The organism is Ensifer sp. R-19 (genome assembly GCF_049905105.1).
Classification (GTDB): Bacteria; Pseudomonadota; Alphaproteobacteria; order Rhizobiales; family Rhizobiaceae; genus Ensifer.
In genome coordinates this window covers 1-459,182 of the sequence record NZ_CP184570.1, presented here as the reverse complement: position 1 = coordinate 459,182, position 459,182 = coordinate 1, and the positions used below count along the sequence as shown (strand labels likewise).

Genomic DNA, 459,182 nt, shown 5'->3' with positions numbered 1-459,182 from the left:
TTTGCCGGACGGACACCCCCTGCTCCAGCCGGCCGCCCTGCCCGAGGCAATCCGCTTTTCGAAGGCGCTGAGCAGCGTATCGCAGCCATTGCTGCTCGAAACAGGCATGGAGATCGGGTTCGCGGACATGTTCCCGACCGTACAGACCGGCTTGACGCTTCTGGTGGTGAGCCTTGCCTACCTCGCTGGATTGGCCGCATTGCGCCAGCGTGCGCGCACGCGCGCTGCAGAACAGCAGGCAACGCTCAGCGCGCTCGAATCGCGCCTCACGCACGCCTCGCGCGTCAACGCGCTTGGCGAAATGGCGAGCGGCATGGCGCATGAACTGACCCAGCCCCTGACTGCAATCCTTGCGCAGGCGCAGGCCGGGCGCCGGCTGCTCAGCCAAGGGCAAGACGCAGCGCTTGCTCCGGTACTGGAGGATACAGTCAGCCAAGCGCGCCGGGCATCCGCCATATTGGAAAGGTTCCGCAACTGGTCGCAGCCCCATGCGGCGCCGGTTGCTGCCTTCGATCTGCGTCAGGCGCTCGCAAATGTTGAAGCGTTACTTGAACCAGACGCGATATCACGCGGAATTCAGCTTGATTTTCAAGTTCCAGAAACACCGGTTTCGGTCGTTGCCGATCCGGTCGAGATTGAACAGGTCGCATTCAATCTGGTCCGCAACGCCTTTGAGGCATTGGCTCAACAGGCGGGCGATACAGGACGCGTGACCGTTACCTTGAGCGCGAACGATACCACGGTGGTCTTCGAGGTCGCCGACAACGGCCCCGGCGTTCCGGAAACACTTCGCCCGCGGCTGTTTACGCCATTCGTGACGACCCGCGCCGGTGGCACCGGGCTCGGACTGGCGCTGAGCCAGCGGCTGGTGGAACGCGCCGGCGGCGAAATCGCGCTGGTCGAGAGCGACCCCGGTGCCACCTTCAGGGTGACGTTGCCCCGTGCGCGCCGAACCGAGGAGCCGATGCGATGACCCTCCCCGTCTATCTCGTTGACGATGACGATGCGGTGCGTCGCGCGCTCAGCCTGTTGCTCTCGACGGTCGGCATCAAGGTCACGGGTTTTTCTGATCCGCAAGCCTTTCTGACACAGGTTTCGCGCCTCGAGCCCGGCTGCCTGGTGCTCGATATCCGCATGCCCGCCATCTCCGGGCTGAAGCTGCAGGAAAGACTAAGGGAGCATGGGGTAGACTGGCCGACGATCGTTATCTCCGGTCATGGTGATATCGAGGCCTGCCGTCGTGCCTTCCGTAATGGCGCGATCGATTTTCTCTCGAAGCCTGTCGACGAGCAGGACTTGATCGATGCGATCCATAAGGGCCATGAACTGCTGGAGCGCACCATGCGCGTGCATGCCGAGAAGGCAGAGACGCTCGCTTTGCTGGCGATGCTCACGCAGCGCGAGCGCGAAGTTCTCGACCGTATCGCTGCGGGTTTCACCACCCGCCAGATCGCCGAAGGTCTCGGCCTTTCGCCGCGTACCGTCGAAAGCCATCGCGCCGCAATCGGTGCCAAGCTCGGCAGCACGTCGCAGGCGGAGATGACGCGCATCTGGCTCGACGGAACGAAAACTCCGTAGAACTACGGATGCTCGCGCAAGGTCTACGAATACCGGCGACAGCCGAGGCGGGATAGCCTTTCCACATCAACAGGAAAGGAACCTATGATGATCCGCAATATCGTGCTCGCAGCCGCGCTTCTCGCTCCCGTCGCCGCCACGGCGCAGGAACTCCCGACCGCGGCCTACCTGCCGCTCGACATGGCCGTCAAGGCTGCCGAAGCCGCAGTGAAGGCTTGCGCCGCGGAAGGCCACAATGTCAGCGTTGCCGTGGTTGGTCGCGATGGCGCAACCAAGGTGCTGCTGAAGGCCGACAATTCCGGTCCGCACACCGGTAACAGCGCGCAGGGCAAGGCCTTTACGTCTGCTGCCATGGGTCGCGACACGGCTGGCCTCGGCGAGTTCATCGCCTCCAAGCCGGCGAATGAAGGTCTTCGCGACATGGACGCCCGGATGGTGATCCAGGCTGGCGGCGTGCCGATCAAGTTCGGCAAGGCCCTGGTTGGCGGCATCGGCGTAGGCGGTGCGCCGTCGGGCGATATCGACGCGAACTGCGCCACGGCCGGCCTTCAGGCCATCGGCGCCAAGTAATCCGCTGGACATCAGAAGTGGCCTTCTCAAGAGGGCCACTTTCCGTTGGAGGTTCTGCGCTTCGGGACCGATCCAACAGAAACTTTCGCAGGGCCGAAGCGCCTGCATGCACTGGCCGTCAGTCCTGCGTGGGCTTCATGTTGTCGACGGATATCGTGCCGGATCGCACGCCTCGGGCAAGGTCTTTGCGGACCCTCGGTCCCAAATGCGCCGCTGCGCCGGCCATCATCTGAAGCCTACTCGAAACCGGCCCCGCACTGGTCCCTTGAAATTGCAGCCGCCCACTCCATTTAAGGGACATCACCCGTTTCGAGAGCTTGTCATCAGCGATGCTATCAGCATGCGATGACGGCACTCCGGGTCCGAACAGGGCGCTCCCCGGAACACGGGTCGAGCGCCCTGTTTCGTTGAACTCGGGCGAGCGGCATCAGCCGTCCCAGCCGGAACCGAGCATACCCGGCGCTCTCAGTCTGCTTTGATCCGCTGGCGGTAGACGAGATACGCACCTGCGGCGCTCATCGTCGCGAGTGCGAACCACGTCAGCGCATAGACCAGGTGGCTGTTGCGAAAGCGGACGATCGTGAGGCCGCCGATCGGCAGTCCACCGGGATTGGGTGTTGCATCCGCATCGATAAAGTAAGGCGCGACATTGTGCAGGCCCTTCGCTGGGGCGATCGCGGCGACGTCTCGCGAAAACCACCGATCGCTTGCCGGGTCATTGGACCGCAGGAAGGCGCCGCCGGGTTCGGTGATGCGGAGAAGCCCGGTTACCGTAGCGGTTCCGTCGAGCTCACCCTCACCGCGTCCGGCAACATCGCGGCGATCGGCCGGCACGAAGCCGCGATTGATCAGCACGGTTGAGCCATCCTCAAGCCGCATCGGCGTCAAGACCCAAAATCCGGCGCCAAGCTCCGTCACCGCCTGTACCAGAGCGGTTTGGTCGTGCCTGAAGGTACCGGTCGCGCTGACGCGGCGGTATTCGTCCTTTTCCCGGCTGACGGCACCCCAATCGGATTGTGCCGGCGCCGACACCGCGGGCGCCCCGACACGCGCCTCTACCCGGGCGATGAGATCGAGCTTCCAATAGAGCCGTTGCACCTGCCAGGTGCCGAGCGCCAGGAACACCGCAACGAGGATGAGCAAGGCACCCGTCATCATCAGGCGAGCGCGAGAGGATAGGCGGACCCTCCCCGTCGCCTTGTCGTCGGTGATCATCGTCGTATCCGCCTGCCCCGTCCCGCGCTCAGGGCATGTTCTTCATCATCTCGTGGGTCATCGGCATCATGTTGGTGTTGAGATGATGCATGACCCAGAGCGAACCTGCGAGCGCGATGCCGACGATGACGATCGTGAAGATCAGCGCCATCAGCGTCCAGCCCCCTTCGGAACGGGCGTTCATGTGCAGGAAGTAGATGACGTGCACGACGATCTGGACGACGCCGATGCCCATGACGATGACGGCGGTCAAAAGCTTGCTGTCCAGCACGCCGCCCATGACCAGCCAGAACGGGATAGCCGTCAGGATCACCGAGAGGATGAAGCCCGTCATGTAGCTCTTGAACGAACCGTGACCGGCGGCATCGCCGTGATGGCTGTGCGCGTGGTGAGGTTCGAACGCGCTTTCGTGGTCGGATTGTGCGCTCATCCGAGAGCTCCCAGGAGATAGACGAAGGAGAAGACGCCGATCCAGATCACGTCGAGGAAGTGCCAGAACATCGACAGGCACATCAAACGGCGACGGTTGTCTGGGATCAGCCCGTGTTTGCTGACCTGCACCATCAGCGTGATCAGCCAGATGATGCCGAAGGTGACGTGCAGGCCGTGCGTGCCGACCAGCGTGAAGAACGACGACAGGAAGGCCGAACGTGTCGGGCCGGCGCCCTCGTGAAGCAGGTGATAGAACTCATAGAGCTCCACAGCCAGGAAGGTTGCGCCGAACACGCCGGTGACGCCGAGCCAGAAGAGCGTCTCCATCTTGGCGTTGCGCTCCATCTGGAGCATGGCAAAGCCATAGGTGATCGACGACAGAAGCAGCATCGCCGTGTTGAAAGCAACGAGGCTAAGGTCGAACAGGTCGGCCGGTGACGGTCCCGCCGCGTAGTTGCGGCCGACGACGCCGTGCGTGGCAAACAGTACGGCGAAGATCAGGCAGTCGCTCATCAGGTAGAGCCAGAAGCCCAGCATGGTGCTGTGTTCCGGGTGATGTTCTTCCGTGATGTAGAACTGCGGCTTCTCGTTTTCTTGGACTTGGGTTTCGCTCATCGTCTCAGGTCCGTTCCGCGAGCAGCTTGGAGCGTGCATCTTCAGTCGCCGCTATAGTCTCTGCGGGGATGAAGAAATCTCGCTGATAGTTGAAGGTATGGCCGATTGCGACCGCAAGCAGGGTAATGAAGGACACGGCCACCAGCCACCAGATGTACCAGATCAGCGCCAAACCAAGCACGACGCTGATACCGGCGAGAATGACGCCCGTGCCGGTGTTCTTCGGCATATGGATCGGTTTGAAACCGGTGAGCGGACGCTCATAGCCGCGGTTCTTCATATCGTACCAGCTGTCGTGGTCATGCACGACCGGGGTGAAGGCGAAGTTGTAGTCCGGCGGCGGCGACGAGGTCGACCATTCAAGCGTTCTGGCATCCCAGGCGTCACCGGACGTCTCGCGCAGTTGCTCGCGGCGCAGAAAGCTGACGATCAGCTGCATGATGAAGGAAGCGATGCCGATCGCGATCAGGACGGCGCCGAAAGCGGCGATGATGAACCAGATCTGCAGCGACGGATCTTCGAACTGGCTGACACGGCGGGTCACCCCCATCAGGCCAAGCACATAGAGCGGCATGAAGGCGAAGAAGAAACCGATCTGCCAGAACCAGAAGCTCATCTTGCCCCAGAACGGATCGAGCTTGTAGCCGAAGGCCTTTGGCCACCAGTAGACGAGCCCGGCCATCAGCCCGAACAGCACGCCGCCGATGATGACGTTGTGGAAGTGGGCGATGAGGAACAGCGAGTTGTGCAGCACGAAGTCGGCTGGCGGGATCGCCAGCATGACGCCGGTCATGCCGCCAATGACGAAAGTGACCATGAAACCGATGGTCCACAGCATCGGCAGTTCGTAGCGGATGCGGCCGCGATACATGGTGAAGAGCCAATTGAACATCTTGGCACCCGTCGGGATCGAGATGATCATCGTGGTGATGCCGAAGAAGGCGTTGACCGACGCGCCAGACCCCATCGTGAAGAAGTGGTGCAGCCACACCAGGTACGACAGGATCATGATCACGCAGGTGGCGTAGACCATCGAGGTGTAGCCGAAGAGACGCTTGCCGCAGAAGGTCGCAACAACCTCGGAGAAGATGCCGAAGGCCGGCAGGACGAGGATGTAGACCTCCGGGTGGCCCCAGATCCAGATGAGGTTGATGTACATCATTGGATTGCCACCAAGGTCATTGGTGAAGAAGTTCATGCCGAGGTAGCGGTCGAGCGACAGGAGTGCCAGCGTCGCCGTCAGGATCGGGAAGGTCGCGACGATCAGGATGTTGGTGCAGAGCGAAGTCCACGTGAAGACCGGCATCTTCATGAAGGTCATGCCCGGGGCGCGCATCTTCACGATGGTCGCAATCAGGTTGATGCCCGATAACGTCGTGCCGACGCCCGCCACCTGTAGCCCCCAGATGTAATAGTCGACCCCGACGCCGGGACTGTAGTCGGCGCCCGAGAGCGGCGGATAGGCAAGCCAGCCGGTGCGCGCGAACTCGCCGACGAACAGCGACATCATGATGATGACGGCGCCGCCGGTGGTCATCCAGAACGAGAAGTTGTTGAGGAAGGGGAAGGAGACGTCACGTGCGCCGATCTGCAGCGGCACGACATAGTTCATGAAGCCGGTGACGAAGGGCATAGCCACGAAGAAGATCATGATCACGCCATGGGCGGTGAAGATCTGGTCGTAGTGATGCGGGTTGAGGTAGCCCTCATTGCCGTTGAAGGCGATCGCCTGCTGCAGGCGCATCATCAGCGCATCGGCAAAGCCGCGCAAAAGCATGATGATCGCCAGGATGATATACATGATGCCGATCTTCTTGTGATCGACGCTCGTGAACCACTCGTGCCAGAGATAGCCCCAGAGCTTGTATTTCGTGATCAGGGCGAGGATCGCAAGGCCCACCACTGCCACGACCGCGAAGGTCGCGACGAGGATGGGTTCATGATAGGGGATCGCTTCCCAGGTAAGCCGCCCGAAGATGAATTGCGTGAGGCTGGTGTCACCAAACATGGGTCTTCCAATATGTCTCGAATTGCGGCCCAAAGGGACCTTGGCGCTCGCTGGATCGGAGCCGGCGAGCGCGCGAAATCCTACTGCGTCTTGTGCATATCGTGGTTCATCGGCGCTGGCTGCTTGACGCCCTCGGCCGGTTCCTCGCTACGCGCAGGATTGCCGGTTTCGGGGAAGGTTGCGCCGGGTGCGGCCGCTTCCGTCGCGCCGCCGGCATGACGGTTGTCATGCTCGAGCTTGGCGCGGTTCTCGTGGCTTTCGACGCCGGCGCCGCCCATCATGTCGATGTGCATCATGTCCTTCATGCACATTTGCCCTTCCCGCACGCACATGTTGAGCACCGCCTCATAGAGGCCGTCGTCAACGGAGGCGTAGTAGCGCACCGGCTCCTTGATGCTCGGCTTTTCGAGCTTCAGGTAGGCATCGCGGTTGAGCATCGTGCCGTTCTGCTTCGCCCGGGCGACCCACTGGTCGAAGCCCGCCTGGTCCACACCGTGGAACTTGAAGCGCATGTGCGAGAAGCCGTCACCGCTATAGTTGGATGAGAGCCCTTCGTATTCGCCCGCCTTGTTGATGACGGCGTGCAGCTTGGTCTCCATGCCGGGCATGGCATAGATCATGCCGGCGAGCGCCGGAACATAGAAGGAGTTCATCACCGAGGATGCCGTGATCTTGAAGTTGATCGGCACGTCCACGGGTGCTGCCATCTCGTTGACTGTCGCGATGCCATAGTCCGGATAGAAAAACAGCCATTTCCAGTCGAGAGCTACGACCTCGACCGTGATCGGCTTCATCTCTTCCGTCACCGGGCGTGCCGCATCGATGCGGTCGAGCGACCGGTAGGGATCGAGCTTGTGTGTGCTCACCCAGGTGATCGCACCGAGCGCGATGATGATCGCCAGCGGCGCCGACCAGATGATGACTTCAAGACCGGTGGAATGGTGCCATTCGGGATCATATTTGGCGGCCGTGTTCGACTGGCGATAGCGCCAGGCGAAGAAAAGCGTCAGGAAAATGACGGGTACGATAATCAGCAGCATCAGGACCGTCGAAATGACGATCAGATCCCTTTGCTGCGCGGCAATATCGCCGGATGGCGACATCACAACCATGTTGCACCCCGTGAGAGTCGAGAGCAACAGGACGGATATCATCGATCGTCCGGCTAAACTGAATGGCTTCGGCATTGCGGCCTCAACTTGCGTTTTGTCTAGTCGGCATTACTCGGGCATGATCGCGCATGGAAGTGAGGTCCATCGTCGCAGCGCAGCATTTTGCCGCAGTGCAGTGACAGCCTTATCGCTCTATGCGCGTTTGTACGGGCGCAAAGTCTCATTGTCGGTCCGATGCCAGCTGTTCCAGCGAACGTTAGGCACGAACTCAAATGAGACATGTGCGCATGTACGTGCGCGGCATTCTTGATATCAGACGCCAATTGGTCAACACTCTAACGACAAGACGTTCGTTCGTCGGAGAAATTCATGGTTTCGGTCTCTCACCCCACATCGTCTGGTCTCGAGCGGGATGCACGTCGCATTCATGAAGACGACAAGCCACTGTCGCCGGGTAGCATCGCCATTGGGGTGGTCATCGGGCGAACCTCCGAATTCTTCGATTTCTTCGTCTACGGGCTCGGTTCGATCCTTGTCTTCCCGAAGTTGATCTTTCCGTTCGCGTCCAATGCGGTGACCGCGACGCTGATGTCCTTCGCGCTGTTCCCCCTCGCCTTCCTCGCGCGCCCCGTCGGTTCCTTCGTCTTCATGTGGATCGACCGGAACTACGGACGCGGCACGAAACTCACCATCGCCCTCGTCATCCTCGGCGGCTCAACGGCATCGATCGCCTTCCTGCCTGGCTACAACACGATCGGCTACTGGGCTGTGGCCCTCTTGGCGTTGTTCCGCCTTGGACAGGGTTTTGCCCTTGGCGGCGCCTGGGACGGTCTCGCCACGCTGTTGAACCTCAATGCGCCACAGAATCACCGCGGCTGGTATGCGATGATCCCGCAGCTCGGCGCGCCGATCGGCTTTGCGCTGGCGAGCATTCTTTTCGGCTATTTCGTCAGCAACCTTTCCGAGGCGGACTTCCTCGCCTGGGGTTGGCGCTATCCTTTCTTTGTCGCCTTCGCGATCAACGTTGTGGCGCTCTTTGCGCGTCTGCGCATCGTTGCCAGCAAGGAGTTCGGCGCAGCCATGGAGGCCAAGGAGCTTGAAGCCAGGCCGATCTTCGAGATGCTGAGCAAGCACAGCATCGATGTCGTGCTCGGCGCCTTCGTGCCGCTTGCGAGCTTCGCGATGTTCCACCTCGTGACAATCTTCCCCTTGAGCTGGATAACGCTCAATGGCGGTCAGTCGGCAGCCGAATTCCTGTGGGTCCAGGTTGCAGGTGCCGCACTCGGCGCCATCGGCATTGTGCTGTCGGGCGTGATCGCCGATCGGGTCGGTCGGCGAAACCAGCTGATGATCGGCGCCATCCTGATCGCGATTTTCAGCTTCTCTGCGCCGTTCCTACTCGATGCCGGCGGCAAGGGCCAGGACGCGTATATCCTGATCGGCTTCGCCATCCTCGGCCTTTCTTTCGGCCAGTCCTCCGGCGCCGTTTCGTCGCGCTTCACCCAGTACTATCGCTACACCGGCGCGGCGCTGACATCCGACCTCGCCTGGCTCGTTGGCGCGGCCTTTGCGCCGCTCGTCGCACTCGGCCTTGCCAGCAGCTTCGGCATCATCTTCATCGGCGGATATCTGATTTCAGGTGCGATCTGCACGATCGCGGCGCTCAGCCTGACCCGTGCGCTCGATCAGCAGTAAGGGCATGGCGGGGCGGCGACGCCCAGCCTGACATCCTCAGAGACGAACTTCGACATGAAAGCCCCGGTCCATCCCCGGGGCCGGCGAAGCGATCAGCAGTCGTCCGTGCATTTGTTCCACCAGTCGCTGCACGATCGCAAGGCCGAGGCCGGAGCCGGAAGCTTCCGTCGGCCCGCGATTGAAACGCTTGGTCAGGCCATTCAAGGTATCCGCGTCGATGACGACACTGTCGTTGGTGACGCGCACGCCTTGCGTATCGACGTCGATCCTGACCGGGCTGCCGGAAGGACTATGGATAAGCGCATTCTCCAGGAGATTGCGCAGGACGATCGCAAAGGCATCGGGGGGAATCGGACGCACGAGTTCGGCGCCTTCGGCGACATGAACCTTGAGACGGCTTGCGCCGAGCGCCGACCGCTCCATGTCCTCCAGCACAAGAGCCAGCACCGGCAACAGATCCGTGTTTTCGTCCGAGATGGCGATCCCGGCTTCGGCCCGCGACATCTGCAACAGCTTCTCCGCCAGTCGACCGAGGTGAAGCAGCGCGCGTTCGATCTGGCTGGTTCGTTGCCGAAAAGCCGGAGGCACTTCGCTCGCAAGCCGCTGTGTCTGCGCGAGTGCACCGGCGATCGGGGTCCTCAGTTCATGGGCGCTGTTCGAGGTGAACTCCCGTTCTGCTTCGAGCGCGGCCTTGAGTCTCGTCAGCAGAAGGTTCACCGAACGGGCAATTGCCCGCAGTTCCTTCGGCAGCGCCGCTTCGTCGAGCGGGGCCATGTTGCCGCTGTCCTTGGTGAGGATTTCTGCGCGCAACCGTTCGACCGGCGCAAGCGCGCGGCGCGCGACAAGGATGATGGCGATGATGCTGGTCGGAATCAGGGCAAGCAGCGGCAAGAGAAGCGCCGTGCCGCCCTCGAAGAGAGCTTCGGTGCGATGCTCGAATGCGTCAGCCACCTGCACGAAGAGGGAGCCGTCGGCTGTTCCGGCGGTGTAGATCCGTTGCGTTGCCGTTTCCGAGAAACCGACCTCAAGCGGAACGGCGAAGGGTTCCGGCGCGCCGTCCTCAAACAAGACCCTGCCGCTGCGATCGCGGACCTGATAGGCTAGATATTGTGAATTCAGCGCTGGCGCGACCAGGCCGACGGCGGGTGTGCCATCGGCACGGTCGCGGGCGATGTCGTCGACTACGATTTGCAGCAGCCGTTCGGCCGTTTCCTGGACACCGCTGTCGAAAATCTCGGTGAATTCGTCCTGCATGACATAAACGCCAAGGCCGAGCGCGACGAACCAGAAGATGGCGACGACGCTCGTCAGCGCGATGGTCAGCCTGCGGGTCATGCTTGCGACGCGCGACATCGGGTCACCTGATGCTGTAGCCGAGGCCCCGCACGGTCTCGATCCGGTCGGAGCCGATCTTCTTGCGCAGGCGGCTGATATAGACCTCGACCGTATTGCTTTCGATCTCAGCGCCAAAGGCGTAGAGCGCGTCGTGGAGTTGCTCTTTCGACACCAGCGCGCCGGGGTGGGCGACGAGCTTGTCGAGCACGGCCCATTCCCTTGCGCTGAGGCTCTGGCTTTCACCTTCGACCAGCACCTTGCGATGGACCTGATCGATCTCGATGCCGGGAAGGCGGACCGTTGGCGTCGCCTTGCCGACATACCGCCTGGAAACGGCCAGCATGCGGGCACTCAGCTCACCGAGATCGAACGGCTTGACCAGATAGTCGTCGGCCCCGCTGTTCAATCCTTCGATGCGATCGGAGATCTGGTCGTGTGCCGTCAGGATGATGACGGGCGTGCCGTCGCCCCGCATCCGCAGCGAGCGCAGGAGCGACAACCCCGAACCGTCAGGCAATCGAAGGTCGAGCAGTATCAGACCATAGAGAACCGTCTCCGTCGCGGCCGTGGCATCGGCAGTGCGCGTAAACCAGTCGACGGCGTGGCCGGCCGCCGCGACATGGTCGCGCAGCGCCTCCCCCAGAACCTGATCGTCTTCGACTAGTAGGACTCTCAAGATATCACCGGACACTTGTTCGTCCTTGCCTATGTTCGATGGGGGATGGGCGTCAAGCCCCTGAAGCATTGCGCATCACTTTGCGGCAGCGGCACCGCCGACGCATGGATGGTCGCGATCGTGGAGCAATGGGCGCCAGCGGGCTGCTAGGATGCGGCGCGTTCGCGAAACGCGCCGCGCCTCTTCATGTAACTGACGATCGCCGTACCGATGCCGACGAGCGCCATCAGAACACCGAGCGCCGCGAGTACACCGGCATTGTGTTCCACGGGGGCGGTGCTCGCGAACTTGTACATTTCGGTCGCGAGGATTGCGATCATCGCAGCCGAGACGGTCGAGTAGTCCTTGCCGATCACGCGCTTGACGTTGAACGACATTCCTTCGGTAGACTGCGCAAAGTTCCTCATTCGCAATGCCCATCGCGGCACGTCGCGGCAATAGGCCTGGTAGGCTTGGCCGAATGTTCTGTCGAGGAAGGCTTCTTCGGCATAAACGATGCACTGGTACATGAAGGCAAAGAGCCCGATGCCGAAGACGACGAGAAGCGGGTTGCCGTGCAGCAGAAAGACGCCTGAATAGAGCAGCATGTTTCCAACGTAGAGCGGGTTGCGACAGACGCCGAACATGCCTTCCGTAACGAGATCCTTGGCGTAGACCTTTTTCTTCAGGCCGCCGCGCTGAATGTATTTGTACCCGACCACGGTCGCACGCAAGGTGAGGCCAGCCAGGATGACCAGTACGGCCGCGAGGTCCTTGGCGAGCGTTAGCGCCGGGCTATCGAGCACCAGGGCCGGAGGCGGCGCCAGCAGGAACAGAACAATGATGATGGCCGGAAACAGTTGGTTCCGGAAACGGAAGAGAAAATTGCCGATCGCGATCATGGCCCAACGTTCCTACTTGATCGCGATGATGCCGCAGAAATTGTACCAGCGGAAAAAGACCTCGACGCTGCGGAAGCCGGCTTCCTTCAGGAGCTCGAGGTTTTCCTCCAGACGGTAGGGAATGAGCACGTTTTCGAGTGCTTCGCGCTTCTTGGCGATCTCGATATCGGAGTAGCCGTTGCGGCGCTTGAAATCGTAATAGTGCTCGATGAAGAGACGATTGAACGTCGAATCTTCACTGGTGAGCTTTTCGACAAGCAGCAGAGCGCCGCGTTCATTGAGCCCGTCATAGATCGTGCGCATGATGCGCTCGCGATAGAGCGGACGGACGAACTGCAACGTCAGCAGCATCATCACGACACTTGCGTCGTGAATGTCGATGCCCTGGTGAAGGTCGCCGACTCTCAGGTCTATCGACCGGTTGGTGTTGGCTTCGACGATCTTCTCCCTCGCCTTCTCGATCATGTCGGGAGCGTTGTCGATGCCAACGAAGCGGACGGAGGGATCAACCATGGCGTCGAGGCCGAGCAATGTCGTCGCCGTCGAACAGCCAATATCGTAGAGACAGCTACCCCGTTCAGCGAAGTCTCCGGCTAGTTCGCAGACCATGCGCTGGATCTCGCCGTAATAGGGAACCGAGCGGCTGACCATGTCGTCGAAGACAGCGGCCACCGTCGCGTTGAACGCGAAGTCGCCGACCGGCTGATCTGGTCTCGCGAAAACCTCGTCTCGCCTGTTGTTGTTCTCGTGCACCTGTAGGTGCGGTACCTTGCTAGCCATTCGCAGGTTCCTTTGTCCGTCCAAAGCACTACGCGGACCCTTGCCTTCGTTGCGGCAGGGGCCAATTTGCGGGCTAGAGGGCCATCGAAACCTGACATGAACCTGAATGGCGGCACCAACGCACACGACACTCCAACAGCGCCAATGTAACGCTCTGATTTTATGAACTTGCCGGCCGTCCGGATGCCGACTATTCGAGATCGTCGGCTCCGTCGTCAAAAGTCACGGAGCAGCGATGCCCGGCCGGTATGTGGTTGTTGGGATTGGGAAGCTCTATTCGCAAGCCGAATGTGCCGCTCGCTGCGTCGAAGACCTGATCAACCACCTTGATCTTACCGGTAAAGCGGCCCTGGATCGGAGCATTCGGGACTACCTGCGCATCCATTCCCACATGTAACTTGCCGAACTCGCTGACCGGGATGAAGGCCTCGACAAAGAGCGGGTCAAGCTTGGCAATTGTCGCCAGCTTGCCGTCCTGATCCAGGTATTCTCCGTTGAAGAGTGAACGCTCGAGCACGACGCCGCTGATCGGACTGCGGATCGTCCTTTGCTCAACCACCGTCTGCGCCCTTTGCAGTTCCAGCTCAGCGCTGCGCTTGCGGGTTTCGGCGGTCGCAAGCTCCTTCTGGATAACCTCCATTTCGGCAACGGCCTCTTCGAGCTTGTCGGTCGAGGTGACATTGCGCGCAAGCAGCGCCTCCGTCCGTTTCATGCGGTTGCGAGCAAGATCGAGCCGCGCCTTCTGCGCCTCGATCTCGGAGGTACTCGCGGCCTGCTCGGACATCAGCTCCACGGTCGCCTGCTCCGCATCGGAATGGAGCCTGGCGATAATCTGGTTTTCGTTCACCTGGTCACCGCGAGCGATCAGAACCTCTTTCAAAAGGCCGGGAACTGGACTGCCGATGCGTACGACGACAGAAGGGTCGATGACGCAATCGAAAGCTTGTGCCGAAGCCGGCGCGATGGAGCAAAGCGGAAAGAGAACGGCGAGCATCTGCCGCGCCTTCGCGCGCCTGTCCGCCAGGGGTTTTACCACTCCGTCTTTTGACATTGCGTCACTTGTCATCTTATCACTCCGGCAAGCCTGAAAAGGCCAGCAATGTGCCCAGGCGTCGATCCTGGGCCAGAAGGTTCTTTCGGTCCTTGGCATGTGTTCGTTCCGCCCGCTGCTGGGCAAGATCGAAAAGCAATAGCCGGGCACGCTTTCCGCATCGACCGAGCAGACGCAGCGGCTGCCAGGGAATGAGATCAAGCAGCGGGTCTTCCAGAGACAGGATCGCTTCCGTGCTTCCCGGGTCTCCCTTGCGGGCGGTTCGTCCCTCCATCTGCCTGTCGATGCGCCCCGCGTCATGTCGTTCGCTGAGCAAAACGTGAAGGCCACCCAGCGCGAGGGCCTGCGGGACCACGGCGATGTCGACGCCGCGTCCCGCCATGTTGGTGGCGACCGTCACCCGACCGACGCCGCCGGCCTGCGCAATGATCTCGGCCTCCTCCGAACTCTGTTCCGCATTGAGCACCCGATGCTCGATCCCTTGCCCCTGCAGTACGACACTCACTGCCTCGGAGGCCGAGACCGAGCGCGTCGCAATCAGGACCGGGCGGCCGGCGGCTTGCAGTTCCTGGACGCGTCGCACGATCGTAAGCCATTTGTCGTCGAGCGTGGGGCAAATCGTCGTCGGCAGTTTCGTGCGCCGTGAGGGCGCGTTCGGGGGAATGCGCATGACCTGCAGCCCGTAGACATGCCGGAGTTCTTCGGTAGTTTCGCGTGCGGTTCCCGTCATTCCCGCCAGGTGGAGGTATCGGCGGAAAAACCGCTGATAGGTCATCCTCGCCATTGTCAGCTTGCGGCTGGTGATCACGCAGCCTTCCTTTCCTTCGACCAGTTGGTGCAGCCCGTCGCTCCAGGAGCGATCAGGCATCACGCGGCCGGTATACTCGTCGATGATCTGCACCTTGCCGTCGCTGACGAGATAGTGCTCGCCCTTCCTGAAGAGCAGCAGCGCGACAAGCGCCTGGCTTGCAGCCTCCTCACGCCGGATGCGATTGCGCCAGATGCCGCCGATCGCCTCGGCACGTTCTGCAAGCTTGGCCTTTCCGGCTTCGGTCAATTCCAGCCTGCGCTCGTCGAGCAGCAGCAGATAATGGGTCGGCTCCTTGAAGCCGTCGATCAGCGCGAAGGTCTGCTCCACCCATTGCCGCTCGCCGTCCGCGTCCGTTTCCTGGGAAATGATGAGCGGCGTTCTCGCCTCGTCCACCAGTACGCTGTCGGCTTCGTCGACGATGGCGAAATGCAGTCCACGCATGACAAAAGGTGGCGATTGGCCCCGGCGCTCGTCCAGCATGCGGTTCACCTTCGCGTGAACGGGGCGTGGCTGGCCGCCGAAAGTGATGCGGTCGCGCAGATAATCGAAGGCGATTTCCTTGTTGCTGGCATAGACGATATCGCACGCGTAGGCGGCCGGCCGATCCGGTCTTGGCACAGTACTGTTGACGAGGCCAGTCGTCAGCCCAAGAAAATCGTAGATGGGGCGAAGTATATCCCGATCACGCGCCGCCAAGTAATCATTGACGGTGATGACGTGGACTGAGAGCCCCGCAAGCGCCGCGATCGACGCCGGCAGGCCGGCGGTCAAGGTCTTGCCCTCGCCCGTGTCCATCTCCGCCACGCGCCCCTTCAGCATGGCAAGGCCGGCAAGTATCTGCACGTCGAGGTGGCGCAATCCGATGGTGCGCTGTGAAACTTCGCGCACGATCGCAAAGCCGAGACAAATATTGGCATCGGTGAGGCCATGGCACCGCAGGGCCGCACGGACTTCGCCGATGCGCGCAGCGAGCCCCTGCCCGGTTTCGTCGCCCAGGGCTGCTCCCGCCGCATTGACCTTCTGGACAAGTTCCCTCAGATGGCGCCGGTGCAAACGACCGGCAACCATCTGCGGAACGCTGGTCACCATCTTCTCGATGCCGTCAAGCCAGTGCTCGGGTCGGTCCTGGCGTTCGGGGTAGACGACCAGTGGGGGCGGCGACCAGCTCGGGACGAGAATATTCATGGTCGCTTGCCCAATCCGCCTTAGGCGCTCGCTTCCTCGACGGGCGCATCTTGGCCGTTCCGGTAGTTCTTCGGCTGTTTCGGTATGGCGGGCGGAGCGTCTCCCTTACCGGCAGCATCCACGGCTTCGGGCATGCGCTCCAGCATGCTGGAGAAATGCCTGAGCGAGTGAAGATGCAGGTACGTGCATTCCAGCTCGTCATTGGTGAACATGGCCTGCAGGTCTTCGCTTGCCAACGCTTTCAGCTTTTCACGGTTGACCGTCATGAACCCGGAAAGCGACCGGCGTTCGCCGCTGTTGAGGTTGAACTGGGCCTGCATCGGCTGCAGCAGCCCCAGTGATTTCAACCGCTCACAATACTGGCGGGTTCGCTGGTGCCTTGCCTGATAGTCCTGCAGGAAGCCAAGCACGCTCTTCAGGTATTGGGTTTGCTGTCCCTCGCTGTCGAACAGGCGCTCGCCGCGGCCTTCGCGATTGAAGCCGTCGAAACTTTCGTCGATGTGAAGGATGAACGTCTTGCCGCTGCGGTCCGTTGAGAACACGAACGGATAACGGCGCACGAACGCCGGCACATATTTGCCGAGCCAGGCACCGTCGTCGCCGACGAAGAGGTTTTGCGTCTGCTGGGCGCCGAGAACCACCGCAGGTGTCACCGTGTCGTCCGTGCCGGCAAAGACGATCGGATATTCGGCGGCGGCCTGAGCAAATTCGATGGCCGTCACCGGAACCGAGTTCACTTCTTTTGCGAACTTGTATGAAGTTCCGCTTTTAATTGATACATCCTTATGGCGATCGGCCGAGACAGGATGCACGTCTTGATAGAAAAGAAGTTGCGCTGTCATGGTGGTTTCCCTCCAGTATCTTGTAAGTGCCACTCAGGTATTCTAAAAGACAATCGCCAGATTTTTACTCAGGCTAATTTGATCGAACACTTTATTAGACTTCGTGTCCAGTCAAACTTTAAATAAACGCAGGAATATCTGGCGCGTTGAACGATAAATTCTACTGGCGACGGGCGAGGACCCGTGAGAGAACCTCACAAAGACACGTCCACCTATTCGAGGCACGGTCGGGCTCTCGGTCAGCATCAGGTCGAGATGCAAAAGATTGGCAAGCACCCGCCGCTGTGACGTGTCGCGGGGGTCGAGCGTAATGGCGCCGCCGCCGGCGGTGCTGAGCGCCGCATTGGGCAATGTGTCGGTTAGCGCCGGAACCTCGCGGACAACAACCGCCCTGTAGATCTTCGAAAAATCCTCAACGAAGCGCAGACTTACGTCCCGTGTTTGCGAGCGGACAAGGTCGGCGTCCTCCTCCGGGACGATGACCCGAATGGTTGGCTTGTCGAAGTGCGCAACGTAGGCGATCACCTTGCCACGTTGCACGAACTTGCCCGGCAGGTCGCGATCGTCGGGCAGGATCAGCGTGCCGCTCGATGGTGCTCGGACGATCAAATTCTCCTGCCTTTGCCGTGCCAGGTCGAGATCGGCACGAGCAAGCCGCAGTTCCTCCTTGACCATGCTCGCATGGGCAAGATCCGACAGATCCTGCTTGGTAAGACGCCGTTGGAGCTCGGCGACACGCAGTTGCAGCAGTTCGACGCGCGCCGCCAGCAGCGGATCCTCCTGCCGGATCAGTGGATCGCCAGCCTTGACCTCGGCGGCGGGTGCGGCGGCGATTTCATCGACCGTACCATCGGTCTGAACATGGACGATCGCATCGCCTGGCAACCATACGATCCCCTGCACGACAGTCGCGTGCGGAATGGGCAGCACGAAGACTACCAGCGCGACTGCGGCGAGGACGGAGCCGACCACCGCGAATGCGCGGCCCCGGCTTCGCCGCAGGAGCGGGCTCGTCAGCAGGAACCAGAAAGCCTTTGCCAGCGGCACTGCAAACATCAGAATGAGCGCCCAGATGGCGAGCAAGGTACCGACGATGAAAAACTTCTGACTGACGAGCGCGATGATCGCGCCAGTGACCACAAGGCGGTAGAAGAACGCCGAGACGCCGTAGAGAACGAACCAGAACTCCTCCCCAGGCGCCGTCGCCGGCGAGTTGACCGAGCCGATCTTGAAGGCGTAGCGCTGAACGAGATAGGCGAGATATTTATTGGCCCGGCTCGCGAGGTTGGGTATCTCCAGAAGATCGCTCAGGACGTAGTAACCGTCGAAGCGCAGAAGCGGGTTGCCGTTGAAGAGCACGGTTGACACGCCGCCGATCAGCATGACGTTGAAGGCGAAGGCCCGCACGAGCCCCTCCTCCGCATTGACCCATACGATGAGGGCGACCGCGGCAAGCGTCATTTCCACGAAAATGCCGGCGGCACCGACGAGGGCGCGTTGCCACTTGCTGGCAAAGGCCAGACTGTCGGATGCATCGACATATGGGACCGGCATGAAGACCAGCATCATCGCACCGACCTCGTGGACGTCGCCGCCCCATCGCTTGACTGCGTAGGCGTGCCCTAGCTCATGCAGGGTCTTGATGAGCGGATAGGCGATCAGCATCAGGAAGAGGTTCGACGTTGACAGAACGCGGTCGGTCACGTTGGCGGTCAGCGCGTTCCAATTCATGCCGGCAAGAACGGCGGCATAGGCGACAAGACAGATGAAGACGAGCGCGCCGAACCATGAGAACAGCACCCGGCCGACAATGGCGGTGGCGTTCAGAAACTCGTTCGGGTCGAGAAGGCCGAAGCGAATGGCGAGGGGATTGCCGAAACTCATCAAGAGCTTGCGATTGCGCGCCTTCTTGCCGCGCTCGGCGATTTCATTGATATCGGGCGGAACATTGCCGAACAGGACGTCCGCCGCGTGCAACTGCCCGAGAAGCTGGATGACCTCATCCTGGGTCACGACCTTGTCGGTGAGCTTGTCGCAGGCGATGTCCCAGATCGCCTGCATCGTCCGGTGGCCATCCATCAGGCTGATGATGAGATAGGTCTCGGGCGTGAAGCGGTGGAAACGCCCGGATGTCCGGTCCTGCAGCACGTACCAGAGCTGATCACGAAAGACCGTGCGATGGATGCGTACATGGCCGCGCAGCTTCAGCTTCAGTTGCGCGACGCGGTACCAGGATGAACTGAAGTAGGACCGTTCCATGTCCGCGCCCTCACGGCATCCAGCGCCACGCGGCGAGATAGGCCCATTGCACCATCTTGTCGGTGTAAACGCGGATCAGGAGCCGTTCGTCGACGGAGGTCTTGGCAATGCCCTCCATGCCAGGCCGAAGCCGATCGCTCAGATGATCCAGCGCTGCTTCGACCTTGAAGAAATTGTGTCCCTCCTTCTGGGTGGAAATCGCGGTGATCTGCTCGATCCGATAGGTGAGCGGCTCCTGCGGAAGCGCGGAAACTCGCAGGACTCCCTGGCGGCCGATCTCGACATCGTCAATGTCGCTTTCATCGACTTCGAGGATGACGCGATAGGACTTGAGCGGTGCGACCGTAAAGAGCTCCTGCCCGCGCTCGACCGCAGCGCCGATCGACTGGCTGAGGTCGCCGTTGACGACATAGCCGTCAAAGGGAGCGAGCAGCCGGGTGCGCTTGAGCTGTTCGTCGATCAAAGCGAGCTGGGCGTCGGCCTGATCGATCTGCGACTTGACGATGAGCGCCTCGGCCCGTTCGTGCTGCATCAGCGCCCGGTCATATTCGGTCGTCTTCTGCTGTCGGGTGGTCGTCAGCCGAAGCCGTTCCAGTGTCAGATCCTGGTCGTCGAGCTGCGCCAGGATCTGCCCCTGTTTGACCACTTCGCCGGCCCTTGCCGACTGGCTGGATACATAGCCGTTGAATGGCGCCACGACCGTTCGCTGGATTGTACCGCGAACGACGGCCGAAGACGTGACGGAGTATTCCGTCGTGGCCACGCTGAAATAGGCGGCCAGGATGACGGCGATCAGCGTCGCGAGCTTGCGGCCGAAATAGCCTGGGCCCAGCAGGCGCCGCAACTTGTTGCCGGCGGCCTCCCAAAGCTTCACCAAGACGTTCCTGTCGTTGCGGCGTTTTTCCTCAAGCACCGGTCCGACGACCGCTGCCACTGCATCGCACAGGTCAACGGTCGTCTCGTCGAAGGCACTGCCGCGTGGGCGCTGCAGCGTCAGGGCGCCCACGATCTGATGCCCAGATTGCAGGGGGATCGTCAGCACGCCTCCGCACTTGTGCGTCTCGACCAGCTCTTCGTGCGCCCGAAGGACACGATACTCCCAGTGCTCCTGCGGCGGGTAGAGAACGATGGCGCGCTGATCGACAGCCTCGTCCATCGCCGCGCCGATGTCGCGAATGATGTTTACCTTGTTGCCGAAGCCTGCCGCATGCGAGACCGTCGCGACACGACATCGCCGTCCGCGGACGAAACCGACGCTGACAGGGTCGCAGGCAAGCCGCATGGCGAGTTCCGTCACGAGCGCGGTGGCCGCTTCGGCGAAACCTTTTGCCTCGATCACCGCGGCAAGCATGTCGAAGGCCAGCCTGTTGCGTTCGCTGATTTCTTCGTTTTCGACTTGGAGCTGGCGCCTGAGCAGGACCTCGACCCAGCCGGAGGCCCATTGCACCTTGCGCATCACCGCGTTGATGGCAGCAGGCTCGACGGAAAGCGAAAGCGCGCAGGCGCCATACAAGCGCTCGTTGACGATCAACGGCGAAGCGATCAGTTGCACCATACGGCTACCGGTCGTTCCGGTGGAGATGCCCTGGCGTTGGCTCAGCGCCCTCTCAGCGGCGGCCGTCAATCCCTCGTCGGCGGCCCTTTCCGGCCAGAAGGCGATCGGCGTGTAGGGCCCGGTGTCCGGTTCCCCGAGCATGACCATGCCACTGGCCACGCCAGAGATCTGCCGGCAGAGTATGGCCAGCCACGTCTCCATGAATTCGTCTGGCTCGGTCGCATTGCGGAACTTTTGCCAGAGCGCTTGATCCAAAATAGCGTAATTCACCGCCCCCGGGCCTTCGACCGGGGGCGGTGGTGCATATTCCCTGGCAATGTGATCAGTCATGCCGGCACGCGGTGGCCAGACAGTTTACTCGCACGCTAGCGCCCTCCAAAGAGACTGACCAGTCGAGAAAGCAGTCCCTTTCGGGCCTCCCACTCGATTATGCCGTTCAACACTTCTTGCTCACTCGTATCCGCATCATTCTCACCGGCGCCTGAAGTCTTGGCGGCATGATCTCCGACCTGTGTCCAAGCCGTTGGGTCGACAAACGTGCCGGTTGCCTCGTCGAAGACCCATGACTTCTCGTCGCTGCTGCCGAAGCGCACTATGCCATCGCCCCCGCCCGTTGCCGGTTGCCACGCGGCCGCCAGAGCGCCTCTGCCGCTTCCGGCCCAGCCGGATGCCGCGGCTGTCTCGTTCGCCTCGCTAACCCCTGGGACATGGAGATCCGAGGCGCTGATGCCGGCAAGTTTCATCAGCCGTCGCTCAGTCGGGGTTACGAACAGACCCAACTCCTCATCGAACACCTGGGCGTCGTTTCGCGTTTCGGACTGGGTTGCCGGCAGCGGCAACCGGCGCTCGCCGACCTCAAGCGTTTCGGCCATGACGCCGCCGACAGCATCGTCGGCAGAGTGGACCAATCCGGCCTCGTGACCCATTTCATGGAGCAGGACCGAGAGCAGATCGAAGCGTCCCGCGGCTGGGCCGCCACCGATCGCCTGCCACTTACCGTCGACAAGGCTGTACTCCTCGTTATCCTGCGGCGTGAGATCGACGAACCAGCCCCGTCCGGCGGCGTTGCGGTCGATCCTGATTGCGCCGAACACGGCTTCGGCCAGTCGGTCGCCTTCGAGATCGACGATCTGCAGATCGATCGTGCCGAGGCGCGCCAAGGTTGATGCATCGAGCAGCCCCGATTTCGCCCAGAGGGCGACGGCATCGTCGAGCACCGAGAGTGCCTGTCCTCTCGTGATCTCACCACCGGCGACGGTCGTGTCGCCGGTCGCCGCCAGCAGATTGGTCGACGTGTTGAAGGCGGGATCGTTGGTACGGATCAGGAAGCGATCGAACGAGCTTGATCCGACACGTGACATCGTGCCGAAGCCGCCATCGACCAGTGCGGCATTGAAGCCATAGGTGCCGACGAGGCCGCCGTTCACCTGAATGCTGACCGCCGCCCCCTTGAAGATCACCTTCAAAGTATAGTCGACGCCGACATCAAGGACGCGACTGAAGGACTGATCGACCTTGTAGCCGCCCTTGGCACTGACGTGGCCAACAAGGACCTTGTCGTTGGCCACATCGAGGGCGACGAACTTGTAGTCGTTCGGACCATAGCTGTCGAAGACGATGCCGCCCGTGCCCGCCGTCAGTAGCTTGGCCTCGAGTTCGAGGTAGGAGTCCGCCCGGAGCTTGGTGCCAAGGTTGAACGTGCTGATGGAAGCACCGGCGGCGCCGACGAAGCGACCACCTGCGACGGTCCAGCCCGTGGCCGCCGTACCGCTCATCGGGAACCGGCTGGTTGCGTCGAAGTTGTCGGTATAGTCAAGCGACAGGTTTGGCGGCAGGATCTGAACCGAGAAGTTGTCCACCTTCGACTTGGAGCCATCGTTGCCGGCGCCCACCAGACCGCGGTTGAGGCCCACGGGCACGCCATCCTCGATCCTGGGCGCGAAGGTGTAGCCGAACCAGTTCACACCCGCGACCGTCACCGTGACGTTCGTGCCGTTGACGGCGACGAGCACGTCATAGGTTATGCCAGCCTTCAACTGGACGGGCTTGTTCGACTGGGCGACCTGGTGCCAGCCGCTGGCGTCGCGGTAGCCCATTTCGATCTTGTCATTCGAGATGTTGATACCAGCCCATTTGAAGTCGGTCGGCGAGTGGTAGTCGAAGATGACATAGGCGTTGGCCTTCCAGCCCGCCAAAGGCTTCTGAGCGGTGATCTTGGCCGAGATCTCGAAATAGATCGGCAGGTACTGGTCGGCATAGAAGACCGCCGCCGCCTGCCCCCACGATGTCTCGGATTCGACCGACATCATGCCGCTCGAGACTGAGAACTTGCCCTGGTCGGCGGCGAACACGTCAAGCGTGCCGTCGTTGAAGTCGGCCGTGCGCAGAACGTCGCGTCGTCCACCGGGGATATTGCCCGGTTGCGGATCAGTCGGTCCGCCGGTCTGGTCTTGCCAGATGCCGTGATCCTTCTGGGTCACCAGGCCAAGTTCGCCTTCGACCCCGCCCTGGAACTGCGACACATGGCTGTATTGGTCACTGCCATTGACGCTTCCGGTATCGGCCGTGCGGGTGATGTCGACACCATCGCTGAAGGCTTGCGCATAGAGGAAGTCGAAGAGCTGCGGCGGCACCTGACGGCTGACCGTCGCGATGCCGAACGGAGCGAACGGCACGAGATAGCTGTTGAACTCGCCGACCCAATCGATCAGGCGGTCGCCGCCGGTGTTGCCGATCAGGATGTCGAGCCCGGCGCCGCCGAAGACACGATCCTCGTAGACCGGATGCGTTTCCGGCTGGTCGTTCATCCAGCCATTGGTGCTAAGCACATCGTCGGCATTCATGAGGTCATTGCCCCAGCCGCCATAGATGTGATCGCGCCCTGTGCCGCCGACGATCCAGTCGTTGCCGAGGTCGCCGAAGATGGCGTCACTGCCGTCCGTATTGCGGTCGGCGAAGGCGATCGGCGTGCCGTTGGGCGAGAACGCGATCGCGCCGTTGACCAACGGTCCCTCATTGTCGACCAGGTTGAGGAAATACTGGAACTGGGTCGGCGCAGCACCCGACTTCCAGGCGGTTCCGTCAGCATTGAACAGAATCGTCCGGCGCGGATCGTATTCGTCATAGAGGAAGAATTCGCCGAGCTTACTCTGAACCGGCTTCGGTGCGTTCCACGGATCGGTATCGGCACCAAAGCGCAGGATGTCTCCCGGGTTCCAGGGCCGTGTGAAATCGGTGCGCACCAGCCCGACCACGACGCCGTTTTCGAAGCGCTGGGTGTAGCTGAGCGGCAGGGCTTCGCCGCCGCCGACGGCATCGTCGCCGGCGCCGCCATGGATGAAGTCGTCGCCGAGACCGCCGAAGATGATGTCGTCGACGACATTGGCGTCGAACAGCGGATCATCCGCGCCCTGAGCATTCGGCTTCAGGTTATAGGGCGTGAGGTCGACCGATTTCTTCAGCTGGCCGCCGATATTGATCGTCTCGGTCTGCACCTGCCCGGGCGTGTAGATGAATTCGTTGAGCACGTCGCCCTGGCTGGTGCGGGTATCCGGGTCGGTGGCAAGGAGGGCCAGGACGCCGTAAAGCGGCTCGGCATAGGTAGCGCTGTTGCGGCTCGTGAAGATCCGTCCGTCGTCGCCGAGGATGCCGTCCTGGCCGGTACCGCCAGAGATCCAGTCATTGCCCCAACCGCCGATCAGATCGTCATTCTCGGCATCGCCGAACATGCGGTCGTGGCCGCCGCCGCCATAGGCGATGTCGTCGCCGGTTTCGCCGTGGAATTCGTCATGGCCGCCGATGTCATTCTTCGCCCACAGACCGAATTCGTTGCGATAGGCCGCGTCGTTCGGGTTCGTCTTCGAGAACAGGTCAGGACGGAAATCCGGGCCGCCCGGTGTGTAGTCGAGAAGGTGCACGCCGCGGACGACGATGCGTTCGGCGCCGGCGCGGGCCGGATCGTTCACATCGTAATTGTACCGGACGTAGAGCTGCTGGTTTGCCAGCCCGTTGGGGTTGATATCGACGCCATTGATCCCGACAATACGGACGATATTACCGTTGTCGCCGACCATGGTGTCGGCATCGCGGGCATAACGCGCAGCCGCAAGGGTGCCGTCGCCCGGAAGGTCGAGGTCGTTCCGGTCGATTTCGCCGCCGGTACCGCCGAAGATGTAGTCGTCGCCGTCAGGCCGTGCATTTGCATCGGTCAGGCTGAAGAACGAGGACGAGCCGCCGACCAGGTCGTCCTGGCCGAGGCCGCCGAACAATTGGTCATCGCCACCACCGCCTTCGATGTAGTCCTGGCCATCGCTCGCAGCAGCAAAGGATGCGATCACCGTCAACGGACCGATCGGATCGACAACACCACCCGACGTCCGGGAGGCACCGACATGCGACGTGCCGGCGAAGGCAAGTTCGATACCGCCGTCGCCCTGGATGACGTCATTACCCAGTTGGCCGAAGATTTCGTCATGACCTTCGCTGCCGGCAATGTAGTCGTTGCCGAAACTACCAACGCCGGCAGCTCCCTGGTCGAAGGCGAAGGTGTGAAGGGTCGCATAGTCGACCGCATACTCGCTCCACCACGGCGCGCCGTCCGGGTCGCGGTAACGGCGTGCGATACCGTCGACTAAGAGGAGACCGCTGTTGTCGCCAGTGACGGTGCCGAAGCCACCCGGGATCGGCCGATCCGTACGGCTGTAGAGCAGCGCGCCGGCCAAGGTCTGGAAGCGCTTGCTGAATGTGTCGTCCAGCAAGTTGCCGTCCGCGCCGCCCTGGCGGGTGAGGTAGACGTTGTCGCCGAAGATGCGATCGTCCTGCTGGTCGCCGTCCAGCATGTCATGGCCGGCACCGCCGACGATCACATCGCGGTCAAGCCCGCCGAACACGATATCGTCGGCGCCGTTCTGCAGCTCGGCCGACTTGATCGCCGTCACGAGCACGAGCTCGGTCGTCTGGATTCGCTGTTTGAGACCGGACGGCAGGTTCGGATCGTCCACGAACATCTCGATGACGCCATGGTCGGCGAAGATGATGTCGTCGAAGTCGCCGAGCACACCGGCTGCGGCAACGGCACTCGGTCCGTAGCCGAGATGCGATGCGCCATCACCGAAGATCAAGTCACGGCCGGCCTGCATGAGGTCGCGAACCGCCGACTTCACCGGCTTGATCGTGGTGCCGTTGGTGTCGGTGTTCGGGTTGGCGGAAGGCAACGGGCTGTTGTCGACCGTGTCGATGAAGAGCTGGCGGGTGAAGATGTTCACGTTCACGCCGCTGTCGCCATAGATATGATCGACGCCGCGGTTGCCGATGATCAGGTCGTCGCCGGAACCACCGGCCAGATGATCGCCGGCCTGGCTGCCATAAATCGTGTCGTTGCCCGCGCCGCCATAGATCGTCAGGCCGACGCTGGGCAGACTCCCCCCTCCAACGCCCGCAAACAGTGCGCTGGCGTCGATGACGTCGTTGCCGGCGAGCTTGTAGGGGTTGGCGAGCGGGAAGACCCATTCATCGTCTTCGTTCTCGCCATCCTGCAGTTGCGGGAAGGGATCGAACGGCTTTTCACCGAATTCCATGCCGAGCACATTGTGTGCCTGGCCGGAATACCAGATGCCGTCCTGGCTGGTGTCGCCATAGATGACGAGCGGCGAGTTCGGACCTGCGCCGCCATTGACCTTGATGTAGTCGCCGCCGACGCGCTTGCCGCCATCGAGCGTTGTGTCATAGCCGAACACGGTCAGTTGGACGCCCGTTGCCGGTGTCAACGCCACGTTCTGCAACGTCATCACCGCGGCGGTCAGCGCCTGGATCGTGAACGGTCCGGCATAGCCGCTGACATAGACCTTCTGGCCGACATAGAAGCCGTCTGCTTGCCAGCTCCCGGCGCTGCGCGTCAGGCTGTTGGTGGCAACGTTCATCGTGCCGGAAGCCGTGATCGTGCGTGCTTCGGCGACGTGCAGAGAGCGTTCGGCGTAACTGTTGAACGCATCGGCCGCCAGCGAGACGCCGGCCCCCTGTCCGATGTGGGTGTTCGGCGCGCTCAATACCAGGGCGCTGAGATCGCCCCAGGTCAGGGCCGAGTTCGGCGGCGGCGGAAGGGTCGCGTCGACGATGGCAAGGATCGTCCGGGTGTAGGTCTCGCCCTCAAGCTGGATGACCTGGCCGACCTGGTACCGGTCTTCGGACCAGTCGCGCCCATCGAGGCGGGTCACGACGAGCGAGCCACCGCCGGCACTGGCAATGTTCATCTTGCCGGCGCTTTCGAGGTACATGTTGCCGCCGCCGTGGACGAGCGTCAGGCCGCCATGAGCACCCTGCACATAGAAGCTTTTGACCGCATCGTTCTGCGTGGCGAGCAGCGCGCCTTCTAGCTTCAGCGAGAAGCCGTCATCGGAGATCTCGATAATGCGGAAGTCGCGCTTGCCGTTTTCATCGACCATGGTGATGAGGTGACCGGCAAGATAACCCTCATCCGCCCACTTGATGCCGTCCTGACGGGTGACGATGCCACCGGTATAGGTCGGATCGATACTGACATCCGTGACCACCGTTTGCAGGATCGCGTCGGTGACCGGGTTGATGCGGTTGATAGTCCGGGGCGCGTCGCTGACGAGCGCGAGTTGACCGCCGGTGACGCGCATCGTCGAGCCGACAATCGAGACGATCTGGTATTCACCCTTCGCGAAGTCCTCGTCGATAGTGATGAAATCGCCGACCGCAAAGCCGGTCCATGAGCCTCCATCGGTGCGCACGATGATCCCGCCGGCAATCGTCTGGGCGATGTCGACGGACTTGTTGACGGTGATCACGTCCTTGTCGATCGCGGTGATGGTCAGTGCGCCGCTGGCAACGCCAGCGAGCGATGGGCCGCTGAGAACCAGGATCGAATTGTCGTTCGGGTCGGCGCCTTCTTCCGGATGCAGCGGATCGATGAGGGCGTCGTTGATCGCGACCACGGTCCAGGTGCCCACCTGCCCCGCAATCTTCACGGTCTGGCCGACGAGGAAGCCCATGGACTTCCAATCGAAGCCCGCGCGCACGATCGTGCCGCCGTTGCTGCCGTTCGGCGTCACCGTGAAATTATTGGTGACCTGAACGGAGGGCGCCGGATCGAGCGTGCCCTGGATGACGAGACCATCATTGCCCTCGCCGAGCATCAGATTGACGACCTCGATGGTGCTTTGCGTCGCATTGGTGCCGAACTGGCCGTCAGAACCGACGCTGATCTTGCCGAAGCTGATGCCGCCCGGGAAGAAGCCCGATTCGCCGAAGGTCGGGTCGCCGGTGACACCGAGGCCGAGGCTCAGATCATCGGCCATGTTGAAGCCGGTCAGCGTCGTCTGCGTCATGACGCCGTCGACATCTTCCTTGCTGGTGTCGTTAAAGATGTTGAGGACATCGATCTGTTGCGATTCCGGCGGCTGGGCGCCGATGGCGATCAGGAAGTCGTCCGCTTCACCCGGCAGTTTCAGGCCGTTTTCCAGCGAACGGTCAGCGCCCGTCGGGCCGCCTTCAACAGCCAGCGGTCCGCGCAGCTTCGAGAGATAATGTCCCGAAGCCGGGAAGACCTTCACGCCTTCGCGCGTGACGGGGATGTCGTAGTTGTCGTCCGCCTGCAGGACGACCGTCTGCTGGATATAGTAGTTCCCCGGATTGAACGTCGCGACCGCCGCGGTGCGCAGCACCTTGACGCCCGCTAGCGTGCTGCCGACCGGCAGCAGTCCAGCGTTCTCCGAGGTGATCTGGATCGTGGCATCCTTGGTGTCGTTCTCGCCGCGAATGATCGCGATCTTGAAGTTGCCGATAACGTTGTCGGCGGCGTCGAAGACACGGATCCACTGGCCTTCCAGGAAGCCATAGGCGAGCCAGCCGTCCGCATCGTCGGCAAGGCCGGCGATCGTCATCCGATAGGTGGGCGTGCCGTCCTCGATGACCGTATGGAACTGGATATTGCCCGTCAAGGCGCCATCGCTGGCGAGGTCCGAGAGGATGACATCGGCAAGCTGGCCGCCGGTACCGAACGTCCGGTCAACCTTGATGAACTTGCCGTCGACCGTGTCGATTGCGGTGATGTAATAGTCACCGCTGTTGCCGCCGGCGTTGCCGACGCGGATCTGCTGGCCGACGAAGAAGCCTTCATCGACGAAGCTGCCGAGATCGGCGCCCGTGCCGCGGGTAATCTTGCCGTTGAGGCCGTCATTGCTGAAGACGAGGTTGCCGTCGAAAATCTGCGTCGGCCGGAGCCCGCCGATCACCGTATAGCCCGAGCCGGGTGTGACGGCGACGCCGTTGACGCTGACGACATCCGCCAGTCCATCGGTGACGATCGCGACCTGTACGGTGGTGCTGGGCGCCTTCGTCAGCCGGATCGTGTAGTCGTCCGTGTCGCTGCCATCGGCATTGAGCAGCGTCGTGCCGCCGCTTTCGAGCACGACGGCGCCGGCCGTGTCGTTGTCAATGACTTCAATGTCGACATAGCCGGGGCCGGAGCGCAGATTCGGGAAGACATAGTCGTGGTCGGCGTCAGTCGTCAGAACGTCGTCGCGCTGGAAGTAGATGACCGCCGTATGCGGATCTTCGCGCGGGATATCGTCACGCGCCTGAACGCCGATGCGAACCGGGTCATCCCAGTTGGTATGGTCGAAGGTTAGCCGCCAGTAGCCGTCGGCATGTTTGTACATGCGGTCGCCGACCGAGTTGAAGATGTTCGTCGGATCGTCGACATCGAAGATCTGGATATCCTCGTCGCTCGCCTCGTTGAGGAAGAGCTTGACGACGATGATGTCACCCACTTCCGGCGCCGTCGAAAGCTGAACGAGGATCTCGTCCGTCAACTGGGTCGTCGGGCTGCCTTCGATGACCAGCGACCGGCCGTCTTCGATGTTCGTGCCAGGCGCCACCTCGGTGACATAGATTCCGGGTGTGTCGTTGTCCCTGACCAGCACTTCAACATTACGGACGTCAGCCGCGTCAAAGGGGTCGCCGTCGGGATATTCGGCATCGATGTCGATGACATTGGTATCAACGCCGCTCAGATCGGAAATCACGCTGTGCTGGATGACGACCACGCGGTCGCCTTCTGCCCGCGGGTCGTCCGGCGCATAGACGTAGACCATCTGCGGATTCATCCAGTTGCTGCTGTCGAACCGCAGCACGACCGCGCGATCCTTGATGATCTGCGGTACGCCGTTGACCATGACAACATGCTGGAAGTCGCTGTCGGTGACGGTTCCGCCGGGGTTGACGGTGGACAGCCAGACCGTATCGCCAAGGCCGTTCGGCAAGGGCGCTGGGTTCAACAGTGTGCCGTCTTCCTCTTCCTGCGGCGAGCGTGCCGCAGACACGGTGACATAGACCACCTGGCCGGCGAGCGGAGCGATTGCCAGCTTCACCGTGTAGCTGTCCACATTGACCGGGCCGCCTTCGCGCACGGCAGTAAAGCCGCCGGTTTCGTCGATGCGGATGATGCCCTCTTCTCCGGAAGCGACGTTGTAGTCGAAACCGTCGATCAGCACACCGTCGTAGAGCGCGTCACCGGACGTGACGAGATGATCGACAGCACCGGAGGCCCCTTCGAGCTCGCGGGTCACGATGTCTTCGGTCACGTCGCCGGTGACGTTGATCGTATCGGATCCCAGGCCGCCAATGACGCGATAGGCAACGCCGAAGGCGGTCGACTGGACAAAGAATTCGTCGTCACCTTCGAGACCATCGACTTCGACCACTTCGATCGTGGTGTAGCGCACATTGAGACCGGCGCCGAAAATGCCACGTTCGGTGATCGCAAAGTCGTCGGCGAACTCCGTACCGAGGATGACGAGCTTGTCGAAGCCCGTGCCGCCGTCGACGGAAACCGGAGCATTGACGTTGTACTGGACCTCGTCCTCACCACCACCGGCGCGGATGTCGGGCGCCCGCGCAACAGAGAAGCCGAGCCCGATGATCGGCATGGCAACGCCCTGGTCGTCGCGCACGATCACGTCGTCGGTGTAGTCGTCGGGCGTGGAATCGGCATCGGCAAAGTTAATGACGCCGTCGCCATTGGTGTCGAGCGTGACAGCCGGCAGGTCGTCCTGGTCGATCGTGCCGTCGCCATTCCAATCCTGGTTGGCAACAGCGGCGATCGCAAAGGCGCGCACGATGAACAGGTCGTTGTTGTCGTCGCCTTCGAGCCTCAGCTCAGCTTGGTTCGAATAGACACGGAACTCGTCGTTGCCGGTTCCGCCCTGCGCGACCAGCGGCGCGCTGATGCCGGGGCTCAGCCAGCCGCGTGTCGTAGCAACCATGTCCGGGAAGACGTCCTGGGCGAGCAGGCCGCCGCCGAAGAACGGCGTGACGCCGTTTTCCGGATCGTCGGTGCGCTTGTTGCCGAAGATCTGCCCGATCTGGAAGGAGTCGTCCCCCGCTCCGCCCTGAAGCGACACGATCGCCGTCGTATCATCGGAATAGAAGTTGTCGTTACCGCCGAGGCCTTCGACGGTGACGCGACCATTGAGGGCCGTGTCGTAGTTGATGCGTGCGCTCTCGTTCGACGGTTCGTTGTCTTCGATCGTGTCCGCATAGGTGGTCGGCTGGCCATAGACCATCGCGACATAGGCCGGGCGATCGGCCGTTTCATGCGGCAGATAGTTCGCACCGCGCAGCAGGAAGATGTCGTCGATCGGCTTGTTGCCGTCGCCGTCCTTGCCGTTGAATGCCGAGTTGTAGCCGTAGACGTTCAGCGCATCGACGCCGTCGTTGGAGCGCCCGGTATCGAGCACGTTGATGACGTAGTTGCGGTTGAAGTCCGTGCCGGCCGTGCCGCGGCCCGGATTGTTCGAGCCGAGCGTGTAGACCTCATAGAGATCGCTGCCGGAGACGCCGTCGAGCGTCAGCGTGTGCTCGGCGATTGTCGTCATGTTGGGCGATGTCTGCGTCGCTGTATCCTGCAGGTAGTAGACCGTGAAGCGATCTTCGCCGTCGGCAACCGTCGGATCAAGCGTCTGGCTGCCATAGGCCCGCGTCTTCGAGCCGAGGAAGATATAGCCGGGGCTCCCCTGGCTGTTGGTGCCGCCGGCGCCCGAGGGATCGCCGAACTGGATGGTATCGACATCGGTATTGCCAAAGATCCAGGTCAGATTCGTGGCGTGAGGCGCAGCCGTCTTTGGTGCAGCGGTACCAACAGGCGTGCCATTGCTCTTGTTGCCGGGCGTTACTGCGGCATTGGCGATGATGCGCCCGCGCAACAGCATGACCGAACCGAAGCCGATATCGGCATTGGCAAGCAGGGTGATGGCCTCGTCGAAGGCGGTGACGTCGCCATAGATGTCGATCCGCTTCGCCGCCAGGATCTCGCTGTTCGAATCGAGTGTGACGTTGTCGCCGACCCGCAACTGCACATTGCCCTTCTCGGCGAAGATCTGGCCATGCGGGATGAGACGCTCGGCATCAGCCTGGAAGGTCGGGAAGGTGAGGCCGTCCTCGGAGAAGCGTGCGCTGCCGCTGTGCAGCAGGTCGAGGTTCTCGCCCTGGACCGCCGTCTCGCGAACGGTGATGCGAATGTCGCCGTCATAGGTATGGGCGAGCACGAGCCTGAGGTTGCCGGCGCTCTCGCCGGGATTAACGGGTGCTTCCGCCAGATAGATGTTGTTGTCGGCTTCGAGGGCGACGTCGTCGTTCGACGAGCCGCGTGAGGAATCTATCTCCAGGTCGTTATTGAAGGCACCGATCGAGCCGCCGCCATTGGCGTCGAGATCGATACTCTGGCCGAGCAGGTCAGCGAAATCGTCGCCAGCGCCGTTGTTGCGAGCGTCGAGGATCGAGCCGGCGACGGTACGCAGCGAGATGTCACGCGTCGTATGGACCGTGTGGACGAGCAGGTCGCCGACGACTTCATCGAGGAAGATGCCGAGTGTGCTGTCGGCGGTCGTGTCGAATGCCCTCAGCACGCCCAGGCCGCCGACCCCGTTGCGGATGTCGACGTTGATCTCGAGGAAATCGGTCGGCAGCCCGATGCCGCCGAGCGGCGAGTTGATGTCGAGCAGCGTCGGGTTGAGAACCTGCGCAGCGACCTGTGCATGGTTCGGGTTAAAGAGACCGACACCGGCGGCCATGGTGATGTTGCGGCCGGCGACATCGGCTTCGACATCGCCTTCCGTGAGGCCCCGCGCATCGATGATGCGCCGCGGCGAATAGAGCAGCACGTCCGACGCGGTCGACTTGATCCGCTCGACGCGCATGTCGCCGGTCTTTTCGCTCAAGGCGATATAGCCGTTGGTCACCACATCGATATCGCCGTTTCCGGTGATTTCGGTGATTCCGAGGACATTGATCGTCGTTGCGCCGGGATCGGGATTTGCTGCAGCGACGATGATATCGCCACCGCTGGTGACCGCTCCGGCCTGGAGGCCGGGCAGAGTCCGATTGCCGGTAGCTGGATCAATGCCACGGAAGTCGTAGGTGGAAGCGATCGGCGTGTTGCCGGTTCCGAAAACGCCGCGGCTCAGCTCTTCAGGAAGGCCGCTGTCCGGCCGGAAGAAGTTGTAATGGGTGATCCCGGCTGCCTGGCTCGGCGCCTTGACGAGCACGCCGCCCGAGGCGCCTGCGCCGCTTTGCTCGAGGCTCGCCTGTAGCAGCACATTGGCGCTATCGCCGGCGCTGATCCGGTCGATTTCGACAATGTAGTAGCCGCCGCCGAGATCTTCGCGCAGCAGGGACTTGAGGTCGAGGTTGATGTTCTGGACGGCATCGACGGTAAATGTCTCCGCCGCAATCAGGCTGTGCTGGTTGGTGAGCGGCCCGCTCGGCGAAAGATTGATCGCGACACCGGCGAGGGAATTCGCCAGCGTGCTCGCCAGCTTAACGCTCAGGCCATCGGACGAAGCGATGACATAGTAGTAGCCGCCATCGACGAGCCCACCGATCGCCGTGCTGACCGCGTCATAGCGCACGAGTTGGCCGGTATAGAAGCGGTTTTCGTGCCCGAGGAAGATCTGCTCCGTCAAGCCGCTGACACGGCCGGTATCGAAGCTGACAAGCTGCGGCAGGCCGGCGCTGTCGACGATGTCGATGTTGACGCGGTTTCCTGTCGTGCCGACGTTTTCGTCCGCCCGGATATTGAGGATGTGCGTGCGGATCAGGGATTCCCGGCCGTCGCTGCCGAGCACACCGCGATCGTTGGTGGCGAAAACGGATCCGTCGGTATTGACGATCGAGGTGGTCCCGATCGGGTTTTCGATGGTGCCGTTGATATAGATATCCGACCGGCCGCCCGTGTCGGTGATCTCAATCAGCGTCGGCGCCACCTCGCGCTCGATATTGAACGTAAGCGTCACCGCTTTCGACGGGTTCAGCCAGGCAAGCGGTTGCTCGTCGGTTACCACGTCGATGTTGTTGATGATGATGTCCTTGTCGGACTCGTTGCGGATCGTGACGCGCTGCAGCGTATCGCGGAACGTCCAGGTGCCGCCGGAACCGACCATCGTGTCGGAATCGAAGACGACGTCGCCCGGGCCAGGATTGACGATGTCGTTGACGACGATGTCGGCGCTCTGGATCGTATCGCCCTCTCCTTCGCTGCTGCCACCACCGCTGGCGCTATCGTTGACGGTCACCTCGACCGCGACGTCGATCTGGCCGTCAGCACCGATGACGAGCTGTTTGACAACCAGTTCTGGCGAGCGCCCGGAGAGAATGAGGACATCCGAATTGAAGTCGATCTGTTGCGGCCGGTCGTCGGGGCTGCTGCCATCGGAGCCGCCGGCGGCAAGCGAACGCTTGCTGTGGTCGGCGTCATCCGTCTGCGAGATCGAGCCGTTGACGGTGGAAGCATAGAGCGCCAGGTGTTCGCTCGATGCCGCGGGCTCCTGCGGATAATCCGGATGGCCGAGAACACCATCCGCATTGTCGCGCGGGCCGGCCGTGACCAGAGCGCCGGCGGCGCCGAATATCTTCGACGCCACGTCGGTGTCGTTGTGCGCATCGGAATCGACGAAGCCGAAAAGGCCTGTGGCACGGGCATAGGACTTGGCATGAGTCTTGACGTTGTCGTAGCGGGTGACGAGGTCGACGCCCTCCCAGCCGGTCAGTTCGGCGTCGGCATTGATGTGCACTTCCGCTTTCGGCCGGGCCGTTATGGTGCTTTCGGCCTGGCCTTCGCCATAGAAGCCGGCGCCGCGGCCGTCGCTGCCGGCGAAGACGTCGAAGCGCCCGACTTTCGCGCTGGCAACGGCGCGTTTGGCATTCAGGACCGCCCGGTCGCCGAGGGTTGCAATCGTGTCGGCCTGATCCGGATCGGGGTTCGGATCCGCAACACCGATATAGACATGCGTGACGGCGTCGCCATCTCCGCCGAAGCCGATGCCTGAACCGGTCGACTTGGCGGAAACGCCAGCTTCGGAATAGGCGGTTAGCCGTGCCAGTTCGCCGGCCACGACGATCGCGTCGGCGCCGATCGTCGCGGCACTGTTGTACTCGATCCAGACTACGGTCGTCGGCGAAGCCAAGCCAACGGCACCGCCAGCGCTCGCATGCGACGAGGCTCCGGTATTGGCATTGGTGCTGGATGCAACGGTGAAGTTCTTGCCGGCGACGATGCGCGTGCCGTCCCCAACCGAGGCAACACTGTTGATGTCCTGGTAGCTGTTGGCATCCGCGTCGCCGACGGCGACGAAGCCGCCGGTGCCGTTGACCGCGTGCGCCGTCGTATTGGTGGTGGCCGACGTGGTGATCGAGACATCGCCGCTCGTCGTTACAAGCGTCGCCGATATCGTGGCGGTCACGTTCGGATTGCTGGTGATATTGGCGTCATTGCCGTTGACGCCAACAAAGCCGCCGCCGGAACCCTTTGAATAGGCCGAGGATACGCCGTCGCCTGACTGCGGCGCGATTTCGCTGAGCGAGACCTCGCCTGGGCCGAACAGGAACTGGCCGCCAGCTACCGACGTCACTGCATCGTTGATGTCGATCCGAAGCTGTTGCTCGCTCGTGCTGTCGCTCGATATGTCGACGGCCAGCGCGCCAATGCGATGGTTGGCGTAGGGGCCGGAAAGCCCTGTCGGCGTCAACGTCATCTGCGTGCCGCCGGAAGGCGCGTCCCACAGTTCGAAGGTATCGTCGCCGGGCCCGCTGACGCCACGGACATAATAGGTCTTGCCGTCTTCGAGCCCGCCGATTGGCAGATTCTTGGCGTTGATCAGCGAATGGATGTCGTCGGCAGTCTTCGCCTTGTTGGGCGTGAGCGTGATGATCGACTGATCGAAGGTCTTGGTGAGCGTCGTTTCAGTAACGCTGTTGACGACCGACAGGATCAGCGTGCTGCCGCTGACGCCGGTAACGGTGTAGGTACCGCTGTTGGCACCGGCGCCGCTGATGAACAGAGTACCAGTTCCAAAACCGAAATCGGCCCAGTTCTCGCCATCGGTACGGATGATCCGGTCGCCGGCCCCATTGCGGACGAACTGAACCTGTTCGGTGACCACGTCATTGCGTTTCAGTTGGATCGTCGTCGAATTGACGACGTGGACACGGTAGGTCTGGCCATCGGACAGCCCTCCGATCGGCGTTCCGGGCGCTCCCGTTTCCGTTTCGACGTTGTAGACAACGTGCTCGCCCTCGCTGAACCCATGGTTCAGCGCGTTGCCGTTGTCGTCAAAGAAGCGAATGTTGTTCTGCGTGCCGTCGTCAATCGGTGAGCCATCGGGATTGAGTGCCGTTGGATGGACATCGACCTGCCGGCTGACGAAGGTCTTGGCGTCGGGCGCGTCATAGGTGACGGCAATGCCATTGGTGAACCCATGACCGGAGATCGTGATCTGATTGCCGGCGATGTCGTCGGGCTGGAAGTTCTTGAAGTAGTTTTGCGGGTTGACCGCCTTGTCATGCGTATTGACCAGTTTGATATGGGACTCGTCGATAACCAATACGTAGTAGAGATTTCCTTCTGTCAGGCCGAAGCTGTTAACCGTTTCGTCGGGCCCGGCATAGTAACGCACGGCATCGCCGCTGATGAAGTTATGCGCACCCTGGAAAGTAATAATCTCGGTTTCGGCATCGATGCTTGCGGCATTGAAAGTCGAGCCGAAGTATAGCTTGTTCGGGTCGACATTGCCGCCATCGATGACGTTGATGACGTTGTACTGACGGTTGACCGCCGGATCCTGCGGATCGGGCCAGTTAAGACCGGGGATCACCGCGCCACCGCTGCCGGCATCGTATTCGACGGTATCGCCGGTCACGAGACCATGGTTGTTGACGGTGATGGTGTTGGCGACACCATCGGCGTCGACGACTGCATAGTCGGGCTGCGTGCCTGGAATGGGCGCGGCAATCGCCTCGACCGAAACCGTGCCGGTCGCATTGATGACGCTGCCAGTGCCAATGGTGCTGGAGACGGTCGGGCTGACATTGGTCGTGGCATCGGAATCGCCGGCGCCGAAAATGCCGCCGATCGTCACGCCGACGACCTTCGAATCCCCTTCGGTGTTGGCGAGTGCCTTGAGCCGGATATGGCGTGCGGACTGAACGGACGTATTGTTGCCGATGGTCGCCGCAACGGAGGACGGGCTTGCGGTTGCCGTGGCGCTGTTGAGCGTCAGCGCCCCGAGGACGCCGCCGCCTGTCGCTTCCGCAACGGCGAGCGCGCCGTTGATCGCAAGCGCGTCGACCCCGATGTCGCGAACCGAAACGATATTGGCATTCATCGCCGCGTTCGACTGGCCGTTAGCGGTCGCTTCAGCATCGGTTGCACCGACAGCGGCCGCACCAAAGGAATTCGCCTCGGTGTTGGCGACGGCGTAGTTGCGCAGGCGCGACTTGATATCGATGTCGTTGGTAATGGTCAGGCTGCCGCCCGCGCCGATCGTAGCACTGACGATGGCGTTGGCCTTGGCGGTGGGCACTGCGCCCTGGCCGCTGAACAGGCCGCCACCCGAGGCTTCGGCAAAGGCCTTGGCGCCACGATCCGTCGCTGTTTCGCCGACGAAATTGTGGGAGGCGAGCATGACGATGCCGCCGGCTGTAATAGTCGAATTGCCACCGATCAGCGCACTTGTCGTCGGCACGACATTCACCGTCACGAAGCTCGTGCCGACCGCGCCGAGACCGATGGTGAGCGCGAAAACATCGCCCTTGGCATTGTGGCTCGAAAGCGCTTCCAGCGTCACGGTGCCGGTGGCATCGATGTTTGCGCCGCCAAGGATCGATGCTTCGATGTTGGTCTCAACATCGATCAGCGCAAAATTGAACGAGAGGCCGAGCGCACCGCCGGCGAGCGCAAAGGTCTCCGCCTTGGCGTCGACGGTCGAGTCCGCATGCACAGTGATCGCACCGACCGTGTCGGTCTGGCCGATCTGGCTGCCAGCCCCGATGGTCGCCAGAGATTCGATAGTGCTGTCGTCCGTGTCGCCGATATTGAGGTCGACATAGGAGGCGCCGGCCGCCACTGCGCCGACCTGTATGCCTGTCGTCGTGACGTCGAAGTCCTGCGTGTTCGAAGCGTTGACCGACAACAGGGCGGCATTATCCACCACTGTTCCATCGAGCAGGCGGGCCTGCACGCGGCTGGTATCGTTGATGACGATGACCGATGCGCCGAGGCCGACGAACCCGCCCTGGAAGGCGACGGTCGTCACATCGACCTCTTCGTCAAGCTCAGCCTCGACCTTGATCTGGTTGCCGGCGCTGAGGTTACCGCCGGCCTTTGCCTTGACCTGTCCGGAGACGTTGAGCACGGTCACGGCTGCGCCGGCGCCGACGAGGCCCGCGGCAGCGTTGCCGATCAGAAGATCGACCTTCATGTTCTGGCGCGAGACGACCAGAATGTCATGGCCGGCCTCGACATCGGCACCGGCTTCGATCGTGGCGGTGGTACCGTGCTCCTCATTCGTCGGGATCAACGCGGCATCGAGGTCCGCGCCCGAGAAGAACGACGGGTCGTTCAGCCGGTCCGATGCACCCTGCATGTTGTCCCTGACACGGGAGTCCGCGGTGCGGGAGTTTCCGTCGCCGCTGAAACCGGTCATCTGGCCGGTCAATTCGCCGACGCCGCCATCGGTCTTTTCGCCCGCATCGGCGGCCGCATTGTCGCCGCCGCCCGTGGTGGCATCGCCCGACGTGCCTTCCTTCTCGTTGGCGTAATCGTCCTTGAAATCCTGTCCGATCGACCAGACCGAGACCGACGCACCGAGGCCAACAACGCCGCCGACGCCGCTGAAGGCGAAGCCCTTGAGGACCTGAATCGAGTCTGCACTGACAGCGACATCGTTGCGGGCCAGGATGTCAGCATTCGCGCCGATCGAGGCTGTGGTGTCGTTCTTGATGCTGCCGAAATCGATGCCACCGCCGATGCCGACGAAGCCGACGGCAGCCGAGCCGGCAAAGGACGTGATGCGGACATCATTGGCGGCGTTGACATAAACGCCCTGCCCGAGGCCGACATTGCCCGGATGCAACTGATAGTCTGCAAAGCCCTGGTTGATCGCGGCACCCGCGCCGATGGCGGCCAAAGTGTCGGAATCGATGATTGTCACACTGACCGCACCGGCAATGCCGACATAGAGCCCGCCGGCGCCGGCAACGGCGATATGCGTAACGATTTCCGACGATTGCGCCTGGACGATCACGCCGTGCGCCTCACCGGAAAGCGTGGAGAAACCGGTCGGATCGCCGCCGCTGGTCGTGATCTGGCCGTCGAGCACGTTCGAGATACCCGCGCCGTTGGCGCGCGCGTCGATCGTCGCGTTTTCGCCGATCGTTGCCTCGGTATCCTTGGTGACGTTGACGACGCCAACGGAGCCAGCGGCACCACCGCCGGCGAGACCGATGGCGACCGCACCGGAAACGATGGTGAACTGCGAGTCGTCCTTGGCCATGACGGCGACATCGCCGCCGGCCTCAACCGTAGAATCCCCGATGCGCGCGAACGTATCGGCATCGAGCGAGACAACCGAGACGCCGCCGGCGAGGCTGACGGCGCCGCTTACCGCAAGCCCGGCGGAGACGACGAGAACCTTTTCCTTCGCAGTAGCGATGACCGCTACATCATTGTTCGCGTCTACGAGCGTGTCGTCGCCAATAGTCGCCTTCGTTTTCGTGGTAATGACCGACACGTCGACTGCCGGAGCGGCTGCACCCGACCCGCCGAAGGCCGCACCGGCGCCAACGCCGAGGTGGCTGAAATCGCTGGCCCCAGCGACTAGGACCGACTGCGCCCCATTGCCGCCACCGCTCATGTCCTGATTAATGCGGGCGCCTTCCCCGATCAGCGCGGTCGTCGTCGTGTTGAGTACGTTGACCGCCGCACCGACGGCGACACCGACGGACCCGCCGCCGCCAACGCTAATGGCCGCCGTTTCGATATCGTCCTTGGTGCTTGCCGAAACTGCGACGCCGCGGAAGCCGCCATCAACGGCGGCCGTCGCCGTCCGCTGCTGGGTCAAGCCTGGATCGGTTGGGGTACCGTCATCGCTCTCATCCTGGTCGAGGTCATTGAACTGGCCGAGGCCGCCGCCGCCTTGCTTGATCGGCACGCCCGCTTCGAGACTGTCCTTGCTGACCTGGCCGTCGGTCTGCGGGTCATAGCCATCGCCCATGCTTTGCGATCCGGCAAAGCTGATGTCGAACCGGCCGGTGCGTGCAGCCACGCTGTGCTGGCCCTCGCCGGTCACGCGCGCGTCTTCACCGATGAACGATTCCGTCGTCTTGGTGACGACGGCCACACCGGCTGCGACACCGACGCCGGCGCTGCCGCCAACGGCAACGCCGCCGACGATCAGATCGAGCTCCGTTTCATCGACCGCCTGCACCAGCACGCTGCCAAGGGCGCGAACGTCGGTCAGGCCCGCATTGCCAATGCCGTCGATCGGATCGTCGCCGATGAAGGCGCGAGTCTTCACGTCGAAGATGAACACATCCGCCGAGACCGTGATCGCGGCTGAGGAGGCCCCGCCGGCTGCGACCGAGAAGGAGCCGACATCCTCGTTGCTGGTTGCCTCGACCTTGATGTTGCCATCGGCATCCATATCCATGCCGGAATCGATCGATGCCTGCGTGGTCTTGATCAATGTCGCGATATTCACGCCGGCGCCAACTGCGGCGCTGCCGCCGGACGCAGCAAGCGATCCCGCAACCGTCAGGAGATCCGTCTCGTCATAGGCGTAGGCGGCAACACCCGGATCGTTTGCACCGGACTGGGCCGTGACCGCCGTATTCGAGCCGATGCGCGCGATCGTCGTTTCCGTCAGCACCGTGACAGCGACAGAACCAGCCACGGCTGCGCTGCTGGTCGATACTCCACCGGCGGCGGCGATCGTGGTCACGTCCTCAGTCGAAATCGCCGAAACATCGAGACCAACGGGTCCGCCGGTTTCAACGTCGGCGTGGCCGCGGATCTCGGCCTTCACATCGTCGATGTGAACGAAGACCGTGCCGCCGATGCCGATGCCGGCACCCTGGCCGAAGGCGATGCCGCCGGCGAGCGCAAAGATCTTGGCGTCACCGGTTGCCTTGAGGGAGACATTTCCGCCGGCATGAAGCTCGGATTTGTCGAGTGCTGTTCCCGTCTCGACATAGGCTTCGGTCGAGCTGTCGAGCACGACGACACCCACCGAGGCCGCCACACCGGAGCCGCTGAGGCTCAATCCGAAGGTGGCTGCAATCGAGGTGATGGTGTCGAATGAATCGGCGTTGACGAGGATATTGCCGGCAATGGCACCGAGATCCGCAGTTCCGCCGACCCAGGCGCTGGTATTGCGGATGATGACATTCACGTCGAGGCCGATGCCGACACCGGCATTGCTGCCGCCGGACAGTCCGATGCCGCCAGCACCACTGACCATGGTCAAGATATCGGTCGCTTCGACGGTCACCCCGCCATTGCCGTCGAAATCGGAGCCGTCATTGATGAAGGCATGCGTCTCCATGAAGACGACGTTGACGCTTGAGGAACCGCCCACCGCCGTTCCGTTGCTTGCCGCAACGCCGGCAGCAAAGCTGGTCACCGCCAGATTGCCGATGACAGGAATGCTCTCCGTAATCGGCAGCAGTTCGGCATGGGCCGTGACACCAATCGCGCCGCTCGCCTCGGCATCGACGCCGGTCCCGACGTCGGCCTTGGTGTTGAGATCGTTGACGATATTGATGGAAACCGCGACGCCGACACCGGTGCCGCCATTGAGGCTCAGCGCCGCGCCGCCGGCGATGCTCTGCATCTCGTTGACGCTGACCGCATTGATAGCGATCCCGCCGGCGTTGGCGTCGAGATCGGCGTTGTTGCCGATGATAGCACTCGAATTGACGTCGAGATAGTTGATCGCGACGGAGCCGCCGACGGCGGTGTTCTTCGAGACGGCGCCTGCCAGTGCCCGCGCCTGGAAGGTATTCCTTTCGCCATCGGCCGTGATTGCCCGCACCTTGATCGAACCGGCGGTAAGATCGGCGCCGGAATTGACCTGCGCGGTATTGTCGAGCAAGGCGATATTGAGGCCGACAGCGGCGGCAACGCCGGTATTGGCGCTCGTGTTGGTCGCCGTCGCCGTGCCGAGCGCACGCGCGTCGGTGGTCATGGTCGCTGCGATTTCCATCGCGCCCGAAGACCCGATCACGACATTGCTTGCGATCGTCGCGGTGTTGTCGGCGTCGAGGAAGTTGACGGCGATCGTTGCGGCGACGCTGGTCCCGCCCTGTGTCGACTTACCCGTCTCATTCGTGCTCTTGCTATCGGCGGTGCCGAGACTGCTGCTGCCAGATTGGGTCGGTGCCTTCGATCCGCCACTCTGGTTCTGCGCCATGTTCGTCTGGTTGCTGCTCTCCTGGTCGGAGTTCGCCTTCGAGGTATCATTTCCCTTGGCGCTCGCCTTGGACTCTGCCTTCGTGTCGAAAGTCGACGTGGCGGTGACACTGACATTGTTGGCGCCGGAGAAGTTCCTGCCGACAAAGGCATCGTTGGTCACTTCGGCGATGTTCAAAGCGAGCGAAACGCCGACGCCGACATTGCTGCCGGCCGCTTCGCCGTCGCCGAGCGTGTGGATCGTGCTGGCATGGCTCGCCTGCGCGGCGAGATTTCCGGTCAGCGTGATCGCACCGCCAGCACCCGAGCCGATATGTGCATCCGTGTCATTATCCACGTAGGCGACTGCAATTGCGCCACCGACAGCAGTGTTGCCGGCTGCGCCCGCCTTTCCCGTGGTGGTGACCGTATCGTTCGAGGTGGCAAGAGCCTGGAAGTTGCCGGTGTTGCCGCTGATCGTTTCGCCGTTTTCGATCCCGGCGAAGGTCGTGTTGAGCGAAATACCAAGCGCTATCGATGCGCCGACGCCAGTGCTTCCTGAGCCGCTGCCGGCACCATGGGCCGTCGCTTCTGTCGTCGATTTGGTTGTGTTGGTTGCCTGCAGGCTGACGTTGCCGCCAGTGAGCGTCACAGACGTCGTGCCGCCACCGCCGTGGTCGAGCCCAATCGTGCCGAGCGTATTGGTGGTTGCAACGCTCAACGCAAACGAGCCCGCCACGCCGGTTTCGCCGCCGCTCGCACCTGACGTGGATTTCGCACCCAAATTGTGCTCGGCATTGCCGCCGACCGTCTTCATCGTCGCCGAAGCGGTGAGGCCGTCGGCCATGATGTGCGCGCCGGCGCCGACCGAAGCTTCGTTGCGCATGGTCGCGACGTTGATGGCAACGGCGACACCGACGCCGGTGCCACTGCTCGTGGTCGTCGCCTTGCCGTCGCCCGTCGCACTGGCATTCATGTTGTTGGAGGACTGGAGCTGAAGCGCTCCGGTGCCCGCACCTTGCCCCGCAATGATCGTGACGCCATCACCGATCGAGGCGACGGCGAGCGACGAGGAAACGTTGAGGGCGAGCGCTGCGGCGACGCTTACCTGGCCCCCGCCGGTACCGCCCTGGCTCGTTGCGGACTTGTCACCCGTGTTCGTCTTGCCCGATTTCTCGTTGGCAAGTTGCTTTTGTTTATTCTTCTGGTCGTCAGCGGTGGTGTTGCCGCTGTCGCTTTCCTTATCCTTGTCCGCACCCGCGGCACTGGCTGTAGCTTCGGCCTTGCTCGCGCCATCGCCATGGGCCGAGAAGCTGACATTGCCATCCGCAGTGATGTTGCGGGCGGTGCTCGCAGTCGCGCTGTCATCGACGAACGCAAGCGCAATAGCGGCGCCGACCGCTGTATTCCCGGCGATTGCGTCGCCGAGTGCCGAAGTCGTGCTGTCGCCATGGTGGGTCGCGGTCGCGGCGAAGGCGCCGTCAAGGTCGATAAGGCCTCCGGTGCCGAGCTTTGCCTCCGTCACATTGTCGGCAACAGTGATCGCGATAGCGCCGCCAACACCGGTACCATCTTCGGCAGTCGCCCCGGATTCCGCCGTCGTGGTGGTCTTGTGGCTACCGGTGGCGCTGAGCGTCAGGTCGTCGAGTCCTGTGAGGACCACGGAATTTTCGACCTTGGCCGATGCCGTGTTGTCGGCTGCGTTGATGGCGAAGGAGGCTCCGACGCCGGTGCTGGCACTCTCGGCATCCGCCTCGGCGACCGCGCTGCTTTCCGAAGTATTGGAGACCGTCAGCGAAGCGTCGTCGCTGCTGAGCGTGACGCTGGCGAAAGGCCGGATCGCCGATTCTGCGGTCGCATCCGACACGTTGAGCGCAAACGATCCGGCAACGCCGGTGTCGCCGCCGCTGGCGCCGGAGGTCGAATGCGCTTCGAAGACGTTCTTTTGGTCGCCGCCGACATTCTTCATGGTGGCAGACAGGATGACGCCGCCGTCGGCGTTGACGACCGCACCGTTGCCGATGATCGCCCTGTTGCTCATGTCTGCGACGTTGATCGCCACGGCGGCGCCGACCGCCGTGCCCGAGGTTTCGCTTTCGAGCGTCGCGCTGCCATCGGCGATGGCCGAAGCATCCATGTTGTTCTTCGCCTGCAGGCTCACGCCGCCGGTTCCGGCGCCGTCGCCAGCCGTCACGTTGCGGCCAATGGCGATGCTGGCCAGCGCTTCGCTGTCGGAGACGTTGATCGCAAGGGCGGCCGCGACGCCGACATCGCCACCGCTGCCACCGCCGGTGTTGGCGGTCTGGCTCGTGTTGTCGGCATCGCCGGATTTGCTGTTGGCGAAGTCTACCTGCTTCTGCTTCTGCTGATCGGCCTTGGTGTTGCCATCGGCGGATTCGTCGTTCTTGTCGGCGCCTTTGGCGCTGGCTTTCGCGTCCGCCTTGCTGGAGCCATCGCCGAGCGCCGACAGGCTGACCGAACCGTCGGCACGCAGATTGCGGTTCGTGGTCGAAATCGCGCGGTTGTCGACGAAGGCAAGCGCAATCGCGGCGCCGACCGCGGTCGAACCGATCGCCGTGCCGTCAGCCGTGGTTGTGCTCAGCCCATGATGGGTCGCCGTTGCCAAGAAATCACCGGTTATGTCGAGCTCGACATCGTCTGTCCCGAGCGAGGCGCGGGTGGTGTTGTCGATCACGTCGATCGCCACTGCGCCACCGATGCCGGTGCTGCCGCCGGTGCCGCCGGCTTCCGCCGTCGTCTCGGATTCATGGCTGCCGGTTGCCGAAAGCGTCACGTCGTCTGCGGCCGTGACCGTCGCACCGTTTTCGAGCTCCGCGATGGAATTGTTGTCGATGACGACAAGAGCTACCGAGCCGCCGATGCCGGTCTCGCCGGCTTCACCGAGATCATCGCCATTGGGGGTGGCGGCCGTCTCGGCGTGAGTGGTCGACGAGGCCGTGAGGCTGAGATCCGCGCCATTGAGATCGACCGTCGCACCGGCCTCGATCACGGCTTCGACGTCGGTCATGATGATGTTGATCGCGAGAGCCCCGGCGACATTGGTTTCGGCGCCGCCCGCACCGGCTTCCGCCGTCACGACAAAGCTGTCGCCGGCATTCAGCGTGGCATTGAGGTTGACGGCGCTCGCCGTCAGATCCGACGTTCCAGCGACATAGGCACGGGTGGTTACATCGGCGATGCCAAGCGCGACAGCCACGCCGACGCCGGTCCCGGCGCTGCCCGTAGCCGAGCCGTCGGCGGCTGCCGTGACGCTCTCGGTGGAGGTCGCCGTCAAGGCAAGTGTGCTTGCGGAAACGAGGGTGGAACTGTCGAGATAGGCTTCCGTCGTTGTCCGGTAATCGGAAACCGTGACGGCACCTGCGAAGGTGATGTCGCCGCCGCTGGTCGCCGCCTTGTCCGAGGTATTGCTGTCCTGGTTCGGGTCGGCGAGCCGCTTTTCGGATTCGCTCGTGCCATCGCCCTGGTTCGAACCACCGGCGCTGGAGATCGCGGTGGTGCTGACATTGCTGGTCAAAGTCGCGCTGAAGGCGACGGAATCGGGCAAGTTACCGCCATTGGCGTTGAGCGACGAGTTGCCCGCCATATAGGCGCGCGTCGTCGCGTTCACTTCCGAAACGGCAACGCTCGCGCCCTTGGAGCCCGAGCCGCCATCCGCGGTTGTCGTCAGTGCCAACTGGGTGTCGGCGGTCAGAGAAACGGAGCCGGATATGTTGAAAGCACTGCCGCCCAGAACTTCTGTGATGGAATCGCTGAGAACAACCGTCACGGAAACCGCGGCATCCTTGGTCGTGTCGTTCTCGCTTGCATCGCCTTCGTCGGCCGCGGTCAGCGAAACGCTGACCGAACTGCCGGCCGTCAGGCTCGCGGCCGTCAACGTGCTGTTGTCAAATCTGATCCTCGCCTCCGGCAGAACGGTGACGATGACGCCTTCGAGCGGACCAACCTCCGCGGTCGAAGCCGAAACGGTCGCATCCGCCGTCGCCGAGATCTGCACGGCGCCAGAGGCGGTGATGGTCGCGCCGCTGACGTCGATGATCGCCTCGGGTGTCGCGAAATAGGCGCCGCCGGTGATTTTGCCGTCGTCTTCGGCGAGCGCCACAAGGGTGACCGTCGTCGCCGAGACATTACCTGAAACCGTGATCTTTTCGACATGAACCGCCAAGGCGCCGAATGTGTTCGTCCCCTCGATGAAGACTTCGTCCTTGCCGTCATCGCCAGCTGTATCGGCAGCGTTCTCGCCAAAAACAGTAAAGCTTGCAGCCCCTAGATTGACACCGGTAACCGTTAGGACATCCTTCGACAGCAGCGGGATCCCGAGGTCGGCGCCAAGTTTGATTGTCAGGCTGTTGGTGGGCTTGGCGAAGGTGACCTTCTCGAAGGTCGGGATAAGCGACAGCGACTCGAGCGTCAGAGTGCCGTCACCGTTATCCTTCAGCCTTGCTTCGTCGTCGAAATCGCTGGTCGCGATAATACGATCGGCGACGACCGTATTATCTGTGATCGGCTCCAGGCCATCGTAGCGCAGAACCTGACCATCGCGGGTGATCGTGCCGGACGCGGGACCGGTCGCAACGTAGGTGACGGAATGGAAGAAGCCGCCATCGAGAACGAGACTGTCGAAGCCGCCGGCACCACCGTCCATGACGCCGGTCAGACCGCCGCCAGCTGAAACGAAGAAGGTGTCCTCGTTGTCGGCAGAACCCTTGAGATTCTCAACCTCGACGAAGGACACCCCTGAAACGTTGCCGGAATTCAATCCGGTTATGTTCCAGTCGGTATCTTCCGGCGGTCCGATCACTGCGTCGCTGCCGGCCCCACCGCTCAGCAGGACCTTGCCCGAAACGGCGTTGTCGAAACCATTATGGACGAAGGTGTCGTCGCCGGCGCCGGTGTCGATCGTCAGCTTCAGATTGGGCGAAGCGAAGGTGTAGGACACCAGCGCGCCGCCATTGATGCTGTCAAGCGTCGAGAACCCGTCTCCCGGCGTGCCGGCATCGCTGAGACGCAGAGTCTGCCCCTCGCCCGTCATGTCGGCAAAGATCCGCTCCTGCGCGGTTGTCGCATCGGTCACGGTCGAGACGCCACCGATACCGATCCGATGGCTGATCTCGCCGTCTGCGGCGGTAAACACACCGGAGCCTGCACCATCGACCGCGAACTCGACGAGATCGAACACGCCGCCGGTCAGCGAGAGCCTGTCGTCGCCGTCGCCGCCTTGAAAATCGATATCGAGCGCCTGAAGGAAATCCGTGCCGAAATCGATTGTCAGCGTGTCGTTCGCAGCAGTGCCGGTCACCCGGATATAGTCGATTTCCGCGGCATTCCGCTGCGCAACGAGGAGGCTCGACCTGTTGTCGTAAACCTGGACCGCCTGGATCAGGTTGTCATAGCGCAGGCTGTAGTCAGCGCCGCCATCACCGACCATGTCCACCGCAAAGGGCATGATATCGGCAGACAACAGATAACGGGGCTCAAGCGTCTCGAGCGCGAGCCCGGGTAGATGGCTGGTTTCCGAGCGCGGTGTGAAGCTTCGTGCCTTCCTGCCACCGAACCACCGGAAAAGGCGTTCGATCATCGCCGTTTCCTGGGGAGGTGGCCCATCCTGTGCGGCTGACTTTCGGCGGAGGTGTCGGGAATTCTTGGAATCAAGCATCGACGACAGCGGCATGCCACCCTCCCGCGTTCAAAGCTGTAATGAAACCCCTATATTCGAATGTTAACAAACTCTAATGCGGAAAGACAAGCCGTAATCTTTCGCAGTCAATAAATCTTCATAATCCGCTAGATTTTTACTTAAACCGGAAAGCATATGACAACTGCGTTGCAGAATTTTCATAATAGATCTGTCGCCATTAACGGATTGGTTTGAATGGATTTTATAGCTCCTACGAGCTAATCCGGCCGCCTCTTTTTGATGACCCAAAGTGATCAGAGGCCCGATCTGCTCAGCGCCGCTTCGTCCGCCACATGACCGCCATTCGGGTGTCCATTAATCGCTTCGCGTTTAACGAGCGATAAAATTGCAATCACCAATTGCGCGCAGATAGTCTACGATCGTTGCGATGCCTTGCCTGCCTCCGGGAACTCCGATCTGAAAACGAGCGGAACCAGACAGGGCGGACGGTGTCCGCTGCCGAGATCACGCGATTTTGCAAGCAGGCCGCCTCCCAAGAAGCCGTGTTTGGCCGATAATCGAGCGATCGGAAACCGGAGGACGAGCTATGCGCCCTGGCTTCGCAGGTACGTTGCTGACCATTGCGTTGCTCCTGTCGGAGCCGACTGCTCTTCATGCAGTCGACGTCACGCGTTCGGGCCAGCCTGTGTTTGACCGCGTCGTCGAACTGGTGGATGAGGAATTCTACGACACAACGGCGCTGGCCCGCTTCAACGCCGCTGCCCGAGCACAAATCGACGGGAGGTTGCACTCGATCGCGACCACGAGCTCACCCAGCGACGTCGACGACGCGATCACATCGGTCCTTTCCAGCCTTCGGGTCTCGCATACCGGACGCTACAAGCCCGATACGATCGACTATTTCGAACTCTCCGACATTTTCCGTTTCGCAATCCGGAATGACGTGCGCCGCCTCTTTCCGCCGGATGGCGAGGTCCGCTATCCCGGCATCGGCATGGTGACGGCCGTTGACGGTGATCGTCGCTTCGTTGCCGATGTCTACGATGGATCGCCCGCCGAGAAGGCCGGCCTGCTCGTTGGTGACGAGATCCTGTCGGTTGACGGGCTTCCCTACCGGGAAATCGGCTCTTTCGCCGATAAGGTAGGTAGAAGCGTCGAGATCCGGCTTCGACGCCATCGCGATGCCGCATCGATTTCGGCGAAAGTCCAGGTGGAGCGCTTGCGGCCGCTGCCGATGTTCGAGCGGGCGATCGACAAAAGTCTTGCACTCAGCGAACGCGATGGCCACAAGATCGGTTACGTGCGGATGTGGACGCTCTCAACGCGCAATGGCCTCAATATTGTCGCGGAAGCCCTTGCGACCGGCCGCCTCAAGAACGCCGAGGGTGTTGTCGTTGACTTGCGCGGGCGCTGGGGTGGTGGCCCTGCCGATGCGGCGGAGCTTTTCGTTGGCGACACGCCGTCCTTCCGGTTGGTGCCGCGCCGCGGGGATGCGACACTCGCAAACTTCCGTTGGCGAAAGCCGGTAATCGCGCTGATCGATAAAGGTACGCGCAGCGGCCTGGAGCTCTTCGCCTACTCCCTCAGGCAGAATGCCATCCCGCTGGTCGGTGAACGGACGGCGGGCGCCCTGCTCGCAGGCCGCGCCTATGTCTTGCCGGATGACAGTCTGCTCGAACTCGCGGTTTCCGATGCGGTGATCGACAACGACCTTCGGCTCGAAGCTGTTGGCATCGAGCCGGATATTTCGGTGGCGTCGCCGCTTGCCTATGCGGCAGGAAGGGATCCACAGCGGGAGGCGGCGGTCAACGAGATGGCCAGGATGCTCGCCGCCGGTAAAAATGGCCGGATTTCCGCGCCACTCGACCCAGCGCTGACACGCTAGTCCGCGCAATGTTCATGCCCCAGGCGCGTCACGCCAAAGCCTCGAGCGCAAGCGCGCTCTAGCGGCTAACACGTACCGGCGACGACTGTCGCGGTCGAGCGCAATTCGACTTTGCCCGCCCGGATCGACTGCCGGGCAAGATCCAGAACCTCAGCCTTGATACGCTCCCGCGTTGCAATATCCGCCTGGCCCAATCCCGCGACCACGGGTGCGGCGATTTCGGTCATGAAGGTCCAATAGTCTTCGGGCGTGTCGTGAACCATCGTGGTCGTGACCTCTTCCTCACGGACGTCTCGCAGGCCCGCGTCAGTAAAGACGGCAGTCATCAGGCCCTCGGGCGCACAGCGGAACAGGCCGGGGGCTCCCGCCGGCGGTTTCGGCATTTCCACGTGGCGCGCAATGGTCGACATGATCGTCGTTGCCCAGATGTTCTTGTCAGGCGAGGCCCAGACGGCAGCACAAACACGTGCACCCGGTTTCGCGACCCGCTTCAATTGTTCGGCTGCTGCCGCAACATCAGGGAAAAACATGAAGCCGAACCGGCAAAGAACAGCGTCGAACGTCGCGTCCGCGAAAGGCAATGCACCGGCCTCGCAGATCCTGGTTTCAAAATTCGTCAGACCGCGGTTCCTGGCGTTTTCGCTCGCCACCTGAAGCATGCGCTCGGATAGATCCGTGACGGTGACGCGCCCGTTCGGGATCGAGGCGGCGACGGTCAGTCCCGGCTCGCCTGTCCCGGCAGCGACGTCAAGCACCTGATCGCCGTCTTTGATCGCTGCTTGGCGGATCATCGCCTGGCCGAAGGGGGCAAGCCAGCCGAGAACGAGAGCGTCCCATTTCTTCCAGCCGGCTGAAAAGCGGTCCCAGGTTTCTCTTTGCTGATCGCGGATTTGATCGAGATGCGCGGACATACTGGTTCCTCCCTTGGAGCCGTTTTTCGACCTCGTTTGGCGAAACTATGAACCCGCTTTCGGATGGTACAAATCAATTTTGCGCCGGGATACGAGGGCCTTTGTGACCGCGGTTACATGTGAGCTTAGACAATCCGCTCTAGGGTGAGAGCGTAAGGCACGCTATATTCCAAGTAAAGATACCGGGAAGGAGAGATTCGCACCGATGTCGAACCGGACGAACGTCAAGAATAGCGGCCGGATAGAGCCCAGCGACGAACAATCCCTCGGTGATCAATTGCGGATGATGCATCGGGCTTTCATGGCCTCGCCGCTACGCAACAAGATCATTTGGCTCAGCATAACCATCGTCGTTGTCATCGTTGTGACAGCCTTCGGCCAGATCATCCTCAATCGATGGTACAAACCGTTCTACGACACGCTCGAGCGACGCGACCTGCCCGCCTTTCTTCATCAGTTGGTCGTCTTCGCCCAGATCGCTGGCGTGCTTCTCGTCCTCAACGTCCTGCAAACCTGGCTCGGACAGGTCATCAAGCTGCGCCTGCGCGAGGGCCTGACGGAAGATCTCATAACCGAATGGATGCGCCCCTCGCGCGCGTTTCGTCTGGCGAACGCCGGCGCAATCGGCATCAACCCGGATCAACGCATCCATGAGGATGCACGCCACCTGACCGATCTGTCAGCCGGGCTTTCAATCGGGCTTTTCCAATCGGGTATTTTGCTGGTGAGCTTCATCGGCGTGTTGTGGTCGCTGTCCGACGGCTTCGTCTTTCATGTGTCTGGCTACGCCTTCGCCATTCCCGGCTATATGGTCTGGGCCGCCATTCTCTATGCAGGCACGGCCTCGTGGCTAAGCTGGCTGGTCGGCCGTCCGCTGGTGGCGCTGAACGGTGAACACTATGCCCGTGAGGCGGCGCTGCGCTTCTCGCTGATGCGCGTTAACGAGCATATCGAGGCGGTGTCTCTATCTTCAGGCGAGGCCAATGAAAAGAAGCGCTTGCAGCGCGATCTCGCCTCGGTGCTCGAGATCAGCTACGGCCTGTTGCGCGCGGTGACACGCCTGACCTGGGTGACGGGCAGTTATGGCTGGATCACGGTCGTTGCCCCGATCGTCATTGCGGCGCCGGTTTACTTTGCCGGCGACCTGAGCTTCGGCGGGCTGATGATGGCGGTCGGTGCCTTCAACCAGGTGCATGCGTCGTTGCGCTGGTTCGTCGACAACATCGGCGCGATCGCCGACTGGCGTGCCACGCTGTTACGCGTTGCCGCCTTCCGTTCCGCATTGCTGATGACCGACGAAAGGCACGAGGGCGACAAACGTATCGACTTCAAGACGTCGGAAACGTCGCAGATGAGTTTCGACAATATCGAAATCGTCTCGCCGACGGGCTGCATCACGCTGCGGGAGCAGAGCGTGACAATCGATCCGGGCGAACGGGTGCTTGTCACCGGTGCGCCCGAGGTGGAGAAGGCGCCGTTCTTCCGGGCGATCGCTGGCCTTTGGCCCTGGGGTCACGGCCGCATTGCACTGCCGGTCGATGATGGCCTCGCCTTCGTTCCGAAGTCACCTTACTTCCCGCCCGGGACCCTGGGCGAAGTTCTCGCCTATCCAGGTCCAGCCGATAGCTACAGCAAGGGTGAACTTGCATCGGTGCTCTCCAAGGTCGGGCTTGGTCGCCTCAGCGGCCGGCTTGACCAGGATGCGCGAAAGCAGATGAACCTCAGCGAAGCGGAACAGCGCCTTTTGGCGATTGCCCGGCTCAGCTTGCACAAGCCGCGGTGGCTGATCATAGACGAGGCGCTCGACACGCTTGAGGACGACGCCTACCAGCGCGTTCTGAAATTCATGGACGAAGAACTCCAAGGTGTCGCGATCGTCAATATCGGACGCACCGAACGCGGCAATGACTTCTTCACCCGCGTGCTGCACCTCGACAAGAACCCGGCAGGCAATACGCTGCGGCGACTGCAGCCAAGGAGCCTTCAGCCCGTCGATCCGCAATTGGTGGATTGAAGCAAGCGAGCCATTCGGAAGCGCCAGTAACGCATTGAGGAAAATAGAAAACCGCGCATTCGTCGAATGCGCGGTTTTGCCTTACCTAGCGTAAGTTTCCTTAGCGCGCCCGCAGCTTCATATGGCGGTTCACGTCCTTGTAGAGCAGATAGCGGAACTTGCCCGGACCACCGGCGTAGCAGGCCTGCGGGCAGAAGGCGCGAAGCCACATGTAGTCGCCGGCCTCGACCTCGACCCAATCCTGATTGAGCCGGTAGACCGCCTTGCCTTCGAGCACGTAAAGGCCATGCTCCATGACGTGTGTCTCGGCGAAGGGAATGATCGCGCCGGGCTCGAACGTGACGATTGTCATGTGCATGTCGTGGCGCAGGTCCGCCGGATCGACGAAGCGCGTCGTCGCCCACTTGCCGTCGGTGCCAGGCATCGGCGACGGGGTGATTTCGGCTTCATTGGTGAAGATGGCTTCCGGCACAGGCAAGCCATCGACATACTCATAGGCCTTGCGCACCCAATGGAAGCGAACCGGCGCTTCGCTTCCATTGCGAACGCTCCAGTTGCTGGCCGGTGGAATGAAGGCGAAGCCGCCCGGCTGCATCTTGTGCGCCTTGCCGTCGAGCGTAACGGTCAGTTCGCCTTCGACGACGAAGATCGCGCCCTCGGCTCCCTCGTCCAGTTCGGGCTTGTCGCTGCCACCGCCCGGAGCGATTTCCATGATATATTGTGAAAATGTTTCAGCAAAACCGGAGAGCGGACGGGACAATATCCACAGCCGGGTTTTATCCCAGAACGGCAGATAGCTGGTGACGATATCCATCATCGTCCCCTTCGGAATAACGGCATAGGCTTCGGTGAAGACCGCGCGATCCGAAAGGAGTTGGGTTTGCGGCGGGTTGCCGCCATGCGGCGCATAGTAACTACGGTTGGTCATATCTTCCTTCAGTCTGCTGGCAGGCACCGCCTCCTCTTATCAGCGGTGCAATTGGTTCGTTTGAGCGTCAAAGCAAGGCGGTGCGAAGATCGCGGGGCTGATCCTTCTCCTCGTCCAGATCCAGTTCCGCTTCCACATGGTTCAGGTGTTCGGCCATTTCCTTGATCGCGCTCGCGACATCGCGCGCTGCGATGTGTTCGACTACGGCCAGATGTTCGTCCGGCCCGCAATTGTGAAGGTGGTTCGAACGGTACATCGCGGTGATCAAGGATGTACGGGAGACCAGGTCGCGCAGAATGCCGAAGAGAAAGGCCGAGCCCGAGAGTTCCGCGAGCAAAAGGTGAAAACCGCCCGAAAGCCGAACGATATCAGAGAGATTGCCGGATCGGCCGGCAATGCGCTCTTCCTCGATATGGCCTCGCAACCGGACGATATCCTTGGAGTTGGCGCGTTCACACAAGCGCTCGACGACGCGCTGCTCGATGGCCCGGCGGGCAACGAAGACATCGCGCGCCTCATCGACGGAGGGCTCGGAAACGAAGGCGCCGCGGTTCGGCATGATCGTCACCAGGCCGTCGCGCTCCAGCGCGGTCAGTGCCTGTCGGATGCGGGCCCTGCTGACGGAGAATATTTCGGCAAGTTGCTCTTCTTTCAAGCGCGTTCCCGGCCGTAGCCGCCGCTCTGCAATCGCAAGCCAGATCTTCTCGCAAATGATCGCCGTCGGAGCACCGGCGGCTTCGTCCGCGTTGTACATGAAATCTCCCTTAGCCGTTCGCTTACTCTCGCCGTGCGGCGCTCAAAGTCAATTCCATCAGCTGCAGTTAGATATTGACTACAAAATTGTAGACAATATTGTGTACCGCAACTTGATGTGCAATGGCAACTGCTTAAACACGACCGCGCGACCGGCCCGAAGCCGGGGCGCGATGCCACTTGAGAGCCCCGATGGACCTTAATTTCACTGAACTGCCGGACCAGGAGAGGGGCGTGATGCGCACTCTGGACACCACGGCCGACGTCCCCTTCGCACCCGTCCTCCGGAAAACGAGCTGATCCATGCGTCTCCTGCTCATCAACCCGAATTCCACTCGCTCCATGACCGAACAGGCGCATCGCAGTGCGGAGCGCGTCGCAGCACCTCATACCTTACTGGAGTCCATTAACCCTACGTCAAGCCCGGCCAGCATTGAAGGGCATGCCGACGAAGCCATGGCCGTACCGGCGATGCTCGCAGAGATTCGTAAGGGCGAGATGCGCGGCGTCGACGCCTATGTCATCGCCTGCTTCGATGACCCGGGCCTTGGTGCTGCGCGTGAGATCGCACGTGGTCCGGTGATCGGCATCTGTCAGGCGGCCGTGCAAGTGGCGATGAACATCGCGACCCGCTTTACGATCATCACCACCCTGCCCCGTTCCGTGCCGATCATCGAGGATCTGGCTGACGCCTATGGTGCCGGTCATCGCTGCCGCAAGGTCCGTTCGGTGGACATGCCGGTGCTGGCGCTGGAAGAGGACCTCGCCCATACCGAGGAGATGCTGGTGCAGGAGATCCTCAAGGCGCGGCAGGAAGATGGTGCTGAAGCAATCATTCTCGGCTGCGCTGGCATGTCAGAGCTCTGCGACCGCCTGAAGGCGCGCACCGGCATGCCTGTCATCGACGGCGTGACCGCTGCGGTGAAGCTAGCCGAAGCGCTGGTCGGCGGCGGCTATGCCACCTCAAAGGTCGGCGCCTATGACTATCCCCGTGCCAAGGAAAACCCGGCCTGCAGGCTGGCTGACGTCGCCGGCTAAATCTTAAGCCTTTACGGGCCACCGGGCGGCACCCCGTCCGGTAGCGCTCGCGCTGGTGCCGATTGGCTAGATCAGCGCATCAAGGCGTCAAGCTGCTCCTGCAGCGTCGCCACCTTCTGCTCGAGCGCTTCCAGTCGTTCTTCGAGGGCGGATAGCGCCGAGCCACTCGGAGCCGAAGACACCACAGCCCTCTCGGCAGCCGGCTGCTCGACTTCACCGCACAGCAGATGCGCGAAGCGGTCCTCGCGCTGACCGGCGCCTCGGTTCAATTGAACGATCAGTGGCGGCCGGCGGCCCATCATCAGATCGAGATTGTCCTTCAGCTCCTCGATCGAGGAGAACCGCGCCATGCGCTCGCTGCGTGCCCAGAGCTCGTAAGCGGTCTGCGGACCGCGAAGAAGCAGAAGACCCAGCATGACGATCTGCGGCGAGGTCAGCGAGAAGCGGTTGGCTACCAGGTGCTCGTAGCGCTCGACCCTGGACGCAAACGCCTGGCGGACCAACCCCTTCTGCGCCAGCGACGAGAGCGCGCGGTGGACGTCAACCTGTTCGACCGCCATGACGGGATCGCGGGCCGTCTTCTGGTTGGCGGCTGCATGCGCCGAATTGAGCGTCAGCGGGTAGACGTCGGGCGTCGTTTCCTTCTTCTCGATCAGGCAGCCGAGAATGCGGGCTTCAACGGCATTGAGGATGGGGAAATCGGTGTCGGAGGTCGTGTTCATAAGCCAACTCTTCAAATCAACGCATTCGATCCCAACCGAGCCCCCCAAGCGGAGTGCAGCCCGGCTTTCGGCCCCTACCCTAACGTGAGTGTCGAAGCCCGGAAATGGTCATCGGTCTATTTCGTTGAATTCCGGTTAGCACCGTAGCATTCGCCTGACGACAGGGATACGAAACACGGTCGTCCGCAATTCGGGTCGCCTGAACATCGGCCGAAAAAAGAGGCTCCGCGACTGACACGACACGGAGCCCAAGGCTTCAGGGAACTCGATGTGTCAGGCCGCGTGGATCGCCTTCGCCGTCTCTTCGATGCGGTGGCAGGCGGCACGCGAACCGTCGGCGAAGTTGCGCATTTCCGGCCGTTCGCTCTTGCAGCGCTGGTCCGCAAAGGGGCAGCGTGGATGGAACGTGCAGCCGGACGGCGGATTGAGCGGGCTCGGCACCTCGCTGGCAGCGATACTGCGCCCACGCTTCGGATGGGTAATGTCCGGGATCGTCTCAAGCAGCAGTTGCGTGTAGGGATGCCGTGGATTGGCGAAGAGCGTTTCGGTGTCCGCCTCTTCGACGATGCGCCCGAGATACATCACCGCGATACGGTCCGACATGTGGCGCACCACGCTCATGTCGTGGCTGATGAAGAGATAGGTCAGCCCCATCTCGTCCTGCAGTTTGCGCATGAGGTTCAGGATCTGGGCCTGGACCGACACGTCAAGGGCCGAGGTCGGCTCGTCGCAAACGAGGAACTCCGGCTCGCCGGCAAGCGCCCGTGCGATCGATATGCGTTGGCGCTGGCCGCCGGAGAATTCATGCGGAAACTTGGTTCCGTCCGAAGGCGCGAGGCCGACGATCGTCAGCAGTTCGCCGACACGCTCCATGATCTCCGCTTCCGAATTGCGAAGCTTCAGCTCGCGCAGCGGCTCGGCGATGATGTTGCGCACGCGCCAGCGCGGATTGAGGCTGGCATAGGGATCCTGGAAGATCATCTGCGCCGAAAGCGGTTGCCCGTTCTTGCCGGGCGCAAACCGTACCTCGCCTTCGCTCGCCCGGTAGAGACCGGTGACGAGCCGCGCGACCGTCGACTTGCCGCAGCCGGATTCGCCGACGAGGCTGAGGCAGCCGCCCATCGGCACCCTGAAACTGATGTCGTCCACCGCCCGCACGAACTGCTGCGGCTTGCGCTCGATCACCCGGTTGAGCCAGGGCGCGGAAACATCGAAATTGCAGGTCAGGTCGTTGACCGTCAGGGCATCACTCATAGAACTCCTCCTGCATTGAGCCAGCAAGCAGCAACGCCGCTGCCGACCGGGGCCGGCTCGGGACGATCCTTGCGGCAGCGCGGCCCCGCCTCAGGGCAACGCGGGTTGAAGGCGCAGCCGGTCGGGATTGCGTTCAGCCGCGGCATCGAACCGTCGATCTGGTTCAGGCGCTCGACGCGACGGCCGAGTGCCGGGATCGAGCCCATCAGACCGCGGGTATAGGGATGACGCGCATTCTTCAGCACGTCGCCGACCGGACCGATCTCAACCAGCCGTCCGGCATACATGACCGCGACACGGTCGGCGGTCTCTGCGATGACGCCCATGTCGTGGGTGACCAGCATGACCGCGGTTCCATGATCGTCGCAAAGACGGCGGAGCAGCGAGGTGATCTGCGCCTGGATCGAGACGTCGAGTGCCGTCGTAGGCTCGTCTGCAATGATCAGCTTCGGCTCGGCGGCGAGCGCGAGCGCAATGACGACGCGCTGGCGCATGCCGCCCGAGAACTGATGCGGATAGTGGTCGTAGCGCGCTTCAGGCGCCGGAATGCCGACCTCCTTCAGAAGCTGGATGGCGCGCGCCTTGGCGTCGGCCTTGGAGAGCTTCAGATGGAGGCGGATTGTTTCGACGAGCTGCGCGCCGATGGTGAAGAGCGGGTTGAGCGAGGTCAGCGGATCCTGGAAGATCGCGCCGATCTGGCGGCCACGCACGTTCTGCATCTCCTTGTCGCCGAGCTGGTCGATGCGGCGGCCGGCGAGCCAGACCTCTCCGCCGGAGATACGGCCGGGCGGCTCCAGCAGTCCCTGGACCGCAAGGCCGGTCATCGACTTGCCGGCGCCGGATTCGCCGACGACGCCGAGGATCTCGCCCGGGCGAATGCTGAGCGAAACGTCTGAGAGTGCCGAAACCGTGCCATGGCGCCCGGGGAATTCGACGCAGAGGCCGCGAACGTCAAGCACGGCCGATGAAGCAGTTTCCGTCATCGCGGCACCTCCAGAGGGTAGCTCGGCGGGAAGATCTCGCTGACCGGCGGGTGACCCCAGCTTCTTTCGGGATATTTGGCGATCAGACCATCGAACTGCGCCTGCGCCTTTGCGCGCGCCTCGTTCATATCGAAGCCTGCCACTTCGCCGTCACGCATCGACAGACGGCCATCGACGAAGACCGCCTTGGTGACGCGTCCCGAACCGCCGACCACCAGCGTGGTGATCGGATCGACCGCCGGTGCCATGTGGTGGTCCATGAGATCGAAGACCGCGATGTCGGCCCGAGCACCCGCTTCCAGGCGGCCGAGATCCGACCGGCCGAGGGCCTTGGCGCCGCCAAGTGTCGCGGCGTCGAAGAGATCGGCACAGCTGACGGCGCCCGGATCGTTTTCGACCACGCGGCAGGTGATCAGGCCGACCAGAAGGTTCATCAGCATGTCCGGCGGTGTCGTGTCGGTGCCCATGGCGATGTTGACGCCGCGGGCCTTGACGGAGCGGAACGAATTCAGCGTGCTGCCGCCGCGAGCCGAAACCAGCGGGCAATGGACGATGCTGACGCCGTTTTCGGCATAAAGACGCAGATCGTTATCGGTCGCCTGAGTAGCATGCGGCGCAATCAGCCGGTCGCTGAGGAAGCCGAAGCTTGCCAACCACTCCGGCGCCGTCTTGTCGTGCAAGCGGCGAACGGTATCGACTTCCATGGTGCCCTGCGCCGCATGCAGGCGGATCGGACAATCAAGGTCGCGCGCCGCGTCGGCAGTGCGGATCAGAAGCTTCTCGGTGCAGGTTTCCACCCGGTCCGGAGCCAGCAGCCCCTTGACCAGGCCACCGTGACGCCCTTCGTGCTCGCGGATGAAGCCGATGGCATCCTCGAGGCCCTTCAGGCCCCTTGCTTCGTCGAAGATCGCTTCGAGCTGGCCCGGCGCCGTCACCATCATGCCGCCGGCGCGATAGGCCGGGCTCAGATAGACGCGCAAACCCAGATCGCCGGCCGCGTCGGAAGCGGCGGCGAACTCCGCGACGGTCTCGCCCCACTCGCGGTAGAAGAGCGAGGCGATCGGGGCTGCCGTGGTGATACCGTTCAGGAGAAGCTGAGCGAAGGCAAAGCGCTTCTGGAACGCCAGTTCCTCCTGCGTGTACATCTCATAGGGCCCGCGCTCGATATAGGAGCGCGGCCAGACGCGACCCTTGGCCCAACCGGGCTGATGGTCGATCGAAAGGATCGTCGTGTCGAGATCCGAAAGTGCATCGAGGTCGATCAGGCCGGGGCTGATCATCGCGGCCCCGAGATCGATCCGCCGAGCTACGTCGCCTTCGAAGTGTGGCCCGACATAGAGCAGCGTGCCGCCTTCAATGACGACCTCACCGTTCGGGATCAGCCGGTGCGAACCGTCCCGGTGACCGAGCACCCATTGCGCCGTCAGAAGCGTGCGTCCCTCGGGACGTTGGCCAAGTGTCAAATCCTTGATGGTGTTCATGGGATTGCTACCTCCGCAATACCGTTTCGAGCGACGACACGTCCGCGCTTGACGACCAGCGGCCGCGGCGCGACGTCGACGACGGCATGGGCCAGCGTCTCGCCGGTGAGCAGGGTGAAATCGGCGTCGCAGCCGACGTCCAGGCCGTATCCCCTAATGTCCATGACCTCGGCGCCCCCCTTGGAGCAGACATGCAGCGCATGTTCGAGATCGACGTCACGGCGCAGGCCATTCTTCATGCCGAGGATGCGGGCGCGGTCCATCATGTCGGGCTGTCCCCACGGACCCCAGGTATCGCGGATGCCGTCGCAGCCGGCCGCGACCTTGACGCCGGCGTCCTTCAAACGGAGGATCGACGGCACGGTCGAAGACGGTGAGCCGGTCGTGACGATACGGATATCGAGCTCGGCAATCTGTTCGATCAGGCCGGCGACGCGCAGGTAATCCGGTGCTCCGAGCGCGAAGGCGTGACTGATCGCCACCTTGCCCTGCATGCCGAGCGCGCGGATGCGCTCGAACATCATCTCCATGCTGAAGGCACCGAGTTCGCCCTGCTCGTGCAGATGAATATCGATTGGCTTTGCATGTTTGTCGGCAAGGCCGAAGATCGCGTCGAGGTGTCCCTTCGGGTCCCAGTCGATGCCGCAGGGATCAATGCCGCCAAGGACTTCCGCGCCATTGCTCAGAGCCTGGTCGAGGAGCTCGACCGTGCCCGGACGAGTGACAAGGCCCGACTGCGGGAAGGCGACGATCTCGATGTCGATGATGCCCTCAAGCGCCTTGCGGGTCTCGACGATGCCTTCCATCAGCCTAAGCCCATGGGTCGTGTCGATGTCGACGTGGCTGCGGATGTGGCTTGCGCCGTTGGCCGCGAGCATGATTGCCTGACGCATGGACTGGCGGTGCGGCTCGATGCCGATTTCGAGCCGCTGCTCGCGCTCGAAGTCGATGCGTTCGCGCAAGCTGGCAGACTTGGCGTTCACATGCCAGGGCATGCCCCAGACCGACTTGTCGAGATGCGTATGGGCTTCGACGAGACCAGAGATCACGATATGGCCGTTGCCGTCCTCGGTTGCTACGCCTTCAGCGGAAAGACCTTTGCCGAAGGCCGCGATCTTGCCGTCGCGCACGAGGATATCGGTCGCTTCGCCGGCGTTGGGCCTGACGTTACGGATCAGGAGATTGGACATTATTCACCTCAATTTCGGATTGAGCGCATCGCGCAGCCAGTCACCGAGCAGGTTGACGGAGACCACGAGAAGGCAAAGCTGGACGACGGGGAAGAGCACGACCCACCATACGCCCGAAAACAGGAACTGGTTGCCGAGGCGGATGAGCGTTCCAAGGCTCGGCTGGCTCGGCGGCATGCCGATGCCGAGGAAGGAAAGCGTCGCCTCCGTCAGGATCGCCATGCCGAAGTTCAAGGTCGCCGCGACCAGGATCGGCGTCAGCGTGTTCGGCAGGATGTGCTTCAGCATGATGCGCCGCGCCGGCGTTTTCAAAAGACGCGCGGCCTGGACATACTCCTTGCCGCGCTCGACGATCGTCTGGGCACGGACGGTACGGGCATATTGCACCCAGGCGCTGAGCGTAATCGCCAGCACCAGCACGGCGGCAGAACCGACGTCCCTGAGTTCCGGCGGCAGCATCTGGCGCGCGACGGCGCTGACGAGGATCGCGATCAGGATCGTCGGGATCGAGAGGAGCACATCGCCGATGCGCATCAGCAGATTGTCGATGAAGCGCCCGAAATAGCCGGCGACGAGCCCGAGGCTCAAACCCACGGCCAATGAAAGGACGACCGAGGCGACGCCGATCAGGATCGAGATGCGCGAGCCATAGAGAATGGCCGAAAGCATGTCGCGGCCTTGGGTGTCCGTGCCGAGCACGTAAGGCCATTGGCCGTCGGCCTCCCAGATTGGCGGCAACTCGGAATTCCAGAGCTCGAGCTGGGCCGGATCGAACGGGTTCTGGGGCGCAATCAGCGGCGCGGAAAAGGCGGTCACGATCAGGAAGGTGAGGATGACCGCGCCGATGATCGCCGACGGCTTGTGGGTGAAGGACCACCAGAGGTCGCTTTGGCGCCAGCGGGCAAGCCGCGAGGGCCGGCGTGGCGGTGTGGTTTGCTGGACGTGATCTGTCATGGCAGCGACCTCAGCGGGTGGCATCGCGCAACCGCGGATCGATGACCGCATAGGCGATATCGACGAGCGTATTGAGCGTGACGAAGATGAAGGAGACGATGCAGAGATACCCCGCCATGACAGGCATATCGAGGAAGGTCACCGCCTGAATGAACAGCATGCCCATGCCCGGCCACTGGAACACGGTTTCGGTGATCAGCGCGAATGCGATCAGCGAGCCGAAGTTCATCGCCGTCATGGTGACGACAGGCATCAGACAGTTGCGGAGCGCGTGGCGGAAATAGATCCGCCAGCGCGGCACGCCGCGGGCACGTGCGAATTTGACGAAGTCCGAGCGCAACACTTCCATCATCTCGGCGCGGACAAGGCGCATGACCAGAGTGATCTGGTAAAGCGCGAGCGCAAGGGACGGCAGAAGCAGGGACGCGCGACCCGAAGCCGTCAGCAAACCGGTGCTCCACCAGCCAAGCTGCACAACATCGCCGCGCCCGAAGGCGGGCACGAGGCCAAGCGTTACGGCAAAGACAAGGATCAAAAGGATGCCGACGACGAAGCTCGGCAACGAGACGCCGATGATACTGACGAATTGAAGCCCCTCGGAATACCATCGCCCGCGATGGATCGCAGTGATGACGCCAAGCGGAATACCGATCAAGAGCGACAGGACGGTTGCGACCAGCGCCAACTCCATCGTCGCCGGGAAGCGTTCGGCAATCAGCTTCATGACGTCCTGGCCGTTGCGGTAGCTGATGCCGAAATCGCCCTGTGCAGCGTTGACGACGAACCGTCCGAACTGGGTCACGAACGAATCGTTGAGCCCGAGCTTTTCGCGCAGCTCGATGCGGTCGGCCTGCGACATCTGCTCGTTGGCCATCAACTCCACCGGATCGCCGGCGAAGCGGAAGATCAGGAAGGCGAGCAGCGCAACGGCGAGCATGACCAGCACGGCATTGGCCAGTCGCTTGATGAGAAAGACAATCATTGGGTTTCTCGCTGAATGAGAAAGCCCGGCAGAGCGAACTCTGCCGGGGCAAGGAAACTCAATCGCCGATGCGCGTCAGCCAGTGGCGCGGCTTGTTGTCGGCGCGAATGGTGACGTCCGTGACGTTCTTGGACATCGCCCAGGCCATCGGCTGCTGGTGCAGCGGGATCATGATGACCTCGTCCTTGGCGAACTTCAGCGCCTCGGTTTCGATCGCCAGACGCTTGTCGTGATCCATCTCGACCGCGGCCTTCTTCACCATGGCGTCGAGTTCAGGATAGGACCAGCCGCCGTAGTTGGCGACGCCGGCGGCACCTTCGCGGGTCGAGAGAACCTGAACCAGGATCGAATAGGCATCGAGGGTTGGCTCGTTGGCCCAGCCGATCATGTAGGCGTCGGACTTGCCGCCGGCGCGCTTCGGCGCCTGAACCGCACGCGGGCCGATGTCGAGGGTCGGCTTGAGACCGACGCGCGACAGCATCGAAACGAGCGCGCTGCAGACGTCTTCCTCGTTGACGCTCTCGTCGTTCATGCAGACGAACGTGAACTCCTTGCCGACGGCGCCCGCTTCTTCGAGCAGCTTCTTGGAGAGTTCCGGATCGTAAGCGGTCGGCACGTCGAGCTCGGCGCTGTAGCCGGGGATCTCAGGCGCGACCATGGTGCCGGCGACATGCGACTTGCCGCGCATCACGCGCTTGAAGATGAGCTGGCGGTCGATCGCATGGTCGATCGCCTGGCGTACCTTGATGTTGTTGAAGAAGTTTTCGCGACCGTCGGCGAAGGTCTCGTGGCGGTTGAAGACCATGTGCACGGTGCGCAGGTCGGTGCGCTCGACGACCTTGATGTCCGGCGAGCTCTTGAGGCGCTCCAGATCCTGTACCGGGGCACCATCGGTGAGGTCGATCTCGCCCGAAAGCAGCGCTGCGACGCGGGTGGCGGCCGAGGTGATCGGCATGAATTCGATGCGGTCGAGATTGTGCTTCGGCGTATCCCACCAGCCGTCGTTCTTGATGAGAACCGTCTTGCTGTCTGGAACGCGGGATTCGACCTTGAACGGGCCGGTACCGTTGGTGTTGTAGGTGGCGTAGCCTTCGACCTTGGCGCCGACGTCGGTCGGCAGCTCGGACTTGTTGTCGACCAGCCAGTCCTTGTCGAACATGAAGATGTTGGTCATGTCGTTGAGGAACAGCGGGTTCAGCGAATTCACTTCGATGTCGACCGTGTAGTCGTCGACCTTGGTGGTCGAGACATAGGCCGGAATGTTGCCGCGCAGCGGCGAGGTCGGGTGGCTGACGCGGGCCATGGAGGCAACGACGTCGTCGGCGGTGAAATCGGCACCGTTCTGGAACTTCACACCCTTGCGCAGATGGAAGCGCCAGACCTTGTCCTTCACCATCTCCCAGCTCGTGGCGAGCGCCGCCTCGACCTTGAACTCCGGCGTATAGCGCGTCAGGCCCTCATAGACGTGGTTGAGGAAGGCCAGGTTCGAGGTGCTGCCGTAGGAATAGGGGTCGAGCGAGAAGATATCCCGCGGGCTTCCCCAGCGCAGCGTTTCGGCGGATGCCGAGGATGCGAGGACGGTAAATGCCAACCCCGCGAGGAGATGCTTTCTCAGTTTCATGTCGTTCCCTCTGTTTTCTCGTCAGTCGCCCGATGCCGGCGCTCTCGCCCACTCGTGAGCAAGCCACCCTAGATTTGAAGCTGTTGGCGACAATGTCAACTATTTTGTCGACAATTTTGTATGCATAAATGTTTAAAGTGGCATACGGTGTAAAAAGTGGGGATCGGTTCCCCCAACAAACAGTCTGGAAGACCGTGGTCGAGCAGCAACTATGAGGCGAATAAAATCTGTCGGAACGCCTGAAACGGGACGCCCGCCGATATCTTTCGATACCGACGGGCGAATGCGATTTGTCAGATTACTCGGTGCTTGGGCGCGTCAGCTCTCGCGGAACGCGCGGTTGACCTGATCCATCAGGGGCTTGACGAAATAGGAGGCAACGCTGCGCGCACCGGTGGTAATGAATGTCTCGACCGGCATGCCTGGCATTAGCGACACATTGCCAAGCCTTTGGATCTCCTCGGGCGAGATCGCGACGCGAGCGACGTAGTAGCTGGCGCCGGTCCGCTGGTCGACGGTGACGTCGGCGGAGACACGCTCCACAGCACCGTTGATCTCCGGCGTCGTCTTCTGGCTGAAGGCGGAAAAGCGCAGGATGGCGCGCTGGCCCGAATAGATCTGGTCGATATCCTGCGGCGCGACCTTGGCCTCCACCACCAATTTGCCGATGTCAGGAACGATCATCATGATCTGTTCGCCAGGCGCGACGACGCCACCCACCGTGTGGACGGCAAGTTGATGCACGATCCCGTTCTGCGGCGCCACGATATCGACCCGTTTCAACTGGTCTTCGGCCGCCACCTTGCGCTCGACGTACGCGCCGATGCGGGCATCCATTTCGCGGAGATCACTGCCGACCTCTTCCGCCCATTGCTCGTCGACCTGGATGATCTGCAGGGCCGTCTCGGCGATCTATTCATGCACGCCGGCGATCCCCGCGGTGAGGCGGCCAATCTCGCCGTCGATGTCGGTTGCCTGGCGTTCCAGCGTGCTGATGCGGCTTTTCTCCAGGAGGCCCATGTCGTGCAGGAAGACGTAGCGGTCGAGTTCGTCCTTGATCAGCACCCGCTCCCGCCCGCTTGCCGCGCGCTCCGCCTCCATGCCGCGGATTTCGTCGTTCAGCTGCTGCACGCGCCGTTCGAGCTGGCGCTTCTTGCTGTCGCGAACGTCGCGCCGGTTTTGATAAAGCAGTTCCTCCGCATGCATCATAGCTGCGATCTCCGGCTCACTGCCGCGTGCAGGGAGGGTCTCGGGAAAAGCCACGCGCTCACGACGGTCGCGCTCGCCTTCGAGCCTTGCCTTTCGCGCCGCGAACTGGTCGAGGCTCTTCAGGATGATCGCAAGATTGGCTTTCGTCATCGTCGCATCGAGACGCATGACCACATCACCGGCCCGGACCCGATCGCCGTCACGAACCATGAGCTCGCTGACGACGCCGCCCATCGGGTGCTGTCCCTTCTTCAGGCTGCTTTCGACAACAACCGAACCCTGCGCAATCACGGCGCCAACGATTTCAGTTCCGATGGCCCAGCCGCCGAAAAGCCCAACGAGCGTCGCGAAGCCGAGCGCGCCGACGATCAAATGCGTGCGGATCGAGCGCCGCAGTGTCTGCCAATCGTCCATGTCCATCATGCTTTTGCTGTTTGCACGACCTTGAGCGCACCGGGATTGCCCGGCGCCTGCCCCAAGACCTTCGAGAGAACCTCATCCTTCGGACCGAAGGCCTGCTGTTTGCCGGCGGCCAGCATCAGCACCTTGTCGGTGCAGGCAAGCTTCTGTATTCGGGCACCGTCACGCCGAACATCTCGGTATCGAGCGGGGTGACACCGCGCCTGACCACGGCTTCGACAGTCACTGAGGATTGATCTACGCCACGCGAGCGGTCCTAGGAAGCGGAAGAATGCGCGGTACAACTGCAGCATAGGCGTCGTACTCTGGGAACGCGCCCCGCAGCACCCGCTCTTCGTTGACCATGCGCCGGAGTTGCAGCAACCACTGGATGATACCCAGCGAGACCGACCAGACAGACAGATTGAGCATGATGAATCCGATGACTGCGATCTCTTCGGTTAGGTAAAGGGGATGGCGCACGATAGAATAGGGGCCACGGGTAACAAGCGTCCGAGCGTCCGGCATGATGCTGAAGGCCCGCCCAAGGAAGGCCAGAACACAGACCGATGCAAGCAGACCGATGATCGTTAGGGCAAGCCCGATCATTCTCGTGGTCGTCGATACATCCTCCTGCGGCAGATAACCAACCAGAGCGCCAACGATAAATGTGCCGGCCAGCGCCGTGACGTAGCCCTCTAGGTGATCGGTCGTGCGAACTGGCGGGAGGCGAGTAATCGTGACGGCGCACATCATGGCGAGGAACAGCAATGACGAAAGGCTGGCCAACACCATTACAAAATCGACTGACGCCAGATCGTCGCGCGCGAATGTATCCCGAAAGTAAGCCACTTTCCGGATCATCGCCGGCATGAAGTAGAGACAGATGCAGATCCTGCCGAGAATGTCGGCAAAGGCCAAATATCGGCTGCTCATAGGTTGCCCCCCAACTGGATTAATCGTTGGCGGCCAGTTTGGCACGGTTGCAGCAAATGGCAATCGCAACCTACTAAATTAGTAAATACGGAAAATTAACCGTGCATACTGCGGCGGATGCGGCTGACGATCTCGGAATGGCAGGATAGGCAGGCAAGCGCAGCGACGGCCATCAGCACCACACCGAGCGTCGTTGCTGGCATCGGGAGCGTCCAGTCGATCATGCCATGGGGCGATGGTCCCAGGCTGCTGGCTTCAGCCCTGCTTGCCCCGGCATTGGCGCTTATCAAAGCGAGGAGCGCAATATGGGCGTGAACGAAGCGCGTCCGAAGATTGCCGTTAGGATGGCGGGCGAGAAATACGCCGACGACGGCCATGGATACCAAGGCGGCCATAAGGTGCCACGCCTCCACGCCCGGAATGCGAAGCAGCAGAAACATGGGCAGTCGCAACACCGGCCGCATCGTCAGGTACAGCCACCAAGTGAGCGGGCTGGACGGGAACAGGGCCAGAAGGATCATGCTGGCCGCGAATATTGCGCCCGCCGCATAGACGAACGTCGGCCCGAGCCGGACGAACACCAGAACCAAGGCACGCATATCCTTACCTCCTTCAGCGGGTCGCAGGGTTCCGTCCTGAATATTCGCGGATGCTTGTGCAAGCCTTACCGTCACATCAGCGCAATGTAAACGTGTGTCGCCCCGCTGTCACGCCGGGCTTCTTCCCCGCCCTATGAGGTGAACCGTGCCCACACCGCCAGTGCCTGACTAAGTCATCCGGCAAACGCTGGATGCGATGGAGAAGTGCGGCGGCAATCAATGTGCCGCCTCCGAAATGCTCGGGATCAGCCGAAGCGGGGTGCAAGGCCATATGAGGATGGCAGCGCGGCGCGGGATGCTATCTCCGGGCAACGCCACCGAAGTCATGGAAGGCTTCGAGATCACCCGGATCCAGACCGGGCCACGCGGCACCACAGTCGAGCAAAAGCCCGAGCCGGGCAAACCCTTCGAGATGCCCGAGGGGCACCGGATCAAGGGCGTCTCGGCGTTCATCGATCCCGACGGCCGGGCGCTCAGGCAACGTTCTGGACGTCGACACGCGCTATTCGAAGTGCCTTGAGACGGTCTGCGACCTCATGGCCGAATCGAGCGAGCTGATCGCGTCGAAGCACCGGAACGTCCAAGCCGTCTTCAAGCCGGGCAACCACGACGAGAACAGCACCGTCGGCATCCGCCAGGCGCTTCGCATGTACTGGCGCGACAATGATCGCGTTTCGGTCTGCACAAGCCCTGATGCTTTCTACTGGCGCCGTTTCGGGGTGAACCTCATCGGCGGCACGCATGGGGACAAGGCGAAGATCCCCGACCTTCCGTTGATCATGGCGAACCGTCGGAAAGACGACTGGAGCGCCACGGCGACCCGGTACATCCACACCGGTCACATTCACCACGACACCGAGCGCGAGATCGGCGGCGTCCATGTCTATTCGCACCGGGCTCCTGTGGCTCAGGACGCCTATCACGCATGGCACGGCTATCTGAGTGGCCGGTCCATGAAGAGCTATACCTATCACATCGACCGGGGCTCCCGCTGGCACTCCGAAGTCGAGATTTCATGAGGCTGCAATGGCCCGCTACCACATCAGAGTCACGAAGAACGAAGACGGCACCATCCGCCGAGAGCTTATGGCCGGCGACGTCAAAGTCTGCGACGTCACCAAGACCGACATCATCGAAATGCTGATGCAGTTTTCCAGTAAGCTCCGGTACGACTGAGGCCCCCCCTTGAAGCTGATCCCGAACGCAGGGCGCACACTGCTGCGCTCCTCGTCGATCTGGTGCGTCTACGCGGCGGGCGCGTTTGAGGTGGTGCCGGAAATCATCCCCTACGTCGCCGACTACCTGCCGCGCTGGCTCGTCATCCTCACGCTGGTCCTGTCGATCGTGTTCCGCGTCATCCCGCAGAAATCCCTTTCAGGAGACCGATCCAATGCCGATCAATGAGATTGTCGCCACGAAGCGCGGCAAGGCGGCAATCGCCGCGGCCATCATCGCGGCAGTCACTTCCGGCTGGACCGCTTTCACCGAATCCAAGGGTGAGACGCCGCAGACCGTCCGGGCAGCGATAGCCCAAGGCATCACGCCGGCCCCGGTCCAACTCGCGATCGAAAGGCTGATCAAGCCATGGGAAGGTGTTCACCTCTCGGCGTACCTCGATATCGTCAACGTCCCGACGATCTGCTGGGGCGAGACCAAGGGTGTCCGGCTCGGCATGACGAAGACGACGCCGAGTGCGAGGCGATGCTGAAGTCCCGCGTCATCAACGACTACTACCTTCCGCTGGTCGACGGCGTGAAGGGCTACACCGCCGCACCCGATAGCGTGCAGGCGTCGCTACTGTCAGGCGCCTATAACTTCGGCGTCGGCGCGGCCAAGGAGTCCACTGCCGCCAAGCGGATCGGCGAAGGGAAGTATCGCGAAGCTTGCGAAGCCCAGACCGCCTTTAACAGGGCCGGCAGGAAGATCGTCCGCGGGCTGGTCAACCGTCGCGAGATGGGAGGCGCGCAGCGCCTCGGCGAAGCGGAACTCTGCGTGTCGGGGCTCTGACATGTTCGGCGTCATCGAATCTTTCAAGGGCGCCTTCTATGGCGCTCTGGGTGCGGCTGCGGCTCTGGCCGTCTCAAGGGCTTACGACAAGCTGATCGACGACCCTCTCGTCAGGCGCGAGGCGCTATCAGGCTACGTCCTGAAAGCCGAGAGGGACGCTTTAGCCTCCAGACTGAGCGAGGAACATCGTCGAGCCCGCGAGACAGCCCAAGCCCTCGAAGAACACCGAAAGCGCCTCAGCGCCTCACAGCGGGCGGAGAAAGAGGCAGCCGAAAAGCTGGAATCGGAGATCTCCGAAAATGAGCGCCTTCTGGAAGAGAGTGGCGGTGCCTGCCGTCTTGATCAGCGTGCAAAACATGAGCGGATGTCACGTGCCTGTCAGCTTTGCCGACAATGATGTGCGGCGCCGCCAGGTGGCGGCAATCAAAGGCAGCAGAACGGATCATATGTCGATCACCCAGTTGAGAGCCTTTCATATCGTCGCGCAATCCGGCGCGTTTTCTCAGGCCGCGCGCGGCATGGCGATCAGCCAGTCCACCCTCTCGTCCCATGTCCGCGAACTCGAGGCCCATTGCGGTCTCAATCTCTTTGAGCGAAAGCCACGCGGTGTCTGCCTCAGCGCCGATGGCGAGCGCCTGTTCGAAATCACCTCGCGCGTGTTCACGGCCGAGAAGGAGGCGAATGCATTCCTTCGCGGCGAGGCGGGTTCGAATGGCGGGCATTCGCGCGTCGCGGCCGACGGCCCGATCCTGGCGGTGCCGATCCTGTCGCGGCTAAAAGTCGACCGGCCGAAACTGACCTTCTCGATCGCGGTCGACAATTCCGCCCGCGTCATCGACCAGATCCTCGACTACCGGGCCGATGTTGCGATCACCGCGCAGACGCCAGACGATCCGCGCCTTTATGGTGTTCATTTCCTCAGCATGCGGATCGGGCTATGCGTACCCGTCGGCCATCCGCTTGCCGAGCACGACGGCGTGAAGATGAGGAGCTGGAGGGCATGTCCTTCGTCATGCGCGAAAGGGGGTCACGCACACGCGAGATCTTCGAAAGGAACCTCGCCGAACACGGCACCACCGTGCAGCAGATCGTCGAGATCTCGTCGCGCGAAGGGGTGCGCGAAGCGATCGCCAACGGTGTCGGTTGCGGCGTCGTCGCCGACCTCGAATTCGGCCACGATGCCCGTCTCGCCTACGTGCCGATCGACGACGCCCGCGAACTCATCGACGAATATGCCATCTGCCTTGCCGAGCGCCGGCACCTGCCGCTGATCCGCGGATTTATCGACGAAGCGGGCCGATTGCGGCCGGACGACAGCGAGGCGGTCTTCGCGACGCCGCTGCCGGGCGCATTTCCCGACACGCACGATCGCAAAACGACCTGGCCGACCACACAATAGTGACGGTCAGCGCACTTGGATCACGCGATTCCGGGCGGAAATCCACTTCACATTTTTCCCGGAATTGCTCGAGCGCTATGCCGCGCCGCGAAAGGTGGAGAGGAAGGACGTCAGGTTGTCCGATAACGCATCGCAGAGATAACCGCCTTCCTGTACGATCGCGGTCGGAAGGCCGAGGCCCGCGATCGCCTCACCAATCCGGGCAAAGCCCGGAGTAGAGACGGAGAGCCCCCCGAAAGGATCGCCTTCGAAGGCATCCAGGCCGAGCGCGACAACCAGCGCGTCCGGCGCGTAAGCGCGGATGCGGCGGAAGGCGACGTCGAGCGCGGCGAGAAATTCCGCATCGCCGGATTTGCGTTCGAGCGGCAGGTTGAGGTTGTAGCCGAGGCCCGGCCCCTCGCCGCGCTCGTCCGCATGGCCCCAGAAGAACGGGTAGAAACGCACTGGGTCCGCATGGATCGAGATCGTGAGCACGTCGGAGCGCTGGTAGAAGATGCCTTGCGTGCCGTTGCCATGGTGCAGGTCGATGTCGAGGATCACCACGCGGGCAGCATTTGTCAGGAAGCGCTGCGCGGCGACCGCCGAATTGTTGACGAAGCAGAAGCCGCCGGCGACGTCGGCAAAGGCATGGTGGCCCGGCGGCCGGCAGAGCGCATAGGCCGCCCGCTCGCCCGCCATAACCGCATCGGCGGCATCAACAGCGCTCCAGGCGCTCCAGCACACGCTCTCCCAGGTCTCGCCCGAGATCGGACACGCGGTATCGGCCATATGGTAGCCGGCCTGACCGACGGCGGACGCCGGGTAGCGACCATAACGCGCCAGCGGATGGATGTTCGGAATCACCTCCTCCGAGGCTTCCGGGATACGTTGCCAGCGCGCGTAGATATGTTCGAGAAAATCGAGATACTCCGGCGTGTGCACCGCGGCGATCGGGCCGAGCCCTTGGTCGCGCGGGCGCAGGATCTCGCAGCCGGCGGCACGGGCACCGGTGAGCAGGCGCTCGACCCGCTCCGGCTGCTCCGGATTGGGCTGCGGCGCGCCGCTCGAGAGAAAGGCCTTCGGGTTATGGCGCTTCTGTTCGGCTGCATAGAAGGCTTTCATGCTGTCTCCCTTTCCTGCGTCGTCAAACTTTCAGTCCCCGGCCAGAGCCCCGAACGCCTCGCCATACGCGGCATGAGCGCGATCTTTCGTCTGCCAGGTGATGCCGATACGCTCGTAAAGGCGCTGCGCCGGCAAGTTCTCCACGTCGACTTCCAGCCGCAGATAGTCGCCGCCCCGCGCCTTCGACCATGTGGCCACTTCGCGAAGCAGGCGCTCGCCGATACCGAGGCCACGGAAACGATCGTCGACATACAGATCCTGCACGAAGACGCCGGGCCTCCCGCGCCAGGTCGAAAAGATCGGGAAGAACAGGCAAAGACCGGCAAGATCTGCACCCGCCTCGGCGATCAGACTGTGGAAGGCGGCGTTCGGACCGAAGCCGAAACGGCGATAGTCATCGACCGTGCAGGTGACCTTGTCCGCCATTTCGAGCCCACGCCCCATAGCCAGGATCGCGTTATGTATGGTGTCGGCATCCCCTGGTTCGCCTGCGCGAATTCGGACATCGGTCGTTGAGTGCTGCATCATCGTCACTGTTTTCCCTTTCACTGCCAGCAGGCGAAGGCTCAAGTCGAGCCATGCCCGTGCCGCCGGCCTCAGAATGCCACCTGATCTCCGCCCTTGAGGCCGAGAAGCGCGCGCGCCTCCTTAGGGGTTGCAACCTCCAGTGACAAGGCGTCGAGAACTGTGCGGATCCGGTGGACCTGCTCGGCATTGCTGGCCGCAAGCGTCCCGCGGCCGTTGTAGAGGCTGTCTTCGAGACCAACGCGGACGTTTCCGCCCATGGCGGCGGCCATGGTGATCATCGGCATCTGATGGCGGCCGGCGGCCAGTACCGAGAAGCTGTAGTCGTCACCGAAGAGCTTGTCGGCGATGCGTTTCATGTGCGTCAAGTTCTCAGGATCCGCACCGATGCCGCCGAGCACGCCGAAGACGAACTGGATGAAGAGGTGCCCGGACACCAGGCCGCGATCGCGGAAATGCGCCAGCGAATAGAGATGGCCGACGTCATAACATTCAAACTCGAAGCGCGTGCCGCAGCCCTGGCCAAGCCGCGTCAGGATGAATTCCATATCCGCGAAGGTGTTCTTGAAGATGGAGCTCCGCGTTGCTTCGAGAAGCTGCGGTTCCCATTCGTGTTTCCACTCCGTCGGCTTGTCGAGCGCCGGAAACAAAGCGAAGTTCATCGAGCCCATGTTCAGCGAACACATTTCCGGTTCGGCGCGCAGCGAAGCCGCAAGCCGATCTTCCAGCGCCATCAGCGACGAACCGCCGGTGGAGATGTTTATTACCGCATCGGTCGACTGCTTGATGCGCGGAAGGAACTGCATGAACAGCGCCGGATCGGCCGACGGGCGGCCATCCTCAGGGTTGCGCGCATGCAGATGCAGGATTGACGCACCAGCTTCGGCCGCGGCGATCGCCTCAGAGGCGATCTGGTCAGGCGTGATCGGCAGGTAAGGCGACATGGTCGGCGTATGCACCGATCCCGTCACCGCGCAGGTGATGATCACTCTGCGCGATGTTTTGGACTTCGTCATGGTCGAGCCCTCAGCGGTTGACGGGAAGATTGAGTTCTTCGGCGAGCACTTCGAGTACGTCGCCAAGGATGGCGACGATCTCGCCGATCTGCTCACGGGTGATGATCATCGGCGGGCAGACGAGGAAATGGTCGCCCTCCACACCGCCGCGCGTACGCCGTGAATAGATGATCAGGCCGCGCTCATAGGCGAGATCGACCATGCGCTGGTGCGCATTCAACTCCTTCGGCAACGGCCTCATGCTCTCACGATCGGAGACGAACTCGGCCGCGAGCAGCAGTCCCTTGCCGCGCACGTCGCCGATGAAGGGGAACCGATTGGAGAGCGCCACGAGTTCAGCCTTCAAAGCATCGCCCATGGCAGCGGCATTATCGATCAGGCCAAGCCGATCGATTTCGTCGAGAACGGCGAGACCAGCGGCGCAAGCGAGCGGATTGCCTGCATAGGTGAAGCCGTGCTGGAACCCACCGGCGTCGAGCACCGGCTGAACGATCCGGGACGGTGCGGCCATGGCACCAAGGGGGCAGTAGCCCGAAGCAAAGCCCTTCGACAGGGCGATCAGATCCGGGCGGCAATTCCAGTGGTCACCGCCGAGGAATTTTCCGGTGCGGCCAGCACCACTCATGACCTCGTCATGGATCAATAGGATGCCGTACTTGTCGCAGATCTCGCGAATGCGCGGATAGTAACTGTCGGGTGCCACGAGCGCGCCGGTGGAAGCGCCGCCGATCGGCTCCATGATGAAGGCGAGCACGCTCTCCGGGCCTTCCGTCTGGATCTTCTCCTCCAGCATGTCGGCATATTTGATGCCGCGCTGCTCCATCGTCAGGTTGTCCCGATCGAGATAGGCGGTCGGCGCAGGCACCTTCGGCATTTCGCGCATCATCGGCGAGAAAGGATCGGAGAGCGCCGCATAACCGGTGACTGCCAGCGCCCCGAGCGTGCCGCCATGGTAGGACGGAAAGCGCGAAATCACCTTCCAGCGGTCCTTCTGACCGGTGGCGAGGGCCCATTGCCGCGCGAGCTTGAGGCAGGATTCGACTGCTTCCGAGCCACCGGAAACGAAGAAGATCTTGTCCATGCCCTCCGGCAGCTTTTCCGCCGCGCAGCGGGCCAGATCTTCGGCCGGCTCGTTTTCGAAGTGCAGCCGATAGGCGAAGGTGACGCGGTCCATCTGGCTCTTCATGGCATCGAGCACATTGCGGTTGCCGTGACCGATATTGACCACCATGGCGCCGCTTGAGCCGTCGATTACCCGGCGTCCGTCCTGGTCCCAGAGATAGATGCCTTCGGCCCGATCGACCAGCGGCCGACGCAGGCGCGACTGGTAGAAGAGATGCGAGGCAGGTCGTTCGTTGGAAGCTGTCGTCTTGAGCATGGCAAATCTCTGTCAGCGAGTGAGATAGTGATTGAGAACATTGGCGGTGACGCGCTCGACCATCGCATCGCCGCGCTTGAGGGCCGCCACCCATTCGCAGCTGCCGGCGTGGAACACCTCGCCCTTGCCGCGCGGGAAGTTTACGATCATGCCGCAGCCGCGCTTAACGCGTTCGACGGCCGCAGGGGCAGTGTCGCCGATCAGCGTTTCGGCGACGAATTTCGCGTCGGCATCGGAAAGGAATTGGTCGTCCGCCGGAATGTCGGCGCTTTCTTCCTTCAGCGACGACATGCCGAGCGCGAGGATTTCGAGGCCCTCGGGCGCGCCGCTGTCCTCCGTCGGCTCCGGCAGGCCGTTACGGATAATATAGTCGAGGCCATCAACCTCGTAACCAAACGCATGGCCTTCCGAACCGAGGATATCACCGTAATAGATGCCCGTTCCGGAGAAGGCCCAATGCTCGGGCCGATAGACCGGGAAGCCCCGCGCACCACGCGGGGCGCAACCGCCCCAGCCGACGTAAAGGCCGCGGGTGGCGTTGAGCCCAAATGTCGCCGCCCCAGGCCGGCCGATCTCGGCTGCTTCCCAGGAGCCGCTGGTGCGCGTCGGATCTGCCGAGCGATAGGCTGGGTCTTCGGCCCGTGAGCGGTATTTGTAGCAAACCTGGCGCTTACCGCCGTCTTCGAGGCGCGTCTGCCACATGAAGTTGCCGGCAAAGCGCGCCGCCTTTCCGCCGCGTTCGACATAGTTGTCGACCGCATCGCGCATTTCCCAGGTCCAGTATTCGTCATGGCCGACGAAGACGACGCAATCGTAGCCGTCGAGGATCTCCGGGTTGAAATGAAGCTCGTGCTGGCTGGCGAGATCGACGGCATAACCTTGACGTTCCGCCCAGCGGAAGAAGTGGCTGTCATAGCTCGCCCAGCCGGACGAGGCATATTTCTTGGAATAGCCGTTGGCATAGGCCCATTCCATGTGCGGATAGCGCGGGGCAACCGCCATCGGCGCATAGATTTCCAAGGGCACCCGTGGAGCATCCGGGGGCAGCACGACGAAGCCACGGCAGAACGGACGGTCGATGCTGACGGTCGTCGCATACTGATCGCGGTTGGGGCCGGTGATCCCCTGGTAGTGGTTCGACCCGCCCCAGGTGTTATACGAGGTCCAGGAGCCGGTGGCCGCCACCTGCAGCACCCGGCCCGGCTTGCGACCGGCGAGTGGCCGCACGATGAAGAGATGGTGGCAATGGATCGGCGCGCCATCCCTGCCCTCGGCTCTCAGCGTGATGCGGTAAGCGCCGGACGGCCAGTCTTCGGCAATCTTGAATTCGAAGCACGTTTCCCAGCCGCAGCCGATGACCGAACATTGGTCCGGCGTTTCCTGCCAGCGCGCATCGAGCGCGTCGCGCTTGAAAACCGTCGTCTCTGTCGCTCCATCGCGCGTAATTTCGAGCGAGAACCGTGAAGCTGAAGAGCTCACTTGTAGCCGCGCGGTGGCACCGGACGGATAGGCATAGGCGTCGGTGTAGCACCAGATCTCGCCGCGCTCACCGTCCATGCCCGGATATTCGTAATAGTGACCGAGCACCGCCTCGCGGCGCTGTTCCGGCGTCAGGCCGAAATCGGGATACTGATTGCTTTTGTCCATCGCGGCACCCATCACGCTGCCAGGTATTTCTTGAGGAACGCCCGGGTGCGCTCCTGCGTCGGCTGGCGGAAGATCTCGCTCGGCGCCCCTTGCTCGACGACGACCCCGCCATCCATGAAGAGCACGCGATCGGCGACCTCGCCGGCAAAGCGCATCTCGTGGGTGACGATCAGCATGGTCATGTGCTCGGCAGCGAGCTGTTTCATGACGGCGTTCACCTCGTCGACCAGTTCCGGGTCGAGCGCCGAGGTGGCCTCGTCGAAGAGCATCACCTTGGGCTGCATGGCGAGCGCCCGGGCGATCGCGACGCGCTGTTTCTGACCACCGGAAAGCCGCGACGGAAAGGCGTCGACCTTATCCTTGAGCCCCACCTTCGACAGAAGCTCGATGGCGAGCTCACGCGCCGCAGCCTTGCCCATTCCCTTCAGGATGATCGGGCCCATGGTGATGTTCTGTAGCACTGTCAGATGTGGGAACAGATTGAAGTGCTGAAACACCATGCCCATCTGCTGGCGCACCGCATTGATGTGCCGCTCGAAGGCCTGGCCCTTCAGGCTCTGGTTGACCTTTACGCCATCGAGCCAGACCTCGCCGCCATTCAGCGTCTCCAGGTGGTTGATCGACCGCAACAGCGTGCTCTTGCCCGACCCGCTCGGGCCGATGATCGCGACGATCTGTCCTCGGGCAACGGAGAGGTCGATGCCCTTCAGGACCTCCAGCGCGCCGTAGTTTTTGCGGGCGCCCTTGACTTCGACCATGGGTTTCTGAGCGGTCATCGGGAGACCTCCACGTTCTTTTCGACCTGGCGCAGACCCGCTTCGAGGACGAGATTGAGGATGTAATAGAGAGCGGCAACCGTGATGTAGAATTCGAACGGCCGGAATGTCTCGCTGATCGCGAGCTGTGCTGCGTGCACCAGTTCGGCAATGCCGATGATCGAGACGAGGGACGATTCCTTCAGAAGCACGATCAGGTTGTTGCCCATGGCGGGAATGGTGTTGCGGGTCGCCTGCGGCACGATGAAGTAGCGCAGCGTCTGCATGCGGCCGAAGCCGAGGCTGCGCGCGCCCTCCGTCTGGCCGGGATCGACGGCCACGATACCGGCGCGAAGGATATCGGCATTGTAGACGGCAAAGTGCAGGCCGAGACCGATGATGCCGGCGATCAAGGCAGGGATCTTGAGGCCCAACTGCCCGAGCCCGTAATAGATCAGGAACAGTTGCAGGAGCAGCGGCGTGCCCATGAACAGCCACATGAAACCGCGCACCGGGAGGGCCACCGACTTCGGTGCGTAGAGCACGACGAGGGCGAAAACGATGCCGAAGATGAAGCTGATCGCTGCGGCGGAAATGGTCAGAACGACCGTCCAGCAGACACCCATCCAGAGGATATCGGCATAGGGTGGAACGACGCTGAAATCGAGACCTTGCATATGGCGCACTCCCTCAGGCTATGGCGTAGCGTCGATCAAGCAGATCGACGATCCGCGCGACGACATAGACGATGAGCATGTAGAGCACGGCGGCCACGCCGAAGATCTCGAACGGCTTGTAGGTCGAGCCGATGTAGCGCTGCGCGGTGTAGGTGAGTTCGACCACCGAGATCGTCGAGACCAGCGCCGATCCCTTGACGAGCGCCACGGCATTGACGCCGAGCGGGCGGATCATGAGACGCGCGGCTTGCGGCAACACGACCTTGCGCATGGTCTGGAACCGGCTGAAGCCGATCGAGCGGGCGGCTTCCGTTTGCCCACGGTCAACCGACAGGATGGCGCCGCGGATGGATTCTGCCATGTAGGCGCCGATATTGAGACCGAGGCCGATGACGCCGGCAGCCAAGGGCTCCAGATTGATACCGATCTGCGGGCCACCGAAGTAGAGCACGAAAAGCTGGATGAGGCAGGGCGTGCCGCGAAACAGGCTGACATAGGCGGTGCCGAAGGCGCGCAAAAGGAACGAGCGCGACATCTTTGCGGCCGATATCAGGAACGCAACGACGAGGCCGAGCGCAAGCGCAAGTACCGAGATCTCGATCGTGATCCACGCCGCTTCCACAAAAAACGGGAAGACGCGCTGCACCAGCGAAACGTCCATGGGGAAACTCCGGAAGGCAAACTCATGATCTCCGGCCGCAGCTCATGCGGCGGCCGGAGAGACGGAAGCGTAGGGGATCAGCGGATGTCGCTGCCGACCCATTGCATCGCGATCTTCTCGTAGGAGCCGTCTGCCAGCATGTCCTCGAGTGCCTTCTGCATCGCCGCCTTCAGTTCCGGATTGTTCTTGCGGATGGCGATACCGATCGCGACGCTGCCGCCTTCGATATCCGGCGTTTCGAGACGGCGGACCTTCTCGCCGGTTTCCTTGACGGCGACCATGACGGGAATGTTGTCGACGACAATCGCATCAACGCGGCCGCTCTTCAGTTCCATCAGCAGTTCCGGCAGGCCCTTGTAGGTGCGAACGTCCCAGCCGCCCTGCTCGCGTGCCCATTTTTCGTGCGTTTCGCCGAGCGTGACGCCAAGCGTCTTGCCCTTGAGTTCGTCGAGCTTCTGGACACCAGATGCTTCGCTGACGAAAACGGCGCGGCCGGCATGGTAATAGGGGCCGACAAAGTCCACGACCTTTTCGCGCTCCGGGGTGATTGTCATCGAGCCGACGATCGTATCGTATTTGTTGGCAAGCAGGCCGGCGATGATACCGTCCCAGGCAGTGGTCACCAGCGTGCCCTTGACGCCGACGCGCTCGGCGATCGCCTGGCCGATCGAGGCGTCGAAACCAACGACCTGGTTTTCTTCATTGACGAAATTGAAGGGCGGGTACTGGCCCGACATGGCGATCTTCAGTTCGCCGGCGGACTTGACGTTCTCCAGGTCGTCAGCCCGAGCCGAGACGGCGGAAAAAGTCGCAGCAATGGTGAGCGTCGCGGCCAAGAGGCCGGAGAATAGGGTCTTCATGAAATGTTCCTCGTTCCTCTGGATTGGGGCGCGCCTTCCTGTGCGCTTGGGATTGGCAAGGGGCGCCTTCCGAATTTCATGATTGCTTCTGCTTCAGCATTGCGCAAATAGATAATGGAAATAGAAGGCATAGATTTCAGGAATGGCATCACCGCGATTGGAACGGCTCGTCTGGGAGCTCGACTGGAACCTGCTGCGCACCTTCGTGGTGATTGCCGAGGTGAAAAGCATCACGCGCGCGGCCGAGCGGCTGAACCTCAAGCAACCGAGCGTCAGCAACGCGCTTCGACGGCTGGAAGACCGCGTTGGACGCCGGCTCGTCGAACGTGACGCGACGCGTTTCGATCTCACAGAAGTCGGACAGTTGCTTTATGAGCAGAGCGTGGAAGTCTTCGGCACGATCTCGCAGCTGCCGCAACTCGTGCGCGGCGTCAGCGACGACGTCACCGGCCATGTCACGATCGCGGTTGCAAGCCATGTGGTGTCTCCGATCTTCGATCGGGCGCTGATGGAGTTTCACCGTAGCTATCCGCGCGCCACGCTGACGATCAACGTCGGACCAAGCGGCGAGGTCACGCGCCAGGTGCGGGAGAAGCGTGCCTCCTTCGGTCTTTGTCTTGTCAGTGTCCGGGATCCGGCGCTCGACTATCTGATGGTCTTCCGGGAGTTTTTCGGCTTTTTCTGCGGCCCGCACCACCGGTTGTTCGGCAGGGACGGATTGAAGCTTGCCGACCTCAAAGGCGAGACGTCGGTTTCCTTCCATACCGACCATATCGCCGACGCGCTTCGGCCTGTGGCGCTGCTTCGCAGCGAAGCCAAGCTCAACGCCAATGTCGTCGGCGTTTCGTCAAGTCTCGAAGAGGTGCGCCGGATGACGCTCGCCGGTCTCGGCGTCGGCTCGCTGCCGCTGCATGTCGCCCGCCGCGATGTGGCGGACGGGCTCCTGTGGCGCCTGCCACCCTATGACAATCCGCCCGCCATCGACATCTTCATGCTGACGAACCCGGAGAAAGCGATCAACCGGGCCGAGAAGGCGCTGATCGCCGGTTTGCAGACGCTGATCGCAGAAACGCCGGTTGAAGAACGCGTCTATGCCGATTGATCTGCGCGTGCAGGCTCGTTGCTTGACAGGAGCGCCTCGGCGCGCGCCCGCGCGTCTGGCTCCAACGCAATGGCCGCGCGTGCCTCAAGATCGAAACGTACGGTCGTGGTCCTGTTGACCGCATGCACGATGCCGTCGAGCGTACCGGACATGATCTGCTCGAAGGTGACCGACGAGCGGCCAAGCTTGATGACGCACGACCGGATGGAGATCAGCGCGCCAGCCTTGGTTTCGTGTTTGTATTCGACCTCGGAGCGCACGTCTGCCCACCCCCTGCCCGATTCCGTCTCCACGCCGGCGATGTGGCCGAGAAGCTGGAAGCTCGCATCGTCGAACATTGCGGCGTAGTGGCGCACATTCATGTGTCCCATCGTGTCGCACATCCAGGAGTGAGCGACGCCGACATAGGTAGTCAAAGCTTGGATGGACATGGGTGCCTCGATCGTTGCGTAAGGTCGGTTGCCAGACATAGCGGACGCCCGGCGCTTCTGTCCATGGCGATCCGGACCAACGTCACATCGGCGGCCGCGTCTACATCGGCTTGGCAAAAGATGAGAAAAATCCGTGGGTAAGCGCGCTTGTTTTGGTCGGCAGCTAGGCGCGGCTGCGTTGCTCTCCTAGATTGACCGCTTGCGACGTGAGGAGGAATGAGCGTGAAAGTCTATCTCGCTGGCCCGGAAGTTTTTCTGCCCAATGCGGTCGAGATCCAGAAGGAGAAGGCGGCGCTGGCGCGGGCGGCCGGCTTCACGCCGCTGGTGCCGGGCGATCTCGAAATCCCGCCGGCGCCCACCAAACATGAACGCGGCCTTGCGATCTATGCGGTGGACGAGGGCATGATGCTCGCCTCGGATATGATCATCGCCAACCTGACGCCGTTTCGCGGCATCAGTGCCGATGTCGGCACGGTGTTCGAGCTCGGCTTCATGTGCGGCCGCGGCAAGCACGTCTATGCCTATACCAACACTTCGCGCAGCTACTACGAACGCATCCTGAATGATCATTACAGAGGCAACGCTGCACAGCGCCCCGACGGACGCATGGCAGGCGCCGACGGCCTCAGCATCGAAGATTTCGACATGGCCGACAATCTGATGCTGGATGGTGGCATCCTTCGCCGCGAGGGGGCGCTGATCAAGCGCGAAGTGCCAGAGGCCGATCGCTCTACCGACCTCGAGGCTTTCAAGGAATGCCTGGCCATCGCCGCAAAGCGGCACCTGGCGTAGAGTTGCGGTTGGTCCTGTCGTCCGGCGAGGGCCTGCCGAATTCGAAGAAATCATCGACCGTGACGGCCCGATCGCCGAAACTTATATCTCTGATATCGTTGCGGCCGGCCGCTCTATCGACGCAAATTGCACGTCCGAAGCAGTTCTCGCTTCTTTGAAGGATGCGATCGCGACGAATGGTGCCAATTTCTTTGCTTGACCTGAAACCGGACTCGATTGCCACAAGCGCCGCTCAGCCGCATCGATCGATTGGCCGCGCCGAGCCAACCTCCTATAGAGTTTACCGATCGGGAAATTATCTGCGTAAGACATCATGCGGCCGCGTTAATTTTCCCGTTCGGGAAAATTAATCTCGACAGAGCACCCAATATGCTGATAATTTCCCGAGCGGGAAAATAACGATGGCAAAACGGGTCAAAACTCCATCTGATATCGGCGCCCTGGTCCGAAGCGCACGCAAGGAGCAAAACTTGCGGCAGGACGAACTCGCCGGCGTTGCTGGCGTCGGGCTCCGGTTCATTGTCGATCTCGAGGCCGGCAAGCCGACAGCGCAGATAGGAAAAGTGTTGCAGGTTCTGCAAACGCTCGGCTGTTCGGTCGATATTCTGGTTCCTGGTGAACGCAGACAATGATGAAAAGGGTTCTCAACGTCTGGTGGGATGGTCGAATTGTCGGGCAATTCTCCCAGGATCGGCACGGCGATATCGGTTTCGCCTACGCTGAAGCTTGGCTTGATGATGAAAGCACACTTCCGCTTTCAGCCTCCCTCCCGAAGCGCCCGCAGCGTTTTTCCCGTCGTGAATGCAGACCATTTTTTGGCGGCCTGCTGCCCGAAGAAAGCCAGCGCTTGGTTGCAGCGCAAGCATTGGGCGTCTCACCTGCAAATGATTTCGCGCTACTCGATCGCTTGGGCGGCGATGTTGCCGGCGCTCTTCAATTCTTGCCGGAAGATCAGGAACCCATAGAGACAGGACCGATTGCGGACCTGCAGCCGACGCCACTTGACGACGCAGGAATCGTTCGCGTGCTGGACGCACTTCCTTTGCGGCCGCTACTGGCCGGCGAGGAAGGCTTGAGACTATCGTTGGCGGGCGCGCAATCGAAAGTGCCAGTTGTTCTGGTTGACGGGCAGATCGCGCTTCCGCTTCCCGGCCAGGCGACCACACACATACTTAAGCCGCCGATCGCGCGCTTCCCAGGGACGACCGAAAACGAAGCCTTCGTTATGAAGCTCGGCGCCACGATCGGCCTAGACGTCGCCCCCGTCGAGCCGAGGTCTGCGGAAGGGCGCTCGTTTCTTCTGGTCGAAAGATATGACCGTGTCCGCGATGCCAGCGGCGTCGTGCGACGCATACACCAGGAAGATTTTTGCCAGGCGCTAAGCGTGCCTCCTGAAACGAAGTATGCCAGCGAAGGCGGACCGACATTCAAGGATTGCTTTGAGCTATTGCGGCGAGTATCGGCGCGGCCCGCTACAGATGTGTTGAAGCTGCTGGACGCCGCGATCTTTAACCTTATCGTCGGGAATGCCGACGCACACGGCAAGAATTTCTCATTCCTCTACGATGAGCAGGGACCTGGAATGGCTCCGTTGTACGACCTGCTTTCAACCGTTGCCTATCCAGACCTTTCACCAAAAATGGCCATGAGGATCGGAAAGCGTGCCACTCTCGCCGAGATGGACGCCGATGGTTGGCAGGCTTTTGCAAAGGAAGCCGGAGTTGGTTTCCGTTTGGTACGCCGCCGGATTACAGACTTGGTCGACTCCACCGCTGAAGCGGTAGCGAGAGTATTGGAAGACATCTCACACCTCCGCATCGATTCCGCTACGATAAATCACTTTGCGGACTTGATCGCGGGCCGCGCCAAACTCGTCAGGTTGTCGATTTAGCCGAACTGCGGAGTGCAATCCTAAAAGGCTTTGTTTCACCACCACCACCACCACGAATTCCGCGATCAGATTAGCTGCTTGTCACATCCAACGCTTCGGCAACGCATCCCCGCCCGGCATCTGCGCCGTCCGCACTGCCGGCCCAAGCGTTGATAAATCAGCCGCTATCTTCCACGTCGGGATCGGGCACAAAAATAGGCCACGGCTTTCCGGACGCCGGATCGGGATGCAGTGGCTCGTTTTCAGGTGTGTCGCTTTCGTCGCGGACCCGGTCGATTTCGCGAAGCACGCGCGGGGCGGAGTCGCGAAACTGCCGTCCCGCCGTCATCGGTAAGAGCTTTCGTCGAAGTTCAGGTCGAACGCACCCCGCGAGTGTTCGGAGGGCAGCGAAAGCCTCTAATCGGAGGCGCAGGGCCACCCCGCCGGTGTGTTCAGACCGGCTGGCAATTTGGTCGAGCTATCGCCGCAGGTCATGTCGACCTGCTCCTGTTCGAGCCCGGTCGCCTCGGAGAGGTTTACGCCCTCGATCCGCGTCAGGAACATGAACGCACCATCGAAGTCGATCGGTCCCGTGAAGCTCGAGTTGCTAAAGCTGGCGCGCGACAGATTGGCGTGAGAAAAGCGGGTTCCGGTCAATTCCGCCCTATCGAAATTCGCCCGTCCGAGTTCGGCTTTCTCGAAGCTCGTACCCGTCAGCCGGGCGCCGCTGAAATTGGCCCGCTGCAGTTCGGAGTTGACGAAGGATGCCTTCTCGGCGGCGATACCGGCGAAATTGCAGCGATAGGCTTCGATTTTCGAAAAGTTCGCCCCTTCGGCCAAGGCACCAGCCACCGATGAACGCACCAGTGTTGCCTTCTCCAGGTTGGCGCCAATCAGATTGGCGCCCCGCAGGTCGGTCAAGGTGAAATCCGTGTTGACCAGATTGGCACCTTGCAGATCGCTACCGCCAAGCATGAGCGCCTTCTTGTTGCAGTCGGTCCAATCAGCGCCGGGTGCGGCCGCGTCCTTGCAACTCGCGGCGTGGCCGACCGCCGGCGCCGCCAGGGCGACAAGGCAAGCCGTGATTGCCGGCGCCAGCAAATTTTTCACCGTGCGAGCCGTCCCGTTCAGCGTTTTCCGGCGCAGCGCCGTGGACTGGCGCATCGCGCCGCACCCGTGGTCGAGATCGGTTTTGAGGATAGTCATGGCGCCGCTCCGGGACCCGCGGGGTCGAATGGTTTGTATTTCAGATGGCATACACACCCTTTGGATGATCGGCATCCCCGGTTGTGCGTGCTTCGGCGGTAAACGTATGACGTTGTTGCCCTTTATGCAAATAACAGAATTGAAAACGCTTCGTTTCAGATAGCGGCTTCCAACAGCCAGTCGCGCAGTTTGGCGTGGGGGCTCCCCTCGACAATGGCTGCTGGTGCGAGCAGTTGGTAGACCGTTCCGTCCTCGATAAATCCCATCGGCGCGGCCAGAATGCCACTATCGACGTCGTCACGAACAAGCTGCCAAGGCCCGATCGCGACGCCGATGCCGGCGACAGCGGCCTGAAGGCTTATGTAGAAATGCTCGAAACTCTGTGAGCGCCGCCCGAGCGTGCGGCAATCGGCGAGCCTCGCCCAGGTTTCCCACGCGTCCGGGCGGCTACGCGAATGGAGGAGAACCGCATCGGCGCGCAGTTCCGGCAGGCTGCCCGCGTCAGGCCGGTCGAAAAAAGACGCAACCTTGTCGACACGGCAGACGGGGCCAGTGCGTTCGCGAAACAGCGGGGTCGCATGGACCGCGCCCGTCTGCAGGAAATCGTTTCGCCGGATAGCGAGATCGATGCCGCGCCCCAGGGTTACCGGACCGCCCCCGGCAACGAGATGTACCGGAACTTCCGGGTGCCGCCCTTGAAAATCCGGCAACCTCGGGATGAGCCAGCGCATCAGAAGCGTCGGCTCGCAGGAAACCACGAGGGCAGACACCCTCGCCTCTTCCCTGATCTCCCGGACGGCGGCCTCGACGAGAGCAAAGCCCTCGCGCACGGCAGTCGCGAGCTTGCGGCCGGCGTCCGTCAGGAAGACGCGCCGACTTCGCCTTTCAAACAGCGCCACGCCCAACTCGTCCTCCATGAGACGGACTGCCCGGCTGATCGCGCCATGGGTTAGATGCAATGCCTCCGCAGCGCGGCTGAAGCTTTCGAGCCTCGCCGCCGCCTCGAAGCAGCGAAGCGCTGCCATAGGCGGCAGGCGAACGACGTTAATCTGTGAGCTAGGCTCACCAATATCGTCAGAATTCATCGTTAGTCGCCGCACCGTTTGTCGCCTATTGCTTCTGCAACATCGACGGAACAAGCGAGAAATGCAATGACGGAACTGTTAGCCGTAGTCACCATAACGATCTTGGCTGTTATCAGCCCCGGCCCCGATTTCGCGATGGTCACGCGCAACAGTCTTTTGCTGTCCCGACGGGCCGGCGTTTTGACTGCGCTCGGGATCGGCGCAGGTGTCTGCGTCCATGTCGCCTACACCATCCTGGGTGTCGGGCTTCTAATCCGGCAATCGATCCTTCTCTTCAGCATCTTGAAGCTTGGCGGTGCCGCCTACCTGATCTGGCTCGGTTTCAAGATGTTGCGCGCCAAGCCTGCGGGCCCGCTGGAAAAGCTCGACGTTCCGGCGCTTGCCGATCTCGGCGCCCTGCGCACCGGGTTTTTCACCAATGCGCTTAATCCAAAAACGACGGTCTTTATCGTCAGCCTCTTCATGCAGGTCGTCGAGCCAACGACCCCGCTGCTTTTGCAAGTCGGCTATGGCGGCTTCATCGCAGCCGCCCATATCGTCTGGTTCGCCTTGGTGGCCTTGTTCTTTTCGTCCGGTGTCGTGCGTGTTCGCCTTCTTCGACTGCGGCATTGGATCGATCGCGTCTTCGGTGCCTTGTTGGTGGGTTTCGGCCTTCTCCTGGCAACGACGAGTGTCACCAGACCCTAGCTGCGGCGAACCTCTGACAGGCGCCTATCTCCTGTCATTATCGGCCACATGCCTTGCCTGGGACGCGGAAGCATGCAATATCCATACAATTATCAAGACCGGATATTGTAGCGATGAACGACGAACGCTTGCAGATTTCGTGGCGCCCCACCATTCGCAAGGCTGATGGACCTCTCTATCTCGCGATCGCGGATGCGATTGCCGCGGATATTGCCGATGGACGGCTTGCGGACGGGATGCGACTGCCGCCGCAGCGCGTGCTGGCAGACGCGCTGGGGATCGACTTCACCACCGTTAGCCGTGCTTACAACGAAGCGAGGCACCGTGGCCACGTGGTAGGCCGCGTCGGCCAGGGCACCTATGTTAAGGCACGGCGGGCCAATGTCGCCCGTCCGGCGACCGGTGGCATTGTCGACATGAGCATGAATCTGCCACCGTTGTTTGACGATCACGCGCTTTCTGCGCGGCTCTGGGATGACATGGCAGCACTTCAGGCTGCGCACGGGCTCGACCTCCTGATGCGCTACCAGGCGCCCGCCGGCACACTGCACAACAGAGCCGCCGGCGCCGCCTGGCTGAGACCGCGCCTCGGCGAGGTGCCAGTCGGGCGCATGCTGGTCTGCCCTGGCGCGCAAGGCGCGCTGCTTGCCGCGCTCAGCAGTTTGGCCAAGGCAGGCGACACCATATGCGCCGAGGCGATTGCCTACCCGGGTCTTCGGGCGCTCGCCGCCCATCTCGGCATCACGCTGCTGGGGGTCGCCATCGACGACAAAGGCCTTATTCCGGAAGCCTTTGAAGAGCTTTGCTCGACGCATACATTAAAGGCCCTCTACTGCAATCCGACGCTTCACAACCCGACGACCGTCACGCTCTCGCTGGAGCGCCGCAAAGCCATCGTCGCCGTCGCCAGACGACATGGCGTGGCGATCATTGAAGATGACGCTTATGGCGCCCTCCCGGTGACACCGCCGCCCGCGCTTGCTGCGCTGGCGCCGGATCTTGTCTATTATATCGGGGGCCTGGCAAAATGCCTCTCGCCGGCGCTCCGCATCGCTTATCTCGTCGTGCCGGATAGCCGCAGCTCGGTCCAGATCGAGGGCGTCATCCGGGCAACCGCCGGCCTGGCGTCGCCCCTCACAGCCGCTATCGCCACCCGCTGGATCGAGGATGGAACGGCAGATGCCGTCCTTGGCGCGATCCGCACCGAAACAGCCGCTCGGCAAAAGATAGCCGAAAACGTCCTTCCGAAAGACACGGCCGTCAGCGACCCTCATGCCTTTCATGTCTGGTTGCGCCTGCCGCGGCCCTGGACCCGCGGCGAGTTCAGCGGGCGGCTGCAGGCGGCGGGCATCGCGGTCGTTCCGAGTGACGCCTTTGCCGTCGGCCCGGCCCCGGAAGCCGTACGCCTGGGGCTGGGCGCGGCTGCCACACAAGAAGAATTGCGCCGCAGCCTGTTGACCATCGCTGACCTCCTCGGCCAATCCCCCGCCGCATCCAGCCTCGTGGTCTAAGGGAAACGGTGCTGCTGGCGGGCGAAATTGTCGCAGCAATGTATGCATACAATAATTTGACAATGTATGCTTTCGGGCGCTTAATCCTCCGGACCTGAGGCGGCGCCTAGGAATGGCTGGCCGCATACCAGGCAACATCGGCGAACATCAGGATGCGCCGGACGAGACGCCTGAAAGGAACGACAATGTCTTCGGATCACGAATGGCCACCCATCCCACCCATGCAGACCGGTCTGCGCGGCCGTTGCCCGCGCTGCGGACAAGGACACCTCTTCCAGGGGTTCCTGAAGATGCGCAAGGAGTGCGAAGTCTGCGGTCTCGACTATTCTTTCGCAGATCCAGCCGATGGCCCCGCCTTCTTCGTCATCTGTTTTGCCTGTGTGCCAAGCGTGCTTCTTGGCGTCTGGCTCGAGGTTCAGTATAGCGCGCCGCTCTGGGTGCATCTGCTGGTCACCGGCCCGTTCATGCTGCTGACATGTATTCCACCGCTTCGACCCTTGAAGGGATGGCTCGTCTCAAGCCAGTTCTTCTACAAGGCCGAGGAGGGCAAGGTCGTCAGGCGAAGTGCGGATCCGCCGGTTGCGACAACGCAGTAATGACCGCGCTTCACTGCGAGAACGTGGCTACCGGTCGCCGATAGTGCGGCGACCGTCTTCAGGTGGCGGCGCGCCTTGTCAGGCGGCAGATACCGTCCGCCCGCATCCGCCAGGAAGGCCGATCACCTGTTCGATACAGCGCGGCACTGGTCGAACAGAACCTTCTCCTTGGCATCCGCCTCCGGGCCAAGCCAAGTCAATGCCCCGAACTCGTCCCCAATCCGCCAACGGTAACTGCCTCCGTCACCGTGCGGAGACACATACATCTCCTCGGAGCGGTCGGTGAGGCGCCACATTCGGACGGTTTTGCCCGCAAGTTCCGCCAGCACGGACTCCTCACCGCTCTTCTTCTTCGCATAGGCAATGGTAACCGGACCTTGTTCGCAAGAATAAGCAATGACCGTTACTGCCGTGGTCGCCTTTGCTGCGAAAGATGAAGATGCATCCGAGAGCGACATGACTGCCGCGGCGATGAGGAATGCACATCGATTCATGCCGAAATCTCCGATGGGACCGTGCAGGCTGGATCGCCTTGCGGGCCTGTGTCCTAGGAGGAATTACAATCATTGGTTTCATTTCGTCAAGCAAGTCGCGACCATCAGGAGCGCGCCGGAGCGTCAGCGCAGCGGTTCCCTTCTAAGCAGCTTTTAGAGGCGTTGCGTGTGGGTCGCTGCAGCACTGATCGCGAACGGTCGGTCGCCTCCCAGAGTAGAAAAACCCCAAAAAAACTAATGGCGCCGCCAACCGTTGATCGTTGACGGCGCTCTTCACCGGAAGCCTCTCTTCTCAAAGGCCGGCACTAGGTAAAATAGAGAAACCAAACCGTCAATGTGTAGTGTATGAAGTTTTTACGAGGGATTGTTGTCAATAGTTCCTCGCCGTCAAAATATCATTCGGATTCATTACTATCTATAAGCGGTCATTTTTATTTTAGAAACACGTGATAGTGACTATTGTGCCACACTATATATCAAAGAAGTTCTCCGAAGATTCGAAACAAAATTGTTACAAAGCTGTCGTTTGGCGATGATAGCGGTGTCGCCGCTGCCCGCCGCGAGTCATCGTGGCCGGTTCATTTCGTCGCAGCGCGAGCGAGGTAGCCGATAATTCTCTGGGGGACACCAGGGTCGGGCCTTGTTGACCTTGAAAACCATTAGAGAGATCGTCCGTATGAATATCAAAAGTCTTCTTCTCGGCTCCGCTGCTGCCCTCGCAGCAGTCTCCGGCGCCCAGGCAGCTGACGCAATCGTCGCAGCCGAGCCGGAGCCCATGGAATATGTTCGCGTTTGCGACGCTTTCGGCACTGGCTACTTCTACATCCCGGGCACCGAAACCTGCCTCAAGATCGGCGGCTTCATCCGTTTCCAGACCTCGTTCGGTAGTGACGCTTCGACCAGCCGTTACAACCAGGCGAAGCATGACTTCCTCGGCAACGGCGGCCCGAACTATTCCACCTCGGACTGGGATGCCTTCTCGCGCGCTTACATCTCGTTCGACGCCAAGAGCGACACCGAGTATGGCACGCTCACCGGCTTCTTCGCTGCTGAGTTCAACGCCGACAACGACACCGATTCTGGCGATAGCGACTTCATCGACGTTGATGAAGCCTACATCCAGCTCGGCGGCCTGAAGGCCGGTTTCTTCTACAACTGGTGGGATAAGGGTATCAACGGCGAAACCGACACGCTCGGCAACGTCACCGAATTCAACTCGGTCGCCTACCTCTACGACGGCGGTTCGTTCCAGGCCGGTATCTCGGTCGACGAGCTCGAAGGCTGGTCCACCAAGGCAAACGGCATCGGCATCTCCGGTATCGTTTCGGCTTCAGTCGGCGGCGTTTCGTTCGACTTGCTCGGCGGCTACGACACCGAGTGGGAAGAAGGCGCAATCCGCGGCCTGCTCTCGGCAGACCTCGGACCGGGCACCTTCCAGCTTGCCGGCATCTGGGCTTCGAACCCGAACACCTACTGGAAGGCTTCCGAGTGGTCCGTTGCAGCGTCGTACGCCTTCAAGGCCACCGACAAGCTGAAGATCACCCCCGGTGTCCAGTACTGGGATAGCCTGCAGACCTCGTTCACCGATTTCGGTGACGACGACATGTGGCGCGCTGGCGTAACGCTCGACTACGCGATCACCGAAGGTCTGGCGACCCGCATCTCCGTTCAGTACGAAGACAAGGACAATGCCGACGAGCAGGTCAAGGGCTTCGTCCGTCTGCAGCGCAACTTCTAATCCGACCACCATCGGATGCAATGGCCCGCAACCTCTGCCGAGGTTGCGGGCTTTCTTATTGCCAGCGAAATACGTCAGCCGCCGAATCCGGCGCTGATCAATTGGCTGGGGTTGGCTCGCCCAGCGAAAGCATCAGACGGTTCGCCCAGTTGAAGAACGCGGCGCCGTGGATCACATCGGCGATTTCCAATTCATCAAGGCCGGCCGCAGCCAAGCGTGCGACATGCTCGTCGCCGAAGGCGGGCGGTGTCGCAGTCAGCGCGACGGAGGCGGCAACGATTGCATTCCATCGCTCGCCAAGGTCGGCACCGACACCCTCATCCAACAGCTTTTGCACATCGTCGCCTCGATTCGAATGATGAGACGCGAAGCGCGCGTGGACCGATGCGCAGAAGATGCAGCCATTTGAACGCGAGGCGGCCGTGGCCGCGAGTTCGCGCTCCGCGCGTGGCAAGCCCGTGCGGGTATTGTAGAAGATGTCCTTGTCCGTCTTCGTACGTGCCTCCAGTACCTCCGGATCGCGTACCAGCAGGCGAAAATAGGGAGACTTTGCGCGCGCCGCTTCGACAAGCCCGCGGAGGTGTCGATCGGTCAGATCGTCCTCCGCCAAGGGCTGGAGCCACGGCGTCCAGCCGATTTCGGCCTGGGTGAAGGTTACAGGAGGATTTTCTACGCCCGGTGTGATGGCAACTTCAGTCATTGTCGCGGTTCCTCTCGACGTCTTATGCGGCGGCACGTTTCGATGCGGCGGAAAGCAGGCTGAGCCCGGCGATCACCCGGATCTGGAACGCGACAAACGAGACGAGTTGCGACAGCGTGACGATGCCATCTGTCGTCCAGCCGGCGTCGAGCAGCGCCTGCAGCGCTTGCGGGCTGGCCTCGCGCGGGCGGAAGACGAGCAGATGGGCATGTTCCAGCGCCGCTGAGAGCTTTTCGCCGAGCACGTCGCGGTTTGTGTCCGAGACGCGATAAAGCAGACCCGCCTTGTTCTCGACGCTCAAGGGCCCCTCGGGGTAATCGCCGTAGGGACCCGTCGCCTGCCCTGACCCAATCTCCGCCTTCAATACCTCGACAAGCCAGCGATCCGTACCGCTTTCCTCCAGGGGATTGACGTAGAATTCATAGATATCCGGTTGACGGTGAAGTCCGGCGATGAAGCTCGCAATTGTCTGCCGCTCCGCCAGGGAGACGTCGCCGGGTGCCTTGGGTCGAAAAAGCGCGAGATAGCTTTGCTGCGCCTGTTCTCGCGTTTCCGGTCGTTGGGCGCGTATGCTGTCGAGGCTCGATCCCGGGGTGATGCCCGCGAGCAGATCGATGATGTCTGGTGACACTTGGGTCATGGCTTTGTCTCCTCTACTGGGTGAAATCGGCGCTCAGTCTCAACCGACGGCACCAAACCGGCGCGCGTGGAACTTCTCCTGCGGCGACCAGCCGAGCGCTGGCGCAACCTTGGTCGCGATCAATTCGATCGAACGAAGGATCAAAGGGTGCGGCGGATCGACGGAGTGAACCTGGAACACGAGGTCGGTGACGCGCTCCAGGGTCTCGTCGCGGCTGAGGCTTTCGATGACGTCGTCCACCGATCCGACATGGACGTCGAATGCGGCGATCAGATCGGCAAGGGAGTTGCCGGCAACCTTGTGGCCGGCGGCGATCAAGCGTTCTGCACCGCGGTTCAGCCCGATCTCCGCCAGGCGCAGCGCTTCAGCACGGCTATCGGCGACAAACAGGCTGCGGGACCCGAGGATGCGGGGCGCGCGACCGGAGGGAAGCGCATGCAGATAGGCGTCGATGATCGGGTTCTGTAGTTCCGCCAACGAGGCGTTCGGCTTGTCCTGCGGCCGCGGCTGCGTGCGCGACAGCATCAGACCGTCGCCAGCGCGACCGGCGCGCTCGCCGCCGGCGACCGAGAAGGTTGCCTGCCAGGTGCGATCGAGCAGTTGCGGCGCTGCGGGATAGAGACGATCCCCGCCGGCAAGCGCTCGGCCGGCCCAGGCATCAAGCACGGTTTGGAGATGCCGACCAAAGACCGCACCACGCTCGGCGCTTTCAAGGCCGAAGGCGGTGAAGGACGACGGCGTTCCGCCTGTGCCGAATCCGACCTCCAGGCGGCCCCCGGAAAGCAAATCGAAAACCGCTGCGTCTTCCGCCACCCGGATCGGGTTTTCGAGCGGCAGGGTGATGACGCCCGTGCCGAGGCGGATGCGCGTCGTTTCGGCTGCTACATGAGCGAGGAAAACAAGAGGCGCGGGCAGACCGCCTTCATCAGCATGGAAGTGATGCTGCGCCACCCAGGCGGTATCGAAGCCGAAGCGCTCGGCGGTCACGATCTGCTCCTTGGCGTAGTAATAGCGGGTGCCGGCGGGAACGTCGTCGAGCACACGTGTGAAAAAGCCAAGGCGCTTGCGTGGGGTGGTCTGTGTCATGGTCAGTCCTGTTCATAATTCCCGCCGCATCAGGCAGCGGCCCGGGGGCTTTGCCCGGGGATGGCGTTGATCAGCTCGCGGGTGTAGTCGCCGCTTGGATGTTCGAAGACGTCAGAAACCACCCCACCATCGACGAGGCGCCCATCTCTCAGGACGGAAACGGTGTCGGAGATCTGGCGCACCACGGCGAGGTCGTGGGACACGAAGAGGTAGGTCAGGCCGAGATCGCTCTGCAGTTCCTGGAGCAGGGCGAGAATGCGCGCCTGGACGCTCACATCCAGAGCGGATACCGCTTCGTCCAGCACCAGAACCTGAGGATCGAGCACAAGTGCCCTGGCGATCGCGACCCGCTGGCGCTGGCCACCGGACAGCGCGTGTGGTCGTCGCGAAAACGCGTCTTCGGGCAGCCCGACCCGGGAGAGTATCGCCCTCGCCTTCTCCTCGCGATCGCTGCGCTTGAGTCGGCTGAAATTGAGCAGGGGCTCTGCCACGATTTGCAGGATGCTTTGGCGTGGGTCGAGCGATCCGTAGGGGTTCTGGTAGACGAACTGGATCTTGCGCCGGAACTGCCGGAGATCCTCCCCGACAAGACGGGAGAGATCTGTTCCGTCGATTTCGATCCGCCCAGCGGTCGGTTTGTCGAAGCCAACGATACTTCTGATGGTCGTCGTCTTTCCCGAACCGGACTCACCAACGATCGCGTGGGTCGACCCGCGACGGACACGAAAGCTCAGATCGTCGACCGCGCGAAACCGGCTTTTGCCCTCGCCCGCAAATTCGCGAACAAGACCGTCGACGACGACAATATCGTCGTGAACCCCTGATGCTGCCCAACTGGCCCCCGGCCTGGACACGGGGCTTGCGAAAGACGGTGCAGCCGCAAGCAGTTGTCGTGTGTAAGGGCTGCGCGGGGCGGCGAGAACGACGCTGGCTGCGCCTTGTTCCTGAATTCGCCCGTCCTTAAGAACGACTATGCGATCAGCGCGGTCGGCGGCGACGCTGAGATCGTGGGTCACGAGAAGTACGGCAGTGCCGTACTCGACTCGCAGTTCATCGATCAGATCGAGAATGCGTTTCTGCACCGTGACGTCGAGCGCACTCGTCGGCTCATCGGCGATGATCAACTGCGGTTTCAGGGCAATGGCGATCGCGATCAGCACGCGCTGGCGCATGCCACCCGACAGTTCGTGTGGATATTGCCGCGCCCGCAATGCCGGCTCGCTCAGGCCCACACGGGCAAGCAGGGAAATGACGCGATCGTCGATCTCGTCAGGGCGCAGCGCACCGTGGATCCGGAAGATCTCGCCCACCTGCGCGCCGATGGTCTTGACCGGGTTAAGAGAGTTTCCCGGATCCTGCGGCACCAGGCTGATCCTGGCGCCACGTACCGTTTCCAGTTGCCGATCGGTCCATCGGGCAATGTCGGTTCCGTTGAGCTTGATGCCACCGCGTTCGACGCGACCATTCTGAGCGAGCAGACCGATGATCGACTGCGCCGTGGTGGTCTTGCCGGAGCCGGATTCGCCAACAAGGGCAACGACTTCGCCAGGATTGATGCTGAAGGAAACATCGTGGACGGCGCGTCGTTCCGCAGTTCCATCACCATAGGCGATGCATAGTGCCTCGACTTCGAGAACGGGCGACACCTGCTGAGGGAACACGGTCATGCTGCGGCCTTTCCGAAAGATTGGCTGACCCGATTGGCGGCCAATACGACCAGAACGACCACGACGCCGGGCGCTGTCGTCAGCCACCAGGCCGTCGAGATGTAGTTGCGGCCTTCTGCGATCAGCAGGCCCCATTCGGGCGTCGGCGGTGGCGCGCCATAGCCGAGAAATCCGAGTGTCGAGATTTGCAGGACCGCCGAGCCGAACTGCAGCGATGCGAAGGCGAGAACTGAAGTGAGCGAGTTCGGCAGGATGTGCCGCCAAAGCACCGATGCAAACGTGCCGCCGCTGCCGAAGGCCGCCTCGACATAGTCACTGCGGCGTACACGCACGACTTCGGCCCGGGCCAGTCTGGCGAAGCCCGCGACCGAGGTGACGCCGACGGCAATAGCCGCATTCACCGTGCCGAAGCCGAGCAGGATGATGATGCTGAGCGAAAGCAGCAATGGCGGGATCGACAGGAAAACATCGACAAGCCGCATGATCGCGTCATCAAAGCGACGCCGGACGGAGCCGGCGACCACGCCGAGCCCGGTGCCCACGATAAGACCGAGGCCAACGGCGACAAAGGCACCCGTCAGCGAATGCACGGCACCATGGACGATGCGCGCGTAGAGGTCGCGTCCGAGAGCATCGGTCCCGAGCAGATGTTCTGCGCTGGGGCGCTTCAACTGCGCGCCACCCACGCCCTCGAGCGGGTTGTAGCCTGTGAAGAGCGAGGGGGCGACTGCCCAGAGGAAAACCGTCGCCAGGATGAACCAGGACAAGGCCAGTCCCGGAGGCACGCGGCGTAACGTCGAGGCCACGCGAGAGCGCCGTCCTTGGGTCTGCCGCATTGCATCCGCAGCGATGTCGTCGTGAAGCGTATCGAAGGTGGTCATGCGGCAACTCCGACTTTTGTCCTGAGGCGCGGATCGAGCACAGGATAGAGCAGGTCCACGACAAGATTGATGATCACGAATGCGAGCGCTGAGAGCACGACGATGGCCTGGAGGACGGCGGCATCCTGGCTGCCGACGGCCCGTTCGGTAAGGCCGCCGATGCCGTTGAGCCCGAAGACGGTTTCCGTCACCACGGCCCCGGCGATCAGTTCACCGAAGAGCACGCCCGCAATGGTCAGTGTCGGGAGGAGCGCATTCTTCGCCACATGCCGCCAGAGAATCCAGTGACGGTTCGCGCCTTTGGCACGGGCGACGCCGACGAAGGGCCGCGTCATCACGTCGTCGATGTTGCGCACAAGCACCTGGGCGAGCGGTGCAGAAATCGGCACCGCGAGCGTGAAGACGGGCAGGATCAGTTCCTGCCAGGGGCCGGGATTGATGACCGGAACGAGCTTCAGGCGGAAGGAAAAGATCTGGATCAACATGATCCCAAGCCAAAAGGTGGGGATCGAGATGAAGAGCGAAGGAACGGATTGCAGCACTCCGCGCAGCCAGGTGAACGGCGTCAGACTTGAGAGGAAGGCGATGAGGATCGCCAGCACGGAGGCAAGGAGGAAGCCAAGCGTGGCGAGTTTCAACGTTGCCGGCAGATGGGCTGCGAGCAAGCTGCTGACCGGAACGCCCGCCTGAACGGAGTAGCCGAAGTCGCCGGTCAGGAATTTGCCGATCGTCTGCACGTACTGAACGAGAACCGGGCTGTCGGCGGCATAGGACGCCCGGATTTCGGCGACCTGTTGCGCGGTCAGTCCAAGATCGGGGTTCTGGAACTTGATGAGGATCGCATCGCCGGGCATCGCCTGCAGCAGCACGAAGGAGATCGTGAATGCGGCCCACAGGACGAAGAGCGCCTGTCCGACGCGATTGAGCAAATAGGCGGACATGATCCAATCCTCTGCACGCGAATTTCGGGGAGTGGCGGCCACCGCGAACGCGGTGGCCGCATGTCAATCAATGCTCGGCGAGCCAGGTGCTGTAGAAGCTCGGACGACCGACTGCCTCGAAGGCGACGCCCTGGACGTAAGGGGCGCCGGCGTAGGCCTGTGGTTCCTCGAAGATCGGGATCGCATAGGCCTGGTCCACGACGTAATCCTGGATCTCGCCGGCGATCGCGAGGCGCTTTGCACGGTCCGGCTCGGAGGCCAGGGAGTCGAGCAGGCCGTTCAGCTTATCGTCGACGAAGCTCTGGACCTTGTCGCTGAGGCCACCCTTCTGGCGCAGCACGTCGCGGTTCTTCGGGTAGTACTGGCTCTTGATCACGTCGGGGTCGGCGCGACCAACCATCGCCGGTGAAACGGGCGTCTTCAGCGGATCGAGATCGTCGACCGTCCTGCTGCCACTATCGCCGGCAAGAACGTTAAGCTTCACGCCAACCTTGCCCCATTGCTGGGCGACCAGTTGCAGCGTCTCCTTGTTCTGCGGTTGCGGCAGAGATTCGTAAGCGGTCAGCACAAGTTCCTTGCCGTCCTTCTGGCGCAGGCCGTTGGATCCGACCGACCAGCCGGCCTCGTCGAGCAGCGCCTTGGCTTTCTGCGGATCAAAAGCGAGCTTTGCCGAGATATCCTTGTAGCCGAGCGCAGAGGACGCGATGATAGAGGTCGCCTGCGGATAGTTTGCCGAGAACAGCGTCGTGACAATTTCCTTGGCATCGGTCGCGTGCAGCAGCGCCTGGCGCACCTTGATGTCGGCCACGAGCGGATTGTCCGGCCGGAAAACGACGCTGTTGTTCACGCCGCGTGTCGATGGTGCGTAGATCTGATAGTCCTGCGCCTCGACCTGGCTCTCGTCATAGGCTTGGACCTGGCGGATAAAATCCGCCTGGCCCGCAAGCAGCGCACCGATGCGCACGCTGTCTTCGCCGGTGATGATATAGGTGATGCCATCGAGATAGGCGCGGCCCTGGTGCTCGAGCTTCGCGGGACCCCAAACATACTCTTCGCGCGCCTTGAGGTTCAGCTCCTTGCCAATCGTCTCGCTCTCGACCACGAAGGGACCGGAGCCGATGATCTTGGTCGCATCGCCAAGCTCTTCGAAGGGAAGCGCGAGTGTGCTGGCGGCGACAAGCCCGGAGCCAATAACGGATGTTCCCTGCAGGAAGCCCGGCGAAGGTCGCTTGAAATAGAATTTGACGGTCAGCGGGTCGACGACTTCGCTGCGCTCATAGTTGTTGATGACTTCGGAAACGGGGTGCTTCAGTGCTTTGTTGCCAAGACCGAACACATCGTAATTCTTGGCGACGGCCGCCGCGTCGAGTGGCGTGCCGTCGGAAAAAGTGACGCCCGGGCGGATCTTGAACGTGTATTCGGTCGCATCAGCATTGACCGTCCAGGATTCGGCGATCCACGGTTCGATCTCAAGCGTCTTGGGGTTCTGATAGGTCAGCTTGTCGGTGATCTGATTGAGGATACCGCCGTTCGGATAAAAGCCGCCTGCCGGGGGATAGAGATTGGTATGGGCTTGCTGCTCCAGATAGATCAGCGTCCCGCCTTTTACCGGCTCCGTGCCTTCGGCGTGGGCACCCACGTGGGTCAGGCCGGTCGCCGCGAGCGTCGCGAGGGTGAGCGCAAGCCGTTTCAGTTTCGTCGTCATGAGAGCCTTCCTTCGAAAATCCGAAGGCTATGGTACGACTGCCAGCGCCATTATCAATTAAATCTAGTAAATTAATATGCTATATGTTTCGACGGATGGGAAAGAAGCATCTCGCTCGCAGGCAAGGCTGAGATAATTGTCCCCGGCGTGCAAATTCACGTCGATCTCGACATGCACCGAGCATCTCGTCTTTGTGGAAAAGCCGCCCTGTGCCCACCCGCCACACACGCGACATGGACACGTGCTTGATTGCGGCCGGCATTGACAAGCCTGTCATTATCCGTTGAAAAAACTCGGCAATTCCTTTGAACCTCCCAGGGATCGAAAAGCATCATGGAAAGCAACAAAGTCCTCGTCGTCGGCGGTGCCGGCTATATCGGCTCGCACACGTGCCTCGAACTTGCCAACAAGGGGTTCGAACCCGTCGTCTATGACAACCTGTCGAACGGTCACGAGGAATTCGTGAAATGGGGCGTGCTCGAAAAAGGCGATATCCGTGACCGCCAGCGGCTCGACGAGGTGCTCGCCCGCCACAAGCCGCGCGCCATCCTGCATTTTGCCGCGATGATCGAGGTCGGTGAATCAGTCAAGGATCCGGTCTCCTTCTACGACAACAACGTCATCGGCACCCTCACCCTGCTTTCGGCCGCGCTCGCCGCCGGTGTCGAGGCCTTCGTCTTCTCATCGACCTGCGCCACCTACGGCCTGCCGGAAAGCGTGCCGATCGACGAGCAGCACCGCCAGGCGCCGATCAACCCCTACGGCCGGACAAAATGGGTGTGCGAGCAGGCACTGAAGGACTATGGCCAGTACAAGGGTCTTCGTTCGGTGATCCTTCGCTACTTCAACGCCGCGGGCGCCGATCCGGAAGGCCGCATCGGCGAGTGGCACGAGCCCGAAACGCACGCGATCCCGCTTGCGATCGACGCTGCCCTTGGCCGCCGGCAAAGCTTCAAGATCTTCGGCACGGACTACGACACGCGCGACGGCACCTGCGTGCGCGACTATATCCACGTGCTTGATCTGGCCGACGCGCATGTGCGCGCCGTCGAATACCTGCTGGCCGGCGGCGACAGCGTCGAGCTCAATCTCGGCACGGGTACGGGCACGACCGTCAAGGAGCTTTTGACGGCGATCGCCGATGTCTCCGGCCGCGAGTTCAATATCGACCGGGTCGAGCGTCGCGAGGGCGATTCCACGACGCTCGTCGCCAACAACGACAAGGCACGCGACATTCTCGGCTGGGTCCCGCAATACGATCTGTCGGATATCACCCGCACCGCCTGGAACTGGCATTCGCGCCGCAACCAGGGCGCCTGATGAATTGCTGAACCGGTGCGGCGTTTCAGGCGCCGCACCGAAAGGACTTACGCCGCCTGCCGCAACGGCCTCGGTACGATCCGCGAGCGCAAACGTCGCGTCAGCGGCTTTTCGAGAAGCAGATAGGCGGCGACGCCCAATGCAGTTCCCGATACGACGGCGAGGAACGCCGATAGAGCGAGGTCGACACCCGCCCTGGCACAGATCTTCACCACAACCGATATGGCGAAGGTGTGCCAGAGATAGATGGAATAGGACGCATCGCCGAGAAGCATCGGCAATCCACGCGGGCGAAACCAGCCACGACTTTCGAGCGCCAAGGTGCCGACGACAAGCATGACGGCCAAGGGCCCAAGCACGAACTCGTCGAAGGGCAACCGAAACACGGCTAGCGCCGAAAAACCTGAGATCGCGATTGCAACGAGCGCCATGCCGGCATTGCTTCCCGGTACCCTGTCCCGTAGCCACAGTTCGGCTATGATCATACCGGCCACGAATTCGAGGATGATCGGCCGCGTATAGGTGGCCAGCAGCGCATTGTCGCTGTCGATGGCAAAACCCAAGCCGACCAGCAGCAGGAAGCATGCGGTGATCGCCAGCAATCGACGCGACCGCGGCAGCAAGAGGGTCAAGGCGAAGACGGCGTAGAAGAACATCTCGTAGTTCAGCGTCCAGCCTTGGACGAGCACCGGCCACACCTCGCCGGTGCTTGGAGAGGCCATTGGGACAAACAAAAGCGACGCCACCACGTGGGTGGGGCTAAGAACGAGATTGGGGAAAAGCCCGGCAAGGCCGCCAAGAACCATGACGGCTGTCGCCAGCCAATAGACCGGCGCGATCCTTTGAACGCGGTCACGCAGGAAAGAGATCGGCGACATTGGCTTGCGCTCGCTGATCACCCACATGATGAAACCGCTGATGACAAAGAAGATGTCGACGCCGGCAGCGCCGATCGCGAAATGATGCCCGGTGCGCTCGGCCGCATGAAAGACGACAACGCCGAGCGCTGCAACGGCACGCAGGTACTGGATCCCGTAGATTGTGGTCATCGCGCCCCCGTTGGTCCGGCTCATCAGTACCTCAGCTGCGGCATACCCTGCGGCACGACCCGCGCTCTGCGGACCTCAGCCGAGCGCGCTTCCGGCCGGGGTTGCTGCAAGGTCAGTTTGCCGGCGGCGAAATAGAGCAGGAACGACCCGACGTGGTAGGGGTTCATGATGTCGATCTCGACGAAAGAGCGCACCAGCAGCAACATCGCGATACCGAAGAGCACCGAGGACTGGGTATCGTGGTCCTCCGTCAAGAGGCGCTTGATATGGCCGAGAACGGTCGTCAGCAGAATGCCCGATAGCAGGACAAGCCCGATTGCACCTGTTTCCACGATCGCCTCGATGAAGGTGTTGTGGAAATGGAAGCCCGAGCGCGTCGAGATGAAGAATTCTTCCCAGAGGCGTTCGGCCTCAGAGAAGCCCTGAACCCAATAGGCCTGGTAGCCGACGCCGACCACCGGCGATGCCATGGCAGCTTCGATGCCCTGCTGCCACAGATAGGTGCGCCCGGTCAGCGTCGCATCCTTGCCGAAGAGACCAAGCACCAGATCGACGCCGCCGCCATAGATGCCCGCGACAGCAACCAACGCCCCACAGATGACAGCTGCAAGAAACAGACCCTTGCGGTGGCCGGGCGAGAGCAGGCCGACGACGCGCATGCCAAGCCAGAGCCCGATGATCACGGCGCTGGTCAAGACGGACGTGGCCGATTGCGAAGCGAGCAGCGAATAGGCCGCAAGCAGCCCGAGCGCGCCGGATGCCAGCAGCCACAAGCGTCGCTCCCCAAGAGCGACAGGCGCAATGAAGGCGAAGTAGATGCCGAGCGAGGCGTAGAAACCCAGTTGGTTCTTCGAGGCGAAGGCGCCGACGAAGCTGTATGTGCCGTCGAGCGGATCGAGATGGTAGACACCAAAGAGCAGGGAATAGACGAGCACGATCCCGATGCCCGCGATCGCGCCGCGCGTCAGCGTTCTGATATCGATGAGCCTCATGGCGATCAGGGCGCAAACGACATGCGACAGATATTGGATCCCGGTGCGGGCCGTCATCGAGGGTGCCTCCGACCAGAAGACCGACATACAGGCAAAGACGGCAAAGCCGAGGATCCACAGACGCCTGCCGTAGTTGCCGAGCACGCGACGGTAATCGACAAGCACCAGCGGCAGCCACAGTCCGTAGTAAAGCAGGATCGACGCCTGCCCGAAGCGAGACGAATAGGCGAAGACGAAGAACGACAGCGCAATCGCAACGGTGCCATAGGCACCATTGCGATCAGGCGATATCAAGCTCGACTTCGCAATTCTCACGGTCGATCCTACTGCGTCGCGAGGTTGGCTTGAACCTTGATCACGTCGCCCGGCAACACCGGCGTGTTTTCATCGGCAGTGATCTCGGTCGGCTTGCCGTCACGCTCGCGGATGATCGAATAGGCGATGGCGGCGTCTGCCGTATTGTCCTTCGATTGTGCCGCTTCCGCCGATTGCAGCAGTGCTTCTGCCATCAGGTCGCGGCTGGTGCCGAGCTTGATCTGCAGCGTGTCGAGTTCCGCTTCAGTGTTCTGGAGATCCTGCGCCAGCTGCGCATCCCAATCGTTGCGAAGATTGGTTTCGTCCTGCGCCGCCTTGCTGACATCCTGCTTCGCCTTGAGCGAGGCCGTGTCGATGTCGAGCAACGCAGATTGCAGTTCGGCGACCCGTTGCTCCAGCGAGAGCTTGCGCTGGCTGAGCGCCAGCCCCTTTTCGGCCAGGCTCTCGACCTTCTCGCGGTCTTCCGCCGCGAGCTCCATCTGGCGGTTCTGCGTTTCCGACTTCTTTGCCAGCGACTGGATTTCGCTTTCCAGCAATGCCTTCAAGTCGGCGAGCGACTTCAGTTGCAGCTTCTGCCTCCTGTCGCGCGAGCTCATCAGGGCCGTCTCGTTTGCAAGAAGCTTGTCGATGCCGGGTACGCCCTGAAGGTCCTTCGGCAATTCGATGCCCTGCTTGTCGGCAATCTCGGCCTGAAGCCTGGCTCGCCGGATCAGCAGCCGGTTGCGTTCGGCCGTCTGCACGCTCGAATCGCCGTGAGCGTTGATATAGTCGCGTGCGAAACGTTGCCCGCTTTCGGAGCGACGCAATCCGCCGCCGAGGCTTATCGCCTTCAGCACCGTCAGATTGGGTGCGAAGGGATATTCGCCAGGCTTTTCGACTTCGCCCGAAAGGTAAAGCGGGCGGTATTGTGCAAGTTCGACGGAGGCGGACGGGCGATCGCGTAGACCGAACAGGGTCTGCATCTTCTCACCGATCGCTTCTCCGACCTCGGTGGTCGTCTTGCCGGCCGCCGGCAGATCGCCGATGAACGGCAACGACAGCGCGCCGGACGGCCCGACGGTGTATTCGCCAGTGACAACCGACCAATCGCGCACAGCGCCTTCGGCGGTTTGCCACTCGGCGACGCGAATCTTGAGCTTGTCCATAGTGCCAAGCTGATATTCCTCGGCGCCGGCTTGAGTGGCGCCGAGGACCACCGCGGCAACCAGGACCGTGTGGTGAAGGAAACGAGACACCTTGCGGGAAATCCAGGACTTCCCTGACGGAGCGTGTTTGTTCATATGAGGTTCCCGTTAAAAGACGCCGACCCCGCGGTCGACCTATCGGTCGCGCGGGTGCGAAGGCGCTGATCCGTCAGTAGCTGCCGCGCGAGAAGCAAACGGCTGGAATGGTCTTCACGACGATGGAGAAGTCGCTCAGCAAGGACCAGTTCTGGACATAATGGGTATCGAACGCGACGCGTGCCGCGTAGGAAACGTCGTTGCGTCCGCTGATCTGCCACAGGCCGGTAAGACCGGGGCGCGATTGCAGGTAGTAGACAGCAGCTTGGTCGTAGAGCTCCAGCTCATCCTGCACCACCGGCCGCGGGCCGACGATGCTCATTTCACCGCGGACGATGTTGATGAGCTGCGGCAGTTCGTCGAGGCTCAGCTTGCGCAAAACGCTGCCGACGACGGTGACCCTGGGGTCATCCTGCAGCTTGCGCGTCGCGCGCCACTCCTCATAGGCCGCAGGATTGCTTCTAAGATACTCTTGCAGAATCCGATCACCGTCCGGCCGCATTGTACGGAACTTCAGGCAACGGAAAGACTTCCCGTTATGACCGATACGGCGATGGCCATAAAAGATGCTGCCGCCGTCGGAGAACTTGACGAGCGCAACCAGCATCAAAAAGAGCGGGCTCAGAAAGACGAGCGCCAGTGAAGCGGCAAAGATATCGAAGCCTCGCTTCGAAATGCCACCCACGGGCGGGAGCGCTGCAGTCTCTGCGGCACTGAAAAACGGCGAACTGGCCGATCGGGTCGCAGACTTCATAGAGATAACTCCATTTAGGTTGGCGATTGGTCGGTCCCTCGAAAGGGAGCGCTCTTATTCAAGAAAGAGTGTGTGGTGAGAATTTGTCTTTTGAGGGCGAAATAATGGCGGGTACCCGGTAGGCGCCTAAATGACGAATATCACTGATTTCTGATATGTAATATTTCCATCCAGCCAGCCGATATATTATGAGACGATAAAGTCTTACGTTCGGAGCTTTCGTGTATTGTATTGTTGGCGCGCAACTACGTTTCCGAAAAGCGAATATATCTTTGTATCTGTTATGTTTGCGTTCACCTGCAAGCACGTGTCTTGGCGCCGATAAAAATTGGCAGGCGTCAGTCTTTCCGATGAAATGCTGCAATGCGGCAAGTTTTTGCGCCGCACGCGCGGCGGGACACCAAAAGTTAATTTCGTAACAAAAGGTGATCTCAATCGTTGCCCAAACAGCAACCAGCGGGCGGTGCGGTCACGACAAGACGCCGGATGGTGGAGGAATTGCCTTTGGATTGCCACGGAGTCGCAACGGTCGAATCGATGCGGGATCGAAAAACGGCCAAATTGATTCGAATGCTCTAAACGCGACATAAAGACTTTGGAGGCACAGTGGCAGCAGGGTGCGGGCTTTTGGCGGTTGAAGCGAAAGGGCGCTGCCAATATATTGGAATCCTGAGGAGGAAAGGCCGAACTCCGATGACGACATCGACGACAGAACCGAGCGCGAGGTAGCGCTATGTACGCACCGCGCGTTCTTGTGAGCATGCTCGGCGCCTTGGCCGTGTTTGCGATCGTTACCTATTTCCTAAACGGCTCGCTGGCGTCGACGCTTATCCAGACCGTCATATGCGCCGTCCTGATGCAGGTCGGCTATTTCTTCGCCGTGCTTTACCTGGTGTGGAAGAAGGCGCGGGAGAAGGAAAGACAGGCCGCCGAGATGGCGCAATTGGCCGGCGACGACAAGTCGGCCGCCAACACCGCGCCGCGCCGCCTCCATCGACCCGGCCACTTTAATCGCTGATCAAGGCTGGTCTCCGCGCTCGGCGGACCACACGGCGGTACTCGAGAAAATCTCAGATTTGACGCGTTTGCGACACGATCGCCCTGCATGGTTCGGCCGTTGCCATCCTGGCGACGTCGCGTGGCTGCGGCTAACCCAAGAAGCGGAGCCGCGCTGGAACCGAAATACCGCAGAGCTCGCAAAGACAAGCGCGCTGCCTGTTAGACACGATGCTGGAGGCCCTCATGACCACAGACGTCTGCGTCATCATCGCCGCAAAGAATGCCGACGCAACCATTGCCCGAGCCGTTGCATCGGCCCTGGCAGAACCGGAAAGCGCCGAGGTGGTGGTGATCGACGATGGCTCGACGGATGACACCGAGGCGGCCGCGCGCTCTGCCGACGATCTGAGCGGGCGCCTGACGATCGTCCGCTTCGAAAGCAATCGTGGGCCTTCGGCCGCCCGCAACCATGCCATTTCGATCAGCCGTTCACCGGTGCTTGCAATCCTCGACGCGGACGATTTCTTCCTGCCGGGTCGTCTCGGTCGGCTGCTTGCGGAAGACGATTGGGACTTTATCGCCGACAACATCGCCTTCATCGACGAGGCCGCAGCGACCGACGTCGCCCAGAAGATCGATGAGTTCCAACCGCAGCCCCGCCTGCTCAGCCTGATCGACTTCGTTGAAGGCAACATCTCCCGGCGCGGCGTGAAGCGCGGCGAGGTCGGGTTTTTAAAGCCGCTGATGCGCCGCCACTTCCTGGAGGGCCACGCCATCAGCTACCGGGAAACGCTTCGATTGGGCGAGGATTACGATCTCTATCTCCGCGCCCTGGCAAAGGGCGCGCGCTACAAGGTTATCCGCAGTTGTGGTTATGCGGCCACCGTCCGCAGCAATTCATTGAGCGGCAGCCATCGCACCGAGGATCTCAAGCGCCTCTACGAGGCCGACCGGATTATCCTGGCCGCAAACACATTGGAGAGCGAGGCTGCGGCCGCCATCCGAAGGCATGAGCGGCATATCAAGGACCGTTATCAGCACCGGCACTTTCTCGATCTGAAGAGAGAACGCGGCGCGGCGGCCGCGATAGGCTACCTCCTGCGCCAACCCGATGCCGTTCCTGCGGTCACGGTCGGCATCCTTGCCGACAAGACCGAGCGCTTCAAACAGCCTCACTCGGATGCGCCGGCCGCGCTCGGTGGTTCCGGAGGGTTGCGTTACCTGCTTTCCCCCACTGCGGACGGTCGCCAGTAGTCATTTAGGCCACGGCACTTTCTGGGTGCCGTGGCCGTATCGTCAGAAATACGCGCGACGCACGGCCGCAAGAGCCTCCAGAAAACGGTCCTTACGCTCGGCAAGTCGGCCGTCGCTGCTCAATTGCGGCGCCGCCCGGATTGCCTGCCAAAGTGCAAGCGTCGAAGGGGCGGCGAGAACCTGCTTGGCAGCGCTGCGCAAAAAGGTCTGTCTCGGCTCAGCCACCGCCACCATCACATTGTGATCGACGGGGCGCAGGTTCGGCACATCAGCCAGCGTCTGTGCCTCGAAGCCCATACCCCAGAAGCGCTCGCCCTTGATCATGGCTTCGGCACGGCTCGAGACCGGCACGTGGCGCGGCTGGTAGTGAACGCCAACGGTGCTTGCCCAGTCGTTCCACTTGAAGCTGTTGATGCTCTCGGACGTGGTGACGGCCACCCATGGCACGCGAAAGGCGTCTGCGAGAATGGCGCCATGCATCGATTCGGCGATGATGAGTTCGGATTGGGCAATCTCGCGGATCACGCTTTTGGCTTCGCCCCGCGGGTCGATATAGTGCAGGCCAACGGTACCGCAGGTGACCGGCCACATGCCGGCAATGGCGCTTTCCCAATGCGGAACGAAACTGCGTTTGTGGAGCTTCGGCAGGTTTTGGAACTCGGGCATCTCCGCGACCATCACGGCGGGATCGACGATACCCAGTTCAGGCGCGATGCCGATCTTCCCGGCGGTCAGCGGACCTCGAACACAGCGGATATCCCATTCCTTCGGATCGCGCATGTCTGGCAAGGTGCCGTAGCCGAAGCCGCTGCCGATAACGAGCTTTCTGACACCGTCAGGCAAAAGTGCACGGTTGAGCACGGTGCCGACCCCCACCAGCAGGATTTCCTCGTGAGCGTCGCGGAACCCAGGCAGCAGGAAATCCCAAAGCCAAAGATTGAGGTCGTCGCCAAAATTACCGTGCTGAGATTCCCAGTAGTAGGGGTTCATGGGCAGTCCCTTCTTTCAAAATGCTGGATACGTCCGGATGCCGCGCCAGGCGGTCTTGTTCTTCCTCCTCGAAGGAGTGCTTCGATCAATGCGCGCGAGAAAACTTGCCGACGGCGAGTTCCAGCGCGCTTTGCAAGAGCCTTGGATCACGCAGGACCCAACGCGCCAACAGGCGGAATTGCGGTGACTTGCGTCGCTTGAGCCGACGCGCCTGGCTCCACAGCGCCTGCCGCCGTGCCGTATGTTGATAGGACCGGATCGAGGCGATTGCCGCAGGCTTGCGTGAGAACCGGCCCTCGAGCGTTTCCAGAGCAACGAATGTGTTGAACTGCTGCTGCAGGAACTGCGGCGAATCGTTGTCGATCGAGTGAAAGATGTTGATGCCCTCGCCGCGCTCGGCGCCAGCTTCATCACAAAGCACGACGCGTTTGGCGGCAAGAATGCAGTCGCAGAAGAACAAGACGTCCTCGGCCGCCAGTCTCAGCGCCGCATCGAAGCGGACCGTCTCGAAAAGGCTGCGCCCGATCACCATGCAGGAGAGATGCAGGAAGCTCCAGTTTCTGAGCATCACATTGGTAAGGTCAGGAACTTCGACGACCAGCGGCGCTTCCTGCAGTCTGACGACGCTGTGGCTTTCCGTCAGCTCGGCAACATCGAAATGGTAATAGAACGCCTCGCCGCCGGTGATCGACGCCCAATAGCAGTCGGCACTGAAGCGGCTCATGCTTTCATAGGCATTCTTCAGATGATCCGGGGTCCATTCATCGTCAGAATCGAGGAATGCCACGAACTCGGAATCGCCGGGAACATGGTCCAGTCCGGTGTTGCGTGCGCCGCCAGGCCCCTTGTTGGGCTGGCTTATCACGGTCAGTCGCGCTCGTTCCTGCTCACTTAACGGCTCCAACTCCTCATCTATCGAATAGGGGGAGCAATCGTCTATCACCAGAACGTGGAAGTCCTGAAACGTCTGGGCAAAGACGGAGGCAAGCGCCCGCCGAAGAATACCCGGTTCCTTCTGGTAGTACGGAATAATAACAGTCAGCTTCGCCATCTTTTTGCCCCTGCGGTTTCTCTAAAAGAGTCTTGCGTGGTCTCCTCCCACCGGGTCGCGGCCTTTCATCTAGCCCTAGTCCTTTGTCGGAAATCCTTCAAAGGCATCATAGGATGCTCGCTATGCCCTCAACCGTAAATGCCAAGTCCGTGACACGGAATGTCGGCTGGAGCGTCCTTTCAAAGACAGGTACTTTCGGGCTGAAATTTGTCACCGTGCCGATTCTTGCGCGTATCCTGACGCCGGAAGAGTTCGGGACGGTGGCCGTTGCACTCACTGTCGTCCAGTTTTTGGCGATGATCGGCGGTGCTGGTCTCGCCTCCGCGCTTATCATTCAGCGCGACGAAGACATGGAGCTCATCCACTCCGCTTTCTGGGCCAATCTCGCGGTCGCGCTGCTGATGGCGCTTGCACTTTTCGTCTTCGCCGATCCATTGGCAAGCCTGCTCGGGGCACCCGAAGCGGGGTACCTGATTCGGATCATGAGCGTGCTGATCCCGCTGCAGCTTGGCGGAGACGTCGCCTATTCTCTCCTCGCAAGGCGGATGAATTTCAGCAAGGATGCGGTCTGGACCATGGTCTCCGAGACCGTCGGGGCGCTTGTTGCCGTCGGCACAGCAGTGCTTGGCTTCGGCGTTTGGTCGCTGCTGGCGCAGCTTTTCGTCTCCGCATTCATCCGCCTTGCCGGCCTCTATACCGTGTCCGGCTATGTGCCCCGGCTCGTCTTTTCCCCACGCCGCGTGCTGACGCTCAGTCGGTTCAGTTTCGGCATGATGGGGTCGGAGATTGCCAATTTCGTCACTTTCCAATCGCCAATGGTGGTGATCAGCCGGTATCTCGGCCTTTCGGACGCCGGTGCCTATTCGGCGGCGAACCGTTTCTCCAGCATTCCCAACCAGATCGTGCTTTCGGCGGTCATGGGCGTTCTCTTTCCCGCCTTCAGCCATATGGGCGAGGATCGCCAGCGGCGGTCTCAAGCGTTGATGTTGAGCACGCGGGTCACCACCGTGCTGTTGGCACCGATGATGTTTGGCCTTTGGGCGCTCGCCGAACCGGCGATGCTGGTGCTATTCGGCCAGCAATGGGCGGCCGCCTGGCCGGTCCTTGGTTTGCTTGCGCTGTCAAAGGGACTTTTGACGCCCTGCAGCACCTACGTCCCCTACCTGAAGGGCATCGGCCAGGGGACAGTCCTCTTCTGGTGGGCAGTCATCCGCGCCGTCGTGACGACCGCGGCGGTCGCCTACGGGGCAATGGGCGGCTCACTTGTTGAAGCGATGATTGCGCTCTGCATCGTCAACCTGGCAACGCTGCTCGGCTATTCCTGGGTCGTGTTCCGGGCCGATCGCCTGCCTTTCTTGCGCGGCTTCCTGATCTCGATCAGGCCGATGATCGCGGCGTTCGTGATGGCGGTTGCCGTCAGGCTCTTGCTGGACTTCTATGGCGCGCTGATACCGAGCGCGGTTCTCCAGGTGCTGATTGGCACGGCAATCGGTGGCTTGATTTATCTCGCGCTGATGTTGCTCGTCGAGCGCCCGTTGTTGGCGAAACTCTACGGCATGATCCGCAAGCGCAACGCATCGCCTGGTGTGCCCGCGGCGGCTGAATAACCGATTTCAAGAGCCGGAAACTGCCTCATCCTCGCCGCATTTCGGCTCGGCTCGGGTCCGTATTGGCCATTTGTCGCGTGACAAGAGAGAAAACCAGCACAATTTTACCGCGACTAGCGACACCAAACACTAGTAAAAGCATCAGCAAATAAGCGGCTGATAATATTCCGTAAATGCCCTATGCATAGGCTTTATTCCCGACGCCGGCGCGCAAATGGGTAAATCTTCCTAGAAATTATTGAACATCGGATGCTGCATTGCAACAAAGTACGGCCGATTCGTTTATTGCAGCGCCATATTTTCATCCGTGCCCGGGCCTAGCCTTTAGCACAATGAATGCGGGCTCTGGTCTGCTCTGTTGAAACGGTCGCCTGGAAAATGGCGCTGGCAGATAGGGGTGACGGACATCGTGGATGTGAACGCGAACATCTCGTCGCGGATCAATCTGATGCGCATCGTGCTGATCTCCGGCATCGTCTTCGTGCACGTGCCGCATGATCCGGCGACGAGCCCGTATGTCGGCACCTATGGTGTGCTCGATTGGCTGCGCGTCTTTCTTGGCGACAGCCTTTTTCGTGTCGGCGTCCCGTGCCTCAGCGCGATCTCCGGCTATCTCCTGTTCCGGCGTGGCCTCGACAGTTTCGACTATGGCAAAACGCTCAAGACCAAGGCCAGAACCGTCCTGTTGCCCTTCCTGCTTTGGAACATTGCTTTTCTGGCACTGGCCTTCGTTGCGCAAAGCAACGGTATCGGCTTCGGATATCTGCCCGATGTCGTGGGCGCAAGCACACGGGAATGGTTGAACCTCGCCGTGGCGCTCCAGGATCTGCCGATCAACGTGCCGCTCTACTTCCTGCGGGATCTGCTGCTTTGCATCGTGCTGTCGCCGGTACTGGCTTGGCTGATCAAGCGTTATCCGATGCAGACGCTCGCACTGTTGCTCGCCTATGCCGTGCTACCGCTGCCAAACGGCATCTTCCTGAAGAAGTCGATCCTCTTTGGTTTCAGCGTCGGCATATACATGAGCCTGAATCGCGTTGACGTGCGCAGTCTCGATCGCTTTTCCTGGCCGATCACCATCGCCGTCCTTGGCGCTTCGGTGCTGCTTTCGCTCGTGCTCTATCGGTACGGACCCGACTTTCCGGTCTGGGTCGATATGCTGCGCAGTCTGACCGCCCTCTCCGGCATTCTCGGCTCCTGGGCGGTTTCCGCGTTACTGGTCCGCACGAACGTCGGGGCATCTCTGGCGCGCGGCGGCGGGCTCAGCTTCTGGATCTTCTGTACGCACTATCCGCTGCTGGTTCTTTTTTGGATGATTTGGAACCGCGCCGGCTTCGGATATTACCCGGCCTTCTATTACACGGTTCCGTTCATCACGATCGCAATCCTTGTCGCCGCCTACGGCCTCGCCGGGCGCTGGCTTCCGAACCTGACTGCAATCCTGACCGGCAGCCGAGCGGGCGCCGCCCGAGGCGCAAAGGTGCGGCCGGCGGAACAGCGCGCCGAACTTTCACCACAGCAAAGGACCTGACCATGAGATCTTCTGGACCTCACCGCCTCGCCCTGTTGAGCCTTGTCGCGATTGGCCTTGCCGGCCCGGCAAACGCCGGGGACACAGCAGAGGCAAAGTCCTTCATCGACAACTTCGATACCCTCGACACCGGCATCTGGTATGTCTCCGACGGCTGGAACAATGGCGCCCACCAGAACTGCACCTGGTCCAAGAAGCAGGTGAAGGTCGAGAACGGCATCGCGGAACTCTCCTTCACCGAAGGAAAGCTTGGCAAGCGCAACTACGCCTGCGGCGAGATCCAGACACGCAAGCGCTTCAGCTACGGGACCTATGAGGCCCGCATCAAGACGGCCGATGGTTCCGGGCTGAACTCGGCGTTCTTCACCTATATCGGCCCGGCCGACAAGAAGCCGCACGACGAGATCGATTTCGAAGTCCTCGGCAAGAACCCCGCAAAGGTTCAGATCAACCAATATGTCTCTGCCAAGGGCGGCAACGAAAAGCTTGTCGACGTGCCCGGCGGCGCCAACCAGGGCTTCAACGACTACGCCTTCGTCTGGGAGAAGGAACGTATCCGCTACTACGTCAACGGCGAACTGGTCCACGAAGTGACCGATCCCGCGAAGATCCCCGCCAACCCGCAGAAGATCTTCTTCAGCCTTTGGGGAACCGACACGCTTTCGGATTGGATGGGCGCCTTCTCCTACAAGGGACCGTCGACCATGCAGATCGACCGGATCGCGTTCACCGCGCCGGGAGACGAATGCCAGTTTGCCGAATCGATCGCCTGCCGAACGAACTAAGCGGCGGCCAGGAACCGCATTCCTAATCGACGCGTTCAAACCGCGACGCCCAACGTTTCAAACCATGCTCGGCGACGGCCGAGCAGAGAACCGGATATTCGATATTCATGCTGCAGGTACTTTATTTCGCACAGGATCTTGCCGACCCCGCCGTTCGTCGGCGTGTCCTGATGCTCCTTGCCGGGGGTGCAAGGGTCAAGCTTGCGGGGTTCAGGCGCGACGCAAACCCGCTAGCGGCGATCGAGGGCATCGAGCCCATTGAGCTCGGGACAACGCATGACGGGCGTTTCGTTCAACGGATCGGCGCGATCGCCAAGGGCTGCTTCTCGCTCAGGCAGGCGCTGCGCAATGTCGAACGCCCGGACGTGATCATTGCGCGCAATCTCGACATGCTGGCGATCGCCAGGAAGGCTGTGAGTGTGTTGGGCGGTGACGTGCCAATCGTCTACGAATGTCTCGACATTCACCGCCTGCTTCTGCGCCCCGACATCGCCGGCAAGACGTTGCGGGCGAGCGAGGCGTTTCTCGGGCGTGATGCGCGGCTCCTGATCACCAGTTCTCCGGCCTTCGTCGAGCACTATTTCCGCCCGCTTTCCGGCATCACGGCCCCGACCATGATGCTGGAAAACAAGGTGCTCGAGCTCAACGAGACCATGGCGCGACCGCTGGTTCCGGCAGCGTCGCCGCCAAAGGATGGGCCGTGGCGCATCGGGTGGTTCGGCGCATTGCGCTGCCGCAAATCGCTGGCGCTGCTGTCGGCCTTTTCCCGCAAAATGGAAGGACGCTTCGAGATCGTGCTGCGCGGTCGGCCGGCCTATTCGCAGTTCGATGACTTCGAGGGCTTCGTGCGCAATGAACCCTTCATGCAGTTCCACGGGCCCTACCGCAGCCCGGAAGAACTGAGCGACATCTATTCCGACGTGCACTTCACCTGGGCGATCGATTTCTTCGAGGAAGGCCAGAACTCGAAATGGTTGTTGCCGAACCGGCTCTACGAGGGCTGCCGCTTCGGCCGTGTGCCGATTGCGCTGCGCGGTACCGAGACGGCACGGTTCCTCGCCATCCGCGGCCTCGGCATGCTGCTCGACAAAGCGGAGCCGGAGGCGCTCGCCACCCTGCTCGGCTCGATCGACCCCGAGCGTTACATTGAGGCATCCGGCCGGATCGCGACTTGCGCGGCTGATACTTGGATTTTCAGCCGCAGCGACTGCGAAAGCCTTGTCCGGCGGCTTTCGGCGGTCACGTCGGCGGCTCCGCCGCGGATCGCGCCTAACCTCTCCCCAACTCCTCAGAACGAAGGCGGATTGTCATGAGCAACAACACGCTGGCTTCGACACGAACCCTTATCGTCATTCCCTGCCTCAACGAGGCTGAGCACATCGAAGGCCTGGTTGAGGGACTGCGACCGGCAGCGGCGCATCTCAACGGCGCCATTCTGATTGTCGACGGCGGCAGCACGGATGGCACGCGCGAGATTGCTGCCCGCCTCGCCAAGGCACATGCCTCGGTGCTTGCCCTCGACAATCCGAAGCGCATCCAGAGTGCGGCGATCAATCTTGCCGTCGCCGAATATGGAGCGTCCTACGATTACCTGATCCGCATCGATGCTCACGGGACCTATCCAGACGACTACTGCGAGCGTCTTGTCGAAGAGGCGCTTGAGACCGGTGCGGACTCCGTCGTCGTCGCAATGCAGACGGTCGGCTTCACGCCTTTCCAGAAGGCGACGGCCTACGCCCAGAATTCCAAGCTCGGCAATGGTGGCGCCAAGCATCGGCTGGGCGCGACGAGCCACTGGGCCGATCACGGCCACCATGCGCTGATGCGGATCTCCACCTTTCAGGCAATCGGCGGCTATGACGAAATCTTCAGCCACAACGAAGATGCGGAGTTCGACTACCGCTTCCGTCAGGCGGGCTACCGCATCTGGATGACCGACCGGACGAGCATGGTCTACTATCCGCGGGCCAAGGTCGGCCCGCTCTTCCGCCAATACTTCGCCTATGGACGGGGGCGCGCGCGCAATGTCCTGAAGCACCGCGCCTGGCCGAACCTGCGGCAGCTTCTGCCGCTCGCCGTGGCACCCGTCGCCATTGGCGCTCTGCTCGCCGTCATCAACTGGCTCGCCGTCGTTCCGGTGGTCCTCTGGGCCGCCGCCTGCATCGGCTACGGAATGTGGATGGCACTTGGACAGAGGAACCCCTACGGCCCGCTTGCAGCCCTTTCGGCCATGGTAATGCATTTCGCCTGGTCGGCCGGCTTCTGGCGCGAGCTTCTTACCGCGCGAAACCGAAAGGTGGCGCCATGACCGATCGAGCCAGGAAACGGATCGATGTTGCGGTCTGCACCTTCCGCCGTCCGGAACTTGCAGAAACGCTGCATTCGCTGGCGCTCATCACGGTGCCCGCCGATGTCGACATCCGCGTCATCGTTGCCGACAACGACACGACGCCGAGTGCCGAGGCGCTGGTCAACCAGATGCGCCCGACCATGCCCTTCGAGATCCTTTACGTGCATTGCCCGGCGTCGAACATCTCGATCGCCCGCAATGCCTGTCTCGACAATAGCGCCGGTCACTATCTCGCTTTCGTCGATGACGACGAGACCGTATCGAGGACGTGGCTCCTGCAATTGCTCGACACGGCCGCTACGACCGGGGCCGATGTCGTGCTCGGCCCGGTTCGCGCCGAATACGCGTTGTCCGCGCCGAACTGGATGCGCCGCGGCGACTTTCATTCGACCCGCCCCGTATGGGTCGATGGCGAGATCCGCACGGGCTACACCTGCAATGTGCTGCTCGATCTCACCCGGCCGGTCCTTTTCGACAGACGGTTCAACCTGGCTCTTGGGCGGACTGGTGGTGAGGACACAGAATTTTTCCGCCATATGCATGCGGCCGGCGGACGTCTCGCCTATGCCCCGGATGCATTGGTCTTCGAACCGGTTCCGGAAAAGCGCGCGCGCCTTGCCTGGCTTGCCAAGCGCCGCTTCCGTTCGGGCCAGACTCACGGGCGCCTGTTAAGCGAGCCGGGCCAACCCACAAGGCAGGTGGTGGAAATCGCCCGGGCGATGGCCAAGTCCGGCTATTGCGCTACGGCGAGCCTCTTTCTTCTCGGATCGCCGGTCGCGCGTTCGCGCTACGCCCTGCGCGCCATCATGCATGCGGGTGTCGTCAGTGGGCTTCTCGGCGTACGTGAACTTCAGCAGTATGGGGCCGCGACCGCCGGATGACGCTCCCAGCACCAGACGTCAGTTTTGTCGTCGCGGCCTATAACGCCGCCGACACGATCCACCGCGCTATTGAGAGCGCGCTCGCACAGGAAGAGGTCGACCTGGAAGTGATCGTCGTTGACGATTGCTCCACCGACGACACCTGTGCCGTGGTCGAAGGGATCGCTGATCCACGGGTGCGGCTGTTGCGGCTTGCGAAAAACCGTGGGCCTGGCGGAGCGCGCAATGCCGGGCTTGAAGCGGCACGCGGCAACTGGATCGCCATTCTCGACGCGGACGATACCATCAGCCCCCGACGGCTCTCCCGCATGATTGCGCTGGCGTCGACGGCGAGCGCCCAGATTGCCGTCGACAACATCGACGTCGCGAACCTCGACGGGCGCGTCGAGCGCATGTTTCCCGAAGCCTTGCTCGAACACCACCGGGTGCTGACGCTTGCGGCCTTCATTCAATCCAATGTGCTTTTCCGCTCGACCTATAATTTTGGCTATATGAAGCCGATTTTCGAGCGCCGTTTCCTGAACGAGCATGGCCTTCGCTTCAAGCAGTCCATCCGGATCGGTGAAGACTACATCCTGCTCGCGTCTGCGCTCGCCCATGGCGGACGCTGCATCGTCGATCCGTCAGCCGGCTATTGCTACCACATTCGCGAGGGCTCGATCTCCCGGGTGCTCGAACTTCGCCATATCGAGGCGATGATTGCAGCCGACAAGGATTTCCTCGCAAACCACTCGATCGACGCCGAAGCGATGACAATGCAGCGTCGCCGTGACAGGAGCCTGAGCGAGGCGCATGCCTTCCTGCGCCTCGTCGATCATCTGAAATCCAGATCGTTGGTTGGGGCCGCCCAGGTGGCCTTGTCCGACCCCAGTGCGCTTCGGCACCTCAGAATGCCGATCGCCGTGCGGCTGCGACGCTTGCTTGCGCCGCTCGCACGATTGAAGCCCGCCACACCGACGGTGGCGGCTGAACGATCCACCTCGGGCAATAGCCCTCACGTACGTAAAGGATAAAGCCATGGACCGTATCAGGACCGTCAGGAAAGCTGTGATCCCGGTCGCCGGCAATGGAACGCGGTTCCTCCCCGCGACAAAGGCGATACCCAAGGAGATGCTGACGATCGTCGATCGTCCGGTGGTGCAATATGCGGTCGATGAAGCCCGCCAGGCGGGCATCGAGCACATCGTTTTCGTTACCAGCCGCAACAAGCAGGCAATCGAGGACCACTTCGACGACACGCCGGAGCTCATCTCGTCGCTGACCCGTTCCGGCAAGAATGCCCAGGTTTCGGAACTGGAAGAGATGCTGCCGCGTGCCGGCTCGGTCAGCTTTACGCGGCAGCAGGCGCCGCTCGGCCTTGGCCATGCCGTCTGGTGCGCGCGCGACGTGATCGGCGACGAGCCTTTCGCGCTGCTCCTGCCGGATATGCTGTGTCACGGGGCGCGCGGCTGCATGGCCGGCCTCGTCGATCTCTATCGCCAGACCGGCGGCAACGTCGTCGGGGTCGAGCAATGCGCCCCGGAAGATGCGTCGAAATATGGCATCGTCGGCAAGGGCGCCACCGTTCCCCACGGTTTCGAAGTCACGAAAATGGTCGAAAAGCCGCGTGCCGGCGAAGCACCGTCGAATTTTTACCTGAACGGCCGCTACATCCTTCAACCCGAGATCTTCGACATTCTCGCGCACCAACAACGGGGTGCCGGCAACGAAATCCAGCTGACCGACGGGATGCTGAAACTCTCGCAAAATCAAGTGTTTCACGCCCATCCCTATGAGGGGCGCACCTTCGACTGCGGTTCCAAGGAAGGCTTCATCGCCGCCAATGTCGCCTTCGCGCTCGCGCGCTCTGACCTCGGCGACATGGTCTATGCCGCGGTCAAGGACATGGTTCTGTCTCATGAAGGCCGCATCCGCGCGGCATAAGGCCGGTTTGGCGCCTCTAAGCGAGGCGCCAGCCTTCGGACCAAAAGGGAAACGGACAGAGCGACCCAATGAACCAAAGAAGTCTCCCCTTCAATAACGTTGTGCCGAGGGAAATGGAGGAACCCGATAGGTTCATCGACCTTGACCGGCTCTTTTCGGTCATCGTTCGCCGCGCCAGGCTGGTTGGCGCGTTCGTCGTGCTGTTCATGGCACTTGGCGCGGTCTACCTCGTTTTCGCGACGTCGTTCTATACGTCGATGACGCAGATCCTGCTCGACGAGAACCTCTCGAAATATGCCGAGGAGCAGGCAACGCCACAGAACAGCCAGCTGCTCGACACCCAGATGGCAAGCGCCGTCGAGATCCTGAAGTCCGGCGAGCTCGCCTTGCGGGTCGTCGACAAGATGAAACTCGACGACAACGACACGGTCCTCAATCCGCCACGCTCGCCCTTCGGCGCCGTTAAGGACTGGCTGAGATCCGTGACCGGCGTCTTTTCGTTTGGATCCGATATTTCCGAAGAGGCGGCCCGCAACGGACGACGTCAGAAGGCGGCCGCGCTCATCCAGCAGGGGCTGGCCGTCGAGCGCGTAAACCGAAGCTCCGTTGTTGCGCTTGCTTACCGTTCCAGCGATCCGCAGCTCGCCGCCGCTATCGTGCGCGGCTATGCAGATGCTTATCTCAACGATCAATTGAACGCCAATTTCGATGCGACGGAGCGCGCCTCCGTCTGGCTGCAGGAACGTCTTGCCGACCTCAGGCAACGCTCGCAGGTGGCTTCGCTCGAGGTGGAGAAATACCGCAGCGAGAACGGCCTGACGCTCGCTCGCGGCGAACTGATGTCCGAACAGCAACTGGCAGATCTCAACAGCCAGCTCATCATCGCTCAAGCCGACACGGCAAGCGCGTCCGCACGGTTCAAGCAGTTCCAGGCGATCGTCGACCAAGGGCCTGAAACTGCGGTCAAGAACGCGACGATTTCCGCCAAAGAGGGCGACAACTCCGTCATCCGCGAACTGCGTACCCGTTACCTGGCCGTCAGCAAACGCGAACAGGAAGTGACGCAAAGCTTCAGCGCCGACCATCCCCAGGCAGTATCGCTGCGCAAGGAAAAGTCCGATGTCGGCCGGCAGATCTTCCAGGAACTGGAGCAACTCACCGCGAGCTACCGAAACGAATATGAGGTCGCCCGCTCGCGGGAGGCTTCGCTCAGGGAAAACATCGAAGGCACAACGGGCCGAAACTCGGATGCGAACCTTTCGCTCGTGCATCTGCGTGAACTCGAGCAGAAGTCGGCAGCGTTGAAGACCCTCTACGAGACCTACCTGAACCGCTACGAGCAGGCCTCGCAGCAGCGCTCCTTCCCGATCGCCAAGGCCCGGGTGATTTCCACGGCTGGTGTTCCAACCTCGCCCTCAAGTCCGAAGAAGACCTTGGTTCTGGCACTTTCGGCGGTGCTCGGCATGATGGCAGGCGGTGCGTTCGCAGCTTTCCAGGAGTTCCGCGAGCGGACCTTCCGGCTCGAAAGCGACGTGCGTTCAATCCTCGGACACAGGTCTTTCGGCTATGTTCCGCTGATCGGCCCGCGTCAACTGACCACGACCGACCGCGTTCGCGCGCGGTTGATGAAGGGCAAGACGCCCCAGCCGGCGACACAGGCCGCAGAGCCGTTGCCGTTTGAACGGGTCAGTCGCATCGTGCTCGACGCGCCGCGATCGTCTTTCGCCGAGACCTTCCGCAACGCCAAGCTCGCCTGTGACCGGATGTTGCACGGAAACGGCTCGCGGGTGATCGGCATCGTTTCTGCCGTTCCGGACGAGGGCAAGTCGATCATCGCGGCGAACTTTGCCGCACTGCTCGCGGCGAGCGGCAAGAAGACGCTGTTGATCGACGCCGACATCCGCAAGCCGGGGCTGAGTAAGATGATCAATCCGCCGCCAAAGACCGGCCTCGTCGAGGCGCTGATCGGCGAATCTTCCTGGCCCGCCGGCATCAAGATCGACCAGAAGACAAAACTGGCAATCTTCCCGGTTGGCGGGGAAGCCGGGGCAAAGAGCGAGCCCTATGACAGCCACGAGTTGCTCGCCTCCCCGGCGATGGCCGACCTTATCGACAATGCCCGCAAATCGTTCGACTACGTGATTGTCGATCTTGCGGCGCTTGCTCCGGTGGTCGATGGCAAGGCGTTTTCGCCGCTCGCCGATGGCTTCATCTACGTTGCAGAGTGGGGCCGCACGCCGTCGCGTCTGGTGCGTGATCTGCTCAATTCCGAACCGCAGATCAACGGCAAGATCCTTGGCGTGATCCTCAACAAGACGGACATGAACGAACTGGCGAAGTACAGCGACTTTGGTGGCGCTGAGCACTATCGCCATCGTTTCGAGAAGTACTACGTCGAGAACGCCGGGACCTATCGCAGGACGGAGGCAGCCTGACCGCCCTCCCTTACCCGTCGAAATACGAAGCCTCGGACCGGAAACGGTTCGAGGCTTCTCATATTGGATGGCAGCGGCTGACAGGATCGAGTATGTCGATCCATCGATAGAGTGAATTTCCATAAAATATGATCGCTATAACCATATTTTGATAATACCTGCCGCAAACCGTGAGAACGTGACTAAGAACTCCGATATGCCGAAATACGACAGGGAACTGATTTCGATCATTGTAGCGGCGCTCGGAACTCTGCTTCTGGTCGCAAGCGCTTTGCTATTTGTCGTCATCTGAATCGGGAATACGACTTCGGGACGACCGAGCGGTCTCCCCAGCTTGCAGATTGGCTCATTCCCAGTAGCACAAGCCCTGGCTGCGTACAGCATCCATCCGGCCGGAGGTACAATAGGGGCGCTAGTAGCGACCTGTGGCTGTGGCGTTCACGCAACGATTTCAATAAAAATTATCGCCTTGTCGGATATCAGATAATAACGCTTTTCTCGTATGGGTTTCCTCAGCAAGAGCGTCGTCGTCGACATCCGCACGGGGAGATGAATGGAGAAGCAACGAGAAAGCAGGATTGATCTTCTGCGCGGACTTGCCCTTCTCTTGATCTTCGTCGGGCATTCCGAGTTCACCTTTTCAGGTTTTGTGCAGCATTCTCGCGGTTTCGCAGATGCCGCGGACGTCTTCGTTCTCTTAGCAGGAGTATCCGCTGCTCTCGCCTATTATCGTCCCGATGGATCAATCCAGTTCCTACGGCCGTGGAAACGAGCCTTCACCCTCTATTTCGTCCATATGTCGTTGTTTTCGGTGCTGGCAGGCATCTCAGGTGTCCTGTTTCTGGCCGTTGGCCCAACACCTTGGGCCGATATGAGTTCGTTCTGGGACGCTCCTTATCAGCACGGAGCAGAGGCCCTGCTGCTTATGTATATGCCGGGCAATCTCGATATCCTGCCATTGTATGTTGTGCTGCTAGGCCTCGTTCCAATTGTCTTTTGGCTTCACAATCGCTCGCAAACGATCCTGTTGTGCGTTTCTTGCTCGGTGTGGCTAGCTTCGGGCATTGGCCACATCAACCTGCAGAACTGGGCGCTGGATAGCCGTGAGTGGTATTTCGACCCGTTTTCTTGGCAGTTTCTATTCATCATCGGGATCGTTATCGGCATCGGACTGAAGCGGTCGAGACCCGTGCTTCGCCACAATCGCTCGGTGTTCGCCGCGGCCGCCATCTTCGCTATCGCTGCCATTCCGATCAATCTTGCCGTGTATCTTGGCCTCGCGGATCCCCCGCTCGGGGAATCGTACCATCAACTCGTTTCGAAAACGAACAGTGGCCCGCTGCGCATCCTCAATGTCCTGGCGATCCTGTATCTCGCATGGAACATCCGTCTCGTGCACGTTGCAGCTAACCGACCGGCCTTTGGCCCGATCTGCGCAGCCGGCAAGCACAGCCTTCCTGTTTTTTCCCTCGGGGTCCTACTGGTTTTTGTTGCCAAGACGCTAATGAACAGCACAGCAAACACTGCGCTACCGATCCAGGTGGCTATGCTCGTTACAGGCTGCCTGTTGCAGTTGGCGGTGGCATGGTGGCTTGAGGGGCGCCGACAGCAAGTCAGTTGGCGCGATCCCCAAACGCTCGTAAGCTAGACACTAGTGGCGGCGGCCGGAGCATAGCTCCTGGCAGTAAGAACTCTGCTGACCACCGTTTTTTGAGCCTAATGTTAAGTCGGAGTGATTCGACCGCTCCCATACCTCTCACCCCGCAGAAACGCGGGGATCCCTCACCTTAAAGTGTGCAGACAAAGTCGGATCGCGTTCGAGTAAGTCTCGCCATTCCTGTTCAGTGATGAGCCCAAGCCGAAACTCCTTCAGGAGAAATTGCTGCTCTTCGCTAAGTGGCGGAAGATCGTCGGGCTCTGACCAACCGAACATCACATAGTCCACCAATTTCCGCAGGAAGTGCCGCATCTTTACACTATGCTGGCCACAAGGAGTTGGCGCAAGCTGTCTTGCATCACGCGCACGTTTCGCGAAAGCGAGAGCGCCTACGCTCAGTTGAGTACCAACTGAGGAAAATCATGATTCCAGACGAAATTGCCGCAATGGCCTGGAGCATTTCAGCCCGACATATGGCACGTGGACAACGCGACCCTACGACGATGGTTGCTGAGGCGATTGCGTTGGAGCGGCAACGCTGTTTGGGCATTGTCACCGAATGCTGCGGAGAAAACAGCGACGTCGCCAGAGAGATACAACGCTCTGGCAAATAAGGTTCATCATTTCGATTGGCAATTCGCCCCGTTGCACGTGGTTTTCGCCTGCTGATGACGCTGCCGCCCTCGCTAGTTGTTGGGGTCCTGCCGCCAACCGTGAAACACCTTCTTGCAAACGACGGGACTATGTCTGCTGCGTGAACAGCGTTCCTACATTGATTTCAAAAGGAAAATGGCGATAGAGCTCAATCCCTCCAGAAGAGCGGGGTCAGGATGACCAGCACCGTCAGGATTTCGAGACGGCCAAACAGCATCATCACCGACAGAAGGTATAGGGCTGGATCCGACAAGGTCGAGAAGTTACCAGCCGGTCCGATGATCGGCCCAAGCCCGGCGCCGACATTGGAGAGCGCTGTGGCAACGGCGGAAGCAGCCGTGACGAGATCATAGCCCATGGCGCCCATCGCCAGACTGCCGAACGCCCAGATGAACATATAGGCGGTGAAGAACATGAAGACCGTGCGCTGGACATCGATATCGACGAGGCCCTTGCCATAGCGCACCGTGTGGACCGCATTCGGGTAGATCAGCTTGAAGAGGCCCGCCCGAATGGAATTGAAAATGATGATGAAACGGTAGGCTTTCATGCCGCCGGCCGTCGAGCCGGAGCACCCGCCCATGAAGGTGGCGGCGAAAGCAAGGGCGACGATGAACTCCCCCCACAGCATGTAATCGTCGCTGGCAAAGCCGGTCGTCGACAGGATTGACGAGACCGTGAAGAACCCATGCGCAAGCGCATCGCTCGCTGTGACGCCATTGGCAAGGCGCTGATAAAGACTTGCGGCAAGCGCAAGTATGGTCAGATAGGACAGGAAGACGATGATCTGCGGATCCTTCAGCGTATCGAGCCGGCCGCGAACGATGAAGAGAATGAGCACCGAAAACGGCAGGCTGCTCAAGGTCATGAAGAACGTTGCGACCCACAGGATCGGCAGGCTCTTGAAGTAGCCGAGCGAGGCGTCGTGGGTGGCGAAGCCTCCGGTCGCGATCGTCGACATTGCATGGTTCAACGCGTCGAAGCGGCTCATGCCGAGATAGGAGTAGATAATCGCGCAGGTGACCGTCAGCACCACGTAGATGAGGATGAAGGCGCGGGTAAAGGTGACGATCCTGGCGAAGGGCTTCTCGGTCGTATCCGAGGATTCCATCTTGAAGAAGGACATGCCGCCGACACGCAAGTAGGGCATGACGAAGAGCCCGAGCGCCACGATCCCGATGCCACCCAGCCAATGCAGCAGCGAACGCCAGAGCAGAATGCCCGGGGGAGCGAAATCGAGACCGGTGATCACCGTTGAGCCAGTCGTGGTGATGCCAGAAACGGATTCGAACAGGGCCTTGGCGAAATCGAGTTTCAGCGACGAGAACCAGAAAGGCACCGCGCCTACGAGCGAGATGACGAGCCAGAGCAAGTTGACGACGAGGAAGCCCATCTTGCGGCTGAAGGGCGGAGGGCCGCCCTGCGTCGCGGCCATCGTCAGAAGTGAGACGCCCCCGGTAATGAAGGCCGACACGGCAAATATCCGCCAATCCGGATGCCCATAGAACAGGTCCACCGCCGCCGGAAGAAGCATCGTGAGGGACAGGTAGAAGGCTGCCTTCGCGGCGATGTTGATCGCGGATTGGTAGAGAGATGCATGCAATGGTCGACGGCCCCAGCGCAGTTGTCCGAAAGCCCGAATCGGCTGTTGGGATCGGGCGCCATTCAATCTGAAAGTCGCGCGATTCGCACCCGCCGCTGCCGGCAAGTTCATCGGACGCAGGCCGAGAGCCCGCTTCCTATCTCACATTCGGCGCGTTTCATCACTGCCGGTGGGACGAGCAGCCGCGGCAAACGCCGATAGGCTGCGGTTTCCACAGCCGTTCTGCGGCATTTTGCTCATTCAACTCTAACTCACGAAAAGATCAGGCCTTTCGGGCGCGACAAGTCATCACCTTGACTTATTTCAGCGTGTAAAGCCTGCTTCATCCATTCCACATGCAACCTTGAGCACAACCGATGACACCCGCCCGTTTCACCCAATGCCTTCTCGTTCTTCGTTGGACGCCGATCAATCTGGCGAGCGCCCTGCATTGCAACCTGGCGTGGATCGAGGAGATGGAGACCGGCGAGGAGAAGGTGCCGGACGAACTGGCGACCTGGCTGGAAACGCTGGCGCGGACCCACGAGGAACTCGGCATCCCCGTCACATATCGTGGCAAAGGCCTTGAACCGGCAACAAGCCGAGCTGCGCGCCGTTAACCGACGCAGCCGGGCGCTGATCCAAGCGGAACTCTGCGCAGGGAGGGTCAATTGTCACCCGGTGCGATCGCGAGGGCACCGGCAGGGCTGAGCGTACCGCACCGCCAGAGCCGGTAAGATTGCTGCGTATCCCAGTCATAGTAGTAGGCCGCATCCAGTCGCTTCGCCTTCGCAAACTCGGCGAAGACGCTGCGCATGGCTGCCATCGCGCCCTCGCGCTGACGATCATCGACGGGACAGGTACGGGCCGTGTTGGCGATCCCCCACTCCGTCACCCAGCACGGCCTGCCGCTATCCGATGGCTCGCAGAAATCGAGGAGCTTGGTGACGACGGATGTGATCGCTTTCGGATCCTTGCGGGCGGGGTAGATGTGGATGCCGTAGGCATCGACATGCTTGTCCATTCCCCGGTCCCGCAGAAGCGTTATCACCTCAGCCGGATCGAGCCGCTCCATGCCTTGCCGGTCCGCTTCCTTGGCGCCCATGTCAGAGAGCCCGGCGGAGACAATGGCGGCGCCGCTGCTCTTGGCGCTTTTGCGCACCTCCTCACGGGTGATCTTTAGCACCTCGATATAGCGGTCGAGGCCCTCTTCGAAAGCTGCGCGATCCTTGAGATCCCCGACGGTTCGCGGCGTCAGCTGACCGGGTTTCTGATAAACGGCAAGATCGCCGTTGTAGCCGGCAAGGTTGATCTCGTTTGCAGGCTCCACCGCGTCGAGGCGAACACCGAGCGCGTCCAGGCGGGTGAGCGCTTCGCGAAGGCCAAGGCGATATCGATCGAGGTCCAGCTCGGACAGGCGGTTGATGTCCCAGATGCGCCCCTGGCCACTGCGGGGCCGTACCGCATCCGCATAGTAGCTTTTGTTCGCAAGCTGGATTTCGAGCAGGATACGCAATCCGAGTCGGCTTGCTATGCCGACCGCGTCGATGCTCTTTTCGACCGGCCGAGACAGGGAGAGCCGCACATGTGTGGCGCCGCTATCGGCGATCTCCTTAAGCACGCGCTCCTGCTCGGCGCGGTCGAGCCAGGCAAGATTGAGCCGATTGACCCCGTAGCGCGCGAGAGCCGTGTCCTTGGCCAACGCCGGCGGTGCGTCAAAGACTGCCGCTAGGGAAAGCTGGGCGGCGAGGAGCAGCGCCCATGGCGCTGCTCTCGTCAAGAGGCGATTAGATGCCAACCTGTTTGAGCGCACTTTGGAAGTTCGCCTCGCAAGCCGAGTACCGCTCGGTGACGGCCTGTGCATCGATCTTGGACAGGAAGTTGGCGAGATGGGCGCGCTTGTCGCTTTCGCGGTTCCACACGCCCGCCTCGATATAGGGGAAGCCGATGAATTCGAGCATCTCCCGCATGCGGTCGTCGACGGCAATCATCAACGACGGCGTACCCGCCTGCATGCCGATGACGCAGCCATGGAACCGCCGGCCGATGCAGAGGTCTCTCGACGACGACCAGGCGCGCCACTGGTTGGTGTCGAAGAACACCATGAGCTCGTTCTCTCTCTGCCACTTCTCCTGATGCTTGTACTCGGTCTTGCCGGTGATGCGTCCGCTTGAGCGGTCGTAGACCGGAGCGTTGTCGTCCACCGGGAGCGTAAGGTTATAGGCAACGACCTCGTCCTGGATGACGTAGCTTGCGACGCTATCGGGCTTCAGTAGCGCATGGGCATCGACGATCGTGTCGGCGACGCTGCCGAGATAACCGCCGAGCGCGAGTTTCTGGGCCGATGCCAGGTCCGCATTGGCAAGAGACGTCAGCGAACGTCGCATCTCGTTCGGCGCGAAGAAGAGCGAAGGGCAGCCGGTCGGCTTGACGAACTTCATGCCCTCGGCTCTCAGGAACTCCGCGGTGAAATAGCCACGGGTCAGGAAGAAGCTCTCCTTCTGCTTCAACACCTCGAGGAACCGCAATGTGCCAGCCGGCAGGTTCTCCTTGAGCCCTTCCCGTTTCTGGATGCCGATGCCCATCACCAGCACGGGCATCTTCAATTTATCGAAGACATCGGCTTCGAGATCGGCGGAATATCCCGGGCGCAACAGGTTCGCCGAGGCGAACACGCACATGTCGAATTCCTTGTTCAGGGCATCATAGACATCGTTGGCGCCGCGGCTGTTGACCAGGTGCCAGAAGGGCACATAGGTCACGTCATGTCCGCGTAAGGCGTAAGCTGCGCCCTCGCCGATCAGGTAGTTACCGGTGTTGGCGATCTTTTTGACCTGGTCGATCAGTTCCTTCTTGCTTCGGATGTCGTCGAAGTAAGGCTTGTGATGGACCGTCGCACCGGAAACACGCGAGACGGTACGCTGGAGATATGAAGGGATTCCGGTGAGCAGGATACGCATCGATACACCTGAGTTATGGGCTGACCCACAGTTGACGTAGAGCGGGATGAGGAAACGTGTGCGCAGTCTTCCTCATCCCGCCCGAACATTATGAAATCGATCGCATTCGTGCCTCGGGTAGAACGCACCCGAGGCGTCAGCGATTTATTGGCCGATGCCGATCTCGCGCAGTACCGTGCGGAAGTTGCGTTCGCGATCGGAGTAACGGTCGACGAGTTCGGATGCGTTCAGCCCGGCCAGATGGCTGGCGACGAAGTCCGCGCGGTTTTCGGCTTTTTCGAGTTCCTGCACCTCGACCGACGGCAGGCCGGTAAAGCCCAGCATTTCGCGCATCCGGTCGTCAACTGCCACCATCAGGCTCGGCACTCCCGCCTGCATGGCGATGATCGAGCCGTGGAACCGCCGGCCGAAGTTGAAGTCCATATGCGAGGCCCAGGCGCGCCACTGATTGGTATCGAAGAAGGTGCGCAAGTCGAACGGCATCTTCAGACGATCCGTACCCGGATAGGCGATATCGCCGAGCATCTTTCCCGAGCAGGAGTCAAAAACTCTGCCATCGGCATCCGGCTCGACCTTCATGTCGAAGTGCAGGAACTCATCCTGGATAACATATTGTGGCTTTGCTCCCTCGGGGTTCAGCGCGATGGCATCGACGATGCAATCGTGATTGGCGCCGAGATAACCCGAAAAGATCGTCTTTGCCTGGCCGATCTTGACGCTCGGCAGCTTCTTCATCGACGCGCGCATGTTGTTCGGCGCGAAATAGACCGAGGGGCAGCCGGTCGGTCGAACGTACTTGAAGCCCTGGTCCTTCAGATAGCCAGCCGTCTCATAGCCACGGGTCAGGAAATAGTGTTCGCGGTCCTTGAGCACGTCGAGCAGCCGCTTCGTTCCTTCCGGCAGGCCGGTTTCCAGATCCTTGCGGTTCTGATGGCCGATGCCGAGCATGACGATCGGCATCTTGAGCTTGCTCAGCACATCGGCTTCGGCATCCGCCGACAGCCCCTTGCGCAGGAGATTTGCGCAGGTGAAGACGCAGATGTCGAAGTTGTTGTTGAACTCGTCGAACCCGCTGCCGTTCTTGTGGCAGTTGTAGAGATGCCAGAACGGGATCTGCTTGGCATGCGGCGCGATGGCACGCAGAGCTCCCTCACCGATCAGATAGTTGCCGGTGTTGCTGATGTTGCGAAGCTCCTGAAGAAACTCGTCCTTGGATTCGGGCTGTTTCTGCCGTTCCGAATAGGAAACCGACAGGCCATTCGCGCCATTGGCGAGGCGCGTGTAATGGCCAGGAATGCCCGTCAGGAGGATTCTTGGACGCATGCGTAAGTCCCTTCTAGTTAAAAAGTCGCCCGGCGCGCTCAAACTGCTGCTGCAACGCCGGTATTGGATGTCTCACGCGCACGGATAACCTTGGCGCGCGAAAGAGATGAATTGTTCACGGAGCCGTCACACCAGCCAAGGAACTCCGCGAAAGAGTTTGGCCAGGCACGGCGCGCCGCCGTTCTGAGGCAGCCTTCCATGATGGGGGCAAGCAGGTTGCGGTCATGAGCAACCTCGGTGATCGCCTTCACCATGTCTCGTACCACTTGCGGGTCGGAGGGAGCGTCGATCAGGATGCCGTCCTCACGATCAACGATCAGCTCGTCCACTGCGCCGACGGCAGTCGCGATCGGGACGCAGCCAAGCTGCTGCGCTTCAGCGATCATCAAGGGCGCACCTTCCCAGCGCGACGGCATGACCAGCACGTCGGCCCAGCCGAGCGCCTTGATCAGATCCCGGCTTGCAAAGACGGGCGGGCGCACCTCGACGCCAAGCTCTTTCAGCCGGTCGGTCCAGGAGAAGCTGGCATCAGCCAGGATCTCGCCGCCGATCGCCCGGGCGTCGAACGGCACACGCGCCGCGCGCAGCTCCGAAATCGTCGCGGCGAGCCGGTCGATGCCCTTCTGCTGGTCGAGGCGGCCCATGTAGAGAAGCCTCAACCGATCGTCCTTGCGTTCGATCCGCCGCACCTGCAGCACCTCCGCAAGCACCTTCGGTGGGACGGAGAAGCTCGCGCCGTTCGGAACCGCGAAGATCTTCTCAAGCGGTACGCCGAAGCTGTGCAGATAGAATTTGAGCTGTTCCGAGCAGGTCAGGAAGGCATCGTAGCAATGCTCGTGCGCGATCGCTGCGAAAGGCTGGCCGGCCGGACGCTTGAACGGCGTGTTGTCGACGACGTGCAGATAGCAGGCCGTGCGCGTGCCTTCGGAACGCAATCGGGCGATCAGCGGGTGCACCGCCATGACGTGGTTGTTGATGACGAGATCGAAGCCCGAAAGCTGGCCCTTCAACGCGCCCCAGTCGACCTCATGATGTTCGGCGATGAAGTCGTGTCCCAGGAACGAGCCGGAGCCACCCCAGGCCGGAATGCCCTGATCCCAGAAATGAACGTAATCGAAGCTCGCATCGAACTCGTCGATCACGTCCATTCGGCTGGTGCCAAGCACGAACAGGTGCGTCTCATAGCCGGCGGCGCGCAATTCGCGGGACGCAGCGTAGATCACCTTTTCGGCACCACCGAAGGAGGCGTTCGGCACGAGCAGCGCGGCCGTTTTCTTTCCGGCCTCGCTGTGCCCGAGCGGCAGCACCGGCGAACCGCCGATTTCCGTGCGCAACGCCTTATGCAGATCGGAATAGGGCATGAGCCTCGGCGGGCGCCAGGTCCAGCGGCGGCCGGCGGTGCGGCGCAGCGGGCTCGTGGCGATTGCGTTGACGCAGTTGATCATGACCTGCTGCGGCGTGATGAGCGTCCGGCGCGGCAGAGCCCTTGGGAACGGGAACCGCACATTGAGGACCGCCGACGTCGGCCAGACCTGCTGGCTGCCGATCGAGGCGAACCAGTCGAGCGCGTTGTTGCGGATGACATCGCGCAAAAGCGCCGTCGAAATGAAGATGAGATCCGGCTGGCCGAGGTGCTCGGATCCGGCATCGAGGAACGTCGGTTCGATCTTGCGCTGCGTGGCGTCGTTGCCGAGGTGGACGAACACGACGTTCGCCTTCTCGCTCAGCCGCTCCAAGTGGCAAAGAACGTTCGGCAACATGCGCGAGCGCAAGAGCAGATCGATCGTCGCCCCGCTGCCGGCCATCACGAATGGCGGAAAGTGCACGTTGTCCGGCTCGCCGGTATTTGCCCAGAAGGCCGGGATGATATCGTCCAGGCGCAGCCTCTTCGGCTGCTTGGTCGGGTCGGTGAAGAACGAGATCGCCGCGTCTTCGGTGCGTGCGAAGAGATAGCGGGGGCATTCCTCGTGTTCAAAGTCGACGAGCATCGGCCTTTGGAACAGCGCTCTGTGGCGCTTCCTAAGGAAGCTTACGGACGTCGCACGGTCGCGGTTGGCTTCCTTGAACCGGCTTTCCGCCCGCAAGCGGTATTCGAAGGTCGTCTCGTGGCAAGGCGTGCCGACGAAACCGTGTTCCACGCAGGAAAGCCAGAATTCCCAGTCCTCGAAACCGTTCTGCCGGTCGTCGTCGAAACGAACGCCCTCCCGGAAGACATCGATGGAGATCATCGAGCCCGTGTCGCAGATGTTGTCGGTGATGCAGTGAACCAGCCTGGAATAGTGGTTGCCGTAGTGCGCTCGCCAGCTCACCGAGAAGGTATCGATATTGGTATAGACCCAGCCGGCGCCGCTCTCACGCAGTTGGCGGTAAAGGGTTTCGATCGTGCCCGGCAGAACGCGATTGTCGGCGTCGAGAAAATAGACAGCCTTCGCTTCAGACAGGTTTTCAAGCACATAGTCGATGGCCCGATTGCGCGCGCCGCCCGGCCCTGCATTCCGGCCGAAGACCACGTGGATGTCGGGATGAGCCGCAGAAAACAACAGCAGTTGATCGAAGGTCTCGTGCCGTGGGTCACCATCGACCGAGACGACGATGGCGATCCGGCAATCTGAAAGCGCCGAAGCTAATGCGGACTCGATTGCCTCGAGTGCCAGCGCCGCGTGCCCGTAGAGCGGCATGGCAATCGCGATCAGGTCGCGTGGATCGCTATTGCTTGACATGAGACGCACCACCCGACTGCTTTACCATCCGGAAGCCCGACACCTTGAGCCAGGAAAAGTCGACGGAGTCGGTGACCGCACGGCTGAGGATCATCAGATCCATGGGATGGCGCACCGGCTCGTCCAATTGGAAATTGATATTGATCGGCTGCTGGTTCGTGACCTCGCGCCAGCCACTGAAAAAGGCCGAAGGCTTCACCGAGCCCTTGCGGGCGAGTTCGGCAACTTCCGAACGCGCGTTCGAAGTCGCTGGCGCGAGCAGGAAGCTGACGGCAGCGGGCGCCCCCTTCGGATGATCGACGATGGCGCTTGCGGAGAACGAAATGGTTCCGGGCTCGACCGCCCGACCGATGGCGCCGGCCGACACGCCGCTCGGCAGCGGGTGGCAGACCACTGCGTGTTCGTGCTCGAGGTAGCGCACGGTCTGGAACTCCGGAACCACCGGCGTGACCGACACGTCGACGATCTGACTCAAGAGATCCACCGACAGCCGGTAATCCTCGATGAAGTGACCGTCGAGCAGCGCCGTTGGCGCGATCATGTTCGGCATGCGTGTCGGCTTGACGCCGGGAAGGCCCGTATAGATGCGGAACGCGAGCGGACGCAGATCGAGGTCGGCGTGACGCGTTTCGGAGCGTGCGGTGTAATGCTCGCTGGCAATGGGGTAACCGAGCGAAAGACCGATGGTTTCCGAGCCCGTCGTTGACACCCTCAACCGCAACGTTCTTGCGCCGCCTCCGCAGGTGCGCGGCAAGGCGAAGAAGTTCCACGTAGGCACCAGCTGTGAAAACGGCACGGACCATTCGGCCACGCCTTCGCCGCTTTCGACATAACTCAGGACGACGACCAGTTCGCCACCGTCTCTCGGAACGGAATTGAAATGAAGCGCGATGCCTGCCACGCCATGGCTTGAAACCGGCAGGAGTTGCTCGACGAAAGCATTGGCGATCAGATGGCCGATGCCTTCGTCCTTGGGGTCGACATAGGGATCGTGCGCAAAGACCTCGGTGACCGGCTCCCAATTGCGCGCCTGGAAGGCGTCTTCGAGCGCACGATAATTCTCGAGCAGCGTTTCGCGCTCGCGGCGCAATAGCGCGAGCTCCGACGTGATCGCACTCGAAAACCGCGCAAGACGCCCGACACCACCGTCGACCAACGCCTGAATGATTACGGCACTTTCTGCCGCCGTGTGTGCGCTCAACCGCTTGACCGGGAAATCCGGTACGGTGCCAAGCGCACGCAAGGACACGAGCCGTTCCGCAAGGTCCTCCTCCCCCTCTTTTGAGAAGGCAAGCCCGATCAGCGGGAATACGTTTTCGAGAGTGGTTTGGGCCCGATCGCCCTTGGGAAGGAAATGAACCAGGTGCTCGATGCCGCTACCTTCGACACTCGCCCTGTCATGATCAGATGCCACCACCAGCTTTCGCTTCGCTTGCGAATACCTCACGCCAGAAGACATCAACTCTTGCACGCGCCACCTTCAATATGAACAAGTTCCCTCTGAAGTTGAATTCGCCGAAACGAAATACATCGGCGAATTCAAGCTCATACGAAAATCATATCAAGGTTATTTGCACTGCACAATAAGTGATATTTGTGTTTTTCGTGAAATAATACTTCGGATTTTGAAGTATTATACAGATGAAACCAGTGAGATATTAGAGGTAGAAGCACTGTTTGTTGCCTTGTCCAGCAACATCATCTGCCGCGCGATGCAGTCACCCAACCGGAACCGCTGTTCGATCGTCCGGCGGGCGGCCGCACGCATCTCGGTATACTTTTCCGGATGACGCAACGCTTCGGAGAGCGCGCCCGCGAGCGCGTCCGTATCAAAGAATGGCACAAGCAGGCCGTTGCGACCGGAACTCACGACTTCCTGCATCGGGGCGGTATCCGACCCGATGACAAGTGCACCGCAGGCCATGGCCTCCAGCACCGACCAGGAAAGCACGAAGGGATAGGTCAGATAGATATGCGCCGCCGAGATCTGGAAGAGCTGTCGCAACACGGCATGTGGCACGACGCCCGGAAACAGGAACCGGTCTGCCGGCACATCCAGGGACTGAAGCAGGTGATCCCTCCAGGATCCTCCGCCCGGCGGCGGAGCGCCGTAGCTGACGCCATCGCCTCCGACGAACACGAAGAGCGCATTGGGATGTTCCCGCGCGACTTTCGCCGCCGCCGCAATCGCCTGCGGAAAGCCGCGATAGGGCTCGAGGTCGCGGGCCACGAAAGTGACGATCGACGGATCGCCCGCCTTCAGCACCCGCCCATCCGGAAGCTTGAGCGAGGCCGACGCATCCGGACGGAAGACGCGCGTATCGACGCCCTCATGGCAAACGGCAATGCGTCCGCGGTGCTCGGCCGGATAGAGGCTCCTTTGCCAATGGGTCGGACTAATGCCGCCATCCATTACCTCCAGCGACAGCAGCTGCGCCATGTTGCGCAGACGCAGCCGCTTTCGCGTGTCCGAATCGGGTTGGTCGTCAGGGGCAAAACCGATGTCCGCCCCTTCCGCGCGATAGAAGAATTCGCAATAGCCGAGCGCTGGTACGTTCGGCAGCACGTCCTTGACGAACATCATGCTGCCCCAGCCCGTGTGCCCAACGATGACGTCGGGCATCTGGCCCTGCTTCGCCATCGCCTCGAAGGTCTCTGCGACCCGGTGACCTATGCGGACGTGATGGTCCGGAACGCCCAAATGCCTTGCCATTTGCGCATTGGCCTGCGGTCCCGGCTCCGCCCTGTGGCGGATGACCCGCGTGGACGGAATCCGCTGATCCACGGTTTCCGTCACGAGGGTTACTTCATTTCCCGTCTGCGCCAAATGGGCCGCGAGAGCGGCGAATTGGCAGAAGCCGCGCCGGTGTACAAATGCTACGTGCATGTTCCTAGCCTTTTACCGATGAAAGGACAGCGTTCGCGCCGCGGCTCAGATGCCGTAACGCGTCGCATTCCCCCAAACCAGCTCAAGCCGGTGCAGCGTTTGAAATGCGGTTTCGAGATTGCGCCGGTCCTGCTCGCCGTGGCTGAGCACCCGTTCATAGGCACCGGCAGCTTTCCTGAGCGAATCGCAGAGCTGCCTGCCCTTTTCCGAAAGCCGAATGCGAGCCGAGCGCCGGTCGCGCTGCGATGCAGCCCGGTCGATATATTCCCCATCGCCGAGTTGTTTCAGATAGTAGGACACATTGGAACCGACATAATGGCCGCGATCCAAAAGCTCAGCCACGGACACCTCGGCATCGCCGATCGCGAGCAAGACCATGGCTTGCGCCGGGCCAATGTCGTCGACGCCAAGCTTTGTCAGCTCGGCGCGCAACAGGCCGGTAAACCGTCTGCTTGCTCGCTCCATCATCCGCGCCAGCTCGAAATAACTGACCACGGAGGCTTCGCTCTCCTGGCCAATATCTTCGTGTTCGGCGGCACTACCAACTGCGTCATCCCCGGGGCGGATGGCAACAGCGCCGCCGAAATCTGCGAACGGGTAGAGAATCTTTTGATTCATCCCTCTCTCCAACTAAGCATTACTACGATATTCAAAAATTACTTCAAATTTTGAAGCAATTTTTGGCCCCCTTTACTCCCCCCGAATATGATTATCTTGAGCATTCCACCATTATTGTGTCACACTTATCACGGCAACACTGTGATTTAAGTGATAACAAACAAAATAGCTTCCTCAAGACCCCAACGAACTTATCCAGAAATTCGCCACGCGTGACAGCAAACGAGGCAATATGATTAGCAAGAACCAAATTGGGCCAAAGACGGCGCAAAATGGAGCAAACGATCCACGGCTGCTTATTTTGAAGGCGCGCCGCGTGTTCGTTTTGGCACTTATTTATGCAGCGGTGCTGAGCGCTTGCATCGGCATCTTGCAGCTCTCCACGCCGCTTTACATGATGCAGGTCCACGACCGCGTCCTGAACAGTCAGAGCATGGATACGCTTACCATGCTGACGATTCTGGTGATCGGCGCGCTCATTATCTATGGCGTGCTCGAATACATCCGGGCGCTGACGTTCCAGGCGATGGGAAGCGCGGTCGTGCGTTGGCTGAACTTGCCAGTGTTGACCGCGGCAGTGCAGGCGGCGGCCGATCAAGGGCTGACCCGCGCGACCCAGTCGCTACGGGACCTGGCTGAGTTGCGCAGCTTTCTCACGACCTCCGCCGTCAGTGCACCGCTCGATGCCGCCTGGTCGCCAATCTTCCTCGGCGTGCTCTTTGCGCTGCACCCGATGTTCGGCCTTCTTGGCGCCATTTCCATTGCCCTGCTCGTGTGTTGTGGATTGCTGACTGATTTGCTGACTCGCCGGCTGATGAAAGAGGCCAATCAAGCCAATATCGAGGCCGTCTCGAAAATTGGTGCGAGCTTGCGCCACGCCGAGGCGATTGAGGCAATGGGAATGCTGCCCGCACTCGCCCGCCGCTGGCGCGCGGCGCAACTGCATGCGCTGGATGCGCTCGAAGTCAGCGGCAGCCGAAGCAAGGCGATGGCCTCCATCACCCGCTCGATACGCTTCATGATCCAGGCAGCAGCGCTGGCGACGGGCTCTATCCTCGTGATGAAGCAGGAGATCTCGCCCGGCGCGATGATGGCCACGACCATTCTGGTCGGACGCCTTCTCGCCCCATTTGATTCGATGATCGAAAACTGGCGCCAATGGGTGTTGGCCATCGCCAGTTGGCGACGGATCGAGGCGGCACTCAAGGAGGATCTCGCCGTACGCCAGACGATGCCGCAGCCGCGCACGCAAGGCGATCTCGTTGTCGACAAGCTGGTCTATGCCGCCCCCGGTCTCGATGTACCGATCATCAAGGGCATCGGATTTTCGCTTTCGCCGGGCGAGGTGCTCGGCATCGTCGGGCCGTCGGCTGCGGGAAAGTCGACGCTTGCCCGCCTCCTTGTCGGCATTTTGAAGCCGACCACGGGCGGCGTTTTCCTCGACGGCAACAACGTTTATCTCTGGGAGCGCGCTTCGTTCGGGCAGATGACTGGCTACCTGCCGCAATCGGTCTCGCTGCTCGAGGGGACCATCCGCGATAACATTTCGCGCATGGAGGAAGGCGAGCCTCAAAAGGTGCTCGACGCCGCCCGCCTTGCCGACGTGCACGACATGATCGGCCGGCTGCCACTTGGTTACGATACGCCGGTCGGTGACGGCCATTTGACGCTTTCCGGTGGCCAGCGGCAGCGCATCGCACTTGCCCGCTGCCTCTATGACCGCCCCCGACTGATCGTTCTCGACGAGCCGAACGCCAACCTCGACGCGATCGGCGAGCGAGCATTGATCCGTGCGATCGAGCGTGCCCGCAACGACGGCGCGATCGTCATCATGATCGCCCACCGGCCAACCATCATGCAGGCGGCAGACAAGCTGCTCGTCCTCGAAAACGGTCGAATCACCCAGTTCGGACCGCGCACCGACGTGGTCGCATCCATGACCCCGGGCGAACCGAGACGGGAAGGCGTTTCCGCATGACAAAGAAACCCAATCTACCGATCGCGCGCGATGCAAAGAACGCAGTGACATCGCGTGGTGGTGAGAACCTGCCTGCCATCATCGACCGGCCTCATCCGCTGCATGGGCTGGACTCCGATGCCGAAGGCAGCGCTTCCGCCCCGCTGCGCGGCGTGGTCCTTGCCGGTCTCACGACCATCCTCGTCGCTTTTGGCGGCTTTTTCGGCTGGGCCTTCTCGACGGAGCTCAGCAGCGCCTCGGTCGCAAGCGGCACGATCGTAGTCGATTCGAAACGCAAGACCGTCAGCCACTTCGAGGGGGGCATTCTCAAGCGCCTGCTCGTCCAGGAGGGGGATCGTGTTGCGGCCGGGCAACCACTCGTCAAGCTCGAAGATACCCGTGCGCGCTCCGACCTGCAGGCGCTGCAAAGCCGTCGCCTCGGTCTGATTGCGAAGCTTGCCCGCCTGAGGGCGGAACAGACGGATTCACAAGAAATCACGTTCCCTGATGATCTGAAGGGCGCGCCGGATCCGGCGGCCGATGATGCGGTGAAAGCGGAAACGAACTTTTTCGAGCGCCGGCGCGAAGCAAAAGCCGGTCGCCTTGATGTTCAGGGCAAGACCATCGAAGAATTTTCGGAGAAAGCCAAATCGCTCGCCGAGCAGATCCGCGCGACCGATCGACAGATCGAACTGATTACCGAGCAGCGAACCGCGATCGCCACTCTTGTCGCGAAGGAGTTCGCGCAGCGCTCGAAGCTTATCGAGATCGATGCCAAGCTCAGCGAACTGGCGGCAACCCGTGGCGAACTCGCCGGCAATAAGGCCCAGGCCGAAAAGGCGGAAGCCGGAGCAGAACTCGGGTTGACCGGTATCGAGAATGAGTTCCAGTCCGAGATTGCCGGCGAAATCACCACGGCCCGCCTTGAGCTTTCCGATGTCGAAGAACGATTGGTGTCCGCCAAGGACATCCTGACCCGCCTCGACATCCGCTCACCACAGGCCGGGATCGTCACCAACATTCAGCTGCGCACGGCAGGCAGCGCCGTCTCGGCGGGGCAACCGCTTCTCGATATCGTGCCCGAGGACGAACCACTGCTCGTGGAAATGCATGTCGGCACCCGTGACATCGACAGCATCGACATCGGCTCGAAGACGCAGATCCGGCTGACGGCCTACAACCAACGCACGCACCTGCCTCTTGACGGCGAGATCAGCTATGTGGCGGCCGACCAGTCGGTCGATGAGAAATCGAATGTCTCCTACTACGTGGCGCGTGCCCGCATTGCGGCTTCGTCGCTCAGTGCCAACCCCGACATTCGCCTCTATCCCGGCATGCCTGCCGAGGTCCTGATCGTCCACAAGCCACGCTCGGCGATTGACTACATGGTCTCACCGATTGCGGACAGCCTGAACCGCGCCTTCCGCGAAGACTGAACTAGAACTTAACCACTATACGAAGCCGGCGAAATTCAATTTCGCCGGCAATTTATTTCTAAATTTGAATTGAATTCCAAGTAATACCAAAGATACCTACCCCTTATATTCCAGGGATAAACATCAAAACGACACATAATATACATCTGAGGTAGCAGATAACAGCACAGTACATCTGTATTTATTTTGTTTTTGCTGTTGCCATATGTTTTTTTGCAGTGCAATGTCCCGGCGCTCATCCAAGGTTTTTTGAGAGCCGGAGATGGGCGTAAGCAACAACTAAGAGGAGTAGCATATGGCCACGTTGGAAGGCGGCGCGTATGATGACGCCCTTTTTGGCTCACGCTTCGACGACTTCATCCACGCTCGCGCTGGCGATGACTTCGTGAACGGAGGCAATGGCGACGACACCATCTTCGGTGACGAAGGTGATGACCTGCTGTTCGGCGGCAACGGTAGCGATACCCTGTTTGGCGGTTGGGGCAGCGATATTCTCCATGGCGAGAACGGGAACGATGTCCTGTTTGGCGGCCAGGGTGATGACCTGCTTAATGGCGACAATGGGAACGACATTCTCATTGGCGGCGGCGGCAGCGACCTGCTTATGGGTGGCCGCGGCAGCGACATCCTGTTCGGTGGTGCTGACAACGACGTCATCAACGGCGGCCAGGGCGACGACGTCATGACCGGCGGCGACGGCAGCGATGTCTTCGTCTTCGACGGCGGTGGCGGCAACGACGTCATCCTCGACTTCACGCCCGGCGAAGACCTGCTGCAGATTTCGAAGGACATCAACGGCCTCGACATCTCTTCTCCGGAAGATCTGGCATCGCGCGTCACCCAGGTTGGTGGCAACGTCGTGATCGACTTCGGCCATGGCGACACGCTGACGCTTGTCAATGCCGATGCCGACGACATCCAGGCAAACCCGAACCACTATTTCACGATCCATTGAGATTGACCGGCGCGCCCCACTTCCTCCCGGTGGGGCGCCCTCCCTTTTCGTCCTTCAGGAGTAGCGCGTGACGGCAGACGACCGTATCAGGAGCCTCAGCCAGGAGTTCGCAAGTGCTGTGGCATTCAGGCTCAGCCTTGATGTTGCTGTGCTGATCTGGGACGCACCAGCAGACCTGCCGGCGAAAACCAAATACGCGCTTTCTGCATCGCGATCCCTCGTTCCTCTTGTCAGCATGACCCTCCCGCGCGCCGACGGCGGGCAACGCGTCTTTTGGGCAATGCGTCCCGGAGACGAGCGCGAGCTTGCGGAAATTGCCGTCGATCACGATGTCCTTCAGACCGTCGTCCTCGAACCGGCTGGCCGGCTTCCGTTCCTCGATATGGCGGCGCAGTTCGCCAGCCTCATGCCCGAGGGGCGCTTCAAGTTTCTCAACACCCTGCTCACCGTTTGGCGCAGCGCATTCCGGCTTTCCCGCGACGAGTTTTTTACCGGTCTGGTCGACGACACGATCCATGCCCTGAACCTTGGCCAGCGCCCCGCGACGATCGCGTGCCGGCTTGCCCATGGCCGATACCTGGCGGAAACGACCGTCAGCGCCGAGTTTGGCGAAATCAGTGCGATCTACGCGCTGAGCGCCGACGCCGTCCTGCCGTTGCCGCAGCAGTTTGCCATAACCGGTCGGGCGGAGCGCGGCTGGCGCCGTTGCCACTTCGTGCTCGAAACACCACGCGCCCCGCAGGCGCTCACTCTCATGATCATGGGCAAGCGTGGCGTTGCCATCCGCGAGGTCGCCCATAGCAGTTCGCGCCATCCGCGCGTCCAGGAATGGTGGCCCGAAAACGGCGCCGCGCCAGGCCTCAGGGAATTCGTCGTTCGTTGCCTCTCTGCGATCCCTGAAAGCGGGACGGCGCTCGCAACCGACCTGCAGCTTCGTTCGCCCTTGCCGGCACGCCAGGCCGGAAAATCCCCCCTCCACCCCGGTGCAGAGATCGATCTGGCGCTCGCGCTCCCCGATGGGCTACTGGTCGGCGGCTGGACCCGTGACCCGTCCGGCGTGCTTGCGGGCATTGACTATCTTCAGGAAGACGGCACTGCGCTACCGCTTGACGGCAACTGGTATGAATTCCCCGGCTGGGCCCGTGGTGCGGAAGAAGGCTCGAAGACCGATGTAACGGGCTTTGTCAGCTGGCTGCCGATGCGCGAACCGCTCGGCGCCCTTCTTCAGCCCCGTTTCCAGATGCGGCTTGCCTCCGGCGCCGTCAAACCGCTTGTGCCGAAGCCGCAGCCCTTCGATCCTGCGACACAACGCAACCGCATTTTGCGGGCCGTTCCGCCACAGCACGCCATCGATGCGGCGTTCCGCACGATCCTTGCGCCCGCGCTTAAGGACGTGGAGCAAAGACTGGGAAAGACGATCAAGGTTGAACAGACGAAGGACTTCGGTCCTATGCTGGAGGCGCCTCTGGTCTCGATCGTCGTGCCACTCTACCGCGTCCTCGATTTTCTGCGCTTCCAGCTCTCAGGCCTCGCCACCGACCCCTTTGTCGCCGCCAACGCCGAGATCATCTATGTGCTGGATTCCCCTGAAATCCACGACGAGACTGAGCACCTGCTCGGCGGCTTTCACCTGCTGCACGGGCTATCGATGAAGCTGGTGGTGATGAACCGCAATGGTGGCTATGCCCGTGCATGCAATGCAGGCGCGCGCTATGCCCGCGGTTCCGTCGTCGTCATGCTCAACTCGGATGTCGTGCCCTGCGGGCCGGGGTGGCTCGAGACGCTTGCACTCCCCGTGCTCAGAGAAAAGTCGCTTGGCGCGATCGGCCCGAAGCTTCTCTTCGAGGACGGTTCGCTGCAACATGCGGGTCTCTACTTCGCCCGCAACAAGCAGGACATCTGGCTGAACCATCATTTCTACAAGGGCATGCCCGGCGCCTACGCGCCCGCGCAAAAGGCGCGCGTCGTGCCTGGCGTCACCGGTGCCTGCCAGGTGATGCGCCGGGAAGTATGGGAACTCGTCGGCGGCTATGCCGAGGATTTCGTGATCGGCGACTACGAAGACAGCGATCTCTGCCTCAAGATCCGGCAGGCCGGCTTCGACATCGTCTATGAGCCGGCTGCCTGCCTTTACCATCTGGAGCGGCGGTCGATCAGCCGAAGCCAGGATTACACGCGCGGTGTTGCGAGCCAGTACAATGCATGGCTGCACACCGAACGCTGGAACGACGACATCAGCACGCTGATGCCAGCCTACCTCGGCGCCGAAGAGGCGGCAGCGCCGAGCGGTCACAGGACTGCCGCCAGGAGCGCCGCATGAACCAACCCGCACTTCGCCACGCAGACAGCCTGCAAACGGCCTGGCAGCCGAACGAGGACCGCATCGACGGGATGCTTCAAACGGTTCTCAACAATCGTTTCCTGCCACAGCCCGACAGCAACAGCGTGTTCGTCGGAGACGGCAACTACCGGGCGGTTGGCGCCGAGTTTCTCGGCCATTTCATCCGCATGGGCGGATTGCAGCCGGAAAGCAGCGTGCTCGACATCGGTAGCGGCATCGGCCGGATGGCAGTTCCGCTCACACAGTATCTCGACGCCGATCGCGCCCGCTACGTCGGCGTCGATCCGGTCGAAGGCGGTGTCGCCTGGTGCCGCAAGTCCGTGACGCCCGTCTACCCAAACTTCACTTTCGAGCATGTTGACATTGCCCATGAGCTTTACAATCCCATGGGCAAGATCAACGGCAAGGCGCTGAAGCTCCCCTATCCGGATCGAACGTTCGATTTCGCGATCATGACGTCGATCGTCACCCATCTCCCGCCGGACGAAGTGCTTGTCTATTTCAGCGAGATCAGCCGGATGCTGAAGCCCGGTGGCCGGCTTTTCGTCACGGCGTTCGTGGTCGATCGCGTGGCGGCGAAGAACGAAAACGGCAGGCGGGATTCGCGCCTTGGCTTCAATCGCAGCGGCGATGGTCCCTGCTGGTTCGTGCCGGGTCTGCCGCCGCTTGCCGCTGTCGGTTTCGATGACGGCTTTCTCGATCGGGCGCTCGAACGGGCGGGTTTTTCAACCATCCTGAAATCACTCGGCCATTGGCGCGGGCAGGATGCCGGTCACTACCAGGATGTCTTCGTTGCCGAACGCCGGGGTGCAAACGGATGAAGAAGCGCATTCTGGTCGCGGCGCACAATCATCCGGCGCTCCATCCGGGCGGTACGGAGATTTTCGCGCACGACCTCTTCCGCGCCTATCAACGCGCCGGCAATGAAGTACTCTTCCTCGGCGCTACCAACCAGACCCATAGGCAGGTGCGCCCAGGCACGAGCTTCCAGGCGATTGGCTCTGAGGGCGACGAGGTGCTGTTGTGGTCTGGTCATTTCGATCGCTTCTTCATGAGCCAGATCGACCTCTATGGCGTCGTTCCTGATCTGACCGAGCTTTTGCGCGATTTCCAGCCGGACGTGGTCCACATTCACCACCTGCTGCTGCTCGGCGCCGAGTTTCCGCACATCGTGCGCCGGACCTTGCCCGAATGTCGCATCGTCATGACGCTGCATGACTACTATCCGCTTTGCCACCATGACGGACTGATGGTGCGAACCAGCGGCAAGGAGCTTTGCCACAAGTCAACGCCCGACCGCTGCCACGCCTGCTTCAAGGATATCCCGCTCGACCGCTTCGTGCTTCGCGAGCACCATCTTAAAGCCCTGTTGCGCACGGTGGACCGTTTCGTATCGCCGAGCCAGTTCTTGAGACAACGATACATCGACTGGGGGCTCTACGGGGAGCAGATCGATGTCATCGCGAATGGCTTGCCACGGCGGGACCTTCCGACGCGGAAGGATCGGCAGGAAAACGACCGGCCGATCTTCGGTTATTTCGGCAACCTCAATCCCTGGAAGGGCACCACCGTGCTGCTTGAGGCCGCGCGACAACTGATCGACGAGGGCCTGCGCTTCGAGCTCAGGGTGCACGGCGGCGCACCGTTCCAGAGCGATGGTTTCAAGGACGAGATCGCCCGCCTGTTCAAAAAGACCGCCCCCACCGTCCAGCAGCGCGGCGCCTACCGGCGCGACGACATTGCCGACCTCATCGCTGCGGTCGATTGCACCATCGTGCCGTCGATCTGGTGGGAGAATGCGCCACTCGTCATTGGCGAAGCGCAATCCCAGCGCAAACCCGTGATCGCGAGCAACATTGGCGGCATGGCCGAAATGGTTCAGGACGGCGTGAGCGGCCTGACCGTTACGCCCAACGACCCGCGGGCGCTTGCCGCCGCCATGCGCCGCATCGCGGAAAACCCGGATCTCAGGCGGCGCCTTTCGGCGAACGCCCGCAAACCCGATGATATCGACGCCACTGCCCGCCGCTATCTCACGCTCATCGATAAGATAGAGCCGGCACGAACCGCCGCGGCCTAGAGGAATGACCATGTCTGTAGCAGCCGACAAACCGGATGTCGCACCGGAACAAAACAATGCAAAGCCCTTGAAGGGCCGGGTGGACGCGATCGACCAGGGCCGCGTTTTCGGTTGGGCATTCGATCCTGAGACGCCAGAGAAACGGCTCGCCATTCGCGTGCTGCTCGATGGCAAGGTGATCGCCGAGGCACTGGCCGATCGCAACCGATCCGATCTCAAGCGCAACGGGATCGGCGATGGCAACCATGCCTTCGAGATAGCCCTGCCTGAAACGGCGAGCGCCCGCGCGGCCGAACTGGTTGTCATGGCCTCGACGGAAAAAGGCGGCGAATTGCCGCTTCGCGTTCCCAAACCCGACGAACAGGCTGCCGAAGCCCTGATCGCCGCTCCACTGGCAAAGGTCCTCGACAAGCTCGACGTGTTGATGGCGGCACAGCGTCAACTCCAGGTCTCGCAACGCTCGGCCATCCGCCAGAAGCTCGACGATGGCGAGGAAGGCGAAGCTGCGGGCCTTGCAGCAGTCAGTGACGACGTTGCTAGCCTGCGTACAGAAATCACCCAACGATTGACCGATCTCGACGTGCACCTGATGCGTCTCGATGGGGTTGTGGCTGGTATGGAAAAGAGCCTCAATGCCTTGAAGCAACGCTCGAACGGAGACTTGAAGCCAGCATTTCTGCTTCTCTTCGTGCTTGCGGGCTTTACCGCAGGTGCGATCCTGACGCTTCTCCTGCGGACCTGAGGGGCGCATCATGCCCAATCAGGAGCTTTCCCTTTCGCCGAACCCGGCACCGCTTGCCCGGATCATGCGCAGCGGACGGATTGTGGTGTGCCCGATCGACGAAGCCTTGCTGCTGGTCATCGGCGCCGGCGGCCCGATGGCCGATCAGCTGCCGGTCGAGATCGACGAAGATCCCGCGACCCAGGCGATCGCTGCCATCATCGGCTGGCGGCTTTCCACTCCACAGGCCACCGCCACCCATGGTTTCGCCGCGCTCATCCCGGTCGATCACGCGCGTGGCATGCCGGCAACGCTGCGCTTCGGAAGGGAAGGTAGCGGCAAACGTTACGTCGTTGCGCCCCGCACCGTGTCGACAGGTGACGTCGCCGCGATGCTGAAAGAGCTCGCCGGCCCGCAGGTCGTTCACGTGCTTGGCCGCCTGGTGGACGTGTTGATGAAGCCGCCGCTCGACCCACGGAAGCTGACAGCGATCACAGCCCTCCTCAAGGCGGGAACCGCGAAAGACGGCTACATAGAACTGCTCGGTGAGAGCCACGATGATGCGATCGCGCTCAAGGGTTGGGCGCATGACATTGCTGCCGGCGTTAGCCGGATCATCATCCGGGCCGAAAACGCATCGGTCGCCGAGTGCAGCATCGCGGTTTTCCCGCGCAACGACGCACCGGAAGATGCGGTCGGCTTTCTGGGCCTCCTGTCTGCGGATGATCTGCCGCGGGCGCGTGACATCCAGGGCATTTTCTATCGTGGCCGTGGCGCCTGGCGCTATGCACCGGTCCACGAGCGAAAGTTCGTTGCTGGCCCCCTTGAAACGCCAGGTCATCTTCGCGCGATGCTGCTCCAAAGCCAGAGCTCGCCGCAGGTGCTGTTGCGCCTGCGCGAAGCAGCCAACGGCTTTGACGGTACAGAAACGATCTCAAGTCTCCCCGTTCCGGTCCGGCTCGGTGTCGACGCAGTCTATCAGGGCGATGAAGGCGCCTTCCTGATCTCGGGCTGGATGCTTGATCCGGACGATCATGTGCAAAGCGTTCGGCTGCGTCGGGGGCGCGCTGAAGCGCGTCTTGATGGCGCCTGGACCCGCACGGAGCGGCTAGACGTCGAAGATGCCTTCGTGGACCGCCCGGAATTCAAGGGCGCGATATCCGGACATCGCCGTTCGCACGGTTTCATCGCTTTCGCGGATGGCCTCGTCGGCGATCCGGCAGCACCCCTTCACCTCGAAATCACCCTTCGCGATTCTCGCCGCGCCTATATGCCGCTTCACCCGACACGGCTGTCGGCAAGGCATTCGGCGCTGCGGCTGCTGAACGCTATCGATCCGACCAGTTGGGCCTTGCCCGATATCGTCGATCGCCAGGTCGTTCCGTTCATCACTGCGGCTCGCGCTGATGCTCCGACCATCGAGACCGTTATCGACATTGGCCGCTTCGGTGAGGCTGTGGGGGCGGCAATCCTTGTCGCCGTGGGAGAGGCCGAGGAGGATTTCGCCGCGCTGTTGGGGCTTCTGGCACTCGATCCACATACGCGGCAGGCGCCGATCGTGCTCGTCCTGCAATCGGAACAGTTTCGCCGGCGCGCCGCCGGCATCCGGCGACTTGCGGAATTCTATCACTTGCCGCTGCGCCTTTTGTCCGTCGAAGGTTCAGTCGATGCCAGCGACCTGGCGCGGACTGCGGCGCAGGCCGTCGACAATGAGACCGTCATTCTGCTGTCTGCCTCCCTTACGCCGGCCAATCCCGGTTGGTACCAGACGCTCGTTGCGAACTATGAGACAAAAAGCGGAAGCATCATCTCGCCGACCCTTGCCTATGAGGATCATTCGATCCGCTGGGCCGGCAGTTCGTCGCTCGATCGTGCGGACCATCTGCAGTCGAGCCGTTATGCCGGTTATCCGGTCGGCGCTGTGAACCGCCTGAAGCTGACGCGGGTGGCGACCGCGTCGCTCGAGTGCTGCATCATGCCCCGCAAGGCGCTTCTCGACGATACCGGCCCTTCGCCGGCTTATCTCGGTGCGTCTCTCAATGGGCTGGATCTTGCCTTGAGGCTGAGCCGCAGGGGCTACGAATCCTATTGGCTGCCCGCCTTGCAGATGCTCGGGTCGGATGAGGCGTTCGGTGCCGTTTCGGCAGCCACGGCCAGGTACGTGGAGCGTGTCGATCAGACGCTCTTTCGTGGCCGCTGGATGCAGACCGTCGAGCCAGACACCACGACCCACAATGAGGTTTCGGCATGAGTGACAAACTCCGCGTGCTGGTCGTCTCGCACGGCCACCCGACCCATTCATTGGGCGGCGCCGAGATCGCCTCCCATGGTTTGCACAAGGCATTGAACGGCCTGCCGGGGATTGAATCGATCTACCTCGCCCGCGTCGGCAATCCCGTGCCGCGCCACGGCGCATCGGCGCTGATGAGCCTTCGCCTGGCGATGGACGAAGTGCTCTACCATGCCGAGGACTTTGATCATTTCTTCCTGTCCAACGGCGATACCGACGCGATCCGTCGCGACCTCTTGCGCTTTGTGGGAGACATCAAGCCCGACATCGTCCACTTCCACCATATCATCGGCTTCGGGCTGGAAGCGCTCTATGCGGTGCGCGATGCTCTGCCGAAAGCGCGCATCGTCGTGACCTTCCACGAGTACCTGCCGATCTGTCACAACCACGGGCAAATGGTGAAGCGGCCCTCGGGTCAGCTTTGCAATGGCGCTTCGCCAATCAGCTGCCATACGTGCTTTCCCGAAATCCCGGTTTCGCGTTTCGTACGCCGCGAGCAGTTCGTGCGGGGCATGCTGAACCTTGCCGACGCCTTCATCGCCCCGAGTGCCTTTCTCGCTAATCGCTATGTCGAGTGGGGCATCGCTGCCGACAAGATCTTCGTGATCGAAAACGGCATCGTCCTGGGTGAAAAGACGCCGGCGCGTGAATTGCCGGCGCCGACGGCACGTCGCAATCGTTTTGCCTATTTCGGGCAGATGACCCCCTTCAAGGGCGTTCACGTGCTGATCGACTCGGTATCGCGCGTGCCCGACGATATCTGGGGTGACGATTCCACGCTGATGATCTTCGGCGGCAACCTCGAGCGTCAGCCGGCCGAGTATCAGGACCGGGTCGCGAAACTGATCGAAGACGCTGGCCGCCGCGTCCGCTTTTACGGCTCCTACCAGAACCAGGACATGCCCAGGCTGATGCGTTCCGTCGACTGGGTTGTGATGCCTTCTGTCTGGTGGGAAAACTCGCCGATCGTGATCCAGGAGGCCCTCCACCATGGGAGGCCGATCATTTGCTCCGACATCGGCGGCATGGCCGAGAAGGTTCGCGATCGGCTGGACGGCTATCATTTCCGCTCCGGCAGCGCGCAAGATCTTGCTGATCGACTGATCGATGTGCTGAGCACGCCAAGGTCATGGGACAACCTCAAGGCAACCCTCAGGCGCCCGATGAGCCATGTCGACTGCGGCCGCGAACATATCGCGCTTTATCGGAAACTGCTCAAGGAGGAACAGTCGGTTCACCCGAGCGCCGCTGTGGCCTGAACCGAAAAGCGCTCCGTCCCGGCACTCACCTCGCATTTACAAGCGGCCGACTTCCCGACTCGACGGACATTCCATTGCTTATCGGGCAATGGAATGTCCTGTTTTTTTAAACGTCCACTTGAATGGTGGAACCGGCGCCAAGCGCCGGAATGGAATTAATCACCGCTCGGGCCCCACCACTGATGGAAGTGATGAACCGGTCCCCGCCCCTGCCCGATTTTGAGCGCCGATGAAGCAACAAGCGCCTCATGCAGATAGGTCTTGGCGGCGACAACCGCCTCCTCGAGGGTGCGGCGACGGGCGAGACCAGCCGCGATCGCGGCAGATAGCGTGCAGCCAGTTCCATGATCGTTCCTTGTCTCGACCCGGGGTCGCGACAAGCGCAGGGAGGTATCCCCGTTGAAGAGGATATCGACAGCTTCGTCGCCCTTGGCATGCCCGCCTTTCATGAGCACGGCGCGCGCACCAAGCTTCAGCAGCATCTGCGCCTGGCGGCCCATCTCTGTCTCATTCTCGGCAACGCTGCACCCCGTCATCAGTGCCGCTTCGGGCAGGTTCGGCGTCACGATAAGCCCAAGCGGCAGCAGCTCCCCCTTGAGCATCGCGATCGCATCCGGACGCAACAAAATGTCACCTGAAGTGGCAACCATCACCGGATCGATGACCGCCAAATGCCCGTATTGCTTCAGGCCGGACGCGATCGCCGCAATCGTCTCCTGACGGGACACCATGCCGACCTTCACCGCGCCAACGGCGAGATCCGAAAACAAAGCATCGATCTGAGCTGTAACGACAGCCGGAGAGATATCCTCAACGGCCGTCACACCTCTGGTGTTTTGCGCGGTGACGGCCGTGATGACGGTGGCACCATAGACGCCGAGCGCCGAAAACGTCTTCAGATCCGCCTGGATGCCGGCCCCCCCACCGGAATCCGAACCAGCAATAGTAACGGCGATGGCAGTCATGCCTGGCTCCGCTGAAATGTGGAAGCGGGTCCAAATATGGCAAACGCGGTCTCAAGCCACCGGCTCAAGCACGCGCAAACTGAGGTGGGTCTTCCATGCAACCTCGAAGAATCCGACAGATTGAGCCGATGGGTCGGTCGTCCCGCCCCCAGGAGTTCTTCGTCGCTACATTCTAAACGGCGTATTGGCACCAACGATCTCCCGAAACCAAAATCACGGAGATCCAGATGAACGGCGAAGACGCGGGGTGCCAGAGAGGCCCTTGCCGTTCCTACGCCGGTATGATCCGGATCAGGTTCAAGGGTCTGGCTCACCGCCATCTCAGCACTGTCAGGTGCGCCCCTCGGCAGGCATGAATGCTATGGGAGCGTGACAGGGGATGTCAATTGCTTGAGTTTAGCAGGCCCGTATATGCGTCGGCTCGACGCGGAAGACGGAGGACCTGAAAGGAAACAACCAGCAAAAAGGCCCCTTTTGCCTCGAAAGCATAAGGAGCCTTCCGTCTGAGCGTTCGACTTCACAGACCTTGGCAGACTATCCACCTGAAGGCCGTTAAGGCAAGGGGATTTCGAACGCGAGCCTATGCAATCCCGGGCGGCGGGCCTTCCACGCATAACGATAGATGTTAGGCGCCTCATCGCATCATATCACCGCAATGCTTTGAGAATTGCACTTGCTCGGTCCAAGGCGGCTTCCGCTGCACGCGGTTCGAGTGTGACAGACAGAATATCGCGGTGTGCCATTGCGAGCACGACCTGCAACACTTCATCAGGCCAGCAGAACGAGGTGCCATCCGTTGGGGCCGCGATCGCCGGCTAGCCAATACTTTGCCGTTCGGCCACTCGCGCCTGTCCAGCGCATGATCGTCTTTATCGCACGGCCTCCCCCACCCAATTCGTGACGCAGCGCCGCCGCAACGGCGGCAAAGTAATCGTCTCTAGCGGCGCGCGCTGATGCTAGAACCATTGTGCCCGTATTCAGAACCATACTGCCCACCTCCCCAGTCTATACTCCGGCATTCTGACCTCAATTCACACGTGATATACCGGCACGTCATGGTTATCGGTTGGACTGAGAACGGCGACGAACAACCGCCCTCGGACGAGCAACCCAAGGTTCGCGCGGCGATCTACGTTCGGATGTCGACCGAGCATCAGAAGTACTCGACCGACAACCAGATCGCCGCCATCGAGCGCTGCCCGCCAAGCGTCGCTTCGAAATCGCGTGGACATACGCCGACGAAGGAAAAAGCGCCAGATATCTTGGCAGAGTTCCAAAAGATCTCGGAGCTTCGGAAGGCAGCTTAGGAAACCGGTCCCTGCATGTTGCTGAACGGCTGCAGGAAATTTCTGACCGCAATGTTCTATTTAGCTGTCCGCTTAGTGCACTGGTTCTCTCGCTTGATGCAAGCTATCTCCGCCGTCGAGCATTCGGCAACGCCGTTGACGATCGCGCAATGCGAGCACTGGTCGGTGAACTCCAGGCAATCCGGATTGGCCTTGATGAAGTCCTGCAGACTAACATTCTCAGTCTGTCGCGGCTCAGGAATGATATCTGCAACGGGCATATCCGCCGCGTAAGCGCTCGCCACTCCCGCCATGGCAATCGCGAGGCAAACCGCGTCACGGAAGCTGAAATGGCTCATCCATTTGGTCCTCCTGAAGGCAAATCCGGACGCGGCGCAAACGGCTCTCCGTCGGGAATTGCGCAATTTCTGAGAGTGCCATCACAACAACCGTTGAGCAAGCGACCTTCCGGCGCTGCCCTCACCCCAACTCGTTGCGGATCGTCCGCATGAACACCCGTGCGCCCATGCCGATCAGCTCGTCAGGAAAATCATAGTCCGGATTGTGCAGCCGCGCGTGGTTCTCGCCGGCGCCAAGGAAGAACATCGCCGCGGGCGCCACCCGCCCGAAGAGCCCGAAATCCTCCGAGCCCTTCATCGGCAACACGCCCTCGCCGTGATCGTGGCTGACGCCCTCCTCGTCCATGGCGCGTTCCAGCGCGATGACTGCCGCTTCCGCATTGCTGCATTGGTGGAACACGTCCTCATAGCCGATCGTAACCTTCAGCCCCGCAGCCTCCGTCTCCTTGGCAACCAGCGCCTCGGCGCGGGCCACGAGATCGGCCATGCGTTCGTCGGTCAGCGTCCGCAGCGTCGCCCAGATCTCGGCATAACCGGGGCTGATGCCGAAGGCCGCCTCGCCGAGGCGGGCATGCGTCACCGTCACCAGCGTATAATCCTCGTCGAGCGGCCCGTTGTTGCCGAGCGCCGTCAGGCCGGAAAGCAGCGCGGCAACAGCGAAAGTCGGCGCAATGCCGTCCTCCGGCGTCGAGGCATGCGCCGTCTTGCCGGACAGCGAAATGCGCATACCGCGCGAAGCGCAATTGACCGGACCGGTGCGCAGCGCCGCATGGCCAAAGCTTAATCCCGGAAAGTTGTGCAGCGAGTACACGAGGTCCGGCTTGATCGCCGCAAATTTCGGATCGGCGAGCACGGCCGATGCACCCGCGCCGTTCTCCTCCGCCGGCTGGAACATCAGGATCGCGCGGCCCTTCACCGGCCGCTCGCGCCCCAATCCCTTGGCGAGCGCCATCAGGATTGTCATGTGCCCGTCATGGCCGCAGAGATGCCCCTTGCCCGTGATCTCCGAGCGATGTCCGATCTCCGAAATCTCCTCGATCGGCAGCCCGTCTAGCTCGGCCCGCACCATGATGGTTGGCCCCGGCTCCCGGCCTTCATAGATCGCCGCCACCCCATGCCCGCCAAGACCTGATATCACCGCATCCGGCTTCGTCTCGACCAACGCCGCAACGATCGTTTCCGCCGTCTCCCGCTCCTCGCCTGAGACCTCCGGTCGCCGGTGCAGTTCGCGCCGAAACGCCACGAGCGCCTGAAGTTCACTGTCAATCAGAAACATTATGGTACTCCACGAAAACTCCGCGCACTCGCCGAAGCCCCCGCGTCTTGGAGCTGGATCACGGCTCTCTCCATCAGCCTGGACGCGTCGGAAGCCTCACGTTAGACCACCTCGGCGCTTCAATGGAAAGCCTAGAGCGGCGAGCGATACCAACCATATGATCGCGAACCGATTTGATGCAACGGACCTTGTTGTTTCTCCAGCACGACCAGCGGCGGACCGACCGAGCTATTGAGAACAGAGACGCGATAGCTTGTTGCCCTTTCCGGCCCTGCTTTGTGAGAAACGCCATATCCGTTCACCACGCGCGTTTCGTCATCTGGGCGACAACCCTTGGCTCCTGGTTTGCCGTAAAGACGCTGTCTGCTTCAACGCGACGGACACTCGTTCATGGGCAGCAACTTGCTGTATTGTCCGCAACAGACTCCAGACCGCCCGCAGATCTTCCCTTTGGGCCGCGGTCATCCCAGCTGCGACCTCTTTGAAAACCGATCCATTGGCATCTTTCGCCGCAATTACCAGAAAAGTGCGCTCACCAAACCTCTCGGTCACGGCCTTCGAGAACCGTTCAAGCTCGGCTCTCACCTTGCTGTCGGCATGCACAACGTGGAGAGCAATTTGCGCATCATTGCGGCCGATCGCATCTCGCGCCTCCGTGAGAACCTTCCTCGCCTGTGATGAAAGCGCCGGGATGTCGATCGCGAGCTTCGTTCGCAGTTTCTGCTCTTCCGCTTGGTATTTCTCTTCTGCTTGGCGACGAAGTCGAATGTAGCTCTCAAGGTCCCCTGAAAGGGCAGGTACGTTGGCCAGGGCGCGTGCGCGGTCCTGTTTGTCAGCCCGCCACGCGAGCATGCCGCTACTTCCTTTGATGGCACCAAACGTCTCTGGGCGACGTGCGATCTTGGCGAGAGTTGCCCTGGCCACGTCTCCGTTCTTAAGCATGGCCTCGACGTCAATCGCATTGAAGGCCGTCTGTGGATCAGAGTAGACGAGCCGAAAACGCAAACTCACGTCCTCCCACTGGCGTTTCAAACTCACATCGGCCGCAATCCTCTCCTCGATTGTCTCGGCTATTGTCTTCGGGAAGGTTTTGATTCCGGCCAGCATCGGGGCTTTGTCGTCGCCTGTGCCGGGCTGCTTCATTTGGGCGTCCGATGCGGCGAGCAGAATGCTATGGCCGATGGTGGTCAACCTCTGAACAAGGTCGCTGAGCCGCTGCTTCTGTCGCACAGTCCATTCGATACGATCACGAACGAGCGTTCGTGCCACTGCCACCAAATGCAAACCTCGTAACTCGGCGAAGCGCAGGGCATGCCGGTAGAGGGAACGATCTGTATAGTCGAGCGTTGATTCCTTTGCGTTTGTGCGCGACAGCACTGAAACCAGCCCACCAGCATTTTCAAACGAGCGTCGTCCATAGTAAACCGCCAGTTCTTCGCGGTGTCGTGTCATTCCGACATAAGCGAGATGTCGATCGAGTGAGAGCGAGGCTAGTAACTTCACATTATCGACCGTGGCACCTTGGCTTTTGTGTATCGTGGTAGCGTAACCAAGATCTACGTTCGGGTATATTCGGCTCTCGATGGTCACAAGGCGGCGATAGCCAGGCTCACCGACCTCCACAACGATCCGATTAAGGCGAGCTTCGAGTACACGCCCGATCATTCCGTTTTTGACGTTTAGTATCCCGTCGTTTTTCAAGAAAACGATCTGGTCGCCCGGCGCGAAGTGGCGAACGCCCTCTTGCGTCGCAAACGGAAGCCCTTTTCCAACCACACCGCGCTCGACCAGTTTACCACGTGCCTTCTCGTTCAATGTCCGAACGTCGCGACGTAAATGCGCGAGTATCAAAGAGGTTTTTGTTGGATTGTATTCTCTGTCCCAATCGGCGATTAGCGCTTCTACTGCTTCGGCTTTCAGCCCGGTACTGACGATTTTGTCGTGGGCTCCGTAGGCACGGACCGCATCCCCAACTTGTCCGCGAGCGAGAGCCTGTGACGCCGTTCGCATCCAAACTTGGCGTTGGCGGTATATAGTATCTAGTTCAGAGTAACCGACGCGCTCCACAATGGCGCGAAATGGTGCACCCGCCTCGATTGGCTGGAGTTGATCCGGATCGCCAACCAAAACAAGTTTCGCGCCCTCCTTGGCGGCGGTCTCGATCAGGGACGCCATCTGCCGCGACGAGACCATGCCCGCCTCATCAAGAATGAAAACTGTCTTGTTGTTGAGGGTAGCGTTTCCCTCGGCCCAACGCCGCTCCCAAGAAGCAAGGGTTGCGGAGTAGATACCCGCTTCCTTCTCCAATCCATCTGCAGCCTTGCCGGCGAGTGCGCCCCCGACCACTTGATACCCGGCCGCCTCCCAGATTTCCCGCGCAACCTTCATCATTGTGGTCTTGCCGGCGCCGGCACGACCAACAACCGCAGCAAGTCGGCCCTCACCTGTAACATTCGCGATGGCCGCCTGTTGCTCTTTGGACAGGCGCGACACGGACATAGCACGCGTCAGCTCTTTCCGGATGCCGTGGGTTGATTGACGGGCCAACCAAGCAGCACGTTTGGCCATTTCGGCTTCCAGACGGATCAGCTTCCGCGTGGTGTATTTGGCTGGAAAACGAGCGCCGGCCATTAAGTCAATACGCTCGCGATCGATACGCAAGATCTCCGGAGATTGGAGGATACGTGCCATGAGTTGGGCGAACACCCTCTCATCGTCGGTATATCGATGAAGCACTTTAGCGATGTCGCGTTCGTCGAAGACACTTTTTTGGCTAGTGATGAGGTCAAGTGCTATTTCTGGCCGGCGTTGAATGCGGCGGGTGTTCTGTGCGCGCCGCTCCGCTTGCAACTCAATCGACTTCGGTTTTCGCAGAACCGGTGTCTTTTCGCGCTCTATTCTCCGCTCAATAGCCTTCGTTTCAGCGCTAAAGCGGATGATTGGCTCAAGGTCGATGCCCTGCCGCTCGAATGATCTCCCATCGATCCGGAGATCGAGGCCGGCGAGCGCAAAATGACGATTTTGGCAGGCGAACCATCCGTCACGAAAGGCATTGAATTCCGCAAGTCCGCCAACCCAATTTCGGTAGACAATTCTGCCATTGGAGCTGCGCTGCGGCGTACCATCGGTTGAAACCACCTTTATTTTCTTCGATCCAAAGCCTTGGACGTTGAGTGGCCGGAGCGTCATCATAAGATGTGCATGAGGATTTCCGGGAGGGTTGTGGTAGACCCAATCAGCCACCATGCCGTTCCCTAGGACATGCTGCTCAACGAACTCGCGCACCAATGCAATGTTCTGATCGCTCGTAAGTTCGATTGGAAGTGCAAGTGTCACATCCTTGGCAAGCTGGGCGTCCAGTCTCTCTTCGAAATTCTCCACGCGGTTCCAGAATGCTTCCGATGCACGTGCGGCCGAAGGGTCAGCCGCAATCGTCCGCAACCACTCCGGCGCATCGACGGGAATGGCAAATTCCTCGTACAAAAGATCACGCTTCTCAGAATAGTTCGCCGTGGTGGCTTCACGCTCGAAGTACATCTTCGCTCGATGCTTGTAAGCAGCGGAAAGTACGGCGCTACGCCCTTTTCCGCGGCTAATAACGTTCACGTCAAAATGGGGGCTGACCATAATATTTGCTCCCGGCTCGGTTCGAATTTCCGCCGATTCCGGGGGGGGGGCGCGATCCGGCCATGTAAGGAGCGGAGCCTTAGGCGCATGTCTGGCCTTGCCGGGCGCTTCCCGGAAATGCCAATGAAGGTCTGTGTTCCATGCCCATTGCGAAAGGGACAAAAGTGCTCCCCAATTTGCGGGGTGAGCGCTTTGGCGGTTCAACGGTCTGGCATAGGCCCAAGTATTGCGGCTGCAGCCGCTGAAACTAGGCGTCGCAAATCCCGCCCATGTCGCGCCAGTTCACAATCAAACGAGAATGCACGTCGACGAGGTGAGAGACCGCATGCCGCGCGGTTATGCGCAAGCGAGGGCGTCGAAAGGAACCGTGGCCTATCTTATCTGCCCGACCGCGCCAGCGACCGGGCAATATCGATGATGTCATCGCGAGACGCGGTCGGATCTTCCTTGTTCCAGGCAACACCAAGCCCAATTTTCAGATCGACGCCACGCACGGGCCTGAGTTCGAAATTGCGGTTGGGCAGATCCTTCGTCCATTCCGGCGCAAAGCCGATGCCAAGGCCGGCCGAAACCAGCGACACCAGCGAGAAGGTATCATCGCAGCTATAGGCGATGTTGCCGGTCAATCCGTGGGTTTCGAACATCTCCGAGAAATAGCGCTCCGAGTAGGAAAGGTTCTGACGGGAGAAGGCGATGATCTTCTCGGAGCGGAGGTCCTCGATGTCGATTTCGTTGCGAAGCGCAAGCGGACTCGTCTTTTCGACCGCCAACAGATAGCGCTCATGCGCGATCGAGAAGAAGCGCAACGATCCGATGTTTTCGACCGGACGGATGAAGCCGAGATTGATCTGGCCGTTTTCTAGTCCGCGGATGATGTCGCTAGTCGAGCCACTCGTCACATGAAGCGCGACATCCGGAAACTTCCGGCCGATCCGGGAAAGAAACGCCGGCAGCACGCCTGTCGTTGCCGGATAGACGGTTCCGATCTTGATCGTCCGCGCCGCCTTGCCGGCGACCGAGCGCGCCACCTCGGCCGACAACCCAACATCGCCAAGGATCCGGACTGCCCGATCGTAGAACACCTCCCCTGCCCGCGTCAGCTCGACTCTACGCGTCGACCGCTCGAGCAGCCGCACACCCAACTCCTTCTCCAGCGCCTGGATGTGCGAACTCAGCGCGGGCTGGGCGATGCGCATCCGCGCGGCCGCCCGATTGAAATGCAGCTCCTCGGCCACCGCAACGAAGAGCGAGAGTTGGCGAAGTTCCATAGCAACCTCCTTTGAAGGTGTGGCTTCGCGACGCCACACGTAACGGCCGCTTTCATAGTTCTATAATACGTGGTTTCATAGATTGTCAAATGCTGTGTTCCAGCTATGGACGTACGGCAGCTAGTGGCTCTGAATCTTCGACGATTGCGGGTTGCGCGGCAGATATCGCAGGATGATCTGGCGTTGGCGGCAGGTATTGAGCGCTCGTACGCCGGTCACTTAGAGCGCGGCACCAAGAACCCAACCATAGTCACACTCGAAAAACTTGCCCTCGCGATGGAGTGTGAGATCGCCGAGCTATTTGAAAGAGTTCCAGAAGGCACAACTGAAATCGAGCCGCTCAGAAGCGGCCGTCGCCGACAGGCGCCTAAAAGGCGGAGTAAACTCGCCTAAGTTAGCCTTATGTCAAGAGAACCACGGGCCGAGGACCGTCACCAGGCTTGTGAACGATGGATGAATCTGAGCCAACCTAGTCGCTTCATGTTCTCGGGGCCGCGCCAAGAATTCGAAATTCAATGTTGCTTACCTCCTCCTACAGCGTAAACTCATAAAATTTCTTGGCATTTATCGGCCGCCGTGATTCAAGGCTTCGAAATAGGGAAGCATTTGATGACGCGTCGTCGCTACGAACTGACTGACCACGAATGGTCGATCATATCGCCGTTGTTGCCCAACAAGCCACGCGGCGTTGCCCGCGTTGATGATCGGCGGGTACTGAATGGCATCCTCTGGCGGTTTCGAACGGTCAGGAGCTCGTGCCCGGCCTTCCAGTTCTGAAGCTCTTCGATGTCCCTGCCCTTGTTCACCCAGATCGCGACGCCGCCGGCGCACATGCCGATCAGCGTGACCAACTGGATGATCGTGTTGAGGTTCCACTCTGGCTTCTGCCCTCGTTTCGGGAGTTCCATGTGTCCATGCTCCTGCCGCATCCTGCCCCTCGTGTCTGCAAATGCTGATGATCACCGCGCAGCGTCGTGAGCGCTGCATTCTTCCTTATACCAACGAGCAGTGACGCCGACTCGTGATGGGATTCCCAAATCAGAGGAATTCTGACTCATTGTGCCAAACGGAGGTTTGGCATGACGAAGGCGATATCGTTGCGGGTAGATTACGACGGAACAGCCCTCAGGAGGCTGGCGAAGAAGGCAAAGGATGCCGCCCAGGTCCGGCGGCTGTTGGCTCTGGCTTCGATTTATGATGGCGGCTCCCGGCAGTACGCAGCCGAGATCGGCGGGGTGACGGTGCAGATCGTCCGCGACTGGGTCTTGCGCTTCAACGAACGCGGTCCCGCCGGGTTGATCAACACAAAAGCACCGGGCGGCCGGGCCAAGCTAAACGACGCGCAGCGTCAAGCGCTGGCGAAGATTGTCGAAAGCGGTCCGATCCCTGCCGTCCACGGCGTGGTCCGCTGGCGACGTAAGGACCTCGTGCAGTGGCTGTTCCAGGAGTTTCGGGTCTCTGTCGACGAGACGACGGTCGGGCGAGAACTCAAGACACTCGGCTTTGCCAAGCTTTCCGCTCGTCCGCGCCATTACGCCCAGAACGAATTGGAGGGTGAGCTTTTTAAAAAGACTTCCCCGCCGCGCTGGCAGAGATCAGGGCGAAATGCCCGCCCAACACGGACATCGAAATCTGGTGGGCCGACGAAGCCAGAATAGGGCAAAAGAACAAGATCACGCGCCGCTGGGCACGCCGGGGAACCCGACCGTCGGCCCCGCACGACCAGCGCACCATGTGGGCTTATATCTTCGGCGCGATCTGCCCGAAAAAGGGCAAGGGGGCTGGCCTCGTCCTTCCCTATTGCGACACCGAGGCCATGCAGGAACACCTTGCCGAAATCAGCAACGCCGTCGATCCCGGAGCACATGCCGTGCTCATTCTCGACCAGGCGGGATGGCACGTCACGCCGAAGCTGAAGGTGCCGGACAACATCACCTTGATGTTCCTGCCGCCCCGGTCGCCGGAATTGAACCCGGTCGAGAACCTCTGGCAGTTCATCAGGGACAACTGGTTGTCGAACCGCGTCTTCAAGGACTACGTCGACATCGTCGATCAATGCTGCCGCGCTTGGAACAGGCTCGTCGATCAGCCGTGGAAGATCATGTCCATCGGGCTGCGCGATTGGGCGCATCGGTCATGATCCGTGCTCGTTGGTATTAGTCCAGACTCGGGCGCCGCATAGCCCCGCGACTGTTTCGTCGATCTTGTCCTGGTCAGTCGGCGTCGCGCCACGGGCGCCGATGAGTGCCGTCCCAACGACCGCCCTAGCCGTCTGGTTGAGTTGCTGTTTCGATGCATTCACCCGAGCCGTTGAGGTACACCCAGCCGCGCTCACGGCACAGGCGACGGTTAACGCGAGCGCGATCCGCTTGCATTGGCAAGTTCTCCGATTGCTTTGTTGGTGGCGGCTTGGGCTTCGATCCGTTCTGAAGCCCTGCCTTCTCCCCGCGCCGCCGGCAGCGACCAGACGGCGTTGATCGCCTGCATGGCGAGGAAGACGACGAGGCCGCCGGCAGCTGCGCCAGCGGCAAGAGAGAGACGGCTGAACATCATGCCATCCTCTCGACCTGTTTCGCCACGGCCTTCCGGTCCGCACTCTTCCGCCAGTAAAGGAAGCCGGCGATGCCGCCGAGTGCGAGCAGGAGGATCAACAGGTTCTGCCAGGGTATGCCGCCGATCGCGGTGAGGATCGACGCGCCGCCGCCGCTGACGGCCGGGACGACGACCTCTTTCGACTTCCACCATGGCGCATCGAGGCTGGGAGGCGTCACCGGGACGGGTACCGGCTTTTCCTCGGTCATCGGCGCCACCTTGACCTCTGGCCTGGCAGCTTCGCCCGGGGTGAGCGCCACCAACGCCTTGTGCATGGCGGCACGCGTCTTCGGGCCAACGTCGCCGTCGACGTCGAGGCGCTGATTAGCCTGGAACTGCCGAACGTTGTCGGCGCGGTATCCGAGGAGCACGAGCGAGATGCGGGCGAGCCGGTCGAACCGGTCAGCCAACCCGTTCTTGCCGCCGTTGATCTTCTTCGTGATAGTCTCTGCATCGCCCTCGTCGGCCCACCGGTTAAGCCCCCGGTTGTCCCAGTAGAACAAGGGCACGAGACCTTCCCAAGGGTCGGTGTTGACCGCATCCGGATCCTTGACGAAGTCCGGCCAATCGAGGCCGGCACTGCGGCACCAATCGCGGAACTGGCGATAGTTGTCCTTGCCGGTCAACTGCATGCCGGTCCGGCCTCGGTAGAGGTAGCCGTCGCCGTCCTTCTCCGGCGAGTTGCCGAGATCGGTGCGGGTGTCGTAGCGCTGCTGCGCCGGCGTCGGACCCCAGATCTCCCGATCATATTTGAAGTCGCCGCTTTCATGCATCAGCTGGGCGAAGTACTGGGCGAGACGGTCCGGCCGATCCATGCCGAACTTGCTGCCATATTTGTCCAATGCCACGAGCACGGACGCGAGGTTGCTCTCGTTCGCTTTGCCCTTCGAGGCATCGCGAACCTGCTGAGCGGCGATGACGCTCATTGGGTACTCCTGGGTGTTGGTGTGGGAGATGCCGGTAACGACGCCGTCAGGTATGCCTAAACCGCGCGGACGTCGTGACAGAGGTTTTGCGTAGAATCAGAAAACCCCGCTCGATGGCGGGGCTTTCGGTTCATCTCATCTAAGGTAGGATTAACGGATGCTCTCAATCCATTTACGGGTGTTGTTCACGTCGTAGGCGCCGACATGGATCATCTGTATATATCCGAACGTTTTGATCGCCTCGGGATCAAACTGCGGATGCTTCATCAGGTCCGTGGTCATCGAGTAGACCGCCTGCCCAGGATTGCCCGCGTCCAGAAAAGCCATAGCCCGCGCCCTCGACAGTTCAAGGTGCTGGTGCCTGGGTATGAACTTGCGCTGCTCTTCGCTCTCGGCGCTATTCCGGGAGTCCTGCTGTGGTTCCTCGCGACGGTGCGTTTGAGTTCCCCATACCTGTCTGTGGATGGCAGAAGCGGTTTTCCTGAACATGCTCTTACGCTCATCGTTTACAGTGCTCGGACACAGGTACATCTTTGCCCGTTGAAAATCCAGCCTGCGGTGATCGCGATCATCGGGCGACAAGGACGAAAAACCGGTCAAAACTAGTTTTAGCCGGCGAACGGGGCGTGTTTACTTCTGCGGCTTGTGCAACGCCATGCGCGTTGTCGAGGTAACAAGTTCGCTGAAAGAATACCCCTCCGGCGCGCCGCGGAGGTCCGGCCGATAGCTGATCATATCGCTAGCGCCGATCTCGAAGCCAGCCTTTACTGCATATCGATAGAAGTCCTCGTGCGAGATCCTGTTAAGGGACTGGTACTCTCGCCACATGTGACCAGATACGAGTTCCGCCTGTTCTGGGTGCTTGGCGGAATATTCGTCAAGCTTCTCCTTTACCCACTCGTTCGATCGCCGCAGATGGAAGAACGGCTCGTCGATGTAGTCGGATAGGTGGCTTCCCTGGTAACAGGGCCACCACGGATAGACCGCGACGAATGCCGTACAGCCAGGCTTTAGCACCCGATACATCTCCTCAAGGACGCGTGGCACGTTGGCGACGTGCTCGAAGACCCCCCACGAGAAGACGATATCGAATGAATTGTCCTTGGCCGGGAAGTTCTCGCCGTCATAGTGCTGATAGAAAAGCCGGCCCGTCGGATCGGGAGGAGTGAACCCGTTATCGGTCAACTGCTTCACGACGTTGGGGAAGAAATTCGGTTGTGCCGGGATGATGTCATAGCCGGTAACCGTCTGGGCGCCCCACTCAACGAGCCTGAAGTCGCACATCATTGATCCACATCCGACATCGAGGATGTGCTTGTAGGCAACATCTCCGACGAACTCTACGATCTTCGTTGGAACTTCCGTGTATCGTGCGACTACAAGCTGGTCTTGGTCCTGAATGAACGCCATTTAACCACCTACAAATTGTCTATAGCAACCCTGCATAAACGGTTATTGCCGCATTGAACAACCTATATATGCTCATGCAGGAGCATTATTTGTCTCGTTAAAGACCGAATAGCGCGTTCGCCCTGTCGGTCGACCAGCCAGCTAGATCAAGTTGAAAATCCACCTTGTTGCTGGCTGCCCTGAAGCTATCGAAGAAATTCAACAAAGCATGCGTGCGTTCGAAACACTCTTCAAATGAGAACGTGTACCGGTTCGATAGGAAAGCAAGAAGACGCCCTCGCTGCGCTTCGCTCATCACTGGCGCGTTGTCGATGTCCCTTGCAGAGTGGGCGCTGAAACCGCGAAGCATTGATTGCCCATAGGCCACGACACGCTTGCCAAGGAGCGCCGGCGGGAATGCGGCCTTTGAGCCTATCGTGATCAGACCATCTATTGAGGCGGCAAACGGATCGGAGCCGAACTGGCGCAACTCGGCAGGCATCGCCACGAAGTTGTCAAAAGAGTTCTCGAGATATCCGTCGAAGGCGCTCTTGTCACCATTGTCCAAATGGTAGGTCGCCGTCGCTACCCAACCCTCTGGGAGATCGCGCAAAACGCGCGGCGCAAACTCGTCGGTCAGCACATAACCATATCCACCAGCGACCAGAATGCTGTCTTCCGGCTGATGAGCTATGATCGCGACCCTTCGGCCCTTCGCCTTCTCCGAGATCCTGGCCTCGAAGTATGCCGCCGCGTCTTTGGTGGCCGACATTTCTCGGTGCACCTGTGCGAATCTGGCGGAAACTGCGATCGCATCCTCGTCTGGCACTGATGATTCCAGAATGTGTTCGATCTCGGTTTCCAGCACGGAATTCACCTGGTGGCCGCCTGCATCGAAATAGAAATTGTCACGTCCGTTCCAACGCGACAGGGGACCACGCTCAAAGAAAAGGGTCTTTTGGGCACCGAAGACCGCCTGGACCAGGCTATTCTGCGTGGGACAGATCACGATGTCGGGGCGAAAGTCAGCCTTGATTTGCCTCAGGAGTGACCGCAGAACGGCGAGCCTCTTCCCTTTGCCACTGAACAAATCTCGAGCGTAAGCGGCACGATCGTAGTCATAAGGCTCAACGATAGCCGCAGAGTCGATCGGATAGCGCCCAATTGATGGCAGGCCGCCATGTTTCAGCCAGTTGTTGTATTCTTCGAGGAGTGCGGGGCTGGTAGCGAGCGCGTATGAAACGTCTTCCCGCCGATTCACATTGATGATGCATCGAAAGCAATTGATCAACGGTGTGAAGTAGATCGGATTCGCGCGGAAAACCGCCGGCTCCATGTAGAACAGTATTCTCACTAGTTCGCCCCCTTCCATACCGGCGGCGCAATCGACCAGCATGGTTGAGCGATTGATAGTTGGTCAACGTCTTGTTGGTCAACGGACCGACCGGAATCCCGGATCGTTGCTCACTGCATATTAACTAGCGTTGGTAAAGGCGCTGAAAGTGGCCGGTTTGTGACCCTCGCCACTTCCCAAAGACGTTCAATTCGCCCTATGTTGCACGGAAATTGGAAGGCGTTGCAGGGAGTGTCAATGGCTGGGAAAGCAGCAATCGTATTGGGGAACAGCCATTTGTCGTCGGTTGTTCTCCAACTCAAGGATCGACCTGGCGAGGTCTATGGCGGCGATGAATCGCTCCAGTACTTCGTATTTGACACAGTGCGTATGGGCGCAAACTTTCAATTCTCTGTCGACTCCGGAGGCGGCAACTACCGCATTAACCCGGAAATTCTGGGCCTTGTAAACAGCCGGGTACCTGAGGGTCTTGAGAGGATTTACATCTCAATGTTTGGGGGCAACGCGCACAACGCGCTGACGCTCTTGGAGCATCCGAGGCCGTTCGACTTCATTCTTCCAGAGCGCCCTAACCTTCCAGTCGAACCTGGCAGAGAACTCGTCACCTCGAGCTACATCAATGCCTTCTTGAACAAGATGGCGGCGGTCGCTGTGCTCAACATGGCTGCGCTTAGACACTCGGTTTCAGAGGCGATCTACCATTTTGAGTCACCGCCACCGGTTGGCGACAATCGCTTCATTATGGATAATCTCGAAGGCTATTTCATCGAACAATCGAATAACCCTCAGATCGCACCAATATATCTACGGTACAAACTCTGGCGGATGCATTCTATTCTGATCAGTGGCTTCTGCGCGCAAGCCGGGATAGAGTTTCTGCCATCGCCTGCGGAAAGTCTTGATGCCGCAGGTTTCATGAAGAGTGAGCATGCTCGGGACTCGACGCACGCCGGAGCCTCGTATGGGGGACTGATCCTAAAGGATCTCGAACGACGGCTGGGCTCGAAATACGGCGGATGGCAGTGGCTCTAAAGACGGATTGACCAGATGAAAACCCCATACCACGGACTGCCCGCGTTCACCCGTTGGAGCAAATCTGTTGCAGAACCGTCCTATCCGGACGTCGATCCGGTCGTGGCGTTCCCTTGGAAGATCACGGGTGCCGACAAAGTGGCGACTGCCGGAAGCTGCTTCGCCCAGCACATTGCGCGCCACCTGAAAAGCAACGGCTTCGACTACTACGTCGTCGAGGACGGTCACCCGCTTGGTGACGACGCGCAGCGGGCGCAATTCAACTACGGTATGTTCTCCGCCCGCTACGGGAACATCTACACGACACGCCAACTCACTCAATTGTTCAAGCGGGCCTATGGTTCGTTCAAACCTGTCGAGGACTTCTGGACGAACGAGACCGGCAGGTTTGTCGATCCGTTCCGCCCAAACGTCGAGCCCGACGGCTTTGCTTCGCTGGCCGAGATGAAGGCCGACCGCCAGCAACACCTGAGCAAAGTTCAGGAGATGTTCGAGAACCTCAGTGTTTTCGTCTTCACATTAGGGCTCACCGAGGCGTGGGTTGCGAAGACTGATGGGGCCGTCTTCCCGGTTTGCCCTGGCGTTGCAGGCGGGACTTTTGACGAGAGCAAATACGAGTTCCGCAATTTCGGGATAGGCGAAGTGATCGCCGACCTGAATGAGTTCCTCGATCTCCTTGCCGAGGTAAACAAGAGCGCGCGCGTCATCCTCACTGTGTCGCCGGTCCCGCTGATCGCCACGGCCGAAACTCGCCACGTGCTGGTATCTACGACCTATTCGAAATCGGTGCTTCGAGTGGCCTGCGAGGAAATCGTCAACGCGCATCCGCACGTCGAGTATTTCCCGAGTTACGAAATCATCACCGGATCCTACAACAGAGGCCGGTACTTCGCAGAGGACCTCCGTTCGGTAACGGAGGATGGAGTGGGCCACGTGATGCGGCTATTCCTAACGCATGTTGCCGACGGTGCCGGGGTGAAGAGCGCGCCCGCACCAGTCGATGATGGGCGTGACTTCCTGAGACGGATGACCGAAGTTGTCGAAACCGCCTGCGAAGAAGAGTTGATCGAAGCCTCGCTTACGAAAAGCGCATGACGCGGTTGATCTTGATGGTCGATAGCATAGCGGGTCTGCCCTTCTATTGATAAAGGAACGTTTGGGCGGGAGCTGCACGATGCAGCTCCCGTCAATCGACCGAGACTATCTCGGATAGGAGTTCCCCGTACACCTTCAGTTCTGCTGGGCCTGGGTGATTGATCCCGTTCGTTGACGCGGACGATCGGATGGCGAAACCGAAAACCGACTTCCCGGCTGGAGTTACCAAGTCAAGGATGGGAACGAACGCTGCCGATTCCTTCTTCGCCGCCTGCGCCAGATCTCTATTTGATTTTATCCAGGCATCAAATCTTAGGTCAGGATCCGTTCCCGGAATTACCGGGATGCCCATGACAATAGGTTCTGCGCCAAAGCTGCGGACCAAGCGAACAAGCTCGCGCACATTCGTTTCGAGCGAGGCGTCACCCAACTCATTCATACCAACCGAGATAACCACGACGTCTGGCTCAAGAGACTTAAGCGCCTCCAATCTCTGCGGATAAAGGGCGCCGGGGAGACTGTTCACCAAAGTGGGGCGGGACGTTGTCCCTCCAATGCCGAGGTTCCTATAGGCAACGGCAACCCTGTATGCTTCTTCCATCGCGCGCTTGAAGTGCCAGTTCCACCCGATGTGGGTGTGTATCGGCCCTGCGCCGTCGCCATGGTCAAACAGCGGTATCGCAGCAACAGTGTCCGCTTGAAAACGCCCGTTGTAGATATAGCCCTCAAGGACATCTCGCAGCTCGCCATCAGGTCGATACCAGTCGATCGGGGCTGGCCCACCTTGCGAGGTGATGCTGTCACCGTACCCGACTAGAGTAATAGCCTCACCGGCGCGCAGCTTCCGCAGCAAATGAGGCAACCTGCGCCGGGATTCCGCAACCCAGTCGGGCTCTAGAACGGTCTTAGCCGGAATGACATCGAAACCGTTCGAGCGGGTAACGAAAACATCCATAAGATGGATTGTCCCTGCAGGGATTGTGGGCTTGTACTCGGTCACGTCAGCACCGCGTTCGGCCCCGCTCGCCACGTCCACTTTGCCCGTCGCTGGGTCCCGGTAAATGGCGTCGTATCGGCTCTTCTCGCCGACGTAGGCGACTGTGACATCCACAGGCTCGTTTTCGCGCAGGCCTTTAATCCAGCCAGCGTCATAGTCGATCTGGTAGTCTTTTCCTTCGACGAGCCGTTCGCCAGTCGCGTTCTCTGTCACTATCGCGTCGGTGACGAACTGGAAGGACAGCGGCTGCTTCCAGCCAAACTGGAGAGACCTGACGTCACGCGCGCTCACCGCTTCTGGTCGCTGCAACTCTACGGTTGCCGACCCTAATACATCAGGCTCACGAACTGTCACCGTTTTCAACATTTCCAAGGCTTTTGAACCACGCGCGCCTTCAACCAAGCTGACAGTGAAAAATGCAGACACCACCAGCAAGGTGGCCTCTAAATAGCGCCTCAGCAAAAATGAACTCCTATGGTCGGCGTCTCGCCTCAGAACTCATATAGAATTCAAACACGAGCGCGTCATCTTTCCGCACTGGTGCACCTTGTTGTTGATCAAATCATGTTCACGCCATAAGTAGACGCGCGACAAAGGGGCTTTCTATGCGAGATACCGATGCGATTACCGACTTCCTGGAACGGCACCACATTGAAATTTACATCGTGCCGGTTGAAGGAATCGACAAAAACCCGAGGCACCCCCAAGCCCATTTCAAAGTTTGGATAGAAGGCCCGACGCACTCGTTCGATACAGAGCACTCAGTCCTTAAGGAGCGGCCGACCTTCGGAAAGCTGACGGTAGATCGCGTTGTCGAAGGTTTCGCCTACGCCTGCGCTCGGAGAGAAGGCCGAGATTTTGAGGCTTGGTTTAAGGAGGCTCCTTATCGCGACCTAGCCGTGGCGACCGAGCATGGAACCAGAGCTGCAGCCTGTACGACAGCATGAAGAAGCTGATACCAGAAAGCGATTGGGAAGATTTTCTTTCGTTCTCACCGCTGGCAGGCTGATCGCTACTTCAGTGAAAGACAGCCGATTTTGCCTCGATACCTGCCTCGATCTCCTCGAGGTCACGCTTATCCGGAAGAATCCGATAGCATTCATCTTCGCGTGGGATAGGGATCGCCAAGACGCTGGAAAGTTCGCATTCGTCCGTCACCAGGCTTAACAGGTTGACGATCCTGTAGTTGCGCTTGCGAAGGGCGACGGCCATCTCCAGGGAAATGCCGTCGACGACTGAAATAGCCCCTGTCAATGCCGACTGAAATCTCCCCAAAAGTGCCGAAGTAAAATTCCCCAATTATGCCGACGTCGACGGCATGGAGAATTGGGTATTTTTCGGCGGTCGTCCTCGTGGCCTTTGCGGCGGGGCGAATGCCGGCGGCGCAATGAGGGCTTTGGAGCGGACATGCTCCGGCATAAGTTCAGCATGCTGCCGCAACCGGTAGCTGGATCCTTCGATCTGCACGACAACGGCGTGGTGAAGCAGTCTGTCGAGCAGCGCCGTTGCGACGACAGGATCGCCAAAGACATCGCCCCATTCTGCAAAGCCGCGGTTTGATGTCAGGATCATTGCCCCTCGTTCGTACCGCGCATTGACGAGTTGGAAGAACAGATTGCCGCCCGAGACGACCGGCAGATAGCCGATCTCATCGACGATCAGCAGGCTTGGCCTGCAGAAGAAGCGAATGCGCTCCTGGAGCCGACCTTCCCGTTCGGAACGGGCGAGCGAACCGATCAGGTCAGCGAGCGTCGTGAAGTACACGCTCTTTCCAGCTTTCACGGCTTCGACGCCCAGCGCTGTGGCAAGATGGCTCTTTCCCGTTCCCGGTGGGCCGAGGAAATGAACTGCTTCGTGACGGTCGATGAACCCAAGCTGCGCCAGGGTAAAGATGCGATCTCGGTCGAGCGAGGGTTGGAACGTAAAGTCGAAGCCGGCTAGCGTTTTGATCGTTGCAAGCCTGCCCATTCGCAGGGCGGTCTTGATGCGGCTGTTCTCGCGCAGCGTCAGTTCCTCGGACAGGAGGATGTCGATGGCTTCAAGTGCCGATAGTTCACCGTGCTCGAGGCGGCGCACGACATGGTCGAGAGCTTCCAGCGCCCGTGGCATCTTCAGGCCGACGAGATCATGACGGATGCGATCGATCATGGACGGAATGGCATCGAGGGTCGCGCTCATGGGCGGTTCTCCTGTGCCAGGACTTTGCCCACAGCGTCGTAAAAGGCGAGGGATCGCTGAAGTACAGTGTCGCCGGCAGGCTTGACGATGATGGCGTCGTCCCGTGTCCTGGACCGATGTTGCGGCGCGGAGCGAAGGGTTCTATGCTCAGGATCAACCCGGCGCTGTTTACGACCCTCCAGGACAGGATGGGCTGCGATCAGGATGCCGTTCTCGAAGATGCGGACCTCGTCGGCGAGAGAATGGACTTCCACCATGCGGCTTCGTGTCGCATCCGGAACGCTGTAGGTGTTTCCGCCGACGCTGACCATACCTTCCCGCGACACGCGGCGCTCCAGCTTCAGGACGGATTTGAACGGGGCCAGCGGTAATGGTCGCAGGTGCGGCCGTTCCTCGGCGAAGGCTTCATTGATGACGCGCAGGGGCGTGGCGTGCTTCCTTGGATTGGCGACGGTATCCAGCCAGTGCCGAAGCTGAGCATTCAAATCATCGAGGTTACGGAAAGAGCGGGCGAGGAAGAAGTCTTCGCGAATATAACGGAATGGCCGCTCGACCTTGCCCTTGGTCTTGGCACGATACGGTTTGCATGCCTTGGGATGGAATCCGTAATGGCGCGCCAGGTCTATGAGGGCACGGTTATAGACGATGCCCTCTGTCTGGCCTTCACCGATGACGGCCGTCTTCATCCGGTCGTAAAGCACTTCCCGCGGAGCACCACCAATGGCCTCGAAAGCCGCCATATGGCAACGCAGGACGGTCGGTAGGTTCTGATGCATGACGAAACGCGCCCAGATGAGGCGGCTATGACCCAGCACCATCGAGAACAGCCAGACGATCCTCGGCATCATCGGCTCGTCGGTGAAAACGACGTGGAACTGGGCGAAGTCGACTTGGGCCTGCTCTCCGGGCGGCGTCTCGAAACGAACTTCGAAGCCCTGACTTGCAGCAGGGCGCACATCACGGAGAAAATCCGTCACCGCCGTGTAGCCGCCGGTATAGCCCCGCTCCTCGAGCGTCTCGCAGCAGCCGTCGTCCGCTATAAACCGGGATAGGATTTGCCATCCGCTCCCGCAGGTATGCAGCGAACGGGTCGATAACCGTTGCCCGAGGCTTTCTTGGACCATAGGCCGGAGCCTCGAGGCCCCGCTCAATGTATTTGCGCACCGTCTTGCGATCGATGCCCGTTTCTCTGGAAATTGCCGACACCGTCAGGCCTTGCTGATGCAGATCCAGGATCATGATCGTCTCCCCCAGCTTGATCACCAAAAGTCCCCTCTTCCGACCATCGGAAGGAGTATCGGCGATGACGCGCCGCCGGTCTTCCGGGGCGCGCCCCGGAAGACCGGCGGCCGCAGCACCTGGGGAAGATTCAAACGGCACTAATGGGGAGTATTCATCCGGTATCGACAGCCCCCGAAAGGCCCGGACATGCTCCCCCATTTAGCTAAGTGGTAGGAGTAATGTTGGTATTATGACTGGTAGCAATTTTAAGATGGAAGTTCTGTCCGGTCCCGAGCGCCGCCGTCGCTGGTCGACGGCCGAAAAGCTGGCCATCGTTCAGGAGACGTATGAAGGGGATGCGACGGTCAGCATCGTCGCGCGGCGTCACGGCATCCAGCCGAACCAGTTGTTCAATTGGCGCAAGCTTGCAGCGCAGGGAGCGTTCACCGCAACCGCATCGCAGGAAGACGTCGTTCCGGCATCCGAATATCGAGCCCTTCAGAACCAGGTCAAGGAACTGCAGCGCCTGTTGGGCAAGAAGACGATGGAAGGCGAAATCCTCAAGGAAGCGCTTGAGATCGCCACCGGCCCAAAAAAACACCTGTTGCGCTCGCTGTCATTGCCGAAGGGCAGTTCGCGATGACGGCGGTGTGCGAGACTTTGGGTGTCGCCCGATCAAACATTGCAGAGCGCGTGAAGCAAATCCCTTCCAAAGCCCGTGGGCGACCGCCGCTTGCTGATCAGGGCCTGGTGGATGAGATCAAAACGATCATCGCCGATATGCCGACCTACGGCTATCGCCGGGTTCACGCCATTCTGCGCCGAAACGCCAGCAACGATGGCCGTTCCTGGCCAAACGTCAAACGCGTCTATCGGGTGATGAAGGTGCACGACCTGCTCCTTCAGCGCCATACTGGTGCGGCTGAGGATACCGTCGCCACGACGGCCGCGTCGCTGTGGAGCACTCGAACCTCCGTTGGTGTTCGGACGGATTCGAAATTGGCTGCGACAACAGAGAGAAGGTGCGCGTTGCCTTTGCCCTCGACTGCTGTGACCGCGAGGCCATTGCCCACGTCGCCACCACTGAAGGCATCAAGAGCGCGGACGTTCAGGACCTTGTCATCACCGCCGTCGAGAACCGCTTCGGTCGCATCAACGCCCTTCCAAAGCCCATCGAATGGCTGACTGACAATGGCTCGTGCTTCATTGCGAAGGACACGAAATCGCTGCTGCTGGATATCGGGATGGAGCCTTGCTCGACACCCATTCGCAGCCCGCAGTCAAACGGAATGGCGGAAGCCTTCGTCAAAACCTTCAAGCGCGACTACGTCTCGGTCAATCCCATTCCGGACGCCGAAACCGTCATCGCCCAACTGCCCTTATGGTTCGAGCATTACAACACGCTTCACCCGCACAAGGCTTTGGGATATCGATCACCGCGCGAGTTCATAAACCGTCAAACAGAAACCTGATCCTGTCCGGTCTTTTGGGGGCAACTCCAAATGCCGTCGACGACGAAGACGGGAGCGCACGAGTTCAACAGCTCTTCCACGAGCTTCGGATCGCAAGACGGGTGGCCCTCTGTCGGGATCCTGATCAGCGAGACCGGGCGGGTTTCCAACTCGGCGATCGAGCCTTCTGGCTGCTGCAGATATCGCTCCGCACCAACTAGAGTGCCGGCGTCGGCAATTGCATCACCCGGCAGCACGTAGCGAGATATCATGAGGTCAACCACCGAGTTGGGTATGCGGCGTCTCCGCCCCATTGATTTTTCGGTTGCAACGGTGATGTCGATCGCTTGCGAAGGTCCCGTGAGCTCATCGGGGAGTCCCGGACGAGCTCATTGTGAGGCGCTGATCCGTTGCGCATAGGCCCAGGGCATGAGGGCGTCGATGTCTTTGGCGAGGTGGCCGCTGGCGAGGCTGGTGAAGAGATCGCGCAGGTAGGCGTAGGGTTCAACGCCGTTCATCTTGCATGTGCCGATCAGGCTGGCAAATCGTGCCCAGTTACGGCCGCCTTCATCGTGGCCGGCGAAGAGCGCATTGCGGCGGTTCATGGCCGGACTTCTGATCGCGTTTTCGACCAGGTTGGAGTCGATGTCGACGCGGCCATCGTCGAGGAACAGACTAAAGCCATCCTGGCGTTTGAGCATATAGGCCATGGCTTCGCCGAGGTCGGACTTGCGCGAGACGCGTTTGGCCTGAGCGGCAAGCCAGGTGAAGAACTCGTCCACCAGCGGGCGGGACAGGTTCTGGCGGACAGCCCGGCGATGATCGGGATCACAACCGCGGATGCTGTCCTCGATCTTGTAGAGGGCGGCGATGCGCAACAGCGCCTCGTCGACGATGGGCGACCCCTTCTTCGGCTGAGCCTTAATCAGTTTTCTGCGGCCATGCGACCAGCAGAAGGCCAGTCGCAATGGATTGCCGCCCGTGCGTTTGGGCGTGGCGAGGTGGGAGTAGCCGCCATAGGCGTCCACCTGGATCGTGCCGTTGAAGCCGTCGAGGATTTCTGCGGCATATTCGCCGTTACGCCCAGGCCGATAATGGAACACCACGCCCGGCGGCGCAGGCCCATTCCAGCCACGGTCGTCGCGCAACACGGCCCAGAGATAGCCGGTCTTTGTCTTGCCGCGCCCGGGATCCAGCACCGGAGCCGTGGTCTCGTCGACATAGAGTCGTGAGCTACCCTGTTTCAGGACCACGGCCATGCGGTCGACCACCGGCGCGATCGCAGCACCCGTTCGGCCCATCCAATCGGCCAGGACCGTTCGGTCGATCGGCACTCCGTGTCGGGCCATGACGAGCGCCTGCCGGTTCAGCGGCATATGTTCGGAATGCTTGGACACGGCGATCTGCGCCAACAATGCCTCGGTCGGCCAGCTTCCCTCCAGCAAATGCGCCGGCGCTCTGGCCTGAACGACGCCCGTCCGCCCCTTGGGGCAAGCGTATTTCGGGCGGACCGTGACAATCACCTGATAGCGCGCCGGAATTTGATCGAGCCGTTCCGTCCGATCTTCGCCGATCCGAACCATGTTGCCGCAACCACAGGGACAGACAATGCTATCGGGCTCGATCACCCGCTCGACCCGCGGCAGGCCCTGCGGCAGTGCGCGCACCTTGCGTTCTTGCGAGGAGCGCTCTTTTCGGGATCGGCTGCGCTGGCTGCGATCTTTTCCTCGACGAAGGCGATCTGGGCCTGCGTTTCGGCAATCGCCGTCTCCAGGTCCTCCAGCGCCAGTTCCATCTGCGTCGGATCGAGCTTTTCCGATTTCGGCCCGAACTTCGTGCGCCGGTAGTCCTGAACCTGGATCTCCAGCTTCTCGATCAGTTCCTTCAGCTCGGTGATAAAGGCGTCCTTTTCGGCCACCACCGCCTGCTCATGCTGGCGTGCCGCACGCTCGACCGACAGCTCGAACTGCACCGCCGCAAAAGCCTTCACCACCTCCAAAGGAAGGTCCGGGAACTGGCTGAGATCGATGGGCTGTGACATGTGTCTTCATAACAAACCGAAGCAGAAAAGCCTAACAAAACAATGCCAAAACAGGGCGATTGAGTCATCCTGCCGCAGTCGGTGGCGTCACCCGTTGCGCCATCACCCGTCGCCAATCAAGCCCTTCGAACAAGGCTTCGTATTGAGCCCGAGAAAGACGCATCGTTCCATCCTGCACCTTGGGCCAGGCAAAGTTTCCCTGCTCCAAAACCTTGTAGATCAGCACCATTCCGGTGCCATCCCATACCAGGATTTTCAAACGATCCCCGCGCTTCGACCGGAAGATCACGGTCACCCCGGAATGCGGATCAAGCTTCAACTCGGTCTGCACCATCAAGGCCAGCGCCTGATGGCCACAGCGGAAGTCCACCGGCCGCGTCGCGATCAGGATCGGCAAGCGTTGGCCCGCGACGATCATGCCGTCCCTCGCATCGCGCGCACCAAGGCTGCAACCCGATCAACCGGCACATCGCCGGGAACCCTCATCACAAGGTCTGCGCCTATTTCTATCGTCACGATCCGCGAAGCGGACGCGACCGGATCCGGTGTCGGCAAAGTATCGGTAGCCGTCTTCGGCTCCGTCGTAAGCGCCAGTGGCACAAAGGCGGGTTCGATAGGCCCGTCCGCAAACGCCGGCACGGCCGTCATCAGTTCAGCAGGCAGCGTCAGAAGACCCTGACGCGCCTGCCGCCGCCAGTCTGAAAGCTGATGCGCAGCGAGATCATAAAGACGCGCAACGTCAGCGACCCGAACTCCAGGCTGAAGGCTCTCCGCAACAATCCGCGCTTTCACGGCGTCGGGCCAGCGTCGGTTCCCCCGACGAGGCTCAACAACATCGCATCGCCCGACAAATCCATCACCGCCATCCGTCATGCCAAATCTCCAGCTCTTGCCGAAAATCTTCTGGCAGAAAGGCAGAAACCTCAATGGTCACAAACACGCAAAATCAATGGGATGGAGGCGGCGCATACCGAGTTGGTGAACTCGACCAGATTGCTCTCTTCCATTTTCGATATGCGCTCGACTATGCCCAAACCCGAACTCCAATTGGTGTTGGGGCACCATAATCGAACATTATCGGGCTTGCCAGTGCATGGTGTTGGCCGAGACATCGGATGTGTCGGCCGTGACTTCGTGGTAGGCCACCAAATCGCCACTGGTCTGCAGGAGGAACCTCACAGGATTGTTGTTGGCGCTCCAGCATTTGAATTGTAAGCGGTGCATTGACCCCGTCTGGCGATAGCGGTGGATCGGGCTTATTCGTGTGAGCTCAGGGAATGAGCTTGGTATGAATTGCTATGTCTGAACCTATGTCCGAACATAGAACGTTCCATATGATCGAAGCCGTTGCGGGTCGCCTGGAGGGCGCGCCGCGAGAGGTTCGACGTTGGTCAAATGAGTTGAAGGCTCAGGCGGTAGCCGAAAGCCTGGAGCCAGGTGCGCGCGTTTCTGCGATAGCGAGGCGCATAGGGATCGACCCATCGCAATTGTTCACGTGGCGGCGCAATGCCCGACTGAAAGCGGAGGCTGTTGTTGATACGGCTCGGGGCGAAAGCTCCACCGCGGACATCATGATTGCGGATTTCGGATTAACGGGACAGCGATTCCGGTAAATCCCGGACAGTCGTTTCACTAAATCGCGGACAGTCTTGCGGGATCGACTTTCGTTCGCCTGGTTGATGTCATTTGTTATTGATTTCGGCGTTTCGCATTTCGGTCAAGAGCGAGGATTGCTTTTGCTTCCTCATGCTATCGCCTTCGAGCGCAATTCGGTGAGAGTTGTGAACGATGCGATCGAGGATGGCGTCAGCGATAGTTGGTTCCCCGATCATCTCGTGCCACTGCGCCACGGGGAGTTGGGCGGTGATCAGAGTTGATTTCCTGCGGTAGCGCTCTTCGAAGATTTCCAGGAGATCCAGCCGCTGCTGATCGCTGAGCGCATGGGTTCCCCAGTCATCCAAGATGAGCAGTTGAACACGTGCGAGCTTGTCGACCAATCGAGGGAACCGACCGTCGAGGCGCGCCAGGGCCAAATCCTCGAAGAGACGAGGCATCCGGACATAGAGAACGGAATAATCGAGGCGGGCCGCCTGCCGTCCGATGGCACAGGCAAGCCAGGTTTTGCCGGTTCCCGTTTGTCCGGTCAGGATCAAGTGCTCATGGGCTTTGAGCCATTCACCTTGTGCCAGGGAGAGAAGCTGTCTGCGGTCAAGGCCGCGATGGGCGGCGAAGTCGATGTTCTCGATGCAAGCGTCGGGGAAGCGCAGTTTGGCGATTGCAAGCCGGTTGGTCAGGCGCTTGTCACCGCGCACAGCCATCTCCCGGTCGAGCATCAGACCCAGCCATTCGTCGCGGTTGAGATCGATGCCCTCGGGCTGATTGGCCAGTTCACGATAAGCTGCTGCCATGCCGGATAGACCGAGTGCGTGCATCTGGTCGAGGGTTGGATGTGTGAGCATTCAAGTGTCTTCCTTTCTTCACTGGTAATAGGAACTGCCGCGGATGTTGCCATGCGGCGGGGCAGGCTTGACCGGCTCGGCGGCTGGTGGAGCTTGATCGAGGCCGGATTTGAGGATGGTGCTGACGGAGGAATAGCTGGTCGCATTGATCGTCAGCGCCCGATCGCACGCGGCTTCAAGACGCTCAGGTCCGTACCGGCGCGCGAGTGATAGAACGCCTTGAGCGGCGCGGTATCCCTGCTGGGGATGGGGCCTGTCGCGCATCAGCCGTTCGATCAGGATCGCAGCGTTGCGGCCAATCTTTGCGGCCTGCTTGATCAGGCTCGCCGGGGTGGTGTTGGCATAGTGCTGATGCGTCTTGGGCATGTGTTCGTTGACGGTGACGTGACCAGCCCGCTGCGACGTCCGGCGGTGACTGGCGACACGTTGGTGATCATGGAAGACCTCGACAATCCGGCTTGTAAGCCGGACATCGACCTGGCGGCCGATCAGGCGGTGCGGCACGGAGTAGAAGGCCTTATCGACCTCGACATGATAGTCGGGATGAACCTTTGCCGATTTCCATTCGGAATATTCGAATGGCGTTGCTGGCAAGGGGGCGAGCGCTTCGCGTTCGATCGCCTCGAAGAGTTGATTGTTGATGTCGGGATTTGCCAACCCGCCGCATCGGCCGGTTATTGAGATCGTCGAGGAGCTGGCTGATCCGCACGTTGAGATCAACGAGGCTGAAGAAGCGCTCATTCCTCAGTCGCGCCAGGATCCAGCGCTCAACGATCAGAACGCTGCCTTCGACCTTGGCTTTGTCCTTCGGCCGTTTTGGGCGGGTCGGCAGGACCGTTGTGTCGTAATGTTCGGCGAATGCTGCAAAAGTGGCGTTGATGGTCGGCTCGAACCACAAGGGCTTGGCGACGCCGGCCTTGAGGTTGTCGCAGACGATCGCCTTGGTCACGCCACCGAAGAAGCTCAACGCCCGTTGCTGACCCTCGATCCAGTCTGGCAGCCGTTGAGTGAAGCTCGCATAGGCGAAGGTGTACAAGGAGGCCGGCAGAACCGCGACGAAGATCTGCGCCGGCCGGATCTCGCCCGTCGCCGGATCAATGACGGGGACGGTGTGGCCAGCATAGTCGGTCTGCATCGCCGCGCCGGCGGTGTGGCGATTGCGGAAAGTGGCGCTGGCGCGTTGTTCGAAAGCGGCGAAACGCTCACAGAACCATGTGTATCCATAACCGTTGGGGTGCCGCTCGCGATATTCCTGCCACAACAGCGTCAGCGTCACGCCCTTTCGCTTCAGTTCACTGGCGATCTGGCCCCAGTCGGGCGCGTGCATGTCCTGGGGCGGGCGGCCGCGACGATGGAACAGGCGACGCTGCAACACAGCGTCCTCGTCAAGCCCAGGCGGCAACGGCCAGCCCGTCAGCCCGGCCTCACGCGCCCGCAGCAGATAGGTCGAAATGGTCGTTTTGCTGATCTTCAGCCGTTCCGATATCGCACGAACCGAAAGCCCCTGTTCGTGCGTCAGTCGCAATATCGATCGAATGTCCTTCACGTCAATAAGTCTCGCCTGCTTCCGTCTCGCCATTCCCCGCACCCCTCTCAAATCGGGGTCCAGAATGGCAAAACGGCGCGTGCGAAAGTCGATGTTTTAATCGCCGAAAGACTGTCCGGGATTTACCGGAATCGCTGTCCGGGAATTAGCGGAAATGCTGTCCCGGATTTAGTGAAATCGCTGTCCGGGATTTAATGGAAACCCTGTCCGCGAATTACCGAAACCCGCATCATGATCGGCGACGCTGTGATCCGGGTGAATGTCGCGATCGACGAGCCACATCTCGTCAGGCTGATCCGCGCGGTGCGCTCTGCATGATCCCCGCTGGTGCGAAGGTGTTCTTGGCCAGTCATCCCGTTGACTTCCGCAAAGGTCCAGACAGTCTTTTGGCGCTGGTGCGTGATGCTGGAAGTGATCCCTTCAATGGCTCGCTCTACGTTTTCCGCGCCAAAAGAGCAGACAGAATCAAGATCGCCTGGTGGGATGGCTCAGGCGTCTGCCTATATTCGAAGCGGCTCGAAAAAAATCAGTTCGTCTGGCCGAAGATCGGACCGGCCCGCGTGCAGCTCAATCACGCGCAACTGCTTGCACTCGTTGACGGCATGGACTGGAAACGGGTCCGCTCGGCTACGGTGAAACGACCGGAATTTGTTGGGTAAAAGCCCTGCGGCAGAGTGAATCAGGCGGCTGAAACTGAGGGTAAATCTCGCCGAAACATGCTCTACATAAGGGCATGAAACCAGCCGATCTCGAGCTTCCTGATGACGTTGATGCGCTGAAAGCCATGGTCATGGCGATGGCAGCAAAGGCTGCGCGCGCCGATGTTCTGGAAGACGAAGTCGCTGATCTGAAGGCCCGCAATACGGACGCGGACGAACAGATCGCCAAGTTGAAGCTGATCCTCAAAGCTTTCAATCGATACAGGTATGGCCGCCGTTCGGAAAAGCAGGGCAAGTCCATCGAGGCAGACCTGGACGAACAGGGCGCGTTTGTCTTCGAAGAAATCGACATTGGCATTGCCGCGATTGAGGCGCTGGTTTCCAAGGGCCGCAATCCAGGCGCTGCAAAGCGTGCGCCGCGCCCGCGCAAGGGCTTCCCGCCGCACCTGGAGCGGGTCCATGTAGTCATCGAGCCGGACGAACTGCCCGAACACGCTGGCAAACAGAAGGTCCTGATCGGGGAAGATACCTCCGAGCGGCTTGATGTCATTCCGCCGAAGTTCCGGGTGATCGTCACCCATCGCCCGAAGTATGCCTTCAAGAACGAAGACGGCGTCATCCAGGCCTCAGCCCCGGCGCATATCGTCGAAAGCGGCATTCCGACGGAAGCGCTGCTCGCCTATATCGCGGTCTCCAAATATGGCGACGGGTTGCCGCTCTATCGACAGGAGGCGATCTTCCTGCGCGACCATGTCGAGGTCGAGCGCGGTATCATGGCGCGGTGGATGGGGAAGCTTGGGTTCGAACTCGAGATTCTCGCGGACTACACCTTCAGCCAGATCAAAAGAGGCGAACGAATATTCGCCGACGAGACGACATTACCGACACTTGTTCCCGGATCGGGGTCGGCAAAGACAGCGTATTTATGGGCGTACGCCCGGGACGATCGACCGTTCGGCGGCAGTGGTCCGCCGATGGTGGCCTATCGTTTTGAAGACAGTCGATCCGGCGATTGTGTCGCGCGGCATCTCGAAGGCTATCGCGGCATCCTGCAAATCGACGGATACACTGCCTATAACCGTGTTGCTCGACCTGAGCGCGGAAACGACGGCGCTCTATTGGCAGGATGCTGGGCGCATGGTCGCCGTCGGTTTTACGAGCTGCACGCCAACGACAGTTCCAAGGTGGCAACGGCGACAATCGAAAAGATGGGCGCACTTTGGTCGATCGAGGAAAAGGTGCGCGGACAAAGCCCCGATGTTCGCGCTGCCGCCCGTCAGGAGGCCTCCGCTGCAGTCGTTGCCGATCTCTACAAACTCTGGCAGGACACGCTGCCCCGCATCTCTGGAAAATCAAAGCTCGCCGAAGCCATTCGCTATGCCCTTCATCGGCGGGAAGCCTTCGAACAGTTCCTCCATGACGGGCGCATCGAAATAGACTCCAACATTGTTGAGCGTGCAATCCGGCCTCAGGCAATTGTACGGAAGAACAGCCTATTTGCCGGAAATGCAGGGGGCGGAAGGACTTGGGCCACACTCTCTACGCTCATCCAGTCCGCCAAGATGAACGAAGTTGATCCGCTGGCCTGGCTGACGCAGACGCTTGAGCGTATCGCCGCAGGTTGGCCATCAAGCGATCTCGACGCTCTGATGCCCTGGAACTTCAAGAAGTAACGGCCTCACGTCACCGCTTACTTTGAATTCTCGCGGACCCAAAGACGTTACGTTCTCTGGCAGCCTGGCAACGACTACCCCGCTGGCCGACCGCGTGCCGACAGCAAAATCGCCAGAAAAGAAAACTCGCCCGTTCTCTGACAGTGAAATTTTCAGAGGATCGCCGGCGGCGGAAGACCAACCATTGGCACCGTCGAAGAGCGACGTCGGGAACGCCATCTCATCGAACCCACGCCGTTTTTTGGGCCAAAGCCCCACAATTATAGCGCGCGCAAACTCCAACGCCTTTTTGCGATACTGGAGCATGCTATTGTGGATGTTGTCGCGCTTGCCATTGACGAACTGGTCCTTATAGCGCCCATCCACTGGGCTATTCTGCGCCTCATAGGCCAGAGCAGGCTTCAGCGCCTGCGGAATCATCGCGACAGCGCAACCACGCAAAGATGCGCAATGGTGGATGATCTATGTGAGTCATCATTCTTGGACGAGAGACGGAGCGAATATCATGGGCATGATCGCATTCACAAGTACGGACACGAGTGCCGGTACAATCTACGTCAACCCGGACCATGTCGTATACGTCGTTAACCAAGAGAACTGCACAGCAATCGGCACCACAGTACCCACCAAGGAAGGGGCGCCGTGGGCCGTTTTCGTGAAAGAAAGTGCGGAGGAAGTTTGTAAGAAGTTGCGTTCGCACACTTAATGCGATTTGGTTGATAACCTTGAGAAGCCTTCGCGCCTTGTTTTCTCACGGGCTTGGCGATCGCAACCGACACCCTGCGCCGGCAGTGGTTACGAGAGAAAGCGGTGGCTTGGTCGCGAGCGAAAATCCGTCCGAGCGCCAAGCCAAAGCTGACTGCTCTCGATCTTCTTAGTTCGCAGGACAATAGGTGACCAGCCGCTCGCCGCGCCTTCCCAAGGCTCGAGTCGCTCCGAGCGCGGCGGGCAAGCAGGAGTAAGGGTCAGCGAAGCTACCAAATCGGCCGCGGGTAAGCGGTCACCTCGTCCGCGGAGGTGTCATTCGATGAGACTGACCGCGGGATAGCGAAACTGTTGTGCCGAAGTTTATCCGCGCCAAATCGGGCGATGGACGCATTCAGCGTCTCTTCCCCTGTCAGAGGCCACGACTGCTCGAAGCCTGAGAACTGATAGTTGAGGTGAGGCGCACCGTCACGAAGCACCACTTCAATCTTCATCTCATTCGATTCCGATTTCCGGGATGCCTTCTCCCATTCTGAAACGATCGAGTAGCCAAATTTCTTCGCAGCGGCATCGAGAAGGTAATCAATCGCCTGCGATTTGTGCAGGTTCATAGCCTCCGTCGCCTCAAAGGCTTTAACCTGGTCCCGGAATTCAGGGTATCTCATGTCAATGATAACCTCATTCTCAGGAACCGTAGTATGCGCGCCACTTACAAGGCCCGCAGCCAAATTAGATCCCCGCCCCTGATGGTAGACGAAAGTACCAAGACTGAGGCAGACGCGATAACCCATCTTCAGGCTGCGGAGACTCCAATCTGTTTCTTCACAATAGCCTCGGCCAAAGATCGGATCCATCAACCCAACCTTCTTTACCACTTCTACCGGCATCATAATGCAAAAGGAAATACCCGCCGGCACATCAACGACCACATCTTGATGCTTCTCGAAGAAGACATCCGAGATAAAATCTACTGTCCCCTGCTCGGCAAGGAAAACGTCGGGGTCAGCATTTGGTAAACTATAGATCGATACATTGTTCGACCAAGCTGTCACAGATCCAACATTCTCTTGCTGGCAACACGCAACAAGAACAGAAATAAGGTTCGAGGGAAATATCACATCGGAATTATTAATCGTTACGAAGTCGTACCCGTTCTTGACTGCGGTTAGCAGACCTAACGACACATTTCTCGGTATTCCGAGATTGCGAGGAGCAAGGTAGTATTCCGCGCCCAGCGACTTGCACAATTCTCGGAGGTCATCGCTCCAACCAGGTTCTGGGCTCGCGTCGTCCAATACCAACACGTCGATATCAGCCACTGACTTGTCCATGCGGACGGCACTTTGGATCGCACGAGGAACGAACGCCCGACCATTATATACAGTGATTACATGCAATACGCGCGGCTTCATGGTCAATAATCCATTCCTAGTTTGCGCTGTGCTTGGACGTCAGCCCAAGTATTTCGTAGTACGCGTCAACAGTCTTACGCGCGGTCTCATCCCAATTGAGGCGGCCAAGCGTTCCGAGCACTTTGCGCACCGAAGAATTCGCGACAGCAGGATCCGTCAACAGGGCTTCGGCACGCTCGACCAGGTCATCTAGCTGGTAGGTTCTCGGCACTGACTCATCGTCGATCAGTTCGCGCAACGGACCGAACGAAACGTGCAACGTTGGTACCCCCATGAGCGCGGCCTCGAACGGCACCTGCCCAAATCCCTCGGCGGCTGTCAGATAGACGGCAAGACTGGAGTTTTGCAGCAACCAATTCCGCTCTTCAGCGGTGACTTCGGGCAGCGAAAGAACGTCAGCATGGTTCTCCGTTGAAATCACACGCGCTTCTTCATTGCGCGTAGACCCGAAAGGTACTGCCGCGCCAACAAGTACGATCGCATGGTTGAAACCCTTGTCACGCAACCGAGCCCAAACGCGCAAAGCGAGATCCCGGTTCTTGTGAGCATAGGTAGCTCCGAGAACGAAAAGGAACGAACGCGACGCCCAACCTCGCTCCAAAATAGCGTCGGGGATAGATTGCGGTTGATCTTTTGAACGCGCATCGGCCCCGTTTTCAATTACGAAAAGATGCGGATCGCTGACTGGCATCCGCTCTTCTTTAATCGAGGTAACAACGTCGTGGCTTATGCTTACCACAGCGTCTGCGTTCGCTATTTGGCGCTTGAAATTGTTGCGATAGTGTTCCCAGTCTTCCCAATCCTTGAAGTAAGCACCGTTTCTATAGGCAATCAAATCCTGAATCGTGATTACGGATCGTTTCGCAATAGCACGCCACCGATCCCATGGAATGGGGCTGCTTGGTTGAAATGGTCGGTGAATAATATCTACGTGGGGGGCACCTTCAAAATTAAGGCCGGCAGCGGGTACGAGTCGGACTTTGTCAGTAGCCCGCAGTTCCTGAGCATAGTGCGGCAGACTGAGAGGATCGGGAACAGCGAGTGCCACCCATTGAATGGAGGGATGTCGAACCAGCGCTTTTGTTAGCTCCATAATCAGCAGCTGCGTGCCCATTTCCTTGGGGCCAAGCGCCGATCCATCGATCAGTACGCGAATACCGGTAGCTTTTGCCCGGGCTAGATCCAGGGATTCGGCCAGCACCGACCGCTCGGACAACCTCTCACTATCGTAGGCCCCCGGAAAGGAGGGGTGTATCGAATGCAACTGGTGGCGGAAATCCCGGTCCTCTAAGACGCTCGGATATGCGCCCACACCGTCCCATGGCCTGGTCACGAATGTAGATGGATCAAGAAAACTATTGAAGCCGCGCCGTGCCGCACGCAGCGAGAACTCCGCCAATGCGAACGAACCGTTGCCCGTTTGCTGATCGTCCAATGCGCCACTGACTTCCCAAGCACTCCTATTCACAAGGACTGCTCCACCCTCCGATACCGGGAGCGGCACCAACCCGCCGTCCTTCTTACCCTTGCTCCGCAAATGCCGAGTTAAGGTCTCATGGTTATGGCCATCTACACCAAACGGCGTAGGAGTGTTCCTGTGGGGGAAGCTGATATATCCAGCCGAATTCGACAAAAATGAAATTGTTGCGATCCGCGGGTCATCGGCAGCGAGAGGAATAGCGAGTGCAAGCGCATCTGGCGAGACAACGACGGGCATCACGACGAAAAGATATTGATCTCCGCCCTGCCGGAGCACAGCCGCAGCCGCATCGTTGAAGCTATTTTCTTCTAGAAACACGAGGTTTTGGTGGTTGAGGCCAATCTTCCCAGGAGCCTCCGCATCCGGAGAAGCAACGTACACCTCCCGCACCCCATCCAGGCGAAGCACGGACACCACAGTTTCGGTCCATTCTCTGGCAGCCCGATCGATCCATATGAATGCGATGACCTTCGAGGCACCAACCACTGCGCCGCGAGATGAAGAGGTTGGCGACAGTGTCTTTGTAATTATTGGCGGGTTTGTGCTCAGAGTGTCGATGCCCATCAGACGATGTTCTCCGCAATCAACCATTCGCCCACACGCTGAGCGCCGTAGTCCGCGAAACTTGTGTCGCACGATACGCCCAGTTCCGAAGCCAAATGCCTGGTTTCAGCAACTGCCCAGCGAATATCACCGTCCCTGAACTTTCCCGAAATTACAGGTTGTGGTGCGCCGTGCAGTGCTGCGATCAAATTGGCGGCCGCCAAGATGGTGGTTGCCTGCCCTGTTCCCACATCAAGGTATCTTACAGACGCCGGCGGCTGAAGAAGCGCGGCGACGCAACTGTCAACGACATCGTCGACATAGACGAAATCTCGACCGATAAGCCCGTCCTCATAGACTTCGATTGTCCCCGCCTGACGGGCGATTCGATGGAACAAGGTGATGATTCCCGTGTAGGCATTGTAGGGGGACTGGCCTGGCCCATAAACATTCTGAAAACGAAACACAGTCGCCGGTACGCCCATCGCCGACGCCCAAGAAGCAACAATCTGCTCCTGTGCCAACTTCGTGGCACCATAGACGCTCGAGGGTTTCGGAAACATGGTCGCTGCGCAATGCTCTATCGGCGTGGCTGCTTCACCGTCCGCCCCCAGAATGCTCCAGACGCCCTTTGACAAGGTCGCGTGGTCGCGCAGCGAAGGATAAAATGTTGTTCCCGCCGCACTTCTCCAAGCACCTTCGCCATAGACCGCTCTGCTTGACGTCAGGACGATGTGGTCTGGAATCGCCTTGTGCCGGGCCAATCCATCGAGCATTTGCGTGGTTCCGACCACATTTGCATAGGAATGCCTTGTCGATTCCGTCAGCGATTGCCCCGTGCCAGTTTCGGCAGCAAGATGCACAATTTCCTTCGGCCGAAACCGAGATAGAAAGTTGTCCCAAAAATCCCGGTCAGCAACGTCAGCAACAACGAGTTCCACCTCAGATGGCAAGTTGGACGGGCGCGAAGGCGTCGCGTGTACCTGAGGATGCATATTGTCAATTGCTATCACACGGCGAGGACCGCCTACCAAGCGCTCCGCCAGCCGGCTTCCTATAAACCCGGCGCCGCCAGTCAAAATAACTACGTCTTCCATGATAATCACCAGAAATTAAAAAGAAAAATGCAACGGCTGAAGAACGAAACGCAGAGGTATTACTTAACCTCGATCTCTCCTACGTATGACTTCAAAGTAGCGCCATCCTTGCGCTCTCCTTCTATCTCTACTGAGTAGATACCCGGCGGCAAATCCGATGCTGCCAGTTCGAAAACGAAGCCGGATCGCGACATGGCCGGACGTTGGAAATGGTCAGCAACGTCCCCTCTCTCCTTGACAGAAACCGACCTGACGAGCTTCCCAACTCCACCGATGAGGATAATCTGTATTCGCTCGAACGGAGCGAGCAGATCAGCTGGTACCGCCCAACCGGAAATTGTCAGCCTTCGCTCGCCCGCCAAATTGACAATGTGCCGCCCGGGCAGGCGTGGCGAACCTCCACAAACCTCGTCGATGCCCCAATGAAGCACCTCCTGGCGCTTGCCACGCGAAGACACGAGGCGGCGCGATAGACGCGAAGCGATACCTGCTGCCCCGCTCGCAACATTCCCGCCGAGGCTGCCCTCTCCGGAAGTGGAAGTCGCCACCGCGGTGCTCGACCTCAACTCGTCTCGCTCTTTTTCATGAAGAACCTGCAACTGCGCGCGCAGCGTCTGAAGTTCCTTTGCCACAGCTGAAATTTTCAGCGAAAGCTCGACTATACGATTGTTCGCAATTGCCAGATCTACACCGGCCTGCTCGTAGCAAATTCCTGATAAGTCCATCGCCGATTTAACCCGTTAGTTTTTTTGCGACAAAAGAGGGGCATCACTCAGCAGGTTTGACATGCTGTGAGCTGACGAGGGTCGACATTCGATTTTTCAATGCCACGACCTCTTCGTTTAAGGCAGCCAGCCTCTTTGTTAAATCCATAACCTGCTTATTTGCAACTTCAACTTGCTGTAGTTTTTCGACAACGATCTTGTCTTCGACAATCATTATCAACCCTCCTGTTAGGATCACTGGCCGCTAGAATCGGCTGTTGCGTCGCAATATTCGACAGGCGTCGGGCCAGATATACACGTTGGGCGCTTCGTTCAACATCTTTTCGAGCGCTCGCGACCATTGCTTCGGCGGGATCTGGCCTCCGGTGCCCTGATCCGCCAAGGTGCTCTCCGCGGCTGAAACATCTTGACAGCGAGAATCTGCATCTACTACGAAGCGCCACGTTTAACGTAATTTTCATTGGCTCAATTTTGCGCTGCTATAGCAATCCAAAACGGCTGTCTTTCGGGAGTCAATTGGTGAACTTGGAGATTTGGACAAGATGATTGGCGTTAGAGCACGAGCCCCGTTGCGACTGGGATTTGCCGGCGGAGGCACAGATCTCTCCCCTTTCTGCGACCTCCATGGCGGCGCTATTCTGAATGTTACCATCGATCGGTTCGCCTATTGCCACCTTGAAGTGGCGAGCAAGGAATCGGGCGGCCAAGCGCATTTTCGCGCTGCAGACATCGGTGTCGAATCGCATTTTGACGTTGCCGACTTGCGTCAGCCGCGGGAAATTGACGGCTTGAGCCTCCATATTGCTACCTACAATAGAATCAGCGAACAATTTCTTGATGGAAGAAAACCGCCTGTACGGATGGTGACAACTATCGATGCGCCGCCTGGATCCGGACTAGGTTCGTCATCGGCATTGTGTGTTGCCATGGTAGAGGCATTCGGCAAAGCGTTCGATCTGCCCCTTGGCCAATATGACGTAGCGCGAATTGCATTCGAGATAGAGCGAATTGACCTCGGCCTGGCAGGCGGGCGACAGGATCAATATGCGGCCGCATTTGGTGGCTTTAACTATATGGAATTCCTGCAAGAGGAGCGGGTAATCGTGAATCCGCTCCGGATACCAGAGTCCGTCGTTCGTGAGCTTGAGGCCTCGGTGCTTATCTGCTTCACAGGCGTATCAAGATCGTCTGACATTATTATCAGAGATCAGATCAAGACGGTAAACACGACAGATCTATTGGGTATGGAGAGTCTTCAGCGCTTAAAGACCGACGCGGCTGAGATGAAACAGGCGCTTCTGAAGGGAGAGTTGGGACTGTTTTCGGTGATCTTGGACAGATCCTGGCAAAACAAGAAGAACACCTCTGCGAGTATTTCGAACTCGCATATTGAAGAATTTTATGAATTGGCACGCCGCAACGGGGCTACAGCAGGGAAAGTCTCAGGCGCGGGCGGTGGCGGATTCATGATGTTTATGGTCGATCCTGCTGACCGGATTCCTTTGGCGAACGCATTGGCCAAGTTTGGTGGCGTAGCGTCACCCGTCTATTTTACGCAGCAAGGAGCAGTTGCATGGCACACGCGGACGTAATTGTACGCACGGAATTTGAAGAAGCCGTTAGCGTGATGCGCGATACGGCCAATGACGCATCCTTCGTCAGCAATGTCGTCGCTATTGCTCGGACAATGACTGCCAGCTTGAAGGACGGTAACAAGATTATGTTCGCGGGCAATGGTGGCAGTGCAGGCGACGCTCAGCATATTGCGGCTGAATTTGTATCGCGGCTGAATTTCGACCGTGCACCTCTTGCTGGATTGGCGCTAACGACCGACACTTCTGCGCTCACCGCCATCGGTAACGACTATGGCTACGTGCACGTTTTTGAGCGACAGATTCGGGGTCTTGGCAAGGCGGGCGACGTGTTCGTCGCGATCTCAACATCCGGAAAGTCGCCGAACATACTCCTCGCGCTGGAGGCTGCCCGCGCCGCCGGCATCACAACAGTCGGACTGACGGGTGCCGCCAAATCGAGTATGGACGACCTTTGCGATCACATTTTGAAGGTGCCGTCTGCTAAAACGCCGCTAATTCAGCAGGTTCACATTACGGCTGCCCATTCCATATGCGGACTGGTTGAAAGAGCGATATTCGGGGATCCTAATGGCGGCACCTGAACAATGCGTGATATTGGCTGGCGGACTCGGTACGCGCCTTGGGGATATGACGAAACAGTGCCCTAAACCACTTCTGCTGGTGGGCGGCAAGCCATTTCTTTCCTACTTGGTGCAGGAAGCGATCAGATTCGGCTTCAAGCGCATCCTTCTACTCGCGGGCTATCTATCCGATCAAATCGTGGTTTTTGCACGAGACATAGCCCAAGATCTGCCGCCGGGCGTTTCGATATCGGTGATTTCTGAACCCGCCCCTATGGGAACCGGGGGCGCTCTTCGATTTGCATTGCCGCAACTCGACGAGCAATTCTACCTATTGAACGGCGACTCATGGTTTTGTTTCAATTGGCTTGAACTGGCCGCTGTTGCCTCTTCGCAGGATGATTGGGATGCAGTTTTAAGCCTTCGCACACTGGAAGACACCGGTCGCTATGGGGTGGTCCGTCTCGATGGCCAGCAGGTCACTGAGTTCCACGAGCGTGGAGGCGGCGGGCCTGGTTATGTGAATGCCGGTGTCTACCTGCTTAAGCGTTCCTTTGTCGCGTCGTTTCCCGATAAAGCTTCATTGGAGCGAGATCTCCTTCCGATGCAGGCCGTTGCTGGTAGAGTGTTAGGCGTTCCAACACACGGTTTTTTCATCGATATCGGTGTCCCAGACGATTTTACAACCGCGCAAGATTCAGTGCCGAAGCAGCTGGTGAAGCCGGCGGTTTTCTTCGACAGAGACGGCGTTCTCAATCAAGATCGTGGTTACACACACAAGCCCGACGACCTATCCTTTGTGGACGGCGCTGAAATGGCTGTGAAGCGGCTGAATGACGCGGGATACTACGTGTTCGTGGTGACCAACCAATCAGGCGTGGCGCGAGGCTATTACGAAGAAAGCGCTGTGACGACCTTCCACACAGAGATGCAGCGCCGTCTGCGCTCATTAGGAGCTCACGTGGATGACTGGCGTTACTGTCCATTCTTGCTTGGCGCACCGCTGAAACACTACGATAGAGCTCATCCTTGGCGTAAACCAGAGCCTGGAATGATAATCGATCTGATGACGAATTGGTCCGTCGATGTTGAACGATCATTTTTGATCGGAGACAAACCTACCGATATTGAGGCAGCTAACAGGGCTGGAATCGAGGGCTTCGTCTATGCTGGTGGGAACCTGGATCAACTGGTTGGCGACATCCTTTCCGCCTAGCGCGAGCACCGGAAGCAGAGTGAGATAAGGGTCGCGCTCGCGCTTCTTGCGATTCGAGAGTGCGCAAAGACCCCGTTCGATATATTTGCGCACCGTCTTGCGATCGATACCCGTTTCTCTGGAAATTGCCGACACCGTCAGGCCCTGCTGATGCAGATCCAGGATCATGATCGTCTCCCTCAGCTTGATCACCAAAATCCCCCTTCCGACCATCGGAAGGTGAGCGCGACGAACAGCCCACTGCTTTGGGCGTTGACGCAACGGCAACAGCGATTTTTCTCAGAACTTCTGCTTTGCCCGCTTCGGCATAAAATAGCTTCGGATATTGACGAGTGCTTCGGCGACCTCAGCAGCATCCTGGCGGGTCGCTTTCCGTTTTGCCTCGCCGAGCTTGCGGATAGGCGCGACGATATCGCCAGTGACGGCATGACCTCGAAGGACGGGCTGCCAAAGCTTGGGCGCGTACCTTGTTCCTAAAAGAAAGCAGAGGTCCCAATCGAAGGGATCAAAGGTCTGATCATCGATCCTGGTGAACCTGGGCCGATGGTCTTTCGGTCTTTCGGCGAGGCTTGCCGATATCCGGTTGTACTCTGCAACGATCGTCTGCACGGCCCGATGTTCGGTTGTTTCCATTGGCAGGTTCAGGGCCTCTGGGCCAGTCAGCTCCGGGATCCACTGACGTGGGTCGATAAACTTCGGACCGATGATGAGAGCCGTGAGATAGCCATCGAGACCGCTCATCGACCAGATCGGCGACACCGGACGACGTGCCCTGATGAAGGCTTCGAACGCCTCGTCATCGAGCTTCGGTCGTGTCGTCGTCGCTTGGCTGTTCTGTGTCATGCCGCCCGTCGCTCCCGATCTGCAATGTCCTCGCGTTCCGCCTTCCAAGCCCACGGCAAGAGGCTTTCCATCCGGTCGGCTTTCACTTTGCCGGAGATGATGCGTTCCAGCACATCGGCAAGCCATTTTTCAGGATCCACGCCGTTTAGCTTTGCCGTGTTGACGAGCGATGCCAGGACCGCGAAGGACTTGCCGCCGCGTTCGTTGCCCACGAACAACGAATTCTTCCTCGTCAGAGCCACCGATTTCATCGAACGCTCGACCACATTGGAGTCCACTTCGATCCGGCCATCATCGAGGAAGGCTGCCAACCCGCTCCAGTGGTTGAGCGTGTAGGAGACGGCCTTGCCCAGCGCCGATTTCGCCGACACCTCGTCGCTCAGTTCGGTGAGTTGGGCCTTCAGTTCGCTCATGACGGGCGCTGTCTCGCGACGACGTACCGTGAGCCGGGTATCGGCACTTTCGCCGCGCAGTTTCGCTTCGATGCGATAGATCTCGGCAATCCTGGCCAGGATCGACAGGGCCTCAGCAGACCCGGTCATCTTGACGACTTCGACGAACTTGCGTCGTGCGTGGGCAAGGCAGAAGGCCAGTCGCATGGGGGCGACATTGCTCTTCCCACGGCGCTTGGCCAAAGTTTTATAGGCTTGGTATCCGTCAACTTGAAGCACGCAGGCAAACGACGACAGTTGCCCCTCGACCTCGCGAGCGCTGCGGCTTTCGGCAAAAGTATAGGCCACCGCGGGCGGCGCCAGACCATTCCACGGCCGGTCATCGACCGCCTGAGCCCACAACTGACAGACCTTGGTTCGTTTCCGCCCCGGATCAAGCCGCGGCAGCGGCGTCTCATCACAAAATACCCTCGGCTGCGAGCGGATGAAGGCAAGCAGCGCATCATAGAGAAGCTCAAGCCACCAGGCGACCCGCGTCACCCAGGCGCCGAGCGTGCCGCGATCGATGATCACGCCGCAGGAGGCAAGCATCTGCGCCTGGCGATGCAGCGGCAAATGCCAGGCGAACTTCGAAACGGCGACATGGGCAGCAAATGCCGTGGTCACCATGCCGCCATCCATTACGCGCGCCGGCGCCGAAGCCTGGACCATGACGCTCTCGCAGGCCCGGCATGCATAGCGCGGCCGGATTGTCCGTTTCACCCGGACAACCGCAGGCACGATGTCGAGCGCTTCGCTGACATCCGTGCCGATGCAATGAAGCTCGAACGAGCAGCACGGGCAAACCTTGCTCTCCGGCTCGATGACCTCTTCATACCGTGGGAGATGCTTGGGCAAACGACCGATGTTGCGCGACGGCAATCGCCGCTCCTGCTTTGTCACCTCGGCGACGGGTGCAACATCGTCATTGGCCGCCGCGGGAATGTCGCCAAGATCGCCAAGGTCAAGCGTCGCCTGCGTCGGGTCGATCGCCGTCATCTTCTCCGATTTCGGGCCAATGAGCTGACCCTCCAGGAAGGCAACGCGCGCCTTGAGGTCGGCATTCTCCGCATCGAGCGAGAGAATGATCCGGCTCAATTGCGCGGCATCCTGAGGCAAAGGGTCGGGTCGAAGCGGCATGGCAGACCCTAGCACATGATCATGAATCTTCAAGCAAATCCAATAGGATCAGCCCGCTTTCGTCGGCCGCTTTACGACGTTTCGCTTGACCCGCGTCCAGTCAATACCGGCCAGCAAAAGTGAGAACTCCTGGCTGCTCATCTGCATCGCGCCATCGCGGATCGGTGGCCAAACGAACTTGCCAGCCTCCAACCACTTCGTCGCCAGGATCATGCCCGACCCGTCCCAATAAATGCAGCGCAGACGATCGCACCGCTTGGCGCGGAACACGAACGCGTCACCACAATAGGGATCGGCCGCAAGGGCTGATGCCACCAGCGCAACAAGGCCATTCATGCCGCGCCGGAAGTCGACAGGCTGCGTCGCCACCATGATCTTCACGCCATTCGGCGAAAGTCCGATCACCGGCGCCCTCGCAACGCCGCCACGATCGCCTGCGCCAACTCCGGCGCCACCGACCCGATCACGGTCATGCGCGCGCCGGCGATCTCGATCTCGATGCGACCGGAAGCAACGGAAGCGATATCCGACGACGCGCTCTGGGGCGGCGTTCGTTCTCCAACCACGGTCACCGGCACGAACATGGCCTGCTGCGCGCCGGCTTGCGCGGATCGTCGAAAGGTCAATCCAGCTTCGCGGCGCCAGACATTCAGCAAGCCGCGATTGACGCCCCAGCGCCGGGCGAGGGCCGAGATGTTCACGTCGGGTTCTGCACTTTCGGCAAGGATCCGCGCCTTCTCTTCGTCGGTCCAATTCCGCCGCTGGCGCCGACCGGTGATCATCTCGATCCGGCGATACTTTCCATCATGCCTGGCTTCATGCATGCCTTCATCCATGGCTTCAAGCATGGCATCAGCGCGATCTCCAACCATCCCGTTCCACTCCCGTCGATGAAGGAGCTTATCTCGCGGCCTCACTCACAAAAGGAAAGGTGGGGTGTTCGTCGCGCTCACATCGGAAGGAGTATCGGCGATGACGCGCCGCCGGTCTTCCGGGGCGCGCCCCGGAAGACCGGCGGCCGCAGCACCTGGGGAAGATTCAAACTTTCAAACGTAAGCGGCAAGCTGACCCCATCTGGCGTAGGTAGCGCGGGCGCCTGTATTGCGGACAGACGATTCACAGACTGTGAGCTTCTATGTCTGCGCCTAGCTCTGGAACTAGAAACTTCCATATGATCGAAGCCGTTCCGGAACGGCTTGAGGGTGCGCCGCGGCAGTTTCGGCGGCGGTGGTCCGATGAATTCAAGGAGCGGGCCGTGGCTGAGGCAATGGAGCCCGGCACAAGCGTTTCGGCGATTGCGCAGGAATACATCCGTCGCAATTATTTGGCTGGCGCCGCAATGCTCGTGCCGGACAACGATCCTTCTCGGCGGATCCGGCTGTTCAGGTGGGAGCGTCCACCCCATCGCTCACCGTCGAACAGCGGCTTGCTCCTTTCCTGCCGCGCGGCCAACCGGTCAAAGCCTCGCCGAAACGCCTCAGGATCGATGATCGAACCTTCGATGCCATGGACTGGGACGTCTGCTTTCTGATAGGAACCGGGTTCGCCCCCAAGCTGTGGCGGCCCGTCATTCGCGGCCATGCGGCCATGCCGTCACCGGCGATATCATCGCAGCAATCCGCAAAACTCAGCGGCCCACCACCCACGAGGATGCTGCCGCTGCCGCCGAAGCCCTCGTCAATATCCAAAGCTACTTCATGCCAAAGCGCGCAAAGCAGAAGTTCTGAAACAACGGACGGCTCCTCGTCCGTTAACAGACGAAAGCCGTGGGCTGCTCGTCGCGCTCACGATTAACCACGCGCACGCTAGCTCACACTGTCTTTTACGCTTGCGATCAAGAGACCTGCAATCCCCCAAAGCACAAGGCAACTAAGAAACACCAATCCGGTATCAGCAAATATTCGTGGATAGAGTGCGTATTCCGGCAACAGGGGAGGTACGATGACAGCGACATACAACTGCTGGCGATCGAGGTTTCTCCTTGCCTCCTCGTAACTAGAACGCGCGAGCGAATACATGCGCTCGGAGAATTCCTCCTGCAACCTCAAGAGCTGATAGTCTTTTAGTTGCGCTGAAAGACTATCGTCGTTTGCGGGGCCAGTTAGTCGATCTTCGAGAATCGCAAGTTGCTCGTTGACAGCGGCAAGTCGCGACTGGATATACTTTTCGCCTGGGCGCCCCGCAACTCCGTTTGCGGAAGCGGTCGCGATTTGGGTTTCAAGGTCGATCTTCTGAAGTGTTAGCGCAGAAACATTCTCTGTTATTCTCTTTGCGGACTCTAGAGGATCGATCGAGCCGCTTCGCTGCTGAAACGCCAGAACCGAAGCGCGCGCGTCGACAAGTTTCTCGGCTGCGCGCTGCACCTCCTCCTCCGCTCTGGTCATCGCATCCGTGCGGTTTCGCCGCGAAAGCTCGTTGACCAGGACTTCACTTTTCGCGACGATCGCTTGCGCCAGCTTGAGCGCGTCTTCTGGAGTGTATGCCCTAACCCGCAAGGTGAGTATGCTCGAAACCGTATCCACAGAGACCGTTACGCGTTCCTTCCAGTATTCCCAGTTTTCCTCAAGGTTGTTGTCCGGGTTCAACCGAGAAAACCAGTCGACACTCGGCTTGGCATAGATGGAGGCCATACGCTCCTTGCCGCCGACGTCCTGAACAATCGCTCGACTCTTGATGTAGTCAAGAATCATCATCGCGTCCTGGGTCGTCGCTTGCGCCTTGCCCAGATTGATCGGCCCAATTCCCAAACCGCCCAGGATTGAACCTGCATCTGTTTTGGCGCCACCCGCGACCGCTTGTTTAACTGTTAGCTTTGCTTCAGCGACAAATACATCGGACGCCCAAACCGCATAGTATAAGAAAGCAAGAACAGTCGGCAGAACAACCGCAAGAATGAAAGTGCCAAGCAGCGAACCACCTGAGCCGCTTTTTGCGTCTGGAGACGAGGATACAAAAGGTATCAGATCACGCTCATTTAACCTTCGCCGTAGGTCCTGGCGTAAGGCGTTGAGCTTCTCTGGAACGCTGGATAGCGCACCCCTTGAAACGTGAGCCTGCAAATTGACAGGAACTTCAAGTTCTTGATCATCCGGCTGATTTGAAGGGCCCGTGCGCCGCAAAACTCTTGAGAGCATCGTTAGCTAACCCTGCTGTTGAGGGAAACGAATTCTTGCGAGCCTTCTGATCCTCTTCTTTCCTGCTGCAAGCCCTCTTTTACAGCGTCCTTGACAAAATTGTGAAGCGCAATGTCTTCATCAAGCAGATCGGCGACAAACCCTATATCGCGCAAGATCGACTGCAAACCGTCCGTCCCAGGCAGCTTTTCCATTGAATGGGAACCGAACGCCCGAACTCCTATCAGTCCATCGACACACTCCGCGAAGTCAGCAAATTGCTCGCGTGTCCCCACAGCATCAAACAGAGCCAAGTTGTCCAATGCCACACTGACATGTCGTCTCTGCACATCCTCGTCAGGCGTACAGCCAAACAAGGCCGTCATTGGCGATCGCAGCAGACGGCGTTGTTCGGGCGAGAGCTTTCGAAATGCAGCTAATATGGAGTGCGTATCCGACAGATCGGCACCCTCAACTATTGGCAGCAGAACGGCATAATTCTTCCCCTGCGCAGCGGCCGATGGCTGCTTCGAGAGATAGGTGAGAAACAAAAGTCTCTCAGCGAGCTCTTCAAAGGGATCCCTAATCAGGGCCGCACTCATAAAGCCCTTCTCTCTGGCAAAACTGCCGTGTCGCGGCCAATTGATTTGGCCAGCAGCAAATATAGACGGAGTGAAGTTATGCGCGATTACGGCATTTGTCGTATCTAGAGTACAGCGTTCCATAAAGGGGTAGCGAAGAGTAAAATGCGGCATCAACGCTCGCATGATCCTTACTTGAGGAAAAGCGGCCACCTCCAGGAACATGAACTTCAATGGCCGGTGAATATCGGAATTGTACCGACGATAGATCGGTAGACCGGTCGACGCTTCAGAGAGCGTGAAATCGCTAAGTTCAAACAGATCAGGGACTAGTTGCTCATCGAGGGAGAACCCCGCGAGACCTGTGGCATGGACGCCAAGGCTCAGAAGGTCGTGCCGGAGCACATTCGCCTTAAACGACAGTTGCTTTCGCTCAGGGATATCAACCGTGAACTCAGGGACTTCGGCCGGATTGTCCATGATCAACCATCCAGTAACAGAAGCGCCTGTGTCAGCATCTATATTGAAGAACAAATCAAATCCCTCACTATGGCGCCATGTGATCGCGGACGAGCAACGCTATACCAGCGGCAATTGACCAGACCAAGAAACCAACCACCCCAAATACCGTGATCATCAGCAGCCGACGCGGATAAAGCGCCTCTTCCGCCAAGCGGGGCGCCACATATGTCAAAAGATATGCTCTTTGTCGCTCGGCCACGAGCCTAGCCTTTTCATACTCCGTAGTGGCGCTCTGATATTCAAGTTGCGCAATGTTGAGTTCGATTTCCTTCTCCTGCAACAACGTGGCTCGTTCGGCCAACGTCTCGTTGCTGTCATTCGGAGACGTAGTCGACTGGGACGCCATAGCGTCTTCGTAGGAGCGAATCTGCTCTTGAAGCGATGAGGCATGGTTCGTCAAGGTTGCGAGTTGCGGAGAGTTCTGCGCGTTGTTGCGCTTGAGCGACTCGATGCTCAGCTCGATCTTGGACAACTCCAGGCGAAGTGCCGTAACAATCTGCCCATAGGCCTTTGCCGTCACCGCGACGTCCAGGACACCCGCCTTGTTGCGCTCGTCGCGCAAGTTCGCAATGGCGACTTCAAGCTTATTCTTGGCTCTTTCAAGCTCTTTTTTACTATCCGCCAAAGCATCTTGTTCGTTACGCCTGGTCAGGTCGTTGGCCAATGCCTCCGACATGCCCAAAATCGCTGATGTAAGGGTCAAGCTGTCCGCCGACGAGAATGCCCGGACTTTGAGTGTCGCCAACCCCGAATTCCTGTCGACGGATATGTCTACCTTGTTCTTCCAGTACTTGAGGAATTTCTCGGCCGGCGCATCGGAATTCAATCTGGCAAGGTAGTCCGCCTCGTCGCGAGAGAACATGCCGCGAACATCAAGTTTGTCCTGCAAAGCATCAAGGAGAGCGCGGCTCTCAATGTAATCCGCGACGACCAAGGCATCCTTTCCTTGGCCCAATCCAACCAGGTCCGACAACCCCGCAAGAACACCGGAACCCTCTCCGGAGCGCACCGAGAAACGAGCCTCGGAAATGTACTGATTTGACGCAAGGTATCCAAAATAGACGCAAGCCGCGACAAACGGCACCAAAAAGATAGTCAGGAAACTACCGATGAGGAAACCGCGAAACAATTTGTCGGACCGGCGCGGCCGAAACCCGCCCCTCACCGTCGAGCGCGACGCTCGGGCCTTTCGCGCAACACGTCGCAGCTCGAGCGAGATCAGTCTCGACCGTTCGCGGGCATCTTCCGGCGAAAGCAATTGCGCTTGTCTGACCCTCACAGGCTCCATTCGTCGCAACTTAGTTTAGCGGTTCAACTGCTTGTAGAGTTCGATGGCGTCATCGACGTCAGAGAACTCATGAGCGAGGCCGTGCGCCAGGACGATCGCCCGGCTACAATAGGAACGGATGGTTTCCATCGAATGCGAAACCATAATGATGTCTGACCTCTCGCGCCGCTTGGCGAACTCTTCATTGCAGCGCGCCTGGAATCGTGCATCACCGACTGCGGTAACCTCATCGATGAGATAACACTCGAAGTCAATCGCCATGGAGAGGCCAAACGCCAACCGCTGCGCCATTCCAGAGGAATAGGTGCGGTAAGGTTCGTCAATGTAAGCGCCGATCTCGGCAAAATCCTCGACAAAAGATACGGCCTTCTGTGGGTCGTGACCATAGATACGCGCAACGAATTGCACGTTCTCCCGCCCCGTCAAGGCGCCGTGTAGCCCTCCGGCAAAGCCGAGTGGCCACGATATCCGCGCGGACCGTTTCACCCTGCCGGAGTTGGGCAACTCGGTCCCGGCGAGCATTCGCATCGTCGTCGACTTGCCGGCGCCGTTGATGCCTAAGATAGCGTAGGAGATACCGGCCCTGAACTCGGTCGAAACGTGATTTAGGATCACCTTCTTGCTGCCCCGAATTCGGTAGAACTTATAGACGTCGTGCAGTTGTATCATGACAGCAGCAGCTTCCCTCGAACAAAGCGCTCCCCCAGAAGTCCCAACAACAGTGCCGTCGCAGCTGACCACAGCAAATACGATCTTGATAGCATATCGTCGCCATATCCCTCGTAGTAGGCGGAGCGGATCCACTCGACACAGTGGAACAGTGGATTATACCACATAAGTTCTCGCATTCCCTGCGATAGGCTGGTGGGCAAGACAAAGACGCCTGCAAACCCGTACAGCAGCACCATAATGACCACGAACCCAATTCCCCAAAAAGGAAAAATGGATGTGATCACGGTGCTGAGCACTCCAACAGATATAGAAAAGAATACCGTTGCCAAAATCGCCGACATCGCGACGGTAGCATCCAGCGGAACGATGTCGACACCCAACACATAGAGACCTGAGCCGAATATGATCACGACAATAAAAGCCGTAATGAATTCTATGAGGATTCGAGACGCCATCACATCGAAGACAGTTACGATGGGGAACAGAAACAGCGGCTTGTTGGACACAATCGCCTGCCCGATCATCCTGGCAGGATACAGACACAGAATGTAGGGCAGCGCACCGGTGGCCACAAATATGGCCGGGTCTGTTCCCAGAGGCATGACCTTGTTGATGAATGCCGCGACGCCGACGATGCTGACCAAGTGCGCCAGTGGCCACCCGATCGCGATCAAGTAACCTAGGTGCGAACGACCAAAGCGCGTGCGCATGTCGCGAAGAATCAATGCGAGGATGACATTAACACGAAGCCGAAGAATTCCGGCAAGCGTTTGACTTTGGGCGCTCGGCATCGAGATTTCCATTGTGAGGGTCGATCACCAAGGAGCACCAAATGTTGTCAACACCACGGCCAACCGGGTAACCCACTCAAGTGTTCCGTCAAAATTTCCAGGTTATGCGCTCTCGTATGACCCGGGCAGGATTTCCGGCAATTATACAGTTGCTGGGGAACGCCTTGGACACATAAGTGTCTTTTCCAACAACCGATTCCGATCCAAGCAATGCGCCTCCCCACACGCTGGCGCCTTCGGAAATCCATACCCGATCACTTATATGTATATCGCCCGGCGGATTCAATCGCTCGCCCGTATCGAGACTATAGATCTTGTGAACGTGGCTGGACGAAATCATGACATTTCCGGCAAAGAGGCAGTCTTTACCGATCACGATATTGGCAGCCTCATGCATCTGTATATTCGAATGCCCGTTAAATCCGCATCCGCCACCAATAATCAAGCGTCCGGGTGCGAGCAAATGGATCGACTGCCCGTGGAATACACAGCCTTCACCAATTTCCAGGTAATTTGAACCTGAAAGTTCTATGTACATATTATAGCACATTCGCGGGGGGTGGATGCGGACAGTGTTGTTTTTCCCGCGAACAACCATCCTACCATTCAGCGCCGTCTGCACATGCTCATCAATTTCGAGCCGGTTCTCGCCTGGAAATTCCTCAGTGATTTCAATCATGTGCACACCAACATATATCGCTTTACGAGCCTGTGCCGAAACGGCTGCGCGTTTCTACATAATCCAAGACAAACTCAGAACCGTCTTCAAGAAACTTAATTGGACGCCGCTCGAACAAGCCATAACATAAGTAATGAACGAGCGGATTCATGCCTGACCGTGCAACATCTGAGTTTTTCGAGATATACCAACTCGCGTCAAAGTATATACTCGGATTTCTCCCCTCCTTCCAACCAATCGAGCAGAAATGCTTGGCACAATCCACTCCGGATTCGGAAACGTCGCCGTAGGCTTCCTTGTAAAACTTTTCGTCGAAGAAGATCGACGATTTCACAAGCTGACGCTCAACCCGAGCCTTCGCCAAAAGAAAGGGGCGCCCCTTAATGAGTCGAATTTTTTTTTTCCATTTTGAGCCGACCACGACGGAGAGTAGAGACAGCAGTTTTTCGGTTGCACCACCTTTCCCGGCGAGCGCGGGCTCCACAGCCCGTATTCTTTGCTCCAAACGAGCATGGCTTTGAGACGCAACAGCTTCTGAAACCGCAAGAGAAAGCGCTTCTGCCGTATCACGCCAGCGGATCGGCTCAACACTGACCTCCTCTGAGGTCCAATTGACCACGCCCGGCTGAAGCAGGCGGATCATTTCGTCTGACGTTTTGAACAGATGAATATTCCCGCGATGGGGCGTGGCATCGGCGATCTCGCCGTAGACAGGCATATCGCGCGCAACAATCGGCCGCCGATGCGCGAGCGCATTGACCACCGGAAAACCAAATCCTTCATAGTGCGACGGAAAACAGACACACCGGGCTCCCTGATACAGGGCGTCCACTTCTGCCTGCGTCAGGTTTCCGCCCTGGACATATCTCACTCGATCGTCCGACTTACCGGCCACACCCAGAACCATGAGCTGCAGAGATCCCGCCTCTCGAAGTCTCCGCACAGCTTCTTGCACAAACTTGTGTTGAAACTCATTTCCTACAACTAGAATATATCCCTCGCGAGAGGCGTCGGATTTCCCACTATACTCGGCAACATCGGTTGAATGCAGAGCGACGACCTGAGCCAGATCTTCCGGAATGACAAATCTCTTATTGAACTGATCTCTGGTGTAGCTGCTGTTGTAGAGGACAATATCGGCTGCATTCAACGTAGCTCGCCAGAGTCGTTCCAACTCAACATCATCGAGATAGGCACAGTCGAGCGCGATCGTATCCAGCATGAAAATTGCCACGACTGGGGCTCTCAATCTGAGCCAGGTAATATCCTCGGCGCGAAACGGTTGCCCGATACGAATAATCGCCGCCAACAGTCGGTCGTCACGTTGATCCAGTCGTTTGAGCGCTGGAACCTCGTGAAGACGATGAAATGCGAACACTTCCTCGCTGCAGATCGCAAAGACGTTTAGGTTCCTAGCCGCCTCTTTGAACTCCAACATTATCTTGATCGCGGCCTCGAACGTACCGTTATGCGCCGTACGAAAATGCCGCAAATCGAACGCCACATTTATGCTTTCTCCGTCCCTCACGAGAGAATCAAGCAACCGGTAAGCCTTGAACTGCGCTGACGAAAAATATCGTTGAAGCGTACGTTCATATTCCGGGAAACGAGTATTGAGTAATTTGGAGTTCAGCGCCTCTCGGGCCGCCTTCTTTTCCGCCAGAAGGCCGAACGACTTTTCACCCTCATGATAGACAAAAGCGTGGTTTGCGATTGCTGCACGATAGCCGCACCGGTTGGCGCGCATGATGAGATCGTTTTCTTCGTTATAGCCCATGCCATAGGCCAGATCAAAAAAGCCGAATTCCGACACCATCTCAAACTTGATGTACATCGCAAAACCGACGACCACCGGGACGTATTGCAATCGAGGCAGTCGATCCCTTAGCGCAAGGAAGTTGTCATACGAAGCCTCCGGGGTGAGGTCCCGGAAGCTGTCTGCGTAGGGCAGCGAGCATATAGTGGCATTGTTGGATCTGGGGCTTACAAAGCCGATCATATGGTCAGAGTAGGCAACGTCGTGCATTTCCGACAGAGCGCCAGGGTAAGCCAGAGCGTCGGAGTTGAGAAGCAAAACATCGCGCTGGTCATGCAGGACCCTCGCCAACACAAGGTTTACAGATCGGATGAACCCCAAGTTCTGCTCATTTATGATTATGTCGAACGGGCACACCCCCAGGAACCGCTCGCGGAACGAGTTGACCGCATCGATGAGTTGGCGGTCTTCCGGTGAATCGATAACCGCGATTACCGTTGCCTGCAGGCGTGTCAAATCATCGCGGCATGCGAGCAGTGACGAAAGCATGGGCTTTACCAAATTACTGTTTCGGTAAAATGGCACAGCCACTACTACGTTTCGCATCGGGGGCCTCGGCATGCAGAATCGATAATCACTTGTGCGGGCGAACGCGCCCTAGAATTGCTTTTCAGTGGCTATCTTCAGAAGATAGCGACCGTAAGCAGTCTTGGAGAACAGGTTTCCGCGCTCTATCAACTTTTCTCGGTCAATAAAGCCGTTGAGATAGGCGATCTCTTCCAGGCACGCGATATGCGTGCCCTGCCGGTGTTGCAGAGTCCGAACAAACTCGGATGCCTCCAGCAGGCTGTCGTGTGTCCCTGTGTCCAGCCACGCGTAGCCCCGCGACATTTGCTGCACATATAGTTCTTCACGTTCCATATATGCCCGGTTCAGGTCTGTTATTTCGTACTCGCCACGCTCTGAGGGCTTCAAATTGGTCGCGATCTCGACGACGCGGTTATCATAGAAGTACAGACCGGTTACCGCGAGCCGCGACCGCGGCTTTGAAGGCTTCTCCTCCAAGCTGATTGCGCGCCCGAGAGGATCGAGTTCGACGACCCCGTAGCGCTCCGGGTCTTCAACTTCGTACGAGAAAATTGTCGCCCCTTTGTTGCGCCCCTTTGCATCCAGCAGCAGTTCCTTGAGGCCCGCTCCAAAAAAGATGTTATCGCCAAGGACCAGCGAAACATCGTCGTCGCCGATAAACTGTCTCCCGATCGTGAAAGCTTGAGCGAGCCCATCAGGCTTCGGTTGGACGGCATATTGCATCCGCAAGCCCAAATCCGAACCATCACCGAAAATGCGTCTATAGCTATCGATGAACTCCGGGGAGGAGATGATCAAAATATCCCTTATCTCCGCCAGCATCAAAACAGACAGCGGATAGTAGATCATAGGCTTGTCGTACACAGGGATAAGCTGCTTGTTGACCGCCAAGGTGGCCGGATGAAGCCTTGTACCAGCGCCCCCCGCGAGGATAATTCCCTTCATGAACGACTCACCTCGGCTCTCGATTCAGATAACAACAACTTCAAAGTGGACTTCAGAGCTTCTCTCCAAGGCCGCGGGGCGACATCGAAATCACGCTTGATGGCCTCGACAGACAAGCAAGAGTTTCGTGGTCGGCGCGCTGGGGTAGGATACTCTCTTGTCGGAATACCGGTAACCTTTGGGGCGGCTTTACCTAGATTGGCCGCATCGTCAAAGACTTGTCGTGCAAATTCGCACCAGGTGGCGTCACCAGCATTGACAAACTGATACGTTCCTGCCGGAGCACCGAAATCGGACAACTGGCGAAGCACGATTGTCTTGATTGCCTCGGCGATATCCGCAGCGGCGGTCGGAGAGCCTCTCTGGTCATCGACAACTCGGAGCTCTGTCCGTTCCGCGCCCAACCGGAGCATCGTTTTAACGAAATTGGCCCCGTGGGGACTGAACACCCACGCAGTTCGCAAGATCACATGCCGTGGGTTTCCGGTTCGAACAGCCTGTTCGCCGGCCTCCTTGGAGGCACCGTAAACACCAAGCGGCGCGACAGGATCGTCCTCGACATATGGCTCTGTCTTCGAGCCATCGAAAACGTAGTCGGTGGAGATATGCACGATCGGGATCCCACGTCGCTTCGACGCGGCCGCAATTGCAGCCGGTGCCAATGCGTTGACCTTCCAAGCGGTCAAGACATCGCTTTCGGCCTTGTCGACCGCCGTGTAAGCGCCCGAATTAACGACGGCAGCAAAGTCCCCCGTCGAGATATATTCTTCGATGCCCTCGCAATCAGTGAGATCCAGCTCGCTGCGGGTCGGCGCGATCAATTCAACATCGTCTGGCCAAACACGCTGCAGCAGTTCAGTCCCCACCTGACCCGTGCCACCGGTAACGAGTATCCGTCGCTTGCTCATGCGCCCAGCCCTCGTCGCTTAGCGGCTTGGCTGCGATCGAGAATCTCCGTCCACCAGTCGCGGTTCGCCAAGTACCAGGCCACCGTCTTCTCAATTCCACTTTCAAAGCTCTCAGCCGGCTTCCAGCCAAGTTCGTTGCCGATTTTGGCTGCATCGATAGCGTATCTTTGATCGTGACCGGGGCGATCGGCAACATATGTAAGCTGTTCGACATAGGATTGCCTGTCGACGCGTGGCTGCAAGCGATCCAGAATTTCACAAACGGTCTTCACGACATCGATGTTGCGACGCTCTGAGTTGCCGCCCACGTTGTACGTCTGACCCGGAACCCCCTTCTCGAACACACATTGCAGGGCTCGCACATGGTCTTCAACGTAGAGCCAGTCGCGGACATTGGTACCGTTGCCGTAGACGGGAAGCGGCTCGCCTGCGAGTGCCTTGACGATCATCAGCGGAATGAGCTTTTCCGGAAAATGATAAGGCCCGTAGTTGTTCGAGCAGTTGGTGATCAGGACGGGCAGACCAAATGTGTGGCCCCAGGCGGAGACGAGATGGTCCGAGCCTGCCTTGGAAGCGGAATAGGGCGAGCGAGGATCATAGGGTGTCGCTTCAGTGAAGTAACCCGTCTCTCCCAGTGAACCGAAAACCTCGTCCGTCGAGATGTGGTGAAAGCGGAAGCTCTGCGCACGATCTTTCGGGAGCTTACGCCAGTATTCCAATGCCGCCGCCAGCATGGTGTAGGTGCCGACCACATTTGTCTGAATGAAGGCACCCGGGCCATCGATCGACCGATCGACGTGAGATTCGGCAGCAAGATGCGTAATGACGTCCGGCTGGAAATCCTCGATGGCGCCGACAACCGTTTGCTCGTCGCAGATATCCCCCTGCCTGAAGCGATATCGCGGTGAGGAAGCAACGGACGATAGGGATGTCAGCGTACCGGCATAGGTCAGTTTGTCGAAATTCAGCACCTCATATTCGGTGTTCTCGACAAGGTGCCGAACCAAGGCCGATCCGATGAAGCCGGCGCCGCCGGTAACCAGAATACGCATGATCAGTCCTTTCAGATCTAAACTTCGACGAGTTCGAGCGGCACCCCGTCGTAGGAGAAGGGGCTGTCAAAATCACGCAGCAGCGGCTGGCGCGCATCCTTGGGGCTCAGGATCGGGTCAACACTTTGCGGCAAGGGCCACTCGATGCCGATCTGTGGGTCGTCCCAGAAAATGCCGCCATCATTCTCCGGAGAATAGAGATTAGACACTTTGTAGGTGACCTCGGTCGAAGGTTCGAGCGTCACGAAGCCGTGCGCAAACCCGACGGGCACGTAAAGTTGATTCCCGTTTTCCGCAGACAACTCGGCACCGACCCACCGACCGAACGTCGGCGAACCGCTTCGAATATCAACGGCGACATCGAAAATCCGGCCACGGATGCAACGAACGAGTTTGGCCTGCTCGAAAGGCGGTGTCTGAAAATGCAGCCCCCTCAGAGTTCCCACAGGAACGGAAAGCGAATGATTATCCTGAACGAAGCGGTCGTCGATACCGTAACCAGAAAAAATCTTCTCGTTGTAAACTTCGGAGAACCATCCCCTATCGTCACCGAAACGCTTCGGACGAAGCAACACAACCTTGGAAGTCATTGGCAATACCCTACATGCAGAAACCGAGGGCCATCAGCCCAGCGAATACACGACGGCGCATCTACGCTTGCCGCTCCTTAAAGACCTCAAGACCCGTATCCGCTGCCGAGGTCATTTGCAAGACCGCTTGCCGCGTCGCAACCGCAACCTTTTCCTGCAACCCTAAGTCGTCAACGAGTCGTTCGATGGCGCGACGCCAAGCGTCAATGGCGTAGGGCATTCTCAATTCATTCGTTTCTGTTGAAGGGCCGTACGCCTGCCCGTCGGAGAACACACCCGCCGCCCGGTACCGCGCCACGTCGATGCGTTTCGTCGGTGCGCGGCTGTCGTTTACATGCGATGGAGCCAACGGAACGAGCATGATGTGGATGCGGCGCCCGTTTGCGTCGGCCAGATACTCCGTCCAAGGCATCGGTTCCCGGATCTGCACGCGCTCGAGGCCCTGCCAGATCGCCTTGGCACGCCGATCGGCGAACACCTCGAATCGAGCTTGTGGGCGTTCACGCAGAACCTCTTCAATAATTGGCCTGAGGAATCGGTGTTCCTCCAGGTGTACCCCCGTCGCGTGATAAGCGATCAAGACATCCCGGTTTGACTGACCAAGCTGATCGCCATCACGCCCCTCCGCTTGCCAAAGCGCCCTCGGCGGCGCCGGGGGCAACACCATGGCATTTGAGTCCGCCAATATCGAGGCGAGGTGCGGTGTCGAAGCCCAGACGATATCGAGATGCTGGTTTAATCGGCGAAGCGGCCAAAGAGCGCGATACCAGAGGAATAGGCGATAGAAAAAATCTGCGTCCTTGCCCGTCACAACCGCGGGGATGTCGTCGTCGAGGAACAGGCCCACGCCGGAGAGGCGTTCCGCATTTCGCTCGATCCAGCGCAAAACGGATGGGGAGGCGTAGCGACACAGGATAGCGAAGGCTCCATCCGCATCCAGAGCCGGCGTTTCCCGACCGCGAATATCCGCCACCTCATACGGTGGCATGTCCGGTGCCTGAAGGCGCGCGGCGAGGTAGTAATCGAAGGTCGGGTTCGGTATCCGCCCAAACACGATGATCCGCTTCACCGGCCGCCTCGGATGGCCGGTAGCACCTTCCCGCAGCCGCGGCTGAGGCAACCGCCGCTCGATCCAGCGCGCCAGTCGTTCGCGCGCGCTGCTCAAGCGCTCGACCTCGGCGCGAGATCTCGCGGACACGCTTCGAGAACGAATTCTTCGGCGATAAGCGAGAGGTTCGGATTGTAGTATGGATCGGCTTTCAACGTATCGCTCCAGCGCTCATGCATGGCTCGCTCCTCCCCCGCAAAGCGCTGAAGCTTCTGCGGCGTGTCGTCGGCTCCACGCGAGACGCTCTCTCTATGCAACATTGCCGCCTTCGGCGTCCAGACAATACGGAAGCCCGCTTTTCGTAGCTTCAGGCAGTAGTCCACATCATTGAACGCGACGGTCAATTCTTGCTCGTCCATGCCGCCAAGGCGGTGCCACAGGTCCTTGCGCGTCAGCAAACATGCCGCAGTGACAGCCGACATGTCGCGCCGTTGCCGGAGAAGCCCCCTGTCGCCGCCGTCCTTCGGGTCAAGAAAGTGAAAACTGTGCCGCGCGACTGTACTCGCACCGAGCGTAACGCCCCCGTGCTGAACGAAGCCATCGGGAAACAAAAGCAAATTTCCGGCGGCGCCGACCGCTGGATCATCAAGCTCACCTGCCAAGCACTCGAGCCACTGGCAATCAATTGGTTCAACATCATTGTTCAACAAGAGAATGAGGTCATGCCGGGCGGCGTCGACGCCGACATTGCAGGCGCGAGAGAAGTTGAAAGCTCCGGGAAGAGGTATCCGACGGATGAGTCCTGATTGCTCATACCGCGAGAACAACGCCAGTGTGGCTGGTTCGGCGCTATCATTATCGATGACAATGACGTCAAGATCCGCCGGGGCTGTGTTCTCGAAGAGACCTTTCAGACAGGCCTCAAGCAAGTCGGCCCCGTCACGCGTCGGAATGATGACACTGACTGCCGGGCGTTCCCGTTTGGGCTGAATAATCGTCTCGCGACGGTCGCGCCGACGGCACGATGGTCCTCGATGCAACAGAACTCTCGGCAGATGCATAATCGTTCCGGACGGTACCTGAGCTATCGCGAGGACAATTTCGGCGGTGGATGCGCTTTGCAGAGAGACGCCATCGGGGATGCTGGCCAAGCGAAGAAGGGCGCCTTCCAGGGGAAGCCATCCCGAGCGGGCGAGTGGCTCATTCCAGGCCGGCTTGAAGAAGGGGGTAACACGCGCGCCGAGGGCGTCGATCTGATCTTCGTCGCAGTAAACGACCACGACGTCCGTAGAGAATGCAAACGGACGCGCCAATCGCTCCAGGGCCTTTGGGGCGACGCGCATTCCTGCCGGAACGCGTAGCCATAAGAGATCGTCGGTCGGCTCGCCTCGCTCCAGCAACTGGTCGATCTCTGCTGCGGACGCTTCCTGAAAGTCTCGCCATGTCTGGGTTTCGAGTGACTGCCGCGTCTCCACGACAGCGGTCGCATCGGTTCCTTCGATCGAAACGAGGATCCTCAGCCTTCGCGGCCACGCAAGCGCATCGTCTCCCGTCTCGCTCGCCTCCGCCAGCGCTTGGGCTTCGACCCAAGCCCGATAGTCTGGGGCGGAAAGGGCGTCGCATTGCCGAACGAACCGAAACTCGGCTCCCTTTCGGTTACCCGCAAGGAACAGTCTGATAATCTGCAGGAACGCCAGGGTTCGCCGGAATGCGATCAGGAGTGCCGCCTCGGCGAGAGACAGACGGCGGATCGTGATCTGCGGTTCAGTGCTTGCTGAATCGTTTGCGGTTGCGACGTCAGGCACCAAAGCCACAGCTTCAAGCTGCACGGGTGTCCACCCGTAGAAGCGTCCCCGCCCTCGCCGATCGACGAGGAAGGAACGGAAGACTGTGTCAGGGGTTCTGTCACGGCGCTTAAAGGCAAGCTGTGGGCGGCGACCAAGGCGATTGTCGGGATCGCAGACCGAAATCGTAATCGGTCGATCCGCGTATTGGACGGGTCCACGCCTCAACGCGACCTCGATTTCATTCTGCGATGGCTCGACCATCTGCTCCAATCCATCACCGCCTGGCGGGTATTCAATTCTCAGTCGAGCCATTGCCATCGCAGAAAAATGGATTGGAACGCAAGCCGCCTCAGTCGGTAGCAGAGGTCTCAGCCGCTCCCGTCACCGTGGACGCCTTCCGCAGATTGAGCGCCGGCGCCTCCCCTTCAAACGCCTCCACACGCCGATCATAATTCGGCGCGACAGTTCCCATCACGCGGTCCCAGAATGAAAAGTAGTTCGCGTAGTTGTATTTGAACTCGGCGTGGTGCTGATCGTGGTAGGTGGTGCAAAGCATCGGAGAGGGATACCGCGCCGTTCGTGAGGCGAAATATTCGAAGCCTGCATGGCCGAAGGTGCCGTTGATCTGGTCGAACAGCCGGTGCGCCAAGAGAATGATCGGCGGGAACGGGACGAGGAAGACGACCACCGCGTAATAGCCCTGAGACAGCGCCGTATCCACGAGGCCGATCGAATCGTTGCTCCAGGCCGTGGGCGCGACGCTGCGGTGGTGGAGCACGTGGTATTTGTAGAAAAGCTTCGTGTGCAGCAGGCGATGGGCGAAATAGAACCAGGCGTCGAAGAGCACCATGCAAAGTACGAAGAGCGGAACGGCCGTCCACCAGCTGAAGGACCAGGGCGAGAACAAGGTCCAGCCCTGATATTGGGCAAAGAGACCGATCGCAACGGACGTGCAGGTGACGAGGATCGAGGCCATGCTCTGGCGGATCTCGATGGCCTTGCGCTTCTCGCCGCGCCGCCCCTTCTGGATGCGGCGTTCGGGGTTGCGGTCGTTGAGCCAGGTGATGCCGTAGCCCAAGATGAAATACAACAGCACGGTCGCCGCATAGATCGCGGCAAGCAAGGCAACAAAGGTGAGACTGTCCTGGAGAAGGGCGCTCAAATCGGGATCCGTCGCGGAGATAAGTTGAATTGGTGCGTGGACTATACCAACCGCCCTCTCCGGCGCAAGTCGTTCGGTCCTAGCCGCGCTCGAGCTCTGTCAGAAACGCGCCCAGTTCCGCCTCTTCGATGCCGATGAGATGCCGCTGCTGCGGATAGACCCCGGACCGGACGTCTTCAGCAAACTCCGAAAAGGCGGCAATCCGCTCCCGCTGCAGGCGGTCATACTCGGCAGCGAAGTTTCGATAAGTCTTGGCATGGCGCGGCACGTGGCCACGATTGCTGCCGAGCACGTCATCGGCGAACAGATACTGGGCGTCGCAGCCCGCCCCCGCCCCCATCGACAGCATCAGCATCGAGGTTCGCGCGCTGATCGCCGATGCGACGTCGCCAGGGACGACCTCGATTTCGGCAGCAAAGGCTCCAGCTTCCTCAAGCGCCTTCACCTGCTGCCAGATCTCCAGCGCGCTTGCCGCCGTCTTGCCGACTGCGCGGAACCCACCGGTCCAGGTGGCCTTGGAGGGGATGAGCCCGACATGGCCGCAGACCGGAATGCCCTCTTCCCGCATGCGCCGGACGGTCGAAAGCCCGGCAGCGCAATAGACGGCATCGCCGCCGGCCTTCAGCGCCTTGAATGCCGCACGGATGTATTCTTCCGCCGAAACGTAGTCGCCATACTCAAGTCCGGGAAAGGCAAAACAGGTCGGCGCCACTTCCCGAAACTGCGGCCCCAGAAGTGCCGGCGGCACGGAGACGAGGTCGATGCCGGCAGCTTCCGCCGCTTGCGCTTCGTCAAGCGTTTCCACACGCAACATGGTGAGCTGGCGCTTGCCCTTCATCGAAAGGAGGTCGGCAACAGTCGGGCGGCGGCTTTTCATGGGAAGTCTCCGATATCAGTGATCAAGTAAGGGGTAGCAAAAGGCTCTCGCACTAGGCGGCAAGCAGGGCCTTGAGTTTGGTTTCCGGCGAGATGAGCGCCTGAGGGTCGGGCCGCTTTCCGGCCGCGATCAGCATTTCCGCCAGCCGGATATCGCGCGCGACGGCATTTCCCTGGCCGATGCCGGAAGCGGCAAGCAACCGCCCAGTGTCGTCGAGATGGAAAAGAATGAAAGCCCCGTCTGCGAGATCGCGCCGCACGGTCACAGTCGCGCCGTCTGCAAGTCCGGCAATCTGCAATGTCAGGTCATATTGGTCCGACCAGAACCACGGCACGCTGGTGACCGTCTCACTCGCACCCAGCAGATTGCCGGCGACGAGTGTTCCTTGGTCCTGCGCATTGCGCCAGGCCTCAAGACGCACGCGGCGGTCGCCATAGTGACAGAGCGGATAGGAGCAGCAATCGCCGGCCGCGAATATGTCGGGATCCGAAGTCCTGAGCGTCGCGTCGACGGCAATGCCATTGTCGAGCATGAGGCCAGCGGCTTCTGCCAGTTCCGTGTTCGGCGATGCACCGATGCCAACGACCAGGAAATCTGCATCGACCGATTGTCCGTTCGCAAGCAGGATACGCACGCCGTTCTCATTAGTATCGATGCGATCGATTTTCGTGTCGCAACGTATGTCGACGCCTTCCGTGCGGTGCCGTTCTGCGACGACGGTCGCGATCTCAGCCGGCACGCCGCGTGAAAGGATGCGTGGCAGCCCTTCGATCAGGACGACGTCTGCACCGAGGCAGCGCGCCGTTGCCGCGAGCTCCAAGCCGATAAATCCGCCACCGATGATGGCAAACCTCCGCCCGGGCAGAAGTTCGCGGCGGATTTCTTCTGCGTCGGCATGCGTTCTGAGCGTGCGAACGCGCCGAGACACATCACCGGTTCCCGCTATCGTTCGCGCTCGGGCGCCGGTCGTCAGCAAGAGCCGATCATAGGCAATACTGCCGCCGTCGACGAGTTCCACGCGCTTGGCGACTCGGTCGATGGCCTTGACTGGGGTATCGGTCAGTACGTCGATCCCTGAAGCAGCGTAGCGCTCGGCATCGGCGACATATTTCGGTTGAAGCTGATCCTTAAGGCCCTCCTTCGAAAGCGGCGGTCGTTCATAGGGAAGATGCGGCTCGGCGCCGATCAACGTGATTGAGCCGTCGTAGCCCCGCTCCCTCAGGGCAAAGGCGGCTCTTGCGCCACATTCACCGGCACCAACAATGACAATTCCACCCATCTCAACCTCCCTGCCCGCTCTTGCTGAGTTCTTCGCGTTGAAGCCGCGATCAAGCGATCGCGATGAACACGCTTCCTGACTCGACCTTCACTGGATAGGTCTTCAGGTTGACGCAGACCGGGGCGCCCTTGGCCTGGCCGGTCTTGTAGTTGAAGCGACCGTTGTGCTTCGGACATTCGATGATGTCGTCCATAACGAGGCCATCCGCCAGATGGATGTGCTCGTGCGTGCAAAGCCCGTCGGTTGCGAAGAATTCGTCGTCAGGACTCCGGTAGACCGCGAAGGTGCGCCCTTCGTGATCAAATCGGATGACGTCTTCCTCATCGATTTCGTTCGCCGCGCAGACTTCGACCCAGCTTCCGCTCATGACTTTCTCCCATTCCTAATTTCGTTGGCTATTCGGCTGCATGCACGATCGCGTCGCTGTGAAACTCTTCCCGATAAGGCTTCGCCGTCGCCGGCAGTTCGCGCTTCAAGAAATGGTCCTCATTGCGCAACTGCCGCAGGAAGGCCGGGATCATCTCGCGATAGCCATGCAGCATCGACGGGTTCGGCTCTGGCAGATCGTGCTTGATCATGGCGTGAAGCTTCGGCAGCGCGTGATAGGGCACCATCGGGAACATGTGGTGCTCCACATGGTAGTTCATGTTCCAATAGACGAAGCGGCTCACCGGGTTCATGTAGACCGTGCGGCTGTTCAACCGATGATCCGTGACGTTGTCGGCAAGACCGCCATGTTGCAGCAGCCCGGTCAGCACATGGTGCCAGGCGCCGTAAAGCCGCGGCAGACCGATCAACATCAGCGGCAGGATCGAACCGAGGTAGAGCGAGAGCGCGATCGTTGCGGCGTAGATGGCAAACCAGATGCGGGCAACGAGGATCGCCTTCGGCTGTTCCATTTCCGGGATGAATGTCGCTTCCTCGGAACTGATGATGCCAAGCGTGTTGCGAACCATGTCGACCATTGCATGCCAGACATCGAGAATGCCGAAGAAGTTCAAGACCAGGCGCAAGAGATCCGGCGGCCGCATGACGGCGATCTCAGGATCGCGGCCGACAATGACCGTGTCTGTGTGGTGGCGGGTGTGGCTCCAACGCCAGGTGACGGGATTGCGCATGATCATGAAGCAGGCGATCTGGTAGACGGCGTTGTTCATCCACATCGTCTTGAACGCGGTGCCATGCCCGCATTCGTGCCAGCGACTATCGGAGGCCGAGCCGTAGAGAACGCCATAGGCGAGGAAGAACGGAGCGGCCCACCAGGTGCCCCAGAAGGTGATGCCGAGCCCACCGAAAAGAACGAGGCAACCGAGCCAGATCACGGTATCGCGGATCGCGGGTCCGTTCTCACGCTTCATCAGTTCCTTCATCTGCTTGCGCGGGATCTCCGTGTGATACCACTCCGCCGCTGAGAGGCCGTTGGCGACAGCCGCCTGGGCATCGCGCCCAAGCAGACTGTAATCTCGCTTCGTTGGAACCATCGCCATTTGCTCTCCTCCCTGCGATCCGGCCAGTTTGACCAGGAGCGTCCGATGTCGTGCAATGACGATAGGTTGACTTTTGCTAGGTCTCAATGCAGCAATGATATATTCTCTCAAATGATGTCATCTGACGCATATCATCTGTGATGCAAACCTATCAGGAGAAGCAATGAGCAACCGTCCGACCATTGCCGACCTTGCGCGGACCGCCGGTGTCAGCGTCGCGACTGTCGATCGCGTCCTAAACGGACGGCATCCGGTGCGAGAGGAGACTGCGCGCCGTGTCTACGAGGCAGCCAAGTCTATCGGCTACCACGCGGTTGGCCTCATCCGGCAGCGCGTCTTCGAGGACCTGCCGCAGTACAGACTTGGCTTCGTGCTGCAGAAGCCGGAGCAGTCGTTCTACAAGGCGGTTGCAAAGGAGATCGAAACCGCGGCGCTTTCGCTGTCAAACGCACGAGTTTTCGCCCAGGTCGACTTCGTAGCAAATTCGACACCAACGGCGATTACGGAAAAGCTTCGTGCGGCTGCGGCGCGAAACCAGGCGGTTGCGCTCGTTGCTCCTGATTATCCGGCGGTGACGGCCGCGATCGAGGAGTTGAAGGAGCGCGGGATCCCGGTTTTCTCGCTGCTTTCGGACTTCGCGGCTGGCGTGCGTGAAGGTTATGTCGGGCTCAATAACCACAAGGTCGGCCGTACCGCGGCATGGATGATCGCCAAGGCAGCCAAACGCCCCGGCAAGGTCGCCGCCTTCGTCGGCAGCCATCGCTTCCTCGGCCACGAACTTCGAGAGATTGGGTTCCGCTCCTATTTTCGTGAACATGCACCGGACTTCGAAGTGCTTGATACCATGGTCAATCTCGATACGGCCGAGATCACGCACGAGGCAACACTGAACCTTTTGCAACGCCATCCGGATTTGATCGGCTTCTACGTCTGCGGCGGGGGCATGGAAGGTGCCATCTCTGCGATCCGCGAGGAAAAGCTGGAAGGCAAGCTTATTGCCGTCGTCAACGAATTGACGCCGGAGTCCCGGGCGGCCCTCGGAGATGATGTCGTCACGCTGGCGATCTCAACCCCAACAGCGACGCTTGCGCGCGAAACGATCAATCTGATGATCCAGGCGATCGACAAAGGTCCGACGGGCGCCCCTGGGCAAACCTTCCTTCCCTTTGATCTCTTCACGCCAGAGAATATCTAGCGGGATATGATAGAATTCCATCATTGACGAAAGACAATGTTGCGGCAATGCAAGTCCTTTGAGCCACTCGCTCTTTGACTGTCCTCCAGCAGTTGGTGAAATGTCTGCGACGCTGTAAATGGAATGAACGTTCTATTTGCAAAGCGTGACCCGTCCCACTGGAGGAGACATTCCCGTGACAACCCTGCCCTTCGCCCTCAATCATATGACCACGCCCGGTCTTCCGCTCGGCGCCTTCTTCGAACTTGCCAAATCCCTCGGGATCTCCTCCGTCGAGATCCGCAACGACCTTTCCGGCAATGCCATCATCGACGGCACGCCGGCCAAGGATGTAGCGGCTATCGCCAGTCGCAATGGCATTACGATTATCTCGATCAACGCGTTGCAGCGCTTCAACGAGTGGAATTCGGATCGTCAGAAAGAAGCCGGAGAGCTGATAGCCTATGCGCGCGATTGCGGTGCCAAGGCCCTCGTCCTCGTGCCCGTCAACGACGGCTCCGGCCAGGCGGACGGCGAGCGACAGGCAAACCTTCGTGAAGCGCTTGCCGCACTGAAACCGATGCTCGAATCGGCCGGAATTATCGGCCTTGTCGAGCCGCTGGGCTTCGAAATCTGCTCGCTGCGCTCGAAGACGGAGGCTGTCGAGGGGATCAAGGCGGTCGGAGGAGAAAGTACCTTCCGACTGGTGCACGATACGTTCCATCACCACCTCGCCGGCGAACCCGCAACCTCTCCTGAGATGACCGGGCTCGTGCATATTTCCGGCGTAACCGACGGTCGGGTCGCCGTTTCCGATCTGCGCGACTCGCATCGCGTTCTGGTCGATCAGGATGACGTTCTCGACAATGTCGGCCAGATACGGCGCCTGCGTGCCGAGGGCTATAGAGGGCCGCTTTCCTTTGAAGCGTTTGCCGCCGAAGTCCACGCGGTCGCCCATCCGGCGGCTGCGATCAGGCAGAGTGTGGACCACATTCAAACCCGGATCTGATCCGCCGCGGCCTGGCTGCGGGAAAACGATGCGTGGCGCCGCATCAGGTCTTGACGACGCCCCCATAAAATGGAATACATATTCCGTAATTGCAATTTACTGGTTCGTTTATTCCGTTTTATCCGAAGGCGTAACGGGAGTGACGCTTTCGATGTGAATGAGCGCAATCCGACAAGGATTTCGCTCCCGGCAGGAGAAGGTGTCGCCGGGCACCATTGTGGAGGAGAGAGACAATGAAGAAATTCGTGCTGGGTACAGCGCTGGCCGTGATGATGTCGACGGCTGCGCATGCCGAGACCATCGGCGTGTCGATGGCCCTTTTCGATGACAACTTCCTAACGGTCTTGCGCAACGGCATGTCCGATTACGCCAAGACGCTCGACGGCGTCGAACTGCAGATCGAAGACGCGCAGAACGACGTTTCGAAGCAGCAGAGCCAGATCCAGAACTTCATCGCAGCCGGCGTGACCGCCATCATCGTCAACCCGGTCGATACCGATGCGACGGCAGCCATGTCGAAGATTGCCGCCGACGCCGGCATTCCGCTCGTCTACGTCAACCGCGAGCCGGTCAACGTCGACACTCTGCCGGAAAAGCAGGCTTTCGTCGCGTCGAACGAACAGGAATCCGGCACGCTGCAGACGCAGGAAATCTGCAAGATGCTTGGCGGCAAGGGCAAGGCCGTCGTCATGATGGGCGAACTGTCCAACCAGGCCGCCCGTATGCGCACGAAGGACATTCACGACGTGCTCGCGACCGACCAATGCAAGGGTATCGAGATCGTCGAGGAGCAGACGGCCAACTGGTCGCGTACGCAAGGGTCGGACCTTCTGACGAACTGGCTCTCCGCCGGACTTGAGTTCGATGCGGTCATCGCGAACAACGACGAAATGGCGATCGGCGCGATCCAGGCGTTGAAGGCCGCCGGCCGTTCGATGGACTCCGTCGTCATCGGCGGCATCGACGCAACGCAGGATGCGCTTGCCGCCATGGCTGCGGGCGATCTCGACGTGACGGTGTTCCAGAACGCCGCCGGCCAGGGCAAGGGTTCGGTCGACGCCGCCTTGAAACTCGCCAAGGGCGAGGCGGTCGACAAGAAGGTCTACATTCCCTTCGAGCTGGTGACCAAGGAAACCCTCGACAAGTATCAGGCCAAGAACTGATCGCCTGCAGCGGGAGCGCAGGATCACCTGCGCTCCCGCTCAAATATGCAAGTCCCGCTGCGGATGTCTGCGTCCTTTTGGATGCGACCTGCGATTAAATGGGCTGGTGACCCGCCAGCGATGAGGACTTTTCCGCGACAGCCGGAAACGACGGGGGAGGCAAGGAACATGACGCTCAGTCCGACAACGATGGCAGCCGTGCGCGCCAGCGGCGCCGTACCGAAGGCCGAATATCTTCTTTCGGCGGAAGGCATCCGCAAGGAATTCCCGGGCGTCGTCGCCCTTGACGACGTCGAATTCAAGTTGAAGCGCGGCACGGTCCATGCGCTGATGGGTGAAAACGGCGCCGGCAAGTCGACGCTGATGAAGATCCTCGCCGGCATCTATACGCCCGACAAGGGCGACATCAGGTTGAAGGGCGTCGACATCCGACTGAAATCGCCGCTCGACGCACTCGAAAACGGCATCGCGATGATCCATCAGGAACTGAACCTGATGCCGTTCATGACGGTCGCGGAAAACATCTGGATCCGCCGTGAGCCGAAGAACCGCTTTGGCTTCGTCGACCACGGCGAGATGAACCGCATCACCGCCCGGCTGTTCGATCGCCTGAAGATCAAGATCGATCCGGAGATTGAGGTCCGCCATCTGTCCGTTGCGAGCCGGCAGATGGTCGAGATCGCCAAGGCGGTCTCCTATGAATCCGACGTGCTGATCATGGACGAACCGACCTCGGCGCTGACCGAGCGCGAGGTCGCGCACCTCTTCGAGATCATCCGCGACCTGCGCGAGCAAGGGATCGGCATCGTCTACATCACCCACAAGATGAACGAGCTGTTCGAAATTGCCGATGAGTTCTCGGTGTTTCGTGACGGCAAATTTATCGGCACCCATGCCTCGAGCGACGTCACCCGCGACGACATCATCCGCATGATGGTCGGCCGCGAAATCACCCAGATGTTCCCGAAGGAGGAAGTGCCGATCGGCGATGTCGTCCTTTCGGTAAAGAACCTGGCGCTCGACGGTGTCTTCCGCGACGTCTCCTTCGATGTCCGCGCCGGCGAAATCCTCGGCATTGCAGGCCTCGTCGGCTCCGGCCGCTCCAACGTCGCCGAGACGCTCTTTGGCGTGACACCGGCAAGTTCCGGCACGATATCGATCGACGGAAAAACCCTTTCAATCAATAGCCCTAACACTGCAATCAGGCACCGAATGGCGTTCCTCACCGAGGACCGCAAGGACACAGGCTGTCTTCTGATCCTCGACATCCTCGAGAACATGCAGATTGCCGTGCTGCAGGATCGCTTCGTCAAAGGCGGCTTCGTCACCGAAAAACAGATCACCGCCGCCTGCGAAGAGATGAGCCGCAAGCTGCGCGTCAAGACGCCGAACCTGCAGGAGCGCATCGAGAACCTCTCCGGCGGCAACCAGCAGAAAGTGCTGATCGGCCGCTGGCTGCTCACAAATCCGCGCATCCTGATCCTCGACGAACCGACGCGCGGCATCGACGTCGGCGCCAAGGCGGAAATTCACCGGCTCGTCACCGAACTCGCGCGAAACGGGGTCGCCGTCATCATGATTTCTTCGGAAATGCCAGAGGTGCTCGGCATGAGCGACCGCATCATGGTCATGCACGAGGGCCGCGTCACCGGCTTCCTCGACAGGGCGGAAGCAACCCAGATCAAGGTCATGGAGCTCGCCGCGAGTTGAGCGGGAAGCGACCCGACGAAAGGGAGGAATGAAAATGGATACCAATGTCGCCGCACAGGGCGCGAGCACATCGCTTACCGGCGCAAAGCGCCGCCTGCCCCCCGAATTCAACATCTTCCTCGTATTGATCGGCATTGCGCTGGTTTATGAGGTTCTTGGCTGGATCTTCGTCGGCCAGAGCTTCCTGATGAACCCACAGCGCCTGACGATCATGATCCTGCAGGTCTCGGTGATCGGCATCATCGCCGTCGGCGTGACCCAGGTCATCATCACAGGTGGCATCGACCTTTCCTCGGGCTCCGTGGTCGGCATGACGGCGATGATCTCGGCAAGCGTCGCCCAGGCCTCCACCTGGCCCCGAGCGCTCTATCCGTCCCTGACCGACATGCCGGCGATCGTTCCGATCGGGCTTGGCGTTAGTATCGGCCTCCTCGCAGGCTTCATCAACGGCCAGCTCATCGCCCGCACCAAGATCCCGCCCTTCATCGCGACGCTCGGCATGATGGTGTCGGCACGCGGTATCTCCAAGTGGTACACCAAGGGCCAGCCGGTCTCCGGCCTCACCGAGCAGTTCAACTTCATCGGCACCGGCATCTGGCCCGTCATCGTCTTCCTCGTCGTCGCGATCATCTTCCACATCGCCCTGCGCTATACCCGCTATGGCAAGTTTACCTATGCGATCGGCGCCAACGTTCAGGCAGCCCGCGTCTCGGGTATCAATGTCGAAGCACACCTCATCAAGGTCTATGCCATTGCCGGCATGCTGGCGGGCCTCGCCGGCGTCGTCACCGCTGCCCGCGCCCAGACCGCACAGGCAGGCATGGGTGTCATGTACGAACTGGATGCGATCGCCGCGACCGTCATCGGCGGCACGTCGCTCACCGGCGGCGTCGGCCGCATCACCGGCACGGTGATCGGCACCATTATCCTCGGCGTCATGACTTCTGGATTCACCTTCTTGCGCGTCGACGCTTACTACCAGGAAATCGTCAAGGGCCTGATCATCGTCGCAGCCGTCGTCATCGACGTCTACCGACAGAAAAACCGCAAGAAGGCTTGACGCTCAAAAGAATAACCCTCCTCCCAGTGAAGCCAACTGGCCGGGATGATGAAAATCATCCCGGCATTTTCTTTTTCGCCGGCAGGTATTTCGTCCGCCATATGCCGTTTTCCACATATGCTTGGCGCGCAGAGCTGCCCCGGCGCGAGCGCTCTGGCAAAATCCCCGCCAATGCACTATACGACAGGCGTCCAAAACTATCGGAGACTTATCATGTTGTCGCAGCGCAAGCTTGCGAGCCAGTTTCATCCGCGTTTCGTTCTACAGCTTTGGAACGCGATGCTGCGGGTACAGACCCGCGAGACAGCTTCCCTCTTCGGCCACCGCGGCCGCTAAGCAAACAATCGAAAATGCCGCAACCATTTTGGGCGTGTCGACCTGACGGCCTGCAGATGGTTTTTGCTCATCCGGCCCGCAATCGCGGCGCCGGACAGAGCCGGCCCGACAGAGCCGATCTGTGACTAGCCCGCTGGAAAGAGGATGGTCACCTTGAGGCCCCGGCCATCGGCCCCCTCGCTGAGACGGGTCGTCGCGCCGTAGAGTTCGGAAATCTCCTCGACGATCGGCAGACCAAGCCCCGAGCCCGGCGCTTCGCTGCCTCCGCGCTCGAAGCGGCGGAGCACCGATTCGCGCATTTCCGGCCGAATTCCCGGCCCGTTGTCCTCCACCTCGAGCGACACCGAACCGCCTTCGGCGAGTACGCGCGTTGTCACCTCTGCACCCCGGCCGGCATAAAGCAGCGCGTTGCCGATCAGGTTCTTCAGCATCTCAGCCACCAGCAGCGGTTCGGCGCGAATGAAGGCTTCACCGTCGCCATCAAAGCCGAGATCGATATGGGCCTCTCCCGCCGCCGGCACATGTTCTGCCGTGATCTCCCGCACGAGTTCGACAAGATCGACGCGCCCCAGCATCCGCGTCTCGTCCTTGCCGGCCGCGTCGATTTTCGCCATCAGCAGCAATTGCCCGAGGATGCGCTCGGCATTGGCAACCGCTTCATCGGCCTTTTTCACCGCGCCATGCGTTTCCTCGATCGACCCCGCGCGCTGCGCCAGGGCGAGTTGGGTTCGAATAATCGCAAGCGGTGTGCGGAGCTGATGACTGGCATTGCCGGTGAAATTGCGCAGCGCGTCAAGGGCCGACTGCAGGCGTCCCATGAAGGAATTGACGGTATCGACGAGCCCCTGGACTTCGTTCGGTACCCGTTCTCCGATCGGGTGCAAATCATCCGGATTGCGCTCCGAAATCGCATCTCCGAGCCGGTAGAGCGGGCGCAGCGAAAACGTGACTGCGATCCAGACGATGACAGCAGCACCTGCGATCATCATGCCGAGGCGCAGCGCCGAGCGGAAAAGGATGGTCTGCGCAAGTTGCCGCCGCGCGATCGTCGTTTCGGCAACGGTCACGACAAAGGGTACCGAATTGATCCCGGTCGAGGCGGAACGGCGAAGCGCTGCGATGCGGATCGGCTCGCCGCGGAAGGTAGAATCCGCAAAGGTCGTGGATGTCCCCGGCTCCTCCGCAAGCGACGGCAGCGTCTGGTAACCCGTAATGAACTGGCCGGGCGGTCCGTCGACCCTATAGAAAACGCGGTCCTGGGCCGCGGAGGTCAACATCTCCAGGGCAACATAGGGAATATCGACCTCAAGCGAGCCATCCTCCGCGACGACCACGCGTTCCGCGATCGCCAACGCGGAGCCGGCGAGCACGCGGTCGGAGACAACGTTGGCGGTCGTCACAGCCTCGCGGTAGGTGTCCATGAGCGCAATGACGCCGATGACGACCGTCGAGATCAGCAGCCAGCCAAGCAGGCGCCGGCGGAGGGAGTAGACCGCCGCCTTCATTCCGGCCCGGCCATCTTGTCAAGGTAGTAGCCGATGCCGCGGGCCGTGCGAACTGTGAGGCCATGCGGCGCCAGCCGCTTGCGCAGCCGACTGACATATTGCTCGATCGCGTTGGAGCTCAAATCATCGTCGAAGCCGGTCAGCGACTGCATGATCGCGTCCTTGGCGACGACCTTGCCGGCGCGCATGAACAGGAGTTCGAGTAGCCCGAGTTCGCGTGCCGGGATCTCGATCGGCACGCCGCCTGACGAGAAGCTGCGCGTATTGAGATCGAGCGAAACATTGCCATAGCTCACGGTCGAGGCCCGGAGCCCCGCCTGCCGGCGCAGCAAAACGCGCACCCGCGCTTCGAGTTCGCCGACGTCGAACGGCTTGATCATGTAATCGTCGGCGCCGAGATCGAGACCCTTGATCCGCTCCTCGGGCGCACCCCGCGCCGTGAGGATCAGCACCGCCGCGCGGTTCTGCCGGGCACGCATCGCCCGCAAAACATCGAGCCCGTCCATCTCCGGCAGGTTGAGATCGAGGATGACCAGATCGAAGGTTTCAGTTGCCGCAACCGCATGCGCCGACGCGCCATCACTCACAACATCGACGGCGTAGCCGCTGCCACGCAAAATGGCAGACAGGCCCTCGGCCAGGTCCTGGTTGTCCTCAACAAGCAAGATACGCAAATATCGTCACTCCCCGATCCACCTTATCCGGCGACGCCTTGCTTGTGAACGGTGACACGCTGAGGCATTGTGAATTCATGCGGTTCTTGATTTCTCTTATTTTTTTTGCACTTTGCCCCCGGCTGCTCCTTGCGGCGCCGATCATATTTCCAGCCCTTTCCGGCAACTCCGATGCGCGCACGCTGGTGGTTTATTCCTCGCTCGATGAGCCTCTCGCCAAGCCGATGATCATCGGCTTCCAGAGGGCCAATCCGGATGTCACTGTGCGCTACGAAGACATGCTGACCGGCGAGATCTACGACCGCATCATCAAGGAGACGGATGCCGGAATGAAGACGGCGGACTTCGCCTTTTCTTCCGCCATGGATCTGCAAGTCAAGCTCAGCAACGATGGCTATGCCCAGCGCAGCGACCTGCCGATGAGCGACCGCTGGCCCGCATGGGCAAACTGGCGCAACACGGCCTATGCGCTCACCTTCGAGCCGGCCGTCTTCGTCTATCATAAGCCGAGTTTCACGACGGAAAAACCACCGTCCACGCGTTCCGAATTCGTCGACTACCTGAAGCGCCAGGGCGCCAACGTCTTCGGCCGTATCGGGACCTACGACATCGAGCGCTCCGGCGTCGGCTTCCTCTTCATGGCACGTGACCAGGAGCAGTTCGGCGATATCTGGGATGTGATCCAGGCAATGGGTGCCGCTGGCGTCAAGCTCTACTCCACCAGCGAGGCCATCCTTGAGCGGGTGGCCGACGGGCGCTTCGTGCTCGGCTATAACATCCTTGGCTCCTATGCGGCGGACTGGGCAGCGCGGCATCCGGATGTCGGGATCATGCTGCCCAAGGACTACACGGTGGTGATGTCGCGAATTGGCCTCGTTCCCCAGGCTTCGGCCTCTCCGGACCTTGGACGCCGCTATCTCGAATTCTTCATGTCCAAGGAAGGACAGACGATCATGGCGCGCGAACTCCAGATCGCCGCCGTCAGCCCAGAGGTCGCCGGAGAAAATACCGCAAACACCATGCAGGAAATGTTGGGCGCTCAATTGCGCCCGGTTCCCGTCAGCCCCGGACTGATGGTCTATCTTGACCAGGTAAAGCGCTCGCGTCTGATTGCCAAATGGAACGAGGTCCTGCGGCTCCACTGAAATCAGGGGCGCGCCAATTCGGCGGCGCCCTGAACGGGGACTTCAGGTCTTCTTGCGGGATCGACCGCTACGCTCGGCTTGTACCGACTGGTTCAGATCCACGGCAGCGCGAATGAGGGCCTTCAAAGCGTCCTCGTCGATCTCTTGGCCTTCGTGGATATCGATCGCCCGCCGGGTATTGCCGTCGAGGCTTGAATTGAAGAGACCCGAGGGATCTTCCAGTGATGCGCCCTTGGCGAAGGTCATCTTGACCACCGCCTTGTAGGTTTCGCCTGTACAGATGATCCCCGCATGTTCCCAAACCGGAACGCCTCTCCATTTCCATTCCTCGACGACCTCGGGATCGACCTCTTTGATGAGCTTCCGAACCCGCCCAAGCATCTTTCCCCGCCAGTCGCCCAGTTCAGCTATCCTGGCATCGATCCGTTCGGAGGCAGGCGCTTCTCCCTCCACCGCATCAGTCTTCGTCATCTTTCCCGTTGCTTTCTTCATCCGATCATCTCCACGCAGGTATCACACATCACGCGGGGTGCGCTCTGCACGACGTCACTGACATTCCGCTCACATACGTTCGCCGGGCAATTGACTCGCTTGTTTTACCCAATCGCTGAATTGCGCCTCATCGATCTCTTCCTTCTCATGGATATGGAAATAGCGCGCATTCTCCATCTTGGATTCGACGGGTGGCGGCGGGCTGAGGGACGCGCCATTGAAGAACGCGACCTTGATGTATTTCGCAAAGCAATGGATGCCAAGGAACCATCGGTCGCCCTCCATGCCATAGAGCGGCGAATTCCACTTCACGGCCTTTTGTGCCTTCGGGACGGCGCGCATGATAAGCTGGTCGAGATGGCGCCCGACCGCATTCTTCCAGCCCGGCATGGCGGCGATATAGGCCTGCACCGGCGCATCGCCATAGCCCTTGGCGATCTGGGGATTGCCGCCTGAAAGCAATTTCGGCTGATCTGCAACCGCCTGTCCCTTCTCCTCTTTTTCGCCTTCCATTTTAGCTGACACTCGCGTCCGCGTGGCGTCATACTTTGTTGGTCGCTTCGATGTCACATTGGCGATCTTGGAGTTGGCTGTCTTGGTCATTGCTCCATCCTTTCGAACAGGTCTCGGGGCGAACAGGTCTTCGGGGTGGCCGGCGCGACACTACCACAGCTTGCCGTCGTCGCGATATCGCTGCCATCATACGTGGAACCGGCACCTCGGCTCCGAGGTTTCGATTCGCCCATTTCCCGGTGGATCAACCTCTCCGAATTCGGCCACCGAGGCTGACAGAGGCTATCTCCCTCGTTGGCGCGGCCAAGAATCTAAGATTTCGTAAACGTCACGCACAGAAAAGCGCATTCGGGGCTTGATGTCAGCTAAATGTCAGCTTTCTATGTTGCCTTAGGGTCACTGGCACCCGTGGAGGCGGGTCGCCGGTTGCGCACTGGGAGGAAGCCACCAATCCGGTCAAGCGACAAGGGTCGAAAGAACCCGTCGCCGTCTTCCCGTTCGCACTGAGCAACAACGTGCGCGGTGAAAACGCGCCTCACGGAGGACTGACCTTTGAAACATTTTTTCCTCGCAACGATTCTCGCCGGCGCCATGTCGCTGCCGGCCTTTGCCGCTGATTACACCATCATCGCACCGGCAAACCCGGGCGGCGGCTGGGACCAGACGGCACGCTCGCTGCAGACGGTCATGCAGCAGGAAGGCATCTCCGGCAACGTTCAGGTTCAGAACGTGCCGGGCGCCGGCGGCACCATCGGCCTCGCGCAGTTCGCAAGCCAGCAGAAGGGCAATCCGAACGCCCTGATCGTCGGCGGCTATGTCATGGTCGGCGCGATCCTGACCAACAAATCGCCGGTCACCCTCAAGGACGTCACGCCGATTGCGCGCCTCACCGGCGAATACGAAGCGGTCGTCGTCCCGGCCTCGTCTGACATCAAGACGATGGGAGACCTAGTCGAAGCCCTGAAGAAGGATCCGGGCGCGGTCTCCTGGGCCGGCGGCTCGGCCGGCGGTACCGACCACATCGCCGTTGGCCTGATCGCCAAGGCTGCCGGTGTCGACCCGACCAAGATCAACTACATCGCCTATTCCGGTGGCGGTGAAGCGCTTGCCGCAATCCTTGGCAGCCAGGTGACGGCTGGTGTATCGGGCTACGGTGAATTCGAATCGCAGATCAAGGCCGGCACGCTCCGCCTGCTCGCCGTATCGGGCCCCGAGCGCATTGCGGGCGTCGACGCTCCGACACTCAAGGAATCGGGCCTCGACGTAGTCGTCGAAAACTGGCGGATGGTCGCAGCCGCTCCGGGACTGTCGGATGAGCAGAAGGCTGCCGTCTCGGCCGATATCGAGAAGCTTGCGAAGTCCGCCGGCTGGCAGGAAGTTCTGAAGACCAAGGGCTGGCAGGACAGCTATCTCGCCGGTGATGCCTTCAACGCCCAGCTCGAAAAGGACGTTGCGGCAACCGAAGGTGTTCTCAAGGACATTGGACTGGTGAAATGACCAAGGGGCATCACCCTTCAACCGCAACGCGTCGCCCGGATCGGGCGGCGCTCTTCATCGCGGTGGTTCTCGCCGCTATCGCTGGCCTCATTTTTTGGGATGTGTCGCGCCTGGCAGGCGCTGCCGGCTACTCCCAGGTCGGACCGACGACGGTCCCTTATGCGATCGCCTGCTGTCTTCTGGCTCTCGCTATCTGGACGGGATTCGAAGCGTTTCGCGGCGATTTTCCGGAGCGTGAACGCCAGGAGGTTGCTCCGGTCATCTGGATCGTTGGCGGCCTGGCTGCCCAGATGCTTCTGCTGAAAGTCGCGGGTTTTTCGATCGCCACCGGCATTCTGTTCGCGCTGACCGCGCGCGGTTTCGGCAAACGCAAGCTTTGGTTTTCTCTCCCCGTCGGCATCGTGCTCTGTTTCGTCGTCTGGGTGATTTTCGCCAAGCTCCTGCAACTGTCGCTGCCCGCGGGGCCGCTTGAACGCCTGTTCTTCTAAGAGGGCCGACGACCATGGCTACTTTTGATTTCCTGCTGCAGGGATTGCTGGTTGCTGCCCAGCCGATGAACCTGCTCTATGCGCTGATCGGCGTCACGCTCGGAACCGCCGTCGGCGTTCTGCCCGGCATCGGGCCCGCACTGACCGTGGCTCTCCTCCTGCCCGTTACTTATCGGCTCGATCCCGGCGGTTCGCTGATCATGTTCGCCGGCATCTACTATGGCGGCATGTATGGCGGCTCGACCACGTCGATCCTCCTGAACACACCAGGCGAAAGCGCGTCGATCGTGACCGCGCTCGAGGGCAACAAGATGGCGCGCGCCGGACGCGGCGGCCCGGCGCTGGCGACAGCTGCGATCGGCTCGTTCGTCGCCGGCCTCATCGCCACGCTCGGCCTCGCTTTCATCGCGCCCTATATCGTCAAGCTGGCCCTGGTCTTTGGTCCGCGCGAGTACTTCGCGCTGATGGTGCTGGCGTTCGTCACCGTCTCTTCGGCCTTCGGCGATTCCACCCTTCGCGGCCTGACGTCGCTATTTGTCGGGCTGGCACTTTCCGTCGTCGGCATCGACCAGTTGACCGGCCAGGCGCGCCTCTCCTTCGGCGTTCCGGAACTGCTTGACGGCATCGAAGTTACGACGCTCGCCGTTGCCATGTTCGCCATCGGCGAAACGCTCTTCATCGCTGCGCAAGGCGACAAGGGGCCCGACAAGGTCGAGGCAGTTCGTGGCTCCGTCTGGATGAGCGCCAACGACTGGGCGCGTTCCTGGAAGCCCTGGCTGCGTGGCACCATCATCGGCTTCCCGATCGGCGCCATGCCGGCTGGCGGCGCCGAGATCGGCACCTTCCTCTCCTATGCTGCAGAAAAGCGTCTGACGAAGCATCCGGAAGAGTTTGGCAATGGCGCAATCGAGGGCGTTGCAGGTCCCGAGGCCGCCAATAACGCGTCCGCCGCCGGAACGCTCGTACCTCTCCTGACGCTCGGCCTGCCGACGACAGCAACAGCTGCAATCATGCTCGCCGGCTTCCAACAATACGGCCTGCAGCCGGGCCCCCTGCTGTTTGCGACCAACCCGCAGCTCGTCTGGGGCCTGATCGCTAGCTTGCTCATCGCCAACTTCATGCTGCTGGTCCTGAACCTGCCGCTGATCGGTCTTTGGGTGAAGCTACTGACCATCCCGAAGCCGTGGCTCTATGCCGGCATTCTGCTGTTCGCGACGCTGGGAACCATCGGCGCCAACCCATCCGTCTACGAACTCGGCATGCTGCTCGCTTTCGGCCTTCTCGGATACGCCATGCGTGTCTTCGGTTATCCGATCGCCCCCGTCGTCGTCGGCCTGATCCTCGGTCCGCTGGCCGAACAGCAGCTTCGCCGGGCGCTCGCCATCAGCCAGGGTGACTACAGCGTGCTGTTCACCTCGCCGATCGCAGCTGTACTTCTGGTTATTGCCGCTGCTGCGCTGATCGTACCGCTGATCCTCAGGGCCCGCGGTCGTGGCGAGGTGCTTTCGCAACTGGCGGCGAACGAAGACTAAGTCGTCTTCGCAAAACAACTCCGGGAGCCCCTTTCGGAGTTGTCCGAATTAGCGCCTCCTCCCAAGGCCTATCCGCAGGCCCGGTCGATTTCACTACCGACCGGGCCTGCTTCGTTTGCATGGCTGGAGTGTCCAATTGTGCATTGCAAAAAGACCGGGCAGACCCCATCTTTTGCTCATCAAAGAGAAAACGAAAGCGAGCAAGAAGATGGCTACCACAACTTACCACAAGGGTTTCATCGGCCGTGCGTTCGCAGTTCTCGGCGCTGCCAGCGCTGCCGCCGCCGCTGTCGAAGGTCACCGCCGCCCGAAGGCAAGCGACCTGCGCACCCTCGGCATTGACCCGGCGAACTTCCCGGACACGCGCCGCGGCTAACAAAATTCCGGCGCCCAATGGGTGCCTTATCCTCCCAAGGATGAAAAACGGCTCGGGATCGGAAGATCGCCGGGCCGTTGTGCGTTTATGGGGTAGTGCCTCGACGCGAGCAACCGGACTGCTTTCCCTGCATGGCTGACGTGCCAAATTGTGCATTGCAGCAAGACCGGCCAGCCCCCATCTTTTTCTCATCAGAGAGAAAACGAAAGCGAGCAAGAAGATGGCTACCACACGGGTTTCATCGGTCGTGCGTTCGCAGTTCTCGGCGCTGCTAGCGCTGCCGCCGCCGCTGTCGAAGGTCGCCGCCGCCCCAAGGCAAGCGACCTGCGCACCCTCGGCATCGACCCGGCGAACTTCCCGGACACGCGCCGCGACTAATGAATTTCAACGCGCCTAAGGCGCGCCAATCCTCCCAAGGATAAACGGCTCGGGATCGGTAGATCGCCGAGCCGTTGCTATGTTGGAAAAGCGCGTCCCTGCCTCATCAGGCTTAGCGAACGCCTTCAACCCACTGTCGGCGTACGCAGGACATAACGACGCGTCGCGCTAAGTCGCCTCATTTCTTCGCGCGATAGATCAATACCGGTATCGTCGAATGAGCCAGCACCTTGGCAGCTACGCTGCCGAGCATCAGGCTTCCGACACCACCGCGACCATGCGACGCCATGATGATGAGATCGGCATCTTTGTGTGTCGCCTGGTCGATGATTGCGCGGTAGACCTCGTGGCTGCTGACCTGCTCCGTCTGGCACGCCACGCCTTCCGCCTCTGCCTTGCGCGCCAAAGCCGCGAGCATCTCCGCGGCATGCTTGCTGGCCAGCGCTTCGTATTCGTCGCGCGTGCCCGACACCTGCTCGGGATCGACCGAAAAGAGATGGAATGGTTCGGTAACGGCAAGGATGGTCACTTTTGCGCTGGCCTCCTTCGCGAAGGCTATGCCTGCATCGACCGCGATTGTTGCCAACGGCGAACCGTCGGTGGGTATAAGAATATTGCGAAACATGGGATCCTCCTTCTCCAAGTTTCATTCAAGCCTACCGCCATCAGCGGCTTATTCCTTGATCCCGATCAACGTTCCGGACTTCAGCACGGAGACGCCGACTACGCCTTGAGGGGTGCCTTGCCATCGCCTGGATAAAGCAGCCCGCGCTCGCGAGATCGCGAAGCAGTTTTGCATTTTGGCGAAGCCTCTTAGCGGCCTTTGCCGAAGAGGAAGAAATCCCGCAGTCGCCGGCGCAGGATGTAGGACCAGGGCACCTCGGCACCGATCGCCTCGTAGCCGGCTTGCGTCAGCGAGAACTCGACACGGCCGCCGTCTCCTTCTCTTCGGGTAATGTATTGCATGTTGAGGGCGCGAAAGACCGCCGCATGCAGTTCTCGTGGCCAATAGACTTCGTCGGCCGGCACCCGATAGGCACCAGCCTTGTAAAGCTCCTCAAGCACATTCCTTAAATCACTGGCCAGCATTGAATGTTTATCCGGCGCGGCGCGCGGTTTTGCAATGCGCGGCACGACGACCCAACGAGATAGGTCGAGTTTCCAGCGCCGTTCCTGAACATCTGTCCGCTGCGCGCCGGCTTGGCCTCCTCGGCCGAAGCCGACGAGCGCCACGTGCAAAAGCAGCTTGGCCATGCGAGTGCGGAAATGAACCGCAGATACCAGCGCCGACGCGACCGATTTAGGGTCAATTTGACGAAGGCCACGGGGCTGTAGGAATCTTACCCCGCCAGCATACGTGCGAGCATATTTCTGATGTGGTCCTGCGCGCCGTAGAAAATTGCCGCGACAACGATTGCGCGGCTATGTTCCACCGGAAGAAACCAAATAGCTGCTTTGTCCCGCCGAAGAAACCGGATCCCGGGATGAATATCGGGGCGCAGGGTCCCGATATAAGGCGTATCGACGAGACGATCGATTTCGACACGCAATTTGCGGATCCGTTCAGCGGTACGCTCCACCGCCTCGTCAGGCGCGTCCCCGAGTTCGACATAGGCGTCGAACAGATGATCGAAGATCAACTCGAAATCGCGTTTGGCATCCTCAGAATATTCAAGAGCCCACACGAACAACCCGTCGCTTCCGCTCAATCATTGCCGCGACGCGGCTTTCCATTTCCGTCGCAGAAATCATTGGTCCGTTCAATCGCCGCTGGACCAATTCGCGAAGCGCTGCCGTTTCGACGGCCTCAGTTTCGGTCTTTTGGCGAAGTAGTTCCAGGCCCTGTTGAAGAACGGAACTCATGCTGGAATACCGGCCGCTCTCCACCAGCGAACGGGCAAACGAATCCTGCTGCTCAGTCAGCGAGATCGACGATTTCACACTCATCGGCTTAACTCCTTTGAGCCTAACTTGCTACTCAGTAGCACATTTGTCAATCTGATGAGATGCCCATCAGGGTGGCAGTGCCAAGGGCGTCGGCCCGGATCATCTCAATGACCAGGAAGTGGCGCACTTAGTCGAGCGACCGCAGATTGCCGACCGTCGCGGGTGGCGCGCCCGCCGAGCTTGAGCGGATCTAGCGTCTTCGGCGCAGATCGACGAGCGATATGTGCAAAGCAACTGGGGCACGTTCCGGACGAAGTGACTTGCAAATACTGCCGCGACCGCTTCCCTACCCATCCCGCCAATGCGTCGGGGCTTTGTGCGCCCCTCCCCTGCTCGCGGCGTGAAATCGTTAGGTCACAATCTACGGCTCGATCTCTCGGCTGAGCGACAGAAGTCGTTCATTCAAAAACGACAAAAATGTATCTTCGCACGTAGCCGTTTTAACGCAAAACCACTCCACCCCGTCGAAGGGTCTCGAAAAAAATAAGCCCGGCGGACATGTCCGCCGGGCTCGTTGTCACATCCAAAGATCTTATCAGGCTCGCAGTTGCTGCGAATCCCGCGTTTCCATCTGTTCCATTTCGCGTTCGCGCTTGTTGTACCGGATCGAAGACCAGAGCGAGATGCCGATGAGCGCCGCGCCACCAAGACCGGTGATCACTTCCGGAATGTGGACGAGCGTCTGGAAGTACATGACGACCGAAAGGATCAGGATCGCGTAAAACGCACCGTGTTCCAGGTAGCGGTATTCGTTGAGCGTTCCCTTCTCAACCAGCATGATCGTCATCGAACGGACATACATGGCGCCGATGCCGAGGCCAATCGCAATGACGAAGAGGTTCTGCGTCAGGGCGAAGGCGCCGATGACGCCGTCAAACGAGAAGCTGGCATCGAGGACTTCGAGGTAAAGGAAGGCGCCAAAGCCGCCTTTTGCCGCCGCACTCATGGTTTGTTGTGAGGCATCGAGCAAACCGCCGACCACCTCAACCACGAGGAACGTCAACAGGCCGTAGATCGCCGAATAGACAAACGTGTGGACCTCTGCCGGTTCGAGCAGAGTCGAAAAGCCAAGAATAAGGGCGAGAACGAAGGCGATTTCGATGCCCTTGATGGTCGCAAACCTGGCCATCTTGCTCTCGACCCACTTGATCCAGTGCACGTCCTTCTCGTGATCGAAGAAGTAAGTCAGGCCCACCATCATCAGGAAGGTGCCGCCGAAGGCTGCGATCGGCAGGTGCGCGTCGTTCATGATACGCGCGTATTCCTCAGGCCTACTTGCGGCGAGAACGATCGCTTCGATCGGGCCGATCTTCGCCGCGATAACGACGATCAGCAGCGGGAAGACGATGCGCATGCCGAAGACGGCGATGATGATGCCCCAGGTCAGGAAGCGATGCTGCCACTCGGGCGTCATGTCCTTGAGCTTGTTGGCATTAACGATCGCGTTATCGAACGACAGCGAGATCTCGAGCACCGCAAGCACGGTGCAGATGAAGAAGACCGAGGCCATACCGCCGATGGTTCCGGTCGATTGCCAACCGAGCCAGGCGCCGAGCACCAGGCCCACCACCGTGACAATGAAGGCCCATTTGAAATAACCGAGAGCGCTTGTATGCGATTGAGGCTGTGTCATCGACGGGCCTCCTTCGCGCGAACGACGCCGGATTCGGTGAAGAAATGTGGTTTCAAAACGGAAATGCGCACGGCCGAAGGGGCACATGCGTGAGGCATGAGATCAGTTTTCATTGGAGCTAATCCGCCGGCTAATTTGCTGGCGGTACCGACATCACGAGAGCGCCGTAAAAACTCTCGCCAGAGGGGCCCGGCACCAGTGTTCATCCCGCGTCCGATGTCTTAAGGGCGGGACCACTTTCTAATTAGCAGCGTCCGGTGGAACGTCAAGAGGGCGCTTCTCGCTTTAGGAAGTCGTTCACGCAAAGGCGCCGTGTTTCGGTCCGACGCAAACGACTCTCGCGATCGCGGCCTTGTCGAGATCACAATTTGATGAATGGTGCGCTGCGATACTCACCGCGAATGGCTAGTCGCCATCGCACCTCGCCAGCCATATCCCGGAACTTGACCAATGAGGCGGGCATCAATCAATCGCCCTCAGGATTGCCAACCGGTGGTCGCCGCCGCCAATCCCTGGCCAATTCGTTGTCCGCCATACTTGGAGACGAACTTAATTCCGAAAACGCATCGCCTTGAAGCCTGCCCTGACCTCTTCGGCGAAGAGTTCCGGCTCCTCCCAGGCAGCAAAGTGCCCGCCCTTCGAGGCGTGACTATAGTACACGAGCTTCGGATAGGCTTTTGACAGCCATTTTCTTGGCGGCCGATAGACCTCCCCCGGAAACACGGTTACGGCGACAGGAACTTTGGCCGCGGTAAGCTTCGCTCCAGCCTTGAGGTTCTCCCAGTAAATGCGTCCGCTCGACGGACCGGTGTTCGTCAGCCAGTACAATGTGATGTTATCCAGGATATCGTCCCGGCTCAAAGCCTGTTCCGGGTGACCTCGTGTGAACACCCAATCTGCGATCTTGTCGTAGAGCCAGGCCGCCAAGCCCACCGGAGAATCCGCAAGCCCGTAGCCGACCGTCTCCGGACGCGTGCTGAGGATCGACGCGTAGCCAAAGCCGTTGTTCAGGAAGTCGCGAGCCTCGTCGAAAACTTGCCTCTCGTCGGCCGACAAGCTTTCGGGAGCCGGCCCTCCGCTCTTCAGCGCCTGGGCGGCGTCGGGTGGGAACGTCGTCGCGCGCTCGATCCGGTTGACGTGGATACCGAGCAGCCCTTCCGGAGCCTGACGCCCGAGGGCGTCGCTGATGATGGCGCCCCAGTCACCGCCTTGCGAGACATAGCGGTTGTAGCCGAGCCGTTTCATCAGCGTGTCCCAGACCATGGCGATCCGCTGTGCGTCCCAACCTGTCGAGGTTGGTTTCTGCGAAAATCCGAAGCCGGGGATAGAGGGAATGACAAGATGGAATGCGTCTTCAGCCTTGCCGCCATGAGCGGTCGGGTCGGTCAGCGGGGCGATGACGTCCAGCAGCTCAAAGACCGAACCCGGCCAGCCATGGGTCATGATCAGCGGAAGTGCATTCTCATGGCGCGAGCGGACGTGGATGAAATGAATGTCCAGCCCGTCGATGTTCGTCAGGAATTGAGGAAACGCATTGAGCTTTCGTTCCGCTTTGCGCCAATCGTAGGCGGACAGCCAATAGGCCACGAGGTCCTGAAGCGTCTGCTGATCGACACCCTGGGAACGATCCTCGACGGTCGCACTGTCCGGCCAGCGCGTCGCCGCGAGACGGCGTTTCAGATCCGCGAGGGCGGTCTCGGGAATGTCGGCCTTGAAGGGGCGGATGTCGTCGCTGCTGATCGGCGCTTTCGCGACGTTGGAGGCAACGCCGGACGTCGGTAGTACCGCTGCCGCTGCACCGATCGCAGCGCCTGAAAGCAGAAACGAGCGTCGCGTCACCTGGCGCTTCCCAGCCTTGTTTTCCAAGTCCATTTGAGAGATCCCTTTTGAACACTCACAATCGGCATCGAACGGGTTTGGGCGTAAGCCGGGGCCTCACCGATTACAGCGAGGTCCCGAGCTACGCTGATCGTCAGGCTTCGTCGGGACCCGTGCGGTAGATGAGGAACTTGTTTCCTTCCGGATCGCGAAAGTAAGCGCAGTAAGGGTCACCGCCGTCAGGGCCTCTTGGACCGGGAGCGCCTTCGTCCGAACCGCCCGCTTGCAAAGCCGTTGCATGAGCGAGATCCACCTGCGCGCGAGAGCGGGCCTCAAAGGCGATCATCGTACCATTGCCAGCAATGGCCGTCTCGCCATTGAACGGCTTGAGCACACCGAACTCGAGGGCCCGGTGCCCGTAGTAGACGGCACGCCCCGGCTGAACGAGCACGCGACCGATGCCAAAAACGGCGAGGAATTTGTCATAGTAGGCAGCGGCAGCGTCGAGATCGTTCGTACCGACGGTCGAGTGGCCAGGGAGCGCTCGGGCTTTTTCCAAAGCCGCTTTTTGCGAAGAGGACGTCATATCGTTCATTCTGATCTTCCTTTATTTAAGCGAGCGATTTTTTCGGCTCGCTGGTTCGCTTGGGATCGCCGTCGAAAACGAACGATCCGCGAATGAACGGAAATCTAAGAACGAGGTCGGGCGGCCAGCACCCAGCGAAATTGAGAGCCATCCTCTCATGCGGATACATGGTTCGATCGGGACGGCTGATAGCGAGGCGCCGTACGCTGGGTCGCAGCCGCGGCCAGTGCCGCTGCGCCTAGTCTGCTGGAGTCCTTTTGGGATTGAAATAGGCAGGATACCGCTGCGGAGTATTTGGTAACTTCAAGAGGGTTCCTCTCAGAAACACCATCTGCCAGCGACCAAATGGATATAGGATCTTCTCGTCAGGATCAGATTTACCAGAAGGACGCCTGACATGGTTATCCCATCGCTCAAGAACTTTGTCGCAACCGCTTCGGTGGCAATGGCATCGGCGGCATCGGCTCACGCCGGCGCCATCTCCGTGACAGGACCGAAGATCGACTTCATCAAGATCGACGAGACCATCACGCTGCGGCGCATGGTTACCCATCCCAGTGATCCCAAGGGCACGGTTCTCTTCCTCCACGGCTTCCCGGAAACGTTGGCCGTCTGGAAAGAGATCGCGGGAACATTGGGCAAGGAATACGAGGTGCATGCTTTCGACTGGCCCGGATATGGCCAGTCGTCACGCCCCTCACCGCCGCAGTTCTCCTATTCGCCGAGGGACTACGCCGAGATTCTCAAGGCCTATATCGACAAGGCGGGCGTCGACCGAGCGAATTTGGTCATCTACGCCTCAGATATCGGCGGCCTTCCCGCACTGCTGCTGGCACTGGACGACCCAACCGTGGCAAGGAAGATCATCGTCGGCGACTTCGCCCCGTTCAACAGGCCGCAATGGATGTACGAGAGCCTGCAAAACCTCAAGACAGAGCCGGCGGCGACGCCGACGCGGGCTTACATGAACAAGACCAGCGACGAGATCCTGCAAAACGTACATCGCCGAGGCCTTGCACCGGATGCCCAGTACGAATTGCCGCCCGAGGTACAAGCGGACATGAAGGATTCCTGGGCACGCGACGGTGTAACAAGCGCCGACGCCTTCGCCTTCTATTATTCCCATTTCACGCGCGACGAGGACTATCTCGAGGCGAACCTCGCCAAGCTGAGAACGCCGGTGAAAGTGATCTGGGGCGAAAAAGACATCTACATCAGGCCGGAGATGGGCAAGGAGTTTGCCGAGCGCACCAATTCGGAGTTCGACCTTCTGGCAGGTATCGGCCACTTCCCGCATCTGCAGGATCCGGCCGGTACTGTTGAAGAGGTTCGGGCTGCATTTGCAAACTAGGCCTGCGATGCCTCGCCTCGTTTGCAGAAAGCGCGAAGGCGGGGCAGCGCCCAGTCGACGAAGGACCGTACCTTCAGCGTGAGCGGACCCTGCCCGGAATAGACAATGTGGATCGGTCGGGGCGCTTGGTCGAAAGGTTCCAAAACCGACACGAGGGCGCCTGAAGCCAACTCGTCCGGGATTTGATAATCGAACAAACGGGCGATGCCGGCTCCGCCGACCGCTGCTGCCACGCAATTGGCCGCAGTGTTCAGCTCAAGACGGTTGCGAGGGACTGACTCGAGTTGTTGGCCGGCGACATCGAAGGTCCAGAAGAAAGTCCGCTTGTTGAAGAATATGCCGTCATGGTCCGCGAGATCGCTCGGATGCTCCGGCACGCCCCGGCGCTGCAGATATGCGGGGCTCGCGCAAGTCAGCAGGCGGAACTCACCGGCCTTGACCGCGTAGAGAGAACTGTCAGCGAGGTCGCCCAACCGGATGGCGATGTCGACCTGTTCTTCCACCAGATGCACCGTCCTGTCGAGCGAGAGGAGATTGAGCGACACCTCCGGATACATCTCCATGTAGCTGAGCGCGATCGGCATCACATAGCGGGCGCCGAACTCAACCGGCACGGTGATCGTCAAAGTACCACGAGGCGTCTGATACTCGCCCGATGCCCGACGCTCCGCTTCCTCGAGGTCTGCCATGATCTTGCGGGCTGCCTCGACATATTCCCTGCCGGCATCGGTGAGCTGTAGATTGCGGCTGGTGCGCACGATAAGGCTCGCACCCAGGTGCCGTTCGAGTTCGGCAACCTTGCGACTGACGCTGGGCAAAGGAGCGTTCAGCTTCCTGCTCCCTGCCGAAATGCTGCCGGCATCGACGACTGCCAGCAGCATCTTCATTGCTTCAAGACGATCCATCGTATCCCCCGCAAGCGCTTCCGACGTTGTCTATGACATTGTGATCCTATGCTTCGCCAACATCTGAAGCCGTCGCCTGCAGTTCTGCACGCGCGCTCCTGGCCGACAGTTCCAGAGGAGAGCGTACCTCCTGCGCGAGCAGGCTGACCGCCATGCGTTTGCTCTGCCGAACCGGCTCGCCTGTTCGCGTCATTTGCGCAATGGCCGTCGCCCCCTCGTGCAAGAGGTTGATCGTGTCGGCAATGCGTTTCGGTTCCGCGAACCGGGCCGCATGCGCGAGCTCCTCGAAATAGGCAAGGACCAGACGTTTGTGCATCAAAGCGGCGCGGAACACCGGATCGACGGCCTCTTTGTGCTCCCCCGCCGCGCTCATGAAAATGCAGCCGCGGAACTGTTTGTCCCGGACCGAAGCTTCGAGGAAATCGAAGGTCGCGAGAAGACGCTCATAGGGATCGTTCGTACGCTGCTCGACAAAGATGCGCATCTCGGCGCGGGATTGTTCGTCACGCCGCTCAAGTGCGGCCAGGATAAGATCCTCTTTGGTTTCAAAATGCCGATAGAGCGTCGTCTTGGCCACCCCGGCTTCGGCGATGAGGAGATCAATGCCGGTCGCGTGGTAACCGTGCAGGTTGAACAGGCGCAAAGCGGTATCGAGCAGATGACCCCGGATCTCTGAGCGGCGCATATTCACTCCTTAAAACAAAACAGATTTGTATCATTCTATCGCGCTCGGCGAGAAATGCAAGCCACGCGCGCCGGCCGCCCAGGCGGCCGACCCCAACGTATCTCCCACGCCTTCAGTCTTTATTTCTCGGGTAACATTACAACAAATTCCCGCATGCGGGATTGCCAAACGATACAGATCGGTATATTTAGGCACCCATCGATACAGACCTGTATCGTTTACTAGGCCAATCGGGAGAATGGCCCGACGCCGCCAACCGGGAGAAGACAATGCCTCGTGATCTCGCACACCACAGCGCGGCGCGTCCGCGTGTCCACGTTCGTTCCGCCGCCTCCGCGCTCGACCTGATCGATAGCCACGGCCAGGCCGTCACTGCGGCTGGCCTTTATGGCTCGCTCGCCGTGGTTTACGGCTGGTTCGGCGGCATGAAATTTACCCGTTACGAAGCGGAAGGGCTGGTTGGCCTGGTCAGCAACAATCCCTTGCTGAGTTGGACCTATTCGCTCTTCAGCGTCGAAGGCTTCTCAAACCTTCTCGGCATCCTCGAGCTAAGCATCGCCGTCCTCATCGTGGCCCGGTTCATAAAGCCGATCTACTCGCTCGTCGGCGGCTTGCTCTCGGCAGGGCTTTTCGCAACGACCATCAGCTTCATGGTGACGACACCCGGTGTGTTTGTGCCTGAGCTCGGCTTTCCAGCGATCTCGGTCGCTCCCGGGCAGTTCCTGCTCAAGGATGTCGGGCTCTTCGCCCTCTCCGTCTGGATCGCCGTCGACTCGTTTGCGGCGCTCCGTTCGACACGGGCCTGATTGACGAATTGTGCGACCCAACGGTCCGCCTCATCCACTGCAATCTACGACTACACCATCTCCGGCGACGTGGCCGGCTGAACAAAGGAACGTCTCATGATCATGCACTATCTTTTGTCGAGAATCCGCGCTCACCAGCGCTACCGCCAGACCGCTTTGGAACTTGGGCGATATAGCGATCACCAACTCGACGACATCGGCATCGACCGCTTCGAAATCGACGATATCGCTCGCCGGCAGTTCAACCAGTGACCAAGCCACGACGCGGGCCGGTGCAACGAGGTACTGCGCAAGAGATGCATCGGCCAGCGTCCTGGCCAGGAGGAAACTGGCCGCGCGCCGCGGATGTGGCGCCTGCCAGTCAAGTCGCAGCTTCCAAACAACACGCCCCCAATGGAGACAACGAAATGACCTACAGAAAGACCGACGAAGCGATCCGAAAACTGACGCCCGAGCAGTTTCGCGTCACTCAACAGAGCGGGACCGAGCGTCCCTTCACGGGCGAGTACAATGACAACAAACGCCCGGGAATTTATGTCGATATCGTCTCCGGCGAGCCGCTGTTTGCGTCTTCCGACAAATTCGATTCCGGCTGTGGCTGGCCAAGCTTTACCAAGCCGATCGTGCCAGCAAACGTCGAGGAACTGCATGATCGTTCCCATGGCATGATCCGCACCGAGGTTCGCTCGAAGCATGGCGACAGTCACCTTGGCCATGTGTTTCCCGACGGGCCACGGGATCGAGGCGGCCTACGTTATTGCATCAATTCCGCCTCCCTGCGCTTCATTCCACGCGAGGAAATGGAGAGCGAAGGTTACGGCGCGTTCATCAACCAGGTGGAGGATATCTAAATGACCGATAGAGCTGACAGAGCTGTTTTGGCCGGTGGCTGCTTCTGGGGGATGCAGGATTTGATCCGCAAGCTCCCCGGGATCATTGCGACGCGCGTGGGCTATACCGGAGGCGATGTGCCTAACGCCACCTACCGTAACCACGGCACCCACGCGGAGGGTATCGAGATCGCCTTCGATCCGGGGACGATCAGCTACAGGCAGATTCTGGAGGTGTTCTTCCAGATCCACGACCCCACCACAAAGAACCGCCAGGGCAACGACATCGGCATGTCCTATCGCTCGGCAATCTACTACGTCGACGACGAGCAGAAGCGAATTGCCGAGGACGCAATCGCAGATGTCAACGCTTCGGGCTTGTGGCCGGGCAAGGTCGTGACTGAACTCGAACCGGTCGGAGACTTCTGGCAAGCGGAGCCGGAGCACCAGGATTACCTGGAGCGTTACCCCAACGGCTACACCTGCCACTTCCCACGCCGGAACTGGGTGCTGCCGCGGCGGACCGCCGCTGAATAGCCGGCCGCCGATGTCGCAAAGAAGTCGGGCAAGCATGTTAGCTTGCCCGACTTCACCTTAGCCTGAGGCGACATCAAGCGACCACCGCGTCATTGCGACGGCGCTTCGCCACACACCTCTAGGTTCCGCACACGCATGCGAAGTCGTCCTTCATCTTCGCCTACGTTCTCTCCGGAGAAATCGTGTCCAAGGTCAATGACGGTGCGACGCAGACCTACCGCGCCGGCGAGAGCTGGTACGAGCCGCCGGCGTCCACCCACCTCGTCAGCCGCAACGCGAGCCATGCGAAGCCGGCAAAGCTGCTGGCGGTGTTCGTCGCCGACACGGATGAAAAAGAACTCACCACCCCGATCAAGTAGACCCGAACCCAAGGAGCAGAACAATGAGCAAGCGTCTCGACTACAACCAGATTGCACCGGCCGGCGCCAAGGCCCTTGGCGGTGTCTACGGCTACGTCCTGCAAAGTGGCCTGGCGCCAGTGCTGGTGGATCTGGTTTATCTTCGCATCTCACAGATCAACAATTGCGCCTATTGTCTCGACATGCACACCCGCGACCTCCTGAAAAAGGGCCAACCGATCGAAAAGATCGCATTGGTCCAGGCGTGGAGGGAAGCCGGCAACCTCTTCGACGCGCGTGAGCGGGCGGCCCTTGCCTGGGCCGAAACAGTCACACGCGTCGCCGAGACGGGTGTGCCGGACGAAGCCTATGCGGCTGCGCACGCCGAGTTCAATGAGCGCGAACTCACCGACCTCACGATCGCGATCGGCCTGATGAATGCCTACAACCGCATGGCGATCAGCTTCCGTAACACGCCACAAGCAGCACTTGAAAAGTAATCTCATAGCCCGTTGCGGGCGCAATCACTGCGCCCGCAACGGGCTATGCTAATTCCTGGGATCTAAATGTTTGAGGCGGCGAGCTTTTTTTGGATCGGAACATGCGCCGTAAACGGTGAAATCAATTTAGCCCCCGGTCGGAACCAATTTTGTCCCGTGAGGTCGAGGCGCAATACCCAAACCGATTCATTCGCAAAACTTATGGTTCCATATGCAGACGGCAATGGATCGGCCCGGCGGAATATGTCATGGCGTGCGCAACTTGCTGAAGGCCCGAACATGACCGTGATCACCGCTCCCGTAACCGCCCCGAACGCCGCCCGAACCGGCGTCCTCATCATGCTGCTCGGCATGCTGATGTTTTCGTTGAACGACGTCATGGGGAAATGGCTGGTCGCGACCTATTCCGTCAGTCAGTTGATGGTGATCCGCAGCATCGCGGCACTTCTGTTCCTGTCGCCTTTCATCCTAAGGCGTGGCCTGCGCTCGATGTTCAGGGTCGAGCGGCCGGGACTGCAGGCGCTTCGCTCGCTGCTCTTCGCAATCGATGCCTCGGCCTTCTATTTCGCCGTCGCCTATATGCCGCTTGCCGATACCATGACCTATTGGCTGGCAGCGCCGATCTACGTTGCAGCCGCTTCACCGTTCCTGCTGGGCGAAAAGGTCGGTTGGCGGCGCTGGACGGCGATCCTCGTCGGTTTCGCCGGCGTGTTGATTGCGCTTGAACCCTCCAAGGAGAGCTTCAGCCTGCCGGCGCTGATCGCGCTTGCAGGCAGCACAGCCTTTGCCTTCGCACTGATGCTTGGCCGCACGCTGCGCTCGACACCGGACACCACCCTCGTCTTCTGGCAGATCGTCGGCGCATTGATCTTCTCGCTCATCGGCGTTGCGGCCAACCCTTCCGGCTGGGCGTCTGTCGACGGCGAGGCACTTGTGCAACTCGGCATGCTCGGTATCGTCGCGATGCTGGCGCACATCCTCGTCAACCGCTCGCTCAAGCTTGCCGATGCCGCGACCGTCGTGCCCTTGCAATACACACTGCTTTTCTGGGCCGTGGTCTTCGGCTGGTTCTTCTTCGGCGACACGCCCCGCCCGACCGTGATCATCGGTGCGGCGTTGATCGTCGCCTCGGGCCTCTTCATCTTCTTCCGCGAGCAACAACTGAAGAAGCGGCAGGCGAAGGCTTGAGCAGCCAGGCGGGGTTTCGTGGAGCGTCGTTCTCTGCTACCCCGCCCGCAATCAACGCTGAAGGAGAGGTAGATGGCCAAGGCGATCCATTCGATGATCCGGGTTCGCGATGAAAAAGTCGGTCGATTTCTATCGCCTAGCCCTTGGGCTTGAAGTCGCCGCAAGGCTGGACTTCGAAACCTTTACCCTCATCTATCTCAGCAATGAGGAGAGCGAATTCGAGCTCGAGCTCACGGTCAACAAGGATCGAAGCGAGCCCTACGCGCTCGGCGATGGCTACGGCCATCTGGCGCTCTCGGTCGACGATCTCGATGCAGAGCATCAACGTGCCGCCGATGCGGGCCTCAACCCTGGCAAGATCGTCACCTTCAACCGCGATGGCGCCCTGCTCGCTCGTTTCTTCTTCCTGGTTGATCCCGACGGCTACAAGATCGAGGTGCTTCAGCGCCACGGTCGCTACAAGTGACACCTGACAGACAACACCAATCAACCAAAACAATAACGGTTATCGCGCCTATCTATTTCGCTTATAGGCCGGAGCGACATAGTCTTCCCTGGAAGCATCAAGAATGATGCAAACAAAGGGGAACGCGAATGAAGAAGCAGATTGCAGCAGCCATGCTGGCCATCATGGCAGCGACCGCGTCGTCGGCTCAGGCAGCGGAAAAGATCAAGATCGGCACGGAGGGCGCCTATCCTCCCTTCAACTTCATCGATCCTGCCGGCAAGATCGGCGGCTTCGATGTGGATATCGGGCTTGCGCTCTGCGAGCGCATGAAGGTCGAGTGCGAAGTGGTCGCCCAGGATTGGGACGGCATCATTCCCGGCCTGCTTGCCAAGAAATACGACCTGATCATCGCCTCGATGTTCATCACCGAGGAACGCAAGAAGCAGGTCGCCTTCACCAATCCCTATTATCTCGCCGCGATGACGCATGCCGCGCCGAATGGCTCCAGTATCACCGAATTCACCAATGAAGCCCTCAAGGGCAAGGTGATCGGCGCGCAATCCGGCACCACCCAGGCCGAATACATCACCGCCACCTATCCCGATGCGGAGATCAAGCTCTATCCGACCCAGGACGAAGCCAATCTCGACATGGTCAATGGTCGTCTCGACCTGCAGGTTGGCGACATGCTGCCGCTGCTCGACTGGGTGACCAAGAACGCCGATGGCAAGGACTGCTGCGAACTCATCGGCGAGCCGATTACCGACAAGAAGTTTGTCGGCGATGGTGTCGGTATCGCCGTTCGCCAGGAGGACAATGACCTGCGCGAGAAGCTCAACAAGGCGCTCGACGAAATCCGTGCCGACGGCACCTACAAGAAAATCAACGACAAATACTTCTCGATCGACGTCTACACGATGAAGTAAGGCGCCTGGCATCAGCCAGCTCCTCGAGAAATCCGACCGCGCCGTCATGGTGCGGTCGGGTCACATCCCAATCGTTACCAAGTCGTGGCGGGCGCTGGGATCGAGGTCCCCGACATGTCCCGCCGGGGGGTGCCGCCCTAGGCTATCTGCCTATCCACCTCGACAAGGCCACTTGCCCTGACGATCGCGTCCGCCCTTTGTTCGAGGCATGCGTGTGCCATTCGATCCCCGAGAGTACACGCCGAACGCATTCGGAAATTGGTGCCGCGGCTGCACCGAGGTTGGCGGGTGGAGAGACAGGCGCTAAACCTCATTCCTGAAGATTTGATTTCGCTTCGACCAGGAAACAACGGGCACCGAGGGGCCGGCATGTTCAATCTCACCGGAAAGACGGCACTGGTCACAGGCGGCGGTCGCGGGCTGGGCCTTGAAATGGCAAAGGCTCTCGTCTCAGCCGGCGCGGCGGTGGCAATCAACGGTCGCAACCACGAGACACTTGAAGCTGTGCGCCGGCAGCTTGCCGAAAATGGCATCGCACTCGATATTGCCCCGGGCGATGTCGCGACGGATGCGCCAGAGATTGTCGACGCGGCGGTAGCGGGAACAGGGCAGCTCGACATCCTGATCCATGCGGTTGGCGAACGCGACCGGCGTGGCACCGACGCCATGGATCCCGCCTCCTTTGCGGCTCTGATCAACGCGGATTTGACGGCGGCCTATGGGATGGCGAAGGCTGCGCTTCCTTACCTTCGCCGTTCGGTTTCCGGGCGGCTGATCTTCGTTACCTCCATCGCCGCCTTCGCCGCGCGCCCTGGAGACCCAGCCTACACCGCCGCAAAAGGCGGCCTTGATGCACTCACCCGCTCGCTTGCAGTCGAGCTTGGCTCCGACACGTTGACGGTCAACGCTATCGCGCCTGGCTGGTTCGCGACAGAGACCAATGCGGCACTTGCCGCCGATCCGGCGCTCCAGGCTTTCGTTGACGTCCGCATTCCCCTGAAACGCTGGGGCCGACCGGAAGAGATCGCGCCGGCGGCCGTGTTCCTGGCTTCGCCCGCTGCAAGCTTCGTCAACGGCATTACACTGACCGTCGATGGCGGCATGACCGTGCAAATGTAGCTGCCGTTGGCCCCCAAGATAACATCAAGGTCTGCTGCTCTCGTTCGGCAATCCTTCTGCGAGAAGCATCGCGAGACTGGAGGCTGCCCTGTCCGCCTTCGGCTTGAGCCGCAGGCTGAACTCCGCTTTCGGCAACGCCGGCAACGAGGCTTGGGGCGCGACGGCGACCCCCTCGCCTACAAATCGCGCGGTCCGTGCCGTGATCGCGATGCCGCTGCGGACCGCAGCACGCAACCCGGAAAGGCTCGGACTGGTCGCCGCGATACGATAGGCAAGGCCGGCGTCTTCGAGCGCACTGGTGGCCGCCGAGCGAAACCCGCAGGGCGGATCCAGTACCGCGATCGGCAGCTCACCACCGGCGGGCACCGGATCTGCCGATGCGGATAACCACAGCATCGGTTCGCTCAGCATCGCGATCTCGTCCGGTTGCGCGCCGTCCCGCATGACGATCAGGACATCGATCGCTCCTTGGTCGTAGCCTACCGTCAGCTCCCGGGAGCGCCCAACCCGGAGATCGAGGCGCACGCGCGGATGTGTGCGCGCAAAGAGACGTAAGAGATCAGGCAGATTGCTGTCGGCAAAGTCCTGGGTGCAGCCGAGCGTCAGGCGACCATCGGCCTTCGCGCCCTTGAGGCTGAGCCACGCATCCCGATGGACTTCGAGAATCCGCCGCGCATGAACGAGCAATTCCTCCCCAGCCGGCGTCAGAACACGTCCTCTCCCCGCCTGTGCGAGAAGCGGCTCTCCCACCATTGCCTCCAACCGCTGCATCTGAGCGGTGACAGCGGAAGCGGTGCGGCCCACTGCGGCAGCCGCATGAGCAAGCGAGCCGCCTTCGGCAAAGGCGAGGAACGTTCGGAGCAGGTCGGGATCGAAAGTTTGCATACTTCACAATAATCGAAGCATCGATATTAAACAATTCGATTTTTATTCACGAAGTAAGATGGCACATTGAGTTCAACAACGGATCACAATTCACCAAAAGGAGCCTTCCATGCCTATCATCAACATCACGGTCAGCGGCAAGGCCGACGCGGCTCTCTCTTCCCGGATCGCAGCTGCGGTCAGCGAGCTGACGGCCACGCACCTGCGCAAGGACCCGACGATCACCGCGATCGCCATCGCCTACATCGATCCCGCCCATTGGTTCGCCGGCGGCACGTCGTTGGCGGCACAGGATTTGAACAGCTTCTGGCTGGACATCAAAGTTGTGGACGGGACAAACACGAAGCCGGAAATGGCTGCCTATCTGGAGGCGGTATACGGCCGCTTCGAGCAACTTCTCGGCAGGCTGCATTCGGAGAGCTACATTCTCGTGCACGAGGTGCCGGCCGCCGCCTACGGCTACGGCGGCAAGACGCAAGAGTTTCGATACATCAGCGGGAAGCTGAACGTCACCGCATAGCAGCGGACATCCTCTCATCTGGCGACCCCTCCGCGCAGTCCGAATTGCGCGGAGGGGTCGCCAGTTTCATCACGCGGCAAAGTGGGAGCGCCGGAGAGCAGCCTGATGGGAGGGAACAATCGCTTGGCAAGGCCGTTCGACGCTGAACTGACACCAGTAACGGAGGGCCGATCATGGTGGATCCGGTCCGGCAGACGAGCACATTTGACAAAGATGGCGACGATGGAAAGCATGGGCGGCGTTCATCAACGACTTTGCCCGAACAAAAGGGCGGCAGTTTCTCACGCAAATTTGGCGCGGGCCTGATATCGGGTGCTGCCGATGATGACCCAAGCGGGATAGCCACCTACAGCCAGGTCGGCGCGCAATTCGGCTTTTCCCTCGGCTGGACCGTGCTGTTCTGTTACCCGCTCATGGTTGGGGTGCAAGGGTTGAGCGCCAGGATTGGTGCCGTCACCGGTCAAGGTCTCGCGCGGAACCTGCGACGGCACTACCCCGCGTCATTGGCGCGCGTGGCCACGTTGATGTTGTTGGTCGCGAACGTCATCAATATCGGCGCCGATCTCGCAGCCATGGGCGCCGCCCTACACCTGCTCGCCGGCGGGCCACAGCTCGTCTATGCCGTGCTGTTTGGCATCGTCTGCGTGTTGCTAGAGATTTTCGTACGATACAGACGCTATGCGATGTTTCTGAAGTGGCTGACACTTTCACTCTTTGCCTATGTCGCGGTCGTCTTCATCGTCGACGTTCCCTGGATGGAGGCGGCGCGTGGCGTTTTCATTCCTTCGTTCACATTCGGCGGCGAGCAAGCCACGGCGTTCGTCGCTGTGCTGGGAACGACGATCAGCCCCTATCTGCTCTTCTGGCAGGCGGGCCAGGAAGTGGAAGAACTCGGACGACGGCATCACCAGAGATTGGGCGCCAACCCGCAGGCCGCCAAACCGGAGCTCGTGCGCATTGAGATAGACACGATTGTCGGCATGGCGTTGTCCGGCGTCGTCGCCCTGTCGATCATGATTGCGACCGCCGCGACACTGCACGCCAACGGGACCACCCACATCGAGACATCCGCACAAGCGGCAGAAGCTCTGCAACCGATCGCCGGCAATGTCGCCTTTGCGCTCTTTGCCGCTGGCATTATTGGAACGGGCATGTTGGCGGTTCCAGTGCTTGCGGGTTCGGCGGCCTACGCCGTTGCCGAACTGTTTCAGTGGCCCGAAGGGTTGGATCGCGCACCGCGCAGGGCAAAGGCCTTCTATGGCACAATCGCCGTGGCGACGCTTGGAAGTGCCGTAGTCTTTCTCGTCGGGGTAGACCCGTTCCTGCTGCTCTATTGGAGCGCGATCACAAACGGCATGCTCGCAGGCCCCCTTATCGCCATGATGACGATGATGGCCGCCAATCGTCACATCATGGGCCAGCTCAAGGCGCCCTGGTGGATGTTGACGCTCGGCGGCGCGACTGCCTTGGTGATGCTGGCTGCAACGGCCGGAATGTTCTTGCTCTAGAGCATTTCCCTTTCATGCTGGATCGTATCCGCATGAGTTGAAGTAGTTTCTGCATTCTTTTGGCGCGACGAGATGGACGAGCTTGCCAATCATGTCCCACAGACCAGACACGGTCCGCTCAGCCGCCTTCCTCAGATGTGCCTTGAGCTTGGAGAAGGCCTTTTCGATGGGGTTGAAGTCGGGACTGTAGGGCGGCAGGAACACCATCGTTGCGCCCGCTGCTTCGATTAACGCTCTTGCTGCTGGCCGTTTGTGGCTGGAAAGATTGTCGAGGATCACGACCTCACCGGGTTTCAATGTCGGGACCAGGACCTGAGCGACATAGGCCTCGAACCACTCGCCATTGATCGGACCGTCGATGACCAAAGGCGCGACCATTCCGGTGTTTCGTAGACCGGCGACAAGCGTCGTCGTCTTGCGATGGCCATGCGGGAAACCCATCCGCAGCCGCTCACCTCTGGTGCATCTTCCATGAGTGCGGGCCATGTTGGTCGCGGTCCATGTTTCGTCGATGAACACGAGCCGCGACGGATCAAGATCAAGTTGCTCGTCGAACCACCGCTGACGGAGTTCCAAGACGTCTGGGCGTGCTTGCTCTATCGCGTGGCCAGTCTTTTTTTGCGCGTCTGATTGTGCCGGACAAGGAAACGGTGCAGCGCCGACTTGCTGATGGCGATGCCCTGAGCTGCAAGGGCATCACGAAGTTCGAACAAGGTGCCGTCCCGGTGTTCCTCAAGCCACGACATGATCGCGTCGGCGTTGGCTTCGGTTTTGTACGAATGACGGTCTCCACCCAGCGGACCCGGTCGAACATGGCCCTGACGGACTTGCAGGTTTCGCCACCGGCTCACGCTGGCCGCACTGACGCCAAAGCGCTCGGCAGCCTCCCGGTGCGACGCTCCGGCTGAGACGGCGGCAAGAACACGTGCGCGAAGATCAACGGAAAGGGCTTTCGACATTATCTGCCGACCTCCATCGGCAGAAAGTTTGAATCAGAACCCATCTGATTTGCAAAGCCCAAATGATTCAATCAGTCAGGGAAACGCTCTAGGAGGGTCGCCGAGCGCTTGGCGAAGCGATGACGGTTCCGCTACTTCCCTTCGGTTTCATCCCCGGCGCTCGTAGCGCGGAGGCGGAACATAAAGGCCAACCACGCATTGTTAAAACAGCAACAAACTATCCCGAAAGGCAGTTTCCCCATGCCTTCCACCCTCAAGAAGGAAGAGCATACGCAGCCGCTGGAAACCCAGGTCGTTGATCTCATTCCGGCGTTGCGAGCGTTTGCACGCACATTTGTCACCTCCAGCTTCGAGGCGGACGATCTCCTTCAGGAAACGCTTTTTCGCGCGCTGCGCGGTATCGATGGTTTCGAGCCCGGCACAAATTTGAAGTCGTGGCTCTTCACCATCATGCACAATGCGTTCCGCACCCAGTACAAGTTGCGCCGGCGCGAAGCGCCAGGCGTCATCGATTGCGCAGAATTGCCGATACCCATGGCGCCGCCGCAGGAGTGGTGTGTGCTGAATTGCGAATTGCGCACTGCGCTCGAAACGCTGGCCCCCGTCCATCGGGAGGTCCTGGTCCTCGTCGCCGGCTACGGCCTGAGCTACAAGGAAGCCGCCGATATCTGCGACTGCGCCGTTGGAACCATCAAGAGCAGGCTCAGCCGAGCTCGTGACGAGCTCGCCTACCGCATGAACGGCGTGCCGGTTGAATGAACCGGCACGTTCGGATCACTGCATGAAAATCAAATAGAACGCACCGACGATCGCCAGGCCGAAAAGAACGACGAGAGATCGTTTCGCGACACGAGCGGTATACTGGCTACGAAGTGCGCGGCGAGCGGCATCAATGCGGGCAAGCCGCGCTTCGCTCGTCAGGCCTACATCGCCGGGCTCGAGGCCCGCCGCCGCGCCTTCCTTATCGCTGACCACTTCTTCAAGCAGGTGAAGTCTGCGCCTGTATTCGGCGCCGCTTTTGCCTTGGCGTTCAAGCTGGGCAAGATTGTCGCCGAGATCCGCCCGCTTCACCTCATGCGTAAGCAGGTTGGCGGCGGCACGGATCGTCAACGCATCCTTCGTTTCTCCAGGCCGCCGCGTCAGACATTCGACGGCGGCAACGACCTCTGGCGAGAAGCCGGAATCCAGCAGCCTTTCAGCCGTCCATCCCGGCGACTTTTCCAGGACATCGTGCAGGAAGGCAACGGTCTTGGCCTTGTCACCCTGAACGGCATCGGCGACACGTTGACAATGCCGTATATAAGGTTCACCCGCCTTGTCGCGCTGGCCGGCGTGGGCGTGAACTGCGACTTCTCGCGCCCAAGCATGCTCCTCGGACGCGGACAGCAGGACTGGGGAGCGCCATAGTGAGCGCCGATCGCGGGTGTCAGCCATCGTTATGGCCTTTGGTTGTGAGCGCCCCCCGGAGCGGTCACGCCTTTAAGGCCGATGCCCGCGAGCGCAGGATCGCGACGCGCCGCATCTGCCAGCGAAACGATGCCGACGAGGCGCTTGTTGCGATCGACGACCGGCAGGCGGCGCACCTGTTCGTCGCCCATGTTGCGGGCAACCTCGGACACGTCTTCGTCGTCAAAGCAGTATTTGACGTCGGCAGTCATGATATCGCCGACACGGGTCTTGTCGTCGCGACCATCCGCGACACAGCGTACGACGATATCGCGGTCGGTGATCATGCCGACCAGGCGATCGTTATCGCTGACCGGCAGGAAGCCGATGTCGTTATCGGCCATCTCCCGCGCAACCGTTGAGATCGTGTCGTCCGGACTGGCAATGTGAACGTCCCTTGTCATGATTTCGGCAATTCGCATGGATGTTCTCCTTTCCCGTTCAAGATTCATCGGCTCCGCGACCGGCTTTTCCGTGCGGAGCCGTCGACGGCGCAACAATGGTGCCGGTATCGTCGTCGGCTTCTTGCGTGGGATGGGGGCGCTCAGTTTCAGCCAGTTCGCGGCTTGCCTGTTCCCAATGTCGCTCGTCCTGCCCCTCGGGCCGTCCCTCGCTTTCCCATATCGCATAGGCACGCCGGCGAATGAGTTCCTCCCTGTCGTCCATAACGCTGACCCTCCTCAAGTGTTGCGCTCTGCAAACTCTGAAAACATGGATTTGTTCCGTTTCCACCTCGGCGGATCGCCGCGCCGACAAGGGTTCTGCGACAATGCCGGAATCCGGCGATTGCGCGCCAGGCGAGCCACGCATGCCGTTCCCGCGTGGTCTTGCGAGCAGTCTCCTCTCGTCTGCGGTGCCCCGTTTGACGACCAGCAAGCCGAATTGGCGGATCCATCGAATACCCTCGAAAGCGCCGCCCCCAACGATCCCCAAAAACTTCTCGGAACCATGCGGGAAAACGCCGGTTCTTCATGGAAACGAGGAGAGCGAAATGAGCCCGAGCCCATATAGACCCGGCGAACAGCCGCCCCCGGTACCAAAGCCGAACCGGACACCGCGCCCGATCGAGGAACCAGAACCCGAAGATCTGCCGGATGAAAAGCGCACGCCCAACCCGGACGAAGTCCGTGAACCACCAATTTACACTCACCCATCATTTGGGTAACCGGGTATGGTCGCTCTCAGTTCTGCCCGTATGGGCCTTCGCTATAAATGATCGTCATCAACTCATGTAGCCACGTATCGAGCGGCTGTGCCCTCTCTCTCGTGGCAGCCAAGGCAATCGCACGTTCGAGTGTCCGCTCGACGAGAAAATCCGCCGCCTTGGCGCTCGACATCAGCACCCTGGCCCGGAGACGCAAACCAGGAACGAGATCTGTGACGAGTTGATCGGACAGGCCGCCGTAGATCGGCGCAAGGGTCGACACATTGAGGAGGTATTGCTCAAAAACGGCGCTAACCAGGTCTGAGGAGCCAGCGCACTTGCTCAGACGCGCTGCCGACCTGAACCGCTCCGGAACGCTCACATCATCGTAGCCGCTGAAGAAGATCAAGGGCACCGAACGGCGCGCGAGTTCGTCCGCTACGGGAAAAACCAACTCTCCATTCAGGTTGATGTCGAGGATGGCAACCTGAATATCGTCCGCCTTCGACAGGCTCTTCAAGGTTTCTTGCACTGTTGGTGTGGGGCCAATGATGGTCGCCCCGGCCCGCTCGAGCCATAGGGCGATGTCATTTGCGACATAGAACTCATCCTCCGCCACCAGCACCCGCAAATGCTGCAGGCCCGGCATCATCGTTCGTCCTCGATCTTTCTGTCCACCTCAGTTCTGGCGCTGTGCGCGGTTGCGGCTCGCCGGGAATCGAGAGCCCTCTGCAGCCTGTTGGCGAGTATCAACAGCCGGTCCGGGACATCATCGACTCGTTCCACCTCCGGCTCGACCGCACGAAGAGCCGGATCGCCCATCAGCAAGCGATCGTTTTCATCATCTGTCTTCTTGCTCGAAGCCATCGCTTCTACCTTGGTCGTTCCTGCCGTGCTCTCGTCGCCTGTAGTGGCGAAACCGTGCGAAGGATACGCCCCCCGGAAGTGGAAGCCAAGCTTCCCGGCTGCGAGCATGACTGCAGGATGCCCTGGTGCGGAGCGCATGCCAGCCACCTCAGTGCCGCGTGTTGCTCTTCGGGACAAAGTTGGCGCCTTCCACGGCTGCTTCCACAGCTGCTTCCAGCGGCCTGCGCATGGCGGCAACATAATCATCGGTCAAGTCCAGCAAAGCGATCGCGATTTCGTCCCACGACCAACCGGCGCGTTCGGCACATTCCGTCAGGAGCCGAAATTGATCGCTCATCGCCAACTGACACTCGAAGCCACGTTCGGCACCGGCATCGACATTCGTTTCGATCGTTTTCACCATCGTTCCTCCTGTTCGACAAATAAACTCGGAGGACGACCGCGGGTTCCGGCCAAGTTGATCGACCGGCCGCAGTCCATCGAACCGGAACCGGAACCAAAGCGCGAAAAAGCGCAATATTTCCGTTGGATAGGCAACCGATGCTGAGCCGCTAATAGACATCGTCACGGCACCCTTGCCGCAAGACGCTCGCCCACCCGCCCCACTCCGCCCCGCCTGTTTGCGGCATTCGGAACCATTCCCGTGCTCGTCGGTTAGTCCCCCGCAAGTTAGGAGGCTTGATCATGAAGAGAATCATCCTAGCAAGTGTATTCGCGGGCCTCGCCTTCGGCGGTATCGCCGTGGCGCAGACGACCGTTGTCGTGCCCGGTGAAGTTAAGACATACGTCCTTGAGCAGAGCAGCCCTTCCGTAGTCTATCAGGGCGACTTGGTGGTCGGAACGCGCCTGCCCGACACCGTCGAGATCCATACGATCCCGGATCAGCCTACCTATGGCTACGTGGTCCTTAACGACCGGAGAGTGCTCATCAATCCGCAGACCCGCGAGGTCATCGAGGTCCTGCAATGATTATCAACCAACGGCACAAATAGCGGAAGGACCTTAAGATGCTTGGAACCGTACTGCTGATCATCCTGATCCTGCTGCTGGTTGGCGCATTTCCCGCATGGCCCCATTCTTCGAGTTGGGGCTACGGGCCATCCGGTCTCGTGGGCGTTCTGGTCGTCGTCGTGTTGGTCCTCTTGTTGATGGGGCGGATCTAATTGAAGATAGGCGAGAGTGCATCACCGGCTGAACCCGACCTTGTCTACGTTTCAGACAGGGAACCGGGCTACAGCCGGTCGCGCACGGCCAACGGCTTTTGTTATCGACGCCCGAACGGCGCGCCCCTGAAGAACCCCGGCATCATTGCGCGCATCGAGGCGCTTGGACTGCCGCCAGCCTACGAGCGTGTCTGGATCTGCATGAACAAGAACGGTCACCTTCAGGCAACCGGTTATGATGCGCGCGGCCGGAAACAATATCGCTATCACGATGCCTGGCAGAAATTGCGTAGCCGCGCCAAGTACGACCAGCTTCCTACCTTTGCCAAAGCGCTTCCACGGATGCGGCGAACCGTCCGCAAACAGATGAATGGGCCGATTGACAACCCGACCACAATTCTTGCTGTACTGACAGCTCTGCTCGATCAAGCACCTCTTCGCATCGGGAATTCGAGCTACGTGGAACAAAACGGCAGCTACGGCGCCGTTACGCTTCTCAAGCGACATCTCAGGATCCGCGACGGCCGCATCGAGCTGAACTTCAAGGGCAAGGGCGGGCAGCGGATCCGAAGGCGCCTGCGCAATCCCCGGCTACAGCGGATTCTGGAGGAGATTGCCGAGCTTCCCGGGCGGCAGCTCTTCGTGTCAGTGGGGCCCGACGGCAAGTCTAAACCTATCGAGTCCGGCCGTTTCAATCGTTACCTCGCCGATATTTCCGGCACCCCGATCTCCGCCAAGACGTTCAGAACCTGGGCGGGAAGCGTTGCTGCCTTTGCTGTCGCGCGGCAAGCTCTGCAGGAGGGCCGGCACCCGACAGTCAAGCAAATGTGCGAGGCGGCGGCGGGAGTCCTCCACAACACGCCTGCCGTTTGCCGCAAGAGCTATGTCCATCCGGCTGTCCTCGCTCTTTCAAAGCCGGGCGAAACAATCCCGCGTGCAAGCCGCAACGTGAAGCCGGCCAGCGGCCTTCGAACGGATGAAGCCCAGTTTGCTCGATTTCTGAGACGGCGCGGGCCGAAGAAGTCGCAATAGAGCCAACGATGCCGCGCATGTTTGTTTCGATCGGGCGTCCGTGATCCGGAGGCTCTGGATAAGATCAATTGCAGCCCTCCGGACCGCACGTTGAGCGAGCGAAATCAAATGCTGGGAACCAATTGCGTGCTAGCCGGTTCGGCTGCCGGAGGAGTGCACGCTGATGGGTAAGGAAGCGCCGACACTCGATGTTGGACCACACAACCAGCCTTATCTCGATTCAGATGCGGATGCACATCGGCTCGAAGACCAATTGGTAATGCTACGGCAAATGACGAAAGGGCTCGAACACGAGATCGACGCAATCCTTGCGGATGCGAGCGAGGTCGTTCGCGCGGCGCCCGGCATCAACCGCGCCAAGGTGATCAAAGCGCTCGTTGCCGACAATCGGAAGAAGCTTCTCCGCCTGCAATCCTGCCTGGTGATGCTGGAGGAACGTGTGGGCCGCGAGGCGATCAATTCCGATTGAGCGCAGCTTGCGACAGCCCCTGTTGCCAAAGGCACTCGCCTCTCATCCACGGAGGTGGAAAATGCCTAGCTTGTTGCGTTTTCTCTTTTGGCACCTGTCGTCCGGCTTCCTGTTGGGAACAATGACCGCTCTGGTGATCGTTGCCCAGAACCCCCAGGCGCTTGGACACAATGGCTCAATCGAACCCGTCGCCCTACTCATGCAAATCTTCGCCTTCGGCGCTTCGTTCGCGATGGGCAGTCTCGGCACGGCGCTGATGGGAAAGATCGACTGACCAAATCGACCGACCGCCCCTGCCCACCCTGACGATGCGACAGCGGCGAACCATTTCTTCCGTAGCGCTCGAAGGTTTCTACAGGGAACAAAAAGCCGTTTGGAGCACTTCGGGTGTCCCACAGGTCGGCGCTGCGAAGCGAACACCGACGTCATAGAGCATCAGGAGATCTGAGATGGCACAGCACCAGCCCGCTTCCGATGGGAGCACACCGTCTGCACCTGCAAAACGAGGGCGCGCGAAGATCATCAATCCGTCGGAAGCCGTCTATTACGGGCATTACGACCTCGCGGAATTCATTGCCAAATACGGTTTGACGCCCTTGGTCGCGCGCGAGATTTTCGGTCGTGTCGGGCCAGCGCGCAGTGATCTCGACAAATACATGAATGAACCTCGCCAGCACCTGGCAAGGTGACTGCGCGAGCCGCAGAGCCGCTATAACCCATCGGTCGCGCGCGGCTCCGAGGCGGTCTGGTATGGCTCCAGGAAACGATCCGCCTGTCCCGCCAACCGCCACCGGAGCACCCCGTCACCGCAGATGACGTCCACCGTCGCGCTCAGCGCTTGCGCCACGCTGCGCCTCAGCACGACTGCTCCGAACCCGGAGTGCGGAAAACTCGGACCTTTGCTTCCCGGTTCGGCACGCTCTTCCCATGTGATTGAGAAGCCTCGGATCGGCCCCCGTTGGGCAAGCGCCCATTGCACGGAGATCGCGCCGGTTCGATTTTTCAGGACACCGTTGCGCAGCGAATTCAGCGCCAGCTCGTGGATCGCCATGCCGAGATTCTCGATCGCGACTGGTGCCAACGCAAGGGACGGCCCTGCAATCTCATAGGTGTCACCCGCATAGAAGGGCGCCATCTGTGTCTCGACGAGATCACCGAGATCGGCCCCCTTCCAGTCGGCCGACGCAATCAAATCGTGAGAGGCCGCCAATGCCCAGATGCGCTCTTCGAGACGTTTTTGGAAAGTGGCGGCATTGGATGCCTCGCTGCGGCTCTGCCTGATCATTGCAAGGATGATTGCGTACTGGTTCCGAACCCGGTGGTTGACCTCACGCAGAAGAAGGCGAATGCGCCGTTCCTTTTCTTTGGTCGACGTTATGTCGCGGGCAACCACCGACGCACCCACGATCTTGCCCACGCCGTTTCGAATAGGCGAGACCGTCAGCGAAACGGTAACGTAGCTTCCAGCCTTGCGTTGGCGTACCGTCTCGAACGGCTCGATCTGCTCCCCTCGCCTCAGGCGGTCGAGCAGTCTCATCTCTTCTTCGTGAAGATGCGGCGGGATAATGGTGAGGATGGACTGCCCCATCATTTCGTCTGCCATGTAGCCGAAGAGCCGCTCCGCGGCTCCGTTCCAAGTACGGACAGTGCCATCCAGATCCTTGCTGACGATGGCATCGAAAGACGATTCCACGATCGCAGCGAAACGCGCCCGAAGGACATCGTCGGCGACTGCGTCCTCATCGAATAGGCGTGACGGCATCGGTTCTGCTCGCTTCCGACCAGGCATTCATTTGCGGATTCGTGCTACCTGACCCAACTAGTACGTCCGACCTCCCAAAATGTTCCGCTGCACGGCAGCTCGAACCAATATGCTTTCCCAATTTTCCTGAACTTCGGACAGGCGAGCGGCCTGGCGAGAACCAAATCGGCATCCGCGAGTTGGGGTGGCGTCTCTAAATTGAGGAGGATCCTAGAATGGACTGGAACCGTATCGAAGGAAATTGGAAGCAGGTCAAAGGCAAAATCAAGGAGCAGTGGGGCAAGCTCACCGACGACGATCTGGATCAGATCGCCGGTAACCGCGAACAACTCGAAGGCCGAATTCAGGAGCTTTACGGGATCGAACGAGACCGGGTTCGTCGCGAAGTTGATGACTGGTACGGTCGCCAAACCTGGTAGTTCGAGGTGGAGGCGATATGGCCGCCCCGGCCAAAAGGATAGCCGGGCGCGGCCCTCTTTTTCCCTATCCCCGGGGTCTTTTCCAGTTGACTAATTCTGCTCCGATGCGCTTCGCGCCTTGTCAGTTCTGCGGCGTTGCAAGTCCGTTCAATGCCATTCCGTTGGGCTCGTTTAGGTCTAATTCTACTTGGCACAAGCTTCAGTGTGAGATTATGTTAATGCAACTATCGCGTCATACCCTCAGCGGCCGTAGGCGTGGCTCCAAAGTGGGAGGTGACATGATGTTGCCATCCTGGGAGCATTGCACCAAACTGCGTAGCTTAGGGGTGATGAAGAGCCTTTATTCGCCTCTTCCAGGGAGTTAGGTCTCGTTTCGCACAACTCGAGTATTTGGCCCGACTTACAGTACTAGATTCATAACTCGATGTGGCGGGACCGATAGAAAGTCGACTTGGTATGATTATCTTTTTGCGGTCGGAAACGGGTCAAAATGAGCGAAATCCGTTCGCTTGAACGCGCGGACATCCCGGCAATCGCAGGCATGTTCCAGCGGGTGTTCCGCAACGACCAGAACACACCGCCGCCGGCACTTGCCGATTACATGCAGCAGCTTTACCTCGATGCGCCCGGCTGCGATCCCGAGATACGCCCCCTCGTGCACGTGAACGACAAGGGCGTCATTTCCGGATTTGTCGGCGTCAACGTCCTGCCAATGGTGCTGAATGGCCGCCGGCTGCGCGCCGCCATCTGCGGCTCGCTGATGGTCGAGGATCGCGAGAGCGACCCCCTGGCCGGAGCGCGCATCCTCAAGGCCTTTCTGGCCGGCCCACAGGATCTTTCCTTCAGCGAAACCGCAAGCGACGTTTCGATGCAGATGTGGACACGGCTGCGGGGCGTCGTCCTGCCGCAATACAGCCTCGACTGGGTGCGCGTCATCCAGCCCGCTTCCTTCAGCCTGAGTGTTGCGTCCAACCGCATCAAGCCGGCGCGACTTGCCGCACCTTTCGCGCGGGCCATTGACAGCGCCTACCGCAAGCGGATGGCGCCGGGCGAACAACGTTGGTCCGCCGTGTCTGCCGCCGGCATCGGCCAGGCCGGTTTCACGACACAGGAAACCGATCGCAACGGCTTTGCCGCCGTGGTCGATCGTTTCATCGCGCAGTTTCCGCTGCGCCCCGAATGGGCCGAAGGGCAGCTCGACTACATTCTCGGCGATGCGGAGCAAAAGCCCGAACAGGGAGATCTCGTCTACGCTCTGGTCGCGGCGCGCACCGGCACGCTCGTTGGCGCTTTCGCCTATTACGCCAAGGCGGGCGAGATCGGGCGGGTACTGCAGGTTTTGGCGCTGCCGGGCCAGGCCGGCCCGGTCATCGACTGTCTTGTCGATCATGCCGCCAAGCGCGGACTTCCGGGCCTAAGGGGACGGACACAGCCGGTGCTTATGGAAGCCATGCTCGGGCGTCGGATTGCCTTCGCCCATGTTTACTCAACAGTACTCCACTCCCGTGACCCGGCAATCGTCCAGGCCTGCCGGGACGGACAAGGCTTTTTCAACGGCATTGCCGGAGAACACTGGTGCCGGCTGATCGCCGGGACTTTTGGTTGATCTTGCTCGGTGATGCGTATCCGTTCCTATGTTGTTCGATCAACCGTGCAGACCTAGTGAAGCACCTGGGCCGCGACTTAGCGCCCGCCGCATCGAACGACGCGCGGAACCGGACCTTGTCAACCGCTCCCTTTTTCAGAGTTAACTACGATAGCCACAAAACATGTGCTGCGGCTGCCGAACTCACGGCAACCCATCGTCACTGGCGTAATTCCATGAAGAGGTATAGATTGACCGGCCGGTCGTCACCCCGGAGCCGACGACCGGGAATGACTGCAAGGGAGTCCGAGCGATTGAAGCCTGTCTCCCTCAAAAAGGTCCGCGGGGCGAAGCCAATATCAGCGATACCCCCGCGTGAAAGTGAAAGCGTCAACTGGAAGATGCGCCGGGAACCGCGGCCGCCAGGGAGGTTTCAATGCAGTGGGCAGTCAATGATCTCAATGGCCAATGGAATGCAACTGAGCTTGAAATGCTCCAGCGCACCTTCGACCGGGTCTGCCTGTGGCAGAACATCCCCGCGAACAGTCTGCGTGCAGGGCGCCTGGTTCGGTATCTGACAGATCAGCTTCGCGGCGGCATCTGCGACGAGGGTACCCTGTTTGAAAACGCCATGTTGCTGGAGCGATCGCGTTCGGAGGCGACGTCCTTTCCCCGACGCGGCGCGCCGATGCGTGTGCTCAACTAGCTCCGCCCGATAGATAGATCCGCGAGACCTGCAAGGTTGATCCCTTTTGAGGGCAGAGCGCTTCCGCGCCGGCCATCGGGACGGTGTGGAAAGTGGCTGTTGCCGCGATCAACGGCGTGTCGGCTTTCCGAGCTATGATCCCGGCCGGCTGCGGTATCTCGATGGGCGGGAACAAATCCGGCGCCCAGTTGATTGAATGGTCATGAAAAACATGACCCTGTCGACAGCACTGTTGATGCTGTTTCCCGCCGCTATGGCTCTGGCCCAGCCGCTTCAGCCAGATGCGATCAACAACGCTTCGATCGCGCCCACTTCGTTGGAGCCGAAGACTGGAGCAACTGACGAACCCGACCCCACCATCGTTCGGCTTCAAGTTCTTCTGGATCGCGCGGGTGCGTCGCCTGGCGTAATAGACGGCTACGACGGCGAGAACGTCCGCAAGGCGATTGCCGCCTTCGAGACCATGCAAGGTCTGCCCGCAGACGGCAAATTGGACCCGGATGTCATTGAACGACTTTCGGACCGGACGCCGGCGGTACAGCCCTATGTCATCTCCGAAGAAGACACCAAAGGGCTCGTCGCTACCATACCCAAAGACTACTCCGAACAGGCGAAAATGGATCAGCTCGGATATACAAGCGTCGCCGAGAAGCTGGCCGAGCGCTTTCACATGGACATCGATCTCCTCAAGGCGCTCAATGCGGCCTCGATGTTTTCGGTCGGCAATAGCGTGTCCGTCATGGTCCCTGGAGCCCCAAGGCAGGGGACAGTCAAACGCATCGAAGTGCACCGACGCTCCGGCCAAGTCATGGCCTTCGCAGGCGACGGGACGCTAGTCGCCGCCTACCCAGCCACGATCGGCAGCCGCGAGGCCCCGTCGCCTTCCGGCACGCATAAGGTCAAGGGGGTCGCTCGCACGCCTCCCTATGTTTACAATCCGAAGATCAATTTCCAGCAGGGCGACAACCGGAAGAAACTGACCCTCCCCGGCGGTCCGAACGGCCCTGTCGGCAGCGTCTGGATCGACCTGTCAAAGCCAACCTACGGAATTCACGGCACGCCGGAACCATCGATGATCGACAAGTCCGGATCGCACGGATGCGTTCGCTTGACGAACTGGGATGCGGAAGAATTGGCGGGGATGGTCAAACCTGGCGTCATCGTTGAGTTTGTAGACTGAGCCACCTCAACGCTGCGAAGGGCTGAAACGACCTCGCGAATGAGAGCGTGCAGCCGCGCAAACGAGCGGTCCGGCCGAGGTACTCCGTGAAACGCCTCTTTCGAGCTATCAGCGTATGCGCGTCTGAACGCGCACGATGTTCATCTGAAGCTCATGACTCGTCGCGTATCTGCCAAGCACCTTGATCAGGCGCTGCTCTTCGGTCTTGTGAATGCCAGTGCGCCGGCAATAATCGGCGACATCCCAGATATGCCTGGCCTGGGGGTTGTCGACTGTTCGGATATCCGCGTGTTTCATCCTGCACCTCCCCTTGCGAGCGCATAACGTTGGGAGGCCGCTTTGGTTCCGCGCGAGCCGCTGAAAGCCAACGCGCGGACGGCAATTGTCGCCTTCAAGGGAACGTAGTTTCCGCCCGCTGGTTTGGGGCGCGAAATACCACCCAAAACAGGAGGCAGATGCGATGTTCAACAAACTTCTAATTGCAGCCGTCATGGCCACTTCTTTCACCGGCGCCGCCATGGCCCAGGCCGATATGACGTGCGATGAGGCGGGCATGACAAAGCTGGAAACGGACGTGGGCTCCATCACCGACGCCACCAAGAAGGACATGGCAACGAAGGAACTGGCCATGGCCAAGGAAGCAATGGCGGCGAAAGATACGGCAAAATGCAAGACCCACATGGAGAATGCCATGAAGGGCAAGGACGCCATGTGATTTCAGGTTACGGCGTCCACTGCATGTTTCCTTTGATCGTAGCCGGTTAAAGGACAAAAACATGCAGCGATTCAAAGTGCTACAGCGAACTTTGCGCGTCTGATAAGACGCGCGGCGCTGTAGGGTGTTTCGCCACGTCCCGCGTAGCGTGACACCCAGACCGGCGGCTCCTTGCAAGAATGCGGGGTCTTCGCGGGCTTTGACTAATCGATCTTCTGCAGAATGCGGCGGGCACGCTCGATGATCGGTGCATCCACCATCCTCTCGCCGACAAGGAAGGCGCCCCTGCCCTCGGCCGCTGCACTCGCCGCGGCGTCGAGCACGGCGCGCGCCCAGGCAACCTTTTCTTCGCTGGGTGAAAATGCCGCATTCATGATCGGCACAGCAGAGGGATGAATGCAGGTTGCGCCATCAAAGCCATGGCGGCTTGCTTCGCGGGCGGCGGCTTCAAGGGCATCGCGCTGCTGATAGTCCGCAACGGTCGTCAGAGTGCCGAGCGACAGCTTGCCCTCCGCCTTGGCTGCGAGATGCACGAGCAACTTCGGCAGACGCAACACCTCGGGGAGCGGTTCGGCCCCCATGCTTGTGGCAATATCCTCTCCACCGGCCACAAGGCCCAACACGCGCTGACAGGCGGCAATTGGTCTTGCGTCTACCACCGCGCCGGCATCTTCCAACAGCGCCACGAAGACGAGCGGTTCGCGCCCGAGTTCGCGTTCGGTCGTTTCCAGGTGTTTGCCAAGATCGCACACCTGCTGTGGCGATTGCGTTTTGGCGATGAAAAGACCGAAGGCGCCTGCGCGGCAAGCGGCCTCGGCATCCGCCTTCTGCATTTCCGGTTCGGCATTGATCCGCACGAACACCTTGGCGCCGCTTTGCCCGGCCATGGGGACCGACTGTGCAAGTCCAGCGCGTGCCGCCTGCTTATCGCCTTCGGCGACGGAATCCTCGAGGTCGAGGACGATGGCGTCGGCGCCACGTTCGTGCGCCTTGGCGATGAAGCGTTCGGACGAGGCGGGCACGTAGAGAAGAGACCGCAGTCTCATGCCGCCTCTCCCTTCAGAATAAAGTCGATTGCGCTTGCATCCAACCCGGCTTCTGTGAGGACCTCAGCCGTGTGTTCCCCAAGCGTTGGTGCCGGTCGCCGCCATGCACCCGGCGTCTCCGAAAGCCGTGGCACGATGTTGTGCATCGGCAGGCTGCCGAAGTCCGCGTCCTCTACATCGACGATGATCTCGCGCTCGGTAAAATGCGGGTCGGAAACGGCATCTGCGATGTTGTAAATCGGTCCAACCGTCGCGCCGGCGTCGCGCATGATCTTCAGCGCTTCGTCGTGGTCGTGCCCGGCAAACCAGCCGCCAACGGCTTCATCGATGAGGTCCCGGTTCTTGACGCGCTCCGAATTGGTTGCAAAGCGCGGATCCTGGTTCATGTCGGCGCGGCCGATGATCTCGAAGATCCGCCTTGCGACCTGCGGCGTGGAACCGGACAGCGCCACGTATTTGCCGTCGCGGCACCGGTAGACGTTGCGCGGCGCGGCTGTGTTGGAGGCGCTGCCCACGCGCTCCTTGATCTTTCCGGTCGTCTGGTAGATCGCGGCTTCCGGTCCGAGCACCGAGAACATCGGTTCCAGCAGCGACAGGTCGATCACCTGCCCCTTTGCGTAGCCGCGATCACGCGCGAGCAGCGCCGTCACGGTGGCCGAACTTCCGTAGACACCGGCGATCATGTCGGCGAGCGCCAGCGGCGGCAGCACCGGTTCGCGGTCGGGAAAGCCGGTTCGGTAGGCAAATCCGCTCATGCCTTCGACGATCGTGCCGAAGCCCGGGAACTGCGCATAGGGGCCGGTCTGTCCGAAACCAGAGATCCGCACGATGATCAGGTTGGGGTTGCGGGCATGCAGCGCTTCCGGCGAGAGGCCCATGCGCTCCAGCGTCCCCGGCCGAAAATTCTCGATGAAGACGTCCGCCGTTTCGATCAGCGCCCAGAGCGCCGCCATGGCCGCCTCCTGCCGAAGGTTGAGCACGACGGAGCGCTTGTTGCGGCTATAGGTCTTCCAGTAGAGCGAGTGGCCGTCGTCCTTCCAGTCCCGCAGCGGATCGCCGGCCGGCGACTCGATCTTGATGACGTCTGCACCGGCATCGGCAAGCTGCAGCGACAGCATGTTGCCGGCGACGAGGCGTGAGAGATCCAGAACCCTTGTGCCGACAAGCGGCCCCGTGGCGGCGGGATCGAACTGTCGCTTGGCAAACCCGCTCATCGAATACGCTCCCCGGTTTCCTTGTCGAAGAGCAGAACCTTGTCGACGTCGATCGTGAGCGTCACATCCTGGCCGGCCGAAAGCAGCTTGCCGCCGTGGACAACGACGGAAATATCCTCGCCGCCCATATCGACGACGATTTCCTGATCTTCGCCGGTCGGTTCGACCAGGCTGATGCGGCCCGGCACGCCCGTTGCTCCAAGCGTGATATGTTGCGGGCGGATGCCGCAGACAACGCGCGTACCCGGCTGCACCTGTCTTCCAAGCGGCAAGGAGACCCCGCCGCGGGTCAATGCCGTTTCGCCGTCAGCGATCGCCTCGATGAGGTTGATCTCCGGCGAACCGATGAAGCCGGCAACGAAGAGATTGGCGGGATCGTTGTAGAGTTCGAGCGGCGCGCCCGCCTGCTCGATCTTTCCGCCGTTCATCACCACAATCTTGTCGGCCATGGTCATGGCCTCGGTCTGGTCGTGGGTGACGTAGACCATCGTCCGGCGCAGCCGCTGGTGCAGCTTCTTGATCTCGCCGCGCATCTTCACGCGCAGCTTGGCGTCGAGGTTCGACAACGGTTCGTCGAAGAGGAAGGCGCGCGGGTCGCGCACGATGGCGCGGCCCATGGCAACACGCTGGCGCTGGCCGCCGGAGAGTTCCCGCGGCAAGCGGTCGAGCAACTTTTCCAAGCCGAGGATCTCGGCGGCCTCGATCACGCGCTTGTGGATCTCCGCCTTCGGCGCGCCGGCGAGTTTCAGCGCGAAGCTCATGTTTTCCGCGACCTTCATGTGCGGATAGAGCGCGTAGGACTGGAAGACCATGGCGATGTCACGCTCCTTCGCCGGCATGTCGTTGACGATCTTGCCTCCTATGGTGATTTCGCCGGCTGAAATATCTTCCAGCCCGGCGATCATGCGCAACAGCGTGGACTTGCCGCAGCCCGAAGGACCGACGAGCACGACGAATTCGCCATCGCCCATCTCCAGCGAGATGTCGTTGAGTACGGCGACACTGCCATAGCTCTTGCCGACACTTCTGAGCTCTATCTCGGACATGTTTCCTCCCTTCCTTTCCTCGTCGCGCGACTAGCGCTCTGCGACCTCGAGCCGGCCGATCGACATTCGTCCGGCCGAGGTCATGCGTAGACCCGCCATGCCGTAGCGGAGCGTCGCATCGTCCGCTTGGAGCACTCGCTCGCCATCGACGGAAAGCGTCAGCTTGCCACCTTCGACCGTGAGATCGACCGCGTAGCTTCGGCCGTATTCGATACGGAACGGGCTGCGGGCGAGGATCGTGGTGCCGTGATTTTCCAGGAGGATCACGGCCTCGTCATTCTCAAAACCGGCGGCATAGAAGCGGCTTGTTCCTTGAGCGCGTGCCACCACCAGGTGCGAGGCACCGGAGAGCGGCTGAAGCTCCGCTATGACACTGACGTCCCGCAGGTAGGCATTGCCGGTCCAGGCGTCCGCATCGGTCGCCGTATGCGCGTGGATGCGGCCCTGCTGCAGGCTCCAATGGCCGCGGTTCCAGGTAAAGCGAGTGATGCCGCCCCATTCATGCGCTTCCCTTGCCGGGTCGATGACGGCACGTCCCTTGCCCGATACGGAGAAGTCGGCAAGGAACAGCCGGCCGAGGAACTTCAGGCGGCCGAAATATTCGACCAGGATACCGATCTCGTCGACCGCCTCGCCATTGCCATCGGGGATGGTGAACGCATAGTCCTGCCAGCCGCTCGCCGATGGCACGTGCCAGGCGCCTGTTTCCTGAATGGTGCCGCTCATGGCGCGACGGACGTAAGGCGCTACGCGCAGGTTGCCGTCGCCATTCCACGGGTCGAGCCAGAGCTTGAACTTCACCGTCTGGCCGTCATCGGCAAGCGGCGTGAACATCGGGCGGTAGCGCTCGTCGTCGAAGTCGGAGCGGCGATAGAAGGGCTTCCAGAAGATCCGCCCACCCTGCCCGCGTTCCAGCCGGTCGAGCAGGATCTCCAACGATCCCCCCGCATTCTCCGTATGGCGCTCCGCCGATGCCTTGACGGCGATCTGGTTGAACGGCTCGGTGCGAAAGCCGTGGGTTGCGCCTGGAGCGTCGAAATCGAAGCGCACGCCGCGACGCTCGAAATCCTCGACCCAGAGCGCCGGAGCTTCTCGCTCCTGCAGGCGGAGCGCCAGCACGGTCAGCTCGCGGGCAAAAGAGGGAATATCGACGACGTTGATCGTGCCGGTAACGCCCGAGGCGACGACGAAATCGTTTATTGGCTTGCGGTATTTGTCCCAGCCCGGCTGCACCTGCTGCAGGGTGCCGACGATCGCGCCGGCGTTGCCGGCGTTGCAGTCCGTATCCCAGCCGGCCATGGTCGCGATCTCGACCGTGCGCGGCAGGTCGCCCTGGCCATAAATCAGGCTCATGACAAGCACGCCGGCATTCGGAATGATGTGGCAGACGCCGGGATAGCGGTCATAGCCCCATTCCGCAGTCAGCATGTCTCGGCAGGCGCGCCAGTCGTTCCGATTGCTGTCGTGGAAACGAAGCACCGCGCGAGAAACTTTGGCGTAGATGGAATCGGCTGGGATCGTCGCGAGGCCCGTCTCGATGACTTCCTCGATGCTTTTTGCAACGAAGGCCTGAGCGATCGCCGCGGCGCAGAAACGCGCGCCATTCAATCCCTCGCCGTCATGGGCGACACTTGCCGCGCGCGCCGAGGCCTTGGCCGCCGTCTTGGGATCGGCCGGGTGCACCCAGCCCCAGCTATCGATGAAGATCTGGCCGCCGATCTGCTCGGCAACCGTGGTGCCGTTCTGGGCGATCGAGCCGGACTGCGGCGCCGGGATGCCGGCCCGAAGGTTCTGGTAGGCGGTATGCTCGGTCGAATTGCCGAAGCCGCCCCACCAATACATGCCGTGTTCCTCGGCCGCATAGTTCAGCCAGGTCTTGCCGACCTCTTCCGCGGTCGCGCCGAGGCCGTAGTCGCGCAGCGCCCGGATGAAATAGACCGGACCGTTGGTGTCGTCATCCGCCGCGAAATTCTTGAAATCGCGCAGATATTCCGTCACCTCGCCATAGGTGTCCCGGATGCGTTCATAGCTCCAGATGGTCGGCTCGACAGGCGCGCCGAGGCGCACGCCGATCGCCTTGCCGATGAAACCGGAATAGATCCGCTCGAAGATTTCTGTGGTGCTGAGCATCGGATACTTTCAAAGACTAGAGACTGGAAACCTGGGTGAGTTCGGGGACGGCAACGAGGCCCGCGCGTGCCTGCGCCCGCGCTGTTTCGCGTTTGCGGTCTGCCGCCTGGATGGCAGTCACCGTTTCGGTGAAGGCATCGGCGGAGCCGAAGAGGTCGAGCTTGTTGACGCGGTCGAGCTGGGAGGCCATCGCCCGGTCTATGATGCTTTCGCCATGCATGGCGCCGAGGATCGCGCCAGCCATGACGCCGATCGAATCCGTGTCGCGGCCGGAATTGATGCCGTCGACGATCGTCTTGTAGAAATCCCCGTCATTGACGACGGCAAAGCCGAGGGCCAGCGGCAATTCCTCGATCGCGTGGAGGCGCGACGGCTGGTAGGCGTCCGTGGCAATGCCTGCCTTCTGCGGCGTATGCTGCACATTGTCGCCCATCGGCGAATAGCGGGCGATGATCCGATGGAACTCGGCGACGACCGTCTGATGGTCCGCGCCCCTCAGTGAGCGCGCGGCGCCCACAATGTCGGCGATCGCATCACGCGTACCGTCCTTGGCAACGGCAAGCGTTTCTTCGATGACGGTGTCGAGCGTGGTTCCCGGCACGAACGCGGCAGCAACTGCGGCCGCGAGCACGCCGGCGGCCTCGAGACCGAAGCTCTGCTGGTGGCCGGAGGCAAAGGCGATCGCCTCGTCATAGGCTGCCTTCGGATCGCAGGCGTTCGCCACGCCGATCGGCGCGATGTACATGGCCGCGCCGCAATTCACCATGTTGCCGACGCCACCCTGTCGCGGGTCGCAGCCGGAAAGCTGATGACGCTGGAAGATCCACTTTTCCGGATAGAACAGTCGCTCGATCAGCATCGTCTCGCGCTGCAATTCCGGCACCCAGCGCGGCGTCCAGGCGATCTCGCGCACCATGCCGGAAGCCATGTCCCAGGCATCAAGGTGACGCTTGACGTCGTCGTAGATCGACATGACGCAGAGCGTCATCAGCGTGTCGTCGGTGACGATGCCGCCACCGCGGACACGGCCGTTGCGGGCCGCTTCGCTCTGCTTCATCCGGTGCCACTCGGTATCGAGCGACGTCACCCGGCCATAGCGCTCGCGAATTTCTGCGGCGGAGAGTTTTTCGACCGGCGCCCCGATGGCGTCGCCGTAAGCGACGCCAAAGAGAAGCGCCCGGACCCTTCCCCTAAGGGAGAGCCCTGCAGCATCATTTGTCATTGAGAACCGTCCTTGCATATTCGGTCATTTTCTCGCCGCCGGCAGCGTTCCATTCGGAAACGAACTGGTCCCATTGGTCCATCTTGGCTTCACCGGAGACGAACTTGTACACCCAGGCCCGGTAGACGTTTTCGGTCGCGTCGATGTCGGTGGCGTATTCGGCAGGCCAGACGAAGGCATTGTCCGGCTTGAAGTCAGCTGAAATCGTCTTCAGCGATTGCTGCGCGGCCTCGCTCAGCCATTGCACCGGCGGCTGCCAGTTGGCGGCAACGAGGAAGCGGGCATACCAGGTGGCGAGCTTGTCGGTCGGTTTGATGGTCTCGCCGTCCTTGGTGTACTGCTCGCCTTCAAACCCAAGGCGTTCGATCGCCTGGCCCTGGGGACTGGCGATGAAATCGAGCAGCTTGACGACCTCTTCCTTGTGCTCCGAAGTCGTCGCGATGGCGAGGCCGCGCGCTTCCTTGGAAACGTCGAGTGCCATCAGGCCCTGGCCGGCCGGCCCCTTCGGCGGAGACAGCAGGCTCAGCGTCACGTCAGGATGCGCCTGGCGCATCTTGCCGCCATAGATGTCGATGACCTCTGCGGAAGAGCCGAAGATCACGCCGGCCCGGCCGGAATAGAACTTGTCTTCCTTCACGTCCCACTTGGTGGTGATGAACTCCGGGTCATAGAGGCCCTGCTCGCGAAGCGAGGCATAGAAGGCGATCTTCGCCTTTTCCGCTGCCGAGACGCGGGCATGGATCCATTCGCCGGCATCGTTCTTCAGCCAAGTGCCGGTGACGCCGAAGGCCTGGTTGAAGATCGCATCGAGCTCCTGGGTGTTGTCGGCAGTGGTGACGCCATAGCTGTCGGCCTTGCCGTTGCCGTCGAGATCGCCGTCCTTGATCGCCTTGAAGAGGGTGACGTAATCGTCTGTCGTCTTCGGCGCCGCAACGCCCGACTTCTCGAGCCAATCCGTGCGAATGACCGGCTGCGGCATGCGCGGCGGATAGACATAGAGCAGATAGGGATAGTTCTTCAGCCGCTCGACATTGTGCGGAAAAAGCGCGTCCTTGAGATAGGTCGTCTTCGGCAGCCAGTTGTTCCAGTCTTCGAGCACGCCCTGTTCGGCCATCTTGGCGTCGCCGCCCTGGAAATAGATGAGATCCGGGATATCGCCTGACAGAAGCATGGCGCTCAGCTTGTCGGCGTAACCCGAGGACGGCAGGTCGATGACCTGAATATGGATGTCGGTGCCCTTCGCCTTTAGCGCCTCCTCGTAGGCCTTCATGAGCTTGACGTCGTCAGGATTGCTCGTCGTGAGGTCCTTCGAGACGACGCGGATCGTTACTGGATCGGCGAAGGCGGGCATCGCGACGCTCGCCATCAGTGCCACGGCGGTCGTTGCGCCAAGGATCAGTCTTCCAAGCATGTTTGTTCCTCCCAATATGCTTTGGCCATTTATGTTCGGTTCGACATCGTCAGCCCTTCAGCGCACCGCTCATGGTGCCCTTGGTGAAGAACTTCAGGATGAGCGGGTAGATCGCGAGGATCGGCGCGATGGTGAGCAGGATCATGCCGGCCTTCAGCGCACGGATGTTGATTTGGCTCGCACCCGTGTAAGTGTTGCTTTCGACGACCCCGACCATGGCGAGCTTGTCGCCCTCGACCACGAACTGGCGCAGGACGACCTGCAGCGGCCACTTCGACTGGTCGTTGAGGTAGATCATCGCCCGGAAGAACTCGTTCCAGTGGAAGACGAAATAGAAGAGCGCGATGGTTGCGAGCGCTGATTTGGCGAGCGGCAGCGCCACGTACCAGAAGATCTGGAACGGATTGGCGCCGTCGAGCTCGGAGGCCTCGATCAGTTCCTTCGGCACCTCCTCGAAGAAGCGCACCAGGATGATCAGGTACCAGGCGTTGACCACCTTGAAGAGGATCAGCGACCAGTAACTGTCGAGCAGGCCGAGGCGTTTGTTGATGAAGTAGTCCGGGATGATGCCGGGCTCGAAGACGATCGTGACCAGCACGAAGACGAATATGATGCGCCGCCCGGGCAGACCGGGACGCGAAAGCGCCCAGGCCATCAGCGCCGTCAGCACGACACCAAGAACTGTGCTGACGAGCGTGATGAAGATCGAGTTGAGGAGGCCCCGCTGAACGGCGGAATTGTTGATCAGCAGATCCCAGACCTCGGTCGAAAACCCATTGGGGATGACCGTCAAGCCACTCATCCCTGCGACCTTGCCCGGGTCGGAGAACGAAATGGCGAGCAGGTTGAGGAGCGGCTGGACCGTCAGGACGACGAGGAACAAGAGCGTCGAAACGATGATCGCATATTCGAGCCGCTCAAGCGGTGTTCTGCGGACGTTGTGGGCGGCCATCACCATACCCCCTTGCCGGTAAGACGTTTGGAAAGAAGGTGCGCTGCGACGATCATCAGCATGCCGAGCACGGCCTTGAAAAGGCCGGCCGCTGTCGCCAGCGAGTATTCGCCGGTCTGCAGGCCGATGCGGTAGACATAGGTGTCGATGATATCGATCTTGCTGCGCACGACGTCGTTGGAGAAGTTGATCACCTGGTTGAGGTCGGCGTTCAGGAACATGCCGGCGTTCAGGATGAAGAGCGTCGCGATCGTCGGCACGATGCCGGGAATGGTAACGTAGCGGATCTTTTGCCAGCGGTTCGCCCCATCGATCTCGGCCGCGTCATAGAGCTCCTGGTCGATGGCGATGATGGCAGCGAGATAGAGTAAGCTATCCCAGCCGGCTGACCGCCAAATCTCCGAGAAGACCAGCACCCAGCGGATCGAGCCGGTATCGGTCATGAAGGAGACCGGCTGCATGCCGAAGAAACCAATGATGTCATTGACCGCGCCGTCGCTCGGCGAGAGCACTGCGATGAACACGCCGGCGATGACCACCCAGGAGAGGAAGTGCGGCAGGTAGATTGCCGACTGGATGAATTTACGGAAGGCGCCTCCCCGGATCTCGTTGAGCAAGAGCGCGGTGATGATCGGGACCGGGAAGAAGAAGACAATCTTCATCGTTGACAGGATCAGCGTGTTCGCCAGCACCTGCCAGAAGATCGGAGACGAGAACAGCGTCTGGAAATGCTTGATACCGACCCAGATGTTCGGCGGGATGATACGCAGCTGCTCGAAAGCGATCTTGGCTTCCCAGATCGGAAAATAATGAAAGATCACGAAGAAGATCAGGCCAGGAGCCATCATCAGGTAATAGGGCCACCATTGCCGAACGCTTTTGGCGAAGCTCCGGCGGCGAGCTTTGGGAACGTTCCCATTTCGTGACATAGTTGCGTTCACCACAAGCTCGTTGCTTACCGTCATTGCTTACCTCCCTGCCGCCACACGCACGGGTGCCGAGGCCGAAACGTCGGCAAGCGAGCCGCGCTCCACCAGTCGGCACGGCAGATAAATCCGCTCGCGCTGGCGCCCACCAGCAATCTGATCGATCAGGCATTCGACCGCACGAATGCCGATCTGCCGGCCGGGCTTTTCGATGGTCGTCAGGCCCGGCCAGGAAAAGGCCCCTGCCGGGATGCCGTCGAAGCCCAGGATCGAGATGTCCTCCGGGCATCTCAGCCCCGCTTCGCGGACCGCTATCATGGCCCCAAGTGCCATGAGGTCGTTGGCGACGAACACGGCGCGGTTTCCTCTCCACGGCTTCGCAAGCAAGCGGGCCATCGCGCTGCGACCGCCCTCGACGGTATAATCGGACTCTTCGACGAGCAGAACTTCGGGGTCGACATCACGGGCGACGCAATGCTCATGAACGGCCCGCAGGAAGCGGGCGCGCGCCAGACGGGAGCGCGGGCCGAGCATCAGCGCCGGCGCCGGATGTCCGCGCTCAACGAGAATATCCATGCCAAGCCGCACCGCCTGAGCGATATCGGAGCCGACGCTCAACGTATCGGGGAAGCGCTCGGCGCTGGAGCCGATGAAGACGAAAGGCATGCCGAAACGGTCGAGGTCGTCGAAATTATCCGCAACGGGATTGATGATCGCCCCGTCAACACGGGCCCGGCGCAGGGCGCGCAGGTGGGTCGCCTCCTTGTGCGCATCCCAATCCGACGAGAAGATCAGAAGCGAAATGTCATCCTTCGCCGCCCGATCCTGCGCTCCGCGGGCAACTTCGGCCCAGAACGGGTTGGTGATATCAGGAATGACGATGCCGAGCAGGCCGCTGCGACCCGAACGCATTCCGACGGCAAGTTGATTGGGCTCGTAACCGGTGGCAGCAACCGCCTTCAATACGCGGTCGCGCGCTTCCTCGGAAATGTTGGCGGAGCCGCCGAGAACACGCGCGACGGTGCTCTTCGAAACGCCTGCGCGTTTGGCAACGTCGATAATGGTCGCCCTTCGACCCGTCGTGTTGTTCATGAAGCTTCCTCCCAAAGCTCAAGCAATGCCTCTCAAGGCATCACCCGAACTATGTGGGAACGTTACCATAACGAAAGATACTTTGGCAATATGCAGAAGAAAATATCCCGATCTTTGCTGCTAGGCCGCCAACGATCTTGCGGAAATATCGATCCTGGCTCGAAATTGCCCTTCGTCCCTTCGCGCACTGTCGAAGCGGAAGTCGCGGCTGTGGCTTTGCAGCCTCCGACGGACATTGGGAATGCTCGATGCCCTTGATGTCCTGGCGGCGTCTTACGATCCATCGGCGAGATGTGGCGGGCTTTCGATCAGACATAGACGAGAGGCAAGTCCCCTACGCCGCCGAACGCTAGGCTCGGCGGCGTCTCATGAGCGGCACGACAGCCTAAGCGGCCAGGTGCTCGAACAGCCGGGCGACGGCCTCGGCACCGGGGTCGACATGGCCCTCGAGCTGCTTTGCATTGATATAGGCCGCGCGACCGGCCTTGGCACGCGTCAAGGTGGAGGTGAAGTTCGCCCCCGTTCGTGCGGCAGCCGCTGCCGCGACCACGCTGTCGCCGAGCGCATCGAGCGCCGGAGACAGAGCATCGATCATCGTTCGGTCGCCGATCTTGGCGCCGCCGATCTCCTGCATGCGCGCAAGCCCGGTTCGAAGCGCCTCGCGCATCGGTAGACCGCTTGATGCTCCGTCGCCGGCGGCTGCGAAGAAAATGGCAAGCAGCACCCCGGAGGAGCCGCCCATAGTCTGGCTTAGCTCCTGGCCGATCGCACGCAAAAGCTGGGTGTGATCGGATAATGGCAGCCGATCGATCGCATTGATCAGGGCGCGAGCGGCTCCCGCCAGCGTCGAGCCCGTATCGCCATCGCCGGACTTCGCGTCGAGCGCATTGAGATCCTGCTCGGCGGCGATCAACACCTTGCAGCAGTCGATCAGGAATGCACGCGTTGCCCCATGATCGGATGCCATCGGCGTGATCGGAGTCAAGCCATCCGGCAACGCGCTGACGGCGATCGGTCGGACCTCCGAGACACCCGGCCAGGCGGCGATCGCCACCGGTGCCTTCAAAAGTTCAAGTTCCGCCTGGTCTGCTGCAAAAACCGAGACCGAGAAGCCTTGCATGTCGAGCGATGTCATCAGCGGCGCTGGACCAATCGTGTGAGTGATCCTTTTGCCGAGAGGCAAATTGATGAAGTCGTGGGCGAGCACCGACATTTCGAGCACCGAGGTGCCGCCCAGATTGTTGATCAGCGCGACGTGCGTGCCTTCGCCCATGACGGCTGCCAGACGCTCAGCCATGGTCGCCACCGCCGAGCGGGCGCCCGCAAAATCGATCTGTTCGACACCGGCCTCACCATGGATGCCGAGGCCGAGCTCCGCCTTGCCCGAAGGTATCCGTTCCTCCTTTGGCGACCCCGGAACCCGGCAGGTGTCCAGCGACATGCCGATGGTGTGCGTGCCGGCAATGACCTTCTTGGCTGCCGCCGTCACCGTGTCGAGATCGGCACCGCGTTCAGCGAGTGCGCCGGCGATCTTGTGCACAAAAAGGGTGCCGGCAACGCCGCGCGCCTGCGGCAGGTCGGGCAGCGCGATATCGTCCCCGACGACCACCATGCTGACCTTCAGTCCGAAGGCGCGGGCGCGCTCTGCCGCAAGACCGAAATTCAGCCGGTCGCCGGTGTAATTCTTGACGACGAGCAGGCATCCGGCCGGACCGGTCACGGCGAGAATGCCGGCAAGAACCGCGTCGACGCTCGGCGAAGCGAAGACATCGCCGCAGACCGCAGCCGTCAACATGCCGTGTCCAACGAAGCCGACATGAGCGGGTTCATGACCGGAACCGCCGCCTGAGACGATCGCGACCTTCGATTTATCCCAGTCGCTGCGCAACACGACCCGGATATGCGGATAGCCGTCAAGGCGGGTCAGCGCGCCGCCGGACAGGGCCAGAACACCGTCGATCGCTTCTGTCACGACATCTTCCCGCTTATTGATGAATTGCGCCATATCGAGCTCCTTAAGCCAAACGCATGCCTGCCGCATCGAAGTAGAGCGGCTTTAGAGGTTGAATCTTGATCGTTTCACCGCCCCGCAGCGGCGTGTGGGCGTCCGTGACGGTGATGAGATCGTGTTTCCTGAAGGTCAGATGCAGACGCGTCTGGTCGCCCAAGTGCTCGACGCGCTTGACCAGAGCATCCTCCCCCGCACCCTGCTGGATGTGCTCCGGTCTTAGGCCGATGCTTGCCGCGCCTAAGGGGGCGCCGGCAAAAATGTCGGCCGGAAGCACATTGATCCGTGGCTGTCCCAGCCGCGTCGCCGCATAGACGCTGACCGGCTGCTCATACACCGCGCGCGGCGAGCCGAACTGAACGAGCTTGCCCTCATTCAGCACCCCGACATGGGTCGCCATCGTCATCGCCTCGATCTGGTCGTGAGTGACGTAGAGCAGGGTTGCGCCCGACCTCGCCTGGATGCGCTTGAGCTCGATGCGAAGATCGGCCCTGAGCTTAGCATCGAGCGAACTCAACGGCTCGTCCATGAGGAATATCTGCGGATCTCGGACAAGAGCACGGCCGATGGAAACGCGCTGCATCTCTCCACCTGACAATGCCGTTGCCTTGTTGTCGAGCTTGTGCGCGATCTGGAGAACCTCGGCAACCTCCCTCACCTTCCGGTCTATCTCTTCCCTCGGCGTCTTCAACAGCGGAGATTTCAGCGGGAACTCCAGATTCTGACGAACCGTGAGGTGTGGGTAGAGCGAGTATTGTTGAAAGACCATGGCTACGTTGCGTTCGGCAGGCGCCAGCCCTTTCACTGGTTCTCCGTCGATATAGACGTCGCCGCGATCGGGGGTGTCCAAGCCGGAGACCATTCTCAGTGTCGTGGTCTTTCCAGCACCGGTCGGCCCGAGCAGCACGACGAAAGAACCGTCCGGAACCGTCAGTGAGACATTATCGAGAGCAACCGTACCAGCAAACGTCTTCGTCACGTTTTCCAAGACGACTTCAGCCATGTCTCAGCACTCCTTGATTGCCGTCGGATAACAGCACCTTGCCGGTTTCCGCATCGAAAACCGAAAGCGTTCTCGCATCGAATTCGAGGCCGATCTGCTCGCCTTCCTGAACCCGGTGGCCCGATGAAATGCGTGCCTTGAGGTCGCCGTGGCTCGTTGCAAGCGTCACGATCTGGGTGGTCCCGAGATATTCGACAGCGCTCACGCGGCCCCGATAGCCGCCGTCACTGACGAACTTCACATGTTCCGGCCGGACGCCAAGCGTCAGCCTTCCGGCGCGTCCTTCCCGCGAGGTCGGCACCTTGACCTCTATGCCGCCGAGATCGATAGCGGCGCCGCCCACGCCGATCATCCCCTCGAATTCCAGGAAGTTCATCGGAGGAGAACCAATGAACTGAGCTACGAATTTCGTCGCGGGCCAGTCGTAGATCTGCTGCGGCTTGCCGAACTGTTCGACGACCCCATGGTTCATGACGACGATCTTGTCGCCCATCTGCATCGCTTCGAGCTGGTCATGGGTCACATAGACGGTGGTCGCACCCATGCGGTCGTGCAGTGCCCGCAGTTCCTCGGCCATGTGCTCGCGGAACTCGGCATCGAGTGCGCCGAGGGGTTCGTCCATGAAGAAGGCCTTGGGGCGACGCACGATGGCGCGCCCGAGCGCGACGCGCTGGCGGTCGCCGCCCGAAAGGCCGCCGACGGGCTTGTCGAGAATGGTCTCGATCTTGAGAATGCGGGCGACTTCGGCGACGCGCGACCTGACTTCCTCGCCGCGCAAGCCCTGGCTGACCAGCGGATAGGAGATGTTCTTGCGCACGTTCATATGCGGATAGAGTGCAAACATCTGGAAGACGAAGGCGATATCGCGCTTGCTGGCCGGTTTCATCCCGACCTCTTCACCGTCGATGAAGATCTCGCCGCTCGTCGGCAGTTCCAGGCCGGCCATCATGCGCAAGGTCGTCGTCTTGCCGCAGCCGGATGGGCCGAGCAGCATGAAAAACTCGCCATCCTCAATGGTGAAGCTCGAGGAGCGCACCGCGGTGAAGGCGCCGAACTCCTTGCGCACATTCTGAATTCTGATCTGCGCCATCGGTTTACTCCGGAAAATGGCTGACGATGATGAACATCACCGTACCCAGCAAGGTTATGACGAAGGACCAGGAGTAGAGCGCGAGAGCGAAGGGCTGCATGAGCATGAAGACGCCCGCTGCGATCAGGGCCGATGCCAGCATTTCCCAGGCACCGCGGCGCAAGTGCAGCAATCCATTGAAGAATCTCGTCATTTGCGTACGGCTCCGAAAGTGATGCCGCGCAGCAGGTGTTTGCGCAGAAGAATGGTGAAGACCATGACCGGCACGAGGAACAGGGTCGCCCCGGCGGCAACAGCCGGCCAGTCCTGACCGCTGACGCCGATGATGGTCGGAATGAAGGGAGGCGCCGTCTGGGCGTTGCCCGAGGTCAAAAGCACTGCGAAGGCGTATTCGTTCCAGGCAAAGATCAGGCAGAAGATCGCGGTTGAGGCGATGCCCGTCGCCGCCTGCGGCAACACCACCTTGTAGAAAGCCTGGAACCGGGTGTAGCCATCGATGAGCGCCGCCTCCTCATACTCGACAGGTATCTCGTCGATGAAGCCCTTCAGCAGCCAAACCGACAGCGACAGGTTGACCGCCGTGTAGAGCAGGATCATGCCCGCATGGGTGTCGTTCAAGCCCAATGACCGGAACATCAGGAAGATCGGGATGGCGACGGCGATCGGCGGCATCATGCGCGTCGATAGAATGAAGAACAGCAGATCATCCTTCAGCGGTACCTTGAAGCGCGAGAAGGCGTAGGCGGCGGCCGTGCCGAGCACGATGCAGAGCACGGTCGAGCCGAAGCCGATGATCACCGAATTGGTGAAGCGCTCGGCAAAGCGCGACGGACCGGAGATGACGAGGCCATCCTTGCGAACCAGCCGGTCATACCATGTCTGCGGCTCGCCGACCGCCTTCAACTGCTCCTCGGTGAGCCGGGTACGCGTCGTGAAGACGTTGACATAGCCTTCCACCGTCGGCGTAAAGAAGGTCTTGGGCGGATAGGCGATCGCGTCGGCCGGCGACTTGAAGCTCGTCGCGATGATCCAGACAAGCGGTAGGATCGTGATCAGCGCGTAGCCAACGACCAGGATCCCGGCGAACCACTTTTGCCGTTGCGACGGCTCGGTAACGGAATAGCTCATCGTTGTTTGACCTTGTTCAGGGCTTTGACGTAGATCGACGCCAGGCCGAAGACGGTGACGAAGAGGATGACGGCGTAGGCGGATGCGTAGCCGGTGCGCCACTTCTCGAAAGCTTCACGCTTCAGGTTGATCGAGGTGAGTTCGGTGATCGATCCCGGTCCGCCGCCCGTCAGCTGCACGACAAGATCGAACATCTTGAAGTTCTCGATGCCGCGAAAGAGCACGGCGAGCATCAGGAACGGCAGTACGAGCGGAATGGTGATCGTCCAGAATTGCCGCCATTTGCTGGCGCGGTCGCATTCGGCGGCCTCATAAATGCTGCTCGGAATGGAGCGAAGGCCCGCAAGGCAGATCAGCATCACGAAGGGCGTCCACATCCAGGTGTCGACGATGATGATTGCCCAAGGGGCAAGCGACACATCGCCGATCATCGAGAAACTTGAGGGATCAGCCCCTGTCAGGAAACCGACTGCGTAGTTGAAGAGACCGATCTGTGGCTGGTAGAGGAAGGTCCAGAAATTGCCGACCACCGCCGGGCTCAGCATCATCGGCAGAACGATGATCGTGGTCCACAGATCGTTGCCGCGGAACTTCTTGTTGATCAGGTAGGCAAGGGAAAAGCCGATGAGCACCTGAAGGACGATCGTCCAGATCAGGAAATGGGCCGTCGCCTGCATGGTCAGCCAGATGTCCTTGTCGGACAGGATGCTCAGGTAGTTCTTGAGCCCGATGAACTGGACCTCGGCATTCGGCCTGTTGACGCGAAAATTCGTAAAGCTCAGTCGGACCGTCCAGATCAGCGGAAAGATATTGACCGCGAGAAGCAGGACGATGGACGGGGCAACGAACAGCCAGGCCAGCGACCGATCCGAGAGACCTCGGACCCGTTTGGCAAGGGCATGCGGTGTCGCTCCCGCGACCCGGTCCACTGTTGATTTCAGCATGGGTAGTTCCCTCATTTGACTGCCGCGCCGCGCGTCTCAATCGAGGCGCAAAGGCCGTTGCAGCACTTTGAATTACTGCATGTTTTCGTCCTTCAATCGACCACGATCGAAGGAACCACGCAGAAGGCGGCGACAGAACCGGGGAAAATCCCCGGCTCCGTGTCGCGCCATGGCGCGCTGGGAGGTGCACAGCCATGGCCTGATGGCGGTCAGTACTTGCCTTCGTCGTCGAAGATCTGCGTCCAGTCCTTGACGAGACCGTCGAGTGCATCCTGCGCAGAACCCTGGCCGGCGACCACATAGTCGTGGAAGCGCTTCTGCGTCGCCTGAAGCAGCGAGGCATAGGATGGCTCAGCCCAGAAGTCCTTCACGATCGCCATGGAGTCGAGGAAGGTCTGGGCATAGGGCTGACTGGTTGCAAAGCCAGGATCTTCGACGACTTTGCGCAGCGCCGAATAGCCGCCCATCTGCCACCACTTCTGTTGGATTTCCGGCTGGGCGAACCACTTGATGTAGGCGAGGGCATCGTCCTGCTTCTCGGACGCTGAGACTACGGAGATGCCCTGGCCGCCGAGCTGCGCGAAGGCAACGCCATCGGGACCGGCCGGGTTCGGGAAATAGCCCGACTTGTCGCCGCCCACATTGGCATCGGCATTGATGCCGGGCCAGGTAAAGGCGAAGTTCATGTGAAGGGCAACCTGGCCTGACTTGTAGGCGTCGATGTCCTCGGACATGTAGGCGTCGGAATGCCCAGGCGGCGTGCAGCAGTCGTAGAGCGCCTTATAGAATTCCAGCCCCTTCACCGCCTTGGCGGAATTCACGTATCCCTCGAGCTCGTAGGGCTTGTCGGGGTTTTGATACTCGAAGCCGAAGCTGTAGAGCACGTCCATCGCACCCATGGTGATGCCTTCGGATCCGCGCTCGGTGTAGATCGCAGCGCCGTAGACCGTCTTCCCGTCGATCTCCCGTTTCTGGAAGAATTCGGCGATTTCCTTGAGTTCGGCAAAGGTCTTCGGCACAGCAAGGTCGCGGCCGTACTTACTCTTGAATTCCGCCTGCAATTCGGGGCGGGCGAACCAGTCCTTGCGGTAGCTCCAGCCGACGACGTCGCCGAATGCCGGCAGCGCCCAGTAGTTTGGTGAGTTCTTTGGCCATTCGGCATAGCCGACGACGGTTGCGGGGATGAAGTCGCTCATCTTGATCCCTTCCTTGTCGAAGAAATCGTTGAGCTTGACGTACTGGCCGTTTTCAGCCGCACCGCCGATCCACTGGCTGTCGCCGATCATGAGGTCGCACAGCTTGCCGCCGGAGTTCAGCTCGTTCAGCATGCGGTCGGCGAAGTTCGGCCATGGCACGAACTCATATTTCATCTTGATGCCGCTCTTGGCCTCGAAATCTTTGCTGAGTTCGACCAGGGCATTTGCCGGATCCCATGCCGCCCAGCAGAGCGTCAGCTCAGCTGCGCTTGCGTGGCCGGTGTTTGCGACACTTGCCGCCAGCAGGGCACCCGATGCGGCCAATGATTTGAAATGACGAAGTTCCATAGCTGGGGCCTCCTCCCCTTCCTCCCGACCTCCATCGGAAGCTGAAAACGCCTGTGGCGAATAGCGGGCGCAAAGCGACGTTTCTTCGTGGGCAGGCCTCCCTCGCATCGCTCCGTGGCCTCACGCACTCCTCTGCCGGCCACAGCACTATTTTTATTGAGGTGCGCACCTCAATGCAAGCAAATTTTGAGGTGCGCACATCAATTCTTGCTTTTCGATTGCTTTTGTTGGAGGAATCGCCCTGAAGGATCGAGAGCAAAGAGAAGCGATTGCATGCGCCCTACCGCGAAAGATCTTGCAGAGGCAGCCGGCGTGAGCCTGGCCACCGTCGACCGCGTGCTGAACGACCGGCCGAATGTCAGCAAGAAGGCGTTCCGCAAGGTCAACGACGCCATCGAGCGCATCGGCTTCGTCAGGAACCCGGCGGCGGTAGCACTTGCGCGCAACAAGACCTACCGGTTTCGCTTCGTCCTTCCCGTCTCCGGCGACCAGTATCTGAGCGAACTGATCGGGCGCGTCACCGAGGCACGCGACGCGCTGCGCGCCGATTCCACCGAGGTCGAGGCCGTGCAGATCCCGATGGCAGACCCGCACCACGTCGCCAAGTATCTGAGCCTCATCGATCACGAAACTCTCGATGGCGTCGCGGTGATGGCACCGGAATCGCCACAGGTTCGCGATGCGCTGGTGCGGCTCGTGGAACGAGACGTGAGGGTCGTGCAGTTCCTGTCAGGCCAGGAACGGCTGGAAAGGGCCGACTATGTCGGTATCGACAACTTCGCGGCCGGCGCCACGGCCGGCAAGATCGCAGGCCGCTTCATCGGCAACCAGCCCGGCAAGATCATGGTCGTGGCGGAGACCATGATGGCACTCGACAGCATCCAGCGCCGTCTCGGCTTCGACAGCATCATCAATGCGCAGTTTCCGCATCTCCAGTGTCTGCCTTCCCTCGAAACCTATGCTGACGAGAAACGCGCCGAATTGATCATCAACAGGACGTTGCAACACAACCCCGATACGCTTGCCGTCTATGTGCTGAGTTCCGAGGCGCGAGCGCCGTTAACGGCGGTCTGGAATGCGCAGGGCTCGCGTCAGCTCACCGTCGTTGCTCACGAGCGCACGCCGTTCAGCGAGCGGGCGTTGATGGACGAACGCATTGATGCCCTGATCGCCCAGGACCCCGGCCATGCGGTCAGAAGCGCACTGCGCATCATGCGCGCCCGCGCAGATCATCGCGAGCTGCTGGCTTCGCAGGAGAGGATTCGCATCGAGATCCTGCTCAAGGAAAATCTTCAGTTTCAGGGCCCCTAGAAAGGCGTTGGCAGCCGCAGCCGGCCTATACAGGCAGTGGCGATCAGGGTCGCACGGGAAGACGGGCTTCCCCCAATCGCGATATTGCTTCAGAACATCTGGGCAAGCGTCTCAACGACCCGCGGCGTCGAGAGACCTTGATTGCATTGGCGCCCCGGAAGAAGCGTGCGGCATTGCCGGGCCATTGCCCTTTGGGCGGCCGCGTTAAGCCGTCCGTCAACCGGCCCGACGCGCACACCGTTTTGGCGCAATTGTGCTTCTATCAGGTAGGCAAACAGTCGAGGGTTGGTCCTTGCCAAATCACGCACGACCCTTTGGCGTTCCGGTTGTGTCAGGGACTTAAACCTGTTGCTGAGCGCCGCAAACGCGCTGGCTTTTGCCGTCGAGGCATCCAACAGAAAGGTTTGAATGCTCTTTTCGGGGCCTGAGAGCAGGTCGGCCGACGCGAGCAAGACCGACTTCGCTTTCGCGTTGTCCCTTTTTACGAGTTGTGTGCGGCCATCGCGCTTGCCATCACGATAGGCTTCGATCAAATCGATTGCCGCAATCCGATCGCCCTCCTTGGCAGCGTTCTGCAGGACGGCGAGAGCCGTCTTGCTGCTGCGCGTGACGCCTTGACCGTAAAATAGGGCCTCAGCGACAACCGATGATGCTCCGACCACTTTCTCGTCTGCGGAGCGTTGGAGCAAGGCCATGCCCGCAGCTGCATTCTTGCGTGTCTTTGTCAACGCCTTGAAGCGGCCGAGCGCCACATTGGCACCCGGGTTCCCCGTTTCGAAGGCCATCTGGTAGTACCTTTCGGCCTCCTTCGTATTACGCGGGACAAGACGTCCGTTGTTGTAGGCATCACCGAGTCTGAGCATCGCTGAAACGCTACCCTGCTCCGCTGCGGCCTTATAATGTTTCACAGCCAGCTTCGGATCTTGCGCAGTAACTTGCCCCCCGCCGTAAATGTCACCGAGGGAGAGCAGGGCGGAAGCTGAGCCCTCGGCCGCCAGCGATGAAAGCACATTGACCGCCGAAGCGACGTCCTTCTTTATGCCTTGGCCGCGTGCTTCCATCTCGGCAAGGCGTATTTTGGCGTCCACATCGCCCTGCTCGGCTGCCTGGCGATAGTGCTCAAGCGCAGCGCTGTAGTCCGCCTTTACATCATCTCCCTCGGAATAGAGGTCGCCCAGCCGTACATGCGCCCGGACGGATCCCAAATGCGCCGCCTTCTCAAGCGCCGCGACGGCAGGCGCTGGCTGCAAAGGGATACGTCCGGAGAGGTAGAGTTCGGCGAGTGTGACCAGGAGATCCGGGCTCTCGCTTGCTCCGAGTGCACGAAGCTCCGCCATTCCGGCATTCACATCTGGCTGTGTCCCCTCGCCCCTGATTGTCAGTTCGGCGACACGTAGCTGGCCTTCCAGGTTACCTTGATCTGCTGCTGTGCTATAGACCGCAAACGCCTTACCTGGATCGTCCGACCGATAGCCGTCACCAAGCCTCAACATGGCCCTCACGCTGCCTTGATCTGCGGCTTGCTGGTAATATTGCCGAGCCCGCAGCGGATCAGCTGGCACCGTTTGACCCTTGGCGTAAAGGTCGCCCAAAGAGTAGGCCGCGCCCGCTTCACCTTGGGCGGCAAGCATCGCGAGTTCGCCGGTGGCGCTTCCCGCGTCGGGAGCCATGCCCCGGCCGAGTGCCTTCATTTCAGCGAGCCGCACCTTCGCCTCCAGGCTGCCTTGATCGGCCGCCTGGCGATAGTGCTCTAGCGCGAGAGCATGGTTGACCGTTACGGCATTCCCGGCGGCGTAGAGATCGCCGAGCCGTACATGCGCCGGCACCGAGCCGAGGCGCGCAGCGCGCTCCAAGGTTGTGATGCCGAGTTCCGGCTGCATCGGCACGCGACCGGACAAGCAGAGGTCGGCCAGCGCTTCCAGTACGTTCGGATTATCACTTTCGGCGAGCGAACGCATCGTCGCAACGCCTTGCGGGACATCGCGTAACGTCCCTTCGCCACGGATCGTCAGCTCCGCAACACGCAGGCTGCCGTCTAGACTACCCTGCTTGGCCGCTGCGCTAAAGGCGGCGAAGGCCTTGCCTGGTTCGCGACCTCGATAAACGTCGCCGAGCCGCAGCAGCGCCGTCAAACTCCCTTGTTTTGCGGCTTGTTCGTAGTAGTGGGCGGCCCGGATCGGATCATTGGGCATCACGCCTGCACGTCCATAGAGATCGCCAAGGGCGAGTGCAGCGCTGGCTTCGCCTCTGTCGGCAAGCACCGCCAATTCGGCACTGGCGGCCTCCATGTTCTGCTCTCCACCTTGGCCTCGGGCCTGCATCTCTGCAAGCCGTATCTTCGCCTCGACGTTGCCCTGTTCTGCCGCCCGGCGGTAGTAGCTTTGGGCCAGCGGAAAGTCGGTCGTGGCTGCCTCGCTTTTCGAATAGAAATCCCCAAGCCGCAGCAATGCGGCGACATTGCCTTGCGCGGCGGCCTGTCGATAATAGTCCGCCGCACGGGCGCGATCGGCCGGCACCGCCTCGCCCTTGCTATAAAGATCGCCGACGGCAAGCGACGCCTCGGCCCCGCCGCGCGCGGCAAGGTTTTCCAGCTCGGTCTTGGCAGCGGAGAGGTCCTGGGGGATGCCCTTGCCCTGCGCCCGCATTTCCGCAAGCCGAACCTTGGCCTCCAAATTGCCCCGCTCTGCCGCGCGGCGATAGTGATCGAAGGCGGCCGCAAAGTCCGTCCTCCCCCCCTTGCCCGCGTAATAGAGGTCGCCCAATCGAATATTCGCCGTTGTGCTGCCTTGCGACGCGGCTTGCCGGAAATATTGCACTGCTTGCGCGGGATCAGCCGGCACAACTTTTCCGTCACCATAAAGATCACCCAATGCCAGTGAAGCCTCCTGTCTGCCGGATGCAGCAAGGCTTTTAAGCTCGGCCTGGGCCGCCGCGAGGTCCTGCGGAACGCCAAGGCCCCGGGCTTTCATTTCCGCAAGCCGGACCTTCGCCTCAACGCTACCCTGGCTTGCCGCCTGACGGTAGAAGTTTTGCGCGCGAGCGTAGTCAGTCATGGCCGTCTGGCTCTTGGAGTAAAACTCGCCGAGACGTATCATCGCCGTCACGCTGCCGCGCTCGGCCGCCTGGCTATAGTACTCGACCGTGCGCCCAGGGTCGGCTTGCACAACCTCCCCCTGGCGATAGAGCTCACCGAGAGAAAGCGCGGCTACTGTCTCTCCCTTTTCGGCCAGGGCAGCCAATTCTTGTGTGGCCGATGCCACATCCCGCGCCATGCCCTGTCCCCGGGCCTTCATTTCGGCGAGCCGGACTGCGGCCTCTGTGTTCCCCCGACCGGCAGCCTGCCGATAATAGTTTTGCGCCAGAGCAAAGTCCGCCACTGGCGACCCGCTTTCGGAGTAATAGCTCCCCAGTCTCAGCAACGCGGTAATGCTGCCGTTCTGGGCGGCCTGCCGGTAGTAATGCAGCGCTCTCACCGGATCGGCTGGGACCACGTCTCCCGCGCCATAAAGGTCCCCGAGCGAGATCGCAGCGGCGGTCTCTCCCCTGTCGGCGAGCGCAATCAATTCACGCGTTGCCATTGCTACGTCGCGGGCAGTCCCCTGGCCCCGCGCCGTCATTTCAGCCATCCGGATCTTTGCCTCGTTGCTGCCGCGCTCTGCCGCCTGGCGATATTGGTCGAATGCTCCGGCGTAGTTCGTCGCCAAAAGACCGCCGGCAGAGTAAAGATTGGCCAAGCGAAGATGTGCGGTGGCGCTTCCCTGCGAGATCGCCTGCCTATAGTAGTTGACGGCGGCTGATGGATCTTGGGGTACGACCTTTCCTTCGGCATAGAGATCACCAAGGGCGAGGGACGCGCTGGCCTCCCCTCCCTTGGCAAGCGCCGCCAGCTCGGCGGTGGCAGCCGTCACGTCTTGCTTGACGCCCAGCCCTCTTGCCTCCATCTCCGCAAGCCGCACCCTTGCCTCAACGCTGCCAAGCTCTCCGGCGCGGCGATAATAGCCGGCAGCAAGGGTTGGGTCGGCAGGCACGACCTGTCCATTGCTGTAGAGTTCGCCAAGCGCAATCGCTGCGGCTTTTTCTCCTCCTTTTGTCAGGGCGGTCAATTCGCTTGTCGCCGACGCGACATCCGGCGCCATACCCTGGCCGCGCGCCTTCATTTCGGCGAGCCGAACCTTCGCCACCAAATTCCCTCGTTCAGCAGCGCGGCGGTAGTGGTCTAGCGCTGCCGCGTAATCCGTCGCCGATGTGGTGCCGGCGGAATAGAGGTCGCCAAGCCGCAAATACGCAGTCATGCTGCCTTGCGTGGCCGCCTGGCGATAATATTGCAAACCCTGCGTCGGATTGACCGGTACGGCTTCTCCCCTGCCATAGAGGTCGCCCAACGCCAGCGCGGCAGCCGTCTCACCTCGCTGCGCGAGCTCGGTCAGTTCCCGGGTCGCGGCGGATACGTCCCGCGCAATACCTTGCCCGCGTGCTTGCATTTCGGCGAGCCGGATCTTGGCGCTCACATTCCCCCGGCCGACCGCTTGACGGTAAAAGTCCTGCGCAAGCCCGTAGTCGAGCATCGTCGGTTGGCCTTGTGAATAAAAGTCGCCGAGCCGCAATAAGGCGGTCACGCTGCCCCCATCGGCAGCCCGCCGATACTGGCTGAGAGCTTTCTCAGGATCGAACGCGACAACTTCGCCCTTACCATAGAGGTCGCCGAGAGCCAGTGAGGCATCTGCCTCGCCCGCTGCTGCGAGCTGCTCGAGTCCGGCTTTCGCGGCGGCGATGTCCTGGTTGATGCCGCGCCCCCGCGACTTCATCTCCGCCACCCGTATCTTTGCGTTGACGTTTCCTGCATCTGCGGCCTTGCGATAGAACTCGATGGCGCGCGCGTAATCGGCGGCGGTCCGTTCACCGTCGGAATAAAGGTCGCCAAGGCGAAGAAGCGCCGTGACACTGCCCTGTGCAACTGCCTGCTGATAGTAGAGGAGGGCCTGAGCTGGCTCGGCTGCCAGAGCCTGTCCGTCACTGTACAGATTGCCGAGCGATAGCGAAGCGCCCGCGTCCCCGGCCGACGCGAGAGAATCCAACTCTGCCTTCGCGGCTGCAACGTCCTGCGTTGTGCCGCGTCCTCTCGCCTTCATTTCCGCGAGCCGCACCTTCGCACCGACGTTTCCCCTCGCCGCTGCCTGCTCATAGCTTACTCTTGCGGCCCTATAGTCGCCCGTTAGTGCGCCCTGGGTGAGGTAGAGATCGCCCAGTCGAAGCAAGGCCGTTATGCTTCCAAGCGCGGCAGCGTGCTGGTAATATCCGGTTGCGCGTGCCGGATCCGCCCGGGTGACTTCCCCGGAGTAATAGAGATCACCCAAGCTAAGGGCGGCAGCCGGTTCACTCCGTTCGGCAAGCGACGTCAAAATTCGCGTCGCCGTCGATACGTTGCGAACGAGCCCCTGCCCGTGAGCCTCCATTTCTGCGAGCCGCACCTGGGCGCTCACGCTTCCTCTGCTGACGGCGCGCCGATAGTAGTCCTGCGCGAGGGTATAGTCTGGCTTAGCCCTACCGTTGCCGGCGTAGAGATCGCCAAGCCGTGTCAGCGCAGCGACGCTTCCCTGATCGACAGCACGCCGATAGTGGAGCCAGGCTTGGGCAGGATCGGCTGGCATGACATCCCCACGGGCGTAGAAATCACCCAAAAGAAGGGATGCCTCCCCCTCGCCGCGGGCTGCAAGGTTTTCCAGTTCGGCTTTGGCGGCGGCGACATCCTGCGGCACACCTCGGCCCATGGCCGTCATTTCTGCCAACCGGACCTTTGCACTGACGCTGCCCCTAGCGATTGCGGCACGATAGTATTCCAACGCACGTCCGTACTCGGGTCGGGATAACTCGCCTTGCGAATGGAATTCCCCGAGCCGGAGCAACGCCGTGACACTGCCCTGAGCGGCGGCCTGTCGATAGTAGATCAGAGCTTTGGCGGGCTCGATGGCTAACGCGCGCCCTTCGCCATAGAGATCGCCAAGCGCCAAAGAGGCACCGGCCTCCCCTGCACTTGCAAGCGTCATCAGTTCCGTCGTCGCCGCGGCAAGATCCCTCGGCATTCCGCGCCCTCGCGCCTTCATTTCCGCAAGCCGTACTCTCGCGCCTGGATTGCCGTTCGCTGCGGCCTGTTGATAGCTTTGAACGGCTGGACCATAGTCGCCAGTCACCGCCCCCTCATCCGCATAGAGGTCTCCAAGCTGCATCAGCGCCGTCCCGCTGCCACGGGCGGCGGCCTGACGGAAGTATTTTGCCGCACGAACCGGGTCGGCCAGCACGACATCGCCTTTCAGATAGAGACTTCCAAGGGAGAGGTCGGCAATCGGTGCGCCGAGATCGGCCAGAACCTGCAATTCGCGCACCGCCTTCGTCACGTCGCGGGCCATGCCTTGACCACGCGCCTGCATTTCGGCAATCCGAACTTTTGCATCCACATTTCCGTGTCCCGCAGCCAGACGGTAATGAACAAGCGCGGCGGAATAGTCCGAAACCAGGACTGTTCCGGCGTAGTAGAGTTCGCCGAGCCTGAAGTGCGCCCTTGCGGAACCCATATCTGCCGCCTTGCGCAGCGCCGAAACCGCCATATCGGTCTGTTCCGGTATGCGTCCGGAAAGGCAAAGCTCAGCTACTAGCTCCAGCACGCTGGGATTTTCGGATTGACCGAGCACGCGCAGGCTCGCCTCGCCTGCCGTCACATCGCGTTTCGTGCCCTCACCCCGGATCATCAATTCCGCCATCCGCAACTGCGCCGCGGGGATCCCCTGATTTGCCGCCTCGGCATAAGCGGCAAATGCCTTTTCGGGATTGCGAGGGACGAGTTCGCCACGACTGTAGAGATCACCGAGACCAAACAGCGCGCCCCGATAGCCGTAGGCTGCCGCACGTTCGTAGAGAGTAAGCACGCGGGTGCCATCGGGCGCTTCGTTGACAACCTCACCCGAGCCTCTCGGCTGCGATACCGCGACAATCGCATCCGGCCCGGCATTGCGCAGCATACCTTCATACTCGCCGAGCAGACGATCCACGGTCGTGGCATCGACCTTGCGTGCAATGTAGAGGTCAGCCAGTTGCGCCAATGCCCGGCCTAGGTTGGGCTGGAAGACAACCTGTTGCCCTCCTTCAGACCGATCGTGTTGGGATAGAGGGTCGATCGCTGAGGTTTCCGGCGCGGCGGCAGACGCCGACCCGGCCCACAGGACACCGACAGCGACAAGTCCGATCCAGCCTGAGGAACTCATCACGCCCCACTTTCTGCTCCGGCCACTTGGCGCCTTGGAAACACCGAGCGGTGCAAGGCGCGCAGGCGTCTTGCTGCGCGCCAACCGGTGGCAATCAGCCGATCGGCTGGTGGTGCGACGGGAAGCTGCGGCGTCTCGATCATATCCAAGAGCGCGTCTGGCGTTACTTCACTGGTGACAACAATGCGAGAAAGAGCGAAGAGATTTTCCGTCTCGTCGCTGAGCGCGTGACGAACACGGCAGGCGGCGAGGTATCCAGCATCTTTTGCAATCCTGCGCGTTGCGCGGGACGCGTAGCCATGAGGGTATGCGAATGTGGTGACTGCCGCGCCCAACCCGTCTTCCAGGGCCTTTTTGCTATCGCGAAGCTCGCTGGTAGCCTTTGCAAAGGACAGCGTGTCAAGTTCGGGATGAGTTACAGAGTGCGCGCCGATCTCGATCCCGGCGTCGTGCAGGTCACGCAGCGCGGACCAGTTGAGCATTGGGCGATTGCCTTCACCGAGATCCGCAAGCCATCGGGCGGTCGCCCCCACGAAACCGGTGGCGACATAGAGTGTGGCGGCAAACTTCCGGTCGACCAGAACCGGCATTGCGGCTTCGGCAAAGTCGCGAAGTCCATCGTCGAAGGTAATGACGCAGGTGCGCGGAGGGATCGGTTGTCCGCTGCAACGCAATAGCGCAAGGTCGCGAACCGTCATTGAGCGGTAGCCGCGCTGCGTCAGGGCCTGGAGATGTGCGTCCAACTCCCGCTCGGTCACCAGCCAGCGTCGATAGGCCGGGCCGCAAGTGCGGCCGACGCTGTGATAGACCAGGATCGGGATAGCTTGCATGTCAAACCTCTCTTTCTGCCGGTCGTCTTTCGTCAACGCCATTACGCGGTCGATCGTCGCGCCGACGTTTTGCTAGGCTGCGCAAATAGCCTGGTACACCTGCAAGGATGCCAAGGCGCTCCATCCAGACGAGTCGTAGCGGGTAGTCGCTTGGTAGCCGCGCGGTTTTCTGCGATGTCGGCCCGGCCATGTGTAAGATGCCTGCTGGAATTGCCGCAGCGAGCCGAATAGCCCGACGTGGTTCGTCGACAACGATCTTCGTCAGGTAGGCGCCAAGCCCCATGCCATAACAAAAGGCTTGCCGACGCATGCCGTCTTCGCCGCGGCGGTGGTAGTGCCAGATAATGCCCTGAGGCTGGTAGACCAGTCTAAAGCCGCCGCTAACGATGGCGAAGAAGGCAGCAAGGTCATCGCCGCCACGCGCCAGCGTTCCAGCACCGAGTGCTGCATCGAAGCCGCCAAGCCGGCGCAACGCACTTGCCCGGAACGCCATGTTGGCACCTGAACCGAATTGACCAGCGGTGAAGGGAAAGAGCATGCTTTTGGGACGGTTCGCCTCCAAATCGTAAACTCGACGTTGCAGCCCCTTCCCGAAGCCGCCATGCCGCTCCGTCCAGACCTGCGCCCGAGTTTCGAGTTCGGCTGGCAGGATCAAACCGGTCACGCAACCGACAGCCTTATCCTCCTCCATCGGCGCCGCCATCGCTTCGACCCAATGTCGGTCGAGCACGACGTCATCATCGGTAAAGAGAACGATGTCGCTGGACACGTAGCGCAGGCCAGTATTGTGTGCCCGTCCGAGCCCCGGGGTTGGCTCGAGCACATAGTGCACCCGTCCGCGGTAATGTGCCGAAATCAGATCCAATGTCGCCTTCGAGGCCGGAGCGTTGTCTACAACGTGCACCTCATCGGGGGCGCGGGTCTGATCAAACAGCGACGCGAGGCAGCGATCCAGGCTCTCTGCGCGATCACGCGTTGCAATCACCACCGCCACTCTTTCACGCGCAGGCGCACGGTTGGAGTTAACTGAAGGCAAGGACCGCACGGAGCCGATCTCCGCGAGCAAGTCTGCAGGCGCAATCATGGGGCCAGAATGCTGCAACTCGACGAGTGCGAGCGGCTGCGCGCCAGAGCGGATCAAACAGAAAACGCCGCCATAGGGCACATCGCCGCTCGGCCTGGTAAGGTCGATCGCCGGAAGTGGCTTGGTATGGTCTATGTCTACGATCTTAATTGGGCGGAAAGGACTTGAGCGTCTGGAGAATTTTGCGGCAAGATAGGCTGCCGTCGTAAACATAAGCCCCGCGACGATTGTGAACGCACGCATCGGCCCCGAAGGGTCAAGTCGCGTCACCATATCCATTAAGCCGCGAAAGACGCCAGCCGGCAAGGTGCGGGTAACATAGGCACGCTCGGCACCAAGCTTGTCGCCCGCCCCTGCGGTTTCGACCACAGCACTTTTCGAGCGTCCCTCAGCCTGGCATCGTCTGCGGAAGTAGGCCCACCGCGTCCGTTCTCTGGTAACGTGGTGATGAACCACGGCTAGCGGATCGTAGAGAATGACTGCTGCCGGGAAGTGCCGGCGGGCGCGAATGCAAAGCTCTGTTTCCTCGCACCCGGCGGCATCCTGGCCACTGCGACCGAGACCCTCGCGAAAGCCGCCCACGGCATCGAAGACGGTCCGTCGGAACGACATGTTGCAGCCAATCGGATTGCGAACCGGGCTCAGCCTGTTCGGCAGGCCCTTGTAACTGCAGCCGACCACCCACTGGAATTCTTCTGGAAACCAGCGCGGTCGCTGATCTGGCCAAAGTGGCAGCACCTTGCCACCGACGCCGATAATGTTTGGATCCACAAAGTGCAGCGCGAGCCGTTGCAGCCAGTCGGCTTCGGCGACAGCGTCGTCGTCAAGAAACGCAACGATATCGCAGGGCGCGGCGGCACGCACGCCGGTGTTTCGCGCACCCGAGAGGCCTCGCGCCCCGTCATTGGCGATCACCTCGACACCTGGGTAAGAGGTCCGCATCTCCCGCAGCAGGTCGTCGTTGTGGTCGATGACGACGACGAGCCGATCAGGTTTGCCGTCTTGTTTCAATACCGAGTTAATAGCGTCGCCCAGTTGTAGGCGGCGCTCATCGCAGTAAGCGCAGATCACAACCGCAATCGAAGACATGGCAGGCCTCAACCTGCCCGCTGCGTACGGTTTCTGACCATGGCACCGGCGCGACTGCGTTGACTGAGGCCCAGCCGAGCAATTGTCTTCAGGACGCGCCAGCCATCGGGAATCGTGCGTAGATTGCTGACGCCGTGGATCCGCGCATATTCCCGGCTCGGAAGCTCCGCTATGGCGAGGCCTGCTTGTAGCGCGCGGATATTCATTTGCGTTTCGATCTCGAAACCGGTCGCGGACTCGACCCGCAAATGGGGTAAAACGTCACGCCAGAAGGCGTTGTAACCGTAGCAAAGATCGCTGTAGCGACCGCCGAAGCGCAGACGCACCAATTGCAGCAGGCCCCAGTTTCCAAGACGTCGGTACCATTCCATGTCACGCGTATCGCCGCCTTGGAGAAACCGCGAACCCTTTACGAAATCGGCGCCTGCAAGCAATGCACCCACAAAACCAGTCATCTCTTCGGGGTCAGCGGAACCATCCGCGTCAAGGGTGATGAGGATGTCTCCGCGGGCCGCGGCGAAACCAGCAGCAAGCGCCACCCCTTTTCCAAGGCGCGGCTGCTCTATTACGACGATATCGGGCATAAGTTCGCGCGCAACGGCGACGGTGCCATCGGTAGAGTTTCCGTCGACAAGGATGACCTCGTCTATCCAGGCGGGTATGCGTGGCAGGACATGCGGTAGGTTTTTTGCCTCATTTACCGTAGGGACGATGACACTGACCCTCGGGACAACGATGGCCCTGTCCATGGTGGACGGGCGGAGGGCTGCTCTTAATGAATTGTGAAAATGCTCACCCATCTTATTCAAAATCCTCCAACCAAAAAAAAAAGAAAATTGAAAACAATAAGCGTTCATCCCCGGTCATGCAGATGGCCGCGGAAGAGAAAAGTGTGTATTACTTGTACATATTCAGTTTTATTACAATATTCTAACTTTGTAAACTACCGCGTGAATTTCTTGAAAAAGAGCACTTTATAGTAGAAGCCGTTATTTTCCTTGGTTTATTCCAAGATAGGCTCGATGGTACCGTTTTATTGCAGAAATATGTCACAGTATAATGGATGGAATAGTTCCGTTCACAAAAAAATTTAGGAAACAAATTCTCTCTCGGACGCAATTTCTCCGGCATCGTTATATTTATACCCTTTATTTTTCTCTGGAAAATAAGATATTTTCCGAATTTCAATACATACACCTCAATATCAGCAACTCCTTAAATGAGAGAATTCGCCGGAGATCCATAACGAGCGGAGCCACACTGTGAGCGCATATGGCTGACTGCTATCCACACACGTTGTCGTGACCAGAGCGCCTCGTCGCCGCGTCAGTTAAAGAACAGCTCGCCCTCGGATATCCTGGTTTGTGTGCCGTAGAAGCACAACATAGCGCCGCGCAAAGCTGAGCGCAGTCGAATCTAACCGATTGAATTTGCCTAGTTATGAGGGATAACGGAGGATTGCGACCCACGAAGGTTGCAAGATCGATGGCTTATCAAGCGGGAATCGCGTATATTTGCAGCGCGAGGCATGATGCAGATTACCGTGCAATCAAAGGTAAGCGAGGCTGATGCAGTCGGAAGAACATATCGCCAAGGCACCGACAACGGACCCAGTCAAGCGGTGGATGAAGCTCATGGAAGAGTGGAACGCTCTGATTGCGGACTTGAGGGAATTGCGACGTTCCATCGCAACAGCCGCGAGCGCGGATAACGCTACCTTAATCCAGGCCGAGGCGGCGCTCGTCGCCAAAGGCCAGGCGCTTAAGGAAGAGATTGACGCTGTTCTCGGCGAGGCTGCCAGTCAACGCCAGCCAGTCAACGGCCCACTGATTGTCGGAACCCTTATTCCGACGCCCAAAGGCGAGCAATAGCACACGTTCAGCCTAACGCATGCCGTGTCAAGCTAAGAAGCTAACGAGCCGGAGAGCCGCCAACACTGCAAATATCAATAGGCAGCCACCTGTGCACCATATTAGTGGGCGCAACCGGGATCGCGGCAAGCCAGTCTGTGCGCCCATCTGAACAAAAAATAGACCTGCGATCGCGGCGAGGCCACTTCCAACGTCGAGCGGGTTCGTATGGCGTAGCGTCTCGAGATTTGCAGGCGCTTCGCGGATCCTGACATCGATCGGGACCATTCCGTCTTCGTCTTTACCTATGGCAATCCTTACAGACTTCACAGTACCAAGGGCCTCAATATTGTGACGTAGCTGTTCGACAGCTGCGGCGCTGTAGCGGTCGCCGGAACGAAAGGGAACGAGGCGCTGGAGTTCGGATTGCATGCGAAGACCGCCACTAAATCGAACCTCACCGAAACGGTTGCGGGGGCCCAAGTCGAGATCAATGACAGCAGTCGCGACACCCTCGCCCTTACGGACCCAATCCGTTGCCCGTCGCCGTGCGTGCGCGAAATCTTGAGCGGTGACGATTTGGAGGATACGCCGAGTGAACGTATCAACGACGAATGTCGTCGCGGGCTGCCCGACAAACTCATCAATGATCGCGGCGAGCCGATCGAGGACCTCACGGTCCAGTTCCGATGGACGAATGCCCTTGAGTTCAACGGACGTCACCCTGTAGATATCACCAAGCTTGGGGTGGAGAACTATTTGCCCTTTCTGATCCTCCTCGGATACCTCCGCGTCCAAATAGCCAAAGCCGGCGATCACGCCCTTGAGCCGGGCCTTTTCGGTCGCGAGCGCCTCCTTTCGTTCGGCCGGCGAAGCGCCGGCGTCTAACAGAAGCGGCAATTGGTAAGCCTGCTCAAGTGCCCGCGCGAGATACGGCAAGGAAATTTCCTGCGTGTCGAGTACCACCGATTGGGCTGACGCCGGTAAGACCGCAAACATCCAGACGGCGCCAGCGGTAAGGAACCTTGTGACGCACCAGTTCATCTTTTTGAGCTTCTGTTTCGCCGTTAATATTCGGTTTTGCGATCGATGCGGCATTTGCTGGCTCCAAACATAACCTGCCAGTGTGCTGTCCTATATTAGTAAAGCACAAAATTGTGAAGATGCACGCCCCCTAAGAGATCATTCTCGGGCATTTCATTTCCTGCTTATTCGTCCTATGCTTGTGAAACGCATCGATGAACGACCATGAGGGAAGCGCTGGATCGGCTGTATGAGTTTGGAGACGGCATCAACGCAACCGATCGGCCCCAACGCCTTTGGTCACCTCATCCAATCAAGTGGGCCGGCCTCAGATGCCGTTTGGCTTGACCTCTATCAAAGTGACCCGACCGCGCTCGTCAGCCAATCGCACCAATGGGCACAAGCCGTCACCGCCAGCGGCAACTACCAACGCAGCCCGCAGTACTTCCATTTCGCCGACGGTTCCCAAGCGGTATTGCCCCTATTTACCAAGGGTGTTGCCTCATTGCGTTACGCTTGGTCGCCACCGCCGGCCTGGGGGTTCGGTGGCCTGCTTTCTGACGAGGGAATTTCACCTGACAAGTTGCGTTGCGTTCTCGCTCATCTTGAGACGTTGTCCTATGTCGGACTTAAAATCCGACCAAACCCTCTTTTAGCGAATATCTGGGCTGAGGCTGCCCGCCCCGGCTGGGCGACCATTCCCCGTCTGGCGCATGTCGTTGACTTGGCCGGAGGGACTGAGGTTGTACGGGCGCGCTTTCGCTCTAATGCTGGAACCAACATCCGACGCGCCCAAAAATGTGGCGTTGAGGTGGAAGCAGGTAACAGCGCTCGACTGATCGATGACTTTCACAGCCTGCTCGAACTTTCGTTGTTGCGTTGGGCGCGCAAGCAGCATGAACCTGCAGTACTTGCACGCTTCCGTGGGTTGCGCCGTGATCCACGTTCAAAGTTCGCCGAAATGGCGAGCCATCTCGGCGAGGCTTTTCGGCTCTATGTGGCGCGCATCAACGGCCGGCCCGTTGCCGCAATATTAGTGCTCATGCATCACCAAGCCCATTACACGCGCGGCGCGATCGATGAGGAGCTCGCGGGCGAAAGCCGCGCCACATACCTGCTTCAAGCCCGGGCAATCGAAGATGCCTGCCGGCTCGGCAGTACACATTATCATATGGGCGAGACCGGCAATTCCGCTTCGCTCGCCCAATTCAAATCTCGCTTCGGCGCGGTCGCCATCCCCTATGCGGAATACCGCTATGAGCGACTTCCCCTCGCAAGCCTCGACAGTTTCGCCCGAAGTACAGTCAAACGCGTGGTGGGGTTTCGTGATGCATCTTAGGCAATCGATCACCCTCACCGCCATACTCCTGTCTCTCTGTCTCGCAACATCGGCGGCGCGTGCTGACGGAGCGGTTCCGATCGCTGCCAAAGGTTCGTGGCGGCTGATCTTTGAAGATAACTTCGACGGACCCGAACTTGACCGGGAAAAGTGGACCACCTGTTATTGGTGGAACAAGGACGGCTGTACCAATCTCGGCAATGCCGAATTGCAATGGTACCGACCAGAAAACGTCACTATGTCCGAAGGACTTTTGCGGCTCACTGCTCGACGACAAAAGGCCAAGGGCATCGAAGACCGGACTTTCGACTACACTTCCGGCATCGTCACCACGGGGCGCGACTACGACGAACTGCCTCGTCCCTCGCGTGTTCGGTTCCGTTACGGCCACGTTGAAGTCAAGGCAAAAGTTCCTGCGGGCACGGGGCTCTGGGCCGCGATATGGCTTCTGCCTGAGACACGCAAATCCCGTCCGGAAATCGATATTATGGAGGTTCTTGGCGATTCATCCTCCACGTTGCGAATGCACTATCATTACCTTGACGCGGCCTCTGAGAAAAAAAGCGTCGGGAAGGACGTCGAGACATCAGACTTGACGGCGAACTGGCACGTCTACAGTCTGACCTGGGACGCGGACAAGATCATTTGGTACCTCGACGGCAAGGAGGTCTGGCGACACGCGGACGTCCCGACGATATCGAGTGAAGAGATGTACCTGCTCCTCAATCTGGCTGTTGGCGGTGAGTGGGCGGGGGCTCCATCGAAGACTACGAAATTTCCCTCCGCATACCTCGTCGACTACGTACGTATCTGGCAGCGGGACGACGGCTGATGTTGCAGCGTAACAACCACGACCACGTCAACTTCATGGCCCGAGTCTCGGGGGCCTATCCAGCGTTGGCTGCGCTTGCCCACTCGTCACTCCTAAAAAACGGCTACGCGCTAATCGCGAGCGCCGGACTCACTTCGGTGCTCGGACTCGCCTTCTGGGGCCTGGCTTCCCGCTTTTACTCCCCCGAACAAGTCGGGCTTGGGGCAGCACTCATCTCTACCATGCTGGCGCTTGGAAACATCTCGCAGCTCAACATGGGCAACTTTCTGAACCGCTATCTACCTGCGACCGCGAAGGAGGGCGTCCGGCGTCTGGTGCTTTGGGCCTATGCATTAGCCGCCATTGCGGCGGCTTTTCTTTCCACGCTCGCCATCATTTTCATCTCCCGTATCACACCCGAATTGGGTTTCCTGCGAGAGCAGCCCATCTCAGCCGCAGCCTTCGTGGTCGCAACGGTCGCCTGGACCCTCTTTGCCCTACAGGATAGCGTGTTAGCGGGTTTGCGGCGCGCGACGGTCGTGCCTATTGAAAACGCCATATTCGCCGTTGCCAAGCTTTTGTTGCTTACACTATTTGCAGGCTCCTCCATTCTCGGTGCTGGCCTCTATGCGGCGTGGATCTTGCCGCTGCCACTCTTGTTGGCCGGCATTAATTGGCTGATTTTTATCCGTTTTCTTCCGAAACACCGCATCAACGGCGAGTCCCAGAGAGCTGACCGCAGAGCGCTCACTCGATATTTTGGGTGGGACTATCTGGGTACGCTCGCCTCAATGACGGCAATGGGCATCGCGCCTCTCGTCGTCCTGCATTATGGCGGCTCGGCCAATCTGGCTGTCTATTATATCAGCTGGGAAATCGTCTACGGGGTCTATTTGATCAGCCGTTCGATGGGCGTCTCCCTCTTGGCAGAAATCGCGTTCGATAAGTCGAAATTGCATCGGCTCGCCGTAGATGCCTTGCTCTACACGATCGCGCCATTGGCAGCTGTTGTGTTGGTGTTGATCATAGGCGCGCCACTTCTGTTGACGGTGCTCGGTATCGATGTCTCGTTTACAAATTCGACGCTGCTGCGCCTACTCGCTATATCCTGCCTGCCTTGGAGCCTCGTCACGCTCGTTCTCGCCGTCCACCGTGCGACGGGTCGGACACAAGTCGTTGCACTGGCACAAGTCGTAACGTTAGTCGTAGTGCTTGGTCTTGGCACTCCGCTTGTCGCAGCCTATGGCGCTCTAGGGATGGCGGCCGCGTGGCTGATCGCCCACAGCTTAACGGCGGTCGGCCTGTTAGGCGACCTGTCGCGCCGTCTCGGACCGTCCGGTCGGATCGATCTTACATTGCGTTTGTTATCGTCGCTGGCGCGGATCTGGAGCAATGTCGCACCGCGGCGGCATTCAGCGCCGCCACTCGAGGCGTCAATTGCGAGCTTCTGTGCCGCCACCGGGCTTGCCATGCCAGCTGTGCAGTCCGTGCGGGAATTTTACCGTGAAAGCGACGTACGAACAGGCATGTTCCGGACGGATGACGCTGCGAACGAACTCCTCGTCTTCAAGGCATCGACCTCGCCAGAAGGGCACCGAGCAGTTACCCGCCACATCGAACGCAGCCGTGAGCTCGCCACCAATCCCGCGTTCCGACACCTTGATTTTGCGGTTTCAACGATTATCGCGAGTTCTGTTGACCCATCAGGAGCGAAGCTCGCGGAGCGCGCGTTGCCGGGTGCCGACGGTCGTTCGGTTTTTGCCAAGTCTGAACAGTACCTTTCCGCACTCACCCAGGCGATAGACGCCATCCACATAATGCACTCGCGCACAGGAACAAAAGGGGTAATCAACCAGGATTGGCTGGAAAGCTGGCTCTATTATGGATCCGATATTGTATGCGCATCGCAATCGCATTTGCTCGGCCCGGCGTCGCGCGCAGAGGCACTTGCTGTCTTTCAGGCGCAGCAACGCGAGTTCTGGAGCGGTCGTTCGTTGTCTCTCAGTCTCGGCCATGGGGATTTCGCCCCCGGAAACTTGCTTTTCACGTCCGGCCCAGATGAAGCTGATGTCCGCCTGAGTGCAATTATTGACTGGGAGACGGCCACCCAGGATACCCCGCCCGGCCTTGATGTCATCTTCCTGTTGCTGACCGCGCGCGCATTGCGCAGCGGCGAAGACCTGGGTTTCGTTGTACGCCGCTTTTTGGAAGTGCCGCAATTGTCACCCGAGGAGGTGAAGGCCATGGCACCAATGCGTGCCACACTTGAGGAGAGCTACGGTGCACTTACGGACCCCGCCGTGTTGCGCGCGCTTTGCGGGTTGGCGTGGTGGCACCACATTGCGACCAATTTGACCAAATCGTCTTGTTTTGCTGATAAGGCGCTATGGCTAGCGGTCAACATCGACCTCGTCCTGGCCTGGTATGGCGGTAAGGTGAACGCGGCACCGCACATACTTGCGATCGGCTGCCTCCGCAGACAAAAGCGCAAGACAAGCGCGACGTCGTCCTACCCCATTCCTGCCGGCTCCACGAAGAGGGGGTAACAGGTAATGACCGTTCTTGCCCGCGTCGAAGACATGCCATTGAACACAGGCGCTGACACAGTCTCCAAGCGATATGGCGTAGCCCTGGCCGCTATACTCTTTGCGACGCTCCTCCTTTGGGCGATATCGTTGCCTGCGATCGAGCCCGATCGGATGACCGACGTCGGCTTGGTTTCGGTTTTGCCCAGGAGCTTCTTTCTGTCACTGGCGTTGCTAGCAGCAGGTTTTGCCTGGCTGGTATGTGCTGGGCGTACCGCTGGCCCCTTACCCGTCTTCTATCTGATCGCGCTCGTCATCGTCCTTCACGCGACCCCGCCGATCGTTTACGGAACATTGCGCTATTCCTGGGCCTGGAAGCACCTCGGCGTCGTCGACTACATCCAACGTTATGGAGCCGTTGACCGAAATGCATCTTTCCTCGCGGCCTATCACAATTGGCCCGGGCTGTTCGCGGCGACGGCTTGGTTGGCCGACCGCTTCGGCTTGAGATCGGTCGATCTCGCACCAATCGTAAGCTTCACCCCGCCGGTCCTCACGCTCGGGCTTGTCGGGGCGTTTCTGGGAATTGCCAAACGCCTGTCCGCAGATCGCCGCCTACAACTGACGGCCTGTTGGCTATTCGTAGTCGCCAACTGGGTCGGCCAGGACTATTTTTCGCCGCAAGGCGTTACATTTCTTTGTTACCTCATTCTCATAGGCCTATTTCTTGGCCCCTTGCGCAAACGCGAAACGACTTGGGCGGCGCGACGACCTGGTTTTCTGTATGTGTTCGGCCCTGTCTCACGCCCCATCGGGCTACCTTCCTGGACGGGCAGCCGCTTTGTGCGTACCTTCTCCGCGTTGCTGGCGATGGTGCTCATTTGCGTGGTCGTGGTCACGCATCAGCTGACGCCTCTCATGATCATCCTCGCGGCGGTATCGCTGACCCTCCTCGGATGGCTTTCGCCCGCCTATCTGGTGTTTGCTATCGTCGCTGAAATTGGATGGCTTCTCTGGCCAGCGGCCCCCTTTGTCTACGAGCAAATTTTGAGCGAACTGGCCAGCATGGGTACGCTGTCAGAAGCCACCAGCAAGCTCGCGAATGTGGCCGACGTGAGTGCCGAACGTGCATGGGTGGTTTTGTTCGGGCGCGCGCTTTCGGCAGGCGTCATAGTCCTTGCGCTCCTCGGCGGTTTGCGTCGGCTCTTAAATGGCCACTGGGACCTCACCGCCGCCGCACTCTTGCTCTCACCAATGCCGCTGATAGCGGTTGCGTATGGCGGAGAGTCGATATTTCGCGTTTACCTCTTTGCGTCGCCCTTCCTTGCCTTCTTCGCTGCCGCCGCGTTCTTTCCATCGACGCGGGCGGGAAAGCCGGCCTATGTCTTCCTGCCGCTTGCTATCGTGCTTCTTTTTTCGACCATCGGTTTCCTATTCGCAAACAATGGCAAGGACCGCGAATACCGCTTTGCGCAAGATGAGGTCGCCGTGGCCGAATGGCTCTATCGCACAGCTCCGGAGGGCACACTCCTCATCGAAGGTTCGCGTAGTTACCCGTCGCAGTTCATGAACTACGAGAATTTCTACTATTTGGCGATTTCGTTGGAAGCGAAGTCAGCGCGAGAAGAAATTGCCGCCGACCCATCAGGTGTCTTTTTGCGGTGGATGGATAGTCCCCAATGGCGTGACGCCTACGTGATTCTCACGCGCAGCCAGAAAGCTTCTCTCGAAGCCAACGGGCAGTTGCGGCCGGGCGACTTCGACCACATCGAACGGGACCTGCTGACCTCGCCTCGCTTTAAGCTGGTGCGGGCATCGACCAATGCGAAAGTATTTCGCTTACTGCCCGCGACTGCGGACGGCAGCGCCCGCGACAATCGGTACCATTGAGCGGAGCTCAACCAACATCAGAAAGGTGTGTCGCATCGGAGCGCACATTGGTGTGGTCATGCGTGGGGGCCGCAACAAGGCCTTTCAGGCTATTGCCGCCCTTGCGTAAGCAACTGTGCCAGTCCAGTGCGAAGATCCGTACGGCATCGTTGGTCGAGCTCTGCCTGGAGCGCTTGGGTGCACCCTTGAGAACGCCTGACTTCGCCGAGCAGTCCGTCCACGTAACTGATTGCGCATTGAGACTTGGTTTCTTCGATCATGATCCGCGCGAGCTCATTGATCGATGTCTCGACACCGCTGCAAACATTTAAGATCCGAGCACCGTCCGGAATCCGCTCCGCTGATCGGATAAGCGCCTCGACGACATCGGCGACGTAAACGAAATCACGGGTCTGCTTGCCATCGCCGTAGATCACGATGTCCTCGTTGTTTCCCAGCCGCTGCGCAAATTTGGTGATCACACCGGAATAGGGTGACTGCGGATCCTGGCCCGGTCCAAAGACGTTGAAGAAGCGAAGGCCCGTCGTCGAGAGACCATAGACTTCGTAGGCGGCTCGGGCGTGCAATTCGCACGAAAGCTTGTCGGCGCCGTAGGGCGAAAGCGGAACGCACTTGCCTTCCTCCGAGAGCGGCAGGTTCTGGCTCGCGCCGTAAACGGCGGCTGAGGAGGCGTAGACTACTGTTCGCTTGGTGCCAGACTTCGCAATTTCCTCAACCAGATTTAGGAACCCGGTGATGTTGATTGCGTGAGAATGCGTCAGCTCTCGATTGCATTTTTCGACGGAAGCGACAGCGGCCAGATGAATGCAGGCATCGACACCGGAAAGCGCACCGCGAACGACCTCTTTATCCAGAATAGAACCGTTAATAAACGTGGCTGCCTTCGGCACATTGTCACGCTTTCCTGAACTGAGGTCATCCAGCACCACAACCTCGCGGCCAGTTTCCAGCAATCGCCGCGCCAGATGCGCACCGATGAACCCTGCCCCCCCGGTAACCAAGATCGTTTTCAACCCGTTTCCCCCATGACATTTGGTCTCGGCGAAAGTTGTCGCGGCAATTAGCCAACCAGAACGCGCAAATGAGTTGCGAACGAAACCAATACTTTGCTGTCTCTGCGCCACCACCGACGCTCTCAGCGTCTCTATTCAATCCTCTATTTTCGCTGCCTAGCAGTCAAGTCACCGATGCCCCCCATCCTTGCTACTCGCGTCCAGGTAGCGGGCATCGAGAGAGGGCATGCGAAGCGCTAAATCCTGGCTGCCAAAACTTGGGGCCGTTCCTGGTCGTAAACTAGTTGTGGGTCTACTCCGTGCCGGGGGGCGCGCGAATGTAGTCTGCGCCCTCTTTCCTTAAATTAAAACATACGTAATATATATCATGCGGAAGTTTGTACGGCCGAAGTGAATTATGGGTTTTAGCTTCTTCGCGGACCGACGCTTAAGTGTCGGATTCCACGCGATTTATTTGCATAAAATGATTTTCTTGTTCTTGCGTGTCCACTCTTCTTGCGTATTGGGCCAATGCAACACACTTACGACAACCGGATCGCACCCACGATTTGCTATCGCGTCACAAGCCCCGCACCGCGTGACGCGTGGAGGCAATTGATGAACCATGACCCCGAGGCGATGCCTTATCAATCGCCAGAGTGGAACAATGCAATCTGCGCTGAGGGCAGGCTCAGGGACATCAGCCGCTACTACCAGTTCGAAGACGGGTGCCAGATCCTAGTTCCGCTCGTGACCGTGACGGCCATTGGTCCCGTGGACCTTGTTGCGGGGTCGTATCCCGATGGTTGCGGTATGGGCGGGGCTGTCTGCTGCGAGAACACGACCAACCGCCACCTCAGGGAAGTCCTGAAGGATCTCATGGCTTTGCGTTTCCTCAGCATTCGGATCAGGCCCAACCCATTACAGGGAAAACGATGGTCCGAAGCGGCGGCCGGCCTAGGTCTGATGACGAAACCGCGACGCGCGCACGTTATCGATCTCAAGGATGGTTTCGATCACGTCTACAGCAAGCTCTTCACCAAGGCGACAAGGGTCAGTATCCGCAAGGCCGAGAGGGAGGCCGTTGTCGTTAAGAGCAGCAGCAGCGGCGAGTTAATCCCGTTGCTCCACAGCTTGCTTGAGACGTCCGTCAAGAGATGGGCCGAACAGCACAACGAACCGCACTGGCTGGCGAAGTTTCGCTTTGGGAGACGGGATCCCATCAAAAAGCTCTATCGGATTCAGGAGGCGCTCGGAGCATCCTGCAAGGTGTGGGCAGCCTGGGTGAACGGACAACCCGTTGCAGCGTCCCTGGTCTTGATGGGGAAGAATGTGAACGACGCACGCGGCGCAATCGACCGGGTTGCATTGGGTACGTCGCGCGCCAACGATCTCCTTCAAAAGCTCTCCATCGAAGATGCGTGCAGGGCGGGCTGCCGTTTCTATCACCTTGGCGAGAGCGGCAATTCGGCCTCACTTTCACATTTCAAGGAGCGCTTTGGCGCGACACACTACGACTACTCCGAGATATTCATCGAGCGATTCCCGATTTCCCGAGCCGAATACCTGCTTAAATCAGGCGTCAAGCGAGCGATCGGCTTCAAGGACTGAATCCGCGTTCGTCCCGTTCACCGCGCCCCGCCCATTTAACGAGAATGTGCCGGGGGCCGTTAAACGGGGCACAAGTTTGCGTCACTTATACGCATTGAATCGCCGCGAGCGCACCAACAAATCGGCATTTGATCTCGGCAAGCCGGAAATGGATGCCAAATGGAAGGCCCGGATGGCTCCCGAGGAGCTGCCCACCCGCGCAACTGTCGGCGTTGCCGATCTTGGCGGCGACACGCTGATCGCAGTCGTCGTCGGCGTTCAAGTGACGCCTCGGTCGTAACGGCACTCTGCGGGGCCGCCGCGTCCCGCAGAGTGCTCTACTTTCATTTGCACACACGCCACTTCGCAGGCCCCGATTTGTCAGCTTGCTCCCGGGCCTCGCGCGAGTGTCGAGGCCATCGTCCTTGGTGTATCAGCAACCAATTGCGCGTGCCCATCCGGCCGCGCGCCGCGCCGCTTCCGTCAACACGGGCTTTGGTGCCTTGTACCATTCCTCTTCAGGAAGGTTGCGCCTATCACGAACGAAGTCGATCGCGGCCTCCAGGGTTGGGAACTGCTCAGGTAGTGTAAGATGCAGAAACAGCGACACGACGGCTACGGACCGCGAACGGCCGCCGCGGCAATTGACGAGAACCCCACCGCGCTCGCGCCTTGGGTAGGACGGCTTTTCCGGCAGGATCTGCTCCAGCGCAGCGCGTAGGATATAGTACGCTGCCAACATCTGGGTATCCGGATTCCCGTCCCCGTCGATCAGCCCGACCTTGTAGTAACGGATCTCACCTGGACCATGGACACTGTTGCGATGATCCGAGACGAGTTGCGGTTGGCGGACGAAATTGAAATCCAGGTTGACCGCGCAGTTGACGACGGCGGTAATGCCATTGCTGCGCAGGAGATCGAGATCGCTCGCCCCCTCCTTGCCCGCGATGAAGATGTCGACCCCATAGGCCGGATGCTTGGCGTATATGAGGCTGAGCTTTGGCAACACGCTGCTGGTCTTTTCGGTTGTTGGGGTGTCGGTCGCGCTAATTTGCATGATTTCCTCATAGGCAGTCATGGTGCGAGGACTTTAGCAACACGGCCATCCGAAATGGCCATGGCGACACGGTTCAAGGTCGGATAATCCGCGCCGGCGCCGTATGCTATGTAACCCGGGCACAGATAATCGGGGGAACCGGCCGGCACCTTGCCGAGGGTCAGAGGCACATAGCGGCCGCCGGCGTTCTTCAGGATCAGCGTGGCGGCCGCCACGTCCCATGCATTGACACCGAAGCCGGCGGCGGCATCGGCGAAGCCCGCGGCCACATGCGCGATGCTGAGCGCGGCGCTACCGGGCCTTCGCAACGTTGAGAAGGTCTCGACCAGATCGCCGAAGCGGCGAAGCGCGACATCCTGCCCATCGAGGCGAAAGTCCCTGGAAACGGGATATCCTGTGATCAAGGTCGCACGGTTTTCATCGCTGACCGACTTTGAGACGATGACGTGCCCATTCAAATAGGAGCGCTCGAGATCACTCGCGAAGAGCATGTCGGCGACCGGGTCGTAGACGACCCCTGCCACGACGGCCCCGGCTTCGACCGCGGCGATCGACACGCACCAGAAAGCAAGCCCTCTGGCGAAATTGGCCGTTCCGTCGATCGGGTCGACATACCACTGGATGTCACCCTTGCCGATCTGGCCCCCTTCCTCGCCAAGCATGGTGGAGTTCGGTTCGTTCGCGAAGATGACGTCGCGGATCAACGCCTCGGCATTCCTGTCATGTATCGTCACGATATCGTGCAGGTCGCGCTTGTAATCGACCGCCATTTCGGCCCGAAAGGCGGCAATCAGCGACGGTCCGACGGCGCGGGCAGCGCCCTCGGCAATCTTCATCAGATGACGCGAGCGGCCAAATCGGCCCGCATCGTCCGATCGGCTCTGGCTTGCCTGCGGATAGGCGTTGTCCATGCTCTTTTTCCGTTCATTCAGAAACGGCCGGCGCGACCCGCATTCGTGAGGCCGCGCCGAGCCCAAGTTTCTATTTGCCGTAGTTAACTCGCCAGAAGTCCTGCCATTCCTCGCGCCGGTCGAAATCCTCAAGACCCGTTGCGGCATCGTAGGGGAACAGGCGGTCCGCCACTTCCATGATCCCCGACGGCTCGTCCGCCGGCATCTTGATATCGGAGTTGGTCGGCAGCTTGCCGTCCTTCATCTGCGGCGCGATCCCCTCTTCCGTGAGCACGTAATGGATGAAGAGCCTTGCGGCGTTCGGGCTCGCGGTCTTTGCCGCGACCAGGCCGAGCTTGGTGTAGGTCCAACCGACCCATGGCCGGAGTTCCGTACACAGCCCGAGCTTATAGCCCTTGCCTTCATTGTCGCGGAACTTGGCCGAACTCAGGAGCCCGAAGAAAGGCTCCTTCTGGCCGGCGGCGCCAACCGCTTCAGCCACCGGGTCGTCGCCTTCCGTGACGAGCGGTCCGTTCTGGGCGAGCGCCTTGATCCATGCCGCCGCGGCGCTCTTTTCACCCGTCTCCAAGTCCCTGCCAAAGTGGACCTTGTAGGCCTCCGCGACCTTGGCGTCGGCGTGTCTCTCCAACTGGTTGAACCAGTCGGTATAGGTACTCTTGGTCAGGGGATCGACGAGCGCGATCTTGCCTTTCCATTTCGCCTCCGTCAGTTCCCAGATGTTGCTGATGGGGCATTTGTCATAGACCTCGGTGTTATAGGCCCAGACATTGGCATTGGTCGAAATTGCCAGAGGGTTCTGGAAGGCCGCCGGTATTTTTTCCTTCATATCACCGGGCAGATAGCTTTCGACAAAGCCCTGCGGCAGAAGCTGCGCCAGCGCGCCGGGTGCATCGGTGATCAGCGCGACATCGCCCTGGACATTGCCGGCCTGCGCCTCCCGGATGATCATCTCCAGCTGGCTGTTTGCCGACACTTTCACGCCCGTTGCCTTGACCCCGTATTTGGCAGTGAAGGCCTCGGCCATTTCGACGATCTTGCCTGTACTGTCATAGACGTTGATCGGTTTTTCCTTCTTCGCAGCCTCGACCAACGCTTCGAGATCGAAGGCTTCTTCGGCGCGCGCCTCAACTGCGACAGCGGTCGCAAGGGCGGCAAACGCCACCCCCATTACAAGAAACTTGCTGTTGCCTTTTTTCATGGTTTCCCCTCCCAAGGAGACCGTTTCAAATTCACGAAGCTATTTCTGGTAGTTGATCCGCCAGAGGTCTTGCCAGGTTTCGCGCTTTTGGAGATCGTCATCGGCCGTCGCAGCATCAAAGACCATCAGTTCACCGAGGTGTTTGGAGACGCCGGAAGGCTCGTCCGCAGGCAGGGCAATCGTCCTGTTGCCGGAGACCTTTCCGTCAACGGTCTGCGGCGCGATCCCCTCGGCGGTCATGAGATACCGAACAAAAAGCTTCGCCGCGTTCGGGCTCTTCGTCTGGGCGGCGATCAAGCCAAGGCCGGGATAAAGGAAGCCCGTGAACGGCTCGACCCCGGCACAAATACCGAGCTTCAGTCCCTTGGTGACATTCTCCCGGTACTTTGCAGTCGAGGTAATCGCAAAGAACGGCTCTGCCTGACCGGGCGCACCTGCGGCCTCGGCCACGGTTGATGAATCGGCGAGCAGCGGGCCATTTGAGGCGAATGCCTTGACCCAAGCGACCGTTGCGCTCTCGCCTTGCGTATCGAGCGTCTTGCCGTAGTGCGCCTCATAGGCGCGCGCGACGTCGTTGTCGCGATGAGCAGCGATCTGATTGAACCAATCCGCATAGAGCGGCTTGTCGAACAGATCGAGCATCGCGACCTTCCCCTTCCATTCCGGCTCGGTCAGCTGCCAGATGTTGGTAATGGGGCATTTCTCGTACTTCTCCGTGTTGTAGGTCCATACGTGCGGATCGGAGACGACCACCAACGGGTTGCGCGACGTCTCGGCAATGTCACCCGCAAGATCGGGCGGCGTCCAGCTGGTGGCGATGCCCTCGGGAAGAATCTGCCCAACGGCGGAAGCAACATCCATGGCGAGGCTGACATCGCCGACGGCGTTGCCCGCCTGATGCTCGCGGATCATGAGTTCGACCTGCGTCGCCTCATTCACCTTCTTGCCATTTGCTTCAATTCCGTATTTTTCGGTGAAGTCTTTGACAGTATCGACGATTTTGCCGGTCACGGCATAGACAGTGATCGGCGGTTCTTTCTTTGCCGCCGCGATCGTCGCTTCAATATCGAAGATTTCCTCGCCCTTGGCTGCGGAAGCGAAGGATATAACGGCCGCCATACCCAAGGCGGTGACGGACACAACCGCTCCGAGCCGACGGGACTCCATGATTTGAGTGCTCATAAAATTATCCTCGGATCTCGCTTCACTTCTGGTAGTTAATGCGCCAGAGGTCCTGCCAGGTTTCGCGTGCGTCCCAGTCGTCGAGGCTGGTCGACATCTCATAAGGCATGACCTGGTCGAGGACGGCGCCGATGCCGGACGGTTCGTCGGCAGGCAGCGAGACATCCTTGTTCGTCGACATCTTCCCGTCTTCGGCCTGCGGGGCGATGCCATCGGCGGTCATCACATAGTGGATGAAGAGCTTCGAGGCGTTCGGGCTGTTGGTGCCCTTTGTGATCAGCCCGACACCCGGATACATCCAGCCGAGCCACGGCTTCAGGTCCTTGCAAAGCCCGAGCTTCATGCCCTTCTCGGCATTGTCACGAAACTTTGCCGAACTCATCAGTCCCATGAACGGCTGCGATTGACCGGGCGCCCCGACGGCATCGGCAGCCGCCGCATCGGCATCGGTCAGGAGCGGAGCATTGGCGGCAAGCGCCTTCACCCAGGCGGCGGTTGCACTGCCGTCGTCGGTTTGAAGGTCCTTGCCATGGAGCTCCTTATAGGCGGCGGCAACCTTGTCGTCGCCGTGCTTGGCCATCTGGTTGAACCAGTCGACATAGGACGCCTTGCCGAGCGGGTCCTGCATCGCGACTTTACCCTTCCACTCCGGTCCGGTCAGCTGCCAGATGTTCGTGACCGGACACTTGTCGAAGAGTTCGGTGTTGTAGGCCCAGACATTGGCGCTGGTGACCACGGTGAGCGGGTCGTGGTATTGCGCGGAAATCTTCGATGCGAGGTCCGGCGGCAGCCAGCTCTCGGCAAAGCCCTGCGGTATGAGCTGCGCCATCGCGGCCGGCGCGTCGCTGATGATCGAGACATCGCCCTGGATATTGTTGGCCCGGGCTTCGCGAATGATCATCTCGAGCTGTGCTGTCGCCTTGACCTTGGAACCCTCGGCGCCCACACCGTATTTCTCGGCAAAGGCCTTGGCCATTTCGACGATCTTGCCGGTGCTGTCGTAGACCGTGATCGGCGGCTCCTTGCGCGCAGCCTCGATCAGCGCGTTGAGATCGAACGGCTCCTCCGCCAGCGCCGGGCCACCCAGTGTGGCGATGGCCGATGCCAGCAACGCGCGTCTGATTGCCCGTCTTGTCCTGTCAGTCTTCCGAAATTGCATCGTCTGTTCCTCCCTCAGAGCGTGTTTCTGTTTATCGCTGTGGCGCCTTAGTTCAGCGTGCGCGCACGCAGAAGCGCGTCCGCTTCGGCGATGCGCTGGCCGTCTTTGTCGAAGACGTGCAGCGCATCGGATGGCGCAAAAAAATCGACCCTGGATCCGGTCTCGACGCGCGGGAGCGCGTTGGTTGTCAGGAACAGCGTGTCGTTGTCGTTCCTCAGTTCAAGGATCCAGCTGCCGCCGGTCGGCAAGACCCCAGTCACCGTCATCTCACCTGTGAAGCTTCCGGCCGGAACATCCCCGCCCTTTGTCGCGTAGCCGATCGCTTCCGGCCGGATGCCGACCGAACCGACGCCGCGCGACGACGGATAGCGCTCGCCGAGATAGGCTGCGGCGGCCCGCGACATCGCCGATGCGGACGATCCGAAGGTCAGGATATTGATCGGCGGGCTGCCGACGAATTCTGCAACGAAGCGATTGGCGGGGCGGTCGTAGATATCGTTCGGCGTGCCCATCTGCTGCAACGTGCCTTCGTTCATGACGGCAATCGTCGTCGCCAGCGTCATCGCTTCCCATTGGTCGTGTGTCACGAAGACGATCGTCGTCTTGAATTCCTTGTGGATGCGCTTGAGCTCCGCCCGCATTTCGAGACGCAGCCGCGCATCGAGGTTGGAGAGCGGCTCGTCGAGCAGAAGCACGCCCGGATTGACCGCGAGCATCCGGGCAAGCGCCACACGCTGCTGCTGGCCGCCGGAAAGTTGCGAGGGGTAGCGGTCGCGATATTTGGCGATGTCGAGCGCTTGCATGACCTTCTCGACCCGCTGCTCCCGCTCTTCCTTCGGCAGCTTGCGCAGGCGCAGACCGAAGTCGGTATTGCGTTCGATGGTCAGATGCGGCCACAGCGCGTAGCTCTGGAAAACAAGCCCCATCTCGCGCTTTTCCGGGGGTATGAACACACCTGCCCTGACCGAGTCAACCACACGCTCGCCAATGCGGATTTCTCCATCGGAGAGGTTTTCGAGGCCGGCGATCATACGCAGCGTCGTGGTCTTGCCGCAGCCGGACGGCCCGAGCAGACACATGAACTCACCGTCGCGGATTTCGAGGTCAAGGTTCGAAACGGCATTGGCGGAATTCACGCCATAGTTCTTCTGAGCACCGCTGAGATTGATGGTGGGCATCAGCTTCCGAGTCCTTCTGCGAGGTTGGTCTTGGTCAGCTTCTGGGCTGCCAGGGTTCCGAGATAGGCGATGGCGGCGATGATCAGCACGACCGCGTTTGCCGCCTGGGTGTAGTGGTAGTCGACGAGCCGGAGCGAGTAGGTCGTCAGCACATCGGTGCTCGGCACGGCGAGGATGACGAAGAGGCTCAGCCCCTTGATGCCGGAGATGAACGGCAACAGCACGCCAGTGACGAGCGACCCCTTCTGGATCGGGATGACGATCGAGATCATCCGTCGGAACCAGCCGGCGCCGGCGATCTGGGCGGCCTCTTCGGGATCCTTGCCGAGTTGGGTCATGGCGGAAATACCGGCGCGCGAGGCATAGGGCATCTGGTCGGCAATCAGCGCCAGGATCAGGATCGTGACCGTGCCGTAGAGAGCGGGCATTGGCCCACGCGGCACGGCGAAGAGCGAGAGGTAGGCGGCGGCGAAGGCGATGCCGGGCACCAGATAGGGCAGGAAGGTCACCTGGCGCAGATAGACCGACAGCGCTTTGACCGGTGTGCGGATGACGACATAGCCGACGAACAGGCCGAGGATGCCGGAGGTCAGCGAGGCAAGACCGACGATCATGAGCGTGTTCTTGGCGGCAGCCCACAGGTCCGGGCTCAAGAGTATGCCTGTCTGCAGCGCCACAGTGTTGAGATCACGGCCGATCCAGTAGTCGAGCGTGAAGTTGTCGAGTGTAAACTGTGCCGGCAGCTTCATGATGGTGGACAGGAACAGGGTGAGCAGCGGCAACCCGACGCTCAGCAGGAAGATAAGCGCGGCGAAACCCGTCGCCGGCAGACGATACTTACCAAGCCGGCTCTGGCGGTTCATCGAGCCCTTCGAGCCGACGGTGACAAACCGTCTAGCTTCGCGGACAAGCCGGGCGTCGATCATCAGGGTCATGATGCCGATCAGCATGATCGAGGCCGCGACGACACCGGCAACGCCCGTCTGACGGGAGGCGATGCTGCGGAAGAGAGACGTCGAGAGCACTTCGAACTTGACCGGCAGGCCGAGGACATAGGGTACGCCGAACTCGCCGAGGCATTTGGCGAAGATCAGCACCATGGAGGACAGCAGCGCCGGGCGCATCAGCGGCAGGATGATCTGGATCGCCACCTGGTAACGCTTGGCTCCCAGGATGCGCGCGGAGTCTTCGAGCTGCGAGTCGAAACGGCGAAGAGCCGAGCCAAACAGCAGGATGACGAACGGCGTATAGTGCAGCGCCAGGATAACGATGATCGGGAAGCGACCATAGGCGACCCAATCGGGCGGCGTCAGCCCCATCGCCTCGAACCACCCTGGTTGGCCGCCAACCGTCCTGTTCTTGAAGAGCGTCGTCCAGGCGAGCGCGAAGGTCCAGGCTGGCAGCATGTACGGCACTATGAGCGCGGTCGCGAACCAGCGGCGCCCAAACATATCTGTTCGGCTGATCAACCATGCGAGCACAGTCCCGATCAGCAGCGACAGGCTGATGGCCCCGAGGGCGACCGACAGGGTGTTCAGGAGGGGCCGCCAGAAGAGATCAACCGAAACAGGTGAAAGGAACGCACGATCAAGATAGTAGAGCGTCAGATCACCAAAATCCTTGCCGAGCCGCCGCTCGTGACCGAACTGAACCCGAACTGAATCCAAGACGATCGAAATAATCGGCACGACGATCAGATAGGTGAACAGAAGAGCCGTCAGGATTCCGATCAATGTGGTCGGCTCCCGGGAAGCGACCTTCGCGCGATAGCGCCAGCGCTGCCATGGCGTCGGCGCGATCGCGCCATCTGGCACTGTCGACGCCTTGGCTGTTTCACTCAATAAGGCCATGCTCTTCCCCTCGGAACTCGACATGCGCAATCTGTCGCGGCGATCGAAGCCGGGCAGCGCTCCAGTAATGTTGATGGGGAAGCAGAGTTCGCGCTTCGCTCTACGCAGCGCGCGCAGCGCCGCACACGGACACAAGATACCGCACCCGCCCGGCTCCAATCCTCCCCACTCGCGGACAGGTACGAACGCCCTGCCAAAACGACAGCTCCAACTCCTCAAAGGCGCCGCCATTGTCGCGAACACAGACGGAACAAATATTCCAAAAACTCTCCGGCTGTGGAATGCATGATCCAACGCAGACTTAATCTTGTCAATAAAAAAATGCACACGTGCGCAATGATTTATCCGTCTGTTTTAATTGATATTTTTTTGATGGTTGGCTATTCATTTTAGAACACGTGATCAATCGCCTATCGAGGGGTCTTTCCGAGGCTACGATCAATGGCGAGCGCGGAGGTAAAAGTACCGTGGATAGAGGCTGTCGAGCGGGAGCCGTGGACTGTCGGTCCTAAGCGGGTGCTTGCACTTTTTCGTTGGAATGGGGCAGCTTTTATGGCCCTGATGGAAATGTCTGATTCAATGGGGGAAGGCATGGCAAGAGGGTTCGTGACGGCCGAGGAAGTCGCAAAGCGCGCGGGCGTCTCGCGCTCGGCGGTCTCTCGGACCTTTACACCTGGAGCCAGCGTTTCCCAGTCCGTGAGGCGCAAGGTTTTGAAGGCTGCCCGGGAGCTCGGCTACCGTGTCAACCGGCTGGCGCAAGGCTTGAACAACGACCGATCGAACCTGATCGGTGTCGTCGGCGCCAACCTCAGCTCACCCTTCATTTCGAAACAGCTCGATCTGCTGAGCATCGGCCTCTTGCGAAAGGGTTTGCAGTGCCTGCTACTCAATGCCGCGGATGCCCGCAAGGATATCGCGCCGCTGATCGAACTGCTCTTCGAGTTCCGCGCGCAGGCCATCGTGGTTCTTTCCGGAGAGCCGCCGGAATCGATCGTCGACCAGTGCATCGCGAACGGCGTTAGGTTGATCCTCATCAACCAGAAACTCGAACGCACCGATACGAGCATGGTCTTGAGCGACGATTCCCGTGGCGCCGATCTCGCGGCCGTTCGGTTGATTGAGGCGCAGTGCAAGAAGGTCGCGGTCATTTCAAGCGGCAGTCAGACACCGGCGCAGGTTCGTCGGGCAACGGCTTTCAAGCAGAAGATGGCTACGGCAGGCGTTGAAGTCGTTGCCTGGTCGGGCGGCCCGACCAGCTACGAGAGTGGCTATCAGGCCGGTTGTGAGGTGCTGAAAGATGAGGCCATTGACGGCGCATTCTGCGTCACCGATCTGCTCGCCCTCGGCTTTCTAGATGCGGCGCGTACCGAGATGCATCGCCGCATCCCTGCCGACCTTTCCGTCGTTGGCTTCGACGATATTCCGCAGGCGAGTTGGAAGAGCTACGAGCTCACCACCGTCGCGCAATCCTTTACCGCGCTGACCGATCACGTGCTGGCCGCGCTTGATTCCGACGATGCCGAAACCCGTCTCCAGGTCGTGCCCGTCGCGATGGTCGAGCGCAAGACGGCAAGACGCTAAGCCATTTCCTCAAGAAGCCGCCGGCCTGATGCGGCTGTCGATCAACAGTCCGCTTTGATCCAGGATCGGATGCGCAACCGACGCGATATGCGCATTGATGCGCTTCAAGTCGCGCAACATGTCGAGATGAAGCGAGCTGGTTTCGATGCTTTCGGCGCGTCCGTCGCGTAGCCGTTGGAGATGCCGTTCGGCCGATTGCCGCTCCAATCTGCGAACATCTTCTTTCGCTTCGACAAGGCGGCGCGCCATGGCGTTGTCGCGCGTGGCAAATACCGCCTGCGCCATGCGCAGGTTGTCGATCGTGACCGCGAACAGCCGCGATAGTTCTTCGTGGCCGTCGCGGGAAAAGGTAAGGCCTCGAGTAATCTTCTTCGCGAGTTCGGCCAACAAACCCTTTTCGATGATGTCGCCGATGTGCTCGAGGTTGATGGCATAGTCGACGATGTCCGTGGCCCGGCGTCGGTGCTGGTCGCCGATTTCGGTCTGGCCCACGCGGGAGACATACACCTTAATTTCGTGCTGAACGCGATCGACCCGCCCCTCGAGCGCACTGATCGTCGACAGCTTGGAAATGTCCGTCTGCTGTAGCGCGTCGTTTGCCTGCACGAGCATGCGCTCGATCATGTCCCCGACGCCGAGGACCTCGCGGCTGGCGCCAGCGAGGGCTGCAACAGGTGTCTGTAGATCGCTCTGTTCCAGAAACGACCGGCCATTCTCGGCTTTAGCCGGGTCCGGCAAAAGCCGCGTGGTCAGGCGAGAAAGCGAGCCAGTGAAAGGAGCAGCCAGGACCGCCAGCGCAAGATTGAAGCCGAGATGCGCGTCGACCGGCAGCTTGTCGTGCGACAGGGGCAACAGTTCGAGCAATTGGGCTGAATAGCCAGCGAGCGGCAGCGCCAGAAAGCAACCGACCGCCCGTACGATCAGGTTACCAACCGCAACGCGCCTGGCGCTCAGCGCTGCAGGCAGCGTGGCCAGCACCGGCGGCACGGCCCCGCCAAGATTTGCGCCGAGCACAAGGACGATGAGCAGACCTGTCGAAAGGTGCCCGGACGCCGCAAGCGAGAGGATCAACACCACGATCGCGAGGCTGGACGAGGCAAGCACGGCGAGGACGGCGGAGATGATGAGGGCGACCGGCCAGGCGTTGTCGAGCAGCGCGAGGAAGGCCGAAAGCGCGGCCGATGTGCGAAGCGGCTCCGTCGCGGCGCCGATCAGATGCAGCGACAGCAACATCAGCCCGATGCCCACAAGGGCAGCACCTGCCCCCTTGCGTGCGTTCGAGCTTCCACGCCCCACGACAAGGCCAGAAAGCAACAGAAGCGGCGAAAGCCGACCCACGCCCATTGCGACGATCCAAGCAGTCATTGCCGTTCCGACATTGGCGCCAAGCAACACCACTTGCGCCATGTGGGGCAGGATGAGGTCACGCTCGACGAAGGACGCGACCATGAGGGCGGTGGCGGTCGAACTCTGAAGTGCGACGGTCGCGACAAGGCCGGCAAAGAAGGCGCGCGGACCATCGCGCGTTCCGGTCGCCAGGCCCGCCTTCAGGCGAGCACCGAAGGCGCGCTGCATGCCGTCACGCACCAGACCGAGACCGAACAGAAGCAGGGCCACGGCGCCGAAGAGATTGATGCTGACGATCGCCGAATCCATGGCCTCTCCCCTGAACGCTACTGTCTGCCGCGCTTCAACTCGGCCCGGAAGAGCCGCTGAAACGCCGCGTAGCTTTCGAAGCCAAGATCGCTGACCAGGCGCATCACGGTCGTCGTCGAGACACCACTGCGTTCGGCCACTTCGCGCGCACTCGCAAAGGCGACATCATAGGGGTGAGCAAGCACGAACTTCGCCACCTCGAGGCGCCCGCCCTTCAATCGCCGAACGCCGAGGCGGCAGAACTCTCGCAGTTCGATGAAGGTCGCAGGCGCGGCGGTGGAGGTCGCGCGGACGGACAACTGATGCGTCATGTTCAGGCCGCCTCCTCTTTCGCGGACGCGTTCTCAATGCGGATGCGAAGACCGCCAGCCTCGGCGCGATCGAGGAAGGCGTCAAACGCGCCGAAGAAGATCGAAAGGAACCCGTCCGTCGAGCCATCCCAGCCGCTTTCCGGAGGGCGCCCAAACCGTTCAGCGAGTGCGCGATAAAGCCAAAGGCGTGGCGCGGGAATTTTGTCGAGTGCAAGCACCGAGGCCTGCCGCAGGCAATACCAATCGGCGATCAGCTCGAGCATATCGAGGCGAGCCAACTGACCGGCATCTTCGAGCGCGCATGCCGCGACCACATCTGTTATCGTGCCGGGACCACCGAGGCGTTCGCAGACACCTTCGACAGTGAGCCCGGAAATTTCGTCGACGACTTCCTTCGGCCATTCCTTCGGGAAATAGCGGTGCTGGACCAGAGCACGCTTGTGCGCCTTCAGGAGCGCTCCGTAGTCAGACGGATCAAAGGCGGGATCAAGGTTTTCTTCCAGTTGCGCCATTTCGCGTCGATAGCCGTGCAGGATGCGCGGATCGACAGCAGTGGAATACAGTTCAATAGTTTCAACCAACAAATCCGATGCGGATGACTCGACAACCTTGAAGGCTGGTGGAAAGGCCACCAGTGACGGCACGGCAATATTGGTGAGTTGCCGACCGCCCCGTTCTCGGCGTGTGACGCCCTCGACATGCAGATGTCCGCTGAAATGCACCGTCATCCCGCCGTCGATGAGCACTTCCGCGACGGCCTCGCGTGGCGTCCTACGGGCAATGTTGGTCTCGCCGAATAGCACGCCTTCGGCTCCCGTCGCGCCGTCGAAGGGGTCGAGCACCGGGTAATGCGAGAAGGCAAGAAGCGTTTTGCCGAGCCTCCTGGCCCGCGCCGATACGTCGGCGATCCACTCGATGATGAACGCCTTCAGCCTCAAGAGTGCGTTCCAGCCGGCGCCGGTACTGTCGACGAAGGCGGCCTCGCCGCCCTCCTCGAACGTTCCGTCGCGCGGCTCGAACACGTTGGCATCGATCATCATCAGCCAGAGGCCGGGCGCCGGCTCGACCAAATAGGAAGCGTCCATCAGCGTGTAGCTGTTTCGGCCATCGGAGGATGAAACCTGATATAGCCGGTCCTCGGCCTTGTCCGAGGTGCCGAACGGCGTCTCCCAATGGATGTCGCCGGGCCTCCGGAAGTATCCGAACGCGGCCATGGGGGCGAGACCCTTCGGATATCCCTCACAGTACATCAGCGGCGTTGCGTACGTACCAGGGCCAGCCTTCTCGCCGTCGCTCGTGACAATGACCCTCGCGGCGTTCGCACCAAGGAACTGCTTCGTGTGATGGCGCCCCTTCGGGCCGAAGATGTCGTGGTTGCCGGGAAGCGCATAGAAGCGCGTATCGTGCTCGCGTTCGTGTCGCTCCAGGATGGCGCGCAGCCGTTCGGTGGTTTGCCTTTGGCCGTCATCCGTGTAGTCGCCGAGAAGGACGACATGCCGGATGTCGCGCCGAAGCACCTCCGCAAGCGCCTCGTCCAATGCCTTCGCACTCTCGTTGAAAACGCGGGTGGACTCGCGGGTATCGGCCCAGCTTCTGATGGCAATCCTCTCGCCATCGACCTCGATGGCGGGAAATTCGAAGTTACCCTCAAGATCATGAAAGTGAGCATCGGCAATGACGGCGATCCGCGGCAAATCAGCCATTGGAATTGACCTGCGCACGCGATGTTTCGACGAGATCGATCCAGGCGGAGGCACGCCTTGCCGCTTCGTACAGCATGGGCTTCGGCGTCTCGAACCATTCGTCCTGCCTCAGTTCGCGGTGCTCCCGGATGTGGGCGACTGCGGCGTCCAGCGTTGGAAACAGATGCGGCTGTTGCTTGTGCAGAAAAAGCGCCACCAACGATACGGAGCGACTACGCCCACCGCGGCAATTGACCAGAATGTTGCCGCCGTCGACGAATGGGTAGGTTGAGCGTTTCGGCATCGTCTGGCGCAAAGCGCCATCGAGAATGTAATAAGCGCCGAGCATCATCGTGTCCGGGCTGCCGTCACCGTCAATCATGCCGAGCTTGTAGTAGCGTATGTCGGCGTAACCACTCGCACAGAGGTCATCGTTGACTGCAATTTCCTCTTCGCGCACCAGATTGATATCCAAGTTGACCGCGCAATTGACGACGATGGTGATCCCGTGGCGCTTGAGCAGATCCATGTCGCGCGCGCCGTCGCTACCGCCGATATAGAGATCGGCGCTGTGCGGTCCGAGCCCTTTTGCGATCAGACTGATTGCGGGGCGCGCATATACCGGTGCATTCATTGGTGTTTCCTTCTAGGGCGGCGAACGCGTCGTTCGGCCGGTGATCCCGCCATTCGTTGATTCAGGCCGATTGAAGCGCAGCCGTCATTTCGCGGGCGCTGACCGGAATGCCCGAAGCCTCGCTCACACCAGCAGCGATGGCCGGTGTCGACGCAAGCACCGGCCCTCCCTCCTGAAGGCTGCCGATCTCCATGAAGGGGCACACGACGCCGCCCGCTTCGGCCACGAGCAGGAGCCCGGCGAGACAATCCCATGAGTTCATATGCAATTCCACATAGGCGTCCGAGCGCCCGTCGGCAACATAGGCAAGCGCAAGTGCGCCCGACGCGCCGCGTCGGACATTGGCTCCTTTGGCGAGCATCCCCCGCATGGTTTCGAGGTAGGCCTCGTCCGGCACGCGGCGTGACCATCCCATTTCGATGGAGGCCGCATCGAATGCGACCGTCGACGAGATGCCGATGGGTTTTTCGTTCAATGTCGCTCCAGCCCCCCTTCGACAAAAATAGAGTTCGTCCTGAGCGGGATTATAGATGGCGCCGATCTCTGCCCTGCCCCGCTCCACATAGGTGATCGAGATGCAGAAATGCGGGATCCCGCGCGCAAAATTGGCAGTGCCATCCACCGGGTCGACGACCCACATGCGCTCGGCGATCAAGCCGCCGCCTTCCTCTCCCAGAAATGCATCGCCAGGGAAGTGTGTCGCAATCGCCTGACGGATGTGAGCCTCGGACGCAGCATCGGTCTCGGTCAGAAAGTCCTGAGGGCCCTTCAACGAGAAGCCGCGCCTGAAACTCTCTTTGAAACCGGCGAGCACCAGCTCGCCAGCGGAGCGAATGACGTCCCGACATAACGACGCTCGCCCTGCGAGATCATTGGAATAGTGCGGATTTTGATCGTTCATCAGTGGGACTCCAGTGCACACGCGTGCACATTTGCACGCGTGTGCACGGCGCGCAAGCAGAATCTGCGCCGCCGCCTCGTCGTCTCTACGGCCGCATGGGGCGCTTAGTACTGGTTCGCGTCGCGAGCACGTTACGGATCGCAAAACTCGAATGTATTCGCGAAACACCGGGAAGAGCCGAGAGGATTTCCTTGTGAATGCGCTCGAACTCACCGGCATTGGCGACTTCGACGCGCAATAGATAATCCGATCCGCCCGTCATCAGGAAACACTCCTTTATTTCGGGGTGCCTGCGTATCGCCGCCTCGAAGCGGTCGAGGTATTCCTCGGTCTGACGATCGAGCGTGATGTTGATGATCACGGCGATGGTGGCTTCGATGTTCGATGTGTCCACCAGCGCAGTATAGCCGCGGATAACTCCAGCCTGCTCCATCAGTTTTATGCGCCTGAGGCAGGCCGATGGCGAAAGGCCGACTTCGGCGGCAAGGCTCGCATTGCTGCGTCGGGCATCGAGACGAAGCAGGCGAAGAATGTTGCGGTCTATCGCATCAAGTGCGGCCATTGCAGATTATTCCAATTTATCATCGTTTCTTTCAATGAACATGATTTCACGCAACGATCAATCATTCTTTCCTTGGCAATTTCACGATCGTTTCACTAATCTCCCGGCAACATGGGGAGGCTGGAATGGACGCGGCAATACAGGCAAGAAGGCAAGGTACGGCGACCGCCATGGGCGGCGCATCGGGCTATCTGACCATCGATCTAGGGGCCATTGCTCGCAACTATGAAAAGCTGGCGGCTGAGGTAGCGCCTGCGCGCGCAGCCGCAGTCGTCAAGGCGGATGCCTATGGGCTCGGCGCCAACCGGGTCGCCGCCAGGCTTTACGAACATGGTTGCCGTCACTTCTTCGTCGCCCAATTTGTTGAAGCCCTGCGCCTGCAGCCAAGTCTCGCCGCGGACGCGACCGTCTACGTGTTGAACGGCCTCCAGCCCGGCAATGAAACTGCCTGCGCCGAGCATCGCATCGTGCCGGTCATCAATTCGCTGGAGCAGTTGCAGCGCTGGAGCGAGACTGCGAAGGCGCTCGGCGGCAAGCTGCCGGCGGCTCTGCAATTCGATACCGGCATGTCTCGCCTCGGCGTTCCACCGGCAGAACGCGCCGCCGTTGCTAGCCTGCTGGCGGCAAGCGGCGGCATTGATGTCCAGTTCATTATGAGCCACCTCGCCTCCGCCGACGAGGCCGAGAACGAGCAGAACGGAAGCCAGCTCGCCGAGATGAACCGCATCACGGCCGAATTCCCCGAGTTCCACCTTTGCTTCGCCAATTCGGGCGGCATCTTCCTCGGCAGGCCCTATCACGGCGTACTTGCCCGTCCCGGCATCGCACTCTACGGCGGTGCGCCGACCGCCAACCAACCCAATCCGATGGAACCCGTCCTGCGCCTCGATGTGGCTATCGTGCAGACCCGCACCGTGCCTGCCGGCGCGCGCGTCGGCTACAGCGGCACCCATATTGCCGCGGGAGAAACCCGCCTCGCCACCATTGCCGCCGGCTATGCCGATGGCCTTCCGCGCAGCCTGAGCGGCCGGGGCGCGGTCTATTGCGACGGCATTCGCATGCCGATCGTCGGCCGGGTCTCGATGGACAGCATCACCATCGACATCTCCGCTTTGCCGGGCGGTCGCCTGCATCTTGGCAGCCTTGTGGAAGTGCTCGGCTCCAATCAGGCGCTTGAAGACATTGCGCGCGACGCCGGTACCATATCCTACGAAATCCTGACCGGCCTCGGCCAGCGCTACGAGCGGCAATACCGCTGACCCCTTCTCTTCTCCCGTGAGGACACCATGAAAGTTATCGTTCTCGGCGCCGGCATCATCGGCGTGACCTCGGCCTACCAGCTTGCCAAGGCAGGACATGAGGTGACGGTCATCGACCGTCAGCCCGGTCCCGCCCTGGAGACGAGCTTCGCCAATGCCGGCGAAGTCTCTTTCGGCTACTGCTCGCCCTGGGCCGCGCCCGGCATTCCGATGAAGGCGATGAAGTGGCTGTTCATGGAGCATGCACCTCTGATCCTGCGCCCGAAGGTCGACACCGCCATGCTGTCGTGGATGGTGAGGATGCTCTCCAACTGCACGTCCAAGCGCTACGCCATCAACAAAAGCCGGATGTTGCGCCTCGCCGACTACAGCCGCATCTCGCTCGCCACACTGCGCGCAGAGACCGGCATCGCCTATGACGAGCGGATGCAGGGCACGCTGCAATTGTTCCGCACGCAGCAACAACTCGATGCGTCCGGAAAGGACGTCAAGGCACTCGCCGCCGACGGCATTCCCTACGAGGTATTGGACCGCGACGGCTGCATCCGGGTCGAGCCGGCGCTGAAGCATGTTCGCGAAAAGATCGTCGGCGGCCTGCTGACGCCGAAGGACGAGACCGGCGATTGCTTCAAGTTCAGCAACGCGCTTGCGAAAAAGGCTGAAGAACTCGGCGTGCGCTTCAATTATGGCAGCATCATCCGTGGCCTCGACGTCGAGGGTGGCCGCATACGTGGTGTCGTCACCGCGCACGGAACGCTGCAGGGCGACGCCGTTGTCGTGGCGCTCGGCAGCTTTTCGCCGCTGCTCGTCAGGCCGCACGGCATCCGTCTGCCGGTCTATCCGGTCAAAGGCTATTCGCTGACGATCCCGATCATCGACGCGTCGCGCGCGCCGGAATCGACTGTGATGGACGAGACCTTCAAGATCGCCATCACAAGGCTCGGTGATCGCATCCGCGTCGGCGGCATGGCCGAAATCTCCGGCTACACCAACGATCTCGGCGAGCCCCGCCGCCTCACACTGCAGCATTCTGTCACCGACCTCTTCCCCGGCGGCGACGTGTCGAAGGCGAGCTTCTGGTCGGGCCTTCGCCCGATGACGCCGGATGGCACGCCGGTCATCGGTGCGACGAGGGTCGCGGGCCTCTATCTCAACACCGGTCACGGTACGCTCGGCTGGACGATGAGCTCCGGTTCGGCCCGGGTGATCGCCGATCTGGTCAGCGGGCGCAAGTCTGAGATCGACGCAACCGATCTCGCAATAGCTCGCTACGCTTAAGCAGCTCTCTTAATCACTTTCGAGGAAACAAATCATGATCCAGGAAATCCACACAAACGACGCGCCGGGCGCCGTCGGCCCTTTCTCCCAGGCGATCAAGGTCGGCAATCTGCTGTTCGTCTCCGGCCAGCTGCCGATCGATCCGGCAACCGGCGAATTCAACTCGGATGACGCGATCGCGCAGGCCGATCAGTGCCTCAAGAACCTTGCCGCCATTGCGGCCGCCGCCGGCACAAGCCTCGCCAACACCGTCAAGACGACGGTCCTTTTGACCGACCTCGGCAACTTCGCCGAAATCAACACGGTCTATGCCGGCTTCTTCTCCAAGCCGTTCCCCGCACGCGCCTGCTACGAAGTCAGCGCGCTTCCAAAGGGTGCAAAGGTCGAGATCGAGGCAGTCATTGCGCTCTAAGCGCCTCGGGTAGCAGACGTCAATCAAATGGGCGGCCAACACCACCGCCCAACCTCTCCAGGCATGGCGCGGCTTGATACCACGCCAACAGCGCTCATCAGTATCCGGCGCGTTGTTGTTCGAGCCATTCCCCTATCACGGCGGCGAGGCGCTGCGGCGCCTCCATAGGAACCATGTGTCCGGTGTGTTCGATAATTTCGAAGCCTGAGCCGGCGATGCCCTGGTGAAGCTCAAGCGCTTCGGTTCGAGACCTCAATCGGTCCTGCTCCCCCGCGATGACGAGGGTTGGACACCGGATCGTTTTCAAATCATCCCGTTCGTCTCGTCGGTCGATCATCGACTGCCTGCGAAACACGTCGCCGCCCAATCGCTGCCCTGCCGCCTGGATGCGGGCAATGATGTCCACCCGCTCGGCATTGTCAGGGTGCAGCGACGAGACCACAGCCGTCCTGCTCAGCCCCTTGAAGACGGCACTGCCAGTCTGTCCAGCGATTGCTTTCTCCCGCTGAAGCTCGACATCACTGTCGCCGCGTGCGGATGTTGCGATCAGGATAAGGGCGGTTACCCGGTCGGCAGCCTGCCGGACGATTTCCCGAGCCACGTAGCCGCCCATGGAGAAGCCGACGAGCACGAATTTGGACGGCGCTTCCCCGAGGGCGCGGCGGGCCATAGCCGGTATGGAACTGTCCTGCGAGAGATCAGCGTATGTGGCGGGGCCAAATTCGCTCAGCGCGGGAACCACGTCACGCCAAAGATCGGCGTCGAGCATGAAACCCGGAACCAGAAGCATCGCCATATTTCGCCACCTCGCCGTGCACGTTGAGTGACGGTATTGGAAGAAAGGGGCGAGTCGTCAAGGAAGGACCTCGCTTCGAGCCAAAAGCCGACACGAGGAAGTTCAGTTCGGGATCCCTCCACGGTCGGCTATTCCGGCGACCTGACCTGGCGCAGCTCCGGGCTTGAAAACCGCATGCTGGCGCGAATTCTGCAGGTGAACATTGCCTGGCTTCTCGATGGGCAAGGCAGAGGTCCTGCCGAGGCGAGGTAAAGCTCAACGTGCAAACGTGGGAACGTCTTCATGACTCGGTCCGGACGCTCCAATGCTACCCGAGATAGCCGGGAACGGTCTGCCTTCGCAGCCGACCGTCATCTCGCGAAGCTCAATCGGGCCCGGCAGCCGACTGATCCATTCGCATCTGGCGCAGCATGTTCCTCCCAGCGATGAGCATCTCAAACAAGAACGCCAAAAGCGATACGATGAGCGAGACGATCGCACCGCCGAAGAACCAGAAGAGATTTTCCTCGCGGAACCCGAACGCGAGCGCGCCGGCAAGCAGGTTAAGGATCGCGCAGCCTGTACAGATCGCAGCCAAGGTTCCCAACGCGACCGCTATCTCCAGGGCAAAGGTTCGCCTGCGCAGATAGTCCAGTTGTATGCGCCGCGCCTCACTGTCCCCATCCTTTTCCCCCACCTCATTGACCCGATCCGAGACCCTGCCGAGACGTGTCGCATAGACATTGACAAAACCGGCTGTACCGGCGAGCAGGAAGACGGGCGCCAGGGACGTCTGGATGATCGAGGCCAAGTCGTTGACGATTGCTGGTGGCTCCATGAGTGCTCTTAGTAACTTCCGCGCAGGAGTATTCGCCTTGATGTGAGTAGGGTCCGATCAACCTACAGCCGCAAAAATAGACAATTTTCCGGCGGCAGATCAGACGACTTGCCGCAGCTCCCTTGCCGAGAGCCGCCTGCTTGATCGCATAACATCAGATCAATGCGTGAAGCGATATCCTCGATCCCGGATATGAAGTTCGTGAATTCTCGTTGAAAAGACATCCTCGGCAGGCTCATCATTTCATTTGGTGCAATGACGAGCGAAACGGATGCTCTTGATGAGCGCCGCATGAGCGCTAAGGCAGGCCAAGAGGATCAGAACGAACAAGGCGAACGCCACAGACGAGCCATCGACGAATGACCAGCCAACTGGCGGAAGTTGCGAAAACGAAACACTGGCGAGCCCGGCGCTGTTTTGCGATATCTGAAGTACAGCGAGCCCGGAGGCGATGAGCGCCGCGTGCGCATGAATGAAGCGAAGCTGAAGATTTCGCTCCGGCCGAACCGCGAGATAACCGCCAACGGCGGCGGCGACAAGAAGCGTAAAGGTCACGCCCCAAAAGACCATGTCGGAAGCGGTCACGAGCGTCAGTATAAGCGTGCGCGTCGTCGGCAACATGGTCGTGTACAAAGCCCAGGCGAGCGGGCTGGACGGAGTGTTGCCAAGCAGCGCGACACTCAGAAGCGAGATGGTTGCGAGCAAGCAGGCTCCGCAGGGCCCAAGTCGAATGATTGTCAGCGCTAACGCTCGCATGGCTCCGTTCCTTCATGCCCGTCCACCCGATGTGGGATGTGTGAGACATAAAATATAAGATGATGCTTAATTGAGGCTTACGGGATTGCAGCCTGGATTCGGAATATCTCGCGGTTTCACGGGGCCGCCCTCATCGAAGTCTGTCGGCTCCAACCCCTTGATTTGCGGGGCTGAAAGGCGAAATTACGGAGGCAGATGCGGCCGGCCAGCCGGCATGTGTCTCTTTATTGCGACTCTCAGTTTCAATTCTATCTTTATTAGTTATTTTTCTGGAAGATTTCCGGTGAGCTCATTTCTAGGCGAGGCTAGGATGCCCGCAATCGGGGGAATGTAATGGAAATGTCTCGGAGCAAAATAGGCCGCGTTACGCTGCTCGCGGGGGCGCTGTTGCTAGGCGGGTGCCAATCGGATGCACTCGACGATGTCGCTGCCTTCGGCGATAGCGCGAAAACGCTCAACGATGATTCGGCGGTCGCCTTCTATAAGGACGATGAGCTGGTGACCACGGGCAAGCTCCAGTTCCAGGAGAAGAACTACGGAAAGTCCTACGCGATCTACAAGCGGGCGGTTGAGGTCTTTCCGCGAGATCCTGCGGCATGGCTGGGCTTTGCGGCCTCGTCCGACATGGTTGGTCGCTTTGATACGTCGGATCGTGCCTATGCGCAGCTTTCTAAGATGATCGGTGGTACAGCCGTCTACTACAACAATATCGGCTATTCCCATCTGCTGCGCGGTGACCTGCCCGGGGCTCGAACCTACTTCCTGAAAGCATATGAGATTGACCCTTCGAACGAGACCACGGCGAGGAACCTCGAACTGTTGAAGAACAGCGTCAAATACGCCCAACGGTAAGGACCTGACGCCACCGACTCAGGTCCGCCAGGCGCCAAAGCGCTTGGGTGAGTTCCCTCATGCGGTTTTGTTTCACGCTGAACGAGGTGGTGGTATCGCTGGCGCATGCGAAGTGCGCCGAGCCAACACGACAGCTATTGCCTCGGCGGCTTCGGTTTAAAGAATTTGCGGGGCGAGAATCGATTTCAACGTGGCTTTGCCCTACCGGACCTTTCGCAAAACTAGCTTCCCATCCGCTGAGACGGACCGTTCATAGCGCGGCAAGTTAGCGACGGAACCGCCCTGAGGATCGGCTGCGGCCAAGACATCGTCGACGGCGGTTTCCGGAGAGGAGGCCGAATAGGATGATGGCGCCAGCCGCTGTGTTACTTCCTTCCCAGGCGCACTGATGATCATGCTGCCGCCGCTGGAGGTAAAGATACTCGGGCTCATGCGGTCATCGAGATCGGCGACATCTTTTTGCAGGTCCTCGACAGTCTTGCGAACGGCCGCTATATCGTCGGCCTTGGCGCCGTTTGCGATGTTCACGGCCTGCTTGCTGATCTGCTGCTTCAAGCCGTCGATCGAACGCTTGAGGGCAGAAAGGGTCTCCCGGCTTTCTCGCACATCTGCGGCGTTCTTGGCTGTGTAGAGCAAGATGCCGGCGTTGAGCGGCAGCAGCATGAGTGCCAGCGCGATGATCGACATGTTCCTCGAACGGCCTAGCTCCTTCGCGGCGTGCTCGTTGCGCCGCAGCTTGGCGTCCGGCTCGATCTCGATATCGACATTCGAAATATGAGTCATCGAATTCCTCCGTCACGAAGCTGAGCTGCAGCCCTGACTTTCCGTGTCCCCGAAACCCCGAATGATCCCCCGGGATCACGCTCACTCAAGACATCCCTCGCTATCGCGCCGATGGCCGGTCTGCAACAGTATTTCGTACATTCCTTAACGACATGCTCGCCCGGTTCAGTTCCCGCCTCAGTCCAGTGTGAACACCCCTCCCCAAGCCCGATCCAGCATCTCTAGCGACGCGACCTTCGGCAGGTCGTTGAAATCGCAATAGGAGGAGATGAAATCCAGGAGGTATTTGGGATGGTAACAAGACGCTAGCGTATCTCCCTTGTATTTTCGATCGTAGAACAGGCGCAAATCATCGCTCAACAAATTTACCGCGACCTCGCGCGCGTAGGACTCGAAGATGCGGATATATTCATCTCGCGAAGGGTTATTCACATATATCTTATATTTGAGGCGCCGGAGGCCGGCTTCATCGGAGAGTTCCCGCGGCGCAATGTTGGTCGAAAAGACGACGAGCTCATCGAACGGCACCTTGAACTTCTTGCCGGTATGCAATGTCAGGAAATCATAGCCGCGCTCGAGCGGTACGATCCAGCGGTTGATCAGCGCCTGCGGCCGATCCTGCTGGCGACCGAAATCATCGATGATGAAGACGCCACCCGATGCCTTCAGATGCACCGGCGCTTCGTAGACATTGGACCCCGGGTTGTAGGTCAGGTCGAGCAGATCCAGGGTGAGCTCGCCACCGGTTTTGATGACCGGTCGCCGGCATTCCACCCACCGCTGATCGGCCTTCGGATGCGGCCTAACCGCGGGCTCGCGCACAGGCTGGTGCGTCGCTTCATCATAGAAACTGATGACATAGCCGCCGACCTCGATGGCGTAGGGCACCCAGATCGTCTGGAGGAAAAGCTCCGAGGTTCGCTCGGCAATGCTGGTCTTGCCATTTCCCGGGGGGCCATAGAGCAGGATGGAACGGCCCGAATTGACGGCAGGCCCAAGTTTCTCGACCAGCGCCGGCGACAGCACCAACCCTTCCAGACTCCGAATCAGCCGCTCGCAGGTGACGCGTTCGTGGTGAATCGACTGCAAGCCGATCTGGCGGCAGAAGACATCGAGAGACACGGGAGCAGGGCCGACATATCCCGACTGCCGCGCCGCCGTCTGCGCGTAGTCCAGGCCCTTCATCGAAAGCGCATAGCGGATGTCGGACTTGATGTCCTCTCCCGCAAGCCCTCTCGCTTCGAGATAGGACAGCTTCACCAATTCCTTGATGAGGAGGTTTGCCAGTACTTTCGACAGCTTCATCCGTTCGGCTAGGTGCGAAGCTGTAACGGTATCCTGTTCGGTCGCACATTTGGCAGCGAGCCGCAACAGGAACGACAACTCAAGCCCGGTCTCTTCAAGACTCAGCGGTATTACCGGCATGCGCGGGTCAAGCGCGACGGCGAAGTCTTCACGATCCTGACTGGGCGAATATTGCATTTGGACCTCGCTCTTGCCTATCCGCCGACCTTCAAACCACTGAGAAGACTGACGACACGAATGACGATGGGGACGAGCACGATGATGAGGCTGACAGGAAACAGGAAGGCGCCGAGCGGCAGCAGCATCTTGATCGGCAGGGCGTTGGCCTTCTCCTCGGCCCGCACCATTCGCAGATCGCGCATTTCCTTGCTGTAGACGCGCAATGTCTGCGTCACACTCGTTCCGAGTTCCTCCGACTGACGGAAGAGCACGGCGAGCGCGCGTGCTTCGTCGATCCTCAAGCGCGTCGCAAGATTGGCCAGGGCCTCGCGCAAGCGGCGACCACCACGCACCTCCAGCATCATGATCGAGAGATGCAGGCCGAAATCCTGTCGCTTCTGGACGAACTCGCGCGCGACACGGTTCGCCGCCGCCTCGATGCTCATGCCCGCATCAAGGCAAACGATCAGCATGTCCATGAAATCGGGGAAGATCCGCCTATATTCCCGCTCCTTGGCGTCGCCACGGCGGTCGATGTAGATATTGACCAGCACAAAGGTGATGCCTGCAACAATCATTGCGACGAGTAGGATCGCAAGCCTGGACATCTCCGGGACGAACCGGTCCAGGGCCCAGACCGCCGCGACCATGGCCGCGCCGCAAGCAAGCGCGCGCACGACTTGGAACACGGTGACCGCGGGGGCTCCGAAATATCCGGCCCGGATCAGCCGGTTCTGGATGGAATTGGCATTTTGGTCGCGCCGGGTGATTTCGAAATAGCGGCGGATCAAGCGGTTTTCCGCCTCGCCGAGGTCGACAAGGGTGCTATCGCCGAGCTGGAGGTCGTCGCCGCTCGTCTTCGCCGTCGTTTCCGACAGCCGGATACCGACCTCGCGTCGCCGGAAGACAAGCTCGGAAGCGACACCGGAGAATATCAGCACCGCGAAGAAAACGACGAGGTAGATTCCATATTCACCCATCATCGCGGCCTCAGTATTCGAAGTTGACCATCTTGTAGAGAATGACGTTTCCGATCGCCATGATGGCGAGAAGCACGGCGACGATTGTCGCGCCGTGGCCGCTCGCCCAAACAGCATCGAAGTATGTCGGCGAGAGTGCCTTGATCATCGCATAGAGCATGAACGGATAGACCGACATGAAAATCGCGGTGATCCGCCCTTCCGACGAAATTGCTTTGACCTTGGCCTTCAGCATCGTGCGATCTCGCAGGGTCTTTGAGAGATTATGGAGGATTTCGACGAGATTCCCACCCGTGCCCGCCTGGACGCTCAAGGCGATTGCCAGCAGGTTCAGGTCTTCCGCGCCGACGCGGTGGCTGAGATTGACGAGGGCGTCATCTAAGGTGGTGCCATAGGTCAGTTCATCCGTGAGCAGGCCAAATTCCGTTCCGACCGGATCGGGCATTTCGCGCGCTACAAGGGAAATCGCGGCCGGCAGCGGATGACCTGCGGACAGGCTGCGATTGGCAACGTCGAGTGCCTCGGGGAGCTTGAGGGTAAATTTGCGGATCCGGCTGGCCCGTATGCGCCAGACGGCGATGACCGGGATGAGAAGGCAGATTAGCAGGAAGACGGGAATCCGGACCAGGGTGCTCGGAATCAGGAATTGGACGACAAACCAGACCAGCACCGCGCCGGAGATCCCGTAGAGAGCAAAACGCTGCGCGTCGAACTTGATGCCTGACTGTGTATAGAACTGCCGGATGCGCTGAACCGGCGGCAAGGATCGCCAATCTTCGTCGGCGCCGCGCTCCTTCAGCATCGCTCGGTAAGTCTTGAGGTGGTCCTCGCTCGCATTGAGCAGGCCTAGCCGATGATTGACGGCGCGCTTGCGCTCGGACTTCCGGAAGTAGCTGCGCAGCAGCGCCTCGACAGAAACCAGCGACGCGATGAAGACCGCGGCGTAGAGAAGCAGCAAGGTCATGGTTCAATCGCCCCCGTCTGCAATGGTTTTCCCGGATCGAAGATCGCCGCAGGGATCACGATCCCGAGCTGCGCGAACTCCTCGACGAAGCGGGGTCGAAGGCCGGTCGCCCGGAATTCGCCGTGAATGCGGCCATTCTCGTCGGTAGCGGTTCGCCTGAACCGCATGATCTCCTGCATCTGCACGACCTCGCCCTCCATGCCGGTGATCTCGGAGATCGAAACCACTTTGCGGCTGCCGTCACTCAGGCGCTGAACCTGAACGATGATCGTGATCGCCGAGGCGATCTGCGAGCGGATGCTGAGCTGCGACATGGGCATGCCCGCCATGCCGACCATCTGCTCGAGCCGGCCGACTGCGTCGCGCGGCGTGTTGGCGTGAATGGTCGTCATCGAGCCTTCGTGGCCGGTGTTCATCGCCTGCAGCATGTCGAACGCCTCTTCGCCACGCACCTCACCGACGATGATGCGATCGGGTCGCATGCGCAGCGCATTCTTTAGGAGTTCGCGCTGGCGCACTTCATTGCGGCCGTCGAGGGTCGGCGGCCTTGTTTCCAGCCGTCCGACATGCGGTTGCTGCAGCTGCAATTCGGCCGCGTCTTCGATGGTGATCAGGCGCTCCTTAACCGAGATCTGCGATGACAAGGCGTTGAGCAGGGTCGTCTTGCCCGAGCCGGTGCCGCCGGAGACGACCATCGACACCCTACCCTTAACGGCGGCGCTCAGGAGGATCCGCATCGCGTTCGCCATCGCGCCATTCTCGACCAGACGCTCCAAAGTCAGCGGCTTGCGCGTGAACTTGCGGATCGAGACGAGCGGCCCGTCGACCGAGATCGGCCTGATGGCGACGTTGACACGCGATCCATCTTTCAAGCGCGCATCGACCAGCGGCGTCGATTCGTCCACTCGGCGCCCGACAGCGGAGACGATCTTGTTGATCACCCGCAGCAGGTGGTCTTCATCCTTGAAACGCACCGCCGTGCTTTCGAGCTTGCCACGCCGTTCGACATAGACGCTGTTGTAACCGTTGATCAGGATATCGGCAATCGAGTCATCGGCAAGCAGCGGCTCGATCGGCCCGAGCCCTAGCATCTCGTCGGTGATATCGCGGATCAGGTCGTTGATTTCCTTCGCATTAAGGGGGAAATTGTTGCGCCGGATATAGTCCTTGACCAGCGGCCTGATCTCGGTTGCGATCTCCTCGTCGTCCATCGTGTCGAGAATGCCGAGGTTGATGCGATCGAGCAGGTAGCGGTGCAGACTGACCCGCTCCGCGACCATGTCGAGCCCGAGCGACTCCTCCAGCCTGGCGCTTGCCGCGGCGCCGAAAGCCTCCGGATCGGAAATGACGGCAGCTTCGGCCGCTGACATCGGAGAGGGTTCCGCGGCTTCCCTGAGGTCCCCGCCATCCGGCTGTCGCTGCTTGTAGAAACGTCCAATGAACCCGGTTGCCATTGCTTCCTACCCTGTTCCACTATTTGACGATCACCGTTGCTCCGACCTTCACCCGCTCGTAAAGATCGATGATGTCGGCATTGCTCATACGAAAACAGCCCGAGGACGCGAACTGCCCGACGGTCGACTGCTCGTTCGTCCCATGAATGCGATAGAGCGTGTCTGCGCTCCCCCGGTAGAGATAGATGCTGCGGGCGCCGAGCGGGTTGAACGGACCAGGAGGCACCAGTTCCGGCAGTTCCGGTGCGCGCGCCTTCATCTCGGCCGGCGGCCGCCAATCGGGCCATTCGGTTTTTCGCCCCACCTTCACGACGCCGCTCCAGCGGAAACCGTCGCGGCCGACGCCGATCCGATAGCGGATCGCACGCTTGCCGGAGAGAACGAGATCGAGCGTCCGCTCCTGACTGCCGACGACGATCGTGCCGGTCGGATACTTTTTCTCGATCGTTACGACCGTGCTCGTTTTCGGCCCGAGACTACGTGGCACGGTCCCGCCCGCCAATGTCGCGGCTGGCGTGAGCGCCAGCCCACTCAAGAGCAGCACGGCCAGCGTCCACCGACCACGCCCGGATCCAGTGCCGCTTCGGTCCATCGATCCACTGCTGCCGTGGAGGAGTGCCGTCATCTCACGAGTGCTCCCAGCTTGCCGACGGCACCGCAAAAGGGCGAGCGCGAGTTGACCTCGTTGGGCAGAACGCCGCGGTTCACCGCCTCGCTGAGCGTGTCCCAGTCATAGGGGATGATGTGCGCATGCGTATCCTTGAACACCTTGTCCACCTGCTCGCGGCGCACCCCAAGGCTGAAGAGCTTGGTATGATACTTATTGATGACGATCTGGATCGAATCCGCGCTGCCCCGCAACCGTACGAGATCGAGGTAAAGGTCTTTGGCTTGATGGAGCGCCGGGATCGTCATCTCCGTGACGATGGAAACGCTGTTGACCGACCCCAGCACATCGCTCTTCCAGGGGGTTTCGTAATAGGGCATGTCGATCACCAGGTGATCGCTCTCGAAGGCGGCGACATCCAGCATGCGCAGCACGAGTTCGGCACCTTTGGGTTCGAGCAGCACCGACGGCTGCTTGAACGAGAGCAGCGTGAAGCCACCCGGGTGATGCTTGCGCACCAGATCGATGAATTCGAGATCGACACGCGCCGGATTGGCGATGACGGTCTTCAGATCGTAGTCGTTGAGAAGGTTGAGGTAGTAGCCGAGCGATCCGGACGAGAAATCCAGATCGAACAGGCCAACACGCGGCGTAACGCCTTTTATCGGCTGCGCCAAGAGATGGGCAAACGACGAGGAAATGACGCTCGCGCCGGCACCGCCCACGGCAGCAACGATGGCATGAACCCGGCTCTCGTTGCCGCCGACGCCTGGCGCATGGGTCGAGATCATCTCGATCAGTGCACGGCGCTCAAGCGGCTTCTTTAGCCAATCGTCACCGTTCAGCCGAAAGAGCGGCCGCATCAGCTCATCGGACAGAACCTCGGAAACGATCACCATCGGAATATTGCGATAGCTGGCTCGAAACGCAAAAATCTCCGGGTGGCAGAGCATGTCGCCGCAGTCGACGTCGAGCACGATCAGGTTGAACTGCGTCGGATCGAGCTTTCCCGCCTCGCCAAGCGCGCTCAGCGCCATGTGGCGCACCTCGTAACGCGACAGCGAGCCAAAGGTGTCGAGCATAAGGCTTGCCGCCGCCGCATCGTCGGAGAGAACGAGGATCTTGGTGGTCGTTGCAAAGTTCATATGTGCGGTCATCTCGCTCCCCAACGCAATATTGCAGGGTTCAGCAGCTTGAACATGTTTCGAGGTCTTCCGTTGTCAGCGTCACCGGATGGGCAGGGACTTCGATCTGATCCAGTCCCAGGAGGCCGCCAAGAAGCGGCAGGTCGAAGGTAACGTCGCGCACTTCCAGCCGCATGGTGAGAACCGGCCCGTTCGGCCGTCCCCAGTAGCCAAGGCCGGATCGCTGATAGGTCACCACGAGGTTTGCGGGCTGGATGCGCCAATTGAGGTCGCAGATGCCCGGGTTCGGGTCCCCCGTCACACCACATTGGCCGTCACTTCCCATGACGACCCGGCTCAACTCATCGCTGCAATTGGCGAGAGCCGGCCCGCAGGTGGACGATATCGCGGCATCGTTCGGCGTCGCGTCGCCATTGTCCAGGGGATCGTCCGCATCGGTCGGAAAGACGTCGGCAAAGTCCTCAGTAAGGGGATCGGATACTGCTGCCAGTCGAGCGCCAAATTGCAGCGCCTTGACCGTCTGGTTCCACTGCGACATGGCGTAGCCGAACTCGACGAAAGCCGAAATCGCCAAGAGCACAAGCGGCAGTGTTATCAGCCCTTCGGTGAGCGTTACACCACGCTGGTCCTGCCAGAAGGTGACGTGGGGCCGACGATCTACCATCCGATATACCTCTGTTCGTGAGAGGAAGTGATCGTAATTGCATCGAGCCCGAGCCAGGAAAAGACCGGTGAACTCTGGTAGACATGTGAGGTCTGCACCGTGATCGTGCCATCGGCATCGACGGGAACGATCGTGATGTCTGCAAGATCAGGCCCCCAACCGGTGACGCGCAAGGCAGCGCCGTCCGCGGGGCTCTGCGTTCCATAGAAGGCGATTAGCTTGGCGGTCGTCTCATTGCATGTCGGGTCGTAGGTTCCCGAATCCGGCCGGCATCGGGCGAGATAGCGCCCCGCATCCCTGAGACCGGCATCGATCTGCATTCGCTCCCAGAAGATATTGCCGAATTCGAGAATACCGGCGGCAAATATCGTGATGAAGGGCACTGCGACCAGCGCTTCGGTCAGCACTGCTCCGTCATCGCTCGACCACAGGCCGAAACGGCGATCACGTATCCAGTTTCGCAGAGCCCTGATCATCGGACCAGCTCCGCTTCTTCCCGCAGGAACTCGGCCAGCGTCCCGCGCCCGCCTTTGCCGGTGATGTCGATCATCTCTAGCGAAAGATAGCGTTCGCTCCCCGACTTGACCGCCGGCTTCGTCAGGAACATACGGGCGAAGGCAACCGCTCGGGTATCGGAACGTCCCCTCAGGCGACCTTCGTTGTACTCGTGTTTGCAATTGACAATGGCGGAAAAGATCTCGCGGCGGTCGCCATATTCGTCCGCGGTATAGTCCGAAAGCGACGGCCCCGTGTAACACTGGCCGCCCGTCCCGGGCGTTCCGGTTTCACCATTCTTGGAGGGGTCACTTATGAGCGTGGCATTGTCAAGTTCATAGCGATAAACGTCGTAAGCGGAGGGCTGCGACGGCGCACCGGCCGGCGACGGGTAGCTCGAATAGTTGCTGAGGATCGTGCCGACGGAAGGCGTCGTACCCGGGTTCCCCTGGAGGTGGGCGACGCTCCAATAGGTGGCATAGTTCCAATTGTTGCCGGTACTGATCTTGCCGCCGGCGAGGGTGGTCATCGACGCCCCGTACCCTAGGGGAACGGCCTTGGTTGGATCCCCGACCGTGCTTCCGGCCATCACCGGATCATAGTCGCCGCAGGAGTTGTCCTTCCTTGCCGCACGCACGTTCTGGGCCGGACGGTAACGACCGTCGTTGCGCGAGTTTTTGAACGAACCCGAATATTGGTCAAAGCGCGTGTTCAGGCCGGCTTCGACAGGGCCGGCATTGGCGCCCGTCTTGGTTTCCAGCTCGTCCTGTTTGTAGCACACCCCCGGTGAGCCCGTCGCCAGCGCCTCGGCAAGCACATTCGCGCCATTCCCATAAGTCGACAGAAACCCGAAATTGCCCGGCCCGGGAGAACTCGACGAGGTGCTATGAAGCTCGATCTGCGCCCCATACAGCGCGCCGTTGGCAAAGTTCGTGTGCAGCGCCTCGGCCGCATCTGCGTCATTGTTACCCGCCGGGTTTTCATACGGATTGCAGATATAGATCGGCGTGACGTCGCAGGCGCTGACCCGGTAGGCTGCAACCGCATCTGCGGAAACATTGATCGTATCGCGGTTGAGGCCGACTGGCAGCGGGAAGATCGTCTGCATTGCCTGGTCCTTGGCCGTAACCCAGGCATAGCCTGCCTCGCTTGGGTCATCTGCCCACATCTCCTCGGTGATAGGGTCATCGTCATCACCCGCGAAGGTTCCGTCGCCTGGAATGCCCTTCAGGAACCGTACCGTCACTGTGCTCGAGTCGTCATCTGCGGCGTCGTAGGAGACGGTGATATATGTCCCGAGCGACATGCCTTCACCGCCCTCGCCGAAGGCCGCGGTGTTGGCAAGCTTTTCGATCGCAGCCTCAGCGCGCGTGATCGCATCGTCGCGACCATCTAGCTCGCGGGCCCCCGCCAGCGCCATGGCATCGACCGCATTCTGAAGATCAGTGTGGAGATTGGCGCTGCGTCCGACGTCGATGACGATGAGGGAGAAGCCAAGCAACAGAGGCATGGCAATAAGCGTCAACGCGATGACGTAGCCTCGATGGTCGTCCCAAAACCGTTTGAATGTCCTGTTCAACATTGGCATGCCTCTCCGATCGCGGCGGCTTACCGTCGTGTCGCGTTGTTTTTATTGTATTCCTTTCCGGCACTGCTGCCGCATCGAATTCCGCCTGCCCCCGTCAGTTGCCGGAGGCAGCTCCGTTGCCGCCCGTCTGGGCGGGCGCTGGGATGATAATCGCTGGTGCCCCCCCGCCCCCACCTTGGTAGCCTCGGATGACCCTGCTCACCACCTTGCCATCGGTCGTGATGTGCGTGTTTTGTGCGACACGCGGGAATGGATCCTGGGTGTGGATACCCTTGTTGGCCTCCGCCGCGTTTCCAAGCCCGAAGGTGATCGAGTCCCGGTGGTTCAGGTAGTCGGCGCAGCCGGAAACGGGGCTCGCCACCGCCAGAATCAGGAGTGCACGCTTACTTCTTTGCAACAGCAAGGACGCCTCCCGTGTCGAGATCAAGCCTGTGGCCATAAGGCCCGGTGACGCCCTCGCCATTGCGGAAACGGCGCAGCATGTCCTTGTCCACTTCCAGTACGCCAAGCGCAAAAAGCTCGACGTCATTGGATGAACGCGTCTGGTCGAGCGGACTATAGAGCGCCTCGCCGGGTGCTGCCGGCCGCACGATATGCGGGGTTACGACGATCACGAGATCTGACTCCCGTTTCAGGAAGCTGGTTGAGCGGAACAGTGCACCGATCACCGGAAGCTGCCCCAGGCCTGGCAGCTGCTGAATATCCTTGGAGTTGATCGATTGCAGCAGGCCGGCCATGGCGAAACTCTGACCATCGCGCAGTGCCACGGTTGTCTTGGCCGCGCGCGAGATGAAGCCGGGATTGCCGTTGACGTTGATGGAGGTATCGATTTCCGAGACTTCCGGCTCGACCTTCAAGCTGATGAGCCCGCCATCGAGCACCACCGGCGTAAAGGTCAGCCGCACACCGAAGGGGCGGTAGTCGGTCTCCGTTGCAACGGTCGCACCGTTGGCCACCGTCGTCTGGATCGGCACTTCACCACCGGCATGGAAGCTGGCGGTTTCGCCGCTCATGGCGATCAAGTTTGGTTGAGCAAGGCGGCGCACCAGCCCCTTTTGTTCGAGCGCGTTGATGACGACGTCGATCTGACCGCCGGAAATCTCAAGCACCTTGGCGATCAATTGGCCGAAGGGCTGCATGCCAGTCGCTGCACCGGCTGCATCCTCCAGAGTGCGGACCAGGGCGCCATCCTTCACCGCGATGCCCTGACTGGTCGTGGCCTTGCCGATGCCATTCCTGCCCGCCCCTGCCCAACCGATGCCGAGATCGCGACCGGTCTGGCGCGACGCTTCGATCACCCGAACTTCCAGCATGACCTGCTGAGAGTCGTTGACGCGCAACTGATTGAGAACCGGCTGCTCCGAATAGGACTGGGCGATTTCGAGCACCCGTTGTAACTCGGTGGCATCGCGCACCATGCCGGTCAGGCGGATACGGTCATTCGAGTTGACCACCCGAACCCGCGATCCTGGCGACGCCGAGCGGATGGCGGACGCCACTTCGCTGAAATCGCTGGCAACGCGGATGTCGATGACGCCAAGAAGCTTCTTGTCGTCGTCATAGACCGAGATGTTAGTGGCCCCGGTCTTTTTGCCGCGGATAAAGAGCGATTTGTCAGAGAGCGGTACGACGTCGATGAGTTCGGCGCTGCCAATAACGAGGTCGCCGAAAGGTTTGCCGGTGGTGATCGTCACCGTGTCGTTCGGCGGCAACACGACCTGCTGAACGGCCCCGCCGAGATTGACGAATTTTTCCTGCGCATCTGCCGGGCCGACGAGGCTGGGTCCCCAAAGACCATAGGCCGATACGATCGCAACAGCCGCCGCAAGGGCCTTGCCTCTTGCCGAACGCTTTACGCTTCCCCTCAACATTCCTGCCTTAGCTCCCTCTCCTTGAAGCCGGGCCTGCCCCCTCAGGGCAGGTTACAAGTCACATCACTGGATCAACCCCACTCTGTGTTCTTCCCGCTTCGTCGTATTCCAGACGCCGACCGTCGCCCACTTCGGCTCTGCCGGCAAGACCGGCTCAACATTTCGCTCGTCGATTTGCACCTGTTTTTCGCGAAATGGCGTATTCATCTTGCTTTCGACGGAATTGATCCGGCCGCCAAGGTCGTCGCCGACCTTGCGAACCATGCGTTCGATCAGCTCGAATCGCCCGTCGTCGGAAGTTTGCGCGAGTTCGGCGGCGACAGGCCCTCCACCCAGATCCGCCACCGTGATCCGCCGGGTCGATTCGACGGAAGCCGATGCGATATTGCGCAGTGCGAGCGAGAGCGTGCCGATATTGGCACCAAGCGTCAGCCGCTGGGCCTCGTCGGTCGTCACCTCGAAAGTGACGGTTTTCACGATCGAGGGTTCGTCCTTGCGCTCGTCGGCCGTCTGGTCGACGGCGAGCACCTTGACCCCCTGCAACAGGACATCCACCGAGGTCTGCTCATTGCCGCTCTTGGGGTTACGGATTAGACGGGTCAGGAGCACGTCCACCCGATCCGAGGGACGCACGAAACCGGCAACACCGAGTACGTCGTTGACGCGGATCGAAACGGCCTTCATCCCCTCGTCAAGCGCCGCCGACAAAGTGGCGCGCTCGCCGGCGCCGGTAATCTTCGATGACAACACCGGCTCGCCGGGATCGATCGCCTCCATGGCATAGCGCGGCTCTTCCTTGTCGCCGAGGACCGCCTCGATCGCCTGGAAAGAGCCTTCGGGTCTCTCCTCGGAAGGCCAGGGAATGGTTTTCAGGTTCTCCGGGCGCACTCGATCGCCGAAACGCATTGGCTTGGCCGCAACGACAAGCGTCTTTTCGGATGGCTTGGAGCCACCGTTCGCCGCGAGACGCGCTCGCTCGTCAGCAAGATAAGTGCGCGTGGCAAACACCGCAGCAACGGCAAGAACGAGGGCGATTGCAAGGCTAATGATCGCTGAAAAACGCATTGCCGATACTCACACCTGATCGGAATAGAAATATCAATATTACCTAATTTAAAAGAGAGGAGTTAAGAAACTCCTCCCTTTATATATCATAGGCTGTATCAGCCTGCAGCGGGTGCATCGAGCGGCTGGGCAGCGAACCACGTCTGCCAGCTACTCCACGCAGTACCTAGGTCCGTGCCGATCAGAGTGACCGACGCGACTGCTCCGCCGACGAGCAGAGCTAGGAGAATAAGGTATTCAGTCAGCGCTACGCCGTCTTCTTCTTTCACGAAAGCGCGGAATTTTGTCAAAAGTACTTTCATCGAGAATTACCTCCAACACAATATAATCTTTGCGTGACCGCTTATTTCCCCGGCCCTCGCCTGTCATCGAGACCATCTCTCCGACTGACATCATTAATAATCCCTTAATTAATATATCGTCAACTTCTAATACGAAGTGGTGTGGGCCATCTTTGGGTTATGGTTAAAATCAGAACCCCTACTTTTTAAGGGTCAATAGAGAGATCGCTTGCGGAAACATGACATCCGTTAATACTTCTTGAACTTTTCTGTTCCGCGGTTTCTTGCGAAGCCTTTGGATGAGCTACACAATTGCATCTGAAATCACCTATCGCGCAGAACTGGTGAAACATGACCGAACTTATCAATATAATCCCTTTGGTAGCGGCGGCACTCTTTCTCTACTCCGCCTGGAGCGACTTCCAGAGCTGGCGCATTCCGAACGGCGTCGTGCTCGCGCTCGTCTCCGTCTACGCGCTGGGCGCCATGATCCGGCTCACGACAACACGGGACATCGGCGCCGCGCTCTTCTCACTCGACAGCGTCGGTGGCGATATCGGGGCTGGCTTACTGCTATTCACGCTCGGGGTGGCGCTCTGGGCCTTTCGGCTGTTCGGAGCCGGCGACGCCAAACTATTCCTGCCGATTGGCCTCTTCGTCGGCTGGCACGGCATGCTCCCCTTCGCCGTTTTCCTATTGATCGGCGGGATATTGACCATGCTGGCATTGAGGCTGCCGATGCCGTTGGCGTTCGCGCACTACGCCGTGATCATGCGTATCGAGGAGATCCGCACCACCCGCAAGATCCCCTACGGCGTCATTATGGTCTTCGCCACACTCGTCACGATGGCCCTAAGTCACCGCTCGGCTTAGACACGCAGCCCGTCATCACCTCTCGAGATGACCCGATCCAGTATCGTCGCGACGCAAGCTCACGCCCGCGGCGGCAACTCGCGCAAGAACAGAAGGCACTGCACCAGTTGGGAGGCAGCCTCCTGGGCGAAGACAAGCACATCTTCATTCTTCTCGCGCGCCATGAGATCGAGGTAACAGTCAAGCACGATGCCGCAAAGCACGGCTGGACGTTCGAACGCTGCCGGAGAAAACCCGTCAATATTGGGCTTGCAGGCCACGTGAAGGTCGCGACATCTCGCGAGACGTTCTTTCGCGTCCTTCACAAAGCGGGTTAGTTCCCGCAAATCTGCAAGATCTCCGAGTCCTAGCAGCTGCTGGTGGAGCCGCCGCTCGAGATCTTCAAGCGTGGGGTCGGCACCGGAGGCGGCATCCTGGCGTGCGCGATGAAAGGCCAGCCGCCGCTCGCGCCGCAACGTCGCGACGTGCCCCAATTCCTCGCCGGCCATCCTTTCCGCGGCCTGCCGGATTTCTGACGAGGGGGCTCGCCCGGCAACGTAGCTCCAGAATTCGAAGGCTCGCTCTTCGTTTCTGACCGCGATGGAGAAGGCACGGTAGGCGCTTAGGGCTTCGGCGGGGATCAAATCGGCGCCTTCCGGGTCGAAGAGATCAGACGGCGACGAAAGCCCGGTCGCGTTTCCGGTGGCTTCAACGCCGCTTGCTTTCGACCAGCCCGTGACCTCAGACAAGTGCGATCGTTCCTCAGCGATCAGGCGCTCGAAGACTGGGACCAGCTCGGGTCGCCCCTCGGCGCACATCCTGTCCCTGAGCGCTTCATATCCTTCGATTGCCTCCTGCTCCATACGTGCGGCCGTTTGCACCAGGCCCTCCATGGTATCCAGCACGGGCGGTTCTTCGGTCAGTTTTGGCATGAAGTCTCTCCGAAATTAGTGCCCGCATCCTACGGAAACAAAAAAACCGTTGGTTGATCTGGCTCAACGATCACGCCGTCTGTGCCGCTAACTTCCGCCCGAATTCCTGTGCCGAAGATCGCGGCGCGGCGCAGGATCGATGTGAGAACAGCCGCTGCGCCAGATGGAATGCGAATGCCGAAGAACGTCCCCATCCGAAAACACGGTCTGGCCGTTCTTCTTGCGTTTTTCATCGCGGCCCTTACCGCTGCGAGCCAAGCGTTCGCCGCCGGCGGCCTCTCCGCCTACCTCGCCAAGGTACAGCCGACGGAGCTTTTCGCCGGCGCCGATCGCTTCGGTGAGCCCATCGGCGAACCGGCAATCGTGCCCGTCTACAAGGGTGCCCAAATTGCTGGCTACGCCTATCTCAACTCCGATTTCACCAACTCGACCGGCTATTCCGGCAAGCCGATCCATATCGTCGTCGGGATCGACAAGACCGGCGTTGTGCGTGGGCTGAAGCTGGTCGACCACAAGGAGCCGATCGTGCTGATCGGCATACCGGAAGCCCGCGTCGTCGAAGCGCTGAACTCGGTCATTGGCCGTGATCTGTCTCGCGTTGCCTCGGGCGCCGAGCGCCCGCCTCAGGTCGACATCGTCAGCGGCGCGACCGTTACCGTCCTGGTAATGGGCGACAGCGTGGTGCGCTCGGCCGTCAAGCTGGTGCGGAGCGGCAGGCTCGGCGACAAGGCCGCAACGGCCTTCGCCAGCGTCGCACCGGTCCGAAAGCTCAATGCTGCGCAACAGGATGTCCGCGACTGGCAAACTCTTCTCGGAGACGGTTCGATCCGCAGCCTCCGGCTCGACGTTGGTGAGGTGTCGGAGGCTTTCCTTAGGGCCGGTCACAAGGACGCGGCCGACAAGCCCGAAACGACCGAACCCAAGGACCGCTTCATCGATCTCTATCTCGCACCCGTCAGCGTGCCTTCCATCGGCAAGAGCTTGCTTGGCGAAGAGGGCTATGCGCGCCTTGCCAAGCGGCTGAAGCCGGGACAGACGGCCATCCTGGTCGCGGGTGACGGTACCTATTCGTTCAAGGGGTCAGGCTATGTGCGCGGCGGCATCTTCGATCGCATCGAACTGCTGCAGGACGGGCAAGGCTTGCGCTTCCGCGACCGCGACCACACGCGGCTGACACAGATCGCCGCCGAAGGCGCCCCTCGCTTGCGCGAAATCGCCCTCTACATCATTCCCGACAGCTTCACCTTCGACGTCACCGAGCCTTGGGAACTGCAGCTCCTGGTCCAGCGCAGCACCGGCGTGCGCGACAAGGCCACCCTGCCCTACGACCTCGGATACACGCTGCCCGAGCATTACATGATCGTCGAAGCAGCTCCTGCTTCGGCGGCAGCCCAGCCTGCCACAGCCCCCGCGCAAACCGCTGCGGAGCCAAGTCCGCTGGATGACGAACAGGCGCCGCTCTGGGTCGGCATCTGGGAAATGAGCCGCATCTCCATCGTCATCACCTTTGCCGGACTGCTGGTTCTGACCGCGATCTTCTTCTTTCAGAACTGGCTGGTCAGCAGGCCGAAACTGTTCGGCTGGGTACGGCGCGGCTACCTGCTTTTCGCCCTGGTCTGGCTTGGCTGGTTTGCCAATGCGCAGCTTTCCGTCGTCAATGTCCTCACGTTCGTGAATTCGCTGATCACCGGTTTTCATTGGGAGTTTTTCCTCTCGGCGCCGTTGATCTTCATTCTCTGGGCGGCAGTGGCGGCGGCTCTGCTGTTTTGGGGGCGCGGTCCGTTCTGCGGCTGGCTCTGCCCGTTTGGCGCATTGCAGGAACTTACGAACGGCATCGCCAGATGGCTGAAGGTGCCCCAGATCAAACTGCCCTGGGGTCTGCATGAGCGCCTCTGGCCGGTGAAATACATCATCTTCCTCGGACTGTTCGGCCTGTCGCTCTATTCGGTGGCACTGGCTGAGACATTTGCCGAGATCGAACCCTTCAAGACGGCGATCATTCTGAAGTTCGCGCGCGAGTGGCCCTTCGTCCTCTTCGCTTTGACGCTGCTGGCTGTGGGGCTCTTCATCGAGCGTTTCTACTGCCGCTATCTCTGCCCGCTCGGTGCAGCGCTCGCCATTCCCGGACGCATCCGCATGTTCGAATGGCTGAAACGCTGGCCCGAATGCGGCTCGCCCTGCCAGCGCTGCGCCAAGGAATGTCCGGTGCAGTCGATCCACCCTGAAGGGCAGATCAACGTCAACGAGTGCATCTACTGCATGCACTGCCAGGAACTCTACCAGGACGACCAACGCTGCCCGCACATGATCCAGGTGCGGCTGAAGCGAGAGAAATTCATGGCGCTTTCCACCCCCGCATCGAGGGGACAGGCGCCGGCAAAAACCGTGGTTACCCACAAGGGCAAGCCAATCGGCGGCAAGGAAGAGGCCACAGGCGAGCCCGCCTGACGCCATCATAAAAGGAGCAAAGACATGTCAGATCCCAATATCCCAACTGCGCTGAGCAGGCGCCAGCTGCTCGGCTCCACCGCCGCGGCGGCTGTCGCGGGTGCTGCGGCCGTCGGCGGCGCGGTTACCATTTCCACCGTCACTGCGGCGCCGGCACTGGCTGCCGGTGGCCAGTCTATTGAAGTGAAGCCCGGCGAACTCGACGAATATTATGTCTTTTTCTCCGGCGGCCACAGCGGTGAAGTCCGCATCCTCGGCCTGCCGTCGATGCGCGAATTGATGCGAATTCCCGTCTTTAACCGCGACAGCGCAACCGGCTGGGGCCAGACGAACGAAAGCCGCAAGATCCTGACCGAAGGTCTGCTGCCGGTGACCAAGGAATATCTGAAGGACAAGGGCGGCATCTATCTCAACGGCGACCTGCACCACCCGCACCCGTCTTTCACGGAAGGCACCTATGACGGGCGCTACCTCTTCGCAAACGACAAGGCCAACACGCGTGTCTGCCGCATCCGCCTCGATGTGATGAAGTGCGACAAGATCATCCAGTTGCCGAACCAGCACACCGTTCACGGCCTGCGCGTGCAGAAATATCCGCGCACCGGCTACGTCTTCGCCAATGGCGAAGATCGTGTGCCGATCCCGAACGACGGCTCGGTTCTCGACGACCACAAGCAGTATCACGCGATCTTCTCGGCGATCGACGGCGACACGATGAAGGTCGCTTGGCAGGTCATGATCGACGGCAATCTCGACAACGTCGACGCCGACTACCAGGGCAAATATGCCTTTGCCACCTGCTACAACTCCGAAGAGGGCGTGAACCTCGCGGAGATGATGGCAAAGGACCAGGACTGGATCGTCGTCTTCAACCTCAAGCGCATCGAGGAAGCTGTCGCGAAAGGCGACTTCAAGGAAATGGGAGGCGTTCCGGTGGTGGATGGCCGCAAGGGCTCGCCCTACACCCGCTACATTCCGGTTTCCAACGGCCCGCACGGCATGAACACGGCACCGGACGGCATTCATATCGTCGCCAACGGCAAGCTGTCGCCAACGGTCACCGTCATGGACGTGCGCCTGTTCGACGACCTGTTCGACGACAAGATCAAGCCGCGCGACACGGTCGTTGCCGAACCGGAGCTCGGGCTTGGACCGCTCCACACTGCCTATGACGGCCGGGGCAACTGCTACACGACGCTCTTCATCGACAGCCAGATCTGCAAATGGAACCTTGAGGATGCAAGGCGCGCCTACAAGGGCGAAAAGGTCAATCCGATCCGCCAGAAGCTCGATGTGCAGTATCAGCCCGGCCACAACCACACATCGATGGGGCAGACGAAGGATGCCGACGGCAAGTGGCTGATTTCTCTGAACAAATTCTCAAAGGATCGCTACCTGAATGTCGGCCCGCTGAAGCCGGAAAACGATCAGCTCATCGATATCTCGGGCGACGAGATGATGCTGGTTCACGACAACCCGACCTTCGCCGAGCCGCATGATGCGACGATCGTTCACAACTCCAAGATCAACCCGGTCAACGTCTGGAGCCGCGACGACAGCTTCTTTGCCGACGCGGTCGCCCAGGCAAAGGCCGACAACATCGACCTGCTGATCGATTCCGAAGTGATCCGCGACGGCAACAAGGTCCGCGTCTACATGACGTCGGCCGCACCTGCCTTCGGGCTCGATAGCTTCACGGTGAAGCAGGGCGATGAGGTGACCGTCTACGTCACCAATATCGACGAGGTGGAAGATCTCACGCACGGCTTCTCGATCATCAACTACGGCATCAACATGGAAGTCGCGCCGCAAGCGACGGCCTCGGTGACCTTCACCGCCGATAAGCCGGGTGTGTGGTGGTACTATTGCTCCTGGTTCTGCCATGCCATGCACATGGAGATGAAGGGCCGGATGTTCGTGGAGCCGAAGAAGGCATGATGCGTCTTCACGAGGCGGCAATGCTCGGGATGGTGGCGGTAGTCGCCGCCATTCCGGCGACGGCTGGGGCGGAAACGATCCGCCTCTCGCCTGCTGCCGTACCGTCCCTGCAACAAGCTATCGATGCTGCCAAGCCGGGCGATGAACTGGTGCTGGAGAACGCTGAGTTCTCCGGCCCTGTCACGATCGATGTACCGGTGACGGTGCGCGGCGAACCCGGCGCTTCTATCAAGGGCAACGGCAAGGGCAGCGTCGTCACCATCACCGCTGAAGACGTGGTCTTCAGCGGCATTGCCGTCTCGGGCTCGGGCAGTTCTCTCGAAGAGATGAATTCGGGCGTCTTCGTTGCGCAAACCGCGAAACGGGCCGTCGTCGAGAAGAGCCGGATTAAGGGCAATCTCTACGGCATCTATCTGCACGGTGCAGAAGGCTCTATTGCCCGAGACAACGTCATCATCGGTACGGGCGAAGGCCGGTTGAGCGAAACCGGCAATGGCGTGACGCTGTGGAATGCGCCGGGTGCAAGAGTGACCGGAAACGATATCAGCTTCGGGCGCGACGGCATCGCCACCAACGCCAGCAAGCGCAACGTCTTTAGTGGAAACCGCTTCAGCAACCTGCGCTTCGCCATCCATTACATGTATACCAATGACAGTGAGATCAGCGACAACATCTCCACCGGCAACTCGGTCGGTTATGCCATCATGTTCTCCAGCCGACTGAAAATTACCGGCAACGTCTCCGATGGCGACCGCGACCACGGCCTGCTTCTGAACTACGCCAACGGTTCGACCATTACGGGCAACATCGTCAAGGGACGCCTGCAGCCCATCTCGCGCTGGGACGAGCGCGGCGTCCGCTCACAGGAGCACGGGATCCCGGCGGGAGACGGCGGAGCCGTCGAAGACAAGACGGGGATGCGCCCCGGTCCGGACAAGTGTGTCTTCATCTACAACGCCAACAAGAACCGCTTGCGTGACAACTTGTTCGAGGGTTGCGCGATCGGCATCCATTTCACCGCCGGTTCTGAGAGCAACAAACTGAGCGGTAACGCCTTCGTCGGTAACCGCAACCAGGTGAAATATGTCGGCGCCCGCTATCTCGACTGGTCCGAGGATGGACGTGGCAACTATTGGAGCGACAACCCGGCCTTCGATCTCGATGGCGACGGCATCTCTGACAATGCCTACCGGCCCAATGACCTGATCGATCGGGTGCTCTGGACGGCGCCGCAGGCACGCGTGCTGACGAGCAGCCCTGCCGTTCAGGTGGTGCGCTGGGCCCAGGCGCGGTTTCCAGCACTTCTGCCCGGCGGTGTTACCGACAGCCATCCGCTGATGGCGATGCCGGTACGAAAGGAACAATGACCATGACCTCGACCGTTAGCGTCAAAGGGGTTTCGAAAAGATATGGCGGCAAGGTTGATGCGCTGCGGGAACTCTCTTTCACCCTCGACGAAGGCGAAACCGTCGCGCTCGTCGGCCACAATGGCGCCGGCAAGACGACGCTGATCAAGCTGCTGCTCGGGCTTATCCGCCCAACCTCCGGTGAGGTACGCGTCCTCGGCGAAGATCCGGCAAAGGGCGATTTCGGCGTTCGCCGGGCGCTTGGCTATCTGCCCGAGAGCGTATCGTTTCACATGGCGCTAACGGGACGCGAAACCCTGTCCTTCTACGCGCGTCTGAAGCGGGTGGATGTCAAATGCGCCGACGAGCTCTTCGGGCGTGTCGGGCTCGCTATCAGCGCTGCCGATCGCCCCATCCGCACCTATTCCAAAGGCATGCGGCAAAGACTTGGTCTGGCGCAGGCGCTGTTGGGCGCACCAAAGGTGCTGTTTCTGGATGAGCCGACGAGTGGTCTCGATCCGGCGCTGCGGCGCAATTTCTACACCCTTATCGATGAACTGCGTGCCGGCGGAACAACGATCCTCCTGTCCTCACATGCGCTTGGGGAACTCGAGGATCGGGCCGGACGCGTGATCATCGTCAACCGCGGTTCGCAGATCGCAGACGGAACCATCGACGACCTCAGGCGGATCGCCAGCCTGCCATCCCGCATCCGGGTGCGACCGGTCTCCGGCGGAAGGCCCGGTCTGCTCAAAGATACCGGCGTCCGGTGGACGGAAGCTGGCGACGACAGCCTGGAGACCGAAGTGGCACACGCCGAGAGACTTCCATTGATACACCGCCTCAGCGATGCCGCCTCCGGGATCGATACCCTGACGATGATAGAGCCGACACTCGACGACCTCTACGCTCATTTCCTGAACAGCCAGGAGGCGGCGTAATGCGCAACATTCTGATTATAGCGGCCAAGGAAGTTCGCGAGGGCATGCGCAACCGCTGGGTCGTTGCGACGACATTGGTCCTCGCCGCACTCGCGCTGACGTTGACCTTTCTTGGAAGCGCACCCACCGGCAATGTCGGGGCGAGCCGCCTCGACGTGGTGATCGTCAGCCTGTCGAGCCTGACGATCTTTCTGGTGCCGCTGATTGCGCTTCTGATCTCTCACGATGCCATCGTTGGCGAGGTCGAACGCGGCACCATGCTGCTGTTGCTTGGCTATCCCATCGGGCGCGGTCAGATCGTACTCGGCAAGTTCCTCGGCCATATCGCCATACTGTGCTTCGCAACCATTTGCGGCTATGGCGCAGCCGCCATAGCGCTGGCGTTGATGGGAGGCGCAACCGACGCGCAAAGCTGGCTGGCTTTCGTTTCCATGACGGGATCGTCCGTCTTGCTCGGCGCTGTCTTCGTCGCGATCGGATACTTCGTCAGTGCCAGTGCGGGCGAGCGCAGCACCGCGGGCGGCATTGCTATCGGGCTCTGGCTGTTCTTCGTGCTAATCTACGACATGGCCCTGCTCGGCGGGCTTGTGGCAGCGCAGGGGCGTTCGCTGCCGGACGGTCTGCTCGATCTCTTGCTGCTCGCCAATCCGACGGATGCCTATCGACTTCTCAATCTCGGTAGCGGCGGCGCGGCCGCGCTCTCCGGCATGGGCGGTGTCGCCAAGAACTCAATCCTCACAGGCGAGGTCCTGCTCGCCGCACTTTGCGTCTGGACAGCCGCACCGCTCGCTCTGGCCACGCTGCTTTTCTCCAGGAGGGACATTTGAAACCCGTCCGCTTTGCCCTCATCGTCGCAGCATCGCTGGCGCTTTCTGGTTGCGAAAACAAGGAGCAGGCCGAAATGCCTGCGCCCTATATCCTTACCCAGGACGCCATGGGCCGCTATTGCGGCATGAACGTCTTGGAACACGCCGGCCCCAAGGGCCAGATCATCCTTGAGAAGATACCGGAGGCCATTTGGTTTTCGTCGGCCCGCGACACCGTTGCCTTCACGATGCTGCCGGACGAACCGAAGGAAATCGCCGCGATCTACGTATCCGACATGGGCAAGGCGCCGAGCTGGGAAAAGCCTGGCGCCGATAACTGGATCGACGCACGCAAGGCCGTTTTCGTCATCGACAGCCGGGTTAGAGGCGGCATGGGCGCGGAAGAAGCGGTTCCCTTCTCTTCGGAGGAAGCCGCTCAGGCCTTCATTGCCAAGAATGGCGGCCGCATCGTGAGCTTCGCCGATCTTCCGGAGACCTATATTCTGGGTGCAGGTGACGAGAGCTATGACGGCGCGGAAGCACCGGGAGGACACGACCATGGATAAGCCCGTCAGCCGCCGGCGTTTCATCACAATCATGGCTGCTTTCGGCGGTTTGCCGCTTTCGCGCGGAACAGGCTGGGCGGCGCTGCCGGCGGAGCCTGTCGTATGGCACGGGCAGGCTCTGGGCGCACCGGCCACACTCGTCCTCAGTCATGAAGACCCAGCACAGGCACAGGCGCTGATCGCGCGAGTGGTGGCAGAGGTTCGACGCCTGGAGGATATCTTCAGCCTCTACCGCGAGGACTCGGCCCTTCGCCAACTAAATCGCCTTGGCGCCCTTGCAGCCCCGCCGACGGAGCTTGTGGACCTCCTTGAGATATCCCGGCGTTTTCACGCTCTCACCGGCGGGCGGTTCGAGCCCGCGATACAGCCCCTCTGGGCGCTTTACGCCCGGCACTTCGCCAGGCCGGATGCCGACCCTGCCGGGCCATCGCATGGCGAGGTGCGCGAGGCGCTGGCCTTGACCGATTTCGCGCAGGTACACATCGACCGCAATCGCATCGCTTTCTCCCGCCGAGGCATGGCGCTGACACTCAATGGTATCGCCCAAGGCTACGTCACCGATCGCGTCGTCCAGCTCTTGCGTGAGGCCGGTGTCACCAGCAGCCTCGTCGACATGGGTGAAAACCGCGCGATCGGTGCAAGGGCGGACGGGCAACCTTGGCGCATCGGCCTGGCCGACTTCGAGGATGCGAATGACGTCGACGCGACCCTGAATATCATCGACCGCGCGGTCGCGACGTCCTCTGCAAAAGGGTTCCAATTCGACGCTAAAGGCCGCTTCAGCCACATCCTGGACCCACGGAGCGGCGCAACGGCACAGCAATATGTCCGGGTTTCGGTCGTTGCGCCGGAGGCTTCGACCGCTGATGCCCTTTCGACAGCGTTTTCGCTGATGGCGCCTGATGAGATCGATGCACTGGCAAAGCGACAGACCTTGGTTGATGTACATCTCAAAAGCCGATGATGCGGTCTGTTGGCTGACGGGAACCGACTGAGCAAACGTCTGGCACCAGAGCCTGCCTGATACAGCGCGTCTGGCGTTCAACTGAAACGACCGCCCCTCGTCTCTCGCCGCTGTTCCTTGCCATTCATCGCTCAGACATGCCATTAGGCTTGATGCAAATCGGCCGAGAGGAACCGGTGCAGCACAAGCAGCATTGCGGACCTCTCCCTCATTTCAGGAGAACCCATGTTTGACCACGTCAAATTCGGCGTCAGGGACTTTGCTGCGAGCAAAGCCTTCTACCTTAGGGCACTCGAACCGCTCGGTGTAGCTATCATAGCCGAGGGCGAACCTTCCTACGGTGTCGAACTTAGTTCGAAGGGCAAGGCTTCATTGTGCCTGCACCAGACCGAGGAGAACCCTGCGCATCTACACCTCGCCTTCGCGGCCGAGAGCCGCGAGCAAGTCGATGCTTTCTACCACGCGGCTCTGGAAGCGGGTGGTAAAGACAATGGTGCGCCGGGTCTGCGCCCACGCTACCACGCGAACTACTATGCAGCTTTCGTGCTTTGCCCGGATGGACACAACATCGAAGCGGTTTGCCACGAAGCTGAGGCCTGACCGAGCGGGTTGAACGTCTCTGGAGGCGCCAGGCCCTCCGCCAAAGCGGAGGGCCGTCTCATTGCGCTATTGAACTGCGGCGGTTCCATAGACGAGGTTGGGAAGCCACAGCGAGAGCTGCGGAAACATGCTGAGCATGACCAGAAGGACCATCATCATCGCGAGATAGGGCAGCACCTCGCGCGCATAGGCCATCATCGGTACCTTCAGCACCATAGACGAGATGTACATCAGGCCACCGACCGGGGGCGTGATGCCGGCGATCGTCAGGTTGGTAATGAAGACGACGCCGAAATGCACGCGGTCGATGCCGACGCCGTCGATGATCGGGATCAGCATCGGTGTCAGGATGATGAGCGCCGCCGAACCCTCGATCGCCGTGCCGATGACGATCAGGAGAACGTTGATGAGGAGCAGCATGAGCAGCGGATTGTCGGTTGCACCGCCTAACCAGCCGGACATCGCTTGCGGCACCTGCTCCCAGGCGAGATAGAAACCGAAGGCGGCTGCCGCACAGATCATGATCATGACCACCGAGGAATCTCGCACCGCCTCGGCCAGCACCTCCGGGATCTGGCGGAGCGTGAATTCGCGGTAGCCGAACACGGCGACGAAAAGCACATAGACCACGACAACCGCGCCGGCCTCGGTGGTGGTGAAGATGCCGTAGCGCGTGCCGGCGAAAATCACGACCGGGATCGACAGCGCCCAAAGCCCGTCGATCAGCGCCCGGCTCGCCTCCGCCCGGCTGGCGCGCTCCTTGCGAAGCGGTTTGTAGCCGCGCTTGCGCGCGATGAAGTAGGTGGTGACCATAAGCCCGGCCGCGAGCACGAGGCCGGGCACCACGCCGGCGGCAAACAGCCGGCCGATCGAGGTCTCCGCCAGGAATCCGTAGACGATAAGACCGATCGAGGGTGGGATGAGGCTGGTGATGATGGAGGCGGACGAGGTGATGACTGCGGCAAAGGCGCGGCTGTAGCCTCTCTCGGCCATTTCGACGCCAAGGGTCTTGGCGAGCATCGCGGCATCTGCGTTGGCCGATGCGGTAAGGCCGCCGAGCAAGGTGCCGAGCACGGTGCACATCTGCGCCAGCGCGCCGGTCATATGGCCGACCATCACGTCGGCGAGCGCCAGCAGGCGCCGGGTGATGCCCGACGCATTCATGATGCAGCCGGCAAGCACGAAGAGCGGCAACGCCAGCAAAGACACGGACTGGCTGCCCTCCGCCATTTCCTGGGCGAAATTGGCGAGCGGGATCATGTCCATGTTGATGACGAAGAAGGCGAGTGCGCCGATCGCCATGGCCCAGGTGATGGGCGTCGACAACAGGAAGAGGATGACGACCAGCAGCGAAGGGCCAGCCAGATGGAAGAAGGTCATATCAGCGATTCCACATTGCGATGCAGACGGACAGTCCACGGCCTTTCGACGATGAGGTGCTGGAACAACATGCCGGCCGAAGCGAGCGCGAGCGGTCCGTAGGAAAGACCCCGCGACAGATCGAGAGCGATCGTGTGCACATGCCGCGACGTCCAGGCCTGCCATCCGAAGAGAACCGTCATGGCGATGAAGAACAGGGCCAGCAGAAAGTAATTGAACCAGGCGACCGCCCTCTGCCACCCCTCTGGGAACGCTGCAACGAGAACGTCGATCGCCGCATGGGTGCCGAGACGGACACCGGCAACTGCGCCGAAGAAAACGAGATAGGCAAAGGCCATGATCGCCAGTTCGTAGGTCCAGGCCGCCGGTTGCGGGAAGACGTAGCGGCTGATCACTCCCCAAAGGATCGAAATGACGATAACGAGCAGCGCCGCAACGCCGATCGCTTCATCGGCGCGACGCAGGCTGAGCAGAGGAATTGCTTCCTCGGGTGGTCGTGAGGTTTCCATGGTTGTCTCGATATCCTAAAGGGCGGAATGGGAACGGCGGTATGGCCACGCGGCCTCAGGTCATCGCACCGAGATGCGCGACGGCATGAATGGGCGCGGCCGCGCCAGCCACGCCCATTCGAGCGCTTACTCGGCCATTGCCTTCTGCACCTGATCGTACATCCCGGGCGTGATGTTCGGCACCTTCTCGTAGGCCGCACGCGAGGCTTCGATGAAGGCTGGCACGTCGATGTCGGTGACGATCTCGACGCCGGAGGCCGCGAGCTGCTGGGCGTAGGCGTCGTCCGTTTCGAGCGTCATCGCCGTCAGCTCCTTGGCGATCGTCTGGCCTTCCTCGAGCAGGATCTTCTGCAGACCTTCCGGCAGGCCGTTGAAGAACTGGCTGGATGCCACCCAAGCCGTGAACATGATCTGGTGGCCGGTCTTGGAGATGACCTTGCGGGTCTCGTTGAGCTTGGCGCCGGCAATCGAGCCGAAGGGGCCTTCGGCCGCATCGACGACACCGGTCTGAAGTGCGTTGTAGACGTCGCCCCACGGCAGTTCCGTCGGTCGTGCGCCGTAGTTGCCGAAGGTCGCCATCATGATCGGCGATGAGGGTACACGAATAGTGACGCCGGCAAGGTCCGCCGGCGAGCGAACCGGCTTGTTGGCGATGATGTGGCGGTAGCCGAAAAGACCGTTCGGCATGATGATCTTGATGCCCTGCGCTTCGAGCTTGCCTGAAAGTTCCTTGTAGAGATCCGAGGCGAACAGACGATCGGTCGCCGCCAGGTCCGGATAGACATAGGGACCCGCCAGAATGGAGAGATCCGGCACGAACTGGCCGAGCTGGCCATAGTCGGTGGCGCTGAGCAGGCTCGCACCGCTCATGACCATTTCGTTGACCTTCTTCTGCGCGCCGAGCTGATCGCCCGTCATGACCGTAATTGCAATGCGGCCGCCGGAGCGTTCGCCGACACGCTCGGCATAGGTCTTCATCGCTTTGACGATGGGCTCGTTGGGGTTCACCTGCGACGTCGAGAACCGCAGGCTGTATTCCTGCGCCTGGGCGACACCGCAATAGGAAAGGGCAGCCATAGCGGCCGCGACGATCAAGGTCTTCATCAGTTTCTCCTCTTCCCGGACTCCCCTCCGGCATTCACAGTGAATGAATAGATCATTCATAAATAAACGAACGCCGTCAAGAGGAGCGGATGCGCGTGCGCTGAAAGATTGACAAAATTACAGAAGCCGGAGCGATCTCTCATCACTCCGGCTCCGAATTATTGAAGATTGTATTCTTATGTGAAGACGTCGTTCGCTAGCCGCCGAACGTGTAATCGGCGATCGACTGCGGCTTCATCTCGATCGAGAATCCGGGCCGCTGCGGCGGCATGTAAGCCGCGTTCTCAATCACGCAAGGGTCGAGGAAGTGCTCGTGCAGATGGTCGACATATTCGATCACGCGCCCGTCCTTGGTGCCGGAAACGGCGACATAGTCGATCATCGACAGGTGCTGCACATATTCGCAAAGGCCGACACCACCGGCATGCGGCCAGACCGGCAGCCCGTATTTGGCTGCGACCAGCAGCACCGCCAGCACCTCATTCAGACCGCCCATGCGGCACGAGTCGATCTGGACGATATCGATCGCGCCCTCGGCGATGAACTGCTTGAACATGATGCGGTTCTGGCACATCTCCCCGGTTGCGACCTTCACCGGCCCGACCGCCTCGCGGATCTTGCGGTGACCGGCGACGTCGTCGGGGCTCGTCGGCTCCTCGATGAAGAAGGGCTTGGCGAAGGCAAGCTGCTTCACCCAATCGATCGCCTCGCCGACCTCCCAGACCTGGTTGGCGTCAATCATCAGATAGCGGTCCGGCCCGATCACCTCGCGTGCGATCGTCAGCCGCCGGATGTCGTCAGCAAGATCACGGCCGACCTTCATCTTGATGTGATTGAAGCCTTCGTCGATCGCCTCCTGGGCGAGCCGCCGCAGCTTGTCATCGTCATAGCCGAGCCAGCCGGCCGACGTCGTGTAGCAGGCGTAGCCTTCCCTCTCGAGCGTCGCTATGCGCTCGGCCTTGCCGGGCTCGGCCTTGCTGAGAATTCCGATCGCCTCGTCGCGGGTGAGCACATCCGTCATGTAGCGATAGTCGACGATGTCGGCGATCTGTTCCGGCGACATGTCGGAAACGAGGCGCCAGACGGGTTTGCCCGCTTCCTTGGCAAGCAGGTCCCAGACGGCGTTGACCACGGCGCCGGTGGCGAGATGGATCGCCCCCTTTTCGGGGCCGATCCAGCGCAATTGGCTGTCGCTCGTCAGGTGCCGCCAGAAGCGGCCGGGATGGGCGAGGATATCCGCCGTATCCTGACCGACGACCAGGTGCTGCATAGCCTTGATCGCCATGCAGCAGATATCGTTGCCCCGGCCGATGGTGAAGGTGAGACCATGGCCCGCAACACCGGGCTTGTCCGTGTCGAGGATGACATAGGCCGCGGAATAATCCGGGTCCGGATTCATCGCATCGGAGCCGTCAAGGCTCTGTGAGGTCGGAAAGCGCAAGTCGAAGACGCGCAGATTGGTGATGCGGGTCATGGTCACTCCAGTCGGTAGAACTTAATCGTCCGCGCGTACGGACTGCTTCTGGCTGCCGAGGCCCTCGATGCCGAGTTCGACGACATCGCCCGCCTTGAGATAACGCGGCGGCTTCATGCCCATGCCGACGCCGGGCGGCGTGCCGGTCGAGATGATGTCGCCCGGTTGCAGAGACATGAACTGCGACAGGTACGAAACGAGATGGGCGACGCCATAGACCATGGTTTTCGACGAGCCGTTCTGCATGGTCTCGCCATTGACCTTCAGCCACATCGGCAGGTTCTGCGGATCCGGCACTTCGTCCTTGGTTACGAGCCAGGGGCCTGTCGGACCAAAGGTGTCGCAGGACTTGCCCTTGGTCCACTGGCCCTGGCGTTCGATCTGGAAGGCACGCTCGGAGACGTCGTGCACGACGCAGTAGCCGGCGACATAGTCGAGGGCTTCCGCCTCGGTGACGTACTTCGCCTTGCGGCCGATGACGACGCCGAGTTCCACTTCCCAGTCGGTCTTTTCCGAGCCGCGCGGAATGATCAGGTCGTCGTTCGGGCCGACGATCGCCGACGTCGCCTTCATGAAGATGATCGGTTCGGAGGGAACCTTGGCGCCGGTCTCGGCGGCATGGTCGGAATAGTTGAGGCCGATGCAGATGAACTTGCCGGTATCGGCGATACAGGGACCGAGCCGCTGGTTGCCGTCGACGACAGGCAGGCCGGAGAGATCGAGTGCCTTCAATTCCGAGAGCTTGTCGGGGTCGAGGGCGGCGCCGGAGAAGTCGGCAACGTGGCCCGAGAGATCACGCAAGGTGCCGTTTGCATCGAGGATACCCGGCTTTTCGTGGCCCGGAAGGCCGTAACGAAGAAGTTTCATGTGTCTGCTTCCTGCTTGTGTGTTGTCAGATGGTCCAGCCGCCATCGATGGCATAGGCCTGACCCGTCGTATAGGTGGCGCCCGCGAGGTGGACGGCAAGGTCGGCAATCTCTTCCGGCGTGCCAAGGCGACCCATCGGCTGGCGGGCGATGAAGGCGGCACGTGCCGTCTCATAATCGCCCTGGGCGCGCATGCGGTCCTGCAAGGACGGGCTCTCGACCGTGCCGGGGCAGATGGCGTTGCAGCGAATACCCGCTGACACGTAGTCGGCCGCAACAGCCTTCGTGAGACCGATGACGGCGGCCTTGGTGACGCCATAGGCGAAGCGGTTCGGCACGCCCTTGATGCTCGAGGCGACCGAAGCCATGTTGATGATGGCGCCATCCTTGCGGGCAAGCATGCTTGGCAACACCGCGCGGATGGTGCGGATCATCGCCTTGACGTTGAGGTCGAGGGCGAATTCGAGATCGCTATCCTTCATCTCCAGGATCGAGCCGGCATGAACGAAGCCGGCGCAGTTGAAGAGGATATCGACGGCGCCGATGTTCGCGACGAGCGCTTCCACCGCTTGCGTATCGAGCACGTCGAGCCGGTGCGTTTCGACGTCCGCTTCCTTGGCAAGTGCTGCAAGCGCGTCGAAATTGATATCGGTCGCATGAACTTTCGCGCCGGCCTTTACGAAGGCCAAAGCCGAAGCGCGGCCGATGCCCTGAGCTGCGGCCGTAATCAGGACGACCTTGCCTTTAAGATCCGCTGTCATTATCGATCCCTCATGCTTTGCGTTCGACGACCAGGATATGGTCGGCGGCGAGAACGACCTCGCCACGCTGGTTGATAACTTCGCATCGTTCCACGACGCGTCCCGCCTTTGGCCGCTTCGGATCGTCCTCCTTGGCCGAGATCGTCACGCGGGTGCGGATCGTATCGCCGATATGGACCGGACGCACGAAGCGCAGACGATCATAGCCGTAGGAAAAGGCAACCGGGTTGATCAGCGAGGCTGTCAGACCCACGCCGATCGAAAAGATCATGGTGCCATGGGCGATACGCTGACCACCCGGCAAGGTCCTGGCGAATTCCGCATCCATGTGGTGCGGAAAGAAATCGCCGGTGTGGCCGGCATGAACGACAAAGTCGGTCTCGGTGATCGTGCGACCCGTCGTCAGACGTTCGTGTCCGAGCTCGTAGTCTTCGAAATGGATGATCTGTTCTGCCATGTCATTGTCCCGGAAGGCGCGCGATCGCCGTTGCCGGCGCAGCACTCGATTGATAGGCGGCCTCGACGAGCGCCATCGTCTGCCAGGCGTCTTCTACCGAGCCGATCAGTTCATTGTCCTCACCCGTGACGAAGCGCTGCAGGTTCGCCATGCGGTTGGCGAAGGCGTCGGGAAACCAGGCGCCTTCGAGCGGCACGGCAACCCAATCGCTGCCGCCTGTAGGCCTGATCCAGAGCTCATCCGGCTCGCCCTTGGGATAGTCCAGATTGACGCCGAGCTTGACGTAGGCCGCACCGGACGTGCCGGAGATGCGGAATTCGCAGGCCTGGAACTTGCGGCCGAAATCATGATCGTGATTGACCGAAAGTACGCAGCGTACGCGATCGCCATAGTCGAGGATCGCGGCCGTCCGCGTCTGGGCGACATCATGGTTCGGATGACCGATGGTCTTGGCGTGTACGCCCTGGGGATTGCCGAGCAGGCCGCGGATCAGATCCAGATAGTGGATCGAGTGCATGGCAATCTCGATGCGCGGCAGACCTTTGAGGAACGGCCAAAGGCCCCAGGGGGTGGCGAGCGCCAGCCAGGCATCGAAATCCACCACCTCGCCGAGATGCCCCTTGGCGATGGCATCCTGAAGCGCCAGCATCATCGGCGCGAAGCGAAGCTGGAAGTTGACGGCAGCCTTCAGCTTGCGCGTGCGGCAGATCTCGAGAATGGCGCTTGCGGCATCGAGGTCAGACCCCATGGGCTTCTGGATCAACGCTGCCGCGCCGATCGGCAACCGGCCAAGGATGGCGGCATGGGCTGCCGGGGGCGTCGCTAGGTCAAAGATCGCATCCGGCACCGAAAGCGCGTCCGCCTCATTTTCGAACGCGCGGATATCCCATCTCTCCGCTAGGGCGGACGCCTTGGAACGGTCAGGATCATAAAGCCCGGCAACGGGGAAGCCGGCTTTGCGGTAGGCCGGCAGATGCGCGTCGCCGACGATGCTGCCGGCACCGAAGATCACAATCGGTCGCGGCTTGCTCGGCTTCGGCCACCATTGTCTGAGCGCGCCGGGATCGAAGCTTTCAGTCATGACGGGATGCCTTCCCGTCGTGATGAAACACCTCTTCCATCATCGCCCACCACTCGCCTTCCTGTCTCGTCTCAAGCGGTTTCTGGCACGGCATGCAGACGGACCACCATTCCTGGTTCTTCGGATGCGCCGCCATCTTGGCCATATCTGCCTCAAAGTCCGAGCCGACATATTCCCAATAGCCGAACAGCAGGTTTTCCGGCTCCTTGAGGAAGATCGAGTAGTTGGTGACGTTGCATTCGGAGATCAGTTCGAGGATCTCCGGCCAGACGGCGGCATGCAGAGCCTTGTATTCGGCGATCTTCGACGCTTCGAGGCCGATCACCATTCCCATTCGCTGCATAATGACCTCCCTACCCGCGGAACTCGCGGGTGAATTCACTGATCGAGCGGGCGCGCACGGCGTCCCAATCCCAGGCGATGCCGATGCCCGGCTCTGAAGGCGCGATGGCGCGGCCGTTGCGGATCTCCATGCCCTTGGTGGTCAGGTCATCGAGCTGAGGAATATATTCGACATATTTACCGTTCGGTATGGCGCAGACGAGGCTCACATGCAGTTCCATCAGAAAATGCGGGCAGACCGGAATGTCGAAGGCTTCCGCCGCATGCGCGACCTTGAGCCAGGGCGTGATGCCGCCGATGCGGGCAACGTCGACCTGCACGATCGAGCAGGCGCCCTTTTGCATATATTCGCGGAAATGGCGGATCGAATACATCGATTCACCAACCGCAATCGGGGTCGGCGTCGAGCGTGTCAGCCGGATATGGCCGTCGAGATCGTCGGCCGGCAGCGGCTCCTCGATCCAGGCGAGATCGAGCTCCTTCAACCGCGACGCGCGGCGGATCGCCTCGTCGACGGTGAAGCCCTGATTGCAGTCGATCATGATCTCGAAGCCATCGCCGAGTGCCTTGCGCATGGCGGCGAGCCGATCGTAATCCTCCGAGCCGTGCGGCTTGCCGATCTTCACCTTCGAGCCGGAGAAGCCCTTGGCCTTGGCAGCGAGCGCATCCTCGACCAGCGCCTCCTTCTCGATATGCAGCCAGCCGCCCTCGGTGGTGTAGAGCGGGCAACTGTCCTTGGCGCCGCCGGCGAGCTTCCAGAGCGGCAGCTTCTGCTTTTTGGCGCGCAGGTCCCAAAGGGCGGTGTCGACTGCGGCCAGCGCCAGCGCGGTGATGACACCGATGGTCGTGGCGTGGGTGGCAAATTCCATCTTGTGCCAGATTGCCTCGATGCAATCGGCGTCCTCGCCGATCAGGATTGGCACGAGGTGATCGGAGAGAAGCCGCATTACCGACGATCCGCCGGTACCGATCGTGTAGCTGTAGCCCGTGCCCGTCGCTCCGTCGGAATCGACGATCGTGACGATAGGCGTTTCCTGGCTGACGAAGCTCTGGATCGCATCGGTCCGCTTCACCTTCGGCGGCAGGTCGACCATGCGCAGTTCAATTTTTTCGATTCTTGCCATGTCAGCCTTCCAGAGCCTTGCCAGTATCAACGTCGAAGAGATGAGCGCGCGACAGGTCGAAGCTCATCCGCACCTTCTCGCCGGAGGTAAGCGGGCGCGGATTGAGCATGCGCGACACCCAATCGCGGCCGTTGAATTGGATGAAGACGAGCGTCTCGTTGCCGAGCGGTTCGGTGATCGATACTGGCAGTTCGACCTCGTGCACGGCCGCCGGATCGCCGGCATGCAGACCATGACCGCTTGGATAGATGTCGTCTGGCCTCAGGCCGAATGTCACCTTCTGGCCCGGGCGCAGCACGTTTGCAAAGCGCGGCGGGATCGGGAGCCGGGCGCCGCTGACAAAGACCAGTGCGCCGTTGTCGACGATCGCCTCGTCCATGTTCATTGGCGGAGAACCGATGAAACCGGCAACGAACTTGGTGGCGGGGCGCTGGAACACCTCTTCCGGTGTGCCGACCTGTTCGATATGGCCGTCGCGCATGATGACGATGCGGTCCGACAGCGTCATGGCCTCGACCTGGTCGTGGGTGACGTAGATCATCGTCGCCTGCATGCGCGCGTGCAGCTTCTTGATCTCGGTGCGCACCTGCGTGCGCAGCTTCGCGTCGAGGTTCGACAGCGGCTCGTCGAACAGGAAGACATCCGGCTGGCGCACGATCGCGCGGCCCATCGCGACGCGCTGGCGTTGGCCGCCGGAAAGCTGCGACGGACGACGCTCAAGCAGATGGCCGAGATCGAGAATGGCGGCCGCTTCGGCGACCCGCGCCTTGATGTCATCGGCCGAGCGCCCGGCGATCTTCAGCGAAAAGCCCATGTTCTCGGCAACGGTCATGTGCGGATAGAGCGCATAGGACTGGAAGACCATGGAGATGTTGCGCGCCCGCGGCGGCAGATCGTTGACCTTGAGGCCGCCGATCTCGATCGCGCCGTCGCTGACGTCCTCGAGGCCGGCGATCATGCGCAGCGTCGTTGACTTGCCGCAGCCGGAGGGGCCGACTAGTGCGATGAACTCGCGATCCTTCACTTCGAGGTCGATGCCGTGGACGACTTCGAGCGCGCCGTAGCGCTTGACCAGTTTCCTGAGGGTGACAGGAGCCATGAACGATTATCCTTTCACCGCGCCGAAGGTGAGGCCCGAAACGAGGTGCTTCTGAATGATGAAGGTTAGGGTCAGCGCCGGGATGATCATCACGACGGCGAGCGCGCACATGCCGCGCCAGTCGATGGTGAATTCGGCGGTGTAGTCGAGAAGTCCAACCGGCAGCGTCTTGGAATTGACCGAGCGGGTGATCTGCGAGGCGAGCGCATATTCGTTCCAGGAGGTGAGAAACGCGAAGATGCCGGCGGACGCAATGCCGGGACCGGCGAGCGGAAACTCCACCTGCCAGAAGGCCTGCCAAGGTGTGCAGCCGTCGATCTGGGCGGCTTCCGCGAGATCCTTCGGCACCTGGCGAAAGAAGCCGTCAATCAACCAGATGGTGAAGGGCACGTTGAGCGCGACATAGGTGAGGATCAGCGAGAAATGCGTGTCGATGATGCCGGTGCGGGCGTAGAGCATGAAGAGCGGCAGCGACAGAGCGATCCCGGGCACGGCCCGCGTCAGCATGAAGCCGAGAAAGATCGCCGACTTCGCCTTGAAGCGATAGCGGGCAAAGGCGTAGCCACCGGCCATGCCGATCGCGAGCGCGATCACCGTCGATGTCACGGAGATGATCAGCGAGTTGCGGAAATAGTCCCAGACGGGAACGCCGCCCTGCCCCGCGCCCGAGAACATGGCGCGATAGGCATCGAGAGAAACGCTTTCCGGAATCCAGACTGGGGGCTTCGCCATGATTTCGACGGTCGGGCGTAGCGACGACAGCACGATCCAGAGGCCGGGCAGGCAGATCACCGCCATCGCCAGGAACAGGCCGATCAGATGTGCGACCTTCAAAAGGCGGCGGCGCAGGCGGTGCGAAGCGTTGATATCCATTACCACTCGGCTCCGATCTGCTGGCGCGCTGCGGCAAGCTTGCGGAAGAAATAGACGGTGAAGACGATCGACAAGAGGATCGCCACATAGGCCATGGCGTTTGCGAGCCCCATGCGGGCATCGGCATAGGCGGTGCGGCCAACGAGCGTCCAAAGCAGTTCGGTGCGCTTGGCAGGGCCGCCGTCGGTCATGATCTTGACGATGTCATAGGCTCGCGCCACGTCCAGCGAACGGATCGTCATGGCAATGAAGGCAAAGGGCATGAGATAGGGCCAGGTGACATAGCGGAAGGTCTGCCAGGGCGTACAGCCGTCGACGTGGGCGGCCTCGACCGGATCCTTCGGCATGGCGAGCAGGCCGGCGAGGATCAGGATGGCGAACACGGCGGTCGAGGACCAGACTTCGGCGATGATGATCGAGAGGAGCGCGAGATTGCCGTCGATCAGCCACGGGATCGCCTGATCAGTCAGCCCCAGCGACTGCAGCGCATTGTTGACGAAGCCGATGTTGTCGTTGAACAGAAACTTGAACTGGAAGCCGACCAGCACCGGCGAGAACATCATCGGGAACATCATCATCGTGCGCAGCAGGCGCTGGCCATGGGTCGCCTTGTTGACGAGCAGCGCCAGGCCGAGACCGAGCAGCATCTCGGCGTTCAGGGCCACCGTCAGCAACAGCACGGTGCGGCCGAAGGCGACCCAGAACTCGGCGTTGCCAAGCACGGTCGCGTAGTTGCGCAGGCCCACAAAGACCCAAAGCGTCTCCGGCTTGGTCAGGCGGAACGGCGTGAAGCTCGAATAGAAGGAAAAGAGCAGCGGCAAAACGATCACCGCCGCGAGCACGACGAAGGCCGGGATCAGAAGCAGGGCCGGTGCTGACAATTTCTTGAGCTTCATCGGGCAGTCCTGAGGATTGCATGAAATGGCTGAGGCGGCGCCGGCGCCCGTAAGGCACCGGCGCCGCCTCTTTGGTCACGGTCAGAGTTTGCCCGCGTCTTCCAGAATGCCGGTCGCTTTCTCGGCGGCGGCATCGAGCGCTTCCTTCGACGTCTTGTCGCCGAGGATGGCGGCCTGGAGTTCCGGATAGACGGCGTTGGAGATTTCGATCCATTCAGCCGTCTTCGGCACCGGGAAGGCATGCTTGGCGGCTTCCTGGAAAGCCTGCAGCACTTCGGTCTTGTAGGCGTCGCCTGCGGCTGCCTTGATGTTGTATTCCCAGACGGCGGTGCGTGTCGGCAGCGGGCCGGCAGCCGATTCCAGCTTCTGGCTGTCCTCGTTGGTCAGCCACCAGACGAGCGAGGCGGCGGCCTCCTTGTTGGCGCAATCCTCGGTGACCGAGAAGCCGTGATGGCCCGACCAGCCCGTGCGCTTGCCGGAAGAGCCGGCTGGCTGCACTTTCACGCCGACATTGCCGGCGACCTTGGAAGACTTCGGGTCGTTGAAGAAGCTCGCCCAGCCAGGCCAGTCGAGATTGAGGGCGATCGAGCCCGAGGCAAAGCCCTGACCAAGGTCGTCCCAGAGATAGTTGGTCGTGCCCGGTGGTACCGCCTTGTCCTTGTAGAGCTTGACGAACCAGTCGAGCGCGCGCACGCCAGCTTCGGAATTGAAGGCCGGGCGCCCGTCCTTGTCGAGATATTCGCCACCTTCGGCGATCAGCATTTCATAGAAGCGACCGTTGATCGCCTCTTCCTTGCCGGCGAACTGCGTGCCGTAAAAGTTCGGCGGAGCTGCGAAGAACTCGGCCTGGTCACTAACCTGAGCCCAGGTGTCGGGCGGTGCGAGTTCGTAGCCGTATTTCGCCTTGAATGCGGTCTTCTTCGCTTCGTCCTGGTACAGGCTCTTCTGGTAGTAGAGTGCCGATACGTCGAACTGGGCACGCGGCAGCATCACCAGCTTGCCGTCGAGCGTCGAGGCATCGATCAAGGCAGGCACGAACTTGGCGATTTCCTCCGGCGGCAGAAGTGCCAGCAGGTCGGTGTATATATTCGGATACTGCGGCGCGAAGGAAGAATGGTTGGAGCCAACGCACCAGCTGACGCCGCCGGTCGCGATATCCGACTTGATTTCCTTGTCGAGTTCGAAGTGGTTCTTCTTCGACAGGATGTTGACCTTGGCGCCGGTCGCCTTCTCCCACTCGCCGATCCGCTCGTAGAGCTTTTCGTATTGTTGTCCGCCGATCAGCTTGGCGTCGATCGTGACGCCCTCAAACTTGCCGGGCAGGTCCGCGGCCGTGGCCGTCCCCAATCCTGCGGCAAGCATGATCGCTCCGGCGGACACGCCGGATAGCAGCCTTCTCATCTCCACTCCTCCCTGGTTCACGCCCTCATCCTGGCGCGATGCCCTCATTTGTGAGAAACTAATTCATATACAAACAACAAATTTATCCAGCGTCAAGGGCGAACTTTCCTTTGTCGGCGCCTTTCTCTGCGTATATGGATATGAATATTCACCAAGGAGGGATCTCATGGACACCGAAGAGTCTGACCGCTATCGCGCGCCCGCCCTCGACAAGGGGCTCGACATTCTCGAGTTGCTCGCCAGCGTCGACGGCGGCCTGACGCAGGCGGAGATTTCCAAGCGCCTGAACCGCAGCCCCAACGAGTTCTACCGGATGCTCGACCGGCTGGTGCGGCGCGGTTACGTCACCCGCATCGATGGTGATCGCTATTCCCTGACCTTGAAGCTATTTGGGCTTTCGCAACTGCATGCGCCGGTGCGCAGGCTCGCTTCCTACGCAACGCCGCTGATGCGGGATCTCGCACAGCGCTCCAAGCAGGCAAACCACCTCGCCGTCTTCGACCGTGGTTCGGCCGTGGTCATTGCCCAGCAAGAGGCACCTGACTATTGGGGCATATCGATCCGGGTCGGATCGCACATCAGCCTGTTCGATACCGGCTCCGGCCACGTCCTGCTCGCCTTTCGCTCGGCCGAAGAGCGCGAGATGATGATCGCGGAACATGCCAAGAGCAAAGACGAGATCGTTCGCGGACCGGAGTTCTACGCCCGCCTCGACCAGATCCGCGAACGCGGCTACGAGATGATGGCGAGCGCGCAGACGGCGGGCGTCTACAACCTCTCTGCCCCGATCCTTGGGCCAGATGGTCGCGGCATCGCCGCGCTCACGGTGCCCTATATCGCGCTTGTCAACGCACCTTCGGCGCCGGACATTACCGGAACGATCGCCCTTTTGCTGAAGACAGCCGAGCAGCTATCGACGCTTGCAGGTTCGGACGTGGCGCCGGCTAGCGATTGACGCCAGCCGGCAACGGCCGTACTTCCTATCTGAATAGCTCATTCTTATGTGAGATGTCGTTCGGAGGAGAAGCGCCTTGATCATCGACACCCATCTTCACCTCATCGACAGGTCGAAGCTCACCTATCCCTGGCTCTCGGGCGTGCCGGCGCTCGACCACGACTTTCTCTACGCGACCTACGCGCGCGAGGCCCGCCGGCTCGGCATCGAGGCTGCGCTACACATGGAGGTCGATGTCGCGCCTTCGGAAATAGAGAAGGAAACGGCGGAAATCGAAAGGCTCTCGCATGAGCCAGACAGCCTGCTCAAGGGCGCCATTGCCGCCTGCCGTCCCGAGGACGATGATTTTGCGGCGTATCTAGAACGCCAGGAAGCAAACCGCTTCGTGAGGGGTTTCCGCCGCGTGCTGCACGTGATGCCGGATGAACTGTCCGAGCAGCAGACCTTTCGCGACAACATCCGAAAGCTTGGCGGGCGCCGCTTTACCTTTGACCTCTGCGTCCTGCCGCACCAGATCCCGCGAGCGATCGCGCTTGCCGACCTCGCGCCCGACGTTCAATTCATTCTCGACCATTGCGGCGTGCCCGATATTCGCGCCGGGGCCGAACACCCCTGGCGCGAGCACATGAGCGAGATCGCCCGCCGTCCGAACGTCACGGCAAAAATCTCCGGCGTTGTCGCCTATGCCGATGAGGCCTGGCAGGTCGAGACGCTGCGCCCCTATGTCGAACATACGATCGGCGTCTTCGGCTGGGACCGGGTGGTCTGGGGAAGCGACTGGCCGGTCTGCACGCTCGGCGGCAATCTTTCGACCTGGGTCGGCGCCACCCACGCTCTTCTCCAAGGCTGCAGCGCCGACGAAACGTACAAGCTGCTCGCCGGCAATGCGCGCCGGATCTGGAAGCTCGCCTAGCGAGACCCGCACTGCGAGAGGCTCCGGGACGCCAGGGCGCCCCGGAGCCAAATATCAGGCGACGGCGAAGCTCTCCGCAAACAGCCGATTGAGGTCGTCGACGACCCTTCGCGCAGGGTCCTTGCGCAGAAGGCCGTCATTTATCCGGTCCGAGCCTGCCTGCTGGAAGGCCATGTAACCATCGTGCCGGGGGCGGACCCAAGCGGTTTCCAACGTCTTGCGCGTCGCGCGGTAAAAGTCCGAGGTGGCGGCATTGACGGCGTCATCATCCCAGGCGGCCGCATGGCCCGGCTGCCCACCGCCTGCGGCATAGGGGCCGCGCTGCGCCTCGCCGCCAGCGACGAAGTAAGCAAAATCGATCGCCGCGTCGATCGCGCCGGAGAAGGCGGAGACGGCAATTCCCGTTCCGCCAAGGGCAGAGCCGGAAGGACCGCCCCGCCCGGCCACCGCGATGTCGCCGAACCTGACGAGAGACGGCCGGAAGCCTGGCATCGCGTAGCTGACATACCCATAAATCAGCGGCGCGCAGACGGCCTTCGCTTGCGGCTCGCTCATCGCTTCGAGCACGGCAATCGGATCCATCGAGAAGCAGGCGGGGTCGATCGGATCCGTCAACTCACGCAGGCGCTCGAACGCTTCGATGCCGGCATCGATCTCGATCAACTTCCCTGCCCCATCGCTGCGGCAAGGATGACCGAGATTAGCCGAGAGCGTATAGAAGCACATCAGGGAATGCGGCGGGCGCATCGGCAGCGCGACCTTTCCCTGCCGCGCCATGACCAGCATTTCAGACCAATCCGCCGCGCGCTCGGCCTGGTCCGGGCGCCAGGCCTGAACCTGTGTTGCTGCGTCGATCGGGAAGGCCCATTGCCGGCCCTGCCAGGTGTAACTCGGATAGGAGCGACCGACGCTCGCATCGGCCAGCGCCTTCCGCTCGGCTTCGCGTCCTTCGACATCGAGCGGTGCCAGACACTTCTCCTTGGTGATCTGGCCGACATGGGGATGGTCGATGACGATGAGGTCATAAGCCCGCGCCAGTTCCTCGACCGGATAGGTCTCGAAATCCTGCAGCGAACGCTTCTCCCATTCGACCGTAACGCCGGTGCGCTCCTGCCACAACCGCGAACAAGCGATCATCGGATCGTAGCCGCGCGGGTGGCTCCAGGTCATGCCCTTCAATGTGATGCTCACAGGCCGAACTCCTCTCGGATCGACGCGCTATGTTCGCCGATGCGCGGTGCGGCGCGGTCGACCTGGGCGCGATTGCCGTTGATGCGCAGCGGCGATCGCGTGGTCAGGATCGAGACATCGTCCTCGCGCTCGACCGTCTGCAACATGTCGAGCACCCGGAAGCCTTCGCTTTCGAGCAGTTCATTCCAGTTGAGGACCCGCGCACACCAGATGTCTGCGGGTTCAAGCAGGCCAAGCCAATGGTCGATGGTGTTTTCGGCGATCCGCTTGGCGATCAGCGCCTTGATCTTGTCCCGTTCGGAGAACCAGGACACCGGATCATCGCGATAGGCGTCGAGTTCGGGCATTTCCAGGAGATCCGCGAGCTTCGGGATCGGCGTCATGGCAATGGCGAGATAGCCGTCCCTGGCCGGATAGACCCCGTAGGGCGCCGAAAGATAGGCGTGGGCACTGCGGAAGCCGGAACGGGCCGGCAGCCGGCGGCCGTCATTCAAGTGCGTCGTCAGCACTTCGAACTGGAAGTCGACGAGTGCCTCGAGCAGGCTGGTTTCGATCAGGCTGCCCTTGCCGCTGATACCGCGACGGACGAGCGCTGCGAGAATGCCTTGCGCTGCCGCGGCGCCGGCGAGCATGTCGCCAATCGCCAGGCCGAAGGGAACGGGGCCCTGCCCTTCGTCGCCGTTCAGCCACATCACGCCGGAGCGCGATTGCGCCAGCAGGTCCTGCCCCGGTCGCTTCACCCAGGGACCCTCCTCGCCGTACCCGCTGATCGAGGCATAGACGATCTTCGGGTTGATCGCCTTGACCGCCTCGTAGTCAAGCCCAAGGCGCTGGATGACGCCGGGGCGGAAGTTCTGAATCAGCACATCGGCCTTGGCGAGCAGCGCCTTCAAGGCCGCAACGTCAGCCTCGTTCTTGAGGTCGATCGCAAGGCTCTCCTTGGCGCGGTTGATGGCATGGAAGATCGTCGAGTCGCCGCCGATCTCGGTGTCGCTCAGATAGAGCCGGCGCGACAGGTCGCCGCCGTCGGGGCGTTCGATCTTGATCACGCGAGCGCCGAGATCCATGAGGCGCAGCGAGCAATAAGGACCTGAGAGAAACTGGCTCATGTCGACGACGACAAGGCCGGCAAGCGGCAGTTCGTTTGCTTCCGTCATCGCGGCTTATTTCTCGGTCTTGCCGACAAAGTCGGCGGGGTTCTTGTACTTCACGGTCTGCAAGTGCTCGCAATAGAGCACCAGCTCCCCCTCGCCCTTGAAGACCTGGTAACTGGCCCGGATGAGCCCGAGCTCCTTGTAGCGGGGAATTTTGTCCATGTTGGTCCGGATCGTGTAGATCGTGTCGCCGATGAAGACCGGCTTGATGAAGCGCAGCTTGTCGTAGCCGTAGGAAAAGGCGTTGACGCAATTGGTGGCGACGAGCCCGAGACCGGCGGAGAACACGAAGGCGCCGGCGACGAGACGCCGGCCGAACATGCCATCGCGCTCGGCGAACATCTGATCCTGAACATAGGGGTGGATGTCGACCACCAGCGTATTGAACAGATGGCTGTCCCCCTCAGCGATCGTCCGGCGCAAAGACCGGATGCGCTGGCCGACCGGCCAATCTTCATAGAACCAGTTTTCCGCATTCCAGACCGGCAGGGCGGCATGGTCTTGCGGCATATCCGTGGGACGCGTCGAGGAAACACCGACGGTGGGCGTGAATTCATGCATGAGCAGACCCTTGCGTAGCGAAAGCGAAGTCCGACCTTGATTTTCGCCATCGAACGCCAGTGGTGCTCAGCGGCAGCGATCAATTTCTTCTTATATGAATAGCTTACTCACATATGGGTCGACATTGCAAGAGACTCGAGTCTTCGACGGGCACTGCGCGATCCCGAGTGCAGCGAAGGTTATGGCGCCGCACGAGCCGAATCTTCCAGGTGCCCAATCTCCGCTCCGCCGCCGGCGCAGCTCTCCAATGGGCTTGCTGAGCGGGGGATTTCTCCAAACGATGCCGCGAGCGCATTGCGTGGCCGGCTTCTTACGATCACAAGGATGCGTAGAAGAGCTGAGTTTCGCTTTGCGGCCGGCGGTCGAGCTACGCGTTTCGAGGACCAAGAGTGACCGACACCATGCCATCCACAGCCTCAACAAATGCCGCGCTTCACGCCGCGATCAAGGTCAACATTGTCGTGATCGGCGCAGGCCAAGCCGGACTGTCATCGGCCTATCACCTGATGAAGCTTGGCCTTCAGCCGGGCCGGAATTTCATCGTCCTCGACAAGAACGATAAACCGGGCGGCGCCTGGCAGCATCGCTGGCCGTCATTAACGCTGAGCACGGTCAACCGTCTCCACGACTTGCCGGGCATGGAGTTTGCGGAAGTTGTTCCCATTGGAGAAACGGAGGCGCGGGCTTCGACGGCGGTTCCCAACTATTACGCCGCCTATGAAGAAAAATTCCGGCTGCCGATCTATCGCCCGGTTGCGGTCAAGGTAGTTTGCGAGCGCTTCGGCCGGCTTCGGGTGGAAACGGACCACGAGACCTTTTCGGCCGAGGGGCTCATCAACGCCACGGGAACCTGGGAGACCCCTTCTATTCCCGCCTATCCCGGTGCCGATCGGTTCGAAGGACAGCAGCTTCACTCTCGCGACTATCAAACGGCGGACGCGTTTGCGGGCAAGCATGTGATTGTCGTCGGCGGCGGCATTTCGGCGCTCCAGCATCTCGATGAAATCTCGCAAGTGACAACGACAACGTGGGTCACGCGCCGCGAGCCGCAGTTTCACGAGGGACCATTCACTCAGGAAGACGGCCGCGCCGCCGTTGCCGCCGTTGAAGAAAGGGTGCGGAATGGGCTGGTGCCGGGCTCGGTGGTGTCCGTCACCGGCATTCCGTGGACCCCAGCCCTGCGGGCCGCCGCAAAACGAGGGGCGCTGAAACGGCTGCCGATCTTCAGTGAGATCCTTCCTCACGGCGTGCGCTGGCCGGATGGAACGGAACAGAAAGCTGACGTCATTCTCTGGGCAACGGGTTTTCGCAGCTCACTCGATCATCTCGCTCCGCTGCAACTGCGCGGGGACGACGGCGGCATCGTCCTGGGCGGACGCCTCGCGACGCGGGTCGAAAAGGACCCACGCATCCATCTGGTAGGCTACGGCCCCTCGGCTTCCACGATTGGAGCGAACAGGGCGGGCGGCGCAGCAGCACGGGAACTGGCCGCCCATCTCGGCCTGATCTGATGCGGCCGTGAGCGCGATTCCAGTCGCCATTCCCAAGTAAATGCGACGGGAAGGAACCCGTCGTTTGGTTCGAGCGCTCACGAAAAGTCTATGCTAATCAAATGGCCAACGATTCTGAGTTTTTAGTGTGATGAGCCCCAAGACCCGCGGCTATTTGTTTGCCTTCCTCGCCATCTGCATCTTCGCTGGCCAGGATGCGATAACCAAGTATCTGGGTGATCGCTATCCGGCACTCTTCATAACGATGATCCGGTTCTGGGCGTTCGCCCTCTTCGTATTTGCCTTTGCCGCGTCGTCTCCCGGGGGTATTCGCCGATCCATTCAAACGCGCCATCCCTGGCTGCAGGTTGTTCGCGGCCTTCTGCTGGTCGCAGAGATCGTCGTCATCGTCTTTTCCTATGTTCACGCCGGGCTCGCCATGAGCCAATCGATCTTCCAGGCAACCCCATTGATCATCACCATCCTGTCGATACCGCTTCTCGGAGAAGTAGTCGGATGGCGGCGCGGGGCTGCAGTACTGATTGGTCTTGTCGGCGTTCTGGTGATCATCAATCCGGTGGACGTTCATTTCGACATGTCGCTGCTTCTGCCGCTTGTCGCCTCCGTGCTGTTCGCGCTCTATAGCATCGCCACGCGCGCAGTCAGCCGCGAGGATTCCGCGGTGACGAGTCTCTTTTACGCGGGTGTGGTTGGGGCACTGGCGATTTCGCTGATCGGCCCGTTCTACTGGACCGAAGTCGTCCCCACCGATTGGTTCGCGTTGGCAGCTCTTTGCGTCTGCGGCACGCTTAGCCACTACTTCCTTATCCGGGCCTATGGGCTGCTGCCTGCCGCGGAAGTTCAGCCGGTCACTTATTTTCAGCTGGTTCTCAACGTGATGTTTGCCGTCCTGTTGTTTGGCGAAACGATCACCCACAACATGATCATTGGGGCCCTGATCGTGGTCGGCGCGGGCCTTTTCACGATCTGGCGCGAACACCAGTTGGCCAAGCGCTCATAGCCGATAACGCATCTGAAACCGCGCTTTGCGATCAATTGAGCCAGCAGGATCTCGCTTCACGACCGCACCAACATCCTGATCGCCACGCGAGGGAACAATTTCCACCTTCGCGTGTTGTCGGAGCAGCCGATCGGATGGCAAGGTCGGATGGAGTATGCGATGAAATGGCTTCTCCCAGTTCTATGTATCGCGGCAGGCCCCGCATATGCGCAAAGCCCCGGCCTGGAGACGGCCTGCATGGCAGTCGCCAAGAATTTCTTCCTGGTCGACACGCTCAACGTCGGGGTGGTGCAGTCCTTTCCCGAGATTGCCCCGCCCGGTGCACGCTTTAAGTATTCCGAAAGAGCCGACACAAAGAAGTCAGATATGACGGACACCTTCGACTGCGAGTTCGACAATGCGAAGGCGCCGACAAAAATCCTGCGCTTCTGCGTTTCACGCATCTGTTACGCCGCCGATGAGGACGATCCCGAGCGCAAGAGACGATTTCAGGAGATGCAGGTTCTTCTGCAAAGAGCGAAAACCGCACACTGATTTCCCTGCATGATGCCGGCAGCGCTACCGGGCCTGGAGTTCAAACCCGACACACAGCCCGTTTTCTGCAGCCAGAAGCAACAGCAGTTCACGGAGCTTTGGCTCAGAGACTTCCTGGACGGCGGCTTCAAGCGGAGTCCATTGTAGTCTCCGGCTTTGCCTCTCGGGGAAGTCCGCCAGAATTTCCTCGACTTCGAGCAAATGCACGTTGAGGTGATAGCTGAGGTCAATGCTATCCTTGGTATAAACGAACGAGCCAATGGCATCGCTCGATACCCGGCCTCTAACGCCAGCCTCTTCCATCGCTTCGCGCGCGGCTGCGGCGCGCGCCGTCTCCCCTGCCTCTATACGCCCCTTTGGTATTCCCCAGCGGCCGTTGCGGCGGCTCGTGACGAGCAAGACTTCAGGAAGGCTATCTGCTGAGGTCCGAAAACAAATCGCGCCAGCCTGCTGGACACATGTCGTTGAACGAGCAGAGTTTTGGGGCAGCATTTCGCATAGTAGCGAGAATTGCTCGGACATCTCTCTCGGTTCCGGTGGATTTGAAGCAGAATCTTGTTCGCGTTTATGACAGATATGTGACGGCCCGTCTCGCAATGAGTGATTGCAAAATGAAACGAGGGAGACGCCATCATTGCACCCCTGTTTTTTCCCTCAGCGAGTAGCTGTTCGGGCCGTATCGGGGGCCACACACGAGACTGACTGACAGGAACCAGGACCGGAATGGCAATCGCTCCGCCACCAATCGGTCCCGCCTGGAATTTTTGTTGTAGTATTCCGTTAGTACCTTCTGGCTCGCCTGCCCTGCTAGGCTCTTTCCATTGGTTTTGGGAGGAACAGATGACAGCTTCGAAAATTCTGATGATCACCGGTGACTTCACCGAGGACTATGAAACGATGGTCCCGTTTCAGACGCTGCTTGCCTGCGGGTACAGCGTCCATGCCGCCTGCCCCGGCAAGAAGGCCGGAGAGACGGTCGCGACCGCGATCCATGATTTCGAAGGCGACCAGACCTATTCCGAGAAACGCGGCCACAACTTCGCCCTCAACGCTACTTTCTCCAGTATTCGCGCCGAGGACTATGATGCGCTCGTCATCCCGGGCGGCCGCGCGCCCGAGTATCTGCGCCTCAACCCCGACGTCATCAAGGCCGTGCAGCATTTCTTCGAGGCCGGGAAACCGGTGGCGGCCATCTGCCACGGTGCCCAACTTCTTGCAGCGGCCGGCGTGCTGAAAGGGCGCACATGTTCGGCCTATCCCGCCTGCCGCCCGGAAGTCGAACTCGCCGGCGGCATTTATGCCGATATCGCGATCGATGACGCGGTCTCGGACGGCAACCTCGTCACCGCCCCCGCATGGCCGGCGCACCCGTCGTGGCTGCGGCAGTTCATGGCTGTGCTCGACGCCTCCGCCCTGCTACAAACGGACGCCGCCTGAGGAAGCGGACAAGGGAGGACCGCGATGTGCGAATTGTTCATAAAGGCGGACGCAAGGCTCTGGGAAAGCACAACGCGTTCGCTACGCATCGATGGCATGGTGACAAGCGTTCGGCTAGAGAACTTCTTCTGGTCGAAGCTCGAGGAGATCGCCCATCGCGATCGCATGAACGTCACGCAGTTGATAACCAAGCTGCATCATGAGTCCATCGATGCCGGCCACGATCTTGGGAACTTCACTTCGTTTCTGAGGGTCTGTTGCGCGCGCTATCTCGACCTTCAACTGACCGGGGACATTCCGACGGATGTCAAACAACCGATCGCCGGGCTGAACGCTCCGGCGATCCTCGTTCGCGAGCAGGAAAAGTACCACTGACCCTGCGGCAGGGCGGCTAACGGCTCGCAAACAGCAACGCACACTCAGCTACTTTCCCAGAAACGACTGCCGGCATTGTGGTTCGTCGGTCTTCCCATCGCGAATGCCAGGCCCGCTGTGGCGACGAGCATATCGCTGTAGGCGGTCGCCCTTGCGACCTTTGCCTGCGGCAGCGCGGTCTGCTTGATCCAGACATCGGTAATCGTGGCGAACCCTCCCGCGCCGCTGTGTTTTGCAACAGAGCCAGTTCCTGCTCCACAGCGCCAACCTAGCACCACCGCTAACCTCAAGCGCTCGTTGCGCAGTCCTCCGTCTTGATCGGGATGCTCAGCCCGATCATCAGATTGGCATTCGGCTAAAGATCAACACGCCCCCCTCTCGACCGTTCGTCAGCGCGTACGGTCTTCAGGCGCTAGACGAGAGACTTCGGGCGCGAGGCCACGCCGAACGGAAGCCATGCATGCTGCCTCCCCGCATAGCCGCATAGGTCACCTTCTCACCGCATCGCAATTTCCGATTCGGCAACTTATGAATGAATGCATGCCTAAAACGGGCAATTTTTGATAATAACTGCCCAATTTGATTGAAATATTCTTGACACAATTCCGTTTCGGAAATTTACTCGGATCATCAAGGCTGAAACGGAAACGGTGATGACCCAACGCTACCTCGTCGATGATCTGGACCGCGAGATTATCCGTTATCTCTCCGAAGACGGGCGCCTTTCGGCGGCCGAGATCGCCGGCCGGATCGGCAGCGCCTCGGAACGCACGATCCGCAACCGCATTGCCGGATTGCTCCAGGCCAAGATGATCGTCATCGGCGCTATTCCTGATCCGGTGGCGCTCGGACGCGATGTCCAGGTCGAGCTTTTGATCGAAGTCGAGCCCGGCAAACAGGAAGACGTCGCCATCCTGCTCGCCGAGTATGACGAGATCGGCTACCTCGCCGCCACGAGCGGTACGGCGAACCTCAGCGCTTCACTCTTCGTCGCCGACCATGCGGCTTTGCTCGAATTCATCGATCAGGAACTGGGCAAACTGCCCGGCGTCAAGCGCGTCACGAGCTCGGTCGTGCTGCGCCTCTACAAGGTATTTGGCACGAGGACGACCGCAATCAGCCGCGGTACGGATCTCGGCGGCAAGAAAAAGGGATAGACCATGCTTCGTATCGGAGTGGATGTCGGCGGAACCAATACGGACGCGGCGCTGCTGCGCGGCGCCGAGGTCCTGGCCACGGTAAAATCCTCGACCACCGCGGACGTGACATCGGGCGTCAGCGCAGCAATCCGCACGGTCCTGGCCGAAGCAGGCGTTTCTGCCGGCGCGGTCAATGCGGTGATGATCGGCACCACGCACTTCCTCAACGCCATCGTCGAGGGCCGGCACCTTGAAAAGGTTGGCGTTCTCCGACTTTGCGGCGCGGCGACGCGCTCGCTGCCGCCAATGATCGATTGGCCGGACACGCTTCGCCCCGTCGTCGACGGTGGTGCCGCCCTGGTTGGCGGTGGCGTCAATTACGATGGCTCGGAGATTGCACCGCTCGACGATGTGGCGATCCGCGCGGCGTGCCGCGATTGGCGGGCGCGTGGCATCTCCGCCGTCGCGATCTGCTCGGTCTTCGCCCTGGTCGACCCGAAAATGGAAAACGACGCGGCGGAAATCGTCGCAGAAGAAATGCCTGGCGCGGCAATCAGCCTGTCGCACCGCGTCGGCCGCACCGGCCTCCTGCCCCGCGAAAACGCCACGATCCTCAATGCGAGCCTCCACACGCTCGGACGCGAAACGGTCGGCGCCTTCCGCTCGGCTTTTGCCGCTCTCGGCCTCACCTGCCCGCTTTTCCTCACGCAGAACGACGGCACGCTGATGGCAGCCGAGTTCGCCGAGCGGTATCCAGTCTTCACGATCGCGTCGGGACCGACCAACTCCATGCGCGGCGCGGCCTTCCTCACCGGGCTCTCCGACGCGGCCGTGATCGATATCGGCGGCACCACCACGGATATCGGCATGCTGGTCGCCGGCTTCCCCCGCACCCGCAGCGAAGGCGCGATGATCGGCGGCGTGCCGACCAATTTCCGCGTGCCGGATGTCTACTCCTTCGGCCTTGGCGGCGGCAGCATCGTACGCCCCGGTCCGGCTTCGACGATCGGTCCGGATTCGGTCGGTTTTCGGCTGCCGGAAAAGGCTCTCTGCTTCGGCGGCGACACGCTGACGGCAACCGATATCGCCGTCGCTGCCGGCCTCGTCGAGCTCGGAGACCGCAGCCGCCTCAGCCACATCACGCCGGAATTTGCGCAGCAGATGCTGGCGCAGATGAAGGCCAGCATCGAAACGGTGCTGGACCGCATGAAGCCAAGCGCCGATCCCATCCCCGCCATTCTCGTCGGCGGCGGCTCGGTGCTGGTCGAAGGGCTGCTGGAGGGAACATCCGTTTCACTCAAGCCTGATCATTTCGGTTCCGCCAATGCAATCGGTGCGGCAATCGCGCAGGTCTCCGGCGAGGTCGACAGCGTGGTTTCGCTCGAAGGCACCACACGGGAAATCGCACTGGAATCCATCGTCGCGGAGGCACGGGCGCGCGCCGTCGAGGCCGGCGCAGATGCCGATACGACCACCCTTGCCGAAATCGAAGAAACGCCGCTGGCTTACCTGCCCGGCAATGCCGTTCGCGTCGCCGCGAAAGTGATTGGGGAGTTGCGGGCATGAAGTACTGGACGCTCAGCGAAGCGGATATCGATCGCATCGCCATCGGCTGCGGCATTCTGGGAACAGGCGGCGGCGGCAGCACCTACCACGGCCTGCTGCGTGCCAAGGCGCTTTTGCGCGAAGGCAAGCGCATTCGCATGGTGCGGCCGGCCGACATGGCACCGGATGCCCAGATTCTCGGTATCGGCGGCATCGGTGCCCCGACCGTGGGTATCGAGAAGATCCCGGAAGGCAGTGAGGGCGTCCGGCTCTTGAACGCGCTCGAACGGCATCTGGGCCGCAAGGTCGATGCACTGCTCGGTGACGAAGTCGGTGGTGGTAACGGCATCGCGCCGATGCTGACGGCGGCGATGGTCGACCTGCCTGTCGTCGATGCAGACGGCATGGGCCGCGCCTTCCCGGAAGTACAGATGACGACCTTCTTCATCCACGGCCAGGCCGTGCAGCCCGCGGCGCTCGCCGATGCCGACGGCAACGTGCTTGTCGTCACCGACGCGACGACGCCGAAGATGCTGGAGAAGCTGCTGCGCGCCAGTACCATTGCGATGGGATGCACGGCGCTGATGACGACGGCGCCGATGTCCGGTGAATTCGTCCGCCGGTTCGGCGTGCCCCACACCACCAGCCAGGCCTGGAGCCTCGGGGACGCTGTGATGAACGCGCGGGCAGCCAAGGAAGACCCGGTCGAGGCCATCTTGAGACAGTCCGGTGGCGTTCGGTTGATGCGCGGCAAGGTGACCGATATCAGCCGCCGCGTCATGGCGGGCTTCACCCGCGGCAAGCTCACTGTTGCTGGCCTGGATGCGGACACGGGGCGCACGCTGACGGTCGACATCCAGAACGAATATCTGATCGCGCGTGAAGGCGAAGAGATCATCACCATGGTGCCGGACCTGATCTGCATCGTGGATTCGGAAACCGGCCGGGCGATCGGCACGGAGGAGCTGCGCTACGGCCTGCGCATCGACGTGTTGTCCATGCCTGCACCGGTGCTGCTGCGCAGCGAAATCGCGCTCGCCTCCGTCGGCCCGCGTGCCTTTGGTTACGATTTCGACTTCGTGCCGATGGGCGTGTCTGCGGATGCGCCTGCCGTACCCCACTACAAAGAAGACGCCTAAGCGTCCGCACCTCCAGAACTCGATTGGGAGCCTGACATGAACCGACGCAATTTCTTGAAAACCGCCGCCCTCACTGCTATCGCCACAGCCGCCGCGTCGCACTGGAATTTTGCGATGGCCGAGGGCGCGAGCAGCATCTTCACGCTCGCCTATCCGACGAGCTTTCCGGACCTTGACCCGGCCACCTCGTTTTCCAACGACGGCGCGGTGCTTGCCAATGTCTATGAGGGACTGACGCGCTACATTCCCGCGACCGACACGACCGAAGCCAGGATCGACCCCCTGCTCGCCACGTCCTGGGATGTGAGCGCAGACGGCAAGACCTGGACCTTCACCCTTCGCGATGGCGTGAAGTTCCATGACGGCAGCCCGCTGACCTCGCAGGCGGTCAAGGGCTCGATCGTGCGGACCAAGAAAATCGGCGGCGGTGCGTCCTTCATCTGGGGCCCGGTTTCGTCCATCGAAACGCCGGAACCGCTGAAGGTGGTCTTCGTGCTTTCCGAACCGCAGCCACTGGACCTCATCGCATCGGCCGGCTTCGCCGCCTGGATCTATGCGCCTTCCGCGCATGACAAGGAAGCTTCCTGGTTCAATGCCGGCAACGATGCAGGGACCGGAGCGTTCAAGATTTCGCGTTACGAGCCCGGTCAGCGCGCCGTTCTCGACCGGGTCGCAGGCTATTGGGGCAAGGTGCCGGATGGCGCCTTCCAGACGATCTCGTTCGAGATCGTCGAGGATGCGACGCTCGCTCAGAACATGATCGAGAGCGGCCAGGCCGACTGGACCTACAGCCTCCCCTACGAAAATCTCGAGGCGTTGAAGTCCAATGCCGATCTCAACGTGGTCGTGAACCCTTCCTTCGAAACGCTGTTCGGCCTCTACAACGTCAAGCGTGCGCCACTTGACAAGGTCAAGGTGCGTCTGGCCCTGTCGCTCGCCTTTCCCTATGACGACGTGATCGCCGCGGGAACGAGCGGTTTCGGCACCCGCGCCAAGGGCGTCGTCCCGGCCGGCATCTGGGGCCACGATGCCAATGCGCCGATCCCAAAGACCGATCTGGAAGCCGCAAAGGCACTTCTTGCCGAAGAGGGCATTGAGCCGGGCCTGGAACTGGTCATGACCTATTCCACGTCCCAGGCGATCGAGGCGGTCGCAGGCGAACTCTGGAAGGCCAATCTCGAAACGCTCGGCATCACGCTGAAGCTTCAGCCGATGGCATGGGAGGCGCAATGGCAGCTGGGCAAATCGAACCCCGAGGCGGCACAGGACATTTTCGTCATGTTCTGGTGGCCGACCTTCGTCACCCCCTACGACTACCTCTTCAACCTGTTCCACAGCGAAGAGAAACCGAATTTCAATCTCGGCTACTATTCCAACCCGGAGGTAGACGCCAAGATCGATGAAGCGGCCAAGCTCTCGGGCACAGACCGCGCGCGCGCCGAAGCGTTGTTCATCGAAGCGCAGCGCAAGATCATCGAGGATGCAGCAGCCATCTTCATGCTCGACCAGCCGAACGTCCACATCATCCGTGCGGACATCAAGGGCTATGCTGACAATCCGGCCTACGGGCACATCGCCTTTGTCAACGATCTGAGCCAGTAGGGCACGCGGGGGTCTGATGGAACTTCTACGCTACATCCTACGCCGCACGTTTCTCTCCGCCTTCGTATTGGTCGGCGTGACCTTCCTGGTCTTCGTGGTGGCACAGGTCGTTCCGTCGGACCCCGCAGCGCTCTATGCGGGCCCGCGTCCCACGGCCGAGCAAATCGAGAAGGCGCGCCAGGAACTCAATCTCGACGCGCCTCTTCCGGCCCGTTTCGCGACTTTCGCCGGCGCCATGGCCTCCGCCGATTTCGGCATTTCCTACAAGTCCAGACGCCTCATCGCGGAGGATCTCAGGGCCTATCTTCCGGCCACCCTGGAGCTCGCCATATTTTCGACCGGCCTTGCGCTCCTGATCGGCATCCCGCTCGGCGTCATCGCCGCGGCGCGGCAAGGCGGTTGGGCGGACCGGTTCTGCAGTTTCGGTTCTATCGCGGCCGTCGCCATGCCGACCTTTTTCCTGGCCATGATCCTGCAGCTCATCTTTGCGCAATGGCTTGGTATCCTCCCGCTCTCCGGTCGACTTTCCAGAGAGATCGCGATCTCCGCGCCGCTGCCGATGGTGACCGGCTTCAACTTGATCGACGCGCTCATCGCCGGCCGCCTCAACGCATTCGGCGACGCCCTGACGCACCTGATCCTGCCGGCATTGACGCTCGCCTCCTATCCTGCCGGCGTCGCCATGCGGTTGACCCGCTCGGCCATGATCGAAATCCTCGAACGCCGGCATATCGTTGCCGCGCGCGCGCTCGGCCTTTCCGAATCGCGCATCCTCTTCGGTCACGCGCTGCCGAATGCCATGGGGCCGGCGCTGACGGTGATCGGCCTGTCCTTCGCCTATGCACTGACCGGCGCGGTGCTCGTCGAGATCATTTTCGCCTGGCCGGGTCTCGGCCGTTACGTCTCCGAAGCGATCCTCGCCAAGGACTTTCCGGTCATCGCCGCCGTCACCATGGTCGTGACCATCTGCTATGTCGTGATGAATCTGCTGATCGACATCAGCCAAGCCCTTGTCGACCCGCGGGTGGCGCTGTCATGAAAAAGCTCCTCCAACGCCTCGGCTGGCCTGGCACCGTCGCCCTTGCCATCGTCCTTCTCTTCGTGCTCGTCGCGCTCTTCGCGCCGTGGATCGCGCCTTATCCCCTGCAGGGGGCCGGCGGCCCGAATGTTGTCGCCAAGCTCTCGCCGCCCTCCGCAGACTACTGGCTGGGGACAGACCATCTTGGCCGGGATATTCTGAGCCGCATTGCTTACGGCACCCGGGTGTCGCTGACGAATGGCATATTGATCGTCGCCTTCTCGCTGCTGATCGGCCTGCCGATCGGTCTTGCCGCCGGCTACTTCGGCGGTTGGGTCGACGAGGCGCTGATGCGCGGTACCGACGTCTTCCTCGCCTTCCCAGCACTGTTGCTGGCGGTGCTGATGGCCGCCGCCCTCGGACCGGGCTTTCTGAACAGCGTCATCGCCGTCGCTGTCACCTGGTGGCCCTGGTATGCGAGACTGGCCCGCGCGGAGGTGCTGGTGCTGCGTGGTCAGCCCTATGTGGAGGCGGCGCAACTCTCCGGCGTCTCGCATTGGCGCATCATCCTCCGCCATATCCTGCCGGCGACAGGCAGGCCGCTGACCGTGCAGGCGGCTCTCGATGTCGGGCCGGCACTTCTTACCGCGGCTGCCCTCTCCTTCCTTGGCCTGGGCGTGTTGCCGCCGACCGCCGACTGGGGCCAGATGGTAGATGCCGGTCGAAAGTTCTTCCCCGCGCGCTGGTGGTATTCGGCGATGCCGGGCCTCACCATCTTCGTCATCGCGCTCGCCTTCAGCGTGCTCGGCGATGCGCTGCGAGAGCGCAAGGGAGGGACTGCTCGTGCCTCTGCTTGATATCCGCAACCTGTCGGTCAGCATCCCGACAACAGAAGGCGACGTTCACGCGGTGCGTGCGGTCAGCCTTGAGATCGAGCGCGGCGAGATCCACGGCGTCATCGGCGAATCCGGCTGCGGCAAGACCATGACCGGGATGGCGGCACTTGGCCTGGCTCCGAAGGGTGCCCGCATCGTTGCCGACCGGTTCCATTTTGACGGCGAGGATCTTCGCGAGCATGCGGCGCGACTGCGTGGCCGGCGGATCGGCATGATCGCCCAGGATCCGGCCGCCGCCCTCAATCCGGTGCTCAGCATCGCCACGCAGATGGACGATGTGATCCGCGCCCATGGCGACCTGCCGCATCGGGCCCGACGCGCCGAGGCGACCGATCTGCTGGCCGCAACGGGGTTGTCTGATCCGGAGAAAGTGCTCCGCAGCTATCCGCACCAGCTTTCCGGCGGCATGCAGCAGCGCGTGGTCATCGCCCAGGCACTGGCGACCGGCGCGGACTTCCTGATCGCCGACGAGCCGACCACAGCGCTGGACGTCTCGGTCGGCGCCCAAGTTCTGGCGCTTCTGCGCAAGCTGGTGACCGAGCGCGGCCTCACCGTTTTGATGATCACCCACGACATGGACGTCATCGCCGAGGCCTGCGATCGTGCAACCGTGCTCTACGCAGGCCGCTCCGTCGAGACCGGCCCGGTCGATGCCGTGTTGCAAAGTCCCGGGCACCCCTACACCCGTGCCCTGCTCGCCGCACTCCCCGACGCTGCACCGCTCGGAGCACGGCTCGCGGCCATCGAGGGCTCCATCCCGCCGCCGCGCTCGGCAATTGCCGGCTGTGCCTTTGCCACGCGCTGTCCCCAGGCGCTCCATGAGTGCGCAGTCACGCCACCGCCGGAGCGCAGCCGTGCTGTGCATCGCTGGCTATGCCACCTGCCGGAGGATGCTGCATGACCACGCCGATACTGGACATCGACAATCTCGTGATCCGCTACCGCGCCGGTCTCTTCGCGGCGCGCCCAAAACCCGCAGTCAACGGCGCAAGCTTCCGCCTTGCCAAGGGCGAGACCCTCGGCATCGTCGGCGAAAGCGGCTCCGGCAAGACAAGTCTCCTGCGCGCCATCCTTCGGCTCCTTCCGGTGGAAAGCGGGCAGATCCGGCTCGACGGCCAGGACTGGCTTGCGCTAAGGGGCAGCGCGTTGCGCCGGGAACGCCAGAAGATCGGCGTCGTGCTGCAAAACCCCTTCCTCTCGTTGAGCCCGAGATTGACGATCGCCGATATCCTTGCCGAGCCGATCCTGGCGCAAGGCGGCCGACACGGCGCGGCCATGCGGAAGAAGATCGCGGGCCTGCTCTCCGACTGCGGGCTGCCGGCTGATTTTCTCGACCGACGCGCAAGCGAACTCTCGGGTGGTCAGGCTCAGCGCGTGGCGATCGCCCGCGCACTGGCGCTGGAGCCGAGCCTCCTCATTCTCGACGAGCCGACATCGGCGCTCGACGTCTCGGTGCAGGCACAGATCCTCAATCTCCTTTCGGATCTGAAGGAAAGCCGCGGGCTGTCGATGCTCTTCGTAACCCATAATCTGAAGGTCGTCGCACATGTCTCCGACGCGCTTCTGGTCATGCGGCACGGCGACGTCATCGAATTCGGCAGAACGAAAGAGGTGATCGGCGCGCCAGCCGATCCCTATACGCGCGAACTGCTTTCCTACGGGCGCCGCGAAAAGCTTGTCGAGCACGAACTGGCTCCCGGCTGACGCCAAGCGCCTACCTCGCTTTCGTTTTCAGTGGTCTGCATAGGCAACGACTGAACTGCCACTGCCCAATCTCAATGCGCAACCGGCGGCCATGCGATGACCGCCGGTGCAATTGGCCGTCTCTGCGTCAGAGGCGGGCTACTTCGTGACCGTCAGCATCGCATGCATGCCGGCTTCGAAGTGTCCCTTGATATTGCAGAGCAGTACATAGGACCCTGGCGTGAGCTTGGCCTTCATCTGGCCATCGGCACCCGGTTTCAGGTCGGACACCTCGCCAAGGCTTTTCAGCTGCTTTTCGTTGACGCGGTGCTTGGCCGCGACGACATCGATCTTCTGGTCGGCCGATTTCAACTTGATCAGCACCATCTCGTGCTCTTCTGTCATTGCGTCGTTGTGGACCATGAAGGTCGTCTCGCCGGCCTTGATGGTCGATTGATCCAGTGTGAGGGTCATCGAACCGCCAGCCTCGCCGCTCTCGACAACTTTGACGGTCGTGCCGGCAAATGCAGGCGACGTCAGACAGATGAAAGTAAGCACTGCTAGCTTGTTTCGGGTGAACCGCATTTTAAGTTTCCCTTTTTTTGCTGCCGTTTATCGGCGATGTGCGCCATGACGCGAGACCTTGCTGACCGGTGGGCTCTTCCTTGGTCAGGACGCGATCGTGCGTTCAGCCTCGTCGCAATGAGCGGAACCGATCGGCAATGCCGTGCGGCCCCGACGCCGTTCTAGGCGACACACCCTGTCCATCGGCTGTCCTGCAGCTGCTTTGTGACGGCGCCAGGGTTTTGCGGACGGAACCGGCTCGACACGCCATCGCTTGGTTGGAGGCCGCCATCAGCAGCCTCCTCCAGTACAGTCGGACGAGCCGATGGACAGGGTGTGGCCTCCGCCGGCCGTGCTTTGGCGAAAAGTCTCCCGATACGGCTTTCGCCAGATCAATCCGCGCGTTCAGCGGCCCCGGCCGCCGCCGCCACGTCCTCCACCGCCGCCACCACCACGGAAGGCCGCCCCACCGCCCCGACCGCCACCGCCGTGGAACCCGCCGCGGCTGCCACCCTGAAAGCCGCCGCCGCGATAGCCGCCGCCACGGTCAAAGCTTTGGAAGTTGCGGCCGGACTCCTGGTAGAGCCGGCCATAGTTGCGGCTCAGTTCATTCTGGTTGCCGAACTGTCGTCCGGCACGATCGAAGGATAGATGATCCGGCGCCCGCTGACGAACCTGCTGGTTGCGACGGGGTGCAGGCCTTGTCTCGACCCGGTTCTGAATACGTTGGGCGGCTTGAGGTCGATTGGATGCTGCACGCTGACCGGCATTTCGCAGGTTCTCTCCGTCCGGCCGCTGAACCGGTTGCCAGCCATCCGGCGTGTGCTTCTGCCACTGCCCGTCCTGGCGACGATAGACGCTGCCGTCGCGACCGGCATAGACGTCGCCACCCTTGCTGCCGACGATGAAGCCTTTGTTGCCTTCCGTGTTGCGCCAGCGCAGACCGCCGGCACTGCCTGTTGTTCCGCCGCTTATACGTGCGAATTCTCCGCCGTGCTTGACTGCAACGCTGCCCCAGGAACCGTAGACATTCTGCCCGCCGCGCGCGACCATGGCGTTGCCGGTCCTTGGATTGTAGGCGGAGATGAAGCCCCGTTCGCCGCCAGGTCCTGACGCAGCACCAGCGCGGAACCGGGTCCCGGTGACGGGATTATACGCCGCGCCAAATGCCAAACCCCTCTCGGGACCGTAGGCATAGCCATAGCGGCCGAAGGTACCGTAGGCCGGGTTGTATGAGGCGCCAAACCCATAGCTGATCGGAGGCGGATAGTAGGGCCAATCGTCATCGTAATAGTCCCAATAGGGTGGATAGTACCAACCCGAGCCCCAGACGACGGTGTCCCAGGCGAGATAGGTATAGAGATAGCCGAGGGTGTAGCCGTACCAGACGGCGTCCGGTTCCGTGTCGTAAACGCGGACATAGGTGGCGTTATAGACCGGAGACGACGATGGAATGCCGTAGATCTCATCGGCAACCGCGCGCGCAACGGCAAAGGGCCCGGTCGGCGTATCGCCGACGAACCAGATGCCATCCTTGAGGACGAAATACTTGTCCGCGACCTTGATGACCTGCTCGTTCGCGTTGACGGCATAAAACAGGGACGTGCCTTCGATCGGCTCGAACTTCGGCTCTCCATTGTAGTGTACGTCCACCTTCAATGAACCATCGGTCGAAACCCGCGCAAGCTTCGGAATGCTCGCTCTCAGACGCGCCATTGCGCTTTCGGAGGTGCCGGGGATCGAAGCACGCACGGCTGAGTAGGGCGCGTCGTCGGGTAGATTCACGAAATCTTCCGGCAGATCGGGAGTGGCGAAATTCCAGGGTCCTTCGAGCAAGGCTGATGAGAACCATCTTCCGGAGAGAAGGGTGTACCAGTTCTTGCTGGCCCTATGGAAAAAGACCGAGCTGGTCGTATTGGAAACCCAATCTAGCCCTGTGCCCGTCACCGGTTCGAGGACCGGCTTTCCGTCAAAGATCAAGAGCTCCGCTGGCTTCTCCGAATAGAAAACCTTCGGGATCTCGTTCTCGGTGAAGCGCGTTGGCGGAAGGGAGGCTTTTACCCCTTTCCAGTTCTCGATGTCCGGCAGTTTGGAAAACAGATCCGGAACCGTTTCTGCCTCAACCCAACTGGTCTCCAATGTCTTCGAGGTGAGCCAGTTCTTGTCGCTTCGCAGATAGTAATCGCCTGATTGTTCGACTTTAAACAGGTCCCAATTCGTGTTGACCACGAACGATAGGCCCTCAACGCCCTTGACCGGGGCCGTAACCGCCTTGCCATCCGTCTGCAACAGGATCGCTGGCGCCTCGCTCTCAAAAATCGGCGGCGGGTCGGCCTTGATATCCGGAACGTCTGCGAGACGCTCAAAATCCGCAAGGCTCGCGGCCAGCCGCTGCTGTGACACGACGATCGGATCGGTAGGAACAAGCTTGCCGATATCGAGCGCGAGATCGGCAAGTTGCTGGCGGTCGAGCGCAGAGAACTCGAGCCGCGTGGTGCGAACTTCCGTCAGCGTGACGTTTTCAGATGCATCGTCAGCGACAGTCTTTGCCGAAAGCCCGATGATCCCATAGACCGGCTTTGCGTCTGCGGACGATTTGAGTTCGGTGGCGACAAGAGCCTCGAGTTCCTTGAAATCCTTCCAGGATGTTATCTGCGGTTGAAAGAGCGTGATCGTCGCGCCCTTGTCGGTGTTGAACACCCTTGGCCAGGCAGGCGCGGTGGCGTCAGACTGGTTGAGATATTTGCCCGCAACGAACCCATTTGCGCCGGAGTAACTCACGGCACACCAGCTGGCTTCCGAATCACACTCCTTGATATCGACTTCCTCGCCCTGGGGGATGACGCGTATCGCGTCAAATCCGGTGCCCGGGCCAACCCTGAAATTCACATTTGCCGTCAGGACGGCGGGGTCCGCAAAAGCAGAGGTCGAGAAGAACGAAGCGACCGTGAGGTAGGCAAGAATTCTACGCATGATCACATTCCTTCATTGGTGTGCCTTCATTGGTGTGTAAGGTGTGTTCAAGTCCTGTTAGCTGGAAGTTGCACTAGGCACGGATCGTCGCGCAAAGGCGTCTCGAGATTTCAGCTATTCGGCGTCGTTTAATTCGGAAATCATTGCACATTCGATGACGGGTGCAACTGGTAACGCTGCCAACTTCTAATTAAACCGGGCATTGAACGACGCCTTCCTTGTTGCCCGTAGAGCAGACCCCATCGCGGCGCCCCCCGGTTGGTGGAGCGGCTGGAGAACGGCATCTTCCGGTATCGTGAATGTCCAACCTTGCAGATGGTTGCGGTCCTCCGCCTGACGGGAAAGGGCGTGCTTTTCGTGCTCTCCTTTTTGGGGCGCAAGAGTTATCCTGTTTTCGAATATCGAGATTGCCAAGAAGGCCGGCGCACGTATAGTTTCCATCTCTCCCGACGGCTTCGTCGTCGCCTCCCACCGATGAAAACGTCATTCTCAACGCCTGCCGCTTGTCGATCCACTCCTCATCGTGCCGTTCTGCGGCGCCCAGATGTATGATGCTCGACGTGCTTTTTTTTACCCTGCTCGCGCGCAAATGCGAGGCAGATGCTTCATTAAACTGATGCAAGGATAGTGGACATGGAAACGACCTTTTCTCCGGTGCTGACCGTTTGCGGCATCGAGGAACTTCCGGGGCAGAGCAGCCGAAACGTGACCCACGTTCTGTCGATCGTCGATCCGGAACTCCCGGAACTGGAAGCTTTCGGCGCCTATGGCGAACACCACCGCACGACGCTGCGTTTCCACGATATCATTGCGGCGGCACCGAACCGGGTGATGCCCCGCCCGGACCACGTGGAGGCCATTCTTCGCTTCGGTACAGATTTCCTGACACGGCAGGATCGGGAAGCCGCGAGCCATGTGCTGGTTCATTGCCATATGGGCGTATCGCGCTCGACGGCAGCCATGCTGACCCTCATGGCGCAGGCAAACCCGGATGAGCCCGGCGAAAGCCTCTTTGCCCGCCTTGCCGCCATACGCCCGCAAGCGTGGCCGAATTCCCAGATGATTGGCTTTGCCGACGAGCAGCTCGGTCGCCGGGGTGATCTCACTGCGGCGCTTGGCCGCCACTATGGTCGGCAGATCAAGAGCCGCCCCGAGTTCACCGAATGGATGACGACACTCGGCCGCGATGCCGAATTGCAGATGGCCATTCACGACTGACCGCCTAAGGCGCACCCGGTCTCGAGGCATCATCGGCAGAGGCGCTCAGCGTGGATATTGTAAAATTCTTCGCAGAGCGCCCACCTTCAGGAACACCGCGCGATCCAGGTGGCTGGCCGGAAACCAAGGGAGCAGCGACAGCGGACTCTCGCCTCCACGATGGCCGATGTCTGCAAGATGCGGCCAATGGCGACGCACGGCAAAAAGGGAACGGCATGATGAGCGAGCGTGACGTCGAAGAGATTTCCGCACTGATGATTGCAAGCTTCCGCCAGCTGACAGGCAGAAGCTTAGGTGATCCTTCCGCGGATGGCAGGTGGCTCTATGAATCCGCGCCGTTCGCCTTGCTCGCACATGACCGGTCCGAGGATCCCCGTTTCATATACGCGAACAAGACGGCCCAGGCCTGTTTCGGATACTCTTGGGAGGAATTCATCGGCATGCCGTCGCGCCTTTCTGCCGAGGCGCCAGACCGCGAAGAAAGGCAGCGTCTTCTAGACGGCGTCTCCGCCAAGGGTTTCATCGACAACTATCGCGGCGTTCGGATCGCGAAATCCGGACGCCGGTTCTGGATCGAAAACGCGACCGTCTGGCAGCTTGTGCGCACCGGCGGCGCCTGTGTCGGTCAGGCCGCCGTCTTTCACACCTGGAAGGACCAGTAAGCGCGCTTTACGCCTTATCTCGTGACCGCTTGAGACGCTGCTTCCCGCCTCCCAATAGAGAGATCGTCTACGGTCGCCCCTACCTTTGGCCAAAGTCTCTTCCGCCCACCCCGGCAATAGACAATCTGTCGCCTTCCCTCTGGCAGACTTCCTCCACACAACAAGAGGAGGCCGCCATGACCGCCGTATTTGCCCGCACGACCTTTCACGACGCCCTCGCCTGCCTTGCCGATCCGCACCTGCTCAGGGAACTCGCGTATGTCGGCGGTCGCTGGATTTCCGGCCATGACGGTGCCGGCTTCAAGGTGACCGATCCCGCCTCGTCGGCGACCCTTGCCTGGGTCGCGGCCCTTGATGCCGAGCAGACCGGGGAGGCCATTTCGGCCGCGAGCGACGCGCTGCCCGCCTGGCGCAGCATGCTGCCGCAACAGCGCGCCGCGATCCTGCGCAAGTGGCATGACCTGATGCTGGAAGCCCGCGAGGATCTTGCGCTGCTGATGACGCTGGAACAGGGCAAGCCGCTTGCCGAGTCCCGTGGCGAAATCGACTATGCGGTCTCGTTCATCGAGTGGTACGCCGAGGAAGGGAAGCGCCTCAACGCCGAAAGCGTCACCAGCCATCTTCCGGGAGCCGAGATGATCGTGCGCCGCGAGGCCCTCGGCGTCGTCGGCATCGTGACGCCATGGAATTTCCCCTCCGCCATGATCACCCGCAAGGCCGCAGCGGCCCTTGCCGCCGGCTGCACCGTCGTTGCGCATCCCTCCAGCGAAACACCGCTTTCAGCACTTGCCCTTGCCGAACTCGGCGAGCGGGCCGGCCTGCCCGCAGGTGTCTTCAACGTGGTGACAGGGGATGCCGCCACCATCGTCGGCCGCATGAATGCCGATGCGCGCATCCGCGCCATGAGCTTCACCGGGTCGACGGAGATCGGCAAGCTGATTGCGAGCCAGTGCGCACGGACGATGAAGCGGCTGGTCATGGAGCTCGGTGGCCACGCGCCGCTGATCGTCTTCGCCGATGCCGACGTGGAGAAGGCAGCCGATATCGCGATCGCCGCCAAGTTCGCGACGTCTGGCCAGGATTGCCTCGCTGCCAATCGCATCTACGTCGAACGGCCGATCCTCAGGGCCTTTGAGGAGGCCTTTGCCGCGCGGATTACGCGCTTGAAGGTCGGCGCCGGGCTTGACCGCGACAGCGAAATCGGCCCGCTGATGCACGAACGAGCGATCGCCAAGGTTGAGGAGCAGGTGGCCGACGCGCTGCGGCTTGGCGCCAAGCTTTCGGTCGGCGGACGACGCCACCCGGCCGGGCCGCTTTTCTTTGAACCCACGCTCCTGGCCGACGTACCCGACGCGGCACTGATCATGCGCGAAGAGACATTCGGTCCGGTCGCAGCCGTGACGGCATTCGACAACGAGGACGAAGTGATCGCCCGCGCCAACGACACTGAGTATGGCCTCGTCGCCTATGTCGTCACCGAGAGCGGCGCGCGCCAGATGCGCCTTGGGCGCGCGCTTGAGTACGGCATGGTCGCCGTCAATCGGGTGAAGATCACCGGCGGACCAATCCCCTTCGGGGGCTGGAAGCAGTCGGGCCTCGGCCGCGAAGGCTCCCGCCACGGCATCGAAGCCTTCACGGAACTCAAATATCTCTGCATCGACACGGCCGCCTGAGCGCGGGCGCCACATTTCATATGCGAAAGGAAAGACCATGCTCGAAAGAAGCAACGAACTTACCGCCTCAGACCGTGACCACTTCTTCCACCCGTCCACGCACATGGGCATGCATGCGCGCGGCGAGACGCCGACCCGGGTCATCTGCGGCGGCGAAGGCGTCTACATCACCGACACCAGCGGCAACACCAGCCTTGACGCATTTGCCGGCCTCTACTGCGTCAATGTCGGCTACGGCCGGCAAAAAATCGCCGACGCGATCGCTGAGCAGGCCAAGAACCTCGCTTACTACCACGCCTATGTCGGTCACGGCACGGAAGCCTCGATCACGCTGTCCAAGATGATCATCGACCGCGCACCGCAGGGTATGAGCCGTGTCTATTTCGGTCTTTCAGGCTCGGATGCAAACGAGACCAACATCAAGCTGATCTGGTACTACAATAACATCCTCGGCCGGCCGGAAAAGAAGAAGATCATCTCACGCTGGCGCGGCTATCATGGTTCCGGCGTCATGACGGGCTCGCTGACCGGCTTGCATCTCTTCCACAACGCTTTCGACCTGCCGCGCGCGCCGATCCTGCACACGGAAGCGCCCTACTTCTTCCGCCGCCCGGACCGGTCGATGGATGAAGAGCAGTTCTCGCAAGATTGCGCCGACAAGCTCGAAGAGATGATCCTGGCCGAAGGACCGGAGACGATCGCCGCCTTCATCGGCGAGCCAATCCTCGGCACCGGCGGCATCGTACCACCGCCGAAGGGCTACTGGCAGAAGATCCAGGCGGTGCTCGAAAAATACGACATCCTGCTCGTCGCCGACGAGGTGGTCACTGGCTTCGGCCGTCTCGGCACGATGTTCGGCTCCGACCATTACGGCATGAAGCCCGATCTCATCACCATTGCGAAGGGTCTCACTTCGGCATACGCGCCGCTTTCCGGCACGATCGTCTCGGACAAGGTGTGGCAGGTGCTGGTGCAGGGCTCTGACGAGCTGGGCGCGATCGGCCATGGCTGGACCTATTCCGCCCATCCGATCTGCGCGGCCGCGGGCGTTGCCAATCTCGAACTGATCGACGAGCTGGGCCTTGTCGAGAACGCCGGCAAAACCGGCGCCTATTTCCGCTCGGAACTGGCGAAAGCGCTTGCCGACCACAAGCATGTCGGCGAGGTGCGTGGCGACGGATTGATGGCGGCGGTCGAGTTCGTCGAGGACAAGGACGACCGGGCCTTCTTCGACCCGGCAAAAAAGGTCGGCCCGCAGATCGCCGCCGCCCTCCTGGAACGCGGCGTCATCGGCCGCGCCATGCCCCAAGGCGACATCCTCGGCTTCGCACCACCACTCTGCCTGACGAAGAAAGAGGCTGACATCGTCGTGAAAGCGGCCGCAGACGCGATCACATCCGTGCTCGGCTCAAAGTAAGGCCCGGCGAGCAGGAAATGATGAAAGAGGCCCGATGGCGAATCATGCGTTTCCAATCCCTGCATGCCCGGCCGCGCAAGCGACCGGGCATAAGCTCGAAGTTCAGGAGGGCCCGCGGCCACGCGCTCAATGAAGCCTCTGGTGTCTCGGACCGAAGAAACCTCCGGTCCTCACCTTAAAGCTTATTCTAGAACGATGGCGTGCCCGCGCGGACACAGCTACGCCTGCCTCTCTCGCTTCAGCAGGTATTGAGCTGTGGTGAGGTAATAGTTCCGGGCGTTAGCATTGATCTGGCGTTCGCCCAACTCGGTCAGCGCCTGAGCCTTGATCTCCTTGGCTGCCATGTTCGCAGGGTCAACGGCCAACACATGGTCGATCATTTCTGCCGCCCATTGAAACTCCTTGGCCTGAATGGCTTCCCGGGCGCGGGCGATGACCTTATCTAGGCCTCCTGCCATTTCGAGCATCTTTCGGGCGCGCTCCCCGGGCGGCAGAGGATTCAAATTCGTGGCATTTCCATCGAACCAGCCGACGTAATCGGCGTAAATACCACGCACAGCCCACGCGACAGTGCCATAGTATTCTTGCAGGTAGGGGCTCTTTGAGAGCTCAGGAGAGAGTTTCACCTCCTGAACAAGCTCGTCGGGTGTCTTTCCTTGTTTGATACCGGCCAGGGTCTGGTCGAGGACGGTCTTGATGCCGTCGCGGTAATCGGTGAGAGCCTTGCGGACCTCGTCCTTCCCGAGGATCGGGCGCATGTGGCCCTGGACCATGTAGGTGGCGTCCAGGGCGAGCATTTTGTCGAGGCTTGCGATCCACTTCTCCGGCGGCCTCAGCTTCAGGCCGCGGATCGGCGAGAGGTTCGGGTATGATTTCAGGAAATCATCGCCGGGGACCAGCACTCCCTTCCCGGCGATCCAGATCGCCGTGTTCTCAGGAGACTCCCCTGGCGTATGGATGAGCTGCATCTGCAGCCCCGCCAACTCTATAGTCTCGCTCTCCCCTCTGAATGTGCGGGTCGGCGGCAGGAATCCCTCCCGCGTATGCGGGGTCACACGGCCATATTCGAGCTGCGTACCCGCGTTGATGAACAGAGGGTCAGCGAGCTTGGTGCCGAAGGCATCACCGCCATCGCGCGGTCCTCTTCCGAACTCAGGACCAGATTCTAACAGCGTCTGATGGCTGTAGATTTCGGGGTTGTCAGATCCGGCAAACACGCTCGCACCGCCGGAATGGTCCGGGTGATTGTGCGTGTAGATGATTGCCAGGACGGGACGTACGAAGCGATTTCCGAAGGCGTCCACGATCGCCTTTGCGTCGACGGGGTTTGCAGACGTGTCGACGATAATGGAGCCTCTCTCCCCCTGGATCAGCGTGACATTGCTCGCCGAATACCCCACGGCAGCAAAGACACCGTCCGTGATTTCGATGACTTCCTTCCGGAATTCTGCGGAACTCGCACGCAGTTGCTCGCGCCCGGCGAATTCATCTGGAGACGCGGGCGACGTCTGCCCGAGTGTTGATGCGACCATCAAGGTTAGTCCTACTTCACGGCTCCACGAGCCTGGCATGGTACGTTCAGAAATGACGGCGACCGGCCGTCTGTCGTTGCGGTTGCGACTGCAACGCATCCCGTGGACTTGATATTGGAATAACTGACGGAAGTCCCGTCCTTCCTTGCGGCCGAGGTATGCGTGGTGATCGCCGGAGAAACTCAAGTCTCTTCGGCCGTAGGGCTAAAACGCGGCCGGCCGTCCTGGCCAAGCGGCGTGCCAGTGGAAAGCTACCTTTCTTTGCGCTGGTTCAAACAGCCCGGCCCCTCTTGCCTTTAGGCTGGACGTCGAAATGCCGGATCGTGATTGCGCAGCGCCGAAAGATGCCGCTACGCAACTCTGGACGTGGAACGAACGTAATGCGAGCAGCCGAACCCGCGATGACATCGACATTGGCCCAGACAAAAGAGGACATCAGCCGTGCGATCGCACGGATGCACGGCGCGATCTTGAGCAGCGCCATCGACTGCGAATGCCGTGACCGCGTGGGCGAGGCACTGCGCGACCTTGAGAGGCTGGAGCGCGAGCGGATCGAGCGGAGCCTGTTGACCGCGGCCGGCGAGCAACGGCGTAGGATCGCGGCACTTCTCGAACTGCTGGATGATTTCGACCCGAAGGAGACAGATACGCTCGACGACGGCACCATGGCTGAGGCGGGCCTGCTCTTCGCCGATATCGCCGCAGCCGCAGAGTTGGGTTCCTATCTGCTACGACAAGCGCGCCAGGTTCACCATTCGTCCGACGTGGTGCAGGAGGTGAGCAATCGTGCCGCACCCAGCGAGTGACCTTTGCCCAGCGCGTTTCGAAGGCTTGCAGCGACCCGACGCCTCGCAGCGCAGCCGGTTCAGAGACGCGCTTCTGGACATTGCCATGTCCCAAACCGTTGCGCTCGGGGAAATGAGCTTGCTTCTCGAAACCCTGCAAGACGATAGAGGAACCGGAAGCACGGACTGGCGCTGATGTGGCCGTCCCTCGCGTCCTGGCCGTTGCGTCGGGTAGTGACATCCGGTTCGCCACGGAACCCGACGAAGGCTGCTCACATTGATCCTGGAGCCCATCCGTACAGACGCTGCGCATGGTCATGACATGGCCGTTTGGTAGGGTGGGCCGCTCCGGAAGCGGCCGACCCTTCGTCGTCCGCTTAGATATCCCAGTCGGAGTCCAGCGAGTACGCCTCGATGGAGTCGATCTTCATCTCCGCGCCGTCGGCAAAGTCGTCATTAGGCGTGTCGGCCATCCCTCCAACCGCGAGATTGACGAGCATATACATCGGCTCGTGCATATCCGCGGGCGTGTCCGTGCGGGCGATCTCCGTGTCGTCGAAGTACCAGACGATCTCATCTTCCGTCCAAAGCACGCCATAGTCGTGAAACCCATCGGTATCGGCGACCTGCACTCCGTCTCGGCTCACGGTGTGCTCGCCGCTTTCGTTGGAATGGGCGGTGGTGATCACGGTATTGGTGTCCTGCCCGCGCATTTCGACGACGTCGAGTTCCGGCGGCCAGGAGCCGTCGGCGGGTAGCAGCCAGAAAGCGGGCCAGGCGCCTTGATCGTCCGGCATGTCGGCTCGCATCTCGAAGTAGCCGTAGGTCTGGGCGAAGGACGAATAGGTCGTCAGCATCCCGGACGTGTAATCATAGCCACCGATCTCGGACTGGATTTCTTCCGAGGCGCGCTCGGCGGTGATCGTCAGCACGCCGTCCTCGACCGAAAACGGGTTGATGGAAGCGGTCGGCTCATAACTCGGATTGACGTACCATTGCAGCTCGCCGTTTTCGGTTAGCGTTGCCCCCTCTTCCGGCGCCCACCAGTATTTCGCATCCCAGACACCGCCTGTGTCGCTGCGGAGTTGAAGCGTGTCGAAATCATCCGAGAAAGTCTGCGTGAAGGCGGACCGGTCCAGGTTCAGCTTGAACTGGCTCTCCTGCAATTGGTCGGTTGTCGTATCGGCGAAGACCACACTTTCGCCCTCGGCGAGATGAAGCCGGAGATCGTCCCCCTCCTGGGCAGAATTGGCCAGGACCTGGTCGAACGAGGTGAAGCCATAGCCATCGAGGCGGACCGTGTCGTTGGAGCTGAAATCGGCGATGAGGTCGCTGCCGTTGCCATGTTCGAACACGAAAGTATCGGCTCCACCGGCGCCGATGAGCACGTCGTTACCTGCGCGTCCGTCGATGGTCTGGCTGCCCGAACCACCGGTGATGATATTGTCGGCACTGTTGCCGAACGCATATCGGTCGTTGCCGGTGACGGTCAGGTTCTCGAAATTCTCCGGCAAGGTGTAGCTCATCCACGTATCGATCGTGTCTACGCCTTCGCCGGGGGCCTCTTCGGCCCGGTTCGTCGATGAATAAAGGTAGTAGATGTCGTCGCCCGTGCCGCCGACCATCGTTACGTCGACGGAACTATCGCCCCAGATGGAATCGTTGGCCGGCGTGCCGTAAAGGGTCGGTCCGGATCCGGTTGCGGAATACCATGCCGTCGAACTTCCGCTGTAATAGACCGGCTGTCCTAGGGCGTTCATGGCAGTTCTGCTCATCGAGAAGTCTCCTGCTTGATAGAGTGCCCCTTCCCGGTGAGCACCCCTAGCATCTCTGACTGTGGCCTGTCGCCCACACCTCAAACTCTTTTGCCCCTGCGCATTTTTTAACCGCGATAGCAATGGGCGCGGATAGGCTCCCGCGGGGATCGAAGCACTCGCCGGAAAGCGCCGGCGACGCGATTCTTAGAATGGAGAAACGAAAACGCACTCAGGCTGCAGCATCACGATGGCGCGGATTCCGATCGATACCGCATGGGAAGTCCCTACCGGTCGCTGCTTTTCCTATTGATAGATATGGATTGTCGACACGCCGAGAGTGTGTCAGCTTCCCGCTTGGGAGGCTGATCGATGATAACGCCGCTGTCGCATATGCGTGAGATAGAGCGTGTTGGCTTGGGCGCTGCGAGCCCGCGCGATGCACCCGTGGTCCAATCCTGGCTTCGCTGCCTCAATGATTACAAGCTGGATCCGACGATCGCGCAGGAAGCCTATATCGTTCCGGGATCGAAGCTGCGCGAGCATCGCGAACAGGCTGAAGAACTGATCCGCATCGGCCGCTCCGGCCTTGAAGGGCTGTTCAACCAGGTCGCCGAACAGAACTATGTTTTGTTGCTATCCGATGCGCGTGGCGTCACCGTCGATTTCATGGGCGACCCTACTTTCGACAACCAGTTGCGCAAGGCGGGTCTCTATCTCGGCTCGGAATGGTCCGAGAGCCGAGCAGGAACCTGTGCCGTCGGGGCCTGCATCGTCTCCGGCGAACCGGTCATCATTCATCAGGACGATCATTTCGACGCCAGCCATATCGGGCTGACTTGTACGGCGGCGCCCGTCTTCGACACGCTTGGCGACCTTACCGCCGTGCTCGACATCTCCCAGCTCCGGTCACCCACCGCCAAGGCGAGCCAGCAACTGGCGCTGCATCTGGTGTCCGCCACTGCGCGGCGGATCGAGCTCGCCAATCTCATGACCCGTACCCGCAATGACTGGGTCCTGCGGCTTGCGCGCTCTCCGGAATTCCTTGATGTCGACCCGGACGCCGCCATCGCTCTCGATGGCAGCGGGCGTATCACTGGCATGACCCATGGCGGTTTTGGCGCACTCGCCCGCTCGATGAACATCCGCGGCCTCAGAACGCGTGATTTTCTCGGACTTCCGGTCTCGGAGGTCTTCGATATCGACGTGGACGACCTGCCAAATTTCATGCGCGGCCGGCCGAACGGCGAACGCCTGCTTCGAGCCAAGAGTGGTCTTGTCCTTTTCGCTAGCGCCATCGCGCCCGTCGTCAGCCTTCGCACGCCTGCCGGCGCGGAACCGCGCCTTCCACGGGCTTTGCGCGATCTCAGTCGCGGCGACGCCGCAATGGAACGGGTGCAGACCCGCGCGGCGAAACTTGCGACACGCAACATCTCTATTCTCATTCAAGGGGAAACGGGCAGCGGCAAGGAATATCTTGCGCGCGCGATCCATGACAGTTGCGGCGGCAATGGCAACTTCGTCGCGGTCAATTGCGCGGCGATCCCGGAACATCTCATCGAATCCGAACTCTTCGGCTACGCTCCCGGCGCGTTCACTGGCGCCAGCCAGAAGGGCAAGCGCGGCCTGATCGAGGATGCCGACGGCGGCACCCTGTTCCTCGACGAGATCGGCGACATGCCGCTTTCGCTGCAAAGCAGGCTGTTGCGCGTGCTCTCGGAAAATGAGGTCCAGCCGGTCGGCGCGCTGAAGGCCCGCCCGATCCGCCTGCGCGTCGTTTCCGCTTCCCACCGCGATCTCGCGGAACTGGTGAAGGAAGGCCGTTTCCGAGAAGACCTTTATTACCGCCTGAACGCCGCAACGCTCTGCCTCCCAGCCTTGCGAGAGCGCCAGGATCTCGGCTGGCTGATCGACCAATTGCTCGCTCGCATCGAGAAGGAAAACAACGAACCCTACCGCATCGACAAGGCCGCGCGGACAGCCTTGCTGGCGCATGAATGGCCGGGAAATCTGCGTGAGCTTTCCAACGTCCTGCGGGTGGCCGCCGCGCTTTCCGAAAGTGGCCTCATCGATACCGAGTGCCTGCCGGAACATCTCTTCGCCGCCCAGGTCCGTTCGTTGCCTGGTGAGGATGATGCACTGAAACAGGCGCTGCGAGACTGCGGCGACAACGTCTCGGCACTTGCAAGAAAGCTCGGTGTCAACCGCTCCACCATCCATCGTCGCCTGAAGCGTCTCAACTGACGCAACGCCTGCAACACCTGTTGCGCAGCAACTGTTGCATTCCCCGAGGCTTTCGGCTGCGGATATTTTTAAGCCATTGATATTACCGCAGAAATAAGCGGAATCGCGATTTGGCATGCTGCTTGCTGTCCCTCCTGTGCAAGAACAACAGGAGGAAACACAATGAAAGCTCTGCGCTTTCACGCTGCCAGGGATCTACGTATTGACGATGTCGAGGCCCCGCCTCAGCCCGGGCCGGGCGAGGTGCTGGTGGAGAACCGTTTCTGCGGCATCTGCGGGACCGATCTGCATGAATACGCCTATGGGCCGATCTTCATCCCGAAAGAGCCGCATCCCTTTACCGGCGCCCATGGGCCACAGATCCTTGGTCATGAATTCGGCGGCGTCGTAAAGGCAGTCGGCGAAGGGGTCAGCCATGTGAAGCCGGGCGACCGGGTCTCGGTCCAGCCGCTGATCATGCCCCGCCGTGGCGACTATTACGCCGATCGCGGTCTGTTTCACCTGAGCGCCAACCTCGCACTTGCGGGCCTCTCCTGGCATTCGGGGGGAATGGCGGAAGCAGCCCTTCTCAACGACTACAATGTCCAGCCCATCCCCGATGCACTGTCCGACGAGGAGGCCGCGCTGATCGAGCCCGCCGCAGTCGCTGTTTACGCCTGCGATCGCGGCGGCGTCACCGCCGGTTGCAGCGTGCTGGTCACAGGCGCAGGGCCGATCGGCATTCTCGTCGCCATGGCTGCACGAGCCGCCGGCGCTTCGAAGATCTTCCTCTCCGATCCTAACGAGACGCGACTGTCGCTGGCCAAGGAAGCGCAGGGCGACGTCCGCACAATCAATCCGAAGATGGAAAAGGTCAGCGACGTCGTTCAGGCCGAGACCGAGGGTGGTGTCGGCTGCGACGTCGCCATCGAATGCGTCGGCAACGAACATGCGCTCAAGGCCTGCGCAAGCGCCGTGCGCAAGCAGGGCGTCGTCGTACAGACCGGTCTTCACCCCGGAGAAAGCCCGTTGAACTGGTTCGACGTGACCTTCAAGGACATCGATATCCGCGGTTCCTGGGCCTACCCGACCCACTACTGGCCGCGTGTCGCGCGCCTGATCGCGAGCGGCCAGATTCCGGCTCGGAAGATCGTCACCAAATATGTCTCGCTCGGCGAGGCGGTTTCGGCAGGGTTCGACAAGCTGCTCGATCCCGCCGGCACCCATCTGAAAATACTGATCGACCTCAAGCGTTAGGCCGGTCCGCGTTGCGGGGCGGTTGAGGAGCCGTCCCATCTTCATCATAGAGCAGGAGGAGAAACGATGCTCGAGAAGACCCCCACCACCCGCGTCCAGGCGCTGCTTGATGCCTTCGGCGCCGCGCTCGAAACCGGCCGCATAGACGATGCGGTCAACCTCTTTGCCGAGGAATGCTACTGGCGCGACCTCGTCGCCTTCACCTGGAACATCAAGACGGTCGAGGGCCGGGATCAGGTGCGCGACATGCTCGATGCGCAGCTCGCCTTCGCAAAGCCCTCCAATTGGCGCGTCGCCGCTGGCGAGGAAGCGACCGAGGCCGATGGCGTGCTCGAAAGCTGGATCTCATTCGAGACGGCGACGGGGCGCGGCTATGGCCTCGTGCGCATCAAGAACGGCCTTATCTGGACGCTGCTGACGGCGCTTGCCGAACTCAAGGGCCACGAGGAAAAGTCCGGCTTTACCCGCCCGCTCGGCGCCAAGCACGGCCAGAATATCGGCGCGAAGACCTGGAAGGAGGAGCGCGAGCATGAGGAGCGCACGCTCGGTTATGAAAATCAGCCCTATGTCGTGATCATCGGCGGCGGACAGGGCGGCATTGCACTCGGCGCTCGGCTTCGTCAACTGGGCGTGCCCACCATCATCCTTGAAAAGAACGATCGGCCAGGCGACAGCTGGCGCAAGCGCTACAAGTCGCTCTGCCTGCATGACCCCGTCTGGTACGACCACCTGCCTTACATCGATTTCCCGAAGAACTGGCCGGTCTTCGCGCCGAAGGACAAGATCGGCGATTGGCTGGAATTCTATACGAAGGTGATGGAGCTGAACTACTGGACACGCTCCACCGCCAAGTCGGCCAAATGGGACGAAGTCACGAATGAATGGACGATCGTGGTCGACCGCGACGGCGAGGAAGTGGTGCTGCGGCCGAAACAGCTCGTCTTTGCAACCGGCATGTCCGGCAAGGCGAACATCCCGGATTTCAACGGCCGCGAGCGCTTCAAGGGCGAGCAGCATCATTCCTCGCAGCATCCGGGGCCGGATGGCTACAGGGGCAAGAAGGTTGTCGTGATCGGCTCGAACAATTCGGCCCATGACATCTGCGCCGCGCTTTACGAAGCGGGCGTCGACGTCACGATGATCCAGCGCTCGACGACCCATATCGTCAAGTCCGACACGCTGATGGATATCGGCCTCGGCGGGCTCTATTCCGAACAGGCGCTGGCAAATGGCGTGACGACGGGCAAGGCCGACCTCATCTTCGCCTCGCTGCCCTATCGGATCATGCACGAGTTCCAGATCCCACTTTACGACAAGATGCGCGAACGCGACGCCGACTTCTACGCGGCGCTGGAGAAAGCCGGCTTCCAGCTGGACTGGGGCGCGGACGGCTCGGGTCTTTTCATGAAGTACCTGCGCCGCGGATCCGGCTACTACATCGATATCGGTGCTTCGCAGCTGATCATCGATGGCAAGGTAAAGCTTGCCGCGGGACAGGTGGAGGAGATCACCGAGACCTCGGTAAAACTGTCTGACGGCAAAGAAATCCCGGCCGACGTCATCGTCTATGCGACGGGCTACGGCTCGATGAACGGCTGGGTCGCGGACCTCATCGACCAGGAGACCGCCGACCGGATCGGCAAGGTCTGGGGGCTCGGCTCCGATACGCCGAAAGACCCCGGCCCCTGGGAGGGCGAGCAGCGCAACATGTGGAAGCCGACGCAACAGGAGGCGCTTTGGTTCCACGGCGGCAACCTGCACCAGTCGCGCCATTACTCGCAGTATCTCTCGCTGCAACTGAAGGCACGATTGGAAGGCATCCAGACACCGGTCTACGGCCTGCAAAGCGTTCATCACAAACGCTGACGAAAGTGCGCAGACGAGAGGGCGGTTTGCCCGCCCTCTCTCGCGTTCGCGAGAAGACCAGGCTAGCTTCGGACGGCAGATCTTAGTGCGCCCTCCGAACCCGGGATGAAAGCGTCACTGCCCCCCGCTGCGAGCGGAGATGCCGACTATCGCCTATCTATGGTCGTTCCAGGGACCAGGCAATTCGTGCGGGCCCCTCTGGCCTTACCAGTCCATCACCACCTTGCCGGAATTGCCGGAGCGCATGGCCTCGAAGCCGTCGCGGAATTCGTCGATCCTGATGCGGTGGGTGATGACGGGAGAAAGATCGAGACCGCCCTGGACGAAGGCGATCATCTTGTACCAGGTCTCGAACATCTCGCGGCCGTAGATGCCCTTGAGGTTGAGCATCTTGAAGATCACCTTGTTCCAGTCGATCTCGAAACCGGCCGGCGCGATGCCGAGGATGGCGATCTTGCCGCCATTGTTCATCTTGTCGATCATGTCGCGGAAGGCCGGTGCCGCTCCCGACATCTCCAGCCCGACATCAAAGCCCTCGGTCATGCCGATCGCCTTCATCACGTCGGCGAGGTTTTGCTTCGAGGCGTCGACGACGTAATCGATGCCGACGCTTTTGGCGAGCGCGAGGCGCGTCGGGTTGATGTCGGTGATCACCACCTTGCGCGCACCCGAGCGCTTGGCAACCAGTGCCCCCATGATGCCGATCGGCCCGGCGCCGGTGACGAGCACATCCTCGCCGACGAGATCGAAGGACAAGGCCGTGTGCACGGCATTGCCGAACGGATCGAAGATTGCCGCGATCTCGTCCGGCACGTCCTCAGGGATCGGCACGACGTTGTATTCCGGCAGGCAGACGAACTCGCCGAAGGAGCCCGGCCGGTTGACGCCGACGCCGAGCGTGTTGCGGCACAGATGCCCACGGCCGGCGCGGCAGTTGCGGCATTTGCCGCAGACGATATGGCCCTCGCCCGACACCCGCTCGCCGACATGGTACTTGGTGACGGCCGAGCCGACCTCGGCGATCTCGCCCATGAACTCGTGGCCGACGACCATCGGCACCGGGATGGTCTTCTGCGCCCACTGGTCCCAGTTCCAGATGTGCACGTCGGTGCCGCAGATCGCCGATTTCTTCACCTTGATCAGCACGTCGTTCGGGCCGATCTCCGGCACCGGCACCCGCTCCATCCAGAGGCCTTCTTCCGGCTTCGATTTGACCAGCGCCTTCATCATGTTCGTCATTATAGCCTCCACCAAACCTTCTCTGGGGCTTGCCCCTCATCCGGCTGCCGCCACCTTCTCCCCGTCACCACGGGGAGAAGGGACCTGTGGCAACCTTCCATCCCCTCTCCTGCGAGCCGTAAAGCACGTCCCCTCTCCCCGCCTGCGGGGAGAGGGTTAGGGTGAGGGGCAAACTCGCCCTTCCCTCGGATCGGGCGAACTCTCCGTTCCGTTCGCTCAGATCACGCCAAGCTCGCGGCCAACCGCTTCGAAGGCGGCGATCGCCCGGCGCACGTCGTTCTCGCTGTGGGCTGCCGACATCTGCGTGCGGATGCGCGCCTGCCCCTTCGGCACCACCGGGAAGGAGAAGCCGATGACATAGACGCCCTTCTGCAGCATGCGCGCCGCCATCTCCTGGGCGAGCGCCGCATCGCCGAGCATGACCGGGATGATCGGGTGCCCTTCGCCGGCGAGCGTGAAGCCGAGTTTCGACATCTCGGTGCGGAACAGGGTGGCATTGGCATAGAGCCGCTCACGCAGTGCATCGCCGTTTTCGATCAGGTCGAAGACCGTGAGCGAGGCGGCGGCAATGACCGGCGCCAGCGTGTTGGAAAACAGATAGGGCCGCGAGCGCTGGCGCAGCCACTCGACGACCTCGGCCTTGGCCGAGGTGTAACCGCCGGAGGCGCCGCCGAGCGCCTTGCCGAGCGTGCCGGTGATGATGTCGATGCGGCCCTCGACGCCGCAATGTTCGGCCGAACCGCGGCCATTCTTGCCGACGAAGCCGACCGCATGGCTGTCGTCGACCATCACCATGGCGCCGTATTTGTCGGCGAGGTCGCAGACGCCTTGCAGGTTGGCGATGATGCCGTCCATCGAGAACACGCCGTCGGTGGCGATCAGCTTGAAGCGGCTGCCCTCGGCCTTCTTCAGTTCCTCCTCCAGCGCCGCCATGTCGTTGTTGGCGTAGCGGAAGCGCTTGGCCTTGGAGAGGCGCACGCCGTCGATGATCGAGGCGTGGTTGAGCGCGTCGGAGATGATCGCGTCCTCTTCGCCAAGCAGCGTTTCGAACAGGCCGCCATTGGCATCGAAGCAGGAGGAATAGAGGATGGTGTCTTCCAGGCCGAGGAACGACGAGATGCGGGCCTCGAGGGCCTTGTGCTCCTCCTGCGTGCCGCAGATGAAGCGCACCGAGGCCATGCCGTAGCCGTAGCGGTCGAGCGCCTGCTTGCCGGCCTCGGCCAGTTCTTCGTTGTCGGCAAGGCCGAGATAGTTGTTGGCGCAGAAGTTGAGCACGCGGTCGCCCGAGGCGACCTCGATCGCGCCCGCCTGCTTCGAGGTGATGACACGCTCCGACGTGTAAAGCCCGGCCGTCTTCAGGCCCTCGAGTTCAGAACGAAGATGGGAGAGGAAGCGTTCGTTCATTCAGACGCTTCCTTCGGCTCGATGCGCCGCCTCTGCGGGCAATTCGGCTGCAACCGGCGGGAAGCCGCTGCGGCAGAGCGCATCGAGACCTTCGAGATCCAGTCGCTCGAGCCCCAGTTTCGGAAGGATGTCGTTCTCGCCTTCGAAGTCCCGGCCGTACATTGCCGAGAAGATGCGGATACCCGATTCATGCAGGATCGCCGGGCAGCCGGCGAGGCGCGCGAGCTGCGCCGTGACGACCAAGCCAAAGGGGACATCTTCCGTCACGTAACGGCTGTCCGCTGTCGCGGGGCCGGTGCCGCAGTGGCCGGCCTGGTGCATCTCCTGGTTCATTTGCGAGATGTTGCTGACCGGCACATGGAACGACAGGTGGAAATGCTGGAAGATGTCGCGCACATCTAGTTGCAGTCTCTCGGCAACGGCCAGACGCTCGCGATCGAGCGTTTCCAGGAGACGGCCGATGTTGGGGGTGACGTTCTGGGCCTGGATCCAGCTCTCGCCGCGCTCCATGCGCGACATGTTGCCAAGCGCGATCCCGAGATGATTTTGCGGGTTCAGGTTCGAGAGAGCGATCGCCAGAAGGTTGCCGCGATCGACAAAATGTTCGCCGAAGAGCGCCGTGCAGACTGCGTATCCCCTGGCGCTCTCCGATGCCGGAACGGTCGCCAGATCAACCTGCTTTCGTATCGTGTTCACCTGGACCAGCGCCGGGCCGAGCTTCCTGCCGCTGACAATCGTCGTCCCCCAGGCAACGATCGGCACGGTTATGCCGCGCGCGGCCAGAAGCGATGAAAGATAAAGCGCTCCGAACGAGGTATGCGAACTGAAGATCACCAGCTGCCCGGCGGCAAGATACGGCGCGATTGCGTCCAGCACGAACCTGTGACCGTAGGCCGGCAGCGCGATGACGATCGCATCTGCACCGCTGACCAGATCTGCTGCGCTCTCAGCGACCGCCGGATCGAATACGCCTTCGACGGCACCCTCGGCCGTCAGGCTTTCTCCCTCGGTGAGCGCCAACGTACCTGTACCGGACGGCGACCAGAGCGTTGCCTTGTGTCCCAGTTTTTCAAGAAGTGCGGCGGTGCCAAAGGCAATAGAGCCCGCACCCGCGATACCTACTCGCATGTCGTTTTCCATTTTAACTGATATCGGGTAACGGGCGCCGCCAGGCGCCCGTCGTTAAGACGCTGCGGCTATGACGCCGCGTTTCGGGAGGGGATGAGTGTGGTCGCTTCGGACGGCCAGCCAACCCAGATGTCGTCGCGGCTGAGGCCTTCCACTTCGCTTGGGTGAACGAGCGCGTTGAGCAGGTGTCCGTCGCCGATCTCGACCTTGAGCGACGTGTGGTTGCCCTTGAAGACGCGCTGGCGGATCCGCCCTTGCACCCGGTTTGCCACGCTCGGTTCGTGCGCCGAGCATTGGATTGCCTCAGGCCTCAACACGACGTAGATCGCGTCGCCTGGCTTGGGAGACAGCGCGCCGGCAGAGGTCTTGATCGTCACACCGTTCCACCGCACCGCGGCTTCCCCAGCTTCGGCGCCGACGACATCGGAACGCAACAGATTGGTTTCACCGAGGAAGGTCGCCACGAAAGCGGAGCCCGGCCGATTGTACAGGGTCGCCGGATCGCCCATCTGCTCGATCCGGCCATTGTTCATGACCACGATCGTATCCGACATGGTCAGTGCCTCTTCCTGATCGTGGGTGACGAACATGAACGTCTTGCCAGTCTGTTCCTGGATCGCCTTGAGCTCGACCTGCATGGTCTGCCGAAGCTTCGCATCGAGTGCAGAAAGAGGCTCGTCGAGCAGGAGAACGTCAGGATCGGGTGCGAGCGCCCGCATCAAAGCGACACGCTGGCGCTGACCGCCCGACAGCTCGGACGGAAGTCGGCTTGCGAACTCCTGCAATTGTACGAGCTCCAGAAGTTCCGATACCCGCTTCTGGATCTGCCGGTTGTCGACCCCCTTCAACTCCAGGCCGAAGGCAATGTTCTTCGCGACCGTCATGTGCGGAAACAGTGCATAATCCTGAAACACGATGTTCACGTTGCGCCGGTTCGGCGGAACCTGGGTCACGTCGCGGCCGGACAGCAGGATGCGGCCGCTCGTGGGTGTTTCAAACCCACCGAGCATACGCAGCGTCGTCGACTTGCCGCAGCCGGAAGGGCCGAGCAATGTGACGAATTTGCCGCGCTCTATGTTGAGGTTGAGATTTTCGACCGCGACAAAGCTGCCGAAGCTCTTCCTGACATTTTCGAACTGAACAACCGGTTCCATCAGCGGATCCTCGAACGACGTGTGAGATATTCTGCGTAAAGGCCGACCACGGCCGTCACGACCAGGACGAGCGTGGCCATGACGTTGATCTCCGGCGACATGCCGGACTGTACGCGAGCGAAGATGAGCATCGGCAGCGTCGGGCGGTAGCCGCCGAGGAAGAAGGTGCGGACGAAGTCATCGCTCGACAGCAGGAGACAGAAGATCATGCCGCCGAATATGGCCGGCCCCAGGTAAGGAAGGGTGACGCGGAAAAAGGTGACGATGCTGTCCGCACCGAGATCACGCGCGGCGTCGACCAGATTGCCCGGCATCGAACGCAGTCGCGTCAGCACCATGACCACAACGAAGGGCACGGCATGGACGACGTGGCCGAGAATGATGGCCACTGTCCCTGTCGGAAGATCTATGGTCGTGATGAAAATGCGCAGCGAGATCGCCGAGATCATACCCGGCACGACGGCCGGCAGGCAGGCCACGGCGAAGGCCACGTATTGAGCGGCACCGCGCAGCGATCCGATCAACATCGCGATCCAGACCCCGATCACCGTTGCGATGGCTGTCGTCGCCGCGGCGATCATGATGGTGTAAAGGCAGGCGTCCAGGAACTGCTTGTCCTGAATAACCTTGGCGTACCAGTCGATCGTCAGGTTTCCGAGCGGGAACGAGATGAAGCTCGCATCCTTGAAGCTGACCGCGACCATCAACGACAACGGCAGAAACAGATAGAGGACAAACAGCCAGTAGAAGGACTTGAGGGCCAGCCCTGGCCAATCGAGAAACACGGCGCGCATCAGAATGTCCTTTGCTTCGAGCCGCCGACGACCCGCATGAACAGCCCCACGGTTACGAGGGATGCAGCCAGCATGATCATTGCGAAGGCAGCGCCCGCCGGCCAGCGGCTGCTGGCACCGTGGAAGAAGCTGCTGATCGTCTCGGAGAACATGCTGGTGGTCGGCCCGCCAAGCAGGATGGGGGCAGCAAACACGCCCATGCAGGTGAGGAAGACCAACGAACAACCGGAGACGATACCGTCGCGCGAAAGCGGCAGCACGATGCGGCGGAAGCGCGTGAACGGCCCTGCCCCGAGGTCGGCTGACGCATCAAGCAGGGATTTCGGGATCTTCTCGATCGCCGAATAGAGCGGCAGCAACATGTACAGGCAGACCATGTAGACCAGGCCGAAGCTGATCGAGAATGAGGTGTAGAGCATCTGAATGGGGCGGTCGGTCAGCCCGATCTCCCGCAGAAGCACGTTGACTGCACCACGATTGGCCAGAAGCATGATGACCGAGAAGATGCGGATGATTTCGCCGGCCCAGAACGGTGCCAACAGCAGGAGCAGCGCTCGCGACCTACCCCCGGGCGAGACCACCTTTGCCACGTAGTAGGCAACCGGATAGACCACGATCAGGGTTACCGCAGTTGCAATCGATGCGTAGACGAAGCTACGCAGCAGCGGCATCCAGTAGAGTTTCTCGCTGAAGAACAGCGCGTAGTTGTCGAGCGTGAAATTCGCCTCCACGCCAGGCTCCGGCGGATAGCTGGACAGAAGACTGATTCGCAGCATCTCGTAGATGGGGCCGATATGCATCATCAGCATCCAGACAACCGGCACGCCGGCCAAGAGCAGGATGCGTCCGTATCGCCACTCGGCAACGGCGCCCAACGTATATCGATAGGCCGGCGAGTGGATCACCCGGGCAATGCCTGTCGAATATTTCATTTGAGCGGCATAGGCGGGGATACCGCCATCCGCTGTGCTTGTTCCCACGGCCATTGAATTGTCCCAAACCTTGACCCGTTGGGCGGCGACCAGACGTGCGTCGTCTTACTGACCCCGTCGCTACAACGGGGTCAGGGCCAGTCGCCGCTCTATGGTAGCTTAAGCCGCCTTCAGTTCGGCGACGGCACGATCAATGATTTCGTTTTTCAGCGAACGGTTAGTCGAGCTGAAGAAGGTGACACGTTCAAGTTCGTCCTGCGGCAGCGTCGACGCCAGCCGCTCCTTGTCGTTGAGCAGCTTGTCGACGCCCGAGATCGTCGAGCTGAAGCCGGAGGTGCGCGTCATTGCCGCTCCGACCTCAGGATTGGCCAGGATAGCATCGAACAGTTTGTAGGCGTTCTCGGCGTTGGGCGCATTGTTGACGATGTTCAGCGTGTAGCAGAACCCGTAGGTGCCTTCTTTCGGCACAGACAGCTTCACTGGCACGCCGTCCATGATCAGCTTGGCGGCCGGGCCAGACCAGGCTTGCGCCAGGTGGATATCCTCGTTGATGAACATCTGCTGCACTTCGCTGGCTGCGTCGTAATATTTGCGAACCATATGCTTGTGCTTGATCAGGAAGTCACGCGCCTCGTTTGCAGCCTTGCGGGCCTCTTCGGCCTTGTCGGTATAGGTGACGAAATCGCCATCGTGGCCAAGATATTTCATGGTGATCGACATAAAGTCGCCCGCCAGGTACGCGGTCAGACCCTCGTATTTCTCGTCGAACATGATGCCCCAGCTGTCGGCCTCCGGCACGTAGTCCGTATTGCGGACCAGGCCTTCGTAGCCAGCCAGGATCGGCAACCCCCACAGGTTGCCCTCGTAGCGCGCCCAGGCCGCGTCCTGATAGGCCGGATTCAGGTTGGACCAATTGCGCAGCCTTGCTGTGTCCAGCGCCTGCACCAGCTTCGAGTCGATGAACTGGCCATAGCGATGGCCCGCAACGGTGACGATGTCGGTGGTCGGATTTGCGCCTTCTGCCGTGAGCAGATTGTACTGCTTGCCCTGGTCGTCCGTCAGACGGATGCGCACCTCAATGCCGCTTTCCTTCTGGAACTGCTCGATGAAGTCCTGCGGCAGGAACTTGTCGTATGTGGTGATGTTGAGAACCGAGCTCTGCGCGCTGGCCGGCCGGATGATGTACGGCGCTGCGAGCAGCGTCGCGCTGCCAGCTCCCAGCAGCTTGAGTGCGTTCCTGCGATTGATCTTCTGCCCGATAATCATTTGTTCCTCCTCGCGCCTCCCAGCGTGACTTGATGAGCGTCGGTCCGTGCGTGGCGCAATGCCGGGCCGATCGCCAATCGCGCAACCGGATCGATCCGATTGCAGCCTGCACCTAGATAGGCGCAGCGATTTTGACCCGTCTAATTGTTTTTGAGTCTGCGTCTATTCCAAAAGGTTATAGGATTGCGTTCCCCTTCGCGGCGCCGGGTCCCGGTGTTTTCAAGCATAGCGAGCAGTCACATTGTCAACATCCGGTGCCGGAGCTAGGGTGATTGCAGGCCGCCCCTGTTGAGAGGTTATGGAATGAAGCGTGCACCGAACCTCCGACAAATCGAGGCCCTCAAGGCCGTGATCGAATGTGGTACGGTCAGCCGTGCAGCCGAGATATTGCATATCTCGCAACCTGCGGTGAGCAAGCTATTGGCGCATTTGGAAGAGGATACGGAACTTGCGCTGTTCGATCGCGTCAAGGGCCGGCTCATCCCTTCGGAACACGGGATGCGGCTCTACAAGGAGATTGATCGTGTCTTTGCCGGCATCAAGCAGATAGAGCGCGCCGTCGACCTCATCCGGCGCGAGGAGCTTGGGCAAATTTCCGTTGGCGTGATGCCGGCCCTGTCCGGTCCCTTCATCAGCCACACCAACAAGCGCTTTCTTGCCAGGTATGGCGATGCCTATATTTCCGTGGTGATCCGCAGTTCGCAATTCATCGTTGAATGGCTGCTCTCCAAACAGGTCGACATCGGCCTGATCAATCGCAATACGGACAACCCCTATATCGAATGCGTTCCCCTACGCGGCGGCGACCTTGTCTGCATAGCGCCGGCGGGCCATCGCTTCGCGGCGAAACAAGAGGTCGAGCCGGCCGACATCGATGGCGAGCCCTATATCGGCTTTGCCGCCGACAACCGCATCCGGCAAAAGATCGAGAGCACACTTGATGGCTACGGCACCCGCCTGAATTACATCATGGATGCGACCCTTGCGCCGGCGGTGTGTGAAATGGTCGCCAACGGGCTCGGGATTGCCATTGTCGACCCGGTGTTCGCCTACGGCCAGCGCGATCACCTTACGATCAGGCCCTTCCGCCCCAACATTGCATCTGATCTCAGCCTCTGCTGGCTTCGCGATACAAAGAATCGTCATCTCGTTGATGCCTATGTTGAGGCGACGCGCGCCACCGTGCAGGAAATGCAGCTCGGAATGGGTGTGACCAGCCAAGCGACTGAGTGACATGGAAGTTCTCGGGCAGTCGGCGGATCGCCGACTGCGATAAGGTGGGTCTTGCTTCAGACGAGTTTGATGAGAGCGACACCCGCAAGCAGCAGCACCACACCGGCAAGACGCAAGCCCGACACCGACCTTTGCGGGAGGCGGAACCAGCCGTAGCGATCGACGAATACGCTTGCGACCTGCTGACCTGCGACAGTGAAACCAACGGCTGCGGCAGCGCCGATCACCGGGATCGCAGTAAACACCGTAGTGACATAGGTCGCTCCGGCGAAACCGCCGAGCCAACCCCACCAGGGCATGGTCTGCACGCCGCCGATGTTGGGGCGAGGTGTCTTTTGCCTGGCGAGCGCTACCAGCATCACCGCTGCCATGGCGAGCGTGGCGACGAAGAACGAGATCGCGCCCACCGCAAACGGCGCACCGCCAAGCTCCTGGCGCAGCAGCGCATTGATCGCCCCCTGGACCGGGAGGACCGCGCCGGCCACGAGTGCCAAGGCGATCCATCCAAGCTTGTCGGCTTTGAGATTGTCCTTTCCGCCTTGGCCGAACACGACCATGCCGACACCGATGAGCACGACAAGCGTGCCAGCCGCGGCTCCGGCTCGAAGCCCGGTTTGCGCCACACCAAGCAGGCCGAAGCTATCGAGTGCGAGAGAAGCGAGCATCTGCCCGGCGATAAAGAGGCCGACCGATACTACTGCGCCGAGGCGGGGAAATAGAACAATCGTCGAGACGACGTAGACGGCCGAGGCAGTGCCTCCGATGAGATGCCACCACTCCGCCTGCGGAACCGCGCCAAGCACGGCGACCGTCCCGGTGAACAGGGCGACGAGAAACAGCAAACCGGTGCCAATCGCGAGCTGGAGCGTGGTCGCCGCGAACGGTGATCCGACCGCTTTCGAAAGCTGCGCATTGGCGCCGGCCTGAACGGCGAGCAGACCGCCCGCAACCAGAGCCATTGGGACGAACAGGGTCTCCATGACGGGACCTCCTTGATGAGAATGACATTGAGCGTGGATAGGGAGAAAGGATCAGGCGCTGATGCTCTCGCGGGCCAGCAGCCGCGGGACGACAAGTCCGCGCAGCACAGCCGGGCGGGCACCGACCGCCATGTACCACCGGGCGAGATTGCGCGTTGCGTCGAGCGTGAGGCCGAGCTTGGTGAGACCGGCATGAATCCATGGCCAGGTCATCACGTCGGCAATGCCGTATGCCTCGCCCGCGATGTGGGAGTAGCGCGCCAGTTGCCCGTCGAGCACCCGGTAGACACGGTTTGCTTCCGCCTCGAAGCGGCCAATGACATAGGGGATCTTCTCCGGTGCGAAGACCTTGTAGTTCCAGAGCTGGCCCAAGGTCGGGCCGACATGGGCGGCCTGGAACAAAGTCCAGCTTTGAACCTGGATGCGCTCCGCATCGGAGCCGGGCAGGAGCACACCGGATCGCGCGGCGAGATAGGGCAGAATCGCGCCCGACTCGAAGACGGTGCGATCCTGATCCGGATCGACGATAACCGGTATCTTGTTGTTGGGATTGAGGGCCAGGAACTCCGGTGTCCTCTGCTCGCCGGCCTCGATGTCGATGACGTGAACATCATAGGGCAGTCCGGTCTCCTCCAGCATGATCGAGGCCTTGTGACCATTCGGCGTCTGGTAGGTGTAAAGTTGGATGGGGGTCATCTTGCGTATCTCCATCGACCGGTCCGCCCGATCGTGGATACTTAGTTAGACCGTGCTTTCTCGCAGCGCGATCTGTTGCTTTGCCGTCTGACACTGCATATTTGCACACCAGCAACGCGGCGACCAAACACCAAGGCGCCTGATCGTGAGGGGTCGGCTTTGCCGATCCGACCGAGAATGGGGACAGCGCTGCAACTTCGCTCGCCCGGTCCGCTTCCCTGTTGTAAGTTTGCGCAATCATGCACAGCCACCGCCAAATCGATTGGGAAGATCTCCGCTTTGTCCTGGCGGTCGCGGAGACGAATTCTCTGGCCGCTGCCGCCCGCGCGCTCGGCGTCAATCACACCACGGTGCTCCGCCGCGTCGGATCGTTCGAACAGAAATTGGGGGTTCGGCTGTTTGATCGCCTCCCGTCCGGCTACACGCTGACTGCCGGAGGCGAGGAACTGCTCGCGGTGGCGCGGCAGATGGCCGAAACGGTCACTGAGCTCGAACGGCGCCTGACGGGACAGGATCTGCGTCTGGAAGGCAGTCTGCGGATCACCACCACCGATACGCTCATGGCCTCGATCCTGCCGTCGATATTGGCTGCCTTCCAGCAGCGCCACCCCGGCGTCCTGCTTGAGGTGAGCACGTCGAATGCTCTGGCAAATCTCTCCCACCGCGACGCGGACGTCGCCATTCGCCCAGCCGTTGATTCCCCCGATGCCCTCGTTGGCCGCCGGATCGCGAGTGTTGCCTTCGCCGTTTATGCGGCGCCTTCCTACCTTCAGGAACGCGGTTTGGCATCAGTCGACGAGATCGACTTCGCGAGGGAACGCTGGATTGGGCTCGGCGACGCGCTTGCTTCCACAAGCGTCGCACGATGGATGCGCGCGACGCTGCCGGCGCCAGCGGTGCTGCGTTGTGACTCGCTGGTTACGGCGCGCGAAGCGGCAGCAGCCGGCATCGGGCTTACCGCTCTCCCTTGCTATCTCGGCGATACGACGTCCGGCCTGATGCGCATCGGCCCGCCGGTTGCTGAAATGACGCGAGAACTCTGGCTTCTCACCCATGAGGATCTGCGCCGCACGGCCCGGGTCAGCGCCTTTACCGAGTTTGCAGGCCAGGCGCTCGCGAAACATCGCCCGCTATTCGAAGGGCACCATCCCGCGGAACGCACTCGTTAGACAATGCGACTGGCCCACTAGTCCGCTACCGGGTCCTTCCCGCGCTTTAACCGACCGAGCGCTTCGGCATGGAGCGTCTCGTTTGCTGCCATGAGGACTGTCTCGTACCGGTGCGTGTCATCCAGCGGGTGGCCCTCCCAGTCCGTAACGATACCGCCCGCCCCTTCGATGATGGGTATCTGCGGAAGTATGTCGTAATCGAACACGTTGCTCTCGACCAGGAGATCAACGCTACCGAGCGCGAGCAGGCCGGCAGCGTAGCAATCATGAGACATGCGCGTGAAGCGCGCCCCGGCGGCCAGTCGCGAGAAGCGCTCTTTGGCATCGGGATCGAACTGCTCCAGCGCCGATGTATAGACGATCGCCTCCTTGAGGCGGACCGTATCGCTCGTTTGGACCGGTACACCGTTGAAGATGGTCGGGCATCCGCGCTGGCCAACCCAGCGTTCGTTTGTTACCGGCTGATCTATGATGCCAATGAACGGCGTGCCCTGATGCAGGAGAGCGATTTGGGTACCGAAAGCCAGCGAGCCGGACGCAAAAGACTTCGTGCCGTCAATCGGATCGAGCACCCAAACCCATTCCGCATCCGCATTGGCGGCACCAAACTCCTCTCCACGAATACCGTGGTCAGGAAAGCACGTCTCGATCATCTGCCGCATCGTCATTTCGGCAAGGCGATCGGCTTCCGTAACAGGACTGCTGTCCGCCTTGGCTGAGATCTCCAACCGTTGGCGGAAATAGGGGCGTATAACGGTGGCGGCGGCATCGGCCAGTTCGTGGGCGAATGCCAGAAACGCCGGCGGGCAGACGTGTTCGGCCGTCATTCTTGGACCTTCTCAGCTTGGGTTATGATTTTCTGCAACAGGCTTCGGATGGTTTCGACCTGCCTGTGGGCGGCCGCTATCTCCTGGCGCAGCCGCCTCTCCTGATTGCCCGTTCCGATCGTCGTGAAGCTTGGCGAGCGGGCGGGAATGAACGGGTCCCCGGCCTCGGAAGCAAAGCGGAGTGCAGGCGCGAAGTAGCCCTCCTCCTCTTCCAGCCCGAAGGCCAGGACCTGGGGCCTGTCGCCGCCAAGCAGCAAGAGTTCCACCAACATCGCGAGCATCGGCAAATCGCCGTTTCCAGACAGGCAGGCGAGATGCGCCCAACCGCCGCGGTCCGCCCGCACGAGGCAGTCCTTGACATGTACCTCGGTGATGTATGGCGCCTGCGCTGCCAGGGCCGACATCGGTGCTTCGAACGCATTGATCATGTTGCCGAAATCGAACAGGAGGCTGAGGCGCGGGTTAGCGACCGCCTCGATGATTTGGATCAACTCTGCTGATTTGAGATCCTCATGCTGTTCAAGCGTGAACCGGAGCCTGCCTTCAGGATCGAGTACCTCAAGCCGCCTGAGATCTGCGATCGTCCACGCAACGATCTGCGAGATACGCCCCTCGTAACGCGGATAGCAGCGAAGCGAGCTGGCTCCGGTCAAAAGCGCAATGCGCACCGCATCCGAGAGCCCGGCAAGCTCCGTCGTGCTGGTCTCGACATGCAATTCCAGGCCGAACTCGCTCACCGCCGCGCCAAGGGCGCTCAACGCCTCGTCCGGCATTCTGGCGAGACTTGCCTGCTCGCCGTCCTCGACATGAATCTTGAGGCCCGCGAGACGCTGCCCTCTCGCGAATTCAACTAGATCCAAGGGTTTCATGCCGCCAAAGCGGAAGTTCAGGTGAAAGGCATAGGCATGGGCAAACAGCGGCGCGCGTCGTGCCCGTGCAGCGAGCCGCGCGCGACTTTCGGCCGACAGCCCCTCTATCCTCTGCCTCCAGTTCGGACGATGCGTCATTTCCCATGGCATATCGGTCACCATCCCGGTTCCTTCACGAGCTTCGTCAGGCGGCAAGAACGAGCAGGTCACGATCAGAAATGCTGACCTCGACCGGGGTGCCGACCGAAGGCGGCGGCGTGTCGGGTTGGTTGAAGGTGTCGAGCGAGACGAACTGACCGGCAACCGCGACACGGATGCGGATCACAGACCCCAGGAAATGCACCTCCGCAATATGGCCGGAGAGAACGACGCTGCCCTCGTCTTTTCGCCCCAGCACCACTGTTTCCGGCCGGAGCGCCAGGCTCAACCGGTCACCAGCCCGGCCGGGCAGTTCCCGGTTCAGCGCCACCGGGATATCCCCCAGCCCTACCCGCCCCGCGGCTGCGTCGAGGAGGCGGGCGTCGAGAAGATTGAGTGTCCCAACGAACTGCGCCACGAAACGCGTCGCCGGCCGATTGTAGATTTCAAATGGCGTGCCGACCTGATCGGCTATGCCTTGATGCATGACCACTACGCGGTCCGACATCGACAGCGCCTCTTCCTGATCGTGCGTCACGAAGATGGTGGTGATGCCGAGCTCACGCTGGATACGGCGGATCTCCTCCCGCAGGCTCGTGCGTATCTTCGCGTCAAGGGCCGATAGAGGTTCATCAAGCAGCAGAACCTGCGGCCGGATTGCGAGCGCACGCGCCAAGGCCACCCGCTGCTGCTGGCCGCCGGAAAGCTGGAACGGGTAGCGCTCGCCGAGTTTCGGCAGGCCGACCAGCTCCAACATTTCACCAACACGCGCGCTGATCGCTGCCTTTCCCTCGCCCTTTATTCGCAGGCCGAACCCGATGTTCTGCTCAACCGTAAGATTGGGAAAAAGTGCATAGGCCTGGAACACCATCCCAATGTTGCGACGGTTGGCAGCCAAGCCGCTTACATCGCGCCCGTCGATGCAAATCGCGCCGGACGTCGGCGTCTCGAAGCCGGCGACCATACGCAGGACCGTGGTCTTGCCGCAGCCGGAGGGCCCGAGGAAGGAGATGAATTCGCCCTTCTCGATATTGAGATTGAAATCCTTGACGACGCGCTGCGCGCCGAAGGACTTTTCCAGATGAAGGATGTCGAGAAAGGCCATGGTCAACGCCTCACGGTAGAGAATTTGGAAAAGCGGGTGAAAAGCTGGATCAGCCCCATGCAGGCCCAGGTAATGGCAAAGGCCACCACCGCGAGCGCCGACGGCTCGTAGGCGCGGTTGCCGCCCATCCAGACCATGTACGGACCGAAGGACCCGACGTTGAGCAACGCGGCGAAAACATATTCACCGATGACGATCGCGAAGGTCAGAAAAGCCCCTGAGAGTACCGAGACGAAGACGTTCGGCAGGATGACGACGGCGAGAATGCGCGCCCAACCGGCCCCAAGGCTCTGTGCCGCCTCCGTCAGGCTGCCGATATCGATGGTGCGAAGGCCCGTGTCCACCGAGCGATACATGTAAGGTAGCGACAACGTCGCATAGCCGAACAGAAGCAGGAGGTTGGTGCCCCACCAGCTTCCCGTCAGCGGCAGGGCCGAGGACGTGTTGTAGATGCGGATATAGCCGAAGACGATGACGATCGGCGGAATGACCAGCGGCAGCAGCGTCAGGAACTCGACGATCGGGCGCAACCCGGGAAAACGCAGCCGCACGAAATAGGCGGTCGGGACCACGATCAGGATGCCGAGTGCAATCGTCAGCAGTGCCAACACCACCGAATAGCCAAAGGTCTGCTGGAATTGCGGATCGGCCAGCACGACACGATAGGCTTCGAAGCTGTAGCCATCGCGCTGCATGCGCATGGAAAAATCGAACATGCCGACGAGCGGCAGCAGGAAGTAGAGCCCGCCCAAGGCGACGGCGAGCCAGGACCAGAGGCGTCTCTCCGTCATTTGACCCACCTTTCCGCACGCATGCGCAGGAGGATGTAGATCGCGTTGGCAATGGCGGTCAGCAGGATCATGGCAAAGGCGATGGCGTAGCCCAGATGCGGATCGTTGAGCACGTCGCCGCGGATCTGCGCAAACAGTACGATCGGCGCGATCGAGAGTGATGAGCCGGTCAGTGCGATTGCGGTCGCAACAGCACCAAAGGCATTGGCAAAAAGCAGAGCGAGCGTGCCGAGAAGCGAGGGCCACAGCACCGGCAACGCCACCAGTCGCCAGTATTGAAAACCGCTGGCGCCAAGGCTTTCCGCCGCCTCCCGCCATTCGCGCCGCAGCCCCTCCAGTGCTGGCGTGATGATCAGCACCATCAGCGGAATCTGGAAATAGAGATAGGTAAGTGCCAGCCCGAGAAACGAGACGATGTTGAAGCCGGCCCCGTAAAGATTGATGCCGAACCAATGGCGCAACAGCATGGTCACGAAACCGAGGCGGCCGAGTGTTGCGATAAAGGCGAAGGCGAGTGGCACACCGGCAAAATTCGAGGCGACGCCCGAGAAAGTGAGGATGGCATTGCGCAACGGGCGCGGAAGGCCACCGAGGGTGATGGCGGCAGCGATCAGGAAACCGAAAAGACATCCAAGTACTGCGGTCAGCTGGCTGAGCTCGATCGAAATCCAGAAGGCCGACCGTATCGAGGGCGCCAGAAGCTTGCCAAGGTTCTCAAGCGTCACCTGTCCCTCAGCGTTGCGGAACGCGCCAAGCACGATGTTGAGAGTGGGTAGGATGAGGAAGAGCGTGGCAAAGAGGAAGAAAGGGGCAACCCCGAGCCAGCTGAGGACCTGCCGCGGCTTGAAGGCCGCCGGCAGGGATGCGACGCTTGTCGTCATCGGATTTGTCCCTGGAATAAATTGCGCCAAAGGCTGGCAAGAGGCCTCCTGACAGGTAAGCCTCCCGCCGACCGGGAGAGTTATTTCACGTTGGCGCCGACCACCTTGTCCCAGCCCTCGACCACCGCGGTCTTGTTGGCGGAAAGTTCATCGACTGTCGGGAAGATTGCCTTTTCATAGGCTTCGGCCGGCGGCAGCTTGTCGAGCAGCTCCTGCGGGAACTTGCCGGCCTTCAGCATGGCGTTGAAACGCGCGGGGTGGCAGTAGCCCTTCAGCCAGGCGGTCTGACCCTCGTCGGAATAGAGATATTCCATCCAGAGCTTGGCGGCGTTCGGGTGCGGCGCATAGGCCGAGATCGCCTGCACATAGACGCCGGCGACGACTCCGCTTGCCGGCACGACCACGTCCATCGGCGGATTGCCGTTCAGCGCGTCGCGCCAGGCCAGCAGATTGTAGTCCCAGGCAGCGACAATCGGCGTTTGCCCCTGTGCGATCGTGCCGGCCTTGCCGAGCACTGGCACGAAGTTGCCGGACTTGTTCAGTTCGGCAAAAAGCTCAAGGCCCTTGCCGCCGGATTCCGCTCCAGGCTTGGCGCCTCGCGCGATGCCTGCCGACATCAGCGCCAGGATCGCCTGCGCCGAGGACCGCGGGTCGCCGGTCAGCGCCACGGCCCCGGAGTATTCGGACTTCGACAGATCCGACCAGTCGGCCGGTGCGGACTCAAGCAGGTCCTTGTTCACACCGAATGCCATGACGCCGTAGTAGTCGCCGTACCAATAGCCCTTCTCGTCCTTGATGTTGTCAGGGATTTCGTCCCAGGTCGCCACCTTGTATGGTTGAAGCAGGCCCTCCTGCGCGGCGGCCGGCGCAAAGGCCAGGCCGAGATCGACGACGTCTGGTGCCTGCGAGCCCGTATTGCCCTTGTTCGCCCGGATCGCTTCCAGCTCATCGGCCGTGCCGGCATCGGGGTTCAGCTCGTTGACCTCGATGCCCGGATATTTCGCCTTGAAGTCGGCGATAACCTCTCCGTAGTTGCACCAGTCATGGGGCAGCGCGATGACTGTCAGCGTGCCTTCCTTGGTGGCGGCTGCCACGAGTTCTTGCGAAGCCTCGGCGCGGGCGATACCCGGCAGCGCCGCGGCCAGGGCAAGGGTGGAGATGAAGGCGCGGCTCGTTGCGCGCGATAGAAGTCTCTTCATGGTTTCCTCCTGTTGACCGTCTGCGACGGATCGTGGGCGATGGCTACTTCTGTCCTTGCATCCGGTCGTCGGCACCGCCGTCAGTTCCGGTTCCCCCGCACCTTGTCTGCGTCCTGCGGAGGGCTGCATCGGTGCGTTTTCGTGTAGGGACAGGATGTAACAATTGGACAACGAATAAACGTCCATTATGGTGAAATTGACTGTACCAATTTTGGAGATGCATCGGTGGTCAAACAGCTTGAAGGCCCGATCCTGCCTTTCCTTCGCCTCGATGCCGCGATCGCCCTGCCGAAATTCCGCCAGGTGCAGGATCAGTTGCGCATGGCGATCCTCAAGGGACACCTGCGTGCCGGAACACGCCTGCCTGCGAGCCGCATCCTTGCCGGGGAGTTGGGCCTGTCGCGCCAGACCTTGGTGCGAGTGCTCGATAACCTGAAAGCAGAGGGCTATCTGGAAGCCCGACAGGGAGCCGGCACCTTCGTGTCGGCGGCCTTGCCCCGCCAATCCGCGAAACACCGGTTCACCCCAACTCCGCGGGATGCCGCAGAGACTGCACCGCCGCGCCTGTCGCGTATTGGCGAGCTGTCACGCCGGATGTCAGCCGATATCGGCCAGATGGAAGACAGGCCTTTCCTCCCCAACCGTCCGGCGCTCGATCGGTTTCCCTTTGCCGTCTGGCGGAAATGCTGGAATTCGGTGACGCGCGGCGGCAAGGCCGTGGCCATGGGCTATGGCGACGTTGCGGGCGAGCTGGTTCTGCGGCAGAGGATTGCCGAATATCTGGCCCTGCATCGGCGCGATCCCTGCGATCCCGAGCAGATCGTCATCACGCCGGGCGGGCATGCCGCCTTCACGCTCGCAGTCCTGGCGCTCGCCGATCCTGGCGACGGGATATGGTTCGAAAACCCGGGGCCCGTCACCACCAGCAACCTGTTCCGCACGCTCGAGCTGCGGCTGTGCCCAACGAATGTCGACGCAGACGGTTTGGATGTCGAAGGAGCCATGGCTCGTTATCCCGATGCGCGGCTCGCCTTCGTCATGCCATCGCGCCACCACCCGCTCGGTGTCACACTGTCGCTGCCGCGCCGGCTTGCCCTCCTCGAATGGGCGCGAGCAAACGATACCTGGATCATCGAGGACGATTACGACAGCGAATTCCGTTATGACGGCGCGCCGCTTCCCTCCATGCGCTCCATCGACAGCAACGGACGCGTGATCTATGCCGGCAGCTTCAGCAAAGCGCTCTATCCGGGTCTGCGTATCGGCTATCTCGTCTTGCCACCGCAACTGATCGGTGCTTTCCGCAACCTGTCGGCACTGATCCATCGCAGCGTGCCGGTCGAAACCCAGCTCGCGCTCGCCGAGTTCATCGGCGGCGGACATTTTGCCAGTCATCTGCGCCGCATGCGTGGCCTTTATGCCGAGCGCCGCGAGGCGTTCATGCAAGCCGGGCGGGACGTCCTTGCAGGACTTGCCCGCGTTGACTGTTCCGAAAGCGGGCTCAACGCACTCGCTTGGCTGCAAGACGGTCGTGAAGACCAGGCCTCGCACCGCGCCGTGCTCGATGCGGGACTGCAATGCTATCCGCTGTCGGACTACACGATCGCGACGCCTCAGCCGGCTGCGCTCATTCTCGGCTATGCCGGTGTTCCGGCGGATCGGATGAGACCTCTTCTTCTTCGGCTGGCCGAAGCGATCGCCCGAACGTAAGCCAACATCGGGAGCGGAGGCGAGGAGCCTCTCGACCGCCAAACTGCTTCTGTCAGGTGCCTATACGACTTCCTGCCCGGTCGCTACGCGGACGAATGGATGCACAGTGGCCGGCTTCGGCTGCGCGCCCCGGAGCGCATGACCTTCGCGGACATGTTCCACATCGCTCACCACCTGGAGTTCAATTTCGTTTGAGGCGCAATGCTTCGAGGCCGCCAGAGGCCCGACAAAGGGAAGTGGCGGCTCACCAGGCGACGGCGAAGCGTCGCTCTCCGCGACGGATTGCTCGCAGCAGCCCTCCAGGCGATCGGAACCGATGAGCGTGAACCCGCAAAATTGACCGCGACGGCATTTCAATCTCCGACGCTTAAGCCTCGGAGACAAAAGGGCATCGGCAACTGGCAAGGACCCTGATCCCTCTGCCGCTGCATTCTTCGGATTTGACAAGCCCGATCCTCGCCCCAGTTCATGGAGATGGCTTTAAGTGAGGTCGTGCGCAGCAACGCACAACGAACAGCAGCACTGGTCAAATGGACCCTCGGCCGGGAACGACCGCGCCGGAGCAGCCCTGTTTCCTCCATGCGCAGCTTCTGGGGCCTGTTGCTGGCCTACTGGCTCTCCGAACGTTGGCGCGAGGCATGGGGCTTAACCTTTCTCATCCTGCTGCTCACCGGATTGTCGGCGCAAGCAAGCGTCTACTTCGCCCTGACGTCCGGCGAGCTCGTCAATCGGATCGCCAACTTTCACCACCCCACCGTGCCCACCACGCCTTCGTCGCTCCTGATCACCGCGGCAACGCTCGCGGCGATCGCGATCATCAGGGATGCCGGGTTCACTGCGGTCCGCCATTTCTTCTCGACCACACTCCACCGGAAATGGCGCCAGTGGCTGGATGAACGCTTCAACCAGGCGCTGCTCGATTCCAACCATACCCATTTCCACCTTCAGCAGAACGGATTTGGCGCCGCGACCGAAGGCGAGAGCTCGTCGCCCGACAACATCGACCAGAGGGTACAGGAAGCCATAAAGGGCATGACAGGAGGTGCCATCGGTCTTGGCGTGGGCATCGCCGGCGTCGTGCTGTCGCTTGGCTTCGTCGGGAGCAAACTGATCGAAACATCGAGCCCCGTCAGGGGGCTTGATCTGCTCGGCAGCTACGGCAGCGCCTGCCTGATGTTTCTGGCGATCGCGATCTACGTGCCGCTCAATACGTTCATCGCAGCCAAACTCGGCAGTGTCCTGCAGGGCCTGTCCACACGCATTCAATCGGCCGAGGGCAGCTATCGCAGCGAATTGAACCAATTGTTGCACCGTAGTTTTCATGTTGCGGTCATCAAGGGCGAACCGGCGCAGAAGGCCATCAACGGGCGCCGATATCGCGAGATCGACCACACCTGGACGAGGCTCAACCGCGTGACCGCCGGCTACATGGGCTTCGAGCTGGTGCATAATTTCCTCGGCTCACGCATCGTTGCCTATGCGCCAGGGCTACTCCCCTACGTCGACAAAACGATCAGCCTGCAGGACTATGTCACCGGCGCCGAGCTGGCGACGGCTCTGATCAACGAATGCTCGTGGTTCATCCATGCGATGCCCGACATCGCGACGCTCAGGGCGAATGCACACCGGATCACCGAGCTTGCCCAAGCAATAGAAGCGGTGCAGCAGCCGCAGGATTACTATGCTCGCAGCGGCCCCTCGGTGTTCGAGTACAAGACCCAGGACACCGCGCGCGGACTTACGATCCAAGCGGTCGAGCTCATGCATGCCGGCGATGACCAGGCTTTCCTGACCGCTGACGAACTGAATTTCCTTCCCGGAGAGTGGACCTTGGTGGTCGGTGAATCTGGAAGCGGCAAGACTTCGCTTCTGAAGGCAATCAACGGTCTGTGGGCACACGGACGCGGCACGATCACGACGCCGGAGAACGTGCGAAGCCTCTACGCTGCCCAGGACGTCAAGCTCCAGGGTGTTTGCCTGAAGGATCTCGTCTGCCTGCCGGATGAGGCTGACGCCCATGACGTCGCCTCTGTCGTATCGGCGTTGGAGGAAGCCGGGCTCGAAGAAATTACGGAAGGGCTTTCGAGCGATGGTCGCGATGGGCAGAACTGGGACAAGCTTCTGTCGGGAGGCGAGAAGCAGAAACTGGTCCTTGCGAGAATCCTGCTATTAAGGCCAGGCCTGCTCTTCCTCGACGAGGCGACAAGCGCCCTTGATAGCGACGCGGTTCGGGCGTTCCATCAATCGATCAAGGGCCATTGCCCGGAGGCGACGGTGATCGCCGTTATGCACGACACCTCGTCGATCCAGTCAGAAAGCGGGGTCGATTTCTTCGATAGCGTGCTCACCATCGACAACGGCATCGCGACGAAAACGCCAATTACCGACTGGCGCGATACGCAGGAGTAGCTGCCACCGGCGGCCCGCCCTATTTCTTGGGTCATGTGCCGCGCATTCATTTTGTGACGCGGCGTGAACAGCGATCAAATTCCCCCGAAGCTAGGAGCCCCAATGCGTATTGCCCTCCTTGTCAACGCACTCGAAACCGAAGCGCCGGCCTATACGACGACCGCATTGGCGCTTGCCGCGCTCTCTCGCGGACACGAGGTTCTTTACGTCACGCCTGGTGATTTTATCCTGCGCCCTGACGATACACTGATGATACGGGCGGCCGGTTTCGTCGGCACGCGACCGAAGAAGCCCGAGACGCTCTTGCGAGCACTTACGGACGCCGACAAAACCATCGTCAACGTCGAAGAAGTGGACGTTCTGCTGCTTCGCAACGATCCGTCGGAGGACGCCGAAAACCGACCCTGGGCATCTCACGCCGGGGCGAATTTCGGCCGTCTCGCCGCGGAGCGCGGTACGATCGTTGTCAACGATCCCTGCGGCTTGGCATTGGCCCAGGACAAGCTCTACTTCCAGGATTTCCCGGTGACCGTTCGCCCGACAACCTTGATCTCCAAGGACATCGATGAAATCCGTACGTTCATTGACAGCCACTCCGAGGGGGTGATCATCAAACCGTTGCAGGGTTCTGGCGGTCGAAACGTCTTCCGGGTGGGTACCAGCACGGAGGGCAATCTTACCCAAATTGTCGAGGCTGTCGGCGTCGTCGGCTATCTTATCGTGCAGAGCTACCTTCCGAAGGCGTCGGACGGCGATACGCGGTTGTTCCTGATGAACGGACGACCGCTGCACAGGGGCGACGTCTATGCTGCGTTCAGACGCGTGCCGCCCAAGGGAGACGTCCGCTCCAACATCCACGCAAGCGGCACTCCAAAGCCGGCCAACGTTACGAAGGAGATGCTGGCGATCGCCGAGACGCTACGGCCGAAGCTCGTTGAAGACGGCATGTTCCTGGTCGGCCTTGATATCGTCGGCGACAAGCTTCTCGAGATCAACGTATTCACGCCTGGCGGCCTCCAGACCATTCGCGAACTCCACGACATCGATTTCTGCGATGAGATCCTGGACTCGCTGGAAAACAAGGTGGACATCAAAAAGACCTATCGGGGATCACTCAGCAATCGGATCCTGTCGACGCTTTGAATTGGCGGCCCAATCCGTCGCGCGCTCCACTTTCGCGCAATGTGTTGACGGAACAGAACCGCCGATCCGGATGTTACTGTCCGCGAGTGGCAGGCAGAGCCCGTTTGCCGCATAGGGCGACAAAGGAGATAGCGTTTCTGTGAATTTTCTACACCAGATTGTCTCTGACGTGCAGTTGATGCTTCGCCGGCCGCCGCGCATGCAGTACGCGGCCTTGTGTTATCGCTTTCGCAAAGACAACACACTGGAGATCCTTCTCATTACCAGCCGGGACACCGGACGCTGGGTCATTCCCAAGGGCTGGCCGATGAAAGGAAAGCGCGCGCATGAGGTGGCTGCGAGAGAAGCCTTTGAAGAGGCTGGCGTGAAGGGCACCTGCCAGAGGTTTCCTTTCGGCCACTACTTCTACAAGAAGAGGCTGGACCATGGGCTCAAGATCTCCTGCAGGGTTCAACTCCACCCCCTGGAAGTCACGCGCATGCGCGGGAAATTCCCCGAGAAGGGAGAGCGAAAGCTCGCCTGGTTCGACTATCGGGAAGCGGCGAAGCGTGTCGCCGAGCCTTCGCTGCGCGACCGGATACTCCGTTTCGGACAGCAACGCGTTCCCTAGAGCCCCGCGCGTTTGGTTTCCAGAGCATCTTTCCGCTTCAAGTGATTCCACTTGAATGCGGGATGCTCTAGTGGACGCTGGCGACCTTGACGGCGTGGGCGAAATCCTCCGCCACCAGCTCACTGATCGCGATCAACACCTCCTCCACCGAAAACCCGGAGTCGATCGTCTCGCGGATCAAAAGCTGGAGGTCAAGTTCAACGACGTCCCGGCAATCCTCGAGCCGTTCCTCAGATACCGTGATGCTCTGCAGTTCTTCCATCGCGAGACTCCTCTTGACGTGGATTCTGCTGGTTAGCCCTCGCAAGCTTGTTCGCACGACCTTCCAACCCTTGGGAGGAGGTTTGAGTTCCGGCGAGAACTCCTCGAAGAGATCAAAGAAAGAGATTCGCTGCAACGCCTTGCGGTCGCATTGAGCCGCCTACCGGTCGCGGTTGCCTTGACGGCGTGACCGCCCTGCATCTCTCGACGGTTCTTCCGGCCCTTCCCAGCCAAAGACGCTGCGACCGCCGAACTCTTGCGATTGTCGAAACTCGCCGGCCACGATCTCCTTGAGATCCGGGCCGGTCACGTATCTCTCGAACTGGCGAGCCTGATCGTCGAGGCGCTTGAGAACCTGCATCTCTTCGTCACGACCGAGCTTCGCTTTCGACACGGCGGACTTCATCACCCGGATCGTCTCGTCGTAGACTTTCAGTGGAACCGGGAACGGGTGGCGATCCTTGCCGCCGTGGGCGAGCGAGAAGCGCGCCGGATCGGCGAACCGGCATGGCGCACCGTGCACCACTTCGGCCACCATCGCCAGCGCCTTGACGGTGCGCGCCCCAACGCCCGGCACCAGCAGGAGATGCTCGAAATCCTCTGGGCCACGGTCGGCGGCCGCAGCGAGCGTGGCATGCAGGCGTTTCATATTGACGTCTTCTTCGCGCACGTCGTGATGTTCAGGCATAATCAGATGCGGCAGCATTGGCTGCGCGCTTTGCTTGGTCACCCGCCTTGGCTCGATGGCTGCGACCTCCCGGACGATCCGATCCGGCCCCAGCGAAGCCAGAAGATCGAGCTGGCTATTGCGCGAGGCCGCGGCGCGGCGGTCGGCAAGGTTGACGATCTCGCCCTGCCGCGCGCCTTCGATCGCCGTGTGGGGCGAATCCACGAAGCTGGTGATCCCCTCCGAAAGCCAATGGTAGCGCCGGGCCTGCCGCTTTTCGCCGTTCATGCCCTGTTGCACGATGACCCATTTGCCGTCGTCGGTGACGATAAAACCGTGCAGGTAAAGGTCGAAGCCGTCTTGAACTGCTGCACTGTCGACCTTTGCGACGAGGCGGCTGGTTGTCGCCAGGCCACTTCCATCGAGGCCCACGCGCTCGCCAATTGCAATCAGCTCGCCGGGGGTCTCCCGGGAATTCCGCCCTCGACCGCCACAGACATGAATACCGAGTTCGCCTGACAGAGGCGACAAACCACGCTTCAGGGCGCCGATGACGCTGGTGGTGATGCCGGAAGAGTGCCAGTCCATGCCCATGACGCATCCGAAAGACTGAAACCAGAACGGATGTGCCAACCGCCGAAGAAACTCGTCTCGACCATATTCGATGACGATCGCCTGGGTGATGATCGCACCAAGTTTCGTCATGCGCTCGCCAAGCCACCGGGGAACCCGGCCACCGTGAAGCGGAAGATCTGCACTGCCTGCTCTCTGGACCATCCGGCTCTTATACACCGGCAGATGGTGCAGTCACACAGGAAAGTTCTCTAAACGTTCTCATTTGCGCCGGCAGTCGGCGAGACCACGGTCGCAAGCCGAATGGTCATGACGAGACCTTGCCCCCATGAAGGTTCGACTTCGCCAGCTTGAGTAAAACCTCAGCGCCACGACCTACACTACCTTTGCGCTTAAGATAGGGTTCAGCAATCGGCGATATGCTCCGCACCAAATGGCATTTGAACAGGTTGCAGAATGAGTGAGTTCCAAAACAGAGCTGTTCGATTGATGGTTGCCTCCTTAGGCGATGCTTCGACCAGCGATATCTCCGTACGTCGCACGAACGTTCTGACGACTGCGCTGGAACTCTATGTTGTTGCCTTGGGGGGATCGCACGAGCAGCTTGAGACCGCCATCGCGAAAAAGGAAAGCGACGCGCCGAGACGTATTTGGTAATCGGCGATCTGATGATGGAGATTAAGCCACATTCACGACATCGACGTCACGCAGGCAGCGCACAATGCTCTCGACAGCGGCTTCCGTGAAAGGACTCCCGCCTAAACTCCGCCCCTCCCGGTCGGCTTCCCGCTTCTCCGGCACCGCGTAGCAATGGTCAGTTAGAAGCGGGCGGCCAGGAAGTTCAATTGGACGTTCAGCCAATACCGGGCCTTTCTGGTCGCGGATTGAACCTCATGCCCAAACTCCTGGGTGTAGCGGCCTTCACACATCGTCGTGTCGACCACCCACAATCCGCCCGCGTAAATCGCCATCAGCAGGAAACCGCGCATGGCGGAGCAGAATGAACATTCGATATTTCTAAATTATTAACGCGGGACGTGATCCGCGATTTATGTCGAGCGGACCGCCTCCGGTCGGCGACCGCCCACGCCCGCGTCCAAAAAAAGAGCCTCCACCAACCAAGCAGAGGCCCAGAGTCAGGCTTGCGATTGGCCGCTGCAGCGGGGACTGCGACGTCGGCGCAACCGCAATCGGAAAAGGCTGACAGAGGCTTCATCCGAAGGCAATGAACCTAAACGGACTATTGGATAGCCAGCCAGGGCTAGACGGAACACCTCCACGGCAGTAGCGATTGAACGCCCACAGGCGATCCGCTGGCGTGCGCGCGAGATTGTGCGGCGGCCTCCGCGCTCACGGCCCAATGATGATTTGATCGCTCAGCGTTACCTTCTCGAAGTCATTGATCAGAACATCGGCACGTACCTGCCAGGTGCCCGCCAGCGGTATGTTCACGCGCTCTCTCCGCCAATCTGCGTCGCCGCTCCGCGCTGCCGCACGTTTGAACGGCTCGATGCCGGAATCAGGCTTGGATAGGACGAGCGTCACCTCCTTGGCGGCAAGCGGTTCGACTTCGCCCGTGGCGAGGTTGATCGATACGTCGAGCTCGCCCACCCGTCCGGGCAAGACCTCAACGAGGACCATCGCCTTGTCCGTGTGGATGTGAACGCTTGCAGGCCGAACCGCCAGAGCTAAGAGCACGCGCGACGGCGGCGTGAAGCGCCAGCAAGAAACGGCGCCGAAGATCAGGACGACGATCAGTGTTTCCGCGGCGATCGAGCGGACCAGCCGCTTCGCCGAAGCCCGCTCGCCAGCCATTACCGGTTCCGTCAGGCGCCAGCGATTTGCAAGCGCCAACAGAAACAGTCCGAACAGCAACGCCATCTTGACCATGAGCACCTGGCCATAGGCAGTTTCCAGCAGCGCTTGCGGCTTCTCCACCTGCACAAAGGCCAAGATGAAACCCGCCACGATAAGAACAACGAGCACGTAAGGGACGAACGCCGAGAACCGGCCGAGCGCCTGAAGAGCCATCGGGTCTTCGCGCCGCAACGCGAGGCCCAGGGGAGCGAGCGCTCCAACCCAGAGACTTATCGTGGCGACGTGCAGGAAGACCGCCGGACGCATCAGCCATTGCGGCTCGGCTGTCGATGCATGGCCGCTCAGCGACAAGGCGACGGATGACGCGATCAGCGCGACGAGAGATGACAGTCGAGCAGACCGACCCTTCGCCGGCAGAGCGATGGCGGCCACACAAAAGGCAGCGAAGGCGGCAATGGCCGTACCGCCGAAGCTGGTTGCCATCGCCGTGGACCAAACGACCGGCTCGACAATTTGCGTCACGGAAACGCCCAGTGCATCGAGCCCCTGAAAACCCACAGCGGCAAGTGCGCCGAGAAGCCCTATACCGAGCGCTGCTGCAACGACTTTGCACCCTGATCGCGAGCCAAAGAGCAGCCAGTGGCGCGAAAACACACCGCCGACGCCGATGAACAGCCCCACGTAAAGCGCGAGCTTCGATAGGAGGAGACCGGCGCGCACGGCCCAGTCGATCTCGTCTTCGTTCATGAACGGAGCGGTGCTGGCCGCGCCGACCGAAAAGACGACCGATCCACCGATCGGATGCCCGTCGGTAGAGGTCACGCGCCAGCTGAGCACATGTGTGCCGTGCCCAAGATCGGATGGCGCCGCGATCACGACCACTCGATCCTTCAGGTCGAACCGCTCGAGCGGGATCGCTGTTCCATCCGGTCTGACGAGCTTTAAGGACAACGGCGAAACCGGCTCGCTGAAGGTCAGCACGTAGACCGATGGCGCGGTGCCGACGACCGCGCCATCCTGCGGTTCACTTGTGTTGAGCGATGCGTGGGCGAAGGCCGCGGCGGCATGCATGAGGATCCCGCAGAGCGCGATCACCACCAGCCTCGCAAGACGAGTAAAGCTCGATGATACCAGCATCATGCGTGATCTCCGGTCACTTGGCCCTCGCCCCCACGTTGCGCTGCTCAGTGCCCGCTTTTCTTTTCAAGCAGCTTGATGCCGGGCGCCGGATATTCGAGATCGTCACTCGACTTGCCTTCCGCCGGGACCTCGATCCAACGCTCGGTCGCGCCATCAGGGCACTCCTGCACCAGCGGCACGTAGAGTGTCTTGCCGACTGGCAGGCCCTCGGTCAGAAACGCGCGGAAGACAAACTCCTCATATTCGTCGTCGGCCAGGCTGCCGCCCTTCCAGACGACCTCCTTCACGCCCTCCTTCATCGGCGTGCCGAAGTAGGCATAGGACTTTTCGTAGGCTCCCTTGACCTTCTCCAGCGTCCAGCCCGGCTTCGGCATCGGCTTTGCGGCGATCATGCCTTCCGGGATCTGAACGCGCAGAGCGATCGTCGGCTTGCCCTCGCATCCATGCGGGACGCGGATGACGGCCTTGTAGGACGCGCCGACATGCGCCTCCGTTGTTTCGAGCGTGGAGTGGGCAAAAGCTGCCGTGGTGCCTATCGCGATGAAGGCAGCGGTGGTGATGAGTTTCGACAACATATGGCTATTCCTTTGAGATTGTGTTGGGTCGCGGGAAATCCCCCCGCGGCAGTCAGGGATTGGATGCAGTGATCCGGAAAACGTTGCCGACATTCTTGGTCGGTGGCGGGCAGCGATCGCACAAGACGGTCAGTGCACGGGTCCCCGTTGGCTCAAGACCGGCCTGCAGTCAGGCTTGGAGCACGACAGGGACGTCGGGAGGCGGCGAAGATCGTCGCGATGGGGCCGGCGGACGCCAGGGGAGGATATCCCTCCCCCCGACATAGGCTGGAGCGAACGCAACCGATCAGGCGAGCAGCCGAGGGGGCGCGCGAGGATAACCGAGGCGATGCTCGCCCGTTGGCAACGGCTCTGCCCCCGCGGACCAAAACGTGTGCACCGCCGACGCGACTTGGTGGCTAAGATCGTCGCCAGGCTGCGGAGTCGCCGCCAAGACCTGCGAGGACACGCAACATCCAAGAAGGCAGCAATCGGCAGCCTTGCCACGGCCGCCGTCGTGATTGCCGTTGCTGGCGTGATCCGCGCTGATGCACAGTGCATTGCCGAAAGCGTCGAGTTGCGAGAAGGCAGGCATCGAGCTGAAGGCAAATGCGCCGGCGACCGATTGCAGCACGAACAGGCAGGCAGCGATGAACGCCAGTCCCCAACCGTTGCGTCGCCTCACCACAATCAAGCTCCTTCTACGCTGTCTCCGAGAATGTCCGGCGCCATCGCATAGCTAGCCGGCACGCCCGTCCCCTTCCTTGCTCCACAGCAAGCATCTGCGTGAAGTCCAACGTACCGGACAGTCGAGCGCTGCTATTCTTCGCGCTCGCCGGCAAGAACAGACCTGCCGCAACCAGGGAGCGCGCCGCCGCCTGACAAGCGTAATCAAACTTTCATTTTTCCATCATGCAGATTGGCAAGGACTGTCACACTCAACTGTTAGCAAGCGCCCGGCTTCATTCGTGCCACCGATCCTGGTGTCCGCCAATCTGCAAGGAGCGTTTTGCAATGAAAGTCTCCGTCACTACGTCCGTATTCATCGGCCTGATGGCAAGCGTCGCGTTTGGCGCGTCGGCGGCCGCAGCCGAAAAGACGAAGTTCGAATTCTGGTACGGCCTTTCGGGTGATCTTGGCGAACGTGTCCAAGATGCCTGCAAGAAGTTCAACGACAGCCAGTCCGAGTTCGAGATCGTCTGCACCTCTCAAAATGGATACGACACGACCCTGCAGAACACGATTGCCGCCTACCGCGCCAAGAAGCAGCCGGCAATCACCCAGATCTATGATGCCGGCACCCTGGACATGATGCTGTCGGGCGCATTCGTGCCCGCCAAGAAGCTGATGGCCGAAAACGGCTACACCATCGACTGGAACAACTATTTCGGCGGCATCGCCAACTATTACGCCACGGCAAAAGGCGAGCTGAATTCCTTCCCGTTCAACTCCTCGACGGCCATGTTCTATTACAACGTTGACGCCTTCCAGAAGGCCGGCATCGACTTCAAGCCGGACACCTGGGAACAGGTCGAGGAAGCTGCCCGCAAGCTGAAGGCCGCCGGCTACGAATGCCCGCTCGCCTTCAATTTCGACACCTGGCCGCTGATGGAGCAGTTCTCGGCCATCCACAACCAGCCGCTCGCCACCAAGGCCAACGGTTACAACGGGTTGGACGCCGAGCTTGTCGTCAACAAGACCAAGTTCGTCGATCACGTGAAGTTCTTCAAGAAGATGGCCGACGAGAAGCTCTTCGTAGTCAAGACCAAGCAACTCGGCATGGACATCGTCCCCGCCTTCACGTCCCAGACCTGCCAGATGATACAGACCTCGATCGCCGACCACGGCACGATCGGCAAGACCCTTCCCGAAGGTGTGAAGTGGGAAGTCGCCATGTTGCCCGTATGGAAGGGCACGGAGCGGCAGAACTCGCTCGTCGGCGGCGCATCGCTCTGGGTGCTCGCCGGTCGTCCGGAAGCGGAATACAAGGGCGCGGCCGCCTTCCTCAATTACCTTGCGACGCCGGAAATGGCCGAGTGGTGGTCAACGGTGACGGGTTACATCCCGGTGACCAAGACCGGTTTCGACGCCATGAAGGCCAACGGGTTCTACGACAAGGCACCCTACAAGGGGCGTGAACTCGCCATCCAGAGCCTGTCCTTCACCCCGACCTCTGAAAACACCCGCGGCATCCGCCTCGGCGGCTTCACGCAGATCCGCAAGGAGTTCGCGACCGCCCTCGAAGCGATCTTCATGCAGAACGCAGACGTCCAGGCCGAGCTCGACAAGACGGTTGAACGCGGCAACGCCGTTCTGCGTCGCTTCGAGAAGACCTACGCTGGACAGACCCTGAACTAACATCTGATCCGCCCGGAGCCTGCCGCAACATCGGCAGGCTCCGATTTCTATTCTTGCGCATCGGAAATACAACACATGGACAAGCGTGCGGCCTTTCGCAGCTGGTGGCTGCCCAGCCTATTCGCCCTTCCACAGATCATTTTGATCCTGCTCTTTTTCTATTGGCCGGCGGTCGCCGTGTTGCGATGGGCCTTCACGCTGGAGCCGCCATTCGGCGGCGCCGCTGAGTTCGTCGGTTTTGCCAACTTCCAGGAAGTATTCGCCGACCCGCTCTACTGGAACTCGGTTGGCGTCAGCCTGGCATTCGCCCTTTGCGGCACGCTTGCCACCATTTTCATTGGCCTTGTTCTTGCCCTTGCTGTCGACCGGCAGTTGCCGGGCTCCGCACCGTTCCGGTTCCTCTACATTCTGCCTTACGCGATTGCGGGGCCGGCCGCCGGCATGGCTTTCCGTTTCATCCTGTCGCCTGAGCGCGGGCTGATGGCATCGGTCAACGCCACGTTTCCGGATTTCTGGAACCCAGCCAAGTACGGCAGCCATGCCCTTATTCTCGTCATTGTCGTTTTCGCCTGGAAATGGGCGGGCTACACCTTCATCTTCCTTCTTGCTGGTCTGCAGTCGGTCCCTCGATCGCTGATTGAGGCGGCCGCGATGGACGGATGCGGCCCGATCCGCCGCGCAGTCGACATCCAGATCCCGCTGCTGGCGCCAACACTCTTCTTCCTGCTGGTCATCATGATGACCGAAGGTTTCGTCGGTGCCGACACATACGGCATCGTCGCCCGAACCACGGATGGCGGCCCGAACCACGGCACCGACGTGATGGTCTACCGCATCGTCGAAGAGGCGTTCCGCGGCTTGAACTACTCCGGCGCTTCGGCCCAGAGCCTCGTGCTCATAGGCCTCATCATGATCTTCACCTTTATCCAGTTCCGCTTCATCGAGCGCCAAGTCCATTACAAGTGAGGCTCCCATGATCCAGCGGACACCTTTCGCCAACGCGCTGACCTATGGCGTGATGATCTTCGGCTTCCTGCTGCTGATCGGCCCCTTCATCGTCATCGTGTCGGGCGCCAGCCAGACATTCCAGCAGGTCAACGCCATACCCTTCAGCTTCGTGCCGCAGGACCGCCTCTTCGAGAACATGAGCGCCGCCTGGTCGCGCGCCAACCTCGGAACAGCGATGCTGAACAGCTTCGTCATGGCCAGCCTCGTCACGGTCGGCAAGGTGGCGCTATCGGCGCTGACGGCCTTTGCCATCGTGTTCTTCAGAACGCCGCTCAAGGGCTTCTTCTTCTGGATGGTGTTCATCACCCTGATGCTGCCGCTCGAGGTGCGCGTGGTGCCCACCTATGCGGTCGCTGCCGACCTGTTTCAGCCGGTTCGACTGCTGATTTCCGCCGTCACCGGTTTCGAAGTTTCCGTCGATTGGAACCTTCTCAATTCCTATGCCGGCCTCACGCTGCCGTTGATCGCAACCGCGACCGGAACGTTCCTCTATCGCCAATTCTACCTGACCCTGCCCGACGAGCTGGCGGAGGCCGCACGCATGGACGGGTCAGGCGCGATCCGCTTTTTCATCGACATGCTGCTGCCGCTCTCGCGCACCAACATGCTCGCACTGACGACCATCATGTTCGTCTATGGGTGGAACCAGTATCTCTGGCCCCTCCTGATGGTGACGGACCCCCAATACAAGACCACGATGATGTCGCTGGTCGCACTCCTGCCGTCCGACAACGGCACGCCGGACTGGAACGTGACGCTCGCCGGATCGCTGATCATCATGCTGCCTCCGCTCATCGTCGTTGCCGTCCTTCAGCGGTGGTTCGTTCGCGGCCTCGTGGCCACGGAAAAATGACCCCGCTTTCCCCAAACAGAACAGACAGAGAGGTCCGCGCCCATGGCTGACATCGCAATTCGCGCCGTGCGTAAATCCTACGGAAAGAACCCCACCCTGCATGGCATCGACCTCGCCTTTGCGTCGGGAGAATTCGTCGTGATCCTCGGCCCGTCCGGCTGCGGCAAATCAACGCTTTTGAGGATGATCGCGGGGCTCGAGGACATCACCGCCGGCGAAATCGCCATCAACGGCCACGTCGTAAACAGGCTCGAGCCACGTGAACGCGGTTGCGCCATGGTGTTCCAGAACTACGCCCTCTATCCGCACATGACGGTCGCGGGAAATATCGGCTATGCCCTGAAGGTGGCCGGTGTCCCGAAGGCGGAGCGTTTGCGCCGGATCGAGGAAACGGCGAAGATCGTCGGGCTCTCCGATTATCTCGATCGCAAGCCGGCGGCACTTTCCGGCGGCCAGCGCCAGCGCGTCGCCATGGCGCGCGCGATCATTCGCGAACCGAACGTGTTTCTTTTCGACGAGCCGCTGTCGAACCTGGACGCCAAGCTGCGCGTCACCATGCGGGCGGAGATCCGCAAGCTGCATCAGCGTCTCCAGGCAACGTCCATCTTCGTCACCCACGATCAGGTGGAAGCGATGACGCTGGCGGACAAGCTGGTCGTGATGAACAAGGGCGTGGTCGAACAGGTCGGCCAGCCGCTCGACATCTACCACCGGCCGGCAAGCATCTTCGTCGCATCCTTCATCGGCTCGCCGGCGATGAACCTGTTCGATGCCGCTGTCGACGTTGACAACGCCTGCCTGGCGTTCGGCGGCACAAAGATGCCGATAGACAGGGCGCTTGCTGGGCGACTGGGCGCAAGGCAGATCACGGTCGGTATTCGCCCGGAACAATGTGTCGTTGCGCCTGAAGCAAAAGGCGTCTCGATCAAGGTGGATTTCGTTGAGGAGCTCGGCTCCGGCCGCGTCATCCACTCGGAACTGAATGGCCATCCCTTCGCCGCCAGTGTCGACGAGCATACGCGCGCCCGGCCGGGCGATCGGATCACCCTGGAGCTGCCTCTGGCGCATTTGCATCTCTTCGACCAGGAGACCGGCCGGCGAATCCACGTCGATCTGGAGCCCCGCGCCGTCAGTAGCGCCGCCAGCCATCCGACGCTCCAAGCAGTCTGATCACTTCAACAAATCAGGAGAAACCGTGATGAACGACATCATAGCCGCCGTGGGATTCTGCAATCGAACGGGCAAGGGCGATCTTTCGAGCCTTGACGCCTCCTTGCGCGAAATTGCCGAGACCGGAGCCGACGCCTGCGAGATCGGAATCTATGGCGAAGAGATCGTCAGTGGCGGCCGCATCATCGAAGACCGTGTCCAGCGCGTCGCCGAGATGACGAAGAAGTACACCTTCAAGAAGCTATCGCTGCACGGCCAGATCGTTTCCAACTTCATGGACCGCCAGCACCACCATCTGCAAAAGAAGGTCGTGAGGGCGATGCTCGAGCTGTGCGACCGGCTTGGTGCGGGGATCCTCGTCCATCACTCCGGCGCAGCACAGCTTGCCCCCGGAGAGAATGCCGCTGATCTCGACAGGATGGAACGCGACGCACTCGCGGAGATGGCGCAGATCGCAAAAGGATACGGGGTCCGCATCGCACTCGAAAACATTTTCACGACGGAAAGCGGCCAGTATCGACAGACACCGAGCCAGGTCGCCGAAACCGTGCGAGCGATCGGCTCGAACAACGTCGTCGCGCTCATCGATTTCTCGCATGCCTATATCGAGGCCACGCATCGCGGGCTTGATTTCCGTGACGAGCTGAGGGCAATGGCGCCGGTGACGGGCCACCTCCATGTTCACGACAGTTTCGGCCTGCCCTATTCCATGAACCGCTTCTATCATCCGGCCGAAGCGACCGCGCTCGGCATCGGCGATCTGCATCTGCCGATCGGCTGGGGCGACATTGCCTGGGATGACATCTTCTCCGAACTGACCTTCCTTCCGGATACGACGCTGATCATGGAAATCGGCGCCGAGCGGTTTGCCGATCAGCAACCTGCGTGCCTGGAACGGGCAAGGGGTCTCGCCGCAGCGGTCGGACTTCGATCCGCTGCGTAATGTTTCCGGTTGCCCCGCCGCATGTGTGGTGGGGCAACCGGATCGCACCCGCTCAAAGCGCACATTCCGGCCGCTCGCCTCCTCGATGATCTCTATGCGCTTATGGAACGCCTCGGCGTGCGCTCACTCGACGAGATTCGCGGGTGCGCCCGCGCAGAGGCAGCACCTGAGACTTGAGCCGCAGGATGGTTGAGCTTCGTGCACTCTGCATGAAACCGGCCTCCCACAGCGCGTTGCCGTATCACCGCAAAAATCCGACCTTCGACATCCCTGATCTCGGCGCACGTATCCCTGTTCGCGCGGTCAGTGCCGACGCCAATCCATCGGCCGCGCGTTTTTCTAATGCGGCCGAATGGCTCAGCGGGCGGCCGCGACATCACCCGACTTGTCGAGGGGATAGGCGTAGGCACCTGCCTTTGAGGTCCGAAAGCCGCCACTCGCCAATGCTTCGGCGAGCTTGACGGCCGCCACCACGCCATCGATGACGGGTACTCCAGCTTCGCGGGAGAGCCAATCGCACAGCTGCGCCATGCCGGCACAGCCAAGGACGATGGCGTCTACGCCATCCTCGCGTATCGCCGCGCGCGCTTCGCCGAGGAGTTTGGTACGCGCACTTTCCGGGTCGGCTTCCAGAGCTAGAACAGGCAGGTCGACCGAGCGCACGCGCCGGCAGCGCGCGGCAGCACCATATTGCTTGACGAGATCCTCGATCACCGGCACCGACCTCGGCAAGGTGGTGATCACCGCAAAGCGGGTTGCCACCGTCATTGCCACCTGTACCGCCGCCTGGCAGATACCGATGACCGGGCCAGTTGCCACTTCGCGCGCAGCCGCAAGGCCGGGATCATCGAAACAGGCGATCACATGTGCCGACGCACCCCGCTTCTCCGCAGCACGGATCGCCGCCAGCATCGCCGGGACGGCCATCGCCTCGTCCGCGTAGCCTTCGATCGAGACGGGCGTACCGATTGCGGTCTCCGCATCGATCACAGAGCCTTCCGATCGCACAGCTTCGGCGGCCCGTGCGATCTGATCGGTCATTGATGCGGTCGAGTTCGGATTGATGACATGTATGCGGATCATCGGGCGGCCCTCTCCGGCCTTGGGTTCACTTGCGCGAGCTCCAGAGGCAGCAGTTCCTCCGGCTTTTTAAGTTCGAATTGCCGATCTGAGGTGATGTAATTGTCGGCATGCAGCCGCGCGATCGGCTGATAGGTCTCGGGGTTCGCATAACGCCCCGCAGGATCGAGGCACCGGTCCTGGATATGCATGTGCACGACCCTGCCGATGACCAGCACGCGCTTGTGATAGTCGAGGATCTGCTCGACCCTGCATTCAAAGCTGCAGGGACTTTCGCCAATACGGGCGGCGTCGATCTGGTTGCACGGTATCGGCGTCAGGCCCGCGAAATCGAGTTCATCGACCTCCGAGGCGAAATTGACGCCACAGACGATCATCGCATCGGCGAGCGCCATGTCGACCATGTTGACGACGAACTCGCCGGTTCGGCGGATGTTCGTGACCGTGTCCTTCTCGTCGCCATTGCCACGGTTCTGGATCCCGAGCACCACCAACGGCGGTTCATGGGAGAACACGTTGAAGAAGCTCATGGGCGCTGCGTTGTTGTGTCCGGCTGGCGATCGCGTGCCAACGAGCGCGATGGGGCGCGGACCGATGAAGTTGGTCAGCAGTCGATAGCGATCCGGAGGCGGTAGCGTGGTGAAATCTATGTTCAAGTCCGGATCTCCTGCTTGCCTGTTGATAAATTCAGCAAAGAACCCCGACGCCCGGCACGACGACAATCGGGGCGGCAGCGCTCACGCCCGCCGTTGACTACATTGGGGAATGGCGTCGGTGAACGGCAAAGGGCGGCCAAAAGCACTGATCGCTCGAGCGCGCAGACACGGCCGACACCGACATACATCCTTCGGTGGGAACTATAGATTCTCAGGAAAGCATCGCCGGCCCGCCGGTCGGCAACGGGTACGATGCGCATGCTGCCCTCCCCGACAGTGCCAATCCCGAAGATCAAGCTATATTGCATCCATTATAACGTCAATATCGTACACATTAATTGCATACAATAATGAGAAATATTAGAGAGATGGACCCTTCTCCAGCAAGGCAAGTAACTCGCCGCGGAAAGCTGGCAGGCATATATGGAAAAGAAATCATGATCTTGCGGAGATCAAGTGGCAGATGAAGCGCGTAGAGGCGGAACCACGCCACTCCCGCGCGCGGCAGATGTGGACGAGCTTTCCTTGATTGTGCGCTCGGATCAATTGCATACAAAACGCGCGAGTACGCATTCCCGAACGTGAGCTTCCCATAGGTCAAGCCGAGTGCCAGAAGGCGCCCGCGGCTTAAAGACCCTCTTCCTTGGCGTAGGCAGCAAGGAGATCCGGCAAGCCGTCCTCAACGTTGCTTTTCAGCAAGGCTCGGGCAGTGATGGCGCCGATGTGATGGCCCATTAGCTCGCATGCCCTTTCGCGATCGTCCCGCGCAAGGGCCGCGATCAGGGCGCGGTGCTCGGATACGGCGCAATCGGAAGAATGGGGGCGCCCATAGAGCGACAGGATCATCGACGAACGCGAAACGAGTTCCGTAACATACCGCAATAGGATCGTGTTCTCAGTCAGTCTTGCAAGCAGGACGTGAAACTCACCGGCGAGTTGAATCGAGGTCGATGGATTGCTGACCCTTGCCTTGTCCTCGGCATCGACATGCGCTTCAAGCTCCTTGATCTTCTGCGCAGTCAGCTTGCCGATCAGGCTATCGACCACCAATGTCTCCAGGGCTTGCCGCACGGCAAAGATATCGTGTCCATCCTCGAGGCTGGGATGGCTGACACAGGCACCCTTGTTCGGGCGCAATTCGATCAGTCCCTCGCCGTTCAGCCGGGCCAGCGCCTGGCGCACGATCGTGCGGCTAACACCGAGCCGCTCGCCGATCGAATCCTCCGGCAGCTTGGTTCCCGCAGCGAAGGCCTGGTCTAGGATCGCGCGCTTCAGGATACGATAGACCACGTCCGACTTTGGAACCGAGGATTTTGCATTGCTGGCGCTGGGTTTGGGCGTCATCATGAAGAACCTGAAAAGTGGCGGGGCGTGCGGTCGAAAGAGTCTGCCGAGAGATGGACCGCAAACAACTATCATCCCCCAATCGGAACGGCAAAGGCGCGGCCGACCCCTTCGGCCGACCGTTCCTGCGATTGCCTGTCGACGTCTACAAAGCGTCACTCGATGGCCGGCAGGTCACCTGCCAGTTCGCCGCCGTCCACGACGACGCGGCCGCGCCGGATAACGGTGCGCTTGCGCGGGGTTAGCGCGACCGCTTCCGCCAACGTGCGCGCCGGCACCAGCACCAGATCGCCGAAACAACCTTCGGAGAGACCATAATCGCCGAGCCCGATGCCTTCTGCACCACCGAACGTGCAGACGCGGGCCGCATATTCGAGATCGACATCATTGGCCATGCCGTTGCGCTGCGCCAGATACTTCGCCCGCTCCAGCATGTCGCCATTTCCATAAGGCTCCCAGGTGCCTTGAATACCGTCGGAACCGGAGGCGACGGTGAGACCGCTCGCGCGCATCAATCTTAATGGCAATGCGGGCGCCGATGGACTTCCCACAGTCATAACCGCGATACGCTCGGCTGCCAGCCGTTCGATCAGCCCAGCCTGTCGTGAGGCATCGAGCATCCCCAGGCAGTAGGCATGGCTTACCATGACCCGCCCCTGTAGAGACAAGGCGCGTGTGCGTTCGATGATGAGTTCAAGGCAAAATGCACCGAGGTCGCCCGGTTCGTGCAGATGGATGTCGATCGGTTTTGCGTGACGATCCGCAAGGGCGAAGATCGCATCGAGGTGACGCACCGGATCGCGCTCGATGGAAGCAGGGTCGATACCGCCGACGATGTCGGCGCCGGCGCTGAGAGCCGCGTCCATCAACTCGAGCGTGCCCGCGCGCGGCAGCATACCACTCTGCGGGAAAGCCACGATTTGCACATCGACCAGATCACGCATTGCCTCGCGCGTTTCGAGGACACCTTCGATATTGGCAATGCCGATCTCGGTATCGACGTCGACGTGGCTGCGAATGCTCAAAACGCCGTAGGCAAGCGTCTGCATGATCTGACGGGCCGACTGCCGGCGCGCATTGATGCCAAGTTCGCGCTTGGCGTTGCGGTCGGCCAGGATCCGGTCATTGCGGGTCGGGCCAACCCGGTTTTCGAACCAGTCCATGCCGATAAGTGTCTTGTCGAGATGGGTATGAGCCTCGACAAGACCCGGCATGGCGACATGTCCGGCCGCATCGATCTCGACCGCGGCCCGGGCGCTATCGGCTGTCACGAACCGGCCGTCACGGATGAAAAGGTCTTCGAGCGGGCCGCCGAAGGGACGGGCATTGCGGATGAGTAGGTCTGCAGTCACCTTGATATCCTCGTTTGTCCCAATGCTTAACGACGCTCGCTTAGTCCGGCACGAGCCATCGCGAGATCAAAGGCGCGCAAGGCGCGATCCAGGATCGCGTCTTCGTCCTGACCAACAAGGCGCCTCCCGCGCATCAGCACCCGTCCACCGACGATGGTCGTGTCCACGTCGGCCCCGTTGGCGAAGCGCGCAAGGCGTTGCACCGGATCGTGCGGCGGCCAGAGATGGGGCTGACGCATGTTTACGAGGAGGATATCGGCGCGCTTGCCGGCCTCGAGCGAACCGAGTTCATGCTCCATCATCAGCGCGCGCGCGCCCTCGATCGTCGCCATCTCAAGCAGCTGCAGCGGCGGCAACACGGCATCGTCCGCGAAATGGCGCGCGTGGTAACGGTGCGCCTGGAACAGATTGCGAAACATGTCGAAAGGCCTATCGGGTGCCGCGGCATCGGTGCCGAGGGAAACCGTGACGCCGTCCGCCATCAGTTCCGGCGCCGGGCAGCGACCGTAAACCGACATCAATGCACTGGGATTGTGTGCGACCTTGGCACCGGTTCGTTTCAGGACTGCGCGGTCGCCCTCGGTCAGGTCTATGCAATGGGCAAGCAGCGATCGCTCGTCAAACAGGCCGAGGCGCACGTCGTTGGCGGCGATGGACCCGTCGCGGTGTCCATCCTGTACCAGGAGGCATTCTCTTTCCCGCGCACGATCTCGGACCTTGCATGCAATTCTGTATACCGTTTCATCGCGCAGTTCCTGCTCATCGAATACCGGCAGGGAAAAGACGACCTGTAGCCGCTCGTCACGTCCCGCCCAAGCATCGACCAACTCCGTGGCCACGTCGATTTGCCGGTCCGGGTCGACGACGATGTCGCTGTGGGCCGTCGGCGTATACTGGCGATACACATGATCCTGTCCTGGACGGTTCGGCCCCACTGCCAGAACCTCCCGCACGCCCATGGCGGCAACCGAGGCGAGGTGCGCTTCGGCCGCCTCCGGCGCCTCGCTGCGCATGATATCCGGGCCGCCGCCCAACAGCAGCGCCGCGGTCGTCGTACCGCATTTGATCCTCTCGGCGGCCGACAGCGCCGCCTCCGCCGCCCAGAATTCAGCATCTGTCGCGGTTGCGTAGATACGGCCGGTCACGGACATCCAATCCTCGGCTTCACTGCCCAGCCCCTTGGTCAGCATATGTCCGGCATGGGCGTGCGTGTCGATCAATCCGGGCATCGCGACCATGCCGGCCGCGTCGATACGCTCCGCATGCGTTTTTCCGACAAGGCTTCCGTCACCGATGGCGGCGATGCTTCCATTCTCAACCAGGATATGGCCGCGATCGAGAACCCGCCGTCCCGGATCCATCGTGATGATCGTGGCATTTTCAATCAGTAGTGCGTTCGTCATGGACGTTTCCCTCTCCGGCTGCCGGGTTTGGCGTTCTTTTTTGACAAAGCGCTGCCAAATCGACTTTCGCCATCTTGATATTGTTTGCATCAGATGTACACTATTTTTGGGAACATTCGTATCCAATAGCAAAGACAATATGTATACGTTAAACGGGAGAAACCAGTGAAAACCTCTATAAAGACCCTTCTGACGGGACTCGCCCTTCTGGCGCCGCTGTCTGCGCCCGCATTTGCCGAAACGCTGCGGTGGGCCTCATCCGGCGATGTCATTTCCTACGACCCGAACGCTCAGGTCGACAGTTTCACCCAGAGCGTTCACCACATGGTTTTCGATCCTCTGGTGCGCCGCAACAAGGATCTGAAGCTGGAGCCGGCGCTTGCCACGTCCTGGGAAGTCGTCGAGCCGACGCGCTGGCGCTTCAAGCTACGCCAAGGCGTGAAGTTTCATGAGGGCCAGCCCTTCAACGCCGACGACGTGGTGGCAACGATCCAGCGCCAGATCGATCCCGGCGCGCGCAACCGCGAAAACCTCTCCACCGTTGTCGGTGTCGAGAAGGTGGACGAGTATACCGTCGACCTCATCCTGCGCGCACCTTACCCGCTGCTCCTCAACGATCTTGCCGCCATCTACATCATGAGCAAGCCCTGGATGGAGGAGCACGACGCACTGAAGCCGGGCAATGCTTCGACCGGCGTCGTCACCTATGCCAGCAACCATGCCAACGGCACGGGCGCGTTCAAGCTGAAGGCCTACGAGCCGGACTCGCGCTCGGTCTTCGAAGTGAACAAGGAGTGGTGGGACAAGCCGCAGCATAATCTGGACGAGGTAGAATTCCGTCCGATTGCCTCCGACGCGACCCGCGTCGCGGCCTTGCTGTCAGGTGAGGTCGACATGATTGCGCCGGTTCCGCTGCAGGACGTCGACCGCATTGCGGCCACCGACGGTCTGAAGGTCGTCGAAAACCCGTCGCTGCGTACCATATTCTTCGTCTTCAGCTACCGGCCGGAACTGCATGCAACTCCAGGCCAACCCAATCCGCTGCGCGATGTGCGCGTGCGCCAGGCACTGTGGCACGCGATCGACACCAACACGATCCAGAAGCGCCTGATGCGCGGCAAGTCCCGCACGGCCGGCATGCTCGTCGCACCGGCAGTGACCGGCTACGACGAGGACATCGATGTACCGCTGCCTTACGACGTCGCCAAGGCCAAGGCGCTGCTGGCGGAAGCCGGCTATCCGGACGGCTTCAAGACCGGCCTCGCCTGCCCGAACGACCGCTATATCGCTGACGAACAGATCTGCCTTGCCGTTGCCTCCATGTGGGCGCAGATCGGCGTCCAGGCCAATGTGAGCGTCGAGAGCAAGACGACCTATTTCCCACGGACCGACAAGGGCGAGTTCGATGTCTATCTTCTCGGCTGGGCTTCGTTGCCGCCGATGGACGGTTTCAGCCCGCTGCAAGCGCTGCTCGCCACCAATGACGGCACCTTCGGCGGCAGCAACGCCGATGGGCTCTCCAATCCCGAGATCGACAAGCTCGCCTATGCTGCGTCGACGGAACTCGACGAAACCAAGCGCGTCGAGGATCTGAAGCAGGCGTTCCGCATCACCCATGACCAGGTCCTCTACCTGCCGCTGCATCAGCAGCCGGTCGCATGGGCGATGAGCAGCAAGGTCGACATGCCGCAGTTCCCGGACGAATATGTCCGTCCGTGGTTCGCGCAGATCAAGAAGTAATCGGGACTCTCCCAAGGCCAGTCCCGGCAAGCGAAAGCAAGCCGGGACTGGACCGCAAACCGGGTCAACCCCTCCAGAACCGGCGACGGCACGGAGGATGCGGGAGCGCATAAGCCCGGCGGCCGCCCTTAGGGCAAGATCGCTCCCCGTAAGGACTATCCGATGATCAGACTTCTTTCAGTCAGGCTGCTTCAGGCCATCCTCGTGATGGTCGCGGTGACGGCCATCGCCTTCGTCATGTTCCGTTTCGTCGGCGATCCAGTCGCCTCAATGGTTCGCGAGGGTGCAACCCAGGCGGAAAAGGACGCAGTGCGCGTCGCGCTCGGTCTCGACAAGCCGGTCTTGGCTCAATTCGTCAAATTTGTGGGTCAGGTTCTGACCGGCGACCTCGGCACGAGCTATCGCTACCAGCAGCCCGTGACGACCCTGTTGCTCAGCCGCCTTCCCGCCACGCTGGAACTGGTGATCGTTGCCACCGTGCTGGCACTGTCGCTCGGCATTCCGCTCGGGGTGCTCTGCGCGCTGAAGCCGCACGCCTTTTTCTCTCGGCTGACCCAGTCAGCGACGCTTGTCGGCATTTCCATGCCCACCTTCGTCACAGGCCTGCTGCTGATCCTGGTTTTCGCAGTGAACCTGCGATGGTTGCCATCCTCCGGACGCGGAGATCTCGTCGATATCGGATTCTGGCAGACCGGCTTTCTCTCGCTCTCGGGCCTGAAGTCGCTGATCCTGCCCTCGATCACGCTGGCATTGTTCCAGCTCACGCTGATCATGCGGCTGGTGCGCTCGGAAATGATCGACGTCTTGTCGTCGGACTACATCCGCTTCGCCTTCGCACGCGGCCTGCCGCGGACCTACATCTATGGACGGCTCGCGCTGCGCAACGCATTGATGCCGGTCGTCACCGTCACGGGCCTGCAGATCGGGCAACTCATCGCATTCGCGATCGTCACCGAGACGGTGTTCCAATGGCCGGGCATGGGCCTGCTGTTCACGAACGCCGTCGGCTATCCCGACGTGCCGGTGCTGGCCGCCTACCTTCTCTTCGTGGGCTTCCTGTTCGTCATGATCAACATGATCGTCGACATTCTCTACACCTTCATCGATCCGCGCCTGAGGACACGATAATGGCTACGCAATCCCTGATGCGCCGACTTCCGCCGGTTTCCGTTGTCATCGCCAGCCTGGTGCTCGTCGTCATGCTGGTCCTCGTCATCTTCGCGCCGCTGATCGCACCGATGGACCCGCGCGACGTCGCCTCCTATTCGCTGATGGACATGGAAATTCCGCCAGCCTTCATGGAGGGCGGCGATTCCCGCTTCCTGCTCGGCACCGACAACCAGGGCCGCGACCTTGTCTCGGTCATCCTGTTCGGCTTGAGGATCTCCGTCGTCATCGGCCTCGGCGCAGTGGTCTTTGCGGCCGTGCTCGGCGTCGTGCTCGGCCTCGTCGCCGGCTTCTTCGGCGGCGTGGTCGATAGCATCGTGATGCGGATCGCCGATATCTTTGTCAGCTTCCCGACCATCCTCGTCGCACTGCTCATCAGCGGCATTGCCCGCGCCCAGCTCAGCGCCGAGATGATGCTCGCCTGGGCGCCGCTGGTGCTGATCTTCTCCATCGCCATCAACGAATGGGTGCAATACGCGCGAACCGTACGCGCCTCGACCATGGTGGAGATCGCGCGAGACTATGTGCGCGCCGCCAAGGTCATCGGCCTGCCATCCACCCGCATCATGGGCCGACACATCCTGCCGAACATCTTGAGCTCGGTGATGGTCATCGCCACCATCAACCTCGCCGGCGCGATCCTGACGGAGGCAACACTCTCCTTCCTCGGCGCAGGCATGCCGCCGACCTATCCTTCGCTCGGCACACTGATCCGCATCGGCAACCAGTTCCTGTTCTCCGGTCTCTGGTGGATCGCAGTGATGCCGGCGACAGTGCTGGTCATCCTCGTGCTGGCCGTCAACGTGATTGGCGACTATCTGCGCGACCACTTCAACCCGAAACTGATGGCTCGATGAGATGACCGAAACAACGCGCCCCGTCCTCGATATCCGCAATCTCCGTGTCGAGTATCCGCTGGCCAACGGCGACACGCTTGTCGCCGTCAAGGACATCGATCTCACGATCCGGCCCGGAGAAATCCACGCTCTCGTCGGCGAATCCGGCGCCGGCAAGACCACCGTCGGCAATGCGCTGATGGGTCTCTTGCAGGCCCCCGGCAAGATCGCCGCCGGTTCGATCGTCATTGCCGGCAAGGAGATCAACCTGCGCACCGGCCGCACCGAAGGCATCGTGCCCGGGCGCGACGTCGGCGCGATCTTCCAGGATCCGATGACGAGCCTCAACCCGCTCTTCACGGTGGAAAGCCAGCTGTGCGAAGGCATGCTCACGCATCTGAAGCTCTCCTCAAGGGAGGCGAAGGCCCGCGCACTGGAGTTGATGAAGGCCGTCGGCATCCCGGAGCCCGAGCGTCGGCTCGGCAGCTATCCGCACCAGCTTTCCGGCGGACAGCGCCAGCGGGTGGTCATCGCCACAGCACTCGCCTGCAATCCGCAGCTTATCGTGGCCGACGAGCCGACGACAGCACTCGACGTCTCGGTGCAGGCGCAGATCCTCAAGCTCATCCGGGATCTTGCCGACCAGCGGGGCGTCGGCGTGCTGCTCGTCACCCACAATATGGGCGTCGTCGCCGAGATTGCCGACCGCGTCACCATCATGCAGAACGGTGCGGTCGTGGAAAGCGGCCCGACGCGCGAGGTGTTGACGGCACCCAAGGCGCCCTATGCCCGCACACTGATCGCGGCCGTGCCGCCCATCGATACGCGGCTCGAGCGTCTGCCCGTGCCGAGCGAAGAAACGAAGGTAACGCTTGACGCGCGCGCCACGGTGCGCCGCAAGAGTGCGAAGAGCGAGACCGGCAGTCGCGACGAGGTGGTGCTCTCGGTGCGCGACCTTGCCGTGGAATACGGCGGCCGCGGATTGCTTCGCAAGACATCGGTCTTCAAGGCCGTCAAGGGCGTGTCCTTCGATGTCCGGCGCGGCGAGATTTTCGGCCTCGTCGGCGAATCCGGCTGCGGCAAGACCACCGTTGCCAACACCATCGCTGGTCTTGTCACCCAGAGCGCAGGCTCCATCGATTTCGAGGGCACGGCGCTTGGCGGCCGACGTGAAAAATCGATCCGCCAGTCCCTGCAGATGGTGTTCCAGGATCCCTATTCTGCGCTCAATCCGCGCCTGCGGATCAACGCCGCCATTGCGGAACCGATCCTGTTCTACAAACTGGCCTCGAATGCGGATGAAGCCAGGCGGGACGCAAAGACATTGCTCGAAGCGGTCGGCCTTCCCGCCGATGCCGGCGCACGCTTCGCGCACGCCTTCTCCGGCGGCCAGCGCCAGCGCATCGCCATTGCCCGCGCTCTGGGTCCGCGCCCGTCGCTGCTCATTTGCGACGAGCCGACCTCAGCGCTGGACGTCTCGGTGCAGGCACAGCTTCTCAACCTCCTGAAAGATCTGCGTGATCTCGCCGGGCTCTCCATGCTGTTCATCAGCCACGACCTCGCGGTGATCCGCCAGATGTGCGACCGCGTCGCCGTGATGAAGGCTGGAGAGATCGTCGAGCTTGCCGATACCGAAACCCTCTTCACCGCGCCCAAACACGAATATACCCGCGAGCTTCTCCGCCTTGCCCCCTCGGTCGAGCGCATCATGGGGCGGGAACTGGCTTCGGCGTAAGCGTGGATCGCAAGGCCTTTGCCGCCTTTCCGCGCCGGCCAAACCCCAACGCCATTGGGGACCTGTCGCCGACATCCTTTTTGGCCCGCCACTGTCCCGGCTTGCGCTGGTGACCTTGGGGGGCCTCCCATCGCGAATGACTGACGCGCCACCGCACAAGTGCCTCTTCGGGCCACAAACAAGAAGAAGACGTAAAGGAAATACCCGATCATGCCCAAATCAACCCAGCCCACGACGGGCCGCCAATGGATGCTGCTCATTCTCGTCGTGCTGGTCGCCGTCAATCTGCGGCCATTTCTCACCGCTCCGGGGCCCGTGCTGTCCGAGATCGTCGCCGATACCGGCATGGGATATGGCAGCCTGGCCCTGCTGACATTGTTGCCGATGATGCTCATGGGGGTCGGTGCCTTCGTATCCCCGTCGCTGCAGGCCTTGATCGGCACGCGGCGCGGCATTCTCATCGCTCTCGTTGTGCTGGCGGCCGGTTCCCTGCTTCGGCTCGTCGCACCGGGCGGCATAGCGTTGGTGATGACGGCCGCCCTTTGCGGCGCCGGCGTCGCCTTTATCCAGGCGGCTTTCCCGGGGATCATCAAGGCGGAGTTTCCGCGCAGCATACCCGTGGTCACCGGCCTCTATTCCGCCGTCCTGATGGGCGGCGGGGCTTTGGGCGCGCGGCTGACGCCATTCCTCGTCAGCGCCGGTTACGGCTGGCGTCCGGCTCTTGCCTGGCTTGCGGCACCGGCGCTTGTTGCTCTCGGTGCCGCGTGGCTGATCCTGTCGGATTCGCGCAGCGATCGCCCGGACAAGGCGCTCACCGGCCGGCTGCTCCGCCGGCCCCGGACCTGGACGCTCATTCTCGCCTTCGGCCTGGTCAACGCCGGCTACTCTTCGGCCGTCGCCTGGCTCGCCTCCTATTACCAGTCTCTCGGCTGGAGCAGCGGAGCCAGCGGCAATCTCGTAGCGCTGATGGCGATCTGTCAGGCGGCTGCCGCCCTCGCCCTGCCGGTCTTGGCCCGCCGCAGCATCGATCGCCGTGCGTTCCTGCGCCTGACGCTGGCGATGCAGGCGATCGGTTTTGCCGGTCTTGCGTTCCTGCCCCAGGCGGTGCCCGCGATCTGGGTCGGCCTGTGCGGTGCCGGCCTCGGCAGCAGCTTCTCGCTGGCGATCGTCACCGCCCTCGATCATCTGCCGCGGCCGGAAGAAGCCGGCGTGCTGGTAGCATTGATGCAGGGCGGCGGCTTCCTGATCGCGTCACTCGGCCCCTTCGCCACGGCATTTCTGCACGACATCAGCGGCAGCTTCGCCCCTGGATGGACGTTGCATTTCGTCGGCGTCGTCGGCGTTTTCTTCCTCTATACGCGCTTCAACCCGTCACGCTACGCACAAGCCATGGAGTCACCGATCTGAGCGAAATATTGCTCTCTCGAAGGGTTTCGACCCTTGGCCCGCCTCGTGCGGGCTGATCAGCATCTTGCTAGCGAACTCGGCCAGAACATAAGAGGCATCACCTGGCGACAGGCCTTTTCGTTCTGCGGCCACCGCTGTTGCCTCGGGTCGATGCCAAATCACTAGACATCTCGCCGTTTTGTATGCAATTCGAGGAGACAATTGCTACGGCTTGGAGTGACCAGTATGGCAAAGAAAGAGAGCGAAGGCGGCGGCGGCCGCGCTCAGGCCGTTCATCGCGTCCTGAAACGCGCAATCCTTGATCAGGCGCTGTCTCCAGGATCGAAGCTGCCGGAAGATTCAATCGGCGAAAGGTTGGGTGTCAGCCGGACCCTGGTGCGCGAGGCGCTGGTTCGCCTCAGCGAGGAAGGGCTAGTGGAGTTGCGGCCGAACAGGGGCGCCGTGGTCGCGCGGCCGACCCTTGAGGAAGGGCGCAATCTGTTCCTGACCCGAATGGCGCTGGAACGGCTGGTGGTCGAGACGCTTTCGGGAAAGTTGACGAGCGAGCAAATCGGCATTCTCTCGTCTCATATCGCTGCCGAGGAAGCGGCAAAGAAGGAGCGTGCTCCGTCGATCCGTCTGGCGGGCGAATTCCATACACTCCTTGCACAGATGACGAACAACGCCAGCCTCATCCGCTACGTGAACGAACTGGTCGCCCGCAGTTCCCTGATCCTTGCACTCTATGGCCGACCGCATTCTTCGGAATGCGCCGTATCGGAGCACCAGGAGCTTCTGGACAAATTGATTGCCGGCAAAACCGACGAGGCGGCAGCCCTCATGGCGCATCACCTCGATTCGGTGACGACCCGGGCTTTGCTTCCGACCGACGGAGACAGAAACATCAAGGAAGTGCTGTCCGCCTACGCTGTCGCGGAAGGCCTTGCCTAGGCGTAACGCGGCACTCCCGGAAGGTAACCGGGAGCCTAGTGCGACAGTCGGGGCGGGAGCCATTTCTTGGACACCCGCGCTACCAACCTTGTAACACTTCGACGTTCGGCACGAGGCAGACTGCCGGCTCGTGATGACGAACGTCGGTGCAGTTCAAGCTCTATCAGGCTTCGCCGACCCCACCCGACACGAGACGCCCCTTGTGGAAGGTCGCAGTCCTGGCGGGCATCCGGGCCACCGCCTCTGCCGAGCAGCTCGCTCCGACGAGCGTGAACGAGGCCTCATCGCCGGCATTTGGCCAAGCGCGTTTGCCCTTGTCGTCGAGGGGCAGAATGCCACCGGTGGCGATAGACATGGACCGGGACAGACGGAATTCGTCCGAACCACGATAAAGCTGCGCGTAGAGATATGCCTTTTCCAGCATGTCTCCGCTGCCGAATGGCGACCAGTGGTCGATGACGCTGTCGGTTCCGGTCATGACGAAGACCCCCTTCTGGGCGAGCTGCGGCAAGGGCATCATCAGTCCACCGATCGGCACCGTCGAGGCAATCGAGATCTTCTGTTCCGCCAGGCGCGACGCCGTCTCCTCCAGCACCTCCGGAGCAAGTGTCGTCAGTGCGAAGGCGTGGCTGATCGTGACTTTGCCGCGCAGAGCGGGATTCTTCTCCACCGTATCGATCATGTAGTTGACCGCCGCCACGCCGGCGGGGCTCGTTTCATGCAGATGAATGTCCACACCCTTGCCGGTATCCAGCGCGATCTGGAACATGGCGTCGAGTGACTTTTCCATGGCGCCGTCGACATTCGTCGGATCCAGGCCGCCGACATACTGAACGCCCATCTGCATGGCTTCACGCATCAGGCCATCAACCTTGGAGTGAAGCAGGCCGTGCTGGGGGAAGGCGACGATTTCGCACACGAAATCATCACGATGGTTTTCCAACGCCTGCTGCAGGTGCTCCAGGCTTTTGAGACCGCTGACCGGGTCGATGTTGCAATGGCTGCGAGCGACCGTGCTTCCCTTGGACTGCAGCAGCGCGATCAGGCCCTCGGCGCGCTCGCGCGAGGTCGGCAGCAACTGAGGAAGCAGCTTCTCCTCGAGCGCGATCATATCCATGATGGTTTTGCCCTGACGCGGGCGCGGCGCCTGCCATGGGCCACCATAAAACGTCTTATCGAGATGGATGTGCATATCGCGCATCGACGGCAGCAACAGTTGGCCGTGCGCCTGATAGCGCAGCACACCTTCGGGCAGGTTCGCATTTTCCGCGTGCAAGGCGACGATCGCGCCGTCCTTGATCTCCAACGCGTAGAGCGCAGTCCGTGTGGCGACGACGACATCGCCGTCATACTCGAACCCCTCCTCCAATCGCACGCCGGTCAGGATGTAGTGGCGATCCGCGAGCGTCTTGGTGTTCGTCTCGCCAGCGCTCTCACCCGCGCTGGCCGATGCCTCGCGAACCGCTCCGCCAGACAACCCGGCGACAGCGCACGCCGTGGTCAGCGCCCCGGTCCGGCTGAGAAAGGTTCTGCGGCTTTGCCGTAGCATCTGTTCCAACATTGTTGCGTTGCCTCATCATGGATTGGGTTAGGGCCGCCAATCTACCGAACGGCGCCACCGCATGGCAGCGACATTTACCAATGCTGGCTATTCGATTTGCCAATGCAAGCGGGCGACCACGCAGCGATCGTGAATAACAAAGGGGTGGACGCCTCCCCTCTGTCGCTACCTCCGCAGGTCACAGTACTCGATGAGGCGTTCCGCCAGCGCCAGTGCTGCGGGGCTAGCATCGTCGCGGTAAAACAGCGCCAGTTCAAAGTCATCGACGGATGGCAGACGCTCGGCAGCGCCCAGCACGCGGTGGGAAGGCAGACGGCAGCTCGCAGGCAAGAGACTGACGCCAGCGGATGCCGAGAGTATCGAGCGCCTGACATAATTCGTCGCGGTAGAGGCCGTTCAGCGGGAACACAGCCAAAGGCACCGGCACCTGTTCGATCGCCGGGCGCACGAGGCTGTCCAGCCACAGCAACGGTTCCGGCCTTGCCGCGCGCGGCTGTTGCTTGCGGCGCTGCTTGACGAGAATAAGGTCGAGCTCCCCGTCCCGATAGGCGAGTTGCAGATCGGCGCTGAGACCGCTCGTCACGTCCAGCCGCAGGTGCGGATGCTGGCTATTGAAAGCCGCCAGCAGATCGGCCGTCGGCACCATGAAATCCTCGGGCATTCCCAAGCGCAGCACGCCGTCGCGCCATGGGCCCGCCAAGGCGTCATGCGCCTCTTCGTTCAGCGCGATGATGCGACGCGCATAGCTCAGCAACTTGACCCCTTCCTCCGTCAGTTGCACCTGATGTGACGAGCGTTCGAAAAGCGCCTTCCCGAGCATTTCCTCCAGTCGGCGAATTTGCTGGCTGACTGTCGATTGGGAAAGGTTCACCCGCTCGGCTGCGCGGGTGAAGCTGTTGCTTTCGCAAATGGCCACAAAGCTCAGCAACAGCTGGGGATTGAACATGGGATAGCGGTTCATTCGTCCCCCGAAATGTGCTGGAGCCGATTGCGGCGAGGATGACGGCGGATCGCCGCACCATGCGATCACCAGGCGGTCCAGATCACGCGTCAAACCAAGATTGAATGCGTTGCATTTATTATCTTGTATACAATCTGCATGCAAAGGGAAAAGTACAGGCTTCGCTGCGGAACGATGGCCAGCCTCCATCCGAACCTACCCTAGAAGCCCTGGAGCGCGCCAGGTATGCGCCCGACGAGTTCATGAAGGATCGTCGCGTTTGGAACGGAAAATCGGTTCCTGCATCTCGCACCCCGGTCCATTCGCTAACGCAATGGTTTCCATCGGTTTTCTTAATTTCCGAACAGCCGAATACATCCCTATAGGCGAGGCCATGTCGCGCGCTCCGGTCGCGAATTGCCCAATGCGGCAGCGGCGAACATCGCATTGGCACCCCAGACGCCGCAACGAGCAGCTGCCTCTCGAAAGGCGGCTAGCCCGAGGGCGAACAGCCGCCTGGAAAGGTGCAATGTGATGACGCAAGAACTGGACAGCGCAGCCCGTTCCGACACGATCCCAGGCGAGCGCGCCTCCACATGCGCGCTTCGCGTCGGTTTCCTGGCCAGGATCGCGTCATCTCTTCTCCTTTATCCAGGGTATCGAAGGCTCTGGATATCCAACCTTTTCTTTTTCGGGGGCCTCTGGACGCAGACGCTCGTGCTCGGCTGGCTGGTGTTTGAGACCACCCGCTCGGAGTTTTCCGTCGCCCTCTTCACAGCGGCAAGGCTGGGACCGATGATGCTTGGTCCCCTCGCGGGCGTGATCTCGGACCGCTTCGACCGGCCCCGGCTGCTTTTGGCTGCGTCCGGCTGGGCCTTTGCCGTCCTCAGCGTGATTGCGCTTCTCGTAGCACTGGACAAAATATCCTTCTGGGGCCTGGTCTTTGGGGGCTTCTGCATTGGCCTGGCGCAATCCCCATCCCAGCCGGCACGTTTCGCGCTGGTCGCCGATCTCGTCGATCGCGAGAAGCTCAGCAACGCGAATGCTCTGAACTCGCTTGTCCTGAGCTTGACGCAGATGATCGGGCCGGCGCTCGGAGGAACGATGATCCTAGCATTCGGCGCTGCATCGGCGCTCGCCATCTCCGCCTGCTGGTATCTCATTTCGTTCGTTGCGCTCTGGCCGATGAGGAACCTGAAGAGCAGCCGGCAACCAGATCGAGAAGAAAGCTTCGCGAGCCTTGTCGCGGCAGGCTTTCGCACCATCTCCGGGAACGTCCTCCTCCGGTCTGTCCTGGCCGTCACGTTCCTGGCCAATATTCTGTTGTGGCCGATCTACCAGGGCTTCATGCCGGTAATCGCCAAGGAACATCTGGGCCTGACGCCTCAGGGGCTCGGCCTGTTACTAACATGCGCCGGTACCGGCAGCCTGGCCGGGGCTCTTGTCATCGCCAGTCTCGGAGACTTCCGCTACAAGGGCGGCCTTTTCCTGATTGGCACGGCGATCTGGGGAGCCCTATGGGCGACCTTCGCCTTGTCGTCCTCGGTGCCCCTATCGTTTGTTCTCATGGGGCTCATCGGACTGTCGGCGTCACCGTTCGGCATCCTGCAGACCACGCTCATGCTCATGATGACCGAACCGCACGTGCAGGGACGCGTGATGGGCATCCAGGAATTGACCATCGGCGTGATGCCGGTTTCGAGCCTGCTGCTCGGCTCGGCGGCAGAAATCATCGGCATTGCCAATGTGGCGCTGATCAGCGGGACGCTGTTGGCCATTTCACTTGCGATCTTGGCTCTGCGTGTTCCGGAACTGCTACGCTACAGCGGCCACAATAACTGAGCGCGCCAATAGAAGCCTACCCTCGCGATGCAGTGTCGTTTTGCCCTCTTAACGGGATGAGCGGCTTGCAGCTTCCACAAACGCGTCAAATACGCGAGCGCCCGGATGGCTTTCGGCGTCCAGCAATTCCGGGTGCCATTGCAGCCCCATGGCAAAAGACTGCGAGCCGATCTCGATCGCTTCGACGACTCCATCGGATGCTCGGGCCGTGACGGTCACGGCGCCGGATACCTCCACAATCGCCTCTCGATGAAACGTGTTCACAGCGAATGTGTCGGCGCCGAAGATTTCAGCCATTCTGGTGCCGGCGACGACGCGAACGTCATGCGACACATTTGCCTGGTCATGATTGAGGGCTTCCGGCCACGACGAATGGACATCCGAGACCATCCGGCAGCCGTTGAGACACCCAAGCATTTGCATGCCATTGCAGATGCCAAGCACAGGTTTTTCGCGCGCGAGGAACCCTTCCATCAACGCCATATCGACGGCAAGACGATCAGATGGCGGATACTGGGATTGGTCTCCATCGACGTACCAGTCTTTCGGAAAGTTGATACGGCCACCGACGCTCAGGAACCCGTCAAACTCCTCGACGACCTGGTCAACCAGATCAGGAATGTACGGGATGCCGAAGGCAAAAGCGCCGGCGCGGCGGATCGCAGAGAAGTAATTCTTCGAGGTATCATAGCGTCCGCCACCTGAACTGGTGTTCTCATCCATGATCACGGCGATCTTCGGCATGCGGTCCATTGGTTCATCCCAGTTTCCAGAAATTCTACGTCTATTTATCCCGTCCGGATCGCGCGGGCAGTCGTTTTCATATCGACACCACGTCTATTTTCGAACAAGACCCCCTGGCCGCTCCACCGGCTAGGCTCGAGGATCAGCGCGCGGGCGATGCCGATGCGCTGGCGCTGGCCGCCGGAGAACTCATGCGGATAGCGCCCCGCCTAATATTTCAATTACTTATGTATTCACCCCTCACGTACAGACGTCCGCGCTCCGTCGACGCCCGGTCGGTAGACGGCCGAGCTCTCGCCGAACCCATCATCGGCCGCGGCGCTGCCTCTCAGGTTTAAAGAAGCTCGGCCATCGACTGTAGGAGCCGGTCGATCTGGTGAGGCGTGTGCTCGGAAAACACCGCAAGCCGCATGGTCGAGACGTCTGACGCATCGGAATAGCCGCCGGGCTGCTGCACCCTGACGATGATGTCGCGCTCCGCAAGACGATCGCGCAATTGCTCGAGGTCGGTGACGCCCTTGATGGTGACGATCGGCACTGGCGTGTCAACGACTTCGAAACCCAGTGCCCGCAGCCCGCTGCGCATATGCTTGACGTTGCGGATGAGATTGGCACGCTTTTCCGGCGTCGTTTGCAGAACCCGCAACGATGCGGCGGCGGCGGCCGCAAGACCCGGAGGCGCCGGCGAGGCACCACGCATGATCATGGCATTGCCCGCGATCTTCGCGGCAAGACCCGCATCCCCAGGGACGATGCCGCCAAGCGCACCGAATGCCTTGCTCATCGTACCGGCAAGATAGTTGCCCTCGCCTTCGAGCCCCGCATGTTGCAGCGATCCGCGGCCGGTCTCGCCAAGGACGCCAACGCCGTGGGAATCGTCGATGCAGAGCAATGCGCCATCATAGGAGGCCATCGCTTGCCGGAAATCTGCAAGCGGCGCCAACTTGCCCGAGGACGGAAAAACGCCATCCGTCAGCACCGCCGGCCGCTCGCCCGGTTTCACATGCTGCGACAATTGCGCGGCCAGATCGTCCGGGTCGGCATGGCGAAATTCATGGATCCGCTTGCCGAGCGTCGGGATTGCGTCGCGGGTGCTGTAGTGCGTCGCCGAATCCATCAGGATCACGTCGAAATCGTCGCGCAAGCCCTGCAGCAGCACCATCGGGCTGGTGTAGCCGGAGATCATGTAGACGACCTCTTCCGTGCCGAACCAGTCACGCAGCCGCTCCTGCAGGTCGGCATAGACCTGCATATGGGCGAGCGTTCCAGGCCCCATGCCGTACTGTCTGGTCGCATCGCAGGCCGCCTCTATCACCTCCGGGTGGCCGTGCAGGCAGAAGTAGGACGTGCCGCAATAGTAGTCGACCTCGCGCCCGCCGATGAACATGCGGGCACCCAAGGGTGACTCCATCTTGATCGGAGCGGCCATGGTCCGGGTCACGCCGCTTCCGCCTGGGATGGGCTGCGCCGCTCCAGGAACATCGGCCCGACGCGGATGCCGCGCTTGCCGTTGTCGTCGACGGCGTCGAGCTCGAGGATCTCGTCTTCGTAAAGCCGTCCATGCATGCGGAAGCGGCCTTCCTCGACCGGCTCGCAAGTGTGGGTGCAGAAATATTCAATCAGGCACTTCAGCCCGCCATGGCTGTAGGTCAGGTAGGTGATGTTGAAATCCGGTCCGTATTCGCCGAGATGCGGCGCGATCCCGTCGGGAACGGTCTCATCATCAGGTGCCTCGATGCGTGTCCAACTCGCATCCTTCCAGATGAGCTTGCCGGCTTCGGGGAAGGAGAGGTTCATGTGGGCGTAGTCCGCGCCGCGGCCGTAGATACGGCCGTCGATGACGAAATCGTTGCCGGCGATCGGGCGGATCTGGTGCGGCACGCCCTCGCCCATCAGATAGATCTTGCCGTCCTTGGATTTGACCTCGACGATCTCCTGCGTGGCGTCGTCGCGATAATAGCCTGGCAGGGTCTTGAACTGCGCTTCGGAGATCTCCGGAGGACGCTGCACGCGCTCCGGCATCTTGCCCATCTTGCGCTCTGCAAGGACGATGCGCACGCCGTCCACCCCAAGCCGCGAGGCGATCTGGTTGGCGAAATCAAGGGTAGCGAAGATCAGCACCCCGACGCCGGCGGCAGGCAGAAGCATCATCTGTGAGGCGTAGCCGTAGACGGCACCACCGTGGCCGACGGAGGTCCAGCCATCGACGTCGCCGGAACCAAAGCACAGGCCATAGCCGTTGAGCGTCCTGTCGTGGCCGGCCGGACGCTTGCCGAACGGCGTCCACATCTCGCGCAGCGAGGCTGGCGAGATGATGGAATTGCCCTCTGCGTCGAAGCCGCCACGCAGCAGGCACTGCGCGTAACGCGCCATGTCACCGGTGGTGGAGAAGATGTTGCCGGCCGGAGATCCGCCGAGGCTGAAGACCGGGGCCGGAGTGTCGCCGTCGAGCGTCCACATGTCGGCAGGCGCGAGCCGCTCGCGAATGCCGGGCGCCATGCCGCAGGAGGAGTTGTCCATGCCGAGCGGCTTCAGGATATTGGCGGCGACATAGTCGGAATAGCTCTGGCCGGTCACCGTCTCGATCACCCGGCCGACGACCGCGATGCCGGCGTTGGAATAGTGCATCACCCCAAGGCTCGGATCTTGCTTCAGGATCGAGCTCGCGAGCTCGTTAACGGTATCTTCGAGCGGCGGCCGGGTGGCGTCGAGATAGTGGCCGCTCTTCGGCTCGCGCACGAGACCGGCCGTATGGGTCATCAGCTTGCGCAGGCTGATGACCGAACCGTGTGGCCCGCCTTCAGCGCCGGCGAACGGATTTATCGGCTTGAACCCCGGCAGATAGGTCGAGACGTCGATATCGATATCGACCAGGCCCTTTTCAACCAACTGCATGATTGCCAGCGAGGTGAAGGTCTTGGTGATCGAGCCGATGCGGAAGCAGGTGTCCTTGCCCATGTCGAAATGGCGGTCATGGCGCTGGACATGGCCCTCGGCGAGCACGCCATCTCGATCAACGAGGGCGTAGGAGATCGACGGGATCGCCTTGTCCTCGACCTCGTATCGGATCAGATCCTCGAAAAGCTCGATGGCAGCAGCAGACAGAGAGGACATGGAAAATGCTCCTTTGATCTTAAAGGGATTGGGGGACCTTAAAGGCATTGGGTCTCAATGGGCGTGACGGGGGTCGAGCATGTCGCGCAGCGCATCGCCGACCAGGTTCCACGACAGCACGAAAAGGAAGACGGCAGCGCCGGGGAAGGCCAGCGTGTACCAGAACTGGAAGGGGTTGCCGGGCTGGCCGACGATCCAGTTGCGCGAATAGGCGATGAACTGCCCCCAGTCGGCGTAGCCTTCTTCGGTACCGACACCGAGGAAGCTGAGCGCCGAGGCCGACAGCACCATAGAGCCGGTCGCCATCGTCGCCAGAACCAGCACCGGGAACATGGCGTTGGGCAGGATATGCAGCACGATCAGCCTGAGATCGCTGGCGCCGTAACTGCGGGCGGCATGGATATAGTCCATCTCGCGGATCCTCAGGATCTCGCTTCGCACGATGCGGGCATAACTCATCCAGCCGAACGTCGTCAGCGCAATGGTGATCGGCACGATGCCCTTGCCGAGCAGCGCCGTCAGCACCATGGCAGCAATCAGGAAGGGCACGGCCATGAACACGTCGACGATGCGCATCAGCACTTCCTCGACGACCGCGCCGTAATAGGCGGCGACTGCACCGACGACCGTGCCGATCAGCACCGAGATCGCGACGACCCCGAGCCCGATCTTGAATGCCGTGCGCGTGCCCCAAACTACACCGTAGAAGATGTCGTACTGGCCCTGCGTGGTGCCGAAAACGGCCTCCGGCGACGGTGGCTGCGGCGTTGCCAGGAAGCCGGCGCGCGGCGTGTCGTAGGGGGAAAGCTGGAAGCTTTGCGGCGGCGCCAGGACCGGCGCGAAAACGGCGATCAGCACGAAGGCGGTGAGGATCACGACGCCGAACAGGGACACCGGATTTCGTGCGAGGTAACGAAGAAACTTCATTGCGTCTTCACCCTCGGATCGAGCAACGGATAGATGAGGTCGACGATCAGGTTCATCAGCACCAGGACAACCGCAAAATAGAGGCCGAAGCCGAGAACGGCAGGAAAATCGAGATTGGCGGCGGTCTTGGCGGCGAACTGGCCGAGTCCGGCATAATCGAAGATGGTCTCGGTGATGACGACGCCACCCATCATTACGGCCAGTTCCATGCCGGCGATGGTCGCAAGCGGCAGAAGTGCGTTGCGCCTGGCGTGATGCAATTCGACGACGCGGCGCGGCAGACCCTTGGCACGGGCGGTGCGCACATAATCCTGTCGCAGCGTTTCCAGCATCGAGGTGCGCATCACCCGCGTCATGCTGGCGACGTTGACATAGGTCAGCGTGATGACGGGTGCTGCGAGGTGGCGAAGCGCATCGGCGAAGATCGCCAGATTGCCGTTCAGCAATGCGTCGACGGTGTTGGCGCCGGTGTAGCGGACGAAGTCGCTGGAGCTGACCACGGTCTGGGCCCATTGGCTGAGCCGGCCGGGTGGGAACCAGTCAAGCGCCGAATAGAAGATCAACAGCATCAACAGGCCGAAGACGTAAACCGGGAAAGACCAGCCGAGAATCGTGAAGATGCGGATGACGTGGTCCGGCCAGCGGTTGAGATAGATGCCGGCGCGCGAACCGAGGAAGACGGCGAGCAGCAGGCAGGGAACGAAGGCGAGCACCACCAGTTCCAGTGTTGCCGGAAACAGCGACATCAGCGCCGTCGACACCGGCTGACGGGCGGTTTCCGACCAGCCGAGATTGCCGCTGAGCACACCGCCGATCCAGCGGCCATACTGGATGTAGGTGGGATCATTGAGCCCATACTGCTCGATCATCCTGCGGATGCTCTCCTGACCACCCTTGAGATAATCGGGCGACGGCGCATAGGCCGCCAGTCTCTGGGTCGGCGAAAGCGACATCTGCAGCGCGAAGATCATCAACGACAGTGCGAAGAGGACGATCGGCAGCATCATCAGTCGTCTGAGTGCATAGTTCAGCACGGTTCATACGTTCCGATTTCAGGGAGAATGAAACAGGTGCGCGTCGGGCGGTTTACCGCCCGACGCGCACTCGCCAATCAGTAGTTGGCCTTGGTGACCGGGTAGAAGTCCCAGGCGCCGTAGAGGATCATGTTGTCGACATAGCCATCGATATTGCTGCGGGTGACGACGTAGCCGAAGTCCTCCCAGAGGAACTGGGTGGTGGCGTAATCGTACGACATTTCCTGCAGCTTGGCGTAGATCGGCTCGCGCACGGCGGGATCGACCGAGGCCCAGGCTTCGTCGAGCAGCGGCTTGAATTTCTCGGCCATCAGGTCGCGGTAACCTTGGCCGACCATGCCGCCGACGAGGCCCGTGGGCGAGAGATAGTAGCTGGCAGCGCCGAGCGGACCGCCCGGATCGGAATAGTCCGGACCCCAGCCCATTACGGTCAAGGGTGCTGCCGGCTTTTCGCGGTTGTTGAGCTTGTCCGAAACGGATGCCCATGGCAGCGCCTGGATCTGCATCTTGAACTTCGGATTGATGCGCGAAAGGCCCTGCTGCAAGGCCGAGAGCGCTGCGGTCAGCTGCGGGTAGCCTTCGGTCACATAGGCCGTGAAGGTAAAGCCGGTATCCCAGAGCTTGCCGCCGAACGCCTTCTTAAAGTGTTCCTCGGCCTTGGCGGGATCGTAGCTGTAAACAGGCGAGTCCGGGCGATAGCCCATGATGCCGCGCACTGTCGGCCCGCGCGACTGCACCGTCTTGCCGAGCAGCACCTGGTTCAGCAGCGCATCGTAGTTCTGGGCGTAGTTGAAGCCCTTGCGCACGTCGATGTCTGCGAAGAAGTCCGGCGGGATGCCGGCACCGTCCAGTTTGCCACTGCCGATAGCCGGGTTGTCGTTGTCATCGAGTGGCCAGGCGAAGAAGATGCCGCGCGAGAACACTTTCTGCAGGCCGTCGATGACTTTGACGCCCTCGGTCTTGCTGAGCTCGTCGATGAACTCGACGGGGGCCGTGACGAAATCGGCGTCGCCGGACAGCAGTTGCAGACGCCGCGTCGTCCATTCCGGCACCGTGCGCATGACCACGCGCTCGAGCTTGGCCGGCCCCATGAAATAATTGTCGAAGCGCTTCAGGGTGATGCGCCGGTCGGTGCGATCCCATTCCTCGAGCATGAAGGGGCCGGTGCCGTTTTCTTCGGCGAACAGCGGATTGGCGCCGAGTTCCGGACGGTAATGAGCCTTCCAGGTGTCGCCAGAGCCATCCCAGCCGCCGACGGAAGCGACCCATTCCTTGTCGAGAACCGAGGTGCCGAAAGGCAGCGCGATCACGCCAAGCGTTGCCGGAAACGACTTTGGCAGCTTGAGCGTGACGTTGTCGCCATCGACGACGATCTGCGACGCGAGTTGATCATAGACCTTGCGTAAAACCTCGGGGCTGGCGTCGTTGATGGATTTGACCTCACCTTCGGTCTCTACCCACTTGGCGATGTCGGTGTATTTGCCAGCGGTGATCACCTCGGTGATCGCGTTCGACATCCACGACTGCCCCTGAAGGATGGCGCGCAGCAGCGAATAGCGCACGTCCTCTGGCGTAATCTGGCCGTAACCCGGCTCGATCGTCGCCTTTTGCGCGTCCGTCAGCTTGTCGTAATATTCCCAGGTGACTTTGCCGTCGGCGCCCTTGATGCCGACCTTGTGGGTGAAAACGCCCTTGCGGATCGGAAAGGTGTAGCTGACGGAGCCGTCAGTGCCTTGCTTGATGAGGCCGTTCTCCAGCGACGGCACCTCCGTCGAGAGCGACGGCACGAACTCGGAAATCTTCGAGCCGTTGAAGTTCAACAGGCGGCTGTAGATATTGAGCGAGCCGTAGGAGCTCGGCGTGTTGGCAATATAGGCTGGGTCGAACGACTGTATGTCGTCGGTCCACATGAAGACGAAAGTGCCGGGGTTTTTGGTCTCGGCCATAGCGGGCGCAGCCGCGATGCCGAGCCCCAGGCAGAGGGCCAGGGCTAAGGTGCGTTTCAT

Annotated in this window: 391 protein-coding genes, 14 pseudogenes and 1 riboswitch (1 of these 406 running past the window's edge); of the genes and pseudogenes, 161 read left to right on the top strand and 244 right to left on the bottom strand. The window is 60.7% G+C overall.

Annotation, left to right across the window (positions count from 1 at the left end):
- From ACN9MO_RS21440 to ACN9MO_RS21430, 3 genes are all read left to right on the top strand, one after another.
- Positions 1-973, top strand: partial view of a sensor histidine kinase gene (locus ACN9MO_RS21440; RefSeq protein WP_425987679.1) — the 3' portion only. Its footprint begins 485 nt before the window's first position; the window shows 973 of its 1,458 coding nt (coding positions 486-1,458); its start codon lies off the left edge, out of view; its stop codon occupies positions 971-973.
- Positions 970-1,578 (top strand): response regulator transcription factor, encoded by a 609-nt coding sequence (locus ACN9MO_RS21435; protein WP_057249588.1) that lies wholly within the window; start codon positions 970-972, stop codon positions 1,576-1,578. The genes ACN9MO_RS21440 and ACN9MO_RS21435 overlap by 4 nt, the downstream gene beginning before the upstream one ends.
- An 87-nt stretch (positions 1,579-1,665) precedes the next feature.
- Positions 1,666-2,148 (top strand): GlcG/HbpS family heme-binding protein, encoded by a 483-nt coding sequence (locus ACN9MO_RS21430; RefSeq protein ID WP_057249716.1) that lies wholly within the window; start codon positions 1,666-1,668, stop codon positions 2,146-2,148.
- Positions 2,149-2,613: 465 nt separating this feature from the next.
- Here ACN9MO_RS21430 and ACN9MO_RS21425 read toward each other — a convergent pair whose 3' ends face one another.
- The 5 genes from ACN9MO_RS21425 to cyoA all read right to left on the bottom strand — a co-directional run bounded on the left by ACN9MO_RS21425 (position 2,614) and on the right by cyoA (position 7,605).
- Positions 2,614-3,363, bottom strand: a complete 750-nt coding sequence (locus ACN9MO_RS21425) for an SURF1 family protein (RefSeq protein WP_113737187.1) — start codon at positions 3,361-3,363, stop codon at positions 2,614-2,616.
- 28 nt (positions 3,364-3,391) lie between these two features.
- On the bottom strand, positions 3,392-3,793 hold the full coding sequence (cyoD, locus tag ACN9MO_RS21420) for a cytochrome o ubiquinol oxidase subunit IV (protein ID WP_112994917.1): 402 nt from the start codon (positions 3,791-3,793) through the stop codon (positions 3,392-3,394).
- Positions 3,790-4,410, bottom strand: a complete 621-nt coding sequence (cyoC, locus tag ACN9MO_RS21415; RefSeq protein WP_058326970.1) for a cytochrome o ubiquinol oxidase subunit III — start codon at positions 4,408-4,410, stop codon at positions 3,790-3,792. The genes cyoD and cyoC overlap by 4 nt, the downstream gene beginning before the upstream one ends.
- A gap of 4 nt (positions 4,411-4,414) precedes the next feature.
- Entirely contained in the window at positions 4,415-6,418 is a 2,004-nt protein-coding gene (cyoB, locus tag ACN9MO_RS21410) for a cytochrome o ubiquinol oxidase subunit I (protein WP_113737186.1), read from the bottom strand.
- 80 nt (positions 6,419-6,498) lie between these two features.
- On the bottom strand, positions 6,499-7,605 hold the full coding sequence (gene cyoA, locus ACN9MO_RS21405; protein ID WP_425987673.1) for a ubiquinol oxidase subunit II: 1,107 nt from the start codon (positions 7,603-7,605) through the stop codon (positions 6,499-6,501).
- Positions 7,606-7,899: 294 nt separating this feature from the next.
- Here cyoA and ACN9MO_RS21400 point away from each other — a divergent pair, with 294 nt between their 5' ends.
- Positions 7,900-9,225, top strand: coding sequence for an MFS transporter (locus ACN9MO_RS21400; protein ID WP_112994920.1), 1,326 nt, complete (start codon positions 7,900-7,902; stop codon positions 9,223-9,225).
- A 36-nt stretch (positions 9,226-9,261) separates the two neighbouring features.
- Here ACN9MO_RS21400 and ACN9MO_RS21395 read toward each other — a convergent pair whose 3' ends face one another.
- The 10 genes from ACN9MO_RS21395 to ACN9MO_RS21350 form a co-directional block, all read right to left on the bottom strand.
- Positions 9,262-10,578 (bottom strand): ATP-binding protein, encoded by a 1,317-nt coding sequence (locus ACN9MO_RS21395; protein WP_113737184.1) that lies wholly within the window; start codon positions 10,576-10,578, stop codon positions 9,262-9,264.
- 4 nt (positions 10,579-10,582) lie between these two features.
- The gene (locus ACN9MO_RS21390; RefSeq protein ID WP_065375947.1) at positions 10,583-11,236 is read right to left on the bottom strand and encodes a response regulator; all 654 of its coding nucleotides are present in this window, start codon (positions 11,234-11,236) and stop codon (positions 10,583-10,585) included.
- A 146-nt stretch (positions 11,237-11,382) separates the two neighbouring features.
- The gene (locus tag ACN9MO_RS21385; RefSeq protein ID WP_113737183.1) at positions 11,383-12,117 is read right to left on the bottom strand and encodes a methyltransferase family protein; all 735 of its coding nucleotides are present in this window, start codon (positions 12,115-12,117) and stop codon (positions 11,383-11,385) included.
- A 12-nt stretch (positions 12,118-12,129) separates the two neighbouring features.
- Complete coding sequence (gene cmoA / locus ACN9MO_RS21380) at positions 12,130-12,897, bottom strand: carboxy-S-adenosyl-L-methionine synthase CmoA (protein ID WP_112994923.1); 768 nt, start codon at positions 12,895-12,897, stop codon at positions 12,130-12,132.
- Between the two features lie 190 nt (positions 12,898-13,087).
- Positions 13,088-13,963, bottom strand: a complete 876-nt coding sequence (locus ACN9MO_RS21375) for an efflux RND transporter periplasmic adaptor subunit (RefSeq protein WP_162770952.1) — start codon at positions 13,961-13,963, stop codon at positions 13,088-13,090.
- 4 nt (positions 13,964-13,967) lie between these two features.
- Positions 13,968-15,944 (bottom strand): prepilin peptidase, encoded by a 1,977-nt coding sequence (locus tag ACN9MO_RS21370; protein WP_425987667.1) that lies wholly within the window; start codon positions 15,942-15,944, stop codon positions 13,968-13,970.
- 20 nt (positions 15,945-15,964) lie between these two features.
- Positions 15,965-16,786, bottom strand: a complete 822-nt coding sequence (locus tag ACN9MO_RS21365; protein ID WP_113737181.1) for a SapC family protein — start codon at positions 16,784-16,786, stop codon at positions 15,965-15,967.
- Between the two features lie 111 nt (positions 16,787-16,897).
- Positions 16,898-19,045, bottom strand: a complete 2,148-nt coding sequence (locus tag ACN9MO_RS21360) for an efflux RND transporter periplasmic adaptor subunit (RefSeq protein ID WP_113132305.1) — start codon at positions 19,043-19,045, stop codon at positions 16,898-16,900.
- A 10-nt stretch (positions 19,046-19,055) separates the two neighbouring features.
- Positions 19,056-20,801, bottom strand: a complete 1,746-nt coding sequence (locus ACN9MO_RS21355; RefSeq protein WP_162770951.1) for an HlyD family efflux transporter periplasmic adaptor subunit — start codon at positions 20,799-20,801, stop codon at positions 19,056-19,058.
- A 164-nt stretch (positions 20,802-20,965) separates the two neighbouring features.
- A complete protein-coding gene (locus ACN9MO_RS21350) occupies positions 20,966-47,938 on the bottom strand; it encodes an LEPR-XLL domain-containing protein (RefSeq protein WP_425987662.1) in 26,973 nt (8,990 codons plus the stop codon).
- Between the two features lie 646 nt (positions 47,939-48,584).
- Between ACN9MO_RS21350 and ACN9MO_RS21345 the strand changes: the two genes are divergently transcribed.
- Positions 48,585-49,883 (top strand): S41 family peptidase, encoded by a 1,299-nt coding sequence (locus ACN9MO_RS21345; RefSeq protein WP_112994929.1) that lies wholly within the window; start codon positions 48,585-48,587, stop codon positions 49,881-49,883.
- A 65-nt stretch (positions 49,884-49,948) separates the two neighbouring features.
- On the opposite strand, the gene ACN9MO_RS21340 is transcribed toward ACN9MO_RS21345, so the two are convergent.
- Positions 49,949-50,794, bottom strand: a complete 846-nt coding sequence (locus tag ACN9MO_RS21340; RefSeq protein WP_057249559.1) for a class I SAM-dependent methyltransferase — start codon at positions 50,792-50,794, stop codon at positions 49,949-49,951.
- Positions 50,795-50,999: 205 nt separating this feature from the next.
- Here ACN9MO_RS21340 and ACN9MO_RS21335 point away from each other — a divergent pair, with 205 nt between their 5' ends.
- On the top strand, positions 51,000-52,808 hold the full coding sequence (locus ACN9MO_RS21335; protein WP_113737178.1) for an ABC transporter ATP-binding protein/permease: 1,809 nt from the start codon (positions 51,000-51,002) through the stop codon (positions 52,806-52,808).
- A 100-nt stretch (positions 52,809-52,908) separates the two neighbouring features.
- On the opposite strand, the gene ACN9MO_RS21330 is transcribed toward ACN9MO_RS21335, so the two are convergent.
- Positions 52,909-53,736 (bottom strand): bifunctional allantoicase/(S)-ureidoglycine aminohydrolase, encoded by an 828-nt coding sequence (locus ACN9MO_RS21330; RefSeq protein WP_057249556.1) that lies wholly within the window; start codon positions 53,734-53,736, stop codon positions 52,909-52,911.
- Positions 53,737-53,803: 67 nt separating this feature from the next.
- A complete protein-coding gene (locus ACN9MO_RS21325; RefSeq protein ID WP_057249554.1) occupies positions 53,804-54,490 on the bottom strand; it encodes a GntR family transcriptional regulator in 687 nt (228 codons plus the stop codon).
- A gap of 302 nt (positions 54,491-54,792) precedes the next feature.
- Here ACN9MO_RS21325 and ACN9MO_RS21320 point away from each other — a divergent pair, with 302 nt between their 5' ends.
- Entirely contained in the window at positions 54,793-55,527 is a 735-nt protein-coding gene (locus tag ACN9MO_RS21320; RefSeq protein ID WP_057249553.1) for an aspartate/glutamate racemase family protein, read from the top strand.
- A gap of 71 nt (positions 55,528-55,598) precedes the next feature.
- Here the strand turns inward: ACN9MO_RS21320 and ACN9MO_RS21315 are convergent, their stop codons facing one another.
- From ACN9MO_RS21315 to ACN9MO_RS21265, 11 genes and pseudogenes are all read right to left on the bottom strand, one after another.
- A complete protein-coding gene (locus ACN9MO_RS21315) occupies positions 55,599-56,249 on the bottom strand; it encodes a YceH family protein (protein WP_057249551.1) in 651 nt (216 codons plus the stop codon).
- Positions 56,250-56,522: 273 nt separating this feature from the next.
- Entirely contained in the window at positions 56,523-57,503 is a 981-nt protein-coding gene (locus ACN9MO_RS21310; RefSeq protein ID WP_057249550.1) for an ABC transporter ATP-binding protein, read from the bottom strand.
- Positions 57,500-58,486 carry an ABC transporter ATP-binding protein gene (locus tag ACN9MO_RS21305; protein WP_058320910.1) on the bottom strand — a complete coding sequence of 329 codons (987 nt, stop codon included), beginning with the start codon at positions 58,484-58,486 and terminating at the stop codon, positions 57,500-57,502. The genes ACN9MO_RS21310 and ACN9MO_RS21305 overlap by 4 nt, the downstream gene beginning before the upstream one ends.
- Entirely contained in the window at positions 58,483-59,967 is a 1,485-nt protein-coding gene (locus ACN9MO_RS21300; RefSeq protein ID WP_057249548.1) for an amidohydrolase family protein, read from the bottom strand. The genes ACN9MO_RS21305 and ACN9MO_RS21300 overlap by 4 nt, the downstream gene beginning before the upstream one ends.
- Complete coding sequence (locus tag ACN9MO_RS21295) at positions 59,964-61,157, bottom strand: amidohydrolase family protein (protein ID WP_057249547.1); 1,194 nt, start codon at positions 61,155-61,157, stop codon at positions 59,964-59,966. The genes ACN9MO_RS21300 and ACN9MO_RS21295 overlap by 4 nt, the downstream gene beginning before the upstream one ends.
- Before the next feature lie 3 nt (positions 61,158-61,160).
- The gene (locus ACN9MO_RS21290) at positions 61,161-62,111 is read right to left on the bottom strand and encodes an ABC transporter permease (RefSeq protein ID WP_057249545.1); all 951 of its coding nucleotides are present in this window, start codon (positions 62,109-62,111) and stop codon (positions 61,161-61,163) included.
- A gap of 10 nt (positions 62,112-62,121) precedes the next feature.
- Positions 62,122-63,093: an ABC transporter permease gene (locus tag ACN9MO_RS21285; protein WP_057249543.1), complete on the bottom strand. Its 972-nt coding sequence runs from the start codon at positions 63,091-63,093 to the stop codon at positions 62,122-62,124.
- A 58-nt stretch (positions 63,094-63,151) separates the two neighbouring features.
- A complete protein-coding gene (locus ACN9MO_RS21280; protein ID WP_057249542.1) occupies positions 63,152-64,714 on the bottom strand; it encodes an ABC transporter substrate-binding protein in 1,563 nt (520 codons plus the stop codon).
- A 318-nt stretch (positions 64,715-65,032) separates the two neighbouring features.
- Positions 65,033-66,337: pseudogene (locus tag ACN9MO_RS21275) on the bottom strand (HlyD family type I secretion periplasmic adaptor subunit).
- A gap of 243 nt (positions 66,338-66,580) precedes the next feature.
- Complete coding sequence (locus tag ACN9MO_RS21270; protein ID WP_425987650.1) at positions 66,581-67,258, bottom strand: methyltransferase family protein; 678 nt, start codon at positions 67,256-67,258, stop codon at positions 66,581-66,583.
- Positions 67,259-67,353: 95 nt separating this feature from the next.
- A complete protein-coding gene (locus ACN9MO_RS21265) occupies positions 67,354-67,857 on the bottom strand; it encodes a hypothetical protein (protein WP_113737176.1) in 504 nt (167 codons plus the stop codon).
- Positions 67,858-68,053: 196 nt separating this feature from the next.
- Here ACN9MO_RS21265 and ACN9MO_RS21260 point away from each other — a divergent pair, with 196 nt between their 5' ends.
- The 7 genes and pseudogenes from ACN9MO_RS21260 (at position 68,054) to ACN9MO_RS21230 (ending at position 71,263) form a co-directional block, all read left to right on the top strand.
- Positions 68,054-68,377 (top strand): helix-turn-helix domain-containing protein, encoded by a 324-nt coding sequence (locus ACN9MO_RS21260; protein WP_113737175.1) that lies wholly within the window; start codon positions 68,054-68,056, stop codon positions 68,375-68,377.
- A 16-nt stretch (positions 68,378-68,393) separates the two neighbouring features.
- Positions 68,394-68,876 (top strand): hypothetical protein, encoded by a 483-nt coding sequence (locus ACN9MO_RS21255; protein WP_113737174.1) that lies wholly within the window; start codon positions 68,394-68,396, stop codon positions 68,874-68,876.
- Positions 68,877-68,883: 7 nt separating this feature from the next.
- Positions 68,884-69,033: a hypothetical protein gene (locus ACN9MO_RS21250; protein WP_162770949.1), complete on the top strand. Its 150-nt coding sequence runs from the start codon at positions 68,884-68,886 to the stop codon at positions 69,031-69,033.
- A 9-nt stretch (positions 69,034-69,042) separates the two neighbouring features.
- On the top strand, positions 69,043-69,261 hold the full coding sequence (locus tag ACN9MO_RS21245; RefSeq protein WP_113737173.1) for a hypothetical protein: 219 nt from the start codon (positions 69,043-69,045) through the stop codon (positions 69,259-69,261).
- Positions 69,248-69,864: pseudogene (locus tag ACN9MO_RS21240) on the top strand (lysozyme). Before ACN9MO_RS21245 ends, ACN9MO_RS21240 begins: the two are co-directional and overlap by 14 nt.
- 1 nt (position 69,865) lies before the next feature.
- Entirely contained in the window at positions 69,866-70,261 is a 396-nt protein-coding gene (locus ACN9MO_RS21235) for a hypothetical protein (protein WP_113737172.1), read from the top strand.
- Positions 70,164-71,263: pseudogene (locus ACN9MO_RS21230) on the top strand (LysR substrate-binding domain-containing protein). The gene ACN9MO_RS21235 and the pseudogene ACN9MO_RS21230 overlap by 98 nt, the downstream one beginning before the upstream one ends.
- A 75-nt stretch (positions 71,264-71,338) precedes the next feature.
- Here the strand turns inward: ACN9MO_RS21230 and ACN9MO_RS21225 are convergent.
- From ACN9MO_RS21225 to ACN9MO_RS21185, 9 genes are all read right to left on the bottom strand, one after another.
- Positions 71,339-72,364 (bottom strand): histone deacetylase family protein, encoded by a 1,026-nt coding sequence (locus tag ACN9MO_RS21225; RefSeq protein WP_113737171.1) that lies wholly within the window; start codon positions 72,362-72,364, stop codon positions 71,339-71,341.
- 30 nt (positions 72,365-72,394) lie between these two features.
- Positions 72,395-72,889, bottom strand: coding sequence for a GNAT family N-acetyltransferase (locus tag ACN9MO_RS21220; protein ID WP_425988170.1), 495 nt, complete (start codon positions 72,887-72,889; stop codon positions 72,395-72,397).
- Positions 72,890-72,960: 71 nt separating this feature from the next.
- Positions 72,961-73,905 carry a 3-keto-5-aminohexanoate cleavage protein gene (locus tag ACN9MO_RS21215; protein WP_113737169.1) on the bottom strand — a complete coding sequence of 315 codons (945 nt, stop codon included), beginning with the start codon at positions 73,903-73,905 and terminating at the stop codon, positions 72,961-72,963.
- Positions 73,906-73,915: 10 nt separating this feature from the next.
- The gene (locus ACN9MO_RS21210) at positions 73,916-75,283 is read right to left on the bottom strand and encodes an aspartate aminotransferase family protein (protein ID WP_113737168.1); all 1,368 of its coding nucleotides are present in this window, start codon (positions 75,281-75,283) and stop codon (positions 73,916-73,918) included.
- A gap of 12 nt (positions 75,284-75,295) precedes the next feature.
- Positions 75,296-76,930: a N,N-dimethylformamidase beta subunit family domain-containing protein gene (locus ACN9MO_RS21205; RefSeq protein WP_113737210.1), complete on the bottom strand. Its 1,635-nt coding sequence runs from the start codon at positions 76,928-76,930 to the stop codon at positions 75,296-75,298.
- An 11-nt stretch (positions 76,931-76,941) separates the two neighbouring features.
- Complete coding sequence (locus tag ACN9MO_RS21200; protein WP_057249531.1) at positions 76,942-77,706, bottom strand: amino acid ABC transporter ATP-binding protein; 765 nt, start codon at positions 77,704-77,706, stop codon at positions 76,942-76,944.
- The gene (locus ACN9MO_RS21195) at positions 77,703-78,362 is read right to left on the bottom strand and encodes an amino acid ABC transporter permease (RefSeq protein WP_425987642.1); all 660 of its coding nucleotides are present in this window, start codon (positions 78,360-78,362) and stop codon (positions 77,703-77,705) included. The genes ACN9MO_RS21200 and ACN9MO_RS21195 overlap by 4 nt, the downstream gene beginning before the upstream one ends.
- Positions 78,363-78,375: 13 nt before the next feature.
- Positions 78,376-79,023, bottom strand: coding sequence for an amino acid ABC transporter permease (locus ACN9MO_RS21190; RefSeq protein WP_113737166.1), 648 nt, complete (start codon positions 79,021-79,023; stop codon positions 78,376-78,378).
- Between the two features lie 77 nt (positions 79,024-79,100).
- Positions 79,101-79,883: an ABC transporter substrate-binding protein gene (locus ACN9MO_RS21185; protein ID WP_057249525.1), complete on the bottom strand. Its 783-nt coding sequence runs from the start codon at positions 79,881-79,883 to the stop codon at positions 79,101-79,103.
- Positions 79,884-80,025: 142 nt separating this feature from the next.
- Here ACN9MO_RS21185 and ACN9MO_RS21180 point away from each other — a divergent pair, with 142 nt between their 5' ends.
- Positions 80,026-80,985, top strand: coding sequence for a LysR family transcriptional regulator (locus tag ACN9MO_RS21180; RefSeq protein WP_057249523.1), 960 nt, complete (start codon positions 80,026-80,028; stop codon positions 80,983-80,985).
- Here the strand turns inward: ACN9MO_RS21180 and ACN9MO_RS21175 are convergent.
- On the bottom strand, positions 80,973-81,416 hold the full coding sequence (locus ACN9MO_RS21175) for an acyl-CoA thioesterase (protein WP_425987638.1): 444 nt from the start codon (positions 81,414-81,416) through the stop codon (positions 80,973-80,975). The two genes, ACN9MO_RS21180 and ACN9MO_RS21175, sit on opposite strands and share 13 nt — an antisense overlap.
- Before the next feature lie 216 nt (positions 81,417-81,632).
- Here ACN9MO_RS21175 and ACN9MO_RS21170 point away from each other — a divergent pair, with 216 nt between their 5' ends.
- The 3 genes from ACN9MO_RS21170 (at position 81,633) to ACN9MO_RS21160 (ending at position 84,099) form a co-directional block, all read left to right on the top strand.
- The gene (locus ACN9MO_RS21170; RefSeq protein WP_113737165.1) at positions 81,633-82,208 is read left to right on the top strand and encodes a nucleoside 2-deoxyribosyltransferase; all 576 of its coding nucleotides are present in this window, start codon (positions 81,633-81,635) and stop codon (positions 82,206-82,208) included.
- Between the two features lie 401 nt (positions 82,209-82,609).
- Entirely contained in the window at positions 82,610-82,840 is a 231-nt protein-coding gene (locus tag ACN9MO_RS21165) for a helix-turn-helix transcriptional regulator (protein WP_057249517.1), read from the top strand.
- Positions 82,837-84,099 (top strand): type II toxin-antitoxin system HipA family toxin, encoded by a 1,263-nt coding sequence (locus tag ACN9MO_RS21160; RefSeq protein WP_112994947.1) that lies wholly within the window; start codon positions 82,837-82,839, stop codon positions 84,097-84,099. Before ACN9MO_RS21165 ends, ACN9MO_RS21160 begins: the two co-directional genes overlap by 4 nt.
- A 157-nt stretch (positions 84,100-84,256) precedes the next feature.
- Here the strand turns inward: ACN9MO_RS21160 and ACN9MO_RS21155 are convergent, their stop codons facing one another.
- The 3 genes from ACN9MO_RS21155 to ACN9MO_RS21145 form a co-directional block, all read right to left on the bottom strand.
- Positions 84,257-84,517, bottom strand: a complete 261-nt coding sequence (locus tag ACN9MO_RS21155; RefSeq protein WP_425987633.1) for a hypothetical protein — start codon at positions 84,515-84,517, stop codon at positions 84,257-84,259.
- The gene (locus ACN9MO_RS21150) at positions 84,496-85,242 is read right to left on the bottom strand and encodes a pentapeptide repeat-containing protein (protein ID WP_082615791.1); all 747 of its coding nucleotides are present in this window, start codon (positions 85,240-85,242) and stop codon (positions 84,496-84,498) included. The genes ACN9MO_RS21155 and ACN9MO_RS21150 overlap by 22 nt, the downstream gene beginning before the upstream one ends.
- Before the next feature lie 197 nt (positions 85,243-85,439).
- The gene (locus ACN9MO_RS21145) at positions 85,440-86,369 is read right to left on the bottom strand and encodes a LysR family transcriptional regulator (RefSeq protein WP_113737163.1); all 930 of its coding nucleotides are present in this window, start codon (positions 86,367-86,369) and stop codon (positions 85,440-85,442) included.
- A gap of 66 nt (positions 86,370-86,435) precedes the next feature.
- Here ACN9MO_RS21145 and ACN9MO_RS21140 point away from each other — a divergent pair, with 66 nt between their 5' ends.
- From ACN9MO_RS21140 to ACN9MO_RS21130, 3 genes are all read left to right on the top strand, one after another.
- Positions 86,436-87,056, top strand: coding sequence for a LysE family transporter (locus tag ACN9MO_RS21140; protein WP_113737162.1), 621 nt, complete (start codon positions 86,436-86,438; stop codon positions 87,054-87,056).
- A gap of 113 nt (positions 87,057-87,169) precedes the next feature.
- Positions 87,170-88,567, top strand: coding sequence for a PLP-dependent aminotransferase family protein (locus ACN9MO_RS21135; protein WP_113737161.1), 1,398 nt, complete (start codon positions 87,170-87,172; stop codon positions 88,565-88,567).
- A 185-nt stretch (positions 88,568-88,752) separates the two neighbouring features.
- Positions 88,753-89,163, top strand: coding sequence for a DUF983 domain-containing protein (locus ACN9MO_RS21130; protein WP_057249508.1), 411 nt, complete (start codon positions 88,753-88,755; stop codon positions 89,161-89,163).
- Between the two features lie 122 nt (positions 89,164-89,285).
- On the opposite strand, the gene ACN9MO_RS21125 is transcribed toward ACN9MO_RS21130, so the two are convergent.
- Positions 89,286-89,621, bottom strand: a complete 336-nt coding sequence (locus tag ACN9MO_RS21125) for a hypothetical protein (RefSeq protein WP_425987628.1) — start codon at positions 89,619-89,621, stop codon at positions 89,286-89,288.
- A 712-nt stretch (positions 89,622-90,333) separates the two neighbouring features.
- Here ACN9MO_RS21125 and ACN9MO_RS21120 point away from each other — a divergent pair.
- A complete protein-coding gene (locus tag ACN9MO_RS21120; RefSeq protein WP_112994951.1) occupies positions 90,334-91,395 on the top strand; it encodes a porin in 1,062 nt (353 codons plus the stop codon).
- A 97-nt stretch (positions 91,396-91,492) separates the two neighbouring features.
- On the opposite strand, the gene ACN9MO_RS21115 is transcribed toward ACN9MO_RS21120, so the two are convergent.
- The 7 genes from ACN9MO_RS21115 to ACN9MO_RS21085 all read right to left on the bottom strand — a co-directional run bounded on the left by ACN9MO_RS21115 (position 91,493) and on the right by ACN9MO_RS21085 (position 99,015).
- Entirely contained in the window at positions 91,493-92,095 is a 603-nt protein-coding gene (locus tag ACN9MO_RS21115) for an alkylhydroperoxidase domain protein (RefSeq protein ID WP_112994952.1), read from the bottom strand.
- A 22-nt stretch (positions 92,096-92,117) separates the two neighbouring features.
- Positions 92,118-92,735 (bottom strand): CMD domain protein, encoded by a 618-nt coding sequence (locus tag ACN9MO_RS21110; RefSeq protein WP_057249502.1) that lies wholly within the window; start codon positions 92,733-92,735, stop codon positions 92,118-92,120.
- A gap of 39 nt (positions 92,736-92,774) precedes the next feature.
- A complete protein-coding gene (locus tag ACN9MO_RS21105; protein ID WP_112994953.1) occupies positions 92,775-93,821 on the bottom strand; it encodes a putative FMN-dependent luciferase-like monooxygenase in 1,047 nt (348 codons plus the stop codon).
- A 29-nt stretch (positions 93,822-93,850) separates the two neighbouring features.
- Complete coding sequence (locus ACN9MO_RS21100) at positions 93,851-95,488, bottom strand: ABC transporter ATP-binding protein (protein ID WP_113737160.1); 1,638 nt, start codon at positions 95,486-95,488, stop codon at positions 93,851-93,853.
- Positions 95,485-96,369, bottom strand: coding sequence for an ABC transporter permease (locus ACN9MO_RS21095; RefSeq protein WP_113737159.1), 885 nt, complete (start codon positions 96,367-96,369; stop codon positions 95,485-95,487). Before ACN9MO_RS21095 ends, ACN9MO_RS21100 begins: the two co-directional genes overlap by 4 nt.
- Complete coding sequence (locus tag ACN9MO_RS21090; protein ID WP_113737158.1) at positions 96,366-97,310, bottom strand: ABC transporter permease; 945 nt, start codon at positions 97,308-97,310, stop codon at positions 96,366-96,368. Before ACN9MO_RS21090 ends, ACN9MO_RS21095 begins: the two co-directional genes overlap by 4 nt.
- A gap of 67 nt (positions 97,311-97,377) precedes the next feature.
- Positions 97,378-99,015, bottom strand: a complete 1,638-nt coding sequence (locus ACN9MO_RS21085; RefSeq protein WP_113737157.1) for a TIGR04028 family ABC transporter substrate-binding protein — start codon at positions 99,013-99,015, stop codon at positions 97,378-97,380.
- Positions 99,016-99,348: 333 nt separating this feature from the next.
- Between ACN9MO_RS21085 and galE the strand changes: the two genes are divergently transcribed.
- The gene (gene galE, locus ACN9MO_RS21080) at positions 99,349-100,335 is read left to right on the top strand and encodes a UDP-glucose 4-epimerase GalE (protein WP_057249491.1); all 987 of its coding nucleotides are present in this window, start codon (positions 99,349-99,351) and stop codon (positions 100,333-100,335) included.
- Between the two features lie 47 nt (positions 100,336-100,382).
- Here the strand turns inward: galE and ACN9MO_RS21075 are convergent, their stop codons facing one another.
- From ACN9MO_RS21075 to ACN9MO_RS21060, 4 genes are all read right to left on the bottom strand, one after another.
- Positions 100,383-101,384, bottom strand: coding sequence for an acyltransferase family protein (locus tag ACN9MO_RS21075; protein ID WP_113737209.1), 1,002 nt, complete (start codon positions 101,382-101,384; stop codon positions 100,383-100,385).
- Positions 101,385-101,407: 23 nt separating this feature from the next.
- Positions 101,408-102,691, bottom strand: coding sequence for an O-antigen ligase family protein (locus tag ACN9MO_RS21070; protein ID WP_113737156.1), 1,284 nt, complete (start codon positions 102,689-102,691; stop codon positions 101,408-101,410).
- 8 nt (positions 102,692-102,699) lie between these two features.
- The gene (locus ACN9MO_RS21065; RefSeq protein WP_057249488.1) at positions 102,700-103,971 is read right to left on the bottom strand and encodes a polysaccharide biosynthesis/export family protein; all 1,272 of its coding nucleotides are present in this window, start codon (positions 103,969-103,971) and stop codon (positions 102,700-102,702) included.
- A gap of 73 nt (positions 103,972-104,044) precedes the next feature.
- Entirely contained in the window at positions 104,045-104,725 is a 681-nt protein-coding gene (locus ACN9MO_RS21060) for a sugar transferase (protein ID WP_057249486.1), read from the bottom strand.
- 733 nt (positions 104,726-105,458) lie between these two features.
- On the opposite strand from ACN9MO_RS21060, the gene ACN9MO_RS21055 reads away from it, so the two are divergent.
- Positions 105,459-105,743: an exopolysaccharide production repressor protein gene (locus ACN9MO_RS21055; RefSeq protein ID WP_057249485.1), complete on the top strand. Its 285-nt coding sequence runs from the start codon at positions 105,459-105,461 to the stop codon at positions 105,741-105,743.
- A gap of 224 nt (positions 105,744-105,967) precedes the next feature.
- The gene (locus tag ACN9MO_RS21050) at positions 105,968-106,978 is read left to right on the top strand and encodes a glycosyltransferase family 2 protein (RefSeq protein WP_425987618.1); all 1,011 of its coding nucleotides are present in this window, start codon (positions 105,968-105,970) and stop codon (positions 106,976-106,978) included.
- 42 nt (positions 106,979-107,020) lie between these two features.
- Here ACN9MO_RS21050 and ACN9MO_RS21045 read toward each other — a convergent pair whose 3' ends face one another.
- Both ACN9MO_RS21045 and ACN9MO_RS21040 read right to left on the bottom strand, forming a co-directional pair.
- Positions 107,021-107,968 carry a polysaccharide pyruvyl transferase family protein gene (locus tag ACN9MO_RS21045; RefSeq protein ID WP_057249482.1) on the bottom strand — a complete coding sequence of 316 codons (948 nt, stop codon included), beginning with the start codon at positions 107,966-107,968 and terminating at the stop codon, positions 107,021-107,023.
- An 85-nt stretch (positions 107,969-108,053) separates the two neighbouring features.
- Positions 108,054-109,019, bottom strand: a complete 966-nt coding sequence (locus ACN9MO_RS21040) for a glycosyltransferase family 2 protein (protein ID WP_058320941.1) — start codon at positions 109,017-109,019, stop codon at positions 108,054-108,056.
- Positions 109,020-109,141: 122 nt separating this feature from the next.
- On the opposite strand from ACN9MO_RS21040, the gene ACN9MO_RS21035 reads away from it, so the two are divergent.
- From ACN9MO_RS21035 to ACN9MO_RS20990, 10 genes are all read left to right on the top strand, one after another.
- Entirely contained in the window at positions 109,142-110,626 is a 1,485-nt protein-coding gene (locus ACN9MO_RS21035; RefSeq protein WP_425987613.1) for a lipopolysaccharide biosynthesis protein, read from the top strand.
- Between the two features lie 409 nt (positions 110,627-111,035).
- Entirely contained in the window at positions 111,036-112,157 is a 1,122-nt protein-coding gene (locus ACN9MO_RS21030) for an acyltransferase family protein (RefSeq protein WP_425988165.1), read from the top strand.
- A 2-nt stretch (positions 112,158-112,159) separates the two neighbouring features.
- On the top strand, positions 112,160-112,942 hold the full coding sequence (locus tag ACN9MO_RS21025) for a glycoside hydrolase family 16 protein (protein ID WP_057249476.1): 783 nt from the start codon (positions 112,160-112,162) through the stop codon (positions 112,940-112,942).
- A 107-nt stretch (positions 112,943-113,049) separates the two neighbouring features.
- On the top strand, positions 113,050-114,255 hold the full coding sequence (locus ACN9MO_RS21020) for a glycosyl transferase family 1 (protein WP_110879212.1): 1,206 nt from the start codon (positions 113,050-113,052) through the stop codon (positions 114,253-114,255).
- Positions 114,252-115,250: a glycosyltransferase family 2 protein gene (locus tag ACN9MO_RS21015; protein WP_113737153.1), complete on the top strand. Its 999-nt coding sequence runs from the start codon at positions 114,252-114,254 to the stop codon at positions 115,248-115,250. Before ACN9MO_RS21020 ends, ACN9MO_RS21015 begins: the two co-directional genes overlap by 4 nt.
- A complete protein-coding gene (locus tag ACN9MO_RS21010) occupies positions 115,247-116,173 on the top strand; it encodes a glycosyltransferase (protein WP_113737152.1) in 927 nt (308 codons plus the stop codon). The genes ACN9MO_RS21015 and ACN9MO_RS21010 overlap by 4 nt, the downstream gene beginning before the upstream one ends.
- Positions 116,170-117,186 (top strand): glycosyltransferase family 2 protein, encoded by a 1,017-nt coding sequence (locus ACN9MO_RS21005; protein WP_113737151.1) that lies wholly within the window; start codon positions 116,170-116,172, stop codon positions 117,184-117,186. Before ACN9MO_RS21010 ends, ACN9MO_RS21005 begins: the two co-directional genes overlap by 4 nt.
- A 4-nt stretch (positions 117,187-117,190) precedes the next feature.
- A complete protein-coding gene (locus ACN9MO_RS21000; protein WP_113737150.1) occupies positions 117,191-118,096 on the top strand; it encodes a UTP--glucose-1-phosphate uridylyltransferase in 906 nt (301 codons plus the stop codon).
- Between the two features lie 68 nt (positions 118,097-118,164).
- Complete coding sequence (locus ACN9MO_RS20995; RefSeq protein ID WP_113737149.1) at positions 118,165-120,531, top strand: polysaccharide biosynthesis tyrosine autokinase; 2,367 nt, start codon at positions 118,165-118,167, stop codon at positions 120,529-120,531.
- A gap of 553 nt (positions 120,532-121,084) precedes the next feature.
- The gene (locus tag ACN9MO_RS20990; RefSeq protein WP_113737148.1) at positions 121,085-122,179 is read left to right on the top strand and encodes an OpgC domain-containing protein; all 1,095 of its coding nucleotides are present in this window, start codon (positions 121,085-121,087) and stop codon (positions 122,177-122,179) included.
- An 811-nt stretch (positions 122,180-122,990) separates the two neighbouring features.
- On the opposite strand, the gene ACN9MO_RS20985 is transcribed toward ACN9MO_RS20990, so the two are convergent.
- Entirely contained in the window at positions 122,991-124,445 is a 1,455-nt protein-coding gene (locus ACN9MO_RS20985) for a TrkH family potassium uptake protein (RefSeq protein WP_058320950.1), read from the bottom strand.
- Between the two features lie 356 nt (positions 124,446-124,801).
- On the opposite strand from ACN9MO_RS20985, the gene ACN9MO_RS20980 reads away from it, so the two are divergent.
- Positions 124,802-125,044 carry a hypothetical protein gene (locus ACN9MO_RS20980; RefSeq protein ID WP_113737147.1) on the top strand — a complete coding sequence of 81 codons (243 nt, stop codon included), beginning with the start codon at positions 124,802-124,804 and terminating at the stop codon, positions 125,042-125,044.
- A 47-nt stretch (positions 125,045-125,091) separates the two neighbouring features.
- Here ACN9MO_RS20980 and ACN9MO_RS20975 read toward each other — a convergent pair whose 3' ends face one another.
- The 7 genes from ACN9MO_RS20975 to ACN9MO_RS20945 all read right to left on the bottom strand — a co-directional run bounded on the left by ACN9MO_RS20975 (position 125,092) and on the right by ACN9MO_RS20945 (position 134,932).
- On the bottom strand, positions 125,092-126,180 hold the full coding sequence (locus ACN9MO_RS20975; protein WP_113737206.1) for a glycoside hydrolase: 1,089 nt from the start codon (positions 126,178-126,180) through the stop codon (positions 125,092-125,094).
- 31 nt (positions 126,181-126,211) lie between these two features.
- On the bottom strand, positions 126,212-127,384 hold the full coding sequence (locus tag ACN9MO_RS20970; RefSeq protein WP_113737146.1) for a polysaccharide pyruvyl transferase family protein: 1,173 nt from the start codon (positions 127,382-127,384) through the stop codon (positions 126,212-126,214).
- 144 nt (positions 127,385-127,528) lie between these two features.
- On the bottom strand, positions 127,529-128,707 hold the full coding sequence (locus ACN9MO_RS20965) for a polysaccharide pyruvyl transferase family protein (protein ID WP_113737145.1): 1,179 nt from the start codon (positions 128,705-128,707) through the stop codon (positions 127,529-127,531).
- A gap of 38 nt (positions 128,708-128,745) precedes the next feature.
- Positions 128,746-131,427: a glycosyltransferase gene (locus ACN9MO_RS20960; protein WP_113737144.1), complete on the bottom strand. Its 2,682-nt coding sequence runs from the start codon at positions 131,425-131,427 to the stop codon at positions 128,746-128,748.
- Complete coding sequence (locus ACN9MO_RS20955) at positions 131,414-132,886, bottom strand: DUF6212 domain-containing protein (RefSeq protein ID WP_110879222.1); 1,473 nt, start codon at positions 132,884-132,886, stop codon at positions 131,414-131,416. The genes ACN9MO_RS20960 and ACN9MO_RS20955 overlap by 14 nt, the downstream gene beginning before the upstream one ends.
- Positions 132,887-133,060: 174 nt before the next feature.
- A complete protein-coding gene (locus ACN9MO_RS20950; RefSeq protein WP_113737143.1) occupies positions 133,061-134,314 on the bottom strand; it encodes a glycosyltransferase family 4 protein in 1,254 nt (417 codons plus the stop codon).
- A 45-nt stretch (positions 134,315-134,359) separates the two neighbouring features.
- Positions 134,360-134,932 (bottom strand): MarR family transcriptional regulator, encoded by a 573-nt coding sequence (locus ACN9MO_RS20945; RefSeq protein WP_057249450.1) that lies wholly within the window; start codon positions 134,930-134,932, stop codon positions 134,360-134,362.
- 232 nt (positions 134,933-135,164) lie between these two features.
- Here ACN9MO_RS20945 and ACN9MO_RS20940 point away from each other — a divergent pair, with 232 nt between their 5' ends.
- The 9 genes from ACN9MO_RS20940 (at position 135,165) to ACN9MO_RS20900 (ending at position 147,971) form a co-directional block, all read left to right on the top strand.
- Positions 135,165-136,910: a type I secretion system permease/ATPase gene (locus ACN9MO_RS20940; RefSeq protein WP_425987605.1), complete on the top strand. Its 1,746-nt coding sequence runs from the start codon at positions 135,165-135,167 to the stop codon at positions 136,908-136,910.
- Positions 136,907-138,325 (top strand): HlyD family type I secretion periplasmic adaptor subunit, encoded by a 1,419-nt coding sequence (locus tag ACN9MO_RS20935; RefSeq protein ID WP_425987603.1) that lies wholly within the window; start codon positions 136,907-136,909, stop codon positions 138,323-138,325. The genes ACN9MO_RS20940 and ACN9MO_RS20935 overlap by 4 nt, the downstream gene beginning before the upstream one ends.
- A 295-nt stretch (positions 138,326-138,620) precedes the next feature.
- Positions 138,621-139,280, top strand: a complete 660-nt coding sequence (locus ACN9MO_RS20930; protein ID WP_093233196.1) for a calcium-binding protein — start codon at positions 138,621-138,623, stop codon at positions 139,278-139,280.
- Positions 139,281-139,347: 67 nt separating this feature from the next.
- A complete protein-coding gene (locus tag ACN9MO_RS20925) occupies positions 139,348-141,600 on the top strand; it encodes a glycosyltransferase family 2 protein (RefSeq protein ID WP_425987601.1) in 2,253 nt (750 codons plus the stop codon).
- Positions 141,597-142,442 (top strand): class I SAM-dependent methyltransferase, encoded by an 846-nt coding sequence (locus tag ACN9MO_RS20920; protein ID WP_425987599.1) that lies wholly within the window; start codon positions 141,597-141,599, stop codon positions 142,440-142,442. The genes ACN9MO_RS20925 and ACN9MO_RS20920 overlap by 4 nt, the downstream gene beginning before the upstream one ends.
- The gene (locus ACN9MO_RS20915; RefSeq protein ID WP_425987597.1) at positions 142,439-143,701 is read left to right on the top strand and encodes a glycosyltransferase family 4 protein; all 1,263 of its coding nucleotides are present in this window, start codon (positions 142,439-142,441) and stop codon (positions 143,699-143,701) included. Before ACN9MO_RS20920 ends, ACN9MO_RS20915 begins: the two co-directional genes overlap by 4 nt.
- Positions 143,702-143,711: 10 nt before the next feature.
- Positions 143,712-144,443 (top strand): hypothetical protein, encoded by a 732-nt coding sequence (locus ACN9MO_RS20910; protein ID WP_425987595.1) that lies wholly within the window; start codon positions 143,712-143,714, stop codon positions 144,441-144,443.
- Between the two features lie 10 nt (positions 144,444-144,453).
- A complete protein-coding gene (locus ACN9MO_RS20905) occupies positions 144,454-146,673 on the top strand; it encodes a hypothetical protein (protein WP_425987593.1) in 2,220 nt (739 codons plus the stop codon).
- Positions 146,670-147,971 (top strand): glycosyltransferase family 4 protein, encoded by a 1,302-nt coding sequence (locus tag ACN9MO_RS20900; RefSeq protein WP_425987591.1) that lies wholly within the window; start codon positions 146,670-146,672, stop codon positions 147,969-147,971. Before ACN9MO_RS20905 ends, ACN9MO_RS20900 begins: the two co-directional genes overlap by 4 nt.
- 155 nt (positions 147,972-148,126) lie before the next feature.
- Here ACN9MO_RS20900 and thiD read toward each other — a convergent pair whose 3' ends face one another.
- From thiD to ACN9MO_RS20875, 5 genes are all read right to left on the bottom strand, one after another.
- Complete coding sequence (gene thiD / locus ACN9MO_RS20895) at positions 148,127-148,936, bottom strand: bifunctional hydroxymethylpyrimidine kinase/phosphomethylpyrimidine kinase (protein WP_425987589.1); 810 nt, start codon at positions 148,934-148,936, stop codon at positions 148,127-148,129.
- A gap of 251 nt (positions 148,937-149,187) precedes the next feature.
- A riboswitch (TPP riboswitch) is annotated at positions 149,188-149,290 on the bottom strand.
- A gap of 1,009 nt (positions 149,291-150,299) precedes the next feature.
- On the bottom strand, positions 150,300-150,581 hold the full coding sequence (locus ACN9MO_RS20890; RefSeq protein WP_425987587.1) for a hypothetical protein: 282 nt from the start codon (positions 150,579-150,581) through the stop codon (positions 150,300-150,302).
- Positions 150,582-150,702: 121 nt separating this feature from the next.
- Entirely contained in the window at positions 150,703-151,857 is a 1,155-nt protein-coding gene (locus ACN9MO_RS20885; protein WP_425987585.1) for an amidohydrolase, read from the bottom strand.
- 315 nt (positions 151,858-152,172) lie between these two features.
- Positions 152,173-155,484, bottom strand: coding sequence for a Ti-type conjugative transfer relaxase TraA (traA, locus tag ACN9MO_RS20880; RefSeq protein ID WP_425987583.1), 3,312 nt, complete (start codon positions 155,482-155,484; stop codon positions 152,173-152,175).
- Positions 155,485-155,861: 377 nt separating this feature from the next.
- The gene (locus ACN9MO_RS20875; RefSeq protein WP_425987581.1) at positions 155,862-156,752 is read right to left on the bottom strand and encodes a LysR family transcriptional regulator; all 891 of its coding nucleotides are present in this window, start codon (positions 156,750-156,752) and stop codon (positions 155,862-155,864) included.
- Positions 156,753-156,857: 105 nt separating this feature from the next.
- Between ACN9MO_RS20875 and ACN9MO_RS20870 the strand changes: the two genes are divergently transcribed.
- The 3 genes and pseudogenes from ACN9MO_RS20870 (at position 156,858) to ACN9MO_RS20860 (ending at position 158,892) form a co-directional block, all read left to right on the top strand.
- Complete coding sequence (locus tag ACN9MO_RS20870) at positions 156,858-157,145, top strand: helix-turn-helix domain-containing protein (RefSeq protein ID WP_065372888.1); 288 nt, start codon at positions 156,858-156,860, stop codon at positions 157,143-157,145.
- A 216-nt stretch (positions 157,146-157,361) separates the two neighbouring features.
- Positions 157,362-157,496 (top strand): annotated as a pseudogene (locus ACN9MO_RS20865) (transposase); the annotation flags it as partial.
- Between the two features lie 335 nt (positions 157,497-157,831).
- A protein-coding gene (locus ACN9MO_RS20860; RefSeq protein ID WP_425987578.1) for an IS630 family transposase occupies positions 157,832-158,892 on the top strand; the annotation gives its coding sequence in 2 pieces (ribosomal slippage) (positions 157,832-158,324 and positions 158,324-158,892; 1,062 coding nt in all).
- A gap of 209 nt (positions 158,893-159,101) precedes the next feature.
- On the opposite strand, the gene ACN9MO_RS20855 is transcribed toward ACN9MO_RS20860, so the two are convergent.
- The 5 genes from ACN9MO_RS20855 to ACN9MO_RS20835 all read right to left on the bottom strand — a co-directional run bounded on the left by ACN9MO_RS20855 (position 159,102) and on the right by ACN9MO_RS20835 (position 163,013).
- Entirely contained in the window at positions 159,102-159,305 is a 204-nt protein-coding gene (locus ACN9MO_RS20855; RefSeq protein ID WP_425987576.1) for a hypothetical protein, read from the bottom strand.
- Positions 159,302-160,270 carry a peptidoglycan-binding protein gene (locus ACN9MO_RS20850; RefSeq protein WP_425987574.1) on the bottom strand — a complete coding sequence of 323 codons (969 nt, stop codon included), beginning with the start codon at positions 160,268-160,270 and terminating at the stop codon, positions 159,302-159,304. The genes ACN9MO_RS20855 and ACN9MO_RS20850 overlap by 4 nt, the downstream gene beginning before the upstream one ends.
- 150 nt (positions 160,271-160,420) lie before the next feature.
- Complete coding sequence (locus ACN9MO_RS20845; protein ID WP_425987572.1) at positions 160,421-160,759, bottom strand: hypothetical protein; 339 nt, start codon at positions 160,757-160,759, stop codon at positions 160,421-160,423.
- 141 nt (positions 160,760-160,900) lie between these two features.
- Positions 160,901-161,680 carry a class I SAM-dependent methyltransferase gene (locus ACN9MO_RS20840; RefSeq protein WP_425987570.1) on the bottom strand — a complete coding sequence of 260 codons (780 nt, stop codon included), beginning with the start codon at positions 161,678-161,680 and terminating at the stop codon, positions 160,901-160,903.
- A gap of 97 nt (positions 161,681-161,777) precedes the next feature.
- Positions 161,778-163,013 (bottom strand): hypothetical protein, encoded by a 1,236-nt coding sequence (locus ACN9MO_RS20835; RefSeq protein WP_425987569.1) that lies wholly within the window; start codon positions 163,011-163,013, stop codon positions 161,778-161,780.
- Positions 163,014-163,250: 237 nt separating this feature from the next.
- Between ACN9MO_RS20835 and ACN9MO_RS20830 the strand changes: the two genes are divergently transcribed.
- Both ACN9MO_RS20830 and ACN9MO_RS20825 read left to right on the top strand, forming a co-directional pair.
- The gene (locus ACN9MO_RS20830; RefSeq protein WP_425987567.1) at positions 163,251-164,045 is read left to right on the top strand and encodes a hypothetical protein; all 795 of its coding nucleotides are present in this window, start codon (positions 163,251-163,253) and stop codon (positions 164,043-164,045) included.
- Between the two features lie 15 nt (positions 164,046-164,060).
- Positions 164,061-165,140 (top strand): GSCFA domain-containing protein, encoded by a 1,080-nt coding sequence (locus tag ACN9MO_RS20825; protein WP_425987565.1) that lies wholly within the window; start codon positions 164,061-164,063, stop codon positions 165,138-165,140.
- 91 nt (positions 165,141-165,231) lie between these two features.
- Here the strand turns inward: ACN9MO_RS20825 and ACN9MO_RS20820 are convergent, their stop codons facing one another.
- Positions 165,232-166,599, bottom strand: coding sequence for an SGNH/GDSL hydrolase family protein (locus tag ACN9MO_RS20820; protein ID WP_425987563.1), 1,368 nt, complete (start codon positions 166,597-166,599; stop codon positions 165,232-165,234).
- Positions 166,600-166,742: 143 nt separating this feature from the next.
- Here ACN9MO_RS20820 and ACN9MO_RS20815 point away from each other — a divergent pair, with 143 nt between their 5' ends.
- Positions 166,743-167,084, top strand: a complete 342-nt coding sequence (locus ACN9MO_RS20815) for a hypothetical protein (RefSeq protein ID WP_425987561.1) — start codon at positions 166,743-166,745, stop codon at positions 167,082-167,084.
- 70 nt (positions 167,085-167,154) lie between these two features.
- On the opposite strand, the gene ACN9MO_RS20810 is transcribed toward ACN9MO_RS20815, so the two are convergent.
- From ACN9MO_RS20810 to istA (ACN9MO_RS20800), 3 genes and pseudogenes are all read right to left on the bottom strand, one after another.
- Positions 167,155-167,391: a hypothetical protein gene (locus ACN9MO_RS20810; RefSeq protein WP_425987559.1), complete on the bottom strand. Its 237-nt coding sequence runs from the start codon at positions 167,389-167,391 to the stop codon at positions 167,155-167,157.
- A 45-nt stretch (positions 167,392-167,436) separates the two neighbouring features.
- A complete protein-coding gene (istB, locus tag ACN9MO_RS20805; RefSeq protein ID WP_425987557.1) occupies positions 167,437-168,315 on the bottom strand; it encodes an IS21-like element ISRel3 family helper ATPase IstB in 879 nt (292 codons plus the stop codon).
- Positions 168,312-169,578 (bottom strand): annotated as a pseudogene (istA, locus tag ACN9MO_RS20800) (IS21 family transposase). The gene istB (ACN9MO_RS20805) and the pseudogene istA (ACN9MO_RS20800) overlap by 4 nt, the downstream one beginning before the upstream one ends.
- Positions 169,579-169,786: 208 nt before the next feature.
- Here istA (ACN9MO_RS20800) and ACN9MO_RS20795 point away from each other — a divergent pair.
- Positions 169,787-171,008, top strand: a pseudogene (locus tag ACN9MO_RS20795) (IS3 family transposase).
- Here the strand turns inward: ACN9MO_RS20795 and ACN9MO_RS20790 are convergent.
- From ACN9MO_RS20790 to tnpA (ACN9MO_RS20775), 4 genes and pseudogenes are all read right to left on the bottom strand, one after another.
- Entirely contained in the window at positions 170,993-171,259 is a 267-nt protein-coding gene (locus ACN9MO_RS20790; RefSeq protein ID WP_425987555.1) for a hypothetical protein, read from the bottom strand. The pseudogene ACN9MO_RS20795 and the gene ACN9MO_RS20790 sit on opposite strands and share 16 nt — an antisense overlap.
- 117 nt (positions 171,260-171,376) lie before the next feature.
- A pseudogene (gene tnpC / locus ACN9MO_RS20785) lies at positions 171,377-173,028 on the bottom strand (IS66 family transposase).
- 64 nt (positions 173,029-173,092) lie between these two features.
- Positions 173,093-173,446: an IS66 family insertion sequence element accessory protein TnpB gene (gene tnpB, locus ACN9MO_RS20780; RefSeq protein ID WP_113475423.1), complete on the bottom strand. Its 354-nt coding sequence runs from the start codon at positions 173,444-173,446 to the stop codon at positions 173,093-173,095.
- Positions 173,443-173,901 (bottom strand): IS66-like element accessory protein TnpA, encoded by a 459-nt coding sequence (gene tnpA / locus ACN9MO_RS20775; RefSeq protein WP_112994997.1) that lies wholly within the window; start codon positions 173,899-173,901, stop codon positions 173,443-173,445. The genes tnpB (ACN9MO_RS20780) and tnpA (ACN9MO_RS20775) overlap by 4 nt, the downstream gene beginning before the upstream one ends.
- Before the next feature lie 425 nt (positions 173,902-174,326).
- Between tnpA (ACN9MO_RS20775) and ACN9MO_RS20770 the strand changes: the two genes are divergently transcribed.
- On the top strand, positions 174,327-174,641 hold the full coding sequence (locus ACN9MO_RS20770) for a transposase (protein ID WP_425987552.1): 315 nt from the start codon (positions 174,327-174,329) through the stop codon (positions 174,639-174,641).
- A gap of 69 nt (positions 174,642-174,710) precedes the next feature.
- On the opposite strand, the gene istB (ACN9MO_RS20765) is transcribed toward ACN9MO_RS20770, so the two are convergent.
- Together istB (ACN9MO_RS20765) and istA (ACN9MO_RS20760) are read right to left on the bottom strand one after the other, a co-directional pair.
- Positions 174,711-175,487 carry an IS21-like element helper ATPase IstB gene (istB, locus tag ACN9MO_RS20765; RefSeq protein ID WP_425987550.1) on the bottom strand — a complete coding sequence of 259 codons (777 nt, stop codon included), beginning with the start codon at positions 175,485-175,487 and terminating at the stop codon, positions 174,711-174,713.
- An 18-nt stretch (positions 175,488-175,505) separates the two neighbouring features.
- Positions 175,506-177,066: pseudogene (gene istA / locus ACN9MO_RS20760) on the bottom strand (IS21 family transposase).
- Between the two features lie 281 nt (positions 177,067-177,347).
- Here istA (ACN9MO_RS20760) and tnpB (ACN9MO_RS20755) point away from each other — a divergent pair.
- Positions 177,348-177,692: an IS66 family insertion sequence element accessory protein TnpB gene (tnpB, locus tag ACN9MO_RS20755; RefSeq protein ID WP_425987548.1), complete on the top strand. Its 345-nt coding sequence runs from the start codon at positions 177,348-177,350 to the stop codon at positions 177,690-177,692.
- 74 nt (positions 177,693-177,766) lie between these two features.
- Entirely contained in the window at positions 177,767-179,365 is a 1,599-nt protein-coding gene (gene tnpC / locus ACN9MO_RS20750; protein WP_425987546.1) for an IS66 family transposase, read from the top strand.
- On the opposite strand, the gene ACN9MO_RS20745 is transcribed toward tnpC (ACN9MO_RS20750), so the two are convergent.
- The 6 genes from ACN9MO_RS20745 to ACN9MO_RS20720 form a co-directional block, all read right to left on the bottom strand.
- On the bottom strand, positions 179,321-179,785 hold the full coding sequence (locus ACN9MO_RS20745) for a hypothetical protein (RefSeq protein ID WP_425987544.1): 465 nt from the start codon (positions 179,783-179,785) through the stop codon (positions 179,321-179,323). The two genes, tnpC (ACN9MO_RS20750) and ACN9MO_RS20745, sit on opposite strands and share 45 nt — an antisense overlap.
- 554 nt (positions 179,786-180,339) lie before the next feature.
- Positions 180,340-181,482 carry a glycosyltransferase family 2 protein gene (locus tag ACN9MO_RS20740; protein ID WP_425987542.1) on the bottom strand — a complete coding sequence of 381 codons (1,143 nt, stop codon included), beginning with the start codon at positions 181,480-181,482 and terminating at the stop codon, positions 180,340-180,342.
- Between the two features lie 16 nt (positions 181,483-181,498).
- Positions 181,499-183,526 (bottom strand): glycosyltransferase, encoded by a 2,028-nt coding sequence (locus ACN9MO_RS20735; protein ID WP_425987540.1) that lies wholly within the window; start codon positions 183,524-183,526, stop codon positions 181,499-181,501.
- Positions 183,526-184,602, bottom strand: a complete 1,077-nt coding sequence (locus ACN9MO_RS20730) for an NAD-dependent epimerase/dehydratase family protein (protein ID WP_425987538.1) — start codon at positions 184,600-184,602, stop codon at positions 183,526-183,528. Before ACN9MO_RS20730 ends, ACN9MO_RS20735 begins: the two co-directional genes overlap by 1 nt.
- Positions 184,603-184,661: 59 nt before the next feature.
- Positions 184,662-185,327 (bottom strand): hypothetical protein, encoded by a 666-nt coding sequence (locus tag ACN9MO_RS20725; protein ID WP_425987536.1) that lies wholly within the window; start codon positions 185,325-185,327, stop codon positions 184,662-184,664.
- A 43-nt stretch (positions 185,328-185,370) separates the two neighbouring features.
- The gene (locus ACN9MO_RS20720; RefSeq protein WP_425987534.1) at positions 185,371-185,541 is read right to left on the bottom strand and encodes a hypothetical protein; all 171 of its coding nucleotides are present in this window, start codon (positions 185,539-185,541) and stop codon (positions 185,371-185,373) included.
- Positions 185,542-185,869: 328 nt separating this feature from the next.
- Here ACN9MO_RS20720 and ACN9MO_RS20715 point away from each other — a divergent pair, with 328 nt between their 5' ends.
- From ACN9MO_RS20715 to ACN9MO_RS20705, 3 genes are read left to right on the top strand one after another with little or no spacing between them, the layout of a single operon-like run.
- Complete coding sequence (locus tag ACN9MO_RS20715; protein WP_425988307.1) at positions 185,870-186,919, top strand: hypothetical protein; 1,050 nt, start codon at positions 185,870-185,872, stop codon at positions 186,917-186,919.
- Positions 186,901-187,503 (top strand): SIS domain-containing protein, encoded by a 603-nt coding sequence (locus tag ACN9MO_RS20710; protein WP_425987532.1) that lies wholly within the window; start codon positions 186,901-186,903, stop codon positions 187,501-187,503. Before ACN9MO_RS20715 ends, ACN9MO_RS20710 begins: the two co-directional genes overlap by 19 nt.
- A complete protein-coding gene (locus tag ACN9MO_RS20705) occupies positions 187,490-188,698 on the top strand; it encodes an HAD-IIIA family hydrolase (protein ID WP_425987530.1) in 1,209 nt (402 codons plus the stop codon). The genes ACN9MO_RS20710 and ACN9MO_RS20705 overlap by 14 nt, the downstream gene beginning before the upstream one ends.
- Here the strand turns inward: ACN9MO_RS20705 and ACN9MO_RS20700 are convergent.
- The 5 genes from ACN9MO_RS20700 to tnpA (ACN9MO_RS20680) form a co-directional block, all read right to left on the bottom strand.
- Positions 188,579-188,890: a helix-turn-helix domain-containing protein gene (locus ACN9MO_RS20700; protein WP_425988304.1), complete on the bottom strand. Its 312-nt coding sequence runs from the start codon at positions 188,888-188,890 to the stop codon at positions 188,579-188,581. The genes ACN9MO_RS20705 and ACN9MO_RS20700 overlap by 120 nt on opposite strands.
- 87 nt (positions 188,891-188,977) lie before the next feature.
- The gene (locus tag ACN9MO_RS20695; protein ID WP_425987528.1) at positions 188,978-189,541 is read right to left on the bottom strand and encodes a YecA family protein; all 564 of its coding nucleotides are present in this window, start codon (positions 189,539-189,541) and stop codon (positions 188,978-188,980) included.
- Complete coding sequence (gene tnpC / locus ACN9MO_RS20690) at positions 189,538-191,112, bottom strand: IS66 family transposase (RefSeq protein WP_425987526.1); 1,575 nt, start codon at positions 191,110-191,112, stop codon at positions 189,538-189,540. The genes ACN9MO_RS20695 and tnpC (ACN9MO_RS20690) overlap by 4 nt, the downstream gene beginning before the upstream one ends.
- Before the next feature lie 48 nt (positions 191,113-191,160).
- A complete protein-coding gene (gene tnpB / locus ACN9MO_RS20685; RefSeq protein WP_425987524.1) occupies positions 191,161-191,517 on the bottom strand; it encodes an IS66 family insertion sequence element accessory protein TnpB in 357 nt (118 codons plus the stop codon).
- Positions 191,514-191,984, bottom strand: a complete 471-nt coding sequence (tnpA, locus tag ACN9MO_RS20680) for an IS66-like element accessory protein TnpA (protein ID WP_425987522.1) — start codon at positions 191,982-191,984, stop codon at positions 191,514-191,516. Before tnpA (ACN9MO_RS20680) ends, tnpB (ACN9MO_RS20685) begins: the two co-directional genes overlap by 4 nt.
- Positions 191,985-192,247: 263 nt before the next feature.
- On the opposite strand from tnpA (ACN9MO_RS20680), the gene ACN9MO_RS20675 reads away from it, so the two are divergent.
- Positions 192,248-192,643 (top strand): transposase, encoded by a 396-nt coding sequence (locus ACN9MO_RS20675; protein ID WP_425987520.1) that lies wholly within the window; start codon positions 192,248-192,250, stop codon positions 192,641-192,643.
- Positions 192,586-192,839: pseudogene (locus tag ACN9MO_RS20670) on the top strand (UPF0149 family protein); the annotation flags it as partial. The gene ACN9MO_RS20675 and the pseudogene ACN9MO_RS20670, both read left to right, overlap by 58 nt.
- A 78-nt stretch (positions 192,840-192,917) precedes the next feature.
- Here the strand turns inward: ACN9MO_RS20670 and ACN9MO_RS20665 are convergent.
- The 18 genes from ACN9MO_RS20665 to ACN9MO_RS20580 all read right to left on the bottom strand — a co-directional run bounded on the left by ACN9MO_RS20665 (position 192,918) and on the right by ACN9MO_RS20580 (position 212,237).
- Positions 192,918-194,246 (bottom strand): hypothetical protein, encoded by a 1,329-nt coding sequence (locus tag ACN9MO_RS20665; protein WP_425987518.1) that lies wholly within the window; start codon positions 194,244-194,246, stop codon positions 192,918-192,920.
- A gap of 2 nt (positions 194,247-194,248) precedes the next feature.
- Positions 194,249-195,286, bottom strand: a complete 1,038-nt coding sequence (locus tag ACN9MO_RS20660) for a hypothetical protein (RefSeq protein WP_425987516.1) — start codon at positions 195,284-195,286, stop codon at positions 194,249-194,251.
- A 67-nt stretch (positions 195,287-195,353) separates the two neighbouring features.
- Positions 195,354-196,586 (bottom strand): hypothetical protein, encoded by a 1,233-nt coding sequence (locus ACN9MO_RS20655; RefSeq protein ID WP_425987514.1) that lies wholly within the window; start codon positions 196,584-196,586, stop codon positions 195,354-195,356.
- 45 nt (positions 196,587-196,631) lie between these two features.
- Positions 196,632-197,285, bottom strand: coding sequence for an ABC transporter ATP-binding protein (locus ACN9MO_RS20650; RefSeq protein ID WP_110881125.1), 654 nt, complete (start codon positions 197,283-197,285; stop codon positions 196,632-196,634).
- The gene (locus ACN9MO_RS20645; RefSeq protein WP_425987512.1) at positions 197,282-198,079 is read right to left on the bottom strand and encodes an ABC transporter permease; all 798 of its coding nucleotides are present in this window, start codon (positions 198,077-198,079) and stop codon (positions 197,282-197,284) included. Before ACN9MO_RS20645 ends, ACN9MO_RS20650 begins: the two co-directional genes overlap by 4 nt.
- Before the next feature lie 88 nt (positions 198,080-198,167).
- Positions 198,168-198,758, bottom strand: coding sequence for an acyltransferase (locus tag ACN9MO_RS20640; RefSeq protein ID WP_141679292.1), 591 nt, complete (start codon positions 198,756-198,758; stop codon positions 198,168-198,170).
- A 22-nt stretch (positions 198,759-198,780) separates the two neighbouring features.
- The gene (locus ACN9MO_RS20635; RefSeq protein ID WP_425987509.1) at positions 198,781-201,120 is read right to left on the bottom strand and encodes a glycosyltransferase; all 2,340 of its coding nucleotides are present in this window, start codon (positions 201,118-201,120) and stop codon (positions 198,781-198,783) included.
- A 51-nt stretch (positions 201,121-201,171) separates the two neighbouring features.
- The gene (rfbA, locus tag ACN9MO_RS20630) at positions 201,172-202,047 is read right to left on the bottom strand and encodes a glucose-1-phosphate thymidylyltransferase RfbA (RefSeq protein WP_425987507.1); all 876 of its coding nucleotides are present in this window, start codon (positions 202,045-202,047) and stop codon (positions 201,172-201,174) included.
- Positions 202,044-202,955 carry a dTDP-4-dehydrorhamnose reductase gene (gene rfbD / locus ACN9MO_RS20625; RefSeq protein ID WP_425987505.1) on the bottom strand — a complete coding sequence of 304 codons (912 nt, stop codon included), beginning with the start codon at positions 202,953-202,955 and terminating at the stop codon, positions 202,044-202,046. The genes rfbA and rfbD overlap by 4 nt, the downstream gene beginning before the upstream one ends.
- Positions 202,952-204,007, bottom strand: a complete 1,056-nt coding sequence (gene rfbB / locus ACN9MO_RS20620) for a dTDP-glucose 4,6-dehydratase (protein WP_425987503.1) — start codon at positions 204,005-204,007, stop codon at positions 202,952-202,954. Before rfbB ends, rfbD begins: the two co-directional genes overlap by 4 nt.
- A 17-nt stretch (positions 204,008-204,024) precedes the next feature.
- Entirely contained in the window at positions 204,025-204,597 is a 573-nt protein-coding gene (rfbC, locus tag ACN9MO_RS20615) for a dTDP-4-dehydrorhamnose 3,5-epimerase (RefSeq protein ID WP_425987501.1), read from the bottom strand.
- Between the two features lie 61 nt (positions 204,598-204,658).
- Positions 204,659-205,762 (bottom strand): hypothetical protein, encoded by a 1,104-nt coding sequence (locus ACN9MO_RS20610; protein ID WP_425987499.1) that lies wholly within the window; start codon positions 205,760-205,762, stop codon positions 204,659-204,661.
- Entirely contained in the window at positions 205,759-207,693 is a 1,935-nt protein-coding gene (locus ACN9MO_RS20605) for a glycosyltransferase family 2 protein (RefSeq protein ID WP_425988301.1), read from the bottom strand. Before ACN9MO_RS20605 ends, ACN9MO_RS20610 begins: the two co-directional genes overlap by 4 nt.
- Before the next feature lie 88 nt (positions 207,694-207,781).
- On the bottom strand, positions 207,782-208,594 hold the full coding sequence (locus ACN9MO_RS20600; RefSeq protein WP_425987497.1) for a sterol desaturase family protein: 813 nt from the start codon (positions 208,592-208,594) through the stop codon (positions 207,782-207,784).
- Positions 208,595-208,673: 79 nt separating this feature from the next.
- Complete coding sequence (locus tag ACN9MO_RS20595; protein WP_113736879.1) at positions 208,674-209,471, bottom strand: 3-methyl-2-oxobutanoate hydroxymethyltransferase; 798 nt, start codon at positions 209,469-209,471, stop codon at positions 208,674-208,676.
- Between the two features lie 52 nt (positions 209,472-209,523).
- On the bottom strand, positions 209,524-210,750 hold the full coding sequence (locus ACN9MO_RS20590; RefSeq protein WP_113736878.1) for an FAD-dependent oxidoreductase: 1,227 nt from the start codon (positions 210,748-210,750) through the stop codon (positions 209,524-209,526).
- Between the two features lie 49 nt (positions 210,751-210,799).
- Positions 210,800-211,117 (bottom strand): MocE family 2Fe-2S type ferredoxin, encoded by a 318-nt coding sequence (locus tag ACN9MO_RS20585; protein ID WP_113736877.1) that lies wholly within the window; start codon positions 211,115-211,117, stop codon positions 210,800-210,802.
- Between the two features lie 28 nt (positions 211,118-211,145).
- A complete protein-coding gene (locus ACN9MO_RS20580) occupies positions 211,146-212,237 on the bottom strand; it encodes a fatty acid desaturase family protein (protein ID WP_113736876.1) in 1,092 nt (363 codons plus the stop codon).
- 163 nt (positions 212,238-212,400) lie between these two features.
- Here ACN9MO_RS20580 and ACN9MO_RS20575 point away from each other — a divergent pair, with 163 nt between their 5' ends.
- The 6 genes from ACN9MO_RS20575 to ACN9MO_RS20550 all read left to right on the top strand — a co-directional run bounded on the left by ACN9MO_RS20575 (position 212,401) and on the right by ACN9MO_RS20550 (position 218,689).
- Positions 212,401-213,432, top strand: coding sequence for a LacI family DNA-binding transcriptional regulator (locus ACN9MO_RS20575; protein WP_113736875.1), 1,032 nt, complete (start codon positions 212,401-212,403; stop codon positions 213,430-213,432).
- Between the two features lie 175 nt (positions 213,433-213,607).
- Positions 213,608-214,420: a TIM barrel protein gene (locus tag ACN9MO_RS20570; protein WP_113736874.1), complete on the top strand. Its 813-nt coding sequence runs from the start codon at positions 213,608-213,610 to the stop codon at positions 214,418-214,420.
- Between the two features lie 233 nt (positions 214,421-214,653).
- Positions 214,654-215,583 (top strand): sugar ABC transporter substrate-binding protein, encoded by a 930-nt coding sequence (locus tag ACN9MO_RS20565; protein ID WP_057251408.1) that lies wholly within the window; start codon positions 214,654-214,656, stop codon positions 215,581-215,583.
- Positions 215,584-215,751: 168 nt separating this feature from the next.
- Positions 215,752-217,293 (top strand): sugar ABC transporter ATP-binding protein, encoded by a 1,542-nt coding sequence (locus ACN9MO_RS20560; protein ID WP_113736873.1) that lies wholly within the window; start codon positions 215,752-215,754, stop codon positions 217,291-217,293.
- A 34-nt stretch (positions 217,294-217,327) separates the two neighbouring features.
- Positions 217,328-218,353 (top strand): ABC transporter permease, encoded by a 1,026-nt coding sequence (locus tag ACN9MO_RS20555; RefSeq protein WP_113736872.1) that lies wholly within the window; start codon positions 217,328-217,330, stop codon positions 218,351-218,353.
- A gap of 213 nt (positions 218,354-218,566) precedes the next feature.
- A complete protein-coding gene (locus ACN9MO_RS20550) occupies positions 218,567-218,689 on the top strand; it encodes a hypothetical protein (protein ID WP_425987491.1) in 123 nt (40 codons plus the stop codon).
- Positions 218,690-218,814: 125 nt separating this feature from the next.
- Here ACN9MO_RS20550 and ACN9MO_RS20545 read toward each other — a convergent pair whose 3' ends face one another.
- Both ACN9MO_RS20545 and ACN9MO_RS20540 read right to left on the bottom strand, forming a co-directional pair.
- Positions 218,815-220,194 (bottom strand): sensor histidine kinase, encoded by a 1,380-nt coding sequence (locus ACN9MO_RS20545; protein ID WP_425987489.1) that lies wholly within the window; start codon positions 220,192-220,194, stop codon positions 218,815-218,817.
- Positions 220,191-220,868 carry a response regulator gene (locus tag ACN9MO_RS20540; RefSeq protein ID WP_057251404.1) on the bottom strand — a complete coding sequence of 226 codons (678 nt, stop codon included), beginning with the start codon at positions 220,866-220,868 and terminating at the stop codon, positions 220,191-220,193. The genes ACN9MO_RS20545 and ACN9MO_RS20540 overlap by 4 nt, the downstream gene beginning before the upstream one ends.
- A gap of 77 nt (positions 220,869-220,945) precedes the next feature.
- On the opposite strand from ACN9MO_RS20540, the gene ACN9MO_RS20535 reads away from it, so the two are divergent.
- A complete protein-coding gene (locus tag ACN9MO_RS20535; RefSeq protein WP_113736870.1) occupies positions 220,946-222,013 on the top strand; it encodes an ABC transporter substrate-binding protein in 1,068 nt (355 codons plus the stop codon).
- A gap of 42 nt (positions 222,014-222,055) precedes the next feature.
- On the opposite strand, the gene ACN9MO_RS20530 is transcribed toward ACN9MO_RS20535, so the two are convergent.
- Both ACN9MO_RS20530 and ACN9MO_RS20525 read right to left on the bottom strand, forming a co-directional pair.
- Entirely contained in the window at positions 222,056-222,505 is a 450-nt protein-coding gene (locus tag ACN9MO_RS20530; protein WP_058323903.1) for a DUF1801 domain-containing protein, read from the bottom strand.
- A gap of 69 nt (positions 222,506-222,574) precedes the next feature.
- A complete protein-coding gene (locus ACN9MO_RS20525) occupies positions 222,575-223,018 on the bottom strand; it encodes a DUF1801 domain-containing protein (protein ID WP_425988298.1) in 444 nt (147 codons plus the stop codon).
- Between the two features lie 552 nt (positions 223,019-223,570).
- Here ACN9MO_RS20525 and ACN9MO_RS20520 point away from each other — a divergent pair.
- The 4 genes from ACN9MO_RS20520 to ACN9MO_RS20505 all read left to right on the top strand — a co-directional run bounded on the left by ACN9MO_RS20520 (position 223,571) and on the right by ACN9MO_RS20505 (position 226,911).
- Entirely contained in the window at positions 223,571-224,515 is a 945-nt protein-coding gene (locus ACN9MO_RS20520) for a Bug family tripartite tricarboxylate transporter substrate binding protein (protein ID WP_058323905.1), read from the top strand.
- Positions 224,512-225,003 carry a tripartite tricarboxylate transporter TctB family protein gene (locus ACN9MO_RS20515; RefSeq protein WP_113398845.1) on the top strand — a complete coding sequence of 164 codons (492 nt, stop codon included), beginning with the start codon at positions 224,512-224,514 and terminating at the stop codon, positions 225,001-225,003. The genes ACN9MO_RS20520 and ACN9MO_RS20515 overlap by 4 nt, the downstream gene beginning before the upstream one ends.
- Before the next feature lie 14 nt (positions 225,004-225,017).
- Positions 225,018-226,535, top strand: a complete 1,518-nt coding sequence (locus tag ACN9MO_RS20510; RefSeq protein WP_057251398.1) for a tripartite tricarboxylate transporter permease — start codon at positions 225,018-225,020, stop codon at positions 226,533-226,535.
- A gap of 208 nt (positions 226,536-226,743) precedes the next feature.
- Entirely contained in the window at positions 226,744-226,911 is a 168-nt protein-coding gene (locus tag ACN9MO_RS20505; RefSeq protein ID WP_089045897.1) for a hypothetical protein, read from the top strand.
- 556 nt (positions 226,912-227,467) lie between these two features.
- On the opposite strand, the gene ACN9MO_RS20500 is transcribed toward ACN9MO_RS20505, so the two are convergent.
- Together ACN9MO_RS20500 and ACN9MO_RS20495 are read right to left on the bottom strand one after the other, a co-directional pair.
- The gene (locus ACN9MO_RS20500) at positions 227,468-227,914 is read right to left on the bottom strand and encodes a universal stress protein (RefSeq protein ID WP_113736867.1); all 447 of its coding nucleotides are present in this window, start codon (positions 227,912-227,914) and stop codon (positions 227,468-227,470) included.
- 188 nt (positions 227,915-228,102) lie between these two features.
- A complete protein-coding gene (locus tag ACN9MO_RS20495) occupies positions 228,103-228,543 on the bottom strand; it encodes a hypothetical protein (protein ID WP_162770920.1) in 441 nt (146 codons plus the stop codon).
- On the opposite strand from ACN9MO_RS20495, the pseudogene ACN9MO_RS20490 reads away from it, so the two are divergent.
- Positions 228,478-228,624: pseudogene (locus ACN9MO_RS20490) on the top strand (integrase); the annotation flags it as partial. The gene ACN9MO_RS20495 and the pseudogene ACN9MO_RS20490 sit on opposite strands and share 66 nt — an antisense overlap.
- Before the next feature lie 5 nt (positions 228,625-228,629).
- Here ACN9MO_RS20490 and ACN9MO_RS20485 read toward each other — a convergent pair.
- The 5 genes from ACN9MO_RS20485 to ACN9MO_RS20465 form a co-directional block, all read right to left on the bottom strand.
- Positions 228,630-228,980: a type II toxin-antitoxin system RelE/ParE family toxin gene (locus tag ACN9MO_RS20485; RefSeq protein ID WP_425987484.1), complete on the bottom strand. Its 351-nt coding sequence runs from the start codon at positions 228,978-228,980 to the stop codon at positions 228,630-228,632.
- Positions 228,961-229,236: a type II toxin-antitoxin system ParD family antitoxin gene (locus ACN9MO_RS20480; RefSeq protein ID WP_057252234.1), complete on the bottom strand. Its 276-nt coding sequence runs from the start codon at positions 229,234-229,236 to the stop codon at positions 228,961-228,963. Before ACN9MO_RS20480 ends, ACN9MO_RS20485 begins: the two co-directional genes overlap by 20 nt.
- A gap of 535 nt (positions 229,237-229,771) precedes the next feature.
- Positions 229,772-230,869, bottom strand: coding sequence for a DUF475 domain-containing protein (locus ACN9MO_RS20475; protein ID WP_113736887.1), 1,098 nt, complete (start codon positions 230,867-230,869; stop codon positions 229,772-229,774).
- Positions 230,870-231,418: 549 nt separating this feature from the next.
- A complete protein-coding gene (locus ACN9MO_RS20470; RefSeq protein ID WP_113736864.1) occupies positions 231,419-232,741 on the bottom strand; it encodes an epoxide hydrolase family protein in 1,323 nt (440 codons plus the stop codon).
- 100 nt (positions 232,742-232,841) lie between these two features.
- Positions 232,842-233,282, bottom strand: coding sequence for a VOC family protein (locus tag ACN9MO_RS20465; RefSeq protein ID WP_113736863.1), 441 nt, complete (start codon positions 233,280-233,282; stop codon positions 232,842-232,844).
- A 388-nt stretch (positions 233,283-233,670) separates the two neighbouring features.
- On the opposite strand from ACN9MO_RS20465, the gene ACN9MO_RS20460 reads away from it, so the two are divergent.
- Positions 233,671-234,624 carry an alpha/beta fold hydrolase gene (locus ACN9MO_RS20460; protein ID WP_425987480.1) on the top strand — a complete coding sequence of 318 codons (954 nt, stop codon included), beginning with the start codon at positions 233,671-233,673 and terminating at the stop codon, positions 234,622-234,624.
- On the opposite strand, the gene ACN9MO_RS20455 is transcribed toward ACN9MO_RS20460, so the two are convergent.
- Entirely contained in the window at positions 234,621-235,529 is a 909-nt protein-coding gene (locus ACN9MO_RS20455) for a LysR family transcriptional regulator (RefSeq protein ID WP_113736862.1), read from the bottom strand. The genes ACN9MO_RS20460 and ACN9MO_RS20455 overlap by 4 nt on opposite strands.
- A gap of 46 nt (positions 235,530-235,575) precedes the next feature.
- Positions 235,576-236,214 carry a TetR/AcrR family transcriptional regulator gene (locus ACN9MO_RS20450; RefSeq protein WP_113736861.1) on the bottom strand — a complete coding sequence of 213 codons (639 nt, stop codon included), beginning with the start codon at positions 236,212-236,214 and terminating at the stop codon, positions 235,576-235,578.
- 269 nt (positions 236,215-236,483) lie between these two features.
- On the opposite strand from ACN9MO_RS20450, the gene ACN9MO_RS20445 reads away from it, so the two are divergent.
- The 10 genes and pseudogenes from ACN9MO_RS20445 to ACN9MO_RS20400 all read left to right on the top strand — a co-directional run bounded on the left by ACN9MO_RS20445 (position 236,484) and on the right by ACN9MO_RS20400 (position 242,906).
- Positions 236,484-237,020, top strand: coding sequence for a DUF417 family protein (locus ACN9MO_RS20445; RefSeq protein ID WP_113736860.1), 537 nt, complete (start codon positions 236,484-236,486; stop codon positions 237,018-237,020).
- Positions 237,021-237,116: 96 nt separating this feature from the next.
- Complete coding sequence (locus ACN9MO_RS20440; protein WP_082615942.1) at positions 237,117-237,272, top strand: DUF1127 domain-containing protein; 156 nt, start codon at positions 237,117-237,119, stop codon at positions 237,270-237,272.
- A 155-nt stretch (positions 237,273-237,427) separates the two neighbouring features.
- Entirely contained in the window at positions 237,428-237,871 is a 444-nt protein-coding gene (msrB, locus tag ACN9MO_RS20435) for a peptide-methionine (R)-S-oxide reductase MsrB (RefSeq protein ID WP_112948237.1), read from the top strand.
- Complete coding sequence (gene msrA, locus ACN9MO_RS20430; protein ID WP_113736859.1) at positions 237,872-238,387, top strand: peptide-methionine (S)-S-oxide reductase MsrA; 516 nt, start codon at positions 237,872-237,874, stop codon at positions 238,385-238,387.
- 125 nt (positions 238,388-238,512) lie between these two features.
- Positions 238,513-238,746: pseudogene (locus tag ACN9MO_RS20425) on the top strand (cupin domain-containing protein); the annotation flags it as partial.
- Positions 238,747-238,769: 23 nt separating this feature from the next.
- Positions 238,770-239,225: a carboxymuconolactone decarboxylase family protein gene (locus ACN9MO_RS20420; RefSeq protein WP_425987476.1), complete on the top strand. Its 456-nt coding sequence runs from the start codon at positions 238,770-238,772 to the stop codon at positions 239,223-239,225.
- A 279-nt stretch (positions 239,226-239,504) separates the two neighbouring features.
- Positions 239,505-240,413, top strand: a complete 909-nt coding sequence (locus ACN9MO_RS20415) for a DMT family transporter (RefSeq protein WP_057252191.1) — start codon at positions 239,505-239,507, stop codon at positions 240,411-240,413.
- Positions 240,414-240,485: 72 nt separating this feature from the next.
- Positions 240,486-240,879 (top strand): annotated as a pseudogene (locus ACN9MO_RS20410) (VOC family protein).
- A 128-nt stretch (positions 240,880-241,007) separates the two neighbouring features.
- The gene (locus tag ACN9MO_RS20405; protein WP_425987473.1) at positions 241,008-241,787 is read left to right on the top strand and encodes an ABC transporter substrate-binding protein; all 780 of its coding nucleotides are present in this window, start codon (positions 241,008-241,010) and stop codon (positions 241,785-241,787) included.
- Between the two features lie 369 nt (positions 241,788-242,156).
- Complete coding sequence (locus ACN9MO_RS20400) at positions 242,157-242,906, top strand: SDR family oxidoreductase (RefSeq protein ID WP_057252178.1); 750 nt, start codon at positions 242,157-242,159, stop codon at positions 242,904-242,906.
- 24 nt (positions 242,907-242,930) lie between these two features.
- Here the strand turns inward: ACN9MO_RS20400 and ACN9MO_RS20395 are convergent, their stop codons facing one another.
- Positions 242,931-243,791, bottom strand: coding sequence for a LysR substrate-binding domain-containing protein (locus ACN9MO_RS20395; protein WP_057252179.1), 861 nt, complete (start codon positions 243,789-243,791; stop codon positions 242,931-242,933).
- A gap of 109 nt (positions 243,792-243,900) precedes the next feature.
- Between ACN9MO_RS20395 and ACN9MO_RS20390 the strand changes: the two genes are divergently transcribed.
- Positions 243,901-244,311 (top strand): tautomerase family protein, encoded by a 411-nt coding sequence (locus ACN9MO_RS20390; protein ID WP_057252180.1) that lies wholly within the window; start codon positions 243,901-243,903, stop codon positions 244,309-244,311.
- 173 nt (positions 244,312-244,484) lie between these two features.
- Entirely contained in the window at positions 244,485-245,819 is a 1,335-nt protein-coding gene (locus tag ACN9MO_RS20385; protein ID WP_113738019.1) for a divalent metal cation transporter, read from the top strand.
- 12 nt (positions 245,820-245,831) lie between these two features.
- Here ACN9MO_RS20385 and ACN9MO_RS20380 read toward each other — a convergent pair.
- Positions 245,832-246,778 (bottom strand): IS630 family transposase gene (locus ACN9MO_RS20380; RefSeq protein ID WP_168297197.1). Its coding sequence is split into 2 segments (ribosomal slippage): positions 245,832-246,430 and positions 246,430-246,778, totalling 948 coding nucleotides; the frame shifts between segments, so codons are not numbered across the junction.
- A 240-nt stretch (positions 246,779-247,018) separates the two neighbouring features.
- Here ACN9MO_RS20380 and ACN9MO_RS20375 point away from each other — a divergent pair.
- Positions 247,019-247,537, top strand: coding sequence for a sigma-70 family RNA polymerase sigma factor (locus ACN9MO_RS20375; RefSeq protein ID WP_057252181.1), 519 nt, complete (start codon positions 247,019-247,021; stop codon positions 247,535-247,537).
- A 15-nt stretch (positions 247,538-247,552) separates the two neighbouring features.
- On the opposite strand, the gene ACN9MO_RS20370 is transcribed toward ACN9MO_RS20375, so the two are convergent.
- From ACN9MO_RS20370 to ACN9MO_RS20345, 6 genes and pseudogenes are all read right to left on the bottom strand, one after another.
- Complete coding sequence (locus tag ACN9MO_RS20370) at positions 247,553-248,212, bottom strand: HD domain-containing protein (protein WP_082615936.1); 660 nt, start codon at positions 248,210-248,212, stop codon at positions 247,553-247,555.
- A 2-nt stretch (positions 248,213-248,214) separates the two neighbouring features.
- Entirely contained in the window at positions 248,215-248,646 is a 432-nt protein-coding gene (locus ACN9MO_RS20365; protein WP_057252182.1) for a CBS domain-containing protein, read from the bottom strand.
- A gap of 135 nt (positions 248,647-248,781) precedes the next feature.
- A pseudogene (locus ACN9MO_RS20360) lies at positions 248,782-248,890 on the bottom strand (DUF2934 domain-containing protein); the annotation flags it as partial.
- A gap of 515 nt (positions 248,891-249,405) precedes the next feature.
- Positions 249,406-250,020, bottom strand: a complete 615-nt coding sequence (locus tag ACN9MO_RS20355) for a response regulator (RefSeq protein WP_057252183.1) — start codon at positions 250,018-250,020, stop codon at positions 249,406-249,408.
- Entirely contained in the window at positions 250,017-250,373 is a 357-nt protein-coding gene (locus ACN9MO_RS20350; protein ID WP_113737414.1) for a hypothetical protein, read from the bottom strand. Before ACN9MO_RS20350 ends, ACN9MO_RS20355 begins: the two co-directional genes overlap by 4 nt.
- A gap of 10 nt (positions 250,374-250,383) precedes the next feature.
- A complete protein-coding gene (locus ACN9MO_RS20345; RefSeq protein WP_244495668.1) occupies positions 250,384-250,638 on the bottom strand; it encodes a hypothetical protein in 255 nt (84 codons plus the stop codon).
- Between the two features lie 281 nt (positions 250,639-250,919).
- On the opposite strand from ACN9MO_RS20345, the gene ACN9MO_RS20340 reads away from it, so the two are divergent.
- From ACN9MO_RS20340 to ACN9MO_RS20315, 6 genes are all read left to right on the top strand, one after another.
- Positions 250,920-251,204: a DUF1236 domain-containing protein gene (locus ACN9MO_RS20340; RefSeq protein WP_113737415.1), complete on the top strand. Its 285-nt coding sequence runs from the start codon at positions 250,920-250,922 to the stop codon at positions 251,202-251,204.
- 38 nt (positions 251,205-251,242) lie between these two features.
- Entirely contained in the window at positions 251,243-251,398 is a 156-nt protein-coding gene (locus tag ACN9MO_RS20335) for a DUF3309 family protein (RefSeq protein WP_113737416.1), read from the top strand.
- Positions 251,399-252,430, top strand: a complete 1,032-nt coding sequence (locus ACN9MO_RS20330) for a DNA topoisomerase IB (protein WP_113737417.1) — start codon at positions 251,399-251,401, stop codon at positions 252,428-252,430. It abuts the gene before it with no gap.
- 163 nt (positions 252,431-252,593) lie between these two features.
- Complete coding sequence (locus ACN9MO_RS20325; protein WP_057252186.1) at positions 252,594-252,899, top strand: hypothetical protein; 306 nt, start codon at positions 252,594-252,596, stop codon at positions 252,897-252,899.
- Between the two features lie 61 nt (positions 252,900-252,960).
- A complete protein-coding gene (locus ACN9MO_RS20320; protein ID WP_057252187.1) occupies positions 252,961-253,173 on the top strand; it encodes a hypothetical protein in 213 nt (70 codons plus the stop codon).
- 175 nt (positions 253,174-253,348) lie between these two features.
- A complete protein-coding gene (locus ACN9MO_RS20315; protein ID WP_057252188.1) occupies positions 253,349-253,588 on the top strand; it encodes a hypothetical protein in 240 nt (79 codons plus the stop codon).
- Positions 253,589-253,608: 20 nt separating this feature from the next.
- Here ACN9MO_RS20315 and ACN9MO_RS20310 read toward each other — a convergent pair whose 3' ends face one another.
- Positions 253,609-254,661, bottom strand: a complete 1,053-nt coding sequence (locus ACN9MO_RS20310; RefSeq protein WP_162770975.1) for a PAS domain S-box protein — start codon at positions 254,659-254,661, stop codon at positions 253,609-253,611.
- A 215-nt stretch (positions 254,662-254,876) separates the two neighbouring features.
- Between ACN9MO_RS20310 and ACN9MO_RS20305 the strand changes: the two genes are divergently transcribed.
- The 4 genes from ACN9MO_RS20305 (at position 254,877) to ACN9MO_RS20290 (ending at position 258,551) form a co-directional block, all read left to right on the top strand.
- Positions 254,877-255,080 (top strand): CsbD family protein, encoded by a 204-nt coding sequence (locus ACN9MO_RS20305; protein WP_057252190.1) that lies wholly within the window; start codon positions 254,877-254,879, stop codon positions 255,078-255,080.
- Between the two features lie 490 nt (positions 255,081-255,570).
- On the top strand, positions 255,571-256,686 hold the full coding sequence (locus ACN9MO_RS20300; RefSeq protein ID WP_425987465.1) for a hypothetical protein: 1,116 nt from the start codon (positions 255,571-255,573) through the stop codon (positions 256,684-256,686).
- Positions 256,687-257,101: 415 nt separating this feature from the next.
- Positions 257,102-257,371 carry a hypothetical protein gene (locus ACN9MO_RS20295; RefSeq protein WP_057249283.1) on the top strand — a complete coding sequence of 90 codons (270 nt, stop codon included), beginning with the start codon at positions 257,102-257,104 and terminating at the stop codon, positions 257,369-257,371.
- Positions 257,372-257,567: 196 nt separating this feature from the next.
- Positions 257,568-258,551: a L,D-transpeptidase family protein gene (locus tag ACN9MO_RS20290; RefSeq protein ID WP_113737568.1), complete on the top strand. Its 984-nt coding sequence runs from the start codon at positions 257,568-257,570 to the stop codon at positions 258,549-258,551.
- Between the two features lie 108 nt (positions 258,552-258,659).
- Here ACN9MO_RS20290 and ACN9MO_RS20285 read toward each other — a convergent pair whose 3' ends face one another.
- Entirely contained in the window at positions 258,660-258,848 is a 189-nt protein-coding gene (locus tag ACN9MO_RS20285) for a hypothetical protein (protein ID WP_057249285.1), read from the bottom strand.
- Between the two features lie 163 nt (positions 258,849-259,011).
- Here ACN9MO_RS20285 and ACN9MO_RS20280 point away from each other — a divergent pair, with 163 nt between their 5' ends.
- The gene (locus ACN9MO_RS20280; RefSeq protein WP_057249286.1) at positions 259,012-259,266 is read left to right on the top strand and encodes a hypothetical protein; all 255 of its coding nucleotides are present in this window, start codon (positions 259,012-259,014) and stop codon (positions 259,264-259,266) included.
- A 203-nt stretch (positions 259,267-259,469) separates the two neighbouring features.
- Here the strand turns inward: ACN9MO_RS20280 and ACN9MO_RS20275 are convergent, their stop codons facing one another.
- From ACN9MO_RS20275 to ACN9MO_RS20200, 16 genes are all read right to left on the bottom strand, one after another.
- Positions 259,470-260,312 (bottom strand): HpcH/HpaI aldolase/citrate lyase family protein, encoded by an 843-nt coding sequence (locus tag ACN9MO_RS20275; protein WP_057249287.1) that lies wholly within the window; start codon positions 260,310-260,312, stop codon positions 259,470-259,472.
- Entirely contained in the window at positions 260,309-261,526 is a 1,218-nt protein-coding gene (locus ACN9MO_RS20270; RefSeq protein ID WP_113737567.1) for a CoA transferase, read from the bottom strand. Before ACN9MO_RS20270 ends, ACN9MO_RS20275 begins: the two co-directional genes overlap by 4 nt.
- On the bottom strand, positions 261,523-262,572 hold the full coding sequence (locus ACN9MO_RS20265; protein WP_057249289.1) for an ABC transporter ATP-binding protein: 1,050 nt from the start codon (positions 262,570-262,572) through the stop codon (positions 261,523-261,525). The genes ACN9MO_RS20270 and ACN9MO_RS20265 overlap by 4 nt, the downstream gene beginning before the upstream one ends.
- A 30-nt stretch (positions 262,573-262,602) precedes the next feature.
- A complete protein-coding gene (locus ACN9MO_RS20260) occupies positions 262,603-264,702 on the bottom strand; it encodes an ADP-ribosylglycohydrolase family protein (RefSeq protein ID WP_113737566.1) in 2,100 nt (699 codons plus the stop codon).
- A gap of 16 nt (positions 264,703-264,718) precedes the next feature.
- On the bottom strand, positions 264,719-265,924 hold the full coding sequence (locus ACN9MO_RS20255) for an ADP-ribosylglycohydrolase family protein (RefSeq protein WP_057249291.1): 1,206 nt from the start codon (positions 265,922-265,924) through the stop codon (positions 264,719-264,721).
- The gene (locus ACN9MO_RS20250) at positions 265,914-267,335 is read right to left on the bottom strand and encodes an extracellular solute-binding protein (protein ID WP_113737565.1); all 1,422 of its coding nucleotides are present in this window, start codon (positions 267,333-267,335) and stop codon (positions 265,914-265,916) included. Before ACN9MO_RS20250 ends, ACN9MO_RS20255 begins: the two co-directional genes overlap by 11 nt.
- Positions 267,336-267,384: 49 nt before the next feature.
- The gene (locus ACN9MO_RS20245; protein ID WP_057249398.1) at positions 267,385-268,287 is read right to left on the bottom strand and encodes a carbohydrate ABC transporter permease; all 903 of its coding nucleotides are present in this window, start codon (positions 268,285-268,287) and stop codon (positions 267,385-267,387) included.
- Entirely contained in the window at positions 268,287-269,252 is a 966-nt protein-coding gene (locus ACN9MO_RS20240) for an ABC transporter permease (protein ID WP_113737564.1), read from the bottom strand. The genes ACN9MO_RS20245 and ACN9MO_RS20240 overlap by 1 nt, the downstream gene beginning before the upstream one ends.
- A gap of 3 nt (positions 269,253-269,255) precedes the next feature.
- The gene (locus ACN9MO_RS20235; RefSeq protein WP_057249292.1) at positions 269,256-270,305 is read right to left on the bottom strand and encodes a LacI family DNA-binding transcriptional regulator; all 1,050 of its coding nucleotides are present in this window, start codon (positions 270,303-270,305) and stop codon (positions 269,256-269,258) included.
- Between the two features lie 385 nt (positions 270,306-270,690).
- Positions 270,691-272,310, bottom strand: a complete 1,620-nt coding sequence (locus ACN9MO_RS20230; RefSeq protein ID WP_057249293.1) for a dihydroxyacetone kinase subunit DhaK — start codon at positions 272,308-272,310, stop codon at positions 270,691-270,693.
- Positions 272,311-272,320: 10 nt separating this feature from the next.
- Positions 272,321-273,316, bottom strand: coding sequence for an ABC transporter ATP-binding protein (locus ACN9MO_RS20225; RefSeq protein WP_113132455.1), 996 nt, complete (start codon positions 273,314-273,316; stop codon positions 272,321-272,323).
- The gene (locus tag ACN9MO_RS20220; protein ID WP_113132454.1) at positions 273,309-274,406 is read right to left on the bottom strand and encodes an ABC transporter ATP-binding protein; all 1,098 of its coding nucleotides are present in this window, start codon (positions 274,404-274,406) and stop codon (positions 273,309-273,311) included. Before ACN9MO_RS20220 ends, ACN9MO_RS20225 begins: the two co-directional genes overlap by 8 nt.
- Positions 274,407-274,410: 4 nt before the next feature.
- Positions 274,411-274,599 carry a hypothetical protein gene (locus ACN9MO_RS20215; RefSeq protein WP_057249296.1) on the bottom strand — a complete coding sequence of 63 codons (189 nt, stop codon included), beginning with the start codon at positions 274,597-274,599 and terminating at the stop codon, positions 274,411-274,413.
- On the bottom strand, positions 274,596-275,534 hold the full coding sequence (locus ACN9MO_RS20210; protein WP_058327521.1) for a carbohydrate ABC transporter permease: 939 nt from the start codon (positions 275,532-275,534) through the stop codon (positions 274,596-274,598). Before ACN9MO_RS20210 ends, ACN9MO_RS20215 begins: the two co-directional genes overlap by 4 nt.
- On the bottom strand, positions 275,531-276,478 hold the full coding sequence (locus tag ACN9MO_RS20205; protein ID WP_057249298.1) for a carbohydrate ABC transporter permease: 948 nt from the start codon (positions 276,476-276,478) through the stop codon (positions 275,531-275,533). Before ACN9MO_RS20205 ends, ACN9MO_RS20210 begins: the two co-directional genes overlap by 4 nt.
- A 209-nt stretch (positions 276,479-276,687) precedes the next feature.
- Complete coding sequence (locus ACN9MO_RS20200; protein ID WP_113737563.1) at positions 276,688-278,022, bottom strand: extracellular solute-binding protein; 1,335 nt, start codon at positions 278,020-278,022, stop codon at positions 276,688-276,690.
- 273 nt (positions 278,023-278,295) lie between these two features.
- On the opposite strand from ACN9MO_RS20200, the gene ACN9MO_RS20195 reads away from it, so the two are divergent.
- Positions 278,296-279,333: a LacI family DNA-binding transcriptional regulator gene (locus tag ACN9MO_RS20195; protein WP_113132451.1), complete on the top strand. Its 1,038-nt coding sequence runs from the start codon at positions 278,296-278,298 to the stop codon at positions 279,331-279,333.
- A gap of 89 nt (positions 279,334-279,422) precedes the next feature.
- On the opposite strand, the gene ACN9MO_RS20190 is transcribed toward ACN9MO_RS20195, so the two are convergent.
- From ACN9MO_RS20190 to ACN9MO_RS20175, 4 genes are all read right to left on the bottom strand, one after another.
- Positions 279,423-286,427 (bottom strand): tetratricopeptide repeat protein, encoded by a 7,005-nt coding sequence (locus tag ACN9MO_RS20190; RefSeq protein WP_425987454.1) that lies wholly within the window; start codon positions 286,425-286,427, stop codon positions 279,423-279,425.
- A gap of 161 nt (positions 286,428-286,588) precedes the next feature.
- Entirely contained in the window at positions 286,589-287,419 is an 831-nt protein-coding gene (locus tag ACN9MO_RS20185) for a polysaccharide deacetylase family protein (RefSeq protein ID WP_162770994.1), read from the bottom strand.
- Position 287,420: 1 nt separating this feature from the next.
- Positions 287,421-289,592, bottom strand: a complete 2,172-nt coding sequence (locus ACN9MO_RS20180; RefSeq protein ID WP_162733600.1) for a glycosyltransferase family 2 protein — start codon at positions 289,590-289,592, stop codon at positions 287,421-287,423.
- An 8-nt stretch (positions 289,593-289,600) separates the two neighbouring features.
- Positions 289,601-290,449 (bottom strand): glycosyltransferase family 2 protein, encoded by an 849-nt coding sequence (locus ACN9MO_RS20175; protein ID WP_425987451.1) that lies wholly within the window; start codon positions 290,447-290,449, stop codon positions 289,601-289,603.
- 711 nt (positions 290,450-291,160) lie between these two features.
- Between ACN9MO_RS20175 and ACN9MO_RS20170 the strand changes: the two genes are divergently transcribed.
- Complete coding sequence (locus tag ACN9MO_RS20170; RefSeq protein WP_057249303.1) at positions 291,161-291,463, top strand: hypothetical protein; 303 nt, start codon at positions 291,161-291,163, stop codon at positions 291,461-291,463.
- A 27-nt stretch (positions 291,464-291,490) separates the two neighbouring features.
- Here the strand turns inward: ACN9MO_RS20170 and ACN9MO_RS20165 are convergent, their stop codons facing one another.
- A complete protein-coding gene (locus ACN9MO_RS20165) occupies positions 291,491-292,540 on the bottom strand; it encodes a POTRA domain-containing protein (RefSeq protein WP_113132448.1) in 1,050 nt (349 codons plus the stop codon).
- Positions 292,541-292,715: 175 nt separating this feature from the next.
- On the opposite strand from ACN9MO_RS20165, the gene ACN9MO_RS20160 reads away from it, so the two are divergent.
- The 4 genes from ACN9MO_RS20160 to ACN9MO_RS20145 are packed head-to-tail and all read left to right on the top strand — an operon-like array spanning position 292,716 to position 299,030.
- Positions 292,716-293,804 (top strand): GNAT family N-acetyltransferase, encoded by a 1,089-nt coding sequence (locus ACN9MO_RS20160; protein ID WP_113132447.1) that lies wholly within the window; start codon positions 292,716-292,718, stop codon positions 293,802-293,804.
- Positions 293,794-294,636: a glycoside hydrolase family 16 protein gene (locus tag ACN9MO_RS20155; protein ID WP_162733599.1), complete on the top strand. Its 843-nt coding sequence runs from the start codon at positions 293,794-293,796 to the stop codon at positions 294,634-294,636. The genes ACN9MO_RS20160 and ACN9MO_RS20155 overlap by 11 nt, the downstream gene beginning before the upstream one ends.
- Positions 294,636-297,161: a phosphotransferase gene (locus tag ACN9MO_RS20150; RefSeq protein WP_113132445.1), complete on the top strand. Its 2,526-nt coding sequence runs from the start codon at positions 294,636-294,638 to the stop codon at positions 297,159-297,161. Before ACN9MO_RS20155 ends, ACN9MO_RS20150 begins: the two co-directional genes overlap by 1 nt.
- A gap of 6 nt (positions 297,162-297,167) precedes the next feature.
- A complete protein-coding gene (locus ACN9MO_RS20145; RefSeq protein WP_113132444.1) occupies positions 297,168-299,030 on the top strand; it encodes a hypothetical protein in 1,863 nt (620 codons plus the stop codon).
- Positions 299,031-299,119: 89 nt separating this feature from the next.
- On the opposite strand, the gene ACN9MO_RS20140 is transcribed toward ACN9MO_RS20145, so the two are convergent.
- The gene (locus ACN9MO_RS20140) at positions 299,120-300,043 is read right to left on the bottom strand and encodes an NAD-dependent epimerase/dehydratase family protein (RefSeq protein WP_162733598.1); all 924 of its coding nucleotides are present in this window, start codon (positions 300,041-300,043) and stop codon (positions 299,120-299,122) included.
- Positions 300,044-300,640: 597 nt separating this feature from the next.
- On the opposite strand from ACN9MO_RS20140, the gene ACN9MO_RS20135 reads away from it, so the two are divergent.
- Both ACN9MO_RS20135 and ACN9MO_RS20130 read left to right on the top strand, forming a co-directional pair.
- Positions 300,641-301,633 (top strand): GNAT family N-acetyltransferase, encoded by a 993-nt coding sequence (locus tag ACN9MO_RS20135; protein WP_057249311.1) that lies wholly within the window; start codon positions 300,641-300,643, stop codon positions 301,631-301,633.
- Between the two features lie 139 nt (positions 301,634-301,772).
- Positions 301,773-301,913, top strand: a pseudogene (locus tag ACN9MO_RS20130) (RidA family protein); the annotation flags it as partial.
- A 132-nt stretch (positions 301,914-302,045) separates the two neighbouring features.
- Here ACN9MO_RS20130 and ACN9MO_RS20125 read toward each other — a convergent pair.
- From ACN9MO_RS20125 to ACN9MO_RS20095, 7 genes are all read right to left on the bottom strand, one after another.
- On the bottom strand, positions 302,046-302,669 hold the full coding sequence (locus ACN9MO_RS20125) for a dual specificity protein phosphatase family protein (RefSeq protein ID WP_057249401.1): 624 nt from the start codon (positions 302,667-302,669) through the stop codon (positions 302,046-302,048).
- 17 nt (positions 302,670-302,686) lie between these two features.
- Positions 302,687-303,580, bottom strand: coding sequence for an inositol monophosphatase family protein (locus ACN9MO_RS20120; protein WP_113132442.1), 894 nt, complete (start codon positions 303,578-303,580; stop codon positions 302,687-302,689).
- Positions 303,581-303,650: 70 nt separating this feature from the next.
- On the bottom strand, positions 303,651-304,748 hold the full coding sequence (locus ACN9MO_RS20115; protein WP_113132469.1) for an ABC transporter substrate-binding protein: 1,098 nt from the start codon (positions 304,746-304,748) through the stop codon (positions 303,651-303,653).
- A gap of 69 nt (positions 304,749-304,817) precedes the next feature.
- Positions 304,818-305,897 carry an ABC transporter substrate-binding protein gene (locus ACN9MO_RS20110; RefSeq protein ID WP_425988293.1) on the bottom strand — a complete coding sequence of 360 codons (1,080 nt, stop codon included), beginning with the start codon at positions 305,895-305,897 and terminating at the stop codon, positions 304,818-304,820.
- 85 nt (positions 305,898-305,982) lie between these two features.
- Positions 305,983-307,119 (bottom strand): ABC transporter substrate-binding protein, encoded by a 1,137-nt coding sequence (locus ACN9MO_RS20105; RefSeq protein WP_113132440.1) that lies wholly within the window; start codon positions 307,117-307,119, stop codon positions 305,983-305,985.
- Between the two features lie 47 nt (positions 307,120-307,166).
- Positions 307,167-308,297, bottom strand: coding sequence for an ABC transporter ATP-binding protein (locus ACN9MO_RS20100; RefSeq protein WP_057249316.1), 1,131 nt, complete (start codon positions 308,295-308,297; stop codon positions 307,167-307,169).
- Entirely contained in the window at positions 308,297-310,147 is a 1,851-nt protein-coding gene (locus ACN9MO_RS20095; protein WP_057249317.1) for an ABC transporter permease, read from the bottom strand. Before ACN9MO_RS20095 ends, ACN9MO_RS20100 begins: the two co-directional genes overlap by 1 nt.
- Before the next feature lie 591 nt (positions 310,148-310,738).
- Between ACN9MO_RS20095 and ACN9MO_RS20090 the strand changes: the two genes are divergently transcribed.
- A complete protein-coding gene (locus tag ACN9MO_RS20090) occupies positions 310,739-311,728 on the top strand; it encodes a LacI family DNA-binding transcriptional regulator (protein WP_058327540.1) in 990 nt (329 codons plus the stop codon).
- A gap of 9 nt (positions 311,729-311,737) precedes the next feature.
- Here ACN9MO_RS20090 and ACN9MO_RS20085 read toward each other — a convergent pair whose 3' ends face one another.
- From ACN9MO_RS20085 to ACN9MO_RS20060, 6 genes are all read right to left on the bottom strand, one after another.
- A complete protein-coding gene (locus ACN9MO_RS20085; RefSeq protein WP_113132439.1) occupies positions 311,738-313,384 on the bottom strand; it encodes a Na/Pi cotransporter family protein in 1,647 nt (548 codons plus the stop codon).
- 17 nt (positions 313,385-313,401) lie between these two features.
- On the bottom strand, positions 313,402-313,695 hold the full coding sequence (locus tag ACN9MO_RS20080; RefSeq protein WP_113132438.1) for a MurR/RpiR family transcriptional regulator: 294 nt from the start codon (positions 313,693-313,695) through the stop codon (positions 313,402-313,404).
- 2 nt (positions 313,696-313,697) lie between these two features.
- Positions 313,698-315,398 carry a metallophosphoesterase family protein gene (locus ACN9MO_RS20075; protein ID WP_113132437.1) on the bottom strand — a complete coding sequence of 567 codons (1,701 nt, stop codon included), beginning with the start codon at positions 315,396-315,398 and terminating at the stop codon, positions 313,698-313,700.
- Entirely contained in the window at positions 315,391-316,011 is a 621-nt protein-coding gene (locus tag ACN9MO_RS20070; RefSeq protein WP_057249321.1) for a dual specificity protein phosphatase family protein, read from the bottom strand. The genes ACN9MO_RS20075 and ACN9MO_RS20070 overlap by 8 nt, the downstream gene beginning before the upstream one ends.
- Positions 316,012-316,072: 61 nt before the next feature.
- Positions 316,073-316,912, bottom strand: a complete 840-nt coding sequence (locus ACN9MO_RS20065) for an inositol monophosphatase family protein (RefSeq protein ID WP_057249322.1) — start codon at positions 316,910-316,912, stop codon at positions 316,073-316,075.
- 85 nt (positions 316,913-316,997) lie between these two features.
- Positions 316,998-317,474, bottom strand: coding sequence for an Lrp/AsnC family transcriptional regulator (locus ACN9MO_RS20060; protein WP_057249323.1), 477 nt, complete (start codon positions 317,472-317,474; stop codon positions 316,998-317,000).
- A 125-nt stretch (positions 317,475-317,599) separates the two neighbouring features.
- On the opposite strand from ACN9MO_RS20060, the gene alr reads away from it, so the two are divergent.
- From alr to ACN9MO_RS20045, 3 genes are read left to right on the top strand one after another with little or no spacing between them, the layout of a single operon-like run.
- Positions 317,600-318,733, top strand: coding sequence for an alanine racemase (alr, locus tag ACN9MO_RS20055; protein ID WP_113132436.1), 1,134 nt, complete (start codon positions 317,600-317,602; stop codon positions 318,731-318,733).
- A 27-nt stretch (positions 318,734-318,760) separates the two neighbouring features.
- Positions 318,761-320,011 (top strand): D-amino acid dehydrogenase, encoded by a 1,251-nt coding sequence (locus tag ACN9MO_RS20050; RefSeq protein WP_057249325.1) that lies wholly within the window; start codon positions 318,761-318,763, stop codon positions 320,009-320,011.
- 34 nt (positions 320,012-320,045) lie between these two features.
- Positions 320,046-320,423, top strand: a complete 378-nt coding sequence (locus tag ACN9MO_RS20045; RefSeq protein WP_057249326.1) for a RidA family protein — start codon at positions 320,046-320,048, stop codon at positions 320,421-320,423.
- 97 nt (positions 320,424-320,520) lie between these two features.
- Here ACN9MO_RS20045 and ACN9MO_RS20040 read toward each other — a convergent pair whose 3' ends face one another.
- The 3 genes from ACN9MO_RS20040 to ACN9MO_RS20030 all read right to left on the bottom strand — a co-directional run bounded on the left by ACN9MO_RS20040 (position 320,521) and on the right by ACN9MO_RS20030 (position 322,654).
- A complete protein-coding gene (locus ACN9MO_RS20040) occupies positions 320,521-321,219 on the bottom strand; it encodes an alpha/beta fold hydrolase (RefSeq protein WP_113132435.1) in 699 nt (232 codons plus the stop codon).
- Positions 321,220-321,583: 364 nt separating this feature from the next.
- On the bottom strand, positions 321,584-322,036 hold the full coding sequence (locus tag ACN9MO_RS20035) for a DUF2721 domain-containing protein (RefSeq protein ID WP_113132434.1): 453 nt from the start codon (positions 322,034-322,036) through the stop codon (positions 321,584-321,586).
- A gap of 243 nt (positions 322,037-322,279) precedes the next feature.
- Entirely contained in the window at positions 322,280-322,654 is a 375-nt protein-coding gene (locus ACN9MO_RS20030) for a hypothetical protein (protein ID WP_425987441.1), read from the bottom strand.
- 477 nt (positions 322,655-323,131) lie between these two features.
- On the opposite strand from ACN9MO_RS20030, the gene ACN9MO_RS20025 reads away from it, so the two are divergent.
- Positions 323,132-323,644 carry a tetratricopeptide repeat protein gene (locus ACN9MO_RS20025; protein ID WP_057249407.1) on the top strand — a complete coding sequence of 171 codons (513 nt, stop codon included), beginning with the start codon at positions 323,132-323,134 and terminating at the stop codon, positions 323,642-323,644.
- A 201-nt stretch (positions 323,645-323,845) separates the two neighbouring features.
- On the opposite strand, the gene ACN9MO_RS20020 is transcribed toward ACN9MO_RS20025, so the two are convergent.
- The 14 genes from ACN9MO_RS20020 to ACN9MO_RS19955 all read right to left on the bottom strand — a co-directional run bounded on the left by ACN9MO_RS20020 (position 323,846) and on the right by ACN9MO_RS19955 (position 337,026).
- On the bottom strand, positions 323,846-324,427 hold the full coding sequence (locus tag ACN9MO_RS20020; protein WP_057249339.1) for a hypothetical protein: 582 nt from the start codon (positions 324,425-324,427) through the stop codon (positions 323,846-323,848).
- A gap of 177 nt (positions 324,428-324,604) precedes the next feature.
- Entirely contained in the window at positions 324,605-325,909 is a 1,305-nt protein-coding gene (locus ACN9MO_RS20015; RefSeq protein ID WP_058327550.1) for a hypothetical protein, read from the bottom strand.
- A gap of 17 nt (positions 325,910-325,926) precedes the next feature.
- On the bottom strand, positions 325,927-326,874 hold the full coding sequence (locus ACN9MO_RS20010; RefSeq protein WP_113132431.1) for a type II secretion system F family protein: 948 nt from the start codon (positions 326,872-326,874) through the stop codon (positions 325,927-325,929).
- A 7-nt stretch (positions 326,875-326,881) separates the two neighbouring features.
- Positions 326,882-327,835 carry a type II secretion system F family protein gene (locus tag ACN9MO_RS20005; RefSeq protein WP_113132430.1) on the bottom strand — a complete coding sequence of 318 codons (954 nt, stop codon included), beginning with the start codon at positions 327,833-327,835 and terminating at the stop codon, positions 326,882-326,884.
- On the bottom strand, positions 327,832-329,289 hold the full coding sequence (locus tag ACN9MO_RS20000) for a CpaF family protein (RefSeq protein ID WP_113132429.1): 1,458 nt from the start codon (positions 329,287-329,289) through the stop codon (positions 327,832-327,834). Before ACN9MO_RS20000 ends, ACN9MO_RS20005 begins: the two co-directional genes overlap by 4 nt.
- Positions 329,290-329,308: 19 nt before the next feature.
- Complete coding sequence (locus ACN9MO_RS19995; RefSeq protein WP_113132468.1) at positions 329,309-329,881, bottom strand: L,D-transpeptidase; 573 nt, start codon at positions 329,879-329,881, stop codon at positions 329,309-329,311.
- Between the two features lie 29 nt (positions 329,882-329,910).
- A complete protein-coding gene (locus ACN9MO_RS19990; RefSeq protein ID WP_113132428.1) occupies positions 329,911-331,053 on the bottom strand; it encodes a response regulator in 1,143 nt (380 codons plus the stop codon).
- 28 nt (positions 331,054-331,081) lie between these two features.
- Positions 331,082-331,705 (bottom strand): TadE/TadG family type IV pilus assembly protein, encoded by a 624-nt coding sequence (locus ACN9MO_RS19985; protein ID WP_058327555.1) that lies wholly within the window; start codon positions 331,703-331,705, stop codon positions 331,082-331,084.
- Positions 331,699-332,178 carry a TadE/TadG family type IV pilus assembly protein gene (locus tag ACN9MO_RS19980; protein WP_058327588.1) on the bottom strand — a complete coding sequence of 160 codons (480 nt, stop codon included), beginning with the start codon at positions 332,176-332,178 and terminating at the stop codon, positions 331,699-331,701. The genes ACN9MO_RS19985 and ACN9MO_RS19980 overlap by 7 nt, the downstream gene beginning before the upstream one ends.
- The gene (locus tag ACN9MO_RS19975; RefSeq protein WP_113132426.1) at positions 332,178-333,782 is read right to left on the bottom strand and encodes a TadE/TadG family type IV pilus assembly protein; all 1,605 of its coding nucleotides are present in this window, start codon (positions 333,780-333,782) and stop codon (positions 332,178-332,180) included. Before ACN9MO_RS19975 ends, ACN9MO_RS19980 begins: the two co-directional genes overlap by 1 nt.
- A 100-nt stretch (positions 333,783-333,882) precedes the next feature.
- Entirely contained in the window at positions 333,883-334,188 is a 306-nt protein-coding gene (locus ACN9MO_RS19970) for a hypothetical protein (RefSeq protein ID WP_113132467.1), read from the bottom strand.
- Entirely contained in the window at positions 334,172-335,659 is a 1,488-nt protein-coding gene (locus ACN9MO_RS19965; RefSeq protein ID WP_113132425.1) for a type II and III secretion system protein family protein, read from the bottom strand. The genes ACN9MO_RS19970 and ACN9MO_RS19965 overlap by 17 nt, the downstream gene beginning before the upstream one ends.
- A 63-nt stretch (positions 335,660-335,722) precedes the next feature.
- Entirely contained in the window at positions 335,723-336,724 is a 1,002-nt protein-coding gene (gene cpaB / locus ACN9MO_RS19960; RefSeq protein WP_113132424.1) for a Flp pilus assembly protein CpaB, read from the bottom strand.
- A gap of 98 nt (positions 336,725-336,822) precedes the next feature.
- On the bottom strand, positions 336,823-337,026 hold the full coding sequence (locus ACN9MO_RS19955; RefSeq protein ID WP_058327559.1) for a Flp family type IVb pilin: 204 nt from the start codon (positions 337,024-337,026) through the stop codon (positions 336,823-336,825).
- A 330-nt stretch (positions 337,027-337,356) separates the two neighbouring features.
- Between ACN9MO_RS19955 and ACN9MO_RS19950 the strand changes: the two genes are divergently transcribed.
- On the top strand, positions 337,357-337,878 hold the full coding sequence (locus ACN9MO_RS19950; RefSeq protein ID WP_113132423.1) for a prepilin peptidase: 522 nt from the start codon (positions 337,357-337,359) through the stop codon (positions 337,876-337,878).
- Positions 337,879-337,937: 59 nt separating this feature from the next.
- Here ACN9MO_RS19950 and ACN9MO_RS19945 read toward each other — a convergent pair whose 3' ends face one another.
- Positions 337,938-338,789 carry a ferritin-like domain-containing protein gene (locus ACN9MO_RS19945; RefSeq protein WP_425987434.1) on the bottom strand — a complete coding sequence of 284 codons (852 nt, stop codon included), beginning with the start codon at positions 338,787-338,789 and terminating at the stop codon, positions 337,938-337,940.
- Positions 338,790-338,963: 174 nt separating this feature from the next.
- Here ACN9MO_RS19945 and ACN9MO_RS19940 point away from each other — a divergent pair, with 174 nt between their 5' ends.
- From ACN9MO_RS19940 to ACN9MO_RS19905, 8 genes are all read left to right on the top strand, one after another.
- Positions 338,964-341,237, top strand: coding sequence for a NosR/NirI family protein (locus tag ACN9MO_RS19940; RefSeq protein WP_162733597.1), 2,274 nt, complete (start codon positions 338,964-338,966; stop codon positions 341,235-341,237).
- Between the two features lie 24 nt (positions 341,238-341,261).
- On the top strand, positions 341,262-343,175 hold the full coding sequence (nosZ, locus tag ACN9MO_RS19935) for a TAT-dependent nitrous-oxide reductase (RefSeq protein ID WP_113132421.1): 1,914 nt from the start codon (positions 341,262-341,264) through the stop codon (positions 343,173-343,175).
- Positions 343,172-344,542, top strand: a complete 1,371-nt coding sequence (locus tag ACN9MO_RS19930) for a nitrous oxide reductase family maturation protein NosD (RefSeq protein WP_113132420.1) — start codon at positions 343,172-343,174, stop codon at positions 344,540-344,542. Before nosZ ends, ACN9MO_RS19930 begins: the two co-directional genes overlap by 4 nt.
- A gap of 2 nt (positions 344,543-344,544) precedes the next feature.
- Positions 344,545-345,462 carry an ABC transporter ATP-binding protein gene (locus ACN9MO_RS19925; RefSeq protein WP_113132419.1) on the top strand — a complete coding sequence of 306 codons (918 nt, stop codon included), beginning with the start codon at positions 344,545-344,547 and terminating at the stop codon, positions 345,460-345,462.
- Positions 345,462-346,289, top strand: coding sequence for an ABC transporter permease (locus tag ACN9MO_RS19920; protein WP_113132418.1), 828 nt, complete (start codon positions 345,462-345,464; stop codon positions 346,287-346,289). The genes ACN9MO_RS19925 and ACN9MO_RS19920 overlap by 1 nt, the downstream gene beginning before the upstream one ends.
- Entirely contained in the window at positions 346,286-346,834 is a 549-nt protein-coding gene (locus ACN9MO_RS19915; RefSeq protein WP_113132417.1) for a nitrous oxide reductase accessory protein NosL, read from the top strand. Before ACN9MO_RS19920 ends, ACN9MO_RS19915 begins: the two co-directional genes overlap by 4 nt.
- Positions 346,827-347,798, top strand: a complete 972-nt coding sequence (locus ACN9MO_RS19910) for an FAD:protein FMN transferase (protein WP_113132416.1) — start codon at positions 346,827-346,829, stop codon at positions 347,796-347,798. The genes ACN9MO_RS19915 and ACN9MO_RS19910 overlap by 8 nt, the downstream gene beginning before the upstream one ends.
- 225 nt (positions 347,799-348,023) lie before the next feature.
- Positions 348,024-348,398: a VOC family protein gene (locus ACN9MO_RS19905; protein WP_113132415.1), complete on the top strand. Its 375-nt coding sequence runs from the start codon at positions 348,024-348,026 to the stop codon at positions 348,396-348,398.
- A gap of 66 nt (positions 348,399-348,464) precedes the next feature.
- Here the strand turns inward: ACN9MO_RS19905 and ACN9MO_RS19900 are convergent, their stop codons facing one another.
- The 14 genes from ACN9MO_RS19900 to ACN9MO_RS19835 all read right to left on the bottom strand — a co-directional run bounded on the left by ACN9MO_RS19900 (position 348,465) and on the right by ACN9MO_RS19835 (position 361,765).
- The gene (locus tag ACN9MO_RS19900) at positions 348,465-349,778 is read right to left on the bottom strand and encodes a TRAP transporter large permease (RefSeq protein ID WP_057249352.1); all 1,314 of its coding nucleotides are present in this window, start codon (positions 349,776-349,778) and stop codon (positions 348,465-348,467) included.
- Positions 349,775-350,287, bottom strand: a complete 513-nt coding sequence (locus ACN9MO_RS19895) for a TRAP transporter small permease (protein WP_113132414.1) — start codon at positions 350,285-350,287, stop codon at positions 349,775-349,777. Before ACN9MO_RS19895 ends, ACN9MO_RS19900 begins: the two co-directional genes overlap by 4 nt.
- 126 nt (positions 350,288-350,413) lie before the next feature.
- On the bottom strand, positions 350,414-351,391 hold the full coding sequence (locus tag ACN9MO_RS19890; protein WP_113132413.1) for a C4-dicarboxylate TRAP transporter substrate-binding protein: 978 nt from the start codon (positions 351,389-351,391) through the stop codon (positions 350,414-350,416).
- Positions 351,392-351,587: 196 nt separating this feature from the next.
- Positions 351,588-352,865 (bottom strand): L-fuconate dehydratase, encoded by a 1,278-nt coding sequence (locus ACN9MO_RS19885; RefSeq protein WP_113132412.1) that lies wholly within the window; start codon positions 352,863-352,865, stop codon positions 351,588-351,590.
- A 21-nt stretch (positions 352,866-352,886) separates the two neighbouring features.
- Positions 352,887-353,732, bottom strand: coding sequence for a fumarylacetoacetate hydrolase family protein (locus ACN9MO_RS19880; RefSeq protein ID WP_113132411.1), 846 nt, complete (start codon positions 353,730-353,732; stop codon positions 352,887-352,889).
- A 25-nt stretch (positions 353,733-353,757) separates the two neighbouring features.
- Positions 353,758-354,492, bottom strand: coding sequence for an SDR family oxidoreductase (locus tag ACN9MO_RS19875; RefSeq protein ID WP_058321364.1), 735 nt, complete (start codon positions 354,490-354,492; stop codon positions 353,758-353,760).
- Positions 354,493-354,502: 10 nt separating this feature from the next.
- Positions 354,503-354,949, bottom strand: coding sequence for a MaoC/PaaZ C-terminal domain-containing protein (locus ACN9MO_RS19870; protein WP_113132410.1), 447 nt, complete (start codon positions 354,947-354,949; stop codon positions 354,503-354,505).
- A gap of 1 nt (position 354,950) precedes the next feature.
- A complete protein-coding gene (locus ACN9MO_RS19865; RefSeq protein WP_113132409.1) occupies positions 354,951-356,030 on the bottom strand; it encodes a Gfo/Idh/MocA family protein in 1,080 nt (359 codons plus the stop codon).
- Positions 356,023-356,373 (bottom strand): L-rhamnose mutarotase, encoded by a 351-nt coding sequence (locus tag ACN9MO_RS19860; RefSeq protein WP_057249360.1) that lies wholly within the window; start codon positions 356,371-356,373, stop codon positions 356,023-356,025. The genes ACN9MO_RS19865 and ACN9MO_RS19860 overlap by 8 nt, the downstream gene beginning before the upstream one ends.
- Before the next feature lie 10 nt (positions 356,374-356,383).
- Positions 356,384-357,496, bottom strand: coding sequence for a mandelate racemase/muconate lactonizing enzyme family protein (locus tag ACN9MO_RS19855; RefSeq protein ID WP_113132407.1), 1,113 nt, complete (start codon positions 357,494-357,496; stop codon positions 356,384-356,386).
- A 1-nt stretch (position 357,497) separates the two neighbouring features.
- Complete coding sequence (locus ACN9MO_RS19850; protein ID WP_113132406.1) at positions 357,498-358,595, bottom strand: ABC transporter ATP-binding protein; 1,098 nt, start codon at positions 358,593-358,595, stop codon at positions 357,498-357,500.
- Positions 358,596-358,601: 6 nt separating this feature from the next.
- Positions 358,602-359,468: a carbohydrate ABC transporter permease gene (locus tag ACN9MO_RS19845; RefSeq protein ID WP_113132405.1), complete on the bottom strand. Its 867-nt coding sequence runs from the start codon at positions 359,466-359,468 to the stop codon at positions 358,602-358,604.
- Positions 359,468-360,364, bottom strand: coding sequence for a carbohydrate ABC transporter permease (locus tag ACN9MO_RS19840; RefSeq protein WP_113132404.1), 897 nt, complete (start codon positions 360,362-360,364; stop codon positions 359,468-359,470). The genes ACN9MO_RS19845 and ACN9MO_RS19840 overlap by 1 nt, the downstream gene beginning before the upstream one ends.
- Positions 360,365-360,445: 81 nt before the next feature.
- Positions 360,446-361,765: an extracellular solute-binding protein gene (locus tag ACN9MO_RS19835; RefSeq protein ID WP_113132403.1), complete on the bottom strand. Its 1,320-nt coding sequence runs from the start codon at positions 361,763-361,765 to the stop codon at positions 360,446-360,448.
- A 166-nt stretch (positions 361,766-361,931) separates the two neighbouring features.
- Here ACN9MO_RS19835 and ACN9MO_RS19830 point away from each other — a divergent pair, with 166 nt between their 5' ends.
- Both ACN9MO_RS19830 and ACN9MO_RS19825 read left to right on the top strand, forming a co-directional pair.
- Positions 361,932-362,720, top strand: coding sequence for an IclR family transcriptional regulator (locus tag ACN9MO_RS19830; protein ID WP_113132402.1), 789 nt, complete (start codon positions 361,932-361,934; stop codon positions 362,718-362,720).
- 76 nt (positions 362,721-362,796) lie between these two features.
- Complete coding sequence (locus ACN9MO_RS19825; RefSeq protein ID WP_113132401.1) at positions 362,797-363,633, top strand: amidohydrolase family protein; 837 nt, start codon at positions 362,797-362,799, stop codon at positions 363,631-363,633.
- A 54-nt stretch (positions 363,634-363,687) separates the two neighbouring features.
- Here the strand turns inward: ACN9MO_RS19825 and ACN9MO_RS19820 are convergent, their stop codons facing one another.
- From ACN9MO_RS19820 to ACN9MO_RS19810, 3 genes are read right to left on the bottom strand one after another with little or no spacing between them, the layout of a single operon-like run.
- Positions 363,688-364,824 carry an extracellular solute-binding protein gene (locus ACN9MO_RS19820; protein ID WP_113132400.1) on the bottom strand — a complete coding sequence of 379 codons (1,137 nt, stop codon included), beginning with the start codon at positions 364,822-364,824 and terminating at the stop codon, positions 363,688-363,690.
- Entirely contained in the window at positions 364,821-365,981 is a 1,161-nt protein-coding gene (locus tag ACN9MO_RS19815) for a CaiB/BaiF CoA transferase family protein (protein WP_113132399.1), read from the bottom strand. Before ACN9MO_RS19815 ends, ACN9MO_RS19820 begins: the two co-directional genes overlap by 4 nt.
- 6 nt (positions 365,982-365,987) lie before the next feature.
- Entirely contained in the window at positions 365,988-366,539 is a 552-nt protein-coding gene (locus tag ACN9MO_RS19810) for a MaoC family dehydratase (RefSeq protein ID WP_113132398.1), read from the bottom strand.
- Between the two features lie 401 nt (positions 366,540-366,940).
- On the opposite strand from ACN9MO_RS19810, the gene ACN9MO_RS19805 reads away from it, so the two are divergent.
- The 3 genes from ACN9MO_RS19805 (at position 366,941) to ACN9MO_RS19795 (ending at position 369,584) form a co-directional block, all read left to right on the top strand.
- The gene (locus ACN9MO_RS19805) at positions 366,941-368,050 is read left to right on the top strand and encodes an NAD(P)-binding domain-containing protein (RefSeq protein WP_113132465.1); all 1,110 of its coding nucleotides are present in this window, start codon (positions 366,941-366,943) and stop codon (positions 368,048-368,050) included.
- A 130-nt stretch (positions 368,051-368,180) separates the two neighbouring features.
- Complete coding sequence (locus ACN9MO_RS19800) at positions 368,181-369,050, top strand: DMT family transporter (protein ID WP_058328946.1); 870 nt, start codon at positions 368,181-368,183, stop codon at positions 369,048-369,050.
- Between the two features lie 237 nt (positions 369,051-369,287).
- Positions 369,288-369,584, top strand: coding sequence for a hypothetical protein (locus ACN9MO_RS19795; protein WP_425987421.1), 297 nt, complete (start codon positions 369,288-369,290; stop codon positions 369,582-369,584).
- A gap of 24 nt (positions 369,585-369,608) precedes the next feature.
- Here the strand turns inward: ACN9MO_RS19795 and ACN9MO_RS19790 are convergent, their stop codons facing one another.
- Complete coding sequence (locus ACN9MO_RS19790) at positions 369,609-370,106, bottom strand: NUDIX hydrolase (RefSeq protein WP_245296233.1); 498 nt, start codon at positions 370,104-370,106, stop codon at positions 369,609-369,611.
- A gap of 318 nt (positions 370,107-370,424) precedes the next feature.
- Here ACN9MO_RS19790 and ACN9MO_RS19785 point away from each other — a divergent pair, with 318 nt between their 5' ends.
- The 10 genes from ACN9MO_RS19785 (at position 370,425) to ACN9MO_RS19740 (ending at position 380,439) form a co-directional block, all read left to right on the top strand.
- Positions 370,425-371,021, top strand: coding sequence for a DJ-1/PfpI family protein (locus ACN9MO_RS19785; protein ID WP_057249374.1), 597 nt, complete (start codon positions 370,425-370,427; stop codon positions 371,019-371,021).
- Between the two features lie 24 nt (positions 371,022-371,045).
- Complete coding sequence (locus tag ACN9MO_RS19780) at positions 371,046-371,396, top strand: ribbon-helix-helix domain-containing protein (protein WP_057249375.1); 351 nt, start codon at positions 371,046-371,048, stop codon at positions 371,394-371,396.
- A 653-nt stretch (positions 371,397-372,049) separates the two neighbouring features.
- Entirely contained in the window at positions 372,050-372,553 is a 504-nt protein-coding gene (locus tag ACN9MO_RS19775) for an Lrp/AsnC family transcriptional regulator (protein WP_057249376.1), read from the top strand.
- 3 nt (positions 372,554-372,556) lie between these two features.
- Positions 372,557-374,101 carry a hydantoinase/oxoprolinase N-terminal domain-containing protein gene (locus tag ACN9MO_RS19770; RefSeq protein ID WP_113132396.1) on the top strand — a complete coding sequence of 515 codons (1,545 nt, stop codon included), beginning with the start codon at positions 372,557-372,559 and terminating at the stop codon, positions 374,099-374,101.
- The gene (locus ACN9MO_RS19765) at positions 374,098-375,219 is read left to right on the top strand and encodes a DUF917 domain-containing protein (RefSeq protein WP_113132395.1); all 1,122 of its coding nucleotides are present in this window, start codon (positions 374,098-374,100) and stop codon (positions 375,217-375,219) included. The genes ACN9MO_RS19770 and ACN9MO_RS19765 overlap by 4 nt, the downstream gene beginning before the upstream one ends.
- A gap of 36 nt (positions 375,220-375,255) precedes the next feature.
- Positions 375,256-376,821 (top strand): ABC transporter substrate-binding protein, encoded by a 1,566-nt coding sequence (locus ACN9MO_RS19760; RefSeq protein ID WP_113132394.1) that lies wholly within the window; start codon positions 375,256-375,258, stop codon positions 376,819-376,821.
- A gap of 16 nt (positions 376,822-376,837) precedes the next feature.
- A complete protein-coding gene (locus ACN9MO_RS19755) occupies positions 376,838-377,860 on the top strand; it encodes an ABC transporter permease (protein WP_113132393.1) in 1,023 nt (340 codons plus the stop codon).
- Positions 377,857-378,696 (top strand): ABC transporter permease, encoded by an 840-nt coding sequence (locus tag ACN9MO_RS19750; protein WP_057249381.1) that lies wholly within the window; start codon positions 377,857-377,859, stop codon positions 378,694-378,696. Before ACN9MO_RS19755 ends, ACN9MO_RS19750 begins: the two co-directional genes overlap by 4 nt.
- The gene (locus ACN9MO_RS19745) at positions 378,683-379,636 is read left to right on the top strand and encodes an ABC transporter ATP-binding protein (RefSeq protein ID WP_162733596.1); all 954 of its coding nucleotides are present in this window, start codon (positions 378,683-378,685) and stop codon (positions 379,634-379,636) included. Before ACN9MO_RS19750 ends, ACN9MO_RS19745 begins: the two co-directional genes overlap by 14 nt.
- Complete coding sequence (locus ACN9MO_RS19740) at positions 379,633-380,439, top strand: ABC transporter ATP-binding protein (protein ID WP_162733595.1); 807 nt, start codon at positions 379,633-379,635, stop codon at positions 380,437-380,439. Before ACN9MO_RS19745 ends, ACN9MO_RS19740 begins: the two co-directional genes overlap by 4 nt.
- A 138-nt stretch (positions 380,440-380,577) precedes the next feature.
- Here the strand turns inward: ACN9MO_RS19740 and ACN9MO_RS19735 are convergent, their stop codons facing one another.
- Complete coding sequence (locus tag ACN9MO_RS19735) at positions 380,578-381,003, bottom strand: plastocyanin/azurin family copper-binding protein (protein WP_057249384.1); 426 nt, start codon at positions 381,001-381,003, stop codon at positions 380,578-380,580.
- 384 nt (positions 381,004-381,387) lie between these two features.
- Positions 381,388-383,955: an SH3 domain-containing protein gene (locus ACN9MO_RS19730; protein WP_425987415.1), complete on the bottom strand. Its 2,568-nt coding sequence runs from the start codon at positions 383,953-383,955 to the stop codon at positions 381,388-381,390.
- Between the two features lie 633 nt (positions 383,956-384,588).
- Between ACN9MO_RS19730 and ACN9MO_RS19725 the strand changes: the two genes are divergently transcribed.
- From ACN9MO_RS19725 to ACN9MO_RS19710, 4 genes are all read left to right on the top strand, one after another.
- Positions 384,589-385,173, top strand: a complete 585-nt coding sequence (locus ACN9MO_RS19725; protein WP_057249386.1) for a tyrosine phosphatase family protein — start codon at positions 384,589-384,591, stop codon at positions 385,171-385,173.
- 215 nt (positions 385,174-385,388) lie between these two features.
- Positions 385,389-385,835, top strand: a complete 447-nt coding sequence (locus tag ACN9MO_RS19720) for an MEKHLA domain-containing protein (RefSeq protein ID WP_057249387.1) — start codon at positions 385,389-385,391, stop codon at positions 385,833-385,835.
- 176 nt (positions 385,836-386,011) lie between these two features.
- Positions 386,012-387,508, top strand: a complete 1,497-nt coding sequence (locus ACN9MO_RS19715; RefSeq protein WP_113132389.1) for an NAD-dependent succinate-semialdehyde dehydrogenase — start codon at positions 386,012-386,014, stop codon at positions 387,506-387,508.
- Positions 387,509-387,545: 37 nt separating this feature from the next.
- On the top strand, positions 387,546-388,925 hold the full coding sequence (locus ACN9MO_RS19710; protein ID WP_057249389.1) for an aspartate aminotransferase family protein: 1,380 nt from the start codon (positions 387,546-387,548) through the stop codon (positions 388,923-388,925).
- A 218-nt stretch (positions 388,926-389,143) separates the two neighbouring features.
- Here ACN9MO_RS19710 and ACN9MO_RS19705 read toward each other — a convergent pair whose 3' ends face one another.
- Positions 389,144-390,457, bottom strand: a complete 1,314-nt coding sequence (locus ACN9MO_RS19705) for an alkyl/aryl-sulfatase (RefSeq protein WP_113737776.1) — start codon at positions 390,455-390,457, stop codon at positions 389,144-389,146.
- Positions 390,458-390,837: 380 nt separating this feature from the next.
- On the opposite strand from ACN9MO_RS19705, the gene ACN9MO_RS19700 reads away from it, so the two are divergent.
- Positions 390,838-391,263, top strand: coding sequence for a hypothetical protein (locus tag ACN9MO_RS19700; protein ID WP_057249391.1), 426 nt, complete (start codon positions 390,838-390,840; stop codon positions 391,261-391,263).
- Positions 391,264-391,619: 356 nt separating this feature from the next.
- Here ACN9MO_RS19700 and ACN9MO_RS19695 read toward each other — a convergent pair whose 3' ends face one another.
- Positions 391,620-393,017 (bottom strand): family 16 glycosylhydrolase, encoded by a 1,398-nt coding sequence (locus ACN9MO_RS19695; RefSeq protein ID WP_057249392.1) that lies wholly within the window; start codon positions 393,015-393,017, stop codon positions 391,620-391,622.
- 351 nt (positions 393,018-393,368) lie between these two features.
- Between ACN9MO_RS19695 and ACN9MO_RS19690 the strand changes: the two genes are divergently transcribed.
- From ACN9MO_RS19690 to ACN9MO_RS19680, 3 genes are all read left to right on the top strand, one after another.
- Positions 393,369-395,240: a sigma-54-dependent Fis family transcriptional regulator gene (locus tag ACN9MO_RS19690; protein WP_113132387.1), complete on the top strand. Its 1,872-nt coding sequence runs from the start codon at positions 393,369-393,371 to the stop codon at positions 395,238-395,240.
- A gap of 162 nt (positions 395,241-395,402) precedes the next feature.
- Positions 395,403-396,476, top strand: a complete 1,074-nt coding sequence (locus tag ACN9MO_RS19685) for a 2,3-butanediol dehydrogenase (RefSeq protein ID WP_113132386.1) — start codon at positions 395,403-395,405, stop codon at positions 396,474-396,476.
- Between the two features lie 66 nt (positions 396,477-396,542).
- A complete protein-coding gene (locus ACN9MO_RS19680; protein ID WP_057249395.1) occupies positions 396,543-398,342 on the top strand; it encodes an NAD(P)/FAD-dependent oxidoreductase in 1,800 nt (599 codons plus the stop codon).
- 204 nt (positions 398,343-398,546) lie between these two features.
- Here ACN9MO_RS19680 and tdh read toward each other — a convergent pair whose 3' ends face one another.
- From tdh to ACN9MO_RS19645, 7 genes are all read right to left on the bottom strand, one after another.
- Positions 398,547-399,581 carry an L-threonine 3-dehydrogenase gene (tdh, locus tag ACN9MO_RS19675; protein WP_113737775.1) on the bottom strand — a complete coding sequence of 345 codons (1,035 nt, stop codon included), beginning with the start codon at positions 399,579-399,581 and terminating at the stop codon, positions 398,547-398,549.
- A gap of 216 nt (positions 399,582-399,797) precedes the next feature.
- Entirely contained in the window at positions 399,798-400,985 is a 1,188-nt protein-coding gene (locus tag ACN9MO_RS19670; protein ID WP_425987410.1) for a glycine C-acetyltransferase, read from the bottom strand.
- Positions 400,986-402,113 carry an NAD/NADP-dependent octopine/nopaline dehydrogenase family protein gene (locus ACN9MO_RS19665; protein ID WP_200964167.1) on the bottom strand — a complete coding sequence of 376 codons (1,128 nt, stop codon included), beginning with the start codon at positions 402,111-402,113 and terminating at the stop codon, positions 400,986-400,988. It abuts the gene before it with no gap.
- Between the two features lie 68 nt (positions 402,114-402,181).
- The gene (locus ACN9MO_RS19660) at positions 402,182-403,267 is read right to left on the bottom strand and encodes an ABC transporter ATP-binding protein (RefSeq protein WP_057249731.1); all 1,086 of its coding nucleotides are present in this window, start codon (positions 403,265-403,267) and stop codon (positions 402,182-402,184) included.
- A complete protein-coding gene (locus tag ACN9MO_RS19655; RefSeq protein ID WP_057249732.1) occupies positions 403,267-404,061 on the bottom strand; it encodes an ABC transporter permease in 795 nt (264 codons plus the stop codon). Before ACN9MO_RS19655 ends, ACN9MO_RS19660 begins: the two co-directional genes overlap by 1 nt.
- Positions 404,061-405,047: an ABC transporter permease gene (locus ACN9MO_RS19650; protein ID WP_082615795.1), complete on the bottom strand. Its 987-nt coding sequence runs from the start codon at positions 405,045-405,047 to the stop codon at positions 404,061-404,063. The genes ACN9MO_RS19655 and ACN9MO_RS19650 overlap by 1 nt, the downstream gene beginning before the upstream one ends.
- A gap of 105 nt (positions 405,048-405,152) precedes the next feature.
- Positions 405,153-406,259, bottom strand: a complete 1,107-nt coding sequence (locus ACN9MO_RS19645; protein ID WP_057249734.1) for an extracellular solute-binding protein — start codon at positions 406,257-406,259, stop codon at positions 405,153-405,155.
- 303 nt (positions 406,260-406,562) lie between these two features.
- On the opposite strand from ACN9MO_RS19645, the gene ACN9MO_RS19640 reads away from it, so the two are divergent.
- Complete coding sequence (locus ACN9MO_RS19640; RefSeq protein WP_057249736.1) at positions 406,563-407,492, top strand: LysR substrate-binding domain-containing protein; 930 nt, start codon at positions 406,563-406,565, stop codon at positions 407,490-407,492.
- A gap of 56 nt (positions 407,493-407,548) precedes the next feature.
- Here ACN9MO_RS19640 and ACN9MO_RS19635 read toward each other — a convergent pair whose 3' ends face one another.
- Positions 407,549-408,472 (bottom strand): DMT family transporter, encoded by a 924-nt coding sequence (locus ACN9MO_RS19635; RefSeq protein WP_057249738.1) that lies wholly within the window; start codon positions 408,470-408,472, stop codon positions 407,549-407,551.
- Positions 408,473-408,523: 51 nt separating this feature from the next.
- Positions 408,524-409,168 (bottom strand): glutathione S-transferase family protein, encoded by a 645-nt coding sequence (locus ACN9MO_RS19630; protein ID WP_057249914.1) that lies wholly within the window; start codon positions 409,166-409,168, stop codon positions 408,524-408,526.
- 239 nt (positions 409,169-409,407) lie between these two features.
- Between ACN9MO_RS19630 and ACN9MO_RS19625 the strand changes: the two genes are divergently transcribed.
- A complete protein-coding gene (locus tag ACN9MO_RS19625; RefSeq protein ID WP_425987406.1) occupies positions 409,408-410,337 on the top strand; it encodes a LysR family transcriptional regulator in 930 nt (309 codons plus the stop codon).
- A 17-nt stretch (positions 410,338-410,354) separates the two neighbouring features.
- On the opposite strand, the gene ACN9MO_RS19620 is transcribed toward ACN9MO_RS19625, so the two are convergent.
- The 6 genes from ACN9MO_RS19620 to ACN9MO_RS19595 form a co-directional block, all read right to left on the bottom strand.
- A complete protein-coding gene (locus ACN9MO_RS19620) occupies positions 410,355-411,164 on the bottom strand; it encodes an inositol monophosphatase family protein (RefSeq protein ID WP_113133276.1) in 810 nt (269 codons plus the stop codon).
- A complete protein-coding gene (locus tag ACN9MO_RS19615) occupies positions 411,161-412,228 on the bottom strand; it encodes a sugar phosphate isomerase/epimerase family protein (protein WP_425987404.1) in 1,068 nt (355 codons plus the stop codon). The genes ACN9MO_RS19620 and ACN9MO_RS19615 overlap by 4 nt, the downstream gene beginning before the upstream one ends.
- Positions 412,218-413,276: an ABC transporter ATP-binding protein gene (locus ACN9MO_RS19610; protein ID WP_058327170.1), complete on the bottom strand. Its 1,059-nt coding sequence runs from the start codon at positions 413,274-413,276 to the stop codon at positions 412,218-412,220. The genes ACN9MO_RS19615 and ACN9MO_RS19610 overlap by 11 nt, the downstream gene beginning before the upstream one ends.
- Before the next feature lie 2 nt (positions 413,277-413,278).
- Positions 413,279-414,067 carry an ABC transporter permease gene (locus tag ACN9MO_RS19605; protein WP_058321891.1) on the bottom strand — a complete coding sequence of 263 codons (789 nt, stop codon included), beginning with the start codon at positions 414,065-414,067 and terminating at the stop codon, positions 413,279-413,281.
- Positions 414,064-414,948, bottom strand: a complete 885-nt coding sequence (locus ACN9MO_RS19600) for an ABC transporter permease (RefSeq protein WP_425987401.1) — start codon at positions 414,946-414,948, stop codon at positions 414,064-414,066. Before ACN9MO_RS19600 ends, ACN9MO_RS19605 begins: the two co-directional genes overlap by 4 nt.
- Positions 414,949-415,028: 80 nt before the next feature.
- On the bottom strand, positions 415,029-416,147 hold the full coding sequence (locus ACN9MO_RS19595) for an ABC transporter substrate-binding protein (RefSeq protein WP_058327171.1): 1,119 nt from the start codon (positions 416,145-416,147) through the stop codon (positions 415,029-415,031).
- 225 nt (positions 416,148-416,372) lie between these two features.
- Here ACN9MO_RS19595 and ACN9MO_RS19590 point away from each other — a divergent pair, with 225 nt between their 5' ends.
- The 4 genes from ACN9MO_RS19590 (at position 416,373) to ACN9MO_RS19575 (ending at position 422,019) form a co-directional block, all read left to right on the top strand.
- Complete coding sequence (locus tag ACN9MO_RS19590; RefSeq protein WP_058327172.1) at positions 416,373-417,857, top strand: PLP-dependent aminotransferase family protein; 1,485 nt, start codon at positions 416,373-416,375, stop codon at positions 417,855-417,857.
- 579 nt (positions 417,858-418,436) lie between these two features.
- On the top strand, positions 418,437-420,266 hold the full coding sequence (locus tag ACN9MO_RS19585) for an ABC transporter ATP-binding protein/permease (RefSeq protein WP_058327173.1): 1,830 nt from the start codon (positions 418,437-418,439) through the stop codon (positions 420,264-420,266).
- Positions 420,267-420,368: 102 nt separating this feature from the next.
- Entirely contained in the window at positions 420,369-421,409 is a 1,041-nt protein-coding gene (locus ACN9MO_RS19580; protein WP_058321895.1) for a glutathione synthetase, read from the top strand.
- Between the two features lie 139 nt (positions 421,410-421,548).
- Positions 421,549-422,019, top strand: a complete 471-nt coding sequence (locus ACN9MO_RS19575) for an NUDIX hydrolase (RefSeq protein WP_093235081.1) — start codon at positions 421,549-421,551, stop codon at positions 422,017-422,019.
- A gap of 67 nt (positions 422,020-422,086) precedes the next feature.
- Here ACN9MO_RS19575 and ACN9MO_RS19570 read toward each other — a convergent pair whose 3' ends face one another.
- On the bottom strand, positions 422,087-422,281 hold the full coding sequence (locus ACN9MO_RS19570; RefSeq protein ID WP_057249919.1) for a hypothetical protein: 195 nt from the start codon (positions 422,279-422,281) through the stop codon (positions 422,087-422,089).
- A gap of 159 nt (positions 422,282-422,440) precedes the next feature.
- Positions 422,441-423,724: a DUF763 domain-containing protein gene (locus ACN9MO_RS19565; protein ID WP_057249763.1), complete on the bottom strand. Its 1,284-nt coding sequence runs from the start codon at positions 423,722-423,724 to the stop codon at positions 422,441-422,443.
- A gap of 252 nt (positions 423,725-423,976) precedes the next feature.
- Here ACN9MO_RS19565 and ACN9MO_RS19560 point away from each other — a divergent pair, with 252 nt between their 5' ends.
- On the top strand, positions 423,977-424,177 hold the full coding sequence (locus tag ACN9MO_RS19560) for a hypothetical protein (protein ID WP_245296086.1): 201 nt from the start codon (positions 423,977-423,979) through the stop codon (positions 424,175-424,177).
- 693 nt (positions 424,178-424,870) lie between these two features.
- Here ACN9MO_RS19560 and ACN9MO_RS19555 read toward each other — a convergent pair.
- From ACN9MO_RS19555 to ACN9MO_RS19545, 3 genes are all read right to left on the bottom strand, one after another.
- Entirely contained in the window at positions 424,871-426,478 is a 1,608-nt protein-coding gene (locus tag ACN9MO_RS19555; protein ID WP_113737332.1) for a copper resistance CopC/CopD family protein, read from the bottom strand.
- 44 nt (positions 426,479-426,522) lie between these two features.
- On the bottom strand, positions 426,523-427,053 hold the full coding sequence (locus ACN9MO_RS19550; RefSeq protein WP_113133047.1) for a YcnI family protein: 531 nt from the start codon (positions 427,051-427,053) through the stop codon (positions 426,523-426,525).
- Between the two features lie 286 nt (positions 427,054-427,339).
- Positions 427,340-427,717: a hypothetical protein gene (locus ACN9MO_RS19545; RefSeq protein ID WP_162733650.1), complete on the bottom strand. Its 378-nt coding sequence runs from the start codon at positions 427,715-427,717 to the stop codon at positions 427,340-427,342.
- Positions 427,718-428,046: 329 nt separating this feature from the next.
- Here ACN9MO_RS19545 and ACN9MO_RS19540 point away from each other — a divergent pair, with 329 nt between their 5' ends.
- The 5 genes from ACN9MO_RS19540 to ACN9MO_RS19520 all read left to right on the top strand — a co-directional run bounded on the left by ACN9MO_RS19540 (position 428,047) and on the right by ACN9MO_RS19520 (position 433,364).
- Positions 428,047-429,390 carry an extracellular solute-binding protein gene (locus ACN9MO_RS19540; protein ID WP_113133045.1) on the top strand — a complete coding sequence of 448 codons (1,344 nt, stop codon included), beginning with the start codon at positions 428,047-428,049 and terminating at the stop codon, positions 429,388-429,390.
- A 75-nt stretch (positions 429,391-429,465) separates the two neighbouring features.
- The gene (locus ACN9MO_RS19535) at positions 429,466-430,356 is read left to right on the top strand and encodes a carbohydrate ABC transporter permease (RefSeq protein WP_058327180.1); all 891 of its coding nucleotides are present in this window, start codon (positions 429,466-429,468) and stop codon (positions 430,354-430,356) included.
- Positions 430,357-430,363: 7 nt separating this feature from the next.
- A complete protein-coding gene (locus ACN9MO_RS19530) occupies positions 430,364-431,251 on the top strand; it encodes an ABC transporter permease subunit (protein WP_058327181.1) in 888 nt (295 codons plus the stop codon).
- Positions 431,252-431,293: 42 nt separating this feature from the next.
- Positions 431,294-432,421, top strand: coding sequence for a sn-glycerol-3-phosphate import ATP-binding protein UgpC (locus ACN9MO_RS19525; RefSeq protein WP_058327182.1), 1,128 nt, complete (start codon positions 431,294-431,296; stop codon positions 432,419-432,421).
- 28 nt (positions 432,422-432,449) lie between these two features.
- Positions 432,450-433,364 carry a sugar phosphate isomerase/epimerase family protein gene (locus ACN9MO_RS19520; RefSeq protein WP_113133044.1) on the top strand — a complete coding sequence of 305 codons (915 nt, stop codon included), beginning with the start codon at positions 432,450-432,452 and terminating at the stop codon, positions 433,362-433,364.
- 357 nt (positions 433,365-433,721) lie between these two features.
- Here ACN9MO_RS19520 and ACN9MO_RS19515 read toward each other — a convergent pair whose 3' ends face one another.
- The 5 genes from ACN9MO_RS19515 to ACN9MO_RS19495 form a co-directional block, all read right to left on the bottom strand.
- A complete protein-coding gene (locus ACN9MO_RS19515; protein ID WP_058327235.1) occupies positions 433,722-434,444 on the bottom strand; it encodes an aspartate/glutamate racemase family protein in 723 nt (240 codons plus the stop codon).
- The gene (locus ACN9MO_RS19510; protein WP_058321904.1) at positions 434,444-435,100 is read right to left on the bottom strand and encodes a flavin reductase family protein; all 657 of its coding nucleotides are present in this window, start codon (positions 435,098-435,100) and stop codon (positions 434,444-434,446) included. Before ACN9MO_RS19510 ends, ACN9MO_RS19515 begins: the two co-directional genes overlap by 1 nt.
- A gap of 627 nt (positions 435,101-435,727) precedes the next feature.
- Positions 435,728-436,444: a GntR family transcriptional regulator gene (locus ACN9MO_RS19505; protein WP_058327236.1), complete on the bottom strand. Its 717-nt coding sequence runs from the start codon at positions 436,442-436,444 to the stop codon at positions 435,728-435,730.
- Positions 436,445-436,599: 155 nt separating this feature from the next.
- Positions 436,600-437,796: an amidohydrolase gene (locus tag ACN9MO_RS19500; RefSeq protein WP_113133043.1), complete on the bottom strand. Its 1,197-nt coding sequence runs from the start codon at positions 437,794-437,796 to the stop codon at positions 436,600-436,602.
- Positions 437,797-437,822: 26 nt separating this feature from the next.
- A complete protein-coding gene (locus tag ACN9MO_RS19495; protein ID WP_425988288.1) occupies positions 437,823-439,199 on the bottom strand; it encodes an amidohydrolase family protein in 1,377 nt (458 codons plus the stop codon).
- A 165-nt stretch (positions 439,200-439,364) separates the two neighbouring features.
- Here ACN9MO_RS19495 and ACN9MO_RS19490 point away from each other — a divergent pair, with 165 nt between their 5' ends.
- The 6 genes from ACN9MO_RS19490 (at position 439,365) to ACN9MO_RS19465 (ending at position 447,014) form a co-directional block, all read left to right on the top strand.
- Complete coding sequence (locus ACN9MO_RS19490; RefSeq protein WP_113133041.1) at positions 439,365-440,939, top strand: ABC transporter substrate-binding protein; 1,575 nt, start codon at positions 439,365-439,367, stop codon at positions 440,937-440,939.
- Between the two features lie 162 nt (positions 440,940-441,101).
- Positions 441,102-442,067 carry an ABC transporter permease gene (locus ACN9MO_RS19485; protein ID WP_057249798.1) on the top strand — a complete coding sequence of 322 codons (966 nt, stop codon included), beginning with the start codon at positions 441,102-441,104 and terminating at the stop codon, positions 442,065-442,067.
- On the top strand, positions 442,067-442,963 hold the full coding sequence (locus ACN9MO_RS19480; protein ID WP_113133040.1) for an ABC transporter permease: 897 nt from the start codon (positions 442,067-442,069) through the stop codon (positions 442,961-442,963). The genes ACN9MO_RS19485 and ACN9MO_RS19480 overlap by 1 nt, the downstream gene beginning before the upstream one ends.
- A gap of 1 nt (position 442,964) precedes the next feature.
- A complete protein-coding gene (locus tag ACN9MO_RS19475) occupies positions 442,965-444,677 on the top strand; it encodes a dipeptide ABC transporter ATP-binding protein (RefSeq protein ID WP_113133039.1) in 1,713 nt (570 codons plus the stop codon).
- A gap of 210 nt (positions 444,678-444,887) precedes the next feature.
- Positions 444,888-446,084, top strand: coding sequence for a cyanate transporter (locus tag ACN9MO_RS19470; RefSeq protein ID WP_113133038.1), 1,197 nt, complete (start codon positions 444,888-444,890; stop codon positions 446,082-446,084).
- Between the two features lie 225 nt (positions 446,085-446,309).
- On the top strand, positions 446,310-447,014 hold the full coding sequence (locus ACN9MO_RS19465; protein WP_057249807.1) for a GntR family transcriptional regulator: 705 nt from the start codon (positions 446,310-446,312) through the stop codon (positions 447,012-447,014).
- 163 nt (positions 447,015-447,177) lie between these two features.
- On the opposite strand, the gene ACN9MO_RS19460 is transcribed toward ACN9MO_RS19465, so the two are convergent.
- Entirely contained in the window at positions 447,178-448,575 is a 1,398-nt protein-coding gene (locus ACN9MO_RS19460) for an amidohydrolase family protein (protein WP_197423438.1), read from the bottom strand.
- 259 nt (positions 448,576-448,834) lie between these two features.
- A complete protein-coding gene (locus ACN9MO_RS19455; protein WP_255571522.1) occupies positions 448,835-449,536 on the bottom strand; it encodes a LysR family transcriptional regulator in 702 nt (233 codons plus the stop codon).
- Positions 449,537-450,049: 513 nt separating this feature from the next.
- On the opposite strand from ACN9MO_RS19455, the gene ACN9MO_RS19450 reads away from it, so the two are divergent.
- On the top strand, positions 450,050-451,357 hold the full coding sequence (locus ACN9MO_RS19450; RefSeq protein ID WP_113133037.1) for an MFS transporter: 1,308 nt from the start codon (positions 450,050-450,052) through the stop codon (positions 451,355-451,357).
- 48 nt (positions 451,358-451,405) lie between these two features.
- Here the strand turns inward: ACN9MO_RS19450 and ACN9MO_RS19445 are convergent, their stop codons facing one another.
- The 6 genes from ACN9MO_RS19445 to ACN9MO_RS19420 all read right to left on the bottom strand — a co-directional run bounded on the left by ACN9MO_RS19445 (position 451,406) and on the right by ACN9MO_RS19420 (position 459,182).
- Positions 451,406-452,110 carry a gamma-glutamyl-gamma-aminobutyrate hydrolase family protein gene (locus ACN9MO_RS19445; RefSeq protein ID WP_113133036.1) on the bottom strand — a complete coding sequence of 235 codons (705 nt, stop codon included), beginning with the start codon at positions 452,108-452,110 and terminating at the stop codon, positions 451,406-451,408.
- 325 nt (positions 452,111-452,435) lie between these two features.
- On the bottom strand, positions 452,436-453,542 hold the full coding sequence (locus ACN9MO_RS19440; RefSeq protein WP_309140471.1) for an aminotransferase class I/II-fold pyridoxal phosphate-dependent enzyme: 1,107 nt from the start codon (positions 453,540-453,542) through the stop codon (positions 452,436-452,438).
- Entirely contained in the window at positions 453,539-455,215 is a 1,677-nt protein-coding gene (locus tag ACN9MO_RS19435; protein ID WP_113133034.1) for a serine hydrolase domain-containing protein, read from the bottom strand. Before ACN9MO_RS19435 ends, ACN9MO_RS19440 begins: the two co-directional genes overlap by 4 nt.
- Before the next feature lie 54 nt (positions 455,216-455,269).
- Positions 455,270-456,142: an ABC transporter permease gene (locus ACN9MO_RS19430; RefSeq protein ID WP_113133033.1), complete on the bottom strand. Its 873-nt coding sequence runs from the start codon at positions 456,140-456,142 to the stop codon at positions 455,270-455,272.
- Positions 456,139-457,176, bottom strand: coding sequence for an ABC transporter permease (locus ACN9MO_RS19425; RefSeq protein WP_245296089.1), 1,038 nt, complete (start codon positions 457,174-457,176; stop codon positions 456,139-456,141). The genes ACN9MO_RS19430 and ACN9MO_RS19425 overlap by 4 nt, the downstream gene beginning before the upstream one ends.
- A 77-nt stretch (positions 457,177-457,253) precedes the next feature.
- Entirely contained in the window at positions 457,254-459,182 is a 1,929-nt protein-coding gene (locus ACN9MO_RS19420; protein WP_113737333.1) for an ABC transporter substrate-binding protein, read from the bottom strand.

What these genes read in the sequence shown, in the direction of transcription:
- ACN9MO_RS21435 (WP_057249588.1), top strand. Translation starts at nt 970, where the DNA reads ATGACCCTCCCCGTCTATCTCGTTGACGATGACGATGCGGTGCGTCGC.
- ACN9MO_RS21430 (WP_057249716.1), top strand. Translation starts at nt 1,666, where the DNA reads ATGATCCGCAATATCGTGCTCGCAGCCGCGCTTCTCGCTCCCGTCGCC.
- ACN9MO_RS21425 (WP_113737187.1), bottom strand. Translation starts at nt 3,363, where the DNA reads ATGATCACCGACGACAAGGCGACGGGGAGGGTCCGCCTATCCTCTCGC.
- cyoD (WP_112994917.1), bottom strand. Translation starts at nt 3,793, where the DNA reads ATGAGCGCACAATCCGACCACGAAAGCGCGTTCGAACCTCACCACGCG.
- cyoC (WP_058326970.1), bottom strand. Translation starts at nt 4,410, where the DNA reads ATGAGCGAAACCCAAGTCCAAGAAAACGAGAAGCCGCAGTTCTACATC.
- cyoB (WP_113737186.1), bottom strand. Translation starts at nt 6,418, where the DNA reads ATGTTTGGTGACACCAGCCTCACGCAATTCATCTTCGGGCGGCTTACC.
- cyoA (WP_425987673.1), bottom strand. Translation starts at nt 7,605, where the DNA reads ATGCCGAAGCCATTCAGTTTAGCCGGACGATCGATGATATCCGTCCTG.
- ACN9MO_RS21400 (WP_112994920.1), top strand. Translation starts at nt 7,900, where the DNA reads ATGGTTTCGGTCTCTCACCCCACATCGTCTGGTCTCGAGCGGGATGCA.
- ACN9MO_RS21395 (WP_113737184.1), bottom strand. Translation starts at nt 10,578, where the DNA reads ATGTCGCGCGTCGCAAGCATGACCCGCAGGCTGACCATCGCGCTGACG.
- ACN9MO_RS21385 (WP_113737183.1), bottom strand. Translation starts at nt 12,117, where the DNA reads ATGATCGCGATCGGCAATTTTCTCTTCCGTTTCCGGAACCAACTGTTT.
- cmoA (WP_112994923.1), bottom strand. Translation starts at nt 12,897, where the DNA reads ATGGCTAGCAAGGTACCGCACCTACAGGTGCACGAGAACAACAACAGG.
- ACN9MO_RS21375 (WP_162770952.1), bottom strand. Translation starts at nt 13,963, where the DNA reads ATGACAAGTGACGCAATGTCAAAAGACGGAGTGGTAAAACCCCTGGCG.
- ACN9MO_RS21370 (WP_425987667.1), bottom strand. Translation starts at nt 15,944, where the DNA reads ATGAATATTCTCGTCCCGAGCTGGTCGCCGCCCCCACTGGTCGTCTAC.
- ACN9MO_RS21365 (WP_113737181.1), bottom strand. Translation starts at nt 16,786, where the DNA reads ATGACAGCGCAACTTCTTTTCTATCAAGACGTGCATCCTGTCTCGGCC.
- ACN9MO_RS21360 (WP_113132305.1), bottom strand. Translation starts at nt 19,045, where the DNA reads ATGGAACGGTCCTACTTCAGTTCATCCTGGTACCGCGTCGCGCAACTG.
- ACN9MO_RS21355 (WP_162770951.1), bottom strand. Translation starts at nt 20,801, where the DNA reads ATGGAGACGTGGCTGGCCATACTCTGCCGGCAGATCTCTGGCGTGGCC.
- ACN9MO_RS21350 (WP_425987662.1), bottom strand. Translation starts at nt 47,938, where the DNA reads ATGATCGAACGCCTTTTCCGGTGGTTCGGTGGCAGGAAGGCACGAAGC.
- ACN9MO_RS21345 (WP_112994929.1), top strand. Translation starts at nt 48,585, where the DNA reads ATGCGCCCTGGCTTCGCAGGTACGTTGCTGACCATTGCGTTGCTCCTG.
- ACN9MO_RS21340 (WP_057249559.1), bottom strand. Translation starts at nt 50,794, where the DNA reads ATGTCCGCGCATCTCGATCAAATCCGCGATCAGCAAAGAGAAACCTGG.
- ACN9MO_RS21335 (WP_113737178.1), top strand. Translation starts at nt 51,000, where the DNA reads ATGTCGAACCGGACGAACGTCAAGAATAGCGGCCGGATAGAGCCCAGC.
- ACN9MO_RS21330 (WP_057249556.1), bottom strand. Translation starts at nt 53,736, where the DNA reads ATGACCAACCGTAGTTACTATGCGCCGCATGGCGGCAACCCGCCGCAA.
- ACN9MO_RS21325 (WP_057249554.1), bottom strand. Translation starts at nt 54,490, where the DNA reads ATGTACAACGCGGACGAAGCCGCCGGTGCTCCGACGGCGATCATTTGC.
- ACN9MO_RS21320 (WP_057249553.1), top strand. Translation starts at nt 54,793, where the DNA reads ATGCGTCTCCTGCTCATCAACCCGAATTCCACTCGCTCCATGACCGAA.
- ACN9MO_RS21315 (WP_057249551.1), bottom strand. Translation starts at nt 56,249, where the DNA reads ATGAACACGACCTCCGACACCGATTTCCCCATCCTCAATGCCGTTGAA.
- ACN9MO_RS21310 (WP_057249550.1), bottom strand. Translation starts at nt 57,503, where the DNA reads ATGAGTGATGCCCTGACGGTCAACGACCTGACCTGCAATTTCGATGTT.
- ACN9MO_RS21305 (WP_058320910.1), bottom strand. Translation starts at nt 58,486, where the DNA reads ATGACGGAAACTGCTTCATCGGCCGTGCTTGACGTTCGCGGCCTCTGC.
- ACN9MO_RS21300 (WP_057249548.1), bottom strand. Translation starts at nt 59,967, where the DNA reads ATGAACACCATCAAGGATTTGACACTTGGCCAACGTCCCGAGGGACGC.
- ACN9MO_RS21295 (WP_057249547.1), bottom strand. Translation starts at nt 61,157, where the DNA reads ATGTCCAATCTCCTGATCCGTAACGTCAGGCCCAACGCCGGCGAAGCG.
- ACN9MO_RS21290 (WP_057249545.1), bottom strand. Translation starts at nt 62,111, where the DNA reads ATGACAGATCACGTCCAGCAAACCACACCGCCACGCCGGCCCTCGCGG.
- ACN9MO_RS21285 (WP_057249543.1), bottom strand. Translation starts at nt 63,093, where the DNA reads ATGATTGTCTTTCTCATCAAGCGACTGGCCAATGCCGTGCTGGTCATG.
- ACN9MO_RS21280 (WP_057249542.1), bottom strand. Translation starts at nt 64,714, where the DNA reads ATGAAACTGAGAAAGCATCTCCTCGCGGGGTTGGCATTTACCGTCCTC.
- ACN9MO_RS21270 (WP_425987650.1), bottom strand. Translation starts at nt 67,258, where the DNA reads ATGAGCAGCCGATATTTGGCCTTTGCCGACATTCTCGGCAGGATCTGC.
- ACN9MO_RS21265 (WP_113737176.1), bottom strand. Translation starts at nt 67,857, where the DNA reads ATGCGTGCCTTGGTTCTGGTGTTCGTCCGGCTCGGGCCGACGTTCGTC.
- ACN9MO_RS21260 (WP_113737175.1), top strand. Translation starts at nt 68,054, where the DNA reads ATGGAGAAGTGCGGCGGCAATCAATGTGCCGCCTCCGAAATGCTCGGG.
- ACN9MO_RS21255 (WP_113737174.1), top strand. Translation starts at nt 68,394, where the DNA reads ATGGCCGAATCGAGCGAGCTGATCGCGTCGAAGCACCGGAACGTCCAA.
- ACN9MO_RS21250 (WP_162770949.1), top strand. Translation starts at nt 68,884, where the DNA reads ATGGCCCGCTACCACATCAGAGTCACGAAGAACGAAGACGGCACCATC.
- ACN9MO_RS21235 (WP_113737172.1), top strand. Translation starts at nt 69,866, where the DNA reads ATGTTCGGCGTCATCGAATCTTTCAAGGGCGCCTTCTATGGCGCTCTG.
- ACN9MO_RS21225 (WP_113737171.1), bottom strand. Translation starts at nt 72,364, where the DNA reads ATGAAAGCCTTCTATGCAGCCGAACAGAAGCGCCATAACCCGAAGGCC.
- ACN9MO_RS21220 (WP_425988170.1), bottom strand. Translation starts at nt 72,889, where the DNA reads ATGCAGCACTCAACGACCGATGTCCGAATTCGCGCAGGCGAACCAGGG.
- ACN9MO_RS21215 (WP_113737169.1), bottom strand. Translation starts at nt 73,905, where the DNA reads ATGACGAAGTCCAAAACATCGCGCAGAGTGATCATCACCTGCGCGGTG.
- ACN9MO_RS21210 (WP_113737168.1), bottom strand. Translation starts at nt 75,283, where the DNA reads ATGCTCAAGACGACAGCTTCCAACGAACGACCTGCCTCGCATCTCTTC.
- ACN9MO_RS21205 (WP_113737210.1), bottom strand. Translation starts at nt 76,930, where the DNA reads ATGGACAAAAGCAATCAGTATCCCGATTTCGGCCTGACGCCGGAACAG.
- ACN9MO_RS21200 (WP_057249531.1), bottom strand. Translation starts at nt 77,706, where the DNA reads ATGACCGCTCAGAAACCCATGGTCGAAGTCAAGGGCGCCCGCAAAAAC.
- ACN9MO_RS21195 (WP_425987642.1), bottom strand. Translation starts at nt 78,362, where the DNA reads ATGCAAGGTCTCGATTTCAGCGTCGTTCCACCCTATGCCGATATCCTC.
- ACN9MO_RS21190 (WP_113737166.1), bottom strand. Translation starts at nt 79,023, where the DNA reads ATGGACGTTTCGCTGGTGCAGCGCGTCTTCCCGTTTTTTGTGGAAGCG.
- ACN9MO_RS21185 (WP_057249525.1), bottom strand. Translation starts at nt 79,883, where the DNA reads ATGAAGACCCTATTCTCCGGCCTCTTGGCCGCGACGCTCACCATTGCT.
- ACN9MO_RS21180 (WP_057249523.1), top strand. Translation starts at nt 80,026, where the DNA reads ATGGCATCACCGCGATTGGAACGGCTCGTCTGGGAGCTCGACTGGAAC.
- ACN9MO_RS21175 (WP_425987638.1), bottom strand. Translation starts at nt 81,416, where the DNA reads ATGTCCATCCAAGCTTTGACTACCTATGTCGGCGTCGCTCACTCCTGG.
- ACN9MO_RS21170 (WP_113737165.1), top strand. Translation starts at nt 81,633, where the DNA reads ATGAGCGTGAAAGTCTATCTCGCTGGCCCGGAAGTTTTTCTGCCCAAT.
- ACN9MO_RS21165 (WP_057249517.1), top strand. Translation starts at nt 82,610, where the DNA reads ATGGCAAAACGGGTCAAAACTCCATCTGATATCGGCGCCCTGGTCCGA.
- ACN9MO_RS21160 (WP_112994947.1), top strand. Translation starts at nt 82,837, where the DNA reads ATGATGAAAAGGGTTCTCAACGTCTGGTGGGATGGTCGAATTGTCGGG.
- ACN9MO_RS21150 (WP_082615791.1), bottom strand. Translation starts at nt 85,242, where the DNA reads ATGCGCCAGTCCACGGCGCTGCGCCGGAAAACGCTGAACGGGACGGCT.
- ACN9MO_RS21145 (WP_113737163.1), bottom strand. Translation starts at nt 86,369, where the DNA reads ATGAATTCTGACGATATTGGTGAGCCTAGCTCACAGATTAACGTCGTT.
- ACN9MO_RS21140 (WP_113737162.1), top strand. Translation starts at nt 86,436, where the DNA reads ATGACGGAACTGTTAGCCGTAGTCACCATAACGATCTTGGCTGTTATC.
- ACN9MO_RS21135 (WP_113737161.1), top strand. Translation starts at nt 87,170, where the DNA reads ATGAACGACGAACGCTTGCAGATTTCGTGGCGCCCCACCATTCGCAAG.
- ACN9MO_RS21130 (WP_057249508.1), top strand. Translation starts at nt 88,753, where the DNA reads ATGTCTTCGGATCACGAATGGCCACCCATCCCACCCATGCAGACCGGT.
- ACN9MO_RS21125 (WP_425987628.1), bottom strand. Translation starts at nt 89,621, where the DNA reads ATGTCGCTCTCGGATGCATCTTCATCTTTCGCAGCAAAGGCGACCACG.
- ACN9MO_RS21120 (WP_112994951.1), top strand. Translation starts at nt 90,334, where the DNA reads ATGAATATCAAAAGTCTTCTTCTCGGCTCCGCTGCTGCCCTCGCAGCA.
- ACN9MO_RS21115 (WP_112994952.1), bottom strand. Translation starts at nt 92,095, where the DNA reads ATGACTGAAGTTGCCATCACACCGGGCGTAGAAAATCCTCCTGTAACC.
- ACN9MO_RS21110 (WP_057249502.1), bottom strand. Translation starts at nt 92,735, where the DNA reads ATGACCCAAGTGTCACCAGACATCATCGATCTGCTCGCGGGCATCACC.
- ACN9MO_RS21105 (WP_112994953.1), bottom strand. Translation starts at nt 93,821, where the DNA reads ATGACACAGACCACCCCACGCAAGCGCCTTGGCTTTTTCACACGTGTG.
- ACN9MO_RS21100 (WP_113737160.1), bottom strand. Translation starts at nt 95,488, where the DNA reads ATGACCGTGTTCCCTCAGCAGGTGTCGCCCGTTCTCGAAGTCGAGGCA.
- ACN9MO_RS21095 (WP_113737159.1), bottom strand. Translation starts at nt 96,369, where the DNA reads ATGACCACCTTCGATACGCTTCACGACGACATCGCTGCGGATGCAATG.
- ACN9MO_RS21090 (WP_113737158.1), bottom strand. Translation starts at nt 97,310, where the DNA reads ATGTCCGCCTATTTGCTCAATCGCGTCGGACAGGCGCTCTTCGTCCTG.
- ACN9MO_RS21085 (WP_113737157.1), bottom strand. Translation starts at nt 99,015, where the DNA reads ATGACGACGAAACTGAAACGGCTTGCGCTCACCCTCGCGACGCTCGCG.
- galE (WP_057249491.1), top strand. Translation starts at nt 99,349, where the DNA reads ATGGAAAGCAACAAAGTCCTCGTCGTCGGCGGTGCCGGCTATATCGGC.
- ACN9MO_RS21075 (WP_113737209.1), bottom strand. Translation starts at nt 101,384, where the DNA reads ATGACCACAATCTACGGGATCCAGTACCTGCGTGCCGTTGCAGCGCTC.
- ACN9MO_RS21065 (WP_057249488.1), bottom strand. Translation starts at nt 103,971, where the DNA reads ATGAACAAACACGCTCCGTCAGGGAAGTCCTGGATTTCCCGCAAGGTG.
- ACN9MO_RS21060 (WP_057249486.1), bottom strand. Translation starts at nt 104,725, where the DNA reads ATGAAGTCTGCGACCCGATCGGCCAGTTCGCCGTTTTTCAGTGCCGCA.
- ACN9MO_RS21055 (WP_057249485.1), top strand. Translation starts at nt 105,459, where the DNA reads ATGTACGCACCGCGCGTTCTTGTGAGCATGCTCGGCGCCTTGGCCGTG.
- ACN9MO_RS21050 (WP_425987618.1), top strand. Translation starts at nt 105,968, where the DNA reads ATGACCACAGACGTCTGCGTCATCATCGCCGCAAAGAATGCCGACGCA.
- ACN9MO_RS21045 (WP_057249482.1), bottom strand. Translation starts at nt 107,968, where the DNA reads ATGAACCCCTACTACTGGGAATCTCAGCACGGTAATTTTGGCGACGAC.
- ACN9MO_RS21040 (WP_058320941.1), bottom strand. Translation starts at nt 109,019, where the DNA reads ATGGCGAAGCTGACTGTTATTATTCCGTACTACCAGAAGGAACCGGGT.
- ACN9MO_RS21035 (WP_425987613.1), top strand. Translation starts at nt 109,142, where the DNA reads ATGCCCTCAACCGTAAATGCCAAGTCCGTGACACGGAATGTCGGCTGG.
- ACN9MO_RS21025 (WP_057249476.1), top strand. Translation starts at nt 112,160, where the DNA reads ATGAGATCTTCTGGACCTCACCGCCTCGCCCTGTTGAGCCTTGTCGCG.
- ACN9MO_RS21020 (WP_110879212.1), top strand. Translation starts at nt 113,050, where the DNA reads ATGCTGCAGGTACTTTATTTCGCACAGGATCTTGCCGACCCCGCCGTT.
- ACN9MO_RS21015 (WP_113737153.1), top strand. Translation starts at nt 114,252, where the DNA reads ATGAGCAACAACACGCTGGCTTCGACACGAACCCTTATCGTCATTCCC.
- ACN9MO_RS21010 (WP_113737152.1), top strand. Translation starts at nt 115,247, where the DNA reads ATGACCGATCGAGCCAGGAAACGGATCGATGTTGCGGTCTGCACCTTC.
- ACN9MO_RS21005 (WP_113737151.1), top strand. Translation starts at nt 116,170, where the DNA reads ATGACGCTCCCAGCACCAGACGTCAGTTTTGTCGTCGCGGCCTATAAC.
- ACN9MO_RS21000 (WP_113737150.1), top strand. Translation starts at nt 117,191, where the DNA reads ATGGACCGTATCAGGACCGTCAGGAAAGCTGTGATCCCGGTCGCCGGC.
- ACN9MO_RS20995 (WP_113737149.1), top strand. Translation starts at nt 118,165, where the DNA reads ATGAACCAAAGAAGTCTCCCCTTCAATAACGTTGTGCCGAGGGAAATG.
- ACN9MO_RS20990 (WP_113737148.1), top strand. Translation starts at nt 121,085, where the DNA reads ATGGAGAAGCAACGAGAAAGCAGGATTGATCTTCTGCGCGGACTTGCC.
- ACN9MO_RS20980 (WP_113737147.1), top strand. Translation starts at nt 124,802, where the DNA reads ATGACACCCGCCCGTTTCACCCAATGCCTTCTCGTTCTTCGTTGGACG.
- ACN9MO_RS20970 (WP_113737146.1), bottom strand. Translation starts at nt 127,384, where the DNA reads ATGCGTATCCTGCTCACCGGAATCCCTTCATATCTCCAGCGTACCGTC.
- ACN9MO_RS20965 (WP_113737145.1), bottom strand. Translation starts at nt 128,707, where the DNA reads ATGCGTCCAAGAATCCTCCTGACGGGCATTCCTGGCCATTACACGCGC.
- ACN9MO_RS20960 (WP_113737144.1), bottom strand. Translation starts at nt 131,427, where the DNA reads ATGTCAAGCAATAGCGATCCACGCGACCTGATCGCGATTGCCATGCCG.
- ACN9MO_RS20955 (WP_110879222.1), bottom strand. Translation starts at nt 132,886, where the DNA reads ATGTCTTCTGGCGTGAGGTATTCGCAAGCGAAGCGAAAGCTGGTGGTG.
- ACN9MO_RS20950 (WP_113737143.1), bottom strand. Translation starts at nt 134,314, where the DNA reads ATGCACGTAGCATTTGTACACCGGCGCGGCTTCTGCCAATTCGCCGCT.
- ACN9MO_RS20945 (WP_057249450.1), bottom strand. Translation starts at nt 134,932, where the DNA reads ATGAATCAAAAGATTCTCTACCCGTTCGCAGATTTCGGCGGCGCTGTT.
- ACN9MO_RS20940 (WP_425987605.1), top strand. Translation starts at nt 135,165, where the DNA reads ATGATTAGCAAGAACCAAATTGGGCCAAAGACGGCGCAAAATGGAGCA.
- ACN9MO_RS20935 (WP_425987603.1), top strand. Translation starts at nt 136,907, where the DNA reads ATGACAAAGAAACCCAATCTACCGATCGCGCGCGATGCAAAGAACGCA.
- ACN9MO_RS20930 (WP_093233196.1), top strand. Translation starts at nt 138,621, where the DNA reads ATGGCCACGTTGGAAGGCGGCGCGTATGATGACGCCCTTTTTGGCTCA.
- ACN9MO_RS20920 (WP_425987599.1), top strand. Translation starts at nt 141,597, where the DNA reads ATGAACCAACCCGCACTTCGCCACGCAGACAGCCTGCAAACGGCCTGG.
- ACN9MO_RS20915 (WP_425987597.1), top strand. Translation starts at nt 142,439, where the DNA reads ATGAAGAAGCGCATTCTGGTCGCGGCGCACAATCATCCGGCGCTCCAT.
- ACN9MO_RS20910 (WP_425987595.1), top strand. Translation starts at nt 143,712, where the DNA reads ATGTCTGTAGCAGCCGACAAACCGGATGTCGCACCGGAACAAAACAAT.
- ACN9MO_RS20905 (WP_425987593.1), top strand. Translation starts at nt 144,454, where the DNA reads ATGCCCAATCAGGAGCTTTCCCTTTCGCCGAACCCGGCACCGCTTGCC.
- ACN9MO_RS20900 (WP_425987591.1), top strand. Translation starts at nt 146,670, where the DNA reads ATGAGTGACAAACTCCGCGTGCTGGTCGTCTCGCACGGCCACCCGACC.
- thiD (WP_425987589.1), bottom strand. Translation starts at nt 148,936, where the DNA reads ATGACTGCCATCGCCGTTACTATTGCTGGTTCGGATTCCGGTGGGGGG.
- ACN9MO_RS20890 (WP_425987587.1), bottom strand. Translation starts at nt 150,581, where the DNA reads ATGAGCCATTTCAGCTTCCGTGACGCGGTTTGCCTCGCGATTGCCATG.
- ACN9MO_RS20885 (WP_425987585.1), bottom strand. Translation starts at nt 151,857, where the DNA reads ATGTTTCTGATTGACAGTGAACTTCAGGCGCTCGTGGCGTTTCGGCGC.
- traA (WP_425987583.1), bottom strand. Translation starts at nt 155,484, where the DNA reads ATGGTCAGCCCCCATTTTGACGTGAACGTTATTAGCCGCGGAAAAGGG.
- ACN9MO_RS20875 (WP_425987581.1), bottom strand. Translation starts at nt 156,752, where the DNA reads ATGGAACTTCGCCAACTCTCGCTCTTCGTTGCGGTGGCCGAGGAGCTG.
- ACN9MO_RS20870 (WP_065372888.1), top strand. Translation starts at nt 156,858, where the DNA reads ATGGACGTACGGCAGCTAGTGGCTCTGAATCTTCGACGATTGCGGGTT.
- ACN9MO_RS20855 (WP_425987576.1), bottom strand. Translation starts at nt 159,305, where the DNA reads ATGATGTTCAGCCGTCTCTCTCTTGCCGCTGGCGCAGCTGCCGGCGGC.
- ACN9MO_RS20850 (WP_425987574.1), bottom strand. Translation starts at nt 160,270, where the DNA reads ATGAGCGTCATCGCCGCTCAGCAGGTTCGCGATGCCTCGAAGGGCAAA.
- ACN9MO_RS20845 (WP_425987572.1), bottom strand. Translation starts at nt 160,759, where the DNA reads ATGTTCAGGAAAACCGCTTCTGCCATCCACAGACAGGTATGGGGAACT.
- ACN9MO_RS20840 (WP_425987570.1), bottom strand. Translation starts at nt 161,680, where the DNA reads ATGGCGTTCATTCAGGACCAAGACCAGCTTGTAGTCGCACGATACACG.
- ACN9MO_RS20830 (WP_425987567.1), top strand. Translation starts at nt 163,251, where the DNA reads ATGGCTGGGAAAGCAGCAATCGTATTGGGGAACAGCCATTTGTCGTCG.
- ACN9MO_RS20825 (WP_425987565.1), top strand. Translation starts at nt 164,061, where the DNA reads ATGAAAACCCCATACCACGGACTGCCCGCGTTCACCCGTTGGAGCAAA.
- ACN9MO_RS20815 (WP_425987561.1), top strand. Translation starts at nt 166,743, where the DNA reads ATGCGAGATACCGATGCGATTACCGACTTCCTGGAACGGCACCACATT.
- istB (WP_425987557.1), bottom strand. Translation starts at nt 168,315, where the DNA reads ATGAGCGCGACCCTCGATGCCATTCCGTCCATGATCGATCGCATCCGT.
- ACN9MO_RS20790 (WP_425987555.1), bottom strand. Translation starts at nt 171,259, where the DNA reads ATGATATCTCGCTACGTGCTGCCGGGTGATGCAATTGCCGACGCCGGC.
- tnpB (WP_113475423.1), bottom strand. Translation starts at nt 173,446, where the DNA reads ATGATCGTCGCGGGCCAACGCTTGCCGATCCTGATCGCGACGCGGCCG.
- tnpA (WP_112994997.1), bottom strand. Translation starts at nt 173,901, where the DNA reads ATGACGGATGGCGGTGATGGATTTGTCGGGCGATGCGATGTTGTTGAG.
- ACN9MO_RS20770 (WP_425987552.1), top strand. Translation starts at nt 174,327, where the DNA reads ATGTCTGAACCTATGTCCGAACATAGAACGTTCCATATGATCGAAGCC.
- istB (WP_425987550.1), bottom strand. Translation starts at nt 175,487, where the DNA reads ATGCTCACACATCCAACCCTCGACCAGATGCACGCACTCGGTCTATCC.
- tnpB (WP_425987548.1), top strand. Translation starts at nt 177,348, where the DNA reads ATGATCCCCGCTGGTGCGAAGGTGTTCTTGGCCAGTCATCCCGTTGAC.
- tnpC (WP_425987546.1), top strand. Translation starts at nt 177,767, where the DNA reads ATGAAACCAGCCGATCTCGAGCTTCCTGATGACGTTGATGCGCTGAAA.
- ACN9MO_RS20745 (WP_425987544.1), bottom strand. Translation starts at nt 179,785, where the DNA reads ATGATTCCGCAGGCGCTGAAGCCTGCTCTGGCCTATGAGGCGCAGAAT.
- ACN9MO_RS20740 (WP_425987542.1), bottom strand. Translation starts at nt 181,482, where the DNA reads ATGAAGCCGCGCGTATTGCATGTAATCACTGTATATAATGGTCGGGCG.
- ACN9MO_RS20735 (WP_425987540.1), bottom strand. Translation starts at nt 183,526, where the DNA reads ATGGGCATCGACACTCTGAGCACAAACCCGCCAATAATTACAAAGACA.
- ACN9MO_RS20730 (WP_425987538.1), bottom strand. Translation starts at nt 184,602, where the DNA reads ATGGAAGACGTAGTTATTTTGACTGGCGGCGCCGGGTTTATAGGAAGC.
- ACN9MO_RS20725 (WP_425987536.1), bottom strand. Translation starts at nt 185,327, where the DNA reads ATGGACTTATCAGGAATTTGCTACGAGCAGGCCGGTGTAGATCTGGCA.
- ACN9MO_RS20720 (WP_425987534.1), bottom strand. Translation starts at nt 185,541, where the DNA reads ATGATTGTCGAAGACAAGATCGTTGTCGAAAAACTACAGCAAGTTGAA.
- ACN9MO_RS20715 (WP_425988307.1), top strand. Translation starts at nt 185,870, where the DNA reads ATGATTGGCGTTAGAGCACGAGCCCCGTTGCGACTGGGATTTGCCGGC.
- ACN9MO_RS20710 (WP_425987532.1), top strand. Translation starts at nt 186,901, where the DNA reads ATGGCACACGCGGACGTAATTGTACGCACGGAATTTGAAGAAGCCGTT.
- ACN9MO_RS20705 (WP_425987530.1), top strand. Translation starts at nt 187,490, where the DNA reads ATGGCGGCACCTGAACAATGCGTGATATTGGCTGGCGGACTCGGTACG.
- ACN9MO_RS20695 (WP_425987528.1), bottom strand. Translation starts at nt 189,541, where the DNA reads ATGACACAGAACAGCCAAGCGACGACGACACGACCGAAGCTCGATGAC.
- tnpC (WP_425987526.1), bottom strand. Translation starts at nt 191,112, where the DNA reads ATGCCGCTTCGACCCGACCCTTTGCCTCAGGATGCCGCGCAATTGAGC.
- tnpA (WP_425987522.1), bottom strand. Translation starts at nt 191,984, where the DNA reads ATGGTTGGAGATCGCGCTGATGCCATGCTTGAAGCCATGGATGAAGGC.
- ACN9MO_RS20675 (WP_425987520.1), top strand. Translation starts at nt 192,248, where the DNA reads ATGTCTGCGCCTAGCTCTGGAACTAGAAACTTCCATATGATCGAAGCC.
- ACN9MO_RS20665 (WP_425987518.1), bottom strand. Translation starts at nt 194,246, where the DNA reads ATGCTCTCAAGAGTTTTGCGGCGCACGGGCCCTTCAAATCAGCCGGAT.
- ACN9MO_RS20660 (WP_425987516.1), bottom strand. Translation starts at nt 195,286, where the DNA reads ATGGACAATCCGGCCGAAGTCCCTGAGTTCACGGTTGATATCCCTGAG.
- ACN9MO_RS20650 (WP_110881125.1), bottom strand. Translation starts at nt 197,285, where the DNA reads ATGATACAACTGCACGACGTCTATAAGTTCTACCGAATTCGGGGCAGC.
- ACN9MO_RS20645 (WP_425987512.1), bottom strand. Translation starts at nt 198,079, where the DNA reads ATGCCGAGCGCCCAAAGTCAAACGCTTGCCGGAATTCTTCGGCTTCGT.
- ACN9MO_RS20640 (WP_141679292.1), bottom strand. Translation starts at nt 198,758, where the DNA reads ATGATTGAAATCACTGAGGAATTTCCAGGCGAGAACCGGCTCGAAATT.
- ACN9MO_RS20635 (WP_425987509.1), bottom strand. Translation starts at nt 201,120, where the DNA reads ATGCGAAACGTAGTAGTGGCTGTGCCATTTTACCGAAACAGTAATTTG.
- rfbA (WP_425987507.1), bottom strand. Translation starts at nt 202,047, where the DNA reads ATGAAGGGAATTATCCTCGCGGGGGGCGCTGGTACAAGGCTTCATCCG.
- rfbD (WP_425987505.1), bottom strand. Translation starts at nt 202,955, where the DNA reads ATGAGCAAGCGACGGATACTCGTTACCGGTGGCACGGGTCAGGTGGGG.
- rfbB (WP_425987503.1), bottom strand. Translation starts at nt 204,007, where the DNA reads ATGCGTATTCTGGTTACCGGCGGCGCCGGCTTCATCGGATCGGCCTTG.
- rfbC (WP_425987501.1), bottom strand. Translation starts at nt 204,597, where the DNA reads ATGACTTCCAAGGTTGTGTTGCTTCGTCCGAAGCGTTTCGGTGACGAT.
- ACN9MO_RS20605 (WP_425988301.1), bottom strand. Translation starts at nt 207,693, where the DNA reads ATGGTCGAGCCATCGCAGAATGAAATCGAGGTCGCGTTGAGGCGTGGA.
- ACN9MO_RS20595 (WP_113736879.1), bottom strand. Translation starts at nt 209,471, where the DNA reads ATGAAAAGCCGCCGCCCGACTGTTGCCGACCTCCTTTCGATGAAGGGC.
- ACN9MO_RS20590 (WP_113736878.1), bottom strand. Translation starts at nt 210,750, where the DNA reads ATGGGTGGAATTGTCATTGTTGGTGCCGGTGAATGTGGCGCAAGAGCC.
- ACN9MO_RS20585 (WP_113736877.1), bottom strand. Translation starts at nt 211,117, where the DNA reads ATGAGCGGAAGCTGGGTCGAAGTCTGCGCGGCGAACGAAATCGATGAG.
- ACN9MO_RS20580 (WP_113736876.1), bottom strand. Translation starts at nt 212,237, where the DNA reads ATGGCGATGGTTCCAACGAAGCGAGATTACAGTCTGCTTGGGCGCGAT.
- ACN9MO_RS20575 (WP_113736875.1), top strand. Translation starts at nt 212,401, where the DNA reads ATGAGCAACCGTCCGACCATTGCCGACCTTGCGCGGACCGCCGGTGTC.
- ACN9MO_RS20565 (WP_057251408.1), top strand. Translation starts at nt 214,654, where the DNA reads ATGAAGAAATTCGTGCTGGGTACAGCGCTGGCCGTGATGATGTCGACG.
- ACN9MO_RS20560 (WP_113736873.1), top strand. Translation starts at nt 215,752, where the DNA reads ATGACGCTCAGTCCGACAACGATGGCAGCCGTGCGCGCCAGCGGCGCC.
- ACN9MO_RS20555 (WP_113736872.1), top strand. Translation starts at nt 217,328, where the DNA reads ATGGATACCAATGTCGCCGCACAGGGCGCGAGCACATCGCTTACCGGC.
- ACN9MO_RS20550 (WP_425987491.1), top strand. Translation starts at nt 218,567, where the DNA reads ATGTTGTCGCAGCGCAAGCTTGCGAGCCAGTTTCATCCGCGTTTCGTT.
- ACN9MO_RS20545 (WP_425987489.1), bottom strand. Translation starts at nt 220,194, where the DNA reads ATGAAGGCGGCGGTCTACTCCCTCCGCCGGCGCCTGCTTGGCTGGCTG.
- ACN9MO_RS20535 (WP_113736870.1), top strand. Translation starts at nt 220,946, where the DNA reads ATGCGGTTCTTGATTTCTCTTATTTTTTTTGCACTTTGCCCCCGGCTG.
- ACN9MO_RS20530 (WP_058323903.1), bottom strand. Translation starts at nt 222,505, where the DNA reads ATGAAGAAAGCAACGGGAAAGATGACGAAGACTGATGCGGTGGAGGGA.
- ACN9MO_RS20525 (WP_425988298.1), bottom strand. Translation starts at nt 223,018, where the DNA reads ATGGAAGGCGAAAAAGAGGAGAAGGGACAGGCGGTTGCAGATCAGCCG.
- ACN9MO_RS20515 (WP_113398845.1), top strand. Translation starts at nt 224,512, where the DNA reads ATGACCAAGGGGCATCACCCTTCAACCGCAACGCGTCGCCCGGATCGG.
- ACN9MO_RS20510 (WP_057251398.1), top strand. Translation starts at nt 225,018, where the DNA reads ATGGCTACTTTTGATTTCCTGCTGCAGGGATTGCTGGTTGCTGCCCAG.
- ACN9MO_RS20505 (WP_089045897.1), top strand. Translation starts at nt 226,744, where the DNA reads ATGGCTACCACAACTTACCACAAGGGTTTCATCGGCCGTGCGTTCGCA.
- ACN9MO_RS20500 (WP_113736867.1), bottom strand. Translation starts at nt 227,914, where the DNA reads ATGTTTCGCAATATTCTTATACCCACCGACGGTTCGCCGTTGGCAACA.
- ACN9MO_RS20495 (WP_162770920.1), bottom strand. Translation starts at nt 228,543, where the DNA reads ATGGCCAAGCTGCTTTTGCACGTGGCGCTCGTCGGCTTCGGCCGAGGA.
- ACN9MO_RS20480 (WP_057252234.1), bottom strand. Translation starts at nt 229,236, where the DNA reads ATGAGTGTGAAATCGTCGATCTCGCTGACTGAGCAGCAGGATTCGTTT.
- ACN9MO_RS20475 (WP_113736887.1), bottom strand. Translation starts at nt 230,869, where the DNA reads ATGACACAGCCTCAATCGCATACAAGCGCTCTCGGTTATTTCAAATGG.
- ACN9MO_RS20470 (WP_113736864.1), bottom strand. Translation starts at nt 232,741, where the DNA reads ATGGACTTGGAAAACAAGGCTGGGAAGCGCCAGGTGACGCGACGCTCG.
- ACN9MO_RS20465 (WP_113736863.1), bottom strand. Translation starts at nt 233,282, where the DNA reads ATGAACGATATGACGTCCTCTTCGCAAAAAGCGGCTTTGGAAAAAGCC.
- ACN9MO_RS20460 (WP_425987480.1), top strand. Translation starts at nt 233,671, where the DNA reads ATGGTTATCCCATCGCTCAAGAACTTTGTCGCAACCGCTTCGGTGGCA.
- ACN9MO_RS20455 (WP_113736862.1), bottom strand. Translation starts at nt 235,529, where the DNA reads ATGGATCGTCTTGAAGCAATGAAGATGCTGCTGGCAGTCGTCGATGCC.
- ACN9MO_RS20450 (WP_113736861.1), bottom strand. Translation starts at nt 236,214, where the DNA reads ATGCGCCGCTCAGAGATCCGGGGTCATCTGCTCGATACCGCTTTGCGC.
- ACN9MO_RS20445 (WP_113736860.1), top strand. Translation starts at nt 236,484, where the DNA reads ATGCCTCGTGATCTCGCACACCACAGCGCGGCGCGTCCGCGTGTCCAC.
- ACN9MO_RS20440 (WP_082615942.1), top strand. Translation starts at nt 237,117, where the DNA reads ATGATCATGCACTATCTTTTGTCGAGAATCCGCGCTCACCAGCGCTAC.
- msrB (WP_112948237.1), top strand. Translation starts at nt 237,428, where the DNA reads ATGACCTACAGAAAGACCGACGAAGCGATCCGAAAACTGACGCCCGAG.
- msrA (WP_113736859.1), top strand. Translation starts at nt 237,872, where the DNA reads ATGACCGATAGAGCTGACAGAGCTGTTTTGGCCGGTGGCTGCTTCTGG.
- ACN9MO_RS20420 (WP_425987476.1), top strand. Translation starts at nt 238,770, where the DNA reads ATGAGCAAGCGTCTCGACTACAACCAGATTGCACCGGCCGGCGCCAAG.
- ACN9MO_RS20415 (WP_057252191.1), top strand. Translation starts at nt 239,505, where the DNA reads ATGACCGTGATCACCGCTCCCGTAACCGCCCCGAACGCCGCCCGAACC.
- ACN9MO_RS20405 (WP_425987473.1), top strand. Translation starts at nt 241,008, where the DNA reads ATGAAGAAGCAGATTGCAGCAGCCATGCTGGCCATCATGGCAGCGACC.
- ACN9MO_RS20400 (WP_057252178.1), top strand. Translation starts at nt 242,157, where the DNA reads ATGTTCAATCTCACCGGAAAGACGGCACTGGTCACAGGCGGCGGTCGC.
- ACN9MO_RS20395 (WP_057252179.1), bottom strand. Translation starts at nt 243,791, where the DNA reads ATGCAAACTTTCGATCCCGACCTGCTCCGAACGTTCCTCGCCTTTGCC.
- ACN9MO_RS20390 (WP_057252180.1), top strand. Translation starts at nt 243,901, where the DNA reads ATGCCTATCATCAACATCACGGTCAGCGGCAAGGCCGACGCGGCTCTC.
- ACN9MO_RS20385 (WP_113738019.1), top strand. Translation starts at nt 244,485, where the DNA reads ATGGTGGATCCGGTCCGGCAGACGAGCACATTTGACAAAGATGGCGAC.
- ACN9MO_RS20375 (WP_057252181.1), top strand. Translation starts at nt 247,019, where the DNA reads ATGCCTTCCACCCTCAAGAAGGAAGAGCATACGCAGCCGCTGGAAACC.
- ACN9MO_RS20370 (WP_082615936.1), bottom strand. Translation starts at nt 248,212, where the DNA reads ATGGCTGACACCCGCGATCGGCGCTCACTATGGCGCTCCCCAGTCCTG.
- ACN9MO_RS20365 (WP_057252182.1), bottom strand. Translation starts at nt 248,646, where the DNA reads ATGCGAATTGCCGAAATCATGACAAGGGACGTTCACATTGCCAGTCCG.
- ACN9MO_RS20355 (WP_057252183.1), bottom strand. Translation starts at nt 250,020, where the DNA reads ATGATGCCGGGCCTGCAGCATTTGCGGGTGCTGGTGGCGGAGGATGAG.
- ACN9MO_RS20350 (WP_113737414.1), bottom strand. Translation starts at nt 250,373, where the DNA reads ATGCGCTCCGCACCAGGGCATCCTGCAGTCATGCTCGCAGCCGGGAAG.
- ACN9MO_RS20345 (WP_244495668.1), bottom strand. Translation starts at nt 250,638, where the DNA reads ATGGTGAAAACGATCGAAACGAATGTCGATGCCGGTGCCGAACGTGGC.
- ACN9MO_RS20340 (WP_113737415.1), top strand. Translation starts at nt 250,920, where the DNA reads ATGAAGAGAATCATCCTAGCAAGTGTATTCGCGGGCCTCGCCTTCGGC.
- ACN9MO_RS20335 (WP_113737416.1), top strand. Translation starts at nt 251,243, where the DNA reads ATGCTTGGAACCGTACTGCTGATCATCCTGATCCTGCTGCTGGTTGGC.
- ACN9MO_RS20325 (WP_057252186.1), top strand. Translation starts at nt 252,594, where the DNA reads ATGGGTAAGGAAGCGCCGACACTCGATGTTGGACCACACAACCAGCCT.
- ACN9MO_RS20320 (WP_057252187.1), top strand. Translation starts at nt 252,961, where the DNA reads ATGCCTAGCTTGTTGCGTTTTCTCTTTTGGCACCTGTCGTCCGGCTTC.
- ACN9MO_RS20315 (WP_057252188.1), top strand. Translation starts at nt 253,349, where the DNA reads ATGGCACAGCACCAGCCCGCTTCCGATGGGAGCACACCGTCTGCACCT.
- ACN9MO_RS20310 (WP_162770975.1), bottom strand. Translation starts at nt 254,661, where the DNA reads ATGCCGTCACGCCTATTCGATGAGGACGCAGTCGCCGACGATGTCCTT.
- ACN9MO_RS20305 (WP_057252190.1), top strand. Translation starts at nt 254,877, where the DNA reads ATGGACTGGAACCGTATCGAAGGAAATTGGAAGCAGGTCAAAGGCAAA.
- ACN9MO_RS20300 (WP_425987465.1), top strand. Translation starts at nt 255,571, where the DNA reads ATGAGCGAAATCCGTTCGCTTGAACGCGCGGACATCCCGGCAATCGCA.
- ACN9MO_RS20295 (WP_057249283.1), top strand. Translation starts at nt 257,102, where the DNA reads ATGCAGTGGGCAGTCAATGATCTCAATGGCCAATGGAATGCAACTGAG.
- ACN9MO_RS20290 (WP_113737568.1), top strand. Translation starts at nt 257,568, where the DNA reads ATGGTCATGAAAAACATGACCCTGTCGACAGCACTGTTGATGCTGTTT.
- ACN9MO_RS20285 (WP_057249285.1), bottom strand. Translation starts at nt 258,848, where the DNA reads ATGAAACACGCGGATATCCGAACAGTCGACAACCCCCAGGCCAGGCAT.
- ACN9MO_RS20280 (WP_057249286.1), top strand. Translation starts at nt 259,012, where the DNA reads ATGTTCAACAAACTTCTAATTGCAGCCGTCATGGCCACTTCTTTCACC.
- ACN9MO_RS20275 (WP_057249287.1), bottom strand. Translation starts at nt 260,312, where the DNA reads ATGAGACTGCGGTCTCTTCTCTACGTGCCCGCCTCGTCCGAACGCTTC.
- ACN9MO_RS20270 (WP_113737567.1), bottom strand. Translation starts at nt 261,526, where the DNA reads ATGAGCGGGTTTGCCAAGCGACAGTTCGATCCCGCCGCCACGGGGCCG.
- ACN9MO_RS20265 (WP_057249289.1), bottom strand. Translation starts at nt 262,572, where the DNA reads ATGTCCGAGATAGAGCTCAGAAGTGTCGGCAAGAGCTATGGCAGTGTC.
- ACN9MO_RS20260 (WP_113737566.1), bottom strand. Translation starts at nt 264,702, where the DNA reads ATGCTCAGCACCACAGAAATCTTCGAGCGGATCTATTCCGGTTTCATC.
- ACN9MO_RS20255 (WP_057249291.1), bottom strand. Translation starts at nt 265,924, where the DNA reads ATGACAAATGATGCTGCAGGGCTCTCCCTTAGGGGAAGGGTCCGGGCG.
- ACN9MO_RS20250 (WP_113737565.1), bottom strand. Translation starts at nt 267,335, where the DNA reads ATGCTTGGAAGACTGATCCTTGGCGCAACGACCGCCGTGGCACTGATG.
- ACN9MO_RS20245 (WP_057249398.1), bottom strand. Translation starts at nt 268,287, where the DNA reads ATGGCCGCCCACAACGTCCGCAGAACACCGCTTGAGCGGCTCGAATAT.
- ACN9MO_RS20240 (WP_113737564.1), bottom strand. Translation starts at nt 269,252, where the DNA reads ATGACGGTAAGCAACGAGCTTGTGGTGAACGCAACTATGTCACGAAAT.
- ACN9MO_RS20235 (WP_057249292.1), bottom strand. Translation starts at nt 270,305, where the DNA reads ATGAACAACACGACGGGTCGAAGGGCGACCATTATCGACGTTGCCAAA.
- ACN9MO_RS20230 (WP_057249293.1), bottom strand. Translation starts at nt 272,310, where the DNA reads ATGGCGCAATTCATCAATAAGCGGGAAGATGTCGTGACAGAAGCGATC.
- ACN9MO_RS20225 (WP_113132455.1), bottom strand. Translation starts at nt 273,316, where the DNA reads ATGGCTGAAGTCGTCTTGGAAAACGTGACGAAGACGTTTGCTGGTACG.
- ACN9MO_RS20220 (WP_113132454.1), bottom strand. Translation starts at nt 274,406, where the DNA reads ATGGCGCAGATCAGAATTCAGAATGTGCGCAAGGAGTTCGGCGCCTTC.
- ACN9MO_RS20215 (WP_057249296.1), bottom strand. Translation starts at nt 274,599, where the DNA reads ATGACGAGATTCTTCAATGGATTGCTGCACTTGCGCCGCGGTGCCTGG.
- ACN9MO_RS20210 (WP_058327521.1), bottom strand. Translation starts at nt 275,534, where the DNA reads ATGAGCTATTCCGTTACCGAGCCGTCGCAACGGCAAAAGTGGTTCGCC.
- ACN9MO_RS20205 (WP_057249298.1), bottom strand. Translation starts at nt 276,478, where the DNA reads ATGCTGAAATCAACAGTGGACCGGGTCGCGGGAGCGACACCGCATGCC.
- ACN9MO_RS20200 (WP_113737563.1), bottom strand. Translation starts at nt 278,022, where the DNA reads ATGGAACTTCGTCATTTCAAATCATTGGCCGCATCGGGTGCCCTGCTG.
- ACN9MO_RS20195 (WP_113132451.1), top strand. Translation starts at nt 278,296, where the DNA reads ATGCGCCCTACCGCGAAAGATCTTGCAGAGGCAGCCGGCGTGAGCCTG.
- ACN9MO_RS20185 (WP_162770994.1), bottom strand. Translation starts at nt 287,419, where the DNA reads ATGCAAGCTATCCCGATCCTGGTCTATCACAGCGTCGGCCGCACTTGC.
- ACN9MO_RS20180 (WP_162733600.1), bottom strand. Translation starts at nt 289,592, where the DNA reads ATGTCTTCGATTGCGGTTGTGATCTGCGCTTACTGCGATGAGCGCCGC.
- ACN9MO_RS20175 (WP_425987451.1), bottom strand. Translation starts at nt 290,449, where the DNA reads ATGAACGCTTATTGTTTTCAATTTTCTTTTTTTTTTGGTTGGAGGATT.
- ACN9MO_RS20170 (WP_057249303.1), top strand. Translation starts at nt 291,161, where the DNA reads ATGCAGTCGGAAGAACATATCGCCAAGGCACCGACAACGGACCCAGTC.
- ACN9MO_RS20165 (WP_113132448.1), bottom strand. Translation starts at nt 292,540, where the DNA reads ATGCCGCATCGATCGCAAAACCGAATATTAACGGCGAAACAGAAGCTC.
- ACN9MO_RS20160 (WP_113132447.1), top strand. Translation starts at nt 292,716, where the DNA reads ATGAGTTTGGAGACGGCATCAACGCAACCGATCGGCCCCAACGCCTTT.
- ACN9MO_RS20155 (WP_162733599.1), top strand. Translation starts at nt 293,794, where the DNA reads ATGCATCTTAGGCAATCGATCACCCTCACCGCCATACTCCTGTCTCTC.
- ACN9MO_RS20150 (WP_113132445.1), top strand. Translation starts at nt 294,636, where the DNA reads ATGTTGCAGCGTAACAACCACGACCACGTCAACTTCATGGCCCGAGTC.
- ACN9MO_RS20145 (WP_113132444.1), top strand. Translation starts at nt 297,168, where the DNA reads ATGACCGTTCTTGCCCGCGTCGAAGACATGCCATTGAACACAGGCGCT.
- ACN9MO_RS20135 (WP_057249311.1), top strand. Translation starts at nt 300,641, where the DNA reads ATGAACCATGACCCCGAGGCGATGCCTTATCAATCGCCAGAGTGGAAC.
- ACN9MO_RS20125 (WP_057249401.1), bottom strand. Translation starts at nt 302,669, where the DNA reads ATGCAAATTAGCGCGACCGACACCCCAACAACCGAAAAGACCAGCAGC.
- ACN9MO_RS20120 (WP_113132442.1), bottom strand. Translation starts at nt 303,580, where the DNA reads ATGGACAACGCCTATCCGCAGGCAAGCCAGAGCCGATCGGACGATGCG.
- ACN9MO_RS20115 (WP_113132469.1), bottom strand. Translation starts at nt 304,748, where the DNA reads ATGGGGGTGGCGTTTGCCGCCCTTGCGACCGCTGTCGCAGTTGAGGCG.
- ACN9MO_RS20110 (WP_425988293.1), bottom strand. Translation starts at nt 305,897, where the DNA reads ATGGCGGCCGTTATATCCTTCGCTTCCGCAGCCAAGGGCGAGGAAATC.
- ACN9MO_RS20105 (WP_113132440.1), bottom strand. Translation starts at nt 307,119, where the DNA reads ATGCAATTTCGGAAGACTGACAGGACAAGACGGGCAATCAGACGCGCG.
- ACN9MO_RS20100 (WP_057249316.1), bottom strand. Translation starts at nt 308,297, where the DNA reads ATGCCCACCATCAATCTCAGCGGTGCTCAGAAGAACTATGGCGTGAAT.
- ACN9MO_RS20095 (WP_057249317.1), bottom strand. Translation starts at nt 310,147, where the DNA reads ATGGCCTTATTGAGTGAAACAGCCAAGGCGTCGACAGTGCCAGATGGC.
- ACN9MO_RS20090 (WP_058327540.1), top strand. Translation starts at nt 310,739, where the DNA reads ATGGCAAGAGGGTTCGTGACGGCCGAGGAAGTCGCAAAGCGCGCGGGC.
- ACN9MO_RS20085 (WP_113132439.1), bottom strand. Translation starts at nt 313,384, where the DNA reads ATGGATTCGGCGATCGTCAGCATCAATCTCTTCGGCGCCGTGGCCCTG.
- ACN9MO_RS20080 (WP_113132438.1), bottom strand. Translation starts at nt 313,695, where the DNA reads ATGACGCATCAGTTGTCCGTCCGCGCGACCTCCACCGCCGCGCCTGCG.
- ACN9MO_RS20075 (WP_113132437.1), bottom strand. Translation starts at nt 315,398, where the DNA reads ATGGCTGATTTGCCGCGGATCGCCGTCATTGCCGATGCTCACTTTCAT.
- ACN9MO_RS20070 (WP_057249321.1), bottom strand. Translation starts at nt 316,011, where the DNA reads ATGAATGCACCGGTATATGCGCGCCCCGCAATCAGTCTGATCGCAAAA.
- ACN9MO_RS20065 (WP_057249322.1), bottom strand. Translation starts at nt 316,912, where the DNA reads ATGAACGATCAAAATCCGCACTATTCCAATGATCTCGCAGGGCGAGCG.
- ACN9MO_RS20060 (WP_057249323.1), bottom strand. Translation starts at nt 317,474, where the DNA reads ATGGCCGCACTTGATGCGATAGACCGCAACATTCTTCGCCTGCTTCGT.
- alr (WP_113132436.1), top strand. Translation starts at nt 317,600, where the DNA reads ATGGACGCGGCAATACAGGCAAGAAGGCAAGGTACGGCGACCGCCATG.
- ACN9MO_RS20050 (WP_057249325.1), top strand. Translation starts at nt 318,761, where the DNA reads ATGAAAGTTATCGTTCTCGGCGCCGGCATCATCGGCGTGACCTCGGCC.
- ACN9MO_RS20045 (WP_057249326.1), top strand. Translation starts at nt 320,046, where the DNA reads ATGATCCAGGAAATCCACACAAACGACGCGCCGGGCGCCGTCGGCCCT.
- ACN9MO_RS20040 (WP_113132435.1), bottom strand. Translation starts at nt 321,219, where the DNA reads ATGGCGATGCTTCTGGTTCCGGGTTTCATGCTCGACGCCGATCTTTGG.
- ACN9MO_RS20035 (WP_113132434.1), bottom strand. Translation starts at nt 322,036, where the DNA reads ATGGAGCCACCAGCAATCGTCAACGACTTGGCCTCGATCATCCAGACG.
- ACN9MO_RS20025 (WP_057249407.1), top strand. Translation starts at nt 323,132, where the DNA reads ATGTCTCGGAGCAAAATAGGCCGCGTTACGCTGCTCGCGGGGGCGCTG.
- ACN9MO_RS20020 (WP_057249339.1), bottom strand. Translation starts at nt 324,427, where the DNA reads ATGACTCATATTTCGAATGTCGATATCGAGATCGAGCCGGACGCCAAG.
- ACN9MO_RS20015 (WP_058327550.1), bottom strand. Translation starts at nt 325,909, where the DNA reads ATGCAATATTCGCCCAGTCAGGATCGTGAAGACTTCGCCGTCGCGCTT.
- ACN9MO_RS20010 (WP_113132431.1), bottom strand. Translation starts at nt 326,874, where the DNA reads ATGATGGGTGAATATGGAATCTACCTCGTCGTTTTCTTCGCGGTGCTG.
- ACN9MO_RS20005 (WP_113132430.1), bottom strand. Translation starts at nt 327,835, where the DNA reads ATGACCTTGCTGCTTCTCTACGCCGCGGTCTTCATCGCGTCGCTGGTT.
- ACN9MO_RS20000 (WP_113132429.1), bottom strand. Translation starts at nt 329,289, where the DNA reads ATGGCAACCGGGTTCATTGGACGTTTCTACAAGCAGCGACAGCCGGAT.
- ACN9MO_RS19995 (WP_113132468.1), bottom strand. Translation starts at nt 329,881, where the DNA reads ATGGACCGAAGCGGCACTGGATCCGGGCGTGGTCGGTGGACGCTGGCC.
- ACN9MO_RS19990 (WP_113132428.1), bottom strand. Translation starts at nt 331,053, where the DNA reads ATGACCGCACATATGAACTTTGCAACGACCACCAAGATCCTCGTTCTC.
- ACN9MO_RS19985 (WP_058327555.1), bottom strand. Translation starts at nt 331,705, where the DNA reads ATGGTAGATCGTCGGCCCCACGTCACCTTCTGGCAGGACCAGCGTGGT.
- ACN9MO_RS19975 (WP_113132426.1), bottom strand. Translation starts at nt 333,782, where the DNA reads ATGTTGAACAGGACATTCAAACGGTTTTGGGACGACCATCGAGGCTAC.
- ACN9MO_RS19965 (WP_113132425.1), bottom strand. Translation starts at nt 335,659, where the DNA reads ATGTTGAGGGGAAGCGTAAAGCGTTCGGCAAGAGGCAAGGCCCTTGCG.
- cpaB (WP_113132424.1), bottom strand. Translation starts at nt 336,724, where the DNA reads ATGCGTTTTTCAGCGATCATTAGCCTTGCAATCGCCCTCGTTCTTGCC.
- ACN9MO_RS19955 (WP_058327559.1), bottom strand. Translation starts at nt 337,026, where the DNA reads ATGAAAGTACTTTTGACAAAATTCCGCGCTTTCGTGAAAGAAGAAGAC.
- ACN9MO_RS19950 (WP_113132423.1), top strand. Translation starts at nt 337,357, where the DNA reads ATGACCGAACTTATCAATATAATCCCTTTGGTAGCGGCGGCACTCTTT.
- ACN9MO_RS19945 (WP_425987434.1), bottom strand. Translation starts at nt 338,789, where the DNA reads ATGCCAAAACTGACCGAAGAACCGCCCGTGCTGGATACCATGGAGGGC.
- ACN9MO_RS19940 (WP_162733597.1), top strand. Translation starts at nt 338,964, where the DNA reads ATGCCGAAGAACGTCCCCATCCGAAAACACGGTCTGGCCGTTCTTCTT.
- nosZ (WP_113132421.1), top strand. Translation starts at nt 341,262, where the DNA reads ATGTCAGATCCCAATATCCCAACTGCGCTGAGCAGGCGCCAGCTGCTC.
- ACN9MO_RS19930 (WP_113132420.1), top strand. Translation starts at nt 343,172, where the DNA reads ATGATGCGTCTTCACGAGGCGGCAATGCTCGGGATGGTGGCGGTAGTC.
- ACN9MO_RS19925 (WP_113132419.1), top strand. Translation starts at nt 344,545, where the DNA reads ATGACCTCGACCGTTAGCGTCAAAGGGGTTTCGAAAAGATATGGCGGC.
- ACN9MO_RS19920 (WP_113132418.1), top strand. Translation starts at nt 345,462, where the DNA reads ATGCGCAACATTCTGATTATAGCGGCCAAGGAAGTTCGCGAGGGCATG.
- ACN9MO_RS19910 (WP_113132416.1), top strand. Translation starts at nt 346,827, where the DNA reads ATGGATAAGCCCGTCAGCCGCCGGCGTTTCATCACAATCATGGCTGCT.
- ACN9MO_RS19905 (WP_113132415.1), top strand. Translation starts at nt 348,024, where the DNA reads ATGTTTGACCACGTCAAATTCGGCGTCAGGGACTTTGCTGCGAGCAAA.
- ACN9MO_RS19900 (WP_057249352.1), bottom strand. Translation starts at nt 349,778, where the DNA reads ATGACCTTCTTCCATCTGGCTGGCCCTTCGCTGCTGGTCGTCATCCTC.
- ACN9MO_RS19895 (WP_113132414.1), bottom strand. Translation starts at nt 350,287, where the DNA reads ATGGAAACCTCACGACCACCCGAGGAAGCAATTCCTCTGCTCAGCCTG.
- ACN9MO_RS19890 (WP_113132413.1), bottom strand. Translation starts at nt 351,391, where the DNA reads ATGAAGACCTTGATCGTCGCGGCCGCTATGGCTGCCCTTTCCTATTGC.
- ACN9MO_RS19885 (WP_113132412.1), bottom strand. Translation starts at nt 352,865, where the DNA reads ATGACCCGCATCACCAATCTGCGCGTCTTCGACTTGCGCTTTCCGACC.
- ACN9MO_RS19880 (WP_113132411.1), bottom strand. Translation starts at nt 353,732, where the DNA reads ATGAAACTTCTTCGTTACGGCCTTCCGGGCCACGAAAAGCCGGGTATC.
- ACN9MO_RS19875 (WP_058321364.1), bottom strand. Translation starts at nt 354,492, where the DNA reads ATGACAGCGGATCTTAAAGGCAAGGTCGTCCTGATTACGGCCGCAGCT.
- ACN9MO_RS19870 (WP_113132410.1), bottom strand. Translation starts at nt 354,949, where the DNA reads ATGGCAGAACAGATCATCCATTTCGAAGACTACGAGCTCGGACACGAA.
- ACN9MO_RS19865 (WP_113132409.1), bottom strand. Translation starts at nt 356,030, where the DNA reads ATGACTGAAAGCTTCGATCCCGGCGCGCTCAGACAATGGTGGCCGAAG.
- ACN9MO_RS19860 (WP_057249360.1), bottom strand. Translation starts at nt 356,373, where the DNA reads ATGCAGCGAATGGGAATGGTGATCGGCCTCGAAGCGTCGAAGATCGCC.
- ACN9MO_RS19855 (WP_113132407.1), bottom strand. Translation starts at nt 357,496, where the DNA reads ATGGCAAGAATCGAAAAAATTGAACTGCGCATGGTCGACCTGCCGCCG.
- ACN9MO_RS19850 (WP_113132406.1), bottom strand. Translation starts at nt 358,595, where the DNA reads ATGGCTCCTGTCACCCTCAGGAAACTGGTCAAGCGCTACGGCGCGCTC.
- ACN9MO_RS19845 (WP_113132405.1), bottom strand. Translation starts at nt 359,468, where the DNA reads ATGGATATCAACGCTTCGCACCGCCTGCGCCGCCGCCTTTTGAAGGTC.
- ACN9MO_RS19840 (WP_113132404.1), bottom strand. Translation starts at nt 360,364, where the DNA reads ATGAAGCTCAAGAAATTGTCAGCACCGGCCCTGCTTCTGATCCCGGCC.
- ACN9MO_RS19835 (WP_113132403.1), bottom strand. Translation starts at nt 361,765, where the DNA reads ATGAGAAGGCTGCTATCCGGCGTGTCCGCCGGAGCGATCATGCTTGCC.
- ACN9MO_RS19830 (WP_113132402.1), top strand. Translation starts at nt 361,932, where the DNA reads ATGGACACCGAAGAGTCTGACCGCTATCGCGCGCCCGCCCTCGACAAG.
- ACN9MO_RS19815 (WP_113132399.1), bottom strand. Translation starts at nt 365,981, where the DNA reads ATGACGGAAGCAAACGAACTGCCGCTTGCCGGCCTTGTCGTCGTCGAC.
- ACN9MO_RS19810 (WP_113132398.1), bottom strand. Translation starts at nt 366,539, where the DNA reads ATGCATGAATTCACGCCCACCGTCGGTGTTTCCTCGACGCGTCCCACG.
- ACN9MO_RS19805 (WP_113132465.1), top strand. Translation starts at nt 366,941, where the DNA reads ATGCCATCCACAGCCTCAACAAATGCCGCGCTTCACGCCGCGATCAAG.
- ACN9MO_RS19800 (WP_058328946.1), top strand. Translation starts at nt 368,181, where the DNA reads ATGAGCCCCAAGACCCGCGGCTATTTGTTTGCCTTCCTCGCCATCTGC.
- ACN9MO_RS19795 (WP_425987421.1), top strand. Translation starts at nt 369,288, where the DNA reads ATGGCAGTCGCCAAGAATTTCTTCCTGGTCGACACGCTCAACGTCGGG.
- ACN9MO_RS19790 (WP_245296233.1), bottom strand. Translation starts at nt 370,106, where the DNA reads ATGTCCGAGCAATTCTCGCTACTATGCGAAATGCTGCCCCAAAACTCT.
- ACN9MO_RS19785 (WP_057249374.1), top strand. Translation starts at nt 370,425, where the DNA reads ATGACAGCTTCGAAAATTCTGATGATCACCGGTGACTTCACCGAGGAC.
- ACN9MO_RS19780 (WP_057249375.1), top strand. Translation starts at nt 371,046, where the DNA reads ATGTGCGAATTGTTCATAAAGGCGGACGCAAGGCTCTGGGAAAGCACA.
- ACN9MO_RS19775 (WP_057249376.1), top strand. Translation starts at nt 372,050, where the DNA reads ATGACCCAACGCTACCTCGTCGATGATCTGGACCGCGAGATTATCCGT.
- ACN9MO_RS19770 (WP_113132396.1), top strand. Translation starts at nt 372,557, where the DNA reads ATGCTTCGTATCGGAGTGGATGTCGGCGGAACCAATACGGACGCGGCG.
- ACN9MO_RS19765 (WP_113132395.1), top strand. Translation starts at nt 374,098, where the DNA reads ATGAAGTACTGGACGCTCAGCGAAGCGGATATCGATCGCATCGCCATC.
- ACN9MO_RS19760 (WP_113132394.1), top strand. Translation starts at nt 375,256, where the DNA reads ATGAACCGACGCAATTTCTTGAAAACCGCCGCCCTCACTGCTATCGCC.
- ACN9MO_RS19755 (WP_113132393.1), top strand. Translation starts at nt 376,838, where the DNA reads ATGGAACTTCTACGCTACATCCTACGCCGCACGTTTCTCTCCGCCTTC.
- ACN9MO_RS19750 (WP_057249381.1), top strand. Translation starts at nt 377,857, where the DNA reads ATGAAAAAGCTCCTCCAACGCCTCGGCTGGCCTGGCACCGTCGCCCTT.
- ACN9MO_RS19740 (WP_162733595.1), top strand. Translation starts at nt 379,633, where the DNA reads ATGACCACGCCGATACTGGACATCGACAATCTCGTGATCCGCTACCGC.
- ACN9MO_RS19735 (WP_057249384.1), bottom strand. Translation starts at nt 381,003, where the DNA reads ATGCGGTTCACCCGAAACAAGCTAGCAGTGCTTACTTTCATCTGTCTG.
- ACN9MO_RS19730 (WP_425987415.1), bottom strand. Translation starts at nt 383,955, where the DNA reads ATGCGTAGAATTCTTGCCTACCTCACGGTCGCTTCGTTCTTCTCGACC.
- ACN9MO_RS19725 (WP_057249386.1), top strand. Translation starts at nt 384,589, where the DNA reads ATGGAAACGACCTTTTCTCCGGTGCTGACCGTTTGCGGCATCGAGGAA.
- ACN9MO_RS19720 (WP_057249387.1), top strand. Translation starts at nt 385,389, where the DNA reads ATGATGAGCGAGCGTGACGTCGAAGAGATTTCCGCACTGATGATTGCA.
- ACN9MO_RS19715 (WP_113132389.1), top strand. Translation starts at nt 386,012, where the DNA reads ATGACCGCCGTATTTGCCCGCACGACCTTTCACGACGCCCTCGCCTGC.
- ACN9MO_RS19710 (WP_057249389.1), top strand. Translation starts at nt 387,546, where the DNA reads ATGCTCGAAAGAAGCAACGAACTTACCGCCTCAGACCGTGACCACTTC.
- ACN9MO_RS19705 (WP_113737776.1), bottom strand. Translation starts at nt 390,457, where the DNA reads ATGGTCGCATCAACACTCGGGCAGACGTCGCCCGCGTCTCCAGATGAA.
- ACN9MO_RS19700 (WP_057249391.1), top strand. Translation starts at nt 390,838, where the DNA reads ATGCGAGCAGCCGAACCCGCGATGACATCGACATTGGCCCAGACAAAA.
- ACN9MO_RS19695 (WP_057249392.1), bottom strand. Translation starts at nt 393,017, where the DNA reads ATGAGCAGAACTGCCATGAACGCCCTAGGACAGCCGGTCTATTACAGC.
- ACN9MO_RS19690 (WP_113132387.1), top strand. Translation starts at nt 393,369, where the DNA reads ATGATAACGCCGCTGTCGCATATGCGTGAGATAGAGCGTGTTGGCTTG.
- ACN9MO_RS19685 (WP_113132386.1), top strand. Translation starts at nt 395,403, where the DNA reads ATGAAAGCTCTGCGCTTTCACGCTGCCAGGGATCTACGTATTGACGAT.
- ACN9MO_RS19680 (WP_057249395.1), top strand. Translation starts at nt 396,543, where the DNA reads ATGCTCGAGAAGACCCCCACCACCCGCGTCCAGGCGCTGCTTGATGCC.
- tdh (WP_113737775.1), bottom strand. Translation starts at nt 399,581, where the DNA reads ATGACGAACATGATGAAGGCGCTGGTCAAATCGAAGCCGGAAGAAGGC.
- ACN9MO_RS19670 (WP_425987410.1), bottom strand. Translation starts at nt 400,985, where the DNA reads ATGAACGAACGCTTCCTCTCCCATCTTCGTTCTGAACTCGAGGGCCTG.
- ACN9MO_RS19665 (WP_200964167.1), bottom strand. Translation starts at nt 402,113, where the DNA reads ATGCGAGTAGGTATCGCGGGTGCGGGCTCTATTGCCTTTGGCACCGCC.
- ACN9MO_RS19660 (WP_057249731.1), bottom strand. Translation starts at nt 403,267, where the DNA reads ATGGAACCGGTTGTTCAGTTCGAAAATGTCAGGAAGAGCTTCGGCAGC.
- ACN9MO_RS19655 (WP_057249732.1), bottom strand. Translation starts at nt 404,061, where the DNA reads ATGCGCGCCGTGTTTCTCGATTGGCCAGGGCTGGCCCTCAAGTCCTTC.
- ACN9MO_RS19650 (WP_082615795.1), bottom strand. Translation starts at nt 405,047, where the DNA reads ATGGCCGTGGGAACAAGCACAGCGGATGGCGGTATCCCCGCCTATGCC.
- ACN9MO_RS19645 (WP_057249734.1), bottom strand. Translation starts at nt 406,259, where the DNA reads ATGATTATCGGGCAGAAGATCAATCGCAGGAACGCACTCAAGCTGCTG.
- ACN9MO_RS19640 (WP_057249736.1), top strand. Translation starts at nt 406,563, where the DNA reads ATGAAGCGTGCACCGAACCTCCGACAAATCGAGGCCCTCAAGGCCGTG.
- ACN9MO_RS19635 (WP_057249738.1), bottom strand. Translation starts at nt 408,472, where the DNA reads ATGGAGACCCTGTTCGTCCCAATGGCTCTGGTTGCGGGCGGTCTGCTC.
- ACN9MO_RS19630 (WP_057249914.1), bottom strand. Translation starts at nt 409,168, where the DNA reads ATGACCCCCATCCAACTTTACACCTACCAGACGCCGAATGGTCACAAG.
- ACN9MO_RS19625 (WP_425987406.1), top strand. Translation starts at nt 409,408, where the DNA reads ATGCACAGCCACCGCCAAATCGATTGGGAAGATCTCCGCTTTGTCCTG.
- ACN9MO_RS19620 (WP_113133276.1), bottom strand. Translation starts at nt 411,164, where the DNA reads ATGACGGCCGAACACGTCTGCCCGCCGGCGTTTCTGGCATTCGCCCAC.
- ACN9MO_RS19610 (WP_058327170.1), bottom strand. Translation starts at nt 413,276, where the DNA reads ATGGCCTTTCTCGACATCCTTCATCTGGAAAAGTCCTTCGGCGCGCAG.
- ACN9MO_RS19605 (WP_058321891.1), bottom strand. Translation starts at nt 414,067, where the DNA reads ATGACGGAGAGACGCCTCTGGTCCTGGCTCGCCGTCGCCTTGGGCGGG.
- ACN9MO_RS19600 (WP_425987401.1), bottom strand. Translation starts at nt 414,948, where the DNA reads ATGACGACAAGCGTCGCATCCCTGCCGGCGGCCTTCAAGCCGCGGCAG.
- ACN9MO_RS19595 (WP_058327171.1), bottom strand. Translation starts at nt 416,147, where the DNA reads ATGAAGAGACTTCTATCGCGCGCAACGAGCCGCGCCTTCATCTCCACC.
- ACN9MO_RS19585 (WP_058327173.1), top strand. Translation starts at nt 418,437, where the DNA reads ATGCGCAGCTTCTGGGGCCTGTTGCTGGCCTACTGGCTCTCCGAACGT.
- ACN9MO_RS19580 (WP_058321895.1), top strand. Translation starts at nt 420,369, where the DNA reads ATGCGTATTGCCCTCCTTGTCAACGCACTCGAAACCGAAGCGCCGGCC.
- ACN9MO_RS19570 (WP_057249919.1), bottom strand. Translation starts at nt 422,281, where the DNA reads ATGGAAGAACTGCAGAGCATCACGGTATCTGAGGAACGGCTCGAGGAT.
- ACN9MO_RS19565 (WP_057249763.1), bottom strand. Translation starts at nt 423,724, where the DNA reads ATGGTCCAGAGAGCAGGCAGTGCAGATCTTCCGCTTCACGGTGGCCGG.
- ACN9MO_RS19560 (WP_245296086.1), top strand. Translation starts at nt 423,977, where the DNA reads ATGAGTGAGTTCCAAAACAGAGCTGTTCGATTGATGGTTGCCTCCTTA.
- ACN9MO_RS19555 (WP_113737332.1), bottom strand. Translation starts at nt 426,478, where the DNA reads ATGATGCTGGTATCATCGAGCTTTACTCGTCTTGCGAGGCTGGTGGTG.
- ACN9MO_RS19550 (WP_113133047.1), bottom strand. Translation starts at nt 427,053, where the DNA reads ATGTTGTCGAAACTCATCACCACCGCTGCCTTCATCGCGATAGGCACC.
- ACN9MO_RS19540 (WP_113133045.1), top strand. Translation starts at nt 428,047, where the DNA reads ATGAAAGTCTCCGTCACTACGTCCGTATTCATCGGCCTGATGGCAAGC.
- ACN9MO_RS19535 (WP_058327180.1), top strand. Translation starts at nt 429,466, where the DNA reads ATGGACAAGCGTGCGGCCTTTCGCAGCTGGTGGCTGCCCAGCCTATTC.
- ACN9MO_RS19530 (WP_058327181.1), top strand. Translation starts at nt 430,364, where the DNA reads ATGATCCAGCGGACACCTTTCGCCAACGCGCTGACCTATGGCGTGATG.
- ACN9MO_RS19525 (WP_058327182.1), top strand. Translation starts at nt 431,294, where the DNA reads ATGGCTGACATCGCAATTCGCGCCGTGCGTAAATCCTACGGAAAGAAC.
- ACN9MO_RS19520 (WP_113133044.1), top strand. Translation starts at nt 432,450, where the DNA reads ATGAACGACATCATAGCCGCCGTGGGATTCTGCAATCGAACGGGCAAG.
- ACN9MO_RS19505 (WP_058327236.1), bottom strand. Translation starts at nt 436,444, where the DNA reads ATGACGCCCAAACCCAGCGCCAGCAATGCAAAATCCTCGGTTCCAAAG.
- ACN9MO_RS19495 (WP_425988288.1), bottom strand. Translation starts at nt 439,199, where the DNA reads ATGACGAACGCACTACTGATTGAAAATGCCACGATCATCACGATGGAT.
- ACN9MO_RS19485 (WP_057249798.1), top strand. Translation starts at nt 441,102, where the DNA reads ATGATCAGACTTCTTTCAGTCAGGCTGCTTCAGGCCATCCTCGTGATG.
- ACN9MO_RS19480 (WP_113133040.1), top strand. Translation starts at nt 442,067, where the DNA reads ATGGCTACGCAATCCCTGATGCGCCGACTTCCGCCGGTTTCCGTTGTC.
- ACN9MO_RS19475 (WP_113133039.1), top strand. Translation starts at nt 442,965, where the DNA reads ATGACCGAAACAACGCGCCCCGTCCTCGATATCCGCAATCTCCGTGTC.
- ACN9MO_RS19470 (WP_113133038.1), top strand. Translation starts at nt 444,888, where the DNA reads ATGCCCAAATCAACCCAGCCCACGACGGGCCGCCAATGGATGCTGCTC.
- ACN9MO_RS19465 (WP_057249807.1), top strand. Translation starts at nt 446,310, where the DNA reads ATGGCAAAGAAAGAGAGCGAAGGCGGCGGCGGCCGCGCTCAGGCCGTT.
- ACN9MO_RS19460 (WP_197423438.1), bottom strand. Translation starts at nt 448,575, where the DNA reads ATGTTGGAACAGATGCTACGGCAAAGCCGCAGAACCTTTCTCAGCCGG.
- ACN9MO_RS19455 (WP_255571522.1), bottom strand. Translation starts at nt 449,536, where the DNA reads ATGAACCGCTATCCCATGTTCAATCCCCAGCTGTTGCTGAGCTTTGTG.
- ACN9MO_RS19450 (WP_113133037.1), top strand. Translation starts at nt 450,050, where the DNA reads ATGACGCAAGAACTGGACAGCGCAGCCCGTTCCGACACGATCCCAGGC.
- ACN9MO_RS19445 (WP_113133036.1), bottom strand. Translation starts at nt 452,110, where the DNA reads ATGGACCGCATGCCGAAGATCGCCGTGATCATGGATGAGAACACCAGT.
- ACN9MO_RS19435 (WP_113133034.1), bottom strand. Translation starts at nt 455,215, where the DNA reads ATGTCCTCTCTGTCTGCTGCTGCCATCGAGCTTTTCGAGGATCTGATC.
- ACN9MO_RS19430 (WP_113133033.1), bottom strand. Translation starts at nt 456,142, where the DNA reads ATGAAGTTTCTTCGTTACCTCGCACGAAATCCGGTGTCCCTGTTCGGC.
- ACN9MO_RS19420 (WP_113737333.1), bottom strand. Translation starts at nt 459,182, where the DNA reads ATGAAACGCACCTTAGCCCTGGCCCTCTGCCTGGGGCTCGGCATCGCG.